This is a genomic window from Pantoea sp. SGAir0215, from assembly GCF_043543215.1.
On sequence record NZ_CP028031.1, the window covers coordinates 2,533,891 to 2,995,263 of the forward strand.

420 protein-coding genes, 2 tRNA genes, 1 other RNA gene, 2 pseudogenes and 1 other annotated feature (2 of these 426 cut by a window edge) are annotated in these 461,373 nt (G+C 54.6%); of the genes and pseudogenes, 220 read left to right on the plus strand and 205 right to left on the minus strand.

What is annotated here, in order from left to right; all coding sequences use genetic code 11:
* The 4 genes from treZ to C1N64_RS11925 all read right to left on the minus strand — a co-directional run.
* Positions 1-1,520 carry the 5' portion of a malto-oligosyltrehalose trehalohydrolase gene (gene treZ, locus C1N64_RS11910; protein ID WP_394514828.1) on the minus strand. The gene continues 268 nt to the left of window position 1, outside the view, so only the first 1,520 of its 1,788 coding nucleotides appear in the window; its start codon is at positions 1,518-1,520; its stop codon lies beyond the left edge, outside the window.
* 465 nt (positions 1,521-1,985) lie between these two features.
* Complete coding sequence (gene katE, locus C1N64_RS11915) at positions 1,986-4,250, minus strand: catalase HPII (RefSeq protein ID WP_033741189.1); 2,265 nt, start codon at positions 4,248-4,250, stop codon at positions 1,986-1,988.
* 137 nt (positions 4,251-4,387) lie between these two features.
* On the minus strand, positions 4,388-4,528 hold the full coding sequence (locus C1N64_RS11920) for a hypothetical protein (RefSeq protein WP_375123998.1): 141 nt from the start codon (positions 4,526-4,528) through the stop codon (positions 4,388-4,390).
* A 233-nt stretch (positions 4,529-4,761) separates the two neighbouring features.
* Entirely contained in the window at positions 4,762-4,938 is a 177-nt protein-coding gene (locus C1N64_RS11925) for a con-10 family general stress protein (RefSeq protein ID WP_072021692.1), read from the minus strand.
* A 326-nt stretch (positions 4,939-5,264) separates the two neighbouring features.
* Between C1N64_RS11925 and C1N64_RS11930 the strand changes: the two genes are divergently transcribed.
* Positions 5,265-6,233, plus strand: a complete 969-nt coding sequence (locus C1N64_RS11930) for a UV damage endonuclease UvsE (RefSeq protein WP_058701997.1) — start codon at positions 5,265-5,267, stop codon at positions 6,231-6,233.
* A 46-nt stretch (positions 6,234-6,279) separates the two neighbouring features.
* Here C1N64_RS11930 and C1N64_RS11935 read toward each other — a convergent pair whose 3' ends face one another.
* Positions 6,280-7,137, minus strand: coding sequence for a manganese catalase family protein (locus C1N64_RS11935; protein ID WP_039340546.1), 858 nt, complete (start codon positions 7,135-7,137; stop codon positions 6,280-6,282).
* Between the two features lie 236 nt (positions 7,138-7,373).
* Positions 7,374-7,631 carry a biofilm development regulator YmgB/AriR family protein gene (locus C1N64_RS11940; protein WP_033741464.1) on the minus strand — a complete coding sequence of 86 codons (258 nt, stop codon included), beginning with the start codon at positions 7,629-7,631 and terminating at the stop codon, positions 7,374-7,376.
* Positions 7,632-8,221: 590 nt separating this feature from the next.
* On the opposite strand from C1N64_RS11940, the gene C1N64_RS11945 reads away from it, so the two are divergent.
* A complete protein-coding gene (locus C1N64_RS11945) occupies positions 8,222-8,446 on the plus strand; it encodes a hypothetical protein (protein WP_133745201.1) in 225 nt (74 codons plus the stop codon).
* 248 nt (positions 8,447-8,694) lie between these two features.
* On the opposite strand, the gene C1N64_RS11950 is transcribed toward C1N64_RS11945, so the two are convergent.
* Positions 8,695-9,477, minus strand: coding sequence for a BPL-N domain-containing protein (locus C1N64_RS11950; RefSeq protein WP_375123999.1), 783 nt, complete (start codon positions 9,475-9,477; stop codon positions 8,695-8,697).
* A 228-nt stretch (positions 9,478-9,705) separates the two neighbouring features.
* Positions 9,706-10,587, minus strand: coding sequence for a class A beta-lactamase (gene bla, locus C1N64_RS11955; RefSeq protein WP_052133179.1), 882 nt, complete (start codon positions 10,585-10,587; stop codon positions 9,706-9,708).
* 271 nt (positions 10,588-10,858) lie between these two features.
* Between bla and C1N64_RS11960 the strand changes: the two genes are divergently transcribed.
* Complete coding sequence (locus tag C1N64_RS11960; protein WP_162285647.1) at positions 10,859-11,725, plus strand: LysR family transcriptional regulator; 867 nt, start codon at positions 10,859-10,861, stop codon at positions 11,723-11,725.
* Positions 11,726-11,938: 213 nt separating this feature from the next.
* On the opposite strand, the gene C1N64_RS11965 is transcribed toward C1N64_RS11960, so the two are convergent.
* A complete protein-coding gene (locus C1N64_RS11965) occupies positions 11,939-12,157 on the minus strand; it encodes a helix-turn-helix transcriptional regulator (RefSeq protein WP_283786890.1) in 219 nt (72 codons plus the stop codon).
* Between the two features lie 725 nt (positions 12,158-12,882).
* Between C1N64_RS11965 and umuD the strand changes: the two genes are divergently transcribed.
* From umuD to C1N64_RS11990, 5 genes are all read left to right on the plus strand, one after another.
* Positions 12,883-13,302: a translesion error-prone DNA polymerase V autoproteolytic subunit gene (gene umuD / locus C1N64_RS11970; protein ID WP_033741198.1), complete on the plus strand. Its 420-nt coding sequence runs from the start codon at positions 12,883-12,885 to the stop codon at positions 13,300-13,302.
* Between the two features lie 2 nt (positions 13,303-13,304).
* A complete protein-coding gene (umuC, locus tag C1N64_RS11975; protein WP_033741199.1) occupies positions 13,305-14,570 on the plus strand; it encodes a translesion error-prone DNA polymerase V subunit UmuC in 1,266 nt (421 codons plus the stop codon).
* Positions 14,571-14,697: 127 nt separating this feature from the next.
* Positions 14,698-15,543, plus strand: a complete 846-nt coding sequence (gene hchA / locus C1N64_RS11980; protein WP_033741201.1) for a glyoxalase III HchA — start codon at positions 14,698-14,700, stop codon at positions 15,541-15,543.
* Between the two features lie 140 nt (positions 15,544-15,683).
* A complete protein-coding gene (locus C1N64_RS11985; protein WP_369974372.1) occupies positions 15,684-16,325 on the plus strand; it encodes a TetR/AcrR family transcriptional regulator in 642 nt (213 codons plus the stop codon).
* A gap of 143 nt (positions 16,326-16,468) precedes the next feature.
* Positions 16,469-16,672: a hypothetical protein gene (locus C1N64_RS11990; RefSeq protein ID WP_367143082.1), complete on the plus strand. Its 204-nt coding sequence runs from the start codon at positions 16,469-16,471 to the stop codon at positions 16,670-16,672.
* A gap of 144 nt (positions 16,673-16,816) precedes the next feature.
* Here the strand turns inward: C1N64_RS11990 and ycgZ are convergent, their stop codons facing one another.
* The 4 genes from ycgZ to C1N64_RS12010 form a co-directional block, all read right to left on the minus strand.
* Positions 16,817-17,056, minus strand: a complete 240-nt coding sequence (ycgZ, locus tag C1N64_RS11995) for a regulatory protein YcgZ (protein ID WP_033741208.1) — start codon at positions 17,054-17,056, stop codon at positions 16,817-16,819.
* A gap of 227 nt (positions 17,057-17,283) precedes the next feature.
* Positions 17,284-17,553: a hypothetical protein gene (locus C1N64_RS12000; protein ID WP_033741209.1), complete on the minus strand. Its 270-nt coding sequence runs from the start codon at positions 17,551-17,553 to the stop codon at positions 17,284-17,286.
* Between the two features lie 562 nt (positions 17,554-18,115).
* Positions 18,116-18,343 (minus strand): YgdI/YgdR family lipoprotein, encoded by a 228-nt coding sequence (locus tag C1N64_RS12005; protein ID WP_394514829.1) that lies wholly within the window; start codon positions 18,341-18,343, stop codon positions 18,116-18,118.
* A gap of 31 nt (positions 18,344-18,374) precedes the next feature.
* The gene (locus C1N64_RS12010) at positions 18,375-18,608 is read right to left on the minus strand and encodes a YgdI/YgdR family lipoprotein (protein WP_033741212.1); all 234 of its coding nucleotides are present in this window, start codon (positions 18,606-18,608) and stop codon (positions 18,375-18,377) included.
* A 219-nt stretch (positions 18,609-18,827) separates the two neighbouring features.
* Here C1N64_RS12010 and uraH point away from each other — a divergent pair, with 219 nt between their 5' ends.
* The 5 genes from uraH to pdxY all read left to right on the plus strand — a co-directional run bounded on the left by uraH (position 18,828) and on the right by pdxY (position 22,842).
* Positions 18,828-19,244, plus strand: a complete 417-nt coding sequence (gene uraH, locus C1N64_RS12015; RefSeq protein ID WP_006119009.1) for a hydroxyisourate hydrolase — start codon at positions 18,828-18,830, stop codon at positions 19,242-19,244.
* A gap of 275 nt (positions 19,245-19,519) precedes the next feature.
* Complete coding sequence (locus C1N64_RS12020) at positions 19,520-19,834, plus strand: MliC family protein (RefSeq protein ID WP_006119010.1); 315 nt, start codon at positions 19,520-19,522, stop codon at positions 19,832-19,834.
* Between the two features lie 23 nt (positions 19,835-19,857).
* Positions 19,858-20,514: a pyridoxamine 5'-phosphate oxidase gene (gene pdxH, locus C1N64_RS12025; protein WP_033741468.1), complete on the plus strand. Its 657-nt coding sequence runs from the start codon at positions 19,858-19,860 to the stop codon at positions 20,512-20,514.
* A gap of 136 nt (positions 20,515-20,650) precedes the next feature.
* Positions 20,651-21,925 (plus strand): tyrosine--tRNA ligase, encoded by a 1,275-nt coding sequence (gene tyrS, locus C1N64_RS12030; protein ID WP_367143081.1) that lies wholly within the window; start codon positions 20,651-20,653, stop codon positions 21,923-21,925.
* A 56-nt stretch (positions 21,926-21,981) separates the two neighbouring features.
* Positions 21,982-22,842 carry a pyridoxal kinase PdxY gene (gene pdxY, locus C1N64_RS12035; protein ID WP_006119013.1) on the plus strand — a complete coding sequence of 287 codons (861 nt, stop codon included), beginning with the start codon at positions 21,982-21,984 and terminating at the stop codon, positions 22,840-22,842.
* 29 nt (positions 22,843-22,871) lie between these two features.
* On the opposite strand, the gene gstA is transcribed toward pdxY, so the two are convergent.
* Together gstA and dtpA are read right to left on the minus strand one after the other, a co-directional pair.
* Entirely contained in the window at positions 22,872-23,477 is a 606-nt protein-coding gene (gene gstA, locus C1N64_RS12040) for a glutathione transferase GstA (RefSeq protein ID WP_174250611.1), read from the minus strand.
* A 153-nt stretch (positions 23,478-23,630) separates the two neighbouring features.
* Positions 23,631-25,115 (minus strand): dipeptide/tripeptide permease DtpA, encoded by a 1,485-nt coding sequence (dtpA, locus tag C1N64_RS12045; RefSeq protein ID WP_033741223.1) that lies wholly within the window; start codon positions 25,113-25,115, stop codon positions 23,631-23,633.
* Between the two features lie 597 nt (positions 25,116-25,712).
* Between dtpA and C1N64_RS12050 the strand changes: the two genes are divergently transcribed.
* Positions 25,713-26,417, plus strand: coding sequence for a CTP synthase C-terminal region-related (seleno)protein (locus C1N64_RS12050; protein WP_006119016.1), 705 nt, complete (start codon positions 25,713-25,715; stop codon positions 26,415-26,417).
* 43 nt (positions 26,418-26,460) lie between these two features.
* On the opposite strand, the gene nth is transcribed toward C1N64_RS12050, so the two are convergent.
* The 9 genes from nth to ydgT form a co-directional block, all read right to left on the minus strand.
* Positions 26,461-27,093: an endonuclease III gene (gene nth / locus C1N64_RS12055; protein WP_283786873.1), complete on the minus strand. Its 633-nt coding sequence runs from the start codon at positions 27,091-27,093 to the stop codon at positions 26,461-26,463.
* Positions 27,090-27,794, minus strand: a complete 705-nt coding sequence (locus C1N64_RS12060) for an electron transport complex subunit E (RefSeq protein ID WP_054633871.1) — start codon at positions 27,792-27,794, stop codon at positions 27,090-27,092. Before C1N64_RS12060 ends, nth begins: the two co-directional genes overlap by 4 nt.
* The gene (rsxG, locus tag C1N64_RS12065; RefSeq protein WP_283788898.1) at positions 27,787-28,419 is read right to left on the minus strand and encodes an electron transport complex subunit RsxG; all 633 of its coding nucleotides are present in this window, start codon (positions 28,417-28,419) and stop codon (positions 27,787-27,789) included. Before rsxG ends, C1N64_RS12060 begins: the two co-directional genes overlap by 8 nt.
* 3 nt (positions 28,420-28,422) lie before the next feature.
* A complete protein-coding gene (rsxD, locus tag C1N64_RS12070) occupies positions 28,423-29,481 on the minus strand; it encodes an electron transport complex subunit RsxD (protein WP_394514830.1) in 1,059 nt (352 codons plus the stop codon).
* Positions 29,482-32,190, minus strand: coding sequence for an electron transport complex subunit RsxC (gene rsxC / locus C1N64_RS12075; RefSeq protein WP_394514831.1), 2,709 nt, complete (start codon positions 32,188-32,190; stop codon positions 29,482-29,484).
* On the minus strand, positions 32,183-32,761 hold the full coding sequence (gene rsxB / locus C1N64_RS12080) for an electron transport complex subunit RsxB (RefSeq protein WP_033741239.1): 579 nt from the start codon (positions 32,759-32,761) through the stop codon (positions 32,183-32,185). The genes rsxC and rsxB overlap by 8 nt, the downstream gene beginning before the upstream one ends.
* A complete protein-coding gene (gene rsxA / locus C1N64_RS12085; protein ID WP_013025663.1) occupies positions 32,761-33,342 on the minus strand; it encodes an electron transport complex subunit RsxA in 582 nt (193 codons plus the stop codon). Before rsxA ends, rsxB begins: the two co-directional genes overlap by 1 nt.
* Positions 33,343-33,465: 123 nt before the next feature.
* A complete protein-coding gene (locus C1N64_RS12090) occupies positions 33,466-33,909 on the minus strand; it encodes a DUF2569 domain-containing protein (RefSeq protein WP_033741245.1) in 444 nt (147 codons plus the stop codon).
* 107 nt (positions 33,910-34,016) lie between these two features.
* Complete coding sequence (ydgT, locus tag C1N64_RS12095) at positions 34,017-34,232, minus strand: transcription modulator YdgT (RefSeq protein WP_058701988.1); 216 nt, start codon at positions 34,230-34,232, stop codon at positions 34,017-34,019.
* Positions 34,233-34,897: 665 nt separating this feature from the next.
* Between ydgT and ytfQ the strand changes: the two genes are divergently transcribed.
* Genes ytfQ through yjfF form a run of 4 tightly spaced genes read left to right on the plus strand, consistent with a single transcriptional unit; the run spans position 34,898 to position 39,418 of the window.
* On the plus strand, positions 34,898-35,854 hold the full coding sequence (gene ytfQ, locus C1N64_RS12100) for a galactofuranose ABC transporter, galactofuranose-binding protein YtfQ (RefSeq protein ID WP_394514832.1): 957 nt from the start codon (positions 34,898-34,900) through the stop codon (positions 35,852-35,854).
* Positions 35,855-35,908: 54 nt separating this feature from the next.
* Positions 35,909-37,429, plus strand: a complete 1,521-nt coding sequence (locus C1N64_RS12105; protein WP_367143079.1) for a sugar ABC transporter ATP-binding protein — start codon at positions 35,909-35,911, stop codon at positions 37,427-37,429.
* Positions 37,422-38,438 (plus strand): galactofuranose ABC transporter, ATP-binding protein YtfT, encoded by a 1,017-nt coding sequence (gene ytfT, locus C1N64_RS12110; protein ID WP_033741250.1) that lies wholly within the window; start codon positions 37,422-37,424, stop codon positions 38,436-38,438. The genes C1N64_RS12105 and ytfT overlap by 8 nt, the downstream gene beginning before the upstream one ends.
* Complete coding sequence (yjfF, locus tag C1N64_RS12115; protein ID WP_058709196.1) at positions 38,435-39,418, plus strand: galactofuranose ABC transporter, permease protein YjfF; 984 nt, start codon at positions 38,435-38,437, stop codon at positions 39,416-39,418. Before ytfT ends, yjfF begins: the two co-directional genes overlap by 4 nt.
* A 211-nt stretch (positions 39,419-39,629) precedes the next feature.
* Here the strand turns inward: yjfF and C1N64_RS12120 are convergent, their stop codons facing one another.
* From C1N64_RS12120 to C1N64_RS12140, 5 genes are all read right to left on the minus strand, one after another.
* Positions 39,630-41,282 carry a methyl-accepting chemotaxis protein gene (locus tag C1N64_RS12120; protein WP_054687795.1) on the minus strand — a complete coding sequence of 551 codons (1,653 nt, stop codon included), beginning with the start codon at positions 41,280-41,282 and terminating at the stop codon, positions 39,630-39,632.
* A gap of 490 nt (positions 41,283-41,772) precedes the next feature.
* The gene (locus C1N64_RS12125) at positions 41,773-42,276 is read right to left on the minus strand and encodes an Lrp/AsnC family transcriptional regulator (RefSeq protein WP_033741252.1); all 504 of its coding nucleotides are present in this window, start codon (positions 42,274-42,276) and stop codon (positions 41,773-41,775) included.
* Between the two features lie 15 nt (positions 42,277-42,291).
* Positions 42,292-43,653 carry an aspartate aminotransferase family protein gene (locus tag C1N64_RS12130; protein ID WP_058701983.1) on the minus strand — a complete coding sequence of 454 codons (1,362 nt, stop codon included), beginning with the start codon at positions 43,651-43,653 and terminating at the stop codon, positions 42,292-42,294.
* Positions 43,654-43,667: 14 nt separating this feature from the next.
* The gene (locus tag C1N64_RS12135; protein ID WP_367143078.1) at positions 43,668-44,717 is read right to left on the minus strand and encodes a phosphotransferase; all 1,050 of its coding nucleotides are present in this window, start codon (positions 44,715-44,717) and stop codon (positions 43,668-43,670) included.
* Positions 44,718-44,741: 24 nt separating this feature from the next.
* Complete coding sequence (locus tag C1N64_RS12140) at positions 44,742-45,407, minus strand: haloacid dehalogenase type II (RefSeq protein ID WP_054633862.1); 666 nt, start codon at positions 45,405-45,407, stop codon at positions 44,742-44,744.
* A gap of 267 nt (positions 45,408-45,674) precedes the next feature.
* On the opposite strand from C1N64_RS12140, the gene C1N64_RS12145 reads away from it, so the two are divergent.
* Entirely contained in the window at positions 45,675-46,157 is a 483-nt protein-coding gene (locus C1N64_RS12145) for a cold-shock protein (RefSeq protein WP_033741260.1), read from the plus strand.
* Positions 46,158-46,380: 223 nt separating this feature from the next.
* Positions 46,381-46,920: a DUF2058 domain-containing protein gene (locus tag C1N64_RS12150; RefSeq protein ID WP_367143077.1), complete on the plus strand. Its 540-nt coding sequence runs from the start codon at positions 46,381-46,383 to the stop codon at positions 46,918-46,920.
* Positions 46,921-46,996: 76 nt separating this feature from the next.
* Here C1N64_RS12150 and C1N64_RS12155 read toward each other — a convergent pair whose 3' ends face one another.
* The gene (locus tag C1N64_RS12155) at positions 46,997-47,683 is read right to left on the minus strand and encodes an RluA family pseudouridine synthase (protein WP_367143076.1); all 687 of its coding nucleotides are present in this window, start codon (positions 47,681-47,683) and stop codon (positions 46,997-46,999) included.
* 118 nt (positions 47,684-47,801) lie between these two features.
* Complete coding sequence (locus C1N64_RS12160; protein WP_263758101.1) at positions 47,802-47,933, minus strand: hypothetical protein; 132 nt, start codon at positions 47,931-47,933, stop codon at positions 47,802-47,804.
* A 286-nt stretch (positions 47,934-48,219) separates the two neighbouring features.
* Here C1N64_RS12160 and C1N64_RS12165 point away from each other — a divergent pair, with 286 nt between their 5' ends.
* The 3 genes from C1N64_RS12165 to C1N64_RS12175 all read left to right on the plus strand — a co-directional run bounded on the left by C1N64_RS12165 (position 48,220) and on the right by C1N64_RS12175 (position 51,275).
* Complete coding sequence (locus tag C1N64_RS12165) at positions 48,220-48,894, plus strand: hypothetical protein (RefSeq protein WP_241492903.1); 675 nt, start codon at positions 48,220-48,222, stop codon at positions 48,892-48,894.
* 177 nt (positions 48,895-49,071) lie between these two features.
* The gene (locus C1N64_RS12170) at positions 49,072-49,695 is read left to right on the plus strand and encodes a protein phosphatase CheZ (protein ID WP_033741267.1); all 624 of its coding nucleotides are present in this window, start codon (positions 49,072-49,074) and stop codon (positions 49,693-49,695) included.
* Between the two features lie 512 nt (positions 49,696-50,207).
* On the plus strand, positions 50,208-51,275 hold the full coding sequence (locus C1N64_RS12175) for a mechanosensitive ion channel family protein (protein WP_033741268.1): 1,068 nt from the start codon (positions 50,208-50,210) through the stop codon (positions 51,273-51,275).
* Positions 51,276-51,592: 317 nt separating this feature from the next.
* On the opposite strand, the gene C1N64_RS12180 is transcribed toward C1N64_RS12175, so the two are convergent.
* A complete protein-coding gene (locus C1N64_RS12180; protein WP_033741269.1) occupies positions 51,593-53,137 on the minus strand; it encodes a methyl-accepting chemotaxis protein in 1,545 nt (514 codons plus the stop codon).
* A gap of 286 nt (positions 53,138-53,423) precedes the next feature.
* Between C1N64_RS12180 and C1N64_RS12185 the strand changes: the two genes are divergently transcribed.
* From C1N64_RS12185 to C1N64_RS12205, 5 genes are all read left to right on the plus strand, one after another.
* Complete coding sequence (locus C1N64_RS12185; RefSeq protein ID WP_205955418.1) at positions 53,424-54,854, plus strand: purine-cytosine permease family protein; 1,431 nt, start codon at positions 53,424-53,426, stop codon at positions 54,852-54,854.
* A gap of 585 nt (positions 54,855-55,439) precedes the next feature.
* Positions 55,440-56,984, plus strand: a complete 1,545-nt coding sequence (locus C1N64_RS12190) for a methyl-accepting chemotaxis protein (protein WP_162285660.1) — start codon at positions 55,440-55,442, stop codon at positions 56,982-56,984.
* A 1,257-nt stretch (positions 56,985-58,241) separates the two neighbouring features.
* Positions 58,242-59,894: a methyl-accepting chemotaxis protein gene (locus C1N64_RS12195; RefSeq protein WP_394514833.1), complete on the plus strand. Its 1,653-nt coding sequence runs from the start codon at positions 58,242-58,244 to the stop codon at positions 59,892-59,894.
* Positions 59,895-60,322: 428 nt separating this feature from the next.
* Positions 60,323-61,021, plus strand: a complete 699-nt coding sequence (locus tag C1N64_RS12200) for a hypothetical protein (RefSeq protein ID WP_367143074.1) — start codon at positions 60,323-60,325, stop codon at positions 61,019-61,021.
* Between the two features lie 844 nt (positions 61,022-61,865).
* Entirely contained in the window at positions 61,866-63,122 is a 1,257-nt protein-coding gene (locus C1N64_RS12205; RefSeq protein ID WP_162285661.1) for an MFS transporter, read from the plus strand.
* Positions 63,123-63,481: 359 nt separating this feature from the next.
* On the opposite strand, the gene C1N64_RS12210 is transcribed toward C1N64_RS12205, so the two are convergent.
* On the minus strand, positions 63,482-64,555 hold the full coding sequence (locus tag C1N64_RS12210; protein WP_033741281.1) for a LacI family DNA-binding transcriptional regulator: 1,074 nt from the start codon (positions 64,553-64,555) through the stop codon (positions 63,482-63,484).
* A gap of 196 nt (positions 64,556-64,751) precedes the next feature.
* Between C1N64_RS12210 and C1N64_RS12215 the strand changes: the two genes are divergently transcribed.
* The 4 genes from C1N64_RS12215 to C1N64_RS12230 all read left to right on the plus strand — a co-directional run bounded on the left by C1N64_RS12215 (position 64,752) and on the right by C1N64_RS12230 (position 71,379).
* Complete coding sequence (locus tag C1N64_RS12215; protein WP_054687784.1) at positions 64,752-65,921, plus strand: Gfo/Idh/MocA family protein; 1,170 nt, start codon at positions 64,752-64,754, stop codon at positions 65,919-65,921.
* A gap of 10 nt (positions 65,922-65,931) precedes the next feature.
* Positions 65,932-66,996, plus strand: coding sequence for a Gfo/Idh/MocA family protein (locus C1N64_RS12220; protein WP_367143071.1), 1,065 nt, complete (start codon positions 65,932-65,934; stop codon positions 66,994-66,996).
* Positions 66,997-67,095: 99 nt separating this feature from the next.
* The gene (locus C1N64_RS12225; RefSeq protein WP_375096265.1) at positions 67,096-68,733 is read left to right on the plus strand and encodes an MFS transporter; all 1,638 of its coding nucleotides are present in this window, start codon (positions 67,096-67,098) and stop codon (positions 68,731-68,733) included.
* 315 nt (positions 68,734-69,048) lie between these two features.
* Positions 69,049-71,379, plus strand: a complete 2,331-nt coding sequence (locus C1N64_RS12230; RefSeq protein WP_367143069.1) for an FdhF/YdeP family oxidoreductase — start codon at positions 69,049-69,051, stop codon at positions 71,377-71,379.
* A gap of 427 nt (positions 71,380-71,806) precedes the next feature.
* Here the strand turns inward: C1N64_RS12230 and C1N64_RS12235 are convergent, their stop codons facing one another.
* Positions 71,807-72,466: a hypothetical protein gene (locus C1N64_RS12235; RefSeq protein WP_110267546.1), complete on the minus strand. Its 660-nt coding sequence runs from the start codon at positions 72,464-72,466 to the stop codon at positions 71,807-71,809.
* 140 nt (positions 72,467-72,606) lie between these two features.
* Positions 72,607-72,774 (minus strand): con-10 family general stress protein, encoded by a 168-nt coding sequence (locus C1N64_RS12240; RefSeq protein ID WP_006119050.1) that lies wholly within the window; start codon positions 72,772-72,774, stop codon positions 72,607-72,609.
* Between the two features lie 1,181 nt (positions 72,775-73,955).
* Between C1N64_RS12240 and C1N64_RS12245 the strand changes: the two genes are divergently transcribed.
* On the plus strand, positions 73,956-74,123 hold the full coding sequence (locus tag C1N64_RS12245; protein WP_006119054.1) for a con-10 family general stress protein: 168 nt from the start codon (positions 73,956-73,958) through the stop codon (positions 74,121-74,123).
* Between the two features lie 239 nt (positions 74,124-74,362).
* Here C1N64_RS12245 and C1N64_RS12250 read toward each other — a convergent pair whose 3' ends face one another.
* The 3 genes from C1N64_RS12250 to C1N64_RS12260 all read right to left on the minus strand — a co-directional run bounded on the left by C1N64_RS12250 (position 74,363) and on the right by C1N64_RS12260 (position 77,806).
* Positions 74,363-75,391 (minus strand): methionine synthase, encoded by a 1,029-nt coding sequence (locus tag C1N64_RS12250; protein ID WP_133745206.1) that lies wholly within the window; start codon positions 75,389-75,391, stop codon positions 74,363-74,365.
* Positions 75,392-75,417: 26 nt separating this feature from the next.
* Positions 75,418-76,401, minus strand: a complete 984-nt coding sequence (locus C1N64_RS12255) for a DUF1852 domain-containing protein (protein ID WP_033741287.1) — start codon at positions 76,399-76,401, stop codon at positions 75,418-75,420.
* A 502-nt stretch (positions 76,402-76,903) separates the two neighbouring features.
* On the minus strand, positions 76,904-77,806 hold the full coding sequence (locus C1N64_RS12260; RefSeq protein ID WP_039340470.1) for an AraC family transcriptional regulator: 903 nt from the start codon (positions 77,804-77,806) through the stop codon (positions 76,904-76,906).
* Positions 77,807-77,920: 114 nt separating this feature from the next.
* Here C1N64_RS12260 and C1N64_RS12265 point away from each other — a divergent pair, with 114 nt between their 5' ends.
* From C1N64_RS12265 to C1N64_RS12275, 3 genes are all read left to right on the plus strand, one after another.
* On the plus strand, positions 77,921-78,805 hold the full coding sequence (locus C1N64_RS12265) for an SDR family oxidoreductase (RefSeq protein ID WP_367143067.1): 885 nt from the start codon (positions 77,921-77,923) through the stop codon (positions 78,803-78,805).
* 72 nt (positions 78,806-78,877) lie between these two features.
* Positions 78,878-79,705 (plus strand): MBL fold metallo-hydrolase, encoded by an 828-nt coding sequence (locus C1N64_RS12270; RefSeq protein ID WP_367143066.1) that lies wholly within the window; start codon positions 78,878-78,880, stop codon positions 79,703-79,705.
* A 740-nt stretch (positions 79,706-80,445) separates the two neighbouring features.
* The gene (locus tag C1N64_RS12275; protein ID WP_394514834.1) at positions 80,446-81,441 is read left to right on the plus strand and encodes a hypothetical protein; all 996 of its coding nucleotides are present in this window, start codon (positions 80,446-80,448) and stop codon (positions 81,439-81,441) included.
* Positions 81,442-81,700: 259 nt separating this feature from the next.
* Here the strand turns inward: C1N64_RS12275 and araA are convergent, their stop codons facing one another.
* Positions 81,701-83,191: an L-arabinose isomerase gene (gene araA / locus C1N64_RS12280; protein ID WP_039340462.1), complete on the minus strand. Its 1,491-nt coding sequence runs from the start codon at positions 83,189-83,191 to the stop codon at positions 81,701-81,703.
* A gap of 12 nt (positions 83,192-83,203) precedes the next feature.
* Positions 83,204-84,889 carry a ribulokinase gene (locus C1N64_RS12285; RefSeq protein ID WP_058701963.1) on the minus strand — a complete coding sequence of 562 codons (1,686 nt, stop codon included), beginning with the start codon at positions 84,887-84,889 and terminating at the stop codon, positions 83,204-83,206.
* A gap of 365 nt (positions 84,890-85,254) precedes the next feature.
* Between C1N64_RS12285 and C1N64_RS12290 the strand changes: the two genes are divergently transcribed.
* From C1N64_RS12290 to C1N64_RS12310, 5 genes are all read left to right on the plus strand, one after another.
* A complete protein-coding gene (locus tag C1N64_RS12290) occupies positions 85,255-86,238 on the plus strand; it encodes an arabinose ABC transporter substrate-binding protein (protein ID WP_006119064.1) in 984 nt (327 codons plus the stop codon).
* Positions 86,239-86,356: 118 nt separating this feature from the next.
* Positions 86,357-87,877, plus strand: coding sequence for an L-arabinose ABC transporter ATP-binding protein AraG (araG, locus tag C1N64_RS12295; protein ID WP_033741304.1), 1,521 nt, complete (start codon positions 86,357-86,359; stop codon positions 87,875-87,877).
* Between the two features lie 12 nt (positions 87,878-87,889).
* Positions 87,890-88,876 carry an L-arabinose ABC transporter permease AraH gene (gene araH, locus C1N64_RS12300; RefSeq protein WP_033741305.1) on the plus strand — a complete coding sequence of 329 codons (987 nt, stop codon included), beginning with the start codon at positions 87,890-87,892 and terminating at the stop codon, positions 88,874-88,876.
* 72 nt (positions 88,877-88,948) lie between these two features.
* Positions 88,949-89,866: an arabinose operon transcriptional regulator AraC gene (araC, locus tag C1N64_RS12305; RefSeq protein WP_006119067.1), complete on the plus strand. Its 918-nt coding sequence runs from the start codon at positions 88,949-88,951 to the stop codon at positions 89,864-89,866.
* A 78-nt stretch (positions 89,867-89,944) separates the two neighbouring features.
* Complete coding sequence (locus tag C1N64_RS12310; protein WP_375096269.1) at positions 89,945-90,985, plus strand: oxidoreductase; 1,041 nt, start codon at positions 89,945-89,947, stop codon at positions 90,983-90,985.
* Positions 90,986-91,033: 48 nt separating this feature from the next.
* On the opposite strand, the gene add is transcribed toward C1N64_RS12310, so the two are convergent.
* From add to manA, 3 genes are all read right to left on the minus strand, one after another.
* Complete coding sequence (add, locus tag C1N64_RS12315) at positions 91,034-92,029, minus strand: adenosine deaminase (protein WP_058709172.1); 996 nt, start codon at positions 92,027-92,029, stop codon at positions 91,034-91,036.
* A gap of 227 nt (positions 92,030-92,256) precedes the next feature.
* On the minus strand, positions 92,257-93,756 hold the full coding sequence (locus C1N64_RS12320) for a YdgA family protein (RefSeq protein ID WP_006119074.1): 1,500 nt from the start codon (positions 93,754-93,756) through the stop codon (positions 92,257-92,259).
* 121 nt (positions 93,757-93,877) lie between these two features.
* Positions 93,878-95,053: a mannose-6-phosphate isomerase gene (gene manA / locus C1N64_RS12325; RefSeq protein WP_039340451.1), complete on the minus strand. Its 1,176-nt coding sequence runs from the start codon at positions 95,051-95,053 to the stop codon at positions 93,878-93,880.
* A 191-nt stretch (positions 95,054-95,244) separates the two neighbouring features.
* On the opposite strand from manA, the gene fumC reads away from it, so the two are divergent.
* A complete protein-coding gene (fumC, locus tag C1N64_RS12330) occupies positions 95,245-96,642 on the plus strand; it encodes a class II fumarate hydratase (RefSeq protein WP_006119076.1) in 1,398 nt (465 codons plus the stop codon).
* Between the two features lie 34 nt (positions 96,643-96,676).
* Here fumC and tus read toward each other — a convergent pair whose 3' ends face one another.
* From tus to fetA, 4 genes are all read right to left on the minus strand, one after another.
* On the minus strand, positions 96,677-97,579 hold the full coding sequence (gene tus / locus C1N64_RS12335) for a DNA replication terminus site-binding protein (protein ID WP_375096451.1): 903 nt from the start codon (positions 97,577-97,579) through the stop codon (positions 96,677-96,679).
* Between the two features lie 356 nt (positions 97,580-97,935).
* Positions 97,936-98,553: an undecaprenyl-diphosphatase gene (locus C1N64_RS12340; protein ID WP_162285673.1), complete on the minus strand. Its 618-nt coding sequence runs from the start codon at positions 98,551-98,553 to the stop codon at positions 97,936-97,938.
* Between the two features lie 328 nt (positions 98,554-98,881).
* Positions 98,882-99,652 carry an iron efflux ABC transporter permease subunit FetB gene (gene fetB / locus C1N64_RS12345; protein WP_394514835.1) on the minus strand — a complete coding sequence of 257 codons (771 nt, stop codon included), beginning with the start codon at positions 99,650-99,652 and terminating at the stop codon, positions 98,882-98,884.
* Positions 99,630-100,307 (minus strand): iron efflux ABC transporter ATP-binding subunit FetA, encoded by a 678-nt coding sequence (fetA, locus tag C1N64_RS12350; protein WP_367143061.1) that lies wholly within the window; start codon positions 100,305-100,307, stop codon positions 99,630-99,632. The genes fetB and fetA overlap by 23 nt, the downstream gene beginning before the upstream one ends.
* A gap of 507 nt (positions 100,308-100,814) precedes the next feature.
* Between fetA and C1N64_RS12355 the strand changes: the two genes are divergently transcribed.
* Together C1N64_RS12355 and C1N64_RS12360 are read left to right on the plus strand one after the other, a co-directional pair.
* Positions 100,815-101,999, plus strand: a complete 1,185-nt coding sequence (locus C1N64_RS12355) for an MFS transporter (protein WP_039340446.1) — start codon at positions 100,815-100,817, stop codon at positions 101,997-101,999.
* A gap of 187 nt (positions 102,000-102,186) precedes the next feature.
* Positions 102,187-102,681 (plus strand): RrF2 family transcriptional regulator, encoded by a 495-nt coding sequence (locus C1N64_RS12360; protein WP_006119082.1) that lies wholly within the window; start codon positions 102,187-102,189, stop codon positions 102,679-102,681.
* 261 nt (positions 102,682-102,942) lie between these two features.
* Here the strand turns inward: C1N64_RS12360 and oqxB are convergent, their stop codons facing one another.
* Together oqxB and C1N64_RS12370 are read right to left on the minus strand one after the other, a co-directional pair.
* Positions 102,943-106,098 carry a multidrug efflux RND transporter permease subunit OqxB gene (gene oqxB / locus C1N64_RS12365; RefSeq protein ID WP_394514836.1) on the minus strand — a complete coding sequence of 1,052 codons (3,156 nt, stop codon included), beginning with the start codon at positions 106,096-106,098 and terminating at the stop codon, positions 102,943-102,945.
* 12 nt (positions 106,099-106,110) lie between these two features.
* Entirely contained in the window at positions 106,111-107,223 is a 1,113-nt protein-coding gene (locus tag C1N64_RS12370; protein ID WP_375096452.1) for an efflux RND transporter periplasmic adaptor subunit, read from the minus strand.
* 359 nt (positions 107,224-107,582) lie between these two features.
* On the opposite strand from C1N64_RS12370, the gene C1N64_RS12375 reads away from it, so the two are divergent.
* The 3 genes from C1N64_RS12375 to C1N64_RS12385 all read left to right on the plus strand — a co-directional run bounded on the left by C1N64_RS12375 (position 107,583) and on the right by C1N64_RS12385 (position 108,724).
* A complete protein-coding gene (locus tag C1N64_RS12375) occupies positions 107,583-107,930 on the plus strand; it encodes a helix-turn-helix domain-containing protein (protein WP_006119087.1) in 348 nt (115 codons plus the stop codon).
* Positions 107,931-108,020: 90 nt separating this feature from the next.
* Positions 108,021-108,458 (plus strand): ribonuclease domain-containing protein, encoded by a 438-nt coding sequence (locus C1N64_RS12380; protein WP_006119088.1) that lies wholly within the window; start codon positions 108,021-108,023, stop codon positions 108,456-108,458.
* Between the two features lie 2 nt (positions 108,459-108,460).
* Entirely contained in the window at positions 108,461-108,724 is a 264-nt protein-coding gene (locus tag C1N64_RS12385; protein WP_033741324.1) for a barstar family protein, read from the plus strand.
* Here the strand turns inward: C1N64_RS12385 and C1N64_RS12390 are convergent.
* The 4 genes from C1N64_RS12390 to C1N64_RS12405 form a co-directional block, all read right to left on the minus strand.
* Positions 108,721-111,096, minus strand: coding sequence for a virulence factor SrfC family protein (locus C1N64_RS12390; RefSeq protein WP_375096272.1), 2,376 nt, complete (start codon positions 111,094-111,096; stop codon positions 108,721-108,723). The genes C1N64_RS12385 and C1N64_RS12390 overlap by 4 nt on opposite strands.
* Positions 111,093-114,056 carry a virulence factor SrfB gene (locus tag C1N64_RS12395; protein ID WP_394514837.1) on the minus strand — a complete coding sequence of 988 codons (2,964 nt, stop codon included), beginning with the start codon at positions 114,054-114,056 and terminating at the stop codon, positions 111,093-111,095. The genes C1N64_RS12390 and C1N64_RS12395 overlap by 4 nt, the downstream gene beginning before the upstream one ends.
* Positions 114,057-114,058: 2 nt before the next feature.
* Positions 114,059-115,402, minus strand: coding sequence for an SrfA family protein (locus tag C1N64_RS12400; RefSeq protein ID WP_162285677.1), 1,344 nt, complete (start codon positions 115,400-115,402; stop codon positions 114,059-114,061).
* A gap of 162 nt (positions 115,403-115,564) precedes the next feature.
* Positions 115,565-116,740, minus strand: a complete 1,176-nt coding sequence (locus C1N64_RS12405) for a benzoate/H(+) symporter BenE family transporter (RefSeq protein WP_133745212.1) — start codon at positions 116,738-116,740, stop codon at positions 115,565-115,567.
* A gap of 92 nt (positions 116,741-116,832) precedes the next feature.
* Here C1N64_RS12405 and C1N64_RS12410 point away from each other — a divergent pair, with 92 nt between their 5' ends.
* Both C1N64_RS12410 and C1N64_RS12415 read left to right on the plus strand, forming a co-directional pair.
* Entirely contained in the window at positions 116,833-117,378 is a 546-nt protein-coding gene (locus tag C1N64_RS12410) for a helix-turn-helix domain-containing protein (protein ID WP_394514838.1), read from the plus strand.
* A 194-nt stretch (positions 117,379-117,572) separates the two neighbouring features.
* Positions 117,573-118,130, plus strand: coding sequence for an isochorismatase family protein (locus C1N64_RS12415; protein ID WP_054633825.1), 558 nt, complete (start codon positions 117,573-117,575; stop codon positions 118,128-118,130).
* A gap of 107 nt (positions 118,131-118,237) precedes the next feature.
* Here the strand turns inward: C1N64_RS12415 and C1N64_RS12420 are convergent, their stop codons facing one another.
* Positions 118,238-118,489, minus strand: a complete 252-nt coding sequence (locus tag C1N64_RS12420; RefSeq protein ID WP_375096273.1) for a PIN domain-containing protein — start codon at positions 118,487-118,489, stop codon at positions 118,238-118,240.
* 76 nt (positions 118,490-118,565) lie between these two features.
* A pseudogene (locus C1N64_RS12425) lies at positions 118,566-118,928 on the minus strand (TonB-dependent siderophore receptor); the annotation flags it as partial.
* Between the two features lie 456 nt (positions 118,929-119,384).
* Between C1N64_RS12425 and C1N64_RS12430 the strand changes: the two are divergent.
* Both C1N64_RS12430 and C1N64_RS12435 read left to right on the plus strand, forming a co-directional pair.
* Complete coding sequence (locus C1N64_RS12430) at positions 119,385-120,236, plus strand: NAD(P)-dependent oxidoreductase (protein WP_394514839.1); 852 nt, start codon at positions 119,385-119,387, stop codon at positions 120,234-120,236.
* Complete coding sequence (locus C1N64_RS12435) at positions 120,233-121,015, plus strand: AraC family transcriptional regulator (protein ID WP_110267533.1); 783 nt, start codon at positions 120,233-120,235, stop codon at positions 121,013-121,015. Before C1N64_RS12430 ends, C1N64_RS12435 begins: the two co-directional genes overlap by 4 nt.
* On the opposite strand, the gene leuA is transcribed toward C1N64_RS12435, so the two are convergent.
* Positions 120,936-122,651, minus strand: a complete 1,716-nt coding sequence (gene leuA, locus C1N64_RS12440; RefSeq protein ID WP_394514840.1) for a 2-isopropylmalate synthase — start codon at positions 122,649-122,651, stop codon at positions 120,936-120,938. The two genes, C1N64_RS12435 and leuA, sit on opposite strands and share 80 nt — an antisense overlap.
* Before the next feature lie 185 nt (positions 122,652-122,836).
* On the opposite strand from leuA, the gene C1N64_RS12445 reads away from it, so the two are divergent.
* The 19 genes from C1N64_RS12445 (at position 122,837) to C1N64_RS12535 (ending at position 139,123) form a co-directional block, all read left to right on the plus strand.
* Positions 122,837-123,859, plus strand: coding sequence for a dipeptidase (locus tag C1N64_RS12445; RefSeq protein ID WP_039340425.1), 1,023 nt, complete (start codon positions 122,837-122,839; stop codon positions 123,857-123,859).
* A gap of 139 nt (positions 123,860-123,998) precedes the next feature.
* Entirely contained in the window at positions 123,999-124,070 is a 72-nt protein-coding gene (gene pqqA / locus C1N64_RS12450; RefSeq protein ID WP_009090272.1) for a pyrroloquinoline quinone precursor peptide PqqA, read from the plus strand.
* 52 nt (positions 124,071-124,122) lie between these two features.
* Complete coding sequence (gene pqqB / locus C1N64_RS12455) at positions 124,123-125,049, plus strand: pyrroloquinoline quinone biosynthesis protein PqqB (RefSeq protein WP_394514841.1); 927 nt, start codon at positions 124,123-124,125, stop codon at positions 125,047-125,049.
* Positions 125,043-125,798 carry a pyrroloquinoline-quinone synthase PqqC gene (gene pqqC / locus C1N64_RS12460; RefSeq protein ID WP_033741349.1) on the plus strand — a complete coding sequence of 252 codons (756 nt, stop codon included), beginning with the start codon at positions 125,043-125,045 and terminating at the stop codon, positions 125,796-125,798. The genes pqqB and pqqC overlap by 7 nt, the downstream gene beginning before the upstream one ends.
* Before the next feature lie 2 nt (positions 125,799-125,800).
* Entirely contained in the window at positions 125,801-126,079 is a 279-nt protein-coding gene (gene pqqD / locus C1N64_RS12465; RefSeq protein WP_110267531.1) for a pyrroloquinoline quinone biosynthesis peptide chaperone PqqD, read from the plus strand.
* Positions 126,066-127,208, plus strand: coding sequence for a pyrroloquinoline quinone biosynthesis protein PqqE (gene pqqE, locus C1N64_RS12470; protein ID WP_110267530.1), 1,143 nt, complete (start codon positions 126,066-126,068; stop codon positions 127,206-127,208). Before pqqD ends, pqqE begins: the two co-directional genes overlap by 14 nt.
* A complete protein-coding gene (gene pqqF, locus C1N64_RS12475) occupies positions 127,208-129,469 on the plus strand; it encodes a pyrroloquinoline quinone biosynthesis protein PqqF (protein ID WP_394514842.1) in 2,262 nt (753 codons plus the stop codon). The genes pqqE and pqqF overlap by 1 nt, the downstream gene beginning before the upstream one ends.
* 118 nt (positions 129,470-129,587) lie before the next feature.
* The gene (locus C1N64_RS12480) at positions 129,588-130,172 is read left to right on the plus strand and encodes a YceI family protein (protein ID WP_039340419.1); all 585 of its coding nucleotides are present in this window, start codon (positions 129,588-129,590) and stop codon (positions 130,170-130,172) included.
* Between the two features lie 526 nt (positions 130,173-130,698).
* On the plus strand, positions 130,699-131,679 hold the full coding sequence (locus C1N64_RS12485) for a 6-phosphofructokinase (protein ID WP_054687763.1): 981 nt from the start codon (positions 130,699-130,701) through the stop codon (positions 131,677-131,679).
* A 9-nt stretch (positions 131,680-131,688) separates the two neighbouring features.
* Positions 131,689-132,003 carry a PTS sugar transporter subunit IIB gene (locus tag C1N64_RS12490; RefSeq protein WP_033741363.1) on the plus strand — a complete coding sequence of 105 codons (315 nt, stop codon included), beginning with the start codon at positions 131,689-131,691 and terminating at the stop codon, positions 132,001-132,003.
* A complete protein-coding gene (locus C1N64_RS12495; protein ID WP_033741366.1) occupies positions 131,996-133,363 on the plus strand; it encodes a PTS sugar transporter subunit IIC in 1,368 nt (455 codons plus the stop codon). Before C1N64_RS12490 ends, C1N64_RS12495 begins: the two co-directional genes overlap by 8 nt.
* Positions 133,350-134,192 (plus strand): class II fructose-bisphosphate aldolase, encoded by an 843-nt coding sequence (locus tag C1N64_RS12500; RefSeq protein WP_054687761.1) that lies wholly within the window; start codon positions 133,350-133,352, stop codon positions 134,190-134,192. Before C1N64_RS12495 ends, C1N64_RS12500 begins: the two co-directional genes overlap by 14 nt.
* Positions 134,193-134,255: 63 nt before the next feature.
* A complete protein-coding gene (locus C1N64_RS12505; protein ID WP_039340416.1) occupies positions 134,256-134,525 on the plus strand; it encodes a hypothetical protein in 270 nt (89 codons plus the stop codon).
* Between the two features lie 9 nt (positions 134,526-134,534).
* Positions 134,535-134,972, plus strand: coding sequence for a PTS sugar transporter subunit IIA (locus C1N64_RS12510; RefSeq protein WP_054687760.1), 438 nt, complete (start codon positions 134,535-134,537; stop codon positions 134,970-134,972).
* Positions 134,969-135,610, plus strand: coding sequence for an AAA family ATPase (locus C1N64_RS12515; protein ID WP_367143053.1), 642 nt, complete (start codon positions 134,969-134,971; stop codon positions 135,608-135,610). Before C1N64_RS12510 ends, C1N64_RS12515 begins: the two co-directional genes overlap by 4 nt.
* Positions 135,561-135,992, plus strand: coding sequence for a thiol-disulfide oxidoreductase DCC family protein (locus tag C1N64_RS12520; protein WP_375096278.1), 432 nt, complete (start codon positions 135,561-135,563; stop codon positions 135,990-135,992). Before C1N64_RS12515 ends, C1N64_RS12520 begins: the two co-directional genes overlap by 50 nt.
* 151 nt (positions 135,993-136,143) lie before the next feature.
* Complete coding sequence (locus C1N64_RS12525; RefSeq protein ID WP_006119106.1) at positions 136,144-136,551, plus strand: DUF2231 domain-containing protein; 408 nt, start codon at positions 136,144-136,146, stop codon at positions 136,549-136,551.
* A gap of 12 nt (positions 136,552-136,563) precedes the next feature.
* Positions 136,564-137,865 (plus strand): PQQ-dependent sugar dehydrogenase, encoded by a 1,302-nt coding sequence (locus tag C1N64_RS12530; protein WP_054633811.1) that lies wholly within the window; start codon positions 136,564-136,566, stop codon positions 137,863-137,865.
* Positions 137,866-138,493: 628 nt separating this feature from the next.
* Positions 138,494-139,123, plus strand: a complete 630-nt coding sequence (locus C1N64_RS12535; protein WP_283786763.1) for a DapH/DapD/GlmU-related protein — start codon at positions 138,494-138,496, stop codon at positions 139,121-139,123.
* 50 nt (positions 139,124-139,173) lie between these two features.
* On the opposite strand, the gene C1N64_RS12540 is transcribed toward C1N64_RS12535, so the two are convergent.
* Positions 139,174-140,640 (minus strand): catalase, encoded by a 1,467-nt coding sequence (locus tag C1N64_RS12540; RefSeq protein WP_283786761.1) that lies wholly within the window; start codon positions 140,638-140,640, stop codon positions 139,174-139,176.
* A gap of 326 nt (positions 140,641-140,966) precedes the next feature.
* On the opposite strand from C1N64_RS12540, the gene C1N64_RS12545 reads away from it, so the two are divergent.
* The 6 genes from C1N64_RS12545 to C1N64_RS12570 all read left to right on the plus strand — a co-directional run bounded on the left by C1N64_RS12545 (position 140,967) and on the right by C1N64_RS12570 (position 147,291).
* Positions 140,967-141,947, plus strand: a complete 981-nt coding sequence (locus tag C1N64_RS12545) for a TIM barrel protein (RefSeq protein WP_054633809.1) — start codon at positions 140,967-140,969, stop codon at positions 141,945-141,947.
* 64 nt (positions 141,948-142,011) lie between these two features.
* The gene (locus tag C1N64_RS12550; RefSeq protein ID WP_054633808.1) at positions 142,012-143,052 is read left to right on the plus strand and encodes a sugar ABC transporter substrate-binding protein; all 1,041 of its coding nucleotides are present in this window, start codon (positions 142,012-142,014) and stop codon (positions 143,050-143,052) included.
* A 16-nt stretch (positions 143,053-143,068) separates the two neighbouring features.
* Entirely contained in the window at positions 143,069-144,568 is a 1,500-nt protein-coding gene (locus C1N64_RS12555; protein ID WP_054633807.1) for a sugar ABC transporter ATP-binding protein, read from the plus strand.
* A gap of 31 nt (positions 144,569-144,599) precedes the next feature.
* On the plus strand, positions 144,600-145,571 hold the full coding sequence (locus tag C1N64_RS12560; RefSeq protein ID WP_054633806.1) for an ABC transporter permease: 972 nt from the start codon (positions 144,600-144,602) through the stop codon (positions 145,569-145,571).
* Positions 145,571-146,428 carry a MurR/RpiR family transcriptional regulator gene (locus tag C1N64_RS12565; RefSeq protein WP_054633805.1) on the plus strand — a complete coding sequence of 286 codons (858 nt, stop codon included), beginning with the start codon at positions 145,571-145,573 and terminating at the stop codon, positions 146,426-146,428. The genes C1N64_RS12560 and C1N64_RS12565 overlap by 1 nt, the downstream gene beginning before the upstream one ends.
* Positions 146,429-146,430: 2 nt before the next feature.
* Positions 146,431-147,291: a PfkB family carbohydrate kinase gene (locus C1N64_RS12570; protein WP_058708172.1), complete on the plus strand. Its 861-nt coding sequence runs from the start codon at positions 146,431-146,433 to the stop codon at positions 147,289-147,291.
* A 53-nt stretch (positions 147,292-147,344) separates the two neighbouring features.
* On the opposite strand, the gene C1N64_RS12575 is transcribed toward C1N64_RS12570, so the two are convergent.
* The 6 genes from C1N64_RS12575 to C1N64_RS12600 all read right to left on the minus strand — a co-directional run bounded on the left by C1N64_RS12575 (position 147,345) and on the right by C1N64_RS12600 (position 153,421).
* Positions 147,345-148,376, minus strand: coding sequence for an NADP-dependent oxidoreductase (locus C1N64_RS12575; protein ID WP_054633803.1), 1,032 nt, complete (start codon positions 148,374-148,376; stop codon positions 147,345-147,347).
* Between the two features lie 370 nt (positions 148,377-148,746).
* On the minus strand, positions 148,747-149,868 hold the full coding sequence (locus C1N64_RS12580; RefSeq protein WP_394514843.1) for an NAD(P)/FAD-dependent oxidoreductase: 1,122 nt from the start codon (positions 149,866-149,868) through the stop codon (positions 148,747-148,749).
* Between the two features lie 28 nt (positions 149,869-149,896).
* Positions 149,897-150,970: a Gfo/Idh/MocA family protein gene (locus C1N64_RS12585; RefSeq protein WP_394514844.1), complete on the minus strand. Its 1,074-nt coding sequence runs from the start codon at positions 150,968-150,970 to the stop codon at positions 149,897-149,899.
* Entirely contained in the window at positions 150,970-151,716 is a 747-nt protein-coding gene (locus C1N64_RS12590; protein WP_058708170.1) for an amino acid ABC transporter ATP-binding protein, read from the minus strand. Before C1N64_RS12590 ends, C1N64_RS12585 begins: the two co-directional genes overlap by 1 nt.
* A gap of 1 nt (position 151,717) precedes the next feature.
* Entirely contained in the window at positions 151,718-152,524 is an 807-nt protein-coding gene (locus C1N64_RS12595; protein WP_058708169.1) for an amino acid ABC transporter permease, read from the minus strand.
* A 75-nt stretch (positions 152,525-152,599) separates the two neighbouring features.
* The gene (locus C1N64_RS12600; RefSeq protein WP_324019711.1) at positions 152,600-153,421 is read right to left on the minus strand and encodes an ABC transporter substrate-binding protein; all 822 of its coding nucleotides are present in this window, start codon (positions 153,419-153,421) and stop codon (positions 152,600-152,602) included.
* Positions 153,422-153,615: 194 nt separating this feature from the next.
* Here C1N64_RS12600 and C1N64_RS12605 point away from each other — a divergent pair, with 194 nt between their 5' ends.
* The 3 genes from C1N64_RS12605 to C1N64_RS12615 all read left to right on the plus strand — a co-directional run bounded on the left by C1N64_RS12605 (position 153,616) and on the right by C1N64_RS12615 (position 158,254).
* Positions 153,616-154,725, plus strand: coding sequence for a LacI family DNA-binding transcriptional regulator (locus tag C1N64_RS12605; protein WP_375124034.1), 1,110 nt, complete (start codon positions 153,616-153,618; stop codon positions 154,723-154,725).
* 293 nt (positions 154,726-155,018) lie between these two features.
* Positions 155,019-156,341 (plus strand): methyl-accepting chemotaxis protein, encoded by a 1,323-nt coding sequence (locus C1N64_RS12610; protein ID WP_375124035.1) that lies wholly within the window; start codon positions 155,019-155,021, stop codon positions 156,339-156,341.
* Positions 156,342-156,457: 116 nt separating this feature from the next.
* Positions 156,458-158,254, plus strand: coding sequence for a sensor domain-containing diguanylate cyclase (locus C1N64_RS12615; RefSeq protein WP_039340403.1), 1,797 nt, complete (start codon positions 156,458-156,460; stop codon positions 158,252-158,254).
* Between the two features lie 76 nt (positions 158,255-158,330).
* On the opposite strand, the gene iraP is transcribed toward C1N64_RS12615, so the two are convergent.
* Both iraP and C1N64_RS12625 read right to left on the minus strand, forming a co-directional pair.
* Positions 158,331-158,675: an anti-adapter protein IraP gene (gene iraP, locus C1N64_RS12620; protein ID WP_033741400.1), complete on the minus strand. Its 345-nt coding sequence runs from the start codon at positions 158,673-158,675 to the stop codon at positions 158,331-158,333.
* A 167-nt stretch (positions 158,676-158,842) separates the two neighbouring features.
* On the minus strand, positions 158,843-159,337 hold the full coding sequence (locus tag C1N64_RS12625) for a MarR family winged helix-turn-helix transcriptional regulator (RefSeq protein ID WP_033741402.1): 495 nt from the start codon (positions 159,335-159,337) through the stop codon (positions 158,843-158,845).
* 250 nt (positions 159,338-159,587) lie between these two features.
* Here C1N64_RS12625 and C1N64_RS12630 point away from each other — a divergent pair, with 250 nt between their 5' ends.
* The 8 genes from C1N64_RS12630 to C1N64_RS12665 all read left to right on the plus strand — a co-directional run bounded on the left by C1N64_RS12630 (position 159,588) and on the right by C1N64_RS12665 (position 167,946).
* The gene (locus C1N64_RS12630; protein ID WP_033741404.1) at positions 159,588-161,132 is read left to right on the plus strand and encodes a methyl-accepting chemotaxis protein; all 1,545 of its coding nucleotides are present in this window, start codon (positions 159,588-159,590) and stop codon (positions 161,130-161,132) included.
* Between the two features lie 227 nt (positions 161,133-161,359).
* Positions 161,360-161,680 carry a hypothetical protein gene (locus C1N64_RS12635; RefSeq protein WP_033741406.1) on the plus strand — a complete coding sequence of 107 codons (321 nt, stop codon included), beginning with the start codon at positions 161,360-161,362 and terminating at the stop codon, positions 161,678-161,680.
* Positions 161,681-161,704: 24 nt separating this feature from the next.
* Positions 161,705-161,905, plus strand: coding sequence for a hypothetical protein (locus tag C1N64_RS12640; RefSeq protein WP_033741409.1), 201 nt, complete (start codon positions 161,705-161,707; stop codon positions 161,903-161,905).
* 150 nt (positions 161,906-162,055) lie between these two features.
* Complete coding sequence (locus C1N64_RS12645) at positions 162,056-162,331, plus strand: hypothetical protein (RefSeq protein WP_133745223.1); 276 nt, start codon at positions 162,056-162,058, stop codon at positions 162,329-162,331.
* 369 nt (positions 162,332-162,700) lie between these two features.
* Complete coding sequence (locus tag C1N64_RS12650) at positions 162,701-162,895, plus strand: con-10 family general stress protein (RefSeq protein WP_058702020.1); 195 nt, start codon at positions 162,701-162,703, stop codon at positions 162,893-162,895.
* A 696-nt stretch (positions 162,896-163,591) separates the two neighbouring features.
* Positions 163,592-163,726 carry a hypothetical protein gene (locus C1N64_RS12655; protein ID WP_275044815.1) on the plus strand — a complete coding sequence of 45 codons (135 nt, stop codon included), beginning with the start codon at positions 163,592-163,594 and terminating at the stop codon, positions 163,724-163,726.
* A 274-nt stretch (positions 163,727-164,000) separates the two neighbouring features.
* Entirely contained in the window at positions 164,001-165,665 is a 1,665-nt protein-coding gene (locus C1N64_RS12660; RefSeq protein ID WP_058708164.1) for a methyl-accepting chemotaxis protein, read from the plus strand.
* 223 nt (positions 165,666-165,888) lie between these two features.
* The gene (locus tag C1N64_RS12665; RefSeq protein WP_058708163.1) at positions 165,889-167,946 is read left to right on the plus strand and encodes a sensor domain-containing protein; all 2,058 of its coding nucleotides are present in this window, start codon (positions 165,889-165,891) and stop codon (positions 167,944-167,946) included.
* Positions 167,947-168,043: 97 nt separating this feature from the next.
* Here the strand turns inward: C1N64_RS12665 and C1N64_RS12670 are convergent, their stop codons facing one another.
* Positions 168,044-168,607, minus strand: coding sequence for a DUF4142 domain-containing protein (locus C1N64_RS12670; protein WP_033741414.1), 564 nt, complete (start codon positions 168,605-168,607; stop codon positions 168,044-168,046).
* A 764-nt stretch (positions 168,608-169,371) separates the two neighbouring features.
* On the opposite strand from C1N64_RS12670, the gene C1N64_RS12675 reads away from it, so the two are divergent.
* Together C1N64_RS12675 and C1N64_RS12680 are read left to right on the plus strand one after the other, a co-directional pair.
* Entirely contained in the window at positions 169,372-170,007 is a 636-nt protein-coding gene (locus C1N64_RS12675) for a DUF2268 domain-containing putative Zn-dependent protease (RefSeq protein WP_367143049.1), read from the plus strand.
* A gap of 267 nt (positions 170,008-170,274) precedes the next feature.
* The gene (locus C1N64_RS12680; RefSeq protein WP_367143048.1) at positions 170,275-170,514 is read left to right on the plus strand and encodes an XRE family transcriptional regulator; all 240 of its coding nucleotides are present in this window, start codon (positions 170,275-170,277) and stop codon (positions 170,512-170,514) included.
* A gap of 274 nt (positions 170,515-170,788) precedes the next feature.
* Here C1N64_RS12680 and C1N64_RS12685 read toward each other — a convergent pair whose 3' ends face one another.
* A complete protein-coding gene (locus C1N64_RS12685) occupies positions 170,789-171,130 on the minus strand; it encodes a hypothetical protein (protein ID WP_235318765.1) in 342 nt (113 codons plus the stop codon).
* On the minus strand, positions 171,123-172,667 hold the full coding sequence (locus C1N64_RS12690) for a methyl-accepting chemotaxis protein (protein ID WP_394514845.1): 1,545 nt from the start codon (positions 172,665-172,667) through the stop codon (positions 171,123-171,125). Before C1N64_RS12690 ends, C1N64_RS12685 begins: the two co-directional genes overlap by 8 nt.
* 837 nt (positions 172,668-173,504) lie before the next feature.
* Here C1N64_RS12690 and C1N64_RS12695 point away from each other — a divergent pair.
* Together C1N64_RS12695 and C1N64_RS12700 are read left to right on the plus strand one after the other, a co-directional pair.
* The gene (locus C1N64_RS12695; protein WP_394514846.1) at positions 173,505-174,401 is read left to right on the plus strand and encodes an alpha/beta fold hydrolase; all 897 of its coding nucleotides are present in this window, start codon (positions 173,505-173,507) and stop codon (positions 174,399-174,401) included.
* Positions 174,402-174,846: 445 nt separating this feature from the next.
* Positions 174,847-175,476, plus strand: coding sequence for a glutathione S-transferase family protein (locus tag C1N64_RS12700; RefSeq protein WP_394514847.1), 630 nt, complete (start codon positions 174,847-174,849; stop codon positions 175,474-175,476).
* Positions 175,477-175,529: 53 nt separating this feature from the next.
* Here C1N64_RS12700 and C1N64_RS12705 read toward each other — a convergent pair whose 3' ends face one another.
* Together C1N64_RS12705 and C1N64_RS12710 are read right to left on the minus strand one after the other, a co-directional pair.
* Positions 175,530-177,119 (minus strand): rhamnogalacturonan lyase B N-terminal domain-containing protein, encoded by a 1,590-nt coding sequence (locus C1N64_RS12705; RefSeq protein ID WP_394514848.1) that lies wholly within the window; start codon positions 177,117-177,119, stop codon positions 175,530-175,532.
* A gap of 24 nt (positions 177,120-177,143) precedes the next feature.
* The gene (locus C1N64_RS12710; protein WP_394514849.1) at positions 177,144-178,361 is read right to left on the minus strand and encodes a pectate lyase family protein; all 1,218 of its coding nucleotides are present in this window, start codon (positions 178,359-178,361) and stop codon (positions 177,144-177,146) included.
* A gap of 733 nt (positions 178,362-179,094) precedes the next feature.
* Here C1N64_RS12710 and C1N64_RS12715 point away from each other — a divergent pair.
* Positions 179,095-180,756, plus strand: a complete 1,662-nt coding sequence (locus C1N64_RS12715; protein ID WP_394514850.1) for a methyl-accepting chemotaxis protein — start codon at positions 179,095-179,097, stop codon at positions 180,754-180,756.
* Between the two features lie 169 nt (positions 180,757-180,925).
* Here the strand turns inward: C1N64_RS12715 and C1N64_RS12720 are convergent, their stop codons facing one another.
* Positions 180,926-181,696, minus strand: a complete 771-nt coding sequence (locus tag C1N64_RS12720) for an AraC family transcriptional regulator (RefSeq protein ID WP_072193598.1) — start codon at positions 181,694-181,696, stop codon at positions 180,926-180,928.
* Positions 181,697-181,795: 99 nt separating this feature from the next.
* Here C1N64_RS12720 and C1N64_RS12725 point away from each other — a divergent pair, with 99 nt between their 5' ends.
* On the plus strand, positions 181,796-182,182 hold the full coding sequence (locus C1N64_RS12725) for a hypothetical protein (RefSeq protein ID WP_033741484.1): 387 nt from the start codon (positions 181,796-181,798) through the stop codon (positions 182,180-182,182).
* Between the two features lie 187 nt (positions 182,183-182,369).
* Here the strand turns inward: C1N64_RS12725 and C1N64_RS12730 are convergent, their stop codons facing one another.
* Together C1N64_RS12730 and C1N64_RS12735 are read right to left on the minus strand one after the other, a co-directional pair.
* Positions 182,370-182,666, minus strand: coding sequence for an NIPSNAP family protein (locus C1N64_RS12730; protein ID WP_054687746.1), 297 nt, complete (start codon positions 182,664-182,666; stop codon positions 182,370-182,372).
* A gap of 342 nt (positions 182,667-183,008) precedes the next feature.
* Positions 183,009-183,740, minus strand: coding sequence for an SDR family NAD(P)-dependent oxidoreductase (locus C1N64_RS12735; protein WP_058708155.1), 732 nt, complete (start codon positions 183,738-183,740; stop codon positions 183,009-183,011).
* Between the two features lie 99 nt (positions 183,741-183,839).
* Here C1N64_RS12735 and C1N64_RS12740 point away from each other — a divergent pair, with 99 nt between their 5' ends.
* Both C1N64_RS12740 and C1N64_RS12745 read left to right on the plus strand, forming a co-directional pair.
* Positions 183,840-184,220 (plus strand): winged helix-turn-helix transcriptional regulator, encoded by a 381-nt coding sequence (locus C1N64_RS12740; protein WP_033741436.1) that lies wholly within the window; start codon positions 183,840-183,842, stop codon positions 184,218-184,220.
* 289 nt (positions 184,221-184,509) lie between these two features.
* Positions 184,510-185,043 carry a GNAT family N-acetyltransferase gene (locus tag C1N64_RS12745; RefSeq protein ID WP_033741437.1) on the plus strand — a complete coding sequence of 178 codons (534 nt, stop codon included), beginning with the start codon at positions 184,510-184,512 and terminating at the stop codon, positions 185,041-185,043.
* Positions 185,044-185,210: 167 nt separating this feature from the next.
* On the opposite strand, the gene C1N64_RS12750 is transcribed toward C1N64_RS12745, so the two are convergent.
* Together C1N64_RS12750 and C1N64_RS12755 are read right to left on the minus strand one after the other, a co-directional pair.
* The gene (locus tag C1N64_RS12750; protein WP_394514851.1) at positions 185,211-186,188 is read right to left on the minus strand and encodes an alpha/beta hydrolase; all 978 of its coding nucleotides are present in this window, start codon (positions 186,186-186,188) and stop codon (positions 185,211-185,213) included.
* Positions 186,189-186,200: 12 nt separating this feature from the next.
* Positions 186,201-187,082, minus strand: coding sequence for an MBL fold metallo-hydrolase (locus C1N64_RS12755; RefSeq protein ID WP_058708153.1), 882 nt, complete (start codon positions 187,080-187,082; stop codon positions 186,201-186,203).
* A 116-nt stretch (positions 187,083-187,198) separates the two neighbouring features.
* Here C1N64_RS12755 and C1N64_RS12760 point away from each other — a divergent pair, with 116 nt between their 5' ends.
* The 6 genes from C1N64_RS12760 to C1N64_RS12785 all read left to right on the plus strand — a co-directional run bounded on the left by C1N64_RS12760 (position 187,199) and on the right by C1N64_RS12785 (position 193,857).
* Positions 187,199-188,110 carry a LysR family transcriptional regulator gene (locus tag C1N64_RS12760; RefSeq protein ID WP_262959064.1) on the plus strand — a complete coding sequence of 304 codons (912 nt, stop codon included), beginning with the start codon at positions 187,199-187,201 and terminating at the stop codon, positions 188,108-188,110.
* Positions 188,111-188,743: 633 nt separating this feature from the next.
* A complete protein-coding gene (locus C1N64_RS12765; protein WP_039340368.1) occupies positions 188,744-189,199 on the plus strand; it encodes a hypothetical protein in 456 nt (151 codons plus the stop codon).
* 304 nt (positions 189,200-189,503) lie between these two features.
* Positions 189,504-190,526, plus strand: coding sequence for a LacI family DNA-binding transcriptional regulator (locus tag C1N64_RS12770; RefSeq protein ID WP_262959065.1), 1,023 nt, complete (start codon positions 189,504-189,506; stop codon positions 190,524-190,526).
* Between the two features lie 212 nt (positions 190,527-190,738).
* Positions 190,739-191,662, plus strand: coding sequence for a TIM barrel protein (locus C1N64_RS12775; protein ID WP_394514852.1), 924 nt, complete (start codon positions 190,739-190,741; stop codon positions 191,660-191,662).
* An 11-nt stretch (positions 191,663-191,673) separates the two neighbouring features.
* The gene (locus tag C1N64_RS12780) at positions 191,674-192,843 is read left to right on the plus strand and encodes a Gfo/Idh/MocA family protein (RefSeq protein ID WP_394514853.1); all 1,170 of its coding nucleotides are present in this window, start codon (positions 191,674-191,676) and stop codon (positions 192,841-192,843) included.
* Between the two features lie 123 nt (positions 192,844-192,966).
* Entirely contained in the window at positions 192,967-193,857 is an 891-nt protein-coding gene (locus C1N64_RS12785; RefSeq protein ID WP_039340362.1) for a sugar phosphate isomerase/epimerase family protein, read from the plus strand.
* Between the two features lie 207 nt (positions 193,858-194,064).
* Here C1N64_RS12785 and C1N64_RS12790 read toward each other — a convergent pair whose 3' ends face one another.
* On the minus strand, positions 194,065-194,961 hold the full coding sequence (locus C1N64_RS12790) for a LysR family transcriptional regulator (RefSeq protein WP_033742190.1): 897 nt from the start codon (positions 194,959-194,961) through the stop codon (positions 194,065-194,067).
* A 375-nt stretch (positions 194,962-195,336) separates the two neighbouring features.
* On the opposite strand from C1N64_RS12790, the gene C1N64_RS12795 reads away from it, so the two are divergent.
* Genes C1N64_RS12795 through C1N64_RS12805 form a run of 3 tightly spaced genes read left to right on the plus strand, consistent with a single transcriptional unit; the run spans position 195,337 to position 197,601 of the window.
* Positions 195,337-196,020, plus strand: a complete 684-nt coding sequence (locus C1N64_RS12795) for a nucleoside recognition domain-containing protein (RefSeq protein ID WP_033741636.1) — start codon at positions 195,337-195,339, stop codon at positions 196,018-196,020.
* Positions 196,013-196,480: a YjiG family protein gene (locus C1N64_RS12800; RefSeq protein WP_033741638.1), complete on the plus strand. Its 468-nt coding sequence runs from the start codon at positions 196,013-196,015 to the stop codon at positions 196,478-196,480. Before C1N64_RS12795 ends, C1N64_RS12800 begins: the two co-directional genes overlap by 8 nt.
* 17 nt (positions 196,481-196,497) lie before the next feature.
* Positions 196,498-197,601 (plus strand): M20 peptidase aminoacylase family protein, encoded by a 1,104-nt coding sequence (locus C1N64_RS12805; protein ID WP_054633774.1) that lies wholly within the window; start codon positions 196,498-196,500, stop codon positions 197,599-197,601.
* Between the two features lie 126 nt (positions 197,602-197,727).
* Here the strand turns inward: C1N64_RS12805 and C1N64_RS12810 are convergent, their stop codons facing one another.
* On the minus strand, positions 197,728-198,693 hold the full coding sequence (locus C1N64_RS12810; protein WP_172912500.1) for a GlxA family transcriptional regulator: 966 nt from the start codon (positions 198,691-198,693) through the stop codon (positions 197,728-197,730).
* A 134-nt stretch (positions 198,694-198,827) separates the two neighbouring features.
* Between C1N64_RS12810 and C1N64_RS12815 the strand changes: the two genes are divergently transcribed.
* Positions 198,828-199,496: a cysteine hydrolase family protein gene (locus tag C1N64_RS12815; RefSeq protein WP_205950172.1), complete on the plus strand. Its 669-nt coding sequence runs from the start codon at positions 198,828-198,830 to the stop codon at positions 199,494-199,496.
* Positions 199,497-199,769: 273 nt separating this feature from the next.
* Here the strand turns inward: C1N64_RS12815 and C1N64_RS12820 are convergent, their stop codons facing one another.
* Positions 199,770-200,315 (minus strand): GNAT family N-acetyltransferase, encoded by a 546-nt coding sequence (locus C1N64_RS12820; protein WP_058701909.1) that lies wholly within the window; start codon positions 200,313-200,315, stop codon positions 199,770-199,772.
* A 70-nt stretch (positions 200,316-200,385) separates the two neighbouring features.
* Between C1N64_RS12820 and C1N64_RS12825 the strand changes: the two genes are divergently transcribed.
* Complete coding sequence (locus C1N64_RS12825; protein WP_058598228.1) at positions 200,386-200,778, plus strand: VOC family protein; 393 nt, start codon at positions 200,386-200,388, stop codon at positions 200,776-200,778.
* A gap of 135 nt (positions 200,779-200,913) precedes the next feature.
* Positions 200,914-201,549: an aspartate/glutamate racemase family protein gene (locus C1N64_RS12830; RefSeq protein WP_058701908.1), complete on the plus strand. Its 636-nt coding sequence runs from the start codon at positions 200,914-200,916 to the stop codon at positions 201,547-201,549.
* A gap of 27 nt (positions 201,550-201,576) precedes the next feature.
* Here C1N64_RS12830 and C1N64_RS12835 read toward each other — a convergent pair whose 3' ends face one another.
* On the minus strand, positions 201,577-202,677 hold the full coding sequence (locus C1N64_RS12835; RefSeq protein WP_375124046.1) for an NADH:flavin oxidoreductase/NADH oxidase: 1,101 nt from the start codon (positions 202,675-202,677) through the stop codon (positions 201,577-201,579).
* A gap of 284 nt (positions 202,678-202,961) precedes the next feature.
* On the minus strand, positions 202,962-203,273 hold the full coding sequence (locus C1N64_RS12840; RefSeq protein WP_033741649.1) for a YdgH/BhsA/McbA family protein: 312 nt from the start codon (positions 203,271-203,273) through the stop codon (positions 202,962-202,964).
* A 583-nt stretch (positions 203,274-203,856) separates the two neighbouring features.
* Here C1N64_RS12840 and C1N64_RS12845 point away from each other — a divergent pair.
* From C1N64_RS12845 to C1N64_RS12855, 3 genes are all read left to right on the plus strand, one after another.
* Complete coding sequence (locus C1N64_RS12845) at positions 203,857-205,470, plus strand: alkaline phosphatase (protein WP_394514854.1); 1,614 nt, start codon at positions 203,857-203,859, stop codon at positions 205,468-205,470.
* Between the two features lie 211 nt (positions 205,471-205,681).
* Positions 205,682-206,101: a hypothetical protein gene (locus C1N64_RS12850; protein WP_033741652.1), complete on the plus strand. Its 420-nt coding sequence runs from the start codon at positions 205,682-205,684 to the stop codon at positions 206,099-206,101.
* Between the two features lie 5 nt (positions 206,102-206,106).
* The gene (locus C1N64_RS12855) at positions 206,107-206,667 is read left to right on the plus strand and encodes an RNA polymerase sigma factor (protein ID WP_058708182.1); all 561 of its coding nucleotides are present in this window, start codon (positions 206,107-206,109) and stop codon (positions 206,665-206,667) included.
* 55 nt (positions 206,668-206,722) lie between these two features.
* Here C1N64_RS12855 and malG read toward each other — a convergent pair whose 3' ends face one another.
* The 3 genes from malG to malE are packed head-to-tail and all read right to left on the minus strand — an operon-like array spanning position 206,723 to position 210,404.
* Positions 206,723-207,613, minus strand: a complete 891-nt coding sequence (gene malG, locus C1N64_RS12860) for a maltose ABC transporter permease MalG (protein WP_033741654.1) — start codon at positions 207,611-207,613, stop codon at positions 206,723-206,725.
* Positions 207,614-207,622: 9 nt separating this feature from the next.
* Entirely contained in the window at positions 207,623-209,161 is a 1,539-nt protein-coding gene (malF, locus tag C1N64_RS12865) for a maltose ABC transporter permease MalF (protein ID WP_375124047.1), read from the minus strand.
* Positions 209,162-209,219: 58 nt separating this feature from the next.
* Positions 209,220-210,404, minus strand: a complete 1,185-nt coding sequence (gene malE / locus C1N64_RS12870) for a maltose/maltodextrin ABC transporter substrate-binding protein MalE (protein WP_375124048.1) — start codon at positions 210,402-210,404, stop codon at positions 209,220-209,222.
* A 365-nt stretch (positions 210,405-210,769) separates the two neighbouring features.
* Between malE and malK the strand changes: the two genes are divergently transcribed.
* The 3 genes from malK to malM all read left to right on the plus strand — a co-directional run bounded on the left by malK (position 210,770) and on the right by malM (position 214,238).
* Positions 210,770-211,903 (plus strand): maltose/maltodextrin ABC transporter ATP-binding protein MalK, encoded by a 1,134-nt coding sequence (gene malK / locus C1N64_RS12875; RefSeq protein WP_394514855.1) that lies wholly within the window; start codon positions 210,770-210,772, stop codon positions 211,901-211,903.
* Between the two features lie 16 nt (positions 211,904-211,919).
* Positions 211,920-213,221, plus strand: a complete 1,302-nt coding sequence (locus tag C1N64_RS12880; RefSeq protein WP_039340341.1) for a maltoporin — start codon at positions 211,920-211,922, stop codon at positions 213,219-213,221.
* A gap of 96 nt (positions 213,222-213,317) precedes the next feature.
* The gene (gene malM, locus C1N64_RS12885; RefSeq protein ID WP_039340339.1) at positions 213,318-214,238 is read left to right on the plus strand and encodes a maltose operon protein MalM; all 921 of its coding nucleotides are present in this window, start codon (positions 213,318-213,320) and stop codon (positions 214,236-214,238) included.
* Positions 214,239-214,798: 560 nt separating this feature from the next.
* On the opposite strand, the gene malQ is transcribed toward malM, so the two are convergent.
* Positions 214,799-216,853 carry a 4-alpha-glucanotransferase gene (gene malQ / locus C1N64_RS12890; protein WP_394514856.1) on the minus strand — a complete coding sequence of 685 codons (2,055 nt, stop codon included), beginning with the start codon at positions 216,851-216,853 and terminating at the stop codon, positions 214,799-214,801.
* A 5-nt stretch (positions 216,854-216,858) separates the two neighbouring features.
* Complete coding sequence (gene malP / locus C1N64_RS12895) at positions 216,859-219,261, minus strand: maltodextrin phosphorylase (RefSeq protein ID WP_185199433.1); 2,403 nt, start codon at positions 219,259-219,261, stop codon at positions 216,859-216,861.
* A 279-nt stretch (positions 219,262-219,540) separates the two neighbouring features.
* Between malP and malT the strand changes: the two genes are divergently transcribed.
* Positions 219,541-222,243: an HTH-type transcriptional regulator MalT gene (gene malT, locus C1N64_RS12900; protein ID WP_394514857.1), complete on the plus strand. Its 2,703-nt coding sequence runs from the start codon at positions 219,541-219,543 to the stop codon at positions 222,241-222,243.
* A 36-nt stretch (positions 222,244-222,279) separates the two neighbouring features.
* Here malT and C1N64_RS12905 read toward each other — a convergent pair whose 3' ends face one another.
* The 3 genes from C1N64_RS12905 to C1N64_RS12915 all read right to left on the minus strand — a co-directional run bounded on the left by C1N64_RS12905 (position 222,280) and on the right by C1N64_RS12915 (position 225,404).
* The gene (locus tag C1N64_RS12905; RefSeq protein WP_058701896.1) at positions 222,280-223,512 is read right to left on the minus strand and encodes an MFS transporter; all 1,233 of its coding nucleotides are present in this window, start codon (positions 223,510-223,512) and stop codon (positions 222,280-222,282) included.
* A 120-nt stretch (positions 223,513-223,632) separates the two neighbouring features.
* Entirely contained in the window at positions 223,633-224,070 is a 438-nt protein-coding gene (locus C1N64_RS12910) for a GNAT family N-acetyltransferase (protein ID WP_133745236.1), read from the minus strand.
* Positions 224,067-225,404 carry a glycoside hydrolase family 10 protein gene (locus tag C1N64_RS12915; RefSeq protein ID WP_110267494.1) on the minus strand — a complete coding sequence of 446 codons (1,338 nt, stop codon included), beginning with the start codon at positions 225,402-225,404 and terminating at the stop codon, positions 224,067-224,069. The genes C1N64_RS12910 and C1N64_RS12915 overlap by 4 nt, the downstream gene beginning before the upstream one ends.
* A 113-nt stretch (positions 225,405-225,517) precedes the next feature.
* Here C1N64_RS12915 and C1N64_RS12920 point away from each other — a divergent pair, with 113 nt between their 5' ends.
* The 4 genes from C1N64_RS12920 (at position 225,518) to C1N64_RS12935 (ending at position 229,961) form a co-directional block, all read left to right on the plus strand.
* The gene (locus tag C1N64_RS12920) at positions 225,518-225,682 is read left to right on the plus strand and encodes a DUF2256 domain-containing protein (RefSeq protein ID WP_172912509.1); all 165 of its coding nucleotides are present in this window, start codon (positions 225,518-225,520) and stop codon (positions 225,680-225,682) included.
* A gap of 143 nt (positions 225,683-225,825) precedes the next feature.
* Positions 225,826-228,156, plus strand: a complete 2,331-nt coding sequence (locus tag C1N64_RS12925) for an FdhF/YdeP family oxidoreductase (protein ID WP_033741674.1) — start codon at positions 225,826-225,828, stop codon at positions 228,154-228,156.
* Positions 228,157-228,460: 304 nt separating this feature from the next.
* Positions 228,461-229,174 (plus strand): MgtC/SapB family protein, encoded by a 714-nt coding sequence (locus tag C1N64_RS12930; protein WP_033741675.1) that lies wholly within the window; start codon positions 228,461-228,463, stop codon positions 229,172-229,174.
* Positions 229,175-229,427: 253 nt separating this feature from the next.
* Positions 229,428-229,961 carry a C40 family peptidase gene (locus C1N64_RS12935; RefSeq protein ID WP_033741678.1) on the plus strand — a complete coding sequence of 178 codons (534 nt, stop codon included), beginning with the start codon at positions 229,428-229,430 and terminating at the stop codon, positions 229,959-229,961.
* A 753-nt stretch (positions 229,962-230,714) separates the two neighbouring features.
* On the opposite strand, the gene C1N64_RS12940 is transcribed toward C1N64_RS12935, so the two are convergent.
* The 11 genes from C1N64_RS12940 to C1N64_RS12990 all read right to left on the minus strand — a co-directional run bounded on the left by C1N64_RS12940 (position 230,715) and on the right by C1N64_RS12990 (position 240,118).
* Complete coding sequence (locus C1N64_RS12940) at positions 230,715-231,101, minus strand: hypothetical protein (RefSeq protein WP_394514858.1); 387 nt, start codon at positions 231,099-231,101, stop codon at positions 230,715-230,717.
* A gap of 225 nt (positions 231,102-231,326) precedes the next feature.
* Entirely contained in the window at positions 231,327-231,737 is a 411-nt protein-coding gene (locus C1N64_RS12945; RefSeq protein WP_058701893.1) for a VOC family protein, read from the minus strand.
* 141 nt (positions 231,738-231,878) lie between these two features.
* On the minus strand, positions 231,879-232,325 hold the full coding sequence (locus tag C1N64_RS12950) for an NUDIX hydrolase (protein ID WP_394514859.1): 447 nt from the start codon (positions 232,323-232,325) through the stop codon (positions 231,879-231,881).
* 44 nt (positions 232,326-232,369) lie between these two features.
* Positions 232,370-233,566 (minus strand): ABC transporter substrate-binding protein, encoded by a 1,197-nt coding sequence (locus C1N64_RS12955; RefSeq protein WP_394514860.1) that lies wholly within the window; start codon positions 233,564-233,566, stop codon positions 232,370-232,372.
* A 4-nt stretch (positions 233,567-233,570) separates the two neighbouring features.
* Positions 233,571-234,590: a CobW family GTP-binding protein gene (locus C1N64_RS12960; protein ID WP_172912514.1), complete on the minus strand. Its 1,020-nt coding sequence runs from the start codon at positions 234,588-234,590 to the stop codon at positions 233,571-233,573.
* Between the two features lie 20 nt (positions 234,591-234,610).
* On the minus strand, positions 234,611-234,895 hold the full coding sequence (locus C1N64_RS12965; protein ID WP_006119159.1) for a hypothetical protein: 285 nt from the start codon (positions 234,893-234,895) through the stop codon (positions 234,611-234,613).
* A gap of 12 nt (positions 234,896-234,907) precedes the next feature.
* A complete protein-coding gene (locus C1N64_RS12970; RefSeq protein ID WP_033741687.1) occupies positions 234,908-235,654 on the minus strand; it encodes an SDR family NAD(P)-dependent oxidoreductase in 747 nt (248 codons plus the stop codon).
* A 9-nt stretch (positions 235,655-235,663) separates the two neighbouring features.
* The gene (locus C1N64_RS12975; RefSeq protein ID WP_394514861.1) at positions 235,664-236,437 is read right to left on the minus strand and encodes an SDR family NAD(P)-dependent oxidoreductase; all 774 of its coding nucleotides are present in this window, start codon (positions 236,435-236,437) and stop codon (positions 235,664-235,666) included.
* Positions 236,438-236,446: 9 nt separating this feature from the next.
* Entirely contained in the window at positions 236,447-237,817 is a 1,371-nt protein-coding gene (locus tag C1N64_RS12980; protein WP_054633750.1) for an MFS transporter, read from the minus strand.
* A 29-nt stretch (positions 237,818-237,846) separates the two neighbouring features.
* Positions 237,847-238,722: a polysaccharide deacetylase family protein gene (locus tag C1N64_RS12985; RefSeq protein ID WP_033741691.1), complete on the minus strand. Its 876-nt coding sequence runs from the start codon at positions 238,720-238,722 to the stop codon at positions 237,847-237,849.
* Positions 238,723-238,741: 19 nt separating this feature from the next.
* A complete protein-coding gene (locus tag C1N64_RS12990) occupies positions 238,742-240,118 on the minus strand; it encodes an amidase family protein (RefSeq protein ID WP_394514862.1) in 1,377 nt (458 codons plus the stop codon).
* 284 nt (positions 240,119-240,402) lie between these two features.
* Between C1N64_RS12990 and C1N64_RS12995 the strand changes: the two genes are divergently transcribed.
* A complete protein-coding gene (locus C1N64_RS12995; protein WP_039340319.1) occupies positions 240,403-241,446 on the plus strand; it encodes a GntR family transcriptional regulator in 1,044 nt (347 codons plus the stop codon).
* A gap of 122 nt (positions 241,447-241,568) precedes the next feature.
* Here the strand turns inward: C1N64_RS12995 and C1N64_RS13000 are convergent, their stop codons facing one another.
* The 5 genes from C1N64_RS13000 to C1N64_RS13020 all read right to left on the minus strand — a co-directional run bounded on the left by C1N64_RS13000 (position 241,569) and on the right by C1N64_RS13020 (position 246,758).
* Positions 241,569-242,288 carry a hypothetical protein gene (locus C1N64_RS13000; RefSeq protein WP_394514863.1) on the minus strand — a complete coding sequence of 240 codons (720 nt, stop codon included), beginning with the start codon at positions 242,286-242,288 and terminating at the stop codon, positions 241,569-241,571.
* 79 nt (positions 242,289-242,367) lie between these two features.
* Positions 242,368-242,757, minus strand: coding sequence for a RidA family protein (locus tag C1N64_RS13005; RefSeq protein WP_367143020.1), 390 nt, complete (start codon positions 242,755-242,757; stop codon positions 242,368-242,370).
* A gap of 9 nt (positions 242,758-242,766) precedes the next feature.
* Complete coding sequence (locus C1N64_RS13010; RefSeq protein WP_367143019.1) at positions 242,767-244,098, minus strand: NAD(P)/FAD-dependent oxidoreductase; 1,332 nt, start codon at positions 244,096-244,098, stop codon at positions 242,767-242,769.
* Between the two features lie 23 nt (positions 244,099-244,121).
* On the minus strand, positions 244,122-245,594 hold the full coding sequence (locus C1N64_RS13015; protein WP_367143018.1) for an aldehyde dehydrogenase family protein: 1,473 nt from the start codon (positions 245,592-245,594) through the stop codon (positions 244,122-244,124).
* 33 nt (positions 245,595-245,627) lie between these two features.
* Entirely contained in the window at positions 245,628-246,758 is a 1,131-nt protein-coding gene (locus C1N64_RS13020; protein ID WP_367144017.1) for an alanine racemase, read from the minus strand.
* A gap of 93 nt (positions 246,759-246,851) precedes the next feature.
* Between C1N64_RS13020 and C1N64_RS13025 the strand changes: the two genes are divergently transcribed.
* The 4 genes from C1N64_RS13025 to C1N64_RS13040 all read left to right on the plus strand — a co-directional run bounded on the left by C1N64_RS13025 (position 246,852) and on the right by C1N64_RS13040 (position 249,905).
* Positions 246,852-247,766: a LysR substrate-binding domain-containing protein gene (locus C1N64_RS13025; RefSeq protein ID WP_006119169.1), complete on the plus strand. Its 915-nt coding sequence runs from the start codon at positions 246,852-246,854 to the stop codon at positions 247,764-247,766.
* Positions 247,767-248,100: 334 nt separating this feature from the next.
* Complete coding sequence (locus C1N64_RS13030; protein ID WP_006119170.1) at positions 248,101-248,664, plus strand: fasciclin domain-containing protein; 564 nt, start codon at positions 248,101-248,103, stop codon at positions 248,662-248,664.
* A 42-nt stretch (positions 248,665-248,706) separates the two neighbouring features.
* Entirely contained in the window at positions 248,707-249,261 is a 555-nt protein-coding gene (locus C1N64_RS13035) for an RNA polymerase sigma factor (RefSeq protein WP_033741702.1), read from the plus strand.
* Complete coding sequence (locus tag C1N64_RS13040; RefSeq protein ID WP_367143017.1) at positions 249,258-249,905, plus strand: anti-sigma factor; 648 nt, start codon at positions 249,258-249,260, stop codon at positions 249,903-249,905. Before C1N64_RS13035 ends, C1N64_RS13040 begins: the two co-directional genes overlap by 4 nt.
* 45 nt (positions 249,906-249,950) lie before the next feature.
* On the opposite strand, the gene C1N64_RS13045 is transcribed toward C1N64_RS13040, so the two are convergent.
* The gene (locus C1N64_RS13045; protein WP_394514864.1) at positions 249,951-251,594 is read right to left on the minus strand and encodes a methyl-accepting chemotaxis protein; all 1,644 of its coding nucleotides are present in this window, start codon (positions 251,592-251,594) and stop codon (positions 249,951-249,953) included.
* Between the two features lie 828 nt (positions 251,595-252,422).
* On the opposite strand from C1N64_RS13045, the gene kup reads away from it, so the two are divergent.
* Positions 252,423-254,291 (plus strand): low affinity potassium transporter Kup, encoded by a 1,869-nt coding sequence (kup, locus tag C1N64_RS13050; protein WP_205951890.1) that lies wholly within the window; start codon positions 252,423-252,425, stop codon positions 254,289-254,291.
* 59 nt (positions 254,292-254,350) lie between these two features.
* Here kup and C1N64_RS13055 read toward each other — a convergent pair whose 3' ends face one another.
* Positions 254,351-254,974: an FMN-binding negative transcriptional regulator gene (locus C1N64_RS13055; RefSeq protein ID WP_367143016.1), complete on the minus strand. Its 624-nt coding sequence runs from the start codon at positions 254,972-254,974 to the stop codon at positions 254,351-254,353.
* Positions 254,975-255,071: 97 nt separating this feature from the next.
* Here C1N64_RS13055 and C1N64_RS13060 point away from each other — a divergent pair, with 97 nt between their 5' ends.
* Positions 255,072-255,488 carry a GFA family protein gene (locus C1N64_RS13060; protein WP_006119187.1) on the plus strand — a complete coding sequence of 139 codons (417 nt, stop codon included), beginning with the start codon at positions 255,072-255,074 and terminating at the stop codon, positions 255,486-255,488.
* Between the two features lie 5 nt (positions 255,489-255,493).
* Here C1N64_RS13060 and C1N64_RS13065 read toward each other — a convergent pair whose 3' ends face one another.
* From C1N64_RS13065 to hipB, 3 genes are read right to left on the minus strand one after another with little or no spacing between them, the layout of a single operon-like run.
* Entirely contained in the window at positions 255,494-255,646 is a 153-nt protein-coding gene (locus C1N64_RS13065) for a hypothetical protein (protein WP_394514865.1), read from the minus strand.
* A 57-nt stretch (positions 255,647-255,703) separates the two neighbouring features.
* Positions 255,704-256,597 (minus strand): HipA N-terminal domain-containing protein, encoded by an 894-nt coding sequence (locus tag C1N64_RS13070; protein ID WP_394514866.1) that lies wholly within the window; start codon positions 256,595-256,597, stop codon positions 255,704-255,706.
* Complete coding sequence (gene hipB / locus C1N64_RS13075; protein ID WP_033741710.1) at positions 256,597-256,836, minus strand: type II toxin-antitoxin system antitoxin HipB; 240 nt, start codon at positions 256,834-256,836, stop codon at positions 256,597-256,599. Before hipB ends, C1N64_RS13070 begins: the two co-directional genes overlap by 1 nt.
* Positions 256,837-256,949: 113 nt before the next feature.
* Between hipB and C1N64_RS13080 the strand changes: the two genes are divergently transcribed.
* Positions 256,950-257,402, plus strand: a complete 453-nt coding sequence (locus C1N64_RS13080) for a GNAT family N-acetyltransferase (RefSeq protein ID WP_039340309.1) — start codon at positions 256,950-256,952, stop codon at positions 257,400-257,402.
* A 38-nt stretch (positions 257,403-257,440) separates the two neighbouring features.
* Here C1N64_RS13080 and C1N64_RS13085 read toward each other — a convergent pair whose 3' ends face one another.
* Together C1N64_RS13085 and C1N64_RS13090 are read right to left on the minus strand one after the other, a co-directional pair.
* Complete coding sequence (locus C1N64_RS13085) at positions 257,441-259,819, minus strand: glycoside hydrolase family 3 N-terminal domain-containing protein (RefSeq protein WP_394514867.1); 2,379 nt, start codon at positions 259,817-259,819, stop codon at positions 257,441-257,443.
* A gap of 21 nt (positions 259,820-259,840) precedes the next feature.
* Entirely contained in the window at positions 259,841-261,220 is a 1,380-nt protein-coding gene (locus C1N64_RS13090) for an MFS transporter (RefSeq protein ID WP_054633740.1), read from the minus strand.
* A gap of 521 nt (positions 261,221-261,741) precedes the next feature.
* Between C1N64_RS13090 and C1N64_RS13095 the strand changes: the two genes are divergently transcribed.
* Positions 261,742-262,374 carry an acyl-homoserine-lactone synthase gene (locus tag C1N64_RS13095; protein ID WP_006119202.1) on the plus strand — a complete coding sequence of 211 codons (633 nt, stop codon included), beginning with the start codon at positions 261,742-261,744 and terminating at the stop codon, positions 262,372-262,374.
* On the opposite strand, the gene C1N64_RS13100 is transcribed toward C1N64_RS13095, so the two are convergent.
* The gene (locus C1N64_RS13100; protein ID WP_039340302.1) at positions 262,346-263,095 is read right to left on the minus strand and encodes a helix-turn-helix transcriptional regulator; all 750 of its coding nucleotides are present in this window, start codon (positions 263,093-263,095) and stop codon (positions 262,346-262,348) included. The two genes, C1N64_RS13095 and C1N64_RS13100, sit on opposite strands and share 29 nt — an antisense overlap.
* Before the next feature lie 610 nt (positions 263,096-263,705).
* On the opposite strand from C1N64_RS13100, the gene C1N64_RS13105 reads away from it, so the two are divergent.
* Positions 263,706-264,599: an SDR family oxidoreductase gene (locus C1N64_RS13105; protein WP_394514868.1), complete on the plus strand. Its 894-nt coding sequence runs from the start codon at positions 263,706-263,708 to the stop codon at positions 264,597-264,599.
* Between the two features lie 50 nt (positions 264,600-264,649).
* On the opposite strand, the gene ampC is transcribed toward C1N64_RS13105, so the two are convergent.
* Together ampC and C1N64_RS13115 are read right to left on the minus strand one after the other, a co-directional pair.
* Entirely contained in the window at positions 264,650-265,792 is a 1,143-nt protein-coding gene (ampC, locus tag C1N64_RS13110; RefSeq protein ID WP_394514869.1) for a class C beta-lactamase, read from the minus strand.
* Between the two features lie 336 nt (positions 265,793-266,128).
* A complete protein-coding gene (locus C1N64_RS13115; RefSeq protein WP_054633737.1) occupies positions 266,129-267,310 on the minus strand; it encodes a glycosyltransferase family 4 protein in 1,182 nt (393 codons plus the stop codon).
* A 269-nt stretch (positions 267,311-267,579) separates the two neighbouring features.
* Between C1N64_RS13115 and hpxO the strand changes: the two genes are divergently transcribed.
* Positions 267,580-268,737 carry an FAD-dependent urate hydroxylase HpxO gene (gene hpxO / locus C1N64_RS13120; RefSeq protein ID WP_058708123.1) on the plus strand — a complete coding sequence of 386 codons (1,158 nt, stop codon included), beginning with the start codon at positions 267,580-267,582 and terminating at the stop codon, positions 268,735-268,737.
* Positions 268,738-268,771: 34 nt separating this feature from the next.
* Here hpxO and dcp read toward each other — a convergent pair whose 3' ends face one another.
* From dcp to guaD, 5 genes are read right to left on the minus strand one after another with little or no spacing between them, the layout of a single operon-like run.
* The gene (gene dcp, locus C1N64_RS13125) at positions 268,772-270,814 is read right to left on the minus strand and encodes a peptidyl-dipeptidase Dcp (protein WP_367143012.1); all 2,043 of its coding nucleotides are present in this window, start codon (positions 270,812-270,814) and stop codon (positions 268,772-268,774) included.
* A 60-nt stretch (positions 270,815-270,874) separates the two neighbouring features.
* Positions 270,875-271,651 carry a xanthine dehydrogenase accessory protein XdhC gene (xdhC, locus tag C1N64_RS13130; protein ID WP_375123915.1) on the minus strand — a complete coding sequence of 259 codons (777 nt, stop codon included), beginning with the start codon at positions 271,649-271,651 and terminating at the stop codon, positions 270,875-270,877.
* Positions 271,648-274,005 (minus strand): xanthine dehydrogenase molybdopterin binding subunit, encoded by a 2,358-nt coding sequence (gene xdhB, locus C1N64_RS13135; RefSeq protein WP_375123914.1) that lies wholly within the window; start codon positions 274,003-274,005, stop codon positions 271,648-271,650. The genes xdhC and xdhB overlap by 4 nt, the downstream gene beginning before the upstream one ends.
* Positions 273,995-275,434 (minus strand): xanthine dehydrogenase small subunit, encoded by a 1,440-nt coding sequence (gene xdhA, locus C1N64_RS13140; protein ID WP_367143010.1) that lies wholly within the window; start codon positions 275,432-275,434, stop codon positions 273,995-273,997. Before xdhA ends, xdhB begins: the two co-directional genes overlap by 11 nt.
* Positions 275,431-276,759, minus strand: a complete 1,329-nt coding sequence (guaD, locus tag C1N64_RS13145) for a guanine deaminase (protein WP_375123913.1) — start codon at positions 276,757-276,759, stop codon at positions 275,431-275,433. The genes xdhA and guaD overlap by 4 nt, the downstream gene beginning before the upstream one ends.
* A gap of 399 nt (positions 276,760-277,158) precedes the next feature.
* Between guaD and ydfG the strand changes: the two genes are divergently transcribed.
* The gene (ydfG, locus tag C1N64_RS13150) at positions 277,159-277,905 is read left to right on the plus strand and encodes a bifunctional NADP-dependent 3-hydroxy acid dehydrogenase/3-hydroxypropionate dehydrogenase YdfG (protein ID WP_277284234.1); all 747 of its coding nucleotides are present in this window, start codon (positions 277,159-277,161) and stop codon (positions 277,903-277,905) included.
* Positions 277,906-277,933: 28 nt separating this feature from the next.
* On the opposite strand, the gene C1N64_RS13155 is transcribed toward ydfG, so the two are convergent.
* Complete coding sequence (locus tag C1N64_RS13155) at positions 277,934-278,260, minus strand: YnfA family protein (protein WP_058702016.1); 327 nt, start codon at positions 278,258-278,260, stop codon at positions 277,934-277,936.
* 132 nt (positions 278,261-278,392) lie between these two features.
* On the opposite strand from C1N64_RS13155, the gene C1N64_RS13160 reads away from it, so the two are divergent.
* A complete protein-coding gene (locus C1N64_RS13160) occupies positions 278,393-278,716 on the plus strand; it encodes a DUF1283 family protein (RefSeq protein WP_006119218.1) in 324 nt (107 codons plus the stop codon).
* Between the two features lie 45 nt (positions 278,717-278,761).
* The gene (locus C1N64_RS13165) at positions 278,762-279,058 is read left to right on the plus strand and encodes a DUF1161 domain-containing protein (RefSeq protein ID WP_033741733.1); all 297 of its coding nucleotides are present in this window, start codon (positions 278,762-278,764) and stop codon (positions 279,056-279,058) included.
* Between the two features lie 88 nt (positions 279,059-279,146).
* Here the strand turns inward: C1N64_RS13165 and C1N64_RS13170 are convergent, their stop codons facing one another.
* Positions 279,147-280,610 carry an MDR family MFS transporter gene (locus tag C1N64_RS13170; RefSeq protein ID WP_205950207.1) on the minus strand — a complete coding sequence of 488 codons (1,464 nt, stop codon included), beginning with the start codon at positions 280,608-280,610 and terminating at the stop codon, positions 279,147-279,149.
* A 377-nt stretch (positions 280,611-280,987) separates the two neighbouring features.
* Between C1N64_RS13170 and C1N64_RS13175 the strand changes: the two genes are divergently transcribed.
* From C1N64_RS13175 to osmV, 4 genes are read left to right on the plus strand one after another with little or no spacing between them, the layout of a single operon-like run.
* Positions 280,988-281,704: an ABC transporter permease gene (locus C1N64_RS13175; protein ID WP_006119222.1), complete on the plus strand. Its 717-nt coding sequence runs from the start codon at positions 280,988-280,990 to the stop codon at positions 281,702-281,704.
* 14 nt (positions 281,705-281,718) lie between these two features.
* Positions 281,719-282,630 (plus strand): glycine betaine ABC transporter substrate-binding protein, encoded by a 912-nt coding sequence (locus tag C1N64_RS13180; protein WP_039340281.1) that lies wholly within the window; start codon positions 281,719-281,721, stop codon positions 282,628-282,630.
* Positions 282,631-282,639: 9 nt separating this feature from the next.
* The gene (gene osmW, locus C1N64_RS13185) at positions 282,640-283,287 is read left to right on the plus strand and encodes an osmoprotectant ABC transporter permease OsmW (RefSeq protein ID WP_006119224.1); all 648 of its coding nucleotides are present in this window, start codon (positions 282,640-282,642) and stop codon (positions 283,285-283,287) included.
* Complete coding sequence (osmV, locus tag C1N64_RS13190; protein ID WP_039340279.1) at positions 283,287-284,423, plus strand: osmoprotectant ABC transporter ATP-binding protein OsmV; 1,137 nt, start codon at positions 283,287-283,289, stop codon at positions 284,421-284,423. The genes osmW and osmV overlap by 1 nt, the downstream gene beginning before the upstream one ends.
* A 109-nt stretch (positions 284,424-284,532) precedes the next feature.
* On the opposite strand, the gene bioD is transcribed toward osmV, so the two are convergent.
* The 3 genes from bioD to C1N64_RS13205 form a co-directional block, all read right to left on the minus strand.
* Entirely contained in the window at positions 284,533-285,231 is a 699-nt protein-coding gene (gene bioD, locus C1N64_RS13195) for a dethiobiotin synthase (RefSeq protein WP_039340277.1), read from the minus strand.
* 115 nt (positions 285,232-285,346) lie between these two features.
* Positions 285,347-286,564 carry a sugar metabolism global transcriptional regulator Mlc gene (locus C1N64_RS13200; RefSeq protein WP_039340276.1) on the minus strand — a complete coding sequence of 406 codons (1,218 nt, stop codon included), beginning with the start codon at positions 286,562-286,564 and terminating at the stop codon, positions 285,347-285,349.
* 118 nt (positions 286,565-286,682) lie between these two features.
* Positions 286,683-287,585, minus strand: a complete 903-nt coding sequence (locus C1N64_RS13205) for a LysR family transcriptional regulator (RefSeq protein ID WP_394514870.1) — start codon at positions 287,583-287,585, stop codon at positions 286,683-286,685.
* A 98-nt stretch (positions 287,586-287,683) separates the two neighbouring features.
* Between C1N64_RS13205 and C1N64_RS13210 the strand changes: the two genes are divergently transcribed.
* The 6 genes from C1N64_RS13210 (at position 287,684) to C1N64_RS13235 (ending at position 292,128) form a co-directional block, all read left to right on the plus strand.
* Positions 287,684-288,931, plus strand: a complete 1,248-nt coding sequence (locus tag C1N64_RS13210; RefSeq protein ID WP_394514871.1) for an MFS transporter — start codon at positions 287,684-287,686, stop codon at positions 288,929-288,931.
* 164 nt (positions 288,932-289,095) lie between these two features.
* Complete coding sequence (locus C1N64_RS13215) at positions 289,096-289,353, plus strand: hypothetical protein (protein WP_033741742.1); 258 nt, start codon at positions 289,096-289,098, stop codon at positions 289,351-289,353.
* Between the two features lie 203 nt (positions 289,354-289,556).
* Complete coding sequence (cybB, locus tag C1N64_RS13220) at positions 289,557-290,102, plus strand: cytochrome b561 (protein ID WP_375123911.1); 546 nt, start codon at positions 289,557-289,559, stop codon at positions 290,100-290,102.
* Positions 290,103-290,267: 165 nt separating this feature from the next.
* A complete protein-coding gene (locus C1N64_RS13225; protein WP_394514872.1) occupies positions 290,268-291,452 on the plus strand; it encodes a sugar transporter in 1,185 nt (394 codons plus the stop codon).
* A gap of 228 nt (positions 291,453-291,680) precedes the next feature.
* Positions 291,681-292,004, plus strand: coding sequence for a hypothetical protein (locus tag C1N64_RS13230; protein ID WP_006119236.1), 324 nt, complete (start codon positions 291,681-291,683; stop codon positions 292,002-292,004).
* Positions 292,005-292,029: 25 nt separating this feature from the next.
* Positions 292,030-292,128, plus strand: coding sequence for a YoaK family small membrane protein (locus C1N64_RS13235; protein ID WP_394514873.1), 99 nt, complete (start codon positions 292,030-292,032; stop codon positions 292,126-292,128).
* Positions 292,129-292,130: 2 nt separating this feature from the next.
* On the opposite strand, the gene C1N64_RS13240 is transcribed toward C1N64_RS13235, so the two are convergent.
* Positions 292,131-292,397 (minus strand): DksA/TraR family C4-type zinc finger protein, encoded by a 267-nt coding sequence (locus tag C1N64_RS13240; protein WP_006119238.1) that lies wholly within the window; start codon positions 292,395-292,397, stop codon positions 292,131-292,133.
* A 100-nt stretch (positions 292,398-292,497) separates the two neighbouring features.
* On the minus strand, positions 292,498-294,093 hold the full coding sequence (locus C1N64_RS13245; protein WP_039340267.1) for an ABC transporter substrate-binding protein: 1,596 nt from the start codon (positions 294,091-294,093) through the stop codon (positions 292,498-292,500).
* A gap of 127 nt (positions 294,094-294,220) precedes the next feature.
* Between C1N64_RS13245 and pepT the strand changes: the two genes are divergently transcribed.
* The gene (gene pepT, locus C1N64_RS13250; RefSeq protein ID WP_394514874.1) at positions 294,221-295,474 is read left to right on the plus strand and encodes a peptidase T; all 1,254 of its coding nucleotides are present in this window, start codon (positions 294,221-294,223) and stop codon (positions 295,472-295,474) included.
* A gap of 40 nt (positions 295,475-295,514) precedes the next feature.
* On the opposite strand, the gene C1N64_RS13255 is transcribed toward pepT, so the two are convergent.
* Both C1N64_RS13255 and C1N64_RS13260 read right to left on the minus strand, forming a co-directional pair.
* A complete protein-coding gene (locus C1N64_RS13255; protein WP_039340263.1) occupies positions 295,515-297,197 on the minus strand; it encodes a methyl-accepting chemotaxis protein in 1,683 nt (560 codons plus the stop codon).
* 171 nt (positions 297,198-297,368) lie between these two features.
* Entirely contained in the window at positions 297,369-298,886 is a 1,518-nt protein-coding gene (locus C1N64_RS13260) for a carboxylesterase/lipase family protein (protein WP_033741750.1), read from the minus strand.
* Between the two features lie 186 nt (positions 298,887-299,072).
* Here C1N64_RS13260 and C1N64_RS13265 point away from each other — a divergent pair, with 186 nt between their 5' ends.
* Entirely contained in the window at positions 299,073-299,507 is a 435-nt protein-coding gene (locus C1N64_RS13265; protein ID WP_058701859.1) for a DoxX family protein, read from the plus strand.
* A 32-nt stretch (positions 299,508-299,539) separates the two neighbouring features.
* Here the strand turns inward: C1N64_RS13265 and C1N64_RS13270 are convergent, their stop codons facing one another.
* Positions 299,540-300,880 carry a 2-oxoadipate dioxygenase/decarboxylase HglS gene (locus C1N64_RS13270; protein ID WP_033741752.1) on the minus strand — a complete coding sequence of 447 codons (1,341 nt, stop codon included), beginning with the start codon at positions 300,878-300,880 and terminating at the stop codon, positions 299,540-299,542.
* Positions 300,881-300,947: 67 nt separating this feature from the next.
* On the minus strand, positions 300,948-302,288 hold the full coding sequence (locus C1N64_RS13275; RefSeq protein ID WP_033741755.1) for an MFS transporter: 1,341 nt from the start codon (positions 302,286-302,288) through the stop codon (positions 300,948-300,950).
* Between the two features lie 314 nt (positions 302,289-302,602).
* On the opposite strand from C1N64_RS13275, the gene C1N64_RS13280 reads away from it, so the two are divergent.
* Positions 302,603-303,523, plus strand: coding sequence for a LysR substrate-binding domain-containing protein (locus C1N64_RS13280; protein WP_033741756.1), 921 nt, complete (start codon positions 302,603-302,605; stop codon positions 303,521-303,523).
* Here the strand turns inward: C1N64_RS13280 and smrA are convergent.
* A complete protein-coding gene (smrA, locus tag C1N64_RS13285; protein WP_033741758.1) occupies positions 303,520-304,086 on the minus strand; it encodes a DNA endonuclease SmrA in 567 nt (188 codons plus the stop codon). The two genes, C1N64_RS13280 and smrA, sit on opposite strands and share 4 nt — an antisense overlap.
* Positions 304,087-304,404: 318 nt before the next feature.
* Here smrA and C1N64_RS13290 point away from each other — a divergent pair, with 318 nt between their 5' ends.
* Together C1N64_RS13290 and uspE are read left to right on the plus strand one after the other, a co-directional pair.
* Positions 304,405-305,145 (plus strand): FNR family transcription factor, encoded by a 741-nt coding sequence (locus C1N64_RS13290; protein WP_006119246.1) that lies wholly within the window; start codon positions 304,405-304,407, stop codon positions 305,143-305,145.
* Positions 305,146-305,263: 118 nt separating this feature from the next.
* Positions 305,264-306,217, plus strand: coding sequence for a universal stress protein UspE (gene uspE / locus C1N64_RS13295; protein WP_006119247.1), 954 nt, complete (start codon positions 305,264-305,266; stop codon positions 306,215-306,217).
* A 46-nt stretch (positions 306,218-306,263) separates the two neighbouring features.
* Here the strand turns inward: uspE and pntB are convergent, their stop codons facing one another.
* Positions 306,264-307,652, minus strand: coding sequence for a Re/Si-specific NAD(P)(+) transhydrogenase subunit beta (gene pntB / locus C1N64_RS13300; RefSeq protein WP_394514875.1), 1,389 nt, complete (start codon positions 307,650-307,652; stop codon positions 306,264-306,266).
* Positions 307,653-307,655: 3 nt separating this feature from the next.
* Positions 307,656-309,188, minus strand: coding sequence for a Re/Si-specific NAD(P)(+) transhydrogenase subunit alpha (gene pntA / locus C1N64_RS13305; protein ID WP_394514876.1), 1,533 nt, complete (start codon positions 309,186-309,188; stop codon positions 307,656-307,658).
* A 533-nt stretch (positions 309,189-309,721) separates the two neighbouring features.
* Here pntA and ydgH point away from each other — a divergent pair.
* Together ydgH and C1N64_RS13315 are read left to right on the plus strand one after the other, a co-directional pair.
* On the plus strand, positions 309,722-310,675 hold the full coding sequence (gene ydgH, locus C1N64_RS13310) for a DUF1471 family protein YdgH (RefSeq protein WP_006119253.1): 954 nt from the start codon (positions 309,722-309,724) through the stop codon (positions 310,673-310,675).
* 205 nt (positions 310,676-310,880) lie between these two features.
* Positions 310,881-312,269, plus strand: coding sequence for a basic amino acid/polyamine antiporter (locus C1N64_RS13315; RefSeq protein WP_033741762.1), 1,389 nt, complete (start codon positions 310,881-310,883; stop codon positions 312,267-312,269).
* On the opposite strand, the gene C1N64_RS13320 is transcribed toward C1N64_RS13315, so the two are convergent.
* The gene (locus tag C1N64_RS13320) at positions 312,266-312,676 is read right to left on the minus strand and encodes a hypothetical protein (protein ID WP_394514877.1); all 411 of its coding nucleotides are present in this window, start codon (positions 312,674-312,676) and stop codon (positions 312,266-312,268) included. The genes C1N64_RS13315 and C1N64_RS13320 overlap by 4 nt on opposite strands.
* A 174-nt stretch (positions 312,677-312,850) precedes the next feature.
* Between C1N64_RS13320 and rstA the strand changes: the two genes are divergently transcribed.
* The 5 genes from rstA to C1N64_RS13345 all read left to right on the plus strand — a co-directional run bounded on the left by rstA (position 312,851) and on the right by C1N64_RS13345 (position 318,121).
* Positions 312,851-313,576, plus strand: coding sequence for a two-component system response regulator RstA (gene rstA, locus C1N64_RS13325; protein WP_006119256.1), 726 nt, complete (start codon positions 312,851-312,853; stop codon positions 313,574-313,576).
* The gene (gene rstB / locus C1N64_RS13330) at positions 313,573-314,874 is read left to right on the plus strand and encodes a two-component system sensor histidine kinase RstB (protein ID WP_394514878.1); all 1,302 of its coding nucleotides are present in this window, start codon (positions 313,573-313,575) and stop codon (positions 314,872-314,874) included. The genes rstA and rstB overlap by 4 nt, the downstream gene beginning before the upstream one ends.
* Before the next feature lie 18 nt (positions 314,875-314,892).
* The gene (locus C1N64_RS13335; protein ID WP_394514879.1) at positions 314,893-316,380 is read left to right on the plus strand and encodes a carboxypeptidase M32; all 1,488 of its coding nucleotides are present in this window, start codon (positions 314,893-314,895) and stop codon (positions 316,378-316,380) included.
* A gap of 167 nt (positions 316,381-316,547) precedes the next feature.
* Positions 316,548-317,033, plus strand: a complete 486-nt coding sequence (gene asr, locus C1N64_RS13340) for an acid resistance repetitive basic protein Asr (protein WP_006119259.1) — start codon at positions 316,548-316,550, stop codon at positions 317,031-317,033.
* Between the two features lie 278 nt (positions 317,034-317,311).
* On the plus strand, positions 317,312-318,121 hold the full coding sequence (locus C1N64_RS13345) for a trypsin-like serine peptidase (RefSeq protein ID WP_006119261.1): 810 nt from the start codon (positions 317,312-317,314) through the stop codon (positions 318,119-318,121).
* Positions 318,122-318,197: 76 nt separating this feature from the next.
* Here C1N64_RS13345 and hrpA read toward each other — a convergent pair whose 3' ends face one another.
* Complete coding sequence (hrpA, locus tag C1N64_RS13350; RefSeq protein ID WP_394514880.1) at positions 318,198-322,097, minus strand: ATP-dependent RNA helicase HrpA; 3,900 nt, start codon at positions 322,095-322,097, stop codon at positions 318,198-318,200.
* Between the two features lie 247 nt (positions 322,098-322,344).
* Between hrpA and azoR the strand changes: the two genes are divergently transcribed.
* Positions 322,345-322,944: an FMN-dependent NADH-azoreductase gene (gene azoR / locus C1N64_RS13355; protein WP_006119264.1), complete on the plus strand. Its 600-nt coding sequence runs from the start codon at positions 322,345-322,347 to the stop codon at positions 322,942-322,944.
* A gap of 72 nt (positions 322,945-323,016) precedes the next feature.
* On the opposite strand, the gene C1N64_RS13360 is transcribed toward azoR, so the two are convergent.
* From C1N64_RS13360 to C1N64_RS13370, 3 genes are read right to left on the minus strand one after another with little or no spacing between them, the layout of a single operon-like run.
* Positions 323,017-323,337, minus strand: coding sequence for a YdbL family protein (locus C1N64_RS13360; protein WP_033741770.1), 321 nt, complete (start codon positions 323,335-323,337; stop codon positions 323,017-323,019).
* An 11-nt stretch (positions 323,338-323,348) separates the two neighbouring features.
* Positions 323,349-323,537: a YnbE family lipoprotein gene (locus C1N64_RS13365; protein ID WP_006119266.1), complete on the minus strand. Its 189-nt coding sequence runs from the start codon at positions 323,535-323,537 to the stop codon at positions 323,349-323,351.
* A complete protein-coding gene (locus tag C1N64_RS13370; protein ID WP_394514881.1) occupies positions 323,534-326,155 on the minus strand; it encodes a YdbH family protein in 2,622 nt (873 codons plus the stop codon). The genes C1N64_RS13365 and C1N64_RS13370 overlap by 4 nt, the downstream gene beginning before the upstream one ends.
* A gap of 153 nt (positions 326,156-326,308) precedes the next feature.
* On the opposite strand from C1N64_RS13370, the gene C1N64_RS13375 reads away from it, so the two are divergent.
* Entirely contained in the window at positions 326,309-327,301 is a 993-nt protein-coding gene (locus C1N64_RS13375) for a 2-hydroxyacid dehydrogenase (protein WP_006119268.1), read from the plus strand.
* Positions 327,302-327,333: 32 nt separating this feature from the next.
* Here the strand turns inward: C1N64_RS13375 and C1N64_RS13380 are convergent, their stop codons facing one another.
* Positions 327,334-327,609, minus strand: a complete 276-nt coding sequence (locus tag C1N64_RS13380) for a putative hemolysin (RefSeq protein WP_006119270.1) — start codon at positions 327,607-327,609, stop codon at positions 327,334-327,336.
* Between the two features lie 183 nt (positions 327,610-327,792).
* On the opposite strand from C1N64_RS13380, the gene C1N64_RS13385 reads away from it, so the two are divergent.
* Both C1N64_RS13385 and ttcA read left to right on the plus strand, forming a co-directional pair.
* On the plus strand, positions 327,793-328,449 hold the full coding sequence (locus tag C1N64_RS13385) for an MgtC/SapB family protein (RefSeq protein WP_006119272.1): 657 nt from the start codon (positions 327,793-327,795) through the stop codon (positions 328,447-328,449).
* A gap of 435 nt (positions 328,450-328,884) precedes the next feature.
* The gene (gene ttcA, locus C1N64_RS13390) at positions 328,885-329,820 is read left to right on the plus strand and encodes a tRNA 2-thiocytidine(32) synthetase TtcA (protein WP_205958494.1); all 936 of its coding nucleotides are present in this window, start codon (positions 328,885-328,887) and stop codon (positions 329,818-329,820) included.
* Positions 329,821-329,874: 54 nt separating this feature from the next.
* On the opposite strand, the gene C1N64_RS13395 is transcribed toward ttcA, so the two are convergent.
* The 3 genes from C1N64_RS13395 to C1N64_RS13405 all read right to left on the minus strand — a co-directional run bounded on the left by C1N64_RS13395 (position 329,875) and on the right by C1N64_RS13405 (position 333,011).
* Entirely contained in the window at positions 329,875-330,003 is a 129-nt protein-coding gene (locus C1N64_RS13395; protein ID WP_255421282.1) for a hypothetical protein, read from the minus strand.
* Positions 330,004-330,291: 288 nt separating this feature from the next.
* The gene (gene zntB / locus C1N64_RS13400) at positions 330,292-331,275 is read right to left on the minus strand and encodes a zinc transporter ZntB (protein ID WP_006119281.1); all 984 of its coding nucleotides are present in this window, start codon (positions 331,273-331,275) and stop codon (positions 330,292-330,294) included.
* A 116-nt stretch (positions 331,276-331,391) separates the two neighbouring features.
* Positions 331,392-333,011, minus strand: coding sequence for a peptide ABC transporter substrate-binding protein (locus tag C1N64_RS13405; protein ID WP_375123903.1), 1,620 nt, complete (start codon positions 333,009-333,011; stop codon positions 331,392-331,394).
* Between the two features lie 154 nt (positions 333,012-333,165).
* On the opposite strand from C1N64_RS13405, the gene mpaA reads away from it, so the two are divergent.
* Positions 333,166-333,873, plus strand: a complete 708-nt coding sequence (gene mpaA, locus C1N64_RS13410; RefSeq protein ID WP_394514882.1) for a murein tripeptide amidase MpaA — start codon at positions 333,166-333,168, stop codon at positions 333,871-333,873.
* Here the strand turns inward: mpaA and ycjG are convergent.
* The gene (gene ycjG / locus C1N64_RS13415) at positions 333,848-334,831 is read right to left on the minus strand and encodes an L-Ala-D/L-Glu epimerase (RefSeq protein ID WP_058701846.1); all 984 of its coding nucleotides are present in this window, start codon (positions 334,829-334,831) and stop codon (positions 333,848-333,850) included. The genes mpaA and ycjG overlap by 26 nt on opposite strands.
* A 152-nt stretch (positions 334,832-334,983) precedes the next feature.
* On the opposite strand from ycjG, the gene tpx reads away from it, so the two are divergent.
* Positions 334,984-335,487 (plus strand): thiol peroxidase, encoded by a 504-nt coding sequence (gene tpx, locus C1N64_RS13420; RefSeq protein WP_006119290.1) that lies wholly within the window; start codon positions 334,984-334,986, stop codon positions 335,485-335,487.
* 42 nt (positions 335,488-335,529) lie between these two features.
* Here tpx and tyrR read toward each other — a convergent pair whose 3' ends face one another.
* The 7 genes from tyrR to pspA form a co-directional block, all read right to left on the minus strand.
* Complete coding sequence (tyrR, locus tag C1N64_RS13425) at positions 335,530-337,101, minus strand: transcriptional regulator TyrR (protein WP_394514883.1); 1,572 nt, start codon at positions 337,099-337,101, stop codon at positions 335,530-335,532.
* A gap of 225 nt (positions 337,102-337,326) precedes the next feature.
* Entirely contained in the window at positions 337,327-338,388 is a 1,062-nt protein-coding gene (locus C1N64_RS13430; RefSeq protein WP_394514884.1) for a TIGR01620 family protein, read from the minus strand.
* A complete protein-coding gene (locus C1N64_RS13435; protein ID WP_394514885.1) occupies positions 338,385-339,782 on the minus strand; it encodes a YcjX family GTP-binding protein in 1,398 nt (465 codons plus the stop codon). The genes C1N64_RS13430 and C1N64_RS13435 overlap by 4 nt, the downstream gene beginning before the upstream one ends.
* Positions 339,763-340,011 carry a phage shock protein PspD gene (gene pspD, locus C1N64_RS13440; RefSeq protein ID WP_006119296.1) on the minus strand — a complete coding sequence of 83 codons (249 nt, stop codon included), beginning with the start codon at positions 340,009-340,011 and terminating at the stop codon, positions 339,763-339,765. Before pspD ends, C1N64_RS13435 begins: the two co-directional genes overlap by 20 nt.
* Before the next feature lie 54 nt (positions 340,012-340,065).
* Positions 340,066-340,416, minus strand: a complete 351-nt coding sequence (gene pspC, locus C1N64_RS13445) for an envelope stress response membrane protein PspC (protein WP_039340218.1) — start codon at positions 340,414-340,416, stop codon at positions 340,066-340,068.
* The gene (pspB, locus tag C1N64_RS13450; protein WP_006119299.1) at positions 340,413-340,640 is read right to left on the minus strand and encodes an envelope stress response membrane protein PspB; all 228 of its coding nucleotides are present in this window, start codon (positions 340,638-340,640) and stop codon (positions 340,413-340,415) included. The genes pspC and pspB overlap by 4 nt, the downstream gene beginning before the upstream one ends.
* A 37-nt stretch (positions 340,641-340,677) precedes the next feature.
* Complete coding sequence (gene pspA / locus C1N64_RS13455; RefSeq protein WP_006119300.1) at positions 340,678-341,343, minus strand: phage shock protein PspA; 666 nt, start codon at positions 341,341-341,343, stop codon at positions 340,678-340,680.
* 163 nt (positions 341,344-341,506) lie between these two features.
* Here pspA and pspF point away from each other — a divergent pair, with 163 nt between their 5' ends.
* The 8 genes from pspF to C1N64_RS13495 all read left to right on the plus strand — a co-directional run bounded on the left by pspF (position 341,507) and on the right by C1N64_RS13495 (position 350,375).
* Complete coding sequence (gene pspF, locus C1N64_RS13460; RefSeq protein WP_033741793.1) at positions 341,507-342,520, plus strand: phage shock protein operon transcriptional activator; 1,014 nt, start codon at positions 341,507-341,509, stop codon at positions 342,518-342,520.
* Between the two features lie 345 nt (positions 342,521-342,865).
* Positions 342,866-344,494 (plus strand): ABC transporter substrate-binding protein SapA, encoded by a 1,629-nt coding sequence (gene sapA / locus C1N64_RS13465; RefSeq protein WP_375123900.1) that lies wholly within the window; start codon positions 342,866-342,868, stop codon positions 344,492-344,494.
* The gene (gene sapB, locus C1N64_RS13470) at positions 344,495-345,460 is read left to right on the plus strand and encodes a putrescine export ABC transporter permease SapB (RefSeq protein ID WP_039340214.1); all 966 of its coding nucleotides are present in this window, start codon (positions 344,495-344,497) and stop codon (positions 345,458-345,460) included.
* Positions 345,447-346,337 (plus strand): putrescine export ABC transporter permease SapC, encoded by an 891-nt coding sequence (gene sapC, locus C1N64_RS13475; protein ID WP_033741800.1) that lies wholly within the window; start codon positions 345,447-345,449, stop codon positions 346,335-346,337. Before sapB ends, sapC begins: the two co-directional genes overlap by 14 nt.
* Positions 346,337-347,332, plus strand: a complete 996-nt coding sequence (gene sapD / locus C1N64_RS13480; RefSeq protein ID WP_006119309.1) for a putrescine export ABC transporter ATP-binding protein SapD — start codon at positions 346,337-346,339, stop codon at positions 347,330-347,332. The genes sapC and sapD overlap by 1 nt, the downstream gene beginning before the upstream one ends.
* 1 nt (position 347,333) lies before the next feature.
* A complete protein-coding gene (gene sapF, locus C1N64_RS13485; RefSeq protein WP_205950227.1) occupies positions 347,334-348,137 on the plus strand; it encodes a putrescine export ABC transporter ATP-binding protein SapF in 804 nt (267 codons plus the stop codon).
* A 141-nt stretch (positions 348,138-348,278) separates the two neighbouring features.
* A complete protein-coding gene (gene fabI / locus C1N64_RS13490; RefSeq protein ID WP_006119311.1) occupies positions 348,279-349,067 on the plus strand; it encodes an enoyl-ACP reductase FabI in 789 nt (262 codons plus the stop codon).
* 198 nt (positions 349,068-349,265) lie between these two features.
* On the plus strand, positions 349,266-350,375 hold the full coding sequence (locus C1N64_RS13495; protein ID WP_367144014.1) for a carboxymuconolactone decarboxylase family protein: 1,110 nt from the start codon (positions 349,266-349,268) through the stop codon (positions 350,373-350,375).
* On the opposite strand, the gene C1N64_RS13500 is transcribed toward C1N64_RS13495, so the two are convergent.
* The 3 genes from C1N64_RS13500 to C1N64_RS13510 all read right to left on the minus strand — a co-directional run bounded on the left by C1N64_RS13500 (position 350,372) and on the right by C1N64_RS13510 (position 353,473).
* A complete protein-coding gene (locus tag C1N64_RS13500; RefSeq protein WP_172912643.1) occupies positions 350,372-351,268 on the minus strand; it encodes a LysR family transcriptional regulator in 897 nt (298 codons plus the stop codon). The two genes, C1N64_RS13495 and C1N64_RS13500, sit on opposite strands and share 4 nt — an antisense overlap.
* 253 nt (positions 351,269-351,521) lie before the next feature.
* On the minus strand, positions 351,522-351,659 hold the full coding sequence (locus C1N64_RS13505; protein ID WP_162835482.1) for a hypothetical protein: 138 nt from the start codon (positions 351,657-351,659) through the stop codon (positions 351,522-351,524).
* Positions 351,660-351,886: 227 nt separating this feature from the next.
* Entirely contained in the window at positions 351,887-353,473 is a 1,587-nt protein-coding gene (locus C1N64_RS13510; RefSeq protein ID WP_162285777.1) for a PTS transporter subunit EIIC, read from the minus strand.
* Between the two features lie 251 nt (positions 353,474-353,724).
* Here C1N64_RS13510 and C1N64_RS13515 point away from each other — a divergent pair, with 251 nt between their 5' ends.
* The 5 genes from C1N64_RS13515 to pdeR all read left to right on the plus strand — a co-directional run bounded on the left by C1N64_RS13515 (position 353,725) and on the right by pdeR (position 362,745).
* Positions 353,725-356,028, plus strand: a complete 2,304-nt coding sequence (locus C1N64_RS13515) for an FdhF/YdeP family oxidoreductase (protein WP_039341548.1) — start codon at positions 353,725-353,727, stop codon at positions 356,026-356,028.
* A 111-nt stretch (positions 356,029-356,139) separates the two neighbouring features.
* Positions 356,140-358,071 (plus strand): exoribonuclease II, encoded by a 1,932-nt coding sequence (locus C1N64_RS13520; protein WP_033741804.1) that lies wholly within the window; start codon positions 356,140-356,142, stop codon positions 358,069-358,071.
* Between the two features lie 182 nt (positions 358,072-358,253).
* Positions 358,254-360,320, plus strand: coding sequence for a carbon starvation CstA family protein (locus tag C1N64_RS13525; RefSeq protein ID WP_033741806.1), 2,067 nt, complete (start codon positions 358,254-358,256; stop codon positions 360,318-360,320).
* Positions 360,313-360,603 (plus strand): YbdD/YjiX family protein, encoded by a 291-nt coding sequence (locus C1N64_RS13530; protein ID WP_164481996.1) that lies wholly within the window; start codon positions 360,313-360,315, stop codon positions 360,601-360,603. Before C1N64_RS13525 ends, C1N64_RS13530 begins: the two co-directional genes overlap by 8 nt.
* Before the next feature lie 156 nt (positions 360,604-360,759).
* Positions 360,760-362,745: a cyclic di-GMP phosphodiesterase gene (gene pdeR, locus C1N64_RS13535; protein WP_039340199.1), complete on the plus strand. Its 1,986-nt coding sequence runs from the start codon at positions 360,760-360,762 to the stop codon at positions 362,743-362,745.
* Between the two features lie 12 nt (positions 362,746-362,757).
* Here the strand turns inward: pdeR and C1N64_RS13540 are convergent, their stop codons facing one another.
* Both C1N64_RS13540 and araD read right to left on the minus strand, forming a co-directional pair.
* Positions 362,758-363,624, minus strand: a complete 867-nt coding sequence (locus tag C1N64_RS13540) for a crotonase/enoyl-CoA hydratase family protein (protein ID WP_033741810.1) — start codon at positions 363,622-363,624, stop codon at positions 362,758-362,760.
* A 269-nt stretch (positions 363,625-363,893) separates the two neighbouring features.
* Positions 363,894-364,592 (minus strand): L-ribulose-5-phosphate 4-epimerase, encoded by a 699-nt coding sequence (araD, locus tag C1N64_RS13545; protein WP_006119322.1) that lies wholly within the window; start codon positions 364,590-364,592, stop codon positions 363,894-363,896.
* A 345-nt stretch (positions 364,593-364,937) separates the two neighbouring features.
* On the opposite strand from araD, the gene osmB reads away from it, so the two are divergent.
* Positions 364,938-365,153, plus strand: coding sequence for an osmotically-inducible lipoprotein OsmB (gene osmB / locus C1N64_RS13550; protein ID WP_006119323.1), 216 nt, complete (start codon positions 364,938-364,940; stop codon positions 365,151-365,153).
* Between the two features lie 80 nt (positions 365,154-365,233).
* On the opposite strand, the gene yciH is transcribed toward osmB, so the two are convergent.
* From yciH to pgpB, 5 genes are all read right to left on the minus strand, one after another.
* Entirely contained in the window at positions 365,234-365,557 is a 324-nt protein-coding gene (yciH, locus tag C1N64_RS13555) for a stress response translation initiation inhibitor YciH (protein WP_006119324.1), read from the minus strand.
* The gene (gene pyrF, locus C1N64_RS13560) at positions 365,554-366,267 is read right to left on the minus strand and encodes an orotidine-5'-phosphate decarboxylase (protein ID WP_006119325.1); all 714 of its coding nucleotides are present in this window, start codon (positions 366,265-366,267) and stop codon (positions 365,554-365,556) included. Before pyrF ends, yciH begins: the two co-directional genes overlap by 4 nt.
* A 206-nt stretch (positions 366,268-366,473) precedes the next feature.
* Entirely contained in the window at positions 366,474-367,643 is a 1,170-nt protein-coding gene (lapB, locus tag C1N64_RS13565; protein ID WP_006119326.1) for a lipopolysaccharide assembly protein LapB, read from the minus strand.
* Positions 367,644-367,649: 6 nt separating this feature from the next.
* On the minus strand, positions 367,650-367,961 hold the full coding sequence (locus C1N64_RS13570) for a LapA family protein (RefSeq protein ID WP_394514886.1): 312 nt from the start codon (positions 367,959-367,961) through the stop codon (positions 367,650-367,652).
* A gap of 128 nt (positions 367,962-368,089) precedes the next feature.
* On the minus strand, positions 368,090-368,854 hold the full coding sequence (gene pgpB / locus C1N64_RS13575) for a phosphatidylglycerophosphatase B (protein WP_033741819.1): 765 nt from the start codon (positions 368,852-368,854) through the stop codon (positions 368,090-368,092).
* A gap of 229 nt (positions 368,855-369,083) precedes the next feature.
* Here pgpB and ribA point away from each other — a divergent pair, with 229 nt between their 5' ends.
* Complete coding sequence (ribA, locus tag C1N64_RS13580) at positions 369,084-369,677, plus strand: GTP cyclohydrolase II (protein ID WP_006119329.1); 594 nt, start codon at positions 369,084-369,086, stop codon at positions 369,675-369,677.
* Positions 369,678-369,710: 33 nt separating this feature from the next.
* Here the strand turns inward: ribA and acnA are convergent, their stop codons facing one another.
* From acnA to topA, 5 genes are all read right to left on the minus strand, one after another.
* The gene (gene acnA / locus C1N64_RS13585) at positions 369,711-372,392 is read right to left on the minus strand and encodes an aconitate hydratase AcnA (RefSeq protein ID WP_054633697.1); all 2,682 of its coding nucleotides are present in this window, start codon (positions 372,390-372,392) and stop codon (positions 369,711-369,713) included.
* 402 nt (positions 372,393-372,794) lie between these two features.
* The gene (locus tag C1N64_RS13590) at positions 372,795-372,941 is read right to left on the minus strand and encodes a hypothetical protein (RefSeq protein ID WP_226374488.1); all 147 of its coding nucleotides are present in this window, start codon (positions 372,939-372,941) and stop codon (positions 372,795-372,797) included.
* A 36-nt stretch (positions 372,942-372,977) separates the two neighbouring features.
* A complete protein-coding gene (locus C1N64_RS13595; protein WP_006119333.1) occupies positions 372,978-373,136 on the minus strand; it encodes a YmiA family putative membrane protein in 159 nt (52 codons plus the stop codon).
* Between the two features lie 495 nt (positions 373,137-373,631).
* Positions 373,632-374,606: an HTH-type transcriptional regulator CysB gene (gene cysB / locus C1N64_RS13600; RefSeq protein WP_033741825.1), complete on the minus strand. Its 975-nt coding sequence runs from the start codon at positions 374,604-374,606 to the stop codon at positions 373,632-373,634.
* A gap of 189 nt (positions 374,607-374,795) precedes the next feature.
* Complete coding sequence (gene topA, locus C1N64_RS13605) at positions 374,796-377,393, minus strand: type I DNA topoisomerase (RefSeq protein ID WP_006119337.1); 2,598 nt, start codon at positions 377,391-377,393, stop codon at positions 374,796-374,798.
* Positions 377,394-377,763: 370 nt separating this feature from the next.
* Here topA and C1N64_RS13610 point away from each other — a divergent pair, with 370 nt between their 5' ends.
* Positions 377,764-378,012, plus strand: coding sequence for a DUF2498 family protein (locus C1N64_RS13610; RefSeq protein WP_033741829.1), 249 nt, complete (start codon positions 377,764-377,766; stop codon positions 378,010-378,012).
* 28 nt (positions 378,013-378,040) lie between these two features.
* Here the strand turns inward: C1N64_RS13610 and sohB are convergent, their stop codons facing one another.
* A complete protein-coding gene (sohB, locus tag C1N64_RS13615; RefSeq protein ID WP_205950396.1) occupies positions 378,041-379,087 on the minus strand; it encodes a protease SohB in 1,047 nt (348 codons plus the stop codon).
* A gap of 173 nt (positions 379,088-379,260) precedes the next feature.
* On the opposite strand from sohB, the gene C1N64_RS13620 reads away from it, so the two are divergent.
* From C1N64_RS13620 to C1N64_RS13630, 3 genes are all read left to right on the plus strand, one after another.
* Entirely contained in the window at positions 379,261-380,022 is a 762-nt protein-coding gene (locus C1N64_RS13620) for a YciK family oxidoreductase (protein ID WP_006119341.1), read from the plus strand.
* Positions 380,022-380,612, plus strand: coding sequence for a cob(I)yrinic acid a,c-diamide adenosyltransferase (gene cobO / locus C1N64_RS13625; protein ID WP_054633695.1), 591 nt, complete (start codon positions 380,022-380,024; stop codon positions 380,610-380,612). Before C1N64_RS13620 ends, cobO begins: the two co-directional genes overlap by 1 nt.
* 464 nt (positions 380,613-381,076) lie before the next feature.
* Positions 381,077-382,390 (plus strand): CitMHS family transporter, encoded by a 1,314-nt coding sequence (locus C1N64_RS13630; RefSeq protein WP_039340186.1) that lies wholly within the window; start codon positions 381,077-381,079, stop codon positions 382,388-382,390.
* Positions 382,391-382,479: 89 nt separating this feature from the next.
* On the opposite strand, the gene rluB is transcribed toward C1N64_RS13630, so the two are convergent.
* A complete protein-coding gene (rluB, locus tag C1N64_RS13635) occupies positions 382,480-383,364 on the minus strand; it encodes a 23S rRNA pseudouridine(2605) synthase RluB (RefSeq protein ID WP_006119347.1) in 885 nt (294 codons plus the stop codon).
* Positions 383,365-384,442: 1,078 nt separating this feature from the next.
* Between rluB and C1N64_RS13640 the strand changes: the two genes are divergently transcribed.
* The gene (locus C1N64_RS13640; RefSeq protein ID WP_006119348.1) at positions 384,443-385,084 is read left to right on the plus strand and encodes a hypothetical protein; all 642 of its coding nucleotides are present in this window, start codon (positions 384,443-384,445) and stop codon (positions 385,082-385,084) included.
* Positions 385,085-385,089: 5 nt separating this feature from the next.
* On the opposite strand, the gene C1N64_RS13645 is transcribed toward C1N64_RS13640, so the two are convergent.
* Positions 385,090-385,710, minus strand: coding sequence for an L-threonylcarbamoyladenylate synthase (locus C1N64_RS13645; RefSeq protein WP_039340183.1), 621 nt, complete (start codon positions 385,708-385,710; stop codon positions 385,090-385,092).
* Between the two features lie 12 nt (positions 385,711-385,722).
* Complete coding sequence (locus C1N64_RS13650) at positions 385,723-386,607, minus strand: RNase RNM (protein ID WP_006119350.1); 885 nt, start codon at positions 386,605-386,607, stop codon at positions 385,723-385,725.
* A gap of 154 nt (positions 386,608-386,761) precedes the next feature.
* Positions 386,762-386,864: a sequence feature (Trp leader region), on the plus strand.
* A gap of 23 nt (positions 386,865-386,887) precedes the next feature.
* Between C1N64_RS13650 and C1N64_RS13655 the strand changes: the two genes are divergently transcribed.
* From C1N64_RS13655 to C1N64_RS13680, 6 genes and pseudogenes are all read left to right on the plus strand, one after another.
* Positions 386,888-388,450: an anthranilate synthase component 1 gene (locus C1N64_RS13655; RefSeq protein ID WP_394514887.1), complete on the plus strand. Its 1,563-nt coding sequence runs from the start codon at positions 386,888-386,890 to the stop codon at positions 388,448-388,450.
* A pseudogene (gene trpD, locus C1N64_RS13660) lies at positions 388,450-390,043 on the plus strand (bifunctional anthranilate synthase glutamate amidotransferase component TrpG/anthranilate phosphoribosyltransferase TrpD). Before C1N64_RS13655 ends, trpD begins: the two are co-directional and overlap by 1 nt.
* 2 nt (positions 390,044-390,045) lie before the next feature.
* On the plus strand, positions 390,046-391,407 hold the full coding sequence (gene trpCF / locus C1N64_RS13665; RefSeq protein WP_039342988.1) for a bifunctional indole-3-glycerol-phosphate synthase TrpC/phosphoribosylanthranilate isomerase TrpF: 1,362 nt from the start codon (positions 390,046-390,048) through the stop codon (positions 391,405-391,407).
* A gap of 44 nt (positions 391,408-391,451) precedes the next feature.
* A complete protein-coding gene (gene trpB / locus C1N64_RS13670) occupies positions 391,452-392,642 on the plus strand; it encodes a tryptophan synthase subunit beta (protein WP_033741842.1) in 1,191 nt (396 codons plus the stop codon).
* Positions 392,642-393,445, plus strand: coding sequence for a tryptophan synthase subunit alpha (gene trpA, locus C1N64_RS13675; RefSeq protein WP_033741843.1), 804 nt, complete (start codon positions 392,642-392,644; stop codon positions 393,443-393,445). Before trpB ends, trpA begins: the two co-directional genes overlap by 1 nt.
* 149 nt (positions 393,446-393,594) lie before the next feature.
* On the plus strand, positions 393,595-393,909 hold the full coding sequence (locus C1N64_RS13680; protein ID WP_006119359.1) for a BON domain-containing protein: 315 nt from the start codon (positions 393,595-393,597) through the stop codon (positions 393,907-393,909).
* A gap of 48 nt (positions 393,910-393,957) precedes the next feature.
* Here the strand turns inward: C1N64_RS13680 and ompW are convergent, their stop codons facing one another.
* A complete protein-coding gene (gene ompW, locus C1N64_RS13685; protein ID WP_394514888.1) occupies positions 393,958-394,590 on the minus strand; it encodes an outer membrane protein OmpW in 633 nt (210 codons plus the stop codon).
* A 252-nt stretch (positions 394,591-394,842) separates the two neighbouring features.
* Here ompW and C1N64_RS13690 point away from each other — a divergent pair, with 252 nt between their 5' ends.
* The 4 genes from C1N64_RS13690 to yciA are packed head-to-tail and all read left to right on the plus strand — an operon-like array spanning position 394,843 to position 397,096.
* Entirely contained in the window at positions 394,843-395,259 is a 417-nt protein-coding gene (locus C1N64_RS13690) for a YkgJ family cysteine cluster protein (RefSeq protein ID WP_033741845.1), read from the plus strand.
* A 27-nt stretch (positions 395,260-395,286) separates the two neighbouring features.
* Entirely contained in the window at positions 395,287-396,021 is a 735-nt protein-coding gene (locus C1N64_RS13695; RefSeq protein WP_033741847.1) for a YciC family protein, read from the plus strand.
* Between the two features lie 56 nt (positions 396,022-396,077).
* The gene (locus C1N64_RS13700; RefSeq protein ID WP_033741849.1) at positions 396,078-396,617 is read left to right on the plus strand and encodes a septation protein A; all 540 of its coding nucleotides are present in this window, start codon (positions 396,078-396,080) and stop codon (positions 396,615-396,617) included.
* A gap of 56 nt (positions 396,618-396,673) precedes the next feature.
* Complete coding sequence (gene yciA, locus C1N64_RS13705) at positions 396,674-397,096, plus strand: acyl-CoA thioester hydrolase YciA (protein WP_033741850.1); 423 nt, start codon at positions 396,674-396,676, stop codon at positions 397,094-397,096.
* A 103-nt stretch (positions 397,097-397,199) separates the two neighbouring features.
* Here the strand turns inward: yciA and tonB are convergent, their stop codons facing one another.
* Complete coding sequence (gene tonB, locus C1N64_RS13710) at positions 397,200-397,958, minus strand: TonB system transport protein TonB (RefSeq protein WP_054633691.1); 759 nt, start codon at positions 397,956-397,958, stop codon at positions 397,200-397,202.
* Between the two features lie 198 nt (positions 397,959-398,156).
* On the opposite strand from tonB, the gene C1N64_RS13715 reads away from it, so the two are divergent.
* Positions 398,157-398,453, plus strand: coding sequence for a YciI family protein (locus C1N64_RS13715; RefSeq protein WP_006119366.1), 297 nt, complete (start codon positions 398,157-398,159; stop codon positions 398,451-398,453).
* Between the two features lie 40 nt (positions 398,454-398,493).
* Positions 398,494-398,667 carry a hypothetical protein gene (locus tag C1N64_RS13720; protein ID WP_006119367.1) on the plus strand — a complete coding sequence of 58 codons (174 nt, stop codon included), beginning with the start codon at positions 398,494-398,496 and terminating at the stop codon, positions 398,665-398,667.
* 29 nt (positions 398,668-398,696) lie between these two features.
* On the opposite strand, the gene C1N64_RS13725 is transcribed toward C1N64_RS13720, so the two are convergent.
* Positions 398,697-398,870: a YciY family protein gene (locus tag C1N64_RS13725; RefSeq protein WP_006119368.1), complete on the minus strand. Its 174-nt coding sequence runs from the start codon at positions 398,868-398,870 to the stop codon at positions 398,697-398,699.
* A gap of 162 nt (positions 398,871-399,032) precedes the next feature.
* Here C1N64_RS13725 and cls point away from each other — a divergent pair, with 162 nt between their 5' ends.
* Positions 399,033-400,493, plus strand: coding sequence for a cardiolipin synthase (gene cls / locus C1N64_RS13730; RefSeq protein WP_033741857.1), 1,461 nt, complete (start codon positions 399,033-399,035; stop codon positions 400,491-400,493).
* A gap of 44 nt (positions 400,494-400,537) precedes the next feature.
* Positions 400,538-400,861 (plus strand): HI1450 family dsDNA-mimic protein, encoded by a 324-nt coding sequence (locus tag C1N64_RS13735; RefSeq protein ID WP_006119371.1) that lies wholly within the window; start codon positions 400,538-400,540, stop codon positions 400,859-400,861.
* A gap of 47 nt (positions 400,862-400,908) precedes the next feature.
* Here C1N64_RS13735 and oppF read toward each other — a convergent pair whose 3' ends face one another.
* The 7 genes from oppF to C1N64_RS13770 form a co-directional block, all read right to left on the minus strand.
* Complete coding sequence (oppF, locus tag C1N64_RS13740) at positions 400,909-401,907, minus strand: murein tripeptide/oligopeptide ABC transporter ATP binding protein OppF (RefSeq protein ID WP_039343011.1); 999 nt, start codon at positions 401,905-401,907, stop codon at positions 400,909-400,911.
* Positions 401,904-402,917 carry an ABC transporter ATP-binding protein gene (locus tag C1N64_RS13745; protein WP_006119374.1) on the minus strand — a complete coding sequence of 338 codons (1,014 nt, stop codon included), beginning with the start codon at positions 402,915-402,917 and terminating at the stop codon, positions 401,904-401,906. Before C1N64_RS13745 ends, oppF begins: the two co-directional genes overlap by 4 nt.
* Positions 402,918-402,928: 11 nt before the next feature.
* Entirely contained in the window at positions 402,929-403,837 is a 909-nt protein-coding gene (oppC, locus tag C1N64_RS13750; RefSeq protein ID WP_133745256.1) for an oligopeptide ABC transporter permease OppC, read from the minus strand.
* Between the two features lie 14 nt (positions 403,838-403,851).
* Positions 403,852-404,772 (minus strand): oligopeptide ABC transporter permease OppB, encoded by a 921-nt coding sequence (gene oppB, locus C1N64_RS13755; protein ID WP_006119378.1) that lies wholly within the window; start codon positions 404,770-404,772, stop codon positions 403,852-403,854.
* 85 nt (positions 404,773-404,857) lie between these two features.
* Complete coding sequence (oppA, locus tag C1N64_RS13760) at positions 404,858-406,498, minus strand: oligopeptide ABC transporter substrate-binding protein OppA (protein WP_394514889.1); 1,641 nt, start codon at positions 406,496-406,498, stop codon at positions 404,858-404,860.
* 155 nt (positions 406,499-406,653) lie between these two features.
* Complete coding sequence (locus tag C1N64_RS13765; protein ID WP_375096325.1) at positions 406,654-408,273, minus strand: ABC transporter substrate-binding protein; 1,620 nt, start codon at positions 408,271-408,273, stop codon at positions 406,654-406,656.
* A 585-nt stretch (positions 408,274-408,858) separates the two neighbouring features.
* Positions 408,859-409,506 (minus strand): YchE family NAAT transporter, encoded by a 648-nt coding sequence (locus C1N64_RS13770; protein WP_006119393.1) that lies wholly within the window; start codon positions 409,504-409,506, stop codon positions 408,859-408,861.
* A 425-nt stretch (positions 409,507-409,931) separates the two neighbouring features.
* Here C1N64_RS13770 and adhE point away from each other — a divergent pair, with 425 nt between their 5' ends.
* Positions 409,932-412,616: a bifunctional acetaldehyde-CoA/alcohol dehydrogenase gene (gene adhE, locus C1N64_RS13775; protein ID WP_394514890.1), complete on the plus strand. Its 2,685-nt coding sequence runs from the start codon at positions 409,932-409,934 to the stop codon at positions 412,614-412,616.
* A 238-nt stretch (positions 412,617-412,854) separates the two neighbouring features.
* Here the strand turns inward: adhE and tdk are convergent, their stop codons facing one another.
* Positions 412,855-413,475, minus strand: a complete 621-nt coding sequence (gene tdk, locus C1N64_RS13780; RefSeq protein WP_006119396.1) for a thymidine kinase — start codon at positions 413,473-413,475, stop codon at positions 412,855-412,857.
* A gap of 406 nt (positions 413,476-413,881) precedes the next feature.
* Here tdk and hns point away from each other — a divergent pair, with 406 nt between their 5' ends.
* Positions 413,882-414,289 carry a histone-like nucleoid-structuring protein H-NS gene (gene hns / locus C1N64_RS13785; RefSeq protein ID WP_033741865.1) on the plus strand — a complete coding sequence of 136 codons (408 nt, stop codon included), beginning with the start codon at positions 413,882-413,884 and terminating at the stop codon, positions 414,287-414,289.
* 92 nt (positions 414,290-414,381) lie between these two features.
* On the opposite strand, the gene C1N64_RS13790 is transcribed toward hns, so the two are convergent.
* The 5 genes from C1N64_RS13790 to rssA all read right to left on the minus strand — a co-directional run bounded on the left by C1N64_RS13790 (position 414,382) and on the right by rssA (position 419,894).
* Entirely contained in the window at positions 414,382-415,389 is a 1,008-nt protein-coding gene (locus C1N64_RS13790; protein WP_006119398.1) for an NAD-dependent epimerase, read from the minus strand.
* A 14-nt stretch (positions 415,390-415,403) separates the two neighbouring features.
* The gene (locus tag C1N64_RS13795) at positions 415,404-416,744 is read right to left on the minus strand and encodes a UDP-glucose dehydrogenase family protein (protein ID WP_006119399.1); all 1,341 of its coding nucleotides are present in this window, start codon (positions 416,742-416,744) and stop codon (positions 415,404-415,406) included.
* A gap of 24 nt (positions 416,745-416,768) precedes the next feature.
* Positions 416,769-417,671 (minus strand): UTP--glucose-1-phosphate uridylyltransferase GalU, encoded by a 903-nt coding sequence (gene galU / locus C1N64_RS13800; RefSeq protein WP_006119401.1) that lies wholly within the window; start codon positions 417,669-417,671, stop codon positions 416,769-416,771.
* 195 nt (positions 417,672-417,866) lie between these two features.
* Positions 417,867-418,883, minus strand: a complete 1,017-nt coding sequence (gene rssB, locus C1N64_RS13805; RefSeq protein ID WP_006119402.1) for a two-component system response regulator RssB — start codon at positions 418,881-418,883, stop codon at positions 417,867-417,869.
* Between the two features lie 99 nt (positions 418,884-418,982).
* Positions 418,983-419,894 carry a patatin-like phospholipase RssA gene (rssA, locus tag C1N64_RS13810; protein ID WP_039343037.1) on the minus strand — a complete coding sequence of 304 codons (912 nt, stop codon included), beginning with the start codon at positions 419,892-419,894 and terminating at the stop codon, positions 418,983-418,985.
* 97 nt (positions 419,895-419,991) lie between these two features.
* Here rssA and C1N64_RS13815 point away from each other — a divergent pair, with 97 nt between their 5' ends.
* The 6 genes from C1N64_RS13815 to xthA all read left to right on the plus strand — a co-directional run bounded on the left by C1N64_RS13815 (position 419,992) and on the right by xthA (position 422,929).
* Complete coding sequence (locus C1N64_RS13815; RefSeq protein WP_006119404.1) at positions 419,992-420,447, plus strand: YchJ family protein; 456 nt, start codon at positions 419,992-419,994, stop codon at positions 420,445-420,447.
* A gap of 56 nt (positions 420,448-420,503) precedes the next feature.
* Positions 420,504-421,352, plus strand: coding sequence for a formyltetrahydrofolate deformylase (purU, locus tag C1N64_RS13820; RefSeq protein WP_006119405.1), 849 nt, complete (start codon positions 420,504-420,506; stop codon positions 421,350-421,352).
* Between the two features lie 144 nt (positions 421,353-421,496).
* Positions 421,497-421,581: transfer RNA gene (locus C1N64_RS13825), tRNA-Tyr, on the plus strand.
* Positions 421,582-421,616: 35 nt separating this feature from the next.
* Positions 421,617-421,701, plus strand: a tRNA-Tyr gene (locus C1N64_RS13830).
* A gap of 41 nt (positions 421,702-421,742) precedes the next feature.
* Positions 421,743-421,869, plus strand: a non-coding RNA gene (locus C1N64_RS13835) — RtT sRNA.
* A gap of 253 nt (positions 421,870-422,122) precedes the next feature.
* Complete coding sequence (gene xthA, locus C1N64_RS13840) at positions 422,123-422,929, plus strand: exodeoxyribonuclease III (protein ID WP_033741873.1); 807 nt, start codon at positions 422,123-422,125, stop codon at positions 422,927-422,929.
* A 39-nt stretch (positions 422,930-422,968) separates the two neighbouring features.
* Here xthA and C1N64_RS13845 read toward each other — a convergent pair whose 3' ends face one another.
* From C1N64_RS13845 to C1N64_RS13855, 3 genes are all read right to left on the minus strand, one after another.
* A complete protein-coding gene (locus tag C1N64_RS13845) occupies positions 422,969-423,259 on the minus strand; it encodes a YnjH family protein (RefSeq protein ID WP_054633683.1) in 291 nt (96 codons plus the stop codon).
* Positions 423,259-425,175, minus strand: coding sequence for a DNA topoisomerase III (locus C1N64_RS13850; protein ID WP_058701818.1), 1,917 nt, complete (start codon positions 425,173-425,175; stop codon positions 423,259-423,261). The genes C1N64_RS13845 and C1N64_RS13850 overlap by 1 nt, the downstream gene beginning before the upstream one ends.
* Before the next feature lie 257 nt (positions 425,176-425,432).
* Positions 425,433-425,984 (minus strand): NAD(P)H nitroreductase, encoded by a 552-nt coding sequence (locus tag C1N64_RS13855; protein WP_006119410.1) that lies wholly within the window; start codon positions 425,982-425,984, stop codon positions 425,433-425,435.
* A gap of 172 nt (positions 425,985-426,156) precedes the next feature.
* On the opposite strand from C1N64_RS13855, the gene sppA reads away from it, so the two are divergent.
* From sppA to pncA, 3 genes are all read left to right on the plus strand, one after another.
* A complete protein-coding gene (sppA, locus tag C1N64_RS13860; RefSeq protein WP_394514891.1) occupies positions 426,157-428,022 on the plus strand; it encodes a signal peptide peptidase SppA in 1,866 nt (621 codons plus the stop codon).
* Positions 428,023-428,107: 85 nt separating this feature from the next.
* Positions 428,108-429,121, plus strand: coding sequence for an asparaginase (ansA, locus tag C1N64_RS13865; RefSeq protein ID WP_033741878.1), 1,014 nt, complete (start codon positions 428,108-428,110; stop codon positions 429,119-429,121).
* Positions 429,122-429,137: 16 nt separating this feature from the next.
* Positions 429,138-429,746 carry a bifunctional nicotinamidase/pyrazinamidase gene (pncA, locus tag C1N64_RS13870; RefSeq protein ID WP_394514892.1) on the plus strand — a complete coding sequence of 203 codons (609 nt, stop codon included), beginning with the start codon at positions 429,138-429,140 and terminating at the stop codon, positions 429,744-429,746.
* Positions 429,747-429,830: 84 nt separating this feature from the next.
* Here the strand turns inward: pncA and C1N64_RS13875 are convergent, their stop codons facing one another.
* Entirely contained in the window at positions 429,831-430,112 is a 282-nt protein-coding gene (locus C1N64_RS13875; RefSeq protein WP_006119416.1) for a YeaC family protein, read from the minus strand.
* 2 nt (positions 430,113-430,114) lie between these two features.
* Positions 430,115-430,525, minus strand: coding sequence for a peptide-methionine (R)-S-oxide reductase MsrB (gene msrB / locus C1N64_RS13880; RefSeq protein WP_006119417.1), 411 nt, complete (start codon positions 430,523-430,525; stop codon positions 430,115-430,117).
* Positions 430,526-430,865: 340 nt separating this feature from the next.
* On the opposite strand from msrB, the gene gapA reads away from it, so the two are divergent.
* The gene (gene gapA, locus C1N64_RS13885) at positions 430,866-431,864 is read left to right on the plus strand and encodes a glyceraldehyde-3-phosphate dehydrogenase (RefSeq protein ID WP_006119418.1); all 999 of its coding nucleotides are present in this window, start codon (positions 430,866-430,868) and stop codon (positions 431,862-431,864) included.
* Between the two features lie 72 nt (positions 431,865-431,936).
* A complete protein-coding gene (locus C1N64_RS13890) occupies positions 431,937-432,812 on the plus strand; it encodes a D-hexose-6-phosphate mutarotase (protein WP_039343042.1) in 876 nt (291 codons plus the stop codon).
* Positions 432,813-432,819: 7 nt separating this feature from the next.
* Here C1N64_RS13890 and C1N64_RS13895 read toward each other — a convergent pair whose 3' ends face one another.
* Positions 432,820-433,671 (minus strand): aldo/keto reductase, encoded by an 852-nt coding sequence (locus C1N64_RS13895; protein WP_172912566.1) that lies wholly within the window; start codon positions 433,669-433,671, stop codon positions 432,820-432,822.
* Positions 433,672-433,744: 73 nt separating this feature from the next.
* Positions 433,745-434,494, minus strand: coding sequence for a MipA/OmpV family protein (locus tag C1N64_RS13900; RefSeq protein WP_006119421.1), 750 nt, complete (start codon positions 434,492-434,494; stop codon positions 433,745-433,747).
* A 422-nt stretch (positions 434,495-434,916) separates the two neighbouring features.
* Between C1N64_RS13900 and yeaG the strand changes: the two genes are divergently transcribed.
* The 6 genes from yeaG to C1N64_RS13930 all read left to right on the plus strand — a co-directional run bounded on the left by yeaG (position 434,917) and on the right by C1N64_RS13930 (position 443,667).
* Positions 434,917-436,851, plus strand: coding sequence for a protein kinase YeaG (gene yeaG / locus C1N64_RS13905; RefSeq protein ID WP_006119423.1), 1,935 nt, complete (start codon positions 434,917-434,919; stop codon positions 436,849-436,851).
* A gap of 93 nt (positions 436,852-436,944) precedes the next feature.
* Positions 436,945-438,219, plus strand: a complete 1,275-nt coding sequence (locus C1N64_RS13910; RefSeq protein WP_006119424.1) for a YeaH/YhbH family protein — start codon at positions 436,945-436,947, stop codon at positions 438,217-438,219.
* Positions 438,220-438,467: 248 nt separating this feature from the next.
* On the plus strand, positions 438,468-440,195 hold the full coding sequence (locus C1N64_RS13915; RefSeq protein WP_033741886.1) for a potassium/proton antiporter: 1,728 nt from the start codon (positions 438,468-438,470) through the stop codon (positions 440,193-440,195).
* 77 nt (positions 440,196-440,272) lie between these two features.
* Positions 440,273-440,506 (plus strand): DUF1480 family protein, encoded by a 234-nt coding sequence (locus C1N64_RS13920; RefSeq protein WP_033741887.1) that lies wholly within the window; start codon positions 440,273-440,275, stop codon positions 440,504-440,506.
* A 379-nt stretch (positions 440,507-440,885) separates the two neighbouring features.
* A complete protein-coding gene (gene wbaP, locus C1N64_RS13925) occupies positions 440,886-442,352 on the plus strand; it encodes an undecaprenyl-phosphate galactose phosphotransferase WbaP (RefSeq protein ID WP_033741889.1) in 1,467 nt (488 codons plus the stop codon).
* A 121-nt stretch (positions 442,353-442,473) separates the two neighbouring features.
* The gene (locus tag C1N64_RS13930) at positions 442,474-443,667 is read left to right on the plus strand and encodes a multidrug effflux MFS transporter (protein WP_033741891.1); all 1,194 of its coding nucleotides are present in this window, start codon (positions 442,474-442,476) and stop codon (positions 443,665-443,667) included.
* Here the strand turns inward: C1N64_RS13930 and dadX are convergent.
* A complete protein-coding gene (gene dadX, locus C1N64_RS13935; RefSeq protein ID WP_367143952.1) occupies positions 443,660-444,730 on the minus strand; it encodes a catabolic alanine racemase DadX in 1,071 nt (356 codons plus the stop codon). The two genes, C1N64_RS13930 and dadX, sit on opposite strands and share 8 nt — an antisense overlap.
* A gap of 19 nt (positions 444,731-444,749) precedes the next feature.
* Positions 444,750-446,051, minus strand: coding sequence for a D-amino acid dehydrogenase (locus C1N64_RS13940; protein WP_006119433.1), 1,302 nt, complete (start codon positions 446,049-446,051; stop codon positions 444,750-444,752).
* Between the two features lie 503 nt (positions 446,052-446,554).
* Between C1N64_RS13940 and C1N64_RS13945 the strand changes: the two genes are divergently transcribed.
* Positions 446,555-448,090 (plus strand): SpoVR family protein, encoded by a 1,536-nt coding sequence (locus C1N64_RS13945; RefSeq protein ID WP_033741895.1) that lies wholly within the window; start codon positions 446,555-446,557, stop codon positions 448,088-448,090.
* Between the two features lie 39 nt (positions 448,091-448,129).
* On the opposite strand, the gene fadR is transcribed toward C1N64_RS13945, so the two are convergent.
* Positions 448,130-448,849 (minus strand): fatty acid metabolism transcriptional regulator FadR, encoded by a 720-nt coding sequence (fadR, locus tag C1N64_RS13950; protein WP_033741897.1) that lies wholly within the window; start codon positions 448,847-448,849, stop codon positions 448,130-448,132.
* A gap of 361 nt (positions 448,850-449,210) precedes the next feature.
* On the opposite strand from fadR, the gene dsbB reads away from it, so the two are divergent.
* Complete coding sequence (dsbB, locus tag C1N64_RS13955; protein ID WP_039343052.1) at positions 449,211-449,741, plus strand: disulfide bond formation protein DsbB; 531 nt, start codon at positions 449,211-449,213, stop codon at positions 449,739-449,741.
* 41 nt (positions 449,742-449,782) lie between these two features.
* On the opposite strand, the gene C1N64_RS13960 is transcribed toward dsbB, so the two are convergent.
* The 3 genes from C1N64_RS13960 to C1N64_RS13970 form a co-directional block, all read right to left on the minus strand.
* The gene (locus C1N64_RS13960) at positions 449,783-450,229 is read right to left on the minus strand and encodes a YcgN family cysteine cluster protein (protein WP_033741898.1); all 447 of its coding nucleotides are present in this window, start codon (positions 450,227-450,229) and stop codon (positions 449,783-449,785) included.
* 63 nt (positions 450,230-450,292) lie between these two features.
* Entirely contained in the window at positions 450,293-450,952 is a 660-nt protein-coding gene (locus C1N64_RS13965) for a fumarylacetoacetate hydrolase family protein (RefSeq protein WP_367143951.1), read from the minus strand.
* Positions 450,953-451,248: 296 nt separating this feature from the next.
* A complete protein-coding gene (locus C1N64_RS13970; protein WP_006119443.1) occupies positions 451,249-451,524 on the minus strand; it encodes a YcgL domain-containing protein in 276 nt (91 codons plus the stop codon).
* Between the two features lie 154 nt (positions 451,525-451,678).
* On the opposite strand from C1N64_RS13970, the gene minC reads away from it, so the two are divergent.
* From minC to minE, 3 genes are read left to right on the plus strand one after another with little or no spacing between them, the layout of a single operon-like run.
* The gene (gene minC / locus C1N64_RS13975) at positions 451,679-452,377 is read left to right on the plus strand and encodes a septum site-determining protein MinC (protein WP_394514893.1); all 699 of its coding nucleotides are present in this window, start codon (positions 451,679-451,681) and stop codon (positions 452,375-452,377) included.
* Between the two features lie 33 nt (positions 452,378-452,410).
* On the plus strand, positions 452,411-453,223 hold the full coding sequence (gene minD / locus C1N64_RS13980) for a septum site-determining protein MinD (protein ID WP_006119445.1): 813 nt from the start codon (positions 452,411-452,413) through the stop codon (positions 453,221-453,223).
* 3 nt (positions 453,224-453,226) lie between these two features.
* Entirely contained in the window at positions 453,227-453,496 is a 270-nt protein-coding gene (gene minE / locus C1N64_RS13985; protein WP_006119446.1) for a cell division topological specificity factor MinE, read from the plus strand.
* Between the two features lie 48 nt (positions 453,497-453,544).
* Here minE and rnd read toward each other — a convergent pair whose 3' ends face one another.
* From rnd to C1N64_RS14015, 6 genes are all read right to left on the minus strand, one after another.
* On the minus strand, positions 453,545-454,666 hold the full coding sequence (gene rnd / locus C1N64_RS13990) for a ribonuclease D (protein WP_394514894.1): 1,122 nt from the start codon (positions 454,664-454,666) through the stop codon (positions 453,545-453,547).
* A gap of 99 nt (positions 454,667-454,765) precedes the next feature.
* Positions 454,766-456,442, minus strand: coding sequence for a long-chain-fatty-acid--CoA ligase FadD (fadD, locus tag C1N64_RS13995; protein ID WP_155489650.1), 1,677 nt, complete (start codon positions 456,440-456,442; stop codon positions 454,766-454,768).
* Positions 456,443-456,648: 206 nt separating this feature from the next.
* The gene (locus C1N64_RS14000) at positions 456,649-457,242 is read right to left on the minus strand and encodes a Slp family lipoprotein (protein ID WP_033741905.1); all 594 of its coding nucleotides are present in this window, start codon (positions 457,240-457,242) and stop codon (positions 456,649-456,651) included.
* A 60-nt stretch (positions 457,243-457,302) separates the two neighbouring features.
* Positions 457,303-458,001: a tRNA (adenosine(37)-N6)-threonylcarbamoyltransferase complex dimerization subunit type 1 TsaB gene (gene tsaB, locus C1N64_RS14005; RefSeq protein ID WP_394514895.1), complete on the minus strand. Its 699-nt coding sequence runs from the start codon at positions 457,999-458,001 to the stop codon at positions 457,303-457,305.
* A 44-nt stretch (positions 458,002-458,045) separates the two neighbouring features.
* A complete protein-coding gene (locus C1N64_RS14010; protein ID WP_394514896.1) occupies positions 458,046-459,956 on the minus strand; it encodes an ATP-dependent DNA helicase in 1,911 nt (636 codons plus the stop codon).
* Positions 459,957-460,099: 143 nt separating this feature from the next.
* Positions 460,100-460,267, minus strand: a complete 168-nt coding sequence (locus C1N64_RS14015) for a hypothetical protein (protein ID WP_006119453.1) — start codon at positions 460,265-460,267, stop codon at positions 460,100-460,102.
* A gap of 151 nt (positions 460,268-460,418) precedes the next feature.
* On the opposite strand from C1N64_RS14015, the gene C1N64_RS14020 reads away from it, so the two are divergent.
* Positions 460,419-460,763, plus strand: a complete 345-nt coding sequence (locus C1N64_RS14020; protein ID WP_006119454.1) for a RidA family protein — start codon at positions 460,419-460,421, stop codon at positions 460,761-460,763.
* A gap of 16 nt (positions 460,764-460,779) precedes the next feature.
* Here the strand turns inward: C1N64_RS14020 and C1N64_RS14025 are convergent, their stop codons facing one another.
* Positions 460,780-460,962, minus strand: a complete 183-nt coding sequence (locus C1N64_RS14025; protein WP_367144013.1) for a YoaH family protein — start codon at positions 460,960-460,962, stop codon at positions 460,780-460,782.
* A gap of 108 nt (positions 460,963-461,070) precedes the next feature.
* On the opposite strand from C1N64_RS14025, the gene pabB reads away from it, so the two are divergent.
* A protein-coding gene (gene pabB / locus C1N64_RS14030; protein WP_367143948.1) for an aminodeoxychorismate synthase component 1 crosses the window boundary here: on the plus strand, positions 461,071-461,373 show its start. Its footprint extends 1,056 nt past the window's final position; 303 of the gene's 1,359 nt are visible here — the first part of the coding sequence; it begins with the start codon at positions 461,071-461,073; its stop codon lies off the right edge, out of view.

Sequence of the window (461,373 nt, forward strand, 5' to 3'; positions counted from 1 at the left end):
GACCGGGTCAGCGTCAGCCAGCGTTGGCCTTCCTCACTTTCCAGCTTGCGCCAGTCCAGCTTTGAACGCACAAACGTCGCTTCGTCGTTTGGATCGGGCACGCTTTCGCCCTCATGACCGGCATGGCCTTCAAACTCTCTTGCCCGGCCTTCACGCACGGCTTTAGCCAGATCGCCATGAAAATCGGTAAAGAACAGGAAAGGGTGGGTTTCGCCATACTCTTCCCCCATAAACAGCAGCGGGATATGCGGTGATAACAGTAATGTCGCCAGTAGCACCTGTGTGCGTTCAGCGCCGGCCAGCGAAATCAGCCTTTCGCCCTGCGCACGGTTGCCCACCTGGTCGTGGTTCTGAATAAAATCAACAAAGGCCACAGGCGGCTGTCCCGTGCTGTCTACACCGCGTTTCTCACCGGACTGAACGGACACCTCACCCTGATAGACAAAGCCCTCGGCCAGCGCGCGCGCCACGCGTTTTTCAGGCTGATCGGCAAAGTCTTTGTAGTAAGCGTGCGTTTCACCGGTGGCGAAGACATGCACGGCATTATGGAAGTCGTCATTCCACTCCGCCGTAAACAGCGGCACGCCGCCGTCTTCCGTCCTGGGGTGCAGGAAAATGACGTTACGGCAATCTTCGGTGGTGAGGTGAATCTGGCGGTCAGGAATGTCCACCCGGATCCGCTCAGCAATCTCCGTCAGCACGTGCTTGTCAGCGATATCCTCAATCTGATCGATGGCATCAAAACGCAGGCCATCCAGACAATACTCCTGCAGCCAGAAAAGGGGCGCTTCCGCGATATAGCGGCGAACGGCGTCAACATCATAGGCAATACCCGCGCCCCACGGCGTCATGCGATCTTTGTGAAAGAAGTCGGGTGACAGCAGCGGCAGATAATTTCCGTCCGGACCAAAGTGGTTAAGCACGATATCGAGTACAACTGCAATGCCATAGCCATGCGCGGCATCAATAAACGCTTTGAAATCGTCGGGCGAACCGTAGGCGGCATGCGGTGCGTAAAGCAGCACGCCATCGTAGCCCCATCCGCGCTGGCCGCCAAACTGCGAGACCGGCAACACCTCAATCATGGTGATGCCGGTCTCAGCCAGATAAGGCAGTTTTTTAATTGCGGCCTGGAAAGTACCTTCTTCCGTAAACGTGCCGATATGCATTTCATAGACCACGCTTTCCTGCCACGGACGACCACGCCAGTCGGTGTTCTGCCAGCGATAGTGTGTCGGATCGATAACCAGCGACGGTCCACTGACATCATCCTGCTGCGCGCGTGAGGCGGGATCGGGGATAACGGTGCCATCGTTCAGCACAAAGTTATACGCTGTGCCCGCCTGAATGCCGCTGGCATGATATTCAAACCAGCCGTCTTCGGCGGGTGTCATGGCACTATCCTGACCGCCCAGTCGCAGCGTGACCTGCTGCTGGCCGGTCGCCCAAACGCGGAAACGCACGCTCCCGTCGGCCAGAAACTCCGCCCCCCAACTCTTACAAAATGCTGTCGATCCCATTCCGTTGCCTCTTTAATCAGAAAGTACGCAATAAGCACCCTCACGCTATCGGTCAGCCGAGGGTACGGGTTGAAAATGTTGTTAACGAGATCAGGCACCCAGGAGAGGGGAACGCCTTCATCACCTCTTCCTGCGTTACTATTCAGAAAGTGTTATGTGTCATACCGCTTCAGACGCCAGGCAGCGTCTGATTCACACCATGCTTAAGCCCTAATCATAGACTACGTTGCCGTATTTACTGCGCGTGCCCGCCTTTGTACACGATTTATTCCTCAGCGAGGCTGATACGCACCGCCATCGGGCCCGCCCTGGTTTTCGCTGAACTTTATGGAAAATCAGATAAAACCCTGTGCCGTTATGCACAAAAAAACCGCCGTAAACAGCGGTTTCGCAGTCAAACAGGTGAATTTATGTGACGTTGTCACGATATCGTCAGCCAGAGCCGAGAGCCTGGCTGACGCGCCATCAGGCCGGAATGGTTTCCGCCTTTTGGCTACGTGACCAGACGCGGTGTTCGGCCATAGCCGCCGTGAAATCATTCATCAGCGCGATTTCAGCATTGTCGGCTTCCACGATGCCGTCTTCCTGCTGATTCTCATCCAGGTCAAACTGCGCTTTAAAGCGACGCGCTTCCCCACTCAGACCAATGACTTTCAGGTGCTTGTACGCTTCCAGCAGGAAGTAGCGCGCATCACCGCTTTTCAGCAGCGCATCCATGTTGCCATTGGGGACGATCACGGCGTCGAACGTAAGGGAAGGCAGGCCGTTAAAGGTGGCATCGATAGGTAACTGTGATCCATCGTCGGCACTGACCTGGCCCATGTGCGCCGCCAGCAGTTTCGTATGCACGCCGGCCGTTTTCAGGTGTTGCAGGATATGCAGCACATCATCGGCGTTAACGCCCTCGCTGACTAACAGCGCCACCTGGCGGCCTTTGATATCCCCATCCGGGATCGCGTACAGGCTCAGGCTGTCATCTTTTTGCAGGCCGTTAACCTCTTTTGGCGCGGCGGTATTCAACTGGTCGTCGCTGAGCGCAATCCCCAGATTGGCGGCAACACCCTGCGCCAGCGTGACGTCAATGCGCAGCAGATGATCGAGCACGCGCTCACGAATGTAAGGGCGAGCCACTTTACTCAGTTCAAACGAATACGCGCCAATAATATGTTGCTGTTCGATGGCAGTCTGGCTGTTCCAGAACAGTCGCGGCTGTGAATAGTATTCGCCGAATGAAGGGCTGCGTTCGCGCACTTTATGTCCTTCAATGCGCTCCTGATAGCTTTCAAAGCCGCCTCCTTTTGCCGCCGGTGGGGTTTCCCGTGGCCAGTTGTCATTGATCGAGTTCGGCTCGTAGTTGGCCGGATTGGTATCAATGTCCATTCGGTGCATGCCCTGACGCTGAAAATTGTGGTAAGGGCAAACCGGGCGGTTAATCGGAATTTCATGGAAGTTAGGCCCGCCAAGACGGCTGATTTGCGTATCGGTGTAGGAGAACAGACGGCCCTGAAGCAGGGGATCGTTGGTGAAATCCAGGCCGGGAACGATGTGACCGGGATGGAAGGCGACCTGCTCGGTTTCGGCGAAGAAGTTGTCCGGATTGCGGTTCAGCACCATTTTGCCGACGCGCACCACAGGCACCAGCGCTTCAGGAATCAGTTTGGTGGCGTCCAGAATATCAAAGTCAAACTTAAACTCATCCTCTTCCGGAATCATCTGCAGGCCAAGCTCGAACTCAGGGAAATCACCCGCTTCGATCGCTTCCCACAGATCGCGACGGTGGAAGTCAGGATCGCGGCCTGTCAGCTTCTGAGATTCGTCCCACAGCAGTGAGGCTTTACCGGCCAGCGGTTTCCAGTGGAAACGAACAAATGTGGCTTTACCTTCGTCGTTGATCAGGCGGAACGTATGAATGCCGAAGCCTTCCATCGTGCGGTAGCTGCGTGGGATACCGCGGTCGGACATCGCCCACATAACGTTGTGCAGGGTTTCGGGCTGCAGCGAGACATAATCCCAGAACGTGTCGTGCGCACTCTGGCCCTGAGGGATCTCATTGTGCGGTTCGGGTTTCACCGCATGCACGAAGTCCGGGAACTTATGCGCATCCTGGATAAAAAAGACGGGCGTATTGTTGCCCACTAAATCAAAAACGCCTTCCTCGGTATAGAACTTGGTGGCAAAGCCACGAATATCCCGCACGGTATCCGCCGAACCGGCACCGCCCTGAACAGTAGAGAAGCGCACAAAAACCGGCGTGATCTGCTCAGGCTCGCTCAGAAAATGGGCTTTGGTCACGTCCTTCAGCGAGCAGTAAGGCTGGAAGTAACCATGGGCGGCCGAGCCGCGCGCATGGACGATGCGCTCAGGGATGCGTTCATGATCAAAATGGGTGATCTTCTCCCGCATAATAAAATCTTCAAGCAGCGTCGGACCGCGTGATCCGGCGCGCAATGAGTTCTGGTCGTCTGCAATACGGGTGCCCTGGTTGGTGGTCAGCGCGCTGCCTGTGCCGCCTTTGCGGTTCACCTCCAGCTGATCCAGCTTTGCATTACGCGTCTCAGGGGCTTTAAGGCTGCCGGGCGCCGTTGGTTGTTTCCCCGGTGGTGTGGGTTCGGCAGGAGGCTGATGTGAACCGTCTTTGGGGGCTAATGATCCCAGGCCGGGCTGTGAGGATTCGGGGCCGGTGGTTGGGGCACGGTGATTCAGGGGCGTAGTAGATTTCTCATTCGACATGACACATTGCTCCAGCTTTTTTTATACGACGTGAGGTGGCTGTAAATATAGAACACCTCACCGATTACGCCTGAAAATATTCTGTTTAACCGGTGCGCTTAAATATCGCACGGTGTGTGATGCCTGTTTTTTTATTTTCAGCAAAGCACAGGCGGAAATAATTCATTAGCGAAATTAAATAGCAAATTTTGGATATTTTTTCGTTGTTTTTCATTTGTTTGATTGTTTTCTGTAAAGACGGGGAAGGGCCGGGCAATCGTCGCACGTTTATTTTTCATGCGGTATTTTCTGAAACAGGTCGCCTCTCGTGATTAACGCACTTTGCTGGCGATACGGTATTTTACGCATAGCGTAATACCGCTGCGCTTATTAAGGTAAAGGGCGATGTGATTGAGTCAGACAAAAGACAAAGCAGAGCCGGTGATAGTGTGCAGAGCGGATAAAAGGGGAACTGACAGAGGAAAAGTGCCAGTCCATGGCGTCGTCCTTCCTTAAGGCGCCTTACTCAGAACTACTTAGACGTGCGTCGGCTGGTTTTGCCGCCTTTCCGACCGGCCTCCCTGGCTCTTTCAGGATCGTTCCTGAAATTACCTCCGCTGGCTTTGCCTCCTGCACTGCCAGCTTCACTGGCGCGATCAGGATCGTTAGCAAAATTTCCGGCTCCACCTCTGTATTTCTGTTGTGTCATAGTCAGACCTCATATCAGTGTTCCGTAAGATAAAAAGGACTAGCTAGTCACACTGTCATTTTAGTTGTTACAGGAAATTATGCCACTCTGCACGCGCAGACTTTTTGCGGCTTTCGTAAGTTATTTCCCAAAAAATCAGTAAGTAATATTCTGTTACGGGTGAGCGGCTGTGACGGGATGAGTGACGCTTATCGTTCACCCACTGTCAGAATGGGTTTAATGAAGCATTACCTGGAAAGATGGTCATTAACCTATTGATAAAATTGCCCAAAATGGCGAGTTAAAAATTAACTGTTACACTTTCTGAATACCTTTCAGGAGTGACTATGAAATTAGGCTTTGCATGCAAGTACTTAAATGCGGACGGCAAGCAGTTCTTTCCCTTTCGCGCCACCACCCGGACACGTTTTCTCCGCCTGGATAAGGCGCAGGGCAGCGCACTGCTTTATGAGATCGCGCAAACCAATTTGCAGAATCTGTATTTAACGCTGGAGGCGATAGCGACACAGCCTGATGCGTTAAGAATGATGCGCATTGGCAGCGATTTACTGCCGCTGTACACCGTGCCAGAAGCAAAACCCCTGTTTGCCCGTTTTTTGCCGGAACTGTATCCGCTTTTTGCCCGCTGCGGTGAACTGGCCAGACAGCATAACATTCGTCTGTCATTCCATCCGGGACAGTACAGCGTGCTGGCGTCAGACAATCCTGATGTAGTAACCCGCGCGCTGGAAGATGTGGAATACCATGCCCTGTGCGCCTGCCTGATGGGCTACGGCAAAACCTTTCAGGATTTTAAAATCAACATCCATATGAATGGCAAACGGGGTTTTGACGGGTTTAAACAGGCCTTTCACCGTCTCAGTCCCGAAGCCCGCCTGATGCTGACGGTAGAAAATGATGAGATATCCTGTTCGCTGGACGACGTGCTTCAGGCCCGTGCATTGTGTCCCGTCGTGTTAGACATTCATCATCACTGGGTGAAAGAGAATCAGTTTATTCAGGCCGATGATGTTCGTATTGCCCAAATTACAGAGTCCTGGCGTGGGGTACGGCCAGTATTGCACTATTCCATTTCGCAGGAGGGCCTTATCCCTGAGAAGGGGTTCCCCGATCAGCAGCAACTGGCAGTGCCAAAAACCAAACTGCGGGCGCACTCCGATTATTATTTCAACGCGACGCTCAATGACTGGGCATTGTCGTTTAGCGATTTCGACATTATGTGCGAAGTGAAAATGAAGAACCTGGCCAGAGAAACGCTTTACACGCAGGCAAAAAGTCACAGGCTGGTGGCCTGACAGGACCGGCGGGCAAAAAAAGAAGGGCCGGTGGCCCTTCAGATCATCACAATCCCTTTTTCAGTGGCGGAACGCCACCTTCGATTTGTGCCTGCTGAGCACCGGAACCGGGGCGGGCATTCCCCAGCAGCGGCTCTTCTCCTAAAATATCCGGCTGCTCTTTCGCGCTAAACTCACCGCGACCGTCGAAGGAGGGGCCTTCACTCCAGCGGCCTTTCGGCAACGGTTTATCCAGTGAGGTATTCAGGCAGTAGTAAGCGTGTTCCTGCGCTTCCCCTTCCTGTGGGAAACTGTCCGGGATGGGCAGCGACGCATCCAGGCCGCCTAAATCTTCGATTACCGCCAGCCACTGCTGCTGGTGCATCGTGTCGCGGGCAATCAGGAAAGACAGGAAATCCTTCATGCCTTTATCCTCAGTCAGATTGTACAGGCGCGTCGCCAGTACCCGGCCTGTGGCTTCAGCCGTCACGTTTGCCAGCATATCGGCCGCCACATTGCCGGACGCGTAAATATGGCTCATGTCAAAAGGCATGCCGTTCGCATTCACCGGCAGGGCAGCCAGTCCTGATGACAGGATATGACGGGGATTCATTCCGCCGAGAATCGCATTCACCACGGGATCTTTTGCCGAGGCTTCCTGATAAGAAAGGGGCGCGCCCTCCAGGTTGAGGGCCACCGCATGGCCCAGCATCTCAATATGGCTCAGTTCTTCAGTTGCCGTAGAGATAAGAAGATCTTTGATCCGCGCATCGCCGCGTGCGCCCATGGCCTGGAAGAAGTACTGCATTGCCACACGTATTTCGCCTTCCACGCCGCCAATGGCTTGCTGGAGTAACATGGCGAATTCAGGATCGGGTTTCTCTACTCGCACGGGGTACTGCAGCTTTGATGAGTGATGAAACATGGTTATCTCCTGGTTAGTGAGGAATCGATCAACAGCCAAAAGCCTGGTCATGAATGCCAGAGAAATAAAGCGCAGCGAGGTAGGTTTTCTTCATCGCCGCTGCGTTTAACCTTTTGATTTACCGCGAAAGGAGAGGCGAGGTAAGCTGAAAAAAATAAAAAAAAAGCCCCTGAATCAGGGGCGAATTTTTAGGGAAGGCAAAGCATCCATGCTAATTAGCGTTTCATCACAACTTATCAAAAACGGACATCGCCCGGCGTACGCTGAAGCACAATCTCCAGGGCCTGACGATAGATATCCTGCATGGTCACATCGGTTTCACATTCGAGTTTGTGGATCAAACCCAGCACGATGTCTTTTTCAGAAACGTGAGCCTTATAGGCAGCAAGCTCTGACCAGGTTTCGGCAATCACATCTTTTTCGCTGGTGAAATGGGCACCCGCGTTCATGAAATAGTCTGAAATCTGAGACTCAGTATTCGTTGTCGTTTGCATCATGGCCTCAAAATCGTTAGAAGGAAAAATTTTGCATCTGAAGGTGGAAATCCACTCACCTTCAGATGCGGTGCAAAGCACCTTTCGTTACAAGTGACTTAACATCACGCCGTAAAGTTATACAAAAAAACCAAGTTTGTACAATTTTTTTGTATAAAATTTTAAGTGGTCGGATGACTTTTCGGCGCTTATTGCAACATAAAATCTAAAAATATTAACATTTTCTGTTGATTTTTAAGGGATTATTGAGGGTACCCTCTGCGCGGCGCCTTTTTGGAAAGTTGTACAACCTTGTACAAGATGACTTTTCTGAGCGGGCCGGGTTGTACAGGCGACGCGGGAACGGATCACTGTCACGCGTGCTGTGTGCGGCAGCGTCCTCCCTGGCGGCAACGTCGACATGGCAGGCCAATAACCCCTGAGCTCAGACGGGGAACCGCGTCTGGCAGGTGAACTCTGCAAACAGGCCGGGGCGGGCGCGTTGCCCGGAAGTGCCGTGTGAATCTGTCGGGAGCCGTGGTCATAATTTACTTTCTTATGAACGCGCAGGGCGTTAAGGTTTACGCCTCTTGAATCACAAGGACATGATAATGGTTAACGACTATTTTTCACTGCCGTCCGCGGGCATGACGCAGGAACAACACAAACGTACGGTCGCCGTTGCGGCGGCGCTGGCAGTGGCAAAAGCATCCGTCAGCGCCTCGACGTCAGCGAATGGCTCTAAAGCCGCCTGGGATTTGCAGGCCGTGGCAAACGAAATTGCCAATCTGGCGGATGCGATTCAGGATGCGCTGGAGGCCGACAGCACCGTGTAATCTTCCTGCCTGACGGGATGCGCGACGCTGATTGCCTTCACGTGCCAGCCGTCAGGCACGGCGACCTGGCGGGCGCAGGGCGGATTGAGGAATGTGAGCGTCAGCTGTCCGCCAGCCGGATCTCCCGGTTATATTCACGACAGACAGCTACGCAGCGATCCGGTTGCCGCTCACATCGCGTACAGGAAAAGCGGCACCGTCACGACAGGACCACGCCGCCCGGCCACGGACACTCACGCAGTGCGGGCTTAAGGCACGGTGTTATCAAACCCGGCCAACAGGCGAGACATTTTTGCCTGGGGCGTGGTGTCAACGCCGTCTTTACCGCCGTCTGCCTGGTCCATCCAGCTCTCGTCGGCTTCCGGATGCGGTCCGGTTAACACAACCGTGCCTTTTCCATACGTATAGTGGGCGATAGCGACGTCACCATTCCGGTAAAAGGCCAGAGGGGTAAAACCATCCCGGGCTTGATTGCCCTCAAGGTACGGACCGTCCTGATAATAGAACCGCGTTGGCTGACGCTGCCAGTCAACGCGAATCGTGTAATCGCCCTCATCAGCAATGCCCGAGCCTGGACGGCCCACTTCCGATTCCAGCGGTGAGCTAATCAGCCCCAGCCACTGACTGTCTGCCAGGTAGGCCCCCATGCAAAGGCCCAGAAACCCCTTGCCGCTGCGAACAAACTGTCGAATAGCCCGGACGCCTTCCTCTCCCAGTGCGGCATAAGCCGCGGGAATATCCTGACCGCCGCCAGGCTGAATATAGAGATCAAACTGACGCAGGTTCTGTGCCGTCAGCCTGAGCGTTTCATGCTCGCCGATGTACGTTGTGCGAACCGGCCGGGTGAGGCCGTGGAGCGATTTCACCACCATTTCCGAACAGCCGTCACATCCTGCCGCGCCGCGATAAACGGCGATGTTCAGCGGCGGCGGGACAGCCAGCACCGCGCCGGGCACCAGGCTTAAGGCAAGCAGCAGGGCGGTCAGTCTTCCGTTACGGGGGCGAAGGATTGCATGATAAGCCAGCCTCATAGGTTATTTCCTGTCGGTTAAATAACGTGGGTATGCACGGCGTAATCCCGGCCAGTCGCCTGTGCTCAGGCAGGCGTACTGGCGGTAAACCGGCGACTTGAGCAAGCGCTCAATTTAGGGAAGTGACGGATGCCTGTCAACGGGTTTATTGACCTGACAAACCTTTTCAGCGGCGTGATACAGCCCGTACAGACAGGCCATATCACGTGTTAACGCCGTTACGGTCGCTTAGTTTTCATAACCTGAGGCGATAATTTTTGCGGCGCTGGCCAGCACATCCTTACGCGAGGCCGCGTGTTTGTCGGTCTGCGTGTAGTAGGTCACCAGCACCAGCGGGGCATGATGCGGTGGCCAGATCACGGCGATGTCGTTGGTGGTGCCGTAATCACCGCTGCCGGTTTTATCCGCGACCACCCAGTCAGCAGGCAGACCCGCACGTATGCTGTAGGTGCCGGTTGTATTGCCCTTCATCCAGTCGGCTAACTGCTGGCGTTGAGCAGGTGCCAGCGCCGTGCCTAAAACCAGTTTTTGCAGGCTCTGCGCCATCGCTGTCGGTGACGTTGTATCACGTGTATCACCCGGAATAGCGGTATTAAGCGTGGGCTCGGTTCGATCGAGACGAAACGTGTTATCGCCGATGCTGCGGGCGAAGGCGGTCACGGCATGCGGCCCGCCAAGGTGCGTCAGCAGTTTATTCATCGCCGCGTTGTCGCTGTACTGCAAGGCCGCCGCACTGAGTTCTGCCACGGTCATCGTGCCGCCCACCTGTTTTTCGGTCACGGGGTTGTAATTCACCAGGTCGGCGTGACGAATCGCGATGTTTTCATTCAGCAGGCCTTGTGCGGTTTCCGCTTTCTTCAGAATGGCCGCCACCGTAAAGACTTTACTGGTGCTGCAAAGGGGAAAACGTTCGTTACCACGATAAGTAAAAACAGAACCATCACCGGTGTCGATCGCCGCCACGCCTAAGCGTCCGCCTGCGGCATGTTCCAGCTGCCGGACAGGTTGCGCTAACAATGCGTCATTGAAATGGGCCTCGGCGACAAAAGGGACCGCCAGCGCCAGTAGGGTTGCCGCTGCACAGATGCGCAGCCGGGGAGCCGTAGCCATATAAACCTCCGTTAATGTGTATCTGCATTCAGACATGCCCGGCACCTCACCGCCTCAGGAAGCGGGGCGTGCTGAGCGAAACGTGTAAAATGCGCCCCTCGTGAAACTTATGTCAGTTTCTGCCACCTGATGCCCCCGTTATGACACGAAGGTCGCGTTATTGCGGGACATATCGCCTGTCAAAAGTGTGACGAGGGAGAGAGTAAGGGATTTCAAATTATCGACAAGCGAGATAATTTGAGAGGAGCCAAAAGAATTTCTGGGGTTAACAATGAAAAATGATGTTCCGCTTAATGCACTCCGGGCCTTTTATGCTTCGGCCCGGTACCTGAATTTTACTCACGCAGGTATGGCACTTTTCGTCTCGCAGGCGGCCGTGAGCCAGCAGGTCAGGCTACTTGAAGAGCGGCTGGGCGTGACGTTATTCCGGCGCTTACCGCGTGGACTGGAGATGACGGACGAGTCCCGGCTGCTGTTTGCCGAGGTGTCCGAGGCGTTCACCCAGCTTGAAAAAGCCTGGCGCCGGTTTGAAGGGGGTGAATACCGCGAAGTGATGACCCTCGCCTGTGTCGGGACCTTTGCGCTGGGCTGGCTGCTGCCGCGTCTGGATGCCTTTCATCAGCAGCATCCTGCGCTGGAAGTGAACGTGCGCACCCATAATAACGTCGTGAATCTGGCGGGCGAAGGCATCGATTATGCTATTCGCTTTGGGACGGGGGCCTGGCCTGCAACGCACAACGAACCGCTGTTTACCGCACCGCTGACTGCGCTTTGCCGGCCGGATATCGCCCGTCGGCTGCAGCAGCCCGGCGATCTGTTACGGGAAACGCTGCTGCGTTCTTATCGCGCGGATGAGTGGGGTAACTGGTTCACTGCGGCAAATATCACGCCCCCCAGAATGACTGGTCCGGTTTTCGACTCCTCGCGGCTGATGGTCGAGGCAGCGGTTCAGACGGGCGGTGTCGCGCTGGTGCCGGTCTGCATGTTTCAGCGGGAGCTGGAGGCGGGCATCCTGGTGCGGCCTTTTGACATTGAGATTGATGTCGGTGGCTACTGGTTAACCTGGCTGCGGTCAAAGACGCTGACGCCATCGATGGAGATATTTCGCGAATGGATAAGGCAGCAGGTAAATGGCTGACCGGATCGGTCACAAGCCCATGCGCCTCACACGCCGATCAGGTTACGGTTGCCGGCGGAAAGCGCAGGGCGAGTCAGGCGCGCGGTGACGTTATCCCGGCATGATGACGGCGCAGGGTTAACCGATGATGCCTGCGCGGACATTGTGCGTATTCATCACGCGGGCGGAGGCAACGTATTATCCTGCCATGCGGGCAACACAGCGCGACGTTTTTTATTTTCTGAGATGAATCAGCCAGAGGATAAACTCACTGTTATTTCTCACGCCTACTTTCTGCATGATTTTTTGCTTAAGATAATAGATGACGTGTGCAGGTGAAGCCATCTGGTACGCGATCTGGTTAACCGTCATACCGGTCATAAAAAGCCAGCTTAAAGAAAGTTCCTGCTCGGTTAAATAGACCTTTTTTCCCTGTGTACTTTTCAATTCCATTTTTATTCTGCCTCTCAATGCTTTTTTTCAATGCCACGGTGATAGCCGTGTTCGGCGGTAATGCAGGCATGATAGGCAAACGTGTTGGATATCACAGTATAAATCATTTCACGTTATCTTATTTTTTTAACTATATGATTATTATCATTTTTAATCCGAATGAGACACGTTCACATCACAAAAGATGAACGTTGTATCCGGCGATCCTGTCTTCATTTTTGCAAAAAAGATCGGCTGTGGTGATTTTCCCGTCATAAAAGCAGCGTGAAACAGCGCTGGCGAATCAGACCCCGTTTATCGCCTGCTATTTTGACGCCTTTTTTCGGACTTGCTTAGGGCTATTTTTATCACTATGCACGGCCAGGCGGTTGTTTATTTCCGTTATCGTCTGCGCGCCGCTTGTACGCTTAGCCGATTGATGTTGCTAACGCTGTCAGCATTATTTCCGCCCGGGTTGTGCGGCGAATAAATACGCGCCGCTAACGGGCAGCGTTCCGTGCTTTTTAAACATCTGTTCAGCGAAGAGAAGAATTTTGCATGCGCCGGCGAAAAAACAACCGGTACGGTTAATGGCTGCACAGGCCTGTCATAAGGCGATGAAAAGGGCAGAAAAAAATATCCATCCACATCAACTGGTTTACATAAACCTCTCCGGTTTCGCTTGATCGCACTGGCAGATCGCGATTACTGTAATTATATACAGTAATTTGGCGTGAGAGGTGAATATGGAATTTATCAGGCCAGCAAAAGTGAGCACGCCTTTGCAATTACCGCTGTTTGTCGAGCGGGTGCCGTGCGGTTTTCCGTCTCCGGCGCAGGACTACGTTGAGCAGCGGATTGATTTGAACAAGCTCATCGTTCAGCATCCCAGTTCGACATACTTTGTGCGCGTCAGTGGAGAATCGATGTCCGGAGCGGGCATTAACGACGGCGATATGCTGGTGGTGGACAGCGCACTGGTGGCTTCTCATGGCGATATTGTGGTGGCCGCGATTGAGGGCGAATTTACCGTCAAGCGGCTTCAGCTTCAGCCCTGCCTGCAACTGATGCCAATGAACCGTCAGTTCAAACCCATTGTGATTAGCACAGAAGACGCGCTCGAAGTGTTTGGCGTTGTGACCTATGTGATCAAGTCGGTTTATTAATCATGTTTGCGCTGGTCGATGTGAACAATTTTTATGCCTCCTGTGAAACGGTGTTTCGACCGGATCTCAAGGGCAAGCCCATTATTGTGCTCTCAAACAACGATGGCTGTGTGATTGCGCGTAATGCCGAAGCCAAAGCCCTTGGCGTCACCATGGCCGTGCCGTTTTTTAAAATGCGAGAAATCATTGCCCGCCATAACGTGCAGGTCTTTAGCTCTAACTATGCGCTGTATGCGGATATGAGCACCCGGGTCATGACGCTACTGGAGGAAATGGCCCCGTCGGTAGAAATTTATTCGATTGATGAGGCCTTTCTGGATTTAACCGGCGTCAGCCACTGCATGTCGCTTGATACCCTGGGGCACCAGATTAAAAAACGCATCAAAAAAGAAATTCATCTTAACGTCTGTGTCGGGATTGCCCCTACCAAGACGCTGGCGAAGCTGGCGAATTTTGCGGCCAAAAAATGGGCGGGCTACACCAACGGTGTGGTCGATCTGTCCGATCCGGTGCGCCAGCAAAAACTGCTGGCGAAGGTGTCGGTCAAGGATATCTGGGGCGTTGGCCGCCGTCTCAGCCAGCGGCTTGAGGAGATGGGGATAACCTCGGCCGCAGACCTAGCGCGTCAGCGTCCCAGCCTGATTCGTAAGAATTTCAGCGTGGTGCTGGAACGCACGGTCAGAGAATTATGCGGTGAACCCTGTCAGGATTTAGAAGCCCTCGAACCCACCAAACAGCAGATCATGTGCTCACGTTCTTTCAGTAGCCGTCTTTCAGACTATGCACAGGTGCGTGAGGCAGTCTGTACCTATGCCGAACGTGCCGCCGAAAAACTGCGGAAAGAAAAACAGTACTGCCGACAAATCGGGGTGTTTCTGCGCACCAGCCCCCATGCCGTTGGTGAAAACTTTTACGGCAATCAGGCCACTGGTCAGTTACTGACGCCGTCGCACGATACGCGCGACATTATCCGGGTGGCGACCGACATGCTGGACTACATCTGGATCGCGGGCCACCGCTATATCAAAGCGGGCGTTGTCCTGAGCGACTTCTTTGACCACGGCGTGACTCAGTTGGATTTGTTTGATGAGCGACCGGTCAACCCGGGCCGTAACGATCTGATGCAGGTTATCGATCAGATCCACAAAGCGGGCAAGGGGAAAATGTGGTTCGCCGGACAGGGGACAGAGAAGCGCTGGGCGATGAAGCGCGAAATGCTGTCGCCGGCTTATACCACGCGCATCAGCGATCTGCCGGTGGTGAAGTAAGGCGTGGGCAGGGATGACAGCAACAGAATGCTCTTATAAGGGGGCCGTTTGGGCTGCCGCGCGGTTTAAATCTGGCGTTGTGGTCTAGGCTAAAACAGGTATCCATCCCCTTAAGGAGAGCTTTGTCATGTCAGAACTCAGTAAATCGCCGGTGGCAGATCGGGCCGAACATAACGCCTTTTTTCCTTCTGCCTACTCACTTGACCAGTTCACCCGCCCCACATCTGATCTCGGTGATGCCGACTATCCCCAGCCGTATTCAGGGAATAAAAAGGTCCTGGTGATCTGCACCGACGAGCGCTATCTGCCGCTTGATAACGACACCCTGTTTTCCACCGGTAACCATCCGATTGAGACGCTGCTTCCGATGTATCACCTGTATCAGGCCGGTTTCCAGTTTGATGTGGCGACGTTGTCCGGGCAGATGGTGAAGTTTGAACACTGGGCGATGCCCCAGCAGGATGAGGTGGTCATTGGCTTTTACAATCACTGCCTGTCGCTGTTTCGTTCCCCGCTGACGCTGAACGCTGTCGTTCAGTCACTGACGCCCCGGTCAGAGTACGCAGGCGTCTTTATTCCGGGCGGTCACGGCGCGCTGATAGGGCTGCCCGAAAGTGAAGCCGTCGCTGAGGTGATCCGCTGGACGCTGGCCAACGATCGTCACCTGATTTCGCTGTGCCATGGCCCGGCTGCCTTTCTTGCTCTGGACAAAGGCGACAATCCGCTTAATGGCTATAAAATTTGCGCCTTCCCCGATGCGACCGACAAACAAACACCGGATATCGGCTACATGCCGGGACAGTTAACCTGGTTCTTTGGGGAGAAACTTCAGGCCATGGGACTGACGCTGGTTAACAGCGATATTAAAGGGACCGTGCATAAAGATCGCCGGGTACTGACGGGCGACAGTCCCTTTGCGGCGAACGCGCTCGGTAAACTGGCGGCAGACGAGCTGCTTAAAGCCAACGCCTGATCGGCCTGCTTTTTATCCCACCACGGCATCGCCTGCACCGCACTTTGTGCAGACGATGCGCCGGGGTGGGATTCGGGTGTACTTGCACCCGGTGCCTGAGATACAATCGTCCTGCCTATCGTTTCCGGGTAATGTCGGAAATGCAGCCTCTCAAACTGGTCGTCATGAGCAGCCAACAATCCACAGCGAATAAACAAAAAGAACGCGGCAGGCCCAGAGAATTTGATATCGAACAGGCTCTGGACCAGGCGATGATCGTGTTCCGGCAGAAAGGATATCATGCCGCCTCGCTTAACGATTTGAGTGAGGCAATGCAGCTTTCTGTCGGTAGTATCTACAAAGCGTTTCAGGACAAGCGATCGTTGTTCCTGCTGGTTTTTCAGCGTTACATCACGGTCCGCAACGAGGATCTGCGCGGACGCCTGGCCCGCTTTTCGACCGGCCGCGCAAAGTTAAGTGAACTACTCCAGTTTTATCTGGATTCTTCCCGGTCAACGGAAGGGCGCACCGGCTGTCTGGTCGTAGGCAGTGCTATTGAATTACAGGTGCTGGATGCGGAGCTGTCACAACAGGTTACACAGGTTATCTTCCGCAATAAGGCCTTTCTGATGTCACTTTTGCAGGAAGGGCAGCATGATGGCTCCATCAGGCGCGACCTGGATGTGGAGACGGCTGCAGGACTGATTTTGCGTATTGCCTTTGGTATGCGTGTTACCGGCAAGGTGGCGGATGTACACGATGAACAGGCTACGATTGCGCTGGCCCTGAAAATCCTGGATTAATCTTTGCTCATTTAGGAAGTAAATATTCCCTTATGTCATCCATGCAGGGCGGCCGGTCACCCACGGGCTGCCAGACACAGGCACAGTGTGCCTTCTCTAAAACACTTTGCTGTTACAGAAAAAGTAAAATTTGAGGATTATGCGTGAAACATGACAGGGCAAACATCGGTGAAGAGATTCACGCGCTTTTAGGGCGCGTTGTGTCAGGCATCCTGCAGCCGGGTAAAACGCTCACACTGCAGGAAATTATTGGTGCGTTGCACCAGCAAAGTCTCCAGACAAGCTGTAAAAAGACCCGACAGACCTGCGAAGAGGCTATCCGTATCCTCGCGCATAAACTCCATTAATGACGACGGGCTGAAGCAAGGAAGCCTGTATGGCCGTCACGTCACAGTAACGACAGCAGCAACAATAATGCCAGCAGCAGCAGCGAAAAGGCCGCAACGGCTTCGCAACGATGCCCCGTCCCGTCACGGCAGTCACTGGCCGTCTTAACGACCAAACAGCAACCCAATCAGTTCACGGCAAAGGCGCTCTTCTTCCTGACTGGCTGACAGCTCAAGACGGCGCAGCAGTTTAGTGCAGATAGACTTACGGTTCACGTTCTGGCCGGCGCGTAAAATATCTACCACGATTTGCCCCAGCATTTCCTGCTGTGAAGGGAGACCCGCCGCAGAAAAATAGCGGGAGATATCGTCGGCGCTCTGCGGTAAGCGATGATTGCGTTGCATAGAGGTTCTCGGGTGGTTCAAAAGTAGTCAGTTGAAAGTAGCGTAAAGTTATACAATAAAATAAAACTTGTACAGCTATTTTTGCAGAAAAAGCGTGCGGCGCGATTCAGGCGGGGACAGAGAGAAGGGCAGAAAGCGGACACAGAGAGAATACAGACAGCTGGCACGCAGTAAACGCGGACGCATCCGGCGTCCGCGAAGCGTGGTATCGCATTAACCTGTCAGCGTTAATGCTCGGTCACATTGGCGGGAACCTGGCCCGTTACTACCATCCAGTTGAGTTCGGCCCGCTCGCGCGTAGCCACGTTAATAAAGCTTTTCAGCCATTTACGCGCATCGGCGATCAGGAGCACGCGCTCATCGTCGCTTTCATGGTCCGCCATCGTGCTGAGCTGGCGAATCAGTGAAACCACCGTGATCTCCTCATTCTGTAGTGCCAGGTTCACCGCAGCTTCACCAATAATCTTATGACCGGTAGCCTCATCGTGAAAATTCATATGCACCTCCTGAGAGTGAGTGAGAATGTCGTCGACCCAGTGATTAGTTTAGTAAAAGGAATGAATAGCGGTAGTGTGATTTCATTCGGTGATACCTATCAAAGAAAACATTAAAAACAGTGAACTTTCATACCGCAGGCTAACACCTTAATAAGCGAGCGAAAATTTATAAAGACCCGTTTTATCCGCCAGAATTGAAGTGATTAAACCACTAGATAGTGGCGAACTGGCCTGAAATTACGATAGGTCCCTGACACGGTGACCTGGCCGTCAGCGGCATTCCGGAACGCAACCTGACGCTGTAAATAAAATGTCCATAAGAAAGAGATGCTAATGTGTTTGTGTTGTCGCAAAGCAAAGTGAGAGGGAATGAAAAAGGCCATAACAGGCGAGCGCCTGTGTCAGAAAGACAAAAGGATATATGAGCCATGATCATGCCGTGTAAATCGTTATTACACTGTTTACGACGATCGTTATTTCCGGATAAAAAGATATTGAGAGGGTGAAGCAATGAAGAGGCGGCAGGAAATAAAAAAGCCGCCCTGATCAGGCGGCAACGCTGTTATTTTGGCACTTCGGAAACGGCTTTAACGTCCGCTTTATTGATCTGCTGTTTCACACCATTGGCATCGGTATAACCCAGTAAACCGGCATCAGATTCAGACGGCTTACCGTCGCTGATAATAGTGCGGCCATCGTTGGTATGAATAGCGTAGCTTGTGCGGGTACAGCCTGTTAATGCGGTCATGCCGATCAAAACTGCCAGCGGTAAAATCAGAGTATTCTTCATATTATCCACCTTATTTCTGTGATTGAGTCCGTTAGTTATCAAGTTCACTCATATTGCTGATCTGATCGCGATTAATTTGTTCGGTTTTGCCTGTCTGGGCGTCACGATAGGACACCAGCCCCGTATCGCTGTCAATTTGAGGCTTACCATCGGTCACTATTGTACGGCCGTCTGACGTTTTAATGGACTGGTTGGAAGAACAACCGGCTAACGTTGCCAGAGAGAGGGCAAGCAAAACGGCAGCTGACAGGGATTTAGTATGCATTTCATCTCCTTGAAGTGGACCTTGAATTAAACAGCATAGTCGCTTTTGAGAATTTTGCAGGGCGGTGAGCGAAACAATAAACGCACTTGCGCAGAAAAAGCGCGAATAGCTAAAGCGTATTTATGCCTCTCAGAAATTTCACATTTAGCGCCTGCGGTTTGGTATTTAGTCTGCGGCCCTTTACGCTCGTTGACAGGTTAACGAAAAAAGGAATCGAGAATGAAATGGCAAATGGGTGCAGTTGCAGCGTTATTAATGGGTTCCGTTGCTTGTGCGGCAGAAACAACCGCGATGAAGAATCCGCTGAGTGTACACGTATTAAATCTGGAGACCGGCACGCCGACTCCCGGTATTTCTGTTGACCTCGAACATAAAGAACAGGGCAAGTGGGTTAAGCTTTCCTCAGGGGTAACCGATAAAAACGGCAGAATTAGTGCACTATTCCCGACAGATAAACAATATGAAACGGGCGATTATAAAGTTGTATTTAAAACGGGAGATTATTATCAGAAGGTTCAGCACGCGTCCTTTTTCCCGGAAATTCCGGTGATATTTCACATGGACAAAAGTGAATCGCATTACCATATTCCATTGCTGCTGAGCCCGTACGGCTATTCTACCTATCGCGGTAATTAATCCTCACCGGCAACGCCTGAATACCCGGGTGTTGCCGGTCTCTTTCGCCCCCTCCGCCCTGGTCATCGCCGCGCGATGTCGCGTTTTCCCGACCAAACCCTGGCTTTGCAGTCTTCACCTTGCCACGTCCGGACAAAAAAACTTTTGCTGCTACGGGTGCGATCATCGGTTAAATTGCCCCTCTGTGCCGGAACGGTTAACCTGCCGGTGCCGGAACCTTCATACCGAACAAAGCAGGGCGCGCTGTGCCTGCTTTACGTACAGGAGAATCGCTGATGCGAAAAGGATTAACTGTGGTTGCCATGGTCATGCTGTCAGGCTGCAGCCTGATGCACAAATCGTCGCCCGCGCCAGAAACGTTACACTATCGCTGTGGCACCTTGCCGCTCACCGTCACCCTGGATAACGCTAAAGATCAGGTCAGCTTTATCATGGATGGCAAACCGCTGACGCTGACGCAAACCGTTTCTGCCTCGGGGGCCCGCTACAGCGACGGACAGTATGTTTTCTGGTCTAAAGGAAACGGTGCTTTTATTGAGCGCAACGATAAAATCGTCGTGAATGACTGCGAGCTGCAACCGGCTGGTTAACGTTATCTGAGTGAGTGTGCATGATGAGTGACAATGAAATGCTGCAAAACATTGCCCACCTGCGTCGTGAATACACGCGCGGTGGTCTGCGTCGTAACGATTTGCCGGATAATCCGCTGGCGCTGTTCGAAAGCTGGTTAAAGCAGGCCTGCGAGGCACAATTGCCCGATCCTACAGCCATGACGGTAGCCACGGTCGATGAGCAAGGCCAGCCTTATCAGCGTATCGTGCTGTTGAAGCATTATGATGAACAGGGCATGGTGTTCTATACCAACCTCGGCAGCCGTAAAGCACAACATCTGGCCAACAATCCGCGTATTTCGCTGCATTTCCCGTGGCATTTTCTGGAGCGCCAGGTCATGGTGCTGGGCGAAGTCGAAAAACTGTCGCCGCTGGACGTCCTGAAATATTTCAGCAGCCGCCCGCGTGACAGCCAGATCGGTGCCTGGGTTTCGCGTCAGTCCAGCCGGATTTCTGCCCGCGGTGTGCTGGAAGCGAAGTTTCTGGAACTGAAGCAGAAATTCCAGCAGGGCGACGTGCCGCTGCCCAGTTTTTGGGGCGGCTATCGGGTAAAATTTAACACCATGGAGTTCTGGCAAGGGGGCGAACATCGCCTTCACGATCGTTTCCTCTACCAACGGGATAACGACGGCTGGAAAATTGACCGACTCGCCCCGTAAAACTGCGCTTTCCCCTTATCAGCGCTGGCACAGAAGCCGTCAGCGCTTTATGCTATAGCCCTCATTTTTTTCTTCCGCAACTCAGCGGAAAGCTGTGTACCAGCCTAGGTGCAGTCTGATCAATTTGGAGTCAGTGATGACCAGCAGTAACCTGATACAACAATTGCAAGAACGGGGCCTGATCGCCCAGGTGACGGATGAAGACGCGTTAGTCGAGAAACTGGCGCAAGGGCCAATTTCGCTCTATTGCGGCTTTGACCCCACTGCTGACAGCTTGCACTTGGGCCATCTGGTACCGCTGCTCTGCCTGAAACGTTTTCAGGACGCCGGACACAAGCCGGTGGCGCTGGTGGGCGGCGCAACCGGTCTGATTGGCGATCCCAGTTTTAAAGCGGCAGAGCGTAAGCTCAACACCAGCGAAACCGTCGGTGAATGGGTCGAAAAAATCCGTAAACAGGTTGCGCCATTCCTGGATTTTGACTGTGGTGCGAACAGTGCGATTGCGGCCAACAACTATGACTGGTTTGGCAATATGAACGTGCTGACCTTCCTGCGTGACATTGGTAAACACTTCTCGGTTAACCAGATGATCAACAAGGAAGCGGTCAAACAGCGTCTGAACCGTGACGACCAGGGGATCTCGTTTACCGAATTCTCCTACAACCTGTTGCAGGGCTATGATTTTGCCTGCCTGAACGAACTGCACGGCGTAACGCTGCAGATCGGCGGCTCGGACCAGTGGGGCAACATCACTTCCGGTATCGATCTGACACGTCGTCTGCATCAGAACCAGGTGTTTGGTCTGACGGTTCCTCTGATCACCAAATCGGACGGCACCAAGTTCGGTAAGACCGAAGGCGGCGCGGTCTGGCTGGATGCTAAGAAAACCAGCCCGTACAAGTTCTACCAGTTCTGGATCAACACCTCCGATGCGGATGTTTACCGTTTCCTTAAATTCTTCACGTTCCTGAGCATTGAAGAGATTACTGCCCTGGAAGAAGAAGATAAAAACAGCGGAACCGCGCCGCGTGCACAGTATGTCCTGGCCGAGCAGGTTACGCGCCTGGTTCATGGCGAAGAGGGTCTGGCAGCCGCGAAACGCATCACGGAAAGTCTGTTCTCCGGTGCGCTCAGTGACATGACCGAGGCCGATTTCGAACAGCTGGCGCAGGACGGCATGCCCACCATTACGCTGTCTGCTGAGGACGATCTGCAGCAGGCACTGGTTAAAGCGGAGCTGGTACCGTCACGCGGCCAGGCGCGCACCATGATTGGCTCAAATGCCGTATCGCTGAACGGTGAGAAGCAGTCGGATGCGGAATACCGCTTCCGCGACAGCGACAAGCTGTTTAACCGCTTCACGTTATTACGCCGCGGTAAAAAACATTACTGCCTGATCAACTGGCAGTAGCTTTTCAGGGCCGGTTTCCGGCCCTTTTTTATGGCAAGGCACGACAGGGTAAAAAAGTGAAAAACGTTTTAGCAATTCAGTCGCACGTGGTGTTTGGTCATGCAGGCAATGCGGCGGCAGAGTTCCCGATGCGCCGTATGGGCGTGAACGTCTGGCCGCTGAATACCGTGCAGTTTTCCAATCATACGCAGTACGGGCACTGGACCGGCACCGTCATGCCGGCGTCGCATCTCACCGACATTGTCAAAGGCATCGCCGATATCGACCGCCTGAAAACCTGTGATGCGGTGTTAAGCGGCTATCTGGGATCGGCCGAACAGGGCGAAAAGATTCTGGACATCGTGCATCAGGTAAAAGCCGCCAACCCTGAGGCCTGGTATTTTTGCGATCCGGTCATGGGGCATCCGGAAAAGGGCTGCATTGTGGCACCGGGCGTGGCGGAGTTTCACTGCAAAATGGCGCTACCGGCCAGCGATATCATCGCGCCAAACCTGCTGGAGCTGGAAATGCTCAGCGAACGCACGGTAACCAGTGTCGAATCCGCCGTTGAGGCTGCCCGCCTGCTGATCACGCAGGGGCCAAAAGTGGTGCTGATTAAGCATCTGGCACGGGCAGGACGCCGCAGCGATCGCTTTGAAATGCTGCTGGTCACCGCCGACGAAGCCTGGCACATCAGCCGTCCGCTGGTGGACTTTGGAGTTCGCCAGCCTGTAGGCGTGGGCGATTTAACCAGCGGCTTATTGCTGGTCGATCTGCTGCACGGACAGTCGCTGCAGGCGGCGCTGGAGCACGTCACGGCCGCCGTCTATGAAGTGATGCTGAAAACGCATGAGATGGGGGAATATGAGCTGCAGTTGGTTGCCGCGCAGGACGCTATTGCCCGGCCAACGCACTATTTTCCGGCAGAGAAGCTGTAAAAAAAGGGCCGGTAACGGCCCTGATCGTGTCAGATAAGGCCTTCCGCTTTTAGCGCGGCCTGAACCGATGGCCGTTCTTCAACGCGCGCAAACCACTGTTGCAGGTGGTTCAACGCGCTGACATCCAGGTTCAGCGCTTTCGCCCAGCGCGTCACCACATACAGATAAGCATCCGCGACGCTGAAATGCACGCCCATCAGCCAGGGCTTGTCCTGCAGTTCACCGTTTACCCAGGCAAATTTTGCCTCCAACTGACGGCGCACCAGCGCTTTGTACTCGTCGGGCGCATCGTTGCGGAACAGCGGTGAAAAACTCTTATGTAACTCACTGCTGATGTAGCCGAGCCACTCAATAGTGTGATAACGCGTCAGGCTGCCGACGGGGGCCAGAAGATGACGATCGGGCTTGAGATCGGCCAGGTACTGCACAATCGCCGCGCCTTCAGTCAGGACATTACCCTCACTCAATTGCAGCGCCGGTACCTGACCCTTGGGGTTGATTTGACGAAAATCATCCCCGCGCTCGGTGAGCTTGGTTTGCAGGTCGACATTGACCTGAGTGAAATCCAGACCACATTCACGCAGAACAATATGGGGTGAAAGAGAACAGGCACCAGCTTTACAAAACAGTTTCATCATGAAGCCACCATGTTGCGAGTCGTGTTTGCATAGTAATCCCCTGTGGCAGAATTACCAGTTATTAGCATGAGTAATCTACCAGGAACCGATCGGCGACAAAAACAAAAAAACCGGGCAAGGCCCGGTTTTTGCTGCGTGTCAAAATCGCACTCAGGCTTTTTCCGCTTCCGTCGTCTGCGTCATACGGTTCAGCAGCGGGGCCGTCACCAGCATCAGCACAGCGATGACGGCGGTGGCAATCCCGATCTGCTGGAACACTTTGCCGTACGTGACCAGCGAAATCAGCGGATCGGTAACGTTTTCAGGCACCGCCATCAGGTTGGCCACTTTACCGGCAATGACGGCAGCACCCGCGGTGGTCAGGAACCATGAGCCCATGATAAAGCCCATCAGGCGCTGTGGAACCAGCTGTGCCACCATCGCCAGGCCCAGTCCCGAAATCATCAGTTCGCCGATACTTTGCAGGCCATAGCTGAGAATGAGCCAGTTCAGGGACACGATACCGGCATCGCTGGCAAATTTCGCGCCGACAGGCAATACCAGGAACGCGGCAGAACACAGCACCATGCCGATAGCGAACTTGTGCGGCATCGGCAGCTTGTCGCCCAGCTTGTTATACACGGCTGCCAGAATGGGGCTGGCCAGCATAATCCAGAACGGGTTCAGCGCCTGGAACTGCTCTGGCGCAAAGGTAATGCCAAAAAGGGTGTGCTCAACGTTACGAATCGCAAAGAAGTTCAGCGACGTAGGCATCTGCATGTAAAGCACGAAGAAGACGATGGCTTCGACCATCAGCAGGAAAGCGACAATCATACGGCGACGTGCCGCGCCCTTCAGTGCGAAGGCTTCTTTGGCAAAGATCACCATAATGCCCAGCGCAATCAGGCCCAGCAGAATACGGGCAATGGCCTGATGGTGCAGCATCCAGTTAGCCAGGGCGATCAACACCACAATACCTGCCAGCGTCATCAGCAGTTTTCCGAACTGGAGTGGGGCAAAGTCCGGTTTGGAACCAAAGTCTTTCACCAGGCGCTTACAGAACAGGAAGTTAAGCAGCGTGATGACCAGGCCGATCACCGACAGCGAAAACGCCACGTTATAGCCATATTTTTCGGCTAACCACGGCGTCAGCATCATTGAAAACAGTGAGCCGATGTTGATGGACATGTAGAACATGGTAAAGGCGCCATCAATGCGCGGATCGTCTTTCTCGTAGCAGGTGGAAAGCAGGGAAGAGGGGTTCGCTTTAAACAAGCCGCTGCCCACCGCAATAGTCGCCATACCGATATAGACGACGCTGACGTTATGACCGGAGAAGGCGACAAGCGCGTAGCCGATGGCCAGCACCAGTACACCCAGCACGATAACGCGTTTGGTGCCCAACACTTTATCGCCCAGCCAGCCGCCGATAGCGACCAGACCATAAACCAGTGCGCTAAAGGACGAGAACAGGGTAATGGAGTCGGACTCCGACATGCCGAGCTGTCGAACCAGATAAACGGCCATAATGGCCTGCAGGCCGTAGTAGCCAAAACGTTCCCATAATTCGATTGAAAAGATCAGGTAAAACGCTTTGGGCTGTTTAAAAGCATTAAGGCTGACGGCCTCGTCGGTGTGTTTGTTTGCAGTTGACACTTGTACCTCTGTTATTTCATATCCTGCGTCGTGACAGGCATTCCGTCCGCGCCATGTGATCACACCATGGGCCAGATTTTTATTAGATGGGAAAAACGGCGACTAATTTGGCTGAATAAAGGCGGCAGGGCAAGCGTTTTCTACCTTCTGCCAGACAGGGTCAATATGGTGTTAAAACCTAAATAAATATTACTGATTGAAATTTTGTCATGTTTTCAGGTTTTTTATTGGTTCAAAATACCTGCGTGGGGCTTTTCAGATCGTCAATAATGACATTAACCACTAAACGGTGGTTGCGTAGAGCTTTGCTTTGGAAAGTGATCTTTCATCAGAATAAAGCGCCGGAAATGCGGCTTTTGACGTCGTTTCGCTGAAATAATCTGCATACTATGGTGCAAAACGACGCCGGGTGCGCAATAAAGTTGATTAAACTCACATTATTCGCCGTTATTTCAGCAGAAGAAAAATGGTTTCATCAGGAAATAATGCGTCCGGCCCTTAATTAACAGGCGTAAAAAACCAGCAAAAATGCGCTCACCTGCTCGACAGCGCACGCGCACTCACGTAGCCTCTTTATTTCCCAAAAAGGATGTTGCTATGTCGTTATCTTTACGTCTCGCCTTAGTGGGTGACTACCGCCCGGACGCTGTTTCGCATCAATCCATTCCCCTGGCGCTGGCGCGCGCCGCGGCGCACCTTGCCATCCCGATTGAGCCTGACTGGATTCCCACCCCGGATTTAGATGATCTGTCCGCCGTTACGCAGCATGATGCCGTCTGGCTGGTGCCCGGCAGCCCCTATAAAAACGATGACGGCGTGTTTAGCATGCTGCGTTGGGTACGGGAAAACGGTAAGCCCTTTCTCGGCTCCTGTGGCGGGTTTCAGTATGCGGTTATCGACTATGCCCGCCACGTATTGGGCTGGGAAGATGCCAGTCATGCCGAAACCAGCGAGACCGGTCGGATGGTGATTGCGCCGCTAAGCTGCTCACTGGTCGAACAGCGAGGGGAGGTCACGTTTGCACCCGGCTCGCGTATGGCCAGCGCCTACGGTGCGCTGACCAGCGATGAAGGTTATCATTGCAATTTTGGCGTGAACCCGGCTTTCAGTGCGGCGCTGCAGGGTAAAAACATGCGGATCACGTCCTGGGATCTGAACGGCGATGTGCGCGGCATTGAACTGACCGATCATCCTTTCTATGTCGCCACCTTATTCCAGTCCGAACGGGCGGCATTACAGGATAAGGATTCGCCGCTGGTGATGGCCTGGATGCGGGCGGCGCTGGCGCAGCGTCAGCGCTGAACAGTAAAACAGCCTGTGACCGGTCACAGGCTGTTATCCGGGCTTACTCGACCTTATCGGGATATTCACACAGGTCTTCAATCAGGCAGGACCCGCAGCGCGGTTTGCGCGCCACGCAGGTGTAACGCCCGTGCAGAATCAGCCAGTGATGGCAGTCGACTTTAAACGCCTTCGGCACGACTTTTAACAGTTTCTCTTCGACCTGCTCGACGTTCTTACCCGGCGCAAAATTCGTCCGGTTGCAGACGCGGAAAATGTGCGTATCCACCGCAATCGTCGGCCAGCCAAAAGCCGTATTCAGTACTACGTTAGCCGTTTTACGACCGACGCCAGGTAAGGCTTCGAGCGCGGCGCGATCTTCAGGCACCTGACCGCCGTGCTGGTCCAGTAAAATACGGCAGGTCTTAATCACGTTCTCGGCTTTACTGTTGAACAGGCCGATCGTTTTGATGTACTCCTTCACGCCGTCCACGCCCAGCGCCAGCATCGCAGCAGGTGTATTCGCCACCGGGTACAGCCTTGCAGTAGCCTTGTTAACGCTCACGTCCGTCGCCTGAGCCGACAGCAGAACCGCAATCAGCAGTTCAAACGGCGAGGTGAACTGCAGCTCGGTCGTAGGGTGAGGGTTGGCCTGCTGCAGACGACTGAGAATTTCAATGCGTTTCGTCTGGTTCACACGGCTTTTCCCGTGTTGCCCTGCGGCGCATCAAGCGCCGCGTCTTCTGCGCGACGCGCTGCGCGCTGCTTCATTTTCTGATCGATCACATATTTCCCCGCCAGCATCATGCCCAGACCGATAAAGGCACCCGGCGGGAGCATTGCCAGCAGCATTGGCGAGTTAAAATGAATCACGTCAATACGCAACACTTTAGCCCAGGGACCCAGTAACTGATCCGCACCGTTAAACAATGTGCCGCTGCCGATGATTTCACGGATCGATCCCAGTACCACCATTGCACAGGTGGCGCCCATACCGATAGCAAAGCCATCCAGTGCGGCAAGGGGAATACTGCTTTTCGAGGCCACGGCTTCAGCCCGACCCACTACGATGCAGTTGGTCACGATCAGCGGAATAAAAATACCGAGTGACTGATACAGACCGTAGGCGTAAGCGTTAATCAGCATCTGCACGCAGCTTACGACAGAGGCGATGATCATCACGTAGATAGGAATACGGATCTCAGAAGGCACCCAACGACGTGAGGCCGAAATAAAACTGTTTGTCAGGGTCAGCACCAGCGTCGTGGCAAGCCCCAGCCCCAGAGCATTGGTGGCCGTGGCGGTCACCGCCAGCAAAGGGCACAGGCCCAGCAGCTGCACCAGCGCCGAGTTATTTTTCCACAGCCCGCCGACCAGCAGGTTTTTCGCTTCACTCATTGGCGTCTCCACATTCGGGTAACGAAGAGAGTTTCCCTTTCAGGGATTCAATTAACAATGCCGTACGTTTGGTGGCATTCACGACGGCGCGCGGGGTAATGGTGGCACCGGTAAACTGGTCGAATTCGCCGCCATCTTTTTTGACGGCAAACGCTTTGTCATCTGGCCCGGTTACCACTTTGCCATTAAAACTGTTTATCCAGTCAGAAATCCGTAACTCGATTTTGTCCCCCAGGCCCGGCGTTTCATGGTGCTCAATCACCCGCACGCCGAGTACCTTACCGTGAAAATCCGCGCCGACCAGCATCTGAATCGCGCCAGAATAGCCATCCGGTGCGGTGGTTTCCAGGGCGGCGGCCACAGGTTCGTTGCCTTTTCGCGCCAGATAAAGATGATGAGGGCTGGCATTACCCAGTGCCGCATCAGTGACAACGTAACATTCCTGCTGAATGTGGTTATCGTACATATCGGTCGGCACCACCTGATCCAGCAGATTTTTTTGCTGTAACTGCGTCTGGTGCTCGACGGTGGGTTTGGTCACGGTATTTACAACAGCAGTGACGCCGGTGGTGATCGCGGCAAAGAGAGCCAGGGTCACGCCATTCTTGCGTATGGTGTCCAGCATCATTTAATCCTTTTGATGACCGTAAACGCGCGGCTGCGTGTAATAGTCAATCAGCGGTACGCATATATTAGCCAGCAGAACGGCGAAAGCAACGCCGTCCGGATAACCGCCAAAACTCCGAATGAGCCATACCAGCAGACCAATCAGGGCACCATAAATCAGACGGCCACGGTCAGTGGTGGAGGCGGTAACCGGATCGGTGGCGATAAAAAATGCGCCCAGCATCGTCGCCCCGGAAAACAGATGAAGCAGCGGACTGTTCAGCGAGGCGGGAGCCAGTAACCAACCAAGCGTGGCGCAGACGGTCAGCGACAGCAACATCGCGGCCGGAATATGCCAGCGAATGGTGTTTTTCCACAGCAGGAATACCCCGCCAAGCAGGTAACCCACGTTGACCCATTGCCAGCCCAGACCGGCCAGAACGCCGCTGTAAATGGGCTGGGCTAACAGTTGCTCTGCACTGTGGCCTGCGCGCAAGCCGGTTTTAAAGGTATCCAGCGGTGTGGCCTGGCTGACACCGTCTACGCCCAACTGCAGTTGCTGTAACGTATCGCCCGCCAGGGTATGACCCGTAAAGATCATGCTCAGCGAGTCCAGCACGCCGGGTTTAATCACCTGTAAGGCTTCTGGCGGCATCCAGCTGGTCATCTGAACCGGAAATGAGATCAGAAGAACGACATAGCCGACCATGGCCGGGTTGAAGGGGTTTTGTCCCAGGCCACCGTACAACTGTTTGGCAATAACAATCGCAAATACCGTACCGACCACCACTAACCACCAGGGGGCCAGAGACGGGATGCTGATCCCCAGCAGAATTGCCGTCAGCAGGGCGGAGTTGTCGGCCAGCTGAGGGGCGACCGGTGTGTTACGCAGGCGCAGGATAGCCGCTTCTGTCAGCAACGCTGTCAGCGAGGCCAACACAACCTGCAATAAGGTTCCCACGCCAAAAAAGTAGCACTGCGCGGCAAAACCAGGCAGCGCCGCCAGGATAACCAGCATCATGATGTTGCCGGTACTGCGGCGGTTATGAGTATAAGGTGAACTTGCGATACGGAACGCCATTTAATCCTCAGGTGTCAATGTCGATTGCGCTTTACGCGCTTTGGCACGGGCGACAGCCGCCGCAATCGCGGCTTTACGCGCATCGGCGGGGTGATCGAGTTCAGGTGCCTCTTCGGCTTCGGCATTGGCATGATTAGCCTGCTCCTGCGCCCTCTCTGCCTGCTCAACGTCCCTGTGCGCTTCGGCCGCCGCGACAGCCGCCTCACGGGACGCGTCTTCTGCCTGCGCCTGCGCGGCAGCGCGCTTTTTCGCTTTGGCACGTTCAATGGCGGCGGCTACCGCAGCTTTACGTGGATCTTCAGATGCGGTGTCGGCAGCCTCAGCGTCAGCCGCCGCCTGGGCGGCTTTCTCCGCTTTGGCACGTTCAATGGCGGCGGCTACCGCAGCTTTACGTGGATCTTCAGATGCGGTGTCGGCAGCCTCAGCGTCAGCCGCCGCCTGAGCGGCTTTCTTCGCTTTGGCACGTTCGACGGCAGCGGCCACCGCGGCTTTACGCGGATCGTCGGATGCGGTGTCGGCAGCCTCAGCGTCAGCCACCGCCTGGGCGGCTTTCTTCGCTTTGGCACGTTCGACGGCAGCGGCCACCGCGGCTTTACGCGGATCGTCGGATGCGGTGTCGGCAGCCTCAGCCACCGCCTGGGCGGCTTTCTTCGCTTTGGCACGTTCGACGGCAGCGGCCACCGCGGCTTTGCGCGGATCTTCAGATGCGGTGTCGGCAGTCTCAGCGTCAGCCGCCTGGGCGGCTTTCTTCGCTTTGGCACGTTCGACGGCAGCGGCTACCGCGGCTTTGCGCGGATCGTCGGATGCGGTGTCGGCAGCCTCAGCCGCCGCCTGGGCGGCTTTCTTCGCTTTGGCACGTTCGACGGCGGCGGTCACCGCGGCTTTACGCGGATCGTCGGATGCGGTGTCGGCCGTCTCAGCGTCAGCCGCCTGGGCGGCTTTCTTCGCTTTGGCACGTTCGATGGCGGCGGTCACCGCGGCTTTGCGTGGATCCGCCACCGCCGTTTCAGTCGTGTCCGCACTGTCAGGCGTCACCGGTTTCTTCGCTCTGGCACGCGCAATCGCCGCTTCAACCGCAGCCTTGCGTGGATCGGTCGTCTGACGACTCAGCGCCTGGGTTTCCGCCTGTACCTCAGCCTGTCGTAACCGGGCCTGCGCATGACGTGCTTCGGCAGCGGCATCTTCATTCTCAGCAGATTGTTTCGCTCTGGCGCGGGCTTTTGCCGCAGCCAGTTCTCCGCTTTCGCTGCGGGCTACGCGCTGTTTGGCTTCAGCATGACGTGCTTCACGCGCCTGCTTTTCCCGCTCCAGTCGTGCCTGGCGTGCCTCAAAACGCGCTTTCGCTTCCAGCGTGCGTTTGGCTTCCAGGTCGATGGCGCGCAGCTCAGCTTTTTCCTGGCGATAGTACTGCACCAGCGGAATGTTACTCGGGCAGACGTAGGCGCACGCACCACATTCAATGCAGTCATCAATGTGATGGGCACGGGCTTTATCGTGATCGCCCCCCTGGCTATACCAGTACAGCTGCTGTGGCAGCAGATTGGCCGGACAGGCGTCAGCACAGGCAGAGCAACGAATGCAGGACTGTTCCTGTTGCGTGTTGCCCATCTCAGTGCCGGACGGGGCCAGAATACAGTTGGTGATCTTCACGACCGGCACATCCAGCGACGGCAGGGTAAAGCCCATCAGCGGGCCGCCCATAATGACCATTTGTCCTGGTGAAGGGTGAAAACCGACCTGGTGCAACAGGTGGCTGATTGGCGTCCCTAAGCGGCTCCACACGTTCCGGGGTTGCGCGATGGCTTCACCGGTGAGTGTCACCACGCGCTCGGTGATCGGTTCGCCATTGATAATGGCGCGCTTCACGGCCCATGCCGTACCGACGTTTTGCATCAGCACGCCAATATCCGTAGAACGACCACCATGCGGCACTTCCATGCCGGTGAGTATTTTGGTCAGCTGCTTAGCGCCGCCGGACGGATATTTCGTCGGGATAACGCGGATCTGTAAATCCCGCTCACCACCCAATGCCTGCTTCAGGGCGGCGATAGCCTCGGGTTTGTTATCTTCGATACCAATCAGCACGCGCTCCGCCTGAAGCACCCAGGCCAGAATGCGGCATCCTTCCAGCACCTCGGCGGCGCAGTCCTGCATCAGACGATCGTCAGCGGTGATGTAAGGTTCGCACTCAGCCGCGTTAATGATCAGCGTGTTGACGCCCTGCAGGCCGCCTTTCAGTTTGGTGGCCGTCGGGAAGCCCGCGCCGCCCAGACCGGCGATGCCGGCATCATGTATGCGTTTAAGAATGGCGCTGCGTTCATGCTGACGGTAGTCCGGAAGCGGGGAGAGCGGCATCCAGCGATCGTCACCGTCAGGCGTCAGAAAAATACACAGCTCTGACAGGCCAGACGGGTGCGCTGTCATGTGCTGAGCGATAGCGTCAATGACGCCCGAGGTGGGCGCATGTACAGGCAGCATTCTGCCCTGTCCAAACGTAAGCGGCTGGCCGCGCAGCACCTTATCGCCAGGGGAAACGCAAATTTCGCCTTCGTGGCCAATATGTTGCTTCAGGGGAATGATAAACCGGTGCGGCAGCGGCAATTCAGCGAGCGGCGTGCCGTTGGACTGGGTTTTCATTTCAGGCGGATGAATCCCGCCCTGAAAATCCCAGATCTTCTCTTTTTTAAAGAAATTAAGCAGATTAAGCATGACTCTCTACCGGGATCACCCGAACAGGAATGGTATTCAGATCCCACTTCCAGTTGGCCGTGGTGGTGGCAACCGGACGCATTTCAATGCAGTCGGTAGGACAGGGGGCAACACACAGATCGCAGCCGGTGCAGACATCGCTCAGCACGGTATGCATGGCGCGCGTGGCACCGACGATGGCATCAACCGGGCAGGCCTGAATGCACTTTGTGCAGCCAATACAGTTTTCTTCGTCAATCCACGCGACGGTACGCACGGGCGCTTTGGCCTCGTCATCGCCATCGATCGGTTGTGGCTCAACATTGAGCAGGGCGGCCAGTTTAAGCATGGTCTGCTCACCACCGGGCGCGCATTTGTTAATGGCTTCGCCATTGTTGCCCACGGCGTCAGCATAGGGGCGACAGCCGGGGTAACCACACTGACCGCACTGGCTCTGCGGCAGCACGGCGTCAATCTGCTCAACAATGGGATCTTCTTCGACTTCAAAGCGGCGTGACGCGTAACCCAGCAGGGCACCAAAGACCAGGCTCAGGGCGCTCAGTACCGCCACCGCTATCCAAATTGCACTCATCAGAATTTCACCAGACCTGTAAAGCCCATAAAGGCCAGTGCCATCAGCCCCGCGGTGATCAACGCAATAGAATTCCCTTTGAAGGGGGCCGGGACATTCGCCAGAACCAGACGCTCACGCATCCCGGCAAATAACACCATCACCAGCGAGAAGCCCAGCGAGGCGCTGAATCCATACAGCGCCGCCTGAAGAAAGGTGTGATTGAGGTTAACGCTCAACAGGGGGACGCCCAGTACCGCACAGTTTGTCGTGATCAACGGCAGGAAAATACCCAGCAGGCGATACAGCGATGGGCTGGTTTTGCGCACCACCATTTCGGTGAACTGAACGACAACCGCGATCACCAGGATATAAGCCATGGTCCGCAGATACACTAAGTCCAGCGGAACCAGAATGAGGTGATTCACCAGCCACGCGCAAATAGAGGCCAGCGTAATCACAAACGTGGTGGCGAGGCCCATGCCAATGGCCGTTTCCAGCTTTTTGGAAACGCCCATAAACGGGCAAAGGCCGAGAAACTTCACCAACACGAAGTTGTTCACCAGCACTGTGCCAACAAAAAGGAGAAGATAATCGGTCATTTTTTCGCCTGAATACCAGAAAGCGGCTTATTATCATTGATAAAGCGCTGCATCACAACTCCATCGCATTATTGTCAGCCGCCAACCGCACTCAGAATTAAACTCTTGACGAAAACAGCAGCGTTATCGCTGAGTAAATGTCGCTTTTACCCGCGCGGAACGTTTGAAATAGGGAACAAAAACGGCGGCGGCGGCCAGTGAGAGTAGCAAAGTCTGCAACGCGCGTGCATCAGACACCGGCGTAAAGGCAAAGGTTTTCAGCGCCAGCAAAACGGTGATCAGCAACCACACGATATAGTGACGCGGCAGACGGTGCGAACGTTTAAAGAACATCCACACAACCCACATGCTGTAAGCCCACAATGCGGTGGCGGTCAATAATGAAATGGCCCAATAGCCCGTCACCAGCGAACGGTGGTTAAACAAGGTTTCGCGCCATTGCGCATCAAACAGTGGCGTCAGATACATGGCCATCACCAGCGCGGTGGTCAGCAGCGTCATCAGCAACCATGCCAGTGGCAGTAAAAGCCAGCCGCCAATACGTGGGGCTGTCATCGGGGTCGTCATTGCGGTTCATCCTGTTTCAACGTCGTCAGCGGGTCAGAATAGCATGTTAAGACAGACGCAAACCAACAGTGAAAACAGGAGGGCGGGAACAGGGGAGATGCGCGGGATTACACCACGTAGCGCCAGACTGACTTTGGTATGCAGCCCAGGTCGAACAAGCGGCCACCCGATGCGAGTTCAGCACGACGATGGTCGGCTGCCCGGTACATATTGATAATGTCTTTGTCGTCCGACAGCGAATAATTCAGATGGTCATACAGTTTTTCAAGACTTTCAAGGTTATTCACTTTGCGAAATTTTAACAGGTAATCGTGCGCAGTCATTTTTGTCATAACGAATCAATAAGAAAGAAGGCCAAGTATAGGGAGCCGCTTAACGCTGTCCAGTTCCGCGGATGAAAAAAAGCAAAAATCAGACAAACGTGGGGCATAGCTCGCTAAAGGTGAATTTTATCAGGTTTTGGATCGTCGCCATAATCCTGTTGCTGTAAAGCGGTGCATCCAGTTCCAACCTAAAAGAATCATTTCTCAGTCACAAGTCACTTTTTATCTGCTTTTATGTACGAATCGATTGTGTATAACTGCGATTCAGGGCCGGATAACAAAATAACCAGGATAAACCTCAGGCCAGTGCGGTCAGCGGAATCGTTTCATGCCGGAGACAGGGGATTTCTGTGTGTGCTGGAAATCACAAAACAGACTTTTCCCGGGGCTGAAAACGGGATGGCTCATTCTGTACGCCTGGCTGTAATCGTTTTCAGCAGTGTCACACTTAAGCGATTCTGTTTATTACATTTATTTAACGTAAGTTGAAAAAAGACACAGGCGTTTTGTCCATAAGCCCGCGCTGAGAGTATTCCGTTAATCAACGTAACCCCTTTAAATCGCTCAGTTTTGTGAGGCGTGTCGCCCTAATCTGCCCTTTTTTACGTCAGGCTACACAGGCACTTTACCCTGTACAGCAAACGCCCTTCAGAGGAAGAAAAACTATGTGGAAACGTTTACTCCTGACGACAATGGCCAGCGCCGCATTAAGTGGCTCAGTGTTAGCGGCGGAAATGACAGTGGGATTCTCACAGGTAGGCTCAGAATCCGGCTGGCGTTCGGCTGAAACCAATGTCGCAAAAAGCGAAGCCAAAAAACGCGGCATTAATTTAAAGATCGCCGATGGTCAACAGAAACAAGAGAATCAGATTAAAGCCGTGCGCTCCTTTATCGCGCAGGGCGTGGACGCCATTTTTATTGCGCCTGTTGTGCAGACGGGCTGGGAGCCGGTATTAGAAGAAGCCAAGGATGCCAAAATCCCGGTATACCTGCTGGACCGCGCCATCGTCGTAAAAGATAACTCGCTGTATCAGGCCGTTGTCACCGCCGATAACGTTCTGGAAGGCAAGCTGATTGGTGACTGGCTGGTAAAAACCGTCGGCGATAAAAAATGTAATGTCGTAGAGCTGCAAGGCACGGTCGGCGCGAGCGTCGCCATCGATCGTAAAAAAGGCTTTGCTGAAGCGATCAGTGGTCACCCGAATATTAAAGTGATTCGCTCTCAGTCTGGCGACTTTACCCGCAGTAAAGGGAAAGAAGTCATGGAAAGTTTCATCAAGGCCGAGAACAACGGCAAAAATATCTGCATGGTTTATGCCCATAACGACGATATGGCCATCGGGGCCATTCAGGCGATCAAAGAAGCCGGTCTGAAACCGGGCAAAGATATTCTGACCGGATCGATCGATGGTGTGCCGGATATCTACAAAGCGATGCTGGCCGGGGAAGCCAACGCTAACGTCGAGCTGACGCCAGATATGGCCGGCCCGGCCTTTGACGCGCTGGAAAAATTCAAAAAAGACGGCACCCTGCCACCCAAAATTATCAGAACCGAATCAAAACTCTTTTTACCTGCTGACGCGCAGGCCGAGTTAGACAAGAAAAAGAACATGGGTTACTAAGCCGCAGGCCGCCCTTCGGGGCGGTCTTCTTTGATGTAGGGCGGAGTTGACAGCATGACGACACACAATGAATCACCTCTTTTAGCCATCAACGGCGTCAGTAAAGGTTTTCCCGGCGTGAAAGCGCTGGACGATGTCTCTTTCAGCCTGCGCAAAGGCGAAATCATGGCGCTGTTAGGTGAGAACGGCGCAGGCAAATCAACCCTGATCAAAGTGCTGACCGGCGTGTACACCCGCGACAGCGGCACGATTACGTTAAACGGTCAGGCCATTTCGCCGCGCAGTACTGCTGAAGCACAGAAAATCGGTATCGGCACGGTCTACCAGGAAGTGAATATGCTGCCGAATATGTCGGTGGCCGATAATCTGTACATTGGGCGCGAGCCGCGTCGGTTCGGCATGATTGATCGTAAGCGCATGGTGCGCGAGGCGGATGCCCTGATGCGCAAATACGGTTTTGCACTGGACGTCACGCGGCCGCTTGGTCATTACTCCGTCGCGATGCAGCAGATTATTTCGATCTGCCGGGCGGTGGATCTCTCCGCCCAGGTATTAATCCTCGATGAACCCACCGCCAGTCTGGATGCGAGCGAAGTGGAAATGCTGTTCACCCTGATGACAGAGTTAAAACATCGCGGGATGAGCCTGATCTTCGTCACCCATTTTCTGGACCAGGTTTACCGCATTACCGATCGCATTACCGTTCTGCGCAACGGCAAGTTTATTGCCACGCACGACACCGCTACGCTGCCGCAAATTGAGCTGGTCAAACTGATGATTGGCCGGGAACTGATGGCGACCGCGCTGCAGCGTCAGGGCAGTACGCTGAAGAGCAACCAGCCGGTCGTGTCATTCGAAGATTATGGTAAGAAGGGCACGATCGAACCCTTCACGCTTCAGGTCCGGCCCGGTGAAGTGGTCGGGCTGGCAGGCTTGCTGGGTTCGGGGCGGACCGAAACCGCAGAGGTGCTGTTTGGCATTCGCCGCGCCGATCGCGGCACGGCAAAAATCAAAGGCAGGGTTGAATCGATCCGAACGCCCGCGCAGGCTTCCCGTCTCGGGATGGGCTTTTGTCCGGAAGACCGAAAAACCGACGGAATTATCGGGGCGGCTTCTGTCCGCGAGAACATCATTCTGGCGTTACAGGCGCAGCGCGGCTGGCTGCGTCCGATCAAGAAACGCGAGCAGCAGGCGATTGCCGAGCGTTTTATCAAAAGCCTGGGCATTCGCACACCGCATGCGGAGCAGCCCGTCGAGCTGTTGTCGGGCGGAAACCAGCAAAAGGTGCTGTTGTCTCGCTGGCTGGTGACAAAACCGCAGTTCCTGATTCTGGATGAACCCACGCGCGGCATTGACGTGGGCGCACATGCCGAAATTATCCGCTTAATTGAATCGTTATGTGCCGATGGGCTGGCGCTACTGGTCATTTCCTCGGAGCTGGAAGAACTGGTGGGCTATGCCGATCGCGTCATCATTATGCGCGATCTGAAACAGGTAGCAGAAATCCCCCTCGAGGCACTTTCTGTGGCGGCAATCGTTAACGCCATTGCTGATGGAGGTACGCAGCATGCTTGAATCACCGGTTACCCCGACCCGGGCGACACGTCGCACGTTCAGGCTGCCGCCAGGCATGCCGCAACTTATCGCGCTGTTGCTGGTGCTGTTGGTCGACAGCCTGGTTGCAACGAATTTCTTCGCCATCCATTTACAGGATGGCCGGCTGTTTGGCAGCCCGATTGATATCCTCAACCGGGCTGCGCCGGTAGCCTTACTGGCCGTCGGCATGACCTTAGTGATTGCCACAGGTGGGATCGATTTATCGGTCGGTGCCGTTATGGCGATTGCCGGCGCGACGGCCGCCACGCTGACCGTGGCGGGCCACAGCGTGCCGTTTATTATTCTGGTCACGGTGGCCAGCGGGCTGGCCTGCGGGCTGTGGAACGGCATTCTGGTTGCGTTGTTACGCATACAGCCATTTGTGGCGACGCTGATTTTGATGGTGGCCGGGCGCGGCATCGCCCAGTTAATTACGCAGGGACAGATCGTGACGTTTAACAACGACAGCCTGGGCTGGTTCGGCAACGGCGCGCTCTGGCTGTTGCCGGTGCCTGTCTGGATCACGATTGCGGTCGCGCTGCTGGTCTGGCTGCTGGTGCGTAAAACGGCCCTTGGGTTGTTTATCGAAGCCGTCGGGATCAACCTGCGCGCTGCGCGTAATGCGGGCGTGAATGGCTGGCTGGTTGTGATGTCCACCTATGCCATCAGCGGAATCTGCGCAGCGGTGGCGGGGCTGATTGTGGCGGCCGATATTCGCGGGGCCGATGCGAACAACGCGGGGCTGTGGCTGGAGCTGGACGCCATTCTGGCTGTGGTGATTGGCGGTGCCTCGCTGATGGGCGGGCGATTTAACATTCTGCTGTCGCTGATAGGGGCACTGATTATTCAGGCGATGAATACCGGTATTTTACTGTCGGGCTTTCCGCCGGAACTTAATCAGGTGGTGAAGGCGGTGGTGGTGATGTGTGTACTGCTGCTGCAATCCCCGCGCTTTATTGCGATGTTTAAACGGAGACGTGCATCATGATTAAACGTCATCTGCCTTTAATGATTACGCTGCTGGTGTTTGTACTCGGCTATCTGTTTTGCCTGAGCCAGTTTCCCGGTTTTGCCTCGACGCGGGTCATCTGTAATATTCTGACGGATAACGCGTTTCTGGGCATTATCGCGGTGGGCATGACCTTTGTGATTCTGTCGGGCGGCATCGATCTGTCTGTGGGGGCCGTCATCGCGTTTTCTGGCGTATTCCTGGCCAAAGTCATCGGCGATTATCACCTTAATCCGCTGGTGGCCTTTGCCCTGGTCCTCTGCATGGGGGCGCTGTTTGGTGCGATGATGGGCTGGCTAATCGACGCACTCAAAATCCCTGCGTTTATTATTACGTTGGCGGGCATGTTTTTCCTGCGTGGATGCAGCTATCTGGTCTCCGAAAACTCCATTCCGATTGATCATCCGCTGTACGCCACGCTTTCCGGCCTGGCCTGGAAAGTGCCGGGCGGCGGGCGGCTCAGTTTGCTGGCGCTGATCATGTTGCTGGTGGTTGTAGGCGGAATGATTCTGGCGCACCGCACCCGGTTTGGCAATCAGGTGTACGCCATCGGGGGCAATGTGACCTCGGCGCAGCTGATGGGCATTTCAACCCGCGCCACAACCGTCAAAATCTACATGTTGTCGACTACCTTAGCCACGCTGGCGGGCATTGTGTTTTCCATCTACACCTCTGCGGGTTATGCGCTGGCCGGGCTGGGCGTTGAGCTGGATGCCATCGCCTCTGTCGTCATCGGGGGAACCCTGCTGTCCGGTGGTGTAGGGACCCTTCTCGGCACGTTATTTGGCGTCCTGATTCAGGGGCTGATTCAGACCTGGATTAACTTCGACGGCACGCTCAGTTCCTGGTGGACCAAAATCGCCATTGGCATCCTGCTGTTTGCCTTTATCGCCCTGCAACGGTTACTCACCGTAATGTGGGACAGGCAGCAGAATGCACCGGTGAAGCGGCTGAGTTGACGTCAGGCAGGTGCATGAGAAAGCGGCGCTGCGGCGCCGCTTTTGTCGGTGTCGGGCAGGGAAGACGGACGCGACGAACCTGCGGCAACCTTACCGTCATCTCAGACGCGAGCATCAACGATGAGGGCTCGGGCACAGGGGGAATAAGCCCGCACGGCCGCCGGGCTCTGTCTTTGAAACCGCCGCGCCGGTACCCGACGCGGTAAGGTTATTAAAAGCTCGTCCAGCCGTCGTCGGCATTGTCCGCCTTCGTGGTAACCGCCTTCGTCTGGCGTGGAGACATGACCGTGGGCGCGACACCGGCCGTCGCCACCGTGGTCGCCGGAGAACCCAGGCTGAACACGGAAACGGCCTGTAACAGCATGTCGGCCTGTTCTTTCAGACTGGATGCGGCAGATGCGGATTCTTCCACCAGTGACGCATTCTGCTGTGTGGTGCTGTCCATTTCCGTCACGGCGGTGCCCACTTGCTCAATGCCACGCGCCTGTTCGGCACTGGCAGTGGTAATCTCTTCTACCGTATCTGTCAGTTTGCCCACAGCAGACAGAATGCCTGACATGGTTTCAGACGCGTGAACGACCAGTTCATTTCCCTGGCCTACGCTTTGGGCGTTTGCCGCGATCAGCTGGCGAATTTCACCGGCTGCGGTGGCGCTGCGCTGTGCCAGCGATCGCACTTCACTGGCGACGACCGCAAAGCCTTTGCCGTGCTCGCCTGCACGGGCGGCTTCCACCGCGGCATTAAGCGCAAGGATATTGGTCTGGAAAGCGATCCCGTCGATAACGGCGGTAATTTCAGCGATACGGCCGGAGCTGTCGCTGATGGATTTCATGGTGCCGGTGATCGCCTCTGTCGCGTCACTGCCTTTATTGGCCACTTCCCGCACACTGACCGCCAGTTGCCCCGCCTGACGGGCATTGTCGACGTTATTTTTGACCGTCATACCCAACTGCGTCATCGTTGCGGCGGTCTGTTCCAGCGAGCTGGCCTGTTCTTCGGTACGTTGTGAAAGCTCTGCATTACCCTGAGCAATCTGTGTGCTGGCCGAGGCAACACTCTCCGCGTTTTTCCTGACCAGGCTGACCGTATTGATTAGCGAATCCTGCATTTCGCGGATGGCGGACAACAGTTTGCCCGTTTCATCTTTACCCGTGGCTACGACCACACCACTCAGATCGCCGTGGGACACGCGATAGGCGGCCTCAACCGCTTCTTTCAGTGGACGTGTAATACTGCGGGTGATAATCGCGGCGGATATGGCGGCCAACAGCAGCGCAACAATCCCGGCAATAATGAGTATCATCAGCGCATCGGCGCGATCTTCCCCCGATTTGTCGGCCGCGTATTTCATGCGCGCTTCCTGAAACGTCTGCATCTCTTTCAGCGACGCCATGAAGTCACCCTGCGTCTGGTAACGGGGGCCAAAAAGCAGCTGCGTCGCCTCATCACTTTTTCCCTGCTGAGCCAGCGCGACAACCTCATCGATAAAAGGCAGGAACAGGGCTGAGCGGGCGTTCAGTTGGTCAAAAATCGCTTTGCCCTGAGACGTGCTGACCTGATTGCCCATCTGCGCGATCAGCGTATCCACTTCATGACGTTCCCCACGGTAATCACTTATGGCTTTCTCTCTTTTCGTCACGTCTTTAAGAAGAATGGCATTTCGTGCCAGACGGCTCATATCAGAGGTGTAATAGCGCAACGCAGCAGACGAGGAGGATTTGCTGTAGAGCGCGCCCGAGATCTCATCATTGGCGTTGCCGAGTGAGTTAATTTTTATCACGCCGATCAGGACCATAAAAATAACCAGCAGCGCCATAAAGCCGAAGGCGGCCCCAAGCCGTATTCCAATTCTGATGTTGTTCATATGCATTCCATAGTGTCAGGCCCCGGCATGAACGAGCCCGATGGGCGAGCTGATGCGAAAATGTTTTACGTAAAGGTCGGAAGGTGATCGGTATAAAATTTTGTAAGGTTAACTATCGCCAGTCGTGGTATCGGCATTATGCGACAAAGGCTTTAGGTGAAATATTCACGTTGAGTAACATTTACCCATGTGAATAATTTGTTAAATAAAGCACGGCTGAGTGGTTGTCTTATGGCCTCGTGCGGCACATCGTCAGAACGAGACCGCTAAAAGCCGTGACAGGCGTAAACTGCCAGGTTCAGAAAGGGCGTAACCCGTCGGGTGAGGAAAAAACGTATCTGTGTCGATATGGCCGCCAGACAGCAGCGGTAGCGGGCGCAAAACGGCCGGACAGGGCGCGGACCCACACCGCAACGAAACAGACGGAAAGGCGGTTCAACGGTTGATGTCTCAGGTAACGCCCGTCCCCGTGCACAGGCCCGTTACTTGCCTATTCCCAGCTGCAGTTTCCGTTGGCAATTTCGCTCAACGGTTCTTCCCGCCACGGCCAGGGGTGCCTGAGCACCACGCGGCTGGCGAATTTGGCAATGCCGATTTCGTCGTCCAGCAGCCGCGCCATTAAATCCTGAAACCGGTAAAGGTTGGGGGCGATGATTTTCAACAGATAATCGTAGCCGCCGCTAATGTTGTAGCACTCGACAATCTCCCGATACTGACGGGCACCGGTTTCAAACCGCAGGAAATCAGCAGGGTAATGACTCGCCAGGGTGATCTCGGAGAACACCACCAGATTGCAGCCCAGTTTATTCAGTGAAATCCGGGCGGCATAACCGGCAATAATGCCGCTCTGCTCCAGACGGCGGGTTCGCGCCAGACAGGGACTGGGGCTGAGGTTTATTGCCTCAGCCAGTTCGACAATCGAACAGCGCCCCTCGCGTTGCAGATGCTCAAGTATCCGGATATCGGTGCGGTCAGGGAGCCTGGCATGTGACATAGATGGCGTATTCTCTCAGGTTGAATGGCCCATGCGTGCTGCGGTGGCGTCCGTCAACGCCTGGTCGAGCACGTCGATTATTATTTCCGCCTGTTCGGCCGTCAACACCAGAGGAGGACGGATCTTCAATACGTTATGGCCCATGGCGCAGGCACTCAGCAATACGCCTTTTTGCCGCATCCGGTTCACCACCTGACTGGTCAGCCAGCGGTCGGCTGCGCGGCTCTGCCGATCAGAAACCAGTTCCACGCCGACAAACAGGCCCGCCCCCCGGACATCGCCGATGGCTTCGTGCCGGTGGCTCAGGCCGCGAATGCCTTCCAGCAGCCTGTTCCCGGTTTCACGCGCATGCGCAATCAGTCCCTCTTGCTCAATGGTATCCAGCACCGCCAGGGCCGCCGCGCAGGAAACAGTATTACCGGCAAAGGTATTGAAGTAGCGGGAGCGCTGCCCAAACTCCGCCAGCACGTCGGCTGTGGCCAGTAAACCGGCAACAGGCTGACCGTTGCCCATGGGTTTGCCCAGCGTCACGATATCCGGTCTGAGTCCGTGACGTTGAAAACCCCACATGTTTTCGCCCGTGCGGCCAAAGCCGGGCTGGACTTCATCGGCGATAAACAGGCCGCCAGCCTGCCGGATGGCGTTCACCGCGCCGTGCAGGAAGCCGGTCGGTCCGGGCAGGATCCCGTCGCTGGTAAAGAGTGAATCCACGATCAACGCGGCAGGCTGAATGCCGTGACGTTGCAGATCGGCAATGGCCATTTCCACATCCTGGGTAAAACGTTCGCTCAGATCGACACCGTCGGCGTGATAGGCGCGCGGGGCAGGGACCAGCCGAACATGCGGCCCCAGATCGACGCTTTTGCCCAGCGAGGGTGAGAACTGTGAGACGGCGTCCGTAATGCCATGATAAGCGGTTTCGGTCACAATAATTCCGGTGCCACCGGTCCGGATTTTGGCAATACGAAAGGCCAGATCGTTGGCTTCACTGCCCGTGCAGGTCAGCATCAGGTGAGCCAGGTGGGTTTCAGGTACCGTCGCCAGCAGGCGCTCAGCCAGGGTCAGAATCGTGTCATGCAAATAGCGCGTGTTGGTGGCCAGCGTTTTGACCTGATTGCAGATGGCGTCCGTCACCGCCGGATGGCAGTGCCCCAGCGAGGTCACGTTGTTATACACATCCAGATAGCGGCGCCCTTCGGGATCGAACAGCCAGGCACCCTCACCGCGCACGATGTGCAGAGGATGTTCATACATCAGGCGATAGGCCGGGCCCAGCAACGCATCGCGGCGGTCAATCATCGCCGCGGTCACCGGGTCAACATCGGCCTGCCCGGGGATATAGGCATTAACCATATTCAGGTCGGTGGTGCTTTTCATGGAAGTCTCCCGTATCAGAGTTCGGCCAGCAGGCGATCACGTGCCGTGTCGCGGGACAGGTCTGCCAGCATCGACAGCGCCTCCCAGGCGGCAGGATTGTGACGCATGATGTAAGCGCGGTTATGTGGATAGCGGGCCGCGCGCCATTCGGTAATCAGGACAGTAATCAGATGACGCGTCGCCATCAGGTCGGTGACAATAGCCTGTTCCAGATCGGTGAGCGGCAGGGTTTTGTGGTAGGCACCGACGAACTGTGCAGCCCCTGCGAAGGGATCGTCACAGCCGGTCATCTGAAAGGCCGCGGCAGTGGCCACTTCGCCTACCAGCGGTGCATAGATCATGTCGCCAAAGTCAATGATGCCGGTGAGACGAGCCTGTGCGTCTGGCGCAACCAGCACGTTATACAGGTGATAATCGTTATGGATCACCTGCGCCCGCAGCGAGCCAAGACGCGGCAATACCTGGGTGGTGAAGCGCATCATAAATTTTTCTGCGAGGCGACGCCGTGCCGGATCGATGACTGCCTCCAGTTTGTCCATCAGGCGATGCGCGGCGGAAACATTCCACAGCAGATCGTGGCGGGCGGCCGGATGTGAAAAATCCTGCAACGCCAAATCCAGCCGGCCCAGACAGCACGCCATGGCCCGACGCTGTGCGGGGGTAGGTTGGGTATCCCTGACCTGAGTGCCCTCCAGCCAGCTCAGCATACGAACCAGCGTGGTGCTCCCTGCTGGTAACGTGACAATGTCACATTTCTTGCCCGCTGATGTGCGCACGACGCGCGGTATGGGCAGAGCCGGTGCCACCTCGGCGATATGCTCAAGCGCGGCGATCTGGAAATCGACAATCGCCTTCGCTTCGGCGGGATTACTGATTTTCAGGACAAAACGCGTACCGGTCGGGGTTTCAATGCAGCAGTTCTGGTCGCGTTCGCTTGCCAGGGGCTGCACAACGGTATCCGTCATACCGTACCGCTCTGCCACTAACGCCTGTACGGCAGATAACGACAGCGCAGGCGCGGCGGTATTCAGGGCGACAGCCTGATGTGTCTCAGTTTCAGACATGATGTTTCCCTGCCGTTGAGGAGATCACAGGCCCAGCAGGCCGGGAAGCTGGCGGAAGTCGGTCAGGCGGTTCACACCGTAACCGTCAATGGCCGGCTCATGACCGCGATCGATAAACGCCCTGGCCATAAAGCCCAGATCGCACGCTGTCATCAGGTCATAACGAAAACTGGATGAGCAGTGCATCATCTGTTCGGGGCCGCAGCCCAGTTGGTCGAACATATACTCAAAAATTCGGGCACGCGGCTTGTAGGCCTGGGCTTCTTCGGCGGTATACACCGCATGAAAGGGCGCGCCGAGACGGGTAACGCTGTGCGGAATCAGGTCGATCATGGAATTGGATAAAATAACTAACGGAATATGCTGTGCTATCGTCGTCAGCGTCTCAACCACATGCGGATGAGGTTGCCAGCTGGCCACGGCAGCATAAAGCGTCTGCGCATCGCTTTCCCGATAGACGACGCCATGGGCATGACAGGCGCGCTGAAGCGCATTTTCAATCACCTGGTAAAATGGTTTCCAGGCACCCAGCACCTCATCAAGCCGGTAGAAACGAAAATGCGCCAGGAAAGTCGCCATGTGCGCTTCGCTGACCCGATCGGCATAAATGCCCTTTGCCGTCGGGCCCATTTCGAAATTGATTAGCGTGCCATAGCAATCAAAGCTGATAAATTTTGGCCTGAAAATCATTTGCTTAACCTCTTTCATGTGGATGAAAGAAGTATATCGCGCGACGCAAACACATAATTTCTTATTACCGCGACAAAGAAGGGGTTTTTGCTCAATTGCGGCCGCTTTACGGCATCGGCCCGGGTGGTGGGGAAGATCCTCACTGACGGGGCAGGCTGAAACGGCGGGATCGGACGTAATGATGCCCAAAAACGTAGTGCGTACGGGCATTGTGTTTTACACTGCGCGCTGCAAAAATTAAGGTGATAAACGATTAAACAGGCGACAATGGCGATGAACGGTACAATTACTACTTGGTTTCAGGATAAAGGCTTTGGTTTTATTAAAGATGAAAACGGCGATAACCGTTATTTTCATGTCATCAAAGTTGCCAATCCTGACCTGATTAAAAAAGATGCCTCGGTCACGTTCGAACCTACGACGAATAATAAAGGGCTGTCAGCGTTTGCGGTGAAAGTCCTGCCGGAGAGTAAATACATTTATATTGCGGGTGAGCGCATCAAACTTACCGCGATTAAATCTTACGTTGTTTTCAGTGAAGACGTTCCGGCAGATGCAGGGATTGATAAAGAAAACACGGTGCTGTCGGTGGGAATACTGATGAATAATATCCGACCCAAATCAGCGCAAAAGACGAAAGCGATGCGCACCCTGAAAAAACTGGCGATCACGACCTTTCAGGGCGCAACCTTAATCTTCACGGAAGATGAGATTGATATTGACGCTACCGTCAAAATGCTCAAAGTCTGATGCCTGATAACGCCGCTGGGACGACGGCCTGGCCGACAAGGCGATGCCCACGGAGCGATGTCATGCGCCGCCAGCAGCGCCGTTATGACGACGCGCCGCCTGCCACGCGCCGCAGATCCGCACCTGACCTCGCGCTTTCCGCCTGTCTGCCGACGCAAAAAGGCGGGGCGGTAACGCTTCAGGCTCACTTCTACACCCTAATTTCACCGATGCAGAGACGACAATGACAAAACTCACTCTTCAGGAGCAGTTATTAAAAGCGGGACTGGTAACCAGTAAAAAAATGGACAAGGTCCAGAGAACCGCGAAAAAATCACGCGTGCAGGCGCGCGAAGCGCGAGAAGCCGTAGAAGAAAACAAAAAAGCGCAGATCGAGCGGGACAGGCAGCTCAGCGAAAAGCGTAAACAAGCGGTGCTGGCGAAAGAGTATAAAGCGCAGGTGAAGCAGTTAATTGAAATGAACAGAATCGTCGTGGCAAAAGGTGAGATCGGTTTTAACTTCACGGATAACAACCTGATTAAAAAAATCATGGTCGATAAATCTGTGCAGACCCAACTGATTAACGGTCGCCTGGCCATTGCCCGTCTGATGGCAGAAAACAGCGACGAGCCGCACTACGCGATTATTCCGGCCAGCGTCGCGGATAAGATCGCGCAGCGCGATCCCGACAGCATTGTCTTAAACAGCGCACTCAGTCAGGACGCGCAGGAAGAGGACGATCCTTATGCCGATTTCAAAGTGCCAGACGATTTGATGTGGTAATCCACGCGACATCAGCCGCTTCAGAGCGCCTCCGCCTGGTCGCGGGGGCGCAGAATAACCGCGTGGCGTTTTCCCCCTAAAACGGACTGTCATGACGAGCCTGAATCGCGTCTCCGCTGACAGGATGGGTAAAATGCAGCTCGCTGGCATGCAGCATCAGTCTGGGTGGTCGTGCGCTGTGCGGCGGCAGACCGCCATACCACTCACAGCCTAAAATAGGGTGCCCCAGGTGCTTACAGTGAATACGCAGCTGGTGAGTGCGGCCGGTTTCAGGACGTAACTGCACTCGCGTGACCGGCAGAGACGGCCCGTCATCTGGGACATACGTAAAACGCGCCAACACCTGATAGCGCGAGCGCGCTGGTTTGCCGGTGCGTGCGCAAATCGCCATCAACGGAAACTGCTTCGCAATCGGCGCATCCACTCTTCCCTCATCATGTTCAACGTGGCCGCAAAGTAGCGCGGTATAAACTTTGCTGACGCTTCGCTGACTGAACTGCGCGCACAGGGCGGCATTGATCGCCTTATTACGGGCAATGACCATCAGCCCGGAGGTGCCGAAATCCAGCCGGTGAACCAGGGTACAACCGGGAAAGCGCGCTGCCAGCCGGAAATGGACCGAGTCCTGATTTTTCGGGTGCCTGCCGGACAGGCTCAGCAGCCCGCTGGGTTTGTTAATCAGCAGCAGGTGCGCGTCCTCATAGAGGATCGCGATCGCCTCATGGCAGGGCGGCGCAATAAAATCGTCGAACAGGGCAGACATCAGGCAGCCTCAAAGGGAAGCGGGCGCGGATAGTAACCCATTTTCCACCCGTAGGCGAATCACGCCAGGCGCAGGACAAGCCCGCGCACGCTGCGTTAGTTAATGCCGGTCACAGCGGCTAACGGCTAATAGCCAGCGCGGTGATCGCTGGCGTGCTTACCGGCAGGCCGAACGTCATCAGTTCACTGCGGGGATCTGACCAGATCAGCACGGTTGCGGGCACCGCGCCAGTAAGCTCCGGGCGTGACACGCTGTTCACCGCCTTGTTGCAGGCGGGAACAGACATCACGACAGGGCGCGACAGACCAGGCGCATCCTGCCAGATAACCGGGCCCGCGCCACAACAGGCTGCATTATCTTTCCGTCTTTCCCTGGCGCTGGCAGCGACACAGCCGGTTACGGGGCGTCAAAAAAGGTAATAAAAAATACCTAAAGGTTTTTCATGAATACCCGTTATAGATAAATGCAGTGTGATCATTATAACTGCATAAAAAATAACGATTTAGGGCGACTGAATAAAGGGAATGGCATTCATGATGAACAAAATTTTCGTTACGGGCACGCTGGCTTTACTCTTTCTGACGGGATGTGCGGAGAATAAAAATACGCATTTGATCAAGGCGGAGAACGGCAGTTCACTAACCGTCAACACGATTTTCGCACCTACCGATATGAATAATAATACCTACGCGGATGTTAAACTGCGCCAGGTCACGCCGGCCCGAGCCGGGACAGGAATGGGAATAGCGGTACTGAGTGCCGTGCTGGGGAGCGGCATCAGCACGGGTTCATTTGATAAGAATAACTACAAGGGCAGTGATATTGACAGCATGCCGGAACCCACCGCCGCGTATTTCACGCCCAAAGCCGACGTCAAAATCCAGCAATGGCTGAATAAAAATGGCGGGGGTTATGCTTACACACAACCCTTGTTCATTGCTGCCTCAAAATGGTCGCTGGTGTACACCGATATGTCGTCCGGCAACAGTAACTACGATTTAACGTATCGGGTCCTGTTTTATAAACGTCCGGAAGGCGGCACGATCCTGAGTCCCTATGTGGTTGCGGAATGTGAACCCGCGCATGTCACCGCACCGCTGAATGACTGGACGGCCAACCATTACGCCAAAGTCACGCAGGTGACGCAAAAGATGATGGATGCCTGCCTGCTGGAGCTGGATAATCAACTGCCACGCTTACTGAAAAAATAGTGAGCAGTACGGCCTGTTTTAACCGGCAGGCCGTGCAACAAGCGCCTCAGTCTCCGCTGTAAATCCGCCTCCCAACGTCCTTTATCCGCTGCGCCATAAAGATAATGACCACAGCAATTAATTTTCAGGCCGCGCCTGCCGATAATCTAATCACAACTCTGAACGGAGGGCGTTTCGATGTCTGAACTTAAACTGTCTTTATCTGCGGATGATACGCGCACACTGATCATTCGTGCAGGTTTTATGCTGCGTAATTTACGTAACAGCCTACGTGAACTGGGCTACGATCAAACCCTGTCCGAGGTCGCGGGCGGGATCCCGGATGCCCGCGCGCGTCTGGGCTATGTGGTGACCATGACCGAAAATGCGGCCAGTGAGGTACTGGGCTGCGTGGAGCTGACACAGCCTGCGCAGACAACGCTACAGGATACGGCGGAAAGTCTGCTGGCGCGCTGGAACAGCACGGCTATCACACCGGAAAACGAGGGCGCGGCACGGGCGCTGGCGGAAGAAACGCGCACATGGCTTGGCACAGTGCCGCAGTTAACCGGTTTCACCCGTCAGCAACTTCAGGCGGTGATGATGGCTCAGGGTTTCCAGGACCTGACGGGCCAGATTATCCAGCGCATGACGAAAATGCTGAACGAGCTGGAAGTCCACCTGGTTCAGGTGCTGAGGGATAACGTGCCCGCACAGCCTGTGGCCAAAGTGGCCAGTCCACCGGCTGCTGCACAGCCATCAGAGAGCCCGTCAGCCTCGCAGGATGACGTGGACGATTTGCTCGCCAGCCTGGGACTCTAAGGCTGGACTCGCTCTCTTTAAGACCGATCTCTTCCGGCATACTAAAGGGTTGGCTGCGCCATTCGTCAGGCAGGGGGACGACCTCTCAGCGATACCGCCCACCGGTGCCTTTTCCGCAACACCGACGGCACAGCGGGACAGATTTCTTCTCCCGTTTTGCCAGCCGCACCGCGCATCCTGGCGCGGTACTGTCAACGGCGGCAGTCGCGTATGCCTGCCTGGCCGTCGGCTGTCAGGGCTTGCGCTGACATAAACATCCCCACACAGAACGGCGATCCGCTGCTTCACGAAAGAATAAAAATGCTATAAATAACAGTAAATTGCATTCGGCCTGTCTCAGGCCGTATGCATGCTGGCAGGGCTTTTTTAGCGACAGGTCAGTCAATTGTTAAAAAATTTCATAAACTAATGTGCGCAATGACTTCATTCGTAGATAACCGGGAACACAACGGTTACTGATTTTAGTGACTTATCCGACAACTCAGGTTGCTGACGGACTATAAGGGGAAATGATGCCATTACTTATTGGGGAGTTATCGGGTGCGCCAACATGGATACCTGCTGTATTGCTCGTCACGCTTTCATTTATCGTGGGCTTTCTGGCCCGGTTTATTTTTCTCAGGTTCATCCGCTTCTGGCAGAACCGGGACCGAAAACTGTTCAAATCACTGGAAAAGCACCTGCGCGGTTCGCTGTTTCTGTTTATCCCCTTGGTGTTGATCAATATCGGCATTAACTACATCGATCTGCGTCCTGAAACCGTGGCGTTTATCACCTCCACCGCCAATATCTTTATCATTTTATCGATTTGTTCCATTTTGATTCGGTTGACCAATGTGGCGCAGGATATGCTTTTCATTCGCTACGATATCAATCTGTCGAACAATCTGCGTGCCCGTAAGATTCGCACGCAGTTAATTTATGTGAAAAAAGTGGCCATCGTGATCCTGGTCTCGCTGAGTCTGTCGATGATTTTGCTCAGCTTTCCCGGCGTGCGTAAATTCGGCACGACCATCCTGGCCGGTGCGGGCGTCGCAGGCATCATCATCGGTTTTGCGCTGCAAAAGTCGCTGGTTAACCTGTTTGCCGGTATTCAGATTGCCTTTACCCAGCCGATCAAAATTGATGACGCTGTTGTGGTGGAAAAAGAGTGGGGCTGGATAGAGGAGATCAATCTGACGTATGTGGTCGTGCGTATCTGGGATCTCCGTCGGCTGGTGCTGCCGATTACCTATTTCACGGAAAACGCCTTCCAGAACTGGACGCGCAACAACGCGCAAATCCTGGGCTCGGTGTTTCTGTATGTGGATTACTCCCTGCCGCTTGAGCCGCTGCGCCAGCATTTCGAGAAAGTGCTCAGTGAAACCAAACTCTGGGATCAGCAAACCCAGGTGCTTCAGGTCACCGACACCTCTGAAAAAACCATGACAATCAGATTATTAATGACGGCACAAAATTCGCCCACCGCCTGGGATTTGCGCTGCTACGTGCGGGAAAAAATGATCGAATTTATTCAGCAGAACTACCCGCAGAGCCTGCCGCATGTCAGGGCAACGCTGACTGAGACGGACTCGCGCTGACGCCAGGGGTTCTCACGTCTGTATTGAGGCAGGAGGCTGGCTCACCCGTGTGGGGCAAACGGGCGTGGGGCAAGGAAAGTGTGGCGTTAAGCCACAGGCGGGCGCGACGTCTGGACTGCATTGACACGCCGGTCTCAGGGACGGTCAGAGGCACCGCTGCGTGCGGGGCGGTGGCGTTCCTGGCGGACAGCGTGATTGAGCAAGATAACTGCCGCTGTCGACAGTCCGCCAGGGACAGGCTTTGTCGTGACGACGCCCACCTGTTCCTGGCGGTGTGTACCGAATTTATTGCTCTCTGGCGGCGGTTGCCGCCTTTTTTACACCTGGAATGCCGCGACCATGCCGCGCAGCGCATGCGCCTGTTCCGACAGTGAGCGTGACGCCGAAGACGATTCTTCAACCAGTGCGGCATTGTTCTGCGTCACGCCATCCATCTGGCTCACCGCGATACTGACCTGCGAAATGCCCTGCATCTGTTCGGAGGAGGCCAGAGAGATATTATCCATGGCGTCAGCCAGTTCGCCGACCATTCCAACGATTTTCAGGATGCTCTGACCGGTTGAGGAGGCAACCGTCACGCCGCTTTCCACCTGTTCAACGGCCTGTTCTATCAGCGTTTTAATGTCACGTGCTGCCGTAGCGCTGCGCTGGGCCAGCGTGCGCACTTCGCCTGCGACCACGGCGAAACCGCGTCCTTCCTCGCCGGCACGGGCCGCCTCAACAGCCGCGTTCAGGGCCAGGATGTTGGTCTGAAAGGCAATGCTTTCGATCACGGCGGTGATGTCGCGCACTTTAGTGGCGCTGACCGAAATGTCATGCATGGTGTGCGTCATGCGCTGCACGTCAGATTCGCCCGTGCGGGCAAGCTGTGCGGTTTCACGTGCCGAATCGGCCGTCTGCTGTGCACCGGCCGTATTGCTTTTCACCGTGGCCGTCAGCTGCTCCATGCTGGCAGCCGTCTCCTGCAAAGCCGCCGCCTGCTGTTCGGTACGTGAGGACAGTTCGGTATTGCCCTGCGCGATTTCATCGGCAGCCAGCGCAACGGAGGCCGAAGCCTCTTTAATCTGGGAAACCAGCGCACGGAGCCTGGCTTGCATGACGTCAAGGGAGGCCAGCAGGCTGGTGGTGTCCTTGCGGCGCAGTGACACGGTGGCGGTCAGATCGCCGGCTGCGATGGAGGCGGCCAGCGCCTGCGCCTGTGCCGGTTCACCGCCCAGTTGGCGCATCAGCACGCTTATAGTGACCGCACAGGCACCGACCGCGACAATCACAGAAGCGGTGGCCAGTAGCATCAGAATCAGCGAGGCGCGGGCAGTAGAATGGCTGTTTTGTTGCACAGCAGCCTGGCTGTTTTTCTCCTGAATCTCTGTCATATCGCGCAGAGCATTCAGTAACTTAGTCTGAACAGGACGCACGTCCTTTAACAGATAGTCCGTGGTTTCTTTATCAAGATTGGCCAGCCCGAGCCTGGTTGCCTGATCCAGGGCGGCAAACGTTGGTCCTTCGCTGTCGGTAATTCTTTTGAAAGCCTCACGACCCGCCGGCGTAGAGTCGGTTGCCAGGATAGCGCCGAGCGCCTGACGGTTAGCAATAAAGAGCGCTTTCTGTTTCTGAATCCGCGTGACTTCAGGCTGCATCGCCTGGGTGTCGCTGAGCAGCGCGATATTCCTGACGGCAATGCCCATATCTCTGACTTCACCGTACATGGATTGCGCTAACTGATACTTTTTCATCTTGATGTTGACGGTATCGTCCATGCCTTCACGGGCATGATGCAGGGCCTGTTGGGCGATCCCGGTGCACAGGATGAACAAAAGAATAAGCAGGCCAAAACCTGCAATAAGGCGTGTGGATATTTTCATTATTGTCTCATTATGTAGGTTAAATTTGCTGTGTTTGCGTTCGTAGCAAAAAGGACATTACTTTTTACGGCTACGTTTAAATCGTATCAGAAATAAGCAGTTTTGCTTTTTCGTGCGCACATTTTGCCGAACAGGCCTCATCACATTTTCCAATGACGCATGGCCTTGTCACTTCAGCGTGAGCATGACACTATCCTTGCCTGTCTATACATGTACTGTCACCCTGCGTTGGCGTCCGCCGGACGTAAACAGCAACGCACCCCATACACTGCCCAGTGAGGAAATGATGCCAGCCGAAACATCTGCAGCAGGTTATTCAGGCGTTGAGAAACCGCGCCTCTCTGAAAGCCGTTCCATTGATTACATCCCACTGCGGGAGCGACATGGTCATCCTTTTAGCCAGTTCACACTGTGGTTTGGCGGAAATCTGCAAATCACCGCGATAGTTACGGGTGCGCTGGCGGTGGTGTTGGGGGGCGATGTGGTCTGGTCACTGGTGGGATTACTGGTCGGACAGATCCTGGGCGCAGGCATTATGTCATTACATGCGGTTCAGGGGCCGCGCCTGGGTTTACCGCAAATGATCACCAGCCGCATGCAGTTCGGCGTCTATGGGGCGGTCATTCCGCTGCTGCTGGTATGCATGATGTACGTCGGTTTTTCGGCCAGCGGTACCGTGCTGGCCGGTCAGGCGCTGGCTAAGCTGGTGCATGTCAGCAATGCGACGGGGATGATCCTGTTTAGCGCGATAATCATCGTCATTGCGGTGCTGGGTTACCGGGTGATCCATCAGCTTGGCAAACTGGCCAGCCTTGTTGGTGTACTGGCTTTTGCTTATCTGTTTATCACATTGGTGGTAACGCATGACTTAACGCCTGTCTGGCAGAATCAGCACTTCACGCTGGCTCATTTCCTGTTGGCGGTGTCGCTCTCCTCCTCATGGCAGATCGCATTTTGCCCTTATGTCTCCGACTATTCGCGCTATTTGCCTGCGAATGTCTCCGCGAAAACGTTGTTCTGGTCAGTGTTTTTCGGCACCGTAACGGGGACGCAGGCGTCCATGACGCTGGGTGTGATTGTCGCGGCGCTGGCCGGAAAGGCGTTTGCGGGCAATGAGGTTGGCTATATTGTCAGCCTGGGCAGTACGCCCACGATGGCGATGGTGATCTATTTCGCTATCTGCTTCGGCAAAATCACGTTCACCACCCTGAACGCTTACGGCAGTTTTATGGCACTGACCACTATTGTCTCGGGTTTCCGCCAGCAATCCGCAATGGGTCGGGGTGCACGCATTCTGTTTGTGGTCCTGATGGTCAGTGTGGCCTGTGTGATTGCATTGCTGAGTGAACCTGCTTTTCTGAAAACGTTCACCCATTTTCTGCTGTTTTTACTGGCGTTTTTCGTGCCATGGAGCGCGATTAGCCTGATCGATTTTTATGTGATCACCCAGGGCAAAGTGGATATTCCTGCGCTGTCACAGCCAGACGGACGTTATGGCCGCTGGAACAGGGTGGGGATTACCGTTTATGTCCTGGGTGTGCTGGTACAACTGCCGTTTATCGACAATCCACTTCACCATGGTTCACTCACCTGGCTGTTTGCCGGTAACGATGTGTCGTGGTGTATTGGCTGGTGTATCACGGCACTGCTGTGGTGGATGGCCCGCCGCTGGGATCGCCGGGGCACACCCGTCCATTCAGTCTCCCCGGCAGAATAGCCGTTGCCATGCTTTCTGGCGGCAGGTAAGACGGGTTAACGGGGGAATGGAACAGCGGTTTACGGCATCTTCCCCGTCTCAACAACGGACAACATCGCGTCACAGGCATTTCCGAAAGGGACCCGATGAATCATCCTGACCGTGTCGATGTTCATCGCAAACCGGGCACAGAACCGCCTCCGCCCGTACAGAATTCATGAGGTTACGCCTGGCCTGCGGGCGTTGCCGTCAACGTAACACACTGCTGTTCACAGAAGCGGGAGATCGCATACGAACAGCATGATCCCCCTGTGTCGGGAGGTGTCTGATACGCCGCATTTTATCGTGACATGTTTACTAACAATATTCTGAAAAAAGAGTTTTCGCCCTCCCAGCCGCGCCATGCGCGACTTTGCCGTATTGGCTTTGCTTTCTGTCCCCTCTGTCCCACCCGAATTCCATTTTGTCATCTATATAGATTTCCCTGTCAGCCGTTACTGACAGGTGAAGGAAACACACATTTTCATTTGCAGAGATCTTTCCGGCAAATGTATTCAGCAAAACCGGACTACACACAGCAGTAGCAACATTATCGGGGAAAACACCATGAAAATTGCCACACGTCTCGCTGCAGGCTTCAGTCTGCTCATCCTGCTTTTTGTGCTCTGCACAGGCATTGCGCTTCACGCACTCTGGCAGGCACGGGACGACATGGATAATGCCGTCAACAATAAAATGTATCGGTACAATCTGATCCAGGATATGCGCAGTGCTGCCCGGGATATGTCCGTTGCGGTAAGAAATATTGCCTTACTGAGCGATGCAAAAGAGAAGCAAACCGAGTGGGAGCGGGTGCAGAACCAGAAAGCGAACTACCTGGCGAAACGCGAAAAACTGGTCAGCAGCATGTCGCAGAATGTATCAGCCGAAGGGAAAAATGCCCTGGAGAACCTGCTCGCTAAAGATGACCAGGCGCTGAACCTGATCACCATGGCAGGCCAGAAGGCGATGCAAAGCGACCAGGCGGCCACAATTGATTACCTGCTGAAAACGGTACGGCCGGTACAGCGGAAAATGCTGGACGCCCTGGATCGGCTTTCCGAGATTCAGATGGAGGTGAGTCAAAAAACGGTTTCTGATGCCAGAGAGTCAGCGTCACGTACGGCCAGTCTGATGGCGATAATGGTCTTTTTGTCTCTGGTTGTTGCTGTGATGGCCTGCGTTATCATTATCCGTACGCTGATGCGCCAGCTGGGCGGCGAACCGGCGCAGGCACAGGCGCTGGCAGCATCGATTGCGTCCGGAAATTTAACGTCACCTGTCACACTTCGTCGCAACGACACGACCAGCCTGCTGGCTTCCCTTCATGTCATGCAGGCCAACCTGCGCAACATGGTCGCGAATATCCGGGATACGTCGAACGCTGTCGCGTTAGCCGCCGATGAAATTTCTAAGGGGAATGCCGAGCTTTCTTCCCGCACCGAACAGCAGGCGGCAGCTTTACAGGAAACGGCCGCCAGCATGGAGCAGCTGACGGCCACGGTGAAAAGCAACACCAGCGGCGCACGGCAGACCGCCGAATCTGCCCGCGAAACCGCCCGTCTTGCCCGAGGCGGCGAAGAGGATGTGCAGCGGATGGTCGATACCATGCAGGACATATCCATGAGCGCAACGAAAGTGCGTGATATTACGACCGTCATTGAAGGCATCGCTTTCCAGACCAATATTCTGGCGCTCAATGCTGCGGTTGAAGCGGCACGCGCAGGCGAAGAGGGCCGGGGATTTGCGGTAGTGGCCGGTGAAGTCAGAACGCTTGCGCAGCGCAGCGCTACGGCTGCGCGCGATATCAAACTGCTGATTGAAGAGGCGGTAGGTCAGGTAGAAAACGGCACCACGGTGGCGTCTACGACCGGACAGAGCATTGTCAACATTGTGGGGAGGGTGAACGAGCTGGCTGAGGCTATGGATAATATTTCTCTGGCTTCCTCTGAGCAAATGCAGGGCATTTCGCAGGTCAGCATCGCGGTGAGCCAGATGGATGGCGTAACGCAGAACAATGCAGCCCTGGTCGAGGAGTCATCATCTGCCTCCCATTCGTTGTCAGAACAGGCGCATGCGCTGCGTAACATGGTGGAGGCATTTCAGGTCTGACAGATCACCGCCCGCCGGGCTATCCGGGCGCGCGGTGCAGTAACCGGATGAACCCTGTTATCTGACGCAACGTCATGAATGTTGAGGGGGATATTCTCACTGTCTCAGCTTACAGCGAGTCACTATCAGCATGACACGGGTGACTAACAGGATGCGCCTGGCTGCGAAAATCAACGCCCGGTGAGGCGCAGCCCCTGTCAGGGCTTTCTGATGCGCGCTGACCGGCTGATGGCGAAAGCCGCCTGTGAGACACTTTTCTGTTAACGTAAATATGTCCCGCGCCTGCGTCGTAAAAAAATAACCTCATGTTCACGATGCCGTTTAAAAAAGCAGACAGCAGCAAAGCGTTTATATGGCTGCAATGACACAGCATTGCAGAAAAGAGAAAAATGATATAAGGCTATTAAAATAGTGTGGCGCTTATTTAGTTTTGCGAAAAAAATAACATCTGATTACATCTCTTATGGTATTCCCTACAGTAATAATGCGGCGCTCAACTACACTTCCTGCGCTGCGCTATACAGTGTCGGCCTAAAGGTGGCAGTTTATTGATTGGTGTTAGCCCGGCATGCCGGGCTTTTTTTATGGCTACAAGTAATGAGTTATCGCTTAAGGATAAATTAAAAATAGGGTTTTATGCGTTGCCGGTTCATCACTGTACAGGCATTCAGCGTGGCTGATGACGTGAAATGTTCCCGTATTGAAAACGACAGGGTAACGGTTTAATGGCACGTGTCGCCACGCGATTTTGCCATAATTTTTTGTTTTAAAATTGTTTTTATGGCGTTTTCGTGTAGTGAGGCTGGCTGTCGCATCAGAAAGCAGCAGGACGCCGCTCTGCATTGTGAGGACGCGATGCAGGATTCCCCCCCTTACAGAACAGCACTCCAGCGTAAAGAAAAAATATTTAAATATGTCATTTAAAATACTGCTTTAATTTTCTTGATGGTTTTCCCTTTTAACAGGAAAAGTGAATGATAAAGGCGGGGGCTTAACGTCAGGCACAGAAAAAGGGGTGTTATTACGTTTTAAATGCGCGGCATTAAATTTTTAGAAAACAGCGTTGCAAAAATAACTGAGGCCTTTAAGTGAGTTGTTTTTTCAGGAGGGAGGTATGTATAAATGGCGTGTAAACAGAGCGGGAACTCCGTTTGATTATTTTTTTATGGCGCCGATATTTTATTTGACTGTCTGTATGTCGCCTCTTTTCTGAATCATATCAGACGTATTTCTTTTCTCTTTTACCAGGTAAAAACAATGACTATAACTCAGCGTCTTTTGTTCACGTTTTCGCTGCTTTCCGCAGCGCTGGTCGCTATGGTTGTCGTATCTGTCAGCGTGTCGCAAGGGTTTCAGACCCGCTTCAAATACGTTAACGAAAATACGGTCCCGTCAATCACCGGTATTTCAAAGATGATTGAAGGCAGTAATGCCGTCATCATCGCCCTTTATCATCAGAGCGTGACTGACCTGGCCAGGCAGGCTGTCATCGAAAAAGAAGTCAACGACACAATCAAACATATTCGTGCGCTTAATCAGCACTACCTTGCAGAGGACACGTCCAACGAGCAAGACAGGCAAATGACGGAAAAGGCGTTTACTATGATTAATAAAATAGAACGCGACCTGCCGGCCTTTCTGGCCGCCTCACGTGCTCAGAATGATGCTGTGTCTCTGGGAATGTTGCAGGGGACAACAGGGATTGGCGCCGAAGCCCGACAGCTCATTGCGAATTATCAGCAGCAACTTCAGCTCAATACCGATCTCGCCAATGCGCTCAGCAGAGAAAACGACAGAACCTATCATCATACGCTGTTAACCCTGATAACCGGCTCAGCCGCCGCTATTTTGCTGCTGGGGTTCTTTACCGTTAAGACAATTTTAGCCATTCGCCGCCAGCTGAATGCCATGCGCCTGACGATGGAGCAGGCCAGCGAAAACCTCGATCTCACTCTCAAAGCAGATGACACACGCTCTGATGAAATCGGCCTGACGGCAAAAGCGTTTAACCATCTGATTCAGACTGTGTCGCTGTCACTGAACGCAGTAGAAAGTGCCGCGCAGTCTGTCAGTACAGCGTCATCGCAAATGTCAGCGGGTAACGAGGATTTATCGGCAAGGACTGAAGAGCAGGCGGCATCACTTGAGCAAACGGCTGCCAGTATGTCAGAGCTGAGTGAAACGGTGCGTCAGACGGCAGAAAATACCCGACTGGCCAGCCAGTTAGCGAAAAATGCGCGTGAGATTTCAGAAGACAGCGCAGATCGGGTGAAAACAATGCTGACGACGATGGGCGATATACGCGAAAGCTCGGCCAAAATTACCGACATTATTTCTCTCATTGAGGGGATTGCCTTTCAGACCAATATCCTTGCCCTGAATGCGGCGGTCGAAGCCGCACGGGCAGGCGAGCAGGGCCGTGGTTTTGCGGTCGTGGCTGGCGAGGTGCGCAACCTGGCGCAGCGTTCGTCATCATCAGCCCGCGAGATTAAAGCGCTGATTGAATCGTCAATGGGCTTTGTGGAAGCCGGTGCGGTACAGGCTGAAGGGGTGGGTACAAATATGCACAAAATGAACGATGCCGTCCGGCAGGTTACCGATTTGGTCGATGAAATCTCTGTCGCCGCCCAGGAACAGTCTCAGGGAATTAGCCAGGTCCATCTGGCCGTCAATCAAATGGATGATGTGACGCAGCAAAATGCGGCCCTGGTGGAAGAAGCATCCTCTGCGTCGCGTTCATTAATGGAGCAGGCCTCAGCATTAAACCGCCTGGTTGCCACGTTTGTTATCCAGCGTGCAGGACCTGACGCGCTTAAGGAAGTGAAAAGCGCGATAGCTCCGCGCGCCATGACGCGCCCTGTCAGCAATATTGTTCTCGCTGCAGCGGAGACCAACTGGCAGAGTTTTTGAAAATCAACACAAACGCCTGTGCTGCTGAAAACGGGCGCAGGCTCTGAACGGGCAGGGGTCACCACAGATTCTCCGTGGTGATCTTGCGGTTCTTACAGAACGTGATCCTTGCAAAAAAACCCCCTGCCGGAGTAAGTTGAAATCCGCCTGACGTGTCACGTCACCGAGGCACGCCACGACCGGGCGTGCGATGACATAAACACGCAGGCTGTTCGCCGCTTCAGGCGGGAAACCCGGAAGGCAGAGCTCAATTCGTCATGCAGAAACCCAACCCTGAAGATGTGGCAGAGGCGTAAAGTGAAGGTGCAGGCAGGCGCGATGGGTTCCGGCGCTTCACCGCACGGAATGGCGGGCGAAGGGTCGCGCGCGTGCGCTTCCTGAAGAAGCCCTTTCAATGACGAACCTTAATTCTATACAGTCAGGTCACTATGAAACCATCACTGAGCAGATATGCGTTGGCCGTCTTTGCGAGTGCGGCTTTTCTCTTCCCGTCCCTGTCGGTTGTCGCCAGCCCGGTTCCGGCTGGCAACGTCCAGTCCGTGCCGCCGCAGGATGCGCCCTGTTGCGGCGCGCTCACGCCCAACGCGCAAAAGATTCTTGCCGTGCTTGACCATGCGGACGTGGAGCATTTATGGCTGAATCATCATCACGTCAACTGGGAAACGGGCAAGCCTGACAGACCGGATACCTATTCTGGTCCCGGTAATCATACGCACTGTAGCGCGTTTGCGGCGGCGGTAGGCGCACGCCTGGGCGTCTATATGCTCAGGCCGCCTCAGCACAGCCAGATTTTCCTGGCGAGCGCACAAACGCGCTGGTTTGACAGTAGTGAAGGGCGTCAGTCAGGCTGGATCAGGGTCAGCGATGCGTGGCACGCTCAGCAGCTGGCGAATAAAGGCATGCTGGTGGTGGTCGCCTATGAAAGCCCCGATCAGCACAGACCGGGTCATATCGCGGTTGTCAGGCCGTCACGTATCTCGCTGGCAAGATTACGCGCTGACGGTCCGGATATCACCCAGGCAGGCAGCCGAAATATGACGATCGGTCACGCCGCTGCCGCCTTTTCAGGCCATCGGGGCGCCTGGCCTGATGGGGTTAAATTCTTTGCACATGCACTACCGCAATAAGGGTATTCGGGGCGCGCTTAGCGCCTTGTTATCACCAGCCTGAGGGGTGCCATATTATGCTAAACAGGGTCCGTTATTTCCGGTCTGAAAACACAAGCACATGGTGAAACAGCCAGCCTGTAGCGCTGTTCGCTTCATGCAACCTGTTAAAGCTTTCTGCTGGCAGCAACACCTGGTGCGGGCAGACCTGTCTCCATTTCCTCTGAAACCGACCCGCTGTATGACGACCTGTAAGCCGTTCCCTGTTATCCGGTGTAACCGGTCTTATCAGCTGAACGACGGCGATCCCGGCTTCTTCCCGGAGCACATAATCCCTGCTATTCACAATCGAGTGGGTCTTTGTCGGGTAACCACTGACGAGACAGTGTCTGATTTCAGGCAGCGTCCGGGCCTGCATGATGTACGGATAAAAAAACGGCTATCTCTGCGCGGCGTCCCTTTTAGTAAGGAAACAGTTAAAAACCGCTGCGTTAGGAGAAAAAATGGCCGCCTTACATTGATGGGATGGCGAACTTTAAAGAGTGGGTAAAACCCATCCTGCGCATTCAGGCTGACGTGAGAATCAGGCGTAATTTTCCAACGATGCGCAATATCGCCTTGTTTCTCGCCTGCGCCCCTGGCGGTCTTGGTGTTTGTTTCAGGATTAACGCCTGACGTTATAAATCATTAACAGGCTTTTCATTACATTATCCTGTGGCGAGGGTTGAATACGTCATAAGCCTGTGAATCAAAGAGTTAGCGTGATTTTATATTGCATCGTGTGAGGAATACTTATATTACTAATTGACAAGCCGTGCGCTTCTCTGACGCTTCAGTGTGCAACAGACCCATCATAAGGTGACGTATGACAACAAAGCCCGCCGCTGAAATCAGGGTAGAGCCCGGTGTATTTAAGACGTTAAAAACCTTTCCGGCGACAGTTCACGCGCTGCTCATTTTTACCCTGATTATTCGGTTCAGCTATTTTATGGCCTGGCCATTTATCGCAATGATCATGACACAGAACTACCACATGTCGCCTGTTGCCATCGGTTGCGCGATGACCAGTAGTGCGCTGGTATCCGTGGGGCTGGGCATGTATGGCGGCCAGATTTCGGACAGGTTAGGACGACGGATTATTCTGCTGATGGGCTGTGGATTTTCGGCAGTCGGCTATATCCTTCTGGCGCAGGCGACGGGAGTCGGTCTGTTTATTACCGGCCTGATGATTATCGGCGTTTGCTTTGCGTGGGTCGATCCGCCTTTGCGTGCGTTAATGAGTGATTTACTGGGCGATCGTCGCCGCCGCGCACTGGCTTTGCAAGTGCGCTACTACCTGGTCAACGTCGCTGCGGTGTTGGGCCCCCTGGTGGGCATTGCTTTTGGCCTGACGTCTCAGAAAGGCACATTTCTGATAACCGGCCTGAGCTATTTCCCTTTTTTTATCTACGTGCTCCTGTTTATCCCGGCGGGTAAACCGGTGAACACGCCGCCGGCCGACAAGGTTTTCGCTGTTAGACTTCACCAGGTTATGGGAATTATTATCAGAGATAAAATTTTTGTGGCCGGGCTTTTGTGCAGCACATTGTGCAGTATCGTTTTTATTCATTTTGAAGCGGTACTGCCCCAGTACCTTCTGTTACTGAACAGCGACGCGGCTGTAAAGCTGGTGACGTTAATACTGGTCACGAATGCCTCGACCGTGCTGGTATTTCAAACCTTTCTGGTCCGCATTATGGCGAGGATGCATTTACCTCAGCGAATTCTGTTGGGTGCAGTGATTTTCTTTTTCTCACAGCTGTGTTTTTTCTCCCTGCGAACAGCGGATAGTTGGCTTTGGCTGTCTGTCACCGTGTTGTTTAGTGCAGGCGAAGCGATTCTGATGCCGAACCTGAATATTTTACTCGACCAGTTGGCACCCGCAGAACATCGAGGTGCCTACCTGGGCGCCTCAACATTGTCAACGCTCGGTATTGCTGCCGGGCCGCTACTGGGTGGTGTGATGCTGGCCATGACCGGGCCGGGCGTATTTATAAGCACGGCCATGCTGAGCCTCCTGCTCTGCGCCATTATTTATGTCAACAGGCAACGTATGCTGGCACGTTTGCAGGCGAAATCGTGAAGGCACCTGTATAGCGCAAACGGGAGGCGGTCACGGCAACTGACATGCGCAGCAACGAACCAGAAGATCGGGTCAGGCGTGATAACTGTCCGGCGGGGAGGTCAGGATGCCGAACCGGCAAGAGCGTCGGCAGGGCAGGTCTACGATGCAAACCGGTTTACAAAGCACGATGAGGTGAAGAGGGAAGCCTGTATTCAGCTATGTGGGCAGGAAAGGCAGGCTGTTTTGCACAGCTTGCCTTGTGGGCTCGGTGAGAATTCACGCCTATTGTGCCCGTGTCAGCCGGCTAATCACAAATGCTAGCGTTGAGCGGGGCCTGCAACAGATGACTTGCCTGCTGCAAACCCGCATCCCTCTGTTCAGGCCGGTGTCTGATCGTCCCGTATTTCCTCCCGCGCCGCATGGCGAGTGGCATTGGCGACCGTGCCGTGGTCGATCAGTTTTGCCTGCAACAGCAGATTATACACGGGCGCATGGGGCCGGTTCAGACGGTTCTGCAGAAGCTGGATGGCTTCGTAGCCCAGCTCCCGACACGGGACGGCAAAGCCTGTCACCGGCCTGCCGGCCGCGCCCGCCAGCTGACTTGCCAGATCGGTCGTCATCAGTGAGATATCTTCGGGAATACGCAAGGAACGTGCCGCCAGCACAGTCTGAACGCCGGTAATAATCCCTTTGCCCACCGGCACTATCACATCGGGCCACTCCTCACGCGGATGTTCGTCCAGCCAGCCATTCAGGGCGGCTTCGGTTTCATGCTCAGAATAGGCTTCAACCACAATCAGGTCCTTCTGCGCGCTAAAAGGCAGGTGAAAATGGCGGTACGCGTCTTTAATTCCCTCCAGCCGCAGAAACAGCGTTTCACGGCGCAGACAGGTGACGGTCAAAACCCGGCGGTGCCCTTGCTCAAACAGGTGCTGCATGGCGCTGAACCCAATCGCATGGTGATCGGGGGAGACCGCATCCAGTTTCATGTCTTTATCGCGGGAATTTATCAGGACGCAGGGTTTATTCAGCGAGGCTGCCAGGCTGAATATCGCCTGATCGTCGGTGCCGATGATGATGATCGCATCGTTGCTTTTTGCGCCCGCCTTCTCCAGAAACAGTTTCACATCGGCACGCTGTTCCTCCAGTGGGCAGTAACTGATGTGCACATCATGGCTGGCACAGGCTTCGGCAATCCCGCGCGTCACTTCCAGATAGAAGTGATCGCCGCGCGGCGCAAAGGTCCGGGCGGGCGCAAAGACCACCAGACCGTTAATTAACAGGCGGCTGCTGACCATGTCGTGCAACACACCCAGTTGACGTGCACAGCGCACAATCGCATTACGGGCTTTTTCACTGGTATAAGCCTTGCCGCTCAGTACGCGCGAAACGGTACTGACAGAGTACCCGGTTTTTGCCGAAATTTCGTCCATCCTGAGCTTGCCCGCCATAGTGTGATCCCCGTCCCAATCAATTTTTGCAATTTTTTGCAGCCGTAGTGGCTTGATAGTAATGCGGTTTTACATGCTGTTCACAAACTACCTTGCCGCTCTGCGAACATTCTCACAAAAACAGTTTGTCCCACGACAGCCGCTTTTCTATGTTCCTCGCAAAGACAACAGCGACGGTCAAAGACGGAGAAGTGGCATGTTAAAAATTGCGATAGTAGGTATGGGTAATATTGCCAATTTACATATTCAGGCGTTTTTGCAGTTTCCCGAACGCGGCAAAATTGTGGCGGTGGTGGATGTGTACCCGGACAAAGCCCGCGATAAATTGCAGCGTTACGGCCTGAAGGATGTACGCGTGTACAGCGATCATCTCGCCATGCTGGCGGATGGCGCAGATATCGATGTGGTGGATGTCTGCACGCCGCCTTATGTGCACGCCGAGAATACGATAGCGGCGCTACAGGCAGGCAAACATGTGCTGTGCGAGAAGCCGATGGCGGCATCGCTTGAAGAGTGCGATGCCATGATCGCGGCGCAAAAGGCCAGCGGCAAAGTGCTCTCCGTGGTGGCGCAGAACCGCTTTACCGATGCCTTCTGGCGGTTAAAAGCGGCCGTGGATTCCGGCCTGGCAGGAAAGATTTGTCACGCCCAGGTTGATTCATTGTGGTGGCGCGGTCATGCCTACTACGACTTGTGGTGGCGCGGGACATGGGAAAAAGAAGGTGGGGGCTGCACGCTCAATCATGCTGTGCACCACATCGATGCGCTGCAATGGATGCTCGGCGCACCGACGGACGTGGTCGCCATGATGAGCAATGTCGCCCATGACAATGCGGAGGTCGAAGATCTCAGTGCCGCTATTTTCCGTTACCCGAACGGCACGCTGGCACAGCTGACGGCCTCGGTGGTGCATCACGGTGAAGATCAAAAAATCATTTTACAGGGCGAGAAAGCGCGGCTCTCTGCGCCCTGGCAACCCGTTGCTTATCAGGCGGCGGAAAACGGCTTTCCGGAACAGGATCATCACATCGCGCTGGAAAACGAACTGGACCAGCTGTATGCGCAGATCCCGTCCTTGACATGGACACTGCATGCCGGTCAGGTGGATGACTTTTTCTCGGCCATTGAGCAGCAGCGTGCGCCGCTGGTAGACGGTGAGCAGGGCAAGCAATCCCTGGCGTTAATCACCGCCATCTACAAGTCGGCTATAACCCATACCACCGTCACGCTGCCGATTGCCAGCAACGACACCTTCTACCGTACCGGTGGCCTGATTGCCAGCGCACCGCACTTTTATGAAAAACAGGCCTCCGTGGAAAATTTCGCGGATGAGGATGCGATCCCGTTAGGCAAAAACTTTGCGTGAGGACAACACCATGAATCAAAAGGATGGCATGAACTACGCGCCGAAAGGCAAACCCCAGCCGGTTTTGAACCCAGGCGAGTTTATTATCGCTGCCGCCGGGCTGGATCATGGGCATATCTATGCGATGTGCAATGGCCTGACTGAAGCCGGGGCGACGCTGAAATGGGTTTATGACCCGGACGCGACCAAAGTCGACAGGTTCCTGCAACAGTTTCCGCAGGCTCAGGCGGCGGATTCCCTGGACACGATCCTCGCTGACACACAGGTGCGGCTGGTGGCAGGGGCGGCCATTCCCTCGGAACGCTGTGCGCTGGGACTGAAAGTCATGGCGGCCGGGAAAGATTACTTCACCGATAAAGCTCCACTCACCAGCCTGGAACAGCTGGACGATGCCAAAGCCATGTGCGCCAGAACCGGCCGCAAATATGCGGTGTACTACAGCGAGCGTCTGCACGTTGAGAGCGCGGTTTTCGCGGGACAGCTGGTGGAACAGGGCGCGATTGGACGGGTGGTGCAAACGCTGGGCACGGGCCCGCATCGCGAAGGAACCGGCCGTCCGGACTGGTTCTATCAACGTCGCTACTTTGGCGGCATTTTGTGCGATATCGGCAGCCACCAGATCGAGCAGTTTCTCTATTACACCGGCAATAGTCAGGCCCGTGTGGTTGCCAGTCAGGTGCGCAATTTTCACCATCCGCACCATCCGCAGTTTGAAGATTTCGGCGAGGCGATGCTGGCAGGGGAAAATGGCGCAACCGGCTATTTTCGCTGTGACTGGTTCACCCCGGAAGGCTTATCGACCTGGGGCGACGGGCGAATGACGCTGCTCGGAACCGACGGTTACATCGAAATTCGCAAGTATACCGATCTCACGCGTGACGAGCAGGATGTGGTTTACCTGGTGAATCAGGACGGTGAGTTTCGCTACAGCGTGGCGGGCACGGTGGGTTTCCCGTTCTTTGGCCAGTTGATCACCGACTGTCTGCATCGCACCGAGCACGCCATGACGCAGGAACATGCGTTTAAAGCGGCTGAACTGTGTATCAAAGCCCAAATGTTAGCTAACGCGGTGTAGTCAGCCCGCACGCCCATTCTTTTCCAATTCTGTTGATAACAGCGACGGCAGGCACTGGCTTGCCGTTATAAAACACCGACCAGAACAGGAAGCAGATAAATGGTTAAACCGACTGAACGTCGCGTCGGGTATGGCGTAGCAACAGGCTACGGCATTACCGACTTATTTGGGGGCGGTGCCTTTGCAGTGATAGGTGCCTGGTTACTGTTTTTTTATACCACCTACTGCGGGTTATCGGTGCTGGAAGCCGGATCCATCTTCGCCATCGCCAGGGTGATTGATTCCGTACTGAGTCCGATCATGGGTTACATCACGGATAATTTCGGCCATACCTGGGCCGGGCGCAAATTCGGCCGTCGTCGTTTCTTCTTGTTAATTTCCTCGCCTCTGATGCTGCTGTACGGCGCATTATGGGTCACGGATATGAACTACTGGTATTATCTTGGCACCTATCTCACCATCGAATTGTTATCTGCCATGGTGCTGGTGCCGTGGGAAACCCTGTCGTCAGAAATGACCAACCGTTTCAGTGAACGCACTCGCCTTTCCGGCGTGCGGATGATGTTTTCCTCGCTGGGAAGTTTTCTCGCGGTCTCGGTACCGGGCGTCATCATGACGTACACGGGCAAAGACAACGCCATCACCTATACACTCACGGGCGTGATTTTCTCAGTGATTTACTGCGTCGCGGTATTTATTACCTGGTATACCACCTGGGAAGCGAAAGATATTCAGGATGCAGACGAGGTTCAAAAGCCACCGGCACCCGCGCGTCATTTTCTTTCGCATGTGAAACACATGTTTGTGGATCTCGCCTCGTCATTTAAAATTCGGGCGTTTCGTCAGCATCTGCTCATTTATATCTGCTCGTTCACAGCGATGGATGTGTTTCTTGCCGTTTTTACCTATTTCGTTATTTATGGGTTAAAACAGGATGCCTCATTAGCCTCGCTGCTTCTGAGTAATATGATGTTTATGTCTATCCCCGGCACCTTTTTATTTATGCTGTTGCTGGGCAGATTTTCTATGACGCCCTCTAACGCCTTGAGACTCTCTTATATATCTATTGCCGTCGTGCTGCTTTTTCTGTATGCCGTTTATCTCTGGCAGTGGCATGTACCCGTGCTGTTATTTAGCGCCGCCTTCCTGTTTATGGGGATAGCGCGCGCGGGGCTGTATTATATTCCGTGGAATATTTACAGCTTCATTCCCGATATTGATGAAATGGTAACCCGTCAGCGCCGGGAAGGCATCTTCGCGGGCGTCATGGTGCTTACGCGCAAAAGTTCGGTCGCGATTGCCATCTTTATTATTGGCGTGGTGCTCCAGGAAAGCGGGTTTGCCAAGGGGAACGGCGCTCAGCCTGATAGCGCAATCACCGCCATTGTCCTGCTGATGGCAGGCGTGACATGCGCGCTTCTGGCCGTGAGTTTCTGGCTGACGTTCCAGTTCAAACTGACCCAGCGCAGCCACAAATTGCTGATTAAAGAAGTCGCACGCCGTAAGCTGGGCGGTTCACCTAAAGACTGTGATGCCGAAACCCGTGAGGTGATCAAAGCGCTGACCGGCTATGCCTATGATGATGTCTGGGGCGCCAGTAAAAAAAGAACCTCTACAGGATGCTGCTGTAAAGTCAGAACTGAAAGGGTAAGCGAACAGGCCGTTAGCGTGACTCACCGGAGAAATATAAACCGCCAGAAGCGTCAATGGCCAGCCAGAAATAAGCAGAACGGATAAATGAATATCACGCGACGCGAGTGGATATGATTTTTCGTCGTCATTTTCCCGCTATTTGGCGGGCGCTGCCTGCCCATGATTATGCAAATGAAAGGTGACGCCGGCTCGCTATTTACGCGTAATTTAAAATTCTGCCTTTTAAGCGAAACACGGTGGGTAACGCCGTTGGGACACAAAAAGCGCATGGGCTGCAATTAACCGCAGCGAGGTAACATTTTGCAAAAATTAAATCAGGCTTTGCGCCCTGCTTAACAGGCGTGTTCCCAATCCTGTACCAGGCTTAAGCAAAAGTCATTGATACAGGTTGGGATAAAAATGAAAGAAACGAATCGTACTTTTGGGGTCAAACCGTATGGCGGCTCAGCGGGTGGCTGGGGCGCATTAAAAGCTGTAGCGGATGCGATTCGGGGACAAATGGCGGTGAAACAGGACGTCATTGCCCTGTTCAGGGTGAACCAGCCCCAGGGCTTTGATTGCCCCGGCTGCGCCTGGCCTGATCCGCAGCATACGTCTTCTTTTGAGTTTTGCGAAAACGGGGCCAAAGCGGTGTCGTGGGAAGCCACCAGTAAGCGTGCCACGCCCGATTTTTTCGCGGCTAACAAGGTCAGCGATTTGTGGGCGCGCAGCGCGTTGGATCTGGAAGGCGAAGGGAGGCTGACCCATCCGATGAAATATGATGCGGCCAGCGATACCTATCAGCCCATCGCATGGGAAACGGCCTTTCGTGAAATAGGTGAGCGGCTGCGCAGCTATAGCGATCCGAACATGGTTGAGTTTTATACCTCTGGCCGCGCATCGAATGAAGCCGCTTTTCTCTGGCAGTTGTTTGCCCGCGAATACGGTACCAATAACTTCCCAGACTGTTCCAACATGTGCCACGAACCGACCAGTGTGGGGTTGCCGGAATCCATCGGCGTAGGAAAGGGCACCGTCGAGCTGGATGACTTTGACCATTGCGACCTTGTCTTATGTATTGGTCATAACCCGGGCACCAACCATCCGCGCATGTTGGGCACGCTCAGAGAGGTGTCAAAACGTGGTGCGACGATTGTTGCGATTAATCCGTTACGCGAACGCGGGCTGGAGCGGTTTACCTCACCGCAAAGCCCGATTGAGATGCTGTCGATGGGCTCAACCAAGCTGGCGTCAACCTATTATAAAGTGCGCGTAGGCGGTGACGCGGCCATGTTGAAAGGGATGATGAAATTCCTGCTCGCCATGGATGCGACGGCCAGAGAACAGGGCGAACCGGGTGTGCTGGATGAGGCCTTTATTCATGAACACACTGAGGGCTTCGAGGCGCTGAAGGCCGATCTGGAGGCGACCAGTTGGGCGCACATTCTGAAAGTTTCAGGGATGGAGCGTGAAGAGATTCAGCATCTTGCCCGGCTGTATGCGGAGGCGGATCGCACCATTATTTGCTACGGCATGGGCATTACACAACATCAGTACGGAACACAAAATGTACAGCAAATCGCGAATCTGTTGCTGATGCGCGGCAACATGGGCAAAAAGGGGGCTGGCATTTGTCCGCTGCGCGGCCACTCCAATGTTCAGGGTGATCGCACGGTTGGGATTACCGAAATCCCGTCTGACAGTCTGCTGAACAGTCTGGAAAAAGTGTTTGGCTTTACGCCGCCCAGACAACACGGTCACGGCGCGGTTGAGGCAATTCGCGCCATCCGTGACGGCAGTGCTAAAGCGCTGCTGTGCCTTGGCGGCAACCTGGCTGAAGCCATGTCTGACCCACAGGTCACCTTTCCTGCCATGCGCAATCTGGATTTGGTGGTGCATATGGCGACGAAGTTGAACCGTTCACATCTGTTGATGGCAAAGCACAGTTATCTTTTTCCGGTACTGGGACGCACGGAGGTGGATGAGCAACCCTCGGGTGCGCAAAGTGTCACGGTTGAGGATTCCATGTCGATGGTACATGCTTCACGAGGCACGCTCGATCCCGCCTCGCCGCACCTGAAGTCAGAGCCGCTGCTGGTGGCCAGCCTGGCGAAAGCCACATTGCCTGATACGGTTGTCGACTGGGACAAGATGACGCGTGATTACAGTAATATCCGCCAGGCCATTGAAGCGGTGTTTCCGGGCTTCGAAAATTATAATCAACGCATTCAACAACCGGGTGGTTTTCGCCTGCCCAATGGCGCATCCGAGCGCATCTGGCACACGCCGTCAGGAAAAGCGCAGTTCCTGGTGATGGCGGGCATCAATGAAGATCCACGCTCACTGACCTGCCACGATCTGGTGCTGACGACATTGCGCAGCCACGACCAATACAATACAACGCTCTATGGTCTGAACGATCGCTACCGGGGCGTAACAGGACGCCGGGATGTGCTGTTTATCAACTCGGATGAGGCCGAAAAACGGCAGTTACGCGTCGGCGAGCAGGTCAACGTCATCGCCCTGGACCCGGACGGCAACCCGACTTCAAGGCGCATGGATAAGCTGACCATCGTGGTGCACGATATGGCCTATGGTTCGGTCGCAGCCTATTATCCGGAAGCGAACGTACTGGTACCGCTGGACAGCCATGATACCAAAAGTGGTATACCGGCCTATAAAAGCACCCCTGTCAGGCTCGAACGCGTTCAGCCTGAAAGCGCACTGGCCGGCTCTGCCACACGTCGTTAGCCCGGTATTCACAGAACGTGTGCGCCCTCTGAGAGAAGCGGTACGCAGCGGGCGCAGAATCGCGTCGCCACCGCATTGTGCGCCGCCAGTGGCATTGAGTTGTATGGGGCGCATCACTGGGGGCGTGCACCGCCGGGGATGCGTAACCGGAAAAGGCGGCCCGGAACTAACCTGTCCGGCGCAATCACCGCCATGCTATGGCCCGCGTTAGTCCACGGTCTTTCATAAAACGTCAGGATTGAAGGACAAATGAGTGCGTTTACTGTAAGGCTGGGGTCACGCATATCCACACCAGAACAGCACGCAAGGGGAGTGTCAGAACGCAAGGGAAAGCGCCGGAGAACATACCGCAGCCACGCGGAGTGAAGGGAAAACGCTAACCTGTTTGCGGAATGAAGAGGGGAAGGGCAGCATTAACGCGAACCGGCTACTGAACGCTGATTTGGCTGGCCTGCCAGATCAGATGGTGATCGTAAGACTTACGCTGATGAGCTGGCAGCGGCACAGAGGTGTCCACGCAGACATCCACACTAAAGCCCTGTGCCGTTAACCGGATGGCCTCAAGCAGCACATCCGTGTTCTGTACTTCACCTGCAATCTCAAGCAACAGCGGTACGCTGGCCGAGCGAGAGGCAGCGCGGGTCACACAGGCGTGATGATGCTCCGTGACATGTTCAAAGCGGGCAAGCCTGCGCGCAGCGCCACGACGCTGGTCCTCGCGCAGCCAACTGCAGAGTGGACGCATTAAAGACCGGACAAAATCGTCACCGGCAAAGTCACGACTCAGGCTACGGATAACCCGGATCAACTGCCTGTCTGAACCAAACTCCAGGCTGGTCAGGATTTCGCCACGGCGGGCGGGCCAGCCATACGTCATTACGCCCTCTGATTGCCTGCGGCCATCGTGTATTTCCTGCGCCGTTGCGCCGTGGGCATTGGCTGACATGACTTCGCGGATTTCTTCGAGCTGGGCTTCTGTCCAGTAGTCTGTCACGGGATCTACAGCAACAAGTCCATACCGTTGCCAGCGTCGTACATTGGTCAGGGAGGCGCCTGTGAGCGCACAAAGCGTGTCGGATGACAACATAAAAACTCCTGTTTATAAAAATCAGATGTGCGCCAGCGCCAGGAAGATAAGCGGCCTTTCTGGCGTTGCGCGTTTCGATGGAGGTATAAAGAGATGCTCGCCAGCGCGGCAAAGGCAGACGGGCGAAATCGCAAAGGGAACTAGCCCGTACGACGGCTGACTTTTCCCCCTTTACGGCCCGCCTCTACTGCACGCTCGGGGTTGTTCCTGAAGTTTCCGCTACTGTTTTTGCCGCCTTTCCGACCCGCTTCAGAGGCTCTCTCGGGGTTTGCTGCAAAATTTCCTGCGCCGCCACGATATTTGACCATGGGTCTGTCCTCTCTCATTTCATCATTAACAGTGGAAAGCCTCATTTTGGTCGATGGTTTCTGATAATTCCAATGCGAAACAATACAATGGAAAAAATAAAAAACTGTTTTTTTAATACCGCTTCGTCTTGAAAGGTTTTTTATTCTTTGAAAGTGAGGATTATTAGCATTAAATTTGTACGAAAGTTTCATTCCATGTACAGCTTTACTGCCCGATTTTTTTAAGACGAATCTTAACTTTTTTATAGCCTGTCGGCCTGACGGCGACATATTCATGCTGCCACGCAACGATCCCATTTTCTTTTTTTACCCAACAGAAACGCTCAATCCGCTTATCAACACACAGGGCGCGATAGCATTTTTTGATGTCAGTGAATGCCACTATTTTCATAGCTGGCGTTGGGGGCGTCCTGTTATGTTTTAACCGACGAAACGGGAGGTCGTCTTTTTAAACAGCCAGGCGAGAAAATAAAGCGGTATATTCACTCGCGCGACAGGCACGGGGAGCCTTTTTTAGGCGCAGGGTTTTATTTAGAGCGCGATGAGTAATGAATATTCACAATCGCCGTGGCTTTTCCTGAGCGCGCGCTGTTGCCGCTGACGGATGACTGAAATACATTACCTGCTCCTGACGACAGACCACTCTCTTTTATTTCCAGGCAGCGTTAGTGTGCCCCTGATCAATAAGGCCGTTAACACGTGGCCGACGCCCACAGGTAAAGCTTAATGGCAGAGCACGGTATTACAGGGCAGGCGTCAGACGTGGTAGCGTCGTTTTCTGAGGCTGGCAAAAGGTTGAGTGGGATGCTGCGGGAGCACGTGGTGGTGCGTAAACAGATTGTCTTTTAACCGTGAAGGGATGTCAGCCTAAGGCTGAGTATTTATTTTGCCTGAAAATTGCCGTTCTACACGCCTAAATGTAACCTCTTGTTAATTTTTTGACGAATGAAAGCAGTCGCATTTAAACAAGAGAAGCGAGTTTTATGGTGATTATCTTGTTGTTTTTCGCTTTTATTTTCCGCCCTCCGTTGCGGTTGCGCGGCAGTATTAAAAGCGCTAAACAAAGCGGCGAATGTTTTATCCGCCACGCTTGCAGATTAACAGGCGCGTTATAACCTTAACAGTGCCATGCAAATGGTGAAGCAAAGAAGCAGACAACTTTAACCTGAAGAGGAAATATTATGACTGAACATCGTGGCGGATCAGGTAATTTCGCGGAAGATAAAGAGAAAGCTTCTGAAGCCGGTAAAAAAGGCGGCCAGAACAGCGGCGGCAATTTCAAAAACGATCGTGAAAAAGCCTCAGAAGCCGGTAAGAAAGGGGGCCAGAACAGCCATCGTGGCTCCTGATACCGGCTTATAAGGGACTGAACAGCGGAGCAGGGACTGCTCCATGATTGCATTATGTCCCACCGTTTCCGCAGGCATGATCAATGCCCAGGCTAATTCATCAGAGACGGCATCGATCCACGCACGAAAAAGCCCGGTCAGTGCCAGGCTGTTCTTACACAAAGGGATGATAACGACAAGGCAGGGATGGCAGGCGAGTCACGTCAGCGCGCTCACCTGCTACAGATTACCCGCGTGAACTACGCTGAAAGCTCCTGACGGACAATAGCCGCGCCCGCGCTTAAGGCATGGAGCTTGCCACGCGCCACCTCACGGGATAATGGCGTCATACCGCAGTTGGTTGACGGATAGAGTTTGTCGGCATCCACAAACTGCAACGCCTTACGCAGCGTCGCGGCCACTTCTTCCGGCGTTTCAATGGTATTGGTTGCTACATCAATGGCACCCACCATGACTTTTTTACCCCGAATCAGCTCAATCAGCTCCATCGGCACGCGCGAATTCTGACATTCCAGCGAAACGATATCGATTTTTGATTTTTGCAGTTTCGGGAAGACTTCTTCATATTGACGCCATTCCGTCCCCAGCGTCTTCTTCCAGTCGGTATTGGCTTTGATACCGTAGCCGTAGCAAATATGCACAGCGGTTTCGCACTTCAGGCCTTCCACAGCGCGTTCCAGCGCGGCGATGCCCCAGTCGTTGACTTCATCAAAGAACACGTTAAAAGCGGGCTCATCAAACTGAATAATGTCGATGCCAATCGCTTCTAACTCTTTGGCTTCCTGATTCAGAATTTTGGCAAATTCCCAGGCCAGCTTTTCACGACTCTTGTAATGGCCGTCATACAGCGTATCAATCATGGTCATCGGACCCGGCAGCGCCCATTTGATCGGTTGCTTAGTCTGCTGACGCAAAAATTTCGCATCGTCAATAAAGACGGGTTTCTGACGGCTAACCGCGCTGATCACCGTCGGTACGCTGGCATCATAACGATTACGGATACGGACAATTTCGCGCTTCTCGAAATCAACACCATTCAGGTGCTCAATAAATGTCGTCACAAAGTGCTGGCGCGTTTGTTCACCGTCGCTGACGATATCAATACCGGCCTGGATTTGATCGTCCAGAATTAAACGCAGCGCATCTTTTTTCCCTTCAGCCAGTTCTGAGCCTTGCAGCTTCCAGGGCGACCACAGCGTTTCAGGCTGAGCCAGCCAGGATGGCTTCGGTAAACTGCCTGCGGTTGAGGTAGGTAACAACATTTTCATAATAGGTGACCTTGTATTTCGGTTAATCAAAGCGCGTAACTGGCAGACCACTCTTCAAGAACGGCTTTGTAAGGTTTAATGAATTTCTCTTCGGTAAATTTCCCTTGTTCTACCGCTAACAGGCTACGCTCTTCGCGATCGTAAACAATGCGCGTTAATGAATAGTCCAGATGGTTCAGGCTTGGCTGATAACACTGGCCCGCCGGTGAATTAGCATTGTAAATCTCAGGACGATAAATTTTCTGGAACGTCTCCATCGTACTAATGGTGCTGATCAGCTCAAGATTGGTGTAATCACTCAACAGGTCACCCGAGAAATAAAACGCCAACGGGGCAACACTGTTTTCCGGCATGAAATAGCGCGCCGTCAGGCCCATCTTGTGGAAATACTGGTCAGTCAGGGAATAGGCATCCTGCTGGTATTCAATACCCAGTACCGGATGACGGTTTCCTGTGCGGGTATAAACGTTTTTGCTGGACACGCTCAGGCAAATGACCGGCTGTTTTTTAAAGTTCTCTTTAAAGGCCGAAGAGTTCACGAAGCACTTGAAAATATTGCCGTGCAAATCGCCAAAGTTAGCAGGTGCGCTGAAGCCGGTGTTGTTTTTATTGTGCTCAGACAGCAGCACGCTGAAATCATAATCGCGCACGTAAGAGGAGAAGTTATTGCCAACAATACCTTCAATACGCTGCTGAGTTTTTTTATCGACGATATGGGTTTTCAGAATTTCAATTACAGGAAACGCGCCGCGTTGCGTCTCGTTTTCGATATTTAACTCAACCGAGATAATTTCAAGTTCCACACCATAACGATCGGCCTTTGGATTATCCCAGTGCGCCAGCGAGTTGAAGCGATTATCAATCATCGTTAAGGCATTGCGCAGGTTTTCCTGACGGTTTGTCCCGCGCGCCAGGTTAGCAAAATTGGTGGTGATGCGCGTATTTTCAGACGGGTTGTAATTCTCATCGAAAACACTGCTCTTAATCGTAAATGTGAATTCTTTTTTCATCGTGATGCACCCTGCGTTCTGATGTGAAAAACGGTCTGTGGCTGTTAGTTATCCAGACGGGCCTGCATTCTGGTTTTTCGTTTAACCGCTTTCACGTTGTGTGTTTGTCAATAAAGCATATTTTATGCCAGAGCCGCGGAGGAAGGGAAAGCGACTTAATTTCAACACAACATGAGCCATCTTCATGGTCGACAGAGGTAAAGCCTCTGCCATACGCGTAATGGAGACAAAGGGACAGAGTGTGCCGTGATGCAATGCGCCCTGAACCCTTGTGGCGTAAGGCCTGCCGATATCCCGGTTTCCGTCTCCTCATGAAAACGGCTCATGTGAAGGTTTCTCATGTTGCGGAAAAAGCGGTGATATTTATTCAGGTTAATGAGCCTCTTTCATGAGCGTTGTACAGGCCCGCAGCAAGCGCTGCCGTACTCACGCAGGGATTTTCAGCGCCGCGCAGCCATATTCCCCTGAAGCCCGCCATCATCCCTGGTTTCGGGCCGCCCGATCAGGCGTTTTCTTTACTGAACTTGCCTGGTGAAACACCGATGACACGCTTGAAGGCTTTTGCAAAGGCGCTCTCAGATTCATAGCCCAGCCCGGCAGCAATCGCGGTAAGCCCGCCATTCCCTTTTTTTAACTGGTCGCAGGCAAGATGCATGCGCCATTGCGTGAGATAGTCGACGGGCGCGATGCCCACCGTTTGCTTAAATCGTTCAGCAAAAACCGCGCGTGACATTCCCACCCTGGCTGCCAGTTCCGCCAGCGTCCACTTGTGTTCGGGGTGCTGGTGCATGCAGGCCAGCGCCGCGCCCAGCTTTTTATCCTTCAGGGCCGCAAGCCAGCCCGACTGCTGCGGGTCATTTGCATACAGCCGTAACGCCTGAATGAGCAGCATAAATGCCAGCTGTTGCACGATGAGGACGCTGCCGGGCTGCGCTTCACGGACTTCCTGTGACATTCTTTCCAGCGCCCATTGCATGGCGGCTCTGTCTGCGCTGCGCCGGATATGCACCACTGGCGGCAGCGTACCTAACAGCATCTGTGCGGGCCGTCCGGTCAGCAGGAAATGCCCGCCTACCAGTAAACAGGCGGAGGTTTCATCAAGCTTTGCCGCTGTCACGGCAACCATCTCAGACCGCACCGTCTGGAAATCGACAGTCTGCGCGTCCGGGTTTGTGGCCAGCCTGAAAGGTGCGCCTGGCGGGAGCAGATAGCACTCGCCGGCGTTAAGGCGCAAGGGTTCCGCAACACCGTCAACGGTCAGCCAGCAGGCACCCGCTACGACGGCATAGCACTTCACGCCATCATGAGCGGGCCATTGTACCGACATCTCCGGCGTCAGTATCACACCACCGGAAACGTAGCGTTGTGGTTCAAGCAGGGCTAAGAGCTGTGAAAGCGGGTCCATGATCATCCCAGACGGTCAGACATAAAAAAGCGACGTTATCACATAGAGCGCATTCCTTCTCCATCGTAAAGTAGACAACCACGGTTGCGAAGGCTGACAAGAGGACGAACAGACATGCGGTTATTTCTTACAGGAGCAACGGGTTTTATCGGGTCGGCGATTGCGGCCGATCTGATCACGGCAGGGCATAAGGTGGTCGGACTGACCCGACATCAGCAGGGTGCTGACATGCTCAGCAAAGCAGGCGTCGAGCCCTTTTGGGGGGATATTAACGATCACGATAGTTTGCAACGAGGCGCGGCAAGCTGCGAGGGAGTGATTCATACCGCCTTTAACCATGATTTTTCGACGTTTCTGACAAACTGTGAAGCCGATCGGCAGGCCATCGCCGCGATGGCCACGGCACTGGCAGGAAGCGCACGGCCCTTAATCATCACCTCGGCGGTGGGACTGGGCTCGCCGGGGCAGGGAAGACCTGCCGTAGAAGACTATTTCAACCCGCTTCATCCTAATCCGCGCCGGGCATCCGAGCTGGCCGCGATGGCGGCACTGGAAAAAGGGGTCAACGTTTCCGTTGTGCGGTTATCTCAGGTACATAATCCGTTGAAACAGGGCCTGGTTACGTCGCTGATTGAAGTGGCGAGACAGACAGGCGTTTCCGCTTTTATTGATGAAGGCCAAAACCGCTGGTCAGCAGTGCATCTTGACGATGCGGTTTGCCTCTACAGGCTGGCGCTGGAAAAGAACAGGCCAGGAAGCCGTTATCATGCGGTCGCCGAAGAAGGCATTACGCTGCGCGTGCTTGCCGACGCCCTCGGGCGGATCCTCAACCTGCCGGTCATATCCCTTTCAGCCGCTGAAGCTACCGGTCATTTTGGCTGGCTGAGTCATTTCGTTGCGCAGGATATGTCCGCCTCAGGCAGGCTTACTCGGGCGCAACTGGGATGGCAGCCCACAGGACCGGGATTGATTGCCGATCTTGAACGCATGCCGGGCTAAGCGTGCTTAGCTGCCGGGAAGATGGCAAGATGCGACGAGTCAGTATCATTTTTCCTTGATTTGAGAGGTCATATGTCTGTGACGTCGGTTTACCGCGTAGGTGAGTGCGAGGTCTTTAAAATTCCTGAACTGGACGCGTCTCTGTCCACGGAATGGCTGTTTCCCGCGCAGGCGTTAGCGAGCGGAACGCCGGAAACGATCACGCTCTCTGTTCACAGTTGGGTGGTCCGCACGCCTGACAACCTTATTGTGATCGATACGGGCAGCGGCAATGGTCGCGAGCGGGCAGGCTCTCCGCTCTCCCATCAGCTGAATACGCCGTATGCGCAGCGCTTACGTGACGCGGGCGTCGATCCTGACGCGGTGGATATCGTGCTGATCACCCATCTGCATGGCGATCATGTGGGCTGGAATACGCACTGGATGGACGGTAAATGGACACCGTTTTTCAAACATGCCCGCTACTACTGTTCTGATAGCGGGTTGAAAGGCTGGCAACACGATCCGGCACGCAAAACGCTGTTAGAGGACAGCATTAATCCGGTTATCGCGGCGGGTTTGCTGGAGACGTTCGATGTGACGCAAGAGCCGGTGTTTGCTGATGTGCTGCGCTATGTGCCCACGCCCGGCCACAGTCATGACCACGCGTCGATTATTCTGCACAGTGCGGGCGATTATGCGCTGTTTTCCGGTGACCTGATGCATAACGATTTGCAGGTCAGTCAGCCCCAGCTTGCCTCGCGCTTTTGTGCTGATGCCGCGCAGGCCGAAGCCCAGCGGCGCTGGGCAATGACGTGGGCGAGTGAGCATCAGGCACGCTGGTTTAGTTCGCATTTTCCGGGCTCGTCGGCAGGTTATGTCAGCCAGACCTCTGCGGGATTTGAATGGCAGTTTATCTGAGTTTTACGTTCTGTAGCTAAGCTCACGGACGTAAAACGGTAATGAGACGAGTCCTGTTAATGATGCAAAAATCACAACAATTTATGCTGTTAGCGCTGGCGTAGTCCCGCCATGCGCTGCCGCATTGCAGACCTAACCCACCGGTAGGGTGCGTAATTGTTCACAATGGTCGGGTTGTCTCGACCGGATTTACCCGTTCACCGGGTTAGTACCATGCTGAGGCTGATGCACTTTCCACACTTACGTTACCTGTAGAAGAGTGCGAAATCTATGTCACGCTAGAGCCCTGTGCCTTTCAGGGCAGAACCCCGTCCTGCGCACTAACACTGGCCCGGCTCAGGCCCAGACATATTTACATCGCCATTGAAGATCCGCATCCGCGTAATCGCGGAGAAGGGATTGCGATCTTAAAGCAAGCGGGCATCGGCGTGACGCTGGGGGTGGCGAGAAATGACGTTGAGTGTTTTCTGGCGCTCTATTTAATTCGCTCGCTTGCGTAAAATGTAGGTGAGAAGGAGTGCTGTTAGCCAGACATCGGCATTTACATCCCTGAACCGCTGGTGAAACATCGTGAGATTCCCTTTCAAAGCGTAACGACTGGAAATGAACTTCTGTTTTATCTCTGCTCCGGGGCATGTGATGTTAGGTGTGCGGTGAGGCCTTTTGCCCGCCAGGGAGCAAAACGTTTCCGCGACATCCCGTAAACAGACCACCAACGCGCACTGAGTTAAGGGTAAAAAATGGAAAAACCATTTTTACAACAGCCATCACCTGAGTCGTCCCGCGTGGCCGCGGCTGGCGGCGTTTCCTCTGCCTCACTGTTTGTGCGGCGTAATCTGTTCTCGCTGGTGGTGGGGACGGTGAGCCTGATCTGTTTTGTCGACAATCATACGTCCGCTCTGCGCCAGGTCCTGTCCAGCCGGCACGCGTCCGCGCGCCCGCTCAGCGCCGCTACTGCACCCAACCCAACCGGACAAATCGCTGCCGTCAGTGAACATTTGCCGCATGCCTCCGTGCCTTCAGTCGTTATGATCGCCGAGGCAAACCGTCAGGCACTCAAAGGCATGCAACTCGTCAGCGATCAGTTGAAGCTGGAGCAGGGCAGCCTGCTGCAGGACATGGCCCACACGCAGCAGCTGGCACTGCAACAGGTCAGTGATAACCACTTCCAGGCCGCTATGCTGAACGGACAACTGGCGCAACTTGATCAGCAAATCAAAATCGAGTCCGCGCAGGTTGGCATGGCGCAAAACCTGGTCAACAAATGGCGACCGCTGCTGAACAAAGGCTATATTTCGGCGTTGCAGTTTGCACAGGAGCAGTCGGTGGTCTGGGGCTATGAAAGCCAGTACCGCGCGTTGCTGCAACAACAGTATGCGACCCGTCAGCAGATTAGCGTGCTGGAGGATCAGGAACGTCAGATTCCGCTGGCGACCGCAGTGAAACTCAATGTGCTGCGGCGGCAGCTGGCGCAGGTGAATGAGAATCTGGCCCAAAATACGCTGACCGAGGCGCGGATAGCCTGGCAGCCTTCGGCAGCGCCCGTGAAGCCGCTTCTGGTCAAGGCAGGCAAGGCCGCCGGGACGCCCACGCAACAGACAGAGCAAGACAGCCGCTTCCTGTCTGACAGGCCCGCGCGCGTCAGCCACAGCGACGTTCACTATCAAAACATTAACGATCAGACGGGCAGTCATAGCGTGACGCCGCGTCACACTGCCCTCACGCACAACGTCTGAGCCGCATGACAGCCATGTAACGGTGCCTCGCGGAGGGGAAGGTTAACGAAGATAACCTGTCCCGTTATCGGGCGGTCATATCGCCAGGCCGGCAGCGGCTTTTGCCGATCGACTGGCAAAGGAAACAGACAGCGGTCAGGGGGGATTATTGCCCGATATCAGGGCAGTAACGCTGTGCCTCAGGTTGAGCGCGACGCATAAAAAAGCGGGCCGCCAACGGGCTGGCCCGCCGCTTTGTTAATGCGTTCGCTAGCGGTGCTTAACGCTTCATATGGTAATAGGCGTCATTCCAGCGCAGCGCATCTTTAAAGGCCGGAAGCCGGGTGTGCTCATCAATCACCAGCACTTCAATGCCGTGCATCTCGCCGTACAAATACATATCGTCCAGCGTCAGGGCCTGACTGAACACCGTATGGTGCGCACCGCCTGCCAGAATCCAGGCTTCAGAGGCGGTCGCCAGAGACGGCTGCGCTTTCCACAACGCGCGGGCTACCGGCAGTTTTGGCAGTGGTTTAGGCTGTTCAATCGCGTCCACAACGTTAACCAGCAGGCGGAAACGATCGCCCATATCGATCACGCTGGCGTTAATGGCACGACCGGCCGGCGTGGAGAAAATCAGACGCGCCGGATCGGCTTTGTTGCCGATGCCGAGGAACTGCACGTCGATCAGCGGCTTCTCTTCCCGCGCGATAGACGGGCACACTTCCAGCATATGAGAACCCAGCACTAAATCGTTGCCCGGCGAGAAGTGGTAAGTGTAATCCTCCATAAAGGAGGTGCCGCCGGGACGGTCACCCGCCAGCACTTTAAAGATGCGCAGCAGGGCGGCGGTCTTCCAGTCTCCTTCGCCCGCAAAGCCATAACCCTGGCCCATCAGGCGCTGTACCGCCAGGCCGGGCAACTGCGTCATGCCGTGCAGCGTCTGGAAGTTGGTGGTAAACGCCTTGCAGCCTTCATCGTCCAGAAAACGCTTCAGGCCCAGCTCGATGCGTGCGGCGTCCAGTACGTTTTGCCGTTTTTCACCGCCTGCGGCGGCCACGTCGGAGAAACGATACTGGCTTTCATATTCGTCAACCAGCGCATTGACATCTCCCTCGCTGACGCTGTTGATCACCTCCACCAAATCCCCCACGCCCCAGCCATTAACCGCATAGCCGAACTGGATTTGCGCCGCCACTTTATCGCCTTCGGTGACCGCGACTTCACGCATGTTGTCACCAAAACGCGCGACTTTCAGATGCTGACTGGCCTGTTTGGCCAGCGCCGCACGCATCCAGTTGGCGACGCGCTGCTGGCTGTGTTTATCCTGCCAGTGGCCGGTCACCACGCTGTGCTGCAGGCCCATGCGCGCACCAATAAAGCCAAACTCACGGCCACCGTGCGCCGTTTGATTCAGGTTCATAAAGTCCATGTCCATGCTGTCCCAGGGGATCTCGGCATTGAACTGGGTATGAAACTGTAGCAGGGGCTTCGTTAAGACATTCAATCCGCCGATCCACATTTTGGCCGGCGAAAAGGTATGCAACCACGTAATGATACCGATACAGTTTTGATCGTGACTGGCGTCACGGCACAGCGACAGCGCTTCATCAGGCGATTTGACCAGCGGTTTCAGCGTCAGACGTACAGGCAAACCCGCCTGATTTAATCCGTCCACCACCTGCCGGGCATTGTGTTCAACCTGACGTAACGTTTCCGCGCCGTAGAGGTGCTGTGTACCAATGACAAACCACACGTTGAACTGTTGCATAAAACCACTCCTTTACTTAGCGGAAGCGGAACGGGCGGCATAATGGGGTTCTGCCGTCTCGCACCATTGTTGATAGCGTTGATAAAGTGCCTGATAGCGCGCGACGCGCTGCGGATCGGGCTGCAGCGTCACGTCAATCGGGCTGGCCATGACGTCCTGCGCCTGCTCCACATCGCGGTGAACGCCCGCGGCGACGGCAGCGAAGATGGCTGCGCCCAGCGCACAGCACTCATCGGAGGCGACGATATCCAGCGGCCGGTTCATCACGTCGCAGCAGGCCTGCATAATGGCGGGGGATTTACGGGCAATGCCGCCGAGGGTAAGAATGTTTTCCACCGGAATTGCCTGCTGCTCGAAGCACTCCATGATGGCGCGGGCACCAAAGGCGGTGGCCGCAATCAGGCCGCCAAACAGGGCCGGAGCATCCGTGCCGAGATTCAGGTCGGTAATAACCCCTTTCAGGCGCTGGTTGGCATTGGGTGTACGGCGGCCGTTGAACCAGTCCAGCACTACGGGCAGGTGATCCAACTGCGGACTGGCGACCCAGGCCTCGGTCAGACGGGTGATCAGTGACGTTTGCATCTCCGCCAACTGCGGTTTAAGTTCGGGATGGTGCTGCGCTGCCAGCTGCAACGGCCAGCCCAGCAGGCGGCTGTACCAGGCATAAATATCGCCAAACGCCGACTGGCCTGCTTCCAGACCAATCGCGCCCGGCACGACGCTGCCATCAACCTGACCACAGATGCCTTTGATGGCGCGGTCGCCGACTTTCCCGGTGTCAGCAATCAGGATGTCGCAGGTCGACGTGCCAATCACTTTCACTAAGGTATAGGGTCGCGCACCGGCGCCGACCGCGCCCATATGGCAGTCAAATGCGCCGCCCGAAATCGTAACCTGCTGCGATAAACCCAGGCGTTGCGACCATTCCGGGCTCAGCGTGCCCACCGGGATATCCGCGGTCCAGGTCTCGCTGAACAGGGGAGAATCCAGCTGTTGAGTCAGCGCCGGGTCCAGCGCGTTAAGGAAGTCGGCGTCGGGTAAGCCGTTCCAGTCAGCATGAAACAGCGCTTTGTGACCAGCGGCACAACGCCCACGACGGAGTTTGTCCGGGGCGACGGTATCGCTGAGTAAGGCGGGCACCCAGTCACAGAGTTCAACCCAGGACACGGCCGCATCGCGCACGGCAGCATCCTGGCGGGTAATATGAAGAATCTTGGCCCAGAACCATTCCGACGAGTAGATCCCGCCGATATAGCGGCTGTAATCGGTAAAGCGGCCGCTGCGACACAGGCGATTAATCTCTTCCGCTTCTTCAATGGCCGTATGGTCTTTCCACAGCACAAACATCGCATTGGGGTTTTCCGCAAACTCCGGTCGCAGGGCAAGTACCTTGCCGTCACGATCGATCGGAGCGGGGGTGGAGCCGGTGCTGTCGACACCGATGCCGACGACGGCGGCCCGTTGCGTGTCGCTCAGCGCCGCGAGCACACCCAGCATGGCCTGCTCCATAGCATCAATATAGTCCTGAGGATGGTGACGAAAGCGGTTGCTGTGAGGATCGCTGTAAAGTCCCTGCTGCCAGCGTGCATAGTTGGCCACGGCACTGTGCAGCTCCTGACCAGTGTGACAATCCACCGCCAGCGCACGCACCGAATCACTACCAAAGTCCAGCCCCAGGGTGATGGCTTCAGTACGCATTTGACTCTCCTGTTGTGAATAAACCTCCTTATCCTGAGTTGTGTAAAAAAGAAGGGTTAGTCACGGCTGGCTGAGAATATGCACTTTTCTGCCACACGCAGTGAATTTGTGATCCATTGCAAAAGTTAACAGACGGTTAAATTTGCTGAATATATGGATCATTCTGTCGTGATTTTAAGATGTGATACCGCTCTACATTTTTCTTCTTCATTCCCGCTAAAACTAGGCCAGCGTTTAAGCAGGCTACCCTCATGGCTCCCGCTAACGTGCTGATTTACATCTGTACCTACAAAAGAGAGTTAACTGGTAGCGTTTACACCGATTCGTATTTAACAGCGATAAAACCACTAGCGCCGGAGAGCATCATGCATAAATTCACTAAAGCGCTGGCAGCCATCGGGCTGGCAGCGGTTATGTCACAATCAGCTATCGCCGAGACCATGAAGCTGGGTTTTCTGGTGAAGCAGCCGGAAGAACCCTGGTTCCAGACCGAATGGAAATTTGCGGATAAAGCCGGTAAAGACCTGGGCTTTGAGGTGATTAAAATTGCCGTTCCGGACGGCGAAAAAACCCTTAACGCTATCGACAGCCTGGCCGCGAATGGCGCAAAAGGCTTCGTGATCTGCACACCGGATCCCAAACTCGGCTCCGCCATCATGGCAAAGGCGCGCGGTTATGGCCTGAAGGTGATCGCCGTGGACGATCAGTTTGTGAACGCCAAAGGCAAGCCGATGGACAGCGTACCGCTGGTCATGATGGCCGCGACCAAAATTGGCGAACGTCAGGGACAGGAACTGTATAAAGAAATGCAGAAACGCGGCTGGGATGTCAAAGACACCGCCGTGATGGCGATCACCGCTAACGAACTGGATACCGCGCGTCGTCGTACCGGTGGTTCGATGGATGCCCTGAAAGCGGCTGGCTTCCCGGAAAAACAGATCTATCAGGTCCCGACCAAATCGAATGACATCCCCGGCGCATTTGATGCCGGTAACTCCCTGCTGGTTCAGCACCCTGAAGTGAAGCACTGGCTGATTGTCGGCATGAACGACAACACCGTGCTGGGCGGCGTGCGTGCAACCGAAGGTCAGGGCTTTAAAGCCGCTGACGTGATCGGTATCGGTATCAACGGCGTCGACGCCGTCAGCGAACTGTCAAAAGCCAACGCGACCGGCTTCTATGGCTCACTGCTGCCAAGTCCGGATATCCATGGCTATAAGAGCAGCCAGATGCTCTACAACTGGGTAAGCAAAGGACAGGAGCCACCGAAATTCACCGAAGTGACAGACGTCGTGTTGATTACACGTGACAACTTCAAAACCGAGCTGGCGAAGAAAGGGTTGATGTAATAACAGGCAGTACGGATAACACCATCGGGTCATCAGGAAAGCAGGGCTGAACACCGCGACGGTATTCAGCCTGAGCGTCAGGTGCCCCGATTCCTCACAGCAATCTATTGGAGACACCATGAACACTGATTCAGCCTTTCTGTCGTTTCATGGCATCAGTAAAACTTTTCCCGGCGTGAAAGCGCTGCAGGATATTTCATTTGAATGCCATGGCGGTCAGGTGCACGCGCTGATGGGGGAAAACGGTGCCGGTAAATCGACACTGCTTAAAATCCTCAGCGGCAGCTATCTGCCCAGTGGCGGCGAGATTCGCATCAAAGGCAAGCCGATGAATTTCCAGCACACCACGGATGCGCTGGATGCGGGTGTCGCCATTATCTACCAGGAACTGCATTTAGTGCCCGAAATGAGCGTGGCGGAGAATATCTATCTGGGCCAGTTGCCGCATAAGCATGGCCTGGTAAACCGCAAGCTGCTGCGTTACGAAGCCGGGCTGCAACTGAAAAATTTAGGTATGGATATCGATCCGGACATGCCGCTGAAATACCTGTCGCTGGGCCAGTGGCAGATGGTTGAGATTGCCAAAGCGCTGGCCCGTAACGCGCGCATCATTGCCTTTGATGAGCCAACCAGCTCGCTGTCCGCACGCGAAATCGACAATCTGTTTCGGGTGATCCGCCAGTTGCGCGCGGAAGGGCGCGTGGTGCTGTATGTCTCGCACCGTATGGAAGAGATTTTTGCCCTCAGTGACGCCATCACCGTGTTTAAAGACGGGCGCTATGTGCGCACCTTTACGGACATGGCCAATACGCATCACGACGATCTGGTGCAGGCGATGGTCGGACGTAATCTGGGTGATATCTACGGCTACGCGCCGCGGGAAAAAGGCCCGGTACGGCTGGCGCTACAGGACGTAGAGGCGAAGGGCGTCAGAGCGCCAATCTCGCTGAATGTGCATGCCGGGGAAATTGTCGGCCTGTTTGGTCTGGTGGGCGCGGGACGCACCGAACTGCTGAAAGGGCTGTTTGGCGCCACGCGCCTGCGCGGTGGCCGCATTCTGCTGGACGGGGAACCCCTTAACGTGACGGCGCCAATTGATGCGATTCGGGCGGGCGTGATGCTGTGCCCTGAAGATCGCAAAGCCGAAGGCATTATTCCGGTGCATTCGGTGCGCGACAACATCAACATCAGCGCCCGACGTCATAACCTCACCGCCGGTTGCCTGATCAAAAACGGCTGGGAGGTGAAGAATGCCGACAGCCATATCCGTTCCCTCAAAATCAAAACGCCCAGCGCTGACCAGTTGATCATGAACCTGTCCGGCGGTAACCAGCAAAAAGCCATTCTTGGCCGCTGGTTGTCCGAGGAGATCAAGGTGATTTTGCTGGACGAGCCTACCCGCGGCATTGATGTCGGGGCTAAACACGAAATTTATAACCTGATTTACCAGCTGGCGAACAACGGCATTGCGGTGCTGTTTGCCTCCAGCGATCTCCCGGAAGTGATGGGCCTGGCCGACCGCATTATCGTGATGCGCGAAGGGGCGGTCGCCGGGGAATTACTGCATGACGAGGCCACAGAGCAGCTGACGCTGAGCCTGGCCATGCCTAAAACGACACATGCGGCCGCCGTGGCCTGACAGGAGAGTACCGTGACTTCTTCCACGACATCAAATACGCCGCCAGCCGCCCCTCGCCGGGGTGTGCATTTTGGGCGCGTCTGGGACAACTTTGGCATGCTGGTGGTGTTTGCCCTGCTGTTCATCGCCTGTGCGGTTTTTGTCCCTAACTTTGGCTCCTTTATCAACATGAAAGGCCTGGGGCTGGCCATGTCGATGTCCGGCATGGTGGCCTGCGGTATGCTGTTCTGCCTGGCCTCCGGCGATTTTGACCTGTCGGTGGCCTCGGTGATTGCCTGCGCGGGCGTGGTCACCGCCGTGGTTATCAATATGAGCGAGAGCCTCTGGCTGGGGGTGGCGGCCGGGCTGTTACTCGGTGTCATCACCGGATTTATCAATGGGTTTGTTATCGCCCGACTGAAAATCAACGCCCTGATTACCACGCTGGCGACCATGCAGATTGTGCGCGGTCTGGCCTATATCTTCTCGGACGGTAAAGCGGTAGGCATCGAAGACGAGCGCTTCTTCGTACTGGGCTTCGCCAACTGGCTGGGCGTGCCTGCGCCCATCTGGATCACGCTGGGTACCATGGTGATCTTCGCCTTCCTATTGAACAAAACCACCTTTGGCCGCAACACGCTGGCGATTGGCGGGAATGAAGAGGCTGCACGGCTGGCGGGCGTGCCGGTTGTGCGTACCCGCATCATTATCTTTATTCTCTCTGGCCTGGTTTCTGCGGCGGCGGGCATCATCCTGGCGTCACGTATGACCAGCGGTCAGCCCATGACCTCAATTGGTTATGAACTGGTGGTCATCTCGGCCTGCGTACTGGGCGGCGTGTCACTGAAGGGCGGCATCGGCAAAATCTCCTATGTGATCGCCGGGGTACTGATTCTGGGCACCGTTGAGAATGCGATGAATTTATTAAATATCTCGCCATTCTCACAGTATGTTGTGCGGGGTTTGATACTGTTGGCAGCGGTGATATTCGACCGCTACAAACAAAAGAATAAAGTCTGATTTGGCGTGAAACCTTCCCGCGGACGCGAAAGGTGTCCGCGCGTGATCAATCAACGACGAAGTGAGGACAGTATGTATCACCGTGAATTACCGGCAGAGCAGCAGAACCCTTTGCTGCCCGGATACGCGTTTAATGCCTGGCTGGTGGCGGGATTAACCCCGATCACCGCGGATGGTCCGCTGGATTTCTTTATTGATCGCCCACACGGCATGAAGGGCTATATTCTCAACCTGACCATTAAAGGCAAAGGGCGGGTGTTCGACGGCGAAAAGGCCTTTGACTGTGAACCGGGTGAAATGCTGCTGTTCCAGCCAAAAACGGCTCACTATTATGGTCGGGCGCCCGACAGTCCGCAGTGGTTTCACCGCTGGGTCTATTTTCGTCCGCGCGCGTACTGGCATGACTGGCTGCGCTGGCAGGATGAACAGGAAGGCGTCGGGCGGCTGCGCTTACCGGAGTCACTGCGGGGCGAATTTGATCGCCTGTTTGCCACTATTGAACAAACCCACAACTCATCGCGTCGTTTTGCCGAAGAACTGGCAATGAATTTGCTGGAACGGCTGTTGTTACGGGCGGTGGAAGAAGATCCACGTAACCATCAGCAAATCCGCGATCCCCGTATCATCGAAGCCTGCCAGTATGTGAATAATCATCTTGCCAGCGAGGTCAAAATCGAGGAAGTGGCGCGCCATGTGTGTCTGTCACCTTCGCGGCTGGCGCACCTGTTCCGCGAGCAAATGGGCGTGAACCTGCTTCGCTGGCGGGAAGATCAGCGCGTCATTCGCGCTAAGTTGCTACTGCAAACCACGCAGGAACCCATCGCCAGCATTGGGCGTGAAGTGGGCTACGACGATCAGCTTTATTTTTCGCGCGTCTTCCGTAAGCGCGTCGGCGTCAGCCCGAGTGATTTCCGCCGCCGCAATCAGGACGTACACGATAATCTGGCCAGTCAGAGCGCCTGGAACGGTGCACGGCGCTCAGTCTCCTGATTTTAAGGGGAATCCTCCTTGTCCTGACCCGACTATTAGTCTTAAATCAGTCTGGTAAGCGATTAATGAGGAAAAGGAATGAGCGAGAAACTGCGAGTAGGACTCATCGGCTATGGCTTTGCCAGCAAAACCTTCCACGCGCCCCTGATCGCGGGCACGCCGGAGGTTGAACTGGCTGCCATCTCCAGCAGCGATGCCAGCAAAGTCCATGCCGACTGGCCCGCCGTGCAGGTCGTCGCCGAGCCCCAGGCCCTGTTCGACGATCCTACGTTAGATCTGATTGTTACCCCTACACCGAATGATACGCACTTCCCTCTGGCTAAAGCCGCACTCAACGCAGGCAAGCACGTCGTGGTGGACAAACCGTTCACCGTGACGTTGTCACAGGCGCGCGAGCTGGATGCCTTAGCTAAAGCCAAAGGGCTGCTGTTATCCGTATTCCATAACCGCCGTTGGGACAGTGATTTCCTGACGCTGAAAGGCTTACTGGCAGCGGGTGAGCTGGGTGAGGTGCGTTATTTTGAATCGCACTTTGACCGTTTCCGTCTGGAAGTACGGCAGCGCTGGCGCGAGATGAAAGGGGCGGGCAGCGGCATCTGGTACGATCTGGGACCGCACCTGCTGGATCAGGCGCTACAGCTGTTTGGCCCGCCGGTGGCGATTAACGTTGATCTGGCGGAAATGCGGCCGGGTGCCCAGACCACCGACTATTTTCATGCGACGCTGACCTATCCACAGCGCCGGGTGGTGCTGCACGCCAGCATGCTGGTGGCGGCCGAATCCGCACGCTATACCGTGCACGGTACGCGCGGCAGTTACGTCAAATACGGTCTGGACCCGCAGGAAGATCGGCTGAAAGCGGGGGATTTCCCGCCGGGCGAGAACTGGGGTTACGACATGCGTGACGGTACGCTGACCCAGGTGGAGGGCGACGCGCTGAATGAAAAAACCGTCCTGACACAGCCGGGCAACTATCCCGCCTATTACGCTGCGATTCGTGATGCCATTACCGGGCGCGGGGCGAATCCGGTGACGGCGGAAGAAGCCATTCAGGTCATGGAACTGATTGAGCTGGGGCTGCAGTCGGCGGAAAAACGCCAGACCATGTCGCTGAAATAAGCGCTTTCAGCGCTAAAAAGGCCGCGAATAACGCGGCCTTTTTTATGCTTACTGCACTTTCGCCCGGATGGCGGCTTTTTCTGCCGCGCTTAAAAACGCGATAGTCAGGCCGTTGTCCTGTGCCTGACGCATTTGCGCCTGGCTCAGTCCCGCAGCCGGGGCGGCATGCAGGTACTCATGGGCCAGCTCAATGCCCTGTACGGCGGGATCGTCGGTGTTGATGGTCGCCAGCACGCCATGCTCCAGGAACGTTTTCAGCGGATGCTGCGCCAGCGAGGCGACGGTGCTGGTCTGGATATTGGAGGTCAGGCAGGATTCGATACCAATACCGTTTTCCGCCAGATAGTCCATCAGCGCGCGATCTTCAATAGCCTTCACACCATGACCGATGCGTTCAGCGCCCAGATCACGAATCGCCTGCCAGATACTTTCCGGGCCTGCGGCTTCACCGGCATGCACGGTAATATGAAAACCGGCATCCCGGGCGCGACGGAAGTGGCTCAGAAAACGGTGGCCCGGCGCACCGAGTTCATCCCCGGCCAAATCCACGGCGGTAATATGGTCGCGATGGGCGAGGAAGCCGTTCAGTTCATCCAGACAGGCCTGTTCGCCAAAAGTCCGGCTCATGATGCCCGTTAAGCGCACGGTGATATCATGCTGCTGGCAGCCGGCCTTTACGCCATCAATCACCGCCTCAACCACACCGGCAATCGGCAGATGGTGGGTCATCGCCATATAGCCGGGTGAAAAGCGCAGCTCGGCATAGTGAATCCCGGCGCGGGCGGCATCCTCGACGTTCTCACGCGCGATTCGCTGACAGGCGTCAAGATCGCCCAGCACTTTCACGCCCCAGTCCAGCTTTTGCAGAAAGCTGACCAGATCCGGTTGCGTTTCGGTGACCTGAACATGCGGACGCAGGGTGTCCAGCGTATCCGCCGGTAAGGTCAGGTTAAACTGGCGGCCTAAATCAAGGATGGTTTGTGCACGGATGTTGCCATCAAGGTGGCGGTGAATGTCGGTAAGGGGAAGCGTTGAATCAATCATGGAGTGCACTCGTCTGGATATCTGTAAAGTGCAGAGCATTATAAAAATATCTTGCGCAACAACGCCAGTGATTTGCGCAACAAGTGTGAAAGGCAGGGGTTAACTGTTCACTTTATAAACGGGAACGCCGCGCAGGCCGCCTGATAAGAGCGAATCGGGAGAGAAAAGCGGGCGATGCAGTGACGTAAAAAAGGCGGCCAGGGCCGCCTTGATCGAAAAGGTTGGCCTTATTGCGGCATGCCTTCGTTTGTCGGGACGCCAAGCATATAGCGTGACATGAACTGCTCCAGCGACATCTTATCGCCGTTCATGTTCACCTGACCGTTGGCATACTGCAGGCTGGTAACGATGTTGTTGTCCTGCGTTTGTGTCAGACGGAACATCTGGCCCATCGCTGCCAGCCCTTTAACCTGCTGATCGGCCAGTTTCTGCGCGTCGTCAGCCTGATAACCTTCAGCCAGGCCAATATGGCGCATGGTTTCCGTCGCCATCGGCATGTTGACAGACAGCTTCAGATCCAGCGTTTTCAGCACGCGATCAACGGATGCCGCCAGCGTCTGCGGTTCGCCTGTCACCGTGGACGGATCGTTAAAGTGGGCATTCAGGTTGAAAGTACTCTCGCCTTTATCGTTCTTCCAGCTCAGTGGTGCGATGCTGATGGACGGGGCCCCTTTCAGCAGGGTCGGCAAATTGTTCAGCAGGATCGCGCGCACACCGTTCTGGAAACGCACCGGATCGTCTTCCACGCCAGGCTGGTTCATCAGGGTGGTCAGCTGAGCGTTGTAGTTATCCGAGAAGGCTTTGACGCTTTGCGCATCAAACTGTGACAGCTTCATTTTTAATGCGAACTGACCCAGGTTCTGCTTCTGCACCTCAACGCCGTCAATTTTGTAATTAATGTCGCCATTGATTTTGCCGGACTGATTATCAAAAGAGGAATCACCGACCATCTTGTTAAGAATAACCGCGTCCTGACCGCTGACTGCGGCGGCCACTTTATCCACGCTGATGGACTGATCGCCAATGCGTACGCCTTCGTTGGTGAGATGCGTATCTGCTTTCAGCTTCAGGCCGTTCAGCGTAAACATCACCGGCTGATCGACCTGATTTTTGGTGGTGATGGCAATGCTGTCGATGTCACTGTCCAGGCCCACTTTATCGCCTTTGTTGTCTGCGCTGATATTCAGCGTGCCGCCGCTGGTGGCTAAGCGTTGCGCTGTTTGCGCATTTTGATAATCGATGGGCAGAATTTTTATTGCGGTGTCGGTGCTGCCGCTGTAACCCACACGCGTTTCGGCGTTGATAAACGACTGGTTGTTGGTCAGTTCAAACAGCTTTTTGACCGCATCGGTATTGGTCAGCGTGGTATGCACGGACGCCATGCTGGGGATCAGGTTGGCTTTTTTCAGCTGTGCGAAGGGGAACGGGCCGTGGTCGATCTGCTCGTTCAGGATGATGCTCTGGCCGGGCTTGAGCAGAGGATTATCTTCGGTCTGAGAGCTGGCCTGGATAACCACATTCATTTTACTGCTGAAAATGCCGCGTTGATAATCCTGATAGCTGACTTTCAGACGACTGTTGGGCGCCAGGGTGGTTAACTGAGCGTTAGCATTTTGAATCATTTGATCCATATTGCTTTCCAGCTTTTTGCCGGTAAACCACGCCGCGCCTGTCCAGACTACGCCCAGAGCGACTACCACACCAACGGCAACTTGAGTCTTTTTCATTGCTGAATCGTCCTTATCCTTGATTTCACCCGTGTCACAGACAGCGGGTGAAGAAGCGCCCGCAGGCATTTTAGCTAATAGTTTGAAATAATAGCAGTTAAGCGCAATGGCGTCAGCCGTCTCAGTTAAACGTGTTATACACGCGCGCCACCCGACCCTGGCCGGTGAGTGACACTGGCGCATCGGCGGCGGCCACGAAACAGGACTCGCCGGGTTTTAGCACCAGTTGCTGCTGGCGATTGGTGACGGTGGCCTCACCTTCAATACAAAACAGCAGTGCCGCGCTTTCCTGATGCAGGGTAAGCGGCTGCGCATTCACCGTATGAATGGAGAAAGCAAAGTCGTCTACCGGAATGGGAAAATACTCGCCATCCTGCTGTATCTCCGGTTGTGTAAGAAGCTGGCTGGCCGGCTTTTCGTCAAATTTGAGGTTGGCCATCAGTTCCGGAATATCAATATATTTTGGCGTCAGGCCAGCGCGCAAAACGTTATCGGAGTTGGCCATGACCTCCAGCGCCACGCCATGCAGATAAGCATGCGGCGTTTCCGCAAACAGGAACATCGCCTGTCCGGGCTGCAGAGTAATCACATTGAGCAGCAGCGGCGAGAATAACCCGCTGTCATCCGGATAGTATTCCGCAATCTCATGAATGGTTTGCCAGGGTTCGCCTGTCTGCTGACTGACGACGTTTTTCAGTACGGTTAACGCCTGCGCTTTTTCGTCCTGTTGAAGCGACAGCAGGGTTGAAAACAGTTGCGCCAGGTTGTCGGGGCTGGGCTGGCGCAGGAAATGCGCGATCTCTGGATGCGCGTCCGCCACTGGGGTGAGCAGTGTCACCATCTCGTTGCGCTCGCGAAACCCATTGATGGCTTTAAACGGCGTTAAGGCGTACACCAGCTCCGGTTTATGGTTGGCATCTTTATAGTTACGCTCAGGCGAACTGAGCGGTACAGAGGCGGCATTTTCACGCGCAAACCCCTCTTCGGCGGCGGATTTGCTGGGGTGCACCTGAATTGAGAGCGGCTGATCGGCACACAGCACTTTAAATAAAAAGGGCAGTTCGCCAAAGCGTTTCGCCACGGCGTCGCCCAGCATCTGCGACGGATGGGCCGCGATGACATCGCGTAACGAGCGGGATTGCCCCTCAACGTCAACGGCGGACGGGCTTTTGGGATGTGCCCCCATCCACAGTTCCGCCATCGGTAAGTCTTCAGGATTGGCGATGCCATACAGGGAGGTTAATGCCGTCTTGCTCCCCCAGGCATAATATTGCACCGCATTACTCATCTTTTTCATTTCACTGCCTTTCTGGCATGGGAATATTGCGCTTATTAAAGCAGAAACTGACATGGAAAATACATATCCAGCGCAAGAAGGATGCTAAGCTCGGATGATGTTAAAAATTTGTATGAGTTTATCTGCTTCATGCGTACCGAACACCCGCGCGTGAACGAAGGGTTTATTTAAAACGGTGAAAGGAGAAAGTCATGGCAGCCAATCGCGTTGAAAAAGATTCAATGGGGCCAATTGATGTACCGGCTGATAAACTTTGGGGCGCACAGACACAGCGCTCCCTGGAGCATTTCCGTATCTCAACAGAGAAGATGCCGGTGGCGCTGGTGCACGCGCTGGCGATGACCAAACGCGCGGCCGCCAGCGTTAACCGGGATTTAGGCTTACTGCCTGCGGAGCGGGCGGAGGCGATTATTCAGGCCGCTGATGAAGTGCTGGCGGATAAACACAGTGATGAATTCCCGCTGGCGATCTGGCAGACCGGCTCCGGCACCCAGACCAACATGAACATGAATGAAGTGTTGGCCAACCGTGCGAGTGAGCTGTTAGGCGGTGAGCGCGGCATGTCCCGCCTGGTGCATCCCAACGATGACGTTAATAAAAGCCAGAGTTCAAACGATGTCTTCCCGACGGCGATGCACGTTGCGGCGGTCATTGCGGTACGTGAGCACCTGATTCCCCAACTGAACGTCCTGAAGCAAACCCTGCGTGCCAAATCTGACGCCTTTAAAGACATCGTTAAAATTGGCCGTACCCATCTGCAGGACGCCACGCCGCTCACGCTTGGTCAGGAGATCTCCGGCTGGGTCGCCATGCTGGAGCACAACCTTAAACATATTGAGCAGAGCATTCCGCATCTGGCCGAGCTGGCGCTGGGCGGCACCGCGGTGGGAACTGGCCTGAATACCCATCCTGAATATGCTGTACGTGTGGCCAAAGCCCTGGCGGAACTGACAGAGCAGCCGTTTGTGACCGCCCCTAATAAGTTTGAAGCCCTGGCCACCTGCGACGCGCTGGTGCATGCACACGGTGCGCTGAAAGGCCTGGCGGCTTCACTGATGAAGATTGCTAATGATGTCCGCTGGCTGTCATCCGGTCCGCGCTGTGGTATCGGCGAAATTGCTATCCCGGAAAACGAACCCGGCAGCTCCATCATGCCGGGCAAGGTTAACCCCACCCAGTGTGAAGCGATGACAATGTTGTGCTGTCAGGTCATGGGTAATGACGTGGCGATTAACATGGGGGGCGCATCAGGCAACTTCGAACTGAACGTTTATCGTCCGATGATTATCCATAACTTCCTGCAGTCCGTTCGTTTACTGGCGGATGGGATGGACAGTTTCAATCACCACTGCGCTGTCGGTATCGAACCGGTGCGTGAGCGTATTGATCAGTTGCTCAACGAGTCGCTGATGCTGGTCACCGCGCTGAATACGCACATCGGTTATGACAAGGCCGCTGAAATTGCCAAACAGGCCCATAAACAAGGCTTAACGCTGAAAGCTTCGGCGCTGAAGCTGGGCTATCTGACGGAAGCGGAGTTTGATGCCTGGGTGCGTCCGGAAGACATGGTAGGCAGCATGAAGTCGTAAGTGAGGTCTGTCAGGGCCTGCACAGGCCCTGATATCACACCGGGCAGTCCACCCAGAGATGCAGCCGTGGGATCAGCAAATGCAGGGGTTCTGCGGCGGGTTTATAGCGATGCGTAATTGCCTCCGCATCGTAATTCAGCAGCTCACCTAACTTTGGCACCTGGGTGCGATCCCGGCACAGCACAAGAATCGGTGACGGGCAGGCAAGCTGCGTTTGCTTTTTCTCTTCCGCACGCCAGATGCGCGCAACCGGCTGCACTTTCACCGGACGTTTAATCTTCAGGCGCGCGGATGCGGGCAGGGCGCGTACATCCGCCAGTTCCTGCTGCACTTTTTCCGCCCACTGCTCGCGTGTCCAGGGAGCCTGGGCACGGCCAGCCTTCAGACTCTTTTCCAGTTGGGCGATGATCTCGTCCCGTTTAACGTTCTTAATGACCTGCTTGTTTGCCCAGCCAAAGCGCACACTCTCTGGCGCGGGAAGGGCGGTGATGGTCCGGTAAGCATTCAGGGTAATTAAGCCGCGCAAATGCTGATGCACAAATTCGAACCGGGCTTCGGAAGGCAGACCGGACTCCACGGTGATCATGTGCTCAAGACGGGCTTTCAGCTGGTTGATGCTGTTGATAAACGCGGTAAGCTGCTGCGCGTCCTGCTCGCTGCATTCGATGCAGAGCGCACCCGGCAGGCGCACGGCGGCTTTAGTACTGAGCTTTTCTGACTGGTGCTGTATGAACAGACGGCAATAGTGGTTGAGCGCCCGCTCCCGCGCCTCTGTGCCCAGGTGCTGCTCCACGGCAATCTGAGTAATCGCATCGTGTTCATGCCCTTTTTCAATCGGGGGCAGACTGAAGACCCGGGCGATTAACAGCGGCTGCGCCTCAATCTGCTGCCGTAATGCTCCCAGGGCTTCTTCGAGATCCTTGACGCACTGCTGCATATCTGTGACTAAATCATAACGCACCGCAGTCTCTCCTGTAGTTACAACATGCGCAATGTGGCAGAAAGATCGCGCTGCTGCAAACGTCTTTATAGTTACAACATACTAAACAGGCTTTCTGAAACGGTGCGGTCTGTGTCATAAGCAGGGCGAAGATAGCACAGGGTGCGATGAGGCCCACCAGAAAAAAGCGAGTGACAGCTCCACGCGGGACAGGGTGCATTACCATCGTCACCAGCGTAGACAGAATCGGCGGGAAGCGGCTGGTCACCGACGGTGACAAAACCAAAAAAGGTTATTCGGTGCCTGGCGGGCGCTCTCGCCGCCTTCAGGCACCGGGGTTAAGCGGCGCAGGATTACGAATGTCGGCTGAACAACTGATAAATCCGTTCCGGGAGCAGGCTGAATAAACATATTGATACGGCTTCGCAACATGACAGCAGCGTTTCGCCTTTTTTGCGCCAGAACAGGGTTACGATGATCACGGCTACGGCCGCTACACCGAGCGCGCCTGCCATATCCAGTGGGAAGTGAACCCCGAGAAAGATGCGTGACCAGGCAACCAGCAGTGAGACGAGCGTGAGAATGCCACCGGAGCCCCAGTTACCCCTGGCCCATAATGCCAGCGTGATACTGAAAAACAGCGTGCCGTGGTCGCTGGGAAATGACGTATCCGCAGCGTGATCGATCCACAGATGACCCAGCCGAATCATAAAAGGGCGCGGATGAAAATAGAATGCTGAACAGAGAAAATTCAGTGTCAGCCCTGTGATGGCCGTTACGATGGCAAACAGGGCGGTTTCGCGTTCTGCGCGCCCACCTGTAAACCAGTAAATCAGCAGCATAAGCGGCAGCAGAAAGATCAGATACTCTGCGCTGAATGTCGCAAAATCGATGAGCCAGCCGGGCGTGCCGGGAAGGGCATTAATGGTAAGGAACAGATCCTGATTATAGGTTTCCAGCAAAGTATTCATCAGCGCGTGGGCTCTGTGGTAAGAGAGGACAAGGGCCATTTTCCCCGCGCAAGATTAATAAAACCTTAATCGTCATTCGCCGCGTTCATCTGTTCAGCCGGCTGAATGAGTGGAAACACGTTCTCAAGAAAGAGGCCCGCCTTGCGGCTGCCATAAACACCACAGCGGTAAGCGCAGGGTATCCTCAGGCGGGCATGATATGTCAGCGGCAACGCGCATTTTCTCCCTCACAAACAGGGGGGATCTCGTTCAGTCAGTGCCTGACCGTTAACCCCACCCATGAATGAAGAACACACCGCATCGGTAACGTGACGTGGTGCCTGAAACATCACTTCGCTAAGACTTTCAACTGCGATCGGGCCGTGAAAAAACGACGATACGACAAATAGACGGCGATGATGGTCGATAAACTGGCTGTGCCAAGCAGCATAAACGTAACCATAATCTGGTATTTAATCGCCTTAAACGGGTCAACACCCGCAAAGATCAGCCCGGACATCATGCCGGGTAAACTCACCAGACCAACAGTTTTGGCGGCATCAACGGTGGGGATCATCGCGGCGCGAATGCTGTCGGCAAGGATTCGCTGCGAGGCCAGTTTGACCGGCGCGCCAAGGCTCAGCATCTCCTGAATTTTTTGGGCATTGTCGCTGAAGCGCTGGTTCAGGTTGCTGTAACACAGCCCCACAGCAACCATGGCATTGCCGGCAATCATGCCGGAAACCGGAATGACCTGCATAGGCAGAAAGGCGATTGCACCGCTCATGACCAGAATGGTCAGCGTAATGGCGGTGCCACTCGCGATCGCAACGAACGAAATCACAAAGGCATTATCAATGTTACGGCTGCGCTTACGGGCATTAAGCGCCGCATTGACGCAGATAAACAGCACCATCAGCACGGTCAGCCCGCCGTTATTCACATCGAAGACCGACTTGAGGACATAGCCTACGATGGCCAGTTGAACGATCGCGCGGCTGACGCTCCACAAAATATCTTTGCTCATGCCAAGCTTCTCTTTCTGGCTGATAAGCAACGCCATCAGGACCAGAACCAGCGACAGCAGTAGCGAGTTGTCACTTATTGTTGTCTGATGCATTCATCTTCTCCCTATCAGGTGACGTGAGGCGAAGCACATGCTCTGCCTGCTGTATGTCGTTAACATCGTGACTTATCCAGACGACGGCCATCGGGTGTTCTGCGACAAGCCGCCTGATCAGCGACTGTACCGTCAGGCTGTTTTCTTCATCAAGCGCGCTGGTCACTTCGTCAAGTAACAGCACGGCCGGCACAAACTGCAGATGGCGCAGCAGCCCAATACGCTGCTTTTCGCCGCCAGAGAGGGGCTCAATCGCAGCATTCAGCATATCCGGCGAGAGATTAACGCTCTCCAGCGCCGCCTTAAGTTTTGCCTGTGGCGGCGTCTGGCGGCGAAGTTGCCAGGGCAGGGCAAGGTTGTCATAAACCGTCTGACCGAAAAGCTGTGGCGTCTGAAAACAGTACGATACCTGCTGACGGTATTCCTCGGCCCTGAGCGTGGCGATATCGCGGCCCTGAAAGCGGATCTCTCCGGTCGTTGGCGTTAACAGAGAGGCAAGGATCTTCAGGAAGGTACTTTTGCCACTGCCGGAGGCACCGGTGAGCACGACAACGTCGCCCGGCGACAGCTGTAAAGAGACCGGCTGCAATAGCTGTCTGCCGCCGTGTGAAAAGGTGACATCCTGCGCATCGAGCAGGGGCAGAGAAGGGGTCATCGTTGCTTCCTGGATAGGGGTTAATAAGTCCGGTTCGTCGATATCTGAAAAAAGGCGGTGCATTCAGCCTTTTACTCCTTGCGTGGCTTTCCAGCCCGGCCTGGCATCTTCCTGTTTATGCCGTGTCCTGTCAGGTCATGAGTCAGAATAGCCGAATTCACCACCGGTGCTAACGGAACGCATAAGCCGGTTCAGACGGGCAACGACATCACGCCGCGCGTCCCGCTTCGGCTCAGGCCTGAGCGGGACATGCCTTTTTCATTTTGGTTGCTGATTTTTTCACATCCTGCCGGGCGATTAACTGTGCGGCAGGGCAACAGCACATTTTGAATGTCCTTATCGCCTTAGCTGCGTGTGCTCTACCACCACAGGGAGAAGAAATCCCGCTGGGGCGCGTTGGTAACCGGACCGTTGGGGGGCGTAAAAAAGCGGTAAAGCCAACGGCGGCATTTTTCCTTTTAGCTGAACATGTTATAAAAACACTTTGTTTGCTAACGGATCCTCAACATGGACGTGATTAAAAAGCCGGGTGTCACGCAAATTGTCACGCTGGGCCTGGTTCAGATCCTCTCCTGGGGCGGTTCGTTTTATCTGATGGCGGTCATGGCCGCGCCTGTTGTAGCAGAAACCGGATGGTCGCAACAGTGGGTTTACGGCGCGTTATCGCTGGGCATTTTAGTGTCTGGGTTGCTCGCTCCGCGCTGTGGCCACCTTATTGCACGCACGGGCGGTCGCCTGATGCTGGCACTCAATGGCATCGTGATGGCGGCAGGGCTTACCCTTATGGGATTCAGCCATCACTTACCGGTGTTTTTACTGGCCTGGGTCATCATCGGCATCGGCATGGCGATGGGGCTGTATGATGCGCTGTTTGCGACGCTGGGCACCCGCTATGGTGGGCAGGCACGCAGCGCCATTACCGGCATAACCCTGATTTCCGGTTTTTGTACCAGCGTGGTCTGGCCTGCCACCGCGCTGCTTATTCACTGGCTGAACTGGCGGGGCGCGTGTTTCGCCATCGCCGCGCTGTTGCTGGTCAGCGTCTTACCGGCCTATTTTTATGCTTTGCCCAAAGGCCATCTTATCTCACCCGTCAAACGTAAAAGCGCACCCGGCACAGCGCCGGATTTGCCCGCAGTCTTGTTTTACCTGTTGTGCGCCATTTTCACGCTGGCCTCGGTGATTATGACGGCCATTTCGGTGCAGCTTATCACCCTGTTGCAGGCCAGTGGTTACAGCATGGCGGCGGCGCTGGCAATCAGTACGCTGCTGGGGCCGTGCCAGGTGGCATCCCGTCTCATTGATATGGCTTTTAAAGGGGGCCATCCCATCTGGACCACTTTTTTTTCGGTGGGGCTGGTGGCGCTGGGGTTGTTGTTGCTGGCGCTGTTTCCGCAACTGGCCCTGTTAAGTATGATCTTTTACGGTGCGGGAAACGGCTTACGCGCCATTGTGCGCGGCACTTTGCCGCTGATGATGGTAAAACCTGAAGCGTACGCGGTACTGGCAGGCCGGATGGCGCGTCCGGCGTTAATGGGGCAGGCGGTAACGCCGTTAGGCGTGGGCTATGTGTTTGCGACGTTGGGGCCCAAAGCCACGCTGTGGTTACTGTGCACACTGGCAGTAATTAACTTGCTGCTGGTGGTGGCACTGAAAAAGCGGCTTCCAGCGCCAGCGCCATCTGTGCGCTAATGCTGTCCGCTACCGCTGGGCAAATAAGCACCTTGTGCGGTCGCGGGCTTCCGGGTGGGGAATATGTGCCTTGTGGCGGGTGGGTTGCTTCTAAAAAGTGACAGTGTTTGTTATATTCATCCCTGTTTGTTGGTTCACTTAGGCGGCTATATAACAACAAGAATGCACCGCAATTCAGGATACAAAGATGCTTGATTATCGCTTCCCGACAGCTTTGCAAATGGTTCTGAGTGTGGCGGTGGCGGAGCAAATGGGAAAACGCTCTACCAGCGCGATTCTCGCTTACGGGCTTGAAGCAAACCCGAGCTTTATACGTAAGTTAATGGTGCCATTAACCCGTGATGGCATTATCGTGTCCACTCTGGGTCGTACGGGTTCCATTCATTTGGGCAGACCCGCAGCCGAAATCACGCTGCGTGATATTTATGTCTCTGTGACAGATGATAAAAAACTCTGGGCGGCTCGCCCGGATGTGGCACCGCGTTGCCTGGTCAGCGCCAACCTGTGCTGGTATTTTAAATCGATTGCCGAGGAAGCCGAGCAGGCATCACTGGCGGTACTCGCGAAGCGCACCGTCGCCGACGCGTTAAATGAGCTGAAAACCCACGACACCAGCAACTGCACCGCCGTGCCTGAGCCTGAGGTGACGGAACCGGATACCGACTGCAAAAAAAGCCGCTGATGCGGCTTTTTTTACGTCTTATGTAAACTGACGACCATCACGTGCAAGGGTGTTGCATTCATCATCGGCAGCTTTCACCGTCACGTCCTCTCTGCCTGTCTCTGACGAACGCCCGTACTCAGTAATTCCGTCCGCGCGCGCACAACGCCTTTTAAATAAAATAAACGCTAACCGGCTCCGCCAGGGCACGGGTCGGGCGTTGTATATACTGACGTTGAGAGGCAGTGCCCCGACGTCCGCAGGATCGTCGGGGCACACGCATTACTGCGTGTGTTCCGTAACCGGGCGCGCGGCGTTACGCGTCACCAGCTTACGCAGCGCCACATAAAACACCGGCGTTAAAAACAGGCCAAACAGCGTCACCCCTAACATACCGGAGAACACCGTGACGCCCGTCACGCCGCGGACTTCCGCGCCTGCGCCTTCCCCCAGAATCAACGGAATAGTTCCGGCGATAAAGGCGATAGAGGTCATCACGATAGGGCGCAGACGTAACCGACAGGCCTCAAGCGCGGCGTCGACAATCCCTTTACCCTGCATCTCCAGTTCGCGCGCAAACTCCACAATCAGAATGGCGTTCTTACAGGCCAGGCCCATCAGCACCACCAGACCGACCTGCACAAAGACGTTGTTGTCTCCGCCTGTTAACCACACGCCCAGCAGGGCCGACAGCATGGTAACCGGCACAATCAGAATCACCGCCAGCGGTAACGTCCAGCTCTCATACAGCGCGGCCAGCACCAGGAAGGCCAGTAACACCGCCACCGGGAAAACAATCAGCGCGGTATTGCCCTGCGTCGCCTGCTGGTAGCTGAGGTCGGTCCATTCGATGTTCATGCCGTTCGGCAACAGCTGGCCGGACATCGCCTCAAGCTGGCGCATCGCCTGGGCGGAGGACAGTACCCGGGGGTCCGCATCACCGATCAGGTCCGCCGCCGGATAGCCGTTGTAACGAATAACCGGATCGGGCCCGTAAGTGGTGGTGATATGCACCATGCTGCCGATGGGCACCATCTCGCCACGATCGTTGCGGGTACGCAGGTTGGCAATGTCCTCCACGCTGTCACGAAATTCGCCATCTGCCTGTGCCATCACCCGCCAGGTCCGGCCAAAGCGGTTAAAGTCATTAACATAGGATGACCCCAGATAAGTTTGCAGCGTACTGAACAAATCCGTCAGCGCCACACCCTGTGCCTTGGCCTTATCACGGTCAACCTGCACATCCAGTTGCGGTACGTTGGCCTGATAAGACGAGATGGGGAAGTGCATGCCCGGCGTCTGCATTACCGCGCCGGAGAGTGTATTAATCGCGGTTTGCAGTGCGCCATAGCCCAATCCGGCCCGATCCTGTACATAAAGCGAATAGCCCGAACCCTGGCCCAGACCCAGAATCGGTGGCGGCATAATGGAGAAGCCAAACCCCTGCTGGATACGGGCGATTTTTGCATTAATGTCCGCGTTAATCTCCGCCGCCGTGCGCTTACGTTCACTGAAAGGTTTCAGACCGAAAAACACCGTGCCGCTGTTCGGCGTATTGGTAAACTGCAGCGCATTCAGGCCCGGAAAGGCAACCGCATAGGCCACGCCTTCCGTTTGCAGACCGATTTCACTCATCTGCCGGATGACCTCATCCGTGCGCGCCAGCGACGATCCTTCTGGCATTTTCACGCCGCCAATCAGGTAAAGCTTATCCTGCGTGGGGATAAATCCGCCCGGTACGGCATGGAACATCCAGCCGGCGCCCGCCAGTAACACCAGATACACGCCAAACACCGCGCCGCGCCGCCGCAGGGTTTTCGCTACCATCGACTCGTAGCCATGGGCCGTGCGGTGAAAGAAACGGTTGAACGGGCGGAAAATCCAGCCAAACAGCCAGTCGATCAGGCGCGTGGGCCTGTCTTTGGCGGCCTGGTGATCCTTCAGCAACATTGCTGCCAGCGCAGGCGATAAGGTCAGCGAGTTGATGGCAGAGATGACGGTCGAAATGGCAATGGTGGTGGCAAACTGCTTGTAAAACTGACCGGTGACGCCCGACAGAAACGCCATCGGCACAAACACGGCACAGAGCACGAGCGCGATAGCGATAATCGGCCCCGATACTTCGCGCATGGCCTGATGCGCCGCCGCTTTGGGTGACAGACCCATTTCAATATTGCGCTCAACGTTTTCCACCACCACGATGGCATCATCCACCACGATACCGATGGCCAGCACCAGACCGAACAGGCTCAGGGTGTTAAGCGAGAAACCGAGCAGGTAAAGCACGCTGAACGTGCCCACCACGGAAACAGGGACCGCCAGCAGGGGAATGATCGAGGCCCGCCAGGTTTGCAGGAACAGAATCACCACCAGCACGACCAGAAAGACTGCCTCCAGCAGAGTCTGGACCACGGCCTTGATGGAGTCGCGCACAAACACAGTGGGATCGTAGGGCGCTGCCCATTTCACATCGTCAGGAAAGCGGGTGGCCAGCTCATCCATTTTGGCTCGCACCGCATTGGAAAGATCGATCGCGTTGGCCCCGGGGGCCTGAAAAATACCAATGCCGACGGCATCTTTATTGTTCAGCTGCGAACGCAACGCATAGCTGCCCGCACCCATTTCGATGCGTGCCACATCGCGCAGCCGCACCAGCGAGCCGTCCTCAGCGGTTTTTAAAATGATATCGCCGAACTGCTGCTCATTTTCGAGCCGGCCCTGCATGTTGATCGACAGCAGAAAATCGCTCTGCTTTTTCAGCGGTTCCGCACCAAGCTGCCCGGCAGAAACCTGCACGTTCTGCTCCTGCATTGCGCTGACGACTTCGGCGGCGGTCAGGCCGCGTGCGGCCACCTTGTTGGGATCCAGCCAGACGCGCATGGCATATTCGCCTGCACCAAAGATCTGGATCTGCCCGACGCCTGGCAGGCGGGCCAGTTCGTCTTTCACTTTCAGCGTGGCGTAATTACGCAGGTAAAGAGAATCATAGGTACTGCCCGGCGAAAACAGATGTACCACTAAGGTCAGCGTAGGGGACATTTTTTGCGTCGTAATGCCCAGCCGGCGCACGTCTTCAGGCAGTCGCGCTTCCGCCTGAGCGACACGGTTTTGTACCTGAACCTGCGCCTGGTCCGGATCGGTGCCGGGACGAAACGTCACGGTGGTCACCAGCACGCCATCCGAACCGGCGACGGACTTCATATACATCATGTTTTCGACGCCGTTAATCGCTTCTTCCAGCGGGGTCGCCACGGAATCGGCAATGACCTTTGGGTTCGCGCCGGGGTATTCGGCGCGCACCTGCACGCTCGGCGGCACCACGTCGGGATACTCACTGATGGGCAATAACGGTATGGCGATCAGGCCGGTCATGAAAATCAATACCGACAGCACGGCGGCAAAGATTGGCCGATCAATAAAAAAGCGGGAAAAATCCATATCAACCTCGGGTTATTGAGCGGCGGTAGCGGCCATATCGACAGTTTTGGCCGTCACCGGCATTCCGGGCATAAACACTTTTTGCAGTCCGGCAACGATGACCCGGTCGCCCGCCTGCAAACCGGCCTCGACGATACGCAGTCCGTCAGCCATGGCACCAGGCTTAATGTTGCGGCGCTGCGCTTTCCCCTGAGCATCAACGATATAAACATATTTGCGATCCTGGTCGGTCAGCACGGCTTTATCGTCAATTAACAGGGCGTTGAAGGTTGCACGACCCGGCAGGCGAACGCGCGCAAAGAGGCCAGGCGTAAAGATACGCTGATGGTTATCCAGCTGCGCACGCATGCGAATGGTGCCGGTGCTGGCGTTGAGTTGGTTATCCAGGAAGTCGACGTTACCCCGGTGCGGGTAACCCTGTTCGCCTGCCAGCGCAACCTCGACGGGCAGGGCATGACGTTGCTGGCCCTGACGCGCCATGGCCTGGTAGTGCAGGAAGGTAGTTTCATCGACGTCGAAATAGACCACCATCTTGTCTTGCGAGACCAGCGTCGTCAGAACGCTGGCGCTGTCCCCGGCGGTTACCAGGTTTCCTGCGGTGATCATGGCCCGGCTAGCGCGGCCGTCAATGGGCGCCGTGACGCGGGTAAAATCCAGATTCAGTTGGGCCATGGCCACAGCCGACTCGGCGGCCTGCACATCGGCCTGCGCCTGGCTGGCGCTGGCGCGTCGCTGCTCCCACATCTCACGTGATACCGCCTGAGTACCGAGCAGTTTTTCTGTGCGCGCCGATTCACTGCGGGTCAGGCTGGCCTGACTCCGCGCACGCGCCAGCGAGGCTCTCGCCTGATCCAGTGCGGTGCGGTAGCTACGGTCGTCAATGGTGAACAGGACCTGACCCTTTTTCACCTCATCCCCTTCATGGTAATTAACCGTGGTGATGTAGCCTGAAACCCGTGGACGCAGTTGGACGCTTTCAACCGTTTCTATGCGGCCATTAAAGCTGTCCCACTGACTGACCGGTTTTGTCACCACCACAGCCGCACTCACCTCGGGCGGCGGCGGCGGGGCGCTGTTCGCCTGACCCGTGTCACATCCACTTAACTGACTGATGACCAGTCCCATCCCCAGCAGGGTAACTCCCTGACGAACCCAGTTGCTTATCATTGTTGTGATTCCGCGATGAACAGTGAAGTAAAGCCCGCAGGCCAATATTTGCAACTTCTATGGTTGCAATTTATCGCGAGGAGTGTAGGCTTGTGTGTCTGAGAACTGCAAGAATAACTGATACACTTTATGTGCGGTCTGATGAGCGATGATTTATCGGCCAGAATCCAGCCTGACAGGGCATGAGGTAAGTCCCCATAAAATGTGCGGCATTTAATGTATTAATTAAACTTGCATTAAATGGCATTGTCAGTCACGCTTTAAGTGTAACTGCAACTGATACTAATACTGTTCGCTGTCGCGACCGGAGAAGACAAATGATGAGTAACGCTTTTATTCACGATCTGATTAACTGGATTGACAACAATATTGAAGCACGCCTCGATCTCGATACGGTTTCTGAGCGCGCGGGCTACTCAAAATGGCACCTGCAACGGATGTTTAAAGAGCACACAGGCTATCCACTGGGTGAATATATCCGTATGAAAAAATTAAAAAAATCAGCGGATCGCCTGACCAGCACCAACGAACCTATCCTGAACGTAGCCATTTCGCTGGGCTTTGACTCGCAGCAGTCGTTCAACCGCAGCTTCAAGCGTCAGTATGGTGTTGCTCCGGGTGCGTGGCGCCGTCACAGTGTGCCGTCGCAGGCTGCAATGCAGTAAACCCCGCCAGGGCCAGGTCATCTGGCCCGCGCTGTTTTATCCGCTGAGAAAACTGCTATTATCTGCATCCTGTTTTCCAGGGATGTCATCATGTCAAAAAAACTGTGGTTAGGATTAGTCCTTATCCTTATCCTCTCCTGGATAGGTCTGCGACCCTATCTGACGTCTGCACCTGCCAAAACCTCTGCCGCAGACATCGCCGCCTTAACGGATGTGCGAACCGTCGCCCGCTGGGTGCTACAGCATCAGCAGTTGCCCGATTACTACATCACAAAGAAGCAGGCCCGCCGTCTGGGCTGGAATCCTGCGAAGGGCAATCTGTGTGACGTGCTGCCGGGTCGGGCGATTGGCGGCGATCGCTTTTCCAACCGCGAAAGAAAGCTACCTGAACGTTCCGATCGGCAGTGGTATGAGGCGGATGTGAACTACCGCTGTGGCCATCGTGAGGCGGATCGCCTGGTATATTCGTCAGACGGGCTGGTGTTTCTTTCCACTGACCACTATCGCAGTTTTAAGCCGGTGCAGTAACGATGTTGCGCCTACGGTTTGATCTCGGTGAGCTGGCGGATCGCGATGCCTTTTACCGGCAGTTTGCCGCGCAAAGCGACTGTTCCGGCGACTTCGGCAATAACCTGGACGCGCTCTGGGACTGGCTGACAGGTGGCATGGCCCTGCCGGCGGAGATTTATCTGCTGAATGCCGATCGGCACGACGCGGATCTGGCCCCGGTTCTGGCGTTGCTGGAAGAGGCGGCGCAGTCGCTGAGTGGCGAACTGCGCCTGATATACGCTTAGTTACGCAGCGGTTTGAGCAGGTCGGCTAGCGCTTCGCGCGCGCTGACCGGCAGATCGCCCCCACCGGTATAGCCGTTGTTTTCGATAATGACCGTGTTCAGGCCCACCAGCCAGTCATATATGTAGTACGCCGTGTGGTTTGCTGGCGTAGCCGACAGTTTTGTCAGTCGCTGACCGGCGCTGAAATTCACACTCGGCGCAGGCGGACGTGAGAAGATCGACTGGCCACGGTTAACCCGGCTGGCCGGACGTTCCGCTTCCGGACGCTGCAGGAAGCCCAGCCACGCGACGAAATCCCCCAATACCGTCATGGCACGCGTCACCTGACGATCGGCGCGCGACTCATGCGACATGCTCTGCGCGTCCGGTTCATGCAGGGCGGTTTGCAGCGACTGCAGGATACCGGTGCGGAAACTGGCGGTGATCAGTTCTTCTATTAACCATTCCATCGTGGCTTTGTCGATATTCAGCAGCGTGAGCAGGCTCTGATTTTCCGGCAACTGGCGCAGATGGTTCAGCCACAGGCTGAAGACCTGGCGCGGGAACTGAGTCAGGCCCTGGCCAAAGCTGGACTGCTGAGGCGCGGGCTGTTCAATTTCAGCATCGCTGAACAGGTCGAACTCAAAACCGATACCAAACTGGTTCTCCGGTGCCTGAATACTGGTGGTGGCGGCAGGAACGGATGAGCCTGACTGATTCAGCCACAGCTGACGCAGGGCTTCGCGGGAAGGCTGCAGCCGCTCCAGCAGTTCTCCATGCAAACCGGTGCGATGTTGCAGGCATTTCAACAAGGTATCCGCGATGTTCTGCTTGCGCGCCGCCTGATCGGGCGACGCACCGGCTTCGGTCCAGGGCTGTAGCCGACGTTCAACGACCATGTGCTGAATCTGCGCCAGTTGCGCGATAAGCTGATCGCGGCGGGCCTCTGGCTGCATCTCATCCTGTAACCATTCGGACATGCGATCCACACCGGCGCGATCCAGTGCCAGCATGGAACCCCATTGCTGACCCGGTTGGCCGACCTGACGCTGTACCGCCTCATCCACATTCACCTGCTGATGGCGCGCATCATAAGGCGTGATCGCCCAAATCAGACGCGGTTTTTCACCCACGTCGTTTTTGGGCTGAAGGCGTTGCCATTCGCGCAGGGCGCGGCTGGCGATATCCACATCCTGACGCTGGCTGGCGGCGGTGCAGATCAGCAGCAAATCGATGCCCTGGCGGGCGGCATAGATGCCGGGGAGCAGTGTACGTTTGTGCTCCAGCAGCCGTGCGCGCAGCGCATCCTGCTGCTGCAGGCGCTGGCGTTCTTCCCGCAGCGCCGCATCACTCGGCGTACCGGGTGCAGGCAGCTCCAGCATGTCCGCTTCGTCATAGATCGCGGTGCGCGGCGTGGAGCTGAGCGGAATCGTCACCTCCAGCGTCAGCAGCGCCAGTAATCCCAGCGCCACATGTTGCGGCTTGGCCAGGCGGTTTCCGTTTAACGGGCAGATCTCAATGTGCAGCGAGAGATCCTGTTCGCTGGCCGGGACGATAAGCTGTTCGGCAGGCAGCAGAGACGAATCGGTTAACAGGCTAAGCGGCCCCAGCACGCGTGTGCTGTTGCGCAGTTGGTGGCGCAGATGCAGCAAGCTCCGCACCAGCTCATTCAGGGCCGGTTCGGCGGGCCAGAGCAGAGAGAACAGCTGGACCCGATCGTCAACGCTCAGCCACGGGGCCAGTTCAACCGCCTGAGGCCAGAAGTGCCGATCCAGTTGTGCATCATACAAATGATGGCGGCGGCACCATGACCAGAGCGTAACCAGCGCATCGCTCTCCAGGCCAGGCAGTGGCGTCGTTAAGCGGTGACGCTGCAGACGTTGTATCACGCTGTCGATGTTTGCGGTATCGGGCTGGCTGACGCCTTCGCCACACGAAATCGCCAGGCGTAGCACCTCGGCTTCGCTCATCAGGGCCAGCTCTACCGGCCACTCCGACGACAGCGGCTCGCGCTGATGGGTAAACCGCGTCGCCGTGGCGAAATCAAGATTACCCGGGTTGATATGCTGAAAATAGTTAACCGGCTTGTCGCTTAGCGCGGTGATTAACTGTCCCTGGGCATCGGCGACCATCTCCGTTAACAACCAGGCTTTGCCTGCCTGAGACTGCCCAAACAGGGCTAAAGTGACGGGGCGGGCCACCTGCTGCGCCAGCGCCTGCGTTTGCACACGGGCCTGACGTAACTGCAGGGTCAGGGTTTCGGCTTCCAGTGCCAGACGGGGCGACTGTTCGCGGGTGTTTTCAATCCATGCCAGGCTGCCATTCAGGGCGTCCTGCAATAAACTCAGGCGTTTTGCCAGCGTTTGCGGCTGGCGGGGTTTAACCGATCTCATCGTTTACATACACTCCCGCTGTCAATCCAGTATTGCGCATTGGCATTGCCAGTGGCGGAGAGAGTATTCAGTTTGAGGCTCAGATGTTCAAGCGGAACGCGCGTACCATCGTCCAGTCGGGCTTCGCTTAACACCAACGTCTCGGGGCCAGGCGCATCCGGACCGGCTTTCACCGCCAGCTTCACGCGAAGCACGCTTTCACCTGCAACCTTGCGCGCCAGCGCGGCATCATTGAGCGTCAGGCTGTACAACGGCGACGCGGGCCAGCGTTCATTATCCAGTTGGCGGAAGCCCAGACAGACATTGCCACGAATCCGGAAGCTGCTTTTGCGATCCAGCGAGAAAGCGGGATCGTCCAGGTCGATGTCGCTGTAGCACAGGTTCTCATCGGTCAGGGCCTGGTTTTCGTCCAGCATGCCGAGATAACGGATCGTGGAATAGGGCTCGAAATCGCCCGCGCGGAACCAGAAGCTGCTCAGGCGCAAATCCAGGGCCAGCAGGCATAACATCGCGCCCACGGCGGCCGTGGATTTCGGGTTATCGATACGACCATGTTTGTTAAACGGATACCAGTCACTGGTGTGATAGCCTTCCAGCGACAAAATGCGGCTGCCCGGCAGCGGTTGCAGATGACGCACCAGCGCCTGAATGCCGGGGAAGCGTGAGGGCCGTCCGGTCAGCAGCAGGACGTCACACTGATACAGTGAGACCACTTCACACATAGATCGCAGTGCCGGAATGATCGCCATGCGATGCTGCATAAACTCGCCGTGAAGCTGCGCCATGCTGACCACCAGCGGCACCTCAAGCAGGTCAAAGCGGCTGTTGCCGCCTAATTCACGCTGGATTTCGCCATTAACAAACGCCAGCACCGCGTCTGCCGGACGCTGATCGACCAGCTCACCAAACAGCGCATTAATTTCGGCATGGCTTTCCAGCGGATCCCAGTTTTCGTAACGTTCAAGCACCGCCTGCGCCAGGGGAATAAACACCTGCAACGTGGCTTGCTGCCGCAGCGTCGCCTGACCGTCCATCCGGCTGTCGTGGCCGAACAGTTTGTTGATCAGCGGTTCGGCCAGCGTCAGGCCGGCTTTCTGCAGGCTCTGTTGCAGGGCCGGCAAAACCCACAGCTGAATCACATCCAGTAATATATCGTCGCCGGCCACCTTAAAGCCTTCACGGAACAGCAGACGCGGCGTAATTTTGACGTTATTGCCCTGGCCGTCATCGAGACGGTACTGGGTAATCGCCAGGTCGGTAGTGCCGCCGCCAATGTCGATAGAGGCAATGCGCAGGCTCTTGCCGGGCTGCTCATCGGCTTCACGCGGACGATCCGGACGCGCCATGCTGCTGAAGAAGTCTTCTGCGCGGCCGGCAAAGTTCACCTGGGTTTCGTTAAACAGCCACACCATCTGACCGCAGGTGGCTTCATCCCACTCCATCTGTACGTCCGGCACGGGTTTACTGCTTTGCGCCTGCGTCTCCGCCGTAAATTCCTCGTCGGCCGGATGCCAGCCTTCAGCTTTCCACACCAGCGCAATCGCTTCCTGCATGCGACGACGAAAGATTTCACGTTCAGGTTTTGGCATGGCGGACGGAAGCGTCAGAATCACATGACGCAGCTGGCGCGGTGCATGACTTTGCGGCATGCGCTGACGCTGTGCCGCGCTGTTCATTTGCATCAGTGCCTGGGCCAGCAGCTCACACAGCATAAACGTCATGAGTGAACTGCGGCTGTAGTGAGCGGAGAACACCGGCAGGCGTTCATCCAGCGGCAGCGCATACAGCGGCTGACCTTCGTCATTCATCAGTGAGGTGAAAGGGGCGGCGCAGGCCTGCGGTTCACCTTGTGGGCTCTGCTGATTAAACCGCCAGCCCGGCTGATAGCGCGCTTCGTCCCACAGGTAACGCCGCGGGCTGGACAGCCCGGTGCTGCCTTCCAGGCCGGCACGCTGCAAGGCCAGGCGGCTGGCTTCGCGTCCGACGCGGGTCAGTGAAGGCCACATAAAGGCCTGCTCACGGCCGCTTTCCAGCGAAAAGTTGGCTTTACCAAAACGCGCTTCGGCAAATTCCAGCCGACTGTCGAACAGCTCGTTATACACGCGATGTGGTTGAGACAGATCGCGCATCTGCAGCTCGTAGGTCTGCTTCAGGCCGTTGCTCTCTTCCGGATGGTCTTCCACCAGAATACCGCAGGTGTGCGAGTTGCCGACGTCAAGAATGATATCCACGTTGACGGCTGGCGTTTGCAGCGTGGCGGCCTGGATGTGAATCTCCGTGAGGTTAAGCTGTTCGCCCAGCAATTCCAGCAGGTTGAGGTAGTGCGCCTGATATTCAAACTCACGTAGCGCCTGGCTGATGGCCTGTTCACGGCGATCGGACACGCGGTCGGTGAAGGATTCGCGCAGCCAGCCATCTACCCAGGTGTGATCAAGAAATTCCCCCAGCTCGTAGTTGTGCCAGGCCAGGGCAAAGGTAACGCCGTTCTGTGCGTCGGATGGCGTCAGTCCCAACTGTTCGCCGCCATCTTCTTCCGCCACGCAGCGCGTATCAAACGCCAGCGTAACGCGGTGCGTGTTGCCTGCGCTGTCAGGTTTCTCCAGCGCCACTAACCGCATGCGCGCCCAGTTTTCCGGGCCGCCGATAAAGCGACGACCTGAGGCGCAACGCAGCATTGGCAGCGGCAGCCAGCAGGCTTCCAGTAAGGTCAGGGAGTCGGACAGCGCGATATCGGTTTCGGGACGCACGACTTCCGGTGCGCCACCGTCCTGCGGGTAAAGTAAAAATTTACCGCTGTTACCGTCCATATTCAGACGCAGTAACGGGCCATTTGCGGTCTGGCGCACAAACTGACGGCGCGACTGGGTTGCGGAGAGTTGCAGACCAAAATCCAGGAACTGCACGCCGCTGTTCTCAATCAGAGAAATTTTTTGCTTATCATCGATCAGGGGAGCCAACATAGTTACTTACTCTCACGCTTAATCGTAATGGGATACACACGATCCCCGGTGTATTGCGCTTCGCAGGCGGCGGCGCCAATGCTGGAATGACACACTAACATCGGCATACGGTAACGCGATTTGTCCGCGCACCGGGCGGTAAAGCGGCTTTCTATCACCATGTTACCCGCGCTGGTCATCGCCGCCGTGACATCGGCCTTACAGGTGGTGTTCCCCTGGTTGATCTGTACGCTGCCCTTGCCATTGTTAAACTGGAAGTGCATGACAGGGGGTTTACCGGTCGGCGTTTTGATGTTTTCGATCTCCACGCGCCAGCGTCCGTCAATCACCTGAACCTGACCATCACGGACGGCATCCGGTGTCACCACCAGATCGTCGGGTTTCGCGGGCACCGCAGGCGCAACCACGTTGGAAAGCGTCGCAGACGGTGCCGCTGCAGGCACAGGCGCAGCGCTGGCGGCGGTTTGCGCACCCGCTACCACGGCGGCCGGTTTCTGCGGCAAAGTGTCAGCCAGTTTTTCAGCCGGCACCATGGCTGCCGGCCTGATAGCGGCAACAGGGGCGGTATTTTGGGCGACCGGGGCGGACGGCGTGACGGGCTCCGATTGCGGCATATGCAGGATAACCGCCGTCGCGGCCGCTGCGGCAACGGCCAGCGTCGGAATCAGATACCACAGACGGAAAGCCGGACGACGCGCGGCCTGAGCGGGCACAGGCTCTGGTACAGGTTCCGGCTCAGGCGCGGGCACCTCTGCGACCGGCGGTACCACCGCGGCGGTTTCGGGCACCACCACCGGTTCGGGCGCAGGCGGCACAACAGGCTCGGGTGGCAGTTCGACCAGCGAAGCAGGCAGCGACTCCTCCAGGCTTTCACGCAGGCAGGCGAGTGCATCATCACGGTTGCGCTCCTGCGCATCCACAAATCCCCAAAAGGTGATGACAGGTTTACCGTTCACCAGATAAACATATTGCTGATTGGGGAATTGCAGGCTCTTGCCGAGTAGCGCGCCAAACAGGCGCATCGCCGGATTGGCAGCCTCGCGGGCGCGGGCGCTAATGGCTTGCAGATCCTGCTGGCAGGCGGTGAGATGTTGCAACGCCTGACGGCGTTCATAATCGCTCGCGGCCATCCAGGATTTGACTTTGCCGGAAAAAGGGGCGTACCAGTCAAGCCGGTCGCCACGTTCATTGGTTTGCGGAATCGCCAGGCAGTCTGCCAGTGCGCTTTGGCGGCGCAAACGCAGGGTCTCACGGATTTGCAGGGCGGAAGTAAATACCGGCTGGCCGTTCTCACCTAAAGCCAGAACCGCATCCAGATTGCCGCTGCGCAGAAAAGTTTTTGCCACCTGTTAGGCCCTTATCGGTCGTTGTCTGAGGCAGAAGATCGCGTGTTATCGTCAATTACGGTGATTTTACGTGGGGCAATGGCAAATCAAACCGCAGAAAAAGAGGTCAAATGCGTGGTTTTTTCGCCCGCTGCCGGGAAAATAACCAATGCCCAGATGATGTTACGCTGTTTTACGTTTTAATAACAGATGCGCGATAACGCCACCCACTAATCCCCAAAACGCCGACCCGATCCCTAAAAGCGTCACGCCCGACGCCGTGATTAAAAAAGCCAACAGCGCGCTGTCGCGGTCAGCAGGCTCTGCCAGTGCCCGTTGCAGACTGCCGCCCAGGGTCGTCACCAGCGCCAGGCCTGCCACTACGTGCACCATTACAGCCGGCAGTGCGCTGAACAGCACCGCAATCAGCGCACCGGACACGCCAGCCAACAGATAACATCCGCCGGCCACTGCCGCGGCAATCCAGCGACGACGGGGATCGGGATCGACCTCTTCGCCCATACAAATCGCTGCCGTAATGGCCGCCACACACACCGAAAATCCGCCGAACGGCGACAGAACCAACGCCAGTAATCCGGTCCAGCTCATGAGCCCGGACACCGACGGACGATAGCCGTGTGCCTGAAGGGTGGCGATGCCGGGCGCATTTTGTGACGCCATGGTGACTAAAAAATAGGGTAGACCAATACCGATAAGCGTGTGCAGCGAAAACGACGGCCAGACAGGCGCAGGAAGGCTGAAATGGGCAGCCTGTGCCGGAAAATGAAGACTGTTCTGGGCTACCGCCAGGGTAACACCGACCAGAAGCGTAATCAGAATGGCATAACGGGCAAACCAGCGGCGCGCCAGTAACCAGCTCATACACATCGTGGCGGCGAGGGGAAAGTTCACGGCGAAGTCGCTAAACGTCTGCAAGCCAAAGCGCAGTAAAATGCCCGCCAGCATAGCAGCCGCCAGCGACGCCGGGATGTGATTCATCAGGCGGGCAAACAGGCCCGTGACCCCGCATAACACAATCAGGACATTGGCAAAAACAAATACGCCCACAGCCTCATTGAGAGACGTGCCCGGCAGGCTGGTGGCCAGCAAGGCCGCCCCCGGCGTGGACCAGGCGGCCAGCACCGGCATGCGGTAAGCCAGGGAAAGCCCCGTTGAGGCGATTCCCATTGCGATGCCAATGACGGAGAACCAGCCTGCGATCAGCGCAGGCGGCGCGCCAGCCGCCTGGGCGGCCTGATAAATAATCGCACCTGTGCTGCTGTAGCCGACCAGCACGGCGACAAAGCCTGACACCACCATAGGCAGGGTAACGGGAAACGGCGGATGGCGCAGTGACATGGTCTCTTCCTCTTGTGCGTTATAGCGCACATCGTCGCATAGTGCGCTATAACGCACAAGTGCTACACTGATGCGCTTATGCAGGAGACAATATGGAAAATTTGCATCACTATCTTGGCGAGGCGCTGAAACAACTGAGGCAAGTCAATGGCTGGAGCCTTACGTTAACCGCCGAGAAAACAGGCGTCAGTAAGGCGATGCTGGGGCAGATTGAACGCGGCGAGTCCAGCCCGACGATTGCCACCCTGTGGAAAATCGCCACCGGCTTTAATGTCCCGTTCTCGTTTTTTGTTCATCAGTTGCCCATCGCGGAAGGGGAAGTGGCCCGTTATCGCCAGCACAATGCGCAGATGGCGGTGAGGCCGCTGTTACCTTATGACGATCGGCTACGCTTTGATTTGCTTGCCGTTGAGCTGGCACCGGGCGCGCAGAGTGATTCTGCCGCGCATGAAAAAGGCGTGATCGAGCAGGTGGTGGTGCTGGAAGGCGAGCTGTTGCTGGGCATTGCTGATACCTGGCGGCGGCTGAAGCGGGACGAGGCCTTTCAGTTCCGCGCGGACGTGGCCCACAGTTATCGCAATCCGCTGGATACGCGCCTGCGTTTTCACAGCCTGATTCACTATGTCGAGCGACGCTGAGCACCGGATCGGGTTTGCCCATTAATCAGCCTGACTTACAAATTGAAACGACCCGCGCCTGTTCAGCGCTGCCCGGCACGCTATAATTGCCTCCCCCTGTATGGCGCGCCTGTTCGGGCACTGGCGGCGAACCGGCGGTGCGTAGCGGCATCAGCCTGCGCCATACTTCTTATACTGTTTCCAGAGGACTCACCATGGCTTTAACCACACTTGATGCGAAAACCGCTCTGATTGTTATCGATCTGCAAGAGGGGATTGTTGCGCTGCCGGTTGTGCATGAGCCACAGCCGGTTATTGAACGCTGCGCAGCCCTGGCGGCCGCCTTTCGTGAAAAAGACCTGCCTGTCGTGATTGTGAATGTCGCGGGCGGCGCACCGGGCCGAACCGAATCCCCCCGGCATCAGGGCGAATTACCGGCAAACTGGGCCACACTGGTACCGGCGATGACACCGCAACATAACGATATCACCGTCACTAAGCACTCCTGGGGCGCGTTTAACCAAACCACGCTTCATGATCAGCTACAAAAACGCGGTATTACGCAGGTGGTGATCTGCGGTATTGCCACCAGTATCGGCGTGGAGTCGACGGCACGTCAGGCTTACGAATTAGGTTACAACGTCACGTTAGCGGTCGATGCGATGACGGATTTAAATAGCGATACGCACGAAAACAGCATTAAACGCATTTTTCCTCGCCTGGGGGAAACCGGCAGTTGTGACGATGTGCATGCAAAACTTAACGCCCTGTAAGGGTTAAGCGACTTGCCAGGGGATGAGCAGCATCACGCGCATTCCCTGGACGTCTTTCGGCTGACGCGTCGCCAGAATCAGATCAGGCTGCATCGCCGTCGCTGCAATCAACGCATGGGTGTCAGCACGTCGAACGGGCACATACAGCCGTGCGCAGTTGTATGCAATCCTGCCAGCGTCCGCTCATGATACACCGCCAGCACCTGGGTCTGGTACGCGTGGCGTAAGCGCTGCGCCTGTTCACTGTCCCGCCTCGCCAGGCGCGCGATGCCGCGTCTGGTTTCCAGCCATGTCACGGCCGAAATAAAGGTCCTGTCAGCCTCAGCACCACCGGCCCCCGCGAGAACGCAGGGATCCATTCGCGGCGTCCAGCAAAATTATCCCGGCATGTAACAACGTCATGCCTGAAAAATAAGGTAAAGAGCGAGTCAGCGGTCACGAAGCACCTGCGCAGCCGCCTGCGTTTACTGGAACTGTCAGGCCAACGCTGTAGTTGCGTCCCGGTACCGATTCGTAATAACGGCCATTGCTTTCGTTGACGATGACTGAGCCCATATAGTCAACCAGATTATCGACCCGGCCAACCAGATCCTGTGTTTATGCATCAACCAGCCATTTTTAGCCGCTGTTTACCACCGTTACGGCATACGAAGGTGCACGCACTGTGTTGCTGTCATCTGCGGCAATATTGCTCATATAACGCCATTCCGCGACCGCATAAAAGCCCTGTTCAGGGGCTGATTCTAAGCCGGTATCGATCCGGTTGCGCACGATACCGGGCATCCGCTTGCCGTCGCAGTCAGCGGCAGAGAAAAGATGGCAGGCAGCACAAAAAACGGCAGGCTTTACCGGCGTAATCGCTTAATATCCCTCTGTATTTGGCCTGAAAGCGGCTATCCCCGGGGATGTCGCCAGCCCGATGCGGGGCGAACGCCACGACGACTGGCGGCAGGTCGCAGTATAGGGAGATAAACGAACCCACGGGCACAATCGCCCTTATGTTAATCGTTTTGTCTGTTGTCTGGAAAAACGTAAATGTTCAGCCGATGGATGTAACCGTGAGACGGGCATCCTGGGTAGATCTCTCCCGCGTTTGGCCCGGTGCGGGACGAACGACAGGCAGCGTTGTCAGTAACCGGTTTGGGAAGCCACAGCGGACGTTAACGGAAGGACGAGGTAACCGATGCTACCTTTTATCTTACGCCAACCCGTATGAGCAACACGGGCCTGACTATTTACTACAAGGAAATCAGCATGAACGTAGCGGTTTTAGGATTGGGTGCCATGGGGCACGCCTTTGCAGCGAATTTACTGAAAAAAGGGTTTGAGGTTCACGGCTGGAACCGCACGCGCGCACGGGGCGAAGACCTGGTTGACGCCGGGCTGAACCTTGCGGATTCGGCATCTGAAGCGGTAAGCGAGGCTGATGTCGTGATTGCGATGTTATCCGATGGCGAAACGACAGCGCAGGTGCTGCATGAGGTGAGCGCAGCTCTGAAGCAGGGCGCCACGCTGTGTCAGATGGGGACTATTGGCGTTGAAAAAACCGATGCGCTGATCGCTTTCTTTGCCCAAACGCGCCCGGATGTGGTGTTTATCGATGCACCGGTTTCCGGCACCAAAGCGCCTGCGGAAAACGCCCAGATTCTGGTGCTGGCCAGCGGCGACCGTTCGCGTGCCCAGGCTGCTGAAGCGGTGTTTGCCGCGATAGGTAAAGGCACGCAGTGGCTGGGCGAGGCGGGCAAAAGTTCGCGTATGAAACTGGTGATCAACAGCTGGTTAATCGGCCTGATGCAAAGTCTGGCGGAGAGCAACCGACTCGCTGAACAGTTTGGTTTTTCAACCCACGATCTGTGGCAGGTGCTGGACGGCGGTCCGCTGGCCGCGCCGTATGCCAAAATGAAGCTCGCCATGATGGAAAGCGAAGATTACACGCCGCAGATGCATCTGCAGTGGGCGCTTAAAGATGCCCGGCTGGCGCTTGAGGCGTCGGACAGCACACTGCCCGCGCTGGAAAATATCGCCCGCGTCTGGCAGCAGGCCGTGGAGGCCGGGCACGGCGAAGAGGATTTAGCGGTGATCTATAAGTACCTTAAGTCGCAATGAGTGCAACGATCAGTTTCGATTTCAGCACGCGTCCGCTGGTGCCGCTGGCGCACGATTATCCGCACGGGGCAACGGAGCCCTGGCATTTTCATCGTTGTGCGCAGTTGATTCATACCTTAAGCGGCGTGGTGCGGGTTGAAACCGAACAGGGCAGTTGGGTGGTACCGCCCAGCCGCGGCGTGTGGCTGCCAGCCATGACGCGCCATAGCTTACAGATTACCGGCGCGGTCGCGGCCCGGGTGCTGTTTGTGGACCCGCTGGCCAGGGCCGATCTGCCTGCCAGTTGCCAGGTCGTACAAATTTCGGCCCTGCTGCGGGCGCTGATCGTCAGCGCCATGGATTTACCGGTTTCCTATGCGCCAGCCAGTCGGGCGGAACGGATTTACGAGCTGATCCTGGATGAAATTCGCGGCATGGATGTGCTGCCCTTTGCCTTGCCCGTGCCGGACAGCCCGCGTTTACAGGCATTATGCATGCAGATTCAGGCGGAGCCCGCCGGTGACTGGACGCTGGCCCGCGCCAGCGAATGGCTTAATGTGTCTGGCAGGACGCTGGCTCGTCACTTCGAACGTGAAACCGGGCTTTATTTCAGCGAGTGGGTGCGCCGTGCGCGCGTGGCCATTGCCCTGACCCGGCTGGCACAGGGCGACCCGGTTCTACAGGTCGCCCTCGATCTGGGCTATGAGAGCCCCGGTGCGTTTAGTGCGATGTTTCGTCGTGTGCTCGGTGTGGCACCAACGGACTACTTCCCGGCGGCAGAAAGTGACCTGCCGCGTTGAGGAGGGCCTGCAGGGCGGCACGTGACGTATCGCTGTCGATGCTGACGCCCCATGCGCGCTCTCCCTGAAGATTGATACAGCTGACATAGGCAACCGATCGGCTGTCGCTGCGTTTTCCCAGCGTGTGTTCATGGTAATGTTCGATCGTTAACGTCAGATCGCAGGCGTGACGCAGCGCGTTGACGGCGGCGGACAACAGCCCGTTACCGCAGCCTGTCAGCAGGAGAAGGTGGTCGTGATGGCGGACGTGGGCCCGCAGGCGCGTTTGCTCGCCTTGTTCGCTTTCACTCTGGGCATCCATCAGACGCAGCGCGGGCCGATCAATCTGGTAGTGACGACAGAACAGTTGCCAGACCGCGTGCTGCGTCATTTCTTTTCCGTGGGTATCGGTTTCCTGTTGTACACACCGACTGAAATCCTGCTGAAGGGCGCGCGGCAGTTGCAGACCGTGGTTCTGCTCCAGCAGCCAGGCCGCCCCACTTTTCCCCGACTGGCTGTTAACCCGAATCACCGCTTCATAACTGCTGCCGATATCCGCCGGGTCGAGGGGCAAATAGGGCATCTGCCACACGGTTTCCTGCTGCTGTGCGCGCCAGGTAAACCCCTTTTTGATCGCATCCTGATGCGAACCGGAAAACGCGGTAAACACCAGTTCGCCGGCATAGGGATGACGCGGATGGACGGGCAGTTTATTGCAGGCGGTGACGACCTCAATCACGCGGGCCATGTCACTGAAATCCAGTCCGGGGGCAACGCCCTGGGTATAAAGATTTAACGCCAGCGTCACCAGATCCACATTCCCCGTGCGCTCTCCGTTACCCAACAGGCAGCCTTCAATGCGGTCCGCACCGGCTAACAGCGCCAGTTCCGCGCAGGCAACGCCCGTGCCGCGATCGTTATGCGGATGAACGCTAATGCACACTGCCTGTCGACGACTAAAGTGACGGCAGAAAAATTCAATCTGATCGGCATACACATTGGGCGTGTTAACTTCAACCGTGGCGGGTAAGTTGATGATCATGGGGCGCTCAGGCCCGGGTTCCCAGACGGCGGCCACCGCCTCACAAATGTCGAGGGCAAACGCTGGCTCGGTAAAGCAGAAGGTTTCCGGCGAGTATTCAAAGGTCCACAGTGTCTCGGGTGCGGCCTCGCAGGCGGCCCGGATTTGTCGCGCGCTGTCGGTAGCCAGCGCCACAATCTGCGCTTTACTCTGGTTAAATACACGTTCCCGGAACAGCGGTGCGGTGGCATTGTACAAATGGATAATGGCGCGCGGTGCGCCTTTCAGGGCGCAGAAGGTCGTCTCAATCAGATCGTGGCGCGCGGGGGTTAAAACCTGCACCGTCACGTCTTCAGGAATGCGCTGCTGTTCAATCAAATCCCGTACGAAGTCAAAGTCGGTTTGTGAGGCTGACGGGAAGGCGACTTCGATTTCTTTGGCCCCGCAGTCCAGCAATAATTGCCAGAACTGCAGCTTTTGGGCGCGACTCATCGGTTCAGCCAGCGCCTGATTGCCATCCCGCAGGTCGGTAGACAGCCAGCGCGGCGCACGGCTGATTGACCGCGAAGGCCACTGACGGTCAGGCAGGTCAACCAGGGGGAAAGGGCGGTATTTCTCGGCGGGATTCGTTAACATTGCGTTCTCCTTTTCGGTGTCAGCTCAGTGTGGCGAAAGCGCAGCCATGCGGCGCGCGCAAAACTGACAACCTGATACGCAAAAGTGACAACCGTGATTCATGGGCTGTGGCACGGCGTGCGCTGCCATTTGCCGAAGCGGGGCGACAGCGTTAGCATAACCCGATGTTCTTGAGGGGGTTTTCTATGCAGGTTTTCGACGGGCACAACGATCTGTTACTGAATTTGTGGCTGCACCATCGTGATGCGCCTGCTGAGGCGTTCTTTGCCGGCGTGCCTGAGGGCCATCTGGATTACCCTCGCATCCAGCAGGGCGGATTCGCAGGTGGGCTGTGCGCGATTTTTGTTCTGCCGAAGGATTACCTAGCGCAGGTCGCGTCCACGCGTGCTGCAGAAGAACCTTATGATCCCCTGACGATAATGTGGCAGCAGCTTGACCTGCTGCAGCGTATCGTGGCGCACGCGGAGGGGCGGGTAAAACTGTGCCGCAGCGCGGCAGAAATCGACGCCTGTCGCGCAGAGGGCGTTTTGGCGTTAGTCGCCCATATCGAAGGCGCGGATGCGCTGGATCCCGACGGCGAGGCGTTGACGGCGTTTTATCATGCCGGGGTGCGCTCGATTGGGCCTTTCTGGAATCTGAAAAACCGCTTCGGCGAAGGGGTTAGCGGCAGCTTTCCGGGATCACCCGACACCGGTCCCGGCCTGACGGCAGAAGGGGAAGCGCTTATCAGGCAGGCGGCCGCGCTGAATATGATGATTGATGTGTCCCATATGAACGAGAAGGCATTCTGGGATACCGCGCGGCTCGGCCTTTCCCCACTGGTCGCCAGTCATTCCAATGCGCATGCTCTCTGTCCGCAACCCCGTAACCTGACGGATGATCAGCTTCGGGCGATTCGCGACAGCGGCGGTGTGGTCGGGATTAACTTTGGCAACGCTTTTCTGCGTGCTGACGGAAAACGTGACAGCGACACCGATTTGACAGAAATCGTCAAACATTGCGATCACCTTATTAACATAATGGGCAGCGATCATGTGGCCTTCGGGTCAGACTTTGACGGCATTTCGGTGCCCGATGCGCTCGGCGATGTCAGTGGGTTGCCCCGGTTGCTCGCTGTTTTTCGCGACAAAGGCTATGATGAAAGCGTGCTGGAGAAATTGACGTGGGGAAACTGGCTGCGGGTTTTACATCTTACCGGCATCCGTTAACACGTTTTCTTACGGGCTTTTCGTTGATTTCACCCCAGGGTCTGCGAGAAAATAGCGTGACAAGGTTCGCATTTTAATCCCTGTTACGATGCTGTCTTGCAGTACGTTCTTTGTCTGTTTATTTATAAGGAAGAAAATTATGTGGAAAAAACCAACATTTGTTGATCTGCGCCTCGGTCTGGAAGTAACACTGTACATTTCCAACCGTTAATCCTTTGCCCGCCGCTTGTGCGGGCATTTTGTTTCAACACCTGGTCCCTTTCATGTTTATTAAAGTCCTTGGTTCGGCGGCAGGCGGCGGATTCCCGCAATGGAACTGCAACTGTCCCAACTGTCAGGGTGTCCGTAACGGCACCGTTCAGGCGACGCCGCGTACGCAGTCCTCCATTATTGTCAGCGATAATGGCGAGGACTGGGTGCTGTGCAATGCCTCCCCCGATATCAGTCAGCAGATTTTGCACACGCCAGAACTCATCAAAAAAGGTGTGCTGCGCGGTACGGCGATCGGCGGCATTATCCTGACTGACAGCCAGATCGACCATACTACCGGTCTGCTCAGTCTGCGTGAAGGTTGTCCGCATCAGGTATGGTGCACGCCGGAAGTCTATGACGATCTCACCACGGGTTTCCCGGTGTTCACCATGCTGAAACACTGGAACGGCGGCTTACAGCATCGCCCCATTCGCCCGTTAGCGCCGTTTAGCGTGGACGTCTGTCCGGATCTCCAGTTCACTGCGATTCCAATCCTCAGTAACGCACCACCGTACTCGTCTTATCGCGATCGGCCGTTACCGGGCCATAACGTGGCGCTGTTTATTGAAAACCGCGCAAACGGCCAGAAACTGCTGTATGCGCCCGGACTGGGCGAGCCGGATGCGGTGATTCTGCCGTGGCTCGAACAGGCGGACTGCCTGCTGATTGACGGCACGGTCTGGCAGGACGATGAATTACTCTCCGCGGGCGTGGGTAAAAATACCGGCAAGGCCATGGGCCATCTGGCGCTGGCCGAAGAGCAGGGGCTGATGGCGTTACTCGCCCGTCTGCCCGCAAAACGCAAAATCCTTATTCATATTAACAACACCAATCCCATCCTTGACGAACAGTCGCCTCAGCGTCAGTACCTGACTGAACAAGGCATTGAGGTGAGTCAGGACGGAATGGCGATACAGTTGCAGGACGAAAGATGCTGATTACGGAAACCCTGTCGCCTCAGGCCTTCGAACAGGCGCTGCGTGATAAAGGCGCGTACTACCATATCCATCACCCTTATCACATCGCGATGCACAATGGCCAGGCCACACGCGAGCAGATTCAGGGCTGGGTGGCGAACCGCTTCTATTATCAAACCAGTATCCCGTTGAAGGATGCGGCCATCATGGCCAACTGCCCGGACCCGGCCACCCGGCGTAAATGGGTACAACGTATTCTGGATCACGATGGCAGCCAGGGCGCTGATGGCGGCATTGAGGCCTGGCTGCGGCTGGGCGAGGCGGTCGGGCTGACGCGTGAGGCATTGCTTTCTGAACAGCATGTCCTGCCGGGCGTGCGTTTTGCGGTAGATGCCTATGTCAACTTTGCCCGCCGCGCTAACTGGCAGGAGGCGGCCTGCAGTTCGCTGACGGAGTTGTTCGCGCCACAGATTCATCAGTCACGGCTCGACAGCTGGCCTCAGCACTATCCGTGGATTAAAGAAGAAGGCTATTTTTACTTCCGCAGCCGTCTGAGTCAGGCTAACCGCGACGTGGAACACGGTCTTGCCCTGGCGCTTGAGTTCTGTAATACGGCGGAAAAACAGAACAGGATGCTGGAGATTCTGCAGTTCAAGCTGGACATTCTCTGGACGCTGCTGGATGCCATGACCATGGCTTACGAACTTCACCGCCCGCCTTATCACAGCGTGACCGATAAGGCCGTCTGGCACACAACCCGACTGGTATAATGATGAACGAACACACAATTGTCGCCTTTCGCCGTGGCTACCGTATGCAATGGGAAGCGGCACAGGACAGCCATGTGGTGCTTTATCCCGAAGGCATGGCGAAGTTAAATGAAACCGCAGCGGCCATTCTGGCGCTGGTGGACGGCAAACAGGATATCGCTTCCATTATTGCCACGCTGGATGCTCAGTTCCCGGACGCGGGCGGCGTGGGCGAAGATGTGAAAGAATTCCTGCAGTCAGCTTATGAACAGAAGTGGATACAGTTCCGTGACCCAACCTAAACCCGGCGTCAACCCACCGCTCTGGCTGCTGGCAGAGTTAACCTATCGCTGTCCGCTGCAGTGTCCGTACTGTTCGAATCCCCTGGATTTTGCCCAGCAGGCGCGCGAGCTTACCACCGCACAGTGGATCGAGGTCTTTCGCCAGGCCCGTGCCATGGGCAGCGTGCAGCTGGGCTTTTCGGGCGGTGAACCGCTGACGCGTAAGGATCTGCCCGAACTCATCAAAGCGGCGCGTGATTTAGGGTTTTATACCAACCTGATCACCTCCGGCATTGGTCTGACGGAGAAAAAACTCGACGCATTCAGCGAGGCCGGTCTGGATCATATTCAGATCAGTTTTCAGGCCAGTGATGAAACCCTCAACGCGGCGCTGGCCGGCTCGAAAAAAGCCTTTCAGCAGAAGCTGGAGATGGCGCGCGCAGTGAAAGCCCACGGCTATCCGATGGTGCTGAATTTCGTACTGCATCGCCATAACATCGACCAGATCGATAAGATTATCGATCTGTGCATTGAGCTGGAGGCAGATGATGTTGAACTGGCGACCTGCCAGTTTTACGGTTGGGCACAACTGAACCGCGAAGGGTTATTGCCGACGCGCGAGCAGATTGCCCGGGCGGAGGCGGTCGTTAACCGCTACCGCACGCAGATGAACGAGCGGGGCAGTCTCACTAATCTGCTGTTCGTTACGCCAGATTACTATGAAGAACGACCAAAGCCGTGCATGGGCGGTTGGGGCGCGATTTTCCTGAGCGTCACGCCAGAAGGCACGGCGCTGCCGTGCCACAGCGCGCGACAGTTGCCGGTGGCCTTTCCCTCGGTCCTGGAGCAGTCGCTGGAAGACATCTGGTATCACTCGTTTGGTTTTAACCGCTACCGGGGGTTCGACTGGATGCCGGAACCCTGCCGCTCCTGTGATGAAAAAGAGAAAGACTTTGGTGGCTGCCGCTGCCAGGCCTTTATGCTGACCGGCGATGCCGATAATACCGATCCGGTCTGCAGTAAGTCACCGCATCACAGCACAATCCTTGAGGCGCGCCGTCAGGCAGACTGCAGTGATATCAAAATCGGTCAGCTACAGTTCCGCAACCGCACCAATTCTCAGTTGATCTATAAAACGCGGAATCTGTAATGCACACACGCAGCCTGACCCTGAACGGACTCCGCGTGACGCTCGTCCACCAGCCGGACGCAACGCAGGCGGCGGCGCTGGTGAAGGTGGCGGCGGGCAGTCACGATGAACCTGATAACTGGCCCGGCCTGGCGCATCTGCTTGAGCATATGCTGTTCAGCGGTGGCCAGCGCTGGCCCGACGAAGGGCGGCTGATGAGCTGGGTGCAGGCGCAGGGCGGGCAGGTGAATGCCACCACCCTGGCGCGCCAGAGCGCCTTTTTTTTTGAAGTCGCCCCGGACAGTTTGACTGATGGCCTGCTGCGCCTGCAGGATATGCTGAGCGCACCGCGGTTAACGCCGGAGGCCATTACTCAGGAAATTGCTGTGATTGATGCCGAGCATCGGCTGCTGCAGCATCACGCTGCGGCCAGAGCAGAGGCGGCTATATTCTCAACGGTCATCGCACCGGCCAGTTTCCAGCGCTTTCAGACCGGCAACAGGGCGGTTTTTGGTGACAACGTCACTGAATTGCAGGCTGCGCTGCGGGCGTTTCATCAGCGTTTCTATCACGCCGGCACGATGACGCTGTGGCTTCAGGGGCCGCAGCCGCTGGACGAACTGGCAACGCTGGCTGAGATTTTTGCTGCTCCTTTTGCCCTTCGGGATGCGGGCAGTCTTCCGGCACCAGACGTTGAATTATCGGCCGACAGGAGGCTGATGTTGCAGCAGGACGGCCCGTCCGAAGTGACGCTGAGCTGGCTGTTACCAACGGCGTTAAGTGACAGTGTCACGCTGTTGCGCGAGTTTTTGCTGGATGAAGCCCCCGGCGGCTTGCTGGCCGCCTTCTACGCGCGCGGGCTCGCCAGTCAGCTACAGATAAAATGGCTGTATCAGTCCGCAAAAACGCAGTGGTTGATGATGACAGTGACGGGTGAGCAACCCGCCGTGGTACAGGCATTGCTGATGTCATTTTTCGCCGCCTTGAGTCATACCACAGCGACGCAGCGGCAACACTACTGGCACCTGGCGCAGCGGCGGCTGGCTGCATTGTCGCCCTTAATGCAGCTTCAGGCGCGGGCTTTAGGGTTTGCCGCCACGGGCGACTGCCCCGAACTCTCGCCCTTATTACAGACGCTGGCCGGCGTGCCAGCAACCACCCTGGTTTGTGCCGCTGACGTGGCTGGCGAATCACGCAGCGTACAGGGTTATGCGCTCACCCTGGCGCGCTGGCAGGTGCCCGACGTCAGTGTTCCCCCTGTTGAGTGGTTTTATTATCCCGGCCCTAATCCTTTCCCGCCCGCCAGGCTGCCCACCACCGCGGTGACGTTGCCACACATTCACCCGGATGAAACCTCCGGCACGCTGATACTTCGTCCCGAACTGTACAGCACGCTGGCGGCAGGTCAGGCCTGCGAAAGCGCCTTGCGGCCGGTGTTTGCAGTACTGCGTCACTTTGGCGGCGGTGGGGAATGGTGTGAAAGGCAGGGCGTCTGGCAACTGACGCTGGACTTACCCGCCGACGAGGCGTTGCTCAGCGCGGCGCTGGCGCAACTGTTATCCTGCCTGATGCCGACAACGGAAGAGGCCAGCTCTGCCATTCCCGGTATTGCAATACGCGAACTGCTACGACAATTGCCTTACTGCCTGGCGTCGTCCGTGCAGCCGCAGCGCTGGCGGGCCATCCTTCTGGGCGGTAATGCCCGTCGACATCAACAACTTGCGCAACAGCTCAGCGTGCTGAAGGTCAATTCTGCTACATTACCCGCGCGGGCATGGGTGAGCGGCGAAAGCAGGATACCGCACCCCTCGGACGACAGCGCCATTCTGCTGTTCATACCACTGGCCGATCCTCAACAGCTGGCCGCCCTGCGCGCGCTGGCGCTGCTATACGCGCCGCGATTTTATCAGCGCTACCGTGTTGAACACCCCATCGGTTATGTCGTCAGCTGCCGTTACCAGCGTTGTGTGGATATCGACGGTATTCTTTTTGCGCTTCAGTCACCGACCCTGTCTGCCACAACGCTGATTCAGTATTGCGACGATTTCCTGCAGCAGATGACGTCCGTGAAAGACGCGGCCGATCTCGACGGGGTGAAAACACAGTTAGCCGCAGCGCAGGAAGAACCCACCGTCGAGGCGCTGCGTCAGGCTAACGGACTGCCCACACTGACGTCACAGGATATTGCTGCCCTCAGCACTCAGCAGTTAACGCAGCTGCATCACCAGTTATGCAGCCAGAAATCAGCGTGGCGCATCTTACGTACAGACGATAAGCAGTAGAATAATTACTCGTCGATATTGTTGAATGATTTTGATTGTTTACGCCAAATCTCTTCACTTTTTATTCCTGCCGCTTTGCACCAGACTCAATGTGACGCCATAAAAAAAGGAATGAAAAGTGAAAGATGTTAAACGTTTTACACTGCCACTGATCGCAGTTGCCGCGCTGTATATCCCGGTTTCTCAGGCTGAGACAATGCACTACCAGCTGGATCCACAGCATACGTCGGTCGTTATGAGCTGGGAACACTTCGGCTTCTCGCATCCTACCGCCGATATTCCGGATGCCACGGGGTCACTGGTGTTCGACAGCAGCAAACCCGAGCAGTCGCGTGTTGACGTGACCTTGCCTGTCACCAAAATTGACAGCCATGTGCCTGCACTGACGAAAGAATTTAAAGGCGCCGACTATTTTGACGTCGCCAAATACCCGAGCGCGACCTTCCGCAGCACCAAAGTCATTGCTAAAGGCGATAACAAATTTGACGTAGAAGGTAATTTGACGCTGAAAGGCATCACCAAACCGGTTACGCTGCACGCCACGCTGAACAAGCAGGGTGAGCATCCGATGGTGAAAAAGCAGGCGATTGGTTTTGATGCGACCGGCACCATCAAGCGTTCTGACTTCAAACTGGATAAATACGTGCCTGCGGTCAGCGACGATGTCAAACTGACCATCTCCACCGAAGCGTACGCAAAATAACGCTTTCAGCATGTTTTCCAGCCCGGCACATCCGTTGCCGGGTTTTTTTATGCCCGCTTCACCCAACGTCACCGGTACAGCACAGCTCGCTTTGCGCAAACGTTCATCATCGTGCCGCGCGTGTAAGAAAACCCGGTGAACGGTTAACCGGACAAGATGAATCCTTTTTCGCTGCCGAAATAACCGGTATCTATGCTGACCGCCAAAATAACCCGTCAGCATCACAGTGAAAAGTGAGGCGAAAATCACAAATCTGCATCGCGGTTTTTTTGTTATCCGGACACGCGCCAGAAATAACGGTTTCTCTTCGCCTGATGATATTTAACCCGTTGTTTTATCAACCGAAGCTCACAGACCGGGCGCGCTTATTAATTGTGATTTAATTCACATAAACACCTGTTTTAACCCCGCTGTCAATCTATCCACCCGGCAAAATACTCTCGTTTTTGTGATCTCACTTGCAAATATAAGGCTTGTATCCCGAAACAATAGCCCGCAGACGCATTGAGCCAGAGAGGAATGGAGAATGAGAATCGGGATGGTAATCAGCGGCGGCGATGTTACCGGCATAAATAATTTTATTTTTCAGATTGCGAGAATGACGCAGGCGGAAATGCTGTTATTTAATGGCGGTATTCCGGGACTTCTCGATAATGTCTGTCAGGAAATTGCGCAACGCGATTTAGTGGATTTCTCTGTTACCTCGATTCCGGTTATGCAGTCGGGAAGGACCACGCGAAAATTAATTCGCAGCGAATACGAAACCATCACCCGACAGCTTAAGGCATTGCGTATTGATGTATTAATTATGGCCGGCGGAGATGGCTCACTGCAATTTTTACATACGCTGAGCGAATTCGGTGTGAACTGTTTTGGCATCGGTATGACGATTGATAACGATGTCTTCGGCAGTGATTACACCGTGGGCTTTTCAACTGCCTGTGAGCAGGTACTTAAAGAGGTGGCAAAACTGCGGAATACGGGCCGCGCATTAACCGGCCGGGTATTTATGGTCGAGTTGCTCGGCGGTTACTGCGGTGAACTGACGCTGCAATCGGCAATAAAATCGAATGCGGATTTTGCGTTAATCCCCGAGTGTCAGATTCCGACGGCGACGCTGGCCGGGCGCATCACTCAGCGCCTCAGTGAACAGAACAGCGTCATTATCCTGTGCTCTGAGGGCTATACACGTGAATATTCACCGGGCTTTCAGGGCGCAATCGATACCTTAATTAAGCAACTTGAACCGTTGATCGGTGTGCGCATTCGCAAAACGATTGTCGGTTATGGACTGCGTAATGGCGATCCCACCTGTGAAGAAATTTATCAGGGTACCATTATGGCAAGTGAAGTGGTTCGTTGTATTCAATCCGGAATGCGCAATAAAGCCGTCATTATTAACGGCAGCAATAAGCCTATTCCGATTGACTTAATAAGCATGAAGAAACGCCTGGTCGATACAGAAGGGCACCATTATAAACTCGCTAAACAACTGCAAATAGTGTGAGGAGAAAACATGCTGAAAATTTTATGTGTTTGTGGTTGTGGTCTGGGTTCAAGTTTCGCCATCGAAATGAGTGCGAAAGCCGTTTTAAAAAAACTGGAAATTGAAGCCGATATCGATCACACCACAATTTCAGAAGCTAATGCATTTAAATCCGACATGATTCTGACGCAAAAAGCGTTTGCGGATGTTTTAAATGCTGACGCCACACCAGAACAGATTAAACGGGTCATTATATTAAATAAACTTACCGATAAAGCCGAAATTGAGCAAAAGATCGTGGCTTTCTTAAAAGAACGTAATATGAAGGTTGCTAATCATGAATAGTGTAATCAATTTTCTGGTTAAAGATTTACTGGGACAGGCATCCATTCTTATCGCTTTTATTGCGCTGATTGGGCTGGTGCTGCAAAAGAAATCTGCGGGAAAAGTGGTAGAAGGGACATTTAAAACCCTGCTCGGCTTCTTAATTATGATGGCGGGCATCAATATTATTGTCGGCGCACTGACCTTCCTGAACAGTATCTTCACCCACGGCTTTGGCATGCAGGGCTACATCACCGATGTGGCTGCCATCGCCGGGCTGGCCAACCGTGAACTGGGCTCCGAAGTGGCCATGACGCTGCTGGTGATCTTTATCGTCAATATCATCATTGCCCGCCTGACGCCGTTTAAATACATCTTCCTGACCGGACAGGCGTTGTTATGGATGGCCACGATTGGTGCGGTCATCGGCTATAAAGCAGGCTTAACCGGCTTACCGCTGATTCTGACCGGCGGGATTTTTGGTGGCGTTATGGCTGTCGTGATGCCCGCGCTGGCCCAGCCGGTGGTACGGCGTATTACCGATTCGGACGATGTTGCCCTGGGCCACTTCTGTACCATCGGCTATCTGCTGACGGCGGCCGTGGCGAAGGTGGTCGGTAAAGGGTCACGTTCGACGGAGGATCTGAAGTTACCGGACAACTTCAAATTTTTACAGGACACCTACCTGTCAATGGCGGTGGTGATGGTGCCAATGTACCTGATCCCTGCGCTGGCAGCCGGTCCCGCCTTTATTGCGCAGTACAGCAGCGGCACCAACTACCTGATGTATGCCTTTATGCAGTCCATTCAGTTTGTCGCGGGCGTGTTTGTCCTCTACAGCGGTGTGCGACTGCTGCTGAATGAACTGGTTCCGGCATTCCGTGGCATTGCCATGCGGCTGGTGCCGGATGCGAAGCCTGCACTCGACTGCCCGGTCATGTTTCCTTATGCGCCTAACGCAGTCATTGTCGGTTTCCTGGCGACCACGCTCGGCTCCGTGGTCGGCATGCTGGTGTTCCCGATGTTTGGTCTGGCAATGATTCTGCCGGGTCTGCTCACCAACTTCTTTGCAGGCGGCACGGCAGGCGTGTTTGGTAATGCGTTGGGGGGCCGGCGCGGAGCGATGATCGGGGGCTTCGTGCACGGCTTATTCATTACCTTCCTGCCGGCCATTCTGGTGCCGATGCTGGAAAGTTATGGCTTTACCGGCGTGACCTTCAGCGATTCCGACGTCATCAGTACCGGCCTGGTTTTGGGACATGCTTTCCAGAATAACTGGTTGTTCGTCGCCGTATTCGTCGCCTTTGTTACCGCTATCGCCTGGTTTGTTAACGGAAAATCCACTTCATCCCGTGAGGAAAACGTGCATGAAACTTTATAATTTTACTGACCTGCTCAAGATTGCCAAAGAACGTGATTTTAAAGCAGTGGGCTCGTTTAATTTACATTGTCTGGAAATGCTGCCCGCCTTTTTTAAGGCGGCAGAACAAACCCACAGCCCGTTAATGATTCAGATATCTACCGGTACGGCAAAATATCTCGGACACGAATTACTGGTCGATGCCGTTAAATCTTTAGCGAAAAGTAAAAATATTCCAACCTGTCTGCATCTGGATCACTGTTCTGATTTAGAGGCGATTCAGACAGCGATTAACGCCGGATTCAGTTCGGTCATGTACGATGGCTCACATTTACCGCTTGAGGAAAATATTGCTAATACCCGACGGGTTATTGATATGGCGCGCCCGCTAAATGTCTCCGTGGAAGCTGAGCTGGGCGCAATCGGCGGATCGGAAGATGGTAAATGCGTGGAGATGGATGAAATTGCGTTTACCCCTGTAGAGGATGCCAAGCGCTTTGTGCACGAAACGGGCGTCGACATGCTGGCGATTTCCATCGGCACCGTGCACGGCCTGTATACCGGGAAAGCCCATATTCAGCACCAGCGCCTGGCCGCAATCACCGACGCCACCGCGACGCCGCTGGTCCTGCACGGCGGAACGGGCGTGAGTGATGAAGATATGCGCCTGGCTGTCAGCAGCGGTATCGACAAAGTGAACGTGGGCACCGAGATGAATGTCCAGTGGGTGGCGCAGTGCAAAACCACGTTCGAAAAAGGCAAAGTAAACGACAGCGTGCGTAATTTCCTGGTGCCCGCTAATAATGCGGTAACCAATGTATTAGTGGAAAAAATGCAGTTATTCCGCTAACCCCATTTATCCCGACGTAAATAAACCTGAAGTGCCCGCGCGCTTTTCGGGGCAGGAGTCGCTATGTTTGGATTCATGAAAAAGAAAGTGGAAAATCAACCGCAGGATGCGGCCGAACAGGATCGCCTGGCAGAATCCGTCAGCGAGAAAATAAGGCAGCTGGAAGCGAAGCTGGCCAGTAATACCGCCGATACCGACACGCAAAAACAATTAATGCTGGAATATAACCGGGCATTATCACTCTATGCAAAAAGCCGTCGTTACCGGGATCACATCGATCCTCTGTTTGTGAAAATTGATGAATTACGCAATCTGGTGCGAAAATCAGTTTAAGGAGCAGTAATGACCATTAAACAGTTATTACAGGAAGCCAGTGCCATTCAGGTCGGGGTTGCGGCCAGCGACTGGCAACAGGTGATCGCCATGGCGGCCAAACCGCTGGTGGCGGGCGGCTATATTCGGGCCTCGTATCCTCAGGCTGTCATTGATAACACGCTCACGCACGGTGCCTATTATGTGTTTGAAGAAGGTATCGCCATTCCTCATGCCCGCCCGGAAACGGGCGTTATTCGCGACTGTTTTAGTCTGATTGTGCTGGCAGAACCGATCTCGTTTGGGGGCAGTGAAAAGGCCGATATCGTCATCATGTTCGGTGCCCGTGACAGTAATGCCCACATTGAAGAGGGCATTCGCGCGATTGTCTCGCTGCTTGACGATGACGCGACGCTGGTCAAACTACGCCAGGCCAGTAGCATGGCGGACGTCATGGAGATCTTATGACCAGACAGGCGGAAAGTAAGCGAGTAGTACTGGTCAACGGAATTCCCGCCTCGGGCAAAAGTACGCTGACCCGGATGCTGTCCGGGCGTTTCACCTTACCGGTATTAACGCTGGACAGCATTAAGGAGCCCTTCATGTCCAGCTTCGCCCCGGTCGATCGTCAGCGTAACCGACAGCTCGGCTGTGCGGCTTACCAGGCGATCTGGAATATTGTGGGCCAGTCACCGGTGAACACGGTTTTTCTGATTGATGCCTGGTTTGGGTTTCAGTCGAAAAGCGTGCTGGAGCAGGGTTTGCAGCGAGCGGGCGTGGATGAGGTGCTGGAGATCTGGATGCAGATCTCACCCGATGAGGCGGTGGCGCGTTACCAGGCTCGCCTGGCGCAACGCATGCCGGGTCACCCCGGCGTGGAGTATCTTCCGGAACTGCGTCGTCTGGCGGAAGAAGCACAACCCATGGCACTGGGGCCGCTGCTGCGGGTTAATGCCAGGGCCATCGATGAAGCGGCGGTTTGTCAGTGGCTGGCTCAGCATACGGGAAAGAAGGACTATACTGCGTCTGTTGAGGATGAAACAGAGGAGCCGCCCCATGCCACAGCCCCCTTATCTGCAAACGGGCGAGAGCGTCGTGCTTTATGATGGTGTATGCAAACTTTGTACAGGATGGGTGCGTTTCCTGTTGCGCCACCGGCTGGCGCGGCAGGTCCGTTTTGCTTCCGTCCAGAGTGAGGAGGGCAAAGCACTACTGAGATGGGCCGGCCTGCCTGACGACAATATCAGCACGATCGTCTACATTCGGGATGAACAGCACTGGCTTCGGGCGCAGGCTATTTTTCGCGTTTTTCAGCAGTTGCCGCTGCCGTGGCGCATTATGAGCGTGCTGCGCTGGTTGCCGAAACGCCTCAGTAACCTTTTTTACGACGCCATTGCGCTGAACCGCTACAGGCTGGTTGGCCGCTATGCGACGCAACAGCCCATTCGCGCCGATTATCCAGGCCGGTTCCTGTCGCATCAGGCCTGACGACACCGCTTTACCCGTCATCGCCTGCAAAGGTGAATTAAAACCATCATTTTTCTTCAGGTTTACTAATATTTTACAGGCAGGTTAACAACGTAATGGGAAGGTAATACGTTGTGCCTGGGCTGTATAACTATTGAAAATGGAGAAAATCATGCGCAACACCTCTGGACGATCGGCCATCGCCGTGACGCTTTACGCTCTCCTCGAACCTCTACCGGTGGGCTTTTTTGTAGCGGCCTGGCTGTTCGATATCGTCTATATGAAGACGACTGTCATCTTCTGGTCTGTCAGTGCCAGTTGGTTAATCGCAATAGGTCTGGTCATTGCTGTTCTGCCACGAGTAATTAGTCTTATTTATCTGTTCCGCGGCAGCAGCGCGCCAGAGAAAACCCATTTCTGGATCTCGCTGGTGGCTATCCTGCTGGCTATCGCTAACGCCTTTATTCACAGCCGTGATGCGTACGCCGTGGTGCCCACGGCGGTGATTCTCTCAACGCTGGTGGTGATACTGCTACTGCTGGCGAATGTGCAACTTGCCCTTCGTCAACGCATCGCTTAAGGAGAAGCCCCAATGAAAATACCACAATATTCCCTGATAGCGTTGGCGCTGACGGCCCTGTTAGCCGGGTGTGATAACGGTGCGTCGGTCGCGCCTGAAAAACAGATTGGTGCGAATCCTGAGCTGCCGGAAGCCAAAAATTTTATGGTACCGCCGATGCAGGTGCCCAAAGGTGTTCCGTGGAAGAACGGCGAAATGCCTAAGGTCGCCGAGGGGCTGAAGATAGAGAAGATTGCCGATAAGCTTCAGCATCCACGTCAGGTCTACGTGCTGCCGAACAACGATATTTTGGTCGCGGAATCCAACGGCACACCCAAACCCACGACCAAGCCGAAAGAGTTGATTACGGGTCTGGTAAAAAATGCCTCAGGCAAAGGGGGCAAAGGCGGTAACCGCATCACCCTGTTGCGTAATGTGAATGGCAAGTGGGAGCAACACCGCTTTATCGAGAATCTGACCGCGCCGTTTGGCATGCAACTGGTCGGGAATACTCTGTATGTGGCAAATGCAGACAGTCTGGTGAAATTTCCCTACAGCGAAGGACAAACCGAGATTCGCACCGCGCCGGAAGAGGTGACCGAATTACCCGGCGGGCCCATTAACCACCACTGGACAAAAGCGCTGTTAGCCAGTCCTGATGGCAGCAAACTGTACGTCGGCGTCGGGTCGAACAGCAACATCACCGAAAACGGTATTGGTGCGGAATACCGCCGTGCCGCCGTGCTGGAGGTCGATGCCGCCAGCGGTGCCAGCCGTATTTATGCCAGCGGCTTGCGTAACCCGACGGGGCTCGACTGGGAGCCGCAGACGAAGCAGCTGTGGGCGGTTGTCAACGAGCGTGACGAAATTGGCTCGGATCTGGTGCCTGACTACCTGACGTCTGTTAAAGAGAAGGGCTTCTATGGCTGGCCCTACAGCTATTTTGGTCAACACGTTGATGTACGCGCTCAGCCGCAGCGACCGGATCTGGTCAAAACAGCCATCAAGCCTGATTACGCTCTGAGCTCGCATGTCGCCCCACTGGGCCTGTTGTTTTATGGTGCAGAGAATATGCCGCAGTACCGGGGCGGTGCCTTTATCAGCGAACACGGGAGCTGGAACCGTAAGCCACTGAACGGCTACAAGGTCATCTGGGTGAAATTCGAAAACGGGAAACCGGTGGGGCAACCGCAAACCGTGGTGTCCGGCTTTTTGACTGAGGATGAAAAAGAAGTGCACGGCTTACCGGTGGGCCTGGCCAGCGATAAGCAGGGCGGGTTAATTATCGCCGATGATGCAGGTGATACGATCTGGCGCGTCAGTTCAGCGAAGTAATTGCGACTGCGCAGGCATAAAAAAAGGATTTGGCACAACGCCAAATCCTTTTTTCTTTTGTTCGTCCTGCGGCGGGTAACCGGAGGATAAACGAGGTGCTCAGCACTCTCCACAGGTTGAGTGTAAAGAGTGACAGCGAAGACTTCAAGTTTGGCCAAAATACTGTATATTTATACATGTGTTGAGCGTCGGGCATCGCACCGTGGTTAACTGATTGCTTCCAGGGGAGCACGGTTATGTAAATCCCGGCAGGTCCCAGGTGGTGCTGGCCTGTGGCTTAAACCATGAGTGCCGCTCAGCCCTCTCCACAACGTTGTGCTCAGGCAGTCGGCGGGTAATGTCAGAGTCCTGGCTGCTGAACAGCGCGCTCCCTAAGCAGGAGAAGGAAAGTGATGGAACTGACTAAGCTGATTCTGGAGATTATCCGGGTCATCTTGCAGATCATCGTTGCCCTTTTGCAACTGACCGGTCATGCAAAATAACCGGAACTTTGACCAAGGCGGAGCTAACCACTCCGCCTTTTTCGTTGTCAATTGTCTGTCATGTTATCCGGCTACAGTGGCGCGGCAGTCAGGCGCCTTACGGGCATCACTTATCCAGACCTCAGACCAGAGCCGGGAGCGTTTCCATGTCACTTGCCGCGGTAAAACCCGCCAAACTTCAGCAAACCGAAATCGATGCCAGCGTACGCATGCGTGAAACGCAGATTGGCGCGCAGTGTGAAATTCTGGCTCACAGCTATCTGGAATACAGCACCCTGGGCGATTTCTCCTATGTAGGTGAACATTGTTGCATTGCCGACAGTGAGATTGGCCGTTTCACCGCGATCGCTAATCAGGTCCGGATTGGCGCGCCGAATCACCCGATGAATCGCGCGTCACAACACCGCTTTACCTATTGTCCGGAGTATTACGACGCGACCGCCACGCGCGACCACGGTTTTTTCACCGCCCGGCGAGAAGACAGAGTGATCATTGGCAATGACGTCTGGATCGGTCATGGCGTGATCGTATTGCCCGGCGTCACGGTGGGCGACGGGGCGGTGCTGGCGGCGGGCGCGGTGGTGACGAAAGATGTGGCAGCCTATACCGTGGTCGGCGGCGTGCCCGCCAAACCGATTCGGGTTCGCTTCCATCCGGCGATTGCCACGCGCTTACAGCACATCGCCTGGTGGAACTGGCCGCTGGAAAAGATCATGGCGAACCTTGCCGATTTTCAGTCAGAGGATATTGAGCAGTTTTGTGCAAAGCATGGCTGAATGCGACGGGGAAATAAACGGTGGCGGATGCCACCGTCTGACAGGGCGGTTTAGCGTTTAGCCCGCGCGTCCAGCACGGCCGTGGCGATGCGGTCGCCAATGGTTTTGTCGATATTGCGCCAGTATTCAAAAGCCCGCGACAGCACCGGCTCTTCCACGCCGTTCAACAGATGGCCCGTGACGTTGTTGACCAGCCGGTCACGCGCGGCGTCATCCATCACCTTATTGATCAACGTATTCGCCTGGCCTACGTCATCGTCGTCCCGACGCAGTGAATAGGGTGCCCGTACCATATCGCCGCTGGCAGACCAGACCGAGTCGGTCGGATAACGTTCACCATCGGCAACCGGGCCGCCTTTGCTGTTGGGCGCATAAACCGGGTCGGATACCGGATTCATGCGCATGGCCCCATCTTTGCTGTAGCTGTTGACCGGCGACTGCGGCGCGTTGACCGGAATCTGCTTATAGTTCACCCCGAGTCGGGCGCGGTGGGCATCCGCATAGGCAAAGACGCGCCCGAGCAGCATCTTATCCGGGCTCAGGCCAATACCGGGTACCAGATTGTTGGGCTCGAAGGCAGCCTGTTCAATCTGCGCATGGTTATCGGCAGGATTGCGGTTCAGCGTAAGTTTTCCAACTTTGATTAACGGGTAATCGCTGTGTGGCCAGACCTTGGTCAGGTCGAACGGGTTGTAGCGGTAATCGTCTGCCTCCGCAAAAGGCATGATCTGCATATAGAGCGTCCAGCTCGGGAAGTGACCGTTTTTGATGGACATGAACAGGTCGCGCGTATGGTAATCGCCGTCTTCGCCTGCCAGCTTATCGGCTTCCTGCTGCGTCAGGTTTTCAATGCCCTGATCGGTATGGAAATGGTATTTCACCCAGAACTTCTCGCCCTGTGCGTTTACCCACATATAGGTGTGACTGGAGTAGCCGTTCATATGACGCCAGCTTTTGGGAATACCGCGATCGCCCATCAGCCACGTGACCTGGTGCGACGATTCCGGTGACAGCGTCCAGAAATCCCACTGCATATCGTTGTCACGCAGATTGTTGTCCGCACGGCGTTTTTGCGAGCGAATAAAATGCTGAAACTTCATCGGGTCGCGAATAAAAAACACCGGCGTATTGTTGCCCACCAGGTCGTAATTGCCTTCGCGGGTATAAAACTTTATGGAAAAACCGCGTGGATCGCGCCAGGTATCTGGGCTGCCGCGCTCGCCAGCCACGGTTGAGAAGCGCATCAGCACATCCGTTTTCGTGCCGGGCTGAAAAACGTTGGCTTTGGTGTAGCGACTGACATCTTCAGTCACCTCAAAAAAGCCAAAGGCGCCGCTCCCTTTTGCATGTGGCTGCCGTTCAGGAATACGTTCACGGTTAAAATTCGCCATCTGCTCAATCAGATAGTGATCGTGCAGTACCAGTGGGCCGTCCGGTCCTACCGACAAAGAGTGTTCATCGCTGGCAACCGGAATGCCTGCATCTGTGGTGGTGGGTTTACGCGCATCGTGACTCATTCAATTAGTCTCCATGTTTATACGGGTATTGCATGGAATAAGCGTAGCGTAAAACGCAGAAGCGCAACGGCAGATTGCATCCCAATAGCCGTTTTCTCTCACACACACGTGACCTTTATCGCGCCAGGCCCATCCCGTTGGGACTTTTCGCACTCTGAACCCGGCTTTCCACTGACGAGCTATCCGTGACGGTTATCGCATTTCAACGATCCTGTCTGTTTTGGTGCTTGCGTGTGGCGCGGCAAGGCGTAAATTATCTTATAACTTCACAATTAAGTGTGAAAAAGAAAAGTACATTACAACCCTGTGATGAAGGATTGCGCCACATGTCTGATTTAAAATTTGCCACACGTCTTAACTCGTTTGCATCGGGGGCACATCGCTACTGGCCAGCGTTACAGGGGAAGCCCTCCGTTATGCAAATGGTGGCGCGTGCGGGTACCGTTAATGGCCTGACCCACCTGGATCTCAACTATCCCCAACACCTTACGGCAGATATCAAAACGCTGCGTCAGGCCATTGAGGACGCGGGACTGGCAGTGAACGGCATGCAGATGCGTTGGGATGCACCGCAGTTCAAGATTGGCGCCTTTACCCATCCTGATGCCAACATTCGTCGCGAAGCTATCGAGCTCACCAAGCGCGGCATTGATGCCGGACGGGAATTCGGCTCAACACTGATGACGTTGTGGATGGGGCAGGATGGCTTTGATTACTGTTTTCAGGTCAATTACAAAAAAATCTGGGAAGACGCGGTCAGCGCAGTGCGCGAAATTGCAGAATATGCCCCGGATGTCGACGTGAGTATTGAGTACAAACCTAACGAACCCCGCGCCTACAGCATCTTTCCTAACGTCACAACCTGCCTGCTGGCGGTGGAAGAAGCGGGCTGCCCGAACCTGGGGATCACCCTGGATTTCGCTCACGTCCTGTTCGCCAATGAAATTCCGGCCTGGGCTGCCGCCATGGTCGCACGCCGCTCCCGGCTGCTGGGGCTGGATCTGAATGATGGCTGGGGTAAACGTGATGACGGGTTAATGGTCGGAGCGGTGAATCCGCGTGCCACGCTGGAATTCCTGTGGCAGATGCAGCGCGATGGCTATCAGGGCGCATATTACTTCGACACGTTCCCGGACGCCAGCGGGCTGGATCCAGTGCGTGAAGCCGAAACCAACATCGCCACCGTGAAACGCCTCCTGAAACTGTGCGAGCAATTTAATGATAACGCGGCGCTGGCCGAGGCTATCCGTCATCAGGATGCCGTGGCGTCGCAGCAGATCGTCAACGACATTATGCTGGCGCGTTAGTCATCGCGTCGGTGTGAAACCATCCAGATGTACCTTACAAATGCATAATTAGAAGGCTAACAATATGAAAAAACGTCTCCTCGCTGTGCTGGCCTCGTTGCTGCTCGGTTCCAGCGTTTACGCAGCCGATCTGGCACCCCTCAAATCCGATACCGAAACGGACCGTACTGACTGGTCACAGCTTGACAGTCAATACGGTGCGATGCCCAAGGTCGATAAGTCGCTGAAAATTGGCGGCGTATCCAAAACGCTGACCAACGAATACTGGCGTTTACTTGGTGAAGGCTACCAGAACGCGGCCAAAAAATATGGTATCACCGTGGCTTATCAGGCCGCGGCAAATGAAGACGACCAGCTGGGACAACTCTCGATTGCCGAAACGCTAATCTCTCAAGGGTTTAACGGCCTGTTGGTTTCACCTCAAACCGATATCAACCTCGAACCCGCACTGGAAAGCGCCAACAGCAAAAAAATTCCGGTCGTGAACGTCAACGATGCCGTCATGCCAAACGCGGAACACTACGTTGGCAACGTCCAGAAAGACAACGGGGTTCGGGTGGCGAAGTGGTTTATTGAGCACCATCCCCAGGGCGGCAAGGTTGCGGTCATTGAAGGGCAACCTGGCGTTTACGCGGCTGGCCAGCGCACCAGTGGTTTTAAAGAAACGCTGAAAGCGAACGGCAAGTTCAATGTGGTGGCCAGCGTGCCAGCGAACTGGAGCCGTGAGCAGGCTTACAATGCGGCCAGCACCATTCTGCAACAGCATCCCGATCTGATTGGTTTCTACGCCAACAATGACACCATGGCCCTTGGCGTGGTGGAAGCGGTGCGCGCAATGGACAAGGCAAAACAGGTTGCGGTATTTGGGACTGACGGTATTTCAGATGCCTATGCCTCGATCAAGCGCGGTGAGTTGACCGGCACAGTAGACAGCTTCCCGATGCTGACTGGCGAAGTGGCGATGGATGTGATGCTGCGTCTCATCGACGGCCAGAAAATTTCACGTGTCGTCTCAACACCGCAGGCGCTCATCACCAAAGAGAATGCCGATGCCTTTTCTACCAAAGACATGGATAAGCTGCGTCAGCTGTTAGCGCAGCAGTAAGCCAGGCGGAGAGTGTATGGAACAGTATCGCTTAATGATGCGCGGCATCAGCAAAACCTACGGCAGCGCTGCAGCTTTACAAAATGTCGACTTTTTTGTGAAGCCGGGTGAAGTGCATGCCCTGATTGGCGAGAATGGTGCGGGAAAATCCACCCTGTTAAACATTCTTTCCGGCGTGCGCGATGCGGACAGCGGTGAAATCAGCGTGAACGGCCAGACGGTACACATGAAAAACCCGCTCAGTGCGCGTCATGCAGGCATTGCGATGATCCATCAGGAGCTGCAGCATGTTCCCGAACTCTCCGTTGCGCAGAACATGTTTCTGGGCCGCCCGTTAACCAAAGCGAAGGGGTTGTGGGTCGATAAAGCGGCACAGTTAGCGCGTGCCACGTTAATCCTGAAGCGCCTGGATCCGACGATCGATCCTGATATGCCGATTAAGGCGCTAAAGGTTTCGCAACAGCAGGTGGTGGAAATTGCGCGTGCCTTACTGGATGACGCAAAAATCATCGCCATGGATGAGCCGACGTCCAGCCTGACACCGCAAGAGTTTGACCGTCTGGCTGAACTGATTGCCGACCTGAAGTCTCTGGGCGTTTCACTGATCTACGTGTCACATAAGATGAACGAGATCTTCAGCGTGTGCGACCGGGCAACCATCATGCGTGATGGCAAACAGGTCGGGGTCGTTAATATCTGTGATGAAACTGAAGAGAGCATTGTGGCCAAAATGGTGGGCCGCAAGATCGAAAAGCTCGACCACAATGCCTTCGTGACGTCGCAGGAAGTATTACGGGTAGAGAACCTGGGACGGAGCAACGTCATATCGCCTGCAAATTTTAGCGTCAACGCCGGGGAAGTGTTGGGCATTGCAGGACTGGTGGGTGCAGGACGTACCGAACTTCTCAAACTGATCGCCGGTATTGACAGGCGCACCAGCGGCACGGTGCAGGTCAATGGCCGGTTGGTCCCCAACCACAATATCAGCGCGGCGATCCGGGCAGGCATCGGCCTGGTACCGGAAGATCGTAAAAAAGAGGGCATCATCAAAGCGCGCGCCGTGAAGATGAATATGGCGCTGTCGTCTATGCGCCAGTTCACCCTGGCCGGGGTAATCAATAAACTCCGGTTAAATCGCGTGGCGCACGATGTGATGAGCGACCTGAAACTTCGCCCGCTGGATATCGAAAAAACCATCGGCACGCTTAGCGGCGGTAATCAACAGAAAGTGATTATTGGTCGCTGGGTAGCAGCTGATACCAAAGTTTTCTTATTTGATGAGCCAACCCGGGGAATTGATATTGGTGCCAAGTCCGAAATTTACAATCTTATTGAGCGCCTGGCACAGGCAGGTAAAGCGATTATTGTTGTCTCGTCAGAGATGACAGAAATTATTCGTATTTGCGATCGTGTTCTGGTCATGCGGGAAGGGAAGATTACCCAGACATTAACCGGTGATGCGATTACCGAAGAGAATATAGCCCGCTTTGCCATTAAAGAAACAGAAATGGCCTGATCGAACACCTTTAAAGATAAAGGCGATAAACATGACAACGCAAACTAATATGCAGCAGCCAGGGCGTTCTTCGTCGCTGCTTAAATTCAACCTGCGCGATGCCGGAACCTTAATCGGTTTGGTCATTATTGTGGTGACATTCTCATTTTTGTCACCGGTCTTTTTAACCGTTCCCAATCTGCTGAATATTATGCAGCAGTCGTCAATAAATGCCTTAATTGCGCTGGGCATGACCCTGGTAATCATTTCGGGCGGCATTGACTTATCGGTCGGGCCCACGGCGGCGCTGTCCGCCGTATTAGGGGCTACGCTGATGGTTTCTGGCGTACCGGTCCCCCTGGCAATCATGGCGACGCTGGGCATCGGGGTCATTAGCGGCATGTTTAGCGGTTCACTGATTGCTTATGCCGGGCTACAACCGTTTATTGTGACGCTGGGCGGTCTGTCGCTGTTTCGCGCCGTTGCCCTGATTTATACCGGTGGCAATCCGGTCTTTGGCATTCCGATGTCGTTCCGTAGCCTGATTAACAGCACGCTATTTGGCGTGCCCACGCCCATCGTGGTGGTGGCGGTCATTGCTTTGTGCTTATGGGTCGTTATGAATAAGACGCCGCTGGGCGAATACATTCTGGCGATTGGCGGTAATGAAGAGGCTGCCCGGGTAGCGGGTGTGCCGGTGAAGCGCACCAAGGTGACGGTGTACGTGATCTCCGGCATGCTGGCGTCACTGGCCTCGTTGATTCTGATTGGTCGCCTGGGCGCGGCGGAACCCACCATTGGCAATCTGTGGGAGCTGGATGCGATTGCCGCCGCCGCCATCGGCGGGGCGTCACTGATGGGAGGGAAAGGCAGTATTTTTGGCACCCTGATCGGCGTCATTATTCTGGGGGCGCTGCGTAATGGATTGACACTGCTTAATATTCAGGCGTTTTATCAATTGCTCGCTACCGGTCTTATTATTATCATAGCGATGTTGATTGACCGAGCGACCCGAGGCAAGTAATGAAGCAAGATCCGCGAGCCATTGGCGCTCAAATTCGTATGCGATTACCCCAACTGACCCCGTTAGAACGGCGCGTGGTTGAGGCGATCACGGCCCGAACCGACATCACTGAACAAACCTCATTAAAAGAGATTGCGCAGGAGAACGGTGTATCGGAAGCGATGATAGTGAAGATAACAAAAAAGCTTAACTTCACGGGATTCAGAAATTTCAGGAGCAGTTTAATTTATTATAACGCGTCTGAAGTGGCCGGTTTGCATGCAGAAATTGAGCCTGATGATTCTTCGGAACAATTACTGGCAAAAGTTTTCCGCACGTCTATTCAGGCTATTGAAGAAACCCTGTCGGTTTTAGATGTGTCCGAATTTAATCGCGCGGCAGATATTATTTTTAAAGCACGTCATATTGATCTTTATGCTGTCGGCGGTTCGGCAACGGTCGCCCGTGATTTATCCCACAAGATGCTAAAAATAGGGATTAAATCCAGCGCCTATGATGATGCCCATATTATGCTAATGTCTGCCGCCGTATTATCTGATGACGATGTGGTGATTGCCATTAGTCACTCAGGCGCAACGCGTGCCGTGAACGATCCGGTGAAATTAGCCGGTCGCAACGGCGCCAGAGTGATTGTCATTACTAATTACGCGGAGTCGCCTATTGCGCGTCATGCGCATGTGGTTCTTAATTCAACTTCTCAGGGATCGCATCTGTTAGGGGAAAACGCCGCGTCACGAATCGCCCAACTGAATATACTGGATGCGCTTTTTGTGGCTATCGCGAAAAAGGATTTGAAGCGGGCGGAGAAAAACCTGATGAAAACCCAGCATGCGGTTCAGGATCTGCGGGAATTCTGAGCATGAGCAAAATTGCAGTCACCGGCAGTCTTCATTACGACATTATGCTGGATGCCCACCATCGCCCTGAAAAAGGCGAAACGGTCATGGGTACCGCGTGCCGCTATAAGTTTGGTGGCAAAGGCGGCAACCAGGCAATCGCAGCGGCCAGTGCGGGCGCGGCGGTGTGTTTTATCGGGGCCGTAGGCGCGGATGAACAGGGCCGGTTCTTACTGAATCGCCTGCAACAGGCGGGTGTAGAAACACAACACGTTGCGGTGCTTAACGACATGCCCTCTGGTATGAGCGTGGCGATTACCGATGCGGAAGGGGATTACGGCGCAGTGGTCGTCTCCAATGCCAACCAGCATATTTCCTGCCTGCCGTTTGCGCAGGCAGATTTCTGGCAGGGCGTTTCGATGCTGGTACTGCAAAATGAGGTGCCGGAAGCGGTGAATCTGGCGGCGGCGCAGGCAGCACGGCAGCAGCATATTCCGGTCTGCATCAATGCGGCACCGGCGCGCCCGCTCTCTGCTGAATTTGAACGCAGCATTGATGTGCTGGTGGTCAATGCGGTTGAAGCGCGAGACATGAGTGGCATTGTGGTCACCGATCTGTCGTCGGCACAGCAGGCGGCAACCCAACTGGCTGCTCGCTTTCCGTGCGTAGTGGTGACCGCCGGTGAACACGGTGTGGCGTTCAGCGAAGCCGGGAATACGCAAACGTTGCCAGCCCGAAAGGTGACGCTGGTCAGTACGCATGGCGCGGGTGACTGTTTCATGGGCGTATTGTGTCAGGCGCTGGCAGACGGTGAGGCGCTGGCGCTGGCCGTCGCGAAGGCCAATGATGCAGCCGCTACGCATGTTTCGCAGCCCATCCGCTAAAAATAAAAAAAATGCAACGTCAGTGACGTTGCATTATTACGTGATGCGTGGGATTACGAGGCTACTTTCACCACAGTCTTACCGAAGTTTTTACCGTTCAGCATATCAATAAATGCCTTAGGCGCATTTTCCAGCCCGTCAATCACGTGCTCGCGATACTGAATTTTCTTGCTTTCCACCAGCGGCGTCATGGCTTTCAAAAACTCAGGATAGCGGTGGCCATAATCCTGGAAAATGATAAAGCCCTGCATGCGAATGCGACGGGTCAGAATACCGGCCATGATGCGGGAGGTACGGTCAGGGCCTGGCGGCAGCGCTTTTTGGCTGTAGGCAGAAACCAGTCCGCAAACCGGCACGCGCGCCGCCGGGTTAAGCAGCGGGAAGACCGCATCGAACACCTTACCGCCCACATTTTCAAAATAGATATCAATGCCATCCGGGCAGGCATTTTTGAGCTGCTCTTCAAAGTCCTGGCTGTGGTGATCGAGACAGGCATCAAAGCCCAGATTTTCCACCGCATGACGGCATTTTTCTTCGCCACCCGCGACACCTACCACGCGACAGCCTTTCATTTTTCCTAACTGGCCCACGGTCGCGCCCACCGGACCGGTTGCCGCCGCAACAACCAGAGTTTCGCCTTCTTTCGGCTGACCGATATCCATTAATCCCATATAGGCCGTAAATCCGGGCATGCCGAGAATTCCCAGCGCCCAGGAGGGATGCGGCAGGTCGCTGTTCAGACGGGCAACGTCTTTACCGTCAGACACGGCATATTCCTGCCAGCCGCTCTGGCAAAGCACCCAGTCGCCCGCTTTAAAGTCACTGTTTTTGGATTCGGCGACCTGACAAACCGTGCCGCCAACCATCGGCTTATCCAGCTCTGCCGGTGGCGCGTAAGATTTCCCTTCATCCATACGTCCGCGCATATAAGGGTCGAGTGACAGATAAATCGTACGCAGTAAGATCTCGCCATCTTTGATTTCAGGTGTCGGCTGCGCAACATAACGGAAGTTGTCTTCCGTTGGTTCACCCTTGGGGCGTGAAGCCAAAAGCCAGGCGTGATTTGTTGTCGATTGTTCAGTCATAAAGTCGTCCTTTGCATGGGCAAGCCGCTCAGGGTTGCCGGGAATGAATGGCTAAGTGTAGATGACAGAACAAAGCATGCTTAACCGTGCTGGCGGTCAACGGGCAGGGCAAACAGGCCTCGCCCGGCGTACCGCTAAGCACAGCGCGCGCCACGTGGCCCGTTCAGATTGCTCCGAATCCAGCGCGTCGTGACGGTGTCACACGGAGAACAGGGGGGCACAACGTTATACCGGTCTTCACGGAGTCTGAAGGGGGCGGTGACGCTGAAAGTCGCGTCAGGTGGCGGGGAAAAAGGGGGCGAAGATGCCCCAGCGCATAACCATGTCGCAGACGGTTCCCGCGCCGTCGGGCGACGGCGCGGGGGCGGGCTTAGTTAAATCGTTCCGGCCGGAAGGTCGCGAGCATGGGATGCCGGACGCCGTTAAGGATCTCCTCCGTCAGCAACTCGCCCAGAATCAGTGCCAGCGTCGCGCCCGAATGGGTAAAAGCCACAAAGCAACCGGGGACGTTTTTCAGTTCCCCGACGACCGGCTCGCCATCACCCGGCACGGGTTTCAGGCCAATTTTCCAGCTGTCTGCTTCCAGTGGTGCGCCGTCGCCAAGCAGGTGACCCGCATCCGCCATTAACTGGCGAATAACGGCATGATCGATGCTGTACTGACCATCAGCATGCGCAACGATATCCTCTTCATACCAGTCATGATCGACCGCCAGCGTACGGCCAGGGTTGGGACGTATCGCCGCGCGGGGCGTATTTAACACCACGTTAAGATCGCGTGCCTGTGCGGTAGTGGTAACCAGCATGGACACCGGCGAGCCGTTGGGAATGCGCACACCAAGCGGCGCAACGACATCGGGCGTCCAGGGACCACAGGCGACAAGCACCCGATCGGCCATGATATCGCCCCGTTTCGCGCTGCGAATGCCTGTGGCCCGCCCACCTGCGGTCAGCACACTGGCTTTGCCTGCCTGTTCAATCACTTCGCCGCCTGCGGCTTTGAAATCCTCAACCAGTTTTGCGGCCAGATGCGGCAGGCTTACCCAGCCCTCACCAGGGTTGACAATGGCGACGCTGGCCAGCGCGCTGGGGTTAACCTGCGGATCCACCTCATGCACCGTGCGCGGATTAACCAGCCGGGAAGCATAGCTAAGGGCGTTTTCATAATCATGGCGCGCTTTGGTGCCCGCCTCGTCATCCGCCGCCCAGAACAGCGCGCCATCAAAGCGCAGCCAGCTGAGATCGGGATGGCGGGCAAACAGGGTGCGGTAGCGGTCAATGCCCGCCATTCTCAGCGCATGGTAAGGCGCAGAACGCTCCCCGGCAGAGTTAAGCCAGGAAAGTGAACGTCCTGATGCGCCAGAGCAGAGTTCGGCTTCGGTGACCAGCGTCACTTTCGCGCCAGCCTGTGCCAGCTGGCATGCCGTGGAAACGCCTAAAATGCCGCCACCCAGTACAACAACGGTTTTGGCCACAGAGTTGTCAGTCATCATGGATTCCTTCTGTCAGAAAATACCCCATTCAGGCAAGGCGTACGCGACTTTGCCGATGGAGTTGCTCAATCAGTTTCAGCACGCCCAGCGCCTCGCTGGCGTCCACGGGCGGCGGACCGCCGTGTACCAGGGCACGGGCAAGACGGTGATAAAACGCAGGGTAATTACCGCGCTGCAGCGCCACCGCCTCACTTTGTTCCACGGTGCCCAGCCGGGCTGCACGTTCGGGCGGCGTCACGCCGTAGGCGCTGTCTGCCGGGGACATGCCCGCGGCCAGCTGCGGCTCCTGGTTATCCAGGCCCCAGTGCGTAAAGGCTCGCTGGCTGCCCAGCAGATGGAAGCGGGGAGCATTAAGCGCGGCCTGGCCATTCATCCACAGCCGTGAACGGACGCCACAGGTATGCAGTAAAGAAACAAAGCAATCTTCATCGCTGTCGGACTGACTGCCGGAATAGCGTGCCAGCTCGGCGCTGGCCTCCTGCACGGGACCAAACAGCTGTATCGCCTGATCGATCAGGTGGCTGCCCAGATCCAGCAGCAGGCCGCCCCCTTGCACAAGCGAAACGCTGTCGCGCCAGTTACCAAATCCGTCAGGTCGCCACCACTCAAAGCGCGACTCAAAGCTTCTGACGGTGCCAAATGCCTCGTCCTGCACCAGGCGTTGCAGCGTCAGAAAATCGCCGTCCCAGCGGCGATTGTGAAAGACCGTTAACAGGGTGCCAGCCTCTCGGGCGGCGTCAATCATCGCTTCCGCCGCGCTGACGTCAGGCGCAAAAGGTTTATCCACCACCAGATGAATACCGCGCAGGCTGGCCTGGACAGCCTGCTCACGGTGCTGAGCGGGCGGCGTCGCCAGCACAATAAGATCCACCGCGATGTCGCCGTTGTCGATCAACTGCAGCAGTGACGGCCAGTCCGGCACAATTCGCGCCTGGGGATAATGCGTTTTTGCCGCGGCGACGCGTTGCGCATTACCGGTCACGATCACCTCAAGACGGTAAGCGGCATCGTGTGAAATCAGTGGGGCATGAAAGACCTTGCCGGCAATGCCAAATCCCACCAGCGCCGTGCGGATGGGACCTGTCACCTTATGCTGTGCCATCAGAGCACCTCCGATAAAAAACGTTGTAAACGGGCAGATTGTGGACGTTCAAATAACTGATCGGGTGGCCCTGCTTCGACAATCTCGCCCTCATCCATAAACACCACCTGGTCGGCCACGCGGCGGGCAAATCCCATCTCATGCGTGACCACCACCATCGTCATGCCGCACTCACAGAGTTCAGCCATCAGCGTCAGCACGCCTTTCACCAGTTCGGGATCGAGCGCCGACGTGGCCTCGTCAAACAGCATCACCTCGGGCTCCATCGCCAGCGCCCGGGCGATCGCGACACGTTGTTGCTGCCCGCCGGAGAGATCGCGCGGACGATGGTCGGCGCGCTGTGCTAAGCCGACCTCAGCCAGACGTTGCCGGGCAATTGTCTCTGCCTCCGTTTTCGAGCGGCCTTTGACTTTCCAGGGAGCCAGCGCGACGTTTTCCAGCGCACTGTGATCGGGGAACAGATTGAAGTGCTGAAAGACCATGCCAATGCGCAACCGCAGCGCATCGGGTTTGTCCTTCAGTACCGAACGCCCGGCCAGCAAGACGTCGCCGCTTTTGGGTTCATGCAGGCGATTGATACCGCGCAGCAGGGTCGATTTTCCCGATCCGGAAGGGCCGATGATGCAGGTGGTGGTGCCGGGCGCGATGGTCAGTGACACATTGCGCAGCACCTCAATCGGGCCGTACGCCAGGGTCAGATTACGCAGCTCCAGGCTTGCGCCGTGAAATGCAGTGGACGTTGCCATCTCAGTGTCCTCGTTCGCTGGTCAGGGAGGCCGTGGGCGTGACGGCGCGTTTTACCGCCACCTCATCAATTTCTTTCAGTCCGCTCTGCGGCGCCGTTGCCCGGCGGCGTCCGGTGCGGTAACGGATGTCAATATGGTTCACCGCATGGGTTAAGGGCACGGTAATCATCAGGTAGAACAGCCCCGCCAGCATCAGCGGTGACAGATTGCCGCTCAGCACCGCGGCATCCTGGCCAACCCGGAACAGTTCGCGCTGGCTGGACATCAGCCCCAGCAGATAAACCAGCGAAGAGTCTTTAATAATCGCGATGAACTGATTCACGATGGCAGGCAAGACGCGGCGGATGCCCTGAGGAATGATCACCAGCCGCATCGCCCGACCATAGCTCATGCCCAGCGCCCGGCAGGCTTCCATCTGGCCTTGCTCAATGCTCTGGATCCCTGAGCGAAAGATTTCGCCCATATAGGCGCTGGCAATCAGACTCAGGGCAAAAATGCCCAGCGGATAAGGTGAGGGGCCAAACAGCTGATAGCTGAAGCGCGCCAGCCCCTGACCAATCAGCAAAATGGTCAGGATAGAGGGCAGGCCGCGAAACAGATCGGTATACAGCCGGGCCGGTACACGCAGCCAGCGCGAAGGCGAAATCCCCATCAGCGCCAGAATCAGGCCGAAAAAGGTGCCCAGCAGCGTGGCGGCCAACGAGATGATCAACGTGTTGACCAGGCCCGTTGCCAGCAGCTGCGGCAGGACGTCCTTCATTGCAGAAAAATCAAAGAAGGTACGGGAAAGAATAGTGATCAGATCCATAGCCGATTCTCTGTTGCGGGTGACGGACAACGCCCGTCACCGAATGTATTCACTCGCACACCGGTTGCGCGGGGACTAATTGTGCTGAGGCAGATACTGTTCAGGCATAGGCGAGCCCGGAAACCACTTCTCATAAAGCTGTTTCCACGTCCCATCCTGCATCGCCGCTTTGATGGCTTTGTCCAGCGCCGCTTTAAAGGCCGGTTTGTTTTTCGCTATCGCCACGCCCGCCGGGGCGTCGAAAGAGGGGATGTTGGCTGCCGTCACCAGTTTGAAGCGGGTGGCATAATCTTTGGCGGCTTCGTAATCAAGGAACATGGCATCAATAGTGCCGTTGTTCAGCGCGGAAACGGCCGCGTTGTTATCGGGAAAGCGCACCAGATCGGTCTGTTTGAAGTTGGCCAGCGCATAGCTTTCCTGCAGCGTGCCCTGAATGACGCCCAGTCGCTTGTGCGCCAGCGTTGCCACGTTTTTCACGCCGGAATCGCTGCGGGTGAGCACCGTCAGGTAACCCGCCAGATAGCCCGTGGAGAAATCAACGGTTTTTTCACGGGCCGGTGTGATTCCGATCGCGGCCACGCCTGCATCATATTGTCCGTTGGCGACGGCGGGCAGGATGGCGGAAAAATCCTGTCCGACAAAATCCACCTTATCAATGCCCATGCGATGGGCGACATTTTTGAAAAATTCGACGTCAAAGCCGGTGAAATTTCCGTCTTTGTCCGTAAAGGTATAGGGTTTCGCGTCGCCCAGGCTGGCGACACGCAGATGGCCCGGTTCAATCAGCCCATAGGGATTGTTGTCGCTGGCTGCCCGTGCACTGACGCTGGTTGAGAGCATTACCGCGAGGCCGAAGACAAAGGCGGTTATTTTGGTTAAACGTTTATGCGATGTCATAAAGCTCTTCCATTTTGCAGGTGAAACGTCGAAGGTCACTGAGCCAGTACTGTCTGATTGAGACCGGTCTCAATGCGGGTCAAAATGAAACCGGTAGTTGTTGTGAGACCGGTCTCAAGTGGATACAATGATATTAAGCACACGCTTTCAGCAGCGTCAATTACGATGTTATCAACTTGTGATTCAAAATAATTATGACCAGCAAAAAACAGCAAGTACGCGGACCCACAGTAGCCGATGTGGCACGTCAGGCGGGCGTGTCAAAAGCCCAGGCGGCCAGAGCATTGGGCGGCTATGGCGCCGTAAGTGAAGAGGTACAAATCCGCGTCACCCAGGCGGCAGAAACCCTGGGTTACCGGCCCAATGAGCTGGCGCGCAGCATGAATACCGGGCGTTCGAACACGATTGGCGTGATCGTTGGCGATATTGAAAACCCGCATTTCGGCCTTGCGCTGCGTGGCATGGCGGATGTGGCGCGCCAGGCGGGGTTTCATTTGCTGCTCAGCAACAGCGATGAAACCGTGGAAGAGGAACGGGAAGCCGTGCGCGTCATGCTGGACAAGCGCGTTGATGGCATCATCGTGGCCCCCTGCAGCTCGCTGGCGTGTGATAACGACCATCTTAAACAGGTGCTGACGGAAGGCCGCGCGCTGATGACGTTTGATCGTTCTGTCGAAGGACTGGACGTGGAAACCATTCAGGCAGACTTTCTGAAGGTGGCGAAAGAGGCGACGCAACTGTTGCTTAACGCCGGACATCACCGCATTGCATACCTTTCCAGTATGCGCACAGCCGCGTCTTACACTCACGCGATGAGCTTAGGGCCCACGCCGGTGGCACAGCGGGTAAAAGGGATGATCGACGCCCATCAGGATGCCGGTAGGGCACTTGACCCGAAGCTGGTGCGGCTGAATGCCCTTAACGAAGAGTGTATTGAACAGATTCTGACGGAACTTCTCTCGCTTCCCGAACCGCCCAGTGCGCTCATTGCGTCCGACAACCTGATTGCAATGGGGATTTTACGCGGACTGGCCAGACGTGGGTTGCGTGTGCCCGACGATATTTCGTTTGTGATGTACGATGATTTTCCCTGGACCGAACTGATGACACCCGCACTTACGGTTGTGGCCCAGCCGGTTTATGAGATGGGCCGCGAAGCCGCGCGCCGGTTAATCTGCCATATCCGGCAGCAGCCCGCCGGCGCGTTACCGGCATTCGACAGCTGGATGGTGGTGCGGGGATCGGTCGGGCCAGTGCGGGCAGGAGGAAAGCCGGTTCCAGCCGCCTGGGCGCTGAGCAAATAGGGGATTGTTCTTACAGCGGTCTTACTGCCGTGTCCCGTCATTATCCTCAGACGAGCAGGCCCGAGCGGTCAGTCAGGCTGCCGAGGTTGCCTGCATGACGCAATTTGCGCAGCAGCATGCCTTTTGCAGCGGAGTCGTTTACGCATCCTGTTGAAGGTCATACAAAAAATTTATTTTTATTAGTGAATTAATTTCACCCGGTAATAATCAACGGAAACTATCACAACAATACATAATGCCAGGGTCTTAACAGCCGATAACCAGATTAGTCAACTCAGATTACGGTCGTGGTTATGCGCTTTAATGTATTAAAAAATGTCTTTTCCTTTCTTAACGATCTTCGCAGCGGGCGTAGATCGGCGCCGTTCAGGGCGCTTGACAGCGCGATGCCGGTTATTGAATTCAGTCCTGACGGAACGATTCAGAAAGCCAGCCCGCTTTTCCTGACCGCAATGGGCTACGAGGCGCACGAAATAATTGGGCAACATCACAGCATGTTCTGCCCGTCTTCCCTGACGGATTCACCTGAATACCGCCATTTCTGGCAGCGCCTTGCCGCCGGTGACGTTCGCAGTGGTAAACATCTGCGGCTGGCTAAAGGAAACCGTCCTGTCTGGCTGGAAGCCAGTTATATCCCGGTCAGGAACCGCCGTGGCAGGGTGTGCAAAATCATTAAGATAGCGGCGGACATCTCAGAACGCATAGAGGCAGGGCTGGAACAGGAATCTGTGATCAACGCCATCAACCGGTCAATGGCTGTGATTGAGTTCAGTCCTGACGGTCGTGTCCTGGATGCTAATGACAATTTCCTGAAAACGACCGGTTACAAACGTGAGCAGGTTGTGGGTCAACACCATCGGATGTTCTGTTCAGAACAGCTTTCTGCAAGCGACGAATACCGGCAGTTCTGGAAAAGGCTTAATCAGGGCGAATTTTTTTCGGGGCAGTTTCCCAGACTCAATCATCACGGGAAGCCACTCTGGCTGCGCGCGACGTATAATCCTGTTTTTAACAGCAATGGCGAATTATATAAAATCGTCAAGTTTGCCACGGATGTGACCGAACAGGTTTTGAATAACCAAAAAGAGCACGATGCCGCCGTACAGGCCTGGGAAATGGCTGTACAGACGCTGGGAAATGCGCAGAATGGGGCGAATGTAATTGAGAGTAGTATTGAAGTTGTGGACCGGATCGCGCAGGACATGAACGCGATCTCCGCTGACATCGCGCGCCTCAACAGCCAGTCAGGAAGCATTGACGGCATGGTAGAGACCATCAGACGGTTTGCGACACAAACACGGCTTATTGCCCTTAACGCCGCGATTGAAGCTGCCAGAGCAGGGGCGTCCGGCAGGAGCTTTGCGGTTGTGGCCGCCGAAGTGCGCGCGCTGGCGGCAAGCGTCAGCGGGGCCACAGAAGAAATAGAACAGGTGGTATCAAATAATAATCAGCTGGCCCGGGAAGTGCTGAAAGGTATGGAACTCAACCAGAAAAATACGGAGCAGGGCGTCATACTGATGCGCGAGGCCGGCGAGGTCATCGCCATCATTAAGAAAAACTCGGAACGCGTGGAAGGGGCGGTCAGGGAGTTTACGCATACGGTTGAAACTGAGTAACGAATCCGCTTTAGCCGTTTTATCATTCAGCATTATCCTGCTTTCTGAGCACAGGGATGTCCTTCAGTGCAGCGCCTTGCTTTTTTAACTTTTGCCTTTCAGGGAAAGGATACGCCATGTTGATAAACATTCGTCACGGAGCGCAGTCTTCGCCACGCTCCGCAGACATTCTGCGATTGCCCGATCAGGAGCGTGATGAGGTACTCAACCACTTCGCCGCCCTGACCAGCACGTTGCTGGGCATACCGACCAGCTTTATATCCGTTCTTGATGAGCAGCATCAGACGTTTCGCGCAAAGTACAACACGACGCTGTGTCAGACTGATCGCAAGGATGCATTCTGCCGCTTCGTCGTGGAGAGCGCGATTCCGGTCATTGTGCCAGATACCTTGCTGGACGCACGTTTCGCCACGAATCCGCTTGTCACGGGGGAGCCTTACCTCCGCTTCTACGCGGGCGTGCCGTTGATCAACGCGCAAGGAAAGGTTATGGGGACGCTATGCGTCACAGACAGTCAGCCACACGCCTTTCCGGCTGAAAAGGTCAGGTTGCTCAGCCGACTTGCCGCGATGGTGACGGTCTTTCTGAAGGCCTGGCAGGTCGCGGGATTAACGGATGCGGTAACAGGCTTGCCTAACCGTCAGCAACTCATCCGCCATCTGGATCAACTGTCTGAGGCGGGGCATTCCGACGTCCTCAGGCTCACCGTTATCGACTGCATTGATATGCCCCGAGCCTATGAACTGGCCCGGGCACTGGGCATGCCGCCAGTGGAAGCGCTCCTGCGGGACAGCGGGCGTCTGTTGCAAAACAAGCTGGCGCTGGGGCCTGAAAAAATTTTTTACACGGTAGCCACTGGGCGCTTTGCCTTCCTGTCCCGCTCAGATGAGCCGTTTTCGGCCGATGCTGTTCTTGAAGCAATGCGCGACGTGCGGCCTCTCGCGCCCGAAGGTCTTGCTATGGACCTGACATTGTACGCGGGCGATGTCTGCTTTACGCCAGCGGCGCTACCGGCCCAGGAAGCCCTGCGGCGCGCGGTCAGCGCACTTCACGAAGCCATCAGCATCAATGGTGGCGCTCGTTCGTTTAGTGAGGTGAGTGACAGCAGGCGCAATGGCGATTTCATGTTGATGAACGATCTGTCGGCAGCCCTTAAAACCGGTACAGGCGGGCTGTATCTGGTTTATCAGCCCCGGCTTTCCTTATCTGATGTGCAACCGACGGGATTTGAGGCGCTGATACGCTGGTGTCATCCCGAGCGGGGCGAGCTTTCGCCCGCCGAATTTCTGCCCGCAGCGCAGTTAACCAGCCTGATGAGCGATATCACTGACTGGGTGATTACGGAGGTGATCCGTCAGCTGCGCGTCTGGTTATCCGAGGGCATCGGTCTGCCGGTATCCGTTAACGTCAGTGTCAGCGACCTTGCACGAAGTGGCTTTATTGACCACCTTGACGCGAAGATGGCGCAGGCCCAACTGCCACCCGCTCTGCTGGAGTTCGAATGTCTTGAAACGGAGCTGGCCACGGAAAATCCTGCCGCCCTGGCAATGATGGCGCAGTTAAGACAACGAGGATATCGTCTTTCGCTGGACGATTTTGGTGCCGGTTACAGTAATATTGGTTATCTGCGCAGGATGCCGGTGGACGTTATCAAGCTTGACAGGGCGCTGATAGCCGATTTGACCTCGAATGAAGCAAGCCGCATTATCGCATCGAGCGTGATAGGTATGCTGAAATCTCTGAACTATGTTGTTGTGGCTGAAGGCGTTGAAATACCAGAGGCTCTGGATATGCTCGCTTCATGGGGATGCGATCAGGCACAGGGTTTTTACATTTCTCATCCCTTGCTTCCGCAGGCACTAAAAAGCTGGCTCTCCACCTTTAAATACGGTCAGCTGGGCCACGCAACGTAAATAACGTCCGGTTGCTGGCCCGTTGGATAAAGGATGACGGGCGGTAAGGTGTGGCCTGGCGCTTAACCAAGCCGGCTTATTCCACAGAGGGGGATAATCCTTTAAGTTTAGTCATTCCTTCATGATTAATTTCGTCATCCGCGCCATCGACAGCCCTCGAAATGGTGAGCAGGCTCTGAAATTCACTGAGCAGGAGCGCGGCGTCAGACTTCAGCAGATCATCGCATTCAGCAGAGTCGATGACGGTGTTAATGGCTTTGTTAGCACTTTCAATCATTTCAGTCACGCCGCCTTCTTTACTCACCGCCAGCACAAGTGCGCTGATGAGCAGAGACTGCGCCTCAACACGGGCTGTTAACTGCTTCATCCCTGCGTCGATATGCGATATTTTAGCCAGCATGCTAAGTACAACGTTTTTCATTATCGTCCCTCTTAAACTTTCAAACGGAATCGGTCAGCAAGTTGCTCTCAAATTAAAACCGGTCTGTCCGGTTGGCCATAATCAGTGCCATTGTGCTTCTGTGGATAAGATGGGGCACTCTGCCGCCAGCCCCAGCCTGTCATCCCGTCTGAGATAATGACAAAACATCAGGCGTCAGGGTTCCGCTGTTCCGGCAATGCCTGGATAATTTTTTCCTGAACCTGTCTTATCCCGTCGCGCAGGCTGGCCAGGGTTTCAAACGGGATGCCCATTTCACAAATCATCGCTGCAGGTACGCCTGTGGCCCGCCTTTCAAGTTCACGGCCTGCTTCAGTCAGGCGAATAATCACTCTGCGTTCATCATGACCGGTATCGCGCAGGCGACTGATAAAGCCTGCCTGCTCAAGTCGCTTGAGGAGATGGCTGAGCGTGCCGGAGTCCAGTTGCACGCGCTGACCTACCTCAGAGACCGTGATGCCATCCTTTTCCCACAAGACCAGCAGCGCCAGATACTGTGGATAGGTCAGCCCCAGCGGTTTCAGGTGAGGCTGATAAAGCTTTGTCATAGCCAGCGAGGCCGAGTAAAGCGCAAAGCAGAGAAACTCCTCCAGACACTGAGGTTGGGTGTCTTTACTCGCGCTGGCGTCATTAATCTCTTTCATGCCGGGGCTCCAGATAAGGGGGAAGCCGGCAAGCGTTCGGTGAATCGTGTGATGCGACAGACGTCAGGAAGCCGGAAACACAAGATATCACGGACACGTCATGGATGCTTTAAACCGCGGCCAAACTGAACGTGACCGCAATCATATCGACGTCAATTAAGTTGTGTTCAATTTATTTTGTAAAGTCTGTGCAGTTGACGCGTCTGCGGCCGATAGAACCTGACAGTGACATAACATTCGGGAAAATATAATGAAGGTTTCGACGCGTCTTGCTACAGGCTTTGGTTTACTTGTTCTGCTTTTAATTATCTGTACGGGCACTGCGTTACATGCGCTGACCGATGCACAGCGCGGCATGAATGACGCGATAAACAACAAAATGAAACGGTTTGCGATCGTTCTGGATATGCGTGGTGATATCCGCGATATGGCCATCGCCGCACGCAATCTGGCGTTGCTGACGGATGAGAAGGAATCCAGGCCCGAATGGGACCGTATGACGACACAGCGGGAAAAATATATCCACGAGCGGGAGCAACTGGTTGAAAGCATGACACACAGCGTCAGTGCACAGGGTAAAACCGTGCTGGATGAAATACTGGCAGCTGAAGATGACGCCATGCAAACCCTGATGACCGCGGCCAAAATGGGGCTGGAAAACCGTCAGCAGGACGCGACTGTCTACCTGATGAAGACTGCGCGACCGGCTCAGCAAAAGCTTCTGAAACTGCTCAACCAACTGACAGAGATTCAGAAGGCGCAGACCGTTCTTACGGTTGGCGAGACCAGCGAGACCGTTTCCCGCACAAGAGCAATGCTGATCGTGCTGACCCTGCTGTCAGTGCTGACTGCCGTAGCGGGCTGCATGATTGTCAGCCGCAGCCTGATGCGCCAGCTGGGTGGCGAACCAGCTCAGGCTCAGGCGCTCGCCGCCGCCATCGCCGCCGGAGACCTGACGGGACCGGTCGTGCTGCGCCGCAATGACACAACCAGCCTGCTGGCCTCACTGGATGGGATGCAGGCGAACCTGCGTGGCCTGGTGTCAAAAATTAAGGATTCGTCCGCCTCCGTTGCGCTGGCCGCCGATGAGATTTCACAAGGCAATACGGAACTGTCATCCCGCACCGAGCAACAGGCCGCGGCGCTGCAGGAAACCGCGGCCAGCATGGAGCAGCTTTCCGCCACTGTGAAAAGTAACGCGGCGGGTGCCCGGCAGACAGCCGAGTCCGCCCGTGAGACCGCGCAGCTGGCCCGCAGCGGCGAAACGGATGTGAAGCGTATGTCAGACACGATGCACGACATTTCCGTCAGCGCCACCAAAGTGCGTGACATCACCTCCGTCATTGAGAGCATCGCGTTCCAGACCAACATCCTTGCCCTGAACGCCGCTGTCGAAGCGGCGCGGGCAGGCGAGGACGGACGCGGGTTCGCCGTGGTGGCGGGTGAAGTCAGAACGCTCGCACAGCGCAGCGCCACGGCCGCAAAAGACATTAAAACGCTGATCGAGCAGGCCGTTACGCAGGTGGAGAGCGGCGTCACGGTGGCCTCCTCAACCGGTCAAAGCATCCTGAAAATCGTCGGCATGGTCGGCGAACTGGCTGAATCCATGGACGAGCTTTCCCTGGCATCATCTGAACAGATGCAGGGCATCTCGCAGGTAAGTATCGCCGTCAGCCAGATGGACGGTGTGACGCAAAACAACGCGGCGCTGGTGGAGGAATCCTCCTCCGCCTCACAGTCGCTTTCTGAGCAGGCGCATGCCCTGCGCACGATGGTAGAAACCTTTAAGGTATGACACCCGGTAAATCAGACGCCGCGTAACGGCTCAGATGTATCCCTCTGAATGACGGCGTGGGAGGTCAGGGAGAATCAGCGGAGGTGGGGAATAACCCATTCACTTCCGCTTTCGCCAGCAAACTGCGTCATATGGGCCGGGCGTTAAGCCCGGCCCATCCCAGTGCTGTGTTAACGAGCGGCGCCGGGCAGAGGGGCTGCCTGCGGTCAGGATGTGCGACTGCGAGGGTGAACAATATTTTATGCTGTATGACAGGCCATAACGTGATTGGGCAGCTTCCCGTCAATCACGACTTCAACGTTTCTTATTATCTGCTTCATCTGAACCCCGCCTCAGAGCCTGTTCAGGCGCGACAGATCGCCTTCTCCATGGGGACGTTTTGCTTGCCGCTGGGTTCGGTTGCGGTGATGAATACGCTGCCGGCGGGAAGGGGCCGGACGGCCATCGAAAACGGAAATCATCCTGTTAACCGGGCCGTTTTTTGCGTCCTGCAGGAAGCGGTCCAGCAGGCGCTGCCGGGCCGCTTCGGTCAGGATGCTATACTGTAAGAACGTTTGCTTTACGGAGGCTTCATGGGGTCCAGAGAAGATACCGAAGAAAAAGCGCTTGAACTGGCGGGTAAAGTTATCTCGCAGTTGCTTAGCGAAAAAGCCAGTGTAAAGAAAGAAGAGATTATCTGCGCGCTACACCGCCTGGGGCAGGAAACCGGAGACTGGCGGGTGCGGGCAGGCTGTGAGAAGGCCGTGCTGATGATGAAACGCAGAGTTCACTGACCTCTGCGACACGCTCTGCCACGTGTATCAGCCGATGCTGTCAGGAAGTTAGTGGCCGTTTCCCGCCCATAACTGGAGATGTCTTTCTCCGAAAAAATTGCTGTCTTCACTGGCTGCGCCGCTTAAAAGTCTGCGGGTCTGGCGCAAAGCGTGATCGATAAGCTGACGCCGGGCATCATCAGTTTCCGTTTCGAGCATCCTGTTCAGCTGCACGCGCAGCGCCTCAGAACTTATGTCTGCATCATCTTCAAGCAGCGTCAGCAGGGCTTCGCCGATAACAATGTTTACCTTTTCTTCTTCACTCCTGAACATATCAACCTTCTTGTTGCTGGCAGTAAAAGTCCGTTGCGGCGGACAAGCGGTATTGCGCTAAAGCATCATTTTTGTATGTTTTTCGAGTGTAGTCCCGGCCACCCGAAACTGTAAAATCAGAACATGCCTTGTCCGCCCGGGAGCCAGCATCGTTAATAAGCATACGCTGCGTCAGGTCCCGCAGGCTGACTCCTGCAAGCGCTGTCTCGTAAAGAAGAAGACAAGCAGCAAACCTGTTCGGGATGGTGGTAAGAATCTTCTTAAAAGACCGGGTGTGGAAACTGTACACGACCCAATCATGGTGTACAAATTTTATTTTGTTAACGCTGTTTTAAATAGATAAAAAATCTGTAGAAAGCGAAGCGGTGAATCTAAAACCCTTTATTCTTCCGACGTAAATCTATGTTTATTCCTGTTTTTATTCAAAATTACAGCCATGCTTATATCCTCATAAACATTTTACACAATCAAAAGGTAACAGATATGAGCAACAGACGTGGTGGCGCGGGAAATTTCGCGGAAAATCCCCAGCGCGCGGCGGAAGCCGGAAGGAAAGGCGGAGCCGCCAGTAGCGGTAATTTTAAAAATAACCCGGAAAGAGCGGTTGAGGCCGGACGAAAAGGGGGTAAGGCAAGCCGCCGGGGCAGCGCACAGGAAACCGCTTCCCGGACTGGTTGAGGGGCCGCCTTTGCGACTTGCGGGCTTGCGGCTTTCCCCGCCTGTTTTAAAGAGGACCTTAGCAGTACTGGATTAACAAGACGAAAGGGCTGTAAATCAGTGGCCCGGTAAGCCTGCCGGGCCGTCTCGTTAACAAGTTTTATACGCTGTTGGCCCTGTTCTTCAGGGCGGGCTCATGATTTTCAGTGAGGATACGCGAAAAGCGCCTGAACGGCTCATCATCCCTGATAATGTTGATTCTTCTCTGTTTTATCGGGATAAAAAAAACCGCCCGTAGGCGGTTAAGTCATCTTCCATGCAACAAGATCTTTCCTTAGAGGGATAGCCTCAATCAGCCTGGTCCTGCAGGCACTTCCCTGCAAGCGTAAACGGCAAAAAACTTCCGCATTGATATTCCATCCTGCCCCCGGTCATCACGCTTTTGTTATCCGTCAGTGTCCGAATGGTTCGGCTTTATGTCATGGTCAGAACTCTGCGCCTGACGGAGGCTGGCGCGAACGGCCGCTTTTTGCGCGTAGCGGAACCGTTACGCGCTCGGCCTGGCTGTGTTTCTCTCCATCGCCGTACATTAAGAGCGAATTAAGATGTGTGTAATAACGCTTTAAAATAATTGATGTATGTCACAGTTAAAGAAAGTAACTACAGTGACGATAACTTTAAAACGGGATAAACGCGCTTTTACCAGAAGGATTTAACATGACCGTTAGCCACATAACCAGGCTGTCATGGGTTACCCAGACTAACCTCACGCTTTCACCGTCTTCACTGCGCAGGGCGATTGTGCGCCTGTCTTCTGTGCTGGCGCAGACCATGCTGTCACTACTGCGTTAATCAATGCGGAGGGACTGCCTGCGATGCCGTTCCTCACGTACTTACGTCATGAGGAAGCCACAAACACGTATTTCTCTGTGCGGCCAGTCCCGTTAAACAGGGTGTTAAAACGGCACCTGATTATAAATTGCGCGCAGCTTGTTCCCGAACAGCTTAATCATCCTGATCGCTGTTTGCTGAAAGAGAGCGGTAAAACGCGCGCGGGATTAGGCTCGTCAGGTCTGAACCCTGGCTCTGAATAATTTTATTTTCATATTTTAACCGAGGAAAGGTAATGAACAACATACGCATCGGCATTCGACTGGGTGCCGCTTTTGGCTTTATTCTGCTTCTTCTTATCGGTATTGCGCTGGCCGGTTTAATTCGTATCGACTCCCTGGGCGACACCGTGGATAAACTGGCTGGCGATCGTTTTGATAAAGCGACCGCTGCCAGTAACCTGCGCTTTTACGTTACGGATATGAGTCGTATGGTCCGCAGTATCGCACTGGTCGATGACCCGGCTCAAAAAGAAAGACTGAAACAAAACTATGAGCAGTCCCGCGCACGGCTTGAAACGGCTTTTAATAAAGTCGATCAGATACTTCATGCGCCCAGAAGCCGTGAGCTCATCGCCGTGATGAAACGGGCCGGTACGCAGTATCTTGCCTACTCTGAACAGGCGGTAAAACTGGGCATGGAAGGTAAGCGGGATGAGGTAACGCGGCTGCTCACCGGACCCGCTTATGAGGCGCAGGACGAATACACAAAGGCTATCACAGACCTTGCGACCTTTCAGGGCCAGCAGATGAAGACCGCCGGTGCCAAAGCAGCGGCAGAGCAGCGCAGCGCTCAGGTTGTTCTTGTCTCCCTCAGCGTGGCGGCTATTGTGCTGGCAGCAACCCTGGCCTGGTTTATTACCCGCAGCATTGTCAGGCCCGTAAACATCGCGCTGCAGGCCGCAGAGCGCATTGCTGACGGCGACCTGACTGCAGAAGTGCCGGTCAAAGGACGTGACGAAACCGGAAAACTCCTTATAGCGATTCGTGGGATGCAGCATTCACTGGTACAAACCGTCAGCGCTGTCCGGGTGAACGCGGAGAGTGTTGCCGCCGCGAGCCTGCAGATAGCTCAGGGAAACACCGATCTGTCACAGCGCACTGAAGAACAGGCCAGCGCGCTGGAACAGACCGCCGCCACAATGGGTGAACTGGGCGTCACGGTCAGGAATAACGCAGACAATGCCAGCCAGGCCGCGATGCTGGCGGTAACGGTGCGTGACGTTGCCCGCCAGGGTAATGACATCACCACAGATATCACCGGTACCATGAAGGGAATTGGTGAGAGCTCAGGACGCATTGCGGATATCACGTCAGTGATTGACAGCATTGCTTTCCAGACCAATATTCTGGCGCTTAATGCCGCTGTCGAAGCCGCGCGGGCAGGCGAGCAGGGGCGTGGCTTTGCCGTGGTGGCTGGTGAGGTCCGTTCGCTGGCGCAACGCAGTGCAACAGCGGCAGGGGAGATTCGTCAGCTCATCGAAGCCAACGCACAGCGCGTCAGCGAAGGGACTTCACTGGTGGCGCGTTCTGCTGACACCATGTCTGCCGTGGTTTCGTCGGTCGGTCAACTGACTGACAGGGTGGAGGAAATCACCGCCGCCACCGCAGAACAGGCTCGTGGAATTGAACAGGTCAGCATTGCCGTGACGGAAATTGATGATGTGACGCAGCAGAATGCTTCCCTGGTGGAAGAGTCCGCTTCAGCGGCAGCAAGTCTGCGCGAACAGGCCGATATATTGCTGCAGTCCGTCTCTGTTTTTACGCTGTCAGAGCCGTTATCGCCCGTCGCTCAAACCGCACTGGTTGAAGCGCCGGTCACGGTTTCCGCCTCAACGACAACGCCTCACTCCAGCCGACCAGCCGGGAAAGATGCGGAAGAAAACTGGACAACATTCTGAAACCATCCCCCGGATTTGAGGGGGCTGATTTGAGCCAGAAGCGGATAACATTGCGACCGTCTTGCATGCATTATTTTGTGACAGGTAGAAATACCTGTCGCTCTTTTTTCTCTGACTAAATTTTTACAAAATTGTGTCACTGTTTTAGGCCACCGGCGCCGATACTCATCTGTAAAGCAGGATCATCTCCGAACAGGTCGGTGAACTTTTCAAGGACAGCCGCATGAAATCCGTAACCAATGACCAACTGGGGGCCGCCGTGGCCAGAACGTCTCTTTGCGCAATATACCTGCTGTCTTCAACCGGAGAAGTCATGAGCTGGAATCTGGGGTGCCGCGAGATTAAGGGCTGGGACAGCCGTGATATCAGAGGGCAACATATTTCGGTTTTTTATGATGAAGATGAACAGGCCAGGAACATACCTGAGGCAAACCTGAGAGAGGCCCGCGAGCATGGCAAGTTTACAGGCGAAGGCTGGCGGCTGCGGAAAAACGGCAGCGCATTTCGTGCATCCGTAGAAATTGAATTCCTTAATCCCTCCGATCAGGAACATGCGGCATTTATTAAAATCGTGCGCGACGTCACGCATGATTATCAGGAAAGGGCGGCATTACGCATCGCTCAACAGGTTATCCTGAAAAGAGAAACGGAGTTGTCAGACACCAATAAGGTGCTTGACGCGGTTTTCTGTCACACGCCCTGTGCGCTTATCCTGTGTGACGCAAAATCCGGCGACATTATACGTGCGAACCCGACTGCCAGAAATTTGCCCTGTTTGCAGGAACTGGTGCTGAGCGGTAACACGCAAACCTCGCTTCACGCGGATCTGCCAGACGATCTGGCGGGTGTGTTCAGGCAAGCCTTTACGCTTCTTCCCGATGAAGGTTTCAGCGAAACGGTCTCGTCGACGGCGACAGAGTCGGCCTTTTCACTCCGCATCACGGCTGAAAGGCTTAATTCGGGCGGGGGAGAAGACTATCTTCTGTATACCATCCTGGACGTCACCGCGGAGTTTCAGGCTGCGGCAAGGGCGAATCACCTCGCCCTTCATGACCCACTGACAGGGCTCCTCAACCGGCGGGGCCTGATGCCCGAACTGGAGACGCTTCTTAGCGGTGACAGCCCCTTTGCCGTCATGGTGTCCGACATCGATCGTTTCAAAAGTATCAATGACGTGCTGGGACATCCTACCGGAGATGCACTGCTTATTGAGGTTTCCGCGCGGCTGCAATCCGTCCTGCGCCCTGAAGATATACTGGCCCGTACAGGCGGCGACGAGTTTGTTGCCGTCCTGCCAGGTATCAGCTCAGCCTCTGAAGCCAGCGAAACGGCATCACGCCTTACGGCCGTATTGCAGGAGCCGTTCATGCTGAAGGGCCGGAAAGTCACGTCGGGTTGCAGCTTCGGCGTCTGCCTCTTTCCCGGCTATGCGCGGGATGCTGAAAGTATGTTATCGGCGGCGGATATTGCCCTGTATGCGGCCAAGTCAGCCGGACGTAACGGCTGGGTCATCTTTACCGATGAGCTTGCCCGCTCTGCGGCAGAGCGCTTCAGCCTGGAAAACGACCTGCGTGGGGCACTGGAAAACGGTGAGCTACAGCTATTTTATCAGCCTGTTGTCTGCAGCGTCAGTGAAGAGATTGTGGCTTATGAAGCCCTGCTGCGCTGGCATCATCCTGTGAGAGGAAGTGTGCCGCCAGATATTTTTATTCCTCTTGCTGAAAAAACCGGACTTATCCATGATATCGGTGCCTTTGCGCTTGCGCGCGCCTGTACGGATATGGCGGGCTGGTCAGGACAGGAGCGGATAGCCGTAAACATTTCCCCCCGACAGTTCAGGGACCCGCAACTGTCTGACAGAGTGAAAAACGTTCTCATCCATAGCGGGCTACATCCCAACAGGCTCGAACTGGAAATTACCGAATCGGCCTTGTTCGACAACCCGGATTTCAGTTACGAAGTGATACGGAAGTTTCGGGAGACAGGCATTAATGTCGTTCTGGATGATTTTGGCACGGGGTTTTCTTCACTGAGCCACCTCAGTTCCGGGCTTTTCAGCAGAATTAAGATAGACAGGTCATTCATCAGCGATCTGCACCAGGATGCCGGCGCGGCAGCCATCGTCAGTGCTGTCCTTTCACTGTGCCGTCAACTGAACGTGGAAGTCACTGCAGAGGGCGTGGAAACGTTGGCTCAGGCGGCCTGGCTCAGGACATATGAATGTCCTTTAATGCAAGGGTATCTTTTTGGCAGGCCGGGACCGTACTGGATCCAGACGTAAACGCATTACCGTCCTGAAAACCTGAATAAGAGGTTGCCCGGACGGCATGACAAAGGTTCACCGGACAACCTGTTTAGTTGATGGCTGGCACAGAGCCTTACATTGACGCGTCCTGGGCGGACTTCAGGTGCTGCTCAACAACCGGAGTATGGGCGTCTGCCAGCGCCTTCACATCGGGATCCTTTATCTTTTTCGCGTCACTTTCCAGCGTCGACAACACCATCTTGTGGTCTTTGACGCCGGCATTTTCCATATACATCTTGTCAAAAGCCTTGCCGCTCTGTTTTTCCAGTTTAGTGGCCATGGCTTTATGTTTAGCATCAGGCGCGGTCGGCAGCGTCACCCCTTTTTGCTGGGCGACGGTCTGCACTTTGGTCAAGGCACTGGTGTGATCATCGATCATCTTCTGCGCGAAGGCTTTGGTCTCGCTGCTTTCAGCCTTACTTAGCGCGATTTTAGCGGCAGCGATTTCATTGATATTTGCCTGCGCCATGTCTTTGATTGCTTTTTCGTCACCGGAACTAAGCTTTGTCCCTGTTTGTCCAGCTGTGGTGCTCTGCGCCGCGCTCGTTGGCGTCTGCGCCTGCACGCTCACGCTGCTGAACATCGCGACAGCAGCTGAAACGGCCAGCAGGCCTGTTAACATCTTACTCTTTTTCATTTCGTTCTCCTGAAGCTTACAGGGAGGCTGACGACAGGGAATTTTCTGTGTGCAGCCATGTAGGGAGATAACAAGTGCACTGGTCAGTATAGTGGAGTTTCGGATTTATCCAGCAATTTTTTTTATGTTTTAGGCGGTTGCAGAGAAGCGGAGCTGATATCTTTTTTCTTTTTGTTGTGTATTTAAGCCAAGCGAGGCGTTGGGTTAAGCCGCCTTTATACAGCATGGCGACATCCGGGCGGCCTGGAAGGTGAAGTTTATAACATAAATTTAATTAAAGTTTTGGCTGAGAAACCCCCCAGTGATCTTTTCTCGCCGGCTGCATTTTTGCCATAAAGCGTTAAACGCGGCAGCGCGGTAAGCGGGACGTGATGCTGATTGTGTGCTGCCCGTTCTTAACGGGAAACGGAAAACCCCCAGGAGTCAGCCTGTTTTCGCGTTGACCCCGTAAAGGAAAGAGGCGATAAAGTCAGCACCTTTCTACGGGAAGGGCACAGGCTGCTGTCCTCCAGACTCAGGATGCATGTAAAGCCGGTCAGCAGCTTATCAACGTCAAAAACACGTTCCCGCATGGGGAGAATAGAATCAAATCCCGCCTCTGGTTGTGACCGTAAACCCGGTGTGAGCGGGGCCCATTAAGCCAGCGGCAGGCACACAAATGAAAACCCACCCTGTGCGCGATGCAGGCGCGGGGCGACAGTTTTTTCAGCACAATAAGATCTGACAGAATAGTGTCATTTCCTGACGGGCTGGGGGGTAAGACGATGTCTTATATGATGCTGCACTTTCTGGATGCGCAAAAGACACTCACCGCACACAGTGACTGGGTTAAGGACTGCCTGACGGCGACGCACAGACGTGCGGATAGCCTTATGTCTCTCCCGGCACTGGATGTGGTGGTTAAAACGGGAAACAGAGTTGTTCCGGAAAAAGGGCATAGCGGATTTTGCCCCGAACCCGGGATCGTGTATGTGACGGTTGATCCTGACAATCCTGCATTCTGCCAAAATGCGGCACAATCGCTTGAACGGATGTTCGCGCATGAACTTCATCATGCCGCGCGGTGGGCAGGTCCCGGCTATGGCACCACCTTGGGCGAAGCGTGTGTTTCTGAAGGGCTGGCCGGGCATTTCGTGCTTGAGCTTTTTGGCGGAGAACCTGAACTGTGGGAATGCATCAACGCCGAACTGATTCACGCTTATCTGCCACAACTGCATCAGGACTGGCTGTGCACCGATTACGATCACAGCAAGTGGTTTTATGGCGCCGGCGATATGCCGCGCTGGCTGGGCTATACCCTGGGTTTTAATCTGGTGGCCAGCTATCTTGCTGCCAGGCCGGAACGTCGGGCTTCGCAGCTGGCCCATACAGAAGCCGATGCGTTCAGCGTCTTTATTTAGCATAACGCCGACATATGTATTGGTCTGTATTCTGCCGCTGAGGGGGCGGGGCCACAATGAGCCCGTCTTTATAAAGCAAACGCCTTTATCCGGCTAAATCCTGCCGCTTTTTATCAGGCGGTGTGAAGCCTGCGGAGCAGGGGGAATCTGCCCGTTTACGCGCCCTCGTTTAGCGTTTCGCTTATCCCAATAAGATATTGCATGCGTATTGAACAGGGCTGATGAGTGTTTTATGCTCGGGGGAAACCATGGAAGAAGTGAGGCTTTATGGACGAGCATTCAGTCGGACGCTTTCTGGCGTCTTTGTTAGCCGAATACAATATGAGCGTAGAGCAGCTCTGCCGCCGTTCCGGGCTGCAGATGCATGAGGCCAGGTTCCTCCTGCGCGGCACGCTGACCGTTACGCCAGCCGTGGCTGAAAAACTCGGTCGGGCGTTTTATTCCCCTGGCTTCTGGCTGGTTCGTCAGGCGATGTCTGAGCTTAATAAACTCGGTCGGGAGACTTAAAAAACAGGGCAGCAGAGCCCCAAAAGCTTGGCTGGCTCGTCTGCATCACAATGCCTGCTTGGCGGAGGAGGGTCAGCATAAGGCGTGAAGGAATATTCAGTTAACAGGCTCTTCGCCCGACCAACACGAAAGTGCCGTTGAAAAGGGGATTCACAGCCGAAATCAGCACCTGATTCAGGCAAAAAAAGCCCGCCTGAAAAACGCGGCGGGCCATGCCCTGTTGCATGCATGTTGAAGGTAATCGCGCGGCCCCCCTGAGCGTCCGCGCCATCGTTTATCCCTGTCGGTCTTTCCCGTCTTTCGCCTGCTGTGCGGCGCAGGCCATGAAATTTTCAATGATTTCTACGGCATAACTGATCGCCATCAAATCTGCCGTCAGCCGCACATCCGTGCGCAGCAACGTTTCGGTGACGCCGGGCCGACTCAGCAGGGGCTTTATGTCCTGAACCCGACGTATCAGATGCGCCCAGTTATTGGCAAAGGTGTCCATACTGGCGTAGCCACCGTGCCTGAGCTGAATAAAAATGACATCAATATCGGCCTTCAGCGCACTTATCTTCGCGATGTTAAGCGGATCGTTCTCTGGCGCATCAGGCTGCGGATGGGGCTCAGACACGGAACGCCTCCACCATGCCGCGCAGGGCATGCGCCTGTTCAGAAAGTGAACGCGAGGCCGTAGAAGACTCTTCAACCAGCGCGGCGTTGCTCTGCGTCACACCGTCCATCTGACTCACCGCTACGCTGATCTGCGAAATACCCTGCATCTGCTCTGAAGAGGCCAGAGAGATGTTATCCATCGCCTCCGCGAGTTCGCCGACCATTCCCACAATTTTCAAAATGCTTTGTCCGGTGGAAGAGGCCACGTTCACGCCGCTTTCTACCTGTGTTACGGCCTGTTCAATCAGGATTTTAATATCCCGCGCGGCCGTGGCGCTGCGCTGCGCCAGCGTGCGTACTTCGCCTGCGACTACCGCGAAACCGCGCCCTTCCTCACCCGCGCGAGCCGCTTCTACTGCGGCATTGAGGGCCAGGATATTAGTTTGAAAGGCGATGCTCTCGATCACCGAGGTAATATCACGCACTTTGGTGGCGCTGACCGAAATGTCATGCATGGTATGTGTCATGCGTTGCATATCAGATTCCCCCTCGCGCGCCAGTTGCGCCGTCCCCCGTGCCGCGTCGGCTGTCTGCTGCGCACCCGCCGAGTTGCTCTTCACCGTTGCGGTGAGTTGCTCCATGCTGGCGGCGGTTTCCTGCAGGGCGGCGGCCTGTTGCTCGGTGCGGGATGAGAGTTCGGTGTTACCCTGGTCAATCTCATCAGCCGCCAGAGAAACGGAAGCCGAGGCATCCTTGATCTGCGAGACCAGCCCGCGCAGGTTCGCCTGCATACTGTCGAGCGAGGCCAGCAGGCTGGTGGTATCATTACGACGAAGCACGACAGGCGAGGTCAGGTCGCCAGCCGCAATGGTCGCAGCCAGTGCCTGGGCCTGGGCGGGCTCACCGCCCAGTTGACGCATGAGGATGCGGATCACCACGACGCAGGCACCCACGCCCACCAGCACCGAAGCCCCGGCGAGCAGCAAAAGAAAAAGGGTATCCTGGGCGGTAGCCGCGCTGTTTTGCTGCACCTCGGCCAGACTGGTTTTCTGCTGAATGTTAGTGACGACCAGCAGATCTTTCAGCATTTTATCCTGGACAGGTTGTACCTCTTTTGTCAGGCACTCGAAAAATTCTTTATCACGGTTGGCCAGCCCAAGCTGACTGGCTTTGGCGAAGATGCTGAAGAACTCGCTCTCGGTATCGGTCAGTCTTTTAAAGGCCGCGCGACCCGGCGGAAGCGAGTCAATCTGCAACAGATCGCCCAGCGTCTGACGATTGGCAATGAAGTCAGCTTTATTTTTTTCCATCTGCGCAGCGACGGGTTTCATAGCAACCGGATCGCTAAGCAGGCCAAGCGTTCTGACATCAATAGCCATCTCCCTTAACTCCCCCAGCATATCCTGCGCAAGCTGATATTTTTTCATCTTGATATTCACGACGATATCCATGCTTGCCCGGGCTTTATGAAGGGCATTGAGCGCCGTGCCTGTGCAGATAATAAACAGAAGGATAAGCAGGCCGAAACCTGCAGTCAGACGGGTTGAAATTTTCATTTTGTTCTCGTTATAACAGTGAATTTTGCTGTGTATCTTTCCCCGGCAACATTTAATGATGCCTGTCAAAGCGATTAAATTATAATTCGCCTTGACAATTTCGTATGTTTCCTGGTTATACCGTTCCTAAACAGACCTCAGATAAGGGGGCAGAATAACGGGATGGCCTTGGAACGACTGAATGCGCCATCCTGACATCCCTGTTACGGCTCGTATTCAGCCCGCCTCGCGTTGTCGCCAGGTATCTCAGCTAGCGTGTTATGAAGTGAAGCATTGAGCTTGACATGATAACCGCTGCAGATTTATATAGGAAATGATCATTTCCTAACTATAGACCCTGACAGAAGCGGGCGAACAGGACGGCTCTGTGGCGGCAACGACGAATGAAACCGCTGCGGCAGAGAGCTTTCTGGCGCTTCACCAGGGAATGCGAGGAGTAGGTAAAGCATCGATTCTTACGCACGATACCGATCTATCGGCCGGACGCTGAAAATACTGGCGTACATCCAACGCTCGCGACGAGGTGTTCTTCCGACTGGAAGCCGGCTTCGATCCCGTACTCTGCGGACCTGACAGCGTACTGCCGAGCCGTTTCCCGACGTTGAGTCCGTTGCTGACCGGGTTAATGAACGGTTCAGGTCACACGAAATGAACAGGCCGATAATGCTGGCCGCTCAGGAAGCTGCGTACGAAAACGGGGCGGTGATCTCGATTGTGCGGGCGACTGCCGGTCAGGTTGGTTCACCAGAAAATCGCACGAGTCCGCCCATCGGATTTATTTTCATTCACGCACCTGTCGGTTGCCGATGAGTGATCGTATGACAAGAGGAAAAGGTTATGTCCGCTTCTGTGATTCCTGATGCGCCCGACGGTTTTCGTCACTGCTTTGCACGTGTGGAAGGGTTGCGTTTTCATTACGTCACCGGTGGCCGACCGGATGGCTTTCCGCTGGTATTGCTGGCCGGTTTCCCTGAAAGCTGGTTTGCCTGGCGAAAGGTTATGCCCGGTCTGATGGCGCACTTTCGCATTGTGGCCGTCGACTTACCCGGCCAGGGTGATACCGATAAACCGCTTGCGGGCTACGATACTCAAACGGTTGCCACCCGACTGCACGCCTTCGTCGTATCGTTAGCATTAGGCCGGTATTTTCTGGCTGGACACGACGTCGGTGCCTGGGTCGCCTTTACTTATGCGATGCTTTACGGCGAGGAGATCCGGGCGCTGACCCTGATGGACGCCGGTATTCCCGGTATATCGCTGCCGGATACGTTGCCCACAGATTCCCGTCAATCCTGGAAGACCTGGCACTTCGCCTTCAATGCCGTTGCGGATCTTCCCGAAGCCTTACTGACGGGGCGTGAGCGCATTTATCTGGAATGGTTCTTTCGGGAGAAAGCGGCCGACCACCGTTGTTACGGCGAGACGGAAATTAACGAATATGAACGCCTGCTCAAAGCCCCTGGTGGATTGCGCGCAGGACTGGCGTTTTACCGCGCCCTGTCACAGTCAGCGGCACAGAATGCTGCGCTTGCACAGCAAACGCGTCTGACGATGCCGGTACTGGGGCTGTCAGCCGATCAGGGCTCTATTGCGGATATGGCCGCCACCCTGAAAGCGTATGGGGACGATATTCACAGCCAGCGACTGGCGGATTGCGGCCATTTTCAGCCGGAGGAGCAATCTGAAGCGACGGCCAGGGCACTGATTCAGTTTTTTGGACAATATGCCCATTAATGCCGACTTCTGGATACAACGTCATGGCGCAAGCAGAAGGGGATTTCTGTCACGGAAGTCCCTGATCCTGTCTGTAACGAGGAGCAGGGCATTCGCTGGCACTTTCTTTTTATTAGGGAAGTGACAGATAACGCCACGACAAGAGTGATAAATATGACCGTGTTTCGTCATCAATGGCGTATATGAAGACGCTGAGCAACATCAAAACACGCGCTGTTATTTCAAAAAGAAACCTGTTTAAGACATGATGTAATTCTTTTCGCGTCGATAACGTGCCTGATTTTGTCCGACGCTTATTACGCGATCACTAAATACTGCCTTTATTCTCATCTGTAGCAGGGAGTCATTCTGCTTCTGGTGCCACCCTGATGAACGTCATCACTGCTGGTAATATGTATACAGGCTTGCCTCAGGGCGCGGGATTAACGCATACAGGGTATCTTATATGTACACACTCTATGGAAGCGCACGTTCGGGCGCTGCCGCGATTGAGATGGCGCTCAGATTGGCCGGGGCGGAATACACAACGGTTGAGGCGAATTCATGGCACAAAGACAGTGGGTTTGAAACCTTAAAGCGGTTGAATCCGCTGGTCCAGATCCCCACGCTCATCCTGCCTGACGGGGCCGTGCTGACTGAAAGTGCAGCCATCATGATTTATCTTGGTATGGCCTGTCCTGATGCCGGCATCCTTTCAACTGACGCCGACGTGCGTGCTCAGCAATTACGGGGGCTGGTGTATATAAGTGCAAACTGTTATACCGCCATCGGCATCATTGATTACCCGGAAAGATGGCTGGACACAGGCTCGCCGGTTCAGCGTAAGCAGCTGGCCGAGGGAGCGGTCAAAAAACTCTATGAGCAGTGGGACATGTTCAGCGATCTCTTTTTTGACACGCGCGCATGGCAGCCTGCTAACCCCGGCGCGCTTGAAATGCTGGCCTGTGTGGTGAGCCGCTGGAGCAATGCGCGTGCGCATCTCAGCCGCACCAGACCCGCTTTCTGTGCTTCGCTGGCAGAGGCAGAAACGCATCCTGTCATCAAGGCTGTTGTGCGCCGTCACTGGGGAACCTGACACGCGATGAAGACAGCGTTTTCTCCGCCTTTTCAGGTCTGATAACGCGCCGCTCATCGTACTAACTGAATACTGTCATAGACGAAGCCTGGGCTCAGAAATCCTGTGCCTTTTTGCCCCGAGGCCACATTGATATCCAGTGTGTTAATTCCTGCCTGCAGGGCGGAAGCCGGCAGGACAAAAGTAAAAAGCGCATTATTGCCCCGGAAAGTGCCGCGGGTGATCCCCCGACTTGCAGGCTGGTCAGAAGCCGGCGGAATCGGCGCGGTCCAGCGCTGATTGACGCTGACCTGAGGGCGTCCTCCAGACTGCGCCAGAGTAATAAAAATCCGTAAAGTTAAATCATGCACATCGTGACGGGACAGCATGAAACGGATGCGAGTTGGCGAGTTAATATCCCGCCACTGCGCGGCAGGAAAGTCGCTTTCTGATGCGGTTCCCACAAGGTAATCAGCGGCTGTCCAGGGCGACATACGCCGATCGGACGGGTGAGCGGACATCAGCAAGCGGGCGTTACGAAACCCCGACGGAGTGCCATCCGGTGAACCCGTCTGCCAAATAACCTGACCCGGTAAGGTCTGGGCGGCTAGTGCAATCTGAGTTTGTCTGCCGGCTTGGATATCCGCTGGACGTTGCGCGACTTCGCGTTCCTCATCGTACAGCGTTGTCTGATAGTGCCCCGGACGCACGCCCGTCAGCGTAAAACGCCCTTGGCTGTCCACGCGCGTCCAGTATTCGGCGCTGGCGTTTCGCAGGCCGACAACGGCGGCAGGGCGATCGCTCATTCCTGTCACCACACCTGACAGCGTGCCGCGTTCAGTCTGATCGACAAACCCTTTCAGCCCCAGTGACGCATGAATAAATCCTACATCGGTTAACGTGGCGGAGGGCTTCTCTCCGGTCGTAAACAACAGCCCATAGATACCATGCAACCCCGGTCGAAACGGTTCTGTCTGGGTATGACTGGAATACATATAGTTGTACAGCTCGTGTGTCATCTGCGTTTTTTGCGTCGCGATGTCCTTAAAGAAGGGGCCACCCGAACTGAACTCATGATTGCCCGTCAACATAAAGACCGCTACGCCCGGGCCGTGGACGCCGTGCAGATCGTCATCAATCATGGGACGGGCGGAGTAAAACTTGGAACTGGTCCGTCCGTCAGGCAACAAAAAGACGTCGTTGCCTTCAATCGCTTTTCCGACGTTTGAATCGTTGCCCCAGTCGGCCTTTGGGAATTTTTTGACATCCAGACGCGTCACGAAACGCAGTTCCCCGACCGGCAGAAGCGCGGGCGCGTAGGTCGCCATATACAGGGCGTTACGGCCTTTTTTGGCGATGTAGTAGTGGATAAGTTCCCCCGCCTGCGCACTGATGACAATGACATCGCCTGCCGTTTTCACTGCAACCTGCGCGAGCCCCAGTCCGGAGGCGACTTGTGAGGCCTTGTGCTCTGGTGATGCCAGCTCACTGCCATGAAACCGCATGGATGTCAGATCACCGTTGAGGTCATCGATGCTAAACACCAGATCGGCACCGGTATCCACCACCAGAGTGTTGCCGGAGTGTTTCACGCCGAAGGCACTGGCAACGCCCAGCCTGCTGAACAGACAGAAGACAAAAATGCGCAACAATATACGTGCCATCGGGGAAACCCTCACATTAAAAACTTACCGCACCGGACTGTGAATATGGCCCACGCCAGCTTCACGGGGCACCTGGACGCTGGCCACCTCTGCGGAAACAGGCGAGACGAGCCAGGCGCGATCGTATCTGAAAGCCTCCAGGACCGTGATATCTTGTGGGCGATAGTCGGTGCCGCTCTGGGTTTGCAGATTACTGACACAGCGCCTGCCCAGATTTTTCAGGCAGGCGTTTTCCCCAGCGGCGGCGTTCGTATCAAAAAGCGCGAAGGCATTACCGGGCTGCCGGATGTCGTTAAACAGCGGATGAGCCACATTCTCAAAGGCGTTACCTTCCACCAGCAGACGCGAAGAGGGTGTTCTGGACATTATCGCGCCCTGATACGTCAGATTGACAAAGACATTGTTAACCAGCTGCGCCAGGACACTGGCATTGCCCATCCCACCGGCATGCGGGGCACGCCCGGAGGTATCATGAACATAATTGCGCGCGACCGTTAATGTGTCATGGTGTCCCAGAAACAGCCAGACCCAGTAATGGTGGCCGTCGCAGGTCGCGGAATAGGGTGTTCTGCCGTCAAATTCGTTATCGGAAAGCGTGACGTGGGACGCGGAGCCCCAGCCCGTGACAATCATCTGTCGGCCAATGCGGGCAAAAGTATTGTGATCAATCCACACACCCTCGGCATTATCAACGGTAAGGGCATCCCCTCCCCAGACCAGCTGCGGATTGATATCTGACAGTGTCAGATTGCGGATAATCACGTTGTGAACGCCGCCACCGACGTAAAGCCCGATACCCTGAATCCCTGCATGTGCCCCTACACCAATCAGCGTCTTATTTGATCCCACCTTAAGACGGTCTAAACCGGCATTATCATAGGTCACCCAAACCGGCGCTTTGCCCTGACAAAACTGGTTGGCACCGTTGCGCGCCCATTGACCACCGCCTCCTGGGCAGGCATTTGCCATGCAACCCCTTTCCGTGGTCGTGGCTTTGCCGTTGACCATGACCGTTCCACGAAAATCGACGATATGATCCAGAGCGATGATCCGGGGACGATCATCCGTACAGTTTCCGTGTCGGTCATAGGTGGCGCACAACGCCTTCACCAGATCATCAGTGCGGATGGGATGAACAACCGCGCCACCGCTACCGCCCGTCACGCCTTTGGCAAAGCCGTCCGGCAAATCGGCAGCGCGCGATGACGCGGGCGTCAGGCAAAGAACCGCAAGGAGGAACATCGTGAACAATCCGTATAAAGGGCGGAGAACAGCCTGTCTACAGAGCGTGTGAACTGAAAACCTGAAGCGACAGTGCGGGCTTTTCATTCCTGTCCTCTCAACAAAGCCGTGTTGCGCTGACATACCGGACCCGCATCGATGTCGAGCGGGGGAAGAGCCTGTCGAACCCACCAGGCCACTCGCATCGTACAGGAAAGTCGAAATGAACGTACAGCCGTGACTCGCAGGTGCGTCACAGGCCGATCATGGACACACAGGCAACGTAAACATGTCCCTGCGCATCAGATCTCGCGTTCAGGGCTGATCGCGTCAGCCGAAAACTGCGCCGTTACCGCGCTGTTCCGCTGCCTGCCAGAAGTGGATGCAAATACAACAGTTTCTACTGTAAATAAGGACGCCATCCTGCCGCTGTAAGGTTAAACCTGTCGCAACAACTGGAGCGAACATAAAGACATATGCGTCGCATAATTTATACTTCGCATAGTGTGAGAAGTACCGTTTGTCATGTCTGCCTCAGGCTGTTTCAGGGCGATTACTCACGGAATCTGAACCACGCTTAACGGGCTGTTTATGTCCCTGGCCCAACTTTGTTTTCATCACCTGTTACAGTAATAGGTCATTATCTGATCATTTTTATTAAATGATGTTTTTCTCCCGCCGATAAATCGTCTGAATGTTTGAGTTAATACTGATATCCATCAGTGACCAGAATCCCTTTATGGCAGGAAATAACATGACCATTACACAGCGTTTACTCTTTACCTTTTCACTCCTTTCTGCTGCCCTGGTGACGATGGTTATCGTTGCCGTGCTGGTGGCGGGCGGCTTTCAGTCCCGCTTTAACTATGTTCAGGAAAATACGGTTCCGTCCATTCTGGACATCGGCAAAATGGTCGACAGCAGTAATGCGCTTGTCATCTCACTTTACCGCCACCAGAGTGCGACAGACCCGCGCCGTCAGGCTGTGCTGGAAAAGGAAATCGAGGGGGCGATTAGCCAGATTAAGTCACTCAACCAGTATTATCTGAAGAATGATATTTCAAACGATGAGGACCGTCAGTTAACGGAAAATTCGTTTGCCGTTATCAAAAAAGTTGAGGATACTTTACCGGCTTTTCTGGTCGCCTCTCGTGCACAAAATGATGCGGCTTCACTCGGCTCCCTTCAGGGTAACGACGGCATTGGTGCCGCTGCGCGTCAGCTCAATGCCGGTTTTCAGAAACAGCTGAAACTCAACGTAGACATTGGTAATGCGCTGCGCAAACAAAATGATCACACTTATAACGTAACAGTGTGGAGCCTCATCGGCGGTTCTGCCATAGCCATTATCATTCTCGCATTCTTCGCCCTCAGAACCATTTTTGGCATCAAACGTCAGTTGAACGGCATGCGTCATGTAATGGAAACCGCCAGTGAACGCCTTGACCTGACGCTGCGTGCAGATGTGAGTCGCCGGGATGAAATTGGCCTGACCGCCAGCGCCTTTAACCATCTGATTGAGAATGTGTCAGACTCACTTTCCAAGGTTGAAGCGTCGGCGCAGTCTGTCAGTTCAGCATCGGCGCAGATTTCGGCCGGCAACGAAGATCTGTCTTCGCGCACGGAGGAGCAGGCCGCGTCGCTTGAGCAGACAGCAGCAAGCATGTCTGAACTCAGTGAAACCGTCCGTCAGACCGCAGAAAACACACGGCTTGCCAGCCAGCTGGCCAAAAATGCACAGGACATTTCAGAAGACAGCGCAGGCCGTGTCCGCACACTGCTGTCAACGATGGGCGATATCAAAGACAGTTCCGCAAAAATCACTGACATCATTGCGCTGATTGAAGGTATTGCCTTCCAGACCAATATTCTTGCCCTCAACGCCGCTGTTGAAGCGGCTCGGGCAGGGGAGCAGGGGCGCGGATTTGCCGTGGTGGCAGGTGAAGTCCGTAATCTTGCACAGCGGTCATCCTCTTCAGCCCGTGAAATTAAAGAGCTGATCGAATCGTCTATGAGTTTTGTCCAGGCAGGCTCCGAACAGGCTGAGGGCGTTGGCAGTAATATGTCACGCATGAATGATGCCGTCAGGCAGGTTACCGATCTTGTGGATGAAATCTCTGTGGCCGCCAGTGAGCAGTCACAGGGGATCAGCCAGGTGCATCAGGCCGTTAACCAGATGGATGATGTCACTCAGCAGAACGCCGCGCTGGTTGAACAAGCCTCAGCCGCCTCAAATTCGCTGATGGTGCAGGCCACATCACTGAATCAGCTGGTCAATAACTTTACCCTTAAACCGGTTTCACACGTCCCTGCGGTGGTCCGCAGCAAGGGGGTACCTTCTTCACACGCGCCATCGTCTTTTCGTTCAGGTCCTGCCGTTGCAGCAGCAGATGAAAACAACTGGCAGAGTTTCTGATCTTTACGTTAACAGGGTTTCATTTAATTAAGGGCTGACTCAGGCCCTTTTACTTTTTTATGCAGAGAACTTTTTCAGCATAAAAGCCTGAATCTGTTTATTAGTGCGTTTTATCAGAAGCACCGTCTGCTTTGAGCCAGAAGCCGATGCTTAATGCGGGCCTGCATATTTAAATTCTGAATCGTGCAGGAGTGGTGCCAAATACCCTGCGAAACATGGCGATAAAGGCACTCACGTTGTCATATCCAAGTTCCAGTGCAACTGTCGTCACTTGCTTGCCTGCGGCAAGAAGCTCAAGAGCTTTGAGTAACCGTATGCGCTGTCGCCATTCATTAAAGCTAAAACCGGTTTCGGATCTGAAACGCCGTGTCAGTGTGCGTGACGATACTCCCGCCCAGAATGCCCATTCTTCAAGTGTGCGACCGTCATCTGGACTCTCAGACAGCACCTGAGCAACTTTTAAGAGCCGTATATCCTGCGGCATTGGCAACCCAAGATTAACGCTGGGAAGCGAACCGATTTCATCAAGGATAACGTCAGATAAACGTTTTTGAGGCGCATTAAGCTCTGCAACCTTCCAGGAGGCTGCTCGTGTTATCGCTTCGCGTAGCAGATTTGTAACTGAGAGCACAGCAGGCTTATCAGATAATGCGCCACAGGCCGCAGCAGATATATAAACACTCCATCCTGAATATGGGCCGTGCGAGCGCAGACCATGCGGAATATTTGGAGGTATCCACACGGCATGCGTTGCCGGTACGACCCAGCGACACTCTTCCGCATCGATCGTAAGCAGCCCATGCTCAGCGCCGAGTAACTGTCCACGAATGTGATGGTGACGTGGTGTTTCCCTTATTGCATCCGACTGGCGGGCCGCGACAATCAAAGTGGGTCCATCAGAAGAAAAAGCCCGGGAGAATGGAATTAACGGGTCGGTCATATTGGCTTATTTGAGGTGTTTATTGTCTTTTATACCGTACCGAAGCCATCAGGTCGATTGTAGAGTACTGATAACTTACGATGAGGACTGACCATGAAAATGATTTCTATTGCTAACGTATTGGATGAGATTATTAACCAACAGGAAATCCCCCTGGAAGAGATACTTAATCGCCACTTTAGTCCCGGTTATCGGCAGCGCACTGATAATGAGTGGGGAAGTTTAGATAGCTTTGCTCATCATGCTCGTAAACTTCGCGAAATAATTTCTTTCGGCAAAATTGATGTGCATGACGAACTTCGTGAAGGCAATCTCTATGCTACCAGACATCGTGTATTGTGTACTAAGCGCAATGGGGAAGAGGTTGAGATGGAAGTTTATATGTTTGCTGAAACAGATGATTCAGGGCTATTTGTTCGTATTGAAGAAGCCACACTTATGCTTAAAGGTCTGGAAAGTGACCGGGACCTGGGTAGCACCAGGTAACAGGGGTTTAAATGTCCGCTTCTCGCTTATAGCGGACAAAGGAAGAGATTTTAGCGTCCGCTTTGTGCCAGAAGCGGACAGGCCAAATGCGCTTTGTATGACCCCGCCTTAACGGCCGGTTAATTGCTGTGTATCAATTTAAGTGACTGCGACAGGAATGTTCCTGCTGGCTGAGAAAGTCGCAAAGTCAGAAAAGTGTTTCCTTAATAATGATTTCATCCACCCGGAGGATTGAAGACATATCGAAACCTTCCATGTCTGACATGAACTCCTTGCTGGCCATATATTTCTGATTTATAGCTTGTATTTCGGTATCCTCCTGATAGGTAACGGTTGCAATGACCTGACATTCTTTTCCGAGATAAACATGATTTACATATATACCAAAGGCTGGGAGAGAGGCCATATGTCTGGGCCAGTGTCGGTGAAAATAAATTTCTGCTGACTGTTTGTCTTTGAGTGTATAAATTCTGACCTGTTTCATATTTTCAATCCTGCTGTTAGGGCTTTCATACATAACAAAGTCAAAGCATACCTATTCTATTTCTGAGAAATTAGCAAAAGACCACTTTTTGCGCATAGCGGATCTTCAGCTCAGTCAGCCTGTCCGCTTTGTGCCAGAAGCGGGCCTTGCTGAAATGATGTCGGATTCATTAACGGCGAGCGCGCCAATGCCGCAATAAGCCGCAGCATACCGCCTGCCGGACACCGATACAAATAAACGGGAATTTGAGCACAGCCATCTGGCTAAAGAAAAACCGGGTCGTCGCCCGGTTCGTTTCTCGTACAGCTTTTCTCTGATCTTAGTGAAACTGAACGCCATGCCTCATACCTGTGTCATGCCACCATCCACACAGATTTCTGCTCCGGCTATATAGCTGCTTTCATCACTTGCAAGGAACAGGACGGCACTGGCAATTTCTTCAGGTTTGCCCATTCTTGATAAGGGAATGGTGCGGATTATCTCATTTCTTAGCTCTTCAGAGGCTGCACGCATCATCTCCGTATCGACAGGGCCGGGGGCGACAACATTAACGCGGATGCCACGGGCGGAGAGTTCACGTGTCCATGTGCGGGCAAAAGAACGGAGTGCTGCTTTACTGGCACCATATACGCCATATCCCGGCGTGCCAATCACATCGGCAACCGAACCTATCAAAACGACGCTCGCTCCCTCCTTCATCAGAGGAAGGGCTGCCTGCAGAGCAAAAAGCGGTGAGCGCACATTCAGGCCAAAAACAGAATCAAAATGTGTCGGCGTGACATCATCAATCGTCGAGTATTCTGCCATGCCGGCGTTGATGACCAGCACATCTATCTGGCTGGATTCTGTCTTGATTAAATCGACTATTCGCGTCAGTTCACTTATCTGGCTGACGTCAGCACGGACTGGCCTGGCAGTGCCCTTTATGGTCTGACTGGCTGCTTCTAACTCCTCATTACGGCGTGAGGTCAGCCAGGTTGTGGCACCTTCACTGGCAAATCGCTGGCTGATAGCCAGACCAATGCCTTTTGCACCGCCGAGTATCAGGGCAACTTTATTCTCTAATCTACTCATCTGCTCTCTCCTGTCAGGGTGGAAAACAGATAATATAATTTGTAAACTTAATAACAATTACGCACTTTATTTATATCAGGTATCGGGGAATATATCGCCATGTCTCAAACTGATTGTAATGACCTGAAAGAAATAGGGAAAACGCGGCCGGTTCTGGAGAACATAACCAATAAATGGTCAATTTTAATTCTCACTGTGCTTTGTAATGAACCTGTGCGCTTCAACGAACTCCGTCGCCGGCTGGAGGGTATTACGCATAAAGCATTGTCTGATGCGCTGAAGCGGCTTGAGCGCAATGGATTGGTGCTCCGAAAGGTACTGCCTACTTCACCAGTGAGCGTGGAGTACAGCCTTACACCACTGGCACAGACGCTTCAGGAGCCATTCAGTGCGCTGTATGGATGGGCGCTAAAACATGGAGCGGAAATGGAACGGGCTCAGTTGATGTATGATACCAGACAGGCGGAAGAGATTTGCTGAAGAGTCGTAATGTTGAATCCTGTTGCGATGCGCGCTCAGTTTTACAGGCCAGCATCGAAAATGTTGATTAATGAAGCCCCACGTTTCCTGACAATGCTTTATGTGGATGTCCGCTTTGTATCAGAAGCGAACATTTACGTATAAGGTAAGCACTCTGTCACCATGAGTTTTCCAGATTCATTTTCATCCTTGCGTAAGATGTGATGTATGGTTTGAACCGGGTAAGCTGATTTTCGACTGAATGTGATTTTGCTAACATGAAACGCCATTGCGTTTGTGAGAGGTAACAGTGATTCACTTAAGACAGGCTCAGCGCAGTGATGCCGATGCAATAGCACATCTGCACACCGCCGGATGGAGAGATACCTACACGAAAGTGATGTCTGCGGATTTCCTTGAAAATCAGGCGCAGGAAGATCGTCTTTCACACTGGCGCTCAGCACTGAATCAGAGCAATGAAAGCGAAACAGTGTTTGTAGCTGAATATGATGGAAAGGTTGAAGGCTTCATATGTATTAAGCTCCACTATGATGCGCAATGGGGCTGTTATATAGACAGCCTGCATGTAAGCTCTTCACTACGTGGTCACGGTGTAGGAAAACAACTTCTCTGGCGCGCAGCCGAATGGGTCAAGAGCAGGGATGATGAGTCACCGCTCTATTTGTGGGTGTTTGAAGATAACACCCAGGCAACAGCTTTTTATCAGCGCCTCGGGGGCACCATTGTGGAGAGAACATTATCCGATATGCCTTCATCAGATAATGCCCCGGTATTCAGAATCAGCTGGAAAAATGCCGGTCAGCTTCTGACAACTGCTTGCTGAAAGGTTAGCCGAAATGCTTTTTATTTGTATCAACAGCGGGCAGGGCGAAATTCCCCTTTTCGCACCTGACGGACCTTAATCTGTTTCAGAGGTTGCTTTGTGCCTGAAGCGGATGTTGTCTGGCACGATACTTTTCTGAACATGAGGCTTGAGTGATACAGGCCTCATTACATATCCAGAACCTGACTGATAAAATAGCGGGTAAGCTCAAACACCTGACGTCGGTTTTTCTCCAGCACCATCATGTGTGTGGCTTCACCAATTTCTGTCCAGCGCTTCCAGGGGGTGCCTGTTGCTCGCAGGAACCAGTCCTGGATTGCATTCACAGGTACATCACGATCCCATTCACCATGTAAGAGCAATACGGGGACGCGGATGTCGGCGGGATCGTAGACGCCTTTATTTTTTGCCCAGTAACACCGTGTATCCTGAATCGGACCGGTGCTAACCCGGATTTTGCGCTGGGCTCTCAAAACCGGATCGGGTTCCTCATTCACTGTTTGCCGGGCCCACTGCATAAATCCGCCGGGACAAATAAGGCTGTTCTTTTTATTGTCTGGCGCGGCCTGAAGCCAGCGTGATTCCACTGCATCAATGTCAATATCGCGCCATGCGCCCATTTCGCCGCCGGGATCGAGCGCGTATTTACCGTCCTGAATCCACTGTGGCGCAATAAGCGTCAGACGCCGCACGTTAGCGCTATTCCGTGTGGTGTAAAGCGACGCCACCGTTCCTCCCCATGACATCCCGATGAGGTTCAACTGCGTCAGTCCATGATGTGCAAGAACGTAATCAACCGCACTTCCTAAGTCCCTTACTGCGGTTTCAGCACGCGCTGACGGCGGATTTTCCCGCACAGGCAAAGAGAAAGAAGGTAGTCTCGATGCGCGGCCGTATCCACGCACATCCACTGCCCAGACATCCAGACCGGCTGCGGCAAGGTAATCAAGGAAAGATTCCCCCTCAAGCGGTGTATCAAACAGACTTCCCGATGAGAAAGTGGCGCCGTGCATCAGCAGAACCGTCTGTGCCGCATCAAAGTCCGTAGTATCAGCGCGCCGCCTGTGACGCAGCCACAATGAAATGTCTCTGGTATCGGAGGGTATGGCGAAAGCTTCGCTGAACAGCGGTGGTGTGTTTGTCATGATATTCTCCTGTCAGGCGTGCTGCCAGGTTAACTGGCCGTTTGTATTGAGAACCCGTCCTGCCGAGCTGTCCGAAAAGTGAGAGGTAAAAACCAGCGCCCGGGTCTGAGCAGCAACATTCATCATCACTGTCCGGGATTTTTTTGCCGTATCAGGAAATTCGCAGTAGCGGCTGTTCAACTCGGGGAGGCATATCTGAAGCGGGCTGTGCACGACGTCACCCCAGAACAGGGCCGTCTCACCGCCGTCTGAGAAACTGAATGCCAGGTGATCAACGCTGTGCCCCGGTGTTCTGTGAATCTGCAGCCCGGCAACGACCTCTGTCTCGGCGCTGTCCAGAAACACGGCCTGCCCTGAAGCGACGACTGGATACACACTGTCATCCATTGCACCTGTGCTTTCCGGCATGACATTAAGTGGGTTCTGATAAAAATGGTATTCATCTGCGGAGAAGTAGTAGCGGGCGTTCGGAAAAGTGGGGCGCCACTGACCTTTCTTCAAGACAGTATTCCAGCCGACGTGATCGACATGAAGGTGCGTTAAAACGACCGCATCCACCTGCTCAGGCTCAACGCCTGCCGCTCGCAGCGCATGCAGCCAGTGGCTGTTCATTTCATGAAACTTTGCATTGCCAGGGCGTTTTTTGCCGTTACCCGATGCGGTGTCGAGGATGATGACCTTACCGTCTTTTTCAATCAGCCAGCTGTGTGTGCTGAGCGACACGGTCTCGTCTGTAAAATCCAGATCATGACGTTGAATGTGTTCAGCAAAACGCAAGGCTGACTGACGATCCCACTGTGGAAACAGAGACAACACGGGAATGCCGTTGCTCTGTTGCTCTGGAATCTTTGTGATTTTTGCACCGGCGACGTGCCAGCTTAACAGCTTGCTCATGTGCTTTTCCGTTGGGGGAATGGACTGGATGGCCTTATATTCAGGGTTGTGGGCGTAATGAACAATCGGGCGCCAGGCAAACTTAAATTGCAGATACAGCAACAATAAGGCGGGGCATGGATAAATTTTCTGCGATACGCAGCTTTCTACAGGTCGTTGAAACCGGAGCCTTCACCCGTGCTGCGGAAAGTCTCGGGTTACCCAAGTCAACGGTGACACGGCAGATTCAGGCCCTTGAAAACGAGCTGGGTGTAAAACTCTTACATCGTTCTTCACGACGGCTAAGCCTCACGGAACAGGGTGAGGTTTACCACAAGGGCGCGCAGGCATTACTTATCCAGGCGGAAAAACTGGACAGCAGCGTTTCGGGAGCGGCTGGAACGTGGCGTGGCCAGCTCAGGGTAGACATGCCGGGCGCGCTGGCATACTGCCTGATTATTCCGAGGTTGGGGGATTTCATGGACCGCTACCCGGATTTACAGATCATCACGAGCGTGGGCAACCGAACCAGCGATCTCATTGAAAATCAGTTTGATTGCGCGATACGCATAGGACGACTTCACGATGACTCGCTTGTTGCCCGCTCTCTGGGAGCACTGCCCATGGTGGTATGCGCCGCGCCCGCATACCTTAAAAGACAGGGTAAACCCTCCCATCCCACGCAGTTAGTGCACTTTCATCATATTCAGGTGCGTTCCCCACAGAGTGGCAGACGTTTTGAGCATCAACTGATGAAAGCCAGCGAATCGTTTCCGCTTAGCGGTCCGTTTCAGATATCCGTCAACGACGCTTACGCGGCATTCAGTGCGGCGCGCGCGGGCCTGGGCATCGTAACGACCTATGAGTTTCTGGTGGCAGACGCGCTGAGAAAGGGGGACCTCATCAGGCTGTTTGATGACTGGCAGGTTGATGAACTCCCGGTTCATATTGCCTGGCCGGAGAACCGCCAACTGGCTCCCCGTATACGATTATTTGCGGACTGGGTCAGGGAACAGTTTTCAGAAACAGGTATGACAGGACGCTCCTGAGGCAATGGTTGACGCTGACTGGTAGTGTTTTGCTGCTGAGGTAACGTGTTTAGTGACTGTTGCCGCTCCTGAAAATGCTTCCTCTCAGCGAGTGATGCAAAGATCAGGCATGACTTATAAAGCAATAGAACAGTTTTACCTTGTGCCCTACGTCGTTCATGAACCTGGTATTTAGCGCGATCAGTTATAAGGCGGATGTTTACACAACGCCCCCCTGATAAAGGAGCGCGTTTCATCGACCCGTTGAACTCACAGCGCAAACCGGACCTTACGATTTAACCGGACTGGCCTGTGCAGGATTTCAGGCCGAAACATACCTCTTCAGACACAGCCATGGATTTTCCTGATCATAATGGTAAATCATCATTAGGTTTTCCCTTACAGACGTAATACTTACAGAGCCGAACGATAAAGAACTGGCTGAATCTGAACCACAGATATGAACCAGATGCAGAGCAGCGGCTAGCTGGTGAAGCCGTAAGGCAAAAGCAGGGCTCGGCTGTCATCACTCAGTCCCTCTGGTTATGATTAAGCAGACCTTAATTTTCCAGCCCCTGAGAGTCCTGTTCTTATGGAGTTTTGCGCCGGAACCCCATATCATTGATTAACAATGGTCAAGTAAAGGAAGCGCTGATGCAACTGATAAAAACTGAATACACCCTTAGATCCGGTTATCCGATTGTCAGGCGCACGCTGGAGAACAAAAAGAATTTAGTGAAACAGCCTGGTTTCGGTCCTGAGTCCTGCTGTGCAGTAGTCGAGTACCGGCTACGGGGTAATATTCGTTATGCGTTCGGAAACAGTCGGATGCAGGTAAGCGTGCCACCAGGAATCTATACTAATAACTGGGTAAGGCTGCATGGCGAAATGGCTGCACTCGTTGCTGCGATAGAACGCATTGAGCGCTTTTCCAGCGATGATGTCATACCCATCACGGCTGCCTATATTGAATTGCGACCCTGTGAGGCCAACTGCATGCAGGCACTGCATAATATCCTGCCTGAGAACGCTAACGTCTATTACTCTTTTGACCACCCCACTCAGGTTGAGGAATGGAAATTACGTGCTCACGAGCTTTGTGGTGTTTGAAACTTTTCACACATTTCCCGGCTAAAACACAGGACCGCCACTAATACACAGGGGAAAACTTAGGGTGTTTTTCTGGGGTAATGCTGCCTGCCGGGACTGGTGTATGAAACCGCACGGACTGGAATGTTAATCACGCATTCTGCTGAATAACCTACATCCACTTTTTCATTGCCTGCTGTCATGCGGCGGTCACTTTCTGCCAATGCGTCATCCTGTAAAAAACGCCGTAAAGCAGCAGAAGTATTTTGCTGCTGCACACTTTTTGTGTTTAAGATGATAGAAATCTATCATCTCGGGCTGTGTAATGAAAAAAATATCCATGTCAGCGGTTGCCAGAGCGGCGGGTGTCGGGGTGGCTACCGTTGATCGTGTTCTAAATAACAGAGCGTCAGTGAAGCAGGAAACCCGGGACCGTGTTCTGCGCGCAGCGGAAGCGCTCGGTTACCGGGAAGATCTGCGTAAGGTGATGACGCCAGAAGCCACGGCGGTTAAAAGCGCGGTGCGCACCGGGTTTATTCTGCTGCCCAGTGATTATTCGTTTTACCAGGTGCTGTCAGAGGAAATCCGCCGGTATGCAGACGGAAAACTGGCGACAGAGCCGGCGTTTGTGTGGGCTGATATACATGATGTGGAGAAAGTCGTGTCGTCTCTTGAAGCCCTGGCAAAACGCGTCGATATCATTGGAGTAGTTGCGCTCGATCATCCTCTTATACGGCACACCATTAAGCAACTATCCGCTTCAGGCGTGCAAATTTTCACTTTGTTTTCCGATCTTTCTCCCTGTGGTCAGGCGGGCTATATCGGTCTCGATAATCTGAAAGCAGGGCGCACAGCGGGATGGTTTGCTGAGCGCATGATGGAAAAAGACAGTGTTATTGGTGTGCTGCTCGGCGATCACCGTTTCAACTGCCAGGAAAGCTGTGAAATAAGCTTCCGTTCGTACCTGCGCGAGAACAGACAAGATGCGGTGGTGCTTGAGCCGTTACAGACGAGGGAAAGCATCAGTGGGGGCTATCTGGCTGCCAGCCAACTGCTCAAAAACCATCCCAGTGTGACCATGATTTATGCGCCGTGCGGTGGCATAGAGGGCGTAATCAAGGCGGTCTGTGAAAGCGCGCGACATGATATAAAAATTCTCTGCCATGGCCCGTTCATCGGCGATGAAATGGCGCTTATCGCGGGGCATGTTGATGTGATGATGCGCCACCGTATCGATGTTGTGGCTGAGACGATCGTCTCTGTTTTTATCCGCAGATATCAGGAAACCGACCGCAATCCTCTCTCTGTTACCGTTCCCTTCGATCTGGTTACCCGGGAAAATATCTGACTCTCACGACGTATCACGCAGAGGGTTGCGCTGTCTAAATTTGATGTAAATCTATCAAAAATATGAGTTAAAAAAATCATGATCTCTATCAAATAATCCACGACGGAGGGTTGCTGGTATCAAAAAACCGGCGCAATACTGCGCGCACTGAGTCAGGCATTTGTCGCCTGCATGTCAGTGCTTACCTGTGTTGCCGCATCCGGAGAAAAACCATGACCATTTCCATCGCGACTGCACCCTGTAGCTGGGGAGTGGACGACCCGAAAAACCCGTTTCTTCCCCCCTGGCAGAGCGTGCTAAAAGAGGCCGCGCTCGCGGGATACAAAAGCCTGGAGCTGGGACCATGGGGATACTTGCCTGTTGAGCCCGAAGCCCTGACGTCTGCACTTGAGGAACATCAGCTGTCTGTTATTGCCGGCACCCTTTTCGACGATTTAGTCAGTGAAGAAAACTTCCCGGCAATGATCGATCTGACCCATAAGATCTGCCACAACCTGAGCGCCGTTACCCGGCAGGCTGACGCTGTCAATGAGGGGACATCGCCACCTTATCTTGTCATCATCGACTTTGGTGATCCTGAACGTGCCGCCACAGCCGGTCAGTCAGAAAAGGCCCCGCGGCTCAATCCCAGTGACTGGCAGACGATGATAAGACATATCACCATTCTGAGTGAGATTGCCTGGAAAGTGTACGGTGTCAGGCCGGTCATTCATCCCCATGCTGGTGGCTGCATTGAGTTTGCCGATGAACTGGAAAAGCTGGTCCACGATATTCCCCATACCGTAGCCGGGCTTTGCCTGGATACCGGCCATCTGTATTACGCTGGCATGGCGCCGGTGGCTGCGCTGGAACGTTACTGGGACAGAATCGATTACCTGCACTTCAAGGATGTTAACGAGGCTGTCTGGCGCCAGGCAGTTAAAAAAGGGCTGGATTTTTTCACCGCCTGCGCCCAGGGCGTCATGTGTCCTCTTGGCAGTGGTGCCATCCACTATCCGGACGTTCATGCATTTCTGCGCCAGCGTCGTTACAAGGGCTGGATAACCATTGAACAGGAAAGAGATCCGCGTGATGCGGATACAAGCCTGCGTGATGTTACGGCCAGTCTGCATTATCTGCATTCCGTCGGTTTCTGAGGAGAATAATCATGATTAACGGCATTAAACCGCTCGAAAAATCACTTCGGTGGGGCATGGTCGGCGGTGGCGGGACCAGTCAGATTGGCTACATTCACCGCTCATCGGCACTCCGTGATCATACCTTTACGTTAGTCGCCGGCGCGTTCGATATTGATGCCGCACGTGGGCGCGCCTTTGGTGAAGCACTGGGCCTTTCACCAGACCGGTGCTATGCCGACTACGAAACTCTGTTTGCTACAGAAGGACAACGCGAGGACGGTATTCAGGCCGTCTCCATCGCCACACCAAACAACACGCATTTTGCTGTCTGCTGCGCCGCGCTTGAAGCGAGACTTCATGTGATATGTGAGAAGCCGCTGTGCTTTACGGTCGAAGAGGCTGAGCATCTGGCGAAACTGAGCCGGGAGAAAAACAAGATCATCGGCGTGACATATGGTTATACCGGTCATCAGCTCATTCTCCAGGCCAGAGAAATGATTGCGGAGGGGCTTCTTGGCGACATCCGCATTGTTAACATGCAGTTTGCACATGGTTTTCACAACGAATCCGTTGAACAAAATAACGCCAGCACCAGCTGGCGCGTTAACCCGCGCTTTGTCGGACCCAGTTACGTGCTGGGGGACCTGGCAACCCATCCGTTGTGCATCGCTGAAACTATGGCTCCCGGCTTAAAACTCAGGCGACTGCTGTGCTCACGTCAGAGCTTTGTTAAAAGCCGTGCTCCCCTCGAAGACAACGCGTTTGTCCTGATGGAATATGAGAATGGCGCGGTCGGCAGTCTGTGGGCCTCCGCCGTTAACTGCGGTTCCATGCATGGGCAAAAAGTGCGCATCGTCGGCGCTAAAGCCAGTATCGAGTGGTGGGATGAACAGCCGAACCAGCTCCGGTTTGAAATTCAGGGCGAGCCGGTACGCATCCTGGAAAGGGGCATGGACTATCTTCACCCGGCCGCGCGTGCAGATGACCGTATCGGAGGGGGACATCCGGAAGGTCTTTTCGAAGCCTGGTCAAACCTCTACAGACGTTTCGCGCTGGCCATGGATGCCACCGATCGGGGTGACGACGCCTTCCTGAAAGATTTCTGGTATCCCGATGTGCATGCGGGGCTGGCGGGCGTCAAATGGGTGGAAAACTGTGTCCGCTCAGCCGAATCCGGCTCGACATGGGTGGAATGCTGATATTGGCTGTCGTGAAAAATGGTCTGAGCGCATCATTCTGTTGAGGATGAGATTTGCGATTAAGTGACTTTCTCTGCCTGAAACCCGACTCAGGCAGCATGAGATAACGTAAAGGTGGCATCAATGAAAATTGCATTCGACGTAGATGTAATCAAAGATCTGGGTATCACCAAAATGGTCCGTCAGGTGTCGGAATGGGGCTACAAGTACATCGAGCAGTCTCCGCATCCGGAAATTAATCCGTTCTATAAACATCCCCGCGCAAGCCGCGAAATCATTGCGGAGTATAAAAAGGCTCTGCGCGAAACGGGCGTTGAAATTTCCTCTTTTATTTGTGTTTACCGGTGGTCTGGCCCGGATGAACTGCGCCGACAGGCGGCGGTAAAAAACTGGACACGCCTCGTTGAAATCGCCGTCGAAATGGGGGTTCAGGTTATTAATACCGAACTGGCGGGCGATCCTAATCAACCTGAAATCTGCGATGAGATGTTTTACCGCTCGATGGAAACACTGCTTCCGTTGTTCGAACGTGAAGGCATCCGTGTAGAAATACAGGCGCATCCATGGGACTTCTGCGAAGAAAGCGACGAAACCGTCAATATGGTCAGGTCATTCAGGAGTGATAACGTTAAATACGTTTACAGCGTCCCGCATACCTTTTTTTACGATAAAGGAAAAGGGGACGTAGAGAGGATGCTTCGTCATGCGGGGCACGATCTCTCTCATGTTCTCATTGCCGATACGATGAATCACACCAAACATTGCCGCTACATTGTCAATCCACCCGGTGTCGATGCGACCATTCATCAGCATGTTGGCATCGGAGAAGGCGAGGTGGATTTTGAGACGCTGTTCCGCACCCTGCGGGAAATGAAGTTTGCAGAGCAGACGTTCAAAGTGGGTGGCGAACCTATCGTGGCCGCTTCGCTGTTCGGTTACCCGGAAAAAATGAAATATCAGGCCGTTGAGACCCGGGAGCGGATAGAACGGGAATTGCTCACGCCGTCTCGCTGAGTCATCTGCCCGGCAACATGGGGAAGGTATTTCCGCCTTCACGCCGGGCTTTTAAACGATACCTCTCTGACTGTTACTGCCTCAGTACTGACTGTCTGACTCAACGGTTTATCGCTTCTCCTTGCTCACCGCTGGCTTTAGCCATCTTCGCTGTCCATTTGTTTCTGCATTTGGCATGACATCCAGTCCTTACGGCTGTCTCTGCCTTTATCTGTCGCGAAACGCATTATGCAGAAGTCGCCACATATGATGGGCTGCCGGGGTAAAGCGCCTGTCGGAGTTCCGTAACAGGTGACACTGAGCGCTACTGGCAATCGGATGATCGATTGGCACGGCGACAAGTGTGCCCTGGCGAATCGGGTCGGCGGCGGCGTGGGCCGTCATAAATGAGACGCCGAGCCCGGCCTGACTGAGGTTCATGGCGGTCGAGAAGAGGTTACACCGGTAAGCCGGATGAAACTGCAGGCCCTGGCTTTTGAACATCGCGTTCATATGCCGCTGCAGGCCAAAGTTCTCTGTGAGGGCGATAAGCGGGTGAGCAGTCAACGCTTCAATGGTGATGCTGGCAAGACTGGCGACAGGATGCTGCGGCGCGACGACGGCACAAATCGGCCCCCACTTAAAACTGTGCCGCTTCAGTTCCGGGGTGCCAATCGGACCAAACGCCAGCGCCATATCCGCTTCGCCGCTGACGATATCGTTCATCATCTCCTGCATGCTGCCGACCACAATATCGACAAACACCTGCGGGTAAGACTGGGCAAATTCGCGCATAACCCCTTCGATAAACGCCGTGATCAGTCCGCCGCCAATGCGCACCGAAAGCGTTCCGCCGCGCATATGGCGCAGATCTTTAAGCTGGCTCTCCAGCTTTTCGCGCCGCATACGGCTGACAAAATAGTCCTCTGCCAGCAGGCGTCCCGCTTCGGTCAACACCACGTTACGCCCACGCCGTTCCAGCAAGGGAAGCTGTAGCGCACGCTCAAGTTGTGCGATTTGACGGCTGACGACCGACGCATTAACCCCGAGGATATCTGCCGCGCGGCGAATGCCGCCCTGGTTACCGACTTCATACAGATAGCCCACCTGTTTATCCTGGAACATCTGCCACATTTCCTCGTTACTGTTGACCTTAAGGCAACAATAACATCACTCCACGGCTATTTATCAAGCTGTTTAAATAGTGATAATCAAATTAACCGTTAGTTTTCGCTGGTCAGAAAACAAAAAAAGCGAACAACATCGTACTGCACCAAAAGTGCGCCCAAAAACGGTGAGAAATTATTTGCCTGCGCCTTTAGGCACGCAGAGAAAAATACACTTCTCCGAAAGGGATATGACGTTCTCATGTTTTTTTGGGAAGGGTTTTTACTGCGCTAAAAATCTTAATAAAAGAGGTTTATTTCACGGCTGGGCTATTCAGGCATGGATCCTGCTTAGTATCAGGACTTTTCCATTACAGATGTAAAGAGAGATGAGATGAGCGAATCAAAAACACTGAAGCAGCCAGATAAAGAAGCGACAGAGGAGTGGAAAGTGGGGCCGGGCGCGTGGATTTCACTGATCATTGTGCTGCTGGTCTTTTCCGGCTTCTTTTTTAAAGTTGACGGTATGGCCTGGCTGGGTGCATTCGATTTTACCACGTTAGGTGGCGCGTTCGGCACCATGAAAACGCCGGAAACCAATACCTTTATCGGCAGCGGCGGCCTGAGTGCCAAAGCCGGCTTCCTCTTTGCACTCTCGCTGGTGCCCACGGTAATGCTGGCACTCGGCCTGCTGGAAATCTTCACTCATTACGGCGCGATCCGCGCGGCACATAAATTACTTACTCCGCTGTTAAAACCACTGCTCGGGATTCCGGGTTATACCGGTCTTGCGTTGATTACCGATCTGCAAAGCACCGATGCCGGCGCGGCATTAACCAAAGAGCTCTATGACAGCAAAAAAATCACCCGTAAAGATGTGGTGATTATGGGCTCGTGGCAATACTCGGGTGCCGGGTTGATTAATAACTATTTCTCTATCGGCTCGGCGATGTTCGCTTCATTAACGCTCCCCATTATTATTCCGCTGATTTTAATGTTTGTCCTTAAATTCGTCGGTGCCGCCGTGGTTCGCCTGGCATTAAATACTGTTTATAAGCGAGATTTCGACAATGAATAATCAGGCAAAAGTCTCCGGTAATCCGTTTGATATTTTCGTTATTGGTGCGCGCAAAGGGTTTAATATCGCCATTAATAATCTGATGCCAAATGTATTAATGGCCTATGTCATCGCAGAAATGCTTAATTTGCTGGGCGTGATGCAGATTATTGGGCACATTTGCGCCCCGCTGATGGGGCTTTTTGGCCTGCCGGGCGAGGCGATCACCGTACTGTTAACCGCCTGGCTCTCTTCCTCTGCGGGCACCGGCGTTGCCGTCAGCCTGCTGAGTAAAGGCCAGCTTGATATGGCCCAGATTACCATTCTCGCGCCCGCCATCTTTTTGATGGGCTCGCAACTCCAGTACATGGGGCGCCTGCTGGGCGTGGCCGATGTGCCGAAGAAGTACTGGCCGTTACTGATGGCGGTCAGCATTCTCAATGCCGTAATCGCCATGCTGATTATGCGCGTTATTGCCTGAGCACTAAGGAGTAAGACGTGTCGCGTACACTTGAGCACTTTAATTACCTGCACCAAATCCCGGAACTGGGGTTCGAAGAGTTTAAAACCTCCGCCTATATCGCGGGCGTACTGGAGGCGGCGGGCTACCGTGTCACTCGCCAGGTAAATAACACCACCGGTATTGTCGCCGTTCTGGACAGCGGTAAGCCTGGCCCGACATTAGCGCTGCGCGCCGATATGGATGCGCTGGGGCATATCATTGACGGCCAACATGTGGCGCGTCACACCTGTGGGCACGATGGCCACTCCACCGTCGTACTGACCACCGCCCAGGAGGTGATGGCTGAAGGATTGGTGAAAAAGGGTAGGTTAAAATTCATCTTCCAGCCTGCGGAAGAGCTGGGCACCGGGGCGATTGCCCTGACCGAAGGCGGCGTGCTTGATGATGTCGACATGTTGCTCGGCTTCCACCTGCGCCCGTTGGAGGAGTGCCCGATGGGCCAGGCCGTGCCGGCGATGTACTACTCAGCATCCGCTACCGTGGAAGTGATGTTCCACGGCAAAGCGGCGCACGCCGCGCGGCCACATTTGGGCGTCAATGCACTGGATGCCGCTGCGCACGCGGTGCAGGCGGTGAACGGCATTCATCTTGCTCCGTCGCTGACATGGAGCGCAAAAGCGACACGGTTTCTCTGTGATGCGGGCGTGACTAACTCGATCCCTGATAAAGCGCAGGTGTGCTGGGATCTGCGTGCGGCAGAGAACGAAGCAATGGCTACCCTTAAACCGCAGGTGGTACGCGCGATTGAGAGCAGCGCCGCCGCCTATGGCGCACGCGCAGAGATCCGCATTCTGAAAGAGATGCCCGCCGCCATTATCCATGACGAGGCCACAGAGGTGATCGCACGCGGTATTCGCAGCGTATTTGGCGAAACCGGCCTCACTGCGCCGAAGTCGACACCCGGCAGTGAAGACTTCTTTCACTATCTGCGTCTTCGTCCACAGATTAAAGGCGGCTTCTGGGGACTGGGGGCCAACCTGACGCCCGGTCTGCATCATCCGGAGATGCATTTTGACCGTGACGCGCTGGCGCTTGGGGTGAAAGTGTTTAAAGCCTGCGTGCAGGATGTGCTTGGCTGATTATCACGGATGCCCGTGGCGCAGGGATGTGCCATGCCCGCCGGACATTAGCGACAGATAAGAGAGCCGACGAGGATCTCTCACAGTGCCGCCTCAGCAAAAGCAAAGGATAAATATCGTTTACCCTCAATGAGCAAACAGTGCCCGCCATGCGGAGGGTGAGGTATTAAACGCTTTATTAAAATATTGGCGTAGTGATACGGCGCTGCCGAAGCCTGATAACTGCGCCACATATTCTACAGAATGGGGTGTGCTTTCGAGTAAGCGTTGCGCATAGGCCAGCCTTTGTCCCTGTAACCACTGACTGACCGTCATACCTGTCAGGTCGCGAAAACGGCGGGTGAAATTACGTCGGCTCATTGCAACCCGCTGCGCCAGTGAATCCAGAGAGTGCTGCTCTGCAAGATTGGCCACCATCCAGTTCAGCAGGTCTGACAGACGATCGCCTCCCGGCTGGCTATGGAGAGGCTGTTCAATGAACTGGGCCTGTCCTCCCTGGCGATGCGGGGCCGTGACCAACCGGCGCGCAATCTTATTGGCGATATCGGCGCCGTGCCAGCGACGAACCAGGTGCAGGCAGCAATCAAGACCGGCGGCTGTCCCGGCAGAGGTAACCAGCCTGCCGTCATCCGCATCCTGATACAACACATCTGGCATCAGCTTGATTTTGGGAAAATGCTGCGCGAAATACGGTGCTGCGCTCCAGTGTGTAGTCGCTTTGTATCCGTCCAGTACGCCAGCCTCTGCTAACACAAACGCACCCAGGCACAACCCCACGACCGTAGCACCGCGCTGTCTTGCCATTCGTATCGCATGCAGCATAGCGTCCGACGGACGCTCCTGTGGGCTACGCCAGGAGGGAACAATTAAGACATCCGCGTCTGTTGCATCTTCGAGCGTCAACTCACTTTTCAGCATAAAACCCGCACAGGTACGAATTAAATCACCGCTGGCGGTCTCGGCTGCGCAAACCCGCAGGTTAAAAGCGGGCAGGCCATGTTCGGTACGGTTTTCAAAAACCAGACAGGGCACTGAAAGATGAAAAGGACTGATGTCATGAAAAGCCAGTACCGCGATATTTTTGCACGACATGATCATTCTCCATAACGATGGCCCAATACTTTCGTGCGTTGTCTTTCGGGACGCTGTTGCTGAGATTATCGTCGGGTGAAGATGGTGTCTACGGCTTTACGCTCTGTAGAGCCACTAATCTGAGGAATTTGGCTATGACCGTTTCCGCTTTACCTCAACGCGCGCTTATTGTCATTGATGTACAGAATGAATATTTCAGCGGCGCGTTGCCGATTGAATATCCACATCCGCAACATTCACTGGAAAACATCGCGATTGCCATGGACAGGGCGAGTGCGGCAAACATACCGGTAATCGTGGTACAGCATACTGCGCCTGCAGAATCACCGCTTTTTGCGATTAACAGCGATGGCTGGCAGTTGCATCCCGTTGTCGCTTCACGTCCCCGAGCGCTTCTTTTGAGTAAAAATCGGGCCAGCGCTTTTACCGGAACGGGACTGGCGCACTGGTTAGCCGATCACGCCATTAACACGCTGACGGTAGTGGGCTATATGACTCACAACTGCAATCTTTCTACCATTAATCATGCGTGGCATAACGGCATTGCTGTGGAATACCTCAGTGATGCTTCAGGTTCAGTTCCTTACCAAAATCAGGCAGGGCGCGTGAGTGCAGAAGAGATTCATCGGGTATGCTGTGTAGTGCTGCAGTCAAACTTTGCGGCCGTGCTGACTACTCAGCAGTGGACAGCCTGCATTGAGAGCGGCACCGTACCGGTGCGCGATAGCATTCTGCGCTCCAACCAGCGCGCCCGGGGGGTGCTGTGTGATGCAGCGCCATGCCTGGACGGAAATGTGGTCTGAAAGCAATACCGGTGACAGTGGTAAATGCCTTCGACTGTTACTGTGTCAGGGACACCACCTCAGGCGGCCCGTCCAATAAAAACGTAGAAACCAGCAAATGCACCCTCATGCAGAATCCCATTTACACGGGTTCTGCGTGTGAATCGACAATCATCGCGGAGCGCCTTTCAGCAAGTCGTCTTGACAAATCCTCTGGCGATCACCGTTACGATAAGTACACATCCTGGTGCGTTCACATCCGGCTGCGTGCAGGTTAATTAACAGCTCACCCTGCTAATATTTACGTTCCGCTGAGGCCTGCCACTGCTCACGCGTCATCGCATAACACAGGCTTGGCGGGGCATTTTCGACGTCATAAATCTCTTTGATGTAGCGCAACCCGCTTTTCTCCAGCACATGAATTGAAGCCTGATGATGACGTCGTACCGATGCGGTCACGGACGCCAGCCCCAGCTCGTTGAAGCCGTAATCCAGGGCAAAACGTGACAGCTCAGTAGCATAACCTTTACCCCATGCCTGGGTATCAAAGCGATAGCCAAGATTATTGGTCAACTCACCGGCAAACTTACGTACGCTCAACCCACCAAAGCCAATCAGCGTATCGGGCGCATCTCGCGTCGATATCGCCCAGCTTTCAAACCCGTACCGTTCAAAAGCGGTCAGCCTCTCGGCCAGCTTCTGCTGCGCGAACGCCAGGCTCGGATACGGGCCTGCCGGGTTAAACGTGTTGGTCGCGGGATCGCCATAAATGCGGAACAGATCCTTGTCATCGGAAGGGCGCATAGCTCTGAGCAACAAACGTGCTGACTGCAGATACATTATAAACCTCACTGTTATGCCGTTATCCACGCCCACTATTAATAGCCTTTTTACAGAATCAGGAGAAGCAATGGTGATACAACAACTGCGCATTGCGCGCCCGGTCAGTGACCTGACCGCGAGCGCAGACCTGTACTGCACTGGCCTTGGATTGCATAAACTGGGGGAGTTCAGGGACCATGACGGATTCAGCGGCATTATGCTGGGTGATAAGACCTTGCCCTGGCATCTGGAGTTTACGTTTTGTCAGCACCATCCTGTCCAGCCCGCGACAACGGTTGACGATCTGCTGGTGCTGTATCTGCCGGACGCGGCGTGCTGGCAGCAACGTTGTCAGGTAATGACGCGTGCCGGGTTTACTGAAGTGACGTCTTTTAACCCGTACTGGGCAAAAAACGGCGCAACCTTTCAGGACAGGGACGGCTATCGGATCGTTATCCAGCATGCCGCATGGCAGGCCTGACGGCATAAGTAATAAGCAGGCGCTACCACACGGACTGGTGGGTTTATGGCGTGCGGCTCTCTCTTACAGATGAGACGTTTGAATCTGGCGTCGCCCATGGCATGATGAAAACCCGTTTTTACGCCGAGCCCACACATGATCGCCATTGCCTGTTTACATACTGCGGCCAGCAATATTCCCATCTTTGACGATGCAGCGAGCCAGTTGCCGTCGGGAGATCTGCAACTGAGTCATCTGGTGATGCCGCAGCTGCTGGCGGAGGCCGAAGCCAGTGGCGGACTGACGCCGGAACTTCATGCACGGATCGGCGCGTTGCTGGCGAGTCTGCAACCCCATTTTGACGCCATTCTGATGACCTGTTCCACGCTCGGACCGGTGGCTGAAAGCTTTACAAACGCATCTTCGCCGTGCGTGGTCTGGCGCACAGACAGCATGCTGGCAGAGGCGGTCCGCGAAAATCCCAGGCAAACGGTCGTGCTTTGTGCGGCTGAATCCACGCTGGGCGCCACGCGGGCACTGTTTCACGGTGCCAACGGGCGGGCAGAGGTCGTTCTGATTCCGGGGGCGTGGCAGAAGTTTAAAGCGGGGGATCAGACAGGCTATCTTGACTGCGTAACAGAAGCGGTTGAAGCGGCCTGGCAGCAGGGCGCGGAGCAGGTTGTGCTGGCGCAGACGTCAATGGCACCGGCAGCGGCGCATTTCGCATCAACACGTCAGCCCCTGACCGGCCCGCATCTGGCGCTACAGCGCTGTCTTCAACACTATCAGTAAGGCCGCACGCCGTGCGGCCTCAACGTTTTACTCGTCCGGCGTCAGTGTTCCTTTTGCGCCGTGAGGTTCAGAGCGCAGATACTGCGGCGGCGCTTTCACCGTTGCATCGAATGCGGCAGCGGCGTGCCATGGCCAGCGTGGGTTATAGAGCATACCGCGTGCCAGCGCGACCAGATCCGCTTCCCCCTGCTGCAAAATATCTTCGGCTTGCTGCGGCTCGGTAATTAAACCTACCGCAATCACCGGGATACCGATTTGCTGACGAATATCCCGCGCAAAAGGGACCTGATAGTTCGGGCCGACGCTGATCTGCTGCTGTTCTGACAGGCCCCCACTGGAAACGTGGATATAGGCGCAGTTCAGCGCTTCCAGCTGTTGCGAAAAGGCAATGGACTGGCTTACATCCCAGCCGCCCTCAACCCAGTCGCTGGCAGAAATACGCACGCCCACCGGAATGGCGGCCGGGACGGCCTCACGTACTGCTTTAAAGACCTCAAGCGGAAAACGCATTCGGTTTTCCAGTGAGCCGCCGTATTCATCATCGCGGGTATTGGAAAGCGGCGACAGAAACTGGTGCAGCAGATAGCCGTGCGCGGCATGCACCTCAATGAGTTCAAGGCCAAGACGAACGGCCCGTTTTGCCGTAGCGACAAACGCCTCTTTGACACGCGCCAGCGCGCTGGCGTCCATTGCGCTGGGCGGATGATCGCCTTCACTGAACGGCAGGGCGGAAGGGGCCACGGTTTGCCAGCCACCGTTCTGAGGCGAGATGTGTTCGCCGCCTTCCCACGGCACGTCGCAGGATGCTTTGCGCCCGGCATGACCCAACTGAATACCAATCGGCATATCGGAATAGCGACGGATGTCCGCTAATACCGCCGCCAGTGCGGCTTCGGTTTCATCATTCCATAACCCCAGGTCGCCGTAGGTGATACGACCAATATCTTCTACCGCGGTCGCTTCAATGATTAACAGTCCAGCCCCTGAAAAGGCGAGCTGCCCCAGATGGATACGATGCCAGGCGGTTGCGCAACCCTCTTCAGCGGAATACTGACACATTGGCGCAATAACAATTCTGTTATCGAGCGTTAATTCACCGAGTGAAAAAGTGGAAAACAGCGTGCTCATAAAAACCTCATGTCTGAGAATCAATACGTTGAAAAACTATAGTGGCTGAATGCAAAACAGGGGCGACAGGCGGCAAAACAATTTATCCCTTAACTGATATTAGTTACATCATACAGTTAAGTTTCTGATTTACACCGCACGATGAGACACCGGAGAAATGTTTAAAAATGCAGACTATGCCGGCGTTGGCAGCAGGAAAAGGATCAAAAAACCCTGCTGTTATCATCCGGATAATCAGCAGGGTTCGGAAGGGCTAAAAACGCGTTGCGAAGATGGAGATGTCACTAGTGTGCTCTCTGCAATGCCTTCTCATCCAGCGCATACAGGGTCGCGGTCGCTTCCAGAATATGCTGCTGGTCATTACCGGGTTTGTGAGAATCAACCTGGGTAATGTGGTAACCCACAGCACCGGCCTCGGTGGCTTTGCGCAGCAGCGCATCAGTCACTTCCTGCATTGAGGTCGCCCAGGTCACCGTCGTTACGCCCATCGGGGTGATGGCATTTTTTTCTTCCTGAGATAAGCCGCTACGGATAAACACAGGGCTGACTGTCTGAGGAGAGAAGATAGACAAAAGATCCTGAACAAGTGCTTTCATTTTAATGCTCCTGAATATCGGAATGTATCGCTATCACGGGCAAACGACGCGACAGTGATCGTTACGGGTTTGCTATGTGCTTACGTTTTATTGCCGTGTTAAATACTGTCGGCAGAAGTTATCAAATACCTTTTCAAGTAAATGAATTTGGCTTTTCTTGCTAATCAGAGGCTTATGAAAGCTTCCGCCACACTTGAGCTGAAATTTGGCAGGATTTTTGTGTCTGCTTACAGGTTGTGAAATTAAGACACAAAATCCCAACGTCAAATTAACAAACAAAGTCGGCACGCCCTGGCATTAACGTTGGGTCATCCGTGTGCTCACTTACAGAGCTTTACACAGCACGCTTTCTGCAGCAGGTTTTTTAAAGTGATGCCTCAATGCATTGATATAAAAGCTTTTTATCCGTTACGCCGCAAGCGATGGTCAGACAGGGGGGAAACAGAGGGGGATTTTCTTCATAAAACTGTCACACGTCGCCGTAATACTGCGCAGCCATCAATGTTACAAACAGACATTGTTTGACATGGGTTGAAACCTGGCTTGTCTGTCAGGGGCTTGCCGCAATGATAGGGAGAGTTTTATGTCACGCAAACCACGTCTTTACCGTACCGCTGCCGCGTTTTCTCTGGGTAAACTCAGTCTGCTTATGCTGGCAATGGGCGGTATGACCGCCAGCTCCGCCGTGCTGGCGGCAGAAGTGAAAGCCAAAAATGTGATTATCATGATTAATGACGGGGCAGGCTGGGGCACCTGGGATGCAACAGCCTACTGGCAGTATGGCAGCCGTGAAAGTACGCCGTATGCCGCGTTTCCGGCAAAATATGCCATGACAACCTATCCCCTGAATGCCTCAAAAAAAGCCACGCACAATAATGCCTCTCTGGTTAATTACGATCCGCAGAAAGCCTGGGATACAACCCGAACAGATAATAAGGATCTGCCGTTCAGGGGTTACGACTATCTGGCGGTGAATCCAACGGACAGCGCCGCCGCCGGCACAGCGCTGGCGTCAGGAATTAAAACCTATAACAATGCCATCAACGTCGATAACAACGGACAACCGGTTGATTTTGTCACACTAACGGCGAAAGCCATGGGCAAAGCGACAGGCGTCGTCACCAGCGTGCCATTCTCTCACGCCACGCCCGCCGCCTTTGGCGCACAAAACGCGTCGCGTAACGATTATCACGCGATTGCGAAACAAATGCTGACGTCAGGGAAACTGGATCTGATTATGGGAACCGGTTTGCCGGGCTTTAACGCCAACGGCACCGACTGTCAGCATCTGGCTTCAAACGAAACCACCGTGGGGTGCGGAGAAGATGCGCACCGTTACCTGTCTGAAGCTGACTGGACATTGCTCAATGCTGGCAAGCTGGCCCCTGCGGGTGGTCAGCCGTGGAAAGTGGTGCGCAGTACTGAGGCGTTTGCCCGCCTCGCCAGTGGCGCGCTGGTTCATAGCGGCCCGTTACTGGGATCGCCGAACGTTGCCCCCAACGGCACGTTGCAGCAGGGCCGTCAGGCCGCCATTGTTGGTAAAAATGCGGCGAATCCGTCCGGGGATGCGTTTATTGCCACGGTACCGACCCTGAATACGATGACCCGGGGAGCCATTCAGCACCTGAGTAAAAACCCCGACGGCTTTTTTATGATGGTCGAAGGCGGTGCGACTGACTGGTCCGCGCATACCAGCAATGCCTGTAGCGAAAAAGGCGACTGGGGGAATTCCTACAACCCTAACTGCGTCGGCGTGGAATATGGTCGCCTGATTGAAGAAAGTGCAGACTTCAACAACGCTGTGGCCTCCGTGATTGAATGGGTAGAGAAAAACAGTAACTGGAACGAGACGCTATTGATCGTGACGACCGATCACGACAACGGCATGCCAATGGGACCCGATGCGCAGAACATCCCTTTCCAGGCCGTCATTAATAAAGGGAAAGGCATGATGCCCGGCATCTCATTCCGTCCAACCGGCAACCATTCCAACGCGCTTGTGCCGCTGTGGGCAAAAGGCGTTGGGGCCGATGCCTTTGCGGAGCGCGTGCGTGGCATCGATGCGGGCTATGCTAAGCATGTAGGCTACAACCAGGGCGACTATATTGATAACACCGACGTTTTTACCGTTGTGAAGGCGGTGCTTGAAGGCAGGGCGGTCGAAAAAGTGACGCCTGACCAAGTAAGTAAATCATGATGTGACGTTGTCACCATGAGCGGGATTTTCTGTCCCGTGGTTTTAACCTCTTGCCCGTTGCCGGTCGGCCTGTGCTGATCGGCAGCGCGGTTTTATGCCAGAACTGACCGCCACCTTTCACACTCAACAAATTTTTTTTAACGAGCCAGCAATATTTTGCGGGCTCATTCGTCTACCTCATCATGTTAATCACTGCTGAGGTCATACAACTATGAGAAATGTCGATAATCACCCGTTTCACCCTTCTCGCGGCATGGGCAGGCACCGCCTGCCAAAGGCGTTCATTGTCGGGGGCGTGTTAATTGTCGTGCTGTGTCTGCTGGTCATGACACTATGGAATGCCATACTGCCTGCCATTACAGGCGTTAAAACAATTGGTTTCTGGCAGGCCGCCGGACTGCTGCTGCTGTGCCGGATTCTGTTTGGCGGCCTGGGCATCAGACCGGGGATGTTTGGCAAGGCGCGGCGGCGCATGCATGAGCGCTGGATGCAGATGACACCGGAAGAACGGGATGAATTTATGAAGCAACGGCGTGAAGGGTTCGGCCATCGTGCTCACCACCGTCGGGACAGATGCCGGGAAGAGCAGCCACCGTCTGCGGACACTCACTCTGACACCCGGACAGAGTAATGACGATGAAGGCCAGCGCATTACAAGCCGCATCACTGGTAAAAGCGCTTGAACGCTGCAAAACAAAACTCCACGCTTTTATCCGGGGTCGCATCGCCGTTCGCGATGAGGCTGAGGATATTTTGCAGGAAGTGACCTGTCAGCTGATCGGGGTAGAACAACCTGTAGAGAATATCTCGGCGTGGTTGTTTCGGGCGGCGCGTAATGAAATGACCGACCGGGCGCGTAAGAAACGAGAACTGCCGCTTTTTTCTTATGAGCAGGATGAGGAGGAGGAGGCGGTAGACGTCGAACTGGCGGAAACCCTGTTTGGCACGCCGCAAACGCCCGAAGACGATTATCTCAGGGGGCTGCTTTGGGAAGCCCTGGAAGCGGCACTGTCTGAACTGCCGCCAGCGCAGTTTGAGGTGTTCGATAAAACAGAACTGCAGGGCATAAGTTACAAAGCACTGTCTCACGCCACCGGCGTAAGCGTTCAGACTCTGTTGTCGCGCAAGCACAAAGCCGTGCTGTATCTGCGTATGCGCCTGCGTGCCGTTTATGACGATCTGACAGACGACAACTAAAAAAGGCGGCCAGTGGCCGCCAACACGAACACAGCAGTGGCAAATGATGAAGCTGTCAGCCTTTAACGCCACCGGCGGTCAGGCCATTAACCAGCCAGCGTTGCGCCAGCAAAAACACCAGGGTAATCGGAATGGCAGAGAGCACGGCAGCGGCAGCAAAATCCCCCCACAGATAATTTTGCGGATTGAGGTACTGCTGCATCCCGACTGCCAGCGTATAGCTGTTCACGTCGCGCAGCAGTAAAGACGCTACCGGCACTTCCGTCACGGCGGCAATAAAAGCCAGAATAAACACGACGGCTAAAATGGGCACGGACAGCGGCAGCAGCACCAGACGAAATGCCTGCCACGGCGTGGCACCGTCAAGGGCAGCGGCCTCCTCCAGCGATCGGTCAATCGTTTCGAAATAGCCCTTAATCGTCCAGACATGCAGCGCAATACCGCCCAGATAGGCGAAAATCACACCGCCGTGAGTATTCAGGCCGATAAACGGCACGTATTGTCCGATGCGATCAAACAGGGCATAGAGCGCCACCAGGGACAGTACCGCCGGGAACATCTGAAAAATCAGCATGCCTTTCAACAGGCTGGCGCGGCCTTTAAAGCGCATACGGGCAAAGGCATAGGCGCAGGTGGTCGACAGCGCCACAATGCCCAGTGCGCTGATCGCGGCAATTTTCACGGAGTTCCAGAGCCACAACAGCACCGGAAAGGGCGGCGGCGTAACGGAACCGTCGGCGTGCTGGACGCTGAACCCCAGCGCCAGCCGCCAGTGCTCCCAGGAGATCTGATCGGGGATCAGGCTGCCGGTGGCAAAGTTACCGGCGCGCAGCGAGATGGCCACGACCATCAGCAGCGGAAAGACGATTGCCGCGATAAACGTCAGCAGCAGCAGATGCGTCAGAAGCAGACGCAACCGTTGCGATTTGGGTTGCACCATAGCCATAACGTCTCCTTAATCAAATTTCATTCGCACAGCTTTCAGATTCAGCACCGCCAGAGCGCCAACCAACAGGAAAATCAGCGTCGCAATCGCGGCCGCCAGACCAAAATCCTGCCCGCCGCCGCCTTCAAACGCGATGCGCCATGTGTAGTTCACCAGCAGGTCGGTGTAACCGGCCGGTGTGGTCGTGCCGAGTCGGTCAGGTGCGCCATTGGTCAGCAACTGAACCAGTACAAAGTTATTAAAGTTAAAGGCAAAACTGGCAATCATCAGCGGCGTTAACGGCTTCAGCAGCAGCGGCACCGTAATTAAAAAGAAATTTTGCAGCGGGCCCGCACCGTCCATCGCAGAGGCTTCATACAAATCCTCTGGGATCGCTTTCAGCAGTCCCATGCACAGGATCATCATGTAGGGGTAACCCAGCCAGGTATTCACAATGATCAACATCGTGCGGGCCAGCGTGGGATCGCTAAACCATGCCGGTTTGATCCCAAACAGCGTACTGAGCAGCACATTGATTTCGCCGAAGCTCTGATTAAACAGCCCTTTGAAAATCAGGATGGAGATAAACGCGGGCACGGCATATGGCAGAATCAGCAGGACGCGATAAATCGCTTTGCCTTTCAGCGCCTCCCATTGCACCAGACAGGCCAGCACCATGCCGACAGCGACCGTCAACACCACCGTCAGTAAGGAAAAGATCATCGTCCAGCCGAAAATCGCCAGGAAGGGCTTTTGAATCCCCTCATCGGTAAACACCCGCACAAAGTTTTTCCAGCCCGCGCTTACGGTGAAGCCGGGACTTAACTGTTCATTTCCCCATTGCCCCTGCGCAGTGATCGCCTGGTAGAACCCCGTTTCCGGGTTTGCCCGATAGCGAAGGCCGCTTTGCTGATTTTTCAGCGTGTCACGATCCACCACCTGATACAGCGGACGTGTGCCGGAAAACTGACGCAGCGAACTCATCACCAGTTCACGACCATCCGGCATTTCAGCGCGGATCTTCCCCAGGGCCTGGCGATGCGTCGTAATGACACGGAGCGACGCGCGCGTTTCTTCTGGAATCGGCCCACTGACCATCTTCAGGTTTCCGACCGCCGCAAAGGAAAAGGGCGAGGAAATCCAAGACTGATTATCTGCGCTGTTCGTCAGGACCAGCTGCCAGCGATCGTTTATCGCAAACAGCGAAAAATTCAGACCTGCGCCGTCCTGATAGTGTCGGCTGAGTAAGACCTGCTCCGCCCGTTCCTGACTCAGCTGATGGGTGCTGCTGTAGTTGGTGAAAGCAATGCCCACCGTGCAGGCCAGGGGAAACAACACAAACAGTGTCATTCCGGCCAGGCCCGGATAAACATAGCGCCAGGCGTAAGCCCGGCGCTGGCTGTAAATCCCGATCCCCAGTCCGCTGATCACCAGCGTGAGCAGGGCGAACAGGTATTCCCCCTGGGCGTACATCAGCACTAACAGGTAGCCGACCAGCAGGCAGCACATGCCCACCACCAGACCTTTCAACAACGCACGATGCCGTCCCGCTTGCGGTTTTTCTGACATGACCCGATTTCCTCAACGGCAAGAGGCGGACCCGTTTTACCGGCCCGCTTTATAAGGTTTATTTATTCAGACGTGACTGCGCATCCTTCAGCGCGGCATCGACGGTTTGCCGACCGCTGAGGGCGTTAAGCGTGGCGGTGCGCATGGCGTACCAGAAGGCCGCCATCTGCGGAATATTGGGCATAATCTCGCCGTTTTGCGCATTGTTCATGGTAGCGGCGATACGGGTGTCTTTTTCCAGTTTTTGCTGGAAAGACTTCAGCGCCACCGCGCCCAGGGGTTTGTCTTTGTTGACGGTTTCCAGACCCGCATCCGTCAGCAGGTAGTTTTCCAGAAATTCTTTTGCCAGCTCTTTATTGGGGCTGGCCGCATTGATGCCGGCGCTCAGCACGCCAACGAAAGGTTTAGACGGTTTACCGTTTAACGTCGGCAATGCCGCAACGCCGTAGTGAATACCGCTTTTATCAATATTGCTCCAGGCCCAGGGGCCGTTAATCGTCATGGCCGTCTGGCCTTTATTAAAGGCGGCTTCAGCAATGGAATAGTCGGTATCCGCATTCAGGACCTTTGCCTTGACCTGATCGACCAGAAACTGCAAACCGGCTTTCGCCCCGGCACTGTCGACGCCCGTGTTGTTGACATCGTAATGGCCCGCGTTTCCTTGATAGGCATAAGCGCCACCGGAGGCCAGCAGAGGCCAGGTGAAATAGGGTTCCTGCAGATTAAACATGATGGCGCTTTTGCCTTTTGCGCGCAGTTGCTTATCCAGCGCGGCCATCTCTTCCCATGTTTTCGGCGGCGTTGGCAACAGATCTTTGTTATAAATCAGCGACAGTGATTCCACCGAGACCGGATAGCCGATCAATTTGCCATTGTAGCGAACCGCATCCCAGGTGAAGGGGAAGATCGTTTGCTGAAAGGTCGCGTCCGGCGTGACTTCGGCTAATAAACCCGACTGGGCATAGCCGCCAAAGCGATCGTGCGCCCAGAAAATAATATCCGGGCCATCACCCGTTGCGGCAACCTGGGGGAATTTTTCTTCCATCTTATCCGGATGTTCGACGGTGACGTGGATACCGGTTTCCTGCTCAAACTTTTTCCCCACCTCGGCCAGGCCGTTATAGCCTTTGTCACCGTTGATCCAGATGACCAGTTTGCCTTCTTCAATTTTTGCCATGGCTGAGGCCGAGAACAGCACAGCCGCAAGGGCTGACAGAGCCAAAATCTTTGCGCCGGTTTTCATCTTTAACACTCCATCCTGTTAGCGGAAACACATCTGTTGCCTGCGCCACATTGTGGGTGTTCTGTCGGGCTTCTCATCCTCCTGCGGTCTACGCCTGCGCCAGCCGGGCCGTGATCGCCGTAGCAAAATAAGCGCGTTATCACGGTACAGCTCACACAATGGCCCCCACCAGACTGCGTTATCCATCACAAAAAACGGCGCGATGGCACGCAGTCCGTCAAGGTCGCCATGTTCTCCTCCTCCCGGCTCCTCCCCCAGCAAAAGCGCGTTTGCGGAGGATGTGACGGGGTAAGGCTCTGCGCATAGTAAACGCCAGAATTTTCCGCTGCCGTGCAGGCCGCATTCGTGAGTGAGAGGAAAGCACTATGGCAAGCGTCGTATTACGCAATGTCACCAAAGCCTGGGGCGACACGGTGGTGTCGAAGAACATTAACCTGGAGATGGCTGAAGGGGAGTTCGTGGTCTTTGTCGGGCCGTCGGGGTGCGGCAAATCCACACTCTTACGCATGATCGCCGGGCTGGAAACCATCACCAGTGGAGAATTGTTGATCGGCGATCGGCGAATGAATGATGTCCCACCCGCTGAACGCGGGATCGGGATGGTGTTTCAGTCCTATGCGCTTTATCCCCATCTCTCTGTCGCTGAAAACATGTCTTTCGGCCTGAAGCTTGCGGGCGTGAAGAAAGCGGACATTGAACAGCGCGTGACGCAGGTCGCCGAAGTGCTGCAACTGGCACATCTGCTTGACCGCCGCCCCAAAGCGCTCTCCGGCGGGCAACGTCAACGTGTGGCCATTGGCCGCACTCTGGTGGCAGAGCCGCGCGTCTTTTTGCTGGATGAACCGCTCTCTAATCTGGATGCCGCGCTGCGGGTGCAGATGCGCATCGAGATCGCCCGTCTGCATAAGCGCCTCGGACGCACGATGATTTATGTCACCCACGATCAAATCGAAGCGATGACGCTGGCCGATAAGATCGTCGTGCTGGACGCCGGACGCGTCGCACAGGTTGGCCGACCGCTGGAGCTGTATCACTATCCGGCCAACCGCTTTGTCGCAGGGTTTATCGGCTCGCCCAAAATGAACTTTCTGCCCGTCAAGGTCACGGCGACCGCCATTGAGCAGGTGCAGGTGCGCCTGCCCAATAACCAATTTGTATGGCTGCCGGTCGACAGCACCGGTGTGCAGGTCGGCAGCAACATGTCTCTGGGCATCCGTCCCGAACACCTTCTCTCCAGCGAGATCGCCGACGTTACGCTGGAAGGTGAAGTCCAGGTTGTCGAGCAACTGGGACATGAAACGCAGATCCACATCCAAATCCCCGCCATCCGTCAAAACCTGGTGTACCGCCAGGAGGACGTGGTGTTGGTAAAAGAGGGCACCATGATGGGTATTGGCTTGCCGCCCGAGCGTTGTCACCTGTTCCGCGAGGACGGAAGCGCGTGCCGCAGGCTGCATCAGGAACCCGGTGTTGAGCCCGCCAAATACAAAAAGCAATAACCTCAGGAGATCGAAAATGTTAACTCTGCGCAAGCTTTCCCTCGCCGTGGCCGTGGCGACAGGCACGCTGTCTGCGCCGCTTATGGCGGTGGATTTTTCCGGTTATGCGCGCTCCGGCATCGGCTGGACCGGTAGCGGCGGCGAGCAGCAATGCTTTCAGGCAACCGGTGCACAAAGTAAATACCGCCTCGGCAACGAATGCGAAACCTACGCGGAACTGAAGCTGGGTCAGGAAGTGTGGAAAGAGGGCGATAAGAGCTTCTATTTTGACACCAACGTGGCGTACTCGGTTTCTCAGCAAAATGACTGGGAATCCACCTCACCGGCGTTTCGTGAGGCCAATGTCAAAGGCAAGAACCTGATTGATGCGCTGCCGGGTTCTACGATCTGGGCCGGTAAGCGTTTTTATCAACGCCACGATGTACACATGATCGACTTCTACTACTGGGATATTTCGGGGCCGGGGGCGGGCCTGGAAGATGTCGATCTGGGATTTGGAAAGCTTTCTTTTGCGGCAACCCGTTCCTCAGAAGCGGGCGGTTCGTATACCTTCTCCAGCGATCGAATCCGCAATTACGCCACCAGCACAGCTGACGATGTCTTTGACGTGCGGCTGGCCGGACTGGAAACCAACCCCAATGGCGTGCTTGAACTGGGCGTGGACTATGGTCGTGCCAATGCCCGTGACGGTTATCGCCTGGACGAGGGCGCCTCAAAAGATGGCTGGCTGTTCACCGCAGAACATACCCAGAGCATGCTGAAGGGCTACAACAAGTTTGTGCTCCAGTACGCCACGGACGCGCTGACGTCACAGGGCAAAGGGTTAGCGCAGGGCAGCAATATCAATAACAACGGCCGGCTGTACCGGATCCTGGATCACGGCGCGATCTCGCTGGCAGAGCGCTGGGACATGATGTACGTCGCGATGTACCAGAACACCGACCTCGATAACAACCGGGGCAACGAGTGGTACACCGTGGGCGTGCGGCCAATGTACAAATGGACACCGATCATGAGCACCCTGCTGGAAGTCGGCTATGACAACGTGAAGTCTCAGGAGGTCGGCGAGCGCAATGGCCAGTACAAAATCACGCTTGCCCAGCAATGGCAGGCAGGTGACAGCATCTGGTCGCGCCCGGCGCTGCGTCTGTTTGCGACCTATGCCAAATGGGACGAGAAGTGGGGCTACAGCAAAGATGCGGCGGGCGATCTCACTACGCTGGCCGCACGTGACAGCAGTGGCAACGGCCTGTTCACCAACAGTCGTGGCAACAATGACGAGTGGACCTTTGGCGCCCAGATGGAAATCTGGTGGTAAGGCGATCCCCGGTTAACGTTCTCTAACCGCATTCTTTTTTTCTGGTAGCGGCTGCTATTGCCTGGCGGTGCCGCTGCCGGTTATGCGAGGTTCACAATGAAAATGCATAAAGTCGGATTAGCGCTGAGCCTGAGCGCAATGCTGCTGGCAGGGCACAGCGCTACAGTCCGCGCCGAAATCAATCTGATGCCGCAGGATGTCTCTGCCGCACCACACTTTTCACAAACCAGTCTGCAAAGCCTGACCTGGCAGCCGCTGGATACTTCACGCGCTCAGGTGACAGTGCTTGATGGCAGCCATTCACGATGGAATGTCCCGGGGATGACGGGCCCGGTCGCGGCTTACAGCCTGCCTGCGACGCTGGGAGAACTGACCATTACCCTGAGCAGCGAGGTGCAGAATAACCAGGTATTTGCCCCCAATGTGCTTGTCCTGGATGAACATCTCCGTCCGGCCGCCTGGTTTCCGAGCCGCTGGTTTACCTATCAGCAACCCGGCGTAATGGCCGCTGACCGGCTTGAAGGCGTAATGAAACTGACGCCCGTGCCGGGGCAGCAGAAAATCTATCTGTTAGTGTTCACCACAGAAAAGGATCTGACACAAACCACTACGCTGTTGGATCCGGCAAAAGCCTATGCCAGGGGAACCGGCCACGCGGTGCCGGATATTCCCGATCCCGTTGCCCGCCATAGCCTCTCGGGCAGGCTAAAAATCAACGTCAGCACCAGTTCCGCCTCCTCGATACTGGTCGGGCCGCTGTTTGGCGCTTCCCGTTCAACGCCCGTGACGGTCGGACAAACACAACCTGCCGTGCAGGCCGCGCAACCCACTGCTGCGCCTGACACAAAATCGCAGCCCCTTGTCACCGATACCGAAAGCTATTTTAACCAGAGCATCAGGCAGGCAGTGGCCCAGGGCAATATTGATAAAGCGCTTAAACTGCTCGACGAAGCAGAGCGGCTCGGTTCACCTTCCGCACGAAAAACATTTATCAGCAGTGTTAAAGGCAAGGAGTAATCACTCCACAGTGCTGATTTGCTCCACCTGGTGCGCTGAGGCGCACCTTTTTTTGTCAGTCAGAGAAGTAAATACGAATGTCGGCCGGAAAATTGAACGACTATTCGAAATGATGACATGTTAAGCCATGCTGAAATACTCTCGATGGGTTGTCTTTTTCTGAGGCGGGCCTGCAACTTTCACAATAACTTTGAAGACTTTGAGGATTATTTATCGTTTCACGCGCGGGTGTGGTTCCAAAGTGATTAGCCGTCTGAAAGTAAATATGCTGCCTTCCGTGTGTCACAGAGCATTTCGGGCAACTTTTATATTCAACGTTGTTTTTGACTTTGGGAAGCCCCCTGTTTAAAGCAAGACCGCAACACGCACAGCAACCGATCATCGCACCCTCTCAATATATTAATAAATCTGATTAATATCTTTGCCAGTGTGCAAGTTTCGGTCCAAAGGTAAATTGAACCCGGCCACAGAAATGACATATGAAGCGTAGCCAACACCCAAATTCATTTAACAGTCCATATCGGCATTGTATTTTGGTTGATATGGACCGCATTATTTTCTTATCCGCGCTTCTGCGTCATGGTCGCCAGCAGCCCGTTAATCCGCGCATCGGCAAACATCGCCTCCAGCGGCAGGCTGAGCTTACGTCGCCAGTTCGGATAGGTCTCCACCGTGCCGGGTACATTGACCGGAGAAGCCATATCCAGCCAGTCTTCGGGCTGCAAGCCCAGCAGGGCGCTGTTGCAGTCAGCCAGATAGTAATGAAGCGCGGTATTCAACACCAGACTCATGCGCGGGCTGTTGGCCTGCACCAGTGCGCCGTTCTTCAGATAACCCTGGCGCTGCAGGCTCTGCAACAGCGCCGCGCGGGCTGTCCTGCGCTGGCGATGGAGCCCGGCCAGCACCGCGTTGTCAGGATAGAGTCCCAACTGGCTGCCGAGCGTCAGATCGTCGTGTTGCCACCAGCCGCGCAGCGTTGGCATATCATGGGTGGTGGCTACCGCCATGGCCTGCGCAGGCCATGCGGCAGGCGGACGAAAGGCGCGTTCAGCGGTTCGTTCAAAGTAGAGCACTTTGTAGGAGTAAACGCCGGCATCACGCAGTTTCGCCACGATGGTATCCGGTACTGTACCCAGATCTTCTCCGATCACCATGCAGCGGTGACGCTGGCTTTCCAGCGCCAGAATGGCCAGCAAATCGTCGACAGGATAGGTCACATAGGCACCTTCCGCTGCCGTTTCACCCGCCGGAATCCACCACAGACGCAGTAACGCCATCACATGGTCAATACGTAGTGCGCCACAGTCACGCATATTCGCACGCAGCAGGGTTATCCAGGGTTCGTATGCCCGGTCATACAATTCCCCGGGATGCAGCGGCGGTAATCCCCAGTTCTGGCCAAGCGGTCCGAGAATATCCGGCGGCGCGCCCACGCTGGCCGCCAGGCAATACAAGGCACGCTGGCTCCAGGTTTCAGCCCCATTAGCGGCCACGCCGACGGCGAGATCCCGATAAAGCCCCAGCGTCATCTGTAGCCGCTGGCTGTCCTGCCAGCAGGCCGCAAACTGTCGGGCGGCAAGCCATTGTAACCACTGATAAAAACGGATCTCATCGCCGTGTTCGATGCGAAAGGCGTGCACGGCGGCGCTGTCCGGCTGTTGATACGCAGCGGGCCAGGTATCCCAGCCGTGACAGGTTGGATCCTGACCCACAAACCAGGCCTGTAAGGCATCGAAAATGCCCTGATGCAGCAGGCTTTCACCACCCTGAAGGACAAACGCCTCGAATACGACAACCTCACTGTCCTCGTTATCACGCTGCAAAAACTGCGCCCATGCAAACCGCAGTGCGGTGAGCTTGAGCGACGCGACAGCGGGATAATCCACCCATTGTGCCGCGCGGGCGCGCTGGAGAACGTCCTGCGTTTCTGCCGCGAGCCACCAGGCCTGTGCGGCGGCGCTCAGCGTAAAATCAGCCACATCGGGCACGCTAATATACAACACATTCAGCCAGCGCCGGGAAGAGGGACTGTAAGGACTGGCCTGATCGGGCAGCGCGGGGAACAGCGCATGTAACGGATTCAGACCGATAAAGGCGCCGCCTCGCTGACCGGTCTCGTTCACCAGTTGCCGCAGATCGGCAAAATCGCCCATGCCCCAGTTGCCCGCTGAGCGCAACGAATAGAGCTGCACACAGGTTCCCCAGCGCCTGCGCCCCTTAAGCAACGCCTCCGGCGCATAGCAACGTGACGGCGTCACAATTATCTGGCAGATAACCCGTTGCATGCCTTGCGTCAGGCGCAATTGATGGTAGCCATCAGGCAGTTCCGGTAAGCACAACGGTTTATCCGGCTCACATTGCCCCGACCAGTGCTGCCCGTATTCGCTTGTTAACTGCCAGCGCATGGGACCGGTCAGCACAGGCGTTAACACTATCGGTTTACCCTGCGGGATAACCCATACGGGGGGCAATGGTGTGGATGGGGCCGACTCGCGCGCCATCGCCGTCAGCAAACGCTGACGCGTGAGGGCAGAAACCGTCTGCACCGTTCCATGCGCATCCACATATTCCGTTGCTATGCGGCCCGTCTCCTGAAGAGGGTGAAAAGGCGTCATTGTAATTATCCTTTACGCTGCCAGATGCGCTGCTGGTAATGGCGAATCGCACGGTCCGCGCTGAACATTCCGCAGCGCGCGGTATTCAGGATGGCTGCGCGCGTCCACGCCTGCTTATCGGCCCATAAGGCTTCGGCACGTTGCTGAGCATTCAGATAGTGACGGAAGTCAGCCAGCACCCGCCAGGGATCGCCGTTCTCAGGACCGAGACTGTTTAACAGCAGGTCAAACGCGTGCGTATCGCCCGCGCTAAAGGTGCCGTTTTCCAGCGCTTGTAAGGCCTGGTCGAGTTGGACGTCGTTGGTGCGCCACAGAACAGGATCGTAATGCCCGGCCTTCAGCGCCTGCACCTGCTCCACGGTGTGGCCAAAGATAAAGATATTGTCTTCACCGACCTGTTCGGCAATTTCGACGTTGGCACCATCGAGCGTACCTATCGTAAGCGCGCCGTTCAGGGCCAGCTTCATATTGCCGGTGCCGGACGCTTCTTTGCCCGCCGTTGATATCTGCTCTGACAGGTCCGCGGCAGGGATCAGTCGTTCAGCAACAGAAACGTTATAGTCCGGAATAAACACCACTTTCAGGCGATCGGCCACGCGCGGGTCGTGATTTATGACCTCAGCAACCTGATTAATGGCGTAAATGATGTTTTTGGCCAGCGCATAACCGGGTGCCGCTTTGGCCCCGAAGATCACCACGCGCGGACACAGGTTCGCCTGTGGATCGCGACACAGCATCTGCCAGAGGGCAATGATATGCAACAGCGTCAGATGCTGCCGTTTGTATTCATGCAGTCGCTTGATTTGCACATCGAACATCGCCGCGGGATTAACGACAATGTCGGTCCGCTCAGCAATCCACGCGGCCAAATCCTGCTTGTTTTGCTGCTTGATCTGCTGATAGTCGGCACAAAAACCGGCGTCATCCACCCAGTTTTCCAGAGAGGCGAGCGCGTCCAGATCGTTGATCCACGGCCGCTTCAGCGTGTGGCTTATCAGGCGGGCAAGGCGGGGATTACACTGGTTGATCCAGCGGCGTGGCGTAATGCCGTTAGTGACGTTATGAAACTTATCAGGCCATAGTGCGACGTATTCCGGGAACAGCTCCTCTTTGACGAGTCGGGAGTGCAGCGCGGCGACGCCGTTTACGGCAAAGCAACTCATTACACACAGGTTAGCCATGCGGAGTTGCTTATGATGTACGATAGCCAGTCGGGCCCAGACCGCGTCATCGCCCGGCCAGCGTGCATCCACTTCTGCCTTTAGCTGGGCATTGAGGCGGTGGATGATCAGCATATGGCGCGGCAGCAGGGCGCGGACGATGCCGGTATCCCAGCACTCCAGCGCTTCAGGCAACAAAGTATGGTTGGTATAGGCAAATGTGCGCTGGGTGAGGGTCCAGGCGCTGTCCCAGCTGAATTGGTACTCATCGATCAGCAGCCGCATCAGTTCGGGGATCGCCAGCGTGGGATGCGTGTCGTTTAGCTGAATCACTTCGTAATCGGCCAGGCTGTCGAGCGAACGGCCCGCCTGCAGGTGGCGGCGAAGGATATCAGCCAGCGAACAGGCGCACTGAAAATACTGCTGCATCAGGCGGAGTTTTTTGCCGGCCTGATGATGGTCGTTAGGGTAAAGGACTTTCGTCAGCTTCGCCGCATCCATGCCCTGTTTTTCAGCCCGCATAAACGCCCCGTTGTTGAAGGTTTGCAGGTCAAATGGCTGCGCATGTGTGGCCTGCCACAGCCGCAACGGCTGCGTCACCCCGTTTTCAAAGCCCACAACCGGCAGATCCCAGGCTTCGCCCTTGAGGTAAAACGCGGGCTGCCAGCGGATTGTGCCGTTTTCGTTGCTGACTCTGCCGCCTAAGCCCACCTGGACATCCCGCCGGGCATTGTACGTAAACCAGGGATAACGCTCGCGCTGCCAGTCGTCGGGTTGTTCATCCTGCGCGCCGTCGACAAAACGCTGACGAAACAGACCGTACTGGTAATTCAGGCCATAGCCGGTAGCGGGCTGACCGACAGTGGCCATCGCGTCCAGAAAGCAGGCTGCCAGACGCCCTAAGCCGCCATTACCCAGCGCCGGATCGCGCTCGTTTTCCAGTACGTCACTGAGTGACACATCCCATTGCGATAAGGCGGCAGCGACAGCGTTATACCAGCCCAGGTTGAGGAGGTTATTGCCGGTCAGTCGTCCGGTCAGAAACTCCATCGACAGATAATTGACATGGCGTTGATCGCCGGAAGCGGGCCGGGCAGGGAGCGCGCGCAGCATTTCAGCCAGCGCACCACTCAGTGCGTGCCACCACTGATGCGGCGTCATCTCGTGTGCCTCTTGCAGGCCAAACTGTTGCCACTGGCGCGCCAGCGCAGCGTTAAAAAGCGATTGATCAAAGGGATGCTGTGTCATAGCCGAAAATCCTGTTTTAAGGAGAAAAGGGAATAACCCACAGTGTGCTTTTGCGTTCCGGCGCGCGCCTCCTCCCGGCAGAATTTCGCGCAGGCGGAGCCGCAGGGTGGAGAGCCTGAGGGAAGTCCGAAAGTTTTACTTAAGTGTGATTAGATTCGCTTTTGTGAAGATTCACTTAAGCGTCTGCTTGCTTTATCCGAAGGGATAGCTGAACGTGTGAAGAATAATTACGAAGCGTAAAAAAATGATGCGCCGAAGCAAATGGAGAAGCGTGCGTCTATGTTAATTCCCTCAAAACTCAGCCGTCCTGTCCGGCATGAAACCACGGTGAAACGCGAGCGACTGATACGAAAATTATCCGCCGCCGGTAACTATCGCCTGGTGCTGGTGACCAGCCCCGCTGGCTACGGTAAAACCACCTTGATCTCCCACTGGGCAGCCGATAAAGCCGAGCTGGGCTGGTATTCCCTGGATGAAAGCGACAACCAGACGGAGCGCTTTGCGGATTATCTGGTAGCGGCCCTGCAGCAGGCCACGCAGGGATGCTGCCGTCGTAGTGAAGTGCTGGCGCAGAAGCGGCAGTACGTCAACCTTAACGCACTCTTTACCCAACTCTTTAACGATTTGCAGGAATGGCATAAGCCGCTGTGGCTGATCATTGATGATTACCATCACATCATCAATCCGGCGATTCATGATGCCATGCGCTTCTTTCTACGCCATCAACCTGAAAACGTCACCCTGATCGTGCTCTCGCGTAATCTGCCGCAGTTAGGCATTGCCAATCTGCGCGTGCGCGAACAGCTGCTGGAACTCAGCAGCCAGCAACTGGCCTTTACCCATCAGGAAGCGCAGGCGTTTTTTGCTGCCCGGCTGCCCGCACCGCTGGCGTCCGACGAAACCGGGCGCCTGTGCGATGACGTCGCAGGCTGGGCAACGGCTCTGCAGCTGATCGCCCTGTCGGCCCGGCAGGGCGCAGGCGCGGCGCAGCATTCGGCCCGACGTCTGTCGGGTATTAATGCCAGTCACTTAAACGACTATCTGGTCGAGGAAGTGCTGGATAACGTGACGTTGCCCACCCGCCATTTCCTGTTAAAAAGCGCGCTGCTACGTTCGCTAAATGCGGCGCTGATCGCCGAAGTCACCGGTGAGGAGAACGGCCAACGCTGGCTGGAGGAGATTGAGCGCCAGGGGCTGTTTCTGCAACGCATGGATGATTCCGGTCAGTGGTTCAGCTATCACCCGTTATTTGGCAGCTTCCTGCAACAGCGCTGCCAGTGGGAGCTGGCTGCAGAGCTTCCCGCCCTGCATCGTGCGGCGGCAACCAGCTGGATGGCGCAGGGCTTTCCGGGTGAAGCCATTCATCATGCGCGCGCCTCAGGCGATGCTGAGATGCTGCGGGACGTGCTCATTGAGCACGCATGGTCTCTGTTTAACCAGAGCGAGCTGCCGTTACTGGAATCGTCGTTGAAAGCACTGCCCTGGAGTATGCTGCTGGCGCATCCCAACCTGGTGTTATTGCAGGCCTGGCTGATGCAGAGCCAGCACCGCTTCACAGAGGTGAACAGCCTGTTGGCCCGGTTTGAGCAGGAGAGCCGTTGCGAAATCGATGCGGTCCTGCGCGGCGAGTTTAACGCACTGCTGGCGCAGGTGGCGATCAATGACGGTAATGCGGATGAGGCCGAGCGTCTGGCGATGCTGGCGCTGGACGCACTGCCTGAAAGCCGCCACTACAGCCGGATTGTCGCGACCTCGGTGCACGGCGAAATTCTGCATTGTAAAGGCGAACTCAGTAACTCGCTGGCGCTGATGCGCCAGACGGAGCATATGGCTCGCCGGGAAGATGCCTGGCACTATGTGCTGTGGAGCCTGATTCAGCAAAGCGAGATTCTGTTTGCCCAGGGCTTTCTGCAAACCGCGTATGAAACCCAGGAGCGGGCCTTCGCGCTGGTAAAGGCACAGCATTTGTCTCACTTCCCGTTGCATGAGTTTCTGCTGCGCATCCGCGCCCAACTGTTATGGGCCTGGGGACGGCTGGATGAGGCGGAGCAGGCCGCGCGCGACGGCATGAAAGTCTTACAGGGTTTTCAGCCGCAGCAGCAGATCCAGTGCCTGGGCTTACTGGTGCAGAGCGCCATCGCCCGTGGCAACCTTGATAACGCGCGCACCTTATTAAATCGCCTGGAGAACCTGCTGAACAACGGCCGCTGGCATCATGACTGGCTGGCCAATGCAGATAAAGTGCGGGTGCTGTACTGGCAAATGACCGGCGATTTGCAAAGCGCGCGTGACTGGCTGCGTCAGACGCCAAAACCGGCCAGTGCCAGTAACCATTTTTTACAGGGACAGTGGCGTAACGTGGCGCGGGCGCAGATTCTGCTGGGGCAGTACACTGAGGCCGAGGTGATTCTGGACGAGCTGAATGACAACGCCCGGGCGTTGCAGCTAATGAGCGATCTCAACCGCAATTTGCTGTTGCTGAATCAGATCTACTGGGAAACGGATCAGCGCGCAAAGGCACAGCAGGCTTTACTCAGTGCGTTCAATCTGGCACGCAGCACCGGCTTTATCAGCCATTTCGTTGTGCAGGGTGAAACCATGGCGCAGCAGCTCCGTCAGCTGTTACAGCTGAATACACTTGATGAGCTGGATCACCATCGGGCGCGGCGCATCCTGAACGAGATCAACAAATATCACCGCCACAAGTTTGCGCATTTTGATGAAGGCTTTGTCAGCCGGTTGCTGAACCATCCGGACGTACCGGAGCTGATCCGCACCAGCCCACTGACGCAACGTGAATGGCAGGTGCTGGGATTAATCTATTCCGGCTACAGCAACGAGCAGATCGCGGCCGAGCTGGATGTGGCCGCCACCACCATCAAAACCCATATCCGCAACCTGTATCAAAAACTGGGCATCACCCATCGGGCGGAAGCGATGACGCAGGCGCAGTCGATGCTGAAAATGATGGGGTACGTGTAAGAAAAGCAACAGGCAGCCGGGTGCTGCCTGGACGTTTTACGCTTTTTTGTTTCGCGTGTCAGGCATCAGTAAGGTCACAAAGCCAAGCAGCGGTAAAAAGCCACAGGCGTTGTATACCGTGGTAATACCGTACCAGTCCGCAAATTTCCCCAGTGCGGCCGCGGCGATACCGCCAATCCCAAACATCGTGCCAAACATGATCCCGGCCACCATGCCCGTGCGACCCGGCAGCACCTCCTGGGCATAGACGACCAGCGCGGCAAACGCCGATGAAAACACCAGGCCAATGCAAACGGTTAACACCGCGGTCCAGAACAGGTTGGCGTGCGGCATCAGGAGCGAGAAGGGAATGACGCCCAGGAAAGAGATCCAGACCACCGCCTTACGTCCGATACGATCGCCCACCGGGCCGCCAACCAGCGTCCCAATCGCCACCGCGGCCAGAAAGGTAAACAGGTAAATCTGGGCTTCCGGCACCGGTAACTGGAAGCGCTCGACCAGATAAAAAATGTAGTAGTTGCTGATCGAGGCAATATAGGTGAATTTAGCCAGTAACAGCACGCCCACAACGGACAGCGCCAGCTTCACATCGCGCGACGACAGGGCGCGTAGTGACCGCTGGTTGTGCTTTTTCATGTGGGCATGACCGTGCTTCACCGTCCAGCGGCTGATACCTGACAGAATGATGACCGCAAACAGCGCGATCAGCATCAGCCAGCCCACCGCCAACTGTCCGTGCGGGATGATCAGCATCGCGGCGACCAGCGGCGCAAAAGCGGTACCGACATAGCCGCCGACCTGGAAGGTTGATTGTGCCGTCCCAAATTGCCCGCCCGAAGCCATCCGTGCCACACGCGACGCTTCCGGATGAAACGTGGCTGAACCTACGCCGATAAGCGCCGATGCCATCAACACCACTGAGAAATGCGGCGCGATGGCCAGCAGCCCGATGCCGATGAGCGTCGCAACCATACCGGACGGCAGCAGCCAGGGTTTGGGATGTTTGTCGGTATACAGGCCAATCCACGGCTGCAGCAGCGAGGCGGTCATCTGATAAATCAGCGTGATCAACCCAATCTGGGCGTAGCTGAGCGCGAAGTTGGTTTTCAGCAGCGGATAAATGGACGGCAGCATGGCCTGGATAAAGTCATTACAGCAGTGGGAAAAGGCCACTGCGCCCAGTATCGACATCACAATTTTCTGACTGTCATCAACGTTGGCGGCCAGTCCGGGCTGACTGGTTTTCACTTCACTTGAGTATTGAGACATGCGCATTTCCGTGTGGGAGGACTTTACGTTTATTGACGTATATTACGCCACGCAGCGAATGCGGTGCTGACAAAAGTGCTATTTTGGGCTGAATAGTAAAATATTTGTTAATGATTTGCGTCAGAGGGCTTTGATCAGACACACAGAAGCGGGCTTATCGACATAAGCGCCGTAAGGGGCGGTTTCCTGAAAATGGCAACGATGATAAAACGCCACTGCGCGGGTATTCACCCGGCGCGTTGAGCACCGCAGCGCGCGATAGCCGCGCGCGCGGGCAATCTGCTCAAGCGCAGCCAGCACGGCCGCGCCCGTACCGGGGAGATCGCGGGTGGAAAACATGCGCTTCAGCTCGGCTGTCTCAGGGGAGACATGCACCAGCGCCCCACAGCCAATTGCCTTGCCCTGGCTGTCACGGGCCAGCACCCAGGTCGCCGCCTCAGGCGCGCTGAAGTGCTGTGTCCCCGCATCGCCAGTAAGGGCAGACAGTTCCGCTGACAGCCGGGCCGTTAAGACCTGTAACGCCGGAGTTGCAGCCTCGACAACCGCCACGGTTATCACGGCTGTTGCCCCCAGCGGCTGCGCAGGTAATTCACTGCTGGCTGCGTTTGTGGCTGATTCAGGTAGTCTTCCCGGAACAAAATCGTGCCGCTGACCTGCGGCAGGGAAGCGTTAAGGTCAAGCTGCCGTTTCAGTTCCGGCACGCCGCCCTGAATCGTCCATTCCGGCTCGTTTTTGGCGGGCACCCCGACTTTGTATAAGGCGATACCGATATACAGACGCGTTTTAGTCGGCTTAACAACGTTAGCCCACCAGTTCGCCAGCACATCGTAACGGGCGGCACTGCGTGAGAAGGGCCAGTAAATCTGGGGCGCAATATAATCCAGTAAGCCGTCCTGTACCCAGCGGCGTGTATCCGCATAGGACTCATCGTAGGCCGCCGCGCCGCGCGTATCCGAGCCGGCAGCATCGTGCGAACGGTTACGCCAGACGCCCGCCGGGCTGACGCCAAACTCCACCTGCGGCTTGAGCTGCTTGATCGTGTGAGAAACCTGCTCGATCAACAACTGTGTATTATGCCTGCGCCAGTCTGCCTTCGAGGCAAAGCCCTGACCGTATCGAATAAACGTCTGACTGTCGTTCAGGGGCGAGCCGGGCGACTCGGCGTAGAAGTAATCATCAAACTGCACGCCATCGATATCGTAATGTTTTACAACTTCAGCCACGATGCTGGTTATCCAGTCACGCACATCCGGAATGCCGGGATCGAGCACGTAACGATCCCCCGACGTGCGAATCCAGTCACGATGCAGAACAAAGACGCTGGCAGGCTGCTGTGACAGGGTGCGGTTCAGCTCGGCGACCGTTGAGGGTTTGGTATTCACGGAAACGCGGTAGGGATTAAACCAGGCATGCACGCGCATACCGCGCTTATGGGCTTCATCCAGCATAAACTGCAGCGGATCAAAGCCCGGGTTCTGACCTGTTTCGCCTGTCATCATGTCTGACCAGGGCAGGATCTTCGATGCCCACAGCGCGGTGCCATCCGGTTTGACCTGAAAGAACACCGTATTGATTCCCAGGCTTTTCAGCTTGTCGAGTTTATCGGTCAGCGCACGCTTTTGCTGACTGACGCGCAGCGCCTCATCGCGGATATTCACCGAGGCGATCGGTGGCCAGTCGAGACGGGAAACCGTCGTCAGCCAGACGCCGCGTACAGGCACATTCTCCCGCACCGGTTGGCTGGTTACCGGCGGTTTACTGACGGTCGGAAAGGGCGTGACCAGCGATTTTGGCGGTTCCGACGAACAGCTGGCTAATAACAAAGCCGAGGCGGCGAACAGGCCGGCTCGGCGTCCCGTACGGGCGCGATAAACGTCGCGAAAAGTGGCGATGGTAAACTCCGTGTCGCGTAGTCCTTAACTGGAACAGTATTCTGATCCTATTTGGCGTAAAGTCAATTAACCCGGCCTGTCTATACTTATCACCTGATGACAGGGGGCAGACGATGCACACTTTTAAAGGAAATAAACAGGGGCTACCGGTGCGCTACTGCAGGCAGTGCCATAAACCCATGACCTGGCGTAAAAAGTGGGCAAAATGCTGGGATCAGGTACAGTACTGCTCTGAACGTTGCAGGCGACAGCGTCGAAATACCGCTGACGGAGAATAACATTTTCTCGCTTCGCCTGGCTTTGCCGCCTCGGTGAAACATTTAGCAAAAGTTAACCTGAATTTTACACGACTGTTCTCACGCGCCGTTGCGATTACTGTACCAGGCTTAATAAAAACAAAAACAGTCAGTCTGGAGCAGCAATGAAAGAGCAAAACAGGACGGAAGGTGTGAAACCCTATGATGGCGCAGCGGGCGGCTGGGGTGCCCTGAAAGCGGTAGCAGGGGCGATTCGTGGTCAGATGGCCGTGAAACAGGACGTGATTGCCTTATTTAAAGTTAACCAGCCTGAAGGCTTTGACTGTCCCGGCTGTGCCTGGCCCGATCCCAAACACACGTCCTCCTTTGAGTTCTGTGAAAACGGCGCGAAAGCGGTGTCATGGGAAGCCACCAGTAAACGCACAACACCTGAGTTTTTCGCGGCCCATCCGGTCAGCGAATTGTGGCAGCGCAGCGCCTACGAGCTTGAAGGCGAAGGCAGGCTGACGCATCCAATGAAATACGATCCGGTAACGGATACCTATCAGCCCATCGAGTGGCAAACCGCCTTCAATGAAATTGGTGAGCGGCTGCGCAGTTATCACAATCCCGACAGCGTGGAATTTTATACCTCGGGACGTGCTTCCAACGAGGCCGCCTTTCTGTGGCAGCTGTTTGCCCGCGAATTTGGCACCAATAACTTTCCCGACTGTTCCAATATGTGCCACGAGCCAACCAGCGTCGGCTTACCTGAATCGATTGGCATCGGCAAAGGCACGGTAGAGCTGGATGATTTTGACCATTGCGATCTGGTGATCTGTATCGGTCATAACCCCGGTACAAACCATCCGCGCATGCTGGCCACGTTGCAGGAGGTGTCGAAACGCGGTGCGAAAATCGTCGCGATCAATCCGTTGCGCGAACGGGGACTTGAGCGTTTTACCGCCCCGCAAAATCCGGTACAGATGGTGACGCTGAGTTCAACGGAACTGGCGTCAACCTATTACAAAATCCGGGTTGGCGGTGATGCGGCCATGCTTAAAGGCGTGATGAAGTGCCTGATGGCGATGGATGAAGAGGCCAAAACCCGCGGCAATCCTGGCGTGTTTGACGCCGCGTTTATCGCTGAACATACGCAGGGCCTGGATGCCTTAAAAGCCGACCTTGAGGCGACGGACTGGGCGCATATTCTTAACGTTTCGGGTATGTCACGCGAACAGATTGAGCATATCGCGCAGCTTTACGCTAATGCTGAACGCACGATCATTTGCTATGGCATGGGAATTACTCAGCATCAGTATGGCACGCAGAACGTGCAACAAATTGCGAATCTGCTGCTGTTACGCGGCAATATGGGCAAGAAGGGCGCGGGCATTTGTCCGTTACGCGGTCACTCGAATGTGCAGGGCGATCGTACCGTTGGCATCACCGAAGTTCCCTCCGAAAGCCTGCTGAAGCGTATCGAAGCGGTCTTTGGTTTCACGCCACCGACAAAACACGGACACAGTGCCGTTAAGGCCGTTCAGGCCATTCGCGATGGTGAGATAAACGCACTGCTGTGCCTGGGCGGTAATCTGGCCGAAGCCATGTCGGATCCACAGCAAACCTTTGCTGCGATGCGCAAGCTGGATATGGTGGTGCACATGGCCACCAAACTGAACCGCTCGCATTTGTTGCTGGCAAAACACAGCTATCTGTTCCCGGTGCTTGGCCGCACCGAGATTGACCAGCAACAGTCTGGTGCACAGAGCGTGACGGTTGAAGATTCCATGTCGATGGTACACGCCTCACGCGGCACGCTCGATCCGGCGTCGCCTCATCTGAAATCCGAACCCGCGCTCATCGCGGGCCTGGCCAAAGCTACGTTGCCGGACACGGTCGTGGACTGGGACACGTTGACAGGCGACTACAGCCTGATTCGTGACGCCATCGAAGCGGTGATTCCGGGTTTTGACAACTTCAACGAACGTATTCAGCAGCCGGGCGGGTTCCGTTTACCGAATGGCGCGTCTGAACGTGTCTGGCATACGCCATCGGGCAAAGCACAATTCCTGGTGATGGAGGGCATCAATGAAGATCCGCGCTCGTTGAAATGTCATGATCTCGTTCTGACGACACTGCGCAGTCACGATCAGTACAACACCACGCTCTACGGGCTGGATGACCGCTATCGCGGCGTTTCAGGCCGCCGCGACATTCTGTTTATCAGTGAAAACGAGGCGGAGAAAAAGGGGGTTCGCATGGGCGATCAGGTTAACATCATTGCGCTGGACCCGGACGGCAATCCTACTCATCGCCGTCTCGATAATCTGACTATCGCAGTGCATGATATGGCCGAAGGATCGGTAGCGGCCTATTATCCTGAAGCTAACGTGTTAATTCCCTTAGACAGTTACGACACAAAAAGCGGTATTCCCTCCTATAAAAGCACACCGGTGAGGATGGAGCTGGCCCGCGCCGACGTGCCGGTTGAGGCGTCCGCAACGCGCCGTTAAACGTCCGTCCAGCTAAACCAATCCTGAACGAAGCGCCATCTGAGTGGAAATCCGCCCTCAGATGGCTATACAATCGCCGCGAATTTTACGCAAGAGGCAACCTACATTGGACACAAGTCCCGAACGATTACACCAGGCTTCTGCAGTAAGATAGTTTTGGCTGTCTTAACTGCACGTTAAGACGGCGGCTGTATCAACATCCTTCCCTGACGTGATGCGCTTTGCATCAACGCCCGCTGTAATCCATTTTATTCATCTTTGTTTTTCCGTACTGCGCCTGCCGCGCGGCGGAGAGAGGTTTATCATGGACTGGAAAATCTTTTTACTGCGCGTATCGGCCGCGCTGATTCTGGGTGCGCTCATCGGCAGCGAACGTCAGCTGCGTCAACGCATGACCGGCTTACGTACTAACGCGCTGGTCAGCACCGGCGCCTGTTTGTTCGTTCTGATGACGCAGTGTGTTCCCGGCATTGCCACCGACGCCACTCGCGTTGCCGCCTATGTGGTTTCCGGTATCGGCTTCCTGGGTGGCGGTGTGATTATGCGCGACGGATTAAACGTTCGCGGCCTGAATACCGCCGCCACCTTGTGGTGTACCGCGGCCGTCGGCGTCCTGTGCAGCATGGGGTTGTTACTCGAAGCCGCGATAGGTTGCATGGTGATTCTCTGTGCCAACATTCTGTTGCGTGAACTGGCGCTGGGCATTAATCGCCAGTCCATCGTGTCGGCCGACGAGGCAGTACAACATTACAAAGTGCAGATCGTTTGTCTGGCGCAGGATGAAGTTCAGGTGCGCAGTTTGATGCTGCATAGCCTGGGCAACAGCGGCCTGCGCCTGCAATCGCTCCACAGTGAAGATTTGGATCCGCCACATCGCATGGAAGTGAATGCCGAAGTGATGGGCCAACCCAGCATGACCGGACAGCTGGAAAGTCTGGTAAGCCGCATTAGCCTGGAGAAAGGGGTCAGTTCGGTGCGCTGGCAGGTATGCGGTCTGGATGCGAGCGAAAACGGATAGCACAAAAAACAGGCGCCGCTACGTGAATTCTGATAAAAGAGCAGGGGAGTTATGCGTCAGATTTCGCGTAGCGTTGTTATTTATTCGCGAAAATCCGTTTCCAGGTGCGCTTTTTTACGCTATATAAAGAGAGCCTGCCGTTTGAGTGTAAGGTTAAGTAAAGCAGAGCGTAGATATTTCTATAAGCGATTGAATGGGTTATAAAAGCCCTTAGCGTTGCTCACCTTGTTATCTTTACTGTGCGGATTATTCGATGAAGCGTAAAACCTCATTCTTTTTTCTTTCCGGCCTTATGCTCCTGCTTTCTGGTTGCAGTCATCATCATTCAGATGAACCCAAGGACACCGCCGCCGCTGACGCATCGCAAAACCCGGATTTGATTCCTATCGTCGCGGCGTTGCATGACCAAATGCACACCTGGCATGATACGCCGTACCAATGGGGCGGCACACAGCTGTCTGGCGTGGATTGCTCGGGCTACGTCTGGCGAACCTTGCACGATCGTTTCAATCTGCCAATGGACCGCGTCACCACAGCCGATCTGCTGCATATGGGCGTTCGTGTCACACCGGAACATCTGCAACCAGGCGATCTGGTGTTTTTCCGCATTGGTGGCGGCATGCACGTAGGCTTCTACGATACGGATAATCAGTTTATTCACGCGTCGGCCAGCAAGGGCGTGATTCGCTCATCACTGAACAACCCATACTGGAAATCGGTTTATTACCAGGCGCGTCGTCTGACGCGAGAATACGGGGCACAGGTGACACTGAACAGAGCCAGCTAAACGTGAATTATGCCAGGCAACGCTACGTGAAATCTGCCAATCCAGCACAGGGATAAGCGCCAGTTTTTTACGTAGCGTTGTTGTGATTTGTGGGTACAGAAGCGGACAAAAAGAAGCGGTGAGGCAGGAAAGGCGTAAACGGGCTGACTGAGTGCGTAACCGGACATCTTATTTAACATAATATACATTATGCGTACTTTTATACATCAGGCTCCGATATGGGGTGTTCTGCGTCTTTTCCGGTTTTGCACCATTTTCTCTGCTTTTTCGCTTTGTCTTCGCTTCGCCTGTTTATGTGCTCTCATATCTCGTCTTCAGGCCACATCAAAATCTGATGCCGTGCGCGTTGCCAGTTTAAGCAGATAACCGAGTCACCACTGCAACTCATGTCTATCACCCGAAACGCGCATCAGCCGTTCTTGATGACAACTCACCTGACGTTGAGAAAACATCTTACAGGCAGTGAATACCGAAAAGCGGCGACGTGATGTTTTGCCTGGTTTCATCGCTGAGGCTGATCAGCCACGAACTGACGCGGCTACGTAAAAATTAGCGTACTGAGGTACCGAAATCCCCACAACATTCACCCATATCGATTAATACGAAACGCTGTCTGATATCGGTACCCACAGATCTATGATGCCTGATGAAGGATATTAAAAGCCAACCCAGGGCCTGGCCCCGAATTTAGCAGTTTGCCAGGTGCTCACGTTGACTATTAACATCTCCATTGGCCTTCCAGGCAATGAATATTTAAGGATGTTTGAAAATTTGCGTCACATAAAACTGCGCGGATAATTGCGAGACGGGTTGCGGCAAAAGCGGATCAAAAAACAGACCATCGTGGTAAGCAATCCAGTGACGTGTCCCGGTTTTAACGTTATTCCAGCGACCATGAAAAATACCACAATCCGTCGGTACGCTGGCCCCGTTGTGTCTTTTATACGATACGTTTTCTAATCCCTTATAACGCAGAAATCTTTCCATTTGCGCGAGATTGACACATTTATCCTTGTCACAGAAGTCATTTTCCATAGCAATTGACAACATCTCATCATAACTTTTTTGATGTAATCGGGCCATAACCGCGATACCACATCCTTCGTCGTCTGATGGCTGTTTAATATGCAAATACGTCATTTTAGGTTCTCCTTAACGCAATAGCTGATGTGAATTAACTAATATCGGCTTCTAAAGACGTTTCTTGAAAAAAATAACGATGTCGCGGTGTAATCACAACGCGCGTTATCAAAATATGGCGTGCCTCGAAAAAAGACCGCCCTTTTCTTTTTTATTCTGCGTTTAATGAGCATAGAGAGTGATGGTCAGTCTCAATTAACGTTACCGGACAAGGCAAGTGCCTGTTTATGGCCGATGCACGCTGTCCTCAAATATCGCCAGGTTTTCCTTCGCTTCCGCGTACTGATAAGACGTCAGTTCAATCTGATTTCCGTCAGGATCGCAAAAATAAACGGACATCGACACCTGATGATCGCTGACTGTATAAGGTATGGATTGCGCGACCAGGATGCGTAATAACTGACAGAAACACGTGGCATCCAGGCTAAATGCCACGGTGTTACCCGGCGGCTGATGGGTTCTTAAAAACAGCGATATTACGGCAGCATTATTTTTCAGCACCAGTGGACCGCCCTGCGTAAACCAAAACAGCAACGATTCATCGCGTGAAAAACCCAGCACCCGTTTATACCAGTGTTCTGCTTTCTTCAGGTCATGCACATAAATATGGACGTGGTCGATCTTGAGTAAGTTCACTTTCACCGCTTTGGTCAGGCGTAAAGAGAACCAGCATTAAACAGATTATGCCGTGATGCAAAAGCACGCGCACATAATAGCCTGCTATTTAACATAAATCCGACGGGGCGATTTAATCAGAGTCGGTCAGAATGCATTCATTCAGGTATATTGCAGAGGCAACAGGCTCATAATATTGGCGGGATAAACCGTTTCGGTTGTTTCACTGAGTGCTTTGACGGTCCACCAGCGCGAACTGGCAATGACTGATTTCTCATTTTCACTCCAGCCCAGTGTGTTAATTTCGTTCCCTGCGGCAGTAACAATAAAGAACCGCTCATGTGCCTGCACGATCTCGCCCGAAGGCAGCGTCATGGCAAAGCATCGCTCACCGACAGACGGACCCACATCGGCACGGTGAATGCCGGTTTCTTCATACAGTTCCCTGACCGCCGCCTGCTCAAAAGATTCGCCCTGCTCTAAGCCGCCGCCGGGCGTTGCCCAGTATGCGCTGCCGGCCAGCGCATCCTGCGAATGCACAAAACGAAACAGCAACACCTCATGGGAAGCATTCAGGATCAGTAACCGGGCCGAGCGACGCGTGCGCATATTCTCTTCCTTTTATTGGTGGCGTGCTCACGGATAAAGATTTCTCAACGGGGCCGCAAAAAATCCTGCCAGCGGCGCGTCAGATAGTTATGTTCATCCATCACGGCGTTCCAGACGGCAATGTGGCTCATCCGTTGCTCGTAACTTCCGCCATCGCGCACTTCCCCCAGGGGAATCAGCGGTGCGCCCCAGGCATCCAGCAGCACTTCGCATGCGGGTTGACCACCGTACCAGAAATCCCATTCCGCTGCCGACAGATGCGTCCGGCTGCGTTCCGCGTTAGAAATGTAATAACCCTGCCGCGCCATGACCGCACCGGGCCAGCCAGACTGCCACCAGTTAAGGTAGTCGTAGGCCGCCTCTTTGATTTTGCCGGTCGCACAGCGTGAAAGCGACATGCCGCCGTACCACGCACGGTAGCCTTCACGTGGTCGCGCCATTTTATAGCCGCGCTGATGGAAATGATGACGAAAATAGATGGGGGCCCAGAGACTTTGTACTTCAACCTGCTGATTGGCAATCAGATCGCATGCCTCATCCTGCGATGCCCAGAAGGCCGCAAAATGGCCGTTACGGTGAAGGCGCGCCAGCTGTTGTGTTAACAGGTCGATCTCATCAAGCGTCAGATTACCGATATTCGCAAAGCGTGCCAGCCCGGCCCCCTGCATGGCCAGCGCCGCATCAATACCGCCCATAGCCGCATCTTCCTGTAGCGCCACCTGCCCCGTCAGCGAAGGATGTACCAGCCAGCTCCAGCTCTCTTCCTGCTGTTGCAGCACCGCAGGTAGCCGGTCGGCATGATAGGCAAAACTGTCCACGTTATGGGTAAGCGGCAACATGCTGATATGGTCACTCGCGTGGCTGCCTAAATGCATATCGCGCTGAACATACAGTCGCTCCGAAGGTACACTGCCATCGGCTAACGGCAGATCGGGACCTAGCCTGCCGGTTTTGGCCAGCGGCGTAATCTCGTCCCAGTATTTCAGTCGCTTGATTTCCAGCGGCTGGATTGCCCGGGCAGGCCAGACAAAATCGATATTGTGAAACCACTGATCGTAAAGGTCATAACTTTCCGGATGCATGACCGCAATGCGCTGGGCATCTTCCACGCTGTGCAGCAGATACTCGATGCGAATCCCCAGATCGCTTTCCGCACGGACACGCAACATTTCAAGCAGCGTGACCGAGGTGCCCAGTACACGTAATGTCAGTTGATCGTTGACTTTCGCCGCAGCGTTCATTGTTTTACTTATCCTTTACCGCCTGCTGAAAACGGCTGAATCCCTGTTTCAGTCGCTCGGGATCCAGTCCGCGCAGAATAAACACCAGTTTTGAGGTATCGACATCGCCGGGCCAGTCATTCAGGTGAACGGGCGGATGTAACGTATGCTGCACGCCATGAATCACCACGGGTGAGCTGCTGCCGCTGAAACGTAAGATGCCTTTCATTCTCAATACAGACTGACCATGGCTATGTAACAGCATTGACAACCAGATAGCAAACGCGGGCCAGTTCAGGGCGTTCTCTAAGGTGATCACGCAGGTTTGCGTAAGCGGATGCGGATTCTCGTCATGAGGTGCAAGACGATAACCGGACGCACCGGCTGCGCCAAGCCAGCGAAACCGCTGTTGCCCGCTGCCTTTTGCCAGGCGCAGGCCAAATAAGGGGTCCGGATCGGCCAGCGCCTGCACGGTGTCACTCAGTTCCGCCATAGGGTTCAGCCCGGCAATCCAGGCCTGAAGCGCCACACGTTCGGTCTGTCCGATACGGTCGCATTTGCTGAGCAACAGCTTATCCGCCGCGCTGACCTGGGCTATCCATTCCGGTTGATGCATCGACTGCTGCCGGGCATGCTCGGCATCGACCAGCGTCACCAGCGTGCCCTGACTGAAGTGATGTTTAAGCTGGGGATCGTGCAGCAATGTTGACAGGATGGGCGCAGGATCGGCAAGGCCGGTGGTTTCCAGAATGACCTGGCTGAACGGCGGCAGCATGCCGCGCACGCGCCGTTCATAGAGATCCAGTAACGCCGTTTTCAGTTCGCCGCGAATCTGGCAACAGACGCAGCCGCTGGGCAGCAGCACCGTATCGGGCGCGACTTCATTCAGCAGATGATGGTCGATGCCCACCTCACCAAATTCATTAACCAGCAATGCAACGTCGTTCAGATCTTGCTGCGCCAGCCAGCCTTTCAGCAGCGTGGTTTTGCCGCTTCCCAGGAAACCGCTCAGAATATGCAGCGGCAGTTTTTGATCGTGCAGCATAGCCGCTCCTCTTGTATGCCTTACAGCGCCGCCAGCCAGGCTTCATCCAGTGGATCAAGCGGGCGTTTGGTGATCTTCTCGACCTCTTTCCACAACAGGTCCAGTGAATTCACCATCACCTGCTGACCGGTTGGGCTGGAGAGCACCCAACTGGCATGAAACTCAGTCAGCGTGAGCCGCCAGGGTTTAAGCGTTCGGTTGAGCAGCGCCAGCTGCTTTAACCGCAACTGGCGCTGGGGCAGATCGTTTTGTAGCGCATCGCTCCATTGCGGACCGCTGTCCAGTAAACCACAAACGCCGCACATATCGGCTTCTCCTCAGGGCATGACATCGCCGGAATTAGGGCCAAGCGTCTGGCCAACAAACAGGTTACCGCCGGGCTCACTTGCCAGCAGTAACGCTACCGGGGCGACCTCTTCCGCCCGGCCAAAACGTCCCAGCGGCAGTTCGGCTGCCTTGGCCGTTTTCCATGCCTGATTGATGCCATCGATAAGCGGCGTTTCAATCGGACCGGGCGCGATGGCGTTCACCAGCACATTATCTGCGGACACCTCCAGCCCCAGCGATCGGGTAAAGCCTAATACGCCGGCTTTGGCCGCCGCATAATGGCTGAGTTCGGCACCGCCTTTGATACCGAGCTGCGACGCGATGTTGATCACTCTGCCCCAGCGCTGCGCCAGCATGGACGGCAACGCCCGTTGCGTCGCCAGGAAGACACTGCGTAAATCCACAGCCATCATCTCTTCCCACATGGGCAGCGTGATATCTGTACAGCGCGCCTGGGTCAGCATTCCGGCGTTATTCACCAGAATATCGATTCCGTCGAACTGCGCCAGGCAGGCATCCACGCCCGCCGTGGCACCTTCCACCTCGCCGACATCGGCCACAATGCCAAAACACGGCACGCCAGACTGGCGACAGTGATCAACCACAGTCTTGAGCTTTGTGCTGTCGCGGTCAGTGAGTATCAGATGGGCACCTTCGCGGGCGAACAGCATTGCGATGGCCGCCCCGATGCCGCTGGCCGCGCCGCTGATTACACAGCGTTTCATCCTGAGTTGCATGGGTTCTCCTTAATCCGGCCAGCGAACGGTGAGTCCACCGTCGACAATCAGACTCTGTCCGGTGAGGTAACTGCTCTCGTCGCTGGTGAGAAACGCGATGACCTTCGCCACTTCCTCGGCGCGTCCGACGCGGCCCAGCGGAATCGCCTTCTCCGCCTTCGCCAGCCCTTCCGGGCCAAGCGAATTATCCTTATCCAGCGACTGCGGCGTTTCAATCAGCCCGGGGATGATGGCATTACATCGCACCCCGCGCGGCGCGAGTTCGACGGCCAGCGAGCGGCAAATGCCGGGCACCGCCGCCTTCGCGGCGGCATAGTGCGCATGCGCCTGCCAGCCATATACACCGCCCGCAATCGACGACACCGCAACCAGGCTGGCCCCCGACTGAAGGTGGGCGGCAGCGGCACGGAACAGGCGCATCACGCCGGTCAGATCGACATTGAGCATCTCATCCCAGCGTGCGTCGCTCATCTCCTCAATCTCTGCCCGACGCAGAATGCCCGCATTGGCGACGACCGCGTCAAGCCGTCCAAAGTGCTGTACGCCTTGCGCAATAAACGCGTCCACCGAGTCGGTGGATCCGACGTTAAGCGGTAGCCAGAGCGCGTCACCGCCCGCCGCTTCAATCTGCGCGGCCGCGACGGCCGGATCGTGGGGATCCTGCGGATAATAGCCCGCTATCACCCGCACGCCTCTCTGGGCATACAGCGTTGCCAGCGCCAGTCCAATCCCACTTGCGGCTCCGCTGATCGCGGCAACCGGGGCTGTGTTTGCATTCTGCATAGGGTTTCCTTAGGCCTGAGGTTGAGTGGAGGCGGCGGCGATGTGCGTATTCAGTTGCGTGACCGGCCGGGCGAACAGAATAATGATGCCCGAGACAAAGCACGGAACCGCACCAAACCACAGTGCCGCCTCCTGCCAGTGTCCACCCTGACTCAGCACTGAGGTGGTGCCGACACCGGCCACAATTGCGCCCACCGGCCCCATCGCCATAATTAATGCGCCCGCAGTAGCACGAATGGCGGTCGGGAAACTTTCACTGATAAAGAACAGTGCGGCCGCATACGGGCCAATCAGGAAAAACAGACCGACGCTGTACAGGGCCACGATGATGGCAAAGTTGTCCGGGCAGAACAGCATCGCGGCAAAGGCGATACCGCCCAGCATCCAGCCGGCCGCGATGGTGTTGCGACGACCGATGCGGTCACCGAGCCAGCCGTGTGCCAGATAGCCGCAATAGCCCACCAGGTTAGACAGAATCAGGATCAATAAAGAGTTATTGAACGAGACCGCGTGGGTTTTGGTAATTACCGTGGTGCCCAGCACGCTGAAGATCTGAATGGCGAACCAGTTCAGCAAAATGGCAACACCCAGTACCAAGGTTGAGCGCAACGCCGTGCCGCGAAATGCCGAGGCAAAACCTGACTTCGGCTGATCTTCATACGGAACCTGATAGTCGGCTGCGACCTGGCGTGCATCTTTCTCTTTACCCTGCTCCCGCAGCGTTTTGATTTTCTTCTGCACTTCAAACTGAGGCGTTTCTTTCAGCTTCAGCGCCAGTAGCGCGATCACCAGCGACGGAAAGGCTGCGAAGATAAAGCTGCCCTGCCAGCCGATAATCGGCAGCAGAATCGCGGTCAGCGCCGAGGCCACCAGCGCACCGACCGGCCATCCGCCCTGCACCAGGCTGTAGACAAATCCCTTCCGTTTGTTGAGTTTGGGATCGTCCAGCGCAGTATAGAGTTCTGATAAATAGGTGGCGTTAACCGTTTGCTCTGCATAACCCAGACCGGCAACGGAGCGAATGGCGGTCAATGCGCCCTTACCCCATAATCCCCCTATTGCGGTCAGCAGCGAACACAGGGCCGCGCCTCCCACGGTAATAACGATGCCCATGCGCCGTCCCAGGCGATCCACCAGCGGGCCAATGGCCAGAGCGATCACTGCCCCACCAAACGCGACCCAGGTAGCAATTTCAGACTGTTCGACTTCGCTCCAGCCAAAATGACCGCCGATCTCCGGCAGCAAGGTGCCGAAAAGGATGAAGTCATAGACGGCGAAGATCCAGGCGAAGAAGGCGATCCATGTAGCGAATTTGACATCCCTGGTGGTTAACTGCTGGGGCTGCCAGCCGTTAACGGATTTTTTTTTGTAGATGCTCATGTCGTGATCACTCTGCAAGAGAAAAAGGCTTAACGCGGTTGGCGTGCTAAGAAGTCGTCGGCAATTTCGTCGAAAGTGACGAAACGCACGCCCTGGTGACTCTGGATGTACTTAATCAGGCGCTCCAGCATCAGCAGCACCTGCGGACGGCCTGATACGTCGGGATGAATCGTCATGGTAAAGACGGCATAGTCGTTTTCGCGATATACCCAGTCGAACTGATCGCGCCAGATCTCCTCCAGATGGCGCGGATTGACAAAACCGTGGCTGTTCGGTGACTTCTTGATAAACATCATGGGTGGCAGATCATCCAGATACCAGTTAGCGGGGATCTCTACCAGGTCGGTCTCTTCGCCGCGCATCAGCGGCTTCATCCAGGTGTCCGGATGCTGGCTGTAGTCAATTTTGGTCCAGCTGTCGCCTACGCGAACGTAGTAAGGATGAAAGTCGTTGTGCATCAGGCTGTGATCGTATTTGATGCCTTTTTTCAGCAGCAGCTCATTGGTCACATTGCTGAATTCCCACCAGGGCGCGACGTAACCGGTTGGACGTTTACCTGCAAGCTGCGTCACCAGTTCAATACTGCGATCCAGCACCGCCTCTTCCTGCGCGGGCGTCATGGCAATCGGGTTTTCATGGCTGTAGCCATGCACGCCAATCTCGTGGCCGGCGTCAACCACCGCTTTCATCTGCGCCGGGAAGGTTTCGATTGAGTGACCGGGGATAAACCAGGTGGTGCGCAGATTATGTTCAGCAAACATTTTCAGCAAACGCGGTGCGCCCACTTCTCCGGCGAACAGCCCGCGTGAGATATCGTCAGGGGAATCTTCCCCGCCGTAAGAGCCAAGCCAGCCGGCAACAGCATCCACATCCACACCAAATGCACATAAGATTTCTTTCGCCATCTTTTCTTCCTCTGAAGCGTTAAGCGCAGACCGAATCGTCTGCGGTAAAAAGACCTGCCAGTCGGCTGGCAGCGTGAAGAAGCCGGCGATCTTCGCCAGCCGGTAGAGAGAAAAGCAGACTGGTATGCAACCCACGGTCATCGGTACCGCTCGGCAGGGCGATGCCCGGCATATCCAGCAGGCTGCCCGGCATGGTCAGGCGCAGCGTGGCCACGTTGGTCTGGGCGAACAGCGCGCTGTCCTGCATCAGCGGACCGAGTTCCGGTGCGGTATGGGCCACCGTGGGGGTGATCAGTATTGCGCCCGCCAGCTCCGCCGCCAGGGCCTGTTGCCACTGCTGACGTTGGGTCAGAAAGGTATCGAGCACGGCCGGGTCCTGCTCGCTGGCGGCAAGCAGACGTTCGCGCACTCTGGCATCCATGCGTTCTGCGTCAGGTGAGGCTAATAAGAGGCGATGCAGCAACCAGGCTTCGCGCCCACCCGGCCAGCCTTTTTCAGCGATCCAGTCAAGCGCCTGCGTAAACGCGGTAAGCGGCTGGCGGTCAATGGCAAAGCCGGCCGCGTCGAGGCGATCCAGCATTCTCAGGCCGTTATCGCGAACGGCGGGCTGGCATGTCATGAGGAGCGCGTCGTCAACCCGGAAACGGGGTTCAGGAAAGGCGGTGGTACCCGGACCGCACAGGATGTCATCAAGAGCGATAGCATCCCGGACGCTGCGGCATAACGGGCCGAGGGTATCCAGCGAGCGGGCCAGCGGAAAAACGGCGTCCATGGCATAACGGCCACGGCTGGCGCGGTAGCCCGTAATGCCGCTGAATGCGGCCGGAATACGAATGGATCCGCCGGTATCGGTGCCAAACGCGATACAGGCCAGGCCTTCCGCGACTGTCCTGCCTGCCCCGCTGGACGATCCGCCCGGCGCGTGCAGGCTGCCCGCTGATGACCGGATAACCGGTGTACCAAACGCGGGATTCAGGCCGAGTCCGGAAAACGCAAATTCGCTGAGATTGGTTTTGCCGATCGTGACCATGCCCGCCGCCGCGCACCGGGCAACGACGGGTGCATCCTGTCGGGCGGGCGAAACGTGTTGCCGGGTGGCCGAACCGGCGGTGGTCTGGCAGTCCTGAAGGTCGAACAGGTCTTTCCAGGCCACCGGAATTCCATCCAGTGGACTCAACGGCTGGCCCTGCCGCCAGCGCTGCATAGAGGCTTCGGCCTCTTCACGGGCGCGCGCCGGGGTGAGCGAAATAAACACCGAAGGTATATTTTCTGCGGCGGTCAGGCAGGCCTCAGTAAACGCCAGGGGTGAAAGGCGGTGCTGTGCATAAAGCGCACTGATTCCCAGCGCATCGATCTGACCCTGAATGTATAACTGACGGACGGTTTCTGGCTGCACACGCTTACCTTTAAATGTATATTGCAATTTAATGTACATTCGAAGATAGCAATAACGATGCCAGGAAAAGGACTGTTAAGTTACATATTTGTGATCTTATCGATCATTAAATAATTTAAATCAGCAATAACAAAAGCTTAAATTGGGAGTGGTGACGGACATTTGTGCAGGCTGAGTAAAATCCTGTCTTTGTATTAAATGTACTAATTTATTTATGATCCATTTTAGAGCGCTGTGCACTAACGCAGTGCTGTGCGTGGGCAGCCGTCGTTATTTCCTCAGATGTGATAATCTGGCGGGCAGGATGGGAGCGGAAAAAGACAATGCGAAACATAATGAATGGAGCAGACATGGATGACGCCGGTTCTGCGCGTTATGAAATCATCCGCCAGGTGCTACTTAACGTGCTGCAGCAAAATGCTGTTCCTAAAGGCCTGGTGTTGCTGGAAGGTCCGTTAGCACAGCTGTTTGGCACCAGCCGCGTACCGGTCAGGCGGGCGTTAAGTATGCTGCATGAAGAAGGCTGGATTGCCCGCTTTGAAGGCCGGGGCTTTATCGTGGCCCGCGACGATGAGGATGTCGAACCCGTGCGCATTGCCCTGACGCGCGAACTGTTGGGGCTGGCGCATCATGAGGAACTGGTCGACACCCGCAGTACGGGTGAAAAAGTGCTGGAGCACCTCCAGGGTGTGCTGTCGACCGCGATGATCTTTGGTTGCTATCAGGTGGATGAGCAGGACGCGGCACACTATTACACCACCAGCCGGGGCGTGATTCGTGAGAGCTTAATGCGCCTGCGTGATAAAGGCCTGGTGGAAAAAGAACCCTATTCCCAGTGGCTTACCGGTCCGTTAACGGCGCGCGAGCTGGGCGACCATTTTGAAATCCGGGCCAATCTTGAACCCGCAGCACTGCGTAAAGCAGGCGAACGGCTGGACGTCGACTGGCTGAAGTCGCGGCTGGATAACGCGAAAAAATCGCAGGGTAAGCAGTTAACGGCCATTGAACTGGAAACCCTGGAAGAAGATCTGCACATTCGCTGCCTGGAGCCTGCCGGTAACAAGCTGATGATGCAGATACTGCGACAGCACCAGTCGCCCTTTATCGTCACGCGCATTTTCTATGACCTGCTGCGTATCCCTGTCGACAGTGCCATGCTGGATGAACACTGCCTGGTCTATGAATTTTTGCTGAAACGGAACTGGGAACTGGCGGCCGCCTGCATGAAGGATCATCTGGAGCGCGCGCAGGTTCGCACGTTGCAGCGGCTGAAAGTGTTATCTGTACTGCCTGTTCCGGCCTTTCCGGATTTTATGGCACGGCGCTAGTCGCTTATAAAGGTGACGCTGTCACGTAAAAAGCGACGTCTTCTCCTCCTGTTACACTAGCCCGTCACCGGTTCCCTCTTCAGCGCTGAAAGCGTCATGTCGGACATGCTGACTCAGCCTCTTTACCGACGCGCGTAAAACGCTTGAAAAACAGTCACCGGTGCGCTGACCGCCAGCGGCTGAAGCGGAAAACCGGTCGCCAGGCGGGAAGGATGAAACTCGCCCTGAATATGCTGATACAAGTGCGACGCACGTTCTGCTCTGAGGCTACCGTCCCAGCGCAAAAACTGTCCCCAGAGCGGCATATTACGGTAGCGGTCTGTGACCGGCATGGCCGAACGCAGGTACGCGGGCGGAAACAGCCGCCGATAGCGGTGATGATGGTAGAGCCACGACAGCCCACGAAGGGTTTTTACCGCGGGCGTGAGAGTCACTATCTGCGCCAGTAAACCGCACAATTCGTGCTGACGCGCGGCGACCTCGCTGTCACACAGGGGCGAAACCGTTCCGTCAGTGGGCTCAAAATGAATGCGTGCGGACCGATCCGTTTCCAGACTGAATGAGAAACAGCCCGAACGCCCCACCACATCGGGTGGGGCAACAGGCGGCCGGGATTGCCAGACAGCCAGCGTATACTCAGCATCTTTATCGGGGTTGTGCCGCAGGCCGCGAATATAGTCTGACCAGGCGGGAAGCTGAGGATCGAACCGCCGCCCGCACCCCAGACGAATAAAAATGTTGGTGTAATCCATAATCGCGTTGGCCAGCGGCATGCCTGTGCCTGACGCCACCCAGGCCGCGAAACAGAGTTGTATCCTGAAGAATTCAGCGGTGAGCTTCATGCCTGGCGGCCTTCTCCTGACGAGCATATGCGCATTTTACCATCCCTTACGGCGACGCGCCGCGGGCAAAGCGCGCCGTTCAACGCGTCTGCACCGCCGTCGCTTCAATCTCTAACAGGACACCATAATGCAGTCCGGAAACCGGCACCACAGCGCGGGCGGGTTTCCAGCTCCCCAGCCACTGCGCGTAAAGCGCATTAAAATCATCCCATAATGCGATGTCAGCCAGATAGACTCTGACCATCACCAGTTGTGATCGGGTAAGATTCTCCTGGAGCAGGCAGGTATCCAGACTGGCAAAGACCTGCAGGACCTGATCGGCAAAGGGCGCGGCGCTGAGCATCTCCCCTGCGGGCGTGGCCGGTAACAGACCCGAAATAAACATCATTCCTGCCCCCAGACAATAGTGGGAGTAATGACCGGGATGCGGCTGGTCATTGATATCTCGCGCCTGCAATCGCTGAAGCATATTTTCTCCTTACATCATGCCGGGTTGTTTCAGGGCGCTGCCATCGCGGAAACGGCTGTAACGGAACGCCGTGGGGTCCACGATGGGATCATCACCGGTCACCAGATCGGCCGTCAGGCGGCCGGCACCGGGACCGATGCCAAAGCCATGCCCACTGTAGCCCGCCGACAGAACCAGACCGGGAAGCTGTGGCACGGTGGAGATGACCGGTATATCGTCAGGCATACAGTCGATGACGCCGCCCCAGGCCTGCGTGACTCGCAGCCCGGCCAGCGCAGGATACTCACGGCCGATGGCCATCAGCCCCTTTTCCACCACGCCGTCCGACACCGTCGGGTCCAGAATGCGGATTTTTTCAAAGGGGGACGGGCGCTCCATTGACCAGCGCGCCAGCGACTCCGGTCCCTGTAGAAAGGAGGTCAGGCGGATTTTGGTTTCCAGATTGAGCCGACGTGCTTTGTATAACGGGAAGAACTGACGGGCATATTTCAGCCCCTGAATGCCGGGCTCAAGACGACCCGTGCCGGACAGTGCGATGGTATAACCGCCGTCCGATCGTGGCCGACAGGCAAACGCATCCGTATAGAAAGGCCGGGTAATCACCTGTTCGACGGGATAAGTACGAAACGCACTGCCGATGACATTACCCGCAGGTAAATCGATGCCGTGCCGGCGACAAAACAGCGATGTCCAGGCACCTGCGGCGCAGACCACGCGCGAGGTTTTAATCAGACCTCTTTCCGTGATCACCCCGCTCACCTGACCTGCCGAAATATCCAGCCCGCGCACCGCACAGCGCTGAAACAGAAAGGCGCCCTTTTTCACCGCTGCCTCCATCAGGCCTGGCGCGGCAAGCGCGGGATCGGCATAACCGTCATCGGGTGAATGCACGCCGCCTTTCCACGCTGTGCGGCTGCCGGGCGTCATGGCTTTTGCCTCTGCGGCATTGAGAATCTGGCTACGAATGCCGTACTGCTTCGCCATTTTCCCCCAGTTATCCCAGTTGCGGATGTCCTTTTCCGTGCACGTTGCATAGACCAGCCCGGAGGCGCGGAACCCCACGTCCATGCCGATTTCCTTGCTCAGCTCATGCCAGCGTTGCAGCGCATGCAGGATCAGCGGGATCTCCCGTTCATCCCGGTTAAGCTGGCGGCACCAGCCCCAGTTACGGCTTGACTGTTCAGCCCCGACCAGGCCCTTTTCGATCACCGCCACCCGATAGCCTTTTTGGGTGAGCGCCCAGCAGGTTGCCGCGCCGACAATGCCTGCCCCAATAATCACTACATCCACCGAGTCGGGAAAATGCGTACTGTCCTGAACCAGCCTGAGCGGTGCGGGCATAATATCTGCACTCCAGCGAAAGATTAAAAATCGATTAATACACTTTTATAGCGCTGACAGGCTTCAAAGGCCTGGCGGCCCAGATCTTTACCAAAGCCGGATCCCTGAAAACCGCCGGTAGGGATAATGAAATCCCAGGTGCGGCGATAGCGGTTAACCCACACCGTTCCGCTGTCCAGCGCGCGCATTAAGCGCATCGCCCGTGGCATGTTCAACGTGTGGACGCCCGCGCACAGGCCAAAGACCGCATGCTGCGCCAGCGCCAGGGCTTCTTCCTCATCGGTAAAGGTCTGAATGGTCAGCACCGGTCCAAAAATCTCTTCGTGCAACGCCACGTTATTCGGGCCGACGTTCTCCAGCAGTGTGGGCTGCCAGAACCAGCCTTCTTTCGTATTGTCGTAGCGTTTTCCACCCACCAGCACCCGCGCCCCCTGAGCGACGGACTGCGCAATAATCGTGGCCACTTTTTCACCCTGGCGTGCGTCAATCAGCGGACAATACCGTGTTGACGCGTGCCAGGTCATGCCGGGCACGGGTTTCTGACAGCGTGCAATCAGCTTTTCTGTAACACGTTCAGCAATGCCTTTCTGAATAATCAAACGTGTTCCGGACACGCAGGCCTGACCGGCATTCACTGTGAATCCCAGAAAGAGGCGCTCGGCAATCTCGTCGGCGTCGCCGGCGTCATCAAAGACCAGCTGCGGGCTTTTGCCGCCCAGCTCCAGCGTGACCGGTTTAGTGCCGTGCAGGGCCGCCTGGCTCATAATCGCCGCACCGGTGGCAGTGGAGCCGGTAAAGGAGACCTTGCGCACCAGCGGATGCGTTACCAGCGCATTACCGGTGACCTTGCCGCTGCCCTGGATCACATTCAGCACACCGGATGGGATCCCCGCCTGCACCGCCAGTTCGGCCAGACGGGCCGTTGAAAACGGCGTCAGTTCAGACGGCTTCAGCACCACCGCGTTACCTGCCGCCAGAGCCGGGCCGCATTTCCAGGAAGCCATCGACAGGGGAAAATTCCACGGCGTGATTGCGCCGATCACCCCATAGGGCTCAGGCACCAGCATGCCCAGGCTACTGTGCTGCGTTGGAAACACGTCACCGCTGTATTTGTCCGCGCATTCGGCATAAAAACGCAGGGCCGCCGCGGTAAAGGGCACTTCGATATTGCGTGCATCGGTGACGGGTCGGGTCGATCCGACGGCTTCCAGCTGCGCCAGGTATTCACTGTCTTTTTCGATTAAGTCTGCCCAGCGCGAGAGGGCTGCACCCCGTTCTCGTGGCGAACAACCCGACCAGCCGCTGCTGATGCGCCGTGCTTCGGCCACGGTCACGGCATCGTCGACGGTACGGGCGTCCGCCTCATGGATCTCTGCATAATGCTGACCGTCAGAAGGCCGTTTAATGCCCATAGCCTGACCGCTGGCGGATACAAATTGTCCGTCGATAAAGTGTCCGCTGGACAGGTGAACGTCATCGGGATTGAAATCAGTCATACGTGCCTCTTAAAAAAAGAAAGGATCGGGACATCACCAGCCGGTGACGCGATGCCAGACTTCGTGTTCCCCGCTCTGGCTGTCCATCACCTGATACCGGGTGTGCATCCCGGCAGTGGCGCAGGCGTGATTGGGCAAAATCCGCAGCCGTTTCCCGAGCGAGAAATCCGTGACCTGGTGACCGCTGTCGGGCGGAATGGCGATAATGCCGTGTTCCTGATTGGTGGTCGACAGCAGGAGTCCGGTGGATCGCCCTTCGCTGTCACATACCAGGCCGTAGCCATAGTCGGTTTTTTGCGAGGCGGTGCCACGGTCGCGCGACATCGCCATCCAGCCTGCATCGACAAACAGCCAGCCTTTTTCAGCGTTGTGGCCAATTACCGTGGTGACAACAGAAAGCGCGATATCGTCGGCGGTGCAGACGCCGAGGTTGGTCATAAACAGATCGAAAGTGGAAAACACCCCGGCGCGCACTTCCGTTACCCCGTCTAAATCCCTTACGGCATGGGCCGTGGGCGTCGATCCCACGCTCACCACCGGACAGGTCACGCCAGCCGCGCGAAGGCGCTTAGCCGCTTTGATGGCGGCCTGGCACTCCGCCCGTGCCGCCTGTGCAATCTCGTCCTGCGTACGGCAGTGATACGATTCCCCTGCGTGAGTTAACACCCCTTCGACATGCATTCCGTTCTGCTGCAAATACGCGCCAATGTCGGTCAGGGCGCTGTCGTCCGGTTTTATGCCGCCCCGATGACCGTCGCAGTCAATCTCGATAAACACGCTAAAGGCCACCTGATGCTGCTGCCCGTATGCAGATACGGCCTGCGCCTGTGTCAGACTGTCGAGCAGAAGATGCACCTGGGCACCCTGACGAAGACAGGCCGCGATGCGCGGCAGCTTGTCCGGCGCAATCCCCACGGCATAAAGGATATTGCGGTAACCTGCGGCAGCAAACGCCTCGGCTTCAGCCAGTGTGGACACCGTGGCCGGTGAAGCCCGGTCACGCAGTAGCCAGGGGGCCGACTGTACCGTGCGTAGCGTTTTCAGATGGGGGCGAATCTGACAGTGCAGGCTATCAATATGATCGTAGAGCCTGCGGATATTCCGCCTGAACTTCACTTTGTCCAGCAGCAGATACGGCGTTGTCAGTGAGGGATCGTTAAGCATCATTGTCTGTCCTGAGGGGTTTACTGGATGCTCTCATCAATGCAGTTAGTTTAAAATGCAGACACACCCAATTAATGATTAGGTTTGAACCTAATGATCAACAGTGACGATCTGCGGTTTTTTCAGGTGATCTCCGCCAGCGCGACCCTGGCCGCCGCCGCCCGCTATCTGGATATCACACCACCGTCCGTGACCCAGCGGCTGCAGCACATTGAACAAAAAATGGGCATCAAGCTTATTTTGCGTCCGGCAAAACGGATCATTCTGACCGACGAAGGTGAAGCGTTATTAGCACGCGCGCGGCTGATTTTGCATGAGCTGGACCAGCTACAGGATGTGATTGACCAGACCCGAAACCGGATAAGCGGCACGTTGCGGGTACTGGCTCCGCTGGGATTTGGCTCGGAATATATCGCGCCCTTGCTCTCCGATTATGTTGACCAGCATCCCGATCTCAGCGTGGATCTGATGCTTTCAGATAACCCGAACTGGATGCAGGCCGATAAATGGGACGTGGCGATCTATATTGGCAACCTGCGGGACTCGTCGTTGTACAGCACCCGAATTGCACCTAACCGCCGCGTGCTGTGCGCTTCGCCGGATTATCTGCAGCGCCACGGTGTGCCCACGCATCCCGCTGAACTCACGCAGCACCACTGTCTGGTTATCCGTGAAAATGCTGAGGACGTGACTCGTTGGGTGTTTGCGCATCAGCATGACCCGGTCACCGTCAAAATTACGCCCCGTCTGGCAAGTAACGATGGTCGGGTGATTAAACGCTGGGCGCTGCAAGGCAAAGGGATTATGGTGCGCTCGATCTGGGACATCAGCAGTGAAATTAAACAGGGGCGACTGGTCCCACTCCTGCCTGAATTTATGCTGCCGCCCGCCGACATTGCCGCGCTGACCAGCATGCCAGAAATCAAACGCCTGCCCCGTACTCAGGGCTTTATCACGTTACTGAAAACCACCTTTAGCGCGCCGCCGTGGATGCAGAACGAACAGTAAGCCACAGGTCTTGTTGGGGGGACAGGCGTGCTTCGCGGTCCACAGGGCTTATCAGTCGCTCACGCCAGCTGTTGCGAACGGCATGAGGTCTGAAGCACACAGGAAACGGGTTGAGTGTGCTTGAATCGCTTTGTGTTAGTGACGGTATCGCCTGGCCGGACAGCCCGTGAAAATTGTGCTTAAACGTCCAGGCGTGCTTGACCGTACCCGTGCGCCCGCCTCCAGCGGATAAATCTTCGTAAAAAAAATTATTTTTTTCTGCATCCAGTGACGCCCCTGCTCTCGTATCTCTCTTTGCAAGACACTTACCCACTCTCTCTTATGAGGATTTACGATGAAAAAGTTCTTCGCTGTTGCCGTAGTTTCAAGCGCATTCCTGTTTACTGCCGCCTCATTTGCCGCAATGGAGTCGGGCTCCGTGATGGTCGGTGGCGCTGCGATGTACCCTCAGAAAAATATCGTTGAGAATGCGGTGAATTCGAAAGATCACACCACGCTGGTGGCGGCGGTGAAGGCGGCCGGTCTGGTTGACACACTACAGGGTAAAGGGCCGTTTACCGTCTTTGCCCCAACCAATGCCGCGTTCGCGAAACTGCCCGCCGGTACCGTCGATAATCTGCTTAAGCCGGAAAACAAAGCGCAGTTGACCAGCGTCCTGACCTACCATGTTGTGGCAGGCAAATACGACATGAAAGCGCTGGAGAACAAGATTAAGCAAGGCGGCGGTCATGCTGAACTGAAAACCGTTAACGGCCAGCCGTTGTGGATTATGAATAATGGCCCACACAATATTCAGCTGAAAGATGCACAGGGTAACGTGGCCAATATCAGTACGTATGACGTCAACCAGAAAAACGGCGTGATAGATGTGATTGATACCGTATTAATGCCGAAGTAATTCTCTATACTCAAACGGAAAATCACATCATTCAGGATGATTATGGACAAGGTGCGGGCAGTGGAGCAGGTAACCCTGATGCAGGCGATCGTGAAAGGCGATCGCCTGGCGTTCGAAAAACTGTATCGGCAAACCTCGCCGCACCTTTTTGCCATTGCCTTACGGATGTTACGCCATCGCCCCTGGGCGGAAGAAGTGCTGCATGACTGCTTTCTCACCATCTGGAGCAAAGCGGAGACCTATGATCCAGCGCTGAGCGCGCCGATGACCTGGATGACGCAGATCGTTCGTCATCGTTGTATTGACTGGTTACGTAGCGGACAGGCGCGCATGGCCAGTACAGAAGAACCGCATGATGATGCCCTGCTGGTCGTCGATACCGACGAACCGGACAGCAGGCCCGATGATGCCCAGGCTGCGCGCCTGCGTCGCTGTATGGAAAACCTTAGCAGCGAGCAACGGCAGAGCGTTACGCTGGCCTATTATCAGGGCATGTCACACAGCGATATTGCTCACTGGCTACAGCAGCCGGTAGGTTCGGTGAAAAGCTGGATCCGCCGTGCCATGGCCCACCTTCGGGAATGTGTCGGACTATGAACAGACAACAACGTGACGATGCACTCTCTGCCGAGTACGCCATTGGTACGCTGCGTGGCCCCGCCCGGTTACGCTTTCAGACGCGCCTGCTGACCGAGCCAGAGCTGGCCGAACAGGTTGCCAAATGGCAAACGTTACTCGCTGGGCTGGACAGTCAACTGATACCCGAAATCCCGCCGGATCGGGTCTGGAAGAAAATTGTCCTGAATCTGCCCGCAAAACCCTCTGCCCGCCCTGCCCGCCGCGCCGCACTGGGCTGGATGGTAGCGGCGGCCATTGCGGTCCTTGCCCTTTTTTCCTGGCGCATGTTTTACGTGCCAGAGTTTACCCCGCTTACCGTCATGAGTGACGTTCAGCAACACAGCCAATGGGTGGTCAGCGCCGACCACGATTTAACCCAGTTACGGGTGACGCCATTGCAGCCGGTAACGGCTGACAGCCACACCAGCCTGCAGTTATGGCTGATTCCAACAGGCAGTCGTCCCATTTCGCTGGGGTTACTTAACGCTGAACAAGCCACCCAACTGGCACTGAAACGGCAAGATTCCCTGAAAAACGCGGTGGTCGCCATCAGCCGGGAGCCGCGGGGCGGCTCACCGACCGGGCAACCCACCGGGCCCGTACTCTACAGTGGTAAAATATAGGCCCGACATGCAGTGACAGTCCTGTCACTGCGTGTCACCGACACATCAGAAATGTTGCCAGTTTGCGTCCTGATTTGATGCCGATGCGCTCGCCATCGCGAAGGCGGGTTTGAGCGGCGCCACCGTGCGCGCCTGTACAGCGGGAGCCTCGGTCAGCACGAAGGCGGCAACAAGATCATTCAGGGTGCCTGCCTGATCCATCAGCGAGCGCGATGCTGATGACGCTTCCTGCACCAGCGCGGCGTTCTGTTGCGTAACGTCATCCATCTGATGCACAGCCTGATGGACCTGACTGATGCCCAGCGACTGCTCCTGAGACGCAATGGCAATCTCATCAACCAGATCGGTGACCTGGCGAATTGCATCATTCATGCGCCCCATATTTTCCCCGACCTGCTCTGCCTGGCTGACGCCCGTTGCCACATAACGCATCGACGATTCGATCAGATCTTTAATCTCCCGTGCGGAGGCCGACGAGCGTTGGGCAAGATTACGCACTTCACCGGCCACCACGGCAAAGCCACGCCCCTGCTCGCCGGCACGGGCGGCCTCAACGGCGGCGTTGAGTGCCAGGATATTGGTCTGAAACGCCACACCTTCAATCAGCGCGATGATGGCGGTGATTTTCTCCGAACTCTGTTTTATGTCGGTCATGGTGCCTAACATGGTGTGCACTTTGTCAGAGCTGTCGCTGGATATCTCACGCGCGTTTTTAGACAACTGGCTGGCAAGACGGGTATTTTCAGCCGTCTGACGAACCGTTTCGCTCAGTTCAGACATGCTGGCCGCCGTTTCTTCAAGCGACGCGGCCTGCTGTTCGGTTCGTGAGGAGAGATCTTCGTTACCGGCTGAAATTTGCGACGAGGCCGTGCTGACCGAGTGGGCGGACCGTTCGACGGCAGACAAAGATTGCGCCACATTCTCCACCAAAGCATTAAATGCTTTTGCCGTTAACCCGATTTCATCTTTACGTGCGTCATCGGCACGCAGCGTTAAATCAAGCCGCTCGCTGGCGTGCTCCATGGTTGTGCGCATACCATTCAGATGGCGACGAATGCTTAATATAGTACGAACAGATAACGCGCCCAATATCAGGATAATGACGCTGGAACCGGCGATTAAGGCCCATAAGGTTTGATGATAAACGCGGTTATTCTCTTTTTGAAAAGCCGCGCCCACCTGCACATTAAACTGCAGTTGCTTCTGATAACTTTCAATGAGATCACGGATAGACTGCCCCACGCCGTCCGGGCCTTGCAACGCGGAAAGAGAATGAGCGTCATCATGCGAACGCGAGTATTCAAGGAAGGCAGGTAAGCGCGTCTGGATCTGTTTAATCAGTGCCAGCGCATGTTCACTTAACTGCTTATCCTGATCGTTGGTAATTTCATTTTTTAAATAGAACAGGGTCAGGCCTTTCAGCGTATCCATCTTCGCAGCGATTTCTTTTTCGAACTCAACCTGCTTAGCCGAATCTTTGGCACTCTGGTGGCGATAAAGCGATACGTTAACCCGATTACTGCCGTTGACCATTTTATCAAGGTCTACAATTGAAGGTAGCGTGTTGTCTTGCACGTACTGAAAACGCGACTGAAAGCCTGCTAACACCATGATGACGATCACTACCATCGCGACCATAGCTGCGGAGAGTAGAGAAAACGTCAGGAAAAGTCGCTGTGTAATAGTCATATTAAAACCCCGAATATTAAGACGGTAATTCTGTAAGTAATGCTGAATAACGCCAGCAATAAATATATCGACGCTTCAGGCATTAGCATTAATGTCAGATGGTTCTGTGTCGCAAAGATATCAGGACAAAACGTTTATTTTCATAAAAACAGATTAGCCCGCTGAATGAGAGTTTGACTATTAAAGGCAGAAAGGAAAATTAAAAAGAAGAAGTGATAATGATTAAAAATAAACAAAATTTATTTTCAGTCATCGTTTATCCAACCTTATTTAAAACGACACACGACATTAATCAGTAAAAGTTGGCTAAAGACAGCGCAAAATCGTCTTCACCCCCTGTCCACGACACCGTATTTGTCTTTTATTTTTTGAAATTAATTAGCCTTAAAAAATCGCTGACAGCATTAATCATAAATAAGGACTATTAAAAAATATTTTTTTAAAACGGCAGAGGCTGCGTGGTGTTTCCTGTACGGGCTGATTACACTTTGAGGAACTGTTCTGAGCGTGCACGGACGCGTCCGCATGCTGTTACGAGGGAGGCAGCGTTGAGATGAGACCTTATCCGCGTGTGTTGACCTGGCAGGCGAATCACGCGTCAGGGGGAAACGGTAGCGGTAAAGGGTCAGCGTCAGGCCTCACTGCCGGACAAATCGACAGTTGTATAAAAATGCCGTAAAAATAAAGCGCAAAGCTGTAAAAATGCAGTACATAACATCACCAGCTACTCCCTAATTCACAGCAAAACGCGTAATGTCATGCTCAGCGTCAACCGGTGTAACTGTCGGTTTGAAGCTTATGATGACGTGAAATACAACAGGACATTAAATGGCCCAGTCTGAAAAGCAATCCCTTCCAGCCGGTATGCTGGCAGCAGCAGGGATCGTATTTGGTGATATCGGTACCAGCCCGCTTTATACCTTAAAAGAGTGTCTTTCTATCCTTCCTTCTGGCGCGGTCACCGAAGAAGCCGTGATGGGCTTTCTGTCGCTGATCTTCTGGGGACTGATGCTGATTGTGACGGTGAAATATGTCATGTTCATCATGCGCGCCGATCACGATGGCGAAGGGGGAATACTGACCTTAATGTCGCTGGCCCGGCAAAATGTTGGCGCCACGCTCAGCCGCATCATTGTGCTTGCCGGTTTGACGGGCGGCGCCTTTTTTTACGGCGACGGCATTATCACGCCGGCCATCTCAGTGCTGTCCGCCGTTGAGGGGATCGAGGTTGTTGCACCCGCGCTGGATCGCTATATCGTGCCGCTGGCTGTGGTGATTCTGACTCTGTTATTTGTGATTCAAAAACACGGCACTGAACGGGTCAGCCGCGTCTTTGGGCCGATTATGCTGGTGTGGTTTATCACCCTGGCGATACTGGGCGTGCACGGAATTCTGATGAATCCCCATGTTCTTCATGCGCTCAACCCGGCATTTGCGCTGAAATTTCTGCTGAATCATGAAGCCCTGTCTTTCGCAGCTTTGGGCATGGTGGTGCTGGCGGTGACCGGTGCGGAGGCCCTGTATGCTGACATGGGGCATTTGGGGAAAACCCCCATCAGGCTGGCGTGGCTGATCATTGCCCTGCCTGCTCTGGTACTGAACTATTTCGGTCAGGGGGCGCTGGTGCTGGCCAGTCCCGCCGCGATACAAAACCCGTTTTATATCCTGGCCCCGGTCTGGGCGCAGATTCCGTTAATCATCCTGTCGACGCTGGCCACCGTTATTGCGGCTCAGGCGATTATTAGTGGGGTTTATACCCTGACACATCAGGCAATTCGTCAGGGATTTTTGCCGCCGATGCGCGTCATTTTCACCTCGGCAACCGAATCGGGGCAAATCTACATTCCGGTAGTGAACTGGTTACTTTTCGGTGCGGTGACCGTCGTCATCCTGGCCTTCCGTCAGTCCTCGGCCCTCTCTTCGGCGTACGGCATCGTGGTGACCGGCACCATGGTTCTGACAGCCTGCCTGGCCGGTATCGTCGCCTTTAAAAACTGGAAATGGCCGCTGCCCGTGGCGCTGGTTTTCCTGCTCTGTATGTTGGCGATCGACGTTCCGTTGTTTATTTCCAACCTGATGAAACTGCTGTCGGGCGGCTGGGTCCCCGTGTTGCTGGCGATGACGATGCTGATGCTGATGCTGATCTGGAGCGGAGAGCGTTCAAGGCTCATTCGTCGTCTGACTGACGATCCCGTCAGGTTAAAAGCCCTGATTAGCTCGCTGGAGGCTTCGCCCCCGATGCGGGTTGGCGGTACGGCAATTTTTCTGACCCGCAAAGAGTATGAAATTCCGCAGGCGCTGTTGCATAACCTGAAACACAACCGGGTGCTGCATGAGCGGACGGTTCTTCTGCATATCAAAACGGTTGACCTGCCGCGTGTTCATAACCAGAAGCGCATCGCGCTACGTCAGCTTTCGCCGTCCTTCTGGCAGGTGACGGCCGAATACGGCTGGCATGAACGGCCTTCCATGAAAGATGTGTTGCACCTGTGCGGGCTGGAAGGATTTGGCTGTACGTTAAATGAGGCGTCGTTTTTCACCTCTCACGACACGCTGGTGATGAAGAAACGACGCGGTCTGGCACATGCCCGTGGTGCCATCTTCCATTTCTTCCAGCGCAATGCGTTACGTGCCCATGAACAGTTTATGATCCCGCCAAACCGCGTCATTGAGCTGGGTGGGCAAAAAGAGTTTTGATTGACGTACCCGGGCAGCGTCTTCATGTGACGCCGCCCGGTTTATTCCCTCCTCAGTCTTTACGCACCGTGGTGACGGGTCAGTACGTCTGGCCGGAAGCGGCTCAGCCAGTCCTGAGCAAAGCGCGCATAATCCGCATACGCACCGCCCTGGGCAGCCAGTTGCTGGAAAACATTAAGCTGTTCGGGTGGACGGCGATGCTGCCCAAGCTTCAGCGTGCCGCTGATGTGGCTAATCTCTATCCTGACACCGGTGATGCCCTGCATCAGTTTTTGTTGATAATCATCGGGAAGCTGTTGTTTATCCTGCCTCAGGCCCGGTTGAAACGCGGCTAACATTCTGTCCAGCGACTGGCCCAGTTCCGCCTGCGTCATCAGCCTGCTGATGCCTTTCACGCTGACGGCGGCATAGTTCCAGGTTGGAACGGCAGGTGACGCCAGATAGTAATCCGTACTGATAAAGGCATGCGGACCCAGAACGCTCAGCAGGCACGGCTGCTGCGCCAGCGCAACCCGTTGCGGATTATTGCGTGCCAGATGTGTTTCAAGAACGTTTTCACCGTTGAAGCAAAACGGAATATGGCTGATTTGCAGATCGCTGCTCACCAGCGTTCCAAACGTGTGCTGCGTGAGAAAATGTCTGCACTCTTCCGGCGTCATGCTGGTGTCTTTTACGTTAAGCATTCACAATATCCTGGCTGAATTCCCTTTCGTCTTTATGCCATTAACCCCTCACCTCTGTCACGCTGCGAAACGTGACAGGATGAAAAAGGAGCAAGCGATGACAGAAATCACTTCAGGACAGTGCCACTGTGGTGCGGTTGCGTTTACTGTTGAACTGCTGGATGGACTGAATACGGCCCGACGCTGTAACTGTTCATTTTGCCGGATGCGCGGTGCCGTGGTGGTGTTTGCCCCTGCTTCGGGGCTGACGATCCACAAAGGGAAAGCGGCGCTGAGTGAATACCGCTTTAATTCCGGACAGGCGGTGCATTATTTCTGCTCGGTTTGTGGTATTTACACCTTCCACCAGAGCCGCTCTAATCCCGAACAGTTCGGGGTTAACGCGGCGTGCCTGACAGGCGTTTCCCCTTTTGATTTCGCCTCCGTTCCCGTGACGGATGGCATGAACCATCCCAAAGATGGGGGCAAAGGCGGCGTGGCGGGACATCTGATTTACCAGCCGGAAACGTCATGATCCCTTCAGGTCAGCGAACGGACCTGTTCGAGCATCAGCAATGAATGGCTGAAAATCGCATCGGCCACCACCAGAGAAACCTCTTCTGGCAGGCTGTCACGTACCCGGATCATCGCAGCCGGTAAAGCAGACACAAAGCCATTCAGGATAGCGTGCATATGCTCCTCACTGAACCGCACGCTGCGGGCACTGGCCAGAAAGTGTGAGGACGCGATCTACGTGATGCGATGCAGCTTGCCCGCCGGGCCAGTGACACCAAGGGGTAACTGGATGTCATCGCGGTCCATTTTGCGCTGAGAGCGCGCGGGCCAGGCGGAGACCAGACACCGAAACGGTGCCAGCCGAAAACTCCCCTCGCGCTCGATGAACAATCTGATATGTCGGGCATCCAGACTGGTGATGCCTGTTAACCACTGAAATACCAGGCAACGCATTATCGCTTCGCGATCGGTAAGCGCGCTGCGCGATCCCATCAGTAATCCCATCAGTGCCTCAAGGCCCGGACCGCCCGATTGTTCATGACTGCATGCGGGCGGGAATCCCAGCGCCTGGCACAGGTTTTCGGTGGGAAGGCGGTAGCACTGCGTCCGGTCCGCATTCCAGCGACGGTCGTCACGCGTGATGCACAATTGCCAGCCCCCGCCTTCCTGGCGAAGCGGCCTGGCATCCGGTACAGGCAGGCCCAGTTCACGCGCCAGCGCAAGACACAGAAAGGCGTTGTCGCTGTCGGCATGTGCGCTGGCCATATCGGACATTATGGATTCGTCATCCAGCTCAACGGGCTGCTGGTTTACCGGCAGCATGATGAGTGCACCCGGTAACCGGTATCCCACTTTTTGCAATACGGCGAAAACCCCACAGGATTTTGTCTGGAAAGCCTGGTTCTTTTCCTTTTCTGTCAATGGGATAGGTCTTAGCAGGTTTTCGAAGAAATAGCTCACCCTGACTGAGTGGTGGGCGGCACGTTGCAGCGGCAGTGACAGTGAGAGAGGCCGGGTGAGCGGATGCTGAAGCCAGCTGGCAGCGTACTGGAAGCTCAGCGTCCCGTCATGATGCTGCATTAACGTTCCGACCCGCTCACCGTTCATCCAGGCGATGAGTTTTGCCATTACCAGGCATCCTCCGCTGGCGTGGTCGGGGGCGTTTTGATCTGCAGCGCCAGAGCAATATCCAGCGCCTGCAAAATTTTAAACAGCGTTTCCAGTGAGGTAGACTCAGGATAATTTTCAAAATGAGACAGCGTTGCCTGTTTCAGGCCCACGCGTTTGGCCAGGTCGGTTTGGGTCCAGCCCTGCTGCTGACGCAGGCGTTTCAGCTGATTAGCTAACTGCCGGGGACTGTAAATCATCTTGCGCGCTCCATCATTCATCAAAATTTATCCCTTGGAGGGGATATTTATAGCGTAGATGCCCCTTTTGATAACGGCAATATTATCCCTTACAGGGGATATAAGGACAAAAAATGAGCAGGCCCGTTAACACCACTTTTTCGCTGACCGTGACTCACACGCTGAGTGAGCAGGACAAGCAGGATCTCTTTACCGGGCTGCGTGCCTGGAATCATCAGTTTATTGACACGGCGTTATGGGGACCGCTGTCGGTCATGTGTCGTCACGATCAGGGGCCGTTACAAGGCGGGCTGGCTGGCAGCATTAAAGGCCGCTGGCTGTGTATTGATTACCTGTGGGTCAGTGAAGCCCAACGTGGTGCGGGCCTGGGCGGTGAGCTGATTCGTGCTGCGGAACAGGCGGCTGTGGCCAGAGGCTGCCACAGCGCACAAGTGGATACCTTTAGCTTTCAGGCCCTGCCCTTTTACCAGAAACAGGGCTATGTCCTGAAAATGTCGCTGCCGGATTTTCCCGAAGCCGGTATGCAGCGTCATTACCTGACGAAAACGTTGTGCGAGCACACCTAAACGCGCCTGCCCATCCGCTTAATGGGCAGGCGAAGGCCTCAGTCGGCAACGTTGACCGAGCAGGTGCTTAACATCCGCCAGTGTGTCGGCAGCACACGCGTTTCTCCCGTTACCGTTACGGTGCTGACGCCATGAATATCACGGCACGAGGAACCTGTCTGCAACTCGAACTCTCCCGGTTCGACAATACGTTTACCATCGCCACGGGTAAAGTTGAGCATATCGACAGGAAGCGTAAAGCACAGTTCGGCTGACGCGCCTGGCGCCAGCGTGACGCGCTGAAACGCTTTCAGTTCCTGAAGCGGGCGTACCCGGCTGGCGATTCGGTCACGAACATAGAGCTGGACCACTTCGCTGCCCTGCCGTTCACCCCGATTGGTCACGGTGATCCGCAGGCGGATCTCGTCATCGATCGCGACCTGATCCTGTTCAGGCTGAGGCGCGCCCCAGTCGAACGTCGTCCAGCCCAGACCGAAGCCAAACGGATAGCGTGCGCCAAAATGAAACGCGATAGGCGTTCCACCGCTTTTCAGTTTGTGGTTGTAATAGAACGGCATCGCGCCGACGTTTTTCGGGATACTGACCACCAGTCGCCCCTGCGGTTCTGCCCGCCCCGTCAGCACATCGGCAATCGCCCAGCCGCCTTCCTGGCCCGGCGCCCAGGCGAGCATAAAGGCCGCGACGCGCTCCTCCAGTCCTTGCAGGTTGTAAGGTCGCCCACCCGTCATCACCACAATCAGGGGCTTACCTGTGGCGGCCAGCGCCTCCAGCAGCGGCTGCTGAACGCCGGGCAGAGTCAGGCTGTCGGTATCCGATCCTTCGCCTACGGTGCCGCTTTGAAACAACCCCGCCAGATCCCCCACGCAGGCAATCACGACATCGCTTTGTCGGGCAACCTCAACCGCCTCGTCAATCAACCCGGTGTCCTGAGACACCGGCGACTGCTGCATTGGTTTCGCCCCGCTGTCCCCCGGGAAAACCGGCGCACCGGCGGTGCGGGTTTCAATGATATGGCACCCTTTGGCATAGCGGACCTGCTGTTCACCCAGATAGTGTTGCATTGCGGCCAGCGGCGTGGTGACCTGCGATGTTTCTTCCAGCATATCGCTGATGATCAGGTGAACCGGAAAACTGTAGCCGCTCAGCAAAGCCAGCGGATCGTCAGCACAGGGCCCGACTACCGCCACGCGCGCGCCGGTTTTCAGCGGCAGAATCCCGTTATTTTCCAGCAGCGTAATTGACTGTGTGGCGACCGTACGCGCTACCTGACGGGTTTCCTCGTGCTGAAGACAAATGTCCGCTTCACGGATGTACGGATCGTCGAATAACCCCAGGCGAAATTTTTCTGTCAGGATACGGCTGACAATACGGTCAATCGTTTCCATCGACAGCAGTTGACGGGATACCGCCTCGGCCAGATGACGCGCGCAGTCATCCTTAGGCAGTTCGACATCCAGACCGGCATTAAACGCCAGTGCCGCCGACTCCGCCGCATCCTGCGAAATGCCGTGATGCTGATGTAGCAAACTGACGCCGCCATAGTCCGCCACGATAAGGCCATCGAATCCCCACTGCTCCCGAAGCACGTCGGTCAGTAAAAAACGATCGCTGTGGCTGGGTTGATTATCGATGTCATGGTAAGCGGGCATGACCGAGCCGGCATTAGCCAGCTTTACGGCCATTTCGAACGGCAGCAGGAACGTGTCGTTCAGTTCGCAAAAACCGAGATGGACAGGCGCATGATTGCGCGCACCTTCGCTAAATGAATGGCCTGCATAGTGTTTGAGCGTAGCCAGCAGATCGCGCCGTTCGCCCTGTAAACCTTCGACATAGGCCGTTGCCATCACGCCCACCAGCCAGGGATCTTCTCCAAAGGTTTCTTCCGTTCTGCCCCAGCGGACATCCCGTGACACATCCAGTACCGGAGCCAGCCCCTGCTTACAGCCAACGGAACGCGCTTCGGCACCAATATGCTGTGCCGCCCGTTTCACCAGCCCGGCATCCCAGGTAGAACCGTAGTTAAGCGAGGACGGAAAGAGCGTAGCGCCTTTGCAGAGTAAACCCACGAGGCACTCCTCATGAAACAGGGCCGGGATGCCAAGGCGCGAGCCTTCAACCAGGTCGCGTTGTAAACGGTTCGCGGCACGCACGCCAGTGACGGCATCAACAATGTGCGTGCCCAAAGGACGGGTAATCTGACCGACGCCGTGCGTTAACTGCGCCTTCAGGATGGTGTGTTCGCTGACGCCCGTGAAGTCATCGCTCAAATCGCTTCGCGGCTGATGATTGCCCTGTTCATCCAGGATGAGCCAGTAGGCGTGCATCTGGGCGAACTTCTCTTCGGCCGTCATGCGCGACAACAGATCGTCTACGCGTATGTCAATGGGCTGATGAGGATCCTTATACATCTCGGTCATGTTTCTCTCCTTTCGCTGAGATCAAATTGTGTTTTCAGCATCGTGTCGGGCTTCTGCGGCGCGTTTTGCCGCCAGCGCTTCGGCAATCGCATTGACTCGCGGGCTGTTAAGTTGATAGAAAAAAAGCAGAAGCAGCATGGCGATAAACAGCACGCCGGGGATGATGTTATGCATCAGGTTGATGGTGGTAATGACCTGGGGTGACTGTGCAGCGACGCCGGGTTGGTAGTGCACCAGACCGAGGATCCAGCCCACGACGGCACCGCCCATGGCCAGGCCAAATTTGATGGCAAATAAGGCGGTCGAGAAAACCAGGCCGTCGAGACGTCTGCCGCTGCGATGTTCTTCATAATCCACGACGTCAGAAAACATATTCCATTGAACAGGCGTGGTCAGATTCTGAACAAAGCCAAAAACAATATTTAACCCAATGATTAACCAGACCTGGGACGGTGGAATTAAATAAATGACCGTCAGAAAGAAAACAAAACTGACAAGACAGACCTGATAAGCACGAATGCGGTCGAATTTTCCTAATATACGTTCTGATAAAAATGCACCGCATAATGCGGCTATCATGCCCGTCACAATAAAAGTAAAGACCAGGTCAGGTCGCCGTAAGACATAATTCATGTAATACAGAGTCGATGAGCCGCGCGTCACGACGGCGGTCAGAAGCAGGATGTTAAAAATAATAATGATGCGCCACTGATTGTTTTTAGCGAGCAGCTTGAGATCCGACCACATTGACCCCGCTGTATCGTTGTGGGGTAAATAACGCTCACGCGTCATAAAGAAGCAGCAGTAGATTAACACCACGCCCAGAAATCCCATCAGGCCCATGGCGTAAAGGTAACCCTTTGCCTTGTCTCCCTGCCCCAGCAATTCGACCAGCGGCAGGCCGATCACCGTGACCACCAGTCCGCCGATAAACGCACAGGCAAACCGCCAGGATTGCAGCGAATGGCGCTCGCGTGGATCCAGGGTCAAGGCTCCGGGCATCGCGCAGTAAGGCACATTGACAGCAGAATAAATAAAACTGAGAATTGCATAGGTGACGCAGGCATAGACAATTTTGGCGGTCGGGCCTGCATCCGGCACGTAAAAGGTGATCAGGCAACTGACGCCGAACGGAATCGCGAACCACATGAGCCACGGGCGAAAACGGCCATGACGGGTTCGGGTACGATCGACCAGTGCCCCAATACAGGGATCGACAAACGCATCGGCCAGGCGCACCACTAAAAACATGGTGCCCATAATCGCGGCCGGTAAGCCGAACACATCCGTGTAAAAATAGGCCAGAAATAAGGTGGCGGTTTGCCATACCATCGAACTGGCGGCATCACCGATGCCGTAACCCAGTTTTTCTTTCGTTTTAAGCTCAGAGGATATAGTCATTATAATTCGCCTTATAATTCGGTAATTACCTGTCTTAATCAGCTATCCCTGGCCCACGCGCAGGCAGGCCCGGCTCAAGTATTAGTAAACTGCGCCAGGTCAACAATTACCGAAATTAACAGCCAAATTATGATTTTTAGTTTTTTCTGTGGTTTGTGATACAGGACATATTGATTACTCTCTAATATAAAATTTTACGCGAACCGGGGATGAAAAATAGCGATGCGCATCTGGCATTAATCTGTTAAATGCCCCTTTAGCACAAACCGACTGGGAAAATATGCATTTTTGAAATAGTATTGTTTAGTTACTATTTGTATTGTGTTCTGCCGCGTTATGACAAATAATATCCCTTCAGGGACAGTTTTACCGCTTGAGACGCTTTATCCTGCCCATTGACAGACAGAAAACGACGCCATTCGCTCGAATAATGGTTAATTAACTGAACGTCATAGTGAAAAGCTTGTAAAATCAGTGCAGGATAACCGCGAGGGCCGCAGTAACTTTTAAGAGGAAATGGAATGCTTGAACTGTTTGACGTCAGTTACGAAGAACTGCAAACCACCCGTTCAGAAGAACTTTATAAACTTCGCAAGAAAACATTTAGCGATCGTCTGGGATGGGAAGTCATTTGCAGTCAGGGAATGGAGTCCGATGAATTTGATGGGCCCGGTACACGTTATATTCTGGGAATCTGCGAAGGACAATTAGTGTGCAGCGTACGTTTTACCAGCCTCGATCGTCCCAACATGATCACGCACACTTTTCAGCATTGCTTCAGTGATGTCACCCTGCCCGCCTATGGTACCGAATCCAGCCGTTTTTTTGTCGACAAAGCCCGCGCACGTGCGCTGTTAGGTGAGCACTACCCTATCAGCCAGGTCCTGTTTTTAGCGATGGTGAACTGGGCGCAAAATAATGCCTACGGCAATATCTATACGATTGTCAGCCGCGCGATGTTGAAAATTCTCACTCGCTCTGGCTGGCAAATCAAAGTGATTAAAGAGGCTTTCCTGACCGAAAAGGAACGTATCTATTTGCTGACGCTGCCAGCAGGTCAGGATGACAAGCAGCAACTCGGTGGTGATGTGGTGTCACGTACGGGCTGTCCGCCCGTCGCAGTCACTACCTGGCCGCTGACGCTGCCGGTCTGATAAGATCCAGTTCTACACCCAGTCTGATAGCCTGTCGGGCGTTACTGACGCCCAGTTTCACAACCACATTCTTGATGTGAAACTTCACGGTACTCACAGAAATGCCCGTAATAGCGGCAATCTCAGCATAGGTTTTGCCCATACTCGCCCAGTACAATACCTCATTTTCACGCGAGGAAAATATCGTTTTGTCCGCGCTCTGATTTAACGCCGGGGCTCGCTCGCCTTCGGTACCGGCCAGGCGGTACATCTGCTCGTTAAAATCAATCAGCAGCATCTGCATCGTGCCCTGTTCGGCAGCAAGGCGTTGCTCCAGCGCAGCCTGATCGTTGCCTTTAATGATCACGGACAACAGAGCAAGGTTGTTCATGTGGTCGTGCAGGACATAGGTAAAGCCGTTAACGATGTTGTATTGCTTGGATAAAGAGAAAATTTTGGTGAACCGCAGGTCGGACATCAGCGTAATATTCTCATCCCAGGCAAACGGCGAGGTGCGTTTAAAGGCCGTGAGAATAACCGGATCGGTCAGCTGAAAGTTGTTAGCGCGGTATAACCTAATCCATTCGTCAGGATAACTGGAAATAATCAGAACATTTGAAGGATTTTTTTTGCTCACAACAGTGTAAGCGTAATCCGGACTACCCAGCGGAGATAACTTTCTCTGTATGTAAGTCTGAAGCGTATCCGTTATTGTTTGATTTTCAAGGAAAAAAGAAAACATTCAGGCTCCATGCTGCTTCTTTTACTTAACGTGGACTTAACCTGCACTATAGTACAGGTAAGATGATACTTAAGAGTAACTTACAATGAATCATTCAGAGGTTACAATGGCTTCAGTTGTTTAGCGGTAAAAAAAAACCTGACCTGTACGGCCAGGTCGCTAAAACAGCCAACACCAGGGAAAACGTCCGGCCAGACGTCACAAAATATAAAGTGATGCTGGCCGGGACACTCATAGTAACATCTTTGAAACATTTGTACAAACATTCACGGTTACTCAATCTGCAGCAATTCTCCCCCTTAATGATTGTTAATACAATCTCTTATTTTCTCCCGTAATAACTGCTAGTTTCTCAGCCACTTAGGCGCTATTCCCCTTTCGTGCACGCCCTCTCTGTTTCCTGTCAGGCTGGTCTGCGCCCCTGAATGCGGCCCCGCTGGCCCTATATTCCACTGTTTCCGCTGCGCTTATCGGTAAATTCAGGGGATTAAAAACGTCTTTTTGCCGTTTTTTAACTGCCTGAGCGCAAATAATAAGCATTTGAATGTGACAAAAATCACATCTGTGCCAGGCTTAAGTTCTCTGACACGACTGTTTAAGGAGCTTACGCATGACAACGTCAAATAAGGCTATTCTCGATCCCGATCGTTTCCCGAAGCCGCCGTTCAGACAGCAGCCGCAGCAGGCACCCGGCCTGGCGAGCGAAATGGACCCGCCACCCGACCACGGTGAAACCAGCTATCGTGGTCACGGTCGTCTGACTGGCCGTAAAGCCCTGATCACAGGGGGAGATTCCGGTATCGGTCGCGCTGTGGCCATCGCCTATGCACGTGAAGGTGCCGATGTGGCAATTAACTATTTGCCAGAAGAAGAGTCCGATGCGGCTGAAGTGATTAAACTGATTGAAGCCGAAGGCCGTAAAGCCTTCGCCATTCCCGGCGATCTGCGTTCTGAAGCCTTTTGCCAGGAACTGGTGAATGAAGCCGCCGACAAACTGGGCGGACTGGATATTCTGGTCAATAATGCCGGACGCCAGCAGTTTAATGAATCCATTCGTACGCTGAGCACCGAAGATTTCGATGCCACCTTTAAAACGAATGTTTACGCGCCCTTCTGGTTAACAAAAGCGGCGCTGGCTCACCTGCCGCGCGGTGCAGCGATTATTAATACCTCATCTGTGCAGGCGTTTAAACCCAGCGATATCCTGCTAGATTATGCGCAGACCAAAGCCTGTAATGTAGCCTTTACCAAAGCGCTGGCAAAACAGCTGGGGCCGGAAGGCATCCGCGTGAATGCCGTTGCGCCAGGTCCGTACTGGACACCGCTGCAGCCCAGTGGCGGCCAGCCGCAGGAAAAAGTGGAACAGTTTGGTGCTGATGCGCCTCTGGGCCGTCCCGGTCAACCGGTTGAAATCGCACCGCTCTATGTCACTCTGGCTTCCGATGAGTGCAGTTTTGCCTCCGGCCAGGTGTGGTGTTCAGACGGCGGTACAGGCACAGTGTAACGCATCGATCTCCGTCGATATGATGGCCGCCCTGTGCGGCCATTTTTAGTTCAGTCCGATGCCAGCATAGCCATGATGGCAACCGCCGCTTTGATACGCTCCGGATTGGGATAGTTTTTATTGGCCAGCAGGATTACCCCGCTGTTTTGTTGCGGGACGAACGCGATATAGGCACCAAAGCCCTTTGTGGAGCCGGTTTTGTGCACCCAACTGGCGCGATCCATGGGTTGAGCCGGGCTCAGAATGGTCGCGGGCTGTGTGGACAGCGCGGCCTGACTGTCACTGGCGGCAACAATCGTCTGGCTGTCAATGGGCCAGGGGTAAATTTCCCACCCCAGCCCCTGATACAGTTCACCTGCGCGCAGGTAACGAGACTGCGCGGTCAGAATGCCATTGCGCAATGCCGTATTCCCGGACGACAATCCATTAGGATTCGCATTGGCCTGCATAAAAGCCATCACGTCGCGCGCGGTGGACTTCACGCCGCTGGTCTCTGCTGACAGCATACCCGGCGAGACGCGTACCGGTTTACCGTCCTGATAACCCCAGGCGTAATCAAACATCATCGACGGGGGCACCGTATAAAAGGTGCGTGTCAGCCGCAACGGCGTGATAACGTCCTTTTGCATCGCCTCCTCAAATTCCCCCTTCACCATCAAATAGCCCAGCAGACCAATACTGACATGAGAATAGTGACGCTGTGTACCCGGCGCGGCGTCCGGTTGCCACTGCTGCGCGTAAGCCAGTAGTTCATCCTGACTGGTTACCTCATCGGGCAGATGTAACGGCAGTCCGCCTGCGCTGTAGGTGGCAAGATGGACCATCCGTCGGCTTTGCCACTGCGGGCCGTTTAACGCGGGCCAGTAGCGGGAGACCGGATCGTTCAGACGCAGCGCACCGTTACGAATCAGCACGCCCGCCAGCACGCCCGTGAATGTCTTACTGACGGACCCCAGTTCGAACAGCGTATTTTCTGTTACCCGCCGGTCGCTCGCGGTATCGGCCACACCAAAGTTAATGTACTGAGGGCGACCTTTATACAGCACGCCGACCGACATGCCGGGAATGCCCTGCTGCGCCATCAGCGGATCAATCACGCTTTTCACCCGTTCGGCGATGGTCTGAGACGACAAGTCAGCCGCCTGGGCGCTGGCGGTAAACGCAATCAGTAATGCAGTGAGAAAAGATTTCATCAGTACTCATTCAGGTGACAGGTTATTGACACTGTGCCGCACAGGATTGCACACAGAGCTGTGCCTGAGTACTGCAGTCACTTGAGTTTCGCGTATTACAATGAGATTGCTCAACATAACAGCGAGTCTGACAACTGGAGAGATCACATTTCGCCGCGACGGGCGTGAGTTGCGGCAACGGTGTGCGAGGGGGAAACGTGTGAGCGGGCTGCGCCAGGGCGCTGCTGCCCATGAAGCAGGTCAGCAGCAGAGCATACAAGTTTTTCATAACCGATCTCCAGAGATATGCGTCAGACAAGTATGATGACTCTGACGCATAACGTCTGGTAAATCTTGCTAAATTGAGAGCGCGGGCGGATGTTCCACGGCCTGGACCACGCCACGGCGATAAATATCGTTCAGTCTGGCGCAATACTGACGCGGATCATGCTGCTGCTTGATGCGCAGAATCGCGCCCTCGCCTTTTTCCGTTAACTGCTGTGGCTGCGCAAGAATGTCCAGCAGGGTTGTCTTAATGCCGTCTATTAATGCCCGACGTAGCCGGTGTTTCTCGGCTTCGCTGTTGACCTGATATTCGCGGTCATCGTTGAGTTCGCCATCAATCAGCCAACCGGCGGTGGGCGGATTAATTTCAGGCAACGCACGAACGTTACTGGTCAATACCGGACAGCCGCTGGCCTGCATTTCCAGTACGGAAAACCCGTAGGTTTCCTGCCAGGTCGGCAGCAACCCCACATCGGTTTGCTGGAACAACTGCATCAGTTCACGATTATCCTTGCGGGAATGGTGCGTGAAGCAGGCATGGCGCTTGATGCGATCTTCAATGTCCCGATAAAAGGCGTCGTTATCCTGGAAAGCACGATGGGCAACATTATGACGTTTCGTCAGCTCACCAATCAACTGAACGTCGAGTTGGCCAGCATCAATCTGTCCCGTTTCAATCAGCTCGCTGATGGCCAGCACGACTTCTGCGCCGCCTTTACGGTAAAACTCGTTGCCAACAAACACCAGGCGGAGTTTATCGCTTTGCCGTGGGCGCTTCTGTTGCGTAAACAGGGTTTGCGGTGGATGCATCACCAACGTTTTTGCGCGAATTTTCGCGGCGACATCGGGTTTAAACAGCTTCATCTGAATATGTAAGGTGGCATCGGAAATGGCGATCAGGCCAAAACAGTTATCCTTGAGCAAATACGGAATCAGTTGTTTGAGTTCAGGATTATCCTGCTTGGCGACGCCCGCTACAGGCAGAACACGCGGCAGCTCAGTCTCGAAGGTCGCGACCCAGTTCATGGGCGTAATGGCGACTTCATTAAACAGATGCAGGATATCGGGCTTCTCCCCCATTGCGAAGGGCACGGGGACAAACACAAAGCGTTTATTCTTCTTGAGTAAACGTGTACGCAGCGGATTGAGGAAATAAAACAGGTTGCGCTTTTTCAGGTTGATGTAGTGATTGTCCGGATTCACCAGGATATTGCGCTGCTCCGGATAGTGCGTATTGCTGATGCCAATTTTCATGAAAGATTCCGAAGTCGTTGTCATAGGGCGTGATCTATATCACGCTCTGAATTGCATGTTTCATAGGCAACATCTTAAAAGCGCGTGGTTTATGTGGTTTACAGAATATTCCTGCACTGGTGCGGTGCGGACTTTTGCACGGTTTGCGTGCAGGCTGAAAAGATTATTCCTCAATATCAGCGAGTTGCATCCTGTTCATGCGGGTTGCCGCCTTTTCATTGCCTGGAACAAAAATTGCAAGATATGACGCAATGCAAAGGAGAGAACATATGAAAGCGATCGTTATCGGTGGCGGAATGGGCGGCATGACGGCGGCCCTCGCGCTGGAGCAACAGGGTTTCCAGACGGAAGTCTATGAGGCGGTAAAAACCATTCGGCCCGTCGGCGCTGCGATTTCGGTCTGGCCAAATGGCGTGAAATGCCTGAATTCGCTGGGCCTGAAAGACAAAGTCCGCGCGCTGGGGGGTAATATGGCCTTTATGGCCTATAAGGATGCATTGTCGGGTGAAACCCTGACACGGTTCAGTTTATCGCCGCTGGTGCAGCAGGTAGGTGAATTCCCCTATCCGATTGCCCGCGCCGAGTTGCAGGCCATGCTACTGGATGCCTACGGCCGCGACAGAGTGCATTTTGGTAAACGTATCGTGCAGGTGGAACAGCACGCCACGGGCGTTGTCGCCACCTTCGAAGACAACAGCCAGGCTGAAGGCGATTTTCTGGTCGCGGCAGACGGCACGCACTCTGTTGTGCGGGACTATGTGCTGGGGGAAAAGCTGCCCCGCCGTTACGCGGGCTATGTGAACTGGAACGGTCTGGTGAACATTGATGAGTCCATCGCGCCTGCGGACCAGTGGACAACCTTTGTAGGGGATGGCAAGCGCGTATCGTTAATGCCGGTAAGCGGAAACCGCTTTTACTTTTTCTTTGATGTCCCGCTGCCTGCGGGGCTGGAACAGGACCGCACTACCGCACGTGACGATTTGCGCCGCTATTTCAGCGGCTGGGCAGCCCCGGTGCAAAAACTGATTGCGGCCATTGATGTGGACACCACCAACCGGGTTGAAATTCACGATATCGAGCCGTTTCAGCGCTTCGTGAAAGGCCGGGTGGTGCTGCTTGGCGATGCCGCGCACAGCACCACGCCGGATATTGGTCAGGGCGGCTGTGCCGCGATGGAAGATGCCATTGTACTGGCTTCAGCCCTGGCTGCGCATTCGCTTGGCATCGAAGATGCGCTGCTGCGTTATCAGGCGCGCCGCGTTGACCGTGTCAAAGACCTGGTTCTGAAAGCGCGCAAGCGTTGTGATATCACGCATGCAAAAGATCCGGTGATGACGTCGGAGTGGTATCAGTCATTAAAAAATGAAACCGGCGAGCGCGTACTGGCGGGCTTGTGCGAGACCATTGAAGGCGGTCCGCTGGGGTAAAAAAACAAAGGGCGGATTCTCCGCCCTTTGTTGTTCAGTCGGCCAGGCCGCGATTTTTTAACATCGGCTCAAGCTTCGGTTCGCCCCCGCGCCAGGCTTCATATAACGCTTTGAGATCACTGCTGTTGCCGCGAGACAGGATTTGCTGGCGGAAAATATCGCCATTTTTGCGCGTCAGCCCGCCGTTTTCGACGAACCACTGGTAGCCGTCATCCGCCAGCATCTGCGTCCAGATATAAGCGTAATAACCCGCGGCATAGCCACCGCCCCAGATGTGCTGGAAATAGCTGGAGCGATAGCGCGGCGGGACGGCCGCCATATCGAGATCATCACTGCGCAGCGCCTGTTGCTCGAATCCGTCAACAGACTGTACCGGCTGACTGCCATCCAGGCTGTGCCAGTGTAGGTCCAGCAACGCGGCGGCCAGCAGCTCGCTCATCTCGTAGCCTTTATTAAACTTGCCCGCCCTGATGATTTTTTCATGCAGCTCGGCGGGCATCGGCTCACCCGTCTGGTGATGGCGGGCATAATGACGAAACACCTGTGGCTCGCTGGCCCAGTGCTCGTTGATTTGTGAAGGGAATTCAACAAAATCACGTGGCGTTGCTGTGCCGGACAGGCTGGGATAACGCTGGCTGGCAAACAGGCCGTGCAACGTATGCCCGAACTCATGAAACAGGGTTATCACCTCATCCCAGCTCAGGAGCGCGGGTTCCCCCTCCGCGGGTTGCGTGTAGTTGCAGACGTTGTAAATCACGGGTTTGCTGTCGAGGAGCGTGGACTGATTAACAAAGTTGCTCATCCAGGCGCCACCGCCTTTACTGTCGCGTTTGAAGAAGTCCGTGTAAAACAGCGCAAGCCCACTCCCGTCAGCATCGAAAATTTCGTACACCTGTACATCCGGATGGTAAACCGGCAGATCGTGACATTGCGCGAACGTAATACCATAAAGCTGCGTGGCCGCCCAGAAAACGCCCTGTTCCAGGACCGTGTTGAGCTCAAAATAGGGCTTGATCTGATTCTCATCTAAATCGTACTGCGCTCGCCTGACCTGCTCGGCGTAGAAATTCCAGTCCCAGGCGCTGAGGGTAAAATCCCCCTGCTGCTTGTCGATCGTTTGCTGAATCGCCGCGGCTTCGCGTTCGGCCCTTGCCCGGGCGGCAGGCACAATATTACGCATAAACGCCAGAGCGGCCTCGGGCGTTTTGGCCATCTGATCCTGCAGTTGCCAGGTCGCAAAACTGGCGAATCCTAACAGCCTCGCCTGTTCGGCACGCACCTGTGACAGCCGAAGCACTAACTGTCGGGTATCGTTATCATCGTTTTTCTCACTGCGCGTCAGGGCCGCATGAAACAGGGCCTGGCGCGTTGCGCGCACCGTCAGCGATTGCAGCGCGGGCTGTTGCGTCGTGTTTTGCAGCACCAACAGCCACGCGTTTTCCAGACCGCGCGCCTTCGCGGCGGCCCTGGCGACGGCCAGATCGGACGCGCTCAGACCGGCTAACTGTTGCACATCCTCGACGACCAGACCGCCGGCCTTCGTGGCCGCCAGCAGCTTATTCGTGAACTGGGTACTGAGCCGCGCCGCCTCCTGATTCAGGGTTTTCAGTTGCTGTTTCTGCGTTTCGGGCAGATTGGCACCGGCAAGCTGAAAGCGCTGCCAGAGAATTTCTACCAGACGTCTGGATTCGGCATCCAGCTGGTTTCGTTGCACATAGACCTGATCGATGCGTGAAAACAGCGGACGATTCAGCATGATCTCATCATTAAGCGCGGTCAGTTGCGGCGTAATCTCTTCATCGATCTGTTGTAAATAGGGGCTGGTATTCGCCGAGGTCATGGCATTAAACACCAGGCTTACCCGGGTCAGCAGCTGGCCACTTTTCTCCAGCGCTTCACAGGTATTCTGGAACGTCGGGGCATCAGCGGATGTCGCAATGGCCAGGACTTCCTGACGTTTCTCTTCGATACCGGCCTGCAGCGCGGGCAAAAAGTCCGTTTCCTGAATCTGGTCAAACGGTGGCGTGTGATAAGGCAGACTGCTGACGCTAAAGAAAGGGTTTTGACGGGCGTTCATAGGCGCTCCTGATAGTCTACACAGTGTTTCATAGTGGCAGGTCGCCTCGGGCAGAACAACCTATCCGCGTTGTTGCTGGTACACCGCAATAATCTCACCCGCAATCGCCACGGCGATTTCGGCAGGCAGTTTCCCTTTTACATCGGGTAAGCCCACCGGGCAGCGCAGGCGCGCCAGCCGGACGTCGTCGATGCCTTTGCCGGCCAGACGATAGCGAAAGCGCTGGCTTTTTGTCTGCGAGCCAATGACGCCCGCGTAGTGGAAATCTCCCCGCTTAAGAATGGCTTCACAGAGCGCCAGATCCAACGGATGGTGGTGCGTCATCACGATATAATAGCTGCCAGCGGGCGCCTCAGCCACTGCGTCCAGCGGATCGTCAGGCTGCTGGATGCGCACCCCGGGCGGCACGGATAAAAAAATATTTTCCCGGCTGTCAATCCAGTTAATGTGACAGGGTAACGTTGCCAGCACATTCACCAGCGCCTGACCCACATGGCCCGCGCCAAATACCAGGATTTCCGGCTGTGCCTGTAACAGGGGTTCGAATAACATGGTGGTCATACCGCCGCAGCACTGGCCCAGCCGTGCCCCCAGACTGAAATCCTCTGTGTGCGGGCTGGCCTGCCCGCTTTCCAGCAGTGCGCGGGCCTGCGCGATACACTGAAATTCCATATGTCCGCCGCCAATTGTTAAAAAGGTTTCCTTCGCCGTCACCACCATTTTAGCGCCGCCGTCCCGGGGCACCGAGCCACGATCGCGCAGCACAGTGACCAGTACGCAAGGCTGGCGCGTTTCACGGAGATGGTGCAGGATGCTTATCCAGTCATGGAAAATCATCCGCGCCTCCCGGCCATACGCTGTGCGCCCCAGAATACCCGCTCCGGCGTAGCAGGCGCGTCCAGCCCCGGATGTTGGCGATAGTCCGCGAGACTGGCGACCGCATCCTGTAATGCGCACCAGGCGGCGATCCCCAGCATGAAAGGCGGCTCGCCCACTGCCTTGGAATGGAATACCGTATCCTCCGGATTCTTACGGTTTTCGACCAGTGTGACGCGCATATCGGCGGGCACATCGCTGATTGCCGGAATTTTGTAGCTGGCCGGACCGTTCGTCATCAACTGGCCTTTGTCATTCCAGACCAGTTCCTCACAGGTCAGCCAGCCCAGCCCCTGCACGAAGCCGCCCTCGACCTGACCGATGTCAATGGCTGGATTCAGTGAGGCCCCGACATCATGCAGAATATCCGCCCGTAATAACCGGTATTCGCCCGTCAGCGTATCCACAATCACTTCGCAACAGGCGGCCCCGTAAGCGAAATAGTAAAACGGCTCGCCCCGACCAGCCTGACGATCGTAGTGGATGCCAGGCACGCGATAATATCCCGTCGCGGAGAGCGGCACCTGATTCAGCCAGGCAAGCTGGGCGACCTGAGCGAACGTGTAATAGTGATCGCCTGCGCGCACCACGCCGTTGTTGAAACTTACCGCCTCGGGGAGACAGTTATGCAGCGAACACAGCATAGTGCGCATGCGTTCACGCAGGATTTCCGCCGCATTTTGCGCCGCTTTGCCGTTCAGATCCGTACCACTGGAAGCCGCGGTCGGCGATGTATTGGGCACTTTGCCGGTGTCTGTGGCGGTGATCTGGATCTTATCGATATCGATTTGCAGCACCTGCGCGACAATCTGCGCCACTTTGGTATTGAGCCCCTGGCCCATTTCCGTTCCGCCGTGGTTGAGTTGTACTGTGCCATCGGTGTAGATCAGAATCAGCGCACCGGCCTGGTTGAGAAAACTTGAGGTGAAAGAAATCCCAAACTTCACCGGCGTCAGCGCAAGACCGCGTTTTAGCAGCGGACTGCTGGCGTTAAAGGCCGCGATGGCTTCCCGCCGCGCGTGGTAATCACTGCTGATTTCCAGCTGTTCCGTGATCTCATCCAGCAGATTATCTTTCACCTGCTGGTGGTAATGCGTGATATTGCGCTCGTGTTTACCGTAGTAGTTCCGTTTACGCAGCGTCAGCGGATCGATTCCGCGCTCGCGGGCGATATGGTCCATAATCTGCTCTATCGCCACCATGCCCTGCGGGCCGCCAAACCCGCGAAACGCAGTATTGGACGCGGTATTGGTGCGGCAGCGGTAACCGGTAATCCGCGCATCGCCGAGGTAGTACGCGTTATCGGCATGAAACATTGCCCGATCCACAATCGATCCGCTGAGATCCAGTGAGTAACCACAGTTACCTGCCAGATCGATTTTCACGCCACACAAGCGGCCGTCATCCTCAACCCCCACGTCGTAGCGCACAAAAAACGGATGCCGTTTGCCGGTAATACGCATGTCATCACGCCGCGCGAGGCGCATTTTCACGGCGCGCCCGGTCAGCCTGGCGGCGACAGCACACAGGCAGGCAACACCGGCGGCCTGGGTTTCCTTGCCGCCAAATCCGCCGCCCATACGCCGCATATCAATCGTGACCTTGTTCATGGTGATGCCCATGACTTCGGCCACCAGCTTTTGAATTTCAGTGGGGTTCTGCGTCGAACAAAAGACCTGCAATGCGTTGTCTTCGCCGGGAATCACCAGGGCGGTTTGCGTTTCCAGATAGAAATGCTCTTGTCCGCCAATGTGGAACGCCCCCTGAACCCGATGCGGCGCGCGCGCCAGTGCCGCCTCAACGTCACCGCGCTGATGAATATGGGGTTCCTGCACGAAGCTGCCCTGCTTCAGCGCGTCTTCGACATCCAGCAGCGCCGGAAGAATGGCGTACTCAATCATCGCCGCGTTAGCGCCCTGACGCGCCGCTTCGGGCGTTTCGGCCAGTACGGCAATCACAATCTGGCCCACATAGTGGACGATATCCTTTGCCAGAAGCGGATCGCCTGGCTGTAGGGGCCCGATATCATTGACGCCGGGCACATCCTGCCAGGTCAGTACGCGAACTACGCCCGGAACCGCGTAACAGGGTTGCAGATCGACACGTGTAATACGCGCATGCGCGTGGTCGCTCAGACGCGGACAAAGGTGCAGTAAGCCCGGCTGTTCTGCTTTATCATCAATATATTGCGCTTCACCGGAGACGTGTTTTTCCGCGCTTTCGTGTTTTTGACTACGTCCTACGCCCGTGGTCATATCGCTGGCGAACAGGACGGGTAACGCAGAATCAGGCAATGCCGGACGATTATGAGACATAGCGGCTTACCTCTGTGATGGCGAGTCCGTTTGAACGGTAAACATAACGACGCAACAGGTTACAGGCGACCTGCAGACGGTAATCTGCGCTGGCCCGGAAATCGCTCAGCGGCTGAAACGTCGCTTCCAGCGCCTGACAGGCTCTCGCCAGCGTTTCCGGCGATAAGGCGGCACCACACAGCGCCTGTTCACAGGCGACCGCACGAAGCGGCGTTGCCGCCATACCGCCGAATGCAATATGCGCACGCGTGACGATGCCGTTATCGGTATGAATATTAAAGGCGGCAAACACCGCTGAAATGTCGTCATCCAGTCGTTTTGAGACTTTCCAGGCCACAAAATCCGGTGACACCGTCACTTTAGGAATCAGAATGGTGTGAATAAACTCCCCCGGCTTTAGCACCGTCTGTCGGTAGCCCGTGAAAAAGCCATCTAGCGGCACGGTACGTTGCGTGTCGCCGTGCTGCAGCAGTAGCGATGCATTAAGCGCCAGCAGCGTAGGCGAGGCATCACCAATCGGCGAAGCGTTCGCAAGGTTGCCGCCCAGCGTGCCGAGTTGACGAATTTGTAGCGAGGCAAAGCGCGTCAGCATTCCGGCAAAACCCGGAATCCGCGTCGCCATAAAATCGGCGATGTGCTCCAGCGACGCAGCGGCACCCAGTTGATAGTGTTTATCGTCCTCGCCGCAGGCTTTCAGTGCGTCAACCTGCCCCAGGGAAATCATTTTGGGGAGATGCTGGTCGCGCTGGGTAATCAGCAGGCTGAGATCGGTGCCGCCCGCCAGCAATGCGGCATCAGGATGGGCGATACAGCATTCGGCAAGCTGCTGCACGGTTTTCGGGATAAAACAGGTGCGACCGTTCTTTTCCAGCGTCTGGATAGCCTCGTGTGTCAGGTTCATCAGCTGTTCAGTCACCTGCTGTGCCTGACGATCAAAGCTGTCGGGCTGAACATCGCTCAGGCTTTGCTCGGCAGCCGCCATGATGGAACGGTAGCCGGTACAGCGGCACAGGTTACCCGCCAGCGCATGTTCGGCCTGCTGACGATTCCACTCAGGCTGGTTTTTTTGCAGACTGAACAGCGACATGACAAAACCCGGCGTACAGAATCCACACTGCGAGCCATGGCAGTCCACCATCGCCTGCTGTACCGGATGCAGGCTTTTTCCCTGGCGTAGATCCTCTACCGTAATGAGTTGCTTACCCTGTAACCCACTGACCAGCATCAGGCAGCTGTTCACGGTCTGGTAGGTGAGCTTCCCGTCTACGACACTGCCCAATGTGACGCTACACGCGCCGCAGTCGCCGGAGGCACAGCCCTCTTTAGTGCCGCAGCGACGCTGATGCGTACGCAAATACGACAGGACCGTCAGATTGGGATCGAGCTGCTCTTCTGTCACGGGACGGTCATTAAGCAGGAACTGAATCATGCGGCGTTCTCCTTTGCAGCGGATTGCCAGACGGGGCGACCGTTAACCCAGGTTTGTACGATATTTCTGTCATCGCCGAGCGTCATCAGCACAAACAGTTTTTCCCAGATATCTTTACTGTTTGCCATGCGTAACCTCTGCAAGGCGGACACGGCGGGATCCAGCACCACAAAGTCCGCTTCCTTGCCCGGGGCGAAGTTACCGATGTGTTTGTCGAGATCCAGCGCATGGGCGCCGCCCAGTGTGGCGTGATAAAACGCTTCTGCGGCGCTCAGTTTGTACTGCTGCAGTTGCCCCACTTTGTAGGCTTCTCCCAGCGTTTGCAGCATATTGAAGGTGGTGCCGGCGCCTACGTCGGTGCCGATGCCCACCTTAACGCCCTGCTGCCAGCTCCGCTGGATATTGAACAGGCCGCTGCCCAGAAACAGATTTGAGGTGGGGCAAAATGCTATGGCGGAGTTCGTATCATGCAGGCACTGCCACTCCTGTGTTTCCAGATGCAGACAGTGCGCGAATACGCTGCGGCGCCCGGTCAGCTGATACTGATGATACACATCCAGATAACCGTTCTGGTCAGGAAAAAGCTGCTTCACCCAGGCCACTTCGTGGGGGTTTTCGCTAAGGTGCGTATGAACCCAGACATCCGGATAACGCTGGCGAAGCGCCTGAACTTTCTCCAGCAGCGCCGGAGAAGAGGTCGGAGCGAAACGCGGCGTCAGCGCATAATTAAGGCGGCCGCGCTCGTGCCAGCGCGCAATCAGCACCTCCGTCTGGGCATAGCTCTCTTCTGGCGTTTCTGTCAGGTAGTCCGGCGCATTGCGATCCATCATCACTTTGCCTGCGATAATACGCATATTGAGCGCCTCGGCTGCGCTGAACAGCGCGTCTACCGACTGCGGGTGCACCGTGCCGAAAATCAACGCGCTGGTCGTGCCGTTCGCCAGTAACTGCTGCAGGAAAAATGCCGACATCTGCGCGGCATGATCCGGGCAGTGATACTGCGCTTCCACGGGAAAAGTGTACTGATTCAGCCACTCCAGCAGTTGCTCGCCAAAGGCACCGATCATTTCCGTTTGCGGATAATGAATATGGCAATCGACAAAGCCCGGGATGATCAGCTTACCGCGCAGGTCAATCATGCCGCCTGCATTCAGGCTGTCTGTGCTCTCCTGCCAGGGGCGCAGATCGACAACACGCCCTTCACGCAGCGTTAGCACGCCATCGTCCAGATAGCGTGCCTGCGCCAGTATCGATTCGGGATCGTGTGCCACTGCGGCAAAATCGAAGAAGCTGGCGCGAATCGCCGCGTCCGTATATGTCAGCATAATGTTTCCTCTGCCGGGCGGGGTAAATGTCGCCCTGTGCCTTAACCCTGGTCTCTGTCTTAACATTTTGCAAGAGTCATGCCAGTTGCAAGAGTCATGCCAGCCTTGTTTATAAAATTAAAACCTATATATCAATAACTTAATCAAAATTATTCGTTGCGCAACGAAAAAACGTCTTAATACACGACGCAAACGGTTGCCATTCTTTCGCAATCGGTTGCCTGCATAATGATGGCCAAAATGCGTCCTGCCGGTCTGACGCGCTTGCACAATAACGGGGCAGGCTGCACGAAAACGGCGCAGACCGTGGGCGACCGTGCACGTAAAATTCAGCGGACATCGCCAAAAATGCCGTGTTAAGGTGAAAGGAACACCATGAAACGGAATAAGGGAAACACGATGATTATTTTTGTTACGGGGGCAACGGCAGGGTTTGGTCAGAGCATTACCCGCCGGTTCATCGAAACAGGACACAAAGTGATCGCAAGCGGCCGTCGCGCAGAACGTCTGAAAGCGCTGAAAGACGCGTTGGGCGACAACCTGTATACGGTGCAACTGGATGTGCGCAACCGGGCCGCCATTGAAGAGGCAATTGCACACCTCCCTGCAGAATGGCGCGACATTGATGTACTGGTCAATAACGCGGGTCTGGCATTAGGCATTGAACCGGCGCACCGGGCAGATGTGAATGACTGGGAAAATATGATCGATACCAACACGAAGGGGCTGGTGTATATGACGCGCGCCGTCTTGCCTGCGATGGTTGAGCGTAACGTCGGTCATATCATTAATATCGGGTCGATTGCCGGAAGCTGGCCCTATGCGGGCGGTAACGTGTATGGGGCCACCAAAGCCTTTGTTCGTCAGTTCAGCCTGAACCTGCGCACCGATTTGCACGGCACCGCCCTGCGCGTAACGGATATTGAGCCAGGCCTGGTTGGCGGCACCGAATTCTCTAACGTGCGCTTTAAAGGCGACGATGACAAGGCTGATAAGGTTTATGAGGGCGCGACGGCACTGACGCCGGAAGATGTGACTGAAGCGGTTTACTGGGTGGCAACCCTGCCCAAACACGTCAACATCAACACCCTGGAAATGATGCCCGTCAGCCAGACGCTGGCAGGCCTTAAAGTGCATAAATCCTGATTAAGAGGCCAGCCCTCGGGCTGGCTTTTTACGCTTTGCCCCAGCCCAGCACGATAATCAACATGCCGCTGAACGCAATCAGCGCACCACTCCAGTCCCAGATACTCAGCTTCACCCCGTCTACGATGCGCAACCAGACCAGCGCCGTGAGAACATAAACGCCGCCGTAAGCCGCGTATACGCGCCCACTTGCCGCCGGATGGAGCGTCAGCAGCCAGACAAACAGCGCGAGACTCAGTGCGGCAGGCACTAACAGCCAGGCCGACGCGCCCTTTTTCAGCCACAGCCAGGGCAAAAAACAGCCTGTGATCTCTGCCAGGGCGGTAATAAAAAACAGTAATGCAGTCTTGATCAGCACGTTAATCTCTCAGGCAGGTAAACGACATGCACACTGCTGGTGAGCATCTGAGCGGCAATGGTATACTATTGCGCACAGGCTGCAAAAGTTTACCCACAGGTAAGCCCGTGTTAACTGAAGGATATTACGATGAAAAAATTGCTTCCGGTTCTGATGGTGGCCCTGCTTTCTGTCACGGCATTTGGCGTGAGTGCTAACACCGATCGCCTGATAATTGAAAATGGCAGTAGCGCGCTGAATAATGAAGCGGCCCGTCAGAGTAAAGAGCAGTGGAATGACACGCACATGCTGCGCAATAAAGTGAACCGCCGGGTGGAAAAAGAGTTTGATAAAGCGGACCGCGCGTTTGATACCCGTGACAAGTGTGAGCAGAGCGCTAACCTGAATGCCTACTGGGAACCCAACACGTTGCGCTGTCTGGATCGCCGCACCGGTCGTCCGGTACTGCCGTAATTTTCAGCTATAGTAATGACTGACGCATGACAAAAGGAAAAGGTTATGAAGATGAAGCATGCATTACTGACAGTGACGTTTTTGGCATTCCCGCTGCTGGCGCAGGCCTCCTGTGAATCCGTAAAAGCGGATATCAGCCAGAAAATTATCCAGAACGGTGTGCCCGAATCAGGCTTTAGTCTGGATGTGGTGCCCAACGATCAGGCCGACCAGGCGGGCGGACAGGTTGTCGGTCATTGCGATAACGACACACAGAAAATCGTTTATAAAAAGCTGGGTCGCGATGACGGGGCGGCGGTCCCTGACAGCGCGGGTAGCTCGCAGGACACCTCAACGCAGTAACGCTCAGGGCGACATTGTCGCCCTTCTCTTTTTCGTTTTCTCTCCTGTTCCCGTCCGAATCGCACCCTGACGACTAAACGACCCGGTATCAGTCGGCCTGTTGCGGCTGCTGACGCGGCATTTTTCCGGCGACCCACATCGCCGATAACGCGATAACCAACGCCACGATAAACACCCAGTGCAGTGAGGCAGCAATCGCCTGTAACAGGTGCTGCAGCTCATCCGGGGCCAACTGGTCGCGGGTTGTCTGCGACATAATTTGCTGCACCGGGTCCTCTGCATGTGGCAACCGCCACTGCAGGTTGAGGTTTAGCACGGCGCCCATCACCGCCGTTCCCAGCGCGGAGCCAATCATACGGCTGAACATTACCGACGCCGTGCAAATACCGCGAATGCCATATTCGGCATGATTCTGCACAGACACCAGAAACGTCGTGCTGGTCATCCCCATGCCGGTGCCGATGAGGAATGAGGTGAAGCCCGCCTGCAGTAGCGAACTTTCTCTGTGTAACAGCAGCAGTAAGGCGCTGCCAGCAATTAACAATAATGCGCCCAACTGGGCGGTAAAACGATAGGAAGTGAACAGCATCAGGCGGCCACTCACCGTACTGGCCAGCGGCCAGCCGATGGACATCATCGCCAGCGCGGTGCCGGCCTGAAGTGGCGAACCGCCCGTGACGCCCTGTATCCATGTCGGTAAAAACGCGCTGACGCCCATCATGGTCGCCCCAATCACCAGGTTGCCTATATTGCCGGCAATAATCAGCTTACTCTGCCAGAGACGCATCGGAAACAGGGGCGCCTGTGCCTGCTGTTCATGGCGGGTTAACTGCCAGCCGGCCAGCCCGCCCACAAGTAAAAACAACAGGAGCCAGTAGCCCAGTTGTTCTGCCTGTAACAGGGCAATCAGTACGGCGCTGATGCACAGCGTCAGCCAGCCACTGCCAATCAGATTCAGTGACGGGGCCGGCTGTTTCTGTGGATGTGTTGGCAGCAGGATGGCCAGCAACAGCATACTGATGATGCCAATCGGGACATTGACCCAGAAAATCACCGACCAGTTGAAGTGCTGGACCAGCCACGCGCCCGAGAGCGGCCCGACAATCGCCGCCACGCCCCAGACGCTGGACAGCCAGCCCTGCACGCTGGCCCGCTCACGGGGGGAATAGATATCGGCCACAATCGTGGACGTCAGCGGCATGATGGCTCCCGCGCCCAGGCCCTGAAAGGCGCGGAACACGATGAGCCAAAACATGCTGCGCGCAAAACCGCATAACACCGACCCTGCCAAAAAAAGCGTGATGCCCAGAAACAGCATCCTCTTTCTGCCCCACAGATCCGCCAGGCGCCCATAAAGCGGTACGCTTATGGCCTGCGTCAGCAGGTAAACCGAAAATACCCAGCCAAACTGCGCAAAGCCCCCCAGCTCGGCGACAATTGTTGGCATCGCGGTGGCCACAATAGTGACTTCGATGGCGGCCATAAACATGGCGAGCATGCAGGCGAAAAGAATCCAGTTGCGGCGCAGCGGCGCGGAAGTGCTGTTGATCATGATGCTCCCTTTTTGCGTTCCCTAAGGCTAGCGCAAATCTGCACATCCAGGAATCAATTCAGCGCTTTTGTGACATTGTCACGTAAATCGGGGTAAATCAGGTAGTTTCGCTGTTAAACCAGTTGTAGTAAGGGCTGCGGCGATTTTGCCCCCATGCTATCTCCATGATTTTACCGATAAAAGCTGGCGCGCTTCGCTTGACGTTGCTATAGGTTTAAAACTGCGTTGACTGTGATTAACGAAATTACGCAGAAATTCGCAAACGTTTTACACGTTTAACAATCGGCATGGTTTTGGACGCGGCGGCCCTTTTTGTGGCGTCTGTCATGTCGGTTCAGGGTTTGATAACAACAGATTGGTCTACAGGGAGAATCCGTATGCATAACGCTTCGCTGGCCAAACGTGCCGGTCTGGCGCTGCTTGCTGTGATAGCAGTGTTGGGCGCACTGGTTTGGGGGCTGGGCTGGGATACACTGGTCGCCCGCCGCGTTGATCTCATCTATCTTGGCCAACAGCACCTGTTTTTAGTGTTCTGGTCAATGCTGTTTGCCCTGCTGGTCGGTATTCCCAGTGGGATCCTGCTAAGCCGTCCCTTTGCCCGTCGCTGGGCAGAATATGTCATGCAAATCTTTAACGTGGGCAACACGTTGCCGCCGCTGGCCGTACTGGCGCTGGCCATGGTGGTGATCGGCATTGGCGATAAGCCGGCGCTGTTTGCCCTGTTCCTGGCCTCGCTGCTCCCCATTGTCCGCAACACCTATGCCGGACTGAGCGCCGTTCCGCCCTCACTGATTGAAGCCGCTAACGGTATCGGCATGACAAAATGGCAACGCCTGCGTCAGGTTGAGCTGCCGAATGCGCTGCCGGTCATTCTGGCAGGGGTGCGCATTGCGACAGCCATTAACGTTGGCACCGCCCCGCTTGCCTTCCTGATTGGTGCCAGCAGCTTTGGCGAGCTGATTTTTCCGGGGATTTACCTCAATGACTTCCCGGTCCTGATTCTGGGCGCGGTGGCAACGGCGTTAGTGGCCCTGATACTGGATATGTTGCTGGCGACGTTAGGCCGTTATCTGAGTCCGCACGCTGCGGCATAAAACAGGAGTTGATGATGCTTACGCGTTGGATTAAGCACTGTACGCTGGCCCTGACGGCGACGCTGGCGCTCAGCCAGAGCGTTCAGGCTGCCGCCCCGCTGGTGCTGGCGACGAAAAGTTTTACGGAACAACACATCCTTTCTGCCATGACCGTGATGTGGCTGCAAAAGAAAGGGTTTCAGGTTATCCCAAAACGCAACATTGCCACGACAATCAGTCGAAATGCCATGATTAACAAGCAAATCGACATGACGTGGGAATATACCGGTACCTCACTGATTATTTTCAACCATATCAACAAGCCCATGTCCTCACAGGAAGCTTACCAGACCGTTAAAAATCTGGATGGCAGGCTGGGGCTGATCTGGCTTAATCCAGCCCCGATGAACAACACCTATGCTTTTGCCATGCAGCGGGCGCGGGCGGATAAAGAAGGTATTTCTACCCTGTCGCAACTGGTGGCCAAAATTGATCAGGTGCGCAAAACCGACCCGAAACATAACTGGCGACTGGGGCTGGATCTGGAGTTCTATGGCCGTTCGGATGGGATGAAGCCGCTGCAGAAGACCTACAACCTCACGCTGGACAGACCGCAAATTCGTCAGATGGACCCGGGTCTGGTGTACAACGCGATCCGCGACGGTTTTGTTGATGCGGGCTTGATTTACACCACGGATGGGCGCGTAAAAGGATTCGATCTCAAGGTGCTGCAAGATGATAAGCACTTCTTCCCCAGCTACAACGTGACGCCGGTCGTACGCAAAGATGTGCTGGAGAGCCATCCCGGCCTTGAGGCGGCGCTGAATCAGCTTTCATCGCTGATTACGGATGAGGCCATCACCGAGATGAACAAGCGCGTGGATATCGATCATCAGTCACCGGAACAGGTGGCGCGCGATTTCCTTCAATCCAAAAACATGCTGTAAGGAGGCATCGTGGATACCCTTCATTACATCATTGATAACTGGAATAACCTGCTCACGCTGACCTGGCAGCATACCTGGCTGGTGCTGGTCGCTGTGGGCTGCGCCATTCTGGCCGGCGTGCCGCTGGGCATTTTAATTGTCCGCATTAAATGGCTGGCCACGCCGGTACTGGGCATCGCCACCATCGTGTTGACCATTCCGACCATTGCCCTGTTTGGTCTGATGATCCCGCTGTTTTCGCTGATCGGTCAGGGAATCGGTGCGGTGCCTGCCATCACGGCGGTGTTCCTGTATTCCCTGCTGCCGATTGTACGTAATACCCATACCGCGCTGGAAAACCTGCCGGATGGCTTGCGTGAGGCCGGTCGGGGCATTGGGATGACGTTCTGGCAGCGTCTGCGCTGGGTTGAGATCCCCATGGCCCTGCCCGTCATTTTTGGCGGTATCCGCACCGCCGTCGTGATGAATGTCGGCGTTATGGCCATCGCGGCGGTGATCGGTGCGGGCGGACTTGGCCTGCTCCTGCTTGATGGCATCAGCGGAAGTGACGTGCGCATGCTGATTGCCGGCGCACTGATGATTTGCCTGCTGGCGATTGTTCTTGACTGGCTGCTGCACCGTTTGCAGCTGGCGCTGACTCCTAAGGGAATTCGATAATGATAAAACTTGAAAATCTGACGAAAACCTTCAGCCAGAAAAATGGCACGCTGATGAAAGCGGTGGACAATGTAAGTCTTGAGGTGCCGGCGGGCGAAATGTGCGTACTGCTGGGCCCTTCCGGCTGTGGGAAAACGACCACTCTGAAAATGATTAACCGCCTGATTCCGGCCACCAGCGGACGTATTCTCATCAACGGTGAGGACACCAGCACCCAGGACACGACCACGCTGCGCCGCAATATTGGCTACGTTATTCAGCAAATTGGTTTGTTTCCTAACATGACGATTGAGGAAAACATTACCGTCGTGCCGCGCATGCTGGGCTGGGACAAAAAACAGTGCCGCGAGCGGGCCACCGAATTAATGAGCATGGTGGCACTGGATCCCACGAAATTTCTGCATCGCTATCCGCGCGAAATGTCGGGCGGGCAACAGCAGCGTATTGGCGTTATTCGCGCGCTGGCGGCGGATCCGCCGGTTTTGCTGATGGATGAACCTTTTGGTGCGGTGGACCCGATTAACCGTGAAGTCATCCAGAATGAGTTCCTGGATATGCAGCGTCAGTTAAAGAAAACGGTCATGCTGGTCAGCCACGATATTGACGAGGCGCTGAAACTCGGTGATCGCATCGCCGTATTTGGCCAGGGCAAAATTGTGCAATGCGCCAGCCCGGACGAATTACTGGCGACGCCAGCGAATGATTTTGTCGGGTCGTTTGTCGGTCAGGACCGCACTCTGAAACGTCTGCTGCTGGTGCAGGCGGGTGATGTGACCGATCAGCAACCGACCATCACGGTGAAACGTTCGACGCCACTGATGGATGCGTTCAGCACTATGGACGATAACGATATGCGTTCCATTACCGTCGTGGACGACGATGGTAAACCGCTCGGGTTTGTTAAACGTCGCGAGGCGCGTAGCGCCAGCGGTCGCTGTGAGGATATACTGCACACCTTCCGGGTAACCGGCAAAGCCGAGGAGAACCTGCGCGTGGTGCTGTCAAAGCTGTATGAACACAACACGGTGTGGATGCCGATTGTGGATGAAGAAGGCCGTTACAGCGGGGAAATTTCGCAGGATTATATCGCGGACTACCTCAGTTCCGGCCGTACGCGTCGCCGTCTGAATCCCTGAAAAATCAGGGCCGCACCCCGGTTGCGGCCCTTTTCCATCGAGCGGGTTTCGTGTTTCGCATCCTGTGTCACTGTCTTTCTTATTAGCGTGTGTTTTCAGATGAAGGGCGTCAGGCTATTTTCGCCTTTGCAACCGGCAGCTTGTCGGCATTGAGCAGGGAGATATCCAGGTAGCGGGACACATCACGCTGCTCAACACGCGGCAAATAGGGCAACTCACCCAACAGCGGCGCAGGAAGCTTGTCACGCAGGGCTGAAATGATCTCCGCATAGTGCGCCAGCCCCGGATTGATCCGGTTTGCCACCCAGCCTGCCAGCGGTAAGCCATCACCCAGAATAGCCTCAGCCGTCAGCAACGCATGGCTGATGCAGCCCGTTTTAATCCCCACGACCAGGATCACCGGCAACTGTTGTTCCACCACCCAGGCCGATAACGGCTGGGCATCATTCATCAGGCTGCGCCAGCCTCCTGTGCCCTCAACCACGACGCGATCGGCCAGTTGATGCAGGTTCTTTAACCCCTGACTGATTCGCGCATAGTTAACCTCACAAGGCGGATAACCCCCGATTTCTTCTTTTTCGAAAATAACGGGATTCACAGCCTGATAAGGCAACGTCATGGACGAGGCGCTTTGTAAAAACAACGCATCTTTATTTCTCAGGCCCTCTTCCGTTTTGACACCACAACGGGCAACGGGCTTGTAGCCTGCGGCACTGAAACCGGCCTGAATAAAACTCTGTAACAGGGCGCGCGACACAACGGTTTTTCCCACTTCGGTATCTGTTCCCGCAATAAATAGCGTTTTCACTCGACGTCTCCTTCACCAGCGGTTTCGACTCATCGGCGATGAGTCTTTCGTGCGAACAGACATTCTAAGGAAGGAAAAGCACAGGCAGATTGCGTTAGCGCAAGGTTAGTGTTGCTTAACCTTGTAGTAACTTCACTAACAGGTAACCGCTATAGAGCGAATCTTTAATGAGCGCCGCCGCACCGAGTGTGCCAGGCTCAGTAAACTCAGTAGGTGCAAGCTGAATGCCTGCGCTGTAAGCCGGTAACGACTGCTGATGAATGGTGTTTTGTACCGCCGGGAACAGGATTTCCGCCGCCTGACTTAGCGGTGAACCGATAAGAATATGTTGAGGATTGAAGATATTTACCATCATGCCAAGCAGCCTGCCCACATGATGCCCTACCGTGGCGATGGCATCGCGGGCCAGCCTGTCACCCGCCTGGGCCGCCTCACAGACCGCCTCCAGCGTTAAGGTTTGATGATGTAACAGGCTGTCGGGCTGTCCCGGCAGACGCTGAGCAACAAGGGCCAGCAGACTGCCGGTACTGGCCACCGTTTCCAGGCAGCCATGATTCCCGCAGTAACATTGCTGACCATAGGGATCGACCTGCGTATGGCCCACTTCGACCAGCGCACGTCCGCTTTTGTGCAGTAACTGTCCGTCCGTGATCACGCCCGCCCCCACGGTTTCATCAATGACAATCTGAATGACATCCTGCGCACCGCGCGATGCGCCAAACAGGGATTCTGCCAATGTCCAGGCCGAGATATCATGCTGGATAAACACCGGCAGGCCGGTTCGGGCCGCCAGGGTGCTGCCCAGTGGCATATCATGGCAGGTATAACCGGGTAACCGGTGCACCACGCCTGATGCGACGTTGATCAGCCCCGGCAACGTGATAGCAATGGCGGTCAGCCTTTCCAGCCGCTTTTGATGGCGGATAAAAAACGCATCAACATGGTCGGTCAGTGTGGTCAGTAAGGATTGGGTGGGATCATCCGGGAGGGGCAAATGGTCTTCAACCAGCGCCCTGCTGCTCAAATCGCGAAGCGTCAGGGTTAATGTGCCACGGTGCAGGCGAAGGGCCAGGTAGTGCCAGGCCTCCGTGTCCAGAATTAACCCGATAGCGGGACGACCACGCGCGCCCGGATCCTGAAATTCGGTTTCCTGAACCAGATGGGCATCCAGCATTTCCCGGACAATTTTGGTAATACTGGCTGGGGCTAACTGGGCGCGCCTGGACAATTCAATGCGCGAGACGGGGCCATGCTGATCAATTAATCGGTAAACGACGCCAGCATTGATTTGTTTAATTTGGTCAATATGGCCAGGTTGGCTGTCCGAACTCACACCCTGCTCCGGTTATTTTCGCGCTTCTAAATAAATATCCGCTATGGTGCGGCAGATTCACCTTTTGCGGCAAATATTTGCTTAGATATGTGATTTATCACACATAATTTTTCCGCCTTTAGCGAGAGCGTTCGTTTTCCCGCCGCAACAGCGCCATCATATGGGCCATCTGCGCGCTCATTTCCCGTTGCGCAGACCAGACCAGCCACATTTCCGAAAGTGCATCCGGTTCCTCAAGCGGCAGCCAGACGACATTCGTCAGGCGGGCATGGCTGAACGATGCCGGTAAAATAGACACGCCTAAACCGGTCGCGACCAGACCGAGAATTGTCATCGCCTCGCCCACTTCCTGAGTGATATAGGGTTTGATCTGATAGCGTTGCAGTAAATCGAGTATTTCGCTGTAAAGCGCCGTTCCCACCTGCGAATCGAAAAAGACAAAAGGCTCACTGGCCAGCGCCTGTAAAGAAATCTTCCCGGCGGACGCCAGCGGATGGGCTTTGTGCACCACCGCGCATAGCGGCTCCTGTAACAGGAGCTGATGATGCAGATCGGCAGGCAGCGGCGTGTTGCGCATCACACCCAAATCGAGTTTCCCTTCATGGAGCGGCGTCAGCTGCTGCCGGGTATTGATTTCCTGCATCTGAACATGAACATCAGGCCAGCGCTGGCGAAACAGGTAGAGCGCATCCGAGACGACACCAATAAAAGCGGCAGATGAGGTAAAGCCAATGCGCAGTTCCCCTTCTTCTCCCCGATGTAGTCGTGCCGCACGCTGGGTCGCCTGCTCAACCTGCAACAGAATGGCGCGCGCATCCTGCAAAAATTGTTGCCCGGCCGGCGTGAGCTGCACGCTGCGGTTGGTGCGGTTAAACAGCTGCGCCCCGGTTTCTGCCTCAAGGTGCATGATTTGCTGACTGAGCGGCGGCTGAGAAATATGCAGCCGCTGCGCCGCGCGGCCAAAATGCAGCTCTTCTGCAACGGCAATAAAATAACGCAGGTGACGCAGCTCGATATTCATAGGTTAAAAATATTATTTGAGATTATTAATATATTAGACAACCTAATCCGCTTTTCCTAGCCTTACGTTATTCGTTGTTTTTACTCATAAGGATTACTGTGAATCGCTCTTCATCGGCTGTCGCCCTGGACAGAAATGTGGCGCAGCAGCCTGCATCACCTTCTCAGGCGTGGATCGTGCGCGGCACTCCGCCCTTTATGCGCGTGACACTGGCGCTGTTTTCGGCCGGGCTGGCCACCTTTGCGCTGCTGTATTGTGTGCAGCCGCTGCTGCCGGTCCTCTCTGCACAGTTTGGCGTGTCACCGGCCGCCAGCAGTATTTCCCTGTCGGTCTCCACCGCGACACTGGCGCTGGGCTTACTGATTACCGGCCCCTTGTCCGATGCTGTCGGTCGCAAATCTGTCATGGTCACCGCGCTGATGCTGGCTTCCGTCTGCACGCTGATTTCGGCCACCATGACAAGCTGGCACGGCATTCTGCTGATGCGGGCGCTTATTGGCCTGTCGCTCAGCGGCGTCGCGGCCGTCGGGATGACTTATCTCAGTGAAGAAATCCATCCCAGCGTAGTCGCCTTTTCGATGGGGCTGTATATCAGCGGAAATTCGATTGGCGGGATGAGCGGTCGCCTGATCAGCGGCGTATTAACCGACTTTTTCTCCTGGCGCGTCGCCATTGCCGCCATTGGCTGTTTTGCCCTGGCGGCCGCCCTGATGTTCTGGAAAATTTTGCCCGCCTCGCGGCATTTTCACCCGACGTCCCTGCGCCCCCGCCATCTGGCCATTAACTTTCGCCTGCACTGGCGCGACGCGGGCCTGCCCTTGCTGTTCGCGGAAGGCTTACTGCTGATGGGGGCGTTCGTCACCCTGTTTAACTATATCGGATATCGCCTGCTGGGTGCGCCGTGGCATTTAAGCCAGGCCGTGGTGGGACTGCTGTCGGTGGTTTACCTGACCGGTTCATGGAGTTCGCCCAAAGCCGGCGCGTTAACCAGTCGATATGGCCGGGGGCCGGTGATGCTGGGCGCAACGCTTATCATGCTGACGGGCCTGCTCCTGACCGCCTTTCATGCCTTGGCTCTGATCTTTATTGGGATGATGCTGTTCAGTGCTGGCTTTTTTGCCGCACACTCCGTAGCCAGCGGCTGGATTGGGCCACGCGCGCGTCGCGCAAAAGGCCAGGCGTCTTCACTGTATCTGTTCAGTTATTATGTGGGGTCCAGCGTGGCGGGTACGGCAGGGGGCTTTTTCTGGCATCAGTTTGGCTGGCCGGGCATAACCGTGTTTATCTCTACCCTGCTGCTGCTGGCTCTGGCGGTCGCGTGGCGGCTGCATCAACGCAAACTCTAGCAAAACTTAACAAATTTTCCGGGCACAATGCGGCCCGGAAAATCCGCTGTACAAGAATTGTCCGTATTATCAGTATCATTGCTAACTACCGGTGTTTCCCCGCTATAATCGGTTTAATCCCAAAGATTAATGCCATCTTTGAATTCACTGTTAGGGGAGACCTCATGGCGCATTACTATTACGTCAATAAACAATCCGGTTATAACGATAACCACGTGGTACACGCCAAAGGCTGTCGCTACCTTCCGGGTCTGGAAGACCGACTGTTTCTGGGCACGTTTTACTCTGCAACAGCGGCTATACAGCAAGCCCGAAAATATTATGCCAGCGCATTAGGCTGCGACGACTGTTGCCCGGTTATGTCTGCTCAAACCCCACCCCTGCATGACAGCGTTGGACTGAAGCACGGTATTGATTTCTGATCACAGCGCATGCCTTTGCGATCCCATTCAGCCGCGTTTTTCCCGAGGATGGCGGAATATCGCCGCCATCTGCCCTGCCAGCCCGCCGTTCAGTTGCTGCCGACCTGCCCCTGTAGCCGTCCCGCTTTAAGTCGCCAATTCGTTAAGCATTTTGCCTTTTTTCCGTTATCTTAGAGGCCTTACTCTTCATACAGGGATTTAACATGCGTGATAAATATGCGGCGTCTCAAATTGCCCTTCACTGGCTGACCGTGCTGCTGCTGATTATTGTCTATGCCACGATGGAGCTGCGCGGTTATGTGGAACGGGGCTCCTGGCAGCGCTTTGTGATGACCGTGACACACTTTAGCGCGGGCGCAACCATTCTGGTGGTGATGCTCTCACGGTTACTGCTGAAAATTCGCCATCGCAGCCCCGCGATTACGCCCCCCGTACCGCGCTGGCAAACGGGCCTGGCACACCTGACGCACACGTTGATTTATGCCTTATTTATCAGCCTGCCGGTGCTGGGTATCGCCTCACGTTACCTGAAGGGCCGCGAGTGGTTATTATTCGGCATTCCCATGCCGGTCGCTGCGGAACCTGATTTCGATCTCTCTGATACGCTCGTCGACTGGCACGAAACCCTGGCGCCACTGGGCTACTGGCTCATCGGCTTACATGTCGCTGCAGCCCTGTTCCATCACTATGCGCTGAAGGACAATGCGCTGCTGCGTATGATGCCGGGACGCGGGACGCGCCAGCCCTGATTCCCTGACGCTGCACATCGGGCTAAAAAAATCACCATAATCTGCGCCAGGTGGTTCCACCCGGCGCTTGATTCCTACACAATAGCCACTAAATTGTGACGCAGGTCACTTTCGTGGGATGATCGTTGTCATCCTCTTTTGACGCACAGACAGATTTAACTTCTCATGCCTTTAACAACTGTTTCCCGTAAAACGGCCTGGCTACGCGTGGTGCTGCTGGCCATCGCCGCTTTTGTTTTCAATACCACTGAGTTCGTACCGGTGGGTTTACTGTCGGATATTGCTGCCGGGTTTTCGATGAAAACCGCTGAAGTGGGCATTATGCTGACGATTTATGCCTGGGTGGTGGCGCTGCTGTCCCTGCCGTTAATGCTGCTGACGCGTAATGTTGAACGGCGGTTACTGCTTACGGTACTGTTTAGCCTCTTTGTAGCCAGCCATGTTCTTTCGACATTCGCCTGGAGCTTCAGTTCGTTAATCGTTTCCCGCATTGGCATTGCGCTGTCACATGCGGTGTTCTGGTCCATTACCGCCTCCCTGGCTATTCGTGTGGCGCCTGCCGGTAAAAAAACGCAGGCGCTCAGTATGCTGGCAACCGGTACGGCACTGGCCATGGTGCTGGGGGTGCCCATTGGTCGCGTTGTGGGGCAGGCGCTGGGTTGGCGCACCACCTTTGGCGTGATCGGGCTGTCAGCGTTGATCCTGATGATTATGCTGGCGCGCGTCTTGCCGCGTCTGCCCAGTGAACACACCGGTTCATTAAGCAGCGTACCGCTGTTGTTCCGCCGCCCGGCCCTGGCAGGCATGTACCTGCTGGTTACACTCATTGTGACCGCGCACTATACGGCTTACAGCTATATTGAACCCTTTATGCAACTGGTGGCGAATGCCAGCGAAAGTTTTACCACCCTGCTGCTGTTACTGTTTGGTTCTGCCGGCATTATTGGCAGTCTGCTGTTCAGTTCGCTGGGTAAACGCTTTCCCTCAGCGTTGCTGATCAGCGCCATCGCCCTGGTCACCTTATGCATGGGGCTGTTAATTTTTGCCGCCGTGCGTCCTGGCGCGATTATCACCCTCTGCGTCGTCTGGGGAATGGCGATGATGATGATTGGCCTGGCGATGCAAATCCGTGTCCTGTCACTGGCACCCGATGCCACCGACGTGGCGATGTCGCTGATGTCCGGCATTTATAACATCGGCATCGGTGCGGGCGCGTTACTGGGCAGTCAGGTGAGCGTATATATGAGCCTGTCTGACGTCGGTAACGTGGGGGCGATGATCGGCCTGGTCGCGCTGCTGTGGTGCGTGTATATTTTCCGGCGCTGCCCACAGTTACGCTCTAATGGTTAACTGAAGCAGGCTTCTGCGCCTCGCAGAAGCCTGCCGATGCGTCTTCGTCTGCTATCATGCACTGCGGCACTGCGGCACTGAACGGCCAGACGACCTGTTCCGGCGCCCGAAGGGGCAGCGCGTCAGAAAGGTGCTAAACACACCCGATAACCGCTTATATTGTCAGAGGATGCCCTTCTACCTGACTCATCCATTACATCTGTTAACCTCGAAAAAGGATCAACGTTCATGACGAGAAAGTGGTTAACGCTGTACCTGTCGCGTAGCGTCAGCCGGGTGATGTTGCAGGATCTCCAGGCCATCTTACCTGCTGAGGCGGTGAAAATTTTCACGAATGATTTAGACGACGTTCGCTACGCTACAGTAGAATGCGTGCAGGCAGAAACGACCTGCGCCTTGATTGCCTCGGCGATCATCGTCTGGCGTCAACTGGGGCATATTCATCTGCTGCTGTATACACAAGGTGAAGTGCAGCGTCAGATCACGGACGCCACGCAGTTTGAATTATTTACTTTGCTGAAGAACAACCGTGCCGCCTTGCGGCTGGCCTGACGTGGCGTAACCTCACAGGATAATTATGAGAATTGGTCTGCTGTTCCCCATCGCTATCATCGTGGCAGGTATTGGCTTTCTCGCCTGGTTCATCGGCAGAGGCCTGGCGATGCCTGGCTCCTGAGATCAGCGTAGCTGGCTGTCTTTACTCCCACGCCGGTTGTAGAGACTGCTCTCTTTTTTCTGCTTATCGATCTTTTCCTGACAGGAAACGCAATAACGCACGCCCTTGAGTGCCTGACGGCGGGCTTCGGGAATCGGCTCGCCGCACAGTTCGCATTCTGTGGCACTTTCCCCCTGTCCCAGTGACTGACGCACACGTTCGATACCGTCATTAACGGTGCTGTCGATTTGCTCCTGTACTGCCCCTTCTGCTGCCCAGCCGTTTGCCATTTTTGTGCTCCACTTCATTACCTGTACAGGTTAACTGTACAACATATCAGGGATTTTGCAGGCAAACCGACTCACCTCCCTGTGAAGCCGGTGACGGACATTACGGCTTAATATCGACCTGATAAAAGATATGTTTGCCGAAGGGATCCACTTCGTAACCGGTCACCGATTTGCGGATCGGTTCGAAAATGGTGGAATGGGCAATCATTACGGCCGGCATCTGGTCGTGCATGATTTGCTGCGCCTGCAGATACATGACCGTACGTTTGGCTTGATCGGGTTCGGCTCGGGCGGCGGTAATCAGCTTTTCAAAGGGCTGATAGCACCATTTTGATGAGTTCGATCCCCCTTTCGCCGACGTGCAACTGTAAAGCGGACCAAAGAAGTTATCCGGATCCCCGGTTGCCGTCGTCCAGCCCATCAGGGCCGCCTGATGCTCACCGCTGCGCACACGTTTCAGGTATTCGCCCCATTCGTAACTGACAATATTGGCTTTGATGCCCACTTTTGCCCAGTCTGCCTGGATCATCTCCGCCATTCTGCGTGCGTTGGGATTATAGGGACGCTGTACCGGCATCGCCCAGAGCGCAATTTCCGTCCCTGGTTTCACGCCTGCCTGTTGCAATAACGCTTTCGCTTTTTCCGGATCGTAATCGTAATCCTTCAGGTCCTTGTCGGCACTCCAGACGCCGGGGGGCAGAATGTTTTTCGCCACCACGCCAGTGCCTTTAAAAATCGCCTCGATAATAGCAGGCTTGTTGATCGCCATGGCCAGCGCCTGGCGAACCTGCACATTATCGGTCGGGGCTTTGGTGGTGTTAAAGGCCAGGAAACCGGTATTCAGTCCCGCGGCCTGTTTCAGCGTGATGTCCGGATTTTGTTTCATTTTTTCGAGATCGGCAGGATTCGGGAACGGCATGACCTGGCACTCATTTTTTTCCAGTTTGGCGTAGCGCACGGCCGCGTCTGGCGTGATGCTGAAAATCAGCCGATCCAGTCTGGCCTTGCCCTGCCAGTAGTCCGGAAACGCCTTATACAGAATGCGTGAGTCTTTTTGATACTGAACCAACTGGAAAGGCCCGGTTCCGATGGGATCGCTATCCACTTTTTCCGGTGTGCCGGCTTTCAGCATCTTGTCTGCATATTCTGCCGAGTGAATGGAGGCGAAATACCAGGCCAGATCGGCCAGAAATGGCGCTTCCGGGTGCGCCAGCGTAAAGCGCACGGTGTGATCGTCAACGCGGTCAATGTGGGTGATTAACGTGGCCAGTTCAAGACTGTCGAAGTTGGAATAGTGCCCGCCCGAGACGTTGTGATAGGGATGGTTGCTGTCCATCTGGCGCATAAAAGAGAAGATGACGTCATCCGCATTAAAATCACGACTGGGCGTAAACAGCTTATTGCTCTGAAATTTAACGTTATGCCGCAGATGGAACGTATAGACTTTGCCGTCGGGACTGATCTCCCAGCGTTCTGCAAGGCCTGGAATTAATTCTGTGGTGCCGGTTTTAAAATCAACCAGGCGGTTAAACACCGGCACGGCACTGGCATCCACGCTGGTTCCCGAGGTGTAAAGTTGCGGATTAAAGTTCTCCGGTGAGCCTTCTGAGCAGTAGACCAGCGTCGTCGCGTTAACACTTCCTGCCAATGCGATACCGGCCGTCAGCAATCCCAGGGTTGTAAACCTGTTTCTCATTATTATCCTCGCTTTATGTTGACTTCTATATATCAGACTCTCTAAATAAACGGTGCAAACAGTGGATTGATAGCATGAATCTTCACCATAGCGAACCCCGCATGTAGTCAACTAATAAGGATTAGTGATGACCGACAAACTTCAGACGCAGTTGATCACGCGTTTTTTCCGTTATCTGGCGGTGAGCAGTCAGAGTGATGCAAAGTCCAGCACCTTACCGAGCACCCCGAGTCAACATGCGATGGCGGCGCTGCTGGCGGATGAATTGCGCGAACTGGGGCTTGAACAGGTCGTCGTTGATGAACAGGCGACGGTAACGGCAGTTAAACCGGGCAACTGCCCTGACGCGCCACGCATTGGGTTTATTACGCACATTGATACGGTTGACGTCGGTCTGTCACCTGATATTCACCCGCAGATCCTGACCTGGCAGGGCGAAGATCTGTGCCTTAATCCCGAACAGAACATCTGGCTGCGCCGGGATGCGCATCCTGAAATTGCCCCTTATATGGGCCAGGACATTATTTTCAGCGACGGGACCAGCGTGCTGGGCGCCGATAACAAAGCGGCGGTTAGCGTTGTTATGACGTTAATGGAAAACCTGCAGGGTCAGCACGGTGATGTAGTCGTCGCGTTTGTCCCCGATGAAGAGATTGGCCTGCGCGGTGCCAAAGCGCTGGATCTTAACACCCGCTTTAATGTGGACTTTGCCTGGACCATCGACTGTTGTGAACTGGGTGAAGTGGTCTATGAAAACTTCAATGGCGCGGCGGCAGAGCTGTGTTTCACCGGGGTTCCCGCCCATCCGATGTCCGGTAAAGGTGTGCTGGTCAATCCGCTGCTGATGGCCCATGACTTTATCAGTCACTTCGACAGGCAGGCGACGCCCGAACACACGGAAGGCCGTGAAGGCTATATCTGGTTCAATGAAATGCAGGCCAATGCCAGTGTTGCGACGCTGAAAGCATCAATTCGCGATTTCGATCTGGCGAGCTTTGCCGCGCGCAAAGAACAATTGCAGCATGTTGCCAGCCTGATTGCTGAACGCTATCCCACCGGACAGGTCGAGATAACGATTCACGATATTTACAGCAATATCAGCAATGCCATGGGCGACGACCGCCGGGCGCTGGATCTGATTTTTGCTGCCATGCGCGATCTGGACATTACACCCAAAGTGATTCCCATGCGCGGCGGTACCGATGGCGCGGCCTTATCTGCCCGCGGTATTTTCACCCCTAACTTTTTCACAGGCGCGCACAATTTCCATTCACGTTTCGAATTCCTGCCGGTGAAGTCGTTCGTTAAGTCGTATCAGGTCGCGGAGAAACTGTGTTATCTGGCGGCGCAATCGGGGAGTACGGCAAAGACAGGCAGTTGAAACATCACCGCCTTCATGATGAAGGCGGTAGTCATATTGATTAGAAGGTGACCCAGTCGCCGTTCTCTGCCGTGGCGGCTTTTGGACGCAGTACAGGAGACGGTGCTGTTGCAGGGCCTGCAGACGCCGCTGGCGGCCTTCTGTCCTGTGTCAGCGCTACCGGCGCATCGCTCGATAACCGGAACTGTGCAACAGAAGCCTGAAGCGCTTCCGTCTGCAGCGCCAGCGCGCTGGCGGCGGCAGAAACCTCTTCAACCAGAGCCGCGTTTTGCTGCGTCACACTGTCCATTTCCGTCACGGCCGTACCAACCTGAGAAATGCCCTTGCTCTGCTCTTCCGAGGCGGCGGCGATCTGCTTCATAATTGCATCCACATCCTGGACGGATTTTAAAATGCCGCTCATCGTGCCGCCGGTGGTACCCACCAGTTCCGCGCCCTTTTCCACGCGCTGCACAGAATCGGCAATCAGCCCGGCGATTTCTTTCGCCGCACCGGCGCTGCGCTGTGCCAGATTGCGCACTTCACTGGCGACGACGGCAAAGCCTCGCCCTTGTTCACCGGCACGCGCGGCTTCTACGGCCGCATTCAGTGCCAGAATGTTGGTCTGAAACGCAATGCCGTTAATGACGTTGGTGATCTCAGCGATTTTCTTCGAGCTGTCGGAAATGCCGTTCATGGTGGTCACAACTTCATCCACCAGGTTGCCGCCCTGCTTCGCCGTCAGCGTTGCCGCTTCGGTCAGTGCACTGGCCTGACGGGCATTTTCCGCATTAAATTTCACGGTCGCGGTCAGCTGTTCCATACTGGCGGCGGTTTGCTCCAGCGCGGCAGCCTGCTCTTCCGTACGGGAGGACAGATCGTTATTACCAATAGAGATTTCGGCGGCACCGCGCGAGATATTCTCTGTGCCGCTGCGAATGGCACTGACCGCATCACGCAGGCTGTCCTGCATCGCACTGAGCAGCGGAACCAGTTTACCAACGCAGTTACGGCCCATATCCTGAACGGGTTTACTGAGATCCCCTTTGGCGATTACGGCAAAATGCTCGCGAATCTTCTCCAGCGGTTTGACCAACATTGTGACCAGATAACGATCGGTAAACAGCAGAATCAGCAGACCAATCACCACGGTGGCTGAAATCATCGTTTTAGTCACGGCGGTCAGACGATCCACTTCAACACGGGTTTGTCCCAGTTTCTTGTTCGCCACGTTGTTAAACGCTTCGGTGCTGGCACCGAAGGCGCGGCTGAGCGCAGGTGTGACGTCATTCGCCTGTTGACGATAGGCATCCAGCGAATCCTGACGGGCACGCTGCAACTGCACGGTGACGCCCTGATCCAGCAGTTGCTGCCATTTATCAATGACCTCATTCGTCACGGCCGCGTCCATAGGTCCGGGTGACAGCTGTTTAAACAGCGCCAGTTGATGACGCATGTTATCTAACGCCTGCTGTACCGGAGCAAAGGCGGTGTCATCCTGGGCGACACCGGCGGCCTTTTTCTCCATCACACGCGACAAACGCGTAATCATACGAAAATACTGGTCGTTACCCTGACTTAACGCGGTCATCTGCTCAACGATATGGCGATCCACATCATTGCCATCACTGAGGGAGTTAAGCGAATGAATGCTGAACAGCCCAATGCCGCTCCACAACAGACTAAACAGTCCCAGAATGGTCAACATAACCGTGCGAATAGTGAAATTTTTAAGCATACCCATACAGAAATCCCTTGAACGTTAATCCGTAAAACCGGACACAGGAGATTTATCGGCAGCTCGCGGGAAAATGTAACGGTATTGTTATTTTTTTTCATCCACCCGCACAGATAATGTGCGGGTGGAAATGTGCAGGCCGGCGTACGTCTGGCATGCACCGCGCTGGTTCACCCTTTACAGTCGCACCAGGCGGGACATCATCAAACGGAACAAAGCGAGGCGGCGGCGCATAAAACCCGGTAACAGTTTGAGAGCCGCTTGACCCTGCCATCCTAGTGACATTGTCACGTCATGCTTTTTGCGCCAGGCGGGCCAGCGTTGTTTGCCTTCAATCATCGTCGTGTGTGGGGTTACATCACATGCGAAACGAAACCAGTAATCGCAAACCTGTTGAGAAAAAGCATGATCTGCGGCGGTAAAGGTGCGATCGTCGTCGGCAGGCGGCATCATCGCCAGCGTATTCATCACGTAAGGGATTTCATTACCATGCCAGGTGCCGTGCGGGTAGAGATCGCGCGATCGTTCTGAAACGTAGTCGAACCAGTAGCGCCAGCCCGGCATGCCCGCTTTCTCCTGCGCACGCATGATCAGCCAGGGAACAATGCTAAACGTCATATCCCGCGCGACAGCCCGCCCCAGCAGCGCATCATCCCCGGTACGGTAAATCCAGCGCAGTAACCGATAATGAAAATGGTTATTACGCCGTAGCTGTCCCACCACGGCGGCAGCCTCCACGCCAAACCAGACCAGTACGCTCGCTTCATCGCTGTTACTGCCCGCCATCAGCGGCAGGCGGTGCTGTTTTCCCGCCATCAACGTTTTCAGGACCGGCTCGGGCAGCACCGTATCACCGGCAATGGCCACCGGACCGAGGCCCAGCGAGCTGTCCAGCGGCCAGAAGGCGTCCGCAGGCAGCTCACGCAGCTGCGCCATGCTGGCATCCGCCGGTAAACCCAGCGCGGTCGCCACCATAACGCCTTTTTCACGTGCCGCGTCGCGGGTGACGTCTGGCAGGCTATAGGCACTTTGCACGATCCCTTTGTGGAACAACCCCCGGGACAGCGGTGAGCAGCAAAGCGAAAGCACACTGCGGGCGCCCGACGATTCGCCAAACAGCGTCACGTTGCTGGCATTCCCGCCAAACGCGGCGATATGCTGCTGTACCCATCGTAATGCCGCGATCTGATCAAGCAGCGCGAAATTGTTGATATGGCCCGTGTCAGCCTGCTCTTTTTCCAGTGCGGGATGAGCAAAAAAACCCAGATGTCCCAAACGGTAGTTAAGGGTCACCACCACCGCACCCCGCGAGGCTAAGGGTTTTCCACTATAGGGTGCCAGCCCACCTGAACCGATCGTAAAGCCACCGCCGTGAAGCCAGACCATGACCGGGAGTGGAACCTCTGGCTGCAGCTCTGGCGTCCAGACGTTGAGGTACAGGCAGTCTTCACTGAATACACCAGGATCGCCTCCGCCAATCGCCAGGCAGTAGTCACGATTCTGCCAACTCGCTGCAGAAAAGTGCTGTGCATTGCGTACACCGTGCCAGGGCTTAACCGGTTGTGGCGCGCGCCAGCGATACGCGCCGACAGGCGGTGCCGCATACGGAATGCCCTTGAATACAAAGATCCCGTCATCAAGGGTGCCCTGCAGTTCTCCGTCAGTCAGCGCGATTTTCAGGCCGTCATTTTTCATGCAGTGTTCCTTGTTAGCGTGCCTTTTCATTATTTCAGGCAATCTGATGTTGTCCAGTTCTGACGCGTTGTTAAGCAAAACGGTAAATACGCTGAAAAATCGCCCGAAGGCGTCGCCGTGATTGACCCCTGTCATGAAAATGTTTTTAGTGGAGAGCGTAACGAAAACGCCTTTGAGGAACTGACAATGTTTAGCGGTATCAATCAGGTTTTTGTGCGCATGACCGATCATCCCGATCTCGGCAAACTGTTGCTACGTCTGACTCTGGGGGGATTATTGCTGTTTCATGGTGAGTTTAAGCTCGTGCATGGCGTGGGCTGGATTGCCCATTTACTGCGACAACACGGTCTGCCGGGCTTTATCGCCTGGGGTGCCTGGATAGGGGAAATAATTGCACCGCTGATGCTGATCGCAGGCTTCATGACCCGGCCAGCGGCGTTTATCATTGCCGTGAATATGGTTGTCGCCACGCTGCTGGTCAAAACCGGCGCAGTGTGGCATCGCACCGATGTCGGTGCCTGGGCACTGGAAACGGAAGCACTTTACCTGTTCGGCGCTCTGGTGGTGATGTTTCTGGGGGCGGGAAGATTTACGCTGGTCCGTGATACGCGCCTGCAGTAAAGGAAAAACGGGGCGGTTCCGCCCCGTTCATATTATAAGGTAATGCCGCAGCGCTGTAAGGACGCCCGCTGCCTCTCTGCATACAGCACCATTTCATCCTGCACGGGGCAGCCCAGTGCGGTTTCAAAGCTGCTCCGGCTTGCCTGTCCCGCCGAACGTGTCGGCGTTTTGTCCCCGAGATTAGACTGAAAAATCCCTGCCGCACTGACAGGCAGAAAATCTTCATAAATAACAGGATCCGCCAGAATCCGCCCCTGCTCAATCAGACTTGCCAGTGATTCCCCACGCTGCGGCGGTTCCGCTCGCCCTTTTTCGCTGAGCCGATAAGTAAACCAGGCTAAGCCGGCTTCACGTAATGCGTTTTCATCATCCGGGAAAGCCGCAAAGGTCGCCGTGAGCTGCTGCTGGTGCTGCTGATTATCCGCACCGCTCCCGGCTTCGCTGAGCAGACGATCGTAAAGCGCGCGGCCCTGCGGCGTTAAGGCCGCGCCGCGCTGTTCGATCTCACCGAAGCGCGCCGTGTGCGTGCCCTCAAAACCGTCGGTGAAAATGACGGGTTCTTCCAGTGCCTTGAAGCTGGTCTGGCGTAACAAAACAGGCACCTTACGCCGGGGCGGACCTTCGATCACCGTTTTGGGATCAATGCCATACGTCGGCATCAGCGCCTGGACACGATCAATATCCAGCGTACGTGGCGTAAGATGATTGATATGGCAGGCCGGAAAACATACCACATCCGCGATCAACCGATGTTGTTGGTTCAGCGCCTGATAGGTGCGGCTCTCCACAAGGCTGTGTGAATGCCAGCGGAAGGTTTCCAGCGCTTCGTTGATAAACGCCTGCGCCTGGGGCGCCGTCAGTCCGCCCTGCTGTTGATGCAGCGCGATGAGGTTTCGGCATTCCGGCGTGAAAATATCGCGCGAGGCTAAAATCCGTGCGGCTTCATCCCGAAGCGCCGGGTCGGCAATCAGCTCCAGCCGTAACAGCGAGGTAAAAATACGAAAAGGATTGCGCTGCAGCGCTTCATCATCAATGGGGCGAAACGCGGTGGAGTGCACCGGTACGCCCGCCTGCGACAGATCATAATAGCCCACCGGAAACATGCCCATGACGGCAAACATCTGGCGCAGCATGGCAAGCTCGTCCGCGCTACCGACGCGAATGGCCCCGTGGCGCTCCAGACTGAGGCGGCTGAGTTCATCGGCCTCGGTCAGCCGTTGCTCTAGCACGCTATCAGCTGCAAGCGTTGCCTCATTAACCGCTTTCACCAACTGCATCAGCGTCCCGTAGAGCGGCACTTCCTGCTGATACATGTCCGACATGGCCTGGGAGAAGCCCGTGCGAATCGTATCCGCACTGATAAAGTTATCCATATTTACCACCTGACAGCATGAGCGTTGCAGCTACTGTAATCCAACGCGCTGCGGTCAGCGGAAAATATCATGAATTTGTGATCGGCTTAAAACCGTAGCGATTTTTCACCACCAGCATCACGGTGGTCAGCAGTGCCGGTATAGCGAGCAGCAAGAAAATAACGCTGAACGACCAGCCGAGTGACAACATTTCAGCCCCGACAAAGGCACTGAGGATGGCACCGATTCGGCCCACCCCGTGCATCCAGCTGGAACCGGTTGCGCGGGCATGGGTAGGATAGTAGCTGGCGGAAAGCGCATTCATGCCGGTATTCGCTCCGTTAAAACAAAAACCGCTGCAGAAGGCAATGGCGCTCATGATAACGACCTGCGGCGGTGAAAAACCCAGCGCGACAATAGCGATACCGCCGCAGAAGTAGATCACAGCCAGCGACAGACTGGCATTGAAGCGATCCATCAGCCAGCCGGCAAACAGCGATCCCAGCGTGCCGCCTGCCTGGTACATCGCGGTGATTATCGCCGCTTCCGTCACGGACATTCCCTGTGTATTGACCAGGGATGGCAGCCAGCTGCCGATCAGATACACCAGGAACAGCCCCATAAAATAGCCGCCCCAGAGCATCAGGCTGCCGATGCGGTAGCGAGGAGAAATGACCGTTGCGATGGCGCTGTGTTCAGCAGGTGATTTTTCCGCTTCGGTCGCATGGAAATGCGTATCCGGGCTCGTACTGCCGGGAAGAATACGTTCAAGAATGGCGCGAATGTGCTGCGCGGGCGCACCGCGACTAATCAGGAAACGTACCGATTCAGGAAGCTGACGGATCAGAACCGGCAGGACCAGCAAAGGAAGAATACCGCCCAGCAACAGAACGGAATGCCAGTCGTAACGTGGTAACAACCATGACGCGGCAAAGCCGCCGCTGGCGGCCCCAAAGGTAAAGCCACAAAACACCACGGTGATAATGAATGAACGGCGCCGCTCCGGCGCATATTCAGCCACCAGCGTACTAACGTTGGGCATGGCCGCTCCCAGCCCCAGCCCGGTCAAAAAACGGAACAGGATCATCTGTTCGATACTATGGGAAAATGCGGTCACCAGCGTCCACAGACCAAAAAACAGGACGCTGAAAATGATCATTAACCGGCGGCCAAAGCGGTCGGCCAGCGGCCCGGCGACCATCGCCCCCAGCGCCAGACCAATCAGCGCTGCACTGATCACGACACCCAACTGATGAGTACTGACGTGCCAGGCGGTTTTCAGCGTCGGCGCGATAAAGCCCATCAGGGCAATATCCATACCATCGAGCGCAACCACGATAAAACAGAGTACAATTAACCGAATTTGGCCACCACTCAGAGTACCCTGATTAATTAACTGGCGAACATCTACCGCCTCGACACTGCTCACGGGTAAACTCCTCAACGGCTGACTTAAACAACTATCAGATTTGGTAAAAAAAACGGCACTTATGATAGCTGATCGTTAACGATAAAACGCATGAAATTTTCGGCCGAAGCAGAAGCAATGCGGTAAGTTGATGTTTTTTCAGCAACCGTGAAAAACGCCCTGTCAGGCAAAAAAACAACGCCATCATTAATAATCAACCACTTAAAACGCTCCGCTGCAAAAAGTACACATTGTTAATAAAAATTTGCAGCAAAGTTAACAAAATCCAGCTTAAATAGTTGCCTGTCACCTGGCAATGTCATTAAGTTGGGTAAATGGAAAAAAATATCCTTTTCAATCAGCGCATTCGCTTGCGCCATTTACATGCCTTTGTTGCCGTCGCGCAGCAGGGAACCCTGGGGCGTGCAGCCGAGACCTTAAGTCTCAGTCAACCTGCGCTTTCTAAAACCCTCAACGAACTTGAAGAACTCACCGGCGTCCGCCTGTTCGAACGCGGTCGGCTGGGCGCACAACTGACCACCATGGGAGAACAGTTTCTTATCCATGCGGTAAAAGTGTTAGAAGCGCTGAATCATGCCGGCCAGAGTTTTAATGAACAGATTAACGAGCGTCCGGTAGTCATTCGTCTTGGTGCCTTAACCACGGCGGCGATGGGCATGTTGCCACAGATTCTTGACCGTTTTCACCAACTGCGTCCCAACACGACCATTCAGGTTGCCACCTTACATAATAATGTGTTGCTGGCGGGGCTGAGAGCGGGCGAGTTTGATCTGGGCATCGGCCGAATGGCGGATAAAGAGATGATGACCGGCCTGACCTATGAACTGCTGTTTCTGGAGTCATTAAAGCTGGTCGTCAGACCGGAGCATCCGCTTTTAAGTGACAACGTCACGCTTTCACGTGCCATGCAGTGGCCTGTTGTGATTTCCCCGGAAGGCACCGCGCCGCGCCGCCTGGCACAGCAGATGCTGGATGAGCAAGGGTGCTGTCTGCCGCCCCATTGCGTCGAAACGTCTTCAACGTCGCTGGCCCGTCAGCTGGCGCTGCGCTATGACTACATCTGGTTTGTGCCTTCCGGGGCCGTCAAAGAAGATCTCAGCCACAATGCCCTGATATCGTTGCCCATCACCTCTCCCGGCCCGGGTGAACCCGTAGGGATAATCACGCGCACCGGTAACACCTTAAGCCTGAGCGCCGAAGTGTTGATGAGTACCATTCGTAAGTTTCACAGCTAGCGACTGCGTTTAGCATGGCGCTCCCAGTTTTCCTGACGCGCTTTTTCCGTTTTGCGTAGACCGACATAGAGCGCACCGGAGCCGCCATGCTGCTTCTGTGCGACACAAAAGGTCTGGACGTCGTCAAATTCACGCAACCAGCGGTCAAGATAGCTGCGCACAATGTTGGCATGAGAGTCATTGTCCCGGCCTTTGCCGTGAATAATCAGCAGGTTTCTGTAGCCGGCTTTACGGACATCCTGCATGAAGGTAAACAAATTTTGACGGCAGGTTTCAACAGGCTGGCGTAGCAGATTCAGGCTGGCATCCAGCGCATATTGCCCCTTGCGTAATTTATCCAGCACGCCCTGCTGGATGCCTTCAGCTTTAAACTCAAGTTGCTGCTCAAGAGGAATGATGTCCAGGTAACCGCGGGTTAAAAAGTTTTCGTCTTCAGGTTCTGGTGACCGAGGCGGCACTTTTTTGCTGGCAGCGCTGTGATTCCAGCGCGTATTTTCTGCATCTTTGAGTGGCGTAACGTCATTCATCGCGTCACGAAACAGATTGTCATCGTCAAGGTTCATGGCTCGCCCCTGGTAAATGATATGACGCAAAATTGACTTGAAACCAAATAGTAGCAAAATCGGTAAAGCCTGCGCTAATCCCGTTTTTATCGTCCCTTCTGGCCTTTCAGATTAAGATAAATTCTGTATGAGATCAAAAATCCGTAAAGATTTGTTTCCGATCTTAATAAGATGACATCAAAAAACCCTGTCATAACAGCCTTTAGCAGCATTGCGGAAACCACACTTTTTGTATGCCTAAAAACTGCTCGGATGAGTTCCCTTACACCGAGAAAATGGTAAAATTGACCCCAGTCAATTATCGTCGAGCAAACTACTATGTTCCCTGAAAAACGTATTCAGTCAGGCGGTTGTGCGATTCACTGCCAGGATTGCAGCATCAGTCAGCTATGCATCCCTTTCACCCTTAATGAACATGAGCTGGATCAGCTTGATAATATTATTGAGCGAAAAAAACCCATTCAAAAAGGCCATACGCTGTTCAAAGCGGGTGATGAGCTGAAGTCGCTCTACGCAATCCGTTCCGGCACCATTAAAAGCTATACCATCACCGAGCAGGGAGATGAACAAATCACCGGTTTTCACCTGGCCGGCGATCTGGTGGGATTTGACGCCATTATGAACGCCAGCCATCCCAGCTTCGCCCAGGCGCTGGAAACGGCGATGGTCTGCGAAATTCCTTTCGATACGCTGGATGACCTGTCCGGCAAAATGCCTGCCCTGCGTCAGCAGATGATGCGCCTGATGAGCGGTGAAATTAAAGGCGACCAGGACATGATTTTGCTGCTGTCCAAGAAAAACGCGGAAGAGCGCCTGGCCGCCTTCGTCTGGAACTTATCCCGCCGCTATGGCCAGCGCGGCTTCTCACAGCGTGAGTTCCGTTTGACGATGACGCGCGGCGATATCGGGAACTATCTGGGGTTAACCGTTGAAACCATTAGCCGACTGCTGGGGCGTTTCCAGAAATCGGGTATGCTGGCCGTAAAAGGCAAATATATCACCATTGAGAACCACGCGATGCTGGAAGCGCTGGCCGGTCAGAGTCACCAGGCGGCGTAATCCTCAGGCCGGGTTAACAAATCTTATTTTGTTGATCCGGCTACATCTTTTCACTTTCTTAGTGCACTTAACATAGGCTATCTTTAAACCAGTCGCGTCGGTCTAAGGAGAGTAGCCTATGTCCCAGTATCAAAACATTCTGGTCGCCATTGATCCTCAGCAGGATGACCAGCCCGCGCTGCGACGTGCGGTCTATCTCAACCAGCTTATCGGCGGCAAAATCAAAGCATTTCTGCCCATCTACGACTTTTCATACGAAATGACCACCTTGCTGTCACCAGATGAACGCACCGCGATGCGTCAGGGTGTGATCAGCCAGCGCTCGGAATGGATTCGTGAACAGGCGCAGGCTTATCTGGATGCTGGTGTGGATATAGACATTAAAGTCATCTGGCACAACCGGCCCTATGAAGCAATCATCCAGGAAGTGCTGGCGCATCAACATGATTTAGTGCTGAAAATGGCGCACCAGCACGACCGGCTGGAAGCCGTTATTTTTACACCGACAGACTGGCACCTGTTACGTAAGTGCCCTTGCCCGGTGTGGATGGTTAAGGATCAACCCTGGCCCGAAGGCGGCAAAGCGCTGGTGGCGGTCAATCTGGCCAGCGAAGAACCGCACCACGATGCGCTTAATCAGAAACTCATTCGCGAAACCGTTAAACTGGCCGAAAGCGTCAATCATACCGAAGTGCATCTGGTGGGCGCCTATCCGATTACGCCAATCAACATTGCTATCGAACTGCCCGATTTTGATCCCAGCGTCTACAACGATGCCATTCGCGGCCAGCATCTGGTAGCCATGAAGGCCCTGCGACAAAAATTCTCCATCAGTGAAGAGTTTACCCACGTTGAAAAAGGCCTGCCGGAAGAAGTGATCCCGGAATTGTCCGCCCACCTTGGCGCGGGCATTGTGGTGTTAGGGACGATTGGACGGACCGGACTGTCGGCAGCTTTCCTGGGGAATACGGCTGAGCAGGTGATCGATCACCTGCGCTGTGACCTGCTGGCGATTAAGCCGGATGATTTTGTCTCGCCCATTACGCTTGACGACGAAGACGAGCACGATTAACGCGGCCCTCAGTAAAAAGGGCGACGGTTATCGTCGCCCTTTTCTTTTACAGCGCTTTCAGAATACTTTCTACGCTGGCTTTGGCATCCCCAAATAGCATGTGAGTATTTTCTTTAAAGAACAGCGGATTTTGCACACCGGCATAGCCCGTATTCATTGAGCGTTTGAACACAATAACGTTTTGCGCTTTCCACACTTCCAGCACCGGCATACCGGCAATCGGGCTGCCCGGATCATCCTGCGCCGCAGGATTAACCGTGTCGTTGGCCCCGATAACCAGTACCGTATCGGTATCGCTAAAATCATCGTTGATTTCGTCCATTTCCAGCACCACGTCATAAGGCACTTTCGCCTCTGCCAGCAGAACGTTCATATGGCCGGGCAAACGGCCGGCGACCGGATGAATACCAAAACGCACGTTGATGCCGCGGGCGCGGAGTTTTTCCGTGATTTCCGCTACCGGATACTGTGCCTGTGCAACGGCCATGCCGTAGCCGGGCGTAATGATCACGGAACGGGAAGATCGGAGCATCTCTGCCGTTTCTTCTGCGCTGATTTCACGATGTTCGCCGGTCTCATCACTTGCCGTTGAAGCTGTGCCATCGCTGCCAAATCCACCGGCAATGACGCTGATAAACGAGCGATTCATGGCCTTACACATTATGTAAGAGAGAATTGCCCCCGAGGAACCAACTAGTGCACCGGTCACGATAAGCAGATCGTTACTGAGCATAAACCCTGCCGCTGCGGCCGCCCAACCGGAATAAGAGTTGAGCATCGAAACAACGACCGGCATGTCTGCACCACCGATGGAGGCCACCAGGTGCCAGCCAAACGCCAACGCAATGATAAGCATGATCACCAGCGCAAACACCTGCGCACCGAGACTTTGCGTGTTGACAAACCACAGTAGCAGTAAAAACGAGACGACCAGCGCCAGCAGATTCAGCTTATGCCGCTGAGGCAGCATTAAGGGCCGCGACGAGAGTTTGCCACACAACTTGCCAAAGGCGACCAGCGAGCCCGTAAAGGTGACCGCACCGATAAAGATGCCGATAAAGACTTCGCTGAGATGGATGTTTTCAATAACTGCCGGCAAGCCAGGAGCATGATCGATATAGCTGTTAATGCCTACCAGTACGGCGGCCAGGCCGACGAAGTTGTGCAGTATCGCCACCAGCTCGGGCATTTCGGTCATTTCTACCCGTTTCGCCAGCCGAATACCGATGGCACCGCCAATAACCATCGCCAGTAAAATCCAGACAACATGACTGCTGTCGGGACCAAATACAGACGCGATCAGCGCAATCGCCATGCCGCTGATACCAAATATATTGCCCTGTCTTGAGGTCTCATGTTTTGAAAGACCCGCCAGACTCATAATGAACAGAATTGCAGCAACGATATAGGCTGCCGTCACTAATCCGCCAGACATAGCTTACCCCTTACGAAACATTTTCAGCATACGCTGCGTGACGGTGAAGCCACCGAAGATATTGATGCTGGCGATCAATACGGCAATAAAAGAAAGAAAACTCACCCAGCCGCCGTGCCCCATTTGCAATATTGCCCCTACCACAATAATGCCCGAAATCGCATTGGTGACTGACATGAGCGGCGTATGCAGCGCATGACTCACATTCCAGACCACGTAGTAGCCCACCACACAGGCCAGCGCAAAGACGGTGAAATGTGACAGGAATTCACTGGGGGCAACATTCGCGAGGCAGGCGAAGAGTACGACAGCGCCTGCCAGCAGCCCATATTTACGCCGGGGGGAAACGGGTGCCGCCGGGCTTTTCGTTTGCGCCGGTGCAGCGGCAGCCGCGGTCTTCGGCGCGGCGGAGACCTGAACTGGCGGCGCAGGCCAGGTGATCTCGCCGTCTCGAATCACCGTGACACTGCGGATGACGACGTCATCAAAGTCAATGACGATCTCGCCATTCTTTTCTTTACAAAGCAATTTCATCAGGTTGACGAGATTGCTGCCGTAGAGCTGAGATGATTGCGTCGGTAACCGGCTGGGCAGATCCGTATACCCGATAATTTTTACGCCGTTGTCCGTTACAGTGACCCGATCGGCGACGGTAAGCGCACAGTTGCCGCCGGTTTGTGCCGCCAGGTCAACAATGACGCTGCCAGGCTTCATGCTGGCCACCATTTCCCTGGTGATCAACGTCGGCGCAGGTTTACCCGGAATCAGCGCCGTGGTGACAATAATATCCACCTCCTGGGCCTGCTGAGCGAAAAGCGCCATTTCTGCTTTAATAAAAGCATCCGACATGACTCTGGCGTAACCATCACCACTGCCCGCCTCTTCTTTGAAATCCAGTTCAAGGAACTCTGCGCCCATACTTTGCACTTGTTCCTTCACTTCCGGACGCGTGTCAAAGGCGCGAACAACCGCGCCCAGGCTGCCTGCGGCACCGATTGCCGCCAGACCCGCCACGCCCGCACCAATCACCATCACTTTGGCAGGCGGGACTTTCCCGGCAGCGGTGATCTGACCGGTGAAAAAGCGACCAAATTCGTGTGCTGCCTCCACGATGGCCCGATAACCTGCAATATTGGCCATTGAGCTCAGCGCATCCAGCGACTGCGCACGGGAAATACGGGGCACGGCGTCCATCGCCATAACGGTGACCTTACGCGCAGCCAGTTTATCCAGCAGTTCAGGGTGCTGAGCAGGCCAGATAAAACTGACCAGCGTGCTGCCCTCGCGCATCAGTGCAATGTCGTCTTCACCGGGTGCATTCACTTTCAGCACAATATCGGCTTGCCAGACCTGCTGGCGATCGGTCAGCGTGGCGCCGGCGTTGACATAGCTGTCATCATCAAAACTGGCAGGCTTACCCGCACCCTGTTCAATCGTGACGCTAAAACCCAGCCTGATGAATTGTTCAACGGTTTTCGGCGTGGCAGCCACGCGCGACTCATTGGCTGACCGCTCTTTGGGTATTCCAATTAACATAGTGTTCCCTTTCATCGATTAAAGGATGATGCCCCTTGTGGTACAGACTGCTCTGACGTCATCCGCGTTCAGGCGGTGTGAATAAATGCAAGGGCATAATCGTGTCTAAACCTACTGAAAATGTTACAGGTGATCTACTGCACAGACGCACCAATGTCACATTCGCGGTAATATCCAGTTTTGGCCTCGTTATGCCGCATAACGTCACTGTCTGATCGCATCACTGGCAGATAATTAACTAACTAAGCGCCCTTCGATACGAATATTCCTTTCGGAAAAACCTAAATTTAACAACGCATTAACGGTTTTGATAAAGCTACGAACGTTTATTTCATCTGCCTGTCTTAAGCGTAAGGTAAAATACCGAGTCGTGACGCCGTGATAAAAAAAACCGGATCACAACGAGAGAGAAATCGCAAAAATTGGCTGCGACAGCGTGTTTATAACATGTAATAATCAGCAGCTATTCTGTTATACATCAAGAGTCCAGCACGTTTTCGTACTCATTTTGCGTAAGGCGAAGGATCATTTTTATGAAGCTGAAGAACACTATTCTGGCATCTACATTGTTATCTCTGCTGGCGGGAAATGCGTTTGCCGCTAAAGAGCTGACGCCAGAACAAGCGGCCGCGTTGAAGCCATTCGAACGTATTAATATCACCGGTCGTTTTAATGCAATTGGCGATGCGGCGGATGCCGTCTCCAAACGTGCTGATGAACTGAATGCAGATTCGTATTACATTCAAGGTATTAACGACAGCAACGGTAACAGTGGTAACTGGCGCGTAACCGCGGATCTGTATAAGGCGAATGCGCCTAAAGCGAGTCAGGAAACCGACTACCGGATGTTTAATGGCCTGAAAGAGCTGCCGAAAGCGGAAGCCTATCGCCTTGAACCCTTTGATACCGTGACGGTGACCGGCTTTTTCCCCAGCCAGCCCGATGTGAACGAGGCAATTTCTAAAGCCGCGAAAGAAAAAGGCGCTGCGTCCTTCTTTATTGTGCGTCAGGTTGATGCCAATACAGGTGGCAACCAGTTCATTACCGCTTACATCTATAAGGCGGATGCAAAACAGCGCGCCGTGCAGAGCCCGGATAGCATTCCGGCTGATTCTCAGGCAGGTAAAGCCGCGCTGGCCGCAGGCGGTGCTGAGGCGAAAAAAGTCGAGATTCCGGGCGTTGCCTCCTCTGAAACCCCAAGCAATGCCGTGGGCCGCTTCTTTGAAACGCAGAGTTCAACCGGTAAACGCTATTCTGTGACGCTGCCAGACGGCCGGGAAATCCAGGAGCTGAACGCAGTCACCGCGGCACAGATGCAGCCGTTTGATACGGTCACCTTCAGCGGCCATTTCGGCACACCAACCGAAGTTTCGCAGGAAGCCGCCAAACGTGCGGCTGGCAAAGGTGCGAAGTTCTACCACATCACACGCCAGTGGCAGAACCAGAGCGGGGGTAACCTCACCGTGACCGCCGATCTGTTCAAATAAGCAATTAAGGGCGGCGCAAGCCGCCCAACTGTTTGCATAATCCCTGCGCAATTTTGCATAGTCACGCATTGCCATCCTTCACCGCACTCCGTAAAATCCTCCGCCTGTTTTTCAGCGTATTACACGCGATTTACGCAACACAACACCGATATAATAGGGTGTTTATGCTGGTCACCCAGCCACTTATGCTCGCAGGAAGAATGTTTTGGAGAAAAAATTAGGCCTCAGTGCCCTGACCGCGCTGGTACTCAGCTCCATGCTGGGTGCGGGTGTTTTCAGCTTGCCACAAAATATGGCGGCGGTCGCAGGTCCGGCCGCGTTGCTGACTGGCTGGCTGATCACCGGCGCAGGGATTATTTTCCTGTCGCTGGCGATGCTGCTGCTGACGCGACTCAAACCCGATCTGGATGGCGGTATCTTTACCTACGCCCGCGCTGGATTCGGTGAGTTGACGGGATTTTGTTCCGCCTGGGGTTACTGGCTGTGTGCGGTTATCGCCAACGTGTCCTATCTGGTTATTGTTTTCTCTGCCCTGAGTTTCTTCACCGATACGCCAGACAGGGTTATTTTTGGTAACGGGAATACCTGGCAGGCGATGCTGGGCGCATCCGTAGTGCTGTGGCTGGTTCACTGGCTGGTATTGCGGGGCGTTCAGACCGCCGCCAGCATTAACCTGCTGGCGACACTGGGCAAACTGGTGCCGCTGCTGCTGTTTGTGGTGCTGGCCGTCATGGCCTTCAATTATGACCGCTTCCATTTTGATTTTTCCGGGCTGAGCCTCGGCGTTCCGTTATGGCAACAGGTCAAACAGACCATGTTAATCACGCTGTGGGTGTTTATCGGCGTGGAAGGTGCTGTAGTGGTCTCGTCGCGAGCTCGCCATAAAAAGGATGTCGGACGGGCAACGCTGCTGGCCGTGCTGGCCGCCCTGCTGGTTTATCTGCTGGTCACCCTGCTGTCGTTAGGGATCGTGCCGCGCGCGGCGCTGGCCGAAATGCGTAACCCTTCAATGGCGGGCCTGATGACGCAACTGACGGGAAGCTGGGGTAACGCAATCATTGTCGTGGGCTTGATTATTTCTGTCTGCGGTGCCTATCTGAGCTGGACCATTATGGCGGCAGAAGTGCCGTTTATTGCCGCGCAGCAAGGTGCCTTCCCCCGCAGTATTGCCCGCCAGAACGTCCGTAATGCGCCAGCCGCCTCACTGTGGCTGACAAACGGTAGTGTGCAGGTTTGCCTGATCCTGATCGCCCTGACCGGTGCGGATTACAACATGCTGTTGACCATTGCCTCAGAAATGATTCTGGTGCCCTATTTGCTGGTGGGATTGTATTTGATCAAGGTGGTCAAAGGACAACATAAACCCTGGGCGCTCGTGACAGGCATCGGTGCCAGCGTGTACGGCATCTGGTTGCTGTATGCCTCCGGTCCACTGCATCTGTTTATGTCTGTCGTGCTCTATGCGCCGGGCATTTTGCTGTTTATGTTCGCACGTCGGGGCGGACATGCGGTGGCGCTGCGGCCCGTTGAGCGGGTTGCCATGGTCTGCATCATGGTGGCAACCCTGCCTGCGATGTGGGCCCTACTGACTTAGTGAGACTGACCGAGAACCACGCACAGCAGGTCATCCTGCTGTGTCAGCATCACGGGCTTACGGTACTCTTCATGAATCGCCTCCAGCTGTTTCTCTGACAGCGGATACGGAAGCTGGATATCCACGCGGGCAATGTGCTGCTGCTCGGCTAACGTAATCAGGCGGGCGATGTTGATTTCGTCGCTGACCTGGGTTGATATGATTTGCAAGGCTAATTCTTTCAGGTGATCTTCACTTGCCTGTAAACTGTGCGCAGATTTGCGTGTCACCATGCCGAATATGGGCAGTACGCCATAGATGGCATCCACAAAGCTCCAACGTTTTTTGCAGGATGCCGACAGGAAATCACTGTAGTTAAAGCGGATGCGATCACGGTATACCGCTGATGCCAGCTCTTTATCAAACACTTTGGCTCCTCAAGGTGATCACAATGAATCCGGAACTCATATTAAACGCAGGGTTAATGATTGCATATTTTGCGGATTATATACCAGTTACTCAAGGATATTTCGTGTGATTGGATAGAGCTCTGCGCCAGGAAAAGTTATGCTTTATCCCTCCTTTTTACGTTAGTGTGAACTATGCATAAAATCGTTTACGTAGAAGATGAACCGGAGGTCGGTTCGCTCATTGCCGCCTACCTGGGACGTCATGATATTGAGGTGATTGTTGAGACGCGCGGCGATCGGGCTGAAGCCACCATTGCCGAACAGCAACCCGACCTGGTCATGCTCGACATCATGCTGCCCGGCAAAGATGGCATGTCAATCTGCCGTGACTTACGAGCAAACTGGCAGGGGCCGATCGTGCTGCTGACCTCCCTTGACAGTGATATGAACCATATCCTCGCGCTGGAGATGGGCGCGCAGGACTATATTCTGAAAACGGCTCCCCCAGCCGTTCTGCTGGCGCGATTGCGTCTGCACCTGCGTCAGTCACAACAGGTGCAAAGTGAAGAAGCCCCTGCGCCGACGAAAAATACACGCATGTTGCGCTTTGGCTCACTGACCATCGATGCCCTGAATCGCCAGGTCGTGCTGTTTGAAGAAAATATCGCCCTGTCCACGGCGGATTTTGATCTGCTTTGGGTGCTGGCCAGCCATGCCGGACAAATTCTTAACCGTGATGCCTTGCTGAAAACCTTACGCGGCGTCAGTTACGATGGCATGGATCGCAGTATTGATGTTGCCATCTCGCGTTTGCGTAAAAAACTGCACGACAGCGCAACAGAGCCATTCCGTATCAAAACCATCCGCAACAAAGGCTATTTGTTTGCGCCGCAGGCCTGGGACACGCGTTCGGTATGAAAAAACTTTTTATTCAGTTCTACCTGCTGCTGTTTGTCTGTTTTCTGGTGATGTCGCTGATGGTCGGGCTGGTCTATAAATTTACCGCCGAACGCGCAGGCCGCCAGTCCATGAACGACTTGATGGCCAGCTCGCTATACCTGATTCGCAGTGAACTGCGTGAAATCCCGCCGCGCGACTGGAATAAGACGATCAAAAGTCTGGATCTCGGTTTGTCATTTGAGCTGCATATTGAGCCCATGAGCCGGTTCGAACTGGATGAAAATGAGTTACGCCGTCTGCGTGCGGGCGAAATCGTTGCGCTGGACGACAAATACACGTTCCTGCAACACATTCCGCGCAGTCATTATGTCCTGACCGTCGGACCTATACCTTACCTTTTTTATCTGCATCAAATGCGCCTGCTGGATATGGCACTGGTCGTATTTATTGGCATGTCGCTTGGGCTGCCGGTATTTATCTGGCTGCGTCCGCACTGGAAAGAGATGCTGCGACTGGAACATGCCGCTCAGCGTTTTGGTCAGGGGCAACTGGACGTGCGTACTCATTTCGACAGCACCTCCAGCCTGTTTCGCGTTGGCGTCGCATTTAACCAAATGGCTGAGAATATCAATACGCTCGTCGCCAGCAAGAAACAGCTTATTGATGGTATCGCTCACGAGTTGCGTACACCGCTTGTGCGGCTGCGCTATCGTCTGGAGATGAGCGATAATCTGAGCGAAGCCGAATCTGCGGCGCTGAATCGTGATGTGAGTCAGCTGGAAAGCCTGATTGAAGAGCTGCTGACCTATGCCCGTCTGGATCGTCCACGCGTCGACCTTAATTTGCAGTCGCTGGATCTGGCCAGCTGGTTGCGTGAACGCATGGAAGACTTCCAGGCCATCAACCCGGATACGCAGATTGAGCTGGATTTACCCCAGCGGGAAAACTACGGCGTTTCAGACACCCGGCTTATGGAGCGCGTGCTGGACAATCTTGTCAATAACGCGCTGCGCTATGCAAACCAGCGCCTGCGGGTCAGCTTATGGTTTGACGGCGCAGTCGGTAATTTGCAGGTCGACGATGACGGTCCGGGGATCCCCCATGAAGAACGTGAACGTGTATTTGAACCCTTTGTCCGGCTCGATCCAAGTCGCGACCGCGCAACGGGCGGCTGTGGACTTGGCCTGGCCATCGTTCACTCTATCGCCCATGCGGTCAGCGGCCGGGTTTCCGTTGAAACCAGCCCGCTTGGCGGTGCCAGCCTGCGTTTTAGCTGGCCGCTCGATCTCCCCTTTCGGGAACTTCCACGACGTTAACGCATTCAGGAGCTTTGTGTGAATTCAGCCTATCAACACCTTTGTAAGACCTTCCAGCGCCTGTCGCGTTTCAGTCATCTCAGCGCCATCGCCGGATGGGACATGCAAACCATGATGCCCGCCGGCGGCAGCGCCGCACGGGGCGAAGCGCTGGCGGAAATGAGTGTGCTGCAACATCAGATTCTGACGGATAAACGCATTGGCGACTGGCTGGATCAGGCAGAACAGCAATCGCTGAATGATGTTGAACGCGCCAATCTGGGCGAAATGCGCCGCGCTTATGTTCAGGCAACATTACTGCCTGCTGAACTGGTCGAAGCCAAATCCATTGCGGGATCGCGCTGTGAGCATGCCTGGCGCACACAGCGTCCGGCAAACGACTGGCAGGGTTTTGCGACCAATTTGAAAGAGGTCGTACGCTTAAGCCGTCAGGAAGCTGAACTACGTGCGCAAGCGAACGGCTGCTCCCGCTATGACGCGCTGCTTGACGTGTTTGAACCGGGCATGACCAGCGCCACGCTGGATCATACCTTCGGGCAGTTAAAAACCTGGCTTCCACACTTGTTGCAGCAGGTCGTCGAAAAACAGGCTCAGCAGCCGGTGATCACGCCCCAGGGACCGTTCCCGATAGCCTCACAGCGCGAACTGGGTTTACGCGTGATGGCCGAGCTGGGGTTTGATTTTAACCATGGCCGCCTGGACATTAGCGCGCACCCTTTCTGCGGTGGCGTGCCCGAAGATGTGCGTATTACCACCCGCTACAATCAGGATGAGTTTCTGAGCGCCATGATGGGCGTCATTCATGAGACTGGCCACGCGCGCTACGAACAGAATTTGCCTGAGCAATGGCGCGGTCAGCCGGTTGCGCTGGCGCGATCCACGGCCATCCATGAGTCACAAAGCCTGTTTATGGAAATGCAACTGGGACGCAGCGCACCTTTCCTGCAGCGTATCCTGCCGCAAATCATCAGTCAGCTCGGTGACCAGCCCGCCCTTCAGGCAGATAACTTTGTCCGGCTGACGCAGCAGGTTAAACCGGGCCTGATTCGGGTGGATGCGGACGAACTGAGCTATCCGGCGCACGTCATTCTGCGCTACGAGATCGAACGCGCGCTGATTGAAGGCGAGATTGAGGTTGAAGACATTCCGGCGCTGTGGGATGAAAAGATGCAACAATCCCTGGGTCTGGATACGCGCGGCAACTACCGCAATGGCTGCATGCAGGATATTCACTGGACCGATGGCGCCTTCGGCTATTTCCCGACATACACACTCGGGGCGATGTACGCTGCGCAGCTGTTCCAGGCGTTACAAAACGCAATTCCGCAATCCGCCGAGCTGATACAGCATGGCGACCTGCAGCCGGTATTTGACTGGCTGCAGCAGAATATCTGGCAACATGGCAGCCGTTTCACCACCGAACAGTTGATTGTCAATGCTACTGGCGAAGCGCTCAACCCAGACTATTTCCGCAAACATCTTGAGCAACGTTACCTGAACAGTTAAGGTAGCAGGCGGCCTGAGGGCCGCCTTTTCCTCCCGTACATCCCCTTTGTACAATCGGTTACACAGCGATACCAATCACCCACGGACGCGCCAGTTTTATTTTCATATAGTCTTCTCACCGGCCCCGCAGTGGGCTACACATGAAAAAATAGTCCGAGGATTTTGCAATGAAAAAATTATTTGCACTGGTAATCGCCGCTGCTATGGGTCTGTCTTCAGTTGCTTTCGCTGCTGAGACAACTGCCGCTCCTGCAACTGCTGCTCCAGCGGCTGCGACCACCACCGCTGCACCTGCTAAAGCTGAGCACAAAGCTGCTGTCCATAAGAAGCATCATAAAGCTGCACAGAAAGCGCAGGCTGCTAAGAAACACCACAAAAAAGCTGCCCAGAAAGCACAGGCCGCTAAGAAGAAAGTAGCGAAGAAAGACACTGCACAGAAAGCGCAGGCTGCTAAGAAACACACCAAAAAGCCAGCTCAGAAAGCCCAGGCTGCTAAAAAACACCACAAAAAAGCTGCCCAGAAAGCTCAGGCCGCTAAAAAGCACCACAAAAAAGCAGCCCAGAAAGCTCAGGCCGCTAAAAAACACACCAAAAAGCCAGCTCAGAAAGCCCAAGCAGCTAAAAAGCACCACAAAAAAGCCGCTAAAAAATAAGGTCGCCCTTTAGGGTCCGAGTAAGCGTTAATAATTAAAAACACCCGGTTCTGCCGGGTGTTTCTTTACTGGAGTGGCTAATATGGTCCGTCGCTATCGCTTCGAAATTATTCTGATTGTGATGATCTTATGTGGCGTTATCGCGGCCAGTTTTTTTATTTAGTCGCTGTAGCGTACTGATTCACTGAAAAAACTCCCTTTTTCACGCCTCACTGACTATAGTTATGTCACTTTAGTAATAACAAAAACGTTTTCTTTTTCTCGCTATTGAGAGTTCTATGCGCCTGGCTACCCTGTTAATCGTTGGACTTTTCAGTTTCACCGCGTTTGTTCATGCTGATGATAATGATGATTCACCGACACCCGCCGAAATTAAAATGTTGTTTTTTGGCAAAGATCATCGCCAGGCCATTACCGATGTCAGCGCGGCCCCCTGGGATGCGATAGGACAACTGGAAACCGAGAGCGGTAATCTGTGCACCGCCACGTTAATTTCTCCCCATCTTGCCCTGACGGCGGGCCACTGTTTACTGACACCTCCAGGTAAATTTGATAAACCCGTAGCGCTACGTTTTATGTCTACCAAAAAAGGCTGGCGCTACGAAATTCATGACATCGATGCGCGCGTTGAGCCGTCGCTGGTGCATAAGCTGAAAGCGGATGGCGAAGGCTGGATCGTCCCCAGCAATGCAGCGCCGTTCGATTACGGTTTGATTATTTTGCGCAATCCCCCTTCTGCCATTACGCCGATTCCGCTGTTTGAAGGTTCGCGTAGTGACTTAACCGAAGCGCTGAAAGCGGCGGGCCGCAAGGTGACCCAGGCAGGTTATCCCGCCGATCATCTCGACAGCCTGTATTCACACAGCGACTGCCTGATTACCGGCTGGGCGCAACGGGCGGTTTTATCGCATCAGTGCGATACCTTGCCTGGCGACAGCGGTTCTCCGCTCCTGCTGAAAGGCGATAAGGGCTGGCAACTGATAGCGGTGCAGAGTTCTGCCCCGGCGGCGAAAGACCGTTATCTGGCTGACAACCGCGCGATTGCCGTGACGTCATTTAAAGACCGGCTGGAAGCGCTGGCGCAGTAGCTCTCACCGTTACACAAAAAAGCCCGCATTCTTAAATGCGGGCTTTTTTATTCTTACAAGACCCTGTTTGCCGCCGTCAGGCGGTGATCTGCTCCATCGCCTGCATGATGCGCTTATCTGAAATGGGATAAGGCGTGCCAAGCTGCTGTGCGAACAGGCTGATGCGGAGTTCTTCCAGCATCCAGCGAATATGCAGCACATCCTCATCATCCTGACGCTGCGGCGGCAGTTTGTTGCGCCAGGCCTGCCAGGCCTGTTCAACGGCCTGAACCCGGAGCATACGGGCGCGGTCGCTGTGGGGATCAACCGGCAATTTTTCCAGCCGACGCTCAATACCGTGCAGGTAACGCAAGGTATCTGCCAGATGCTGCCAGCCATTTTGGGTCACAAATCCCCGGTACACCAGCCCATTCATCTGCGCCTTAATATCGGCCAGCGCCAGCGCCAGTGTCATATCAACCCGACCTTTAAGGCGCTTATTGATATTGAAGACCGCCGTCAGAATCTGCTCAACCTGCGTTGCTATCTCCACCACGGTATCATTCAGCTCGGCGCGGACCTTCTCGCGCAGCGCATCGAAGGCCGCCTGTTCCCAGGCCGGTCCACCCGCCTCGGCAATCAGCTTATCGATACCGCAGGCAATACAGTCATCGATCAGCTCCATCACTTTGCCATAGGGATTGAAATAGAGGCCCAGCTTGGCTTTATTCGGCAATTTTTCGTGCAGATATTTCACCGGCGACGGAATATTCAGCAACAGCAACCGACGCTGACCGCGCCACATCATTTTCTGCTGCTCATGCTCACTGTCGAATAACCGGATGGCCACACTGTCTTTCTCATCGACCAGCGCGGGCCAGGCTTTTACCTGATAGTTGCCGCGTTTTTGCTCGTAGCTGCGAGGCAAATCGCCAAAGCTCCAGAGGTGTAAACCGCGCTGTTCCAGACCATCATCCGCCACGTTGGACAGCGTTTCCTGCACCTTGCCTTTAAGCAGCACTTTCAGCGCCGCGAGATCTTTACCTTCCTGCAGCTTACGGTTGTGTTCGTCTACCACCCGGAAGGTCATTTTCAGATGATCGGGCACCTGTTCCCATTGCCAGTCGTCCCGCTCCAGCGTCACGCCCGTCATCCGGCGGAACTCGCGCGACAGGGCATCAAGCAGCGGCATTTCCATTGCGGTCACGCGGCCTAAAAACGCCTCGGCATAGTTTGGCGCGGGCACCAGATGACGACGCAGCGGCTTCGGTAACGATTTAATCAGCGCAATAATCAGTTCACGCCGTACACCGGGAATCTGCCACTCAAAGCCGGCTTCATCGACCTGGTTCAGCAGCGGAAGCGGAATATGGACCGTCACGCCATCGGCATCCGCACCGGGTTCAAACTGATAACTCAACCTGAGTTTGAGATTGCCCTGATGCCAGACATTGGGATAGTCGAGCTGGCTGACCGTATCGGCGCCCGCTTTGATCAGCATCTGCTTATCAAAATTGAGCAGTTCCGGGGTGGTTTTGCTGACCTGTTTCCACCAGCTGTCAAAGTGGCGTGCGGAAACCACCTCTTTCCCTACACGTTGGTCGTAAAAGGCAAACAAGGTTTCGTCATCTACCAGAATGTCGCGGCGACGCGATTTATGTTCCAGGTCTTCCACTTCACTGCGCAGCTTCTGATTAGCACGGAAAAATGCGTGGCGCGTTTGCCAGTCGCCTTCCACCAGCGCGTGGCGAATAAACAATTCGCGACTCAGCGTAGGATCGATCGCGCCATAGTTGACCTTGCGCGCGGCCACAATCGGCAAGCCGTACAAGGTGACTTTCTCACTGGCCATGACGGCGCCCTGCGATTTCTCCCAGTGCGGTTCACTGTAGCTACGTTTGATCAGATGCTGTGCCAGCGGTTCTATCCATTCCGGATCGATACGCGCGGCAATACGGCCCCAGAGTCGGCTGGTTTCCACCAGCTCCGCCACCATTGTCCACTTGGGCGGTTTTTTGAATAAACCTGAGCCCGGAAAAATGGCAAAGCGCGCATTGCGTGCACCGGTAAACTCCTGCTTTTCCGCATCTTTCTGGCCGATATGCGACAGTAAACCGGTCAGTAACGCGCAGTGGATCTCGCGATACTCCGCCGGTTCGCTGTTCACCGGAATACCAAGTTCACGGACCACCTGACGCAGTTGGGTATAGATATCCTGCCATTCCCGTACGCGCAGATAGTTAAGGAAATCGGCTTTACACTGGCGACGGAAGACATTGCCGGACAGCGCTTTTTGCTGCTCGCCCAGGTAGTTCCACAGGTTAACAAAGGCCATAAAATCAGACTCTTTGTCAGCAAAACGCCGGTGTTTTTCATCGGAGGCCTGCTTCTTTTCTGCCGGGCGTTCGCGCGGATCCTGTATCGACAAACCTGCCGCGATAATCATCACTTCGCGCACACAGCCGTACTGCCGGGCAGCCAGCACCATGCGTGCCAGGCGCGGATCCACCGGCAGTTGCGCCAACTGGCGGCCGGAGCCGGTGAGCTTATAATGGCCTTCTTCGCTCAGGGTCAGCGCGCCCAGCTCCTCCAGCAATCTGACGCCGTCCTGAATATGGCGTTTATCCGGCGCTTCCACAAACGGGAATGCCGCAATATCGCCCAGTCCCAGCGCGGTCATCTGCAGAATGACTGAGGCCAGATTGGTGCGCAGAATTTCGGGATCGGTAAAGGCCGGACGGCTCAGGAAATCTGCTTCAGAATACAACCGGATACAGATCCCTTCCGATACGCGGCCGCAACGTCCTTTACGCTGATTCGCGGAAGCCTGAGAAATGGGCTCTATCGGCAGACGCTGAACTTTGGTGCGGTAGCTGTAGCGGCTGATGCGCGCCGTGCCCGGATCGATGACGTACTTGATGCCCGGCACGGTGAGCGAGGTTTCGGCAACGTTCGTCGCCAGCACGATACGTCGCCCGCTGTGTGACTGAAATACCCGATTTTGCTCACTGTTCGACAGACGCGCATACAGCGGCAGCACTTCGGTATGCGGCAAATCGCGCTTCATCAGCGCATCGGCGGTATCGCGAATCTCCCGCTCGCCGCTCATGAAGATCAGAATATCGCCCCGGCCCTCCTGGCTCAGCTCATCAACCGCATCAAATATCGCCTGAAGCTGATCGCGTTCCACATCGTCCGCCTCTTCGACGACCGGACGATAACGGACTTCCACCGGATAAGTCCGGCCCGATACTTCAATCACCGGCGCGTTGTTAAAGTGGCGGGAGAAGCGCTGCGGATCGATAGTCGCCGAGGTGATAATGACTTTAAGATCCGGACGGCGCGGCAGCAGCTCACGCAAATAGCCCAGCAGGAAGTCGATATTCAGACTGCGTTCGTGCGCTTCATCGATGATGATGGTGTCATACTGCATCAACAGGCGATCCTGCTGGATCTCCGCCAGCAGAATCCCGTCGGTCATCAGCTTAATCTGCGTGGTTTCACCGACCTGATCATTAAAGCGCACTTTGTAGCCGACGCAGCCGCCCAGCGACGTTTCCAGCTCTTCGGCAATGCGGTTCGCGACGGTGCGCGCCGCAAGACGACGAGGTTGCGTATGGCCAATTAAACCGGTGATACCGCGTCCCAGCGCCAGGCAAATTTTGGGCAACTGGGTGGTTTTTCCCGACCCGGTTTCACCTGCCACGATCACGACCTGATGAGCGCGAATCGCATCCGCGATATCCTGCTGTTTCTGACTGACCGGAAGATTATCCGGGAACGTGATGTGCGGTGTGGCGGCAATACGCTGGGCCACGCGCTGCTCAGCCGCGAGAATATCCTGCTCCAGTTCGGCGGCAATACCGTGTTGGGCATCAGGATTTTTCACTTTTCTGGCACCGTGCAACCGGCGTTGCAGCCGCTGCCGGTCGCGCAGCATCAGGGCATCAAGCCGCGACCAAAGCGGCGTTAAGGGAGATGAAACCGGAGAAGACATAGTAATGACGTACCTTACTCAGGCGGTATGGACTCAGCGTACAGTGCTAAGATAACCCGCTGATTAACGATAATAATTGCGCCTATCATAGCACATTCCCGTTTGCCGCGCGGACCTCGCGCATGACGGGTTGTTCAATTAATTCGAATATAGCTCTCGAAATATTGCGCTTTCCCGCTCCGTTCAATGTTTGTAAAGTGTAAGCCATTGAGCGGGAAGCCTTCCGCGTAACAGACAGGAAACTACGATGAGCAAAGTATTAGTTCTGAAATCAAGCATTCTTGCAGGCTATTCACAATCTGGTCAGCTGGCTGACTTCTATGCTGAGCAGGCAAAGGCCAAAGGCGATCAGGTGACCGTGCGTGACCTGGCAGAAAACCCGGTACCGGTGCTGGATGGTGAGTTAGTGGGCGCGCTGCGTCCTTCCGATGCGCCGCTGTCTCCGCGTCAGCAGGAAGCCTTGTCACTGTCTGATGCGCTGATTGCAGAGCTGCAGGCACATGATGTGGTGGTGATTGCTGCCCCAATGTACAACTTCAACATTCCTACGCAGTTGAAGAACTATTTCGACCTGATCGCCCGTGCTGGCGTGACCTTCCGTTATACCGAAGCCGGCCCGGAAGGCCTTGTCAAAGGCAAGCGCGCAGTGATTCTGTCCAGCCGTGGTGGCATTCACAAAGATACCGCTTCTGACCTGCTGACTCCTTACGTCAAGCTGTTCCTGGGCTTTATCGGTATCACTGATGTCGAGTTTGTGTTTGCCGAAGGCATTGCCTATGGCCCGGAAGTCGCGACAAAAGCCACCGCCGAAGCAAAAGACGCGATCAAACACATCGTTGCGGCCTGATTCGCCGATCTTATCTGGAAAACCGGGCTGAGCCCGGTTTTTTTATGCCTGCCGTACAACGTTGTCGCCCGGCTATTTCCTGAGCCACTGTCCGTTGATGCCGCGTACATATTCCCCCGCTGCGGCACGGTTTACCAGCTTCTGTCCGGCGATTCTGGCCACCTCATCCGTTGTCAGGTTGTTCTGCTCTGCCAGACGTTGATACTGTGCAGCACGACCGTCATTAATGCGTTTAACCAGTGCCAGCGTGTCGCTGTCATCTGCGCGCGGCGCAATATATCCTGACAGTGTTTCTCCCACCCGACCTGACTGACGGGCTTCATCCAGCGTCAATGCCCAGGCGGGCAGGCTCATCGTAAGGGCCAGTAAGCATGTGATGCCGATGCGTTTCATGCGGGCTCTCCTCAAAACAGGTCGCTCTGATTTTTCAGTAACGCTTCCACATCCTTGTCCACTTTAATGTGGATCTCATGCTCGATTTTCACATTCATGTTGATGGTAATCGGATCTTTTGGCGCGGCAACTTCGATGCGCGGTACACAGCCCGTCAGCGGAAGTCCGGCTATCAGCAGCAGTAAGGCCCTGAGGCTCATGGTGAGGGTTCCTTTTTCGACGGCAGAGTGGCATTTTCCTCCACCCAGGATTGCAAATTATCGCCAAAGCGCAGGCTGCGCCACAACTGGAACAGGTTTTCCTGATGACGATAGTTTAAATTTACGGTCTGGTTGCGGTTGCTGAAACGGCTGGTGCCCTGCACCTGCGCGACCATGGTCAGTTCGCCCAGATTATCCAGATTCAGCGTGGCCCAGGAACGCGAAATCTCCATATAGCGCAGCCAGTCCATCGCGGCGCCTGCCGCAATATTATTTTGGGTGATGGCATCGGCCATGTCTTTATCCATCCGGAAGGTCAGCGGCCCGCTGTTGGCAATCCAGCCATTTTCGATGATCCAGCGCGCATTCGTGATCCACAGCGGTAATTCGCCATTCACCCTGCCCGACATCGCGAACTGCCTGGGTTTAATCGCGCTGACGAGTTTACTCAGGCTGATATCCCGAAGCGACACACGCGCCGGGCTGTGCTGTGGCATCCGCAGAGACGGCATCGTAATTTTCCCGCCCAGCAGATCCATGCTGACATCCTGCAACCAGAGCGGATCGTTTTCCCGCCATGGCCAGGCACCTTGTAAGTCAGCCTGAATATTCTGCATGGCAAACTGATTCTTGATTTCTGCGATGCGCAATGAAACTGGTCCACGCAAGCCAAAATGCCACTGTTGGTTTTGCAGACGGAATGGCAGCGAGAAATCGATGCCGTTAATCTGGCTGTCTGGCGTAGAGACGCTGCCGTTTTTCACCGTCCAGTGTCCGCCCGCGTGAAAACCCTGCTGAGCGGCGGCAGAAAACGCCACCTGAGCGCGCAGTTCGCCCGCGCGAATTTTCATTTTCAGATCGGGGCTGAGCAACGTCTGAAAAACCGTCAGCGACTGCGTGGGCCACCAGGCCTGACCGCGCAGGCGCTCGCCATCCCAGCGCCCGTTAACCCGTACCGGGCCGACCTTGCCGGCTTTCAGTTCGCCGCCCCAGACAAAATGACCAGGATCGCGCCCGCGGGCGGCAAAATCCAGCGTTGAGTGAGCCAGCCAGCCCCCGTAGCTGAAGTGCGTCTGACCGGCCTGCATCTGAAATTTTCCGCCAAAGGAAGGATTGTCCGCCTCTCGCTGCCAGTTCACCGGGGCAGTCAGGATTAAACGCGGCTTTTCCACCCGCACGCTGCCGTATTGCATCTGGTTAAAACCGGTCGACAAGGTATCAAGATGGATAAGCGTGCCGCGCCAGCCACCGGTTCCCCTGACATCCCATTTCGCCTGTAACGGATGCATCTCGCCTTCTCCCCAGTAGCGCCAGCGCCATTCACCCGTATCCGGCCAGAAGTCACGGGCCCCGCCGTCCAGATGCAGGGTGAAGCGGCCAAAGCTGGGATCGTGCGCGCGCAGAATGGCCTGCAGGCGTCCAGAAATGCCCCGGGACGATAAGCGCACCCCCGCCAGCGGCCAGCGCGCTTCATCCACGTTCAGCGTTGAAAGTAAACGCCCGCGCAGGCGCAACAGTGCGTTGGGTTTAACAATCAGTTCGGGATTCAGTAATGATCCGGTCAGTTGCCCAGGAATACTGCCGAACAGCTGCATGGCAGCAAATTTACTGTCGCCGGTCAGTTGTAACGGCAGCTGGCTTTGCGTCAGGCTGAGATGACCGGGACCTATGCCCAGAACGACATTGCCTTTGCCGCCCCGTCCCTGCGTCAGCAGGTTAAGGCGACCAGTGACCCTTGTGGCATCCAGCCCGGCCTGCCAGTTATCCAGCGTCAGCGTCACAAAGCCCGACAAGGGTTGCGCCGTGAGTGGCCAGTAATATTCACCCTTCTCAATAGTGATGCGGTCACGGCTGGCCTGCCACGGAAGACGCAGCAAGGGACGGGCAGCATCCGCTGTGGTGATGCTCAGCAGGCCGCTTTCATGCTGCCAGCTCAGTGCCGCTTTTAGCGGTTGCGGAAACCCGTCCAGGGCCAGCGCGCCCGCGATCTCGCCGTTAACCGGCAGGCCGTTAGCGTATTGCGGCAGTTCAAAATGACCTTTGAGGCTGAGCGGCTCGGGAAGCGCCGGATGGGTGATCGTCAGTTGTCTGACCATCAGCTGCTGACCTTCCAGCGTGGCCTCAAGCTGTAAATTATCGCCCCGGTAATGCAGCTGCTGGCTGGCTTTATTGAGGGTCAAATCCAGGCCACCGGCATAGTCCTGCCAGGGCGAGATTGTCAGTTTATCAATGTGAATATCTGCGCCCGGCAGCATGGCCTGCCACTCTGCCAGCGTTTTCGGTGCGGTTGAGGCGGTTTGTGATTCGGGCAGCTGTTGCAGGCATTCGCTTTGCAACGTGACCTGTTGTGCGTTGAGCGTCCAGCGCGACTGTTGCCGGCCCAGCGCCGCGTTTTTGACGCTCGCCAGGCGACAGTCACCGGCTAAATAATGAAGAGATGGGAAAATGAGTTGCCCGTCATGCCAGCGTGGGCTGTTTTTCAGTTCGACGCGCGTGCCTGCAGGTAGCCAGAGGCCCACCAGACGCGGCAGCCACTGTGTAAGAGTCAGCAGTAATCCCAGCAGCAATAAAATCAGCGCCAGAATCGCGGCCAGGCGTCGACGGAAACTCCGTGGCATGAAAACAAGACTCCTTTTTTTTCAATATCCTGGGCGTAATGATGGCACGTAACACGCCGAAGGTGAAGGTTTGACCGGTAAGGTTAAAGAGGTGTCAGCAAAAAGTAAGAGAAAACGTTATCCTTGTTGCATCCCTTTTCCAGGAGCACCACGATGAAAATCGCCGTATACAGTACTAAACACTACGACCAGAAATATTTTGAACAGGTCAATAAACAGTATGGTTTCGATCTGGTCTTTTATGATTTTTTGCTGAGCGAAAGCACGGCCAAGACCGCCGTAGACTGTGATGCGGTTTGCCTTTTTGTGAATGACGACGGTAGCCGCCCGGTGCTGGAGGAACTGGCGGAATTGGGGGTGAAATTTATCGCCCTGCGCTGCGCCGGATTTAATAATGTCGATCTGAAAGCCGCGGCTGAACTGGGTCTGGAAGTGGTTCGCGTGCCCGCCTATTCCCCGGAAGCCGTCGCTGAACATGCCGTCGGCCTGATGATGACATTGAATCGCCGTATTCATCGCGCCTATCAACGCACCCGCGATGCGAATTTTTCGCTGGACGGCCTGACCGGTTTTAATATGCATAACAAAACCGCCGGCATTATTGGCACCGGCAAAATAGGCATAGCCACCCTGCGCATCTTAAAAGGATTTGGCATGCGTTTACTGGCCTTCGATCCCTATCCTTCGGAACAGGCGTTATCGCTGGGCGCGGAATATGTCGATCTGAAAACCCTGTTTGCCGAGTCGCATGTGATTACACTGCATTGCCCGTTAACGCCGGAAAACCATCATCTGCTTAATGCTAACGCGTTTGCGCAGATGCGCGATGGCGTCATGATTATTAATACCAGTCGGGGTGGGTTAATTGATTCTCAGGCCGCCATTGATGCACTTAAGCAGCAAAAAATTGGCGCGTTAGGCATGGACGTTTATGAGAATGAGCGGGATTTGTTCTTTGAAGATAAATCGAATGATGTCATTCAGGATGATATTTTCCGCCGCCTGTCAGCCTGCCACAACGTGCTGTTCACAGGCCATCAGGCTTTTTTGACCGCTGAAGCTCTGACGGCGATTTCAGAAACCACGCTGGAAAACCTCAGCCGGCTTCATCGTGGCGAAGACTGTCCGAACCGGGTGACGGCCTGATAACGCAGGCCGGTCACAGCCGGCCTCCGCGTTTAGCGGGCGCAGTTACCGCCGAGCAATGCCTGCTCGCTGCAGCGGCGTCCGTTGACTAACTGACACATGCCGATGCGCGAGCCGTCCAGTTGATTTGAAAACGCCAGCGTTCCCCCTGCATTGGTACAACTGGCCTCCGCCATTGCAGACATAACCACACGTGGCTGAACGTGGGCGGCGGTGGCTTGTTGTGGCGGCTCGTTGTCATCGCTGTTACTGCTGCAGGCAGACAATAACAACGCGGCACCAGCCAGCAGAAAAGTCGCGGCTTTCATCAATCAGACTCCGGGAAGGTGAGTTAAAGGCTAAGCAAGAATATGTCAGCCCTGACACGCGGTCGAGAGAAGAAATAGCTTTTTACAAAAAATATTCTGACCTATTACAAGCAGAATTATCCTGTTATCACATAGTCACGTGGCGGAATATAGTTTAACCATGATGTCGAGCGGAGAAAAAGAATGTTAATGGATATGCTGATTCGTATCGCGCTGGCGGGCATTCTGGGCGGTCTGATTGGCCTGGAGCGTCAGATGCGTGCCAAAGAAGCCGGATTACGTACTCATATTCTGGTCGGGATTGGCAGTGCGATGTTTATGCTGGTGTCTAAATATGGCTTTGCCGACATGTTGATGAAGGATCACGTTGCACTCGATCCCAGCCGCGTCGCGGCACAGGTTGTCAGCGGCATGGGTTTTCTGGGTGCCGGAACGATTCTGATCCAGAAACAGGTGGTTAAAGGCCTGACGACGGCAGCCGGGCTTTGGGTTACCGCCGCAATCGGCCTGGTCATCGGGAGCGGCATGTATGAAATCGGCATTTACGGCACCGTGCTGGCTCTGGTGGTGCTCGAGGTTTTCCGCCGTTTGAGTCATTTACTGATTGGTAAACACCATACGTTAATTGTTTATCTCAAGGCGAAAAGCGTGCCGCTGGTGCTGTTGGTCATGCAACGCGAAGGCATCCGCTATGGCAATATTTCGGTCATTAACCGGGACGAGGAAAGCGGTTTATGTGAATTAAGCGTTCAGGTTACCCTCTCCCGGAAATCCAGCGATGCGCATCTGTATGACAAAATCATGGAAGTAAAGGGCGTGCAGTCGCTGGAGATGATGTAGGACATGGATGCTGCGTTGTGCCGCTTCCGCACGATAAAAGCGTAGATGCACGTTCTTGTCGGGCGGGATAAATCCCACCCGACAGTAGACATATTCTTACCCTCACCATGAGATCTTCATTTCTGCTTTCATTGCGGCTTATTGTCGGCGTGAATAACGCCTTTATCTGACCGTGTTTATTCTCTGCTTTTCATCTTATCTCTCTTGCCAGTGCAGTTGGCAAAAATAAGACGGAAGGCAAAATATCGTGGTCAGTCACCATCAGGTTTATGCTTAACGATAATTGATATTGGAAATTGCACGCGTAATCCGTACCATACGCGGCATACTTTGCCTGCTGACAATCTTCGGCGGGTGATAACCTGTCATAAAAGCAAATCAGGGGGCACGGCAACAGGCTCAAATGTGCCCCTTTGATTATTGAGAAGCGACGTAATGCTGCAAAATCAAGAAATTAACAAGAAAGAACAATACAACCTCAACAAGCTCCAGAAGCGTTTGCGTCGTCACGTAGGCGAGGCCATTGCCGATTTTAATATGATCGAAGAAGGCGACCGCATCATGGTTTGCCTGTCTGGTGGTAAAGACAGCTATACCATGCTGGAGATCCTGCGTAGCCTGCAGAAGAGCGCGCCGGTGAGTTTCAGTCTGGTGGCAGTCAATCTTGATCAGAAGCAACCCGGCTTTCCGGGGCACATCCTGCCGGAATATCTTGAGGCGCAAGGTGTTGAGTACAAAATTGTCGAGGAAGACACCTACTCTATCGTTAAAGAGAAGATTCCAGAGGGCAAAACCACCTGCTCGCTGTGCTCGCGTCTGCGTCGTGGCATTTTGTACCGCACAGCCACAGAGCTGGGCTGTACCAAAATTGCGCTGGGCCACCATCGCGATGACATCCTGCAAACGCTGTTTTTAAATATGTTCTACGGCGGCAAGATGAAAGGCATGCCACCGAAGCTGATGAGCGATGACGGGAAACACATTGTCATTCGTCCACTGGCCTACTGCCGCGAGAAAGATATCATTCGTTTCTCCGAAGCGCGTCAGTTCCCGATTATCCCGTGTAACCTGTGTGGTTCGCAGCCTAACCTGCAGCGTCAGGTGGTGGCAGATATGCTGCGCGACTGGGATAAACGCTATCCGGGCCGGATTGAAACCATGTTCAGCGCGATGCAGAACGTCGTGCCGTCACACATGGCCGACGTGAATCTGTTTGATTTCAAAGGCATTAAGCACGGGGATGCGGTGGTGGATGGCGGCGATCTCGCTTTCGATCGCGAAACCCTGCCGGTGAATCCGGTTGGCTGGCGCAGCGATGAAGACGATGCACCCGATGTCAGTGAACGCCTTGATGTTTTAGAAATTAAATAACGCTGCTGAATACATTAAAGGTAAAGGGCATGCGCGTAAACGCATGCCCTTTTTTTATACGTTGCGGTGAGGCGGCGGGTCCATTATCGGCGGAAACTCCGGATCCGGTGGCGGATCGGGTTGCGGCTGAGGAATGGGGGGCGGATCGGTTGGAATCGGCTCGCTGTTATGTATCGCCTTCATACCGTGCTCCTCTGTAGCGAATGAACATTAAGCTTAGGAAAGATTAGGCCTTTCAGCCAGCAGGTAAAAAAAAAGCCGGCAACAAGGCCGGCGTAGGTCGAATCAACTGTACTATGCAGTTATTCAAAAAAAGGAAGTAAGACAATATGGAGCGCAACGCCCATCGCTTGACGTTGCATTCACCTGCGGGAGAGAGTTTGCGTCAGTTGCCTCCGGCAGGTATTGATGTCGATCAGCTTTACTTCTGTTAAGCCCTCTGTCACTAAGGCAATTCACAGGCTTTGTCTGTCAAAGCCAACGCCGCTTACGTAAATACCCCGCCACGCCTAACGCCAGTATGACCAGTAAAATACAGAACACGCTGAAGCCGTAGCGCCATCCGCCGCCGGGAATGCCGCCCAGGTTGACACCAAACAGCCCGGTTAAAAAGGTAGCGGGCAGAAAAATCATCGCCATCAGCGACATCGTATAGGTGCGGCGATTCATGGATTCGGCCATTACCGAGGCGACTTCATCGGCCAGCACGGCCGTTCTGGCTACGCCCGCGTCCAGATCGTCCAGGCCGCGCCCCAGCCGGTCGGCAATCTCCTGCATGCGGCGGCGCTCACTGTCGTCCATCCAGGGCAGTTTCTCACTGGCGAGCCGGGCAAAAACATCACGCTGTGGAGCCATGTAACGGCGCATCACAATCAGCTGTTTGCGCAGCAGACCCAGTTCACCCCGCGGGGGAATGCGTTGGTCCAGTAAGGCATCTTCGAGCTCAATGATTTTGTCATGCAGGTCTTCGATAAATTCGCTGGTGTGACCGGTTAACGCATCGCAGACCTCGACCAGCCAGCTGCCACAGTTGACCGGGCCGTTACCGTTTTCGAGATCGGTCAGCACTTCATCCACGGCAAACACTTTACGTCGCCGGGTGGACACAATGAGCTGATCATTAATAAACACCCGCATTGCCACTAACTGGTCAGGGCGCGCATCGCTGTTATGGTTCACGCTGCGCAGGACAATCATAAAACCGTCCCCCAACCGGGACACGCGAGGCCGCATGCTTTCACCGGCCAGCGCATCACGCACGGCATCCGGGATCTGAGGCGTGGATTGCAGCCATTCAGCGCTGCGGGGATGGGTATAATTGAGATGCAGCCAGCAGGGATGCTCATCGTGCAGCACCTGGGTTTCATCAATCGGTATCATGCCGCCCTTTCCATCCAACTGGCAGGAAATGATGGCATCTGTTACCTGAAGCGATTTTCCTTTCACACCGTCCACACCGTTACCCCGCTATCAAAATCAATACGATACAGTCTAGCGTGGCGGTGTTGAGTTGCAATCCTGAGCCTGTGTACAAAGATGTCAGAAGTCGGCCCAAGGCAGGCCGCCTTAGATCAGTGTTTCTCAATCCACAGTTCACGGCTGTAGGCGACGTCTTCCGGGTTGGTGATTGGATAGCCTTTCACCCACGGCTTGATCAGGCGACCATTGGTGTACTGGTAAATGGGCGCGATGGGGGCCTGTTCCGCAATGATTTGTTCGGCCCGGTTGTAATCTGCATTGCGGGCCTGGTCACTGGTTTCCATGCTCGCCTTGGCGATCACGGCATCATATTCGGCATTTTTGAAGCGCGGGATATTACTGCTGTTGCCGGATGTCAGCAGAGTTAAAAAGGTCGACGGCTCATTGTAGTCCCCCACCCAGGAGGCGCGGATGACGTCAAAGCGTCCAGAGTTTCGGCTGTCGATATAGGTTTTCCACTCCTGATTTTCCAGCTTCACGTCCACGCCAAGATTCTTCTTCCACATGGATGCAACCGCAATGGCAATCTTCTGGTGGCTTTCAGACGTATTATACAGCAGCGTCAGCTTCAGGGGTTTCGCCGGCCCGTATCCTGCCGCCGCCAGCAACGCTCTGGCCTGCGCGTCCATCTCTTGTTGATTATGCTGTTGCTGCAAGGCAGGCAGCGGTTTAAATCCGGCGGTCACATCTGGTGTAAAGTGCCAGGCCGGTTTTTCACCCGTGCCCAAGACTTTGTCCGCGATAACCTGGCGATCGATACTCCATGACAGCGCTTTGCGAACGCGCGCATCGGCCGTAGGGCCCTGCTGCGTATTAAACGCGTAATAGTAGGTTCCGAGTTGATCCGGCGTATAAACCTGCCCCGGCAGCGTCTTTTTCAGCAGGGCATACATGTTTTTAGGAAACGATTCGGTAATGTCCACATCGCCCGCGCGGTAGCGCTTGGTGGCGCTGGATTCTTCGTTGATGGGCAAAAAGGTCACTTTAGTTAACACGGAGTGCGCGTTATCCCAGTAGCGGGGATTACGCACCAGTACGATTTTTTCGTTAACCACTCGGCTGTCAAGTTGGTAAGCGCCGTTTCCGACCAGCTTGCCGGGCTGTGTCCACTGATCGCCCTCTTTCTCAATCACGCGTTGCGGGACGGGATAGAAAGCCACATTAGACACCATGGCCGGAAACCAGGGCACCGGGCGCGAGAGCGTCACTTTCAGGCGGTGTTTATCCAGCGCGGTGACGCCCAGTTTGTCCGGTGTTGTCGTCCCTTTAGTGATAGCGTCCGCCTCACTTAAACCACTGAGCGCGACAAAAGAGGCCTGAGACGAACTGGTTTTAGGATCCACTACGCGCTGCCAGCTGTAGACAAAATCCTGTGCAGTGACGGGCTCGCCATCAGACCAGCGTGCATTATTGCGCAGGGTGAAAATCCAGACTTTGTTATCACTGCTGCTCCAGCTTTGTGCCACGCCCGGCACAATTTTCCCGTGAGCATCCTGGCTGGTGAGCCCTTCGTAGAGATCGCGCATCACCTGGATTTCGGGCAGTCCCACGGCTTTAGCCGGGTCAAATGACGCAGGCTCATCTTTGATGTGACGGACAATCTCTTGTTTTGCGGCGAGCTGCGCGCCTGCGGGCACCTCTGCGGCAAAAACGGGTAAGGTGGCGCTAAGCAGACTCAGGGCGGTTAGCGTTGGAGAAAAGCGAATAATCATGTTCACCCCTTTACGATAAAGAAGTGCTGCATCAGCGTCTCACTGAGTCAGCCTGTTACCGGCCACTTTATCGCAAATTGCTGATTGATAAATAGCTATTTTCCCCCGGCGGCTTTTCCGCTACTTTTAAGGAAACCCTCTGGAGAATGTCACTATGCCGTCAATGCATCCCCGCTCACAGCGCGGAAAACTGGCTATTTCCTGGCAGCAATACGGGCGTTCCGTTCTGGGTGCCCCGCTGCTCTGGTTTCCCGCCAATCAGACTGACAGCAACAGTGGACTGATTCTGGCTGGCACGCACGGTGATGAAAACGCCGCGATTGCGGCCCTTTCTGCGGCGCTGCGCACCCTGCCTGACGGCCTGCGCCGTCATCACGTTGTTCTGGCGGTCAATCCCGATGGCTGCCAGCTGGGGCTGCGGGCGAATGCTAATGGCGTTGACCTGAACCGTAACTTCCCGGCGGCTAACTGGCAGTCAGGTGAAACGGTGTACCGCTGGAACAGCGCGGCAGACGCGCGGGATGTGACGCTTTCGACAGGGGCACATCCCGCCTCAGAGCCGGAAACCCAGGCATTATGCAGCCTGATTCATCAGCTAAAACCGGCCTGGGTGGTTTCCTGGCATGAGCCGCTGGCCTGTATCGAAGATCCGCATCACGCCGAGGTCGGTGCCTGGCTGGCCGCGCAGACGGGTTTGCCGCGCGTCAGCAGCGTGGGCTATGCCACGCCCGGCTCCTTTGGCAGTTGGTGTCACGACCTGAGTCTGCCGTGCGTGACCGCAGAGATGCCCGTCATTGCGGTAGATGAGGCGACGGAAACGTGGCTGGAGGTGATGGTTAATCTGCTGCGCTGGCAGCCGTGATTAATGCTCCGTTCTGTACCTTCAGGGCGGGCTCGACATCGACAGCCAGCCAGGTGGCACCATCCAAATCGGCAAAGCGCACCATAGGTACCAGCGGCAAGGCGGCGCGAATCGCCCGGGACGTACAGATCATGCAGCCCAACATCAGCGTAAAGCCCTGATCGCGCGCAGCCTGTGCCAGCGCCAGCGCTTCCGTCAGCCCACCGGCTTTATCAAGCTTGATATTCACCATGTCGTAGCGCCCATGCAGCGCGGGCAGGCTTTCCCGCGTGTGGCAACTTTCATCGGCACAGATGGGTAAAGGGTGAATAAAATTTGCCAGCGCCTCGTCTTCTCCAGCCGGTAACGGCTGTTCCAGCATAGCGATTTCCAGATCGGCTAGCAGCTGGCAGCGTGCCGCCAGGCCTTCAGCGTGCCATGACTCATTCGCATCCACGATTAACGTGGCGTCGGGCACCGCCGCACGGATCGCCATCAGGCGCTCGGTGATAAAGTTGTTGTCCATTTTAATTTTGAGCAGCGTTGCGCCATGCTGCCACAGTGCCTGGGCACTGCTGGCCATCGCCTCTGGTGTATCAATGCTGACCGTTTGTGCGGTGATCACTGACGCGATCGGTGCAATGCCGACGACCTGCTCCAGCGTGCGGTGCTGCTGCCGGGCGGCCAGATCCCACAGCGCGCAGTCAATGGCGTTCCGGGCGGCCCCTGCGGGCAACAGCGTTTGCAGTGCCTCGCGGGTCAGGCCCTGCTGAAGCTGGGGCATCACCGTCGCGATGTGCTCCAGCACCAGCGCTTCGCTTTCGCCATAGCGCGTATAAGGCGTGGCTTCTCCCGTGCCTTTTACTCCGTTTTCTTCAATTTCCACCACCACGACTTTGGCTTCAGTGCGGCTGCCGCGCGCGATGACAAACGGCGTATGCAACGGCCAGGCTTCGGGATAACATTTTACCGTCCTCATTAGCGCTCCTTGTTGTCAGCGATTCATCACTGTCATTTAAATTCAGGCAACAATTACACTCGTAAACCCTTAAAATTTATGTCATAAACAAAGGCTATATCTGTACTGATGCCCTATTTTTTTGTCAGATAACATCATTAGAAGGAATTCGTATGTCTCAGACTGTTCACTTTCAGGGCAACCCGGTAGCGGTTGCTGGCCAGTTTCCGCAGCCCGGCGATAGCGCAAAACCTTTTACGCTGGTGGCCAAAAACCTCGCGAATGTCTCACTCTCTGAGTATGCAGGAAAACGCAAGATTCTGAATATTTTTCCCAGCGTCGATACTGGCGTGTGTGCGTCTTCGGTACGTAAATTTAACCAACTGGCGGGCGAACTGAATAATACCGTGGTGTTATGCATTTCAGCCGATCTGCCGTTTGCTCAGTCGCGCTTTTGCGGCGCAGATAACCTGAATAACGTGGTCACGCTGTCCACGCTGCGCGGTGGCGAGTTCAAACAGGATTACGGGGTGGAAATTGCTGACGGTGCCCTGCAGGGCCTGACCGCGCGTGCCGTCATCGTGCTGGATGAGCATGACAACGTGCTGTACAGCCAGCTGGTGAATGAGATCACCACCGAGCCGGATTATGATGCTGCGCTTGCCGCACTGAAATAAGACGGGACACAGCGGATAAGCGCCCGCTTATCCGCTGTGTTGTTATTCGCCGTCGCTGTCCCCGCGTTTCTGCCCTAACCCGTATTCCCGCAACTTATTGGCAATCGCCGTGTGCGAAACGCCAAGCCGTTTTGCCAGTTTTCGCGTACTGGGATAAGAAAGATACAAACGCGTGAGGATGGAACGTTCAAAGCGGCTGGTAATCTGATCCAGCGTCCCTTCCATCGCCTCTTCTCCCAGCGACACATCAAGCGCCTGTTCCGGCAGTACGATGTCCTGAGGGCGCAATTCGTGGCCTTCGAGCTGGGTCAGCGCCCGATACAGCGCGTTTTTCAACTGGCGCACATTGCCCGGCCAGTTGTAACGCACCAGAAACGCGTTGAGCTGCGAAGAAAGGCGTGGTCGGGGAATCCCCTGTTCATCGGCAAAACGCGCCACAAACATTTCCGTCAGCGGCATGATGTCCTGCACACGCTCGCGCAGCGGCGGCAGGTTAAGCGTCAGGACGTTAAGGCGATAGAACAAGTCTTCCCGGAACTCGCCACGCTGCACCAGTTCGAATAAATTCTTCTGCGTGGCGCAAATGACGCGCACGTTGACATGCACTTCATGCTCTTCCCCAACGCGACGGAAGGTGCCGTCATTCAGGAAGCGCAGCAGCTTGGTCTGCATCGTGGGCGACATTTCGCCAATTTCATCAAGCAGTACCGAGCCGCCATTGGCCTGTTCGAAAAAGCCCTTTTTGCCTTCCAGCGCATTGGGATACGCGCCCGCCGCGTGACCAAACAGCTCACTTTCCGCCACATCATCGGGAAGTGAAGCGCAGTTAAGTGCCAGAAACGGCATTTTTCCACGCGCACTGCGTAAATGGCAGGCACGGGCCAGCATATCTTTACCGGTGCCGGTATCACCAATAATCAGTAATGGTGCATCATGCATTGCCAGTTTACGTGCCTGCTCCACCACCTGACGCATTTTGGGCGTCACGGCGACGATATGATCGAACTCCGCTTCGTCCGTCACCACCAGGTTTTGTAACTGGCGCCCCATCCTGGCGGTGGACTTCAGCATTACCATCGCACCTACCAGCTGATCCTGCTGTTCGCTGTCGGCAGACAGATAGATGGGATGGGCTTCCATCAGAAAATCGCGCCCTTCAATGACCACATGCTGCGCCTGCGCCTGGACACGTTCGCTTTCCAGCCAGCGGCCAAAATTAAAACCGTTGATCAGGTGGTCGGCATTCACATTGCGGATCTTGTTCTCATCCAGATTAAACAGGTTTTGCGCGGCCGGGTTGGCCAGTTCTACCTTGCTTCTGAGATCAACAGAAAAAACCGGCTCGGGCATGGCAACCAGCAAGGCGCTCAGTACCCGATGCTCACGCTCTGAAGGCATATAGGGCACCGTGCGAACATCCGTTACGCCCGGCGTGCGACGGATTTCTGCCATCAGGTTACTAAACTGCTCAAACTCAAGCGTGGAGAAATTAAGATAGATGCGGCCTGATGAGGCCACTTCGATGCCGCGAAGATCGATTCCGCGCGCTACCAAAAGATCCAGTAATTCGCGCGCCAGGCCGATTCGGTCCTGACAAAACACTTCTAAACGCATTGCGTGGGCCTTATCCGTTTATTATCCGGCGATAATACGCTAAACCCCTACGCCGCAGAAAGGGGGCTGTCAGGAAAAGTTGACAGCCTTTATGCAAGCGCGTTTTTTTTAAACAGCAGGCTGTGGCGATGGCGGGAGAGCCCTGACGGTGACATTCGCTCAACGTTGTCAGGAGATAAAGCACAGAAGGCACAGCCTCTGCACTCACGTTTCAGTGCACAACCGTTACTGGCGTTTCTCTCCGCCCTTCTGCAGCGCTTCTTTTATCTGGCCTATCAATTCACGACGGTAGTCGCCCAGGCGGGGTTTGTCGTTTTCCAGCCAGGGTAACGGCCGACACAGCTCCATAGCTTTAATGCCAAGACGTGCGGTCAGCAGGCCTGCGCCAATGCCCTGCGCGGCACGGGCGGACAGGCGCGCCGCGATATCCTGCGACATCCAGTCCATGCCCACTTCACGCACCAGCTCAGACGCGCCGGCAAATGCCATATTCAGCAGCACCAGCCGGAACAGGCGCAGTCGGCTAAAGTAGCCCAGTTCAATACCGTAAATAGCGGCAATACGGTTGACCAGCCTGATATTGCGCCAGGCAATAAAGGCCATATCGACCAGCGCCAACGGACTCACCGCAATCATCAGGGCGGATTCTGCGGCATGACGACTGATTTCCCGCCGGGCCTGGCGATCGAGCACCGGCTGCACCAGTTGGGCATACAACCGCACGGTTTCACCGTCATTATGGGTTTCATGGAGCGAAGCATGCCAGCGTTGTAACGCAGGATGCGCCTGATCGAGTTCGGCCTGGCGAGCCAGTTTTTCGCAAAAATCCCGCCCTTTACCCACGCTGTGGCTGTTAAGCAGTTCCCGACCCAGATCGCGCTCTTCTGCACGCTGACGCAGCTGATACAGTCGTCGCCACTCGCCGGTTAACGCGCCGACACCCGCGGCCACGATCAGTCCCCCGGCCATCCCGCTGCCCAGCGCAAACCAGTCATGCGCCAGCCAGGCGTTGTGGCTCCACTGCACACCCTGCGCCACGATGCTGATCCCAAACAGGCCCAGCCCGGCACCGACCATGTTGCGCCACAAACTGCGTTTGGGTTTCAGGGCCGCTTCGACGGCGCGCTCCCCTGCGCTTTCCTCTTCCACCGCCGTCTCGCTTTCTGCAACGGCTAAAAACGCGTTCCGGGCTTCCGCGTCGAAGGTTTGCGCCGGACGCAACACGTCATTCGGCTTGTCGTTCAGCGGCGTGGCAAAATCAATACGCGGCTTTAACGGATCGCTCATCGCAATTTATCTCCCAGTAAAAACTCCAGTGCCGCATCCATGCGGATGTGCGGCAGAGGACGATCGATATCCAGTTGCTGTGGGCGAAACTGCTCAAACTGAAAACCCTGTTGTTGCCAGAACGCCGCCCCCGGCAGGCGCGGGGGAACTTCACCCGGATAGACCGTCAGTGCCTCGCCATCCGCTAAGCGGTGCCCGCGCAACGCGGGGATTTTTTCACCCTGATGATCAACCTGTCCACTCTGTGTCGCCTGTACCGAAGCCAGACCAATACAGTCCATGCTGATACCTTCAAACGCGGCATTTTGCCAGGCATCCTGCACCAGTTGCTGTAACAGGGACACCATATTGCCGTGCTGGTCGTGAGTAATGTGATCGGCTTTGGTGGCGGCGAACAGCAGCTTATCGATCACCGGCGAAAAGAGACGGCGAAACAGCGTGCGCTGACCGTAGTGAAAACTCTGCATAAGCTGCGTGAGGGCTAACCGCATATCGTTAAAGGCCTGCGGGCCGCTGTTGAGCGGTTGCAGGCAGTCCACCAGCACAATCTGGCGGTCAAAGCGCACAAAATGGTTTTTATAGAATCCTTTAACAACATGCTGGCAGTAGTAATGAAACCGCTGTTGCAGCATGGCGAAATTGCTGCCTTTGTCCGCCTGCGCCAGTTTCGCCGCCTGGGCATCGTCAGCAGTAGGACACGGAAAAAACTGGAGTGCGGGCGCGCCCGCCATATCGCCGGGCAGCACGAAGCGGCCTGGCTGGATAAAGTGTAATCCTTCGGCTTTGCAGCGATGCAGGTAGTCAGTCCAGGCCTCGGCAATGTCGGCTAAACGGTTCTCGTCAGCCGGTGCCAGCGGATCGAGGCGCTGACACAGGTCGCGCCAGGGTTGCGCCCACAGGGCGCGATCGCCCTGCAACAAGCCGTTCATCTGGCGTGACCAGGTCAGGTAATCCTGTGCCAGCATCGGCAGATCAAGCAACCATTCGCCGGGGTAATCAACGATTTCAAGATAGAGCGTGGCGGTCTCTTTCAGATGACGCAGCAGCGAGTCATGCGGACGGTAACGTAACGCCAGGCGCATTTCGCTGACGCCACGCGTGGGCGTGGGCCAGGCAGGCGGTGAACCGTAAAGCTGCGCCAGCCCTTCGTCATAGGTGAAACGGGCCGTGCCCATGTCACGTTGCGGCACGCGTTTCACCCCTAACAGGCGTTCATCACGCACAACGGAAAACAGCGGCAAACGAGCGCCGCTGTGGACAGAAAGAAGTTGGTTGACCAGCGAGGTGATAAAAGCTGTTTTACCACTGCGGCTGAGACCGGTGACCGCCAGGCGAAGGTGGCGGTCGACGCCGCGATTCATTAATGCTATCAGTTCAGTTTGCAGTCTTTTCATCGTTTTCCCTGATGAAGCGCGACGCTACCCGGTTCATCACGCGTTTCAATAGCGGCTCAAGCGCCAGGCCAAGCAAAATGCGCAGTGGACGGCGCGCGACCGATTTGACGGCCCAGCCGGTCACGCCGGCAGGCCCGTAAGTAACAGCATTGATAATGATGAATCTGGCGGCTGACTTCAATGCAGGTGTGGCACGATGGCGAAACGTTGCTGCGCGCGAAACGGTCATGAATACCTCCCGGTCATCAGCAGACGGGCCGGTCTGGCCCGTAGCAGACGATAATTAAATCTGACGGAAACGACTGCGCACACTAAACGTTTCAGAGGTGACGTAACGTTCTATATCGCGAACATTACGCTCATCCTGTTGCAGTGCGGTTTCCAGTTGGTCAAGCAGTTCGCTGGCTGTGGGCTGAGCTTCACCGTTGTCGACGCCAGCAGGTTTTACGTCCAGCACAAAACCCAGCGCAAAGTAGGCAATCACGGTAAACACAAACAGCCCAAAGAACAGCGATAACACCACAATGATACGCAGCAGCCGCACCGGCACATCCAGATACTCAGCCAGCCCGGCACAGACGCCCATCAGCTTTCCTTCGTCAGGCTTACGCCATAATTTACGGCCTCTTATCATGGCTGCCTCCAGTTAGGATGTTCTGCATCCAGGATCGCTTCTAACGCATCAATGCGTTCGCGCATGCGCTGAGCATCCCGGGTCACCTGTTGCAGACGCTGCATCTGACTCTGTGACAGCTCCGCTCCGCCGCTGCGCTTGTTACTGTAGTGTAACCACAGCCAGACGGGGGCCACGAACAGCACAAATATTGTAAGAGGTATCGCCAAAAATAGTGCGCTCATTGACTCTCCTTAATCCTTTCCTACTGTCAGCGGCGGTTTATTCGCTGCGGTTCATTTTGGCTTTCAGCGCATTCAGTTGCTGACTGATTTCGTCATCGGCTTTCAGCTCAGTAAACTGCTGATCCAGGGTTTTAGGTTTACCAAAACCGTGGCTCTCCGCTTCCGCTTCCATATGATCGATTCGGCGTTCAAACGATTCGAAACGCGCCATGGCTTCATCAATTTTACCACTGTCCAGCTGACGGCGGACATCACGGGATGACGAGGCGGCCTGATGGCGCAGCGTCAACGCCTGCTGGCGCGCGCGGGTTTCGCTCAGTTTTTTCTCCAGCTCAGCAATCTCACCTTTCATGCGCGTCAGCGTTTCGTCAACCTGTTCGACTTCGCGTTTGAGCGAGGCGATCAGATCGGTCAGCTTCTGTTTTTCGATAAGCGCAGAACGGGCCAGATCTTCTTTATCTTTGCGAATCGCCAGTTCTGCTTTTTCCTGCCATTCAGCCTGCTGCAGCTCAGCCTGCTCGATACGGCGTGACAGCTGTTTCTTTTCGGCCAGCGCGCGGGCTGACGTCGAACGCACCTCGACCAGCGTATCTTCCATCTCCTGAATCATCAGGCGCACCAGTTTCTGCGGATCCTCTGCGCGTTCCAGCAGTGAATTGATGTTGGCATTAACGATGTCAGCGAAACGAGAAAAAATACCCATAATGATGCTCCTCTTGATGGTCATAGTTTTAGCTTGTTGGCGAGGACTAATTCAAGATGCGTGCCAATTTTTATCTTATTGATTTTAATTACGATAATAAGCTGGCAGTTTTTTTTTCCTGACCTAATATAGTTAAATTGATTAATCAGTGGCGAAATTCATCATGTCTGTGAACAACGACAATTTGCTGGGCGAATCAAATAACTTTCTGGAAGTGCTGGAGCAGGTGTCAAAGCTCGCGCCGCTGGAGAAGCCTGTGCTGGTGGTGGGCGAACGCGGGACAGGTAAAGAGCTGATTGCCAGCCGTCTGCACTACCTTTCTGACCGCTGGCAGGGCCCTTTTGTCTCTCTTAACTGTGCGGCGCTGAACGAGAATCTGCTTGATTCTGAGCTTTTTGGCCATGAGGCAGGTGCCTTTACCGGTGCGCAAAAACGTCATCTGGGCCGCTTTGAGCGCGCGGATGGTGGCACCTTGTTTCTTGATGAACTGGCGACAGCCCCCATGCTGGTTCAGGAAAAACTGTTGCGGGTAATTGAATACGGCCAACTGGAACGCGTGGGCGGAAACCACGTTTTTCAGGTTAATGTGCGCCTGATCTGCGCCACCAATGAAGATTTACCCGCGCTGGCCGAAGCCGGTAAGTTTCGGGCCGATCTGCTGGATCGCCTGGCCTTTGATGTGGTGCAGTTGCCGCCGCTTCGGGAGCGCCGCAGCGACATTCTGGTCATGGCTGACCATTTTGCCATACAGATGTGTCGGGAGCTCAAACTGCCGTTGTTTCCCGGCTTTACGCCCCGCGCACAGCAAACCTTGCTTGAGCATCACTGGCCGGGCAACGTGCGCGAGCTGAAAAACGTGGTCGAACGATCCGTCTATCGCCATAACACCAGCGATACCGCGCTGGATGAAATCATCATTAACCCGTTTGCCCGCCGCAGTGAAGCCGCAGACAGGGCCGCCCCCTTGCCTGCTACCGAGTCGCCAACCGCCCTGCCTTCACTTCCGCTTGATCTGCGCCAGTGGCAGAACCAGCAGGAACGTGACGTGGTGGAAATCAGCCTGCAACAGGCAAAGTATAATCAGCGCCGGGCGGCCAGCTTACTGGGCGTCACCTATCATCAACTCCGTGCCATCATGAAAAAACACGGTATTCAGGCGCGCGACGGACAACATTAGCGGGCTTTTATATACGTACAGAAGCTGACAACGTGCCGGGGCATGCTGTAATGCAATCAGGCGGGTAAAAAAAGGGCCCGCCGAAGCGGGCAACTGGAAGCAATGTGAGCAATGTCGTGCTCTTCTTCGGTAGAGCCCCGTCGAAGTGCAACTGAATAATAATCATTCCTGTTTGCATCTGTAAAGTGTTATTGAGAATTTTTCTCATCTCCACACCAACGCTGCGCCTTTTTGCGCGGATCGTTTACACCTGCTGTACGAATCGTCGGCAATCGATGACGCAGAGTTGGGACCACGCGCGCTTTGCGATACACTTTGCCCAATGCCCGAGAATCGTTGAGTTCTATGTTAAAACTAATGCCTTCGCTGTTGCTGAGTCTCAGCGTGTTGAGCGCACCTGTGTGGTCCGCGCCCGCACCTGCCACGGATATTCGTCAAAGCGGCTTTGTCTATTGCGTCAACGGGACGCTAAACACGTTTAACCCGCAGATGGCCAGTAGTGGTTTAACGGTGGACACACTGGCGGCGCAGCTCTATGACCGCCTGCTTGATGTCGATCCTTATACCTATCGTTTACAGGCTGACCTGGCCGACAGCTGGGATGTACGTGATAACGGCGCGACCTATCGCTTTCACTTGCGTCACGGTGTGCAGTTTCAGCACACCTCAAACTTTACGCCTACCCGCACGTTGAATGCCGACGATGTGGTCTTTAGCTTTGCGCGCATGTTTGACCGTAAACATCCCTGGCATGACGTTAATGGCGGCTATTATCCCTATTTCGACAGCCTGCAGTTCGCTGACGCCGTGCAGAGCGTGAAAAAGATCGATAACTATACGGTCGAAATTCGCCTGAACAGCCCTGATGCGTCGTTTCTCTGGCACATGGCAACCCACTATGCGCCCATCCTCTCGAAGGAATACGCAGACAGCCTGGACAAAACAGGTCATCAGGAAACGCTGGATCGGTTACCTGTGGGCACCGGCCCGTTTCAGCTGAGTGAATACCGCAGTGGGCAATATATTCGCCTGGCCCGCAATCCCTACTACTGGAAAGGCGTACCGCGCCTGCAACAGGTGGTGATTGATCTTGGCGCGGGCGGCACCGGCCGGTTATCGAAACTGCTGACCGGTGAGTGCGATGTGCTGGCCTATCCTGCCGCCAGCCAGATTTCCATTCTGCGCGACGATCCCCGGCTGCGTATGACATTGCGGCCCGGTATGAACATCGCCTATCTGGCCTTCAACACGCGAAAACCCCCGCTCGACAGACCGAAAGTGCGTCACGCGCTGGCGCTGGCCATTAATAATGAACGCCTGATGGAGTCGATTTATTACGGCACGGCAGAAACTGCGGCCTCGATTTTGCCGCGTGCCTCCTGGGCTTACGATACGGATGCCAGCATCACCGCCTACGATCCGAAAAAGGCCAGGGCTGCGCTGGAAGCGGCGGGCGTGACCGATCTTCACCTGCGTCTGGTGGTGCCTGCCGCCTCGCAGTCCTGGAACCCAGCGCCGCTGAAAACGGCAGAACTGATTCAGGCCGATCTGGCACAAATTGGCGTTAACGTCACTATCGTGCCGGTTGAAGGCCGTTTTCAGGAAGCACAGTTGATGGCGATGAACCACGACCTGACCCTGGCAGGCTGGGCAACCGACAGTAACGATCCTGACAGTTTCTTTCGTCCCCTGCTGAGCTGCGCGGCGATTGCCTCACAGACCAACTATGCGCACTGGTGCTCGCCTGCGTTTGACAGCACGCTGAAAAATGCTCTGCTGTCGCAACAGCTGTCCGGACGCATTGAGAGCTATGATAAAGCTCAGCAAATTTTAGCTCAGGAACTGCCCGTCCTGCCGCTGGCTTCATCCTTGCGCCTGCAAGCCTACCGGCATGATATTAGAGGCCTGGTACTGAGTCCGTTTGGTAACGCTTCCTTTGCTGGCGTTTATCGTGATGAGCGGGAGGATCGATAAGTGATCATTTATATTTTGCGTCGGCTGGTGTTACTGGTGATTACGCTGTTTTTTCTCTCGCTGGTGAGTTTCAGCCTGAGCTACTTCACACCGAATGCCCCGCTCGAAGGCGCCTCACTGTTCGATGCCTGGTGGTTTTGGTTTAAAGGCATGCTGCAACTGGATTTTGGCGTATCCAGCACCAATGGTCAGGAAATTGGCCTGCAACTGCGCGAGGTCTTTCCGGCCACCATGGAGCTGTGCCTGATGGCCTTTACGCTTGCCTTAATCGTCGGCATTCCGCTGGGGATTTGTGCGGGTGCCCTGCGTCATAAATGGCAGGACAAAGTTATCAGCGCGTTTGCCTTGCTTGGTTTTTCGATCCCCGTCTTCTGGCTCGCCCTGCTGTTTACCCTGTTTTTCTCGTTAACGCTGGGCTGGTTGCCGGTTTCCGGTCGCTATGATCTGCTCTATCCGGTCCAGAACATAACCGGTTTTGCTTTAATCGATGCCTGGCTCAGCCCCTCACCGTGGCGGCATGAAATGATGATCAGCGTGCTGATGCACCTGATTTTACCGGTGACCGTGCTGGCGATGGCCCCGACCACTGAGATTGTGCGTTTACTGCGCATCAGCACCAGCGATGTCGTCGATAAAAACTATGTTAAAGCTGCGGCGACCCGCGGGCTCTCGCGCTTTACCGTTATTCGCCGTCATGTGCTGCATAACGCCCTTCCGCCTGTCATTCCGCGCCTGGGTTTACAGTTCTCCAGCATGTTAACGCTGGCGATGATTACGGAGATGGTTTTTAACTGGCCTGGTCTGGGGCGCTGGCTGATTAACGCCATCCGTCAGCAGGACTATGCGGCCATCTCAGCAGGCGTAATGGTGACCGGTGGACTGGTGATTGTGGTGAATGTGCTCGCTGACATCGTTGGCGCGGCGCTGAATCCGCTGAAACATAAGGAATGGTATGCCGTCCGATAACATCTACGCCGAAAAACGCCTGCCCAGTGCGTTTCGCCAGAGCTGGCACCATTTTTATGGCGATATGCCGGCGATGATTGGCCTGTACGGCTTTGGCACACTGCTGCTGCTGTGTCTGTTCGGCCATTTTCTGGCCCCTTACAACATCGACCAGCAATTTCTGGGTTATCAACTGCTACCGCCCTCCTGGTCGCGCTACGGTGAGGTTTCCTTTTTTCTCGGGACGGACGATCTGGGGCGTGATTTACTGAGCCGCCTGCTGAACGGCGTGGCCCCCACGGTTGGATCGGCCATTCTCGTCACGCTGTTTGCCACCTTCTGGGCGCTGGTGCTGGGGATTGTGGCGGGCATGACGCACGGTGTGCGTTCTGCGGTGCTGAATCATGTCCTGGATACGCTGCTGTCCATTCCCTCACTCTTGCTGGCCATTATCGTAGTGGCGTTTCTGGGGCCGCGCCTGGAGCACGCATTACTGGCCGTGTGGCTGGCGCTGATGCCGCGCCTGGTGCGCGAAATCTACAGCGCCGTTCATGACGAACTGGAAAAAGAGTATGTGATTGCGGCTCGCCTGGATGGCGCCACCAGCATCAATATTTTGTGGCACGCCATTTTGCCTAACGTTTTGCCTATGCTGATCAGTGAAATTACGCGCGCGCTGTCGATGGCTATTCTCGATATCGCCGCACTGGGTTTTCTTGACCTCGGCGCGCAGTTGCCCTCGCCTGAGTGGGGCGCGATGCTGGGTGATTCGCTGGAGCTGGTGTATGTTGCGCCCTGGACTGTCATGCTTCCCGGTGCCGCGCTGATGGTCAGCGTGTTAATGGTTAATCTGCTCGGTGACGGCATTCGTCGGGCCGTCGAGGCAGGAGTGGAATAATGCCGTTACTGGATATTCGTAATCTGACGATTGAATTTATGACCGCTGACGGGCCGGTCAAAGCGGTAGACCGCATCAATTTATCACTGACTGAAGGCGAAATTCGCGGTCTGGTGGGTGAGTCGGGCTCGGGCAAAAGTCTGGTTGCCAAGGCGATTTGTGGCGTGACCAACGACAACTGGCGCGTCACCGCAGACCGTATGGTCTTTGATGACGTGGATTTGCTGCGTTTGTCGCCGCGTGAGCGTCGCCGCATCGTAGGTCACAATGTGTCGATGATTTTCCAGGAACCGCAGTCCTGTCTTGATCCCTCGGAAAGTGTCGGCCGTCAGTTGATGCAGGCGATTCCGCGCTGGACGTACAAAGGACCGTGGATGAAGCGCTTTTGGTTCTGGCGAAAAAACCGCGCCATTGAGCTGCTGCACCGCGTCGGTATTAAAGATCACAAAGACATCATGCGCAGCTTTCCCTACGAACTCACCGAGGGCGAGTGTCAGAAAGTGATGATTGCCATCGCACTGGCGAATCAGCCGCGCCTGCTGATTGCCGACGAGCCGACCAACGCCATGGAGCCGACGACGCAGGCGCAGATCTTTCGCCTGTTGAGCCGTCTGAATCAGAACAACAACACCACGATTCTGCTGATCAGCCATGACCTGCGTACCCTGAGTCACTGGGCTGACAGGATCAACGTTATGTACTGCGGACAAACCGTGGAAACGGCGCAGAGTGAAGACCTGATGACCACGCCGCACCATCCGTATACCCAGGCGCTGATTCGTGCGATGCCAGACTTTGGCCGACCGCTTCCTCACAAGAGCCGCCTGAATACCTTATCCGGCGCGATTCCATCGCTCGAAAGCCTGCCCATTGGCTGCCGTCTTGGGCCGCGCTGCCCGTATGCACAGCGTAAATGTGTGGAAACGCCACGGCTGACGGGCTCCCGTTCGCATCTCTATGCCTGCCATTTTCCGCTCAACGTGGAGGGCCAATAGCATGGAAACGCTACTGGAAGTGCGCAATCTCAGCAAAACGTTTCGTTATCGTACCGGTCTGTTTCGCCGTCAGCATGTCGAGGCGGTGAAGTCCGTGAGCTTCACGCTGCGGGAGAAGCAGACGCTGGCGATCATCGGCGAAAATGGCTCCGGCAAATCAACGCTGGCAAAAATGCTCAGCGGCACTGTTGCCCCAACTGAGGGGGAAATCATTATTGACGATCATGCGCTGAGCTTTGGGGATTATGGCTACCGTAGCCAGCGCATCCGTATGATTTTCCAGGATCCTTCTACGTCGCTTAATCCCCGGCAGCGCGTCAGTCAGATTCTGGAGCTGCCGCTGCGCCTGAATACCGATCTTGACGCCGAGGCGCGCGAGAAGCGCATCATTGCCACGCTGCGTCAGGTGGGATTACTGCGCGACCATGCCGGTTATTATCCGCATATGCTGGCACCAGGCCAAAAACAGCGTCTGGGCCTGGCGCGGGCATTAATTCTGCAACCCAAAGTGATTATTGCTGATGAAGCGCTTGCCTCACTGGATATGACCATGCGCTCACAGTTGGTCAACCTGATGCTGGAGCTGCAGGAAAAACACGGCATTGCCTACATCTACGTGACGCAACATTTAGGGATGATGAAGCATATCAGCGACAAAGTGTTGGTCATGCATCAGGGCGAAGTCGTGGAACGCGGCGGGACGGCCGACGTGCTGGCTTCTCCGCTGCATGATCTGACCAAACGTCTGATCAACAGCCATTTCGGCGAAGCGTTAACGGCCGAAGCGTGGCGACGCGAGCGTTGATTTTTCGGGGTTTTGTGGAAAACTGTGCGCAGTTTTCCTGATTTAAGGCAGACGTGCTAGAATCCGCACGTCGATTAACGTCGGTCGTCTATTATTTAAACAACGCGACCGCCAACTACCATGACCATAAGGATTACAGCTATGGGTTTTCTTTCCGGTAAGCGCATTCTGATTACTGGTGTTGCCAGTAAACTTTCCATCGCCTACGGTATTGCACAGGCGATGCACAAACAGGGCGCAGAACTGGCTTTCACCTACCAAAACGACAAACTGAAAGGTCGTGTGGAAGAGTTCGCCAAAGATTTGGGTTCTGACATCGTACTGCCATGTGATGTTGCAGAAGATGAAAGCATCCAGTCCCTGTTCGCTGAGCTGGCAAAAACCTGGCCGAAATTTGACGGTTTCGTTCACTCAATTGGTTTTGCCCCAGGCGACCAGCTGGATGGCGATTACGTGAATGCCGTAACCCGCGAAGGTTTCAAAATTGCGCACGACATCAGTGCCTACAGCTTTGTTGCCATGGCTAAAGAGTGCCGTGCGATGCTGAATCCCAACTCAGCGCTGCTGACGCTGTCCTACCTGGGTGCAGAGCGCGCTATCCCTAACTACAACGTAATGGGCCTGGCAAAAGCGTCTCTGGAAGCAAACGTACGTTACATGGCCAATGCCATGGGACCAGAAGGCGTGCGTGTGAACGCCGTTTCTGCCGGTCCAATCCGTACGCTGGCGGCTTCAGGCATCAAAGATTTCCGTAAGATGCTGGCTCACTGTGAAGCGGTAACCCCGATTCGCCGTACCGTGACCATCGAAGACGTGGGTAACTCTGCGGCCTTCCTGTGTTCCGATCTGGCGGGTGGTATCACCGGCGAAATCGTTCACGTCGACGGCGGTTTCAGCATCGCCGCGATGAACGAACTGGAACTGAAATAAGTTTCCTCATGGGCGAGCGCTGCTCGCCCTGTCCTTCCCCGCCCGCGCCCTCGTTATTCCTTATTGCTATTAATTATCACCGATCGGTCTTTTGCCGTACCCTGCCCGTGGGCGAGGATAAGTCAGCCCTGCGGCCTGCGACCGGTTCACTGACTCTGTCCCGCATGTGCCGCATCAGATTTTGCAAAAGGACTGATGATGCAACAACGCCGCTATACTGGCCAGGATCACTGGTTTTACGAGAGCCAGACCTGTCCGCGTACCGTTCCGGCTGCCCCGCTTTTTCCTGAAGCAGCGCATATCGACGATCGGTTCTTGTTGGGGTTAGCGCAGGAAACCTCTTCTGTTCAGCCGTTGTTGCAGGCCGGACAACCCGCCATTCAGATTGCTCATGAGATTGTTGACCTGCTGTTTCCCGACCAGGTTGACGTTACGCTGACCCATACGCTGACGCTTTACGATCGGTTAAGCAGCGCGCTGACCGTGGCGCAGGTTACGGGCATTCAGCGGCTCTGCAATCACTACTCTGCAAGACTCAATCCTCTGCCTGGCCCTGACTCGTCGCGCGAGAGCAATAACCGCCTGACACAAATTACCCAGTACGCCCGACTGCTGGCCATGCAACCCACTCTGATTACTGCCGACAGTGTGCGCGCCCTTCACGCCGCAGGTCTGAGCGAAGCCGATATTGTCACGCTTAATCAGTTGGTCGGCTTTGTCTGTTACCAGGCACGCCTGATCGCCGGTATTCATGCTCTGCTGAACATGCCGGTACGCTGGATCCCCGGCATGTCACCTGCACCGGATGCGCCAGCCACCGATGCCCCCGGCGTCTGGCAGCCAGTCCTGAAACCGCTTGAGCCCCGCTATGCCAGCGAGGCGCAGCATAAGGCCGTGGCGCAATGCCAGACATCGTCTGCGCCAGAGGACGCCCTCTGGTTGCTGGCGCACGCACCGGCGTTATTAGAGCATTGGTACAGGTTGAATCATCAGGAGGAGACGGTCTTCACCGCCCGGGTTGAGGCTACAGCGGCCAGCCTGCTGGGAAATCGCTGGCGTCCACCGTCGTTAACGCCCTGTAGCGGCCAGGCTGGCACCGTTGATAATGCTAACCTGACCGACGCTGACCGGGCGGTCAGCGCGTTAACCGCCCTGCTGACCCGCCAGCCAGAACGTTTTTGCGCCGCCGATCTCCAGCCATTGCAAGAATCCGGCTGGTCCGTTGCCGATCAGTTCGCGCTTATCCAGGCCATCGCGCGGGCAAACTGGAACAGCCGTTTATTTTATGCCTGTGGTGAGGCGCGCTAAAGATCCAGATGACTGCGCGCTTCGTCATAGAAGTGCTGTGCCAGCGGCGTTGCCCGACCCGGTTCAGCGACCACCAGGGCCGCCTGGCGCGCCATCTTTGGCATTATGACAGGTCGCTGTTCCAGTCCGTGTAAAGACGCGGGCAGCAGATGACCGCGTGGCGAAACCAGTACGCCCAACCCGACCTGCGTACACTGCAGCAGTTGCATAATGGAGGCGCTTTCTACCACCACGCGCGGCATCAGCGACATCTCCCGCAACGCCATATCCAGATAGCGACGAAAATAGCGCGTGGGTTCAGCCAGACACAGCGGCTGACGGGCCAGCGTTGGCAGATCCAGGCTTTCAACCTCGCCTAAGTGCTGAAAATGTCCGGGATGAAACACTGCTTCAACGCCACGGTCCGCCAGCAACGCGGCCTGAAAATGCAGTTCACGCAGCGTCGCCATTTCAAAAAAACCAATCCCGACATCGACCGTATGACTGTTCAGCGCCTCCAGCAGCTGGTCGGCGCTCAGGACGGCAATCCGGTAATCGAGTTGTGGATAGCGCATCTGAACCGCTTTGAGCAGCTGGGCCAGCGACACGCTGCACTGCGGTACCACACCCAGCCGCAATGTGCCGTTAACGCCGTGTTTCAGTGACTCGACTTCCAGCTTCAGCCCCTGATAAACGGAGACGATTTCCCGCGCCCAGGCCAGCACCCGATCCCCTTCTGGCGTGAATCCGGCAAAGTTATTGCTGCGGTTGATCAGGGATAACCCCAGTTCGCGTTCCAGATTTTTTAACCGCATTGATAAGGTAGGCTGGCTGACAAAACTCGCCTCAGCGGCACGGCCAAAATGGCGTTCGCGTTCGAGGTTGCAGAGGTAGATGAGTTGCTTAATGTCGATTTTTTGTGCCCGCCATAACGTCGCTCAGTTGAACGTCTATTATGTGCCGAGGGCGCAACAGAATGCCAGTCAGTGTGCGTTCAGGACTCTGGCACAGGCAGAGTGCAGTAATACAGCCCGAGTGTCCGGCTGACAGGAGATACTTTTGGGGGCGAGACGAAAGGCGTAATGGGCGCGCAACAGGCCGGACTCTTTCAGGTCAGGCTGGCAGAATTATTATTTTTTATGGTGTTTTCCCTGATGTTGCCCGTTGTTACTTCGTTGGATAAGGCCAGGCGTGATCAATGCCCGTTGACGACAGTACGCCCGTCGCCAGTAAATAGATCACGACAAGTGTGAAAACAACAATTGCCGATATTTCAACGACTTTAACTAACCTGTTTTTCGCCATAAATAACCCCCTGTTAATTGCGTGTATTGCACTTTCCACCTCTTACCATAGAGTGTTACCGGTAAAATTCAAGCACAGATCACAAAATGAAACATAAAGCATTGCTTATATTTTTGTGTTAATCGTGAACGTGAGGGGAACGGATAAAAACGGAGCTTAGAACGGAACGGAATGCTGTAATATGTCAGACAGGGAGGGCGCACCTGCTGCGCCCAGTGAGGCCGCCGTCAGCCGACGCCAAGCATCGATTTCACTTCCTGCGCAATCTTTTCGACCTGAGGACCGTAAATCACCTGAACATCCTGCTCACTGACGCGATTCACGCCATTCGCGCCCGTACTCATCAGGGTGTGATCCACCACCTCTTTCATATCTTTTACCCGCACCCGTAAGCGCGTGAAGCAGCAATCGATGTCCTCTATATTGGCAGCCCCACCCAATCCACTGATAATGACCTGAGTGCGTTCACTGCCATCAACGACCTGCGGTTTTTCCTCCTCGGTTTCCCGTCCCGGTGTTTCGACATTCATGCGGGTAATGACAAAACGGAACCCGTAGTAATAGATCGGTGCGTAGATCACGCCAAGCACCAGCGTCCACCACCAGTGGGTTTTACTGCCACCCAGCACACCGAAGACCACCAGGTCGATAATGCCGCCCTGCACGTTGCCAATCATCAGATGCAGCATTGACATCAACATAAATGAAAGGCCGGTCAAAAACGCATGCAACACATAAAGCACGGGCGACACAAAAATAAAGCAGAACTCCAGGGGTTCGGTGATCCCGGTGGTAAAGGAGGTCAGCGCGCCGGCCAGCACCAGCGCTTTCACGCGTTGTTTATGCTCCGGACGTGCGGTGTGATAGATCGCCAGTGCTGCAGCAGGCAGCCCGAACATCATCACCGGTATTTTTCCCTGCGCCAGGAACTGGGTAGCCGTTCGCAGCGTGGCATCTGGGATGAGGCCAGGATGTGTCAGCGAGGCATTGAAAATATTCAATGCGCCGACAATGGTCTGTCCGTCCACAACCGCCATACCGCCAATCGGCGTAAAGCGGACCGTTTCATTGAGAATATGGTGCAGCCCGGTGGGAATCAGCAGGCGTTCAGCCGCCCCCAGCAGAAATGCACCGTACTGACCACTGTGGCCAATCATCTGCCCCACCCAGGCGATGCCCTCTCCAAGAGTTGGCCAGATCAGCGCCAGCAATACACCTACCAGCGGCAGAACCACGACGGTGACAATGGGCACAAAACGTCGGCCGCCAAAGAAGCTGATCGCTGTAGGAAGTTGCTGCGTATAAAAACGATTGTGCAACATTACGGTGAGCAGGCCGGCCACCACGCCGCCCAGCACGCTCATGTTGTAGGTAAAAATCCCCAGCATCTGGATATATTCCGCCGAGGTCATCATGGCGGTCGTTTGATCCAGTCCCGCCTGTTGCAGCGCCTGAGGCGTCGTGGTGGCCGCCGTTATGCCTTTTGCGGCCAGCGTCGCATTAATCCCCACGTTCATGGCGATATAGCCAATCACCGCCGCAAAGGCGGCGGTCGGTTTCTCGGCTTTTGCCAGACCAATCGCACTGGCGACGGCAAAGAACAGGGGCAGATTGGCAAACAGCGCCCCTGCGACTTTGCGAATAAAACCGATAATGAGCTGCGCCACCTGCATTTGCGCAAAGGCTTCCCCCGTCACTGCGGGATTCTGCATGGCTGCGGCCAGCCCCAGAAAAATACCGGCTGCCGCGATCACCGAAATGGGCATCATCAACGCCTTGCCAAATGCATGAATCTGGCTGGTCAGGTGTTTCATGGTTTCGCGCCTTTTTGTGTCATAAACAGCAAGTATTAGCGCGATGTGCCGATAACACCTGATACGGAGAAGTTATGAAAGGGTAAAATATGAACAGCATCACAGTTGTTGTGCCGTCACGATAAACGCGACCTATCGCACCATTAAGTCAATCAATTAGACAAGCTATGTCGTCGAACGCACACTAATCTTCACTATCAGGATATATCCTTGCAACATTCGTCCAACAAAAAAATAAGCCTGCACCTATGATGAAATTTAAGCGCCAAATTAAACCATACCGCGCCGCCGCGGGTGGCTGGGGTTCACTGGAAGCCACGACACGTTTTGTTTTCGACAGTAAAGCTGCCCTGAAAAACCTGCGCAATCTCATGCGTATGAACAAGGCGCGTGGCTTTGACTGCCCGGGCTGCGCCTGGGGCGATGACAATAAAAGTACTTTCAGCTTTTGTGAAAACGGAGCGAAAGCGGTAACCTGGGAAGCGACACGCCGCGTTGTGGATGCCGACTTCTTTGCGAAACACAGCGTGACCACGCTCTATGCTCAAAGCGATTACTTTCTGGAGTATCAGGGCCGCCTGACGCATCCCCTGCGCTACAACCGTGAAACCGATCACTACGAGCCCATCAGTTGGGATGACGCCTATGCGCTTATCGCGCAGCACATCAAAGCGATGGACAATCCAGACCAGATGGAGCTTTACACCTCAGGTCGCGCCAGTAATGAAGCGTCATGGCTTTATCAGCTGTTTGGCCGCATGCTGGGCACCAATAACTTCCCTGACTGCTCGAACATGTGTCACGAAGCCAGCGGTGCGGGACTGAAGCGCAGCATTGGCGTGGGTAAAGGCACGATTCGTCTGGATGATTTTGACCATGCGGATGCGATTTTTGTTTTTGGGCAGAACCCGGGCACTAACCATCCACGCATGTTGCACAGCCTGCGTCACGCTGCCGATCACGGTGCAAAAATTGTGACCTTTAATACGCTGCGCGAACGCGGTCTGGAACGGTTCGCCGATCCGCAGAAGCCGCTGGAAATTGTGACCTCGAAAGCCGGTACCATCAGCTCGGCCTATTATCAGCCGCACCTGGGTGGCGATATGGCCGCGGTGCGCGGCATGGTTAAAGCCCTGCTGGAAACGCATCGCGCGCGCATTGCGGCAGGCGAAAGCGGCCTGTTCGATCAGGCGTTCCTGAATGCCAAAACGCACGGCGTTGAAGCCTACTTTGACGCCGTGGATAACACCGACTGGATGCAGATTGTGGCGCAGTCCGGCCTGACTGAAGCGCAGATCCGTGAAGCGGCAGCGATTTACCAGAGCGCCGATCGGGTCATCTGTACCTGGGCGATGGGTATCACTCAGCACAAACATTCCGTCGATACCGTGCGCGAAATTACTAACCTGCAGCTGCTGTTTGGCCAGTTAGGTAAAAAAGGTGCGGGTCTGTGCCCTGTTCGTGGTCACAGTAATGTGCAGGGTAACCGCACCATGGGCATTGATGAGAAACCGGCAAAACCGTTCCTGGATGCGCTGGGTCAGCACTTCAATTTTGAGCCACCGCGTGCGGCAGGTCATAACACCGTTGAAGCACTGAATGCCATGCTGCGTGACGAAATCAAAGTGCTTATCGCGCTGGGTGGCAACCTGGCGGCGGCGGCACCGGATTCACCGCGCACCGAAGAAGCGCTGTCACGTTGTGGCCTGACCGTGCATATCAGTACCAAACTGAACCGCAGCCATCTGGTTCCCGGTCATGAGGGCCTGATTCTGCCTACGCTGGGCCGCACCGAGCGCGATTTGCAGGCGACGGGCAATCAGTATATTACCGTGGAAGATTCCTTCAGCATGGTGCACGCGTCTGAAGGCGTGGGTATTCCGCTGGCGGATACACAACGTTCAGAAACGTCGATTGTCGCCAGCATTGCGCATGCGGTACTGGGCGATGAAAAGGTGAAGTGGCTGGATCTGGCGGCGGACTACAACCTGATTCGCGATCACATCGCAGCCACGATTCCTGGCTTTGCCGACTTTAACAGCAAATGCGATCAGCCTGGTGGGTTCTATCTGGGTAATGCCGCCGCCGAACTGCGCTTCAACACGCCGACCGGTAAGGCCGAGTTCAGCCCTGCCGCGCTGCCTGACTCGCTGTTTCCGCAGTTGGATCAGGAGGTGCCCTTCACGCTGCAAACCCTGCGTTCGCACGATCAGTACAACACGACGATTTACGGCCTTGATGACCGCTATCGCGGCGTTTACGGTCAGCGTGAAGTCGTCTTTATCAACCCGGACGATATGGCGGCATTAGGCTTCAGCGAAGGCCAGAATGTTGACATTGAAACCCTGTGGAATGATGGCGTAACACGTCGCGTGAGCGGCTTTAAGCTGGTGCCTTACAACATCCCGCGTGGCAACCTGGCGGCCTATTATCCAGAAACCAACCCGCTGGTTCCGCTGAACAGCTACGGTGATATTAGCGGTACGCCAACCTCGAAATCGGTGCCGGTTAAGCTGGAATTGTCGCAGGCAACGGTCACCCAACGCATTGCCTGATTCAGGCTTTGCTCCAGGCAAAAAGCCGGTTCGTCCGGCTTTTTGCCTTGCCGCGGGACCGCGATTCGCGTAAAACTGTCAGCCGCTATTAGGCCACGAAACGTAAAAATCATGTTCCAGGATAATCCGCTGCTTGCGCAGCTTAAAGAGAAGCTCCATTCACAAACGCCGCGTGCAGAAGGCGTTGTAAAAGGCACCGAAAAGGGATTCGGCTTTCTGGAAGTCGATGCACAAAAAAGTTATTTCATCCCGCCCCCGCAGATGAAGAAAGTGATGCACGGCGACCGTATTATTGCCGTCATCCACACCGATAAAGATCGTGAAAGCGCAGAGCCAGAAACGCTGGTCGAGCCTTTTCTGAGCCGTTTTGTAGGCCGTGTGCAGAAAAAAGACGATCGTCTTTCTATCGTGCCCGATCATCCCCTGCTGAAAGAGGCCATTCAGTGCCGTCCGGTACGTGGGCTGACCCACGATTTCCAACAGGGCGACTGGGCCGTCGCGGAAATGCGACGTCATCCGTTAAAGGGTGACCGCGGCTTTTATGCCGAACTGACCGAATTTATTGTCAGCGCAGACGACCACCTTGCGCCGTGGTGGGTGACACTGTCACGTCACAATCTGGAGCGCCAGGCCCCTGAAATGGGTTTTGGCGAGATGCTGGACGAAAACCTGCAGCGTGAAGACCTGACCGCGCTGGATTTCGTGACCATCGACAGCGCCAGCACAGAAGATATGGACGATGCGCTCTATGTTGAGGCGCTGGAAGACAATGCCCTGCGCCTGACGGTCGCCATTGCCGATCCGACCGCCTACGTGGCTGAAGGCAGCGAGCTGGATAAGCTGGCCGCTCAACGTGCGTTCACCAACTACCTGCCGGGCTTTAATATCCCGATGCTGCCGCGCGAGCTTTCCGATGATGTCTGCTCCCTGCGCCCTGATGTGCGTCGCCCGGTACTGGCCTGTCGCGTCACCGTGGCGCAGGATGGCAGCCTGTCTGATGTGCACTTCTTCGCGGCCTGGATCGAATCGAAAGCCAAACTGGTCTACGACGAGGTTTCTGACTGGCTGGAGAACAGCGGCGAGTGGCAGCCGCAGAATGACGCGATTGCGAATCAGATCCGCCTGCTGCATCAATTGTGCCTGTCTCGCGGCGAATGGCGCCAGGCCCATGCGCTGGTGTTTAAAGATCGCCCGGATTACCGCTTCCTGTTGGGCGAGAAAGGCGAAGTGCTGGATATCGTCGCTGAACCGCGTCGCATTGCCAACCGAATCGTTGAAGAAGCCATGATTCTGGCCAACATCTGTGCGGCCGAGGTGCTGCGCGATAAGCTGGGCTTTGGGATCTATAACGTCCATGCAGGCTTCGATACTGCCAACGCCGAGCAGGCCGCCGCCGTGCTGGCGACACATGGGATTACGGCAGATCCTTCAGCGATTACCACGCTGGACGGTTTCCGCGTGCTGCGCCGGGAACTGGATGCCCAGCCGACCCAGTTCCTGGACAGCCGTATTCGTCGTTTCCAGACGTATGCGGAAATCACCACCGAACCTGGCCCGCACTTCGGTCTGGGCCTGGAAGCCTATGCGACCTGGACCTCACCGATTCGTAAATTTGGCGACATGATCAACCATCGCCTGCTGAAAGCCATCGTGCGTGGTGAGTCGATCGCCCGGCCCGATGACGCTGTCACGGTCACCATGAGCGAGCGCCGCCGTCTTAACCGCATGGCCGAGCGTGACGTGGGCGACTGGCTTTATGCCCGTTACCTGTCACCTTTTGCGGCGACAGATCGTAAATTCAGCGCGGAAATTATCGATATTTCCCGTGGTGGCATGCGCGTGCGTTTGCTGGAGAATGGCGCAGTGGCGTTTATCCCTGCTCCGTTCCTGCACTCCGTTCGTGACGAACTGGTATGCAGCCAGGAAAGCGGCACAGTGCAGATCAAAGGTGAAGTGGTTTACCGCGTGACCGATGTGATCGACGTGACCATCGCCGAAGTGCGTATGGAAACCCGCAGCGTCGTCGCTCGCCCCGCAGCCTGAGTATTATCCAGCGGGACAGGATAGCCTGTCCCGCTCATTCCTGACGTACCGCTTCCGCACACGCTAAATTTGCACTGCGCTTCACAGTTCTCTCCTTATTAACTTTCACTTACATTCCATTACATTAACGTTAGCTCGTTGTATTCGATCGCCTTCCATTCGGTCTCTACAAGGAGTGAGTTATGAAGAACGTCAAAACCGGCGTGATCTGGTTAGCGGTGGCGTTAACTGGCGCGGGCGCGTTCGCGATGCTGGCGCTTAATCGCGGCGAACACGTCAACGCAGTCTGGCTGGTGGTTGCCGCAGTCGCCTGTTACAGCATTGCCTATCGTTTTTACAGCCTCTTTATCGCCCGCAACATTTTCGAACTCGACGATCGTCGCCTGACGCCTGCTGAACGTCTCAGCGACGGTCTGGACTACGTCCCCACCAACAAATGGGTGCTGTTTGGTCACCATTTTGCCGCTATCGCCGGTGCGGGCCCGTTGGTCGGTCCGATTCTGGCCGCGCAGATGGGCTTTTTACCTGGCACGATCTGGATTCTGGTCGGCGTGATGCTGGCCGGTGCGGTTCAGGATTTCCTGGTGCTGTTTATCTCGACCCGACGCGATGGCCGTTCACTGGGCGAAATGGCCCGTCAGGAGCTGGGGGCCTTCGCTGGCGTCATCACTATGCTGGGTGCGCTGGGCGTGATGATTATTATCCTTTCCGCGCTGGCGCTGGTGGTGGTGAAGGCACTGGCGAACAGCCCCTGGGGCCTGTTTACCATTGCCGCAACGATCCCTATCGCGCTGTTTATGGGCATCTACATGCGCTTTCTGCGCCCCGGTAAAATTGCTGAAGTCTCACTGATTGGTTTTGTGCTGATGATGGCGGCCATTATTTACGGTGGCGATGTCGCACAACATCCCTACTGGGGGCCGTTCTTTACCCTGAAAGGCACGTCACTGACCTGGGTGCTGGTCATTTATGGTTTTATCGCATCGGTATTACCGGTGTGGCTGCTGTTAGCACCGAGGGACTACCTCTCGACCTTTCTGAAAATTGGCGTCATCGTTGGTCTGGCTGTAGGTATTGTGTTCGCCATGCCAGAGATGAAGATGCCCGCCGTGACCCGCTTCATTGACGGCACCGGCCCGGTCTTCTCAGGGGCTCTGTTCCCGTTCCTGTTTATCACTATTGCCTGCGGGGCGATTTCCGGCTTTCATGCGCTGGTTTCCAGCGGAACCACCCCAAAACTCGTGGAGCGGGAAAGCCACATTCGCTTTATTGGCTACGGCGCGATGTTGATGGAGTCGTTTGTCGCCATAATGGCGCTGATTTGCGCCTCAGTGCTGGATCCCGGCGTGTATTTTGCAATGAATGCCCCGGCGGCGCTGATTGGTACCACCGTTGAAAATGCCGCCCAGGTGATCAACGGCTGGGGCTTTGTTGTTACACCGGAGATGTTAAGTGGAATTGCACGGGATGTAGGGGAAGCCTCCATTCTGTCCCGTGCTGGCGGCGCACCGACGTTTGCCGTCGGTATGGCCCATATCATTACCGAGGTGGTTAACAGTCGCGCCATGATGGCCTTCTGGTATCACTTTGCCATTCTGTTTGAAGCCCTGTTTATTCTGACTGCCGTCGATGCCGGTACGCGTGCCTGTCGGTTTATGGTGCAGGACCTGGTGGGCACCGTGGTGCCATCAATGGCCAATAACCGCTCCTGGCTGGGTAACCTTGCGGGCACAACCGTTGCGGTGGCTGGCTGGGGATTCTTTGTGTATCAGGGCGTGATTGATCCGCTGGGCGGCATTAATACGCTGTGGCCATTGTTTGGCATCGGTAACCAGATGCTGGCCTCCATGGCGCTGATTCTGGGCACCGTGGTGCTGTTTAAAATGAAGAAGCAGCGTTATGCGTGGGTGACCATTCTGCCAACGATCTGGCTGTTTATTACCTCAATGACCGCGGGATGGCAGAAGATTTTCCACGAAAAACCGTCCATCGGCTTTCTGGCGCAGGCCAATAAATTCCGTAAAGGTCTGGATGAAGGCGTGATTATCGCACCGGCGAAAACCGTCGCCGATATGCACACCATCGTTTTCAGCAACCAGATTAACGCGGCCCTGTGCGGGTTCTTTATGCTGGTCGCCGTTACCATGCTCATTGCGGCTTTTTTTGTGATTCGTCGCGCCCTGCGCAGTGAGGTGCCTACCACGCATGAGTCCGCGACCACGCTGCGGAAGGAGATTCGCCATGTCTGACAGCATTCATCGTGTAACACGGCCAACAGGGTCGTGGCAAATTGTGCGCTGCGAATTACGCTATGCTCCCGTCCGCCCTGGTTTTCGCTGGCGGGCATTCTGGCAGGGGCTACAGCAAAGCTTTCGTCTGATGGTGGGCGTTCAGGACTACCAAAAATACCTGCAGCACATGCGGCAGCAGCATCCAGACCTGCCACCGATGAGCGAGCGTGACTTTCATCGTTATTGTCTGGACGCCCGCTTTCCCAGTCAGGCTGGAAAACTGGGTAAATGTCCGTGCTGAACCGCCTGCCGGCCCCGCTTCGGCGGGGTTTTTTGTTCCTGTTTTTTCTGGAAAGTAAAATAAATACACTTTCATCTTGTGCTGACATCAGTAGATGAATACTGTTGCTAAAATAATGAGATAACGTCAGCTATGGACTTCCCGGAGGGAGTGATCATGACCGATGAACAAGGGCAATCATTGTTGTATACCTTGTTTGGTACAACCAGCCCTCATTGGCGGTTAAGCGCGGACAGCGATGCGCTGCTTTTTGCCTTAGATGAATCATCGAATACGAGTGTTGCTGTGCCGCTGACGCCTGGCCAGTGCAGTTTACTGCGAGCTATGCCAGTGATTACTTCCAGTATCAACCTGACGTTAACAATCCATGGTGAGCAGGTGGCCATGCATTTTGTCGGACGGCGCATCAATCAGTCCGTCTGGGCCGGTACCGCATCCGCCTGGGGCGATACATCGGCGGTCGCACGCGATCTGACGCTGGGGCTGTCCTTTGCGGAACAGGTGGTTTCAGAGGCCAATTCCGTTATCGTCATTCTTGACCAGCGGGGCAATATTCAGCGCTTTAACCGACTCAGCGAAGAGTACACCGGCTTGTATGAGCAGGATGTGATTGGCCGGAATGTTTTTCAGCTTTTTATGACCAAGCAGGAGGCGGCAGCGTCACGTCGCAACATTGCGGGCTTCTTCCGTGATGGTAACTCTTATGAAGTCGAACGCTGGATCAAAACGATGAAGGGACAGCGACTCTTTCTGTTTCGTAATAAGTTTGTTCACAGCGGCAGCGGAAAAAATGAAATTTTCCTCATCTGTTCCGGAACGGATATTACCGAAGAACGTCGCGCTCAGGAGCGACTGCGTGTCATGGCCAATACGGATGGTATTACCGGCCTGCCCAACCGTCACGCGATACATCAGCAAATCAGTCAGGCGCTGGAACGGGCGGAAGGCAGTGAAACCGGTGTGGTCTATCTGGACCTGGATAATTTCAAAAAAGTGAATGACGCTTATGGCCATATGTTTGGCGATCAACTGCTGCAGGCGGTGTCGCTGGCTATTCTGAGTTGTCTGAGTAAGAACCAGACGCTGGGACGCCTTGGCGGTGATGAGTTTGTGGTGCTGGCCGAACAGACCAGCCAGGCGGCGCTGGAAGCGATGGCGACGCGCATTCTGGATCGGTTACGTCAGCCCTTCCGCATTGGCCTTATCGAAGTTTACAGCGGCTGCTCCATCGGCATTGCCATCGCGCCGCTGCACGGGGAAGATCGTGAATGCCTGATCCGCAATGCCGATACGGCGATGTATCACGCCAAAGAGAACAATCGCGGTAAATATTGCGTTTTTGCTGAAGAGATGAACCGGCGGGTATTTGAATATCTGTGGCTTGATACCAATCTTCGCAAAGCGCTGGAGCAGGACCATTTACTGGTGCACTACCAACCCAAAGTGGACACGGACGGAAAAGTACGCAGTGCCGAAGCGTTGGTGCGCTGGCATTCACCCGAGCGCGGACTGGTCTCGCCTGCTGACTTTATCCCCTATGCTGAAGATTCAGGACTGATTGTGCCGCTGGGGCGCTGGGTGATGCTCAATGTGTTGAAACAGATTATCGCATGGCGCCAGCAGGATATTCATCTGCGCGTGGCCGTCAACGTCTCCGCGCGCCAGTTGATGGATCAGTCGATCTACAGCGATCTGAAGCAGGCGCTGACTGACGCCGGTTTAACGGAAAGCCCGATCGATATCGAACTCACGGAGAGCTGTCTGATTGAGAACGAAGCGGAAGCGCTGAAGTTAATGCACAAGTTCCAGGAGCTGGGTGCCCAGGTCCATCTGGATGATTTTGGTACCGGTTATTCCTCGTTATCACAGCTGGCACGAGTGCCTATTAACGCCATTAAGCTGGATCAAAGTTTTATCCGCAATGTGAATAAACGCCCTGTCTCACAGTCGCTGGTGCGCGCAATTGTTGCGGTTGCCAAGGCGCTGGATTTACAGGTTATTGCCGAAGGCATAGAAACCGCCGATGAAGAGGCCTTCGTGCTGAAGAATGGCGTCGATGGTCGACAAGGCTATTTCTACGCAAAACCAATGCCCGCCGAACAGTTTGGGCATTGGCTGGCTCAGCATCCTGCCCGCAAGTAAACGCTTAAATCCCTAACCCGCTTTACGCAGTGATGCGGTGTGGCGGTTTTGTAACTGGACTAAACGCTCCATATAGGCGATATCTTTTGCTTCAAGCGAAAAGGCGTAATCGACCCAGTCTTCCGTGATGTCCATTAACTCGGCGCGGGAAAGCTGCAATACGCGCTGGCGCGCCTTCAGCATAGCGCGCACTCCATTGAGTTTGGGCCGCAAGGTATCAATGAACGTCCGGGTGGCACGGTAGCTGTCGCCTGGCTGAAACACTTTATCAACCAGTCCCCGCGTTTCGTACCACTCTGCGCTGTGGGATTCGCCTTCGATGATCAGCTCCTCCGCCAGCTTCATGCCCGAACGCCGGGCGACTAATGAATAGCCGCCCATACCCGGAAACAGGTTAAACGCAATCTCCGGAAAACCCATACGGGCGTTGTTTTGCGCCAGGATAAAGTGATGCGCCAGCGCTGCCTCAAAACCGCCGCCCAGTGCACTGCCCTCAATCATTGCCAGCGTCACGGCTCCGGTGTCAAAGCCACGCGCGGCAGAATGAATGCAGTCAACACAGGCGCGTGCATAGGCACGCAACGCTTCCCGGCGATTATTGCGGATACACTCCACAAAGAAGCGCAAATCACCACCGGCATTAAACATTTGTGGCACTAACGAGCCGGTGACCCAGAAGTCGATGGGTAAGCCAGAACGCTGGGCCGCGTAACTGAGATTCATGATCTCTTCAATCAGTTCATGATTAAAGCTGGGGCGCGGTTGGGCGCGTAACATCATCCACATGGTACGTCTCCCTTCTTCGTAATAAGCCACTAACTGCGTGGTTTGTCCGGCTTCGGAAAACAGTCTGCATGTGGGTTGGTTAATCACGGTCATTGTCTCATCCTCTGTTATTTTGATGCGCTAATTGCGCCACATCAGCCTAATCCAGAGTGAGGCCAGACCAAATGAGAGATTGATTTACAAGATAAATTCCAGAGTGATCCCTGATGCACGACATTTAATTGATTAGTATGATTTCTTGATAGCACGCGACTCGCTGGCAGAACAGCGCCAACCGATAACGGGCACTGAAGAGACTTTCACGCCACGTAAGCCGTGCATAACGCGCAAATCAGGACGCAGACCAGGCTGCGCCCTCAACCTTATTTCTGGCCGTACCAGGCATTTTCACCATGCTTGCGCAAGTAATGCAGATCGAGCAGGGTTTGCTGGATGGGGGGAAGACCGGCCGTCAGCTGCTGACTGAACAATCCCATATACGCCACCTCTTCCAGCACCACCGCGCTGTGCACCGCCGCATGGGCATCTTTGCCCCACGCGAAGGGGCCATGTGAATTCACCAGCACGGCGGGAATCGCAGTGGGAGAAAGCCCACGCTGTGCAAAGGTTTCAATAATCACTTCACCCGTATTCCACTCGTATTGCTGTTGAATCTCCTCGTCACGCATGGCGCGGGTACAGGGAATTTCACCGTAGAAGTCGTCCGCGTGTGTGGTTCCCCAGGCCGGAATGGCACGACCGGCCTGCGCCCAGATGGTGGCGTGGCGTGAGTGCGTATGGACAATTCCACCTACTTCGGGCCAGGCCAGATAAAGCGCCCGGTGCGTAGCCGTGTCAGAGGAAGGACGTTTTGTGCCTTCGATAACCTCTCCGCTCGCCAGATCCACCACTACCATGTCATCCACTTTCATTACATCGTAACTGACGCCGGAAGGCTTAATCACCAGCAAACCCTGCTCACGATCGAGGGCGCTGACATTGCCCCAGGTGAAGGTAACAAGGTTATGTTTAGGAAGATCGAGATTGGCTTCCAGAACCTGTTGTTTCAGATGTTCCAGCATTTTTTTCTCCTGCTGAATAAGGTCTTAACATTTTGCGGAGCAGGCAGAAAAAACGTTATGGAGCAAATGGCTAAAAAGCAGCGGAAAATAGCTGTGAATGGAAAATTGTGCTGAGAATTAAGAATTATCCCTCTTCGGAAAACCTTCAAAATGAATAGAATTCTGTCAGGCGTCGGGCAGGTCCACCTGCTACTGGTGCTTTTCAGCCGCTACAAACAGATCGTCCATGGTGTCCGCGTTTTTATACTAAAAGGATGCGGTAATAATGCGGCACAGGCGGCCTGAAAAAAATTTCAAAGCTATACTTAGTGTGTTGCCTCTGCAAACACAATAAAGGAGAAGTTTATGACAATTACAATGAAAAAATTGACCGTTGCGGTCTTAGCGACCACCCTGGTTGTGGCGTTAAGCGGCTGTTCTAACTGGTCTAAGCGTGACCGCAATACTGCGATTGGTGCAGGTGCGGGTGCCATTGGTGGTTCAGTACTGACCAACGGCAGCGCGCTGGGTACAGTCGGCGGCGCCGCAGTAGGTGGCATTATCGGTCATCAGATTCACTAAGAACCGCAATTAAAATAATTAACGGCTACGCAGCGCATCTACACCATAAGCCGGGCTACACAAGTCGCCCGGTTTTTTATTTAACCGCCCGCCAGTTTTACTTTCATACCTTTGGCTTCCAGCAGGCTTTTAAGTAAATCACGTTTGTCGCCCTGAATTTCAATCACACCGTCTTTCACCGATCCGCCGCAACCGCATTTCTTTTTTAGCTCGGCAGCCAGCAGATTCAGTGCACCGTCATCCATGTCCACACCAGTTATCAGGCAAACGCCCTTGCCTTTCCGGCCGCTGGTCTGGCGCTGGATACGGACAATGCCGTCCCCTTTAGGACGTTCCACTTTCTGTTCGGGTTGCACAATGCGGCCTGAATCTGTGGAATATACAAGTGGGTTGTCACGACTCATTTTACCGCCTCCAGATCATTAATTATGGCTTTCAGCGTCGCCGCCGGGTTAGCAGACTGTGTAACCGGGCGGCCAATGACCATATAATCCACCCCGGCGAGCTTCGCCTGCTGCGGCGTCATTACGCGACGCTGATCGCCGGCGTCGCTGCCGGCCGGGCGGATGCCTGGCGTGACCAGCGTAAAGTCCCTGCCAATGACCTGTTTAAATCGGGCGGCTTCGTGGGCGGAACAAACCACACCATCCAGGCCACATTCGTGGGTCAGCTTTGCCAGGCGCTCGGCCTGCTCTGCCGGCGAAAGCGTGATACCCAGACCCAGCAAGTCATCTGCATTCATACTGGTCAGGACGGTGACGGCAATCAGTAACGGCGCTTGCTGCCCAAAAGGCACTAACGCTTCCCGGGCGGCGTTCATCATACGCGCACCGCCGCTGGCGTGCACATTCACCATCCAGACACCAAGATCGGCGGCGGCGGCGACAGCATGGGCCGTTGTATTGGGAATATCATGGAATTTCAGGTCGAGGAAGATTTCAAAGCCGCGTTGTTGCAGCGTTTTGACCAACTGAGGGCCAAATAAGGTGAACATTTCTTTGCCCACTTTCAGGCGACAGCTACCTGGCTCTATCTGATCAACAAAATGCAGCGCGCTGTTTAAATCGTGGTAATCAAGCGCCACTAACACGGGTGAAGTCGGGGATAAGGCCATGCTATTTCCTCTGCGGTAGGCACCTGCTGGCGCGTTAGACAAACGGCACGCATTCTACCTGCCCGCATTTCCCATCACAATCCCTGTTATCCTGCGAGGCGATATTCGCACGGTGCGGATGCAGGCTGGTGAAGAGGCTCTTTATAGTATGTTGTAACTAAATTAGGCACCAGAAAGACAGGCAACAGTGCGCATCGCGTGCGCAGTTATTGCCCGTCGAGTCCCCGAATCGGTTTGACCGATGACCAGGTGCGGCAGGAAGGACAATGCCAGTAAAGCGCATGGGCAGTAAACCCACATTTCTGGCAACGGTAGCGCGGCTTGGTCCGGATTTGTTCGCCGACCAGGTCGCGCAGGACCATCAGACTCTCTTTGGCGCGACCGTCTTCCGCCTCATGCAGGTGAAACTCCATCAGGCGATGAAATACGCGCATATTGGGATGACGCTGTAACTGATGATTAATGTAATTTTGTGCGGCTTCCGCGCCCTGCTCTTGCTCCAGAATCGCGGAAAGATAAAGTTCTGCGGCGGCGCCGGTATTTTCTTCCACGCAGCGTTTGAGAAAGGCGGCCCAGGCGTCGGGCTGATTAAGTCGCTGAAAACAGGTCTCCAGCATCGGCAGCGTTTCACTGACCAGTTCTTTGTCCTGATCCAGTACACGTTGCAGATGCTCAACCGCTTTGCCGTACTCCCCTTTCTCCATCAGAATGCGTCCCATCATAATGGAGACTCGCGCGCTCTGGCGATCTGCCGCCTCGCCCTTTTTCAACAGCGTCATTGCGCGGTCAAGATCGTCGCTGCTCATCGCCTGCAAAGCCAGTTCACAGTAGAAATGCGCGATCTCGCCCTTCTGCTTGTCTTTGCCTAATTTCACCAGGCGCTCAGCGACCTCAATCGCCTGAAGCCAGTCGCTGGTCGCCTGATGAATAAGCAATAACTGCTGCAGGGCACCAATGCGGAAATCCGTTTCATCGGTGAGCTGTTTAAACATGTCTTCTGCGCGGTCATAAAGCCCCGCGGCCATGTAATCGCGCCCCAGTTGCTGGATAGCTAATAAACGCTGCTCATAGCTCAGAGAGGCACTTTCCATTAACGACTGATGGATTCGAATTGCACGGTCGACTTCACCGCGGGAGCGGAACAGGTTTCCCAGCGTAAGATGCGCCTCAACGGTGCCGCTGTCTTCCTTCAGCATATCAAGGAACAGATCGACCGCTTTATCCTGTTGGTTAGACAGCAGAAAGTTAACGCCCGCCACGTATTCGCGTGACAAGCGGTTGGATTCCTGTTGCTTGTCCTGCTGCGCACTACGGCGTCCCATGTACCAGCCATAGGCCGCCGCAACAGGCAGTAACAGAAACAGCAGTTCTAACATGGAATCTTATTCCTGCACGGTTGGCGGCAACGGTTTACCACCTGTGCCAGGCGCATTCTGATCAACCTGAGCCTGCAGACGTTTAATTTTACGTTGGGCGTTCGCCAGCGAGACGCGAACACGCAGCCAGAACAGCCCACAAATGACCCAGCCCAGCAGGAAGCCCACACCGAACAACGTTGCCAGTAAAGTGGAGATACGGAAATCGCCCTGCGCCAGCAGATAGTTAAAGGTGATAACCTGGTCGTTGTGTGCGCCAAGGGTCACAGAAATGATAAAAATGACCAAAATCACTAAAAAAATCAGCAAATATTTCACAGTGCATCCTGTTGTGAGGTTGTCGAATCAAAGTATGCCAAAATTACGGCAGAAATACTGCTCCTTGCAGCATCAGGCGAAGCACTTTTGCGCGGTTCAGTCGCAAGATATGAGGCTGAACGGCGCAATTACAATCCCTGGTCGCGTTCTGCCACTTCCTTTTGCTCGTCGGGGGGCAACGTCAGCGGTCCACAAAAGCGCTGGGCAAGCCAGGTGGCGATGACCACCAAAAACCAGGACAGCACGGTGGCAACGGCAAGATCGCGCGGCCAGTGCATACCCAGTAACAAGCGGCTTCCCATAACGCCCACCGCCCAAACGCCGACCAGCACTATCGTTTTATAATGCCGGCGCGGCCATAGCAGGCCAATGACCAGTAATGCCCAGCTCGCCGCGAACAAAGTATGACCTGACGGGAAGGCGAACCCTGTTTCAAACGCCCAGTGCTTTTTCAGCCAGACCGGAATATGCGATTCATCCGCAATCAGTGCGGTAACGCGTTCACCACGCTGGGTGCGGTTTAACTGATAGAAGGTTTTGTCATCCAGACCGTGCGTTTTCTCCAGCCATACCACATAAGGTCGGGGTTCCTGCACCCGCTCTTTAATGAATGATTTGGTATACTGGCCCGCCAGAATCGTGACATTCATGATCAGCAACAGCAGCAATGCCGGTTTAAGCCGAAAGCGAAGACACCATAATACCCAGGCACTTAACACCAGGCTGGTCAGTATGCCCCATGGCCGGGTCACCGTTTCTGTCATCCAGAACAGGACTCTCAGAAACGTGTTACTTTCCTCGGGTTGCCATTGCCAGCCGGACAGCCACACGGCTAATGGCATCATCAGCAGTAACACCATCCCTGCTGTGGTACGTTGCAAAATTTTAACCATCCCTTTTCCCTTTTTGCTGATGAAAAGCCGTCATACCGGTAAAACTTTAGCTTAAAAAAGAATAACATAACCTTTACGGATTAGATAATCGTGCTTTATCACAACAATCGTTTACACAGATTAACAGCCAACCTCGCGGTTGTGGCACAATATTGCACGTTTGTCGGGCCACATCGGCCTGTGCACTATCATGATGATAGTGCATCCTCTGATGGTTCTGGAGAGTCACATGCAGCTTAAACGGGTGGCAGAAGCCAAACTGCCAACGCCATGGGGAGATTTCCTGATGGTAGGTTTTGAAGAACTGGCAACCGGTCACGACCACGTTGCTCTGGTCTTTGGCGATATCAATGATAACGAACCGGTCCTGGCGCGCGTTCATTCGGAATGTCTTACCGGTGATGCGCTGTTCAGCCTGCGTTGCGATTGCGGCTTTCAACTTGAAGCTGCGCTGAATGCCATTGCCGAAGAAGGACGTGGTGTATTGCTTTATCACCGCCAGGAAGGCCGCAATATCGGTCTGCTGAATAAAATTCGCGCTTACGCTTTGCAGGACAAAGGGTATGACACGGTTGAAGCTAACCATCAGCTCGGTTTTGCCGCTGATGAGCGTGACTTCACGCTCTGCGCAGATATGTTTAAGCTCCTTGGGGTGAACGAGGTTCGCCTGCTTACAAATAATCCGCGGAAGGTTGAAATCCTGAGCGAAGCCGGTATTAACATCGTTGAACGTGTGCCGTTGGTGGTGGGACGGAATCCCAAAAATGCGCACTATCTCGATACCAAAGCCGAAAAAATGGGCCATCTGTTGCCGAAGCAGTGAATAAAAAAGCCGGGTTTCCCCGGCTTTATCGTATCAGTTGAGCATATTTCGAATCACATAATGCAGAATACCGTCGTTGCGGTAATAGGTCAGCTCATTACCGGTATCAATGCGACAGCGGGTATTCAGCTTCTCTTTGCTGCCATCGGCACGCGTGATTGTCACTGGCACGGTGCAGCCCGGCGTGAGCTGTGACAGGTTCTCAACGTCAACCGACTCATCCCCTTTCAGTCCTAATGTTTTACGCGTTACGCCCTGGGGGAATTCCAGCGGTAAGATCCCCATACCGATCAGATTAGAGCGGTGGATACGTTCGAACGATTCGGCGATCACCACGCGAACGCCCTGCAGACGCGGTCCCTTCGCTGCCCAGTCACGACTCGAACCTGACCCGTACTCTTTACCGGCAATGACGGCCAGCGGCACGCCTTCGGCCTGATATTTCATCGCGGCATCGTAAATGGCCAGTTGTTCACCACTCGGATAATGTTTGGTATAGCCACCCTCAACGCCCGGCACCATTTCATTGCGGATACGAATGTTGGCAAAGGTTCCGCGCATCATGACTTCGTGGTTACCACGACGCGAGCCATAGGAGTTGAAGTCATTGCGCTCGACACCATGCGCCAACAGATAGCGCCCTGCCGGGCTTTCTGCTTTGATGCTGCCTGCCGGTGAAATATGGTCTGTTGTGACCGAATCCCCGAGAATAGCCAGCAAACGCGCACCACGAATGTCTTCGACCGGTTTGGGCGTTTTTTCCATGTCATCAAAGAACGGTGACAGACGGATATAGGTTGATCCTTCGTCCCAGTCATAGGTCGCGGCTTCGCTGACTTTGATGGCCTGCCATTCGGGCGTACCGTCAAAGACTTCCGCATACTCTTTGTGGTACATATCGCTGGTAACCTGCTGTACCGCTGTCGCGATTTCTTCAGGCGAAGGCCAGATATCTTTCAAAAAGACCGGCTTGCCATCCCGATCCTGTCCGAGCGGATCAGTTTGCAGGTTGATCTTCATATTCCCCGCGAGCGCATAGGCCACCACCAGCGGCGGTGAAGCCAGCCAGTTGGTTTTAATCAGCGGATGAATACGGCCTTCGAAATTACGGTTACCCGACAGCACGGCCCCCACAGTGAGGTCGCCCTCTTTAATCGCCGATTCGATCGCATCCGGCAGCGGGCCGGAGTTACCGATACAGGTTGTACAGCCATAGCCGACCAGATTAAAGCCCAGTTTATCAAGGAACGGCGTCAGTTGTGCGACGGCCAGATAGTCGGAAACCACTTTAGAGCCCGGAGCAAGCGATGCCTTGACCCACGGCTGGCGTTTCAGGCCCCGCTCTACCGCCTTTTTCGCCAGTAAACCTGCGGCCATCAGGACACTTGGGTTTGAGGTGTTTGTACACGAGGTAATCGCCGCAATGGCCACCGCGCCGTCGGTCAGGGTATGGGAAAGTCCGGTATCGCTGTCCGTGTAGGTGACTTCTTTATGAGGTTTCTGCGCGTGGTTGACTTCCAGTTCATTGCTGGCGTCGAACGCCGCCGGGACATCGCCCAGGGACACGCGATCCTGTGGGCGTTTTGGTCCGGCCAGACTTGATTCAACATCATTCATGTCCAGCGCAAGACTGCTGGTGAAGACAGGTTCATCGCCCGCATTACGCCACATTCCCTGGCGCTTAGCATAATGTTCTACCAGCGCAACCTGTTCGGCATCGCGTCCGGTTAAGGTCATATAGCTCAGTGTCACTTCATCGACAGGGAAGAAACCGCAGGTGGCGCCGTATTCCGGTGCCATATTGGCGATGGTTGCGCGATCCGCCAGCGGCAGATCGGCCAGGCCATCACCATAGAATTCCACAAATTTGCCCACCACGCCGTGCTTACGCAACATTTGCGTCACCGTTAGCACCAGATCGGTCGCGGTAATGCCCGGCCGCAGTTTGCCAGTGAGTTTGAAGCCCACGACATCCGGGATCAGCATAGACACCGGTTGCCCCAGCATCGCCGCTTCGGCTTCAATCCCGCCGACGCCCCATCCCAGCACGCCAAGCGCATTGATCATCGTGGTATGAGAATCCGTCCCGACTAAGGTGTCCGGCCAGGCATAGGTTTCGCCGTTTATCTGCTGCTGCCAGATTGCTTTCCCCAGGTATTCAAGGTTTACCTGGTGACAGATCCCGGTCCCCGGTGGCACCACCCGGAACTGGTCAAAGGCTTTCTGGCCCCAGCGCAGGAAGACGTAACGCTCATGGTTGCGTTCCATCTCAAGCCGCACGTTCTCTTCAAAGGCATCGTCGTCGCCAAAATGGTCAACGGTGACGGAGTGGTCAATGACCAGATCGACCGGGGACAGTGGGTTGACTTTATTCACGTCTCCGCCCAGTCGGTTCACCGCTTCGCGCATCGCGGCTAAATCAACAACGGCGGGTACGCCGGTGAAATCCTGCATTAAAACACGGGCCGGGCGGTAAGCAATTTCCCTGTCGGCGTGGCCGGTTTTTTGCCAGTCAACCAGCGCCTGGATATCTTCCTCAGTGACTGAGTCGCCATCCTGCCAGCGCAACAGGTTTTCTAACAGCACTTTGAGGGATTTAGGCAACCGATCAATGTTACCGAGATGTTGTGAAGCGCGAGGTAGACTGAAGATGTGATAGTTGTGATTATCTACCTGCAGTGTTTCCTGACTCTGCTCGCGTAGGGATGACGACATAGCTCCTCCTTTATAATACATGGTCTTTAAACCTCAGAGACAACAAGGTTTAGTATAAAGATAGACCACTTTTTTGTTAACGTTTTGATTACAACACAGATTGCTACAATCGGACGCAAACAAAAATGCCCCGCAATGTTGCGAGGCATTATTGAGAAAGAGACACGTTTAAATTATAGCGCAGCCCAGAGCGCTGCCATCCACACGGTAAATGAGAACGCATAAGCACTAAACCAGGTCATTTTAATCATATTCATAGCAATACTCCTGCGTAGAAAGGGCAATAAAAGCCGTACTCGCATCCTGATAAGGGATGACATCATTTATGCAACGTGTGAAGAGCGCTTAATTAAGTAAGTCAGAAAGACAGAAGAAATGTCGAAAGAAAAACGCGATGTAAAATTATTTTGTTTTCGGGTCCAGAAAGGACTCGATGAAATTACGCTGATGCTCGTTCAGATCCCAACTTTCGGGGATAGTCACTTTTTCCGCCTTTGCAACCGGCTCTTTCGCTTTATAGCCAGAGAGACGATGCTGACGAGTCGTCATGGTGTGCTTATGGCAGAGTGCGTTTGCCCACATGGCTTAACCCCAGATGCGCCAAATCATTAATGCTACAACCACCCAGAACAGCGCTGAGGCAGCGAACACAGTTAACCAGGCATTGCGACGAGTGTTACCTGTACGCTTAACCTTGGTGCTTTTAGCCGGGAAGCCCGGATCAACAGTCAGTCTCGTAGCCATAGTTTTTGATAATCACTCTCAATAAAACGATTGATAACATCGATTAAGATTTAGGAGGAATCCTAAACCCGTTAAGGCCAAAAATCCAGTCATTTTTATTGCACAAAACGATTAACGCAATTTATCAAAACTGTAAAATTACTTAAGTAACGATTAATGACTTATTACCCATACTATTAAAATCCGCCTGACAAAAATTTGAGTTAATTTAACTTCAGATCCAGTCATTACTAAAGACCGTGTTAACTAACCCCTAAATAAAAGCTTCTCCATCAAGCGTTAACTGGAGTATGGGAATAATCCTGGCAGCCCGCAAAGAAATCGCGTCAAAAATGTGTCGTATTTCGCATTTAAGATACAGCAAGCTTTAAACATGTGATCGACGTTACATTTACAAAAAGATAATGAAACTTCTCAATATAAACATGGCGCTAACATTCTTGCATAAAAAAGGCTGCACTAAGCAGCCTGAGAATACGCGACGACAGATAACCGTTACTTAAACGGCAGCTTGATATCTTTAAACATGGCCTCAATGTCCTCGTTGGAACGCAACGCTACTGCCGTATCCACGACATCGCGCGTCAGATGGGGGGCGAAGCGCTGGATGAAGTCATACATATAACTGCGCAGGAAGGTGCTGCGGCGGAAACCAATCTTCGTCGTACTGTTGGTGAAGATTTCAGAGGCTTCAATTCTGACGAGGTCAGGATCAGCAACGGGATCCACCGCCATACTCGCAATCACCCCTACGCCCAGCCCCAGGCGAACATATGTTTTAATGACGTCGGCATCCGTTGCGGTAAAGACGATACGTGGCGTCAACCCCGCGCGCATAAAGGCGGTATCCAGCTCGGAGCGTCCGGTGAAGCCGAAGGTATAGGTTACCAGCGGAAAATCGGCCAGCTCCTCTATCGTCACCTGCCCTTTTCCCGCCAGCGGATGGTCTGGCGTGACCACGATAGCGCGGTTCCAGTGATAGCACGGTAGCATAATGAGATCGTCGTAGAGGTGGAGCGCTTCCGTGGCAATTGCAAAGTCTGCGTTGCCTTTAGAAACCGCCTCGGCAATCTGCGTTGGTGAACCCTGATGCATATGCAGCGAGACACGTGGATAACGTTCGATAAAGCCCTTAATCACGCCGGGCAACGCATAGCGCGCCTGAGTGTGCGTAGTGGCAACATATAACGAGCCTTTATCCGGCCAGGTATGTTCACCTGCGACAGATTTAATGGCATCCACTTTGGAAAGCACTTCGCGCGCGATGCGAATGATTTCTTCACCGGCGGGCGTAACCTGCGTCAGGTGCTTACCGCTGCGGGCGAAAATCTGCACCCCAAGCTCATCCTCCAGCATACGGACCTGCTTACTGATGCCCGGCTGCGAGGTGTAAAGCCCTTCTGCTGTCGATGAAACATTCAGGTTGTGGTTCACGACTTCTACGATATAGCGCAACTGCTGTAATTTCATATCTGTTGTTATCCTGGTCGGTTACAGAGTCGCATCCCCGGGTGGCGTACTGTCGCCCAGGCGGGTGAAAGGTGCTGAGCAGAAAGAAGGGATCGGAAATGCTATAACCACTATAGCATTTTAAGTATCAATGTAGAACGGAATGATATAAGGCGGGGAAAAAAGGCCAGCAATGCTGGCCTTACAGGGTTACTTTTTCGCTTCCTGCCACTTGCCGTCAATGTAAAACGCTGACCAGCCTGTCGCTTTGCCGTCTTTTTCAGACGCCACATACTGCTGTTTCGTTTTACGGCTAAAGCGCACCAGCGTCTTGTTGCCTTCCGGATCGGTTGCTGGCGCTTCGGCCAGATATTTCAACTTCTCAGGTAAACGGTCGTGGAAACGCTGCAGCTCTTCCACCAACGGTGCGCGGGTTTCACGCGATTTGGGGAAGGTATTGGCGGCCAGGAACACACCGGCAGCACCGTCACGCAACACAAAATACGCATCCGATTTTTCACACGGCAGTTCGGGCAGCGGCACGGGATCTTCTTTCGGCGGGGCGACATCGCCATTACGCAAAATCTTACGGGTGTTCTTACAGTCATCATTGGTACAGGCCATGTACTTACCGAAACGCCCCATTTTCAGGTGCATTTCAGAACCACATTTTTCGCACTCGACGACCGGACCATCGTAGCCCTTGATACGAAACTCCCCTTCTTCGATTTCATAACCATCGCACTCAGGGTTGTTACCGCAAACGTGCAGCTTGCGTCCGTTATCAATCAGATAGCTGTCCATCGCTGTGCCACATTTCTGGCAACGACGACGGGCACGCAGCGCGTTGGTTTCGGCATCGTCCCCTTCCAGAATATTCAGAACTTCATTTTCCGGAATCAGGTTGATGGTTTGCTTGCAACGCTCTTTCGGCGGTAACGCATAGCCTGAACACCCCAGGAAAACACCGGTGCTGGCCGTCCGAATCCCCATTTTACGGCCGCAGGTTGGGCAGTCGATGGAGGTCAGGACCATCTGATTCGGCTGCATTCCGCCTTCTTCCGGATCTTTCTCAGCCTGTTCCAGTTGCTGGCTGAAATCGGAGAAGAAGCGATCCAGAACCGCCTTCCACTCCGCCTGATTGTTGGCGACCTGGTCGAGGCTGTTTTCCATGTGAGCGGTAAAGTCGTAATTCATCAGCTCGCGGAAGTTCTCTTCCAGACGATCGGTGACAATTTCACCCATTTTTTCAGCGTAAAAGCGGCGGTTTTCCACCCTGACGTAGCCACGATCCTGGATAGTGGAAATGATGGCCGCATAGGTCGAAGGACGGCCGATACCGCGTTTTTCCAGCTCACGGACCAGTGAAGCTTCACTAAAGCGGGCCGGTGGCTTGGTAAAGTGCTGGCTGGGTAACAGGTCCTGCAGGCTCAGCTCATCGCCAACGTTAACCGGCGGTAAAGTACGATCCTCATCATTCTTACGCAGCGCAGGCATGACTTTGGTCCAGCCGTCAAAGCGCAGCGTACGCCCTTTGGCCTTCAGTTTGTAATCCCCTGCCGTGACTGTCAGCGTGGTCGAATCGTACTGTGCCGGTGTCATCTGACAGGCGACAAACTGACGCCAGATAAGCTGATACAGTTTCTGCGCATCCGCTTCCATATCTTTGAGCTGCTCGGCCAGCACTTCCACATCTGATGGACGGATGGCTTCATGCGCTTCCTGCGAATTCTCTTTGCTGGCGAAGGTATTCGCCGCATCGGGCAGGTACTTTTTACCAAAATGGCCTTCAATGTAGCCGCGCACCATCGAAACCGCATCCTGGCTCAGGTTCGTGGAATCGGTACGCATATAGGTGATATGGCCCGCTTCATACAGGCGCTGCGCCATCATCATGGTCTTTTTCACGCCAAAGCCCAGCCGGGTACTCGCCGCCTGCTGCAACGTGGAGGTAATAAACGGCGCGCCGGGTTTGCTGCTGGTTGGCTTGTCTTCACGGTCCGTGACCGCAAAGCGCGCTTTTTCCAGCAGAGCCAGCGCGGCGTGCGTCTGGTCGTGATTGACCGGACGGAACGGTTTATCGCCCGCATGAGTGACGTCCATCGTCAGCTCATCGCCCTTCGGCGTGGTCAGGTTAGCGCTCAGTTCCCAGTACTCTTCGGGCACAAAAGCTTTGATTTCACGCTCACGCTCAACCACTAACCGGACAGCAACAGACTGCACGCGACCGGCAGACAGGCCTCGCGCGATTTTTTTCCATAATAACGGGGAGACCATGTACCCCACGACACGGTCCATAAAGCGGCGTGCCTGCTGTGCATTGACGCGGTCAATGTTGAGTTCGCCCGGCGTTTCAAACGCCTGGCGAATCGCATTTTTGGTGATCTCATTGAACACAACGCGGCTAAAGCGCTTATCGTCACCCCCGATCACTTCCCGCAGGTGCCACGCAATGGCTTCCCCTTCGCGGTCAAGGTCGGTTGCGAGATAGATATGGTCGGCGTTTTCGGCTAAAGCTTTGAGTTCCGCTACCACTTTCTCTTTATTGGGCAGGATTTGATAATCCGCTTCCCAGCCGTGATAGGGATCAACGCCCATACGACTGACCAGCGCGGCTTTCTCATCCTTCTTAACTTTTTTGGCTTTCTTATCTGTCGGGGTTTCAGCACTTTTTTTGGCGGTTGAACCACTGGTCGGCAGATCCCGGATATGGCCCACGCTGGATTTCACCACGTAGCCACTGCCGAGGTATTTATTGATTGTTTTAGCCTTTGCCGGGGACTCAACAATAACGAGTGCTTTACCCATATTTACCTTTACCTAATGAATACATCCTGCTCAACGGGAGAGGATTGGACGCCCTGAAAACCCATCGGGTTCAATATTGCTACGCCTGTTTGGTATTTCAAGACGTGGGGCTCAATCTCTGGTCAGTCGATTCTTTACAGTGCAACTTTATGATAAAAATCGCTTTTTCTGCCTGACTTAATCGCACTTCCCGGTGCAATATCCCTGGAATCTGAAACGCCCACACTGTACCTGATAAAATCTGTTACGCAACTTAATTAGCATCTGGTGTGAGGAAAGCCCTTTTTTACCCCTGCCCACGATTTGTCGAACAGTGCAGTACGGAAGTAATATAGAAAGAATTATCAGACTGTCAAAAAGGCACAGACATATGCAGAATCTGACTGAGGGAGTGTCGTCCCAGGCACTGTTAGACATCGCTAACGCGATGCTCAGGGAACATGATGATTTTATCGCCGGTATTGAAGCTACTGCCGTCAGCCAGCAGGGCGACGTGCTGGTGTTTAAAGGGCCGTACTTTTTGGACGCGGAAGGCCTGCCGACCGCAAAAACCACGGCGGTGTTCAACCTGTTCAAACACCTGGCCGTTCTGCTGTCACCCCGTTATCACCTGGTATAAAAACCCCGGCCTGAGCCGGGTCGATGCATCACAAAAACCGTTTGTCGCTGCGCTGCCACCATTTGAGCATAATGCGCTCAAGCACCTGCCCTGCGCTTTGCGTCAGGCGATCGATTTTTGAACGACGTCGTACATACGTCACGCCCAGTACCGTGAATTTCGCCATATTCGCGATAATGAGATCGTCACTGGTCGAAATGCGATCGATCAGGCCCAGTCCAAGCGCCTGCCGGCCATACCAGTGCTCGCCGGTTGCCACCCGGTCAATGTCGAGGGAAGGACGCATTTCATGAACAAACTGTTTAAACAACAGGTGGGTTTCGTTCAAATCCTGCTGAAATTTTTCACGTCCTTCTTCGGTGTTTTCACCAAACAGCGTCAGCGTACGTTTGTACTGACCCGCCGTGTGTAACTCAACGTCAATGTCATTACGTTTCAACAGACGGTTGAAGTTAGGGATTTGCGCGACAACCCCGATGGAACCGATGACGGCAAAAGGCGCGGCCACGATGGTATTGGCCACACAGGCCATCATATAGCCGCCGCTCGCCGCCACTTTGTCCACGGCCGCTGTCAGCTTCAACCCGGCATCACGCAGGCGCTGCAATTGTGACGCCGCCAGGCCATAACCGTGAACCATGCCGCCCGGGCTTTCCAGACGCAGTAATACTTCATCGCCCGGCTGGGCAACCGCCAGAATGGCTGAAATTTCTTCGCGTAGCGATTTCACTTCACTGGCATCGATGCTGCCATTGAAATTAAGCACGTACAACGTGGGTTTAACGGTGTCGACATTGCCCTGCTTCGCGTCGCGTTTCTCTGCTTTCGCCTTCTGTTTTTCAGCCTTTTTATGGTTTTTTAACCACAGTTTTTGCGCCTGCGGTTTCATTTTCTCAAGCTGCAACGCCTCTTTCATCTTGTTGTAATCGTCATCTAACCGCGTTAATCGCAGTTGTCCGCCCGGGTGACGTTTACGCTGAGCGGCATGCACAACAATCATGACGATGGCAGCAATGGCAACGACCACCGTCACCGCTTTTGCTAAAAACAATCCATAACTCAAAAGAAGATCCATCGTGTCGCCTTATTAAACAGAGGATTACTGACAAACGCCTAGTTTAACGGGTTTATGCTACTGCGTCGCCTGAAATGCCAGCATCTGGCACAGATTGTCCCTATTGCTAATTGCGTCGTGCCCTGAATTAGGGCATAAAGCGAAAAACCCAGACGTTGCGGGAGGTTCCCAACATGCATTATCAACCGAAAGATGATCTACTTGCCCATCGCATTATCCTGGTGACGGGTGCCTCTGACGGCATTGGACGCGAAGCGGCCCTGACCTACGCCCGCTTCGGCGCGGAGGTGATTTTACTGGGGCGCAGCGCTGAAAAGCTGCAGCAGACAGAAGCGTTGATAAACCAACTGAACAAGCGCCCTGCCCATTCGGTGGTATTGGATCTTTCAGACGCCACGCCGGCACGCTGTGCGCAGCTAGCGCAGGAACTGGCGCAAACATTCTCCCGTCTGGATGGTGTGTTACATAACGCCAGTATCTTAGGTGAGATTGTTCCGCTGGCCGACCTGGATCCGCAAATCTGGCAACAGGTCATGAAAATTAATGTTGATGCCACGTTTTACCTCACCCAGGCGCTATTGCCGTTGCTGCTCAAATCCGAAAGCGGCTCGCTGGTATTCACGACGTCAAGTGTGGGCCGTACCGGGCGCGCGGGTTGGGGTGCCTACGCGGTATCAAAGTTCGCCACAGAAGGCATGATGCAGGTGCTGGCCGACGAGTATAAAAATCAGGCATTGCGGGTTAACTGTATTAATCCCGGTGGTACGCGTACGAAAATGCGCGCCAGTGCGTTTCCTCAGGAAGACGCCGGTAAACTCAAAACGCCTGCCGATATCATGCCCCTTTACCTCTATTTAATGGGCGATGACAGCCGCCGTAAAACCGGTATGAGCTTCGATGCACAGCCAGGCAGAAAACCCGGGGCCGCAGAGTAATGACCAGCGATCGTCATCAACAGCGGCAACAGCGTCTGAAAGAACAGGTGGATGCCCGCATTGCTGCCGCTCAGCAAGTCAGAGGCATTTTGATGGTGTTTACCGGAAACGGTAAAGGGAAAACCACCGCTGCGTTTGGCACGGCTCTACGCGCCTGCGGGCATGGCAAACGTGCCGCGGCCATTCAGTTCATTAAGGGAGAATGGCCCAACGGCGAACGCAACCTTCTGGCCCGGCACGGGGTGGAGTTTCAGGTAATGGCCACGGGTTTCACCTGGGAAACGCAAAATCGCCAGACCGATACAGCGGCCTGCCTGGCCGTCTGGGAACATGCCAGACGCATGCTGTCGGATGACACGCTTGATTTAGTGATTCTGGATGAAATCACCTACATGATCAGTATGGATTATCTGCCACTCGACGAGCTGGTAACCGCTCTGCAAGGCCGTCCTGCCCACCAGAGCGTCATCCTTACGGGTCGGGGTTGCCATCGCACCTTACTGGATATGGCTGACACCGTGACGGAAATGCGTCCGGTGAAACATGCCTTTGACGCCGGTATCCAGGCACAGCAGGGAATAGACTGGTAGCCTTTACCGCAGGCTGGCTGCCCTTATGCATCCGGCCTGCTTATCTTACGCTGTGCCCCCTCTGTACTTCCTTTTCCCTGTTTATCGGCCTGCATGCCCGCTTATTGTCATTGCAGCCTGGCACAGCTGGTCATCAGGGCTTTTCCCGCTTTTATTTTCCATTCATGTTAATTTTGCGAAACGTTTTACGCGCCTTTTCCAGAAACCCTGCCTGAAAACCGGCGTCATCCGCCGCCGCCATGATTGATCTCAATCACATATTTTTACCGTTGAGAGACGTAAAACCGATCGGGATCACTCTTCAATGTTAAATAAATGATAAAAAATATTTAGCTTTAATATCATCCCATTGCACGTGGGTAATCAAATCAACAGGTTAATCATTACCGTGCTAATCGATTCCATAATTAAATGTTCTTTCTGATAACAATTGAATAACTTTTGCCAATAAGAGGGCTCTTATTTTGCTGACCATACTGGGCTTTACGATGGTGGTTTGTTTCATGTATCTGATCATGACCAAACGCATGTCAGCGCTAATCGCGCTCATTCTTATCCCGACGCTTTTTGCGCTTATCGGCGGGTTTTATCACGGACTTGGGGAAATGATGCTGAACGGGGTCAAAACGCTGGCTCCGACGGGTGTGATGCTGACGTTTTCTATTCTCTATTTCGGCCTGATGATCGATGCCGGACTGTTTGATCCGCTGGTGCGTTTCATCCTGAAAATTGTGCGTGGCGACCCGCTTAAAGTGCTGGTCGGTACCGCTGTATTAACCTTGCTGGTCTCGCTGGATGGCGACAGTTCCACCACCTACATGATTGCTATTGCCGCGTTTCTTCCCCTCTACCGGAAACTGGGCATGAATGTGCTGGCAATGACCTGCCTGGTTAACCTGGCCAGCGGCATCATGAACCTGTCGCCGTGGGGAGGCCCCACTGCCCGCGCGGCGGCCGCGCTGCGCATTGATGCGCTGGATATTTTTATTCCCATGCTACCGGCCATCCTTATCGCCTGTGTTGCTCTTGTCGGTCTGGCCTTCATGTTTGGGCTACAGGAACGTAAACGTCTGGGCGTCATGCGCATCAGCGACGACCATCTGAATAATATCGAACTGGGCCTGGGTGATGCAGACGAATGCGCAGCAAATCGCCGGCCCAAAATGTTCTGGCCAAACTTTATTCTGACCACGGTACTGCTGGTGCTTCTGGTGGTGGGTGCCATGCCCATTCAGATTCTGTTTATGCTGGCTTTTGCAATTGCCGTCATGCTTAATTACCCCTCGCTTGAGGAGCAAAAAGCCCGTATCGGTTCACACGCCAGTAATGTGCTGGCGGTGACTGCCTTGATTTTTGCGGCAGGTATTTTTACCGGCATACTGTCAGGTACCGGCATGGTGGACGCCATGGCGAAAAGTCTGCTGGCCTTTATTCCGCACAGTTTCGGACCTTATCTTGCGCTATTTACCGCCCTGATCAGTCTGCCGTTTACCTTTTTTATGTCCAACGATGCTTTCTACTTTGGCATTCTGCCTGTCATCGCGCAGACGGCCGCCAGCTATGGCATTTCAGCAGAAGAAATTGCCCGAGCCTCCATTGTGGGCCAACCCTTCCATCTGCTGAGTCCACTGGTGCCGTCGGTCTATCTGTTAGTCGGTCTGGCCAAAGTGGATATCGGTGACCATCAACGTTTTGCCATAAAATGGGGGATTTTGATTAGCCTGGTGCTGATGGCGGGCGGCTTAGTAACCGGCGCGTTTCCCCTCTTCCACCGGTAAGATGTCCGGGAGCGTCAGCCAGAAAGTAAAAAAGCCGCAACAGACGATGTTGCGGCTGTTTTATAGCCTTATATCAACCCGGCAGGCACTCAGGTTGCGTTGCGTTTGCTACTGGCATTACGACGAGCGGGTCTGCCACTGGCCTGGCTGTGACGTTTCACGGCCCGACGAATCTGATTGGCTTTTGTACGACGGCGATCTTTCTCAACCGCCAGTTTGGTGACGGTTTCGTCATCCATTCCTACCAGATTGCGCAGATAATTGACCGCTGGCAGATCCAGTTCCATCCAGCCACCGCGTGGTACACCTTTTGGCAAGGTGATGTCGCCATAACGGACACGCATCAGGCGGCTGACCTGTACACCCACGGCTTCCCATAAACGGCGAACTTCACGGTTGCGTCCTTCAGTCAGGGTGACGTTGTACCACTGGTTGATGCCTTCTCCACCCGCAAAACGCAATGTTTTGAACGCTGCCGGACCATCTTCCAGTTGCACACCTTTACTGAGCTGACGAATTTTGTCATCGTCAACCTGGCCAAACACGCGCACCGCGTATTCACGTTCCACTTCCCGGCTGGGATGCATCAGGCGGTTAGCCAGTTCACCATCCGTTGTAAAAAGCATGAGTCCACAGGTATTCACGTCAAGGCGGCCAACGGCAATCCAGCGCGAACCGCGCAGGCGCGGCAGACGATCGAAGACCGTAGGCCGCCCTTCAGGATCGCTGCGTGTGCAGAGTTCACCTTCAGGTTTGTAATACGCCAGCACACGGCACACTTCTGTTGCAGATTCAGCAATCGATACCAGATGGCCATCAATACGGATTTTCAGGGCTTTATTGTTTTCGATGCGATCGCCGAGTGTGGCAAGCTTACCGTCAACGCTCACGCGTCCGGCCGCAATCATCGCTTCAATTTCACGACGCGAACCGTGACCGGCACGCGCTAAGACTTTTTGTAACTTCTCGCTCATGGAGCTACCTCATTGTCGCCTTCCCAGGCGTCGGATGGATTAGGTAATTAAACCTTTAAAATCAATAGGTTATATTTTCCTGTTGGCCCCATTATACAGCATGTCTGAGGCATTGTAACCCGTAATGTGCCGCCCGGAAGCGGCGTACGGGGCCTGGCTGCTGACCCGTGCCTTACGACACCTGTCCCGGGCGTGACGATCCCTACGCGCTCACGCCTGGTCCGGTTAAGATCTGGTCGAATTAGATGGCTGCGTTGCGTCCTGGTGATCGCGCGAGAAGATCATTATAAGCACACACGTTTATTTAGGGTAATTAAGTCAAATGACACAATCGTAGCAGGGAAAATATTATCTGAATGTCACACTTGGTTACTTCATTTTAATTAATGTTACTTATCGCAGCTATTGGCTTTATTTCCGTCTTTACTCGCTCTTATAAATCATTTCCTGCCAAAACCGGTAGTGCATTAATGATTAAGTCTCCAGGTATCTGGCCTGACACTTTTCATTAACGGCTCACACTCAGTCGGCGCGCTAAACAGTTTTATTTTTGTGGCTGTTTACAAAAAAATAAAAACAAAATACCGCTACTTAAGTCAAATAAAATCATTGTGGGCCCCGGCAGCCCTCTGTTAGCCCGCCTCGCATCTCCAATGCATCCTGTTTACTCTATTATCAACAGGTTGCGTCGGGAAAAGCTATACAAAATAAAAACCACTGTACAATTTTATTCATCAGCCGATAATGAAAGAGTAATAAGGTGGTCATCACCCTGTTTTTTATCATTAAGTCCGCAATGACTTTTTTTTCTACCCTCGTAAAGTTAAAAAAAATTGGACTATTGCAATCTATTGCCGATAACACATTATGCGACCGGACAGTGAGCAGATTTTAATCCGTACGGTGTCAGTTATTTCTGACCCGGGCATTAAATTGCAGCACGCTAAGGGGTTGTTATTAATCTTAATACTGGCGCATCGGGAAACGCTGCGTTAATACGGCTCACGATGAGCTTTAATTTGCATGTCCTTAATCTTCACCAGGGATTTTACTGGCATGCTTAAGCGAAGACACCACCATGAAAAAACGTTTTGTAAGTTCAGCGTTGATTGCGTTGGCGCTGAGCGGTTGTTCCGTGGGCCATACCGAGTACAGCCGAACGGCAATGCAGCACGTGGATATGAGCGTGACAGGCATTCCGACGATTCTGGGTTTAGGCACGCTGGGCACCACTATTCCGTTGACGCCTGAATACAGCCTGACTGCCGCGCATGTGGCAAAATTTGCCGTGCAGCGCGTGAAGTCTTATCACCCTTACTGCGACCTTGCGATTATTTATCACAAGAATCCGCCGGATACGCTGGCTCACTTCCGCAGCACCGATATTGGCGATCACGTAAAGATGTACGGTTACAGCTATATTTCGGCGCTACCTGTTGAATCAAAGGGTGTGAATCTCGCACGCACCGCCATTCGTAACCTCTGGAATAAAAGTCCGTGCATCGCGATGGCTTCCAATGCTGGCGTGGTTCAGGGGATGTCTGGCGGTGGGGTCTTCAATAGTGACGATACCATCGGCGGCGTGATCGTCGGGTATTCCGATTCAATTAAAAATGGCCGTAGCGGGAAAGTGATACTGAAAGATGTGTCACTCTATATCCCTTACGGCCAGTTTAAAAACTGGTTACAGGCGACGATTCCTGACACCCGTAAAACCTGACGGTCTTACATAAAAGGCGTTGTGTCGCCAGCGCCTTCACGGACAATTTCAGGGGCATCACTGGTCAAATCAATCACGGTGGTAGGCTGCTGTCCCAGCGTGCCGCCGTCAATGATTAAGTCCACCAGCTTACCAATACTGTGCTGAATGTCTTCCGGATCAGATTCAGTGAAATCATTGCCTGGCAGAATCAAGGATGTCGACATCATCGGTTCATTAAGCGCTTCCAGTAACGCCAGGGCCACTGGATTCGACGGGACACGTAAACCAATGGTTTTACGTTTCTCGTTCATCAGACGGCGCGGGACTTCTTTCGTCGCCTTCAGAATAAACGTGTAATTGCCCGGCGTGTTATTTTTAATCAGGCGGAACGCGCTGTTGCCCACCTGTGAATACACCGACAACTCAGACAAATCGCGGCACATCAGTGTGAAATTATGATGGCCATCCAGTTGTCGTATACGGCAAATGCGCTCCATCGCGCCTTTTTCTTCCAGACGACATCCCAGGGCATAGCCTGAATCGGTCGGATAAACAATCACGCCACCTTTGTTCAGGTACTCCACAGCCTGGTTAATCAGACGCGGTTGCGGATTATCCGGATGAATATGAAACAGTTGACTCATAAAAACCTCTTGTCACCTTTCCGTGCATTCAGCAGCCGGAGCCAGTGCGGGAAAGCGTTCCCAGACGGGTTCTACGGCTGCGGGTAACCACAGTTTGCGGCCTAACTCAATCCACGGGCAGGGTTGATGAAAATCAGAACCTTGCGATGCGGCCAGATCGTTATCACGGGCGTACCCGGCTAACGTGGTACGCTCATCGGGTGCCTGCTGACATTGTGCCACCTCGATAGCATCACCCCCCGCAGCGCGAAAATACGCGATCAGGCGTTTCAGCCATTTTGCCGACAATCCGTAGCGTCCCGGATGAGCCAGCACCGCACAGCCACCAGAATGGTGAATGGCATCAATGGCTTGATTAATTGTACACCATTGCGGCGGCACGTAGCCGGTTTTGCCTCGGGCCAGATAATTTTTGAATACCTGCGCCATAGTGCTCGCTTTGCCAACCTCAACCAGATAGCGGGCAAAATGTCCCCGCGTGATCATTCCCCCTTCGGCTAAACGCAGGGCGCCCGCCAGTGCATCGGGAATCTGGGCTTTTTCAAGCCGCTCAGCAATGCGTTGGGCGCGTTCCAGTCGCGTCGTATACTGACCAGCGAGGAACTGCGTCATGACGGGATGATGAATATCGATATTTAATCCAACAATATGGATCTCATGATTTTCCCACAGCGTGGAAATCTCGACGCCGGCGATGACATTGACTGGCAACGAAGCACGTAATGCGGCCTGCTGTGCCTCGGCGACGCCCGCCACGGTATCGTGATCGGTAATGGCCAGCACACCTACGCGCATTTCAACCGCACGCTCGACCAGCGCCTGCGGGGATAGCAATCCATCGGAAGCCCGTGTATGACTATGTAGATCGTAAAGCGGAAAACGGGCGATATCGCTCAAAACAACTCCTGCTGGCGATGGAACAGGTCAGCATGATAACGATTTTATGGGTCACTGAAAAAGTGTATTGACATTTTTGTCACGAACCAGTTAACTAGTACACAAGTTCACCGCAGACGGGTATGTGTTTATGAAAATGGTTATTACGCTTTTCACTGGTTGGTGGCGCAATGTTTCCCGGTCGGGCGGCGTTGTCGTGCACACTTAGCGTAAACCTGTGCAGATACCTGAGCCCGCCAACAAGCGGGCTTTTTTTTGGACGACATTCAGAGAAATCATCATGCTCAATGCAAAACCTACAGTGAAGTTAATTACCGGTAACGCCCCTTATCGGGAAGATCCCGCCGCGGTTTTTCATCAGTTATGCGGCGCGCGCCCGTCAACGCTGCTGCTTGAATCTGCGGATATCGACAGCAAGGAAAATTTAAAAAGTCTGATGATCATCGACAGTGCCCTACGTATCAGCGCGCTGGGTAACTGCGTCACTGTGCAGGCCCTGTCTGATAATGGTCGGGCGCTGCTGCCGCTGCTGGACGAGGCGCTTCCCGCCGAAATCAAAAATGAATCGCGCCCTGATGGCCGGGTGTTAACATTTACGACGACCCACGATCAGCAAGATGAAGACTCTCGCTTACGCGCCCTGTCGGTGTTTGATGCCCTGCGTGTGATTCCGCAGTTAGTGAACTCGCCTGCCGATGAGCGCGAAGCCGTGTTCGTTGGCGGCCTGTTTGCCTATGATCTGGTCGCCGGTTTTGAGGACCTGCCGACGCTCAGCAGTGAGCAGCGCTGCCCTGACTACTGTTTCTATCTGGCGGAAACCCTGCTGGTGCTCGATCACCAGGCACACAGTGCCCGCCTGCAGGCCAGCCTGTTTTGTCCGTCCACCCATGAATTCCAGCGTCTGCAAAGCCGTATTGAACAGTTACACGGACAAATGCTGCAACCTGCACCTACGTTGCCCGTCAAGCCGGTCGAAACGATGACGCTGACCACCAGCCAGAGCGATGAGGAATACTGTAATGTGGTGAGGAAGATGCAGGATGCTATTCGTATTGGTGAGATCTTCCAGGTTGTGCCATCACGTCGCTTCTCACTGCCCTGCCCGTCGCCGCTGGCCGCTTACGATACGTTAAAACGCAGTAATCCCAGCCCGTATATGTTCTTTATGCAGGATCAGGATTTTTCGCTCTTTGGCGCCTCGCCGGAAAGCTCGCTCAAGTACGACGCCGCCTCACGACAGATCGAAATTTACCCGATTGCCGGAACGCGTCCACGCGGTCGACATGCGGATGGCTCGCTGGACCGCGATCTGGACAGCCGTATCGAACTTGAAATGCGCACCGATCATAAAGAGCTGGCCGAGCACCTGATGCTGGTCGATCTCGCACGCAATGACCTGGCGCGCATTTGTCGTCCCGGAAGCCGCTACGTCGCGGATCTGACCAAGGTTGATCGTTATTCCTTTGTTATGCACCTGGTCTCCCGCGTGGTGGGGACATTGCGTGAGGATCTGGATGTGCTACATGCCTACCGCGCCTGCATGAATATGGGCACGCTGAGCGGCGCGCCTAAAGTTCGCGCCATGCAACTGATCGCTGAAGCCGAAGGCACCCGACGCGGTATTTACGGCGGCGCTGTCGGCTATTTCACCGCCAACGGTGATTTGGATACCTGTATTGTGATCCGCTCAGCCTACGTGGAAGACGGCGTGGCCACTGTACAGGCCGGCGCGGGCGTGGTGCTCGACTCTAACCCACAGGCCGAGGCCGATGAAAGCCGCAATAAAGCCCGCGCGGTGCTGCGCGCTATCGCCACTGCTCATCACTGCAAGGAGATCTTCTGATGGCTGACATCCTGCTGCTGGATAACATCGACTCATTTACCTACAACCTTGTCGATCAACTGCGCACCTTTGGGCACAACGTGGTGATTTACCGCAACAACGTACCGGCCGCTTTGCTGACTGAACGTTTGCAGAGCATGGACAATCCTGTCCTGATGCTGTCACCCGGCCCTGGCGCGCCGAAAGACGCGGGCTGTATGCCCGAACTGCTGCGTGCGCTACGCGGAAAGTTACCGATTATCGGGATCTGCCTGGGCCATCAGGCGATTGTGGAAGCGTATGGCGGCCATGTCGGTCAGGCCGGTGAAATTTTGCATGGCAAAGCGTCATCCATTAATCATGACGGCGAGGCGATGTTTGCCGGACTGAGTAATCCTCTTCCCGTTGCCCGTTACCACTCACTGGTGGGCAGCAATACACCAGACGAATTAACGGTTAATGCCAGCTACAACGGCATGGTGATGGCCGTCCGTCATGAACACGAACGGGTTTGCGGATTCCAGTTCCATCCTGAATCCATTTTAACCACTCAGGGCGCACGTCTGCTTGAACAGACACTTGCCTGGGCGCTGGCGAAGTAACAGGGAGAACGCAATGCAACCGATTCTGGAAAAACTTTACCAGTCGCATAGTCTGACGCAGGCAGAAAGCCACCAGCTGTTCAGCGCCATTATTACCGGCCAGCTTGAACCTACCCAACTGGCGGCGGCGTTGGTTGCGATGAAAGTCCGGGGCGAGAACCCGGAGGAAATCGCCGGGGCAGCCTGTGCCTTACTTGAAGATGCCAAACCGTTTCCGCGTCCGGATTATGCGTTCGCCGATATTGTGGGCACCGGCGGGGATGGCAGTAACAGCATTAATATTTCAACCGCCAGTGCCTTTGTCGCCGCTACCTGTGGTCTGAAGGTGGCAAAACATGGCAATCGCAGCGTATCCAGCAAATCGGGGTCATCCGACCTGCTGGCCGCTTTCGGGATTAACCTGGATATGCCCGCTGAGCTGGCGCGGCGCGCACTGGACGATCTGAATGTCTGCTTCCTGTTCGCACCGCAGTACCACACGGGCTTTCGCCATGCTATGCCGGTGCGTCAGCAGTTGAAGACCCGCACGTTGTTTAACGTTCTGGGGCCACTGATCAACCCTGCGCGCCCACCGTTAGCCGTTATTGGCGTGTACAGCCCTGAGCTGGTCTTGCCGATTGCTCAGACGCTGAAAGTATTAGGCTACCAGCGTGCAGCCGTGGTACATGGCGGCGGCATGGATGAGGTTGCCCTGCACGATGTGACACAGGTGGCCGAGCTGCGCGAAGGGGAAATCACCCGCTATCAGTTAAGTCCGGAGGATTTTGGTTTCGGATTCCATCCTAAAGACGCGCTGGCAGGCGGCACGCCCGAAGAAAACCGTGACATTCTGACACGTTTACTCCAGGGTAATGGCGAGCAGGCCCATGAGGAGGCGGTTGCCGTGAATGTGGCCATGCTCCTGAAAGTATTTGGTAATGAAGATCTCCGTGAAAATGCACAGCGTGCGCTTAACGCCATCCGTAGCGGTCAGGCTTATGAGCGCGTGGTGGCTCTGGCATCAAGAGGATAATCATGCAGGGTACAGTGTTAGATAAAATCGTGAAAGACAAAGCCGTCTGGGTTGAAGCGCGTAAGCAGCAGCAACCGCTGGAAAGCTTCCAGCCGCGCATTGTTCCTTCCAGCCGTAGCTTTTATGACGCACTGCAGGGCACCCGCACTGCCTTTATTCTGGAATGCAAAAAGGCTTCGCCTTCAAAAGGGCTGATCCGCGATGATTTCGATCCCGAAATGATCGCCGGGGTGTATCGCCATTATGCTTCTGCCGTTTCGGTATTAACCGACGAAAAATATTTCCAGGGCGACTTTGCCTTTTTGCCCGTCGTCAGTGCTGCGATTACGCAGCCGGTGCTGTGTAAAGACTTTATCATCGACCCTTATCAAATTTATCTGGCGCGTTTTTATCAGGCTGACGCCATCCTGCTGATGCTGTCGGTCGTGGATGATGAGCAGTATCGTCAGCTTTCCGCCATCGCACACAGCCTGCAGATGGGCGTTTTGACTGAAGTCAGCAATGAGCAGGAGCTGGAACGCGCGATTGCGCTGGAAGCCAAAGTGGTCGGCATTAATAACCGCGACCTGCGCGATCTGTCGATTGATCTCAACCGGACGCGTCAGCTTGCGCCGCGCCTGGGGCAAGGTGTGACCGTTATCAGCGAATCGGGCATCAACAATTACCGCGATGTGCGTGAACTGAGTCATTTTGCAAATGGCTTCCTGATTGGTTCGGCATTGATGGAAGAAGAGGATCTTCATGCTGCGGTGCGACGTGTCACCCTGGGCAGCAACAAGGTATGCGGACTGACGCGCCCTGAAGATGCCTGCGCGGCCTGTGATGCCGGCGCTATTTACGGCGGAATTATTTTTGCCGAGGGCTCGCCGCGTCAGGTGGATACCGAGAAAGCACGTGCCGTGATAGCCGGTGCCCCGCTTAACTATGTCGGTGTGTTCCGCAATGCGGCAATAAGTGACATTGTCACTAAAGTGGAATCATTGCAGCTGGCTGCTGTGCAGTTGCATGGCGATGAAGACCACGCTTATGTGGCTGCGCTTTATCAGGCACTGCCTGAACAGGTACAAATCTGGAAAGCGCTCAGCATCAGCGACGCGTTGCCAGAACGTAACTGGCCGCATATTGACCGTTACGTTTTCGATAATGGTCAGGGCGGTTCGGGCCAGACCTTTGACTGGTCGCTGCTACACGGGCAGGACCTGAAGAATGTTCTGCTGGCCGGTGGGCTGAGCGCGGATAACTGTGTGGAAGCCGCACAGTTGGGTTGTGCAGGACTCGATTTTAATTCCGGTGTAGAAAGCGCGCCAGGCATCAAAGATGCCAGCAAAATTGCGGCGGTGTTCCGAACGCTTCGCGCCTACTGACTGGACTGGCCCGCCTGAAGGCGGGCACACAAAAGGATAGATCCATGACTTTACTTAATCCCTATTTCGGCGAGTTTGGCGGCATGTACGTGCCACAAATTCTGATGCCTGCGCTGAAGCAGCTTGAAGAAGCCTTTGTCAGCGCTCAAAAAGATCCTGAGTTTCAGGCTGAATTTACCGACCTGTTGAAAAACTATGCCGGCCGCCCGACAGCCTTAACCCTGTGCGGTAACCTGACCAAAGGCACTCAAACCCGCCTTTACCTGAAACGTGAAGATCTGCTGCACGGCGGCGCGCACAAAACGAACCAGGTACTGGGACAGGCGTTGCTGGCTAAACGGATGGGCAAAAACGAGATTATTGCGGAAACCGGAGCCGGTCAGCATGGTGTGGCTTCTGCCCTGGCCTGTGCGCTGCTGGGCATGAAATGCCGCATCTACATGGGCGCCAAGGATGTTGAGCGTCAGTCACCTAACGTCTTTCGTATGCGCCTGATGGGTGCCGAAGTGATTCCGGTTCACAGCGGTTCCGCCACCCTGAAAGATGCCTGTAACGAGGCGCTGCGTGACTGGTCGGGCAGCTATGAAACTGCCCACTATATGCTGGGCACCGCGGCCGGCCCGCACCCCTTCCCGACCATCGTGCGTGAGTTCCAGCGCATGATCGGTGAAGAGACGAAAAAACAGATTCTGGAAAAAGAAGGACGTCTGCCCGACGCCGTCATCGCCTGCGTCGGCGGCGGCTCCAATGCGATTGGCATGTTTGCCGATTTCATCGAGGAAGAGAGCGTCAAACTGATTGGCGTTGAGCCAGCGGGCCACGGTATCGAAACCGGTGAGCACGGCGCACCGCTGAAACACGGCCGGGTCGGCATCTACTTCGGGATGAAAGCCCCGATGATGCAGACCAGCGAAGGGCAAATCGAAGAGTCCTACTCGATTTCTGCCGGCCTCGATTTCCCGTCAGTCGGCCCTCAGCACGCCCATCTGAACAGCATCGGCCGCGCGGACTATGTTTCCGTCACCGACAATGAAGCGCTGGCAGCCTTTAAAACGCTGTGTCGTGCGGAAGGCATTATCCCTGCGCTTGAATCCGCCCATGCGCTGGCCCATGCGTTAAAAATGGCGAAGGCGGAGCCGGAGAAAGAGCAGCTGATTGTGGTGAACCTTTCTGGTCGGGGTGATAAAGATATCTTCACCGTTCACGATATTCTGACTGCACAGGGAGAAATTTGATGGAACGTTATGATCGACTGTTTACGCGTCTGGCGGCGAAGAAAGAAGGTGCGCTGGTTCCCTTCGTAACTCTGGGTGACCCGTCACCTGCCCTGTCATTACGCATTATCGATGCGCTGGTAGAAGGCGGGGCTGACGCACTTGAACTGGGAATTCCCTTTTCTGATCCTTTAGCAGATGGTCCTACTATTCAAAGTGCAACACTGCGTGCCTTCGCTGGCGGAACGACAACGGCACAGTGTTTTGAAATGCTCGCGGCGATTCGTCAAAAATATCCCGAACTCCCGATAGGTTTACTGATGTATGCCAATCTGGTGTTCAGCAATGGTATTGATGATTTTTATGCGCGTTGTGCCAAAGCGGGGGTCGACTCTGTCCTCGTGGCTGATGTGCCCGTAGAGGAATCGGCACCGTTCCGTCAGGCGGCTATGCGTCACGGTATTGCGCCCATTTTCATCTGCCCACCGAACGCCAGCGATGAACTTCTGCGCGAAATCGCTTCTCACGGTCGCGGTTACACCTATCTGTTATCACGAGCGGGCGTGACGGGTACTGAAAAGCGGGCCAGCCTGCCACTTGATCATCTGATAACCCGCCTGAAGGAATACCATGCAGCCCCGCCGCTACAGGGCTTTGGCATTTCCGAACCTTCCCAGGTAAAAGACTCTCTCGCGGCAGGCACAGCCGGTGCAATTTCAGGTTCCGCTGTTGTGAAAATTATTGAAAAGCATCACGCCGAGCCAGAGGTCATGCTGGACGCATTGAGAACATTTATCCACGATCTCAAAGCCGCCACCCGCTAACAGCCTTCACCTTATGCCTTACCGCCCGGTAAGGCATGATTTCGCTGTTTTTTTTCGCTGTCCGTTTGCCCATTTCGGATTTTCTGCACCACAATTAACAGGCGCCGTTATGGTAACGACGTATCCTATTTGTGACAGGGAGAGAAGCAATGAAATGGTTTAAAGTGCTGGCAAGTGCCATGGTCGCGGCTGTTGTTGCATTAACACTCAGCGCCTGTGCGCCAACGCCAACGAAAGAAGGCACCGGCGGTTACATTGATGACACCGTGATTACCACCAAAGTGAAAGCCGAATTGTTAAAAGATGAGTCGCTGAAATCAACCGAAATCAACGTTGAAACCTTTAAAGGTAAAGTGCAGCTCAGCGGCTTTGTCAGCTCACCACAAATGGCTAACCGTGCCGTTCAGGTGACCCGAAGCGTTGCTGGGGTAAGATCCGTCGTAAATAACATGCAAATTAAATAACGCCGTTTTAAACCCAAAAGGGCCACGCATTGCGTGGCCCTTTTTTCGTCAGAAGCGATAACCTGCGCCAAAGAAGAATACCCAGGGGTCAACACGCATATGAATATTTTGCTGCTGATCGCCCGCTTTAAATTTCACGTTCGTATCAATATCCATGTACCACAATGATGTATTCAGCAGCCAGTCACGGTTAATCTGATAATCCAGCCCTACCTGACCGGCAATGCCCCACGAGTCTTTCACACTGAGATCACTTAATCCCGCATCACGACCGGTCTGATTAAACTTTGCATCGTAAAACGTCGTGTAGTTAATGCCGACGCCGACATAGGGTCGCGCTTTGCTTTGGCTGTCAAAGAAGTAGTACTGCGCCATCAGCGTGGGCGGCAATTGCCGGACCGTCGCCAGCGTGCCCGTTGGGCCAAGGCCAACTTTATGGCGGAACGGTGTGGCCGCCAGTAGCTCGACGCCAATATTGTCTGTCGCCATATAGGTAAACGTTAAGCCCAGTTGGGTATCATTACTGGCACTGAATCCGCCCATACCCAGTACGTTATCCGAGCCTTCGTTAGGTCGAACGGTGGCGCTACCTGCGCGAATAAAAAAATCACCAGCCTGGTGGGCCAGTGCCAGTTGAGGTAACGCAAGCGCCAGCAGCATGGCGCATTTAGCCAGTTTCATAGTCACTCCTGTGAGAAAGTAAGATGCCTGCACTGAATCAATTTTTTGTGCGCACAGGTTTAGCGCGATTTTTTTATAAATGCATCTAAATCAAGACGGAAAAATCATTTAAAAAACAATGGATTGACTCAGATCAATTTTATGCCCATATCCCGGACACAAATAGTGCTTGCCGAAAAAATGGAGCGGCATTACTTTGCTCATCTCCCCCTGTGATTTTGGTTCGATGCCTTAGAGGTGGCGGGCGATCAAATGAGTGAAACTACAAACCCCTGTATTAGCTGTGGTGCCTGCTGTGCCCACTTCCGCGTCTCGTTTTACTGGGCTGAAGCCGACGATGCGGGCGGCCCCGTTCCCACAGAATTAACGGAACCTTTAAGTCTGATGATGCGAAATATGCGTGGGACGAACGATCGTTCGCCGCGCTGTATTGCGCTTGAAGGGGAAATCGGCCACTGCGTGTCGTGCAGTATTTATGAGAACCGCCCCTCGCCCTGCCGGGAGTTTGCTATGTCCGGCGAAAACGGGATCGGGAATGAAGGCTGCGATCGGGCCCGGGCACGCTATGGCCTTCCCGCACTGTTTCACCCATCTTTACCTGTTATGACAGAAAGTTATCCGGTTGCGGGTGCCAGCGAGCCGCCAGAACATGTACAATCGACGGGTTAATTAACCCGGTTCTTTCAAGGAGTGTACATGTCTATCACGGCAAGATCGTTATACCGTGACACAGGAAATTTTTTTCGTCATCAACTGATTACCCTGGTGCTGATGTCACTGTTGACCGCGTTTGTCACAGTGATGCTTTTACATGCCTTCACACCGGGTGACGATCAAATGGCGATCCTGCAGCAAGGCGATATCAGCAGTGCCTCGCTGTTTGAAATGGTGCAGAGCATGTCACCCGAACAGCAGCAGGTTCTGCTGCGTGCGTCTGCTGCGGGTACTTTTGCAGGCCTTGTCGGCAATACGCTGCTGTTGGGCGGTATGCTGTGCCTGATTCCGCTGGTATCGTCTGGCCAGCGCGTGAGCGCGCTGCGTGCCATTGGTACTTCCGCGCCTTTATTACCGAAACTGCTGCTGCTGACCTTTTTGATCACCCTGGTCGCCCAACTGGGTTTTATGGTTCTGGTGGTGCCTGGCGTGCTGCTTACCATCGTGCTCTCGTTGTCGCCAATCATTCTGGCAAATGAAAAACTGGGCGTTATCGCCGCTATGCGCGCCAGCATGCGCATGGCCTGGAAAAACGTCAGACTGATTGCGCCAGCCATTATTCTGTGGCTGCTGGCAAAACTGGCAGTGATGTTTTTCTTTACCTCGTTAGTGGTGCTGCCGATGAACGTGTCGACGGTGATTTTCACCGCTATCGGGAATCTGATTTCAACCCTGTTAGTAATTTACCTGTATCGGCTTTATATGCTGTTACGTTGATTGTCCGTGCGCCTTCGGGCGCACTGGCCGGGAATACCGCCTTAACTGGAATGACTATGAAGCAGTTACTCGACTTTCTTCCCCTTGTGGTTTTCTTTATTTTTTATAAGTTGTACGACATCTTCATCGCCTCAGGAGCCCTGGTTGTCGCGACCGGCCTGGCGCTGGTGGCAAGCTGGGTGCTCTATCGCAAGCTTGAAAAAATGACCATTTTTACGTTTGTGCTGGTGGCGGTGTTTGGCACGCTCACCCTGGTTTTCCATAATGATGAATTTATTAAATGGAAAGTCACGGTGATCTACAGCCTGTTTGCGCTGGCGTTACTGTTCAGCCAGTGGTTTATGAAACAGCCGTTAATTCAGACCATGTTGGGAAAAGAACTGGAGTTACCCAACACCGTATGGCGCAATCTGAATATTGCCTGGGCCCTCTTCTTTTTATTGTGTGGTCTGGCGAATATCTATGTGGCATTTTGGTTACCTCAGTCAGTCTGGGTTAACTTTAAAGTGTTTGGGCTGACCGGCCTGACGCTGCTCTTTACCTTACTGAGTGGGCTCTATATCTGGCGTAAGATGCCGCAACAACAGCAAAAATAAACCTGCTGCCCGTCTGTGCGGGCAGCCTTTCTTTCATTACATAAGAAAACAACGCAATGGACGAAAAACATAAATTGCCCCAGGGCGAAATGGTCATGCGGACGCTCGCGATGCCTGCGGATACTAACGCAAACGGCGACATCTTCGGTGGCTGGTTAATGTCGCAAATGGATATGGGCGGTGCCATTCTGGCAAAAGAAATCGCCGAGGGCCGTGTCGTCACCGTCAGAGTGGATGGCATGACCTTTTTAAAACCCGTCGCGGTCGGCGATGTTGTCAGTTGCTACGCACAGTGCATTCGCACAGGCAACAGCTCAATGACGATCAATGTGCAGGTATGGATTAAGAAAGTGTCGTCTGAGCCTATTGGTCAGACCTATTGCGCAACCGAAGCGGTCTTTATTTATGTTGCGGTGGACAATGAAGGCCATCCCCGTCAGCTGCCTGCGGGACGGGATAATCAGTCAGCCCCTGCCTGAGTGCGGTTCAGCCTGACATCGCAGACAGGCTGAATCTGAACCGGACCCGGGCGGGTCCGGGCCCGCTTAGCCGACTTCACGTTGCTGAAACGCCTCACAAGCCTTATTCAAGGCTGGCCCCGCCGTTAATTTTAAACACAATATTCATCGTCAGACCGGTACCGGGCTTACCGCTCTGATAGCGCCACGAACGCATGGCCTGTTTGACGCTGCGCTCAAACATGTTGCGCGGTTCCGCAGACAGAATATCGATGTTGTCGACCCGTCCGTCACTGTCCACATCAAATTTCACTCTGACACGGCCTTCTACTCGCAGGGCCGCCGCGCGTGGCGGATAGGCTGGCTTGCTGATATTCAGCGCTTTTGGGCCGGTTGAGGCCGTCTGCGCAGGTGTCGCTGACGGTGTGGCTTTCGGCGCTGTCGCAGGCTTAGTCTGTGTTGCAGGCGCATCCTGCTTAAAGGGGTTGGCCTGGGGCTTCGCTTCCTCACGCGGTTTTACTTCGCGTTTTGGCTGTGTATGTTTGGGCTGGTGCCGCGGTCTGGGTTTTGGCTCAGGTTTGGGTTCCGGTTTGGGAATCGGCACTGGCTCAGCTTTAGGCGGTTCCGGAGCGGGTTTCGGCTCGGCCACAGGCTCAGGGGCTGGCTGGGGGTCCGGTTGCGGTGTCGGTTGTGTGATTGCGGGTTCAGGCTGAACCTCGGGCGCGACCATTGTCACACTGATTGGCTGGGATGCTTTGGGCAGTTCTCGGGTTTGATGAAAAGACGCATAGAGAATACCGGCAATGACTGCACCATGGAGCACAACGGACAACATCATGGCGACAGGCGTGCGTTTCGGTAAAGGCATAGTCAGCGTGGTCATAACAATCGCAGTTATCAAATGAAGCCCTGATTTTAAATGCAAATAGCAATCAGTTTCAATAATCACCTTAGTGCCGGGCGAAAAAAGCCCCTTTAGCCCATTATGCTCAGCACGTTATTGACGCAAGGTTTCGTTTGCACTCTACTTAACTATCCCTTACCGTGTTGCAAAATTTATAGAGTCAATGGGAGCGCCCTAGTGCTTTACGTCATTTATGCTGAAGATAACGCCGATTCTCTGGAAAAACGCAACGCGGTGCGCCCCGCTCACCTTGCGCGTCTGAAGCTGCTGCATGAAGAAGGCCGTTTGATCGTTGCAGGCCCCATGCCTGCGGTTGACAGTAACGATCCTGGCGTAGCCGGTTTCACCGGCTCCACGGTGATTGCAGAGTTCCCGTCACTGGAAACGGCCCAGGCCTGGGCAGCGGACGATCCCTATATTGCGGCGGGTGTTTACAAACACGTCAGCGTCAAGCCGTTTAAGCGGGTTTTCTGAGCCCGCCGACAACACTGACGCTTCTACAGAGATAGTCTGAATGCATGCCATTATCATGGCCCTGCTGCTGGTCATCACCCTGCTTGTGGGTGGCGCGTTGTATCTGTGGCGAAAGCACGGCTGGCGAAACAAAAAGCACCTGATCGTCATGCTGATTGTACTGGCGGCAGCCGTCCAGTTGGTTAACGTCAACTTATTGATGACCGGACAGTAATTTAACAGCCGCTTCGCGCGGCTGCGTCATCAGAGATTTTGTGTGATAAACAGAATGGAACGACGTTGCTGTTGCGCCAGTTGATGGCGAATCCCGTGGATGCGTTTATAGCGGCGTGACTGCCCTTCCAGCCAGCGCGAACGTCGACGCTGCACCTGACGCAACATTCTCCAGCGGGCCACTTCGTTTCTGCTTCGTCTCATAACTTCCTCTCTGACATCTGACTCACGCGCACGCATTATAGAGATCTCTGCGCTAATGCCAAATCGGATCTCGCATTGACATACCACGATGATTAAGGGTTTCACTCCCTACCATCTCCACGTAAACTTCTCAGATTCAAGCGCGAACAGGATGTCCACTTAATGACGACGTTTTATACGCTTATCAGTTGGTTATTGGTATTTGGTTACTGGTTATTGATTGCAGGTATTACCCTGCGCATTCTGATGAAGCGACGAGCCGTAACCTCGGCAATGGCATGGCTGCTGATTATTTTTATTCTGCCACTGGTTGGCATTATTGCTTATCTGTCGTTTGGTGAATTGCATCTGGGTAAACGCCGGGCTGAACGCGCGCGAACGATGTGGCCCTCTACCGCCCGCTGGCTGAATGATCTTAAAAAGCGTACCGAAATCTTTGCCACCGATTACAGCGATGTCGCGCAGGCGTTATTTCAGTTGTGCAACAACCGTCAGGGCATCGCAGGGGTGAAAGGGAATCAGTTACAGCTGTTGACCAGTTCGGACGATGTAATGAAAGCCCTTATCAGGGATATTCAGCTGGCCCGGCACAATATTGAGATGGTGTTTTATATCTGGAATCCGGGGGGACTGGCGGATGAAGTCGCCGAATCCCTGATGGCCGCGTCGCGTCGCGGCGTTCACTGCCGCCTTATGCTGGATTCCGCAGGCAGCGTCGCCTTCTTCCGCAGCCCGTGGGTCGGGATGATGCGTAATGCGGGTATTGATGTGGTTGAGGCGCTACAGGTCAGCCTGCTGCGTGTCTTTCTGCGTCGTATGGATTTACGTCAGCATCGCAAAATGGTGCTGATTGATAACTATATTGCCTATACCGGCAGCATGAATCTGGTGGACCCGCGCTTTTTTAAACAGGACGCGGGCGTGGGTCAGTGGGTCGATCTGATGGCGCGTATGGAAGGGCCGGTATCAACCGCCATGGGGATCGTTTACAGCTGTGACTGGGAAATTGAGACCGGCAAGCGTATTCTGCCCCCACCGCCCGACCGCAATATTATGCCGTTCGAACAGGAAAGTGGTCATACCGTTCAGGTGATCGCTTCCGGTCCCGGTTTCCCCGAGGATTTAATTCATCAGGCGTTGCTTACGGCGGTCTACTCTGCCCGCGAACAGCTGATCATGACCACGCCTTATCTGGTGCCCAGTGACGATCTGCTGCATGCCATCTGCACGGCTGCGCTACGTGGCGTCAATGTGAGTCTGGTGGTTCCCCGGCACAACGACTCTTTGCTGGTAAGCTGGGCCAGCCGCTCGTTTTTTAGTGAGCTGCTTGAGGCCGGCGTTAAGATCTACCAGTTTGAAGATGGCCTGCTGCATACCAAAAGCGTGCTGGTCGATGGTCAGTTGAGTTTAGTGGGGACCGTAAATCTCGATATGCGCAGCTTATGGCTGAATTTCGAAATCACACTCGCCGTCGATGATGCCGGATTTGGCAGCGATTTGGCCTGCGTCCAGGACGACTATATTGCCCGTTCGCGTCTGCTTGACGCCAGACGGTGGGCAAAACGTGCCTGGTGGAAGCGGATTGTCGAACGACTGTTTTACTTCTTTAGTCCTTTACTGTAAAACGAGCGAAATTACGAACCGCCCTCAGATAAACGGGACCGAAAATGGATCTGAACAACCGCCTGACAGAAGACGAAACGCTGGAACAGGCCTACGACATTTTTCTTGAACTGGCAGGTGACAACCTTGATCCTGCAGACATTATTCTTTTCAATCTGCAGTTTGAAGAGCGTGGCGGCGCAGAACTGTTTGATCCGGGCGAAGACTGGCAGGAGCACGTGGACTTCGATTTGAACCCCGACTTTTTCTCTGAAGTGGTCATTGGTCTGGGCGAAGCAGACGGCGAACCTATTACCGATGTGTTTGCGCGCGTACTGCTGTGTCGGGAAAAAGATCACAAGCTGTGCCATATTTTATGGCGTGAGTAGTCCTCACCTCGTAACGAAAACGCCGGGCAACAGCCCGGCGTTTTGGTTTAAAGCGGATCCACCTTCAGGCAGGACACCGCATGGCGAAAGCTGCCTTCGAGCAGCGGCCGCGTTTTGGCGCATTCCGGTCCGGCAATCGGGCAGCGGGTGCGGAAAACGCACCCGGATGGCGGATTGATCGGCGACGGTAACTCCCCTTCCAGCAACTGAATCTGCTTATTTTTTTCCAGATCCGGATCGGGAATCGGTACGGCTGACATCAGCGCTTTGGTATAAGGATGCTGCGGATGGGTATACACCTCATCGTAGGTGCCCAGCTCCACCGCGTGGCCCAGATACATCACCAGTACGCGATCCGAGATGTGCTTCACCACCGCCAGGTCGTGGGCGATAAAGATCAGCGACAGCCCCATTTCTCGCTGCAGTTGCTGTAGCAGGTTGACCACCTGCGCCTGAATGGACACATCCAGTGCAGAGACCGGTTCATCACAGATGATCAGTTTAGGCTCAAGAATCAATGCACGCGCAATGCCGATACGCTGACACTGACCGCCTGAAAACTCGTGCGGATACCGGTTAATCAGGTTAGGCAACAAGCCCACTTTCATCATCATCGTTTTGACGCGATCTTTGATGTCCTGGCGAGAAAGCTCAGGGTGATAGGTGCGTAAGGGCTCGGCGATAATATCGCCGATGGTCATGCGCGGGTTAAGCGAGGCCAGCGGATCCTGAAATATCATCTGGATATCGCTACGCGCCTTACGCCACTCTTCCTCACTCTGCCCCAGCAGGTTACGGCCAAGCCAGGTGACACGGCCTTCCGTGGCTTTTACTAACCCGATAATCGCTCGTGCCAGCGTGGATTTACCGCAGCCGGATTCGCCCACCACACCCAGCGTTTCTCCTTCGTACAGACGCAGACTGACGCCATCCACGGCCTTCAGCGTTTTTGGCGGCTGCCAGAACCACTGCTTGTCATCCTTGATGTCGAAATGAACTTTCAGATCGGCAATTTCGAGTAGGACTTTTTTTTCTGCCAGGCTCATACGAGTTCCTCCACCGGCTTAAAGCAGGCGCGTAAGCGCCCTTCTGCAAACGGTAACAGCGGCGGTGCTTTGGAACAGATATCCATGGCATGCGGACAGCGCGGCTGGAACGGACAACCCTGCGGCAGACGCAGCAGGTTTGGTGGATTACCCGGAATGGTGGTCAGGCTTTCACCTTCTGCATCCAGTCTTGGCACCGCATTCAGGAGACCAATCGAGTAGGGGTGAGCCGGCTGATAAAACACATCGCGCGCGCGACCGTATTCCATGGTGCGGCCGGCATACATCACCAGCACTTTATCGCAGATCCCGGCCACAACGCCCAGATCGTGGGTAATCATGATGATCGCCGTATTGAACTCGCGCTTCAGCTCATTCAGCAGCGTCATAATCTGCGCCTGCACCGTAACATCCAGTGCGGTCGTCGGTTCATCCGCAATCAGCAGCTTAGGCCGGCACAGGAGCGCCATCGCGATCATCACGCGCTGACGCATCCCGCCCGAAAACTCATGTGGGTACATCTTCATGCGTTTGCGGGCTTCAGGCATTTTTACCGCGTCCAGCATTTTCACCGACTCTTCAAAGGCCTGAGCGCTGCTCATGCCTTTGTGCAGTTTCAGCACTTCCATTAACTGTTCGCCGACCCGCATATACGGATTCAGTGATGTCATGGGATCCTGAAAAATCATCGCGATTTGTTCAGCGCGCAGCCGGTTTAACTGTTTTTCCGGCAGATTAAGAATCTCTTTACCGTTGAACAACGCAGAGCCGCCAATGCGGCCATTGCTGGCCAGCAGGCCCATCAGCGCAAACGCGGTTTGCGATTTACCCGAGCCTGACTCACCGACAATGCCCAGGGTTTCCCCGGCACGCAGTGAGAAATTGAGATCGTTCACGGCGGTGACATCACCGTCATGGGTGCCGAACGTAACACGTAAGTCTTTCACTTCAAGCAACAGGTCGCTTCCCGCGCGTGCAGCCTGAGCAGGCTGAAATTCATGAATAGTCATCGGGAAACTCCTTAACGATCTTTGGGGTCGAGGGCATCACGCAGGCCATCGCCAATAAAGTTAAAACAGAACAGCGTGACCACCAGGAAAATGGCCGGGAACAGCAACAGCCACGGCGAAACTTCCATGGAGTTAGCCCCATCGCTCAACAGCGCGCCCCAGCTACTCAGCGGCTCCTGGGTGCCCAGGCCGAGAAAGCTCAGGAATGATTCGAACAGAATCATGCTGGGCACCAGCAGCGAGGCGTAAACCACCACCACGCCCAGTACGTTAGGCACGATATGGCGCGTCACGATTTTCCAGGTCGAAACGCCGCCGACATGCGCCGCTTCAATAAACTCTTTGCGCTTCAGGCTCAGAGTTTGTCCACGCACGATACGCGCCATGTCCAGCCACGACACCATACCGATAGCAGCAAAAATCAGCAGGATGTTACGGCCAAAGAAGGTGACCAACAGAATGACGAAAAACATAAACGGGAAGGAGTTAAGGATTTCCAGAATACGCATCATCACGGAGTCGGTTTTTCCACCAAGGTAACCGGCAATGGAACCGTAGAGCGTTCCCACCACCACGGCGATCAGCGCGGCGGCAATGCCCACCATTAACGAAATACGACCGCCAATGGCGACGCGCACCAGCAGATCACGCCCCGATGAGTCGGTCCCAAACCAGTGTCCGGACGTGGTATCTGGCGGGGATGACATCATTCCCCAGTCGGTATCGAAATAGGAGAACGGTGACAACATGGGCGCGAAAATTACAAACAGCGTGATTAACATCAGCACCATCAGGCTGATTAACGCGGCCCGGTTATGAATAAAACGGCGACGGGCATCCTGCCACAGGCTACGCCCTTCGACTTCCAGTTTTTCACTGAATGCATCAAGAGCTTCGCTATTTTTCTTACTTAACATCATGGCGAACTCCAGAATCAGTAGCGAATTTTCGGGTCGATAACGGCATAGAGCACATCAACGATCGCGTTAAACAGAATGGTCAACAGCCCCACCAGAATCGTCAGGCTCAGTACCAGCGAGTAGTCACGGTTAAGCGCGCCGTTGACAAACAGCTGACCGATACCGGGCAGTCCGTAAATAGATTCAATCACCATAGAGCCAGTAATAATGCCCACAAATGCCGGTCCCATATAGGAAATAACCGGCAACAGTGCTGGCTTGAGCGCGTGACGTAAAACGATACGACGTAACGGCAACCCTTTGGCTCGCGCGGTACGGATAAAGTTGGAATGCATCACCTCAATCATCGAGCCACGAGTGATACGCGCGATACTGGCAATGTAAGCCAGGGATAACGCCACCATCGGCAGCAGCATATAGTTCCACTGTCCACCGTTCCAGCCGCCACCCGGCAGCCATTTCAGCGTAATGGCGAAAATCAGGACTAACAGCGGGGCAACCACAAAACTCGGTATGACCACGCCGGTCATTGCCACCCCCATGACGACGTAATCCCACAGGGTGTTTTGCTTCAGCGCGGCGATAACCCCTGCCGTCACGCCCAGTACCACGGCCAGGATAAAGGCAGCCAGGCCCAGTTTGGCCGACACCGGAAAGGCATGACCAACCAGGTAGTTTACCGAATAGTCTTTATATTTAAACGAGGGGCCAAAGTCGCCATGGGCCAGTTGAATCAGGTAATCAACATATTGCTTGCCAATGGGATCGTTGAGGTGATATTTCGCCTCGATATTCGCCATCACCTCTGGCGACAGCGTACGCTCACCCGTGAACGGACTGCCGGGGGCCAGTCGCATCATAAAGAAGGAGATAGTAATAAGGACGAAAAGCGTCGGGATGGCTTCAAGTAACCGACGCAAAATGAATTTTAACATTGCCGTACCTACCAGGCTGGTGCTTCACATTGCATTAAAAAATACAGGCGGCGCTCATGGCGCCGCCGCTGTTCTTGGTGTTCTGTTAGTGCTTAATGATGTACAGGTTTCTGTCTGCGACGTTATCCAGCGGATCTTTACCGGTATAACCACCGACATACGGTTTCACCAGACGGGTGTTCACGTAGTAGTACAATGGCACGATGGCAGAGTCTTTATCCAGCTGCTGCTCAGCTTTTTCATAGTCAGCCGACCGGGCTTTATCATCGGTCGTGGCCAGGGCATCTTTCATCAGCTTGTCGAAGGCCGGGCTCTTGTAGTGCGCGGTGTTGTTACTGCTGTCAGACAGCATGGTATTCAGGAACGACGTCGGTTCGTTATAGTCTGCACACCAGCCTGCACGTGCAACGTCGAAGTTGCCCTGATGACGCGTATCCAGGAAGGTTTTCCACTCCTGGTTCTCCAGCTTCACTTTCACACCCAGATTTTTGGCCCAAATCGACGAGGCGGCAATGGCCAGTTTTTTATGCAGGTCGGAGGTGTTGTACAGGAGCGTAAACGTTAACGGTTTGTCTGCCGTGTAACCGGCTTCAGCCAGCAGCTTTTTGGCTTCAGCATTACGTTTTTCCTGTGACCAGGTAAACCACTCTGGCTTCACCAGCTCCATACCATCTGTTGCTGGTGGCGTGTAGCTGTAGGCTGGCTTCTGGCCCTGCGCCAGCACTTTATCCACGATAATGTCGCGGTCGATACCCAGTTTCAATGCGGCACGTACGCGCGGATCGGTGAAAGGCTCTTTCTGGTTATTAATTTCGTAATAGTAGGTGCACAGATAAGGGTCAACATGCAGCTCTTTACCGTTGTCACGCTGTAATTTTTTGAACAGCTCAATCGGCAGATTGTTATAGGTCATGTCACTGCCGTTATCAGAGAAGTAACGGTTAACATCACTGACTTCTGACGAAATGGGCAGGAAGGTGACTTTGTTCAGAACGGTATGCGCGTTATCCCAGTAATCAGGGTTGCGCACAACGGTAATACGTTCGTTAATGACGTGAGATTCCAGCTTAAAGGCACCGTTGCTGACGATATTTTCAGGCTGGGTCCACTTATCACCGAATTTCTCAATAACCGCTTTGTTTACCGGCGACATTGAGGAGTGAATCAGTAATTTATAGAAATACGGAACCGGCTCGCTCAGGGTCACTTGCAGCGTATGATCGTCAAGCGCCTTCACACCCAAATCTGTTGGCGGTTTCTTACCGGCGATAATATCGTCAACGTTGGCCAGGTGACCGTATTGCAGATAGCTGGCATAAGGAGACGCGGTTTTCGGATCGGCCAGACGCTGCCAGCTGTAAACGAAATCCTGAGCAGTCACCGGCTCACCGTTTGACCATTTGGCATTTTTGCGCAGATGGAAGGTCCAGACTTTAAAGTCTTTATTATCCCAGCTCTCTGCCACGCCAGGAATCGGATGGCCGTTGGTATCGCTGATCACCAGTCCTTCAAACAGGTCACGGCTGACGTTCGATTCCGGTACGCCTTCAATTTTGTGCGGATCCAGCGACTGAACCTCGCTACCGTTTCCTTTTACCAGCTCTTGCTTCGCGGCCAGCTCAACCCCGGCAGGAACCGTGGCGGCGATAACGCTGTTGGCTGTGAGCGCACTCATCGCTGCAAAGACGCTGGCAGCAATCAGGGTTTTCTTCGTGATGTTGTTCATTCTTAACTCCAGTTTTTTTATTTTCACCGAGGGTGTTTGCGACCTCAGTGTTCCCCGTATTCGGGCCCCGGTGTTTTCACCTGGGGAGCATTGACCCTGTAGCGTGGTCAGCACGGTAACGCCCTTCCCGGCTGTGCCGCCGGATAAGCGCGTTATCAGTGTTGTTTAATGAAATAATATTTCAGATCTGTCATGTCCTGCGGATCGTGGCCGGTGAACCCGCCAACCCAGGGTTTAACCAGCCTCACGCTGACGCGGTAGTAAACTGGCACAATTGCCGAGTCTTTGTCGAGTTGTGTTTCAGCCTGCTGATACAATGCCGCGCGGTCAGCATCCTTTGTGACGCTTAGCGTGTCTGCCATCAGCCGATCAAAGGCCGCACTACGATAAAACGCGGTATTGGTCGACGACTGACTCAGGAACATATTCAGGAAAGTAGAGGGCTCGTTATAATCCGCGCACCATGTGGCCCGCACCACGTCATACTGTGCCTGATGACGCGTTTCCAGCAGCGTTTTCCATTCCTGATTTTGTAAGGTGACCTGCGCCCCGAGGTTGCGCTGCCACATTGACGCTGCAGCAATCGCCTGGGTTTTATTTTGATCGGAGGTGTTATAGAGCAGCGTAAAACGCAAAGGATTTTTACTGTCGAAACCCGCTTCCGCCAGCAGTTTCTTTGCCGCCTCATTGCGCTGCGACTGGGACCAGGTCATCCATTCCGGTGTGGCTAACGCCGCCCCATTGGTATAGGGCGGTGTAAAACTGTAAGCCGGAATCTGGCCCTGTCCCATAATCTTTTTGGCGATAATGTCGCGGTCCAGCGTCATCTTTATAGCCGAGCGCACGCGCGCATCAGTAAAAGGCGGCTTTTTGTTGTTGATTTCATAATAAAACGTACACAACAAGGGGCTGACTTTGACTTCGTCGCCGATGTCCTTACGCAGCTTCGCGAACATATTGGGCGGGATGGCGCTGTTGGTCATATCCAGGCCACCGCTGCGATAGCGGTTGATGTCGCTGTTCTCAGAACTGATCGGCAGAAACGTCCCCTGCTCAATCACGGTTTGCGCGTTGTTCCAGTAAAGCGGATTGCGCTTCAGGACAATTTTTTCGTTGACGACCCAGTCACTTAAGGTATAAGCACCATTACCAACATAATGCCCGGGTTGAGTCCATGCCTCGCCCCACTTCTGGATAGCGGGCGCATACACGGGTTTCATGGCCGTATGCGCCAGCATGGCAATCAGATAGGGAACGGGCTCTGTTAAAGTGACCTGTAAATGGTGATCGTCAATCGCTTTTACGCCCAGTTGGTCTGGTGCCGCTTTACCCGCAATGATCTCGTCGGCATTGGCAATATGCGCCGCCTGCAGATAACTGGTGTAAGGAGATGCAGTTTTCGGATCGGCCAGGCGTCGCCAGCTGTAAACAAAATCGTTAGCCGTTACCGGTTCGCCATTGCTCCATTTTGCATCGTTGCGCAGCGTGAAGGTCCAGATTTTTCCTTGCTGATTTTCCCAGCTCTCAGCCACACCGGGGACAACCTTACCGTTATTATCTGTATTAACCAGCCCGTCCAGCAGATTCAGGATAATATTGGATTCCGGCACACCTTCCGTCTTATGCGGGTCAAGCGAGGCCACTTCGGAGCCATTGTTAATGACAATTTGCTGCTGTGGCGATAAGGTCACGCCGGCGGGTACGCTGGCCGCACAGACGGGTAAAGCAGTCATCACACCTAGTGCCAGACAAGACCAATATTGCTGAGCGTTCATTTACCACACCTTGTTGACCTGCCCGTTTTTATTCTGCAATCCCGTCTGCATCAAGAAAAAAATCTTGCTATTTCGACCTTCGGGAAAACATGCTCAATGCGCCGAAAATTAGCAGAAGCTGAATGACGGCGCCAAAACTAAATAGTTAAAATGTTATCTGTTTCTCTTTTATCATGAGATTTTTCCCAGTGGAAGTGTTAATTTTTAGCCTAAAAATACATTAACCTACTGAATTATAAAAATATTCATAGATTTGATGCTATTCTAACCAGAATATTACATTCACCGATTTTGACTGCGTTGTTGTAGCGTCATTCTTTCCCGATGTGCCATTTAAAAAGGCATTAATGGGCCTTTACCAGCATTAATCATGCCAACATGCATCGTCAAAGCAGAATATAAGGTGAGATTGATGACAGGAAGGCCAGGCGCGTACTATCGGGACGCGCACTGAGTATTAGGGAAAGTGATAACCCGGAGAGGATATACAGCGGTGCAAATAATTGCCCGTTTAGAGTGCAATATTGTGTCGTATTGCACTCTTTTGATGCCTGTCTTTTTATGCTTGTTAAAATAAGTGGGTATTCAGCTTACCAGCCCTGGAAAAATCGCTTTAATGCCTGTTACCACAAATTCGATGCCCAGCGCCATTAACAGCAGCCCCATGATACGGGTGATGACGTTGATGCCCGTTTGCCCCAGTACTCTGACCATAATAGGGGCGGCACGAAACAGTAACCAACAACTGAAGGCAAAAATGGCCACTGCCACGGTAAATCCCAGCAGATTTAACCAACTGTGATAGCGCGTACTCCAGACGATAGTTGAGCTGATTGCGCCGGGCCCGGCCATCAGCGGTAAAGCCAGCGGAACAACGCCAATACTTTCGCGAATCGCGGTTTCTGTTTTTTCCTGCTTGTTTTGTTTATCTTCGCCCAGCTTTCCGCTGATCATCGACATCGCTATCGTGACAACCAGAATGCCCCCGGCAATACGGAAAGAATCAATTGAGATGCCAAACACATGCAGAATGGCATCCCCTAAAAACAGCGACGTCCAGAGAATAATGGCCACAGCAAGGTTTGCGGTGAGATTCGTTTTATTACGTTCTGCCACGCCCTGATAACGCGTCATGCTGATAAACACCGGAATGATGCCAATGGGATTCACCAGTGCAAACAGGCCTACGAAAAACTTGATATAGCCAGAAAGATCTAACAGCGCAGGATTCACGGTTCACTCCACATCCCAGATGAAAAACGCGCCTAATGTAAGGTAAAAACGCCGCGCACGCCAGTTGAAGCGAGAGTTATTTATTCTGTTAATTTACTTACAGTTTAGGGCGTTAAACCAGCCATTCCACAATGGCTGGCAGATGTTACTTTTGTTACCGCTTTTAACCTCATCGCCCTCCCCCTCATGAACCGCAGGCTGAAAGGTGTCAGCTGTGGTTTAAATTGATTTGGATCATCATTGCTGTCCCCTAAACCCGATACTCTTTTGTTGTCAGCCACGATACCACCGGAGAAAAAGAATTCTTTTAGTAAACAACTGAAAAACCGCACTTTCATGCTCCGTGATTGAGCGGTTTTTACCCTGGCTATACTTTCCGTTCAGGCTTGTTTCCTAAAAAAGTTTAACTTCCTCAGGAGATCACAATGGCCGTTACTAATGTCGCTGAACTCAATGCACTGGTTGAACGGGTAAAAAAAGCCCAGCAAGCGTTCGCCAGTTTTTCTCAACAACAAGTCGATGCTATTTTCCGCGCAGCCGCACTGGCCGCTGCTGATGCCCGTATTCCCTTAGCGAAGATGGCGGTCGCAGAATCGGGCATGGGCATTGTCGAAGACAAAGTCATCAAAAATCATTTTGCGTCCGAATATATTTATAACGCCTATAAGGATGATAAAACCTGCGGCGTACTGGAAACCGATGATACCTTTGGCACCATTACGATTGCCGAACCCATCGGCCTGATTTGTGGGATCGTCCCGACCACCAACCCCACCTCTACCGCCATCTTCAAAGCCCTGATCAGCCTTAAAACCCGCAACGGTATTATCTTCTCGCCGCATCCTCGCGCCAAAGATGCCACCAATAAAGCCGCCGATATTGTGCTGCAGGCCGCGATTGATGCTGGCGCCCCTAAAGACATTATCGGCTGGATCGATGCGCCCTCTGTTGAGCTGTCGAATCAGCTGATGCACCACCCGGACATCAATCTGATTCTTGCCACAGGTGGACCGGGCATGGTGAAAGCCGCTTACAGTTCCGGCAAACCGGCTATTGGTGTCGGTGCCGGGAATACACCTGTCGTGATTGATGAAACGGCAGATGTTAAACGCGCGGTGGCGTCCATCCTGATGTCGAAAACGTTTGATAACGGGGTGATTTGTGCCTCAGAGCAGTCCGTTATTGTTGTCGATGCGATTTACGATGCCGTTCGGGCACGTTTCGCCAGTCATGGTGGCTACCTGCTGCAGGGCCATGAACTTCAGGCGGTTCAGAATATTATCCTGAAAAATGGCGGCCTCAACGCCGCGATTGTGGGCCAGCCCGCAGTAAAAATTGCTGAGATGGCGGGCATTACGGTACCAACCGATACCAAAATTCTGATTGGTGAAGTTGAACGGGTCGACGAATCCGAACCTTTTGCCCATGAAAAACTGTCGCCAACGCTGGCGATGTACCGGGCTAAAGATTACGAAGACGCCGTCAGTAAAGCGGAAAAACTGGTCGCCATGGGCGGCATTGGCCACACCTCCTGCCTGTACACGGATCAGGATAACCAGTCCGCACGTGTCCACTATTTTGGCGACAAAATGAAAACGGCCCGTATCCTGATTAATACCCCCGCTTCTCAGGGTGGGATTGGCGATTTATATAACTTCAAACTCGCGCCTTCGTTGACACTGGGTTGTGGCTCCTGGGGAGGTAACTCAATTTCCGAAAACGTCGGACCTAAGCATCTGATCAATAAGAAAACCGTCGCCAAGCGAGCTGAAAATATGTTGTGGCATAAACTTCCGAAATCTATCTATTTCCGTCGTGGGTCATTGCCTGTCGCCTTAGAAGAGGTCGCTACCGACGGCGCGAAACGTGCATTTGTTGTGACTGACCGCTTCCTGTTCAATAACGGCTATGCCGACCAGGTTACCCGCGTCCTGAAATCCCACGGTATTGAAACGGAAGTGTTCTTCGAGGTCGAAGCAGACCCAACACTGAGCATTGTTCGCAAAGGCGCAGAGCAAATGCACAGCTTTAAACCCGATGTGATCATTGCGCTGGGCGGCGGCTCGCCAATGGATGCGGCGAAAATCATGTGGGTGATGTATGAGCATCCCGAAACCCACTTCGAAGAGCTGGCATTACGCTTTATGGATATTCGTAAACGTATCTATAAGTTCCCGAAAATGGGCGTCAAAGCCCGCATGGTAGCCATCACCACTACCTCCGGCACCGGTTCAGAAGTGACCCCGTTTGCGGTGGTCACGGATGATGCCACCGGTCAAAAATATCCGCTGGCAGATTATGCACTGACTCCGGATATGGCCATTGTGGATGCGAACCTCGTAATGGATATGCCGCGTTCACTCTGCGCCTTTGGCGGTCTGGATGCGGTTACCCATGCACTGGAAGCCTATGTTTCCGTTCTGGCGAATGAGTATTCTGATGGTCAGGCTCTGCAGGCGCTTAAGTTGCTGAAAGAGAACCTGCCCGCCAGTTATGCCGAAGGCGCCAAAAATCCGGTTGCGCGTGAACGTGTGCACAATGCCGCCACCATTGCCGGTATTGCCTTTGCCAACGCCTTCCTCGGCGTATGTCACTCGATGGCCCATAAACTGGGTTCCGAGTTCCATATTCCCCACGGACTGGCTAACTCGCTGCTGATTTCCAACGTCATTCGTTATAACGCAAATGACAACCCGACCAAACAGACTGCATTCAGTCAGTATGATCGTCCACAGGCGCGTCGTCGCTATGCGGAAATCGCCGATCATCTTGGTTTGACCGCCACAGGCGATCGTACTGCTCAGAAAATTGAGAAACTGCTGGTCTGGCTGGATGAAATTAAAACGGAACTGGGTATTCCCGCCTCGATTCGTGAAGCTGGCGTGCAGGAAGCGGATTTTCAGGCAAAAGTGGACAAACTGGCTGAGGATGCGTTCGACGATCAGTGTACCGGTGCTAACCCACGTTATCCGTTAATTGCTGAACTGAAACAGATCATGCTGGACAGTTACTACGGCCGCAAATTTGTTGAGCCTTATGCCCAGGTTGAACAGCCGCTGAATCAACCCGTCAGCGATATCAAAGCCGCTAAAAAGGTCAAAAAAGCCTAATCAGGAACAAGCCCGTTAGCGCGGGTGCGCCATCCCCCTTGTGGCTCGGTCACAAGGGGGTTTTTTATGGCTGTTGAGGATAAGCAGGCTGTTTGCCCGCTGTCAGTGAATGTGCAATAGTGCAATCGCTACCACACACGAACAGACCGACTCCCAGGTCGCCATAAAGATAAAGAGACGAATGAGGTTCACCAGGAAAGACTTTTGCGACCACGTGAACCTGAGGTGAGGAACAGGATTACGCGACTGGCGTTTGCGCGCCGTGGATAGCCTGCAAACAGCCCTGCTCAATCGCTTTTTTATAGTGCTTACGGCACACCGAGATATAGCGCTCATTGCCGCCAATCACCACCTGCTCCCCTTCCCGGAAGGGTTTGCCTTCGCTGTCGAGACGCAGCACCATGCCCGCTTTACGTCCGCAATGACATACGGTTTTAAGCTCCACCAGTTTATCGGCCCAGGCCAGCAGATACTGGCTACCGGTAAACAATTCTCCCAGAAAGTCGGTTCTTAACCCATAACACAGCACCGGAATATCCAGATTATCCACCACGTCAGACAAGGCCTTCACCTGTTCCCGTGTCAGAAACTGACTTTCATCCACTAACACACAGTGTACGGGCTGGCGCGCATGCTCTTGTGCAATTTCCACATCCAGCTGGCTTTCGGCATTATAAAGAACGGCCGGTGATGACAAGCCAATGCGTGAACTGACTTTACCGGTACCAAAGCGATTATCAATCTCAGCGGTATAAACCAGGGTCCGCATACCGCGCTCCTGATAATTATAGGAAGACTGCAAAAGCGCGGTTGATTTACCCGCGTTCATTGCCGAATAGTAGAAATAGAGTTGAGCCATTGGCACGGTATCCCAGTGTGGATGAAACAAAATAAGTGCGATTTTACCATATCTGACCGGCAATGCCGTGTTGATTTTCAGCCCGTTACGTTCAGACGAGAGCCAGCGTCGGGTATTGCCTGTCCTGCAACGGCAGCGCATTATTTTTGACTATATGAATATTAAAGACAGTATAGCGTTAAGCTTTATTTTCATTGAACCGTGTCAGGGCTTTATAGGTTGCCGGTTAAACATCAACGTTTCATTGGTCCTTACATCGCGCTTTATCTGGCGGAATTTATAATTTAATAAATTCATCTTTGAACTTTTAAAGCTAAAAATTAATTTAATGTTGAAGTTATTTCCCCCCACCACTACTATTAGCGGGCAGAACAACTCTCCTATTCATTATTCAGAGATCAGGACAATGAGCGAAGCACTAAAAAATCTTAATAATATCCGCACGCTGCGTGCCCAGGCCAGAGAGTGTTCTTTGGAAACACTGGAAGAAATGCTGGAAAAGTTTGAAGTCGTAGTAAATGAACGTCGCGATGAAGCGTCACATTCTAAAGCAGAAACGGAAGAGCGTGCGCGTAAACTTGAGCAATATCGCGATATGCTTTTAGCGGATGGAATCGATCCCAATGAGTTATTCAACGCATTGTCAGAGTCCAAAACGTCTGGCAAAGCCAAACGTGCTGCCCGCCCTGCCAAATATCAGTTTGTTGATGAAAACGGGGAGACCAAAACCTGGACCGGTCAGGGACGTACACCAGCAGCAATCAAAAAAGCCATGGAACAACATGGTAAGCAGTTAGACGACTTTTTGCTGTAAATCCTGGCGTGCTTTAGGCTTTGCTGGCTTCATTTTAGCGACCTGATTACCAATACCAGAAAAAAAAGGAAGCGGTCGCTTCCTTTTTGTTTTTATACCGAATAAAAGTTTCGGTACCAGTCAACAAAACGTCTGACACCTTCATCCACGCCTGTTTGCGGTTTAAAGCCGACAGCGTTAAATAAATCGCTGGTATCTGCGCTGGTAGCTAACACGTCACCGGGTTGCATTGGCATCAGATTTTTATTTGCCGTTACACCTAATGCTTTTTCAATCGCTTCAATATAGCGAATCAGGCTCATCGGCTGACTATTGCCTAAATTGTAAATACGATACGGCGCTGAACTCGACGCGGCAGACCCGCTCTCTACTGTCCAACTTTCATCCGGCTGCGGAATACGATCCTGCAGACGAATAATGGCCTCGACAACATCATCGATATAGGTGAAATCGCGTTGCATTTTACCCTGGTTATAGACGTCAATTGCCTCACCCGCAATCATAGCCCGGGTAAATTTAAACAAGGCCATATCGGGGCGTCCCCAGGGACCGTATACAGTGAAGAAACGTAAACCGGTGGTGGGTAACTGATACAGATGCGAATAGGTGTGCGACATCAGCTCATTGGCTTTTTTGGTCGCGGCATACAATGACACCGGATGATCGACACTGTCTTCCGTAGAAAACGGCAGCTTACTGTTCAGTCCATAAACGGAGCTGGACGACGCATAGAGCAGATGTTCAACACGATGATGACGGCACCCTTCAAGAATATTCAGATGCCCAATAACATTGGCATCCACATACGCATGCGGGTTTTCAAGTGAATAGCGCACACCAGCCTGAGCGGCCAGGTGAATAACGCGCTGAAATTTGTGCTGTTCGAAAAGTGCTGCAATGGCCTGACGGTCGGCCAAATCGGTTTTAACAAACGTAAAAGATGGGTTGTCGCCGATCAAATCAAGACGGGCTTGTTTGAGGCTGACATCATAATAGTCATTCAGGTTGTCAATACCGACAACCTGGTGACCGGCGGCCAACAGGCGTTGGCTCACATGGAAGCCAATAAAGCCTGCTGCGCCGGTTACCAGAAAATTCATAAATCCCTCATTAATCACACAGCCTGGATGGACGCTCCGCGGCCAATAGCGTAATAAACGAAGCCGCGCTTGCTGAGACGCTCTGGATCATACAGGTTACGTCCATCAAAAATCACGGGTTGTTTCAGTGCATTTTTGATCACGTCGAAGTCAGGGGCACGGAAATTTTGCCACTCAGTGCAAATTACCAGGCCATCTGCGCCCTGTAACGCTGATTCTTTGGTGCCCATCAGCTTCAAATCGTCGCGGTGACCGTAGATGCGCTGTGCTTCATCCATCGCTTCCGGATCGAAAGCCTGTACAGACGCACCTGCTTCCCACAGCGCTTCCATCAATACACGGCTCGATGCTTCACGCATATCGTCGGTATTCGGTTTGAACGACAGTCCCCACAGCGCAAACGTCTTCCCTTTCAGATCGTCACCAAAATGACGTTTGATAAAGGCGGGCAGCTTAGTTTTCTGGCTGTCATTGACGTCTTCCACCGCTTTTAACAGACGTGGTGTATAGCCAATGGATTCCGCCGTACGAATGAGCGCCTGCACATCTTTCGGGAAACAGGAACCGCCATAACCGCAGCCAGGATAGATAAAGTGATAGCCGATACGTGAGTCAGAACCAATCCCCTGGCGCACTTTTTCGATATCCGCACCTAAACGTTCCGCGAGATTGGAAATTTCATTCATAAAGCTGATTTTGGTCGCCAGCATACAGTTGGCAGCGTATTTCGTCAGCTCTGCACTGCGGATATCCATCAGGATCATACGATCGTGGTTGCGGTTGAAGGGCTCATAGAGCTCACGCAACAGTTCCACGACAGCATCATTATCCGTGCCGACAACGATGCGCTCGGGACGCATACAGTCAGCAACCGCTGCCCCTTCTTTCAGGAACTCGGGGTTGGATACCACATCAAAGCTGATATTGGCATCACGCGCCTGCAGGGTTTCCGTCATGACCGCACGGACTCTGTCAGCCGTTCCAACCGGTACGGTAGATTTATCGATGACCACTTTATGATCGGTCATATGCTGAGCAATGGTGCGTGCCACGGCAGTAACATATTTCAGATCGGCCGAACCATCTTCATCAGGCGGTGTGCCTACGGCAATAAACTGCATCACGCCATGGTTAACGCCCAGTGCAGCATCGGTGCTGAACTTCAGGCGACCGGATTCATAGTTAGACTTAACCAGCGGCGTCAGGCCCGGTTCAAAAATAGGAATCTGACCCTTTTTGAGGTTCTCAACCTTTTTTTCATCGACATCAATACAGAGAACGTCATGTCCGACTTCGGCCAACACCGCAGCCTGAACCAGACCGACATAGCCGATACCAAATACAGTGACTTTCATTACGCTATCCTGTGTTTTAAATTTTTAATCGCTAACGGTTTTATTGAGCCACTCAGAGAACTCTTTGCCCAGCACCGGATGGCGAACACCATATTCGACGAAAGCCTGCATGTATCCCAGTTTGTTACCGCAGTCATGGCTGACCCCTTTCAGGTGGTAAGCTTCAACGGTCTCTTTTTCCATCAGCATGGCGATAGAATCCGTGAGCTGTACTTCACCGCCTGCACCTGGAGGCGTTTTTGCCAGCAGTGGCCAGATATCTGCGGACAGAACATAACGCCCCACCACAGCCAGATTAGAAGGCGCTTCAGACGCTTTTGGTTTCTCAACCACACCGACCATCGGTGCGCTGTCGCCCGGGTTCAGTTCTGCGCCCTTGCAGTCAACAACACCATAAGCGGTTACATCACTGACAGGCTCAACCATGATCTGGCTGCGGCCAGACTCTTCATAACGGCTCAGCATTTCTGCCAGGTTATCTTTGGTTGGGTTTGACTCATATTCGTCGATGATCACATCAGGCAGGATGACGGCAACAGGCTCATCGCCGACCAGCGGGTGCGCGCACATTACCGCGTGGCCCAGGCCTTTAGCGATGCCCTGACGGACCTGCATGATGGTCACGTGTGGAGGACAGATGGACTGAATTTCATCCAGCAGCTGACGCTTAACGCGTTTTTCCAGCATCGACTCCAGTTCGAAACTGGTATCAAAATGGTTTTCAATGGCGTTCTTAGACGAGTGGGTTACCAGCACAATTTCATTGATACCCGCAGCAATACACTCGTTAACGACATACTGAATTAACGGCTTATCAACCAGCGGTAACATTTCTTTTGGAATCGCTTTCGTCGCAGGAAGCATACGCGTACCCAAACCTGCTACCGGGATTACCGCTTTTTTAACTTTGGTCTTATAGGCAGACATCAAAATACCTCTCTTATAGGCCGTTCAAGTTTTAATGCTTGATATGTCGGTTTAAATTCGGAAATGAGTATATCAGTTACTCGCGAACGGATTTATCCTGGAAGGCATCTATCCGTAGAATTTAAGACTATTACCCAAGTGTAAAGCTAACTTCTGGCACTGTCTTGCGGGTAAGTATAAATTACCCTTCGGTGTTTATTGCTCAGACGATAACATCAGTCGTATACGGCCCCCGGCGCCCCAAATATGGCACTGCCAGTCGTCCGCACGCTGGCTAATCTGGTTAATATGCGTACTGCCCATAGTGCCAAGCGGAACGCCATTACTGAGTTGAATTTGATGGGCCTGAACATGTAAGGTGGCATTCAGGCCAGCAGAAACCAGCACCAGGTTTTTTAATCCGCGATGGTAGTACCCAACTAACAGAGGGAACTGTCCGGTTAAATTCGCCTGCCGTAGCAGCAGATTAACCTGTCTGAGTAAACTGCTTAACTCAGGTAATCGCTGTTTCTGTCCTGATAACTGTTCTTGTAATAATCCGTTAAACAGGGCGCGCAATAATAAAGCCGCCAGCACGCCATTGTCGCCCGCACGGGTGACATCGAGACAATAAAACGCCAAATCTTTGTCAGATAACGCCGCAATATCCAGCACCAGCCCGGGCTGCTCCGCCATGGTTAACTGGCGATAATTTACCCGACAATGGGCAATGCGTTGCTGGACCGGGGGCTGAAGTTCTTTCAGTAATTTTGCCGCAGCGGAAGGATCGCGCACCAATGCATCCCAGTCCTGAAACAGCTGTTCATCTTCCTCGACTTTCGAGGTAAACATCGACGGATAGAGGCATTCGTATACCGCTTCACGGAAACGTTCAAAATTCTTCAGGGGTTTTAGCAACACATCCTGTACGCCCAGACGTAAAACCTGCGCGATGTCGGACATATTTTCGGTCGCGGAAATTATCAGAATGGGCAGGGTATTGCCGTGGCTGCGCAGATGTTCGACAAACTGAATTCCGTTCATGCGCGGCATTTCCAGGTCACAAATCACCAGTTCGACGGCATGTTTATCCAGTTGCGCAATAGCTTCCAGACCATCTTCAGCCTCAACAGTGACGGCCCCCATTGATGTTAAAAACTGGTTTAAAAGCGAACGGAAAACGGCCTCATCTTCGACAATGAGTATCTTTTTGCCGATCAGTGGTTTTTCCATTCCATCCCCCTGCGTACCCGATAAATCAATAGTGGTTCATAAAACGCAGTTGCGCCTTTCAGAATAGACCGAAGTAACATCTGTGCGTGAACAACCAGATTATCTTCTACGGACCAGCGGTAATAATTCATCCATTTGTTTCTCAACGGCAACCTTCCCAGCCGCAATTGCTTCTTCTGCACGATGAAAATCCAACGTGGATATCTGTGGACAAAATGGCTGGATAAGCACATCAGGCGGATCGCCTGCCATCCTGTTTCGCTTCAGGCGATTTTCCAGCACCTGAATGGACGTGGCCATGATCTCCATGGCGCCCGGCATTTGCGAGGCCCGGCGCTGCGTAAAATTGACCAGACGCTGTCGCAGTTTCCCACGCCAGTCGAGATTGAGCGCCACAGCCGCCGCATGTTCTTCTGAACTCTGGGGCGTCAGCGCCATCGCATTCTGCGGCATCAGATGCGCGTCGTGCTGAAGATCGACAGCAATCACGACATCCGCCCCCAGCGCGCGCGTCAGGGAGATTGGCACCGGATTCACCACCGCACCATCCACCAGCCAATATCCATTGTAGCCGACAGGCGGTAATAAACCTGGCATACTGCAGGACGCGCGTACCGCCTGATGTAATTCACCCTCGGTCAGCCACAGCTCGCGACCGGTACTTAAATTGGTTGCCACCACACCAAACGGCTTTCCGCACGATTCAATCGCGTCGTGCGTAATGAGTTGCCGGACATGGTTGAATACCCGTTCTCCGCGTAACAGTCCGCCTCGCTGCCAGGACAGATCCATCAGACGGATGACATCCCAGTAGCTAAACGCACTCACCCACTTTTTCATGTGCGGGAGACGATGATTGACGTAAGCTGCGCCCACCAGTGCACCGATGGAACAGCCTGCCACGACATCAATGTTGATACCTGCGCTCTCCAACGCTTCGATAACGCCAATATGCGCCCATCCTTTGGCGGCACCGGAACCCAGAGCCAATCCAATTTTTTGCTTTCTCATCTTACTCGGGTCCTGGCGTCAATACATGGCATCACACGCGTGGGTCGGATAAAGTAAACGATATCATTAACAATCACTGTTATTAACAGGAGAATGTGTGTCCGAATCTTGCCCATGCTGTAGCGGCAAGCAGTATAGCCTATGTTGTCAGCCCTTTGTTAAAGGAACAGAAATTCCCTTATCAGCTGAACAACTTATGCGCTCCCGCTACTGCGCTTATGTCAAACAAGACGTCGATTACCTCGTCGCCACCTGGCATCCCACCAGCCGCGTTCCGGCGCTGGCTGACTTAGTGACTGAAAGTTTCGCGGGTACTGAATGGCTCAGCCTGAACATCACACGTTGTGATGAGGGGCGCCACAAAGACGAATCTTTCGTCACTTTTTTTGCACGTTTTGCTGAAAACGGTGTTAATCGGGCGATGTACGAGCGTTCACGCTTTCTTCGCGAGGACAGTCGCTGGTACTATGTCGACGGAATGACGCCCGCCATCGGGCGCAACGATCGCTGTCCATGTGGCGCCGACAAAAAATACAAAAAATGTTGCGGTTAAGGCAGTTGCCTGCGTAACGGTTTTACCCTTAATGCTTTGACAGGACTCTGATTGAGATGCAAGCGCAAACCATGCAAAGAAAAGTTTTACGAACCATTTGTCCCGATGCAAAAGGTCTGATCGCCAAAATCACCAATATTTGTTACAAGCACGAACTGAATATCGTGCAAAACAATGAGTTTGTTGATCATCGCACCGGGCGTTTTTTCATGCGCACAGAGCTGGAAGGGATTTTTAACGACAATACTTTACTGGCCGATCTCGACAGCGCCCTTCCTCAGGGCTCGGTACGTGAACTGCACAGCGCAGGCCGTCGCCGCGTCGTTATTCTGGTCACCAAAGAAGCCCACTGCCTGGGCGACCTGCTGATGAAGAGCGCGTTTGGCGGGCTGGATATGGAAATAGCCGCCGTCATCGGTAACCACGAAACGCTGCGCTCGCTGGTCGAGCGTTTTGATATTCCGTTTGTGTTGGTCAGTCATGAAGGGCTTTCGCGGGAAGAGCATGATAATAAGATGGCGGACGAAATTGATCGTTACCAGCCAGATTATGTGGTGCTTGCCAAATATATGCGCGTGCTGACGCCGGGCTTCGTCCAACGCTACCCGAATCAGATCATCAATATTCATCACTCGTTCCTGCCTGCCTTTATCGGCGCACGCCCTTATCACCAGGCTTATGAACGCGGCGTTAAAATCATTGGTGCGACGGCGCACTACGTTAATGACAACCTGGATGAGGGTCCGATCATTATGCAGGACGTCATCAACGTCGATCACAGCTATACAGCAGAAGAGATGATGCGTGCCGGACGTGATGTAGAAAAGAATGTGCTGAGCCGCGCGTTAGATAAAGTGCTGGGTCAGCGTGTGTTTGTTTACGGCAACCGCACGATTATTCTTTAACCGCCACGGGCGCTGGACTGGCTGACATTCCAGCGCTACGCGTAAAAAGTGGGCAAACGGTTCGTGATTTGCCTGAGTCCGCTTTACAGTCTGAATCCATTTGGTATGATGCGCCCCGCTTCAGAGCACAACAATTCAGTCCCTGGTGGGATTCCCGAGCGGCCAAAGGGAGCAGACTGTAAATCTGCCGTCACAGACTTCGAAGGTTCGAATCCTTCTCCCACCACCATCTGAATCTGCTGCCTGAGCCTACAAATCATCCCCGGTGGGATTCCCGAGCGGCCAAAGGGAGCAGACTGTAAATCTGCCGTCACAGACTTCGAAGGTTCGAATCCTTCTCCCACCACCATCTCGCATTTAGCAACTTCATTCCGACATGCAACTCAGTCAGCCTGTTCTGCGAGGAAAGGGATAAGACCTTTGTTCAGCGTTCGCGTCGGGCACCGCGAGACAACGCGCATTAGCGCGGCCCGTAGGGTAAGGCGCAACGCGCCGAATCATCCTTATCCACCCCTCTCTTCCCTTTAGCACGTCATGCCGTTATAAAACTGTTCTGCGCGGAGAAAGATAAGAGCCTTTGTTCAGCGTTCGTGGCGGGCATCGCCTGAGTAAACGCTTCTGGAAACCACTCTGGTTTTCTGTTCCCGCTGACCGTGTGTCGTGCTCTCTGGCCCGTGCTGTCCACCACTCGCTGAAATTGCCCTGCTCTGCCATGACATTTCCGACAAAAATCGCTACCATCCTGCCTATCATTCGCTGAAGGTTATCTCATGAAATTTATTTCATTCAATATTAACGGCTTGCGGGCACGTCCCCATCAACTCGAAGCACTGGTCGAGAAGCATCAGCCTGACGTCATTGGTCTGCAGGAAACGAAAGTCCATGATGATATGTTCCCGCTCGAGGATGTGGCTAAGCTGGGCTACAACGTGTTTTATCACGGTCAGAAAGGCCATTACGGTGTGGCACTGTTGACCAAGGTTCAGCCGGTCTCCGTGCGTCGGGGGTTTCCGGGCGATGGCGAGGATGCGCAGCGTCGCCTGATCATGGCTGAAATCCCCAGCCCGATTGGCGATATTACCGTGATAAATGGCTATTTTCCGCAGGGCGAGAGCCGCGACCACCCGACAAAGTTTCCGGCCAAAGAAAAATTTTACCGCGATCTGCAAAGCTATCTGAGCGAGAGTCTTACGGCGGATAAGCCCGTGCTGATCATGGGCGATATGAATATCAGCAGCACCGACCTGGATATTGGGATTGGCGAAGACAGCCGTAAACGCTGGCTGCGTACCGGTAAGTGTTCTTTCCTGCCCGAAGAGCGGGAATGGATGGACAGGCTGTTAAGCTGGGGGTTGGTCGATACCTGGCGTGCGCATCATCCCGATACCTGTGACCGTTTTTCCTGGTTCGATTACCGTTCTAAAGGGTTCGATGACAATCGCGGTCTGCGCATTGACCTGCTGCTGGCCAGCACCGGGCTGGCCTCGCACTGCATTGAGAGCGGTATTGACTACGATATTCGTGGCATGGAAAAACCCTCTGACCATGCCCCGGTCTGGTCAACCTTCCGCTTCTGATAGCGCTGACGCGTGGTGCGCCCGCCAACCACGCGTTTTCTATTTCACTATTTTCCAGATCAAGTTGTTCGTCCCCAGCGATTTTTCGTCACGCGCGCACTGTAACAGGACGCCTTCTGATTTCACGACTGCGCCCTCGGTATAATTACGGTTTTCGAAAATACAGCACTGCATACAGTTCTGCTGATTATTTTGTCCCTGAGTCCAGACTTCCCGCGGCATATCAACAATCACATCCGTATTAGTTCCGCCTGTAGACGGATGATAATTCGCCTGGGCCGGCCCACAGACAATCAGTGCGGCCAGCATGAGCAGTGCAGTTTTACGCATTATTCGGTTTCCTTAGTTTTACGCCGTGCTTTGCGCTGCGGACGTTTTTGTCCGGTGGACGGTAACCCACGAAACGCCTGTCCCGACGGTTGCTGCCGTGCCTGATGAATAAGACCACTCAGCGTGTGCACCAGCGGTTGCATAAACTCATCGTAACGGCAGGCCTTTTCACTAATCCGTGTCAGTGTCGATTCCCACTGGGCGGTCATGTCCGGCCGGGCTGCCAGATCCGGTAACGAATGGATCAACGCCTTACCCGTGTCGGTAGAATGAATATAGCGCCCTTTCTTCTGTAAAAATGACCGGCGGAACAATAATTCTATGATCCCCGCGCGCGTGGCTTCCGTTCCTAAACCATCGGTAGCACGAAGCACTTTCTTTAATTCTTTATCCTGAACAAAACGCGCAATACCGGTCATGGCTGACAGAAGCGTGGCATCTGTAAAATGGCGAGGTGGCTGCGTTTGCTTGGCCAGCACCTCGCCGTGCTCACACAGCAGGACGTCCCCTTCCGCCACGACCGGCAGCGGCATGCCGTCATTTTCTTCATCACGCTCTTTACTGCCCAGCAAAGCACGCCAGCCCGCCTCAGCCAGAAAGCGGGCCTTCGCCACGAATTTACCGCCCGCAATATCCAGTTCAATAGTGCATTTACGAAACATCGCATCCGGGCAGAACTGCATCAGATACTGACGCGCGATCAGGCCATAAACCTGCTGTTCATTGTCATTCAGCCTGACAGCGCTGGCGCGTGCTGTGGGAATAATGGCATGGTGCGCATCCACTTTTTTGTCGTCCCAACAGCGGTTTTTACGATCGGCATCAAACTCCGCAGGCGGCGTCAGATCGGGCTGGTGAACCTGAATGGCATTCAGCACTGCGTGACGACCAGCAAAATGCTCATCGGGCAAATAGCGACTGTCGGAACGGGGATAGGTAATCAGTTTGTGGGTTTCATACAACCGCTGACAAATATCCAGCACCGCCTGCGCGCTCAGGCCAAAGCGTTTTGCCGCCTCAATCTGCAGTGCCGAGAGCGAAAACGGGAGTGGCGCAGTGTCGCTTTCGCGCTTATCACTGTATGCGGTGACACGCGCAGGTTGACCGGTAATGCGGGCAACCACATGCTCTGCCAGACTCCGCTTGAGTAAGCGCCCTTCTTCATCCTGCCAGGGCTCACAGGCTTCACTGGGGACCCAGTTGGCAACAAAGCGGATGTCATCTGGCGTCACGATATGCGCTTTAACTTCAAAATAGTCTTTCGGCACAAAGTTTTCGATCTCTTCGTCGCGGCGCACCACCAGCCCCAGCACGGGTGTTTGCACCCGCCCCACCGACAATACGCCATCGTAACCGGCATTACGGCCCATTAACGTCCAGGCGCGGGTCATGTTGATGCCATACAGCCAGTCCGCCCGGGCGCGAGCCAGGGCGGAAACACACAGGGGGATAAACTCACGGTTTTCACGCAGGCGACTGACTGCGCGTTCGACCGCCTGAGGATTGAGATCGTTGATCAGGCAGCGCTGCACCTTACTGCGTTTCTCGGCGGGCAGTTGCAGGTAATCCAGCACTTCGTCCACTAACAGTTGCCCTTCCCGATCCGGGTCACCGGCGTGAACCACTTCGTCCGCCTGCGCCAGCAACCCCTCAACCACTTTAAGCTGCTTAGCGACAGAGGGCCGCGGCTGCAGGCGCCACTTTTCAGGAATAATGGGCAGATCGGCCAGTGACCAGCGTGCATAACGGCCGTCATAAGCATCGGGCTGCGCCTGCTCAAGTAAATGCCCTACGCACCAGGTGACGACCTGATCATTGCCACAGGCAATGAATCCTTCACCGCGGCGGTGCGGTTTAGGTAACACATCGGCAATGGCCCGTCCGAGGCTGGGTTTCTCTGCTATAAACAAACGCATTAAATCGGGTAATCCTTAACGTCAGCGAACAACAATGATGGCAGCGCCTGCCCCGTGCACGACGACAGTGCAGGATCACGGCCTGGCGCCATCGGATGCAGGCAGCCGGTTTCCCCGGACACAGCACGCGGCGCTGCCAGTGAAGACAGCGCTATAGTAGCCTGGCGGCACGCTGCTGATAAGCGTGCCGGATTTGCGAGGAAACGCTTCGCTCATTACGTGCGCAGTTTACCGCGCATCGCGTGGTTCAGACAGGTTCAGAAATAGCGGACAAAGGGTGCCGTGTCGGGATGAACCACGGTGGTGCTGGACTTAAGCTGCGGCGTGCCCAGATAGAGGAAGCCCACAATCGCGTCCTGCTCACGGCAGCCGAACGCCTCACGCACCTGCGGATCGTCGGTCCAGACGCCGCTCCGCCAGATGCCATTAAAGCCCTGGGCGACAGCAGCCATCTGCATCGCCATCACGGCACAGCTGGCAGAGGCGATTTGTTCCCAGCGCGGCACCTTGTGATTGATCTCGCAGTGCGCCACGACGGTGATGATCATGGGCGCACGGAACGGCGCCTGACTGGCTTTATTGATGGCTTTCTCATCCATCTGGTTGTCCCGCGCCGCTTTTTCCAGTAGCTGACTCAGGCGATCGCGGCCTTCATTTTCAACAATAATAAATCGCCAGGGTTGCAGGCCGCCGTGATCGGGTGCGCGCATGCCCGCGCGCAGGATGTTATCCAGCGCTTCACCGCTGGGGGCCGGTTCCGCCAGACGCGAGGCCGAACGACGATTAACCAGTAATTCTAGTGCGTCCATGTTTTTCTCCTGACAGTAAAAGCACGGGTAATCCTGGCACAAGTGGATTTTTTGTAACAGTCCAGGGTGATTTCCTGCTGACTTTTGTTTCGCTGCTCTTTAGGATGAGGTCGTTAACGGAGACCTGGCCCGCCTGGTGGCTATTTCCGGCTATATCAAAATGGAGAATGTGATGCGCACACTGTGGCGAATAATTGCGGGTCTGTTCCGCTGGACCTGGCGAGTGTTGAATTTTATCAGGGAATGTATTCTCAACCTGTTTCTGGTTTTCTTAATTATTGTCTGTGTGGGGATCTGGCTTCAGATCAGCGGCTCAGGCAGCCGTTCCTCCGCCCCGGTACAGCAAGGTGCGCTAAAAGTGGATTTGACCGGTGTGCTGGTCGACAAACCCTCCGTCAGCAACCGTCTGAGCAAAATTGGTCGTCAGTTATTAGGCACCAGTAGCGATCGTCTGCAGGAAAACTCCCTGTTTGATGTAATGGATGCTATTCGTCAGGCCAAAGGTGACAGCAATATTAAAGGTCTGGTTTTAGACCTGCGTGATTTTGCTGGCGGCGATCAGCCTTCTCTGCAATACGTAGGTAAAGCGTTACGCGAGTTCCGCGACAGCGGTAAGCCTGTTTACGCCTTAGGCGACAGCTATAGCCAGGCGCAGTACTACCTTGCCAGCTATGCGACGAAAATCTATCTGTCGCCACAGGGCACCGTTGATTTGCACGGCTTTGCCACCAACGGTCTCTACTACAAAACGTTGCTCGACAAGCTGAAAGTCAATTCACACGTTTTCCGCGTGGGCACCTATAAATCAGCCGTTGAGCCCTTCCTGCGTGACGATATGTCGCCAGCGGCGCGTGACGCAGATAGCCGCTGGATTGGCCAGCTCTGGCAAAATTACCTGAATACCGTGTCTGCTAACCGCCAGATTACGCCTGAGCAGCTGTTCCCTGGCGCTGCCGCTATTATCGCAGGTCTGCAGGCTGTTAAGGGCGATACCGGAAAATATGCGCTGGATAACAAACTGGTCGATGTGCTGGGCTCACGCGCTGACGCGGACCAGGCGCTTATCCAGGCATTTGGCTTCGATAAGCAAAACAACGATTACCGTAACGTCAGCATTTATGATTACAACGTTAAACAGGATGCCAGCCAGCAAAAAGGCAACATTGCCGTGATTCTTGCCAGCGGTGCCATCATTGATGGTGATGAAACACCGGGTAATGTGGGCGGCGATACGACAGCGGCGCAGATTCGCGATGCCCGACTGGATCCCAAAATCAAGGCCATTATTTTGCGGGTGAACAGCCCGGGCGGCAGCGTTACGGCGTCCGAAGCGATTCGTTCGGAACTGGCCGCAGCGAAAGCGGCAGGCAAACCGATTGTGGTCTCCATGGGCGGTATGGCAGCCTCTGGTGGCTACTGGATCTCGACGCCAGCCAGCTACATTATTGCCAGCCCCAGCACGCTGACCGGCTCTATCGGCATCTTTGGCGTGATTAACACGCTGGAGAACAGCCTGGCCTCGATTGGTGTGCATACCGATGGCGTCGCGACCTCACCCCTGGCAGACGTCGCAAGCACTAAAGCACTGCCTGAGGAAGTGCAGCAACTGATGCAGTTGACCATTGAAAACGGCTACCACAACTTCGTGGGACTGGTGGCGACATCGCGCCATAAAACACCGGAACAGATCGATGCCATCGCGCAGGGGCACGTCTGGACGGGCAGCGATGCCAAAGCCAATGGTCTGGTCGATGCGCTGGGCGATTTTGACGATGCGGTGAAAAAAGCGGCTGAGCTGGCGAAGGTTTCCCAGCCAGAGCTTGACTGGTATCAGGAAGATCCCGGCTTCCTTGACGTGATGCTGAATCAGATGAACGCGTCTGTTCAGGCCGTGCTGCCTGACACGATGAAAGCCTGGCTGCCTGCGCCCATGTACGATGTGATGAGCGCGATGAAGAATCAGCCCGGCCTGTTTGACCATCTGAACGATCCGCAAAACCGCTATGCCTTCTGCCTGAACTGCGGCGAAGTGCGATAAACCTCTCAGCCCGACTGCTTGTCGGGCTGCTTTTCCCTGCTGTTCCCCTTATACTGCCCGTTTTACGGCAAGTCTGAGTTTACCTATGCAAAAGAAAAATATTTACGTTGCCTACACGGGCGGTACCATCGGTATGCAACGTTCTGCTCAAGGTTATATTCCGGTTTCTGGTCATCTGCAGCAGGAACTGGCGAAGATGCCTGAGTTCCATCGCCCGGAAATGCCTGACTTCACGATTCATGAGTATCAGCCTCTGATTGACTCTTCTGACATGACCCCGCAGGACTGGCAGTCGATCGCCGAAGATATCCGGCTGAACTATGATCGCTATGATGGTTTTGTCATTCTGCACGGCACGGATACCATGGCATTTACCGCCTCTGCCCTGTCGTTTATGCTCGAAAATCTGGCTAAGCCGGTCATCGTTACGGGCTCACAGATTCCGTTAGCCGAACTGCGTTCCGATGGCCAACAAAACCTGCTTAATTCCCTTTACGTCGCTGCGAATTATCCCATCAACGAGGTGACGCTGTTTTTCAACAACACACTCTATCGCGGTAACCGTACCACTAAAGCGCACGCGGACGGTTTCAACGCCTTTGCGTCCCCCAACCTGTCAGCCTTGCTGGAAGCCGGGATTCATATCCGTCGTCTTAATACGCCGCCTGCACCTCAGGGCAAAGGCGAGCTGATTGTTCATACCATTACCCCGCAACCTATTGGCGTGGTGACAATTTATCCGGGCATCTCTGCAGATGTCGTGCGTAACTTTTTACGTCAGCCGGTTAAGGCGCTGATTTTACGCTCGTACGGTGTCGGTAACGCGCCGCAAAACGCCGAGTTTCTGTCTGAACTTCAGCAGGCCAGCGAACGCGGCATTGTGGTCGTCAACCTGACCCAGTGTATTTCTGGCAAGGTCAATATGGGTGGCTACGCCACCGGGAATGCTCTGGAGCACGCTGGCGTCATCAGCGGCTTTGATCTGACGGTTGAAGCGGCGCTGACGAAACTTCACTATCTGTTGAGCCAGGATCTGTCCAGCGATCAGATCCGCGCCAAAATGCAGCAGAACCTGCGTGGCGAACTGACAGACGACTAAGATGGAGTCAACGGCAATGAAACGGGCATTAATCATTATCGACATCCAGAACGACTTCTGCCCCGGCGGCCCAATGGCCGTCAAAGAAGGCGATCATACGGTCGAGGTTGCTAACCGCTACGCCCGTGCTTTTCATGAGAATGGTGAGTGCGTGGTAGCCCTGCAGGACTGGCATCCAGCCGATCACGGTAGTTTTGCTTCCGTATCCGGCGAACCTGTCTATACCCTCGGTGAACTCAACGGCCTGCCACAGATCTGGTGGCCGGATCATGGCGTGCAGCATTCTGCGGGGGCTGATTTTCATCCCGGACTTAATCGCAGCCTGTTCGACGCGGTTTTCCATAAAGGGCAAGATCAGGACGTAGACAGCTACAGCGCCTTTTTTGACAACGGACACCGACGCAAGACAGAACTGGACAATTGGTTACGCGCACGCGATATCACGCATCTGGTCATGCTGGGCCTGGCGACGGATTACTGCGTGAAGTACAGCGTGCTGGATGCACTTGAACTGGGTTATCAGGTCGAGGTCGTGGCGGCAGGCTGCCGTGGCGTTAATCTCAACCCAGAAGACAGCGACATTGCGCTGGCGCAGATGGCGGCTCAGGGCGCCGTCATTATCTGAAAAAGGGCTGGCGTATAGCCAGCCCTTTTTGCTCTTCCATACGATGCCCGCCTGCGCGTGGCTGACTGGCGACTTACCGCGCTATTAATGCAGATGAATGCGCGTGACGTCCGGTTCGATACCAAACTCTTCTTTTAACTGCTTTTTCGATTTGGTCACCATTTCGCCATTTTTGCCGATGGTCATATGCTGTGGTGCATCATTATTGCGCGCCTGCCACATCATAACCAACTGCAGGCTGTTATCACGCTGTTGCTGCGTCAGCGCCACTCCATCCGGCCATTTTCCGGTTTCAACGGCCGTCATCAGGCGTTCATAAATTTCGGGTGTCATAGCATCAAGCATGGCTTCAAGTTGCTGTTTCATTGTTAGCCCTTAATCTCGTCGCCTTGTGGACTGGTGAAGTTCAGCGAGGCTGAGTTCACACAGTAACGCTCACCGGTCGGCTGCGGCCCATCAGGGAAAACATGGCCGAGATGAGAATCACAGTTGCCGCAACGGATTTCAATACGCTGCATACCGTGCGAGTTATCTTCCAGATAACGAATAGCCTCATCGCTGACGGGCTCATAAAAACTCGGCCAGCCACAGCCTGAATCGTATTTCGTCTCTGAAAGAAACAAGGGCGCGTTGCACACCAGGCAGTGATAAATCCCTTCCTGCTTGTTATGCAGCAGCGCACCGCTGTACGGCGGCTCCGTGCCACGCTGTTGCGTGACATAGCGCTGCATCTCAGTTAACTGGGCGATTTTTGCGTCGGGTGCGGTTTCTTTAGGCATTTGAGCAATTCCGGGATGTCATTCTGAAAAAATCGACTAGTATTCTAACAAATGATCAACATTAGTCGGGTCTTTTTTTGTGCTCTGCCCTTCGGTCCGTATCTTACAAGGTGGATTTGTGATTTTGATCACCTTTTCTCTGGCATATCCCTATATATTCGGCGAAGGTTTCAACAGAGCACGATGTTCGCGGAAGCGCGCAAGCGGTTGCGCGTCAAATAATTCCTGTTCGGTGGATTGACCTGTCGCAACAATTGACACGATTCCGCTTGACGCCTAGTAAGGTTTTTGTAATTTTACAGCCAACCTTTTATTCACTAACAACTAGCTGGTGGAATATATGACTATCAAAGTAGGTATCAACGGTTTTGGCCGTATCGGTCGCATCGTTTTCCGTGCTGCTCAACAGCGCTCTGACATCGAAATCGTTGCTATCAACGACCTGCTGGACGCTGACTACATGGCGTACATGCTGAAGTACGACTCTACTCACGGCCGTTTTGACGGCACCGTTGAAGTACAGGACGGCGCTCTGGTTGTTAACGGTAAGAAAATCCGTGTTACCGCTGAGAAAGATCCGGCTAACCTGAAGTGGGGCGAAGTGGGCGTTGACGTCGTTGCTGAAGCAACCGGTATCTTCCTGACCGACGAAACCGCACGTAAGCACATCACTGCTGGCGCGAAAAAAGTGGTTCTGACCGGTCCATCTAAAGATGACACCCCAATGTTTGTTCGTGGTGCTAACTTCGACAAATACCAGGGCCAGGACATCGTTTCTAACGCCTCTTGTACCACTAACTGCCTGGCCCCGCTGGCAAAAGTCATCAACGATAAATTTGGTATCGTTGAAGGCCTGATGACCACCGTACACGCCACTACCGCAACGCAGAAAACCGTTGATGGCCCGTCTCACAAAGACTGGCGCGGTGGTCGTGGTGCATCACAGAACATCATCCCGTCTTCTACCGGCGCCGCTAAAGCGGTAGGTAAAGTGTTGCCAGAACTGAACGGCAAACTGACCGGTATGGCATTCCGCGTACCTACGCCTAACGTTTCTGTTGTTGACCTGACCGTTCGTCTGGAAAAAGCTGCGTCTTACAAAGAAATTTGTGCCGCTATCAAAGCCGCGGCTGAAGGCGAGATGAAAGACGTGCTGGGCTACGTTGAAGATGACGTTGTTTCTACCGACTTCAACGGCGAAGTCCTGACCTCAGTATTCGATGCCAAAGCCGGTATCGCGCTGAATGACAACTTTGTTAAACTGGTTTCCTGGTACGATAACGAAACCGGTTATTCAAACAAAGTTCTCGACCTGATTGCGCTGGTTGCTGCTAAATAAGGCAGCCAGACACGAGACAATAAGGGTGACTTCGGTCACCCTTTTTTTGATCCCTTCACTATGGAGTCAGGCATGCAAGACAAACTCTTTTCCCTTCCCGTGGTTAAACAAATCACGCCTTATCTGTCGCAACGTCAGGTGGGTGAACTCCCGGTTATCATTGTCAGCCATCCGCGTGTACGGGCGGCCGTAACCTTACAGGGCGCGCATCTGATTGCCTGGCAACCGAGCGGTGAGAAGCCCGTCATCTGGCTGAGCGATAAGAGCCCTTTCCTGCCTGGTAAGGCGATTCGCGGCGGTGTACCGATTTGCTGGCCCTGGTTTGGACCGGCAGGAGAGCCTGCCCATGGCTTTGCCCGAAATCAGTCATGGACGCTCTCTGCGCATGATGAAAACGAAGACGGCGTGCTGCTGACATTTGTGCTGGAAAGTACCCCACAAACGCTGAAGCTGTGGCCGCATGACTTTACCCTTATCGCCCGCTTCCGTCTGGGCCAGCATTGCGAAATTGAGCTGGAAGCCTACGGTGATTATGAATCGACAGCCGCGCTACACAGCTATTTTAACGTGGCGGACAGTGCGAGCGTTGAGGTCACCGGACTGGGTGAACATTACATCGACAAGGTCAAAGATAACCAGCCGGGTCAGAGCGAGGGTAAACAGCGCTTTACCGAGCGCGTGGATCGTATCTTCACTGCGCCAAAAGACTGTTCAGTTATCAACGATCTGGCTGGAAAACGGCAAATTGAAGTGTACCACCATCACCATAGTGACGTTGTCACGTGGAATCCCGGTGTGGCGCTGTCGTGTAGCATGGCGGACATGCCAAATGAGGGTTATAAAACGATGGTGTGTGTTGAAACCGCGCGCATCAGCAAACCGTTGCGCAGTGCAGGCGACAAGCCTGCCCGACTGGCGACGACAATACGTTTGAAAAATAAGGCCTGAAGCGCGTTCAGACCACATCCAGCGGCAGTTTGTGTTGTGGCGGCGGAAAAGCCCTGTCGAGTCTGAGACAGTCCTCCTCGCTCAGGGTAATGTCCAGCGCAGCCGCATTTTCACGAACATGTACCAGTGAACTGGCTTTAGGGATGGCAAGGACATCGCCATCCCGAATCGCCCAGGCCAGCAGAAGCTGTGCCACGGTGATGCCTTTTTGGCGGGCAATTGCGTTCAGAGCGGGGTCGGTAAACAGCTGACTGCGTAACCGACCGGCCTGTGCCAAGGGACAATACGCCATGACGGGCATCGCGCGCTGGCGACAGAGCGGTAGCAAATCGTATTCAATACCGCGGGAACCCAGATGATAAAGCACCTGATTGGTGGCACAATTTTCGCCACCCGTTTCGGCCCACAGGGCGTCCATGTCCTCGCTGTCGAAGTTTGAAACACCCCACGCACGAATTTTGCCCTGCTGCTGCAAGGTCTGCATCGCGCTGATGGTTTCGTCGAGTGGCACACTGCCGCGCCAGTGCAAAAGATACAAATCAATTCGATCCGTTTGCAGACGACGCAGGCTGGCCTCGCAGGCGGCGATGGCATCCTGTTTTCCGGCATTCCATGGATAAACTTTCGATACCAGCAGGGCCTCATCACGCCGTCCCTTCAGGGCATCGCCTACCACTTCTTCGGCGCCACCCTCTGCATACATTTCAGCGGTATCCACCAGCCGCAAACCGGCATCCAGCCCTGCCTGAAGCGCACTGATTTCCTGTTGCCGGCTGGCGGGATCTTCCCCCATATACCAGGTGCCAAGACCGATTGCCGGAATCTGACGCTGACCTGCAATATCGATATATTTTGTCATCGGGTTCTCCTGCACTGAATGAGGGCATATGCACCCTGAGAGCGCACAGCCTGCACTCCCGGGGTGCACCGCATCAGAAGGTATAGCTGACGCCTGTCCAGACCGTAAACTGTCCGCTTTTATCAACCATCGGACTGTCTTTGATTTCGCTGGCAAAGCGGGTGTAACGCCCTGAAAGACTGGCATTCCACTGCGGGGTAATGCTGTAGCTGGCGTTCATTTCCACATAAGGCGACCAGCTGTCATCCGGATGATAACGACGAATTCCGGTCCGATCGCTTTCGTTACCCGATACGCCATAGTAGTAGCGGTTTTGATTCGCGCTGTTCCACAATGCACCAATTCCCGGCGTAAAGGTAAAGTCGCCAAAGCTGAAACGGTAAAGATAGGTCAAATCCCAGACGATACCGTTGCTGTTGTTAAGCACATCGCCTAACAATGAGGTCCGTATGATGCCCCAGTCATCCGTGTGCCGGTAAGTCACCCCGCCCATCAACGTCATTCGGCGCTTATCCAGCCCCTTCATATCCCCCAGATCGTTGTCATCCGGGTCGTATTGCTGCGGCGAACCCAACAGCGACAGAGAGAGCTGATCCTGTGGGTCTTTCCACACGTAATAGCCACCCTGCAGGGTGTTAAACCAGAATTTTTCCCCTTCGTAATTGATGATGGGAACAGGCAAATAGCGGTCCTGTCCACCGCGATAAGGTGACTGCGCATAAATCACTGATGCACCGAGTGATAAAGGTGCGGCTTGTACTGACTGGCCCAGAAAATAACAAGGGATAAGTGCAATAAGCACGTTAAGTTTGAATTGGTTCACAATTTATTCATTCCATAAATATAACAATCACACATAGAGTCTAACGCTTTTTACAGACTGAATTAACCTTATATCAAAATCATCTACCGCGTTTGCCGCAGAATGTGGCATAACCGGGTTGAAGGCATCACAGAACGGGGGTTAACTGAGGAAAAACGTTTCGCAACAAAATGATTTTGTTATTGATATGTGGCTCACTAATCAAAAATCTATGATGAAATTTCCAGAATGCCTTCTACAGTTAAACTTAATACCCGAGTTTTTGTACTTACCAAGTAACCATAAAAGTTGTGTATCCCGATAAGAACGATCAGGTTGGCATAAGGGTTGCTGTAGTAAACAGATTAATATCTTCCGGGAGCTGTACGAGCACTGATTATTGCTCCTTTACCTGTGCTAAAAACGAAAGGACGGGCATCGCTATGAATATATTCGATCACTATCGTCAGCGTTATGAAGCTGCCAAGGACGAAGAGTTCACACTGCAGGAATTTCTGACTATCTGTAAACAGGATCGCAGTGCATACGCCAACGCAGCAGAGCGACTCTTAATGGCTATTGGTGAGCCAGTAATGGTCGACACTGCCCAGGAGCCACGCCTTTCCAGAATCTTTTCTAACCGGGTTATGGGACGTTACCCAGCGTTCGAAGAGTTTTACGGTATGGAGGAAGCGATTGAGCAGATCGTGTCCTATTTGAAACACGCAGCGCAAGGCCTTGAAGAGAAGAAGCAGATTCTCTATTTACTGGGTCCGGTGGGTGGCGGTAAGTCCTCCCTGGCTGAGCGCCTGAAATCCCTGATGCAACGCGTCCCTATCTACGTGCTCAGCGCCGACGGCGAACGCAGTCCGGTCAACGACCATCCGCTGTGCCTGTTCAACCCGCAGGAAGACGCTAACATTCTGGAAAAAGAGTACGGCGTACCGCGTCGCTACCTTGGCACCATTATGTCGCCCTGGGCCGCCAAACGTCTGCATGACTTTGGCGGGGACATTACACGCTTTAAAGTCGTTAAAGTCTGGCCATCGATTCTTGAGCAGTTAGCCATCGCCAAGACAGAGCCGGGCGATGAGAACAACCAGGATATCTCTGCGTTGGTCGGTAAGGTCGACATTCGCAAACTTGAAAACCACGCGCAAAACGATCCTGATGCCTACGGTTACTCTGGCGCACTGTGCCGGGCCAACCAGGGCATCATGGAATTCGTTGAGATGTTTAAAGCGCCGATCAAGGTTCTGCACCCCCTGCTTACTGCCACGCAGGAAGGAAACTACAACGGTACGGAAGGGATTTCAGCCCTGCCGTTTAACGGCATCATCCTGGCGCACTCAAACGAATCCGAATGGGTGACCTTCCGCAACAATAAAAACAACGAGGCTTTCCTCGACCGTGTTTACATCGTCAAAGTGCCTTACTGCCTGCGCGTGTCTGAGGAAATTAAGATTTATGAAAAGCTGCTGAATCACAGTGAGCTGTCCACTGCGCCTTGTGCACCTGGCACGCTTGAGACGCTGGCGCGCTTCTCTATCCTGTCGCGTCTGAAAGATCCCGATAACTCGAGCATCTACTCCAAAATGCGCGTGTACGATGGTGAAAGCCTGAAGGATACCGACCCGAAAGCGAAATCCTGGCAGGAGTACCACGATTATGCGGGCGTGGACGAAGGCATGAATGGCCTGTCAACGCGTTTCGCCTTTAAAATCCTGTCACGCGTATTTAACTTTGACCATGCTGAAGTTGCCGCCAACCCGGTGCACCTGTTCTATGTGCTGGAACAGCAGATTGAACGTGAGCAGTTCCCACAGGATCAGGCGGAAAAATACCTTGAGCATCTCAAAGGCTATTTAATTCCTAAATATGCGGAGTTTATTGGCAAAGAGATTCAAACGGCTTATCTGGAATCCTATTCCGAATATGGTCAGAATATTTTCGACCGTTATGTAACCTATGCGGATTTCTGGATTCAGGATCAGGAGTATCGCGATCCGGATACCGGACAATTATTTGACCGTGAATCGCTGAATGCCGAGCTGGAGAAAATTGAGAAGCCTGCCGGGATTAGTAACCCTAAAGATTTCCGTAATGAAATTGTCAATTTTGTGCTGCGTGCAAGAGCGCATAATAATGGCAGAAATCCCAACTGGACCAGCTATGAAAAACTCCGTACGGTCATTGAGAAAAAGATGTTCTCCAATACCGAAGAGCTGTTGCCGGTTATCTCGTTCAACACCAAAACCTCTACGGATGAGCAGAAGAAACACGACGATTTTGTCGATCGCATGATGGAAAAAGGCTATACCCGCAAACAGGTTCGCCTGCTGTGTGAATGGTATCTGCGCGTGCGTAAATCGTCCTGATCAAAGTCTGTAAGCAAACCGGTGCGGGACAGCACCGGTCATATTAAGGTCGGGTCAGCCCGGCCTGCTTGCAATGTAGTTTGGGGGAACATCATGGCCTATTTTATCGATCGCCGACTGAACGGTAAAAACAAGAGTGCGGTTAATCGCCAGCGCTTCTTACGTCGTTACAAGTCGCAGATTAAGCAGTCGATTTCCGAGGCCATTAACAAACGCTCGGTAACCGACGTCAGCAGTGGCGAATCCGTCTCTATTCCCGTAGATGATATCAATGAACCCATTTTTCATCAGGGGCGGGGTGGACAACGTCATCGCGTTCATCCAGGCAATGATCACTTCGTGCAAAATGACCGTGTTGAACGCCCACAAGGCGGGGGCGGTAGCGGTTCAGGTCAGGGAAATGCCAGTCAGGATGGTGAAGGTGAGGATGAATTTGTTTTTCAAATTTCCAAAGATGAATATCTGGATCTGCTGTTTGAGGATCTGGCGCTGCCCAATCTGCGGAAAAATCAGCACCGCCAGTTGAATGAATACAAAACGCACCGTGCCGGTTTTACCTCGAATGGCGTTCCCGCCAACATCAGCGTGGTCCGTTCTTTACAAAATTCCCTGGCCCGACGTACAGCGATGACGGCAGGTAAGCGCCGCCAGCTCCATGAGCTTGAGGATGCCCTCAGCGAAGTAGAAAAGTCAGAGCCCGCTCAGTTACTCGAAGAGGAACGCCTGCGCAAGGAGATTGCCGAACTGCGCGCGCGCATTGACAGAGTGCCCTTTATTGACACCTTTGACCTGCGCTATAAAAACTTCGAGAAGCGGCCCGAGCCTTCCAGCCAGGCGGTCATGTTTTGCCTGATGGATGTCTCCGGCTCAATGGATCAGGCGACGAAAGATATGGCAAAACGCTTTTATATTTTGCTCTATCTGTTCCTCAGCCGGACTTATAAAAACGTCGAGGTGGTCTACATCCGCCATCATACTCAGGCCAAAGAGGTCGATGAGCAGGAGTTCTTCTATTCGCAGGAAACCGGCGGCACCATCGTCTCCAGCGCACTGAAACTGATGGATGAGGTTGTGAAGGAGCGCTACGATCCGGCGCAATGGAATATCTACGCCGCGCAGGCGTCGGATGGTGACAACTGGGCAGATGATTCACCGCTCTGCCACGAGATTCTGGCAAAAAACCTGTTGCCGGTGGTGCGTTACTACACCTACATCGAGATAACACGTCGCGCGCATCAGACCTTATGGCGTGAATACGAACATCTGCAGTCAATGTTCGACAACTTTGCGATTCAGCACATTCGGGAGCCCGAAGATATTTATCCTGTGTTTCGTGAGCTGTTTCACAAACAGGCAATGGAAGCCTGAGACACTAAGCCGACGCCCAGTCGGCTTTTTTTATTGTATTTATAACCTCTTAAAATGCGGCCTTGCCTGCTACAAGCTATCTAACTCCCCTATTAGCCTTGTTAACTGGGATTATCCAGGGCATTAGCAATTAAGATAAATTGCAAAATGACAATGACAACTCATTGATAAAACATTATCTTGCAGACATAGCATGGATGTTTCTACACCTTAGTTGACATTGGCTGCCGTATCTCAGGAGACCGCGTTTGAACCACACTATTGTTTATAGTCTTTTCATTATTGGGTCCGTGCTGGTTGCGTCGAGTATCTTGCTCAGTTCCTTTTCGTCCCGATTAGGCATTCCTATCCTGGTGATCTTTCTTGCGCTGGGCATGCTGGCCGGCATTGACGGTATTGGCGGCATCGCATTTGATAACTATCCGGCGGCCTACCTGATCTCTAACCTTGCCCTGGCAATCATCCTGCTGGACGGCGGCATGCGCACCAAAGCCAGCTCCTTTAAGGTGGCGCTCGGACCGGCCTTATCACTGGCAACCGTAGGTGTGATCATTACGGCAGGCCTGACTGGCATGGTCGCGGCCTGGCTGTTCAGGCTCGATATGATGCAGGGCTTCCTGATTGGTGCGATTATCGGCTCCACCGACGCGGCTGCGGTATTTTCCCTGCTCGGTGACAAAGGTCTGAATGAACGTGTCAGTGCCACGCTGGAAATTGAGTCCGGCAGCAACGACCCGATGGCGGTGTTTCTGACCATTACGCTGATCGAAATGATTGAGCAGGGACGAACCGGTCTGGACTGGATGTTCGTGGTGCATCTGATTCAGCAGTTCGGTCTGGGGATTGTCCTCGGTCTGGGCGGTGGCTGGGCCCTGCAGCAACTGATTAACCGCATGAATCTGGCTCCCGGCCTGTATCCCTTACTGGCACTGAGCGGCGGCATTCTGGTCTTTGCGCTGACCACCGTGCTGGAAGGCAGCGGCATCCTCGCCGTCTATCTGTGCGGCTTCTTACTGGGTAACAGCCCTATCCGCAACCGTTTCGGCATTTTGCAGACCTTTGACGGTATGGCCTGGCTCAGCCAGATCGGCATGTTTATCGTACTGGGATTGTTAGTCACGCCTTCCGACCTCTGGCATATCGCTGTTCCGGCGATGATTCTGTCCCTGTGGTTAATTCTGGTGGCACGTCCGCTGTCGGTGTTTATCGGCCTGTTACCGTTCCGTGGCTTCACGGCGCGGGAGCGTATCTTTATCAGCTGGGTCGGTCTGCGCGGAGCAGTGCCGATTATCCTGGCCGTCTTCCCGATGATGGCCGGCCTGGAGAATGCCTCGCTCTATTTTAATATTGCGTTTTTCGTGGTGCTGGTTTCCCTGATGCTACAGGGCACCTCGCTGGGCTTTGCGGCGAAGAAAGCCAAAGTGGTGGTTCCGCCTACCGCCTCTCCGATTAGCCGTATCGGGCTGGATATTCATCCGGAGAATCCGTGGGAGCAGTTCGTCTATCAGCTCAGCGCCGACAAATGGTGCGTGGGCGCGGCGCTGCGGGATTTACAGATGCCACGCGAAACCCGTATCGCCGCACTGTTTCGGGATAACGTGTTAATGCACCCCAACGGCGCAACGCGTTTAAAAGAGAATGACGTGATTTGTGTGATTGGCCGTGAGCGCGATCTGCCTGCGCTGGGCAAAATGTTCAGTCAGTCGCCGCCTGTCTCGCTGGATCAACGTTTCTTCGGCGACTTTATTCTGGATGCCGACGCGCGACTTCATGATGTCGCGCAGATTTATGGCCTTGAACTCGACGAAGATACGAACGCGCAACAGTCGCTGGGTCAGTTGATGATGAGTATGTTAGGCGGGGCACCTGTGGTCGGTGACCAGATAGAATGGAATCAACTGACATGGACGGTGGCGGAGAAAGAAGATAATCATATTGTTAAAATTGGCGTACGCCCCAATGAAGACAAAGAATAATCTTATTTAAATAGCGCGGTTTAATTAGCTGAATTGCACTACGCTTTTATAACATTCAGTTAAAACGGGAGTTATCCATGAGTCACGTGGTTAAAATTGGTCGCTATGAAATTGTTGATGCGGAATTCAGCAGCGAAGACCCGGTGACGGTGAGTATTCCCTGCCACACCAATCCCGGCCTGAGTTATCAGCTTGACGGCTGGGATCAGGAAACCAGCGTACCGGCCTGGATCGACGGTAAAGAAGTGATATTAGCGATCGGTCATTACGATAAACAACAAGACCGTTGGGTATTAAAAAAACCCGCGTAAGCCCGGAGGATTACCGCCAGTCAGCCCGTTTGGCGGTAATTCCTAAAAATGGACCTGAATATCTCCGTGCATCACGCTTATCTCTGATACAATATTCTGCATATCAATAACTTAAACAAAACCCACGCGATTATCCCCTGACTTTTTAAGAATTATTCCGTATTAACTCTGTCAAACATCTCCTGCATACTCTTCTCCAGTGCTGCATTTTTACGTGATTTGTCTCACATTTAGAGAATCTGTTTTTTGCAGCGTTAATGGCTCTAATGACTGTAACAAACTGAAAACGTCCCGGTTTCGGGTTTTCAGTCGTTAACCCCTGAACGCGTACTTGATTCTGGTCAGGCCATCTTTTACTTCATTAAAGAGAGCAGGTTTTATGGCAAGTACAATTGTAATGAACAATGCGACTCGCTCGTGGAGCGGTCTTCGTAAAAATATTCTTGTAAAGCTTGCGTTAAGTTTTTCAGATCTCATTGCGCTGAATTTAGCGCTGTTTCTCTCTGCCGCGACCGTGCAGGGAATTTGGGGCGACCTTGATGCCTTTATTCCACCCCATCAAATTGAGAACCGTTTTATTGCGCAGTTTATTATGTCGGTGCTTTGCACCGGTTGGTTCTGGATGCGCCTGCGTCACTATACCTACCGCAAACCCTTTTGGTTTGAACTGAAAGAGATTGTTAAAACCCTCGTCGTGTTCTCTCTGCTGGATCTGGCGTTAATCGCCTTCTCCAAATGGGACTTCTCCCGCATGGTCTGGGTGTTCAGCTGGAGCTATGCCCTGCTGTTGCTGCCGTTAATGCGTGCAGGCGTGAAAAGCGCGATTAACCGGGCCGGACAATGGCAAAAAGAAACCATCATCATTGGCTCGGGCCGTAACGCTACCGAAGCTTACGCCGCATTACAAAGCGAGGAGATTCTCGGGTATAACGTTCAGGCGTTTATTTCCGTTGAAGACGCACCGCTGCAGCAGAGCGTTAATGGTGTGCCTGTTATCTCCGCCAACGATATTAACTGGCAGACCATCGACCGTGACAATGTGCAGTTCATTGTGGCAATGGAATACGAACAGCAGCCTGAGCGCGACCGCTGGCTGAAATTCTTGTCCAAAATGAACTGCCGTTCCGTGTCGGTTATCCCAACATTACGCGGTGTACCGCTTTACGGCACAGACATGTCCTTTATCTTCAGCCATGAAGTGATGATTCTGCGCGTCAGCAATAACCTGGCGAAGCATTCGTCACGCTTCCTGAAACGGGGATTTGATATTGTGGTAGCTTCGCTGCTGCTGCTCTTCCTGGCACCGGTTTTTGCCTTACTTTGCTATATGGTGAAGCGTGATGGCGGTAATGCCATTTATGGTCACGAGCGCGTGGGTCAGGATGGCAAGAAATTTAAATGTCTGAAGTTCCGTTCGATGGTCACCAATTCCAAAGAGGTGCTGGAAAACCTGTTGGCGACCAGCGAAGAAGCGCGTCGCGAATGGGACAAAGACTTCAAGCTGAAAAATGATCCGCGCATTACCCGCATCGGGGGCTTCCTGCGCAAAACCAGCCTGGATGAGTTACCTCAGCTCTGGAACGTGATTCGGGGTGAAATGAGCCTGGTCGGCCCACGTCCGGTTATCGAAGCGGAACTGGAACGTTATGCCGGCGACGTGGATTACTATCTGATGGCGAAGCCCGGGATGACCGGCCTGTGGCAGGTGAGCGGACGTAACGACATTGACTACGATACCCGTGTCTACTTTGATTCCTGGTATGTCAAAAACTGGGCGCTGTGGACGGATATTGCCATCCTGTTTAAAACAGCCGGTGTGGTATTACGCCGCGACGGCGCGTACTGATTTAGCCTGCGATGCCTGTTTCAGACAGGCATCGCCATTTCGCTGGTGATTCGCTTTCCTTTTGCTTTATTAATCATTACCCTCTTCCCTCGCTTTATCGTACGTTTACCCTCTGGTTGCTATGCAAAAATATACCCTGTTGCTGTTAAGCCTGGTGCTCCTGGCGCCTTTAGGCATCGATCTCTATTTACCCACGCTGCCGCAGATCGCAGAAGGTCTGTCAACACCGGTGACGCTGATACAAACAACGATCCCCCTTTTCCTGCTGATAATGGGACTGGGTCAGCTGGTGAGCGGCCCGCTGGTCGATAACTATGGGCGTAAACCTATTGCGCTGCTGGGACTGACGCTCTACATAGCGGGCAGCGCCATTGCGGCCACCGCCACCTCCTTCCCGCTGTTCCTGCTGGCCCGCGTCGTACAGGGCTGTGCGGTATGTTGTAGTGCCGTCGTTGCGTTCAGCGGCGTACGTGACCGGTTAAGTGGTGATGATGCAGCCCGGGCTTATGGCTTTCTGAATGGCGCACTGAATATCGTGCCCGCACTGGCACCGTTGCTGGGTGGACTGCTGGCCAGCGCCTTTGACTGGCGCGCGCCCTTCTGGTTCCTGTGTACTTATGCCGCCGTCGTGATGCTGATGGTCATTATCTGGCTGCCGGAAACCCGTCCGGCCGATACGCTGCGTGTAAAAGGGCTTCCCGTTAATCAGTATGCCGCCATTTTACGTCAGCCGCGCTTTCTGGCCTTTGCCTTCGCGAATGCGGGCGCACTGGGCATGGTGCTGACGTATGTTTCGCTGGCCCCCCACATTCTGATGACCGAGGGCGGCCTGTCGCCTCTGGCATTCTCTTTTGCCTTTGGCGCGAATGGCTTTTGGATCATGCTGGTGAGCGTGGTGGTAAACAAGGCGATTCGTAAGGCGGGCAGGCCATTTTGCCTGGCGATGGGTTGCCTGACCATGCTACTGGGTGCTGGCCTGCTGCTGGCCGGTATGACACTGCTGCCTGACAGCCTGCAGTCACACTGGGCGCTGTATATGTTCCCTGTCGCCGTGGCCGTGGCCGGACTGGCCTTCACCGTCGGCCCGGCCACCAGCTATGCGCTGGAACCTTACCAACAGCAGGCTGGTGTCGCATCGGCGTTACAGGGTTTTATTCAGATGGCAGGCGGTGCAGCGGGGAGTTTGCTTATTGTCGCCCTGCCACTGGCAGAGAAAATGTCGCTGGCGTTGATGATGCTGCTGGGTGCAGCGCTGGCGTTCCTCGCCTGGCGCTGCAGTAAAAACATGCACAGCCGGATTACAGCGATTAAATAACGTTCACCGGAACGCGTGGGGCCAGGGCACACATCAGCTCATAACCTACCGTTCCGGCCGCTTTTGCTACCTGATCGATTTTGACATTGTTTCCCCACAGCTCGACAGGTGAACCAATGCCCGCCTGTGGGCAGGGTGTTAAATCAACGGTAATCATATCCATCGACACCGCACCCACGACCTGCGTCAGCACGCCATCAACAAAAACCGGCGTCCCGTTGGGCGCATGGCGAGGATAACCATCGGCATAGCCACAGGCGACAACACCTATTCGCTGCGGCTGGGATGCCCGGTAGCGATAGCCATAACCCACGCCATCTCCGGCCTGAAGTTGCTGCACACCAATGATTTCACTGGACAGGGTCATCACCGGCTGAAGTCCACTGCTGGCCACGTCCTGCCAGTCACCGCTGGGTGACGCACCATACAAAATGATCCCCGGTCGCACCCAGTCCCGGTGCGCCTCAGGATGCCACAACGTACAGGCCGAATTGGACAGCGAGACCGGGCTGTCCAGCCCTTCGGTGGCGTCGGCGATTCGCTGTAGCGGCGCTACAATGCCGTCGGGATTCTCGGCATCAGCGAAATGCGCCATCAACGTAATATCCCCGACGTTTTCCAGCGCACGCAGTTTATGCCAGATGCCATTTACCTGTTCAGGGCGAAAGCCCAGTCGGTTCATACCGCTGTTTATCTTCAGGTAAATATCGACAGGCGCCGAGAGCGTCGCATTGGCCAGGGCATGAATCTGCCAGTTGCTGTGCACGCTGGCCGTCAGACGGTAACGATCGATTAAGGTCAGATCGTCAGGGTGAAAAAAGCCTTCAAGCAGCAGGATGGGTTTCTTCCACCCCTGCTCCCGCAGCAGAATGGCTTCTTCCATATTCAGTAACGCGAAGCCATCGGTGCTGGACAGACTTTCCCACACGCGGGCAATGCCATGGCCGTAGGCATTGGCTTTCACCACAGACCAGACACGTGATGCGGGGGCCGCACGACGCACAATGGCCAGGTTATGTCGCAACGCCTGTTGATTGATGGTTGCGACAATTGGACGTGACATACTTCCTCTCCCTGAAGGCTTAACGTGTAGCGTTAACGTTACGAAGCGGTGATCGGCTGGCCGCAAAACCAGGCAAATAACGGAAGACCGTGAGATCGTCCGATGCAATCGCTGGCGACGTGCCGGAAATGACATCAGCCAGTAACTGACCGGAGCCACAGGCCATTGTCCAGCCCAGTGTGCCGTGTCCGGTATTCAGATAAAGATTGGACAGCGGCGTCGCCCCGACAACCGGCGTACCGTCTGGCGTCATAGGACGCAGGCCTGTCCAGAAACTGGCCTGGCTGACATCACCCCCTTCAGGATAAAGATCTGTAACCACCATCTCCAGCGTTTCGCGACGCGCTTCAGGCAGTTTGGTGTTAAAACCCACAATTTCTGCCATACCGCCGACTCGAATACGGTTATCAAAACGTGTGACGGCCACTTTGTAGGTTTCGTCCAGGATGGTGGAGACGGGTGCCGCATCGGCATTCGTCACCGGAATCGTTAAGGAATAGCCTTTCAGAGGGTAGACCGGGATATCCACAATATTTTTCATCAACGCGGTGGACCAGGAGCCCAGCGCAACGACGTAGCTGTCGGCTTTAATCACCTCATCGCCGCACTTCACACCGTAAATCCGGTTACCGTCGCGCAGCAGCTGATCGATGGGTGTATTGAAGCGGAAGACCACACCGGCTTCCTCGGCCATTTTGGCCAGGCGCTGGGTAAAAAGCTGGCAGTCGCCGGTTTCATCATTTGGTAATCGCAGACCGCCGGTAAGTTTATGCTGCGTCGCCGCAAGGGCAGGCTCAACGCTGGCCAGCTGATGCGACTCCAGTAATTCATAGGGCACGCCGGCCTCGCGCAGAACGGCAATGTCTTTGCTTGCGCTCTCGAATTGCTGTTGCGTACGGAATAGCTGGAGCGTGCCGCCCTGTCGGCCTTCATAGGCAATGCCCGTTTCGGCGCGGAGGGCCTTCAGGCAATCGCGGCTGTATTCAGCAAGCCGGACCATGCGACTTTTATTCTGCTGGTAGTGCTGCATGTCACAGTTACGCAGCATATGCCACATCCACTCAAGCTGAAAGCGGCTGCCATCCAGCCGGATGGCCAGAGGCGCATGACGCTGAAACATCCATTTCATCGCCTTAAGCGGCACACCGGGTGCAGCCCAGGGCGCCGCATAGCCTGGCGAGATCTGCCCGGCATTTGCCGCGCTGGTTTCCATGGCGGGTTGAGGCTGACGATCGATCACGGTGACCTGATGGCCGGCGCGCGCCAGATACCACGCGCTGGTTACGCCCACAACGCCACTACCAAGAATAACTACGTGCATAAGTCCCCCCGCGAAAATAAAAAGCATAATCCACTACTCACCGGTTAACATTCAGAGTGATCACAAAGTGGAAACATCCTTTACACAATCCATCCATTTCACCTCTTTTTGCGCCTACAGGTAACTAAAATCATTTCACGCCCTCAAATTCAGAGAATTATGCGTCCTTTATTAAAAAATCAGGCATAAATGACACCAGTTCTGGTTAATTATGCCTTTCACAGGAGAATCCTTCATAATCTCCCCCTCTGAAAAAAGTCAGCATTTAATGCTGAAAAGTGACAGCTATTCAGTGTGTGGAGCTATTTAATCCCAGCGCGGTAAACCTGAAATGATTTTTCTGCCAAAGAATTCGTTTGAGTTCCCGGATCGGATAAGCGACAGTGAACTATCATTGATCTGTTCACTCAGTTTTTTTGGGTTCCTTTCTCAGGAAGAGCCTTAAATAAATCGTAACGGACAACGCGTCAGGGTGAGTCCGTTCGCCAAAACAGAGGTGCGCTATGACAACAATCTTTGACGATTCCATCATGGACAGCAAACGACTCAGCGACGGGCCCGACTGGACATTCGAGTTACTGGATGTCTATCTCGCTGAAATCGACCGCGTAGCGAAACACTACGGTCTGGATACCTACCCGCACCAAATTGAAGTGATTACCTCCGAGCAGATGATGGACGCCTACTCCAGCGTCGGTATGCCCATCAACTATTCGCACTGGTCGTTTGGCAAAAAATTTATTGAGACTGAGCAACGTTACAAGCATGGGCAGCAGGGTCTGGCTTATGAGATCGTGATTAACTCTAACCCCTGCATCGCCTATCTGATGGAAGAGAACACCATGACCATGCAGGCGCTGGTTATGGCGCACGCCTGCTATGGGCATAATTCCTTTTTTAAAAATAACTACCTCTTCCGCAGCTGGACCGATGCCAGCTCCATTGTGGATTACCTGTTATTTGCCAGAAATTACATTGCTGACTGCGAAGAGCGCTATGGCGTTGAAGAAGTGGAGCGCCTGCTCGATTCATGTCACGCCCTGATGAATTACGGTGTGGACCGCTATAAGCGCCCGCAAAAAATTTCCCTGCAGGAAGAGAAGGCCAGGCAAAAAAGCCGCGAAGAGTATCTGCAAAGCCAGGTCAATACCTTATGGCGCACCTTACCGCGGCGTGAAAAAGAAGCCGCGCATTTTGAAGCGGCGCGCTACCCTTCTGAACCGCAGGAAAACCTGCTCTACTTTATGGAAAAGAACGCGCCGCTGCTGGAGCCGTGGCAGCGTGAAATTCTGCGCATTGTGCGTAAGGTGAGTCAGTATTTTTATCCGCAGAAACAAACTCAGGTGATGAATGAAGGCTGGGCGACCTTCTGGCATTACACCATCCTGAATCACCTCTATGATGAAGGCAAAGTGTCAGAACGCTTTATGATGGAGTTCCTGCACAGCCATACCAACGTAATCTATCAACCGCCCTACAACAGCCAGTGGTACAGCGGTATCAATCCGTATGCACTGGGCTTTGCCATGTTCCAGGATATTAAACGTATTTGTCAGTCGCCGACGGAAGAGGATCGCTACTGGTTCCCTGATATTGCCGGTTCTGACTGGCTGAAAACCCTGCATTTCGCGATGCGTGAATTTAAAGATGAAAGCTTTATCAGTCAGTTCCTGTCGCCTAAGGTCATGCGTGACTTCCGGCTGTTCACTGTGCTGGACGACGACCGCAACAATTATCTGGAAATCGCCGCGATCCACGACGAGTCCGGCTATCGGGCCATTCGGCAGCAGCTTTCGGCACAGTACAACCTGAGTAATCTGGAGCCCAATATTCAGGTTTACAATGTGGACTTACGGGGTGATCGTTCCCTGACGCTGCGCTACGTGCCACAAAGCCGTGCACCACTCGATAAGAGCCGTCGGGAGGTGCTTAAGCACGTGCACCGCCTGTGGGGCTTTGATGTGATTCTGGAACAGCAGAATGAAGATGGCAGCGTCGAACTGCTGGATCGCAATCCGCCGCGCAATGTTCCCCTCTAAAACAGGCATAAAAAAACCGGACGCGCAGTCCGGTTTTTTTTAGCGCTTAGCGCCTAAGTCGTTCGGCATACTCTTTTGCATCGAATGCCAGATATCCCCACTCTGGCGTCCATAATGCCGGACACACTCCACGATTTCATCCTGAGTGGGCTGTTTGTCACACAGGTCGAGCAGTGTCAGATAAAACTCGCGGGCGACTTTACGGGCTTCCGGATTGGAGAAATAGTGCCGCCCAACGCGCGTATACAGTCCTTTCAACCCATTCAGGATCAGGCCATAAATCGGATTGCCCGAGGCGAACGCCAGGCCGCGAAACACCCGATAATCGAGTTCCGTATAGCTGTCCACCTGATCGTCGGTTTGCGCGACGGCCTGCAGCACCTCACGCGCCTTCTCAGGATAGTGGCGCAGCGCGCGGCTGATAAAAATAGAAGAAATATTGGTGCGCACCGACAACAGGTTATCGATCAAAGCCGGTACACTATCGTGGTCCAGACGCGCCAGGGTTTCCAGAATGTTCAGACCCGACGTTTCCCAGAAATCGTTAACGCGCGTGGGCTTGCCATGCTGAATGGTTAACCAGCCGTCTCGCGCCAGGCGTTGTAACACTTCACGTAACGTTGTACGCGTTACGCCAATCAGTTCAGAAAGCTCACGTTCGGCAGGAAGGATCGATCCGGGTGGAAAACGGCTGTTCCAGATGCTTTCAATAATATACTCTTCAGCAAATCCGGCTGGACTCTGCGCCTTAATAACCATAACTGTGTGTTCTCATTGCTTTCTGGATCGTAATGGGCACTCATCATACCAGAGCGCCTATAGCGGATATAGCCTTGTCAACGATTAAAAATGCGGTTCAGCACAAAAATAAGACAGATTACCGTGCTGCGCCATACGTGCGAGGATGCCTTAGGTTAAGCCCTGAAAACCGCCTCGGGCAGCAGCGCGTTGATGAATAATCCGCCGAATGAGGCAGAAGGTGTCAGCCGCATTCGCAAACAAAGAATTAATCTGGATCAGGGCCAGGTTAGGTTTGCACACGATTTTTTCTTACCACAGGATGGCGCGCCGCGTCTTTTGGTTTACACTGCGGGGCATTAACGTTTACAGGGAATGCACTATGTTGCGATATTTAAACCAATGTTCGCGGGGTCGCGGTGCCTGGTTATTATTGGCCCTTTCCGCTCTGGCGTTGGAACTGACAGCATTATGGTTTCAGCATGGTCTGGGCTATAAACCCTGCGTCATGTGTATTTACGTGCGTTGCGCGCTTTTTGGCGTGATGGGCGCAGGCATCCTTGGCTTCCTGATGCCACGTTCGCCGGTTCGACTGGTGGCGATTGTGTTATGGATATACAGCGCATGGGAAGGCCTGCGCCTTTCTTACGAACACACCATGATCCTGCTGCATCCGAATCCCTTTGTAACCTGTGACTTTGCCGCCCGCTTCCCCGCCTGGTTGCCGCTGGATAAATGGTTGCCATCAGTATTTGTCGCCAGCGGCGATTGTTCGGAACAGGCCTGGCGCTTCTTATCACTCGCCATGCCACAGTGGATGATCGGCATCTTCGCGGCTTATCTGCTGGTGGGTGTGCTGGTGTTGCTTGCTCAGCCGTTTAAACCTAAACGCCGCGACTTATTCGGTCGTTAATCCGTTAAAAGGCTGCCAGGGGCAGCCTTTATCGTCAGGACTTAGCCATTCCGGTCAGGGCGATCGATAATATGATCTTCCCAGTCGCGCACTTCACTTTCCCGCACTGCAATGTAACGTACAGAAATTCGCTGCGCATGCATCGCATTTTTTGAGCCCGTCAGCAGCGGATGCCAGGCAGGCAGCGGCTTCCCCTCGCCCAGTAAACGGTAGGCACAGGTGCGCGGTAACCAGTCAAAGGTGGTCAGATTTTCGCGCGTCAGCTTGATACAGTCTTCTTCATATTCAAAGCGACGCGCATAGTTACGGCACTGGCAGGTTTTGATGTTGAGCTGATTACAGGCGACATTGGTGAAATAAATTTCATCCGTGTCCGCGTCCTGAAGTTTGTTCAGACAACACTGACCACAACCATCACACAAGGATTCCCATTCCTCATCGCTCATTTGTGCCAGGCGTTTGTGTTGCCAGAAAGGGGTTTCAGTCATGATGATTGTCCAGATTTAGCGTAAACCGCACCTTATAAAGCGATCAGCACGCTGATGCAAGTTTTACAGCACGCGCGTACTGATTCCGTGACCGGCAAAGTAGACTTCCAGCGTGTCGCCTGACCGCATTGGGCCCACCCCTTCTGGCGTACCGGTCAAAATGACGTCGCCAGCATGTAGCGTAAAATACTGACTCATATGGGCAATCAGCGGCAGGATTTTGTGAATCATATCTGACGTATTGCCATCCTGACGGACTTCCCCGTTTACCACCAGCTTCAGATCGGTATTCTGGGGATCGCCCGTAAACTCCGCGACCGGTATGAAACCTGACAGCGGACAGGCGTTATCAAATGCTTTTGCTTTTTCCCAGGGTTGTCCGGCTTTTTTTAAGCCCGCCTGCAGATCGCGCAGCGTCAAATCCAGCGCCACACCATAACCGGCAATGGCTTTCGCCACGTGCGCTTCGCTGGCCTGTTTTAGCGTGGTGCCGATCAACACCGCCAGCTCGACTTCATGATGCACTTCACCAAAGGCATCAGGAATGGATAAAGGCTGCCGCAGATCGCACAAGGCCGAAGCCGGTTTAATAAAGATAACCGGTTCGGTCGGCGTCGCACTGCCCATTTCTTTAATGTGTTTCGCATAGTTGCTGCCCACGCAAACCACTTTGCTGACGGGATAATCTAACAAAGCGCCTTGCCAGTTACGATGCTGATACATGCTAATCCCCTGTTTCATGATGCCGGACGGTGAGTCTTCGACGGTTAAAAAGCATACAGGGCAGCACCGCACAGCGCTCCCCTGCGTAGCCATTGCGATGATTTAACCTGACAGATGCGCAGGAATTGTCAACCTGCCCGCCAGGCTATTTGTGCGTCAGTACAGGAAAACGCGGTGCGGCAGGTTACCGGGAAGGGGAAAACAGCGGCGCTGCACAATTAATATTCAGCGCGGATGCAAAATATAAATTTGCTGTTCACTGCCGCACATCAATAATATTAACGGAACAATCCGAGTTAATCTTTTTTGTCCGCCTCAAGATGGGTTTTTAACAAACTTTCAATCGGCGGAGGAATTTGCAAATAATATCCCTGCTCGCTTAACCCCTGCTTAACTTTATTGATGTCGGCGTTGGCCAGCTTGTCGCGTTGGGCAAGGTTAATCACCATGGCCAACTGCGGTTTACCAAAGCCTTTCAACAGCGCGTCAGGCACGCGCGAAAAATCGTCTTTTTTTTCAACATAAAGATAAGTCTGGTCACGGACGGGACTTCTGTAGATCACACAAAACATATTTTTTACTCGAATTAACCCGCGCTGAGGCTTGTTTGAATATAGCGCTAACTATAACATGCTTGCAGTACTTCGAATATTCGCCGATCGCGCTTTAACGATGCTTTTATCATCGCTTAGCACAGGGTAGTAAAACAGGACTGAGTCGGGACAGATGCCGCAATCGCCAATCGAATTTAAGGGAAGCAGTTTTACCTTGTCTGTTGTTCATTTGCATCACCATGAGCCAGAGGTGATCCGCAAAGCGCTTCAGGACAAAATTGACCAGGCACCCGATTTCCTGAAAAACGCACCAGTGGTGCTGAATGTTGCGGCACTCAATGCCGCCGTAAACTGGAAACAGATGCTGCAGGCGGTAAGCGCTACGGGACTGCGTATTGTCGGTGTCAGTGGCTGCAAAGACGAGGCGTTGAAAAAGCTGATCGCCCGTGCCGGTCTGCCGGTGCTGGCAGAGGGGAAAGAGAGCCAGAAACGTGAGGAGCCAAAACCTGAACTCAAACTGGTTGCTGCGGAACCTCTGGCCGCGAAGACACGCATCTTCAATACACCGGTCCGTTCAGGCCAGCAAATCTATGCCCGTAATGCGGATTTGATTGTGACCAGTAGCGTCAGTGCCGGTGCAGAACTGGTCGCTGACGGCAATATCCATATTTACGGCATGATGCGTGGTCGGGCGCTGGCAGGCGCCAGCGGCGACAGAGAATGCCAGATTTTTTGTACCAACCTGTCCGCAGAGTTGGTTTCTATCGCCGGGGAGTACTGGATTATGGATCAGATCCCCGAAGAATATTTTGCTAAAGCAGCGCGGCTTTGCCTTCAGGATGGCGCGCTGACTATCCAGACACTTAATTAGGCCCCTTTTCTTTCGTTAAGGAAATCAATATTTATGGCACGCATTATTGTAGTTACATCCGGTAAAGGGGGCGTTGGTAAGACCACGTCAAGCGCGGCCATCGCCACCGGTTTAGCGCAGAAAGGCAAGAAAACGGTTGTCATCGACTTTGATATCGGCCTGCGTAACCTTGATTTGATCATGGGCTGCGAGCGCCGGGTTGTTTATGATTTCGTGAATGTTATTCAGGGTGATGCCACGCTGAATCAGGCCCTGATCCGCGACAAGCGCACTGAGCAGCTGTATATTTTGCCTGCCTCACAAACCCGTGACAAAGACGCGCTGACTCGCGAAGGCGTCGAGAAAGTCCTGAATGATCTTGCGGAGATGGAGTTCGATTTTATTGTTTGTGACTCCCCTGCGGGCATTGAAACCGGTGCGTTAATGGCGCTCTATTTTGCCGATGAAGCCATCATCACCACCAACCCGGAAGTCTCTTCGGTTCGCGACTCTGACCGTATTCTCGGTATCATTTCGTCCAAATCACGCCGTGCGGAAACCAGCCAGGAGCCGGTTAAAGAGCATCTGCTGCTGACCCGCTATAACCCGGGTCGTGTTAACCGTGGCGATATGCTGAGCATGGAAGATGTGCTGGAAATTCTGCGCATACCGCTGGTCGGCGTCATCCCGGAAGACCAGTCTGTGCTGCGTGCCTCAAACCAGGGTGAACCCGTGATTCTGGACGCGGAGTCCGATGCGGGTAAAGCCTATGCCGATACCGTTGAACGGTTGCTCGGTGAAGTTCGCCCCTTCCGCTTTATTGAAGAAGAGAAGAAGGGTTTCCTGAAACGCCTGTTCGGGGGATAAACCATGGCATTACTCGATTTCTTTTTATCCCGGAAGAAGAACACTGCCAACATAGCCAAGGAACGGCTGCAGATTATTGTGGCAGAACGGAGAAGGGGCGACAGTGAGCCCCACTATCTTCCGCAACTCAAGCGCGACATTCTGGACGTGATTTGCAAGTACGTGAAGATTGATCCGGACATGGTGACGGTTCAGCTTGATCAGAAAGGAGATGATATCTCGATTCTGGAACTGAACGTCACCTTACCTGAAACGGAAGACGTAACGAAATGACGCGTCTGGTTTCCTGAGATTCCCCTGCGCAGTAGCAGGGGAATTTTTTTATATCTCGGCAAGTATCTCGCTAATGCCGGGTTTCAGAAGCGCACCGCGCCAGCCTGCCAGCAGTTCGGGCTCACGGTTCTGTGGCTTTAATCCCCAGTGCTGACTCAACACCTGATTAATCTGTCGACGTGATGCCAGCAGTTCCTGGCTTAATCCGCTCTGTTCACTGACCTGCTGTACCAGTGCTTTAATCGCTTTAAAAGCCCGTTTGTAATGCACGTGATCCACCAGATTCGCTAACGGCGGCGGTAACGCACTGTCCTCCAGCGCGGCGGCTTCAGCAACCCGCGCCAGCATTGCCCTGCCGTGGAAACGGATCTCGTGGCCGGACAGGCCCAGATGGTCTAACTCCCCTTGCGAGCCCGGCATAAAGCGCGCCACTTTCCACAGGTTTTCTTCACGCACCACAAAATTGACCGCCATGTCTTTTTCGCGGGCAACGTTAAGCCGCCATGCCGCCAGGCGCTGCAGCGCGGCCAGTTGACGCGGACGCAGTTGCCAGGCGTTGGTGATGTCCCGCCATGCGTCCTCGGGATCAAGCACATCTAAACGGCGCTGACACAGGTTTTCACATTCGCTCAGTGCCGCCGTCACGTTCCCCACCTGCTCCACCTGCGCCATCAGCTGATGCGCAATGGGCAGCAGGTAATGCACATCCGCTGCGGCGTACTGACACTGCCGCTCAGTCAGCGGACGGGCCAGCCAGTCGGTCCGGGCTTCACTTTTGTCTAATTCCACCTGAGTGAAATGCGCCACCATTGAGGCAAAACCCCAGGAAAGTGGCTGACCGCTGAACGCCGCCAGAATCTGTGTATCGATCATGGGCTGTGGCAGTACCCCAAAGCGGTGCAAGAACACTTCCAGATCTTCCCCCCCGGCGTGCAAAAATTTGGTCACGCGGGTATCCGTTAAGAGCGCAATAAACGGTGACCAGTCACGGACAGGTAACGGATCGATCAGGACTAACTGCTCGCCATCAAACAGCTGGATTAACCCCAGCTGAGGATAGTAGGTCCGGGTACGGACAAATTCGGTATCCAGGGCGACAGCCGTATGCTGGCGTGCTTTTTGACACACCCCGGCCAGGTGATCATCGTTATCGATCAGAGAATAGTTCACGTTCAGTTTCCACCGCAGCTGACAACGTGCGGTGCTCCATGTTAAAAGCAATAAAAACGCCGGACAGTGCCGGCGTTCAACCTGAATCCTGACGGCGAATCAGCTTGCGCTGGTTTTCACCTCGTCGCGCAGTTCACGACGCAGAATTTTTCCTACATTCGTTTTAGGCAGTTCATCACGAAACTCAACAATCCTGGGCACTTTGTAGCCTGTCAGTTGACGGCGACAATGGTCCAGCAGCTCTTCTTTGGTCAGCGACTGATCTTTCTTGACCACACAAACCTTCACCGCTTCACCGGACAACTCACTCGGCACACCGATGGCTGCCGCTTCACGCACTTTCGGATGCTGCATCAGGACATCTTCTATCTCATTAGGATAGACGTTGAAGCCCGAAACCAGAATCATATCCTTTTTGCGGTCAACGATGCGGATAAATCCTTCGTGATCAACGGTAACAATATCGCCGCTGTGGAGCCAGCCATTTTTCAGGACCTCTGCCGTGGCCTCCGGATGCTGCCAGTAACCCAACATTACCTGCGGCCCACGAATGCATAATTCGCCGGGCTCACCAGTGGGGACTTCATTACCGTTTTCATCCAGAATAATGACATCCGTTGAGGGAACCGGCAAACCAATACTGCCGGTGTGGCAGTTAATGTCGTAGGGATTAACCGACACCAGTGGGGAACATTCCGTCAGCCCATAGCCTTCCAGCAGATAGTGCCCGGTCAGTTTTTCCCAACGTTCCGCCACTGCTTTTTGCACCGCCATCCCCCCGCCCGCGGACAGACGTAACGTCGAGAAGTCAAGTTTGTTAAAATTATCATCGTTGAGTAAGGCATTGAACAGCGTGTTCACGCCGGTTATCGCCGTGAAAGGATACTTCGCCATTTCTTTCACAAAAGCGGGAATGTCGCGCGGATTGGTGATCAATACGTTTTGCCCACCCAGTTCCACGAACAGCAAGCCATTCACGGTCAGCGCAAAGATATGGTAGAGCGGCAAGGCCGTCACGACGCACTCTTTGCCGTCGCGGAGTAACTTGCCATACGTCGCCTTGGTCTGCTCAAGGTTTGCCTGCATGTTTCGGTGCGTCAGCATCGCACCTTTCGCGACGCCGGTCGTCCCGCCCGTGTATTGCAGGAATGCCAAATCATCATTACTGACCTGTGGACGTCGATACGGCATTGACGCGCCCGTTTCCAGCACATGGCGAAACGATATCGCCCCCGGCAAATGATACTTGGGCACCAGCCGCTTCACATACTTCACCACAAAATTCACCAGCGTGGCTTTTACCGGTGCCAGTTGATCCCCCATCCGGGTCAGCACCACATGTTTGACCGCCGTATCAGCGACGACTTTTTCCAGCGTATGTGCAAAGTTCGACACGATGACGATCGCACTGGCACCGCTGTCATTTAGCTGATGCTTCAGTTCACGCGGGGTATAAAGCGGATTGACGTTAACCACGACCATGCCGGCCCGGAGCACACCAAACAGCGCGACCGGGTATTGCAGCAGGTTCGGCATCATGAGCGCGACGCGCGCGCCCGGTTGTAACCTGAGTTCGTGTTGCAAATATGCCGCAAACGCCCGGCTTTTCTCGTCCAGTTGGCGGTAGGTCATTTTTTGACCCATGTTGTAAAATGCGGGCTGTCCGGCGTAACGCACGACAGCCTGCTCAAATAAATCGACCAGAGACGTATAACGATCAGCATTAATTTCGGCAGGGACGTCTGCCGGGTAGCGTTTCAGCCAAACCTTATTCAAGGATTCACCCCGATAATCTTGTTGTGTACTCATCGCCGCCTCAACAATCGTATTTGTTAACAATATTTTAACTGATTGTACCAGTTTGCTCTTATTGGCATGTTGAGGTTGCGAAGCCCATCACTAAATTTCGTGTTGGTTAATGATGCAAATAAAAAGCCCGGTTGCGAGCACCGCGACCGGGCCTGTTCAAAACGGATGTCACACTATTGCGTGAGGATGGTCTCGACCTGAGCCGGACCGGGGTTGTACATGCCCCAGTAAGGATTCGGCCCCCAGTAACCACCACGATGGCGCGTGGGGCCATACCAGATCCAGGGATCGAGAGGCTCTGGCGGTGACACGACCTGACGGGTCAAATGCCAGCGCTGGTAACCCCGAACGTCAACGACCACAAACGAGTAGTTTGCTTCGCCGATTTTACCGGGCTCCGTTCCCTTAATCGTGCCGAGAACGGTGACGTACTGGTCTTTGACATCCGTCGGGTCAACAAAACCGGGAATGTCGGCATAGATACGCCCTACCGAGCTGGCCCCCAGCACCGGGCGCGCGCCGTCATCCAGCGGCTGGGTCGCAATTTCCAGCCGGGTTTTGCCATTGCGGTTAATTACGTTGACCACTTTACCGCCAAAGCGCGACTCCTGGCCGACATAGAGGGCCGGATTGCTCATCACCCGCAGTAAATCCTGCTGGGGCAACGCTGAGTTACCTTTAATCGTATCCGGTACGGAAACACAACCACTTAACACCAGGGCGCAGACCAACATCACACCGGCAACGCCTCTACGACACATTGACATAGACATTCTCCTGAAGGTTGATGTTTAGAGTGCCCCGATAACAATAAGTTGCGTTGCCTGTCAGCGGCCCGGCAGTTTTTTCCATGCCACTTCATTACGCAGATAGGTTGGCTCTGCCTGTTCGGGCAACACGGTTTGCCCCTGTGCTAAGGCGCGCGCCGCCAGGGGCAACATGTCCTCAGCCGCTGGCAGCAAAACGCCGCTGTCTTTGAGCTGGAGTGCATGGCCCTGCTGCAGTACCGGCCAGGCCTGCCATCCGGTGCCGGCGGTATACCACTCCCCGCTCAGCGCCTGCATGCGCTCCAATGCGGCCTCGGGCGTAAGCACGCTTTCCGTTACTTCCCCTTGCCAGATACCGTCCTCATCGCGCTGATATTCTGCCCAGTACACTTCACCCATGCGCGCATCAATTGCGGTGAGTACCCGACAGGCACCGTGCTGACGCCAGGCGCCCTGCGCCAGCGTGGCCAGGGTGGAAATACCCGCCATCGGTAACGCCGCGCCGAGTGCCAGCCCCTGGGCAATACCAATCCCGATACGCACGCCCGTAAAACTGCCGGGCCCGCGACCAAAGGCCAGCACATCGAGTTCGGTGAGTTCCAGTTGCTGAGCCTGCAGCAGCTCGGCGATCAGCGGCAAAATGCGCTGTGTGTGATCGCGCGGCGCAATTTCAAAACGTGCGTCACTCTCTTGCCCGTTAAGCAATGCCGCAGAACAGGCTTCTGTCGCTGTATCCAGCGCTAAAATTCGGACCGACATATCGACCTCTGAAGATTCAAAACGGCGCGCATCTTAGCACACAATTACGCGCCAGGTTGCTGATGAATAAAGGCAATAGCTTGCGCAAGATCACGCGTGCGTGGTGTGGGCGGCAGACTGCTCAGAAAAAGTGCGCCGTAGGGCCGTGACACCAGCCGCTGGTCGCAGATGACCAGAACGCCGCGGTCGTCCGTATCACGAATCAACCGGCCCACGCCCTGTTTTAGCGTAATCACGGCATCCGGCAGTTGCACATCGCTGAAGGGATCGCCGCCGCGGATGCGGCAATCTTCCATCCGGGCCTTAAGCAGCGGGTCCTCTGGCGACGTAAACGGCAGCTTATCGATAATGACCAGCGACAGCGCATCTCCCCGCACATCCACGCCTTCCCAGAAGCTGCTGGTCGCCACCAGCAAAGCATTCCCTTTATCGATAAACTCTTTGAGCAACTGTCCTTTGCTGGTTTCGCCCTGCACCAGCACCGGCAATGTCATGGAGGCCCGGAACTCGGCGGCCAGCTCACGCATCATCAGATGAGAAGTGCATAAAAAGAAGCAGCGGCCTTTGTTCGCCTCGATCAGCGGCTTCATCATTTTTGCCAGCTGACGCGCGCCACCGGGGCGATTGGGCTCAGGCAGATTGCGTGGCACACACAGCAGCGCCTGCCGCGCATAGTCAAACGGGCTGTTAAGAATCAGGTTTTTTGCCTGACTGACGCCCAGTCGCTCGGCAAAGTGGTCCATCTTTTCATCTACAGCCAGGGTGGCAGAGGTAAAAATCCAAGCCGCTTTACGGTTATCCATGACCTCGCGGAAACGTTCGGCAACCGACAAAGGCGTCAGCGCCAGCACAAAGTGACGCGATGTACATTCATACCAGTAGCTAAAGCCCGGTTCGCTGATGGCACGAATCCGTTTCAGTCGCGTGCGATAGAGCGCCGCGCGCTCAAAGGCCGCATCCAGCAGGGCAGAACGTCCAAGCGAAAGTTTGATCACGTCGTAACAGAGTTCCAGCGCATCATCCAGCAGCGTAAACATGCGCATGATGTTGTTATCGCTGAGGAGGTCGCGCAGGTTGCCGCGGTAGCCCGGTTCTCCCAGCGTCAGGCGAAAGTCCTGGGCACACTGGGCCAGACGGTCAGCGGATTTTTGCAACTGCTGAACGTCCCGCACTTCCGTGCGGTAGGCGATAATGATGTCTTTGGCGAGATCGGCTAACTGACGACTCGACAGCTGCTGACCAAAATACTGACTGGCGATATCCGGCAGTTGGTGCGCTTCATCAAAAATCATGACGTCCGCTTCAGGGATCAGTTCCCCGAATCCGCCCTCTTTTACCACCAGATCGGCCAGGAAAAGATGGTGGTTGACCACGACGACATCGGCGTCCATCGCTTTTTTACGTGCTTTAACGACGAAACAGTCTTTATAAAGGGGGCAGTCGCTGCCCAGACAGTTGTCGTTGGTGCTGGTAACCAGCGACCAGAGCGGACTGTCTTCGGTGACGCCGGCACAGGTACTGATATCGCCATCCGGGGTTTGCGAGGCCCAGCTGCGGAGCGTGACAAAATCCGTGAGAGCCTGAACGCTCATATCGCCCCCGGTCGCGGACTGCTGCTCCATACGCTCCAGGCACAGATAGTTGGACCGGCCTTTAAGCAGCGCAGTTTTACCGGTAAACGTAAGCGCTTTCGCAATGGTGGGGAGATCGCGCGCGTAGAGCTGATCCTGCAGGGCTTTTGAGCCCGTTGACACGATCACCTTTTTCTTCGCCCGCAGCGCCGGAGCAAGATAAGCGTAGGTTTTACCGGTGCCGGTCCCCGCTTCGACAACCAGTTCACCCTGATTCTGTACCGCCTCGGTGACCGCCTGCGCCATTTCACGCTGGGCCTCACGCGGTTTAAAGCCCGCAATGCCTTTTGCCAGCGCGCCATCAATTGCAAAATCGTCTGCCACGTACCCTCTCAATTACGGCCGAAAACACTGTATATTATGTCAGCATTGCAGCCCTGAAGGAAATCACAAACGGCAGCATTCTGCATGAAGTCTGCTGACCCGATGCGTTCAGTCAGTCTGACGGGCCAGGCCGCCCGTTATCGTCACGGACTGATGTAGAGCGCACCCGCAACCAGTATCGCCATCAGGACGACAAGCGTAAAAAAACCGTGTTTTGCGGTACGCGACATACCGACAAACGTGGCGATCACAATAAACAGCAGCGTCAGTGCCCCGAACATTACCCAAAAGAGATAGTGCGTATTGGCCATGCGTTAATCCTGATTGTTCTGAACAAGTAAGCGACGCTTTATACCACTTTTCGCTGACGGTTGCGCGACTGACGGCGACCGTCTTCTGCAAGGGATGACAATCGTACCGGGAATATGTCAGGCTAGGCGTTCAGAAAATCAGGAGAAGAAAATGAGCATTACGCGCGTTGATCCCGAACACCGTATGTCCGAAGCCGTTATTCATAACGACACCATTTATTACACCAGTGTGCCCGAAAACCTCGACGCTGATGCCGAGGCGCAAACGGCTAATGCGTTAGCGGTGATCGATGCCCTGCTGACACGCGTAGGCAGCGACAAAAGCAAAATCCTTGACGCTACCATTTTTCTGGTCGACAAGGCGGATTTCGCCGCGATGAATCGCGCCTGGGATGCGTGGGTTTCCCCCGATAACGCCCCGGTTCGCTGTACGGTCCAGGCCGGGTTGATGAATCCGAAGTATAAAGTTGAAATAAAAATTATCGCGGCCCGCTGATCCCGAGCCCCGGGCGTCAGCCTTCATCGTCCTCTTCGAAGCGCGCCCGGATCATTTCACCTGTATGGCTTTCACGTATCTCCTGTGCCACAAAGGTAATCGCTTCACCGCTGGACATCCCTTCGGCCATTAACTGTTGAATGCGCTCTACGGCGCGCTGCTGCTGATCGTGTGAGAGTGCGGGTAATCCTGTCATCATCATTTTCTCCTGTTAAGGGCTGTCATTATTTCATGGGGAACAAACAGGTGCCAGTCAGGGAAAAATATGTCAGTCTAACGGCCTTACTGATGTCAAATTTCGTGCTCAATGATCGTTCAAACTCATAACCTGTGTTATTCGCCCGACGCTATCACCCACTATTTTTCGCGCATTGCGCATTTACCCTGGGCGATGCTGCTTTCGTCCGGCCAGGCCAGTCACAGTGATAACCGTTTTGATATTTTGACGGCGGACCCGCTTACCACCCTGACAACCCGTGGCAGCATAACAGAAATTCAGCAGGGCGATCGCGTTGAAACGCATACTGACGATCCGCTCTCCTTATTACAACAGCAGTGTGATGCGCTGGGCGCTAAGCCACCGCGTCACCCCGATTTGCCCTTTCAGGGC

Bases quoted from the DNA above. Each gene is read 5' to 3' on its own strand.
- katE (WP_033741189.1), bottom strand. From the start codon at position 4,250: ATGTCGAATGAGAAATCTACTACGCCCCTGAATCACCGTGCCCCAACC.
- C1N64_RS11920 (WP_375123998.1), bottom strand. From the start codon at position 4,528: ATGAAAAATAAACGTGCGACGATTGCCCGGCCCTTCCCCGTCTTTACA.
- C1N64_RS11925 (WP_072021692.1), bottom strand. From the start codon at position 4,938: ATGACACAACAGAAATACAGAGGTGGAGCCGGAAATTTTGCTAACGAT.
- C1N64_RS11930 (WP_058701997.1), top strand. From the start codon at position 5,265: ATGAAATTAGGCTTTGCATGCAAGTACTTAAATGCGGACGGCAAGCAG.
- C1N64_RS11935 (WP_039340546.1), bottom strand. From the start codon at position 7,137: ATGTTTCATCACTCATCAAAGCTGCAGTACCCCGTGCGAGTAGAGAAA.
- C1N64_RS11940 (WP_033741464.1), bottom strand. From the start codon at position 7,631: ATGCAAACGACAACGAATACTGAGTCTCAGATTTCAGACTATTTCATG.
- C1N64_RS11945 (WP_133745201.1), top strand. From the start codon at position 8,222: ATGGTTAACGACTATTTTTCACTGCCGTCCGCGGGCATGACGCAGGAA.
- C1N64_RS11950 (WP_375123999.1), bottom strand. From the start codon at position 9,477: ATGAGGCTGGCTTATCATGCAATCCTTCGCCCCCGTAACGGAAGACTG.
- bla (WP_052133179.1), bottom strand. From the start codon at position 10,587: ATGGCTACGGCTCCCCGGCTGCGCATCTGTGCAGCGGCAACCCTACTG.
- C1N64_RS11960 (WP_162285647.1), top strand. From the start codon at position 10,859: ATGAAAAATGATGTTCCGCTTAATGCACTCCGGGCCTTTTATGCTTCG.
- C1N64_RS11965 (WP_283786890.1), bottom strand. From the start codon at position 12,157: ATGGAATTGAAAAGTACACAGGGAAAAAAGGTCTATTTAACCGAGCAG.
- umuD (WP_033741198.1), top strand. From the start codon at position 12,883: ATGGAATTTATCAGGCCAGCAAAAGTGAGCACGCCTTTGCAATTACCG.
- umuC (WP_033741199.1), top strand. From the start codon at position 13,305: ATGTTTGCGCTGGTCGATGTGAACAATTTTTATGCCTCCTGTGAAACG.
- hchA (WP_033741201.1), top strand. From the start codon at position 14,698: ATGTCAGAACTCAGTAAATCGCCGGTGGCAGATCGGGCCGAACATAAC.
- C1N64_RS11985 (WP_369974372.1), top strand. From the start codon at position 15,684: ATGCAGCCTCTCAAACTGGTCGTCATGAGCAGCCAACAATCCACAGCG.
- ycgZ (WP_033741208.1), bottom strand. From the start codon at position 17,056: ATGCAACGCAATCATCGCTTACCGCAGAGCGCCGACGATATCTCCCGC.
- C1N64_RS12000 (WP_033741209.1), bottom strand. From the start codon at position 17,553: ATGAATTTTCACGATGAGGCTACCGGTCATAAGATTATTGGTGAAGCT.
- C1N64_RS12005 (WP_394514829.1), bottom strand. From the start codon at position 18,343: ATGAAGAATACTCTGATTTTACCGCTGGCAGTTTTGATCGGCATGACC.
- C1N64_RS12010 (WP_033741212.1), bottom strand. From the start codon at position 18,608: ATGCATACTAAATCCCTGTCAGCTGCCGTTTTGCTTGCCCTCTCTCTG.
- uraH (WP_006119009.1), top strand. From the start codon at position 18,828: ATGAAATGGCAAATGGGTGCAGTTGCAGCGTTATTAATGGGTTCCGTT.
- C1N64_RS12020 (WP_006119010.1), top strand. From the start codon at position 19,520: ATGCGAAAAGGATTAACTGTGGTTGCCATGGTCATGCTGTCAGGCTGC.
- pdxH (WP_033741468.1), top strand. From the start codon at position 19,858: ATGAGTGACAATGAAATGCTGCAAAACATTGCCCACCTGCGTCGTGAA.
- tyrS (WP_367143081.1), top strand. From the start codon at position 20,651: ATGACCAGCAGTAACCTGATACAACAATTGCAAGAACGGGGCCTGATC.
- gstA (WP_174250611.1), bottom strand. From the start codon at position 23,477: ATGAAACTGTTTTGTAAAGCTGGTGCCTGTTCTCTTTCACCCCATATT.
- C1N64_RS12050 (WP_006119016.1), top strand. From the start codon at position 25,713: ATGTCGTTATCTTTACGTCTCGCCTTAGTGGGTGACTACCGCCCGGAC.
- C1N64_RS12060 (WP_054633871.1), bottom strand. From the start codon at position 27,794: ATGAGTGAAGCGAAAAACCTGCTGGTCGGCGGGCTGTGGAAAAATAAC.
- rsxG (WP_283788898.1), bottom strand. From the start codon at position 28,419: ATGCTGGACACCATACGCAAGAATGGCGTGACCCTGGCTCTCTTTGCC.
- rsxD (WP_394514830.1), bottom strand. From the start codon at position 29,481: ATGGCGTTCCGTATCGCAAGTTCACCTTATACTCATAACCGCCGCAGT.
- rsxC (WP_394514831.1), bottom strand. From the start codon at position 32,190: ATGCTTAATCTGCTTAATTTCTTTAAAAAAGAGAAGATCTGGGATTTT.
- rsxB (WP_033741239.1), bottom strand. From the start codon at position 32,761: ATGAGTGCAATTTGGATAGCGGTGGCGGTACTGAGCGCCCTGAGCCTG.
- rsxA (WP_013025663.1), bottom strand. From the start codon at position 33,342: ATGACCGATTATCTTCTCCTTTTTGTTGGCACAGTGCTGGTGAACAAC.
- C1N64_RS12090 (WP_033741245.1), bottom strand. From the start codon at position 33,909: ATGACGACCCCGATGACAGCCCCACGTATTGGCGGCTGGCTTTTACTG.
- ydgT (WP_058701988.1), bottom strand. From the start codon at position 34,232: ATGACTGCGCACGATTACCTGTTAAAATTTCGCAAAGTGAATAACCTT.
- ytfQ (WP_394514832.1), top strand. From the start codon at position 34,898: ATGTGGAAACGTTTACTCCTGACGACAATGGCCAGCGCCGCATTAAGT.
- C1N64_RS12105 (WP_367143079.1), top strand. From the start codon at position 35,909: ATGACGACACACAATGAATCACCTCTTTTAGCCATCAACGGCGTCAGT.
- ytfT (WP_033741250.1), top strand. From the start codon at position 37,422: ATGCTTGAATCACCGGTTACCCCGACCCGGGCGACACGTCGCACGTTC.
- yjfF (WP_058709196.1), top strand. From the start codon at position 38,435: ATGATTAAACGTCATCTGCCTTTAATGATTACGCTGCTGGTGTTTGTA.
- C1N64_RS12120 (WP_054687795.1), bottom strand. From the start codon at position 41,282: ATGAACAACATCAGAATTGGAATACGGCTTGGGGCCGCCTTCGGCTTT.
- C1N64_RS12125 (WP_033741252.1), bottom strand. From the start codon at position 42,276: ATGTCACATGCCAGGCTCCCTGACCGCACCGATATCCGGATACTTGAG.
- C1N64_RS12130 (WP_058701983.1), bottom strand. From the start codon at position 43,653: ATGAAAAGCACCACCGACCTGAATATGGTTAATGCCTATATCCCCGGG.
- C1N64_RS12135 (WP_367143078.1), bottom strand. From the start codon at position 44,717: ATGTCTGAAACTGAGACACATCAGGCTGTCGCCCTGAATACCGCCGCG.
- C1N64_RS12140 (WP_054633862.1), bottom strand. From the start codon at position 45,407: ATGATTTTCAGGCCAAAATTTATCAGCTTTGATTGCTATGGCACGCTA.
- C1N64_RS12145 (WP_033741260.1), top strand. From the start codon at position 45,675: ATGGCGATGAACGGTACAATTACTACTTGGTTTCAGGATAAAGGCTTT.
- C1N64_RS12150 (WP_367143077.1), top strand. From the start codon at position 46,381: ATGACAAAACTCACTCTTCAGGAGCAGTTATTAAAAGCGGGACTGGTA.
- C1N64_RS12155 (WP_367143076.1), bottom strand. From the start codon at position 47,683: ATGTCTGCCCTGTTCGACGATTTTATTGCGCCGCCCTGCCATGAGGCG.
- C1N64_RS12165 (WP_241492903.1), top strand. From the start codon at position 48,220: ATGAACAAAATTTTCGTTACGGGCACGCTGGCTTTACTCTTTCTGACG.
- C1N64_RS12170 (WP_033741267.1), top strand. From the start codon at position 49,072: ATGTCTGAACTTAAACTGTCTTTATCTGCGGATGATACGCGCACACTG.
- C1N64_RS12175 (WP_033741268.1), top strand. From the start codon at position 50,208: ATGCCATTACTTATTGGGGAGTTATCGGGTGCGCCAACATGGATACCT.
- C1N64_RS12180 (WP_033741269.1), bottom strand. From the start codon at position 53,137: ATGAAAATATCCACACGCCTTATTGCAGGTTTTGGCCTGCTTATTCTT.
- C1N64_RS12185 (WP_205955418.1), top strand. From the start codon at position 53,424: ATGCCAGCCGAAACATCTGCAGCAGGTTATTCAGGCGTTGAGAAACCG.
- C1N64_RS12190 (WP_162285660.1), top strand. From the start codon at position 55,440: ATGAAAATTGCCACACGTCTCGCTGCAGGCTTCAGTCTGCTCATCCTG.
- C1N64_RS12195 (WP_394514833.1), top strand. From the start codon at position 58,242: ATGACTATAACTCAGCGTCTTTTGTTCACGTTTTCGCTGCTTTCCGCA.
- C1N64_RS12200 (WP_367143074.1), top strand. From the start codon at position 60,323: ATGAAACCATCACTGAGCAGATATGCGTTGGCCGTCTTTGCGAGTGCG.
- C1N64_RS12205 (WP_162285661.1), top strand. From the start codon at position 61,866: ATGACAACAAAGCCCGCCGCTGAAATCAGGGTAGAGCCCGGTGTATTT.
- C1N64_RS12210 (WP_033741281.1), bottom strand. From the start codon at position 64,555: ATGGCGGGCAAGCTCAGGATGGACGAAATTTCGGCAAAAACCGGGTAC.
- C1N64_RS12215 (WP_054687784.1), top strand. From the start codon at position 64,752: ATGTTAAAAATTGCGATAGTAGGTATGGGTAATATTGCCAATTTACAT.
- C1N64_RS12220 (WP_367143071.1), top strand. From the start codon at position 65,932: ATGAATCAAAAGGATGGCATGAACTACGCGCCGAAAGGCAAACCCCAG.
- C1N64_RS12225 (WP_375096265.1), top strand. From the start codon at position 67,096: ATGGTTAAACCGACTGAACGTCGCGTCGGGTATGGCGTAGCAACAGGC.
- C1N64_RS12230 (WP_367143069.1), top strand. From the start codon at position 69,049: ATGAAAGAAACGAATCGTACTTTTGGGGTCAAACCGTATGGCGGCTCA.
- C1N64_RS12235 (WP_110267546.1), bottom strand. From the start codon at position 72,466: ATGTTGTCATCCGACACGCTTTGTGCGCTCACAGGCGCCTCCCTGACC.
- C1N64_RS12240 (WP_006119050.1), bottom strand. From the start codon at position 72,774: ATGGTCAAATATCGTGGCGGCGCAGGAAATTTTGCAGCAAACCCCGAG.
- C1N64_RS12245 (WP_006119054.1), top strand. From the start codon at position 73,956: ATGACTGAACATCGTGGCGGATCAGGTAATTTCGCGGAAGATAAAGAG.
- C1N64_RS12250 (WP_133745206.1), bottom strand. From the start codon at position 75,391: ATGAAAATGTTGTTACCTACCTCAACCGCAGGCAGTTTACCGAAGCCA.
- C1N64_RS12255 (WP_033741287.1), bottom strand. From the start codon at position 76,401: ATGAAAAAAGAATTCACATTTACGATTAAGAGCAGTGTTTTCGATGAG.
- C1N64_RS12260 (WP_039340470.1), bottom strand. From the start codon at position 77,806: ATGGACCCGCTTTCACAGCTCTTAGCCCTGCTTGAACCACAACGCTAC.
- C1N64_RS12265 (WP_367143067.1), top strand. From the start codon at position 77,921: ATGCGGTTATTTCTTACAGGAGCAACGGGTTTTATCGGGTCGGCGATT.
- C1N64_RS12270 (WP_367143066.1), top strand. From the start codon at position 78,878: ATGTCTGTGACGTCGGTTTACCGCGTAGGTGAGTGCGAGGTCTTTAAA.
- C1N64_RS12275 (WP_394514834.1), top strand. From the start codon at position 80,446: ATGGAAAAACCATTTTTACAACAGCCATCACCTGAGTCGTCCCGCGTG.
- araA (WP_039340462.1), bottom strand. From the start codon at position 83,191: ATGCAACAGTTCAACGTGTGGTTTGTCATTGGTACACAGCACCTCTAC.
- C1N64_RS12285 (WP_058701963.1), bottom strand. From the start codon at position 84,889: ATGCGTACTGAAGCCATCACCCTGGGGCTGGACTTTGGTAGTGATTCG.
- C1N64_RS12290 (WP_006119064.1), top strand. From the start codon at position 85,255: ATGCATAAATTCACTAAAGCGCTGGCAGCCATCGGGCTGGCAGCGGTT.
- araG (WP_033741304.1), top strand. From the start codon at position 86,357: ATGAACACTGATTCAGCCTTTCTGTCGTTTCATGGCATCAGTAAAACT.
- araC (WP_006119067.1), top strand. From the start codon at position 88,949: ATGTATCACCGTGAATTACCGGCAGAGCAGCAGAACCCTTTGCTGCCC.
- C1N64_RS12310 (WP_375096269.1), top strand. From the start codon at position 89,945: ATGAGCGAGAAACTGCGAGTAGGACTCATCGGCTATGGCTTTGCCAGC.
- add (WP_058709172.1), bottom strand. From the start codon at position 92,029: ATGATTGATTCAACGCTTCCCCTTACCGACATTCACCGCCACCTTGAT.
- C1N64_RS12320 (WP_006119074.1), bottom strand. From the start codon at position 93,756: ATGAAAAAGACTCAAGTTGCCGTTGGTGTGGTAGTCGCTCTGGGCGTA.
- manA (WP_039340451.1), bottom strand. From the start codon at position 95,053: ATGAAAAAGATGAGTAATGCGGTGCAATATTATGCCTGGGGGAGCAAG.
- fumC (WP_006119076.1), top strand. From the start codon at position 95,245: ATGGCAGCCAATCGCGTTGAAAAAGATTCAATGGGGCCAATTGATGTA.
- tus (WP_375096451.1), bottom strand. From the start codon at position 97,579: ATGCAGCAGTGCGTCAAGGATCTCGAAGAAGCCCTGGGAGCATTACGG.
- C1N64_RS12340 (WP_162285673.1), bottom strand. From the start codon at position 98,553: ATGAATACTTTGCTGGAAACCTATAATCAGGATCTGTTCCTTACCATT.
- fetB (WP_394514835.1), bottom strand. From the start codon at position 99,652: ATGCATCAGACAACAATAAGTGACAACTCGCTACTGCTGTCGCTGGTT.
- fetA (WP_367143061.1), bottom strand. From the start codon at position 100,307: ATGACCCCTTCTCTGCCCCTGCTCGATGCGCAGGATGTCACCTTTTCA.
- C1N64_RS12355 (WP_039340446.1), top strand. From the start codon at position 100,815: ATGGACGTGATTAAAAAGCCGGGTGTCACGCAAATTGTCACGCTGGGC.
- C1N64_RS12360 (WP_006119082.1), top strand. From the start codon at position 102,187: ATGCTTGATTATCGCTTCCCGACAGCTTTGCAAATGGTTCTGAGTGTG.
- oqxB (WP_394514836.1), bottom strand. From the start codon at position 106,098: ATGGATTTTTCCCGCTTTTTTATTGATCGGCCAATCTTTGCCGCCGTG.
- C1N64_RS12370 (WP_375096452.1), bottom strand. From the start codon at position 107,223: ATGGGACTGGTCATCAGTCAGTTAAGTGGATGTGACACGGGTCAGGCG.
- C1N64_RS12375 (WP_006119087.1), top strand. From the start codon at position 107,583: ATGATGAGTAACGCTTTTATTCACGATCTGATTAACTGGATTGACAAC.
- C1N64_RS12380 (WP_006119088.1), top strand. From the start codon at position 108,021: ATGTCAAAAAAACTGTGGTTAGGATTAGTCCTTATCCTTATCCTCTCC.
- C1N64_RS12385 (WP_033741324.1), top strand. From the start codon at position 108,461: ATGTTGCGCCTACGGTTTGATCTCGGTGAGCTGGCGGATCGCGATGCC.
- C1N64_RS12390 (WP_375096272.1), bottom strand. From the start codon at position 111,096: ATGAGATCGGTTAAACCCCGCCAGCCGCAAACGCTGGCAAAACGCCTG.
- C1N64_RS12395 (WP_394514837.1), bottom strand. From the start codon at position 114,056: ATGTTGGCTCCCCTGATCGATGATAAGCAAAAAATTTCTCTGATTGAG.
- C1N64_RS12405 (WP_133745212.1), bottom strand. From the start codon at position 116,740: ATGTCACTGCGCCATCCGCCGTTTCCCGTTACCCTGCCTATGGTGGTG.
- C1N64_RS12410 (WP_394514838.1), top strand. From the start codon at position 116,833: ATGGAAAATTTGCATCACTATCTTGGCGAGGCGCTGAAACAACTGAGG.
- C1N64_RS12415 (WP_054633825.1), top strand. From the start codon at position 117,573: ATGGCTTTAACCACACTTGATGCGAAAACCGCTCTGATTGTTATCGAT.
- C1N64_RS12420 (WP_375096273.1), bottom strand. From the start codon at position 118,489: ATGGATCCCTGCGTTCTCGCGGGGGCCGGTGGTGCTGAGGCTGACAGG.
- C1N64_RS12430 (WP_394514839.1), top strand. From the start codon at position 119,385: ATGAACGTAGCGGTTTTAGGATTGGGTGCCATGGGGCACGCCTTTGCA.
- C1N64_RS12435 (WP_110267533.1), top strand. From the start codon at position 120,233: ATGAGTGCAACGATCAGTTTCGATTTCAGCACGCGTCCGCTGGTGCCG.
- leuA (WP_394514840.1), bottom strand. From the start codon at position 122,651: ATGTTAACGAATCCCGCCGAGAAATACCGCCCTTTCCCCCTGGTTGAC.
- C1N64_RS12445 (WP_039340425.1), top strand. From the start codon at position 122,837: ATGCAGGTTTTCGACGGGCACAACGATCTGTTACTGAATTTGTGGCTG.
- pqqB (WP_394514841.1), top strand. From the start codon at position 124,123: ATGTTTATTAAAGTCCTTGGTTCGGCGGCAGGCGGCGGATTCCCGCAA.
- pqqC (WP_033741349.1), top strand. From the start codon at position 125,043: ATGCTGATTACGGAAACCCTGTCGCCTCAGGCCTTCGAACAGGCGCTG.
- pqqD (WP_110267531.1), top strand. From the start codon at position 125,801: ATGAACGAACACACAATTGTCGCCTTTCGCCGTGGCTACCGTATGCAA.
- pqqF (WP_394514842.1), top strand. From the start codon at position 127,208: ATGCACACACGCAGCCTGACCCTGAACGGACTCCGCGTGACGCTCGTC.
- C1N64_RS12485 (WP_054687763.1), top strand. From the start codon at position 130,699: ATGAGAATCGGGATGGTAATCAGCGGCGGCGATGTTACCGGCATAAAT.
- C1N64_RS12490 (WP_033741363.1), top strand. From the start codon at position 131,689: ATGCTGAAAATTTTATGTGTTTGTGGTTGTGGTCTGGGTTCAAGTTTC.
- C1N64_RS12495 (WP_033741366.1), top strand. From the start codon at position 131,996: ATGAATAGTGTAATCAATTTTCTGGTTAAAGATTTACTGGGACAGGCA.
- C1N64_RS12500 (WP_054687761.1), top strand. From the start codon at position 133,350: ATGAAACTTTATAATTTTACTGACCTGCTCAAGATTGCCAAAGAACGT.
- C1N64_RS12505 (WP_039340416.1), top strand. From the start codon at position 134,256: ATGTTTGGATTCATGAAAAAGAAAGTGGAAAATCAACCGCAGGATGCG.
- C1N64_RS12510 (WP_054687760.1), top strand. From the start codon at position 134,535: ATGACCATTAAACAGTTATTACAGGAAGCCAGTGCCATTCAGGTCGGG.
- C1N64_RS12515 (WP_367143053.1), top strand. From the start codon at position 134,969: ATGACCAGACAGGCGGAAAGTAAGCGAGTAGTACTGGTCAACGGAATT.
- C1N64_RS12520 (WP_375096278.1), top strand. From the start codon at position 135,561: ATGCCACAGCCCCCTTATCTGCAAACGGGCGAGAGCGTCGTGCTTTAT.
- C1N64_RS12525 (WP_006119106.1), top strand. From the start codon at position 136,144: ATGCGCAACACCTCTGGACGATCGGCCATCGCCGTGACGCTTTACGCT.
- C1N64_RS12530 (WP_054633811.1), top strand. From the start codon at position 136,564: ATGAAAATACCACAATATTCCCTGATAGCGTTGGCGCTGACGGCCCTG.
- C1N64_RS12535 (WP_283786763.1), top strand. From the start codon at position 138,494: ATGTCACTTGCCGCGGTAAAACCCGCCAAACTTCAGCAAACCGAAATC.
- C1N64_RS12540 (WP_283786761.1), bottom strand. From the start codon at position 140,640: ATGAGTCACGATGCGCGTAAACCCACCACCACAGATGCAGGCATTCCG.
- C1N64_RS12545 (WP_054633809.1), top strand. From the start codon at position 140,967: ATGTCTGATTTAAAATTTGCCACACGTCTTAACTCGTTTGCATCGGGG.
- C1N64_RS12550 (WP_054633808.1), top strand. From the start codon at position 142,012: ATGAAAAAACGTCTCCTCGCTGTGCTGGCCTCGTTGCTGCTCGGTTCC.
- C1N64_RS12555 (WP_054633807.1), top strand. From the start codon at position 143,069: ATGGAACAGTATCGCTTAATGATGCGCGGCATCAGCAAAACCTACGGC.
- C1N64_RS12560 (WP_054633806.1), top strand. From the start codon at position 144,600: ATGACAACGCAAACTAATATGCAGCAGCCAGGGCGTTCTTCGTCGCTG.
- C1N64_RS12565 (WP_054633805.1), top strand. From the start codon at position 145,571: ATGAAGCAAGATCCGCGAGCCATTGGCGCTCAAATTCGTATGCGATTA.
- C1N64_RS12570 (WP_058708172.1), top strand. From the start codon at position 146,431: ATGAGCAAAATTGCAGTCACCGGCAGTCTTCATTACGACATTATGCTG.
- C1N64_RS12575 (WP_054633803.1), bottom strand. From the start codon at position 148,376: ATGACTGAACAATCGACAACAAATCACGCCTGGCTTTTGGCTTCACGC.
- C1N64_RS12580 (WP_394514843.1), bottom strand. From the start codon at position 149,868: ATGATGACTGACAACTCTGTGGCCAAAACCGTTGTTGTACTGGGTGGC.
- C1N64_RS12585 (WP_394514844.1), bottom strand. From the start codon at position 150,970: ATGGCACAGCATAAGGTGACAGGTCCCATCCGCACGGCGCTGGTGGGA.
- C1N64_RS12590 (WP_058708170.1), bottom strand. From the start codon at position 151,716: ATGGCAACGTCCACTGCATTTCACGGCGCAAGCCTGGAGCTGCGTAAT.
- C1N64_RS12595 (WP_058708169.1), bottom strand. From the start codon at position 152,524: ATGGATCTGATCACTATTCTTTCCCGTACCTTCTTTGATTTTTCTGCA.
- C1N64_RS12600 (WP_324019711.1), bottom strand. From the start codon at position 153,421: ATGACATCGCATAAACGTTTAACCAAAATAACCGCCTTTGTCTTCGGC.
- C1N64_RS12605 (WP_375124034.1), top strand. From the start codon at position 153,616: ATGACCAGCAAAAAACAGCAAGTACGCGGACCCACAGTAGCCGATGTG.
- C1N64_RS12610 (WP_375124035.1), top strand. From the start codon at position 155,019: ATGCGCTTTAATGTATTAAAAAATGTCTTTTCCTTTCTTAACGATCTT.
- C1N64_RS12615 (WP_039340403.1), top strand. From the start codon at position 156,458: ATGTTGATAAACATTCGTCACGGAGCGCAGTCTTCGCCACGCTCCGCA.
- iraP (WP_033741400.1), bottom strand. From the start codon at position 158,675: ATGAAAAACGTTGTACTTAGCATGCTGGCTAAAATATCGCATATCGAC.
- C1N64_RS12625 (WP_033741402.1), bottom strand. From the start codon at position 159,337: ATGAAAGAGATTAATGACGCCAGCGCGAGTAAAGACACCCAACCTCAG.
- C1N64_RS12630 (WP_033741404.1), top strand. From the start codon at position 159,588: ATGAAGGTTTCGACGCGTCTTGCTACAGGCTTTGGTTTACTTGTTCTG.
- C1N64_RS12640 (WP_033741409.1), top strand. From the start codon at position 161,705: ATGGGGTCCAGAGAAGATACCGAAGAAAAAGCGCTTGAACTGGCGGGT.
- C1N64_RS12650 (WP_058702020.1), top strand. From the start codon at position 162,701: ATGAGCAACAGACGTGGTGGCGCGGGAAATTTCGCGGAAAATCCCCAG.
- C1N64_RS12655 (WP_275044815.1), top strand. From the start codon at position 163,592: ATGACCGTTAGCCACATAACCAGGCTGTCATGGGTTACCCAGACTAAC.
- C1N64_RS12660 (WP_058708164.1), top strand. From the start codon at position 164,001: ATGAACAACATACGCATCGGCATTCGACTGGGTGCCGCTTTTGGCTTT.
- C1N64_RS12665 (WP_058708163.1), top strand. From the start codon at position 165,889: ATGAAATCCGTAACCAATGACCAACTGGGGGCCGCCGTGGCCAGAACG.
- C1N64_RS12670 (WP_033741414.1), bottom strand. From the start codon at position 168,607: ATGAAAAAGAGTAAGATGTTAACAGGCCTGCTGGCCGTTTCAGCTGCT.
- C1N64_RS12675 (WP_367143049.1), top strand. From the start codon at position 169,372: ATGTCTTATATGATGCTGCACTTTCTGGATGCGCAAAAGACACTCACC.
- C1N64_RS12680 (WP_367143048.1), top strand. From the start codon at position 170,275: ATGGACGAGCATTCAGTCGGACGCTTTCTGGCGTCTTTGTTAGCCGAA.
- C1N64_RS12690 (WP_394514845.1), bottom strand. From the start codon at position 172,667: ATGAAAATTTCAACCCGTCTGACTGCAGGTTTCGGCCTGCTTATCCTT.
- C1N64_RS12695 (WP_394514846.1), top strand. From the start codon at position 173,505: ATGTCCGCTTCTGTGATTCCTGATGCGCCCGACGGTTTTCGTCACTGC.
- C1N64_RS12700 (WP_394514847.1), top strand. From the start codon at position 174,847: ATGTACACACTCTATGGAAGCGCACGTTCGGGCGCTGCCGCGATTGAG.
- C1N64_RS12705 (WP_394514848.1), bottom strand. From the start codon at position 177,119: ATGGCACGTATATTGTTGCGCATTTTTGTCTTCTGTCTGTTCAGCAGG.
- C1N64_RS12710 (WP_394514849.1), bottom strand. From the start codon at position 178,361: ATGTTCCTCCTTGCGGTTCTTTGCCTGACGCCCGCGTCATCGCGCGCT.
- C1N64_RS12715 (WP_394514850.1), top strand. From the start codon at position 179,095: ATGACCATTACACAGCGTTTACTCTTTACCTTTTCACTCCTTTCTGCT.
- C1N64_RS12720 (WP_072193598.1), bottom strand. From the start codon at position 181,696: ATGACCGACCCGTTAATTCCATTCTCCCGGGCTTTTTCTTCTGATGGA.
- C1N64_RS12725 (WP_033741484.1), top strand. From the start codon at position 181,796: ATGATTTCTATTGCTAACGTATTGGATGAGATTATTAACCAACAGGAA.
- C1N64_RS12730 (WP_054687746.1), bottom strand. From the start codon at position 182,666: ATGAAACAGGTCAGAATTTATACACTCAAAGACAAACAGTCAGCAGAA.
- C1N64_RS12735 (WP_058708155.1), bottom strand. From the start codon at position 183,740: ATGAGTAGATTAGAGAATAAAGTTGCCCTGATACTCGGCGGTGCAAAA.
- C1N64_RS12740 (WP_033741436.1), top strand. From the start codon at position 183,840: ATGTCTCAAACTGATTGTAATGACCTGAAAGAAATAGGGAAAACGCGG.
- C1N64_RS12750 (WP_394514851.1), bottom strand. From the start codon at position 186,188: ATGACAAACACACCACCGCTGTTCAGCGAAGCTTTCGCCATACCCTCC.
- C1N64_RS12755 (WP_058708153.1), bottom strand. From the start codon at position 187,082: ATGAGCAAGCTGTTAAGCTGGCACGTCGCCGGTGCAAAAATCACAAAG.
- C1N64_RS12760 (WP_262959064.1), top strand. From the start codon at position 187,199: ATGGATAAATTTTCTGCGATACGCAGCTTTCTACAGGTCGTTGAAACC.
- C1N64_RS12765 (WP_039340368.1), top strand. From the start codon at position 188,744: ATGCAACTGATAAAAACTGAATACACCCTTAGATCCGGTTATCCGATT.
- C1N64_RS12770 (WP_262959065.1), top strand. From the start codon at position 189,504: ATGAAAAAAATATCCATGTCAGCGGTTGCCAGAGCGGCGGGTGTCGGG.
- C1N64_RS12775 (WP_394514852.1), top strand. From the start codon at position 190,739: ATGACCATTTCCATCGCGACTGCACCCTGTAGCTGGGGAGTGGACGAC.
- C1N64_RS12780 (WP_394514853.1), top strand. From the start codon at position 191,674: ATGATTAACGGCATTAAACCGCTCGAAAAATCACTTCGGTGGGGCATG.
- C1N64_RS12785 (WP_039340362.1), top strand. From the start codon at position 192,967: ATGAAAATTGCATTCGACGTAGATGTAATCAAAGATCTGGGTATCACC.
- C1N64_RS12790 (WP_033742190.1), bottom strand. From the start codon at position 194,961: ATGTTCCAGGATAAACAGGTGGGCTATCTGTATGAAGTCGGTAACCAG.
- C1N64_RS12795 (WP_033741636.1), top strand. From the start codon at position 195,337: ATGAGCGAATCAAAAACACTGAAGCAGCCAGATAAAGAAGCGACAGAG.
- C1N64_RS12800 (WP_033741638.1), top strand. From the start codon at position 196,013: ATGAATAATCAGGCAAAAGTCTCCGGTAATCCGTTTGATATTTTCGTT.
- C1N64_RS12810 (WP_172912500.1), bottom strand. From the start codon at position 198,693: ATGTCGTGCAAAAATATCGCGGTACTGGCTTTTCATGACATCAGTCCT.
- C1N64_RS12815 (WP_205950172.1), top strand. From the start codon at position 198,828: ATGACCGTTTCCGCTTTACCTCAACGCGCGCTTATTGTCATTGATGTA.
- C1N64_RS12820 (WP_058701909.1), bottom strand. From the start codon at position 200,315: ATGTATCTGCAGTCAGCACGTTTGTTGCTCAGAGCTATGCGCCCTTCC.
- C1N64_RS12825 (WP_058598228.1), top strand. From the start codon at position 200,386: ATGGTGATACAACAACTGCGCATTGCGCGCCCGGTCAGTGACCTGACC.
- C1N64_RS12830 (WP_058701908.1), top strand. From the start codon at position 200,914: ATGATCGCCATTGCCTGTTTACATACTGCGGCCAGCAATATTCCCATC.
- C1N64_RS12835 (WP_375124046.1), bottom strand. From the start codon at position 202,677: ATGAGCACGCTGTTTTCCACTTTTTCACTCGGTGAATTAACGCTCGAT.
- C1N64_RS12840 (WP_033741649.1), bottom strand. From the start codon at position 203,273: ATGAAAGCACTTGTTCAGGATCTTTTGTCTATCTTCTCTCCTCAGACA.
- C1N64_RS12845 (WP_394514854.1), top strand. From the start codon at position 203,857: ATGTCACGCAAACCACGTCTTTACCGTACCGCTGCCGCGTTTTCTCTG.
- C1N64_RS12850 (WP_033741652.1), top strand. From the start codon at position 205,682: ATGAGAAATGTCGATAATCACCCGTTTCACCCTTCTCGCGGCATGGGC.
- C1N64_RS12855 (WP_058708182.1), top strand. From the start codon at position 206,107: ATGAAGGCCAGCGCATTACAAGCCGCATCACTGGTAAAAGCGCTTGAA.
- malG (WP_033741654.1), bottom strand. From the start codon at position 207,613: ATGGCTATGGTGCAACCCAAATCGCAACGGTTGCGTCTGCTTCTGACG.
- malF (WP_375124047.1), bottom strand. From the start codon at position 209,161: ATGTCAGAAAAACCGCAAGCGGGACGGCATCGTGCGTTGTTGAAAGGT.
- malE (WP_375124048.1), bottom strand. From the start codon at position 210,404: ATGAAAACCGGCGCAAAGATTTTGGCTCTGTCAGCCCTTGCGGCTGTG.
- malK (WP_394514855.1), top strand. From the start codon at position 210,770: ATGGCAAGCGTCGTATTACGCAATGTCACCAAAGCCTGGGGCGACACG.
- C1N64_RS12880 (WP_039340341.1), top strand. From the start codon at position 211,920: ATGTTAACTCTGCGCAAGCTTTCCCTCGCCGTGGCCGTGGCGACAGGC.
- malM (WP_039340339.1), top strand. From the start codon at position 213,318: ATGAAAATGCATAAAGTCGGATTAGCGCTGAGCCTGAGCGCAATGCTG.
- malQ (WP_394514856.1), bottom strand. From the start codon at position 216,853: ATGACGCCTTTTCACCCTCTTCAGGAGACGGGCCGCATAGCAACGGAA.
- malP (WP_185199433.1), bottom strand. From the start codon at position 219,261: ATGACACAGCATCCCTTTGATCAATCGCTTTTTAACGCTGCGCTGGCG.
- malT (WP_394514857.1), top strand. From the start codon at position 219,541: ATGTTAATTCCCTCAAAACTCAGCCGTCCTGTCCGGCATGAAACCACG.
- C1N64_RS12905 (WP_058701896.1), bottom strand. From the start codon at position 223,512: ATGTCTCAATACTCAAGTGAAGTGAAAACCAGTCAGCCCGGACTGGCC.
- C1N64_RS12920 (WP_172912509.1), top strand. From the start codon at position 225,518: ATGCACACTTTTAAAGGAAATAAACAGGGGCTACCGGTGCGCTACTGC.
- C1N64_RS12925 (WP_033741674.1), top strand. From the start codon at position 225,826: ATGAAAGAGCAAAACAGGACGGAAGGTGTGAAACCCTATGATGGCGCA.
- C1N64_RS12930 (WP_033741675.1), top strand. From the start codon at position 228,461: ATGGACTGGAAAATCTTTTTACTGCGCGTATCGGCCGCGCTGATTCTG.
- C1N64_RS12935 (WP_033741678.1), top strand. From the start codon at position 229,428: ATGAAGCGTAAAACCTCATTCTTTTTTCTTTCCGGCCTTATGCTCCTG.
- C1N64_RS12940 (WP_394514858.1), bottom strand. From the start codon at position 231,101: ATGACGTATTTGCATATTAAACAGCCATCAGACGACGAAGGATGTGGT.
- C1N64_RS12950 (WP_394514859.1), bottom strand. From the start codon at position 232,325: ATGCGCACGCGTCGCTCGGCCCGGTTACTGATCCTGAATGCTTCCCAT.
- C1N64_RS12955 (WP_394514860.1), bottom strand. From the start codon at position 233,566: ATGAACGCTGCGGCGAAAGTCAACGATCAACTGACATTACGTGTACTG.
- C1N64_RS12960 (WP_172912514.1), bottom strand. From the start codon at position 234,590: ATGCTGCACGATCAAAAACTGCCGCTGCATATTCTGAGCGGTTTCCTG.
- C1N64_RS12965 (WP_006119159.1), bottom strand. From the start codon at position 234,895: ATGTGCGGCGTTTGTGGTTTACTGGACAGCGGTCCGCAATGGAGCGAT.
- C1N64_RS12970 (WP_033741687.1), bottom strand. From the start codon at position 235,654: ATGCAACTCAGGATGAAACGCTGTGTAATCAGCGGCGCGGCCAGCGGC.
- C1N64_RS12975 (WP_394514861.1), bottom strand. From the start codon at position 236,437: ATGCAGAATGCAAACACAGCCCCGGTTGCCGCGATCAGCGGAGCCGCA.
- C1N64_RS12980 (WP_054633750.1), bottom strand. From the start codon at position 237,817: ATGAGCATCTACAAAAAAAAATCCGTTAACGGCTGGCAGCCCCAGCAG.
- C1N64_RS12985 (WP_033741691.1), bottom strand. From the start codon at position 238,722: ATGGCGAAAGAAATCTTATGTGCATTTGGTGTGGATGTGGATGCTGTT.
- C1N64_RS13000 (WP_394514863.1), bottom strand. From the start codon at position 242,288: ATGAAGCTCACCGCTGAATTCTTCAGGATACAACTCTGTTTCGCGGCC.
- C1N64_RS13005 (WP_367143020.1), bottom strand. From the start codon at position 242,757: ATGCTTCAGCGATTGCAGGCGCGAGATATCAATGACCAGCCGCATCCC.
- C1N64_RS13010 (WP_367143019.1), bottom strand. From the start codon at position 244,098: ATGCCCGCACCGCTCAGGCTGGTTCAGGACAGTACGCATTTTCCCGAC.
- C1N64_RS13015 (WP_367143018.1), bottom strand. From the start codon at position 245,594: ATGACTGATTTCAATCCCGATGACGTTCACCTGTCCAGCGGACACTTT.
- C1N64_RS13020 (WP_367144017.1), bottom strand. From the start codon at position 246,758: ATGCTTAACGATCCCTCACTGACAACGCCGTATCTGCTGCTGGACAAA.
- C1N64_RS13025 (WP_006119169.1), top strand. From the start codon at position 246,852: ATGATCAACAGTGACGATCTGCGGTTTTTTCAGGTGATCTCCGCCAGC.
- C1N64_RS13030 (WP_006119170.1), top strand. From the start codon at position 248,101: ATGAAAAAGTTCTTCGCTGTTGCCGTAGTTTCAAGCGCATTCCTGTTT.
- C1N64_RS13035 (WP_033741702.1), top strand. From the start codon at position 248,707: ATGGACAAGGTGCGGGCAGTGGAGCAGGTAACCCTGATGCAGGCGATC.
- C1N64_RS13040 (WP_367143017.1), top strand. From the start codon at position 249,258: ATGAACAGACAACAACGTGACGATGCACTCTCTGCCGAGTACGCCATT.
- C1N64_RS13045 (WP_394514864.1), bottom strand. From the start codon at position 251,594: ATGACTATTACACAGCGACTTTTCCTGACGTTTTCTCTACTCTCCGCA.
- kup (WP_205951890.1), top strand. From the start codon at position 252,423: ATGGCCCAGTCTGAAAAGCAATCCCTTCCAGCCGGTATGCTGGCAGCA.
- C1N64_RS13055 (WP_367143016.1), bottom strand. From the start codon at position 254,974: ATGCTTAACGTAAAAGACACCAGCATGACGCCGGAAGAGTGCAGACAT.
- C1N64_RS13060 (WP_006119187.1), top strand. From the start codon at position 255,072: ATGACAGAAATCACTTCAGGACAGTGCCACTGTGGTGCGGTTGCGTTT.
- C1N64_RS13065 (WP_394514865.1), bottom strand. From the start codon at position 255,646: ATGCACGCTATCCTGAATGGCTTTGTGTCTGCTTTACCGGCTGCGATG.
- C1N64_RS13070 (WP_394514866.1), bottom strand. From the start codon at position 256,597: ATGGCAAAACTCATCGCCTGGATGAACGGTGAGCGGGTCGGAACGTTA.
- hipB (WP_033741710.1), bottom strand. From the start codon at position 256,836: ATGATTTACAGTCCCCGGCAGTTAGCTAATCAGCTGAAACGCCTGCGT.
- C1N64_RS13080 (WP_039340309.1), top strand. From the start codon at position 256,950: ATGAGCAGGCCCGTTAACACCACTTTTTCGCTGACCGTGACTCACACG.
- C1N64_RS13085 (WP_394514867.1), bottom strand. From the start codon at position 259,819: ATGACCGAGATGTATAAGGATCCTCATCAGCCCATTGACATACGCGTA.
- C1N64_RS13090 (WP_054633740.1), bottom strand. From the start codon at position 261,220: ATGACTATATCCTCTGAGCTTAAAACGAAAGAAAAACTGGGTTACGGC.
- C1N64_RS13095 (WP_006119202.1), top strand. From the start codon at position 261,742: ATGCTTGAACTGTTTGACGTCAGTTACGAAGAACTGCAAACCACCCGT.
- C1N64_RS13100 (WP_039340302.1), bottom strand. From the start codon at position 263,095: ATGTTTTCTTTTTTCCTTGAAAATCAAACAATAACGGATACGCTTCAG.
- C1N64_RS13105 (WP_394514868.1), top strand. From the start codon at position 263,706: ATGACAACGTCAAATAAGGCTATTCTCGATCCCGATCGTTTCCCGAAG.
- ampC (WP_394514869.1), bottom strand. From the start codon at position 265,792: ATGAAATCTTTTCTCACTGCATTACTGATTGCGTTTACCGCCAGCGCC.
- C1N64_RS13115 (WP_054633737.1), bottom strand. From the start codon at position 267,310: ATGAAAATTGGCATCAGCAATACGCACTATCCGGAGCAGCGCAATATC.
- hpxO (WP_058708123.1), top strand. From the start codon at position 267,580: ATGAAAGCGATCGTTATCGGTGGCGGAATGGGCGGCATGACGGCGGCC.
- dcp (WP_367143012.1), bottom strand. From the start codon at position 270,814: ATGAACGCCCGTCAAAACCCTTTCTTTAGCGTCAGCAGTCTGCCTTAT.
- xdhC (WP_375123915.1), bottom strand. From the start codon at position 271,651: ATGATTTTCCATGACTGGATAAGCATCCTGCACCATCTCCGTGAAACG.
- xdhB (WP_375123914.1), bottom strand. From the start codon at position 274,005: ATGTCTCATAATCGTCCGGCATTGCCTGATTCTGCGTTACCCGTCCTG.
- xdhA (WP_367143010.1), bottom strand. From the start codon at position 275,434: ATGATTCAGTTCCTGCTTAATGACCGTCCCGTGACAGAAGAGCAGCTC.
- guaD (WP_375123913.1), bottom strand. From the start codon at position 276,759: ATGCTGACATATACGGACGCGGCGATTCGCGCCAGCTTCTTCGATTTT.
- ydfG (WP_277284234.1), top strand. From the start codon at position 277,159: ATGATTATTTTTGTTACGGGGGCAACGGCAGGGTTTGGTCAGAGCATT.
- C1N64_RS13160 (WP_006119218.1), top strand. From the start codon at position 278,393: ATGAAAAAATTGCTTCCGGTTCTGATGGTGGCCCTGCTTTCTGTCACG.
- C1N64_RS13165 (WP_033741733.1), top strand. From the start codon at position 278,762: ATGAAGATGAAGCATGCATTACTGACAGTGACGTTTTTGGCATTCCCG.
- C1N64_RS13170 (WP_205950207.1), bottom strand. From the start codon at position 280,610: ATGATCAACAGCACTTCCGCGCCGCTGCGCCGCAACTGGATTCTTTTC.
- C1N64_RS13175 (WP_006119222.1), top strand. From the start codon at position 280,988: ATGCATAACGCTTCGCTGGCCAAACGTGCCGGTCTGGCGCTGCTTGCT.
- C1N64_RS13180 (WP_039340281.1), top strand. From the start codon at position 281,719: ATGCTTACGCGTTGGATTAAGCACTGTACGCTGGCCCTGACGGCGACG.
- osmV (WP_039340279.1), top strand. From the start codon at position 283,287: ATGATAAAACTTGAAAATCTGACGAAAACCTTCAGCCAGAAAAATGGC.
- C1N64_RS13205 (WP_394514870.1), bottom strand. From the start codon at position 287,585: ATGAATATCGAGCTGCGTCACCTGCGTTATTTTATTGCCGTTGCAGAA.
- C1N64_RS13215 (WP_033741742.1), top strand. From the start codon at position 289,096: ATGGCGCATTACTATTACGTCAATAAACAATCCGGTTATAACGATAAC.
- cybB (WP_375123911.1), top strand. From the start codon at position 289,557: ATGCGTGATAAATATGCGGCGTCTCAAATTGCCCTTCACTGGCTGACC.
- C1N64_RS13225 (WP_394514872.1), top strand. From the start codon at position 290,268: ATGCCTTTAACAACTGTTTCCCGTAAAACGGCCTGGCTACGCGTGGTG.
- C1N64_RS13230 (WP_006119236.1), top strand. From the start codon at position 291,681: ATGACGAGAAAGTGGTTAACGCTGTACCTGTCGCGTAGCGTCAGCCGG.
- C1N64_RS13235 (WP_394514873.1), top strand. From the start codon at position 292,030: ATGAGAATTGGTCTGCTGTTCCCCATCGCTATCATCGTGGCAGGTATT.
- C1N64_RS13240 (WP_006119238.1), bottom strand. From the start codon at position 292,397: ATGGCAAACGGCTGGGCAGCAGAAGGGGCAGTACAGGAGCAAATCGAC.
- C1N64_RS13245 (WP_039340267.1), bottom strand. From the start codon at position 294,093: ATGAGAAACAGGTTTACAACCCTGGGATTGCTGACGGCCGGTATCGCA.
- pepT (WP_394514874.1), top strand. From the start codon at position 294,221: ATGACCGACAAACTTCAGACGCAGTTGATCACGCGTTTTTTCCGTTAT.
- C1N64_RS13255 (WP_039340263.1), bottom strand. From the start codon at position 297,197: ATGGGTATGCTTAAAAATTTCACTATTCGCACGGTTATGTTGACCATT.
- C1N64_RS13260 (WP_033741750.1), bottom strand. From the start codon at position 298,886: ATGAAAAATGACGGCCTGAAAATCGCGCTGACTGACGGAGAACTGCAG.
- C1N64_RS13265 (WP_058701859.1), top strand. From the start codon at position 299,073: ATGTTTAGCGGTATCAATCAGGTTTTTGTGCGCATGACCGATCATCCC.
- C1N64_RS13270 (WP_033741752.1), bottom strand. From the start codon at position 300,880: ATGGATAACTTTATCAGTGCGGATACGATTCGCACGGGCTTCTCCCAG.
- C1N64_RS13280 (WP_033741756.1), top strand. From the start codon at position 302,603: ATGGAAAAAAATATCCTTTTCAATCAGCGCATTCGCTTGCGCCATTTA.
- smrA (WP_033741758.1), bottom strand. From the start codon at position 304,086: ATGAACCTTGACGATGACAATCTGTTTCGTGACGCGATGAATGACGTT.
- C1N64_RS13290 (WP_006119246.1), top strand. From the start codon at position 304,405: ATGTTCCCTGAAAAACGTATTCAGTCAGGCGGTTGTGCGATTCACTGC.
- uspE (WP_006119247.1), top strand. From the start codon at position 305,264: ATGTCCCAGTATCAAAACATTCTGGTCGCCATTGATCCTCAGCAGGAT.
- pntB (WP_394514875.1), bottom strand. From the start codon at position 307,652: ATGTCTGGCGGATTAGTGACGGCAGCCTATATCGTTGCTGCAATTCTG.
- pntA (WP_394514876.1), bottom strand. From the start codon at position 309,188: ATGTTAATTGGAATACCCAAAGAGCGGTCAGCCAATGAGTCGCGCGTG.
- ydgH (WP_006119253.1), top strand. From the start codon at position 309,722: ATGAAGCTGAAGAACACTATTCTGGCATCTACATTGTTATCTCTGCTG.
- rstA (WP_006119256.1), top strand. From the start codon at position 312,851: ATGCATAAAATCGTTTACGTAGAAGATGAACCGGAGGTCGGTTCGCTC.
- rstB (WP_394514878.1), top strand. From the start codon at position 313,573: ATGAAAAAACTTTTTATTCAGTTCTACCTGCTGCTGTTTGTCTGTTTT.
- asr (WP_006119259.1), top strand. From the start codon at position 316,548: ATGAAAAAATTATTTGCACTGGTAATCGCCGCTGCTATGGGTCTGTCT.
- C1N64_RS13345 (WP_006119261.1), top strand. From the start codon at position 317,312: ATGCGCCTGGCTACCCTGTTAATCGTTGGACTTTTCAGTTTCACCGCG.
- hrpA (WP_394514880.1), bottom strand. From the start codon at position 322,097: ATGTCTTCTCCGGTTTCATCTCCCTTAACGCCGCTTTGGTCGCGGCTT.
- azoR (WP_006119264.1), top strand. From the start codon at position 322,345: ATGAGCAAAGTATTAGTTCTGAAATCAAGCATTCTTGCAGGCTATTCA.
- C1N64_RS13360 (WP_033741770.1), bottom strand. From the start codon at position 323,337: ATGAAACGCATCGGCATCACATGCTTACTGGCCCTTACGATGAGCCTG.
- C1N64_RS13365 (WP_006119266.1), bottom strand. From the start codon at position 323,537: ATGAGCCTCAGGGCCTTACTGCTGCTGATAGCCGGACTTCCGCTGACG.
- C1N64_RS13370 (WP_394514881.1), bottom strand. From the start codon at position 326,155: ATGCCACGGAGTTTCCGTCGACGCCTGGCCGCGATTCTGGCGCTGATT.
- C1N64_RS13375 (WP_006119268.1), top strand. From the start codon at position 326,309: ATGAAAATCGCCGTATACAGTACTAAACACTACGACCAGAAATATTTT.
- C1N64_RS13380 (WP_006119270.1), bottom strand. From the start codon at position 327,609: ATGAAAGCCGCGACTTTTCTGCTGGCTGGTGCCGCGTTGTTATTGTCT.
- C1N64_RS13385 (WP_006119272.1), top strand. From the start codon at position 327,793: ATGTTAATGGATATGCTGATTCGTATCGCGCTGGCGGGCATTCTGGGC.
- ttcA (WP_205958494.1), top strand. From the start codon at position 328,885: ATGCTGCAAAATCAAGAAATTAACAAGAAAGAACAATACAACCTCAAC.
- C1N64_RS13395 (WP_255421282.1), bottom strand. From the start codon at position 330,003: ATGAAGGCGATACATAACAGCGAGCCGATTCCAACCGATCCGCCCCCC.
- C1N64_RS13405 (WP_375123903.1), bottom strand. From the start codon at position 333,011: ATGATTATTCGCTTTTCTCCAACGCTAACCGCCCTGAGTCTGCTTAGC.
- mpaA (WP_394514882.1), top strand. From the start codon at position 333,166: ATGCCGTCAATGCATCCCCGCTCACAGCGCGGAAAACTGGCTATTTCC.
- ycjG (WP_058701846.1), bottom strand. From the start codon at position 334,831: ATGAGGACGGTAAAATGTTATCCCGAAGCCTGGCCGTTGCATACGCCG.
- tpx (WP_006119290.1), top strand. From the start codon at position 334,984: ATGTCTCAGACTGTTCACTTTCAGGGCAACCCGGTAGCGGTTGCTGGC.
- tyrR (WP_394514883.1), bottom strand. From the start codon at position 337,101: ATGCGTTTAGAAGTGTTTTGTCAGGACCGAATCGGCCTGGCGCGCGAA.
- C1N64_RS13430 (WP_394514884.1), bottom strand. From the start codon at position 338,388: ATGAGCGATCCGTTAAAGCCGCGTATTGATTTTGCCACGCCGCTGAAC.
- C1N64_RS13435 (WP_394514885.1), bottom strand. From the start codon at position 339,782: ATGAAAAGACTGCAAACTGAACTGATAGCATTAATGAATCGCGGCGTC.
- pspD (WP_006119296.1), bottom strand. From the start codon at position 340,011: ATGACCGTTTCGCGCGCAGCAACGTTTCGCCATCGTGCCACACCTGCA.
- pspC (WP_039340218.1), bottom strand. From the start codon at position 340,416: ATGATAAGAGGCCGTAAATTATGGCGTAAGCCTGACGAAGGAAAGCTG.
- pspB (WP_006119299.1), bottom strand. From the start codon at position 340,640: ATGAGCGCACTATTTTTGGCGATACCTCTTACAATATTTGTGCTGTTC.
- pspA (WP_006119300.1), bottom strand. From the start codon at position 341,343: ATGGGTATTTTTTCTCGTTTCGCTGACATCGTTAATGCCAACATCAAT.
- pspF (WP_033741793.1), top strand. From the start codon at position 341,507: ATGTCTGTGAACAACGACAATTTGCTGGGCGAATCAAATAACTTTCTG.
- sapA (WP_375123900.1), top strand. From the start codon at position 342,866: ATGTTAAAACTAATGCCTTCGCTGTTGCTGAGTCTCAGCGTGTTGAGC.
- sapC (WP_033741800.1), top strand. From the start codon at position 345,447: ATGCCGTCCGATAACATCTACGCCGAAAAACGCCTGCCCAGTGCGTTT.
- sapD (WP_006119309.1), top strand. From the start codon at position 346,337: ATGCCGTTACTGGATATTCGTAATCTGACGATTGAATTTATGACCGCT.
- sapF (WP_205950227.1), top strand. From the start codon at position 347,334: ATGGAAACGCTACTGGAAGTGCGCAATCTCAGCAAAACGTTTCGTTAT.
- fabI (WP_006119311.1), top strand. From the start codon at position 348,279: ATGGGTTTTCTTTCCGGTAAGCGCATTCTGATTACTGGTGTTGCCAGT.
- C1N64_RS13495 (WP_367144014.1), top strand. From the start codon at position 349,266: ATGCAACAACGCCGCTATACTGGCCAGGATCACTGGTTTTACGAGAGC.
- C1N64_RS13505 (WP_162835482.1), bottom strand. From the start codon at position 351,659: ATGGCGAAAAACAGGTTAGTTAAAGTCGTTGAAATATCGGCAATTGTT.
- C1N64_RS13510 (WP_162285777.1), bottom strand. From the start codon at position 353,473: ATGAAACACCTGACCAGCCAGATTCATGCATTTGGCAAGGCGTTGATG.
- C1N64_RS13515 (WP_039341548.1), top strand. From the start codon at position 353,725: ATGAAATTTAAGCGCCAAATTAAACCATACCGCGCCGCCGCGGGTGGC.
- C1N64_RS13520 (WP_033741804.1), top strand. From the start codon at position 356,140: ATGTTCCAGGATAATCCGCTGCTTGCGCAGCTTAAAGAGAAGCTCCAT.
- C1N64_RS13525 (WP_033741806.1), top strand. From the start codon at position 358,254: ATGAAGAACGTCAAAACCGGCGTGATCTGGTTAGCGGTGGCGTTAACT.
- C1N64_RS13530 (WP_164481996.1), top strand. From the start codon at position 360,313: ATGTCTGACAGCATTCATCGTGTAACACGGCCAACAGGGTCGTGGCAA.
- pdeR (WP_039340199.1), top strand. From the start codon at position 360,760: ATGACCGATGAACAAGGGCAATCATTGTTGTATACCTTGTTTGGTACA.
- C1N64_RS13540 (WP_033741810.1), bottom strand. From the start codon at position 363,624: ATGACCGTGATTAACCAACCCACATGCAGACTGTTTTCCGAAGCCGGA.
- araD (WP_006119322.1), bottom strand. From the start codon at position 364,592: ATGCTGGAACATCTGAAACAACAGGTTCTGGAAGCCAATCTCGATCTT.
- osmB (WP_006119323.1), top strand. From the start codon at position 364,938: ATGACAATTACAATGAAAAAATTGACCGTTGCGGTCTTAGCGACCACC.
- yciH (WP_006119324.1), bottom strand. From the start codon at position 365,557: ATGAGTCGTGACAACCCACTTGTATATTCCACAGATTCAGGCCGCATT.
- pyrF (WP_006119325.1), bottom strand. From the start codon at position 366,267: ATGGCCTTATCCCCGACTTCACCCGTGTTAGTGGCGCTTGATTACCAC.
- lapB (WP_006119326.1), bottom strand. From the start codon at position 367,643: ATGTTAGAACTGCTGTTTCTGTTACTGCCTGTTGCGGCGGCCTATGGC.
- pgpB (WP_033741819.1), bottom strand. From the start codon at position 368,854: ATGGTTAAAATTTTGCAACGTACCACAGCAGGGATGGTGTTACTGCTG.
- ribA (WP_006119329.1), top strand. From the start codon at position 369,084: ATGCAGCTTAAACGGGTGGCAGAAGCCAAACTGCCAACGCCATGGGGA.
- acnA (WP_054633697.1), bottom strand. From the start codon at position 372,392: ATGTCGTCATCCCTACGCGAGCAGAGTCAGGAAACACTGCAGGTAGAT.
- C1N64_RS13590 (WP_226374488.1), bottom strand. From the start codon at position 372,941: ATGACGACTCGTCAGCATCGTCTCTCTGGCTATAAAGCGAAAGAGCCG.
- C1N64_RS13595 (WP_006119333.1), bottom strand. From the start codon at position 373,136: ATGGCTACGAGACTGACTGTTGATCCGGGCTTCCCGGCTAAAAGCACC.
- cysB (WP_033741825.1), bottom strand. From the start codon at position 374,606: ATGAAATTACAGCAGTTGCGCTATATCGTAGAAGTCGTGAACCACAAC.
- topA (WP_006119337.1), bottom strand. From the start codon at position 377,393: ATGGGTAAAGCACTCGTTATTGTTGAGTCCCCGGCAAAGGCTAAAACA.
- C1N64_RS13610 (WP_033741829.1), top strand. From the start codon at position 377,764: ATGCAGAATCTGACTGAGGGAGTGTCGTCCCAGGCACTGTTAGACATC.
- sohB (WP_205950396.1), bottom strand. From the start codon at position 379,087: ATGGATCTTCTTTTGAGTTATGGATTGTTTTTAGCAAAAGCGGTGACG.
- C1N64_RS13620 (WP_006119341.1), top strand. From the start codon at position 379,261: ATGCATTATCAACCGAAAGATGATCTACTTGCCCATCGCATTATCCTG.
- cobO (WP_054633695.1), top strand. From the start codon at position 380,022: ATGACCAGCGATCGTCATCAACAGCGGCAACAGCGTCTGAAAGAACAG.
- rluB (WP_006119347.1), bottom strand. From the start codon at position 383,364: ATGAGCGAGAAGTTACAAAAAGTCTTAGCGCGTGCCGGTCACGGTTCG.
- C1N64_RS13640 (WP_006119348.1), top strand. From the start codon at position 384,443: ATGAAAAAACGTTTTGTAAGTTCAGCGTTGATTGCGTTGGCGCTGAGC.
- C1N64_RS13645 (WP_039340183.1), bottom strand. From the start codon at position 385,710: ATGAGTCAACTGTTTCATATTCATCCGGATAATCCGCAACCGCGTCTG.
- C1N64_RS13655 (WP_394514887.1), top strand. From the start codon at position 386,888: ATGCTCAATGCAAAACCTACAGTGAAGTTAATTACCGGTAACGCCCCT.
- trpCF (WP_039342988.1), top strand. From the start codon at position 390,046: ATGCAGGGTACAGTGTTAGATAAAATCGTGAAAGACAAAGCCGTCTGG.
- trpB (WP_033741842.1), top strand. From the start codon at position 391,452: ATGACTTTACTTAATCCCTATTTCGGCGAGTTTGGCGGCATGTACGTG.
- trpA (WP_033741843.1), top strand. From the start codon at position 392,642: ATGGAACGTTATGATCGACTGTTTACGCGTCTGGCGGCGAAGAAAGAA.
- C1N64_RS13680 (WP_006119359.1), top strand. From the start codon at position 393,595: ATGAAATGGTTTAAAGTGCTGGCAAGTGCCATGGTCGCGGCTGTTGTT.
- ompW (WP_394514888.1), bottom strand. From the start codon at position 394,590: ATGAAACTGGCTAAATGCGCCATGCTGCTGGCGCTTGCGTTACCTCAA.
- C1N64_RS13690 (WP_033741845.1), top strand. From the start codon at position 394,843: ATGAGTGAAACTACAAACCCCTGTATTAGCTGTGGTGCCTGCTGTGCC.
- C1N64_RS13695 (WP_033741847.1), top strand. From the start codon at position 395,287: ATGTCTATCACGGCAAGATCGTTATACCGTGACACAGGAAATTTTTTT.
- C1N64_RS13700 (WP_033741849.1), top strand. From the start codon at position 396,078: ATGAAGCAGTTACTCGACTTTCTTCCCCTTGTGGTTTTCTTTATTTTT.
- yciA (WP_033741850.1), top strand. From the start codon at position 396,674: ATGGACGAAAAACATAAATTGCCCCAGGGCGAAATGGTCATGCGGACG.
- tonB (WP_054633691.1), bottom strand. From the start codon at position 397,958: ATGACCACGCTGACTATGCCTTTACCGAAACGCACGCCTGTCGCCATG.
- C1N64_RS13720 (WP_006119367.1), top strand. From the start codon at position 398,494: ATGCATGCCATTATCATGGCCCTGCTGCTGGTCATCACCCTGCTTGTG.
- C1N64_RS13725 (WP_006119368.1), bottom strand. From the start codon at position 398,870: ATGAGACGAAGCAGAAACGAAGTGGCCCGCTGGAGAATGTTGCGTCAG.
- cls (WP_033741857.1), top strand. From the start codon at position 399,033: ATGACGACGTTTTATACGCTTATCAGTTGGTTATTGGTATTTGGTTAC.
- C1N64_RS13735 (WP_006119371.1), top strand. From the start codon at position 400,538: ATGGATCTGAACAACCGCCTGACAGAAGACGAAACGCTGGAACAGGCC.
- oppF (WP_039343011.1), bottom strand. From the start codon at position 401,907: ATGAGCCTGGCAGAAAAAAAAGTCCTACTCGAAATTGCCGATCTGAAA.
- C1N64_RS13745 (WP_006119374.1), bottom strand. From the start codon at position 402,917: ATGACTATTCATGAATTTCAGCCTGCTCAGGCTGCACGCGCGGGAAGC.
- oppC (WP_133745256.1), bottom strand. From the start codon at position 403,837: ATGATGTTAAGTAAGAAAAATAGCGAAGCTCTTGATGCATTCAGTGAA.
- oppB (WP_006119378.1), bottom strand. From the start codon at position 404,772: ATGTTAAAATTCATTTTGCGTCGGTTACTTGAAGCCATCCCGACGCTT.
- oppA (WP_394514889.1), bottom strand. From the start codon at position 406,498: ATGAACAACATCACGAAGAAAACCCTGATTGCTGCCAGCGTCTTTGCA.
- C1N64_RS13765 (WP_375096325.1), bottom strand. From the start codon at position 408,273: ATGAACGCTCAGCAATATTGGTCTTGTCTGGCACTAGGTGTGATGACT.
- adhE (WP_394514890.1), top strand. From the start codon at position 409,932: ATGGCCGTTACTAATGTCGCTGAACTCAATGCACTGGTTGAACGGGTA.
- tdk (WP_006119396.1), bottom strand. From the start codon at position 413,475: ATGGCTCAACTCTATTTCTACTATTCGGCAATGAACGCGGGTAAATCA.
- hns (WP_033741865.1), top strand. From the start codon at position 413,882: ATGAGCGAAGCACTAAAAAATCTTAATAATATCCGCACGCTGCGTGCC.
- C1N64_RS13790 (WP_006119398.1), bottom strand. From the start codon at position 415,389: ATGAATTTTCTGGTAACCGGCGCAGCAGGCTTTATTGGCTTCCATGTG.
- C1N64_RS13795 (WP_006119399.1), bottom strand. From the start codon at position 416,744: ATGAAAGTCACTGTATTTGGTATCGGCTATGTCGGTCTGGTTCAGGCT.
- galU (WP_006119401.1), bottom strand. From the start codon at position 417,671: ATGTCTGCCTATAAGACCAAAGTTAAAAAAGCGGTAATCCCGGTAGCA.
- rssB (WP_006119402.1), bottom strand. From the start codon at position 418,883: ATGGAAAAACCACTGATCGGCAAAAAGATACTCATTGTCGAAGATGAG.
- rssA (WP_039343037.1), bottom strand. From the start codon at position 419,894: ATGAGAAAGCAAAAAATTGGATTGGCTCTGGGTTCCGGTGCCGCCAAA.
- purU (WP_006119405.1), top strand. From the start codon at position 420,504: ATGCAAGCGCAAACCATGCAAAGAAAAGTTTTACGAACCATTTGTCCC.
- xthA (WP_033741873.1), top strand. From the start codon at position 422,123: ATGAAATTTATTTCATTCAATATTAACGGCTTGCGGGCACGTCCCCAT.
- C1N64_RS13845 (WP_054633683.1), bottom strand. From the start codon at position 423,259: ATGCGTAAAACTGCACTGCTCATGCTGGCCGCACTGATTGTCTGTGGG.
- C1N64_RS13850 (WP_058701818.1), bottom strand. From the start codon at position 425,175: ATGCGTTTGTTTATAGCAGAGAAACCCAGCCTCGGACGGGCCATTGCC.
- C1N64_RS13855 (WP_006119410.1), bottom strand. From the start codon at position 425,984: ATGGACGCACTAGAATTACTGGTTAATCGTCGTTCGGCCTCGCGTCTG.
- sppA (WP_394514891.1), top strand. From the start codon at position 426,157: ATGCGCACACTGTGGCGAATAATTGCGGGTCTGTTCCGCTGGACCTGG.
- ansA (WP_033741878.1), top strand. From the start codon at position 428,108: ATGCAAAAGAAAAATATTTACGTTGCCTACACGGGCGGTACCATCGGT.
- pncA (WP_394514892.1), top strand. From the start codon at position 429,138: ATGAAACGGGCATTAATCATTATCGACATCCAGAACGACTTCTGCCCC.
- C1N64_RS13875 (WP_006119416.1), bottom strand. From the start codon at position 430,112: ATGAAACAGCAACTTGAAGCCATGCTTGATGCTATGACACCCGAAATT.
- msrB (WP_006119417.1), bottom strand. From the start codon at position 430,525: ATGCCTAAAGAAACCGCACCCGACGCAAAAATCGCCCAGTTAACTGAG.
- gapA (WP_006119418.1), top strand. From the start codon at position 430,866: ATGACTATCAAAGTAGGTATCAACGGTTTTGGCCGTATCGGTCGCATC.
- C1N64_RS13890 (WP_039343042.1), top strand. From the start codon at position 431,937: ATGCAAGACAAACTCTTTTCCCTTCCCGTGGTTAAACAAATCACGCCT.
- C1N64_RS13895 (WP_172912566.1), bottom strand. From the start codon at position 433,671: ATGACAAAATATATCGATATTGCAGGTCAGCGTCAGATTCCGGCAATC.
- yeaG (WP_006119423.1), top strand. From the start codon at position 434,917: ATGAATATATTCGATCACTATCGTCAGCGTTATGAAGCTGCCAAGGAC.
- C1N64_RS13910 (WP_006119424.1), top strand. From the start codon at position 436,945: ATGGCCTATTTTATCGATCGCCGACTGAACGGTAAAAACAAGAGTGCG.
- C1N64_RS13920 (WP_033741887.1), top strand. From the start codon at position 440,273: ATGAGTCACGTGGTTAAAATTGGTCGCTATGAAATTGTTGATGCGGAA.
- wbaP (WP_033741889.1), top strand. From the start codon at position 440,886: ATGGCAAGTACAATTGTAATGAACAATGCGACTCGCTCGTGGAGCGGT.
- C1N64_RS13930 (WP_033741891.1), top strand. From the start codon at position 442,474: ATGCAAAAATATACCCTGTTGCTGTTAAGCCTGGTGCTCCTGGCGCCT.
- dadX (WP_367143952.1), bottom strand. From the start codon at position 444,730: ATGTCACGTCCAATTGTCGCAACCATCAATCAACAGGCGTTGCGACAT.
- C1N64_RS13940 (WP_006119433.1), bottom strand. From the start codon at position 446,051: ATGCACGTAGTTATTCTTGGTAGTGGCGTTGTGGGCGTAACCAGCGCG.
- C1N64_RS13945 (WP_033741895.1), top strand. From the start codon at position 446,555: ATGACAACAATCTTTGACGATTCCATCATGGACAGCAAACGACTCAGC.
- fadR (WP_033741897.1), bottom strand. From the start codon at position 448,849: ATGGTTATTAAGGCGCAGAGTCCAGCCGGATTTGCTGAAGAGTATATT.
- dsbB (WP_039343052.1), top strand. From the start codon at position 449,211: ATGTTGCGATATTTAAACCAATGTTCGCGGGGTCGCGGTGCCTGGTTA.
- C1N64_RS13960 (WP_033741898.1), bottom strand. From the start codon at position 450,229: ATGACTGAAACCCCTTTCTGGCAACACAAACGCCTGGCACAAATGAGC.
- C1N64_RS13965 (WP_367143951.1), bottom strand. From the start codon at position 450,952: ATGTATCAGCATCGTAACTGGCAAGGCGCTTTGTTAGATTATCCCGTC.
- C1N64_RS13970 (WP_006119443.1), bottom strand. From the start codon at position 451,524: ATGTTTTGTGTGATCTACAGAAGTCCCGTCCGTGACCAGACTTATCTT.
- minC (WP_394514893.1), top strand. From the start codon at position 451,679: ATGCCGCAATCGCCAATCGAATTTAAGGGAAGCAGTTTTACCTTGTCT.
- minD (WP_006119445.1), top strand. From the start codon at position 452,411: ATGGCACGCATTATTGTAGTTACATCCGGTAAAGGGGGCGTTGGTAAG.
- minE (WP_006119446.1), top strand. From the start codon at position 453,227: ATGGCATTACTCGATTTCTTTTTATCCCGGAAGAAGAACACTGCCAAC.
- C1N64_RS14000 (WP_033741905.1), bottom strand. From the start codon at position 457,242: ATGTCAATGTGTCGTAGAGGCGTTGCCGGTGTGATGTTGGTCTGCGCC.
- tsaB (WP_394514895.1), bottom strand. From the start codon at position 458,001: ATGTCGGTCCGAATTTTAGCGCTGGATACAGCGACAGAAGCCTGTTCT.
- C1N64_RS14015 (WP_006119453.1), bottom strand. From the start codon at position 460,267: ATGGCCAATACGCACTATCTCTTTTGGGTAATGTTCGGGGCACTGACG.
- C1N64_RS14020 (WP_006119454.1), top strand. From the start codon at position 460,419: ATGAGCATTACGCGCGTTGATCCCGAACACCGTATGTCCGAAGCCGTT.
- C1N64_RS14025 (WP_367144013.1), bottom strand. From the start codon at position 460,962: ATGATGACAGGATTACCCGCACTCTCACACGATCAGCAGCAGCGCGCC.